The organism is Serratia sp. K1WW1 (assembly GCF_055790865.1).
This window is the reverse complement of record NZ_CM147697.1, coordinates 5,126,490-5,586,509: the sequence shown is the minus strand read 5'-3', so window position 1 is coordinate 5,586,509 and position 460,020 is coordinate 5,126,490. Positions and strand designations below refer to the sequence as shown.

The 460,020-nt window shown below is 54.0% G+C and carries 435 protein-coding genes, 12 tRNA genes, 3 rRNA genes, 5 pseudogenes and 1 other annotated feature (2 of these 456 running past the window's edge); of the genes and pseudogenes, 263 read left to right on the top strand and 192 right to left on the bottom strand.

Annotated elements, in window-relative coordinates:
* Positions 1–555: the start of a nitrite reductase large subunit NirB gene (gene nirB, locus ACX9GU_RS25440; RefSeq protein WP_024482729.1), read on the bottom strand. The gene continues 1,995 nt to the left of window position 1, outside the view; the window shows 555 of its 2,550 coding nt (coding positions 1–555); it begins with the start codon at positions 553–555; its stop codon lies beyond the left edge, outside the window.
* A gap of 287 nt (positions 556–842) precedes the next feature.
* On the opposite strand from nirB, the gene ACX9GU_RS25435 reads away from it, so the two are divergent.
* Positions 843–2,126 (top strand): cytosine deaminase, encoded by a 1,284-nt coding sequence (locus ACX9GU_RS25435; protein ID WP_473193275.1) that lies wholly within the window; start codon positions 843–845, stop codon positions 2,124–2,126.
* Positions 2,127–2,181: 55 nt separating this feature from the next.
* On the opposite strand, the gene tsgA is transcribed toward ACX9GU_RS25435, so the two are convergent.
* From tsgA to ACX9GU_RS25405, 6 genes are all read right to left on the bottom strand, one after another.
* Positions 2,182–3,366: an MFS transporter TsgA gene (gene tsgA / locus ACX9GU_RS25430; protein WP_473193274.1), complete on the bottom strand. Its 1,185-nt coding sequence runs from the start codon at positions 3,364–3,366 to the stop codon at positions 2,182–2,184.
* A gap of 232 nt (positions 3,367–3,598) precedes the next feature.
* Entirely contained in the window at positions 3,599–4,579 is a 981-nt protein-coding gene (locus tag ACX9GU_RS25425) for a LacI family DNA-binding transcriptional regulator (protein WP_473193273.1), read from the bottom strand.
* A gap of 89 nt (positions 4,580–4,668) precedes the next feature.
* A complete protein-coding gene (locus tag ACX9GU_RS25420; protein ID WP_473193272.1) occupies positions 4,669–5,979 on the bottom strand; it encodes a 6-phospho-beta-glucosidase in 1,311 nt (436 codons plus the stop codon).
* Positions 5,976–6,314 (bottom strand): PTS lactose/cellobiose transporter subunit IIA, encoded by a 339-nt coding sequence (locus tag ACX9GU_RS25415; RefSeq protein WP_037411230.1) that lies wholly within the window; start codon positions 6,312–6,314, stop codon positions 5,976–5,978. Before ACX9GU_RS25415 ends, ACX9GU_RS25420 begins: the two co-directional genes overlap by 4 nt.
* A 25-nt stretch (positions 6,315–6,339) precedes the next feature.
* Entirely contained in the window at positions 6,340–7,665 is a 1,326-nt protein-coding gene (locus ACX9GU_RS25410; RefSeq protein ID WP_473193271.1) for a PTS sugar transporter subunit IIC, read from the bottom strand.
* Between the two features lie 16 nt (positions 7,666–7,681).
* Positions 7,682–7,987 (bottom strand): PTS sugar transporter subunit IIB, encoded by a 306-nt coding sequence (locus tag ACX9GU_RS25405; RefSeq protein ID WP_037376515.1) that lies wholly within the window; start codon positions 7,985–7,987, stop codon positions 7,682–7,684.
* 311 nt (positions 7,988–8,298) lie between these two features.
* Here ACX9GU_RS25405 and ppiA point away from each other — a divergent pair, with 311 nt between their 5' ends.
* From ppiA to ACX9GU_RS25355, 10 genes are all read left to right on the top strand, one after another.
* Entirely contained in the window at positions 8,299–8,868 is a 570-nt protein-coding gene (gene ppiA, locus ACX9GU_RS25400; protein WP_021181682.1) for a peptidylprolyl isomerase A, read from the top strand.
* 166 nt (positions 8,869–9,034) lie between these two features.
* Positions 9,035–10,720 carry a sensor histidine kinase gene (locus tag ACX9GU_RS25395; RefSeq protein ID WP_260524115.1) on the top strand — a complete coding sequence of 562 codons (1,686 nt, stop codon included), beginning with the start codon at positions 9,035–9,037 and terminating at the stop codon, positions 10,718–10,720.
* A complete protein-coding gene (gene btsR / locus ACX9GU_RS25390) occupies positions 10,720–11,445 on the top strand; it encodes a two-component system response regulator BtsR (protein WP_473193270.1) in 726 nt (241 codons plus the stop codon). Before ACX9GU_RS25395 ends, btsR begins: the two co-directional genes overlap by 1 nt.
* Before the next feature lie 533 nt (positions 11,446–11,978).
* Positions 11,979–13,505 (top strand): helicase HerA-like C-terminal domain-containing protein, encoded by a 1,527-nt coding sequence (locus tag ACX9GU_RS25385; RefSeq protein WP_473193269.1) that lies wholly within the window; start codon positions 11,979–11,981, stop codon positions 13,503–13,505.
* A 626-nt stretch (positions 13,506–14,131) separates the two neighbouring features.
* Entirely contained in the window at positions 14,132–15,337 is a 1,206-nt protein-coding gene (locus ACX9GU_RS25380; protein WP_094981651.1) for a sterol desaturase family protein, read from the top strand.
* Entirely contained in the window at positions 15,330–16,598 is a 1,269-nt protein-coding gene (locus ACX9GU_RS25375; RefSeq protein WP_473193268.1) for an aminotransferase class I/II-fold pyridoxal phosphate-dependent enzyme, read from the top strand. Before ACX9GU_RS25380 ends, ACX9GU_RS25375 begins: the two co-directional genes overlap by 8 nt.
* 17 nt (positions 16,599–16,615) lie before the next feature.
* On the top strand, positions 16,616–17,806 hold the full coding sequence (locus tag ACX9GU_RS25370; protein ID WP_473193267.1) for a GNAT family N-acetyltransferase: 1,191 nt from the start codon (positions 16,616–16,618) through the stop codon (positions 17,804–17,806).
* Positions 17,793–18,959: a GNAT family N-acetyltransferase gene (locus ACX9GU_RS25365; RefSeq protein ID WP_473193266.1), complete on the top strand. Its 1,167-nt coding sequence runs from the start codon at positions 17,793–17,795 to the stop codon at positions 18,957–18,959. Before ACX9GU_RS25370 ends, ACX9GU_RS25365 begins: the two co-directional genes overlap by 14 nt.
* Complete coding sequence (locus ACX9GU_RS25360; protein WP_473193265.1) at positions 18,943–20,763, top strand: MutS-related protein; 1,821 nt, start codon at positions 18,943–18,945, stop codon at positions 20,761–20,763. The genes ACX9GU_RS25365 and ACX9GU_RS25360 overlap by 17 nt, the downstream gene beginning before the upstream one ends.
* Complete coding sequence (locus ACX9GU_RS25355) at positions 20,756–21,388, top strand: GNAT family N-acetyltransferase (protein WP_223664767.1); 633 nt, start codon at positions 20,756–20,758, stop codon at positions 21,386–21,388. The genes ACX9GU_RS25360 and ACX9GU_RS25355 overlap by 8 nt, the downstream gene beginning before the upstream one ends.
* Before the next feature lie 314 nt (positions 21,389–21,702).
* On the opposite strand, the gene ACX9GU_RS25350 is transcribed toward ACX9GU_RS25355, so the two are convergent.
* Both ACX9GU_RS25350 and ACX9GU_RS25345 read right to left on the bottom strand, forming a co-directional pair.
* A complete protein-coding gene (locus ACX9GU_RS25350; protein WP_021181678.1) occupies positions 21,703–22,026 on the bottom strand; it encodes a helix-turn-helix domain-containing protein in 324 nt (107 codons plus the stop codon).
* The gene (locus ACX9GU_RS25345) at positions 22,010–22,369 is read right to left on the bottom strand and encodes a type II toxin-antitoxin system RelE/ParE family toxin (RefSeq protein ID WP_473193264.1); all 360 of its coding nucleotides are present in this window, start codon (positions 22,367–22,369) and stop codon (positions 22,010–22,012) included. Before ACX9GU_RS25345 ends, ACX9GU_RS25350 begins: the two co-directional genes overlap by 17 nt.
* Before the next feature lie 216 nt (positions 22,370–22,585).
* Here ACX9GU_RS25345 and ACX9GU_RS25340 point away from each other — a divergent pair, with 216 nt between their 5' ends.
* Entirely contained in the window at positions 22,586–23,161 is a 576-nt protein-coding gene (locus ACX9GU_RS25340; RefSeq protein WP_473193263.1) for an aminodeoxychorismate synthase component II, read from the top strand.
* A 93-nt stretch (positions 23,162–23,254) separates the two neighbouring features.
* Positions 23,255–24,472 carry a bifunctional acetylornithine/succinyldiaminopimelate transaminase gene (argD, locus tag ACX9GU_RS25335; RefSeq protein WP_473193262.1) on the top strand — a complete coding sequence of 406 codons (1,218 nt, stop codon included), beginning with the start codon at positions 23,255–23,257 and terminating at the stop codon, positions 24,470–24,472.
* Positions 24,473–24,503: 31 nt separating this feature from the next.
* On the opposite strand, the gene ACX9GU_RS25330 is transcribed toward argD, so the two are convergent.
* Positions 24,504–26,579: a YccS/YhfK family putative transporter gene (locus ACX9GU_RS25330; protein ID WP_121608434.1), complete on the bottom strand. Its 2,076-nt coding sequence runs from the start codon at positions 26,577–26,579 to the stop codon at positions 24,504–24,506.
* Between the two features lie 56 nt (positions 26,580–26,635).
* Positions 26,636–27,268, bottom strand: a complete 633-nt coding sequence (gene crp / locus ACX9GU_RS25325; protein WP_005969523.1) for a cAMP-activated global transcriptional regulator CRP — start codon at positions 27,266–27,268, stop codon at positions 26,636–26,638.
* A 381-nt stretch (positions 27,269–27,649) separates the two neighbouring features.
* Here crp and ACX9GU_RS25320 point away from each other — a divergent pair, with 381 nt between their 5' ends.
* The gene (locus ACX9GU_RS25320) at positions 27,650–28,057 is read left to right on the top strand and encodes an OsmC family protein (protein ID WP_021181673.1); all 408 of its coding nucleotides are present in this window, start codon (positions 27,650–27,652) and stop codon (positions 28,055–28,057) included.
* 2 nt (positions 28,058–28,059) lie between these two features.
* Here the strand turns inward: ACX9GU_RS25320 and ACX9GU_RS25315 are convergent, their stop codons facing one another.
* On the bottom strand, positions 28,060–28,968 hold the full coding sequence (locus tag ACX9GU_RS25315) for a LysR substrate-binding domain-containing protein (protein WP_024482715.1): 909 nt from the start codon (positions 28,966–28,968) through the stop codon (positions 28,060–28,062).
* 192 nt (positions 28,969–29,160) lie between these two features.
* Here ACX9GU_RS25315 and ACX9GU_RS25310 point away from each other — a divergent pair, with 192 nt between their 5' ends.
* Together ACX9GU_RS25310 and ACX9GU_RS25305 are read left to right on the top strand one after the other, a co-directional pair.
* On the top strand, positions 29,161–30,351 hold the full coding sequence (locus ACX9GU_RS25310; RefSeq protein ID WP_473193261.1) for an MFS transporter: 1,191 nt from the start codon (positions 29,161–29,163) through the stop codon (positions 30,349–30,351).
* Positions 30,352–30,356: 5 nt separating this feature from the next.
* Complete coding sequence (locus ACX9GU_RS25305; RefSeq protein WP_473193260.1) at positions 30,357–31,535, top strand: amidohydrolase; 1,179 nt, start codon at positions 30,357–30,359, stop codon at positions 31,533–31,535.
* Positions 31,536–31,571: 36 nt separating this feature from the next.
* Here ACX9GU_RS25305 and ACX9GU_RS25300 read toward each other — a convergent pair whose 3' ends face one another.
* From ACX9GU_RS25300 to ACX9GU_RS25290, 3 genes are all read right to left on the bottom strand, one after another.
* Positions 31,572–32,441 carry a phosphoribulokinase gene (locus ACX9GU_RS25300; protein WP_021808045.1) on the bottom strand — a complete coding sequence of 290 codons (870 nt, stop codon included), beginning with the start codon at positions 32,439–32,441 and terminating at the stop codon, positions 31,572–31,574.
* A 151-nt stretch (positions 32,442–32,592) separates the two neighbouring features.
* Positions 32,593–32,826 (bottom strand): YheU family protein, encoded by a 234-nt coding sequence (locus ACX9GU_RS25295; protein WP_021808044.1) that lies wholly within the window; start codon positions 32,824–32,826, stop codon positions 32,593–32,595.
* Positions 32,823–33,803: a hydrolase gene (locus tag ACX9GU_RS25290; protein WP_071681317.1), complete on the bottom strand. Its 981-nt coding sequence runs from the start codon at positions 33,801–33,803 to the stop codon at positions 32,823–32,825. The genes ACX9GU_RS25295 and ACX9GU_RS25290 overlap by 4 nt, the downstream gene beginning before the upstream one ends.
* 117 nt (positions 33,804–33,920) lie before the next feature.
* On the opposite strand from ACX9GU_RS25290, the gene ACX9GU_RS25285 reads away from it, so the two are divergent.
* Positions 33,921–34,523: a LysE family translocator gene (locus tag ACX9GU_RS25285; protein WP_059199475.1), complete on the top strand. Its 603-nt coding sequence runs from the start codon at positions 33,921–33,923 to the stop codon at positions 34,521–34,523.
* A 9-nt stretch (positions 34,524–34,532) separates the two neighbouring features.
* Entirely contained in the window at positions 34,533–35,315 is a 783-nt protein-coding gene (locus tag ACX9GU_RS25280) for a PhzF family phenazine biosynthesis protein (RefSeq protein WP_473193259.1), read from the top strand.
* On the opposite strand, the gene ACX9GU_RS25275 is transcribed toward ACX9GU_RS25280, so the two are convergent.
* Positions 35,307–36,287 (bottom strand): LacI family DNA-binding transcriptional regulator, encoded by a 981-nt coding sequence (locus ACX9GU_RS25275; protein ID WP_121608441.1) that lies wholly within the window; start codon positions 36,285–36,287, stop codon positions 35,307–35,309. The two genes, ACX9GU_RS25280 and ACX9GU_RS25275, sit on opposite strands and share 9 nt — an antisense overlap.
* A 234-nt stretch (positions 36,288–36,521) precedes the next feature.
* Here ACX9GU_RS25275 and ACX9GU_RS25270 point away from each other — a divergent pair, with 234 nt between their 5' ends.
* From ACX9GU_RS25270 to tauD, 9 genes are all read left to right on the top strand, one after another.
* Positions 36,522–37,439, top strand: coding sequence for a GNAT family N-acetyltransferase (locus ACX9GU_RS25270; RefSeq protein ID WP_473193258.1), 918 nt, complete (start codon positions 36,522–36,524; stop codon positions 37,437–37,439).
* 47 nt (positions 37,440–37,486) lie between these two features.
* Positions 37,487–38,749, top strand: coding sequence for an MFS transporter (locus tag ACX9GU_RS25265; RefSeq protein WP_473193257.1), 1,263 nt, complete (start codon positions 37,487–37,489; stop codon positions 38,747–38,749).
* Positions 38,742–39,818 carry a Gfo/Idh/MocA family protein gene (locus ACX9GU_RS25260; RefSeq protein ID WP_473193256.1) on the top strand — a complete coding sequence of 359 codons (1,077 nt, stop codon included), beginning with the start codon at positions 38,742–38,744 and terminating at the stop codon, positions 39,816–39,818. Before ACX9GU_RS25265 ends, ACX9GU_RS25260 begins: the two co-directional genes overlap by 8 nt.
* The gene (locus ACX9GU_RS25255) at positions 39,815–40,879 is read left to right on the top strand and encodes a sugar phosphate isomerase/epimerase family protein (RefSeq protein ID WP_473193255.1); all 1,065 of its coding nucleotides are present in this window, start codon (positions 39,815–39,817) and stop codon (positions 40,877–40,879) included. The genes ACX9GU_RS25260 and ACX9GU_RS25255 overlap by 4 nt, the downstream gene beginning before the upstream one ends.
* Positions 40,876–42,003 carry a Gfo/Idh/MocA family protein gene (locus ACX9GU_RS25250; RefSeq protein ID WP_473193254.1) on the top strand — a complete coding sequence of 376 codons (1,128 nt, stop codon included), beginning with the start codon at positions 40,876–40,878 and terminating at the stop codon, positions 42,001–42,003. Before ACX9GU_RS25255 ends, ACX9GU_RS25250 begins: the two co-directional genes overlap by 4 nt.
* 93 nt (positions 42,004–42,096) lie before the next feature.
* Positions 42,097–43,092: a taurine ABC transporter substrate-binding protein gene (gene tauA / locus ACX9GU_RS25245; RefSeq protein WP_059199477.1), complete on the top strand. Its 996-nt coding sequence runs from the start codon at positions 42,097–42,099 to the stop codon at positions 43,090–43,092.
* Positions 43,093–43,102: 10 nt separating this feature from the next.
* Positions 43,103–43,870, top strand: coding sequence for a taurine ABC transporter ATP-binding subunit (tauB, locus tag ACX9GU_RS25240; protein ID WP_473193253.1), 768 nt, complete (start codon positions 43,103–43,105; stop codon positions 43,868–43,870).
* On the top strand, positions 43,867–44,700 hold the full coding sequence (gene tauC, locus ACX9GU_RS25235; RefSeq protein WP_024482702.1) for a taurine ABC transporter permease TauC: 834 nt from the start codon (positions 43,867–43,869) through the stop codon (positions 44,698–44,700). Before tauB ends, tauC begins: the two co-directional genes overlap by 4 nt.
* Positions 44,697–45,545: a taurine dioxygenase gene (gene tauD, locus ACX9GU_RS25230; RefSeq protein ID WP_179249342.1), complete on the top strand. Its 849-nt coding sequence runs from the start codon at positions 44,697–44,699 to the stop codon at positions 45,543–45,545. The genes tauC and tauD overlap by 4 nt, the downstream gene beginning before the upstream one ends.
* 3 nt (positions 45,546–45,548) lie before the next feature.
* Here tauD and ACX9GU_RS25225 read toward each other — a convergent pair whose 3' ends face one another.
* Positions 45,549–46,268: an NUDIX hydrolase gene (locus tag ACX9GU_RS25225; RefSeq protein WP_473193252.1), complete on the bottom strand. Its 720-nt coding sequence runs from the start codon at positions 46,266–46,268 to the stop codon at positions 45,549–45,551.
* Between the two features lie 191 nt (positions 46,269–46,459).
* On the opposite strand from ACX9GU_RS25225, the gene prs reads away from it, so the two are divergent.
* Together prs and ACX9GU_RS25215 are read left to right on the top strand one after the other, a co-directional pair.
* Complete coding sequence (prs, locus tag ACX9GU_RS25220) at positions 46,460–47,320, top strand: ribose-phosphate diphosphokinase (RefSeq protein ID WP_473193251.1); 861 nt, start codon at positions 46,460–46,462, stop codon at positions 47,318–47,320.
* Positions 47,321–47,455: 135 nt separating this feature from the next.
* Complete coding sequence (locus ACX9GU_RS25215; RefSeq protein ID WP_473193250.1) at positions 47,456–48,946, top strand: nicotinate phosphoribosyltransferase; 1,491 nt, start codon at positions 47,456–47,458, stop codon at positions 48,944–48,946.
* 37 nt (positions 48,947–48,983) lie between these two features.
* On the opposite strand, the gene ACX9GU_RS25210 is transcribed toward ACX9GU_RS25215, so the two are convergent.
* Positions 48,984–50,903 carry an ABC transporter ATP-binding protein gene (locus ACX9GU_RS25210; protein ID WP_473193249.1) on the bottom strand — a complete coding sequence of 640 codons (1,920 nt, stop codon included), beginning with the start codon at positions 50,901–50,903 and terminating at the stop codon, positions 48,984–48,986.
* Between the two features lie 134 nt (positions 50,904–51,037).
* Between ACX9GU_RS25210 and kefG the strand changes: the two genes are divergently transcribed.
* The 4 genes from kefG to slyD all read left to right on the top strand — a co-directional run bounded on the left by kefG (position 51,038) and on the right by slyD (position 54,300).
* Positions 51,038–51,592 carry a glutathione-regulated potassium-efflux system ancillary protein KefG gene (gene kefG / locus ACX9GU_RS25205; protein ID WP_024482696.1) on the top strand — a complete coding sequence of 185 codons (555 nt, stop codon included), beginning with the start codon at positions 51,038–51,040 and terminating at the stop codon, positions 51,590–51,592.
* On the top strand, positions 51,592–53,400 hold the full coding sequence (gene kefB, locus ACX9GU_RS25200; protein WP_473193248.1) for a glutathione-regulated potassium-efflux system protein KefB: 1,809 nt from the start codon (positions 51,592–51,594) through the stop codon (positions 53,398–53,400). The genes kefG and kefB overlap by 1 nt, the downstream gene beginning before the upstream one ends.
* Positions 53,401–53,414: 14 nt before the next feature.
* Positions 53,415–53,618: a YheV family putative zinc ribbon protein gene (locus tag ACX9GU_RS25195; RefSeq protein ID WP_037376686.1), complete on the top strand. Its 204-nt coding sequence runs from the start codon at positions 53,415–53,417 to the stop codon at positions 53,616–53,618.
* A 94-nt stretch (positions 53,619–53,712) separates the two neighbouring features.
* Positions 53,713–54,300: a peptidylprolyl isomerase gene (gene slyD / locus ACX9GU_RS25190; RefSeq protein WP_021181645.1), complete on the top strand. Its 588-nt coding sequence runs from the start codon at positions 53,713–53,715 to the stop codon at positions 54,298–54,300.
* Between the two features lie 45 nt (positions 54,301–54,345).
* Here the strand turns inward: slyD and ACX9GU_RS25185 are convergent, their stop codons facing one another.
* Complete coding sequence (locus ACX9GU_RS25185) at positions 54,346–54,573, bottom strand: protein SlyX (RefSeq protein WP_059199484.1); 228 nt, start codon at positions 54,571–54,573, stop codon at positions 54,346–54,348.
* Positions 54,574–54,890: 317 nt separating this feature from the next.
* Between ACX9GU_RS25185 and fkpA the strand changes: the two genes are divergently transcribed.
* The 41 genes and pseudogenes from fkpA to ACX9GU_RS24980 form a co-directional block, all read left to right on the top strand.
* On the top strand, positions 54,891–55,769 hold the full coding sequence (gene fkpA, locus ACX9GU_RS25180; RefSeq protein WP_121608460.1) for an FKBP-type peptidyl-prolyl cis-trans isomerase: 879 nt from the start codon (positions 54,891–54,893) through the stop codon (positions 55,767–55,769).
* A 326-nt stretch (positions 55,770–56,095) separates the two neighbouring features.
* The gene (locus tag ACX9GU_RS25175; RefSeq protein WP_021181642.1) at positions 56,096–56,818 is read left to right on the top strand and encodes a helix-turn-helix transcriptional regulator; all 723 of its coding nucleotides are present in this window, start codon (positions 56,096–56,098) and stop codon (positions 56,816–56,818) included.
* Complete coding sequence (tusD, locus tag ACX9GU_RS25170; RefSeq protein ID WP_071681292.1) at positions 56,818–57,207, top strand: sulfurtransferase complex subunit TusD; 390 nt, start codon at positions 56,818–56,820, stop codon at positions 57,205–57,207. Before ACX9GU_RS25175 ends, tusD begins: the two co-directional genes overlap by 1 nt.
* A gap of 9 nt (positions 57,208–57,216) precedes the next feature.
* A complete protein-coding gene (gene tusC / locus ACX9GU_RS25165) occupies positions 57,217–57,576 on the top strand; it encodes a sulfurtransferase complex subunit TusC (protein ID WP_473193247.1) in 360 nt (119 codons plus the stop codon).
* Between the two features lie 9 nt (positions 57,577–57,585).
* Positions 57,586–57,873: a sulfurtransferase complex subunit TusB gene (gene tusB / locus ACX9GU_RS25160; RefSeq protein ID WP_473193246.1), complete on the top strand. Its 288-nt coding sequence runs from the start codon at positions 57,586–57,588 to the stop codon at positions 57,871–57,873.
* 144 nt (positions 57,874–58,017) lie between these two features.
* Complete coding sequence (gene rpsL / locus ACX9GU_RS25155; RefSeq protein ID WP_021181638.1) at positions 58,018–58,392, top strand: 30S ribosomal protein S12; 375 nt, start codon at positions 58,018–58,020, stop codon at positions 58,390–58,392.
* Positions 58,393–58,483: 91 nt separating this feature from the next.
* Positions 58,484–58,954, top strand: coding sequence for a 30S ribosomal protein S7 (gene rpsG / locus ACX9GU_RS25150; RefSeq protein WP_021181637.1), 471 nt, complete (start codon positions 58,484–58,486; stop codon positions 58,952–58,954).
* 90 nt (positions 58,955–59,044) lie between these two features.
* Positions 59,045–61,159, top strand: coding sequence for an elongation factor G (fusA, locus tag ACX9GU_RS25145; protein ID WP_021181636.1), 2,115 nt, complete (start codon positions 59,045–59,047; stop codon positions 61,157–61,159).
* Positions 61,160–61,230: 71 nt separating this feature from the next.
* The gene (gene tuf / locus ACX9GU_RS25140) at positions 61,231–62,415 is read left to right on the top strand and encodes an elongation factor Tu (RefSeq protein ID WP_046808053.1); all 1,185 of its coding nucleotides are present in this window, start codon (positions 61,231–61,233) and stop codon (positions 62,413–62,415) included.
* A 133-nt stretch (positions 62,416–62,548) separates the two neighbouring features.
* Positions 62,549–62,743 (top strand): bacterioferritin-associated ferredoxin, encoded by a 195-nt coding sequence (bfd, locus tag ACX9GU_RS25135; RefSeq protein ID WP_025123458.1) that lies wholly within the window; start codon positions 62,549–62,551, stop codon positions 62,741–62,743.
* A gap of 74 nt (positions 62,744–62,817) precedes the next feature.
* Complete coding sequence (gene bfr, locus ACX9GU_RS25130; RefSeq protein ID WP_024485621.1) at positions 62,818–63,297, top strand: bacterioferritin; 480 nt, start codon at positions 62,818–62,820, stop codon at positions 63,295–63,297.
* Positions 63,298–63,746: 449 nt separating this feature from the next.
* The gene (gene rpsJ, locus ACX9GU_RS25125) at positions 63,747–64,058 is read left to right on the top strand and encodes a 30S ribosomal protein S10 (RefSeq protein WP_001181005.1); all 312 of its coding nucleotides are present in this window, start codon (positions 63,747–63,749) and stop codon (positions 64,056–64,058) included.
* A gap of 31 nt (positions 64,059–64,089) precedes the next feature.
* Complete coding sequence (gene rplC, locus ACX9GU_RS25120; RefSeq protein WP_004956193.1) at positions 64,090–64,719, top strand: 50S ribosomal protein L3; 630 nt, start codon at positions 64,090–64,092, stop codon at positions 64,717–64,719.
* A gap of 10 nt (positions 64,720–64,729) precedes the next feature.
* Positions 64,730–65,335, top strand: a complete 606-nt coding sequence (rplD, locus tag ACX9GU_RS25115) for a 50S ribosomal protein L4 (protein ID WP_021182230.1) — start codon at positions 64,730–64,732, stop codon at positions 65,333–65,335.
* Positions 65,332–65,634: a 50S ribosomal protein L23 gene (gene rplW, locus ACX9GU_RS25110; protein WP_021182229.1), complete on the top strand. Its 303-nt coding sequence runs from the start codon at positions 65,332–65,334 to the stop codon at positions 65,632–65,634. The genes rplD and rplW overlap by 4 nt, the downstream gene beginning before the upstream one ends.
* 18 nt (positions 65,635–65,652) lie before the next feature.
* Positions 65,653–66,477, top strand: a complete 825-nt coding sequence (rplB, locus tag ACX9GU_RS25105) for a 50S ribosomal protein L2 (RefSeq protein WP_021182228.1) — start codon at positions 65,653–65,655, stop codon at positions 66,475–66,477.
* 14 nt (positions 66,478–66,491) lie between these two features.
* A complete protein-coding gene (rpsS, locus tag ACX9GU_RS25100) occupies positions 66,492–66,770 on the top strand; it encodes a 30S ribosomal protein S19 (RefSeq protein WP_004929772.1) in 279 nt (92 codons plus the stop codon).
* Between the two features lie 14 nt (positions 66,771–66,784).
* Complete coding sequence (gene rplV / locus ACX9GU_RS25095) at positions 66,785–67,117, top strand: 50S ribosomal protein L22 (RefSeq protein WP_004391423.1); 333 nt, start codon at positions 66,785–66,787, stop codon at positions 67,115–67,117.
* Positions 67,118–67,134: 17 nt separating this feature from the next.
* Positions 67,135–67,833, top strand: a complete 699-nt coding sequence (gene rpsC / locus ACX9GU_RS25090; RefSeq protein WP_004956187.1) for a 30S ribosomal protein S3 — start codon at positions 67,135–67,137, stop codon at positions 67,831–67,833.
* Between the two features lie 12 nt (positions 67,834–67,845).
* Positions 67,846–68,256, top strand: a complete 411-nt coding sequence (gene rplP / locus ACX9GU_RS25085) for a 50S ribosomal protein L16 (protein ID WP_004929764.1) — start codon at positions 67,846–67,848, stop codon at positions 68,254–68,256.
* A complete protein-coding gene (gene rpmC / locus ACX9GU_RS25080; protein ID WP_002218942.1) occupies positions 68,256–68,447 on the top strand; it encodes a 50S ribosomal protein L29 in 192 nt (63 codons plus the stop codon). The genes rplP and rpmC overlap by 1 nt, the downstream gene beginning before the upstream one ends.
* A 1-nt stretch (position 68,448) precedes the next feature.
* Positions 68,449–68,703: a 30S ribosomal protein S17 gene (gene rpsQ, locus ACX9GU_RS25075; protein ID WP_021182227.1), complete on the top strand. Its 255-nt coding sequence runs from the start codon at positions 68,449–68,451 to the stop codon at positions 68,701–68,703.
* 166 nt (positions 68,704–68,869) lie between these two features.
* Positions 68,870–69,241: a 50S ribosomal protein L14 gene (gene rplN / locus ACX9GU_RS25070; RefSeq protein WP_020837240.1), complete on the top strand. Its 372-nt coding sequence runs from the start codon at positions 68,870–68,872 to the stop codon at positions 69,239–69,241.
* 10 nt (positions 69,242–69,251) lie between these two features.
* Positions 69,252–69,566, top strand: a complete 315-nt coding sequence (gene rplX, locus ACX9GU_RS25065) for a 50S ribosomal protein L24 (protein ID WP_021808126.1) — start codon at positions 69,252–69,254, stop codon at positions 69,564–69,566.
* A gap of 14 nt (positions 69,567–69,580) precedes the next feature.
* The gene (rplE, locus tag ACX9GU_RS25060; protein ID WP_021808125.1) at positions 69,581–70,120 is read left to right on the top strand and encodes a 50S ribosomal protein L5; all 540 of its coding nucleotides are present in this window, start codon (positions 69,581–69,583) and stop codon (positions 70,118–70,120) included.
* A gap of 13 nt (positions 70,121–70,133) precedes the next feature.
* Positions 70,134–70,439 (top strand): 30S ribosomal protein S14, encoded by a 306-nt coding sequence (gene rpsN, locus ACX9GU_RS25055; RefSeq protein WP_021182224.1) that lies wholly within the window; start codon positions 70,134–70,136, stop codon positions 70,437–70,439.
* 30 nt (positions 70,440–70,469) lie between these two features.
* Entirely contained in the window at positions 70,470–70,862 is a 393-nt protein-coding gene (rpsH, locus tag ACX9GU_RS25050; protein ID WP_021182223.1) for a 30S ribosomal protein S8, read from the top strand.
* A gap of 14 nt (positions 70,863–70,876) precedes the next feature.
* Positions 70,877–71,410, top strand: coding sequence for a 50S ribosomal protein L6 (rplF, locus tag ACX9GU_RS25045; protein ID WP_021182222.1), 534 nt, complete (start codon positions 70,877–70,879; stop codon positions 71,408–71,410).
* A gap of 9 nt (positions 71,411–71,419) precedes the next feature.
* Entirely contained in the window at positions 71,420–71,773 is a 354-nt protein-coding gene (gene rplR / locus ACX9GU_RS25040; protein ID WP_021182221.1) for a 50S ribosomal protein L18, read from the top strand.
* A 14-nt stretch (positions 71,774–71,787) separates the two neighbouring features.
* A complete protein-coding gene (rpsE, locus tag ACX9GU_RS25035; RefSeq protein ID WP_021182220.1) occupies positions 71,788–72,288 on the top strand; it encodes a 30S ribosomal protein S5 in 501 nt (166 codons plus the stop codon).
* Positions 72,289–72,294: 6 nt separating this feature from the next.
* The gene (gene rpmD / locus ACX9GU_RS25030) at positions 72,295–72,474 is read left to right on the top strand and encodes a 50S ribosomal protein L30 (RefSeq protein ID WP_004956161.1); all 180 of its coding nucleotides are present in this window, start codon (positions 72,295–72,297) and stop codon (positions 72,472–72,474) included.
* A 3-nt stretch (positions 72,475–72,477) separates the two neighbouring features.
* Entirely contained in the window at positions 72,478–72,912 is a 435-nt protein-coding gene (gene rplO / locus ACX9GU_RS25025) for a 50S ribosomal protein L15 (RefSeq protein WP_021182219.1), read from the top strand.
* Positions 72,913–72,920: 8 nt separating this feature from the next.
* A complete protein-coding gene (gene secY, locus ACX9GU_RS25020; RefSeq protein WP_021182218.1) occupies positions 72,921–74,252 on the top strand; it encodes a preprotein translocase subunit SecY in 1,332 nt (443 codons plus the stop codon).
* 33 nt (positions 74,253–74,285) lie between these two features.
* A complete protein-coding gene (rpmJ, locus tag ACX9GU_RS25015) occupies positions 74,286–74,402 on the top strand; it encodes a 50S ribosomal protein L36 (RefSeq protein ID WP_002227352.1) in 117 nt (38 codons plus the stop codon).
* 146 nt (positions 74,403–74,548) lie between these two features.
* Entirely contained in the window at positions 74,549–74,905 is a 357-nt protein-coding gene (rpsM, locus tag ACX9GU_RS25010) for a 30S ribosomal protein S13 (protein WP_021182217.1), read from the top strand.
* 16 nt (positions 74,906–74,921) lie between these two features.
* Entirely contained in the window at positions 74,922–75,311 is a 390-nt protein-coding gene (gene rpsK, locus ACX9GU_RS25005; protein ID WP_004929731.1) for a 30S ribosomal protein S11, read from the top strand.
* 33 nt (positions 75,312–75,344) lie between these two features.
* On the top strand, positions 75,345–75,965 hold the full coding sequence (gene rpsD, locus ACX9GU_RS25000) for a 30S ribosomal protein S4 (RefSeq protein WP_021182216.1): 621 nt from the start codon (positions 75,345–75,347) through the stop codon (positions 75,963–75,965).
* Between the two features lie 26 nt (positions 75,966–75,991).
* Entirely contained in the window at positions 75,992–76,981 is a 990-nt protein-coding gene (locus ACX9GU_RS24995) for a DNA-directed RNA polymerase subunit alpha (protein ID WP_002919219.1), read from the top strand.
* Positions 76,982–77,021: 40 nt separating this feature from the next.
* Positions 77,022–77,411 carry a 50S ribosomal protein L17 gene (rplQ, locus tag ACX9GU_RS24990; protein WP_004929726.1) on the top strand — a complete coding sequence of 130 codons (390 nt, stop codon included), beginning with the start codon at positions 77,022–77,024 and terminating at the stop codon, positions 77,409–77,411.
* Between the two features lie 151 nt (positions 77,412–77,562).
* A complete protein-coding gene (zntR, locus tag ACX9GU_RS24985; RefSeq protein WP_039996322.1) occupies positions 77,563–77,994 on the top strand; it encodes a Zn(2+)-responsive transcriptional regulator in 432 nt (143 codons plus the stop codon).
* A gap of 80 nt (positions 77,995–78,074) precedes the next feature.
* Positions 78,075–78,278, top strand: a pseudogene (locus ACX9GU_RS24980) (alternative ribosome-rescue factor A); the annotation flags it as partial.
* Between the two features lie 54 nt (positions 78,279–78,332).
* Here ACX9GU_RS24980 and mscL read toward each other — a convergent pair.
* The 5 genes from mscL to def form a co-directional block, all read right to left on the bottom strand.
* Positions 78,333–78,749 carry a large-conductance mechanosensitive channel protein MscL gene (gene mscL / locus ACX9GU_RS24975; RefSeq protein WP_021808121.1) on the bottom strand — a complete coding sequence of 139 codons (417 nt, stop codon included), beginning with the start codon at positions 78,747–78,749 and terminating at the stop codon, positions 78,333–78,335.
* A 139-nt stretch (positions 78,750–78,888) separates the two neighbouring features.
* Positions 78,889–80,265 carry a Trk system potassium transporter TrkA gene (gene trkA, locus ACX9GU_RS24970; protein WP_021182211.1) on the bottom strand — a complete coding sequence of 459 codons (1,377 nt, stop codon included), beginning with the start codon at positions 80,263–80,265 and terminating at the stop codon, positions 78,889–78,891.
* A gap of 70 nt (positions 80,266–80,335) precedes the next feature.
* Positions 80,336–81,625, bottom strand: coding sequence for a 16S rRNA (cytosine(967)-C(5))-methyltransferase RsmB (rsmB, locus tag ACX9GU_RS24965; RefSeq protein WP_473193245.1), 1,290 nt, complete (start codon positions 81,623–81,625; stop codon positions 80,336–80,338).
* Positions 81,626–81,696: 71 nt separating this feature from the next.
* Positions 81,697–82,641 (bottom strand): methionyl-tRNA formyltransferase, encoded by a 945-nt coding sequence (gene fmt / locus ACX9GU_RS24960; RefSeq protein WP_473193244.1) that lies wholly within the window; start codon positions 82,639–82,641, stop codon positions 81,697–81,699.
* Between the two features lie 17 nt (positions 82,642–82,658).
* The gene (gene def, locus ACX9GU_RS24955) at positions 82,659–83,168 is read right to left on the bottom strand and encodes a peptide deformylase (protein ID WP_473193243.1); all 510 of its coding nucleotides are present in this window, start codon (positions 83,166–83,168) and stop codon (positions 82,659–82,661) included.
* 132 nt (positions 83,169–83,300) lie between these two features.
* Between def and dprA the strand changes: the two genes are divergently transcribed.
* From dprA to aroE, 5 genes are read left to right on the top strand one after another with little or no spacing between them, the layout of a single operon-like run.
* Positions 83,301–84,422 (top strand): DNA-protecting protein DprA, encoded by a 1,122-nt coding sequence (gene dprA, locus ACX9GU_RS24950; protein ID WP_473193242.1) that lies wholly within the window; start codon positions 83,301–83,303, stop codon positions 84,420–84,422.
* Complete coding sequence (locus tag ACX9GU_RS24945) at positions 84,394–84,867, top strand: DUF494 family protein (protein WP_021182206.1); 474 nt, start codon at positions 84,394–84,396, stop codon at positions 84,865–84,867. The genes dprA and ACX9GU_RS24945 overlap by 29 nt, the downstream gene beginning before the upstream one ends.
* A gap of 25 nt (positions 84,868–84,892) precedes the next feature.
* Positions 84,893–85,438, top strand: coding sequence for a DNA topoisomerase family protein (locus tag ACX9GU_RS24940; protein ID WP_021182205.1), 546 nt, complete (start codon positions 84,893–84,895; stop codon positions 85,436–85,438).
* A 7-nt stretch (positions 85,439–85,445) separates the two neighbouring features.
* The gene (tsaC, locus tag ACX9GU_RS24935) at positions 85,446–86,015 is read left to right on the top strand and encodes an L-threonylcarbamoyladenylate synthase type 1 TsaC (RefSeq protein ID WP_414822584.1); all 570 of its coding nucleotides are present in this window, start codon (positions 85,446–85,448) and stop codon (positions 86,013–86,015) included.
* An 11-nt stretch (positions 86,016–86,026) separates the two neighbouring features.
* A complete protein-coding gene (gene aroE, locus ACX9GU_RS24930; RefSeq protein ID WP_473193241.1) occupies positions 86,027–86,845 on the top strand; it encodes a shikimate dehydrogenase in 819 nt (272 codons plus the stop codon).
* A gap of 34 nt (positions 86,846–86,879) precedes the next feature.
* Here aroE and ACX9GU_RS24925 read toward each other — a convergent pair whose 3' ends face one another.
* A complete protein-coding gene (locus ACX9GU_RS24925) occupies positions 86,880–87,422 on the bottom strand; it encodes a gamma carbonic anhydrase family protein (protein ID WP_368439728.1) in 543 nt (180 codons plus the stop codon).
* A 516-nt stretch (positions 87,423–87,938) separates the two neighbouring features.
* Between ACX9GU_RS24925 and ACX9GU_RS24920 the strand changes: the two genes are divergently transcribed.
* The 5 genes from ACX9GU_RS24920 (at position 87,939) to rrf (ending at position 93,159) form a co-directional block, all read left to right on the top strand.
* Positions 87,939–89,479, top strand: a 16S ribosomal RNA gene (locus tag ACX9GU_RS24920).
* 75 nt (positions 89,480–89,554) lie between these two features.
* Positions 89,555–89,631 (top strand) — tRNA-Ile (locus tag ACX9GU_RS24915).
* Positions 89,632–89,739: 108 nt separating this feature from the next.
* Positions 89,740–89,815: transfer RNA gene (locus tag ACX9GU_RS24910), tRNA-Ala, on the top strand.
* 219 nt (positions 89,816–90,034) lie between these two features.
* Positions 90,035–92,942, top strand: a 23S ribosomal RNA gene (locus ACX9GU_RS24905).
* Positions 92,943–93,043: 101 nt separating this feature from the next.
* A 5S ribosomal RNA gene (gene rrf / locus ACX9GU_RS24900) occupies positions 93,044–93,159 on the top strand.
* Together the 16S, 23S and 5S rRNA genes with 2 tRNA genes alongside form the textbook arrangement of a ribosomal RNA operon.
* A gap of 393 nt (positions 93,160–93,552) precedes the next feature.
* Here rrf and actP read toward each other — a convergent pair.
* From actP to acs, 3 genes are all read right to left on the bottom strand, one after another.
* Positions 93,553–95,205, bottom strand: coding sequence for a cation/acetate symporter ActP (gene actP, locus ACX9GU_RS24895; RefSeq protein ID WP_473193240.1), 1,653 nt, complete (start codon positions 95,203–95,205; stop codon positions 93,553–93,555).
* On the bottom strand, positions 95,202–95,513 hold the full coding sequence (locus ACX9GU_RS24890; RefSeq protein ID WP_024484747.1) for a DUF485 domain-containing protein: 312 nt from the start codon (positions 95,511–95,513) through the stop codon (positions 95,202–95,204). Before ACX9GU_RS24890 ends, actP begins: the two co-directional genes overlap by 4 nt.
* 191 nt (positions 95,514–95,704) lie before the next feature.
* Positions 95,705–97,663 (bottom strand): acetate--CoA ligase, encoded by a 1,959-nt coding sequence (gene acs / locus ACX9GU_RS24885; protein ID WP_473193239.1) that lies wholly within the window; start codon positions 97,661–97,663, stop codon positions 95,705–95,707.
* A gap of 888 nt (positions 97,664–98,551) precedes the next feature.
* Here acs and gltP point away from each other — a divergent pair.
* Entirely contained in the window at positions 98,552–99,868 is a 1,317-nt protein-coding gene (gltP, locus tag ACX9GU_RS24880) for a glutamate/aspartate:proton symporter GltP (protein WP_473193238.1), read from the top strand.
* A gap of 116 nt (positions 99,869–99,984) precedes the next feature.
* Here the strand turns inward: gltP and ACX9GU_RS24875 are convergent, their stop codons facing one another.
* Both ACX9GU_RS24875 and ACX9GU_RS24870 read right to left on the bottom strand, forming a co-directional pair.
* The gene (locus ACX9GU_RS24875; RefSeq protein ID WP_473193237.1) at positions 99,985–100,518 is read right to left on the bottom strand and encodes a metal-dependent hydrolase; all 534 of its coding nucleotides are present in this window, start codon (positions 100,516–100,518) and stop codon (positions 99,985–99,987) included.
* A 36-nt stretch (positions 100,519–100,554) separates the two neighbouring features.
* Positions 100,555–101,172: a TetR/AcrR family transcriptional regulator gene (locus tag ACX9GU_RS24870; protein WP_473193236.1), complete on the bottom strand. Its 618-nt coding sequence runs from the start codon at positions 101,170–101,172 to the stop codon at positions 100,555–100,557.
* Positions 101,173–101,286: 114 nt separating this feature from the next.
* Here ACX9GU_RS24870 and ACX9GU_RS24865 point away from each other — a divergent pair.
* A pseudogene (locus ACX9GU_RS24865) lies at positions 101,287–101,879 on the top strand (NAD(P)H-dependent oxidoreductase).
* A gap of 47 nt (positions 101,880–101,926) precedes the next feature.
* Here ACX9GU_RS24865 and norR read toward each other — a convergent pair.
* Positions 101,927–103,447, bottom strand: coding sequence for a nitric oxide reductase transcriptional regulator NorR (gene norR, locus ACX9GU_RS24860; protein ID WP_473193235.1), 1,521 nt, complete (start codon positions 103,445–103,447; stop codon positions 101,927–101,929).
* 162 nt (positions 103,448–103,609) lie between these two features.
* Between norR and norV the strand changes: the two genes are divergently transcribed.
* Genes norV through ACX9GU_RS24845 form a run of 3 tightly spaced genes read left to right on the top strand, consistent with a single transcriptional unit; the run spans position 103,610 to position 106,603 of the window.
* Complete coding sequence (gene norV / locus ACX9GU_RS24855; protein ID WP_473193234.1) at positions 103,610–105,070, top strand: anaerobic nitric oxide reductase flavorubredoxin; 1,461 nt, start codon at positions 103,610–103,612, stop codon at positions 105,068–105,070.
* Complete coding sequence (gene norW, locus ACX9GU_RS24850) at positions 105,067–106,200, top strand: NADH:flavorubredoxin reductase NorW (protein ID WP_473193233.1); 1,134 nt, start codon at positions 105,067–105,069, stop codon at positions 106,198–106,200. The genes norV and norW overlap by 4 nt, the downstream gene beginning before the upstream one ends.
* Positions 106,201–106,249: 49 nt before the next feature.
* Positions 106,250–106,603, top strand: a complete 354-nt coding sequence (locus ACX9GU_RS24845; protein ID WP_473193232.1) for a TehB family protein — start codon at positions 106,250–106,252, stop codon at positions 106,601–106,603.
* Positions 106,604–106,660: 57 nt separating this feature from the next.
* Here ACX9GU_RS24845 and ACX9GU_RS24840 read toward each other — a convergent pair whose 3' ends face one another.
* From ACX9GU_RS24840 to aspA, 10 genes are all read right to left on the bottom strand, one after another.
* Positions 106,661–107,149 (bottom strand): GNAT family N-acetyltransferase, encoded by a 489-nt coding sequence (locus ACX9GU_RS24840; protein ID WP_473193231.1) that lies wholly within the window; start codon positions 107,147–107,149, stop codon positions 106,661–106,663.
* Positions 107,146–107,439, bottom strand: coding sequence for a type II toxin-antitoxin system TacA family antitoxin (locus ACX9GU_RS24835; RefSeq protein WP_071682943.1), 294 nt, complete (start codon positions 107,437–107,439; stop codon positions 107,146–107,148). Before ACX9GU_RS24835 ends, ACX9GU_RS24840 begins: the two co-directional genes overlap by 4 nt.
* Before the next feature lie 272 nt (positions 107,440–107,711).
* Complete coding sequence (locus ACX9GU_RS24830) at positions 107,712–108,614, bottom strand: baeRF11 domain-containing protein (protein ID WP_473193230.1); 903 nt, start codon at positions 108,612–108,614, stop codon at positions 107,712–107,714.
* 27 nt (positions 108,615–108,641) lie between these two features.
* Positions 108,642–108,830 (bottom strand): hypothetical protein, encoded by a 189-nt coding sequence (locus tag ACX9GU_RS24825; protein ID WP_473193229.1) that lies wholly within the window; start codon positions 108,828–108,830, stop codon positions 108,642–108,644.
* A 469-nt stretch (positions 108,831–109,299) separates the two neighbouring features.
* A tRNA-Phe gene (locus ACX9GU_RS24820) sits at positions 109,300–109,375 on the bottom strand.
* A 143-nt stretch (positions 109,376–109,518) separates the two neighbouring features.
* Positions 109,519–110,094, bottom strand: coding sequence for a transcriptional regulator (locus ACX9GU_RS24815; RefSeq protein ID WP_021807590.1), 576 nt, complete (start codon positions 110,092–110,094; stop codon positions 109,519–109,521).
* Positions 110,095–110,134: 40 nt separating this feature from the next.
* Positions 110,135–111,850 carry a protein-disulfide reductase DsbD gene (locus ACX9GU_RS24810; protein WP_473193228.1) on the bottom strand — a complete coding sequence of 572 codons (1,716 nt, stop codon included), beginning with the start codon at positions 111,848–111,850 and terminating at the stop codon, positions 110,135–110,137.
* Positions 111,826–112,149, bottom strand: a complete 324-nt coding sequence (gene cutA / locus ACX9GU_RS24805) for a divalent cation tolerance protein CutA (RefSeq protein ID WP_021807588.1) — start codon at positions 112,147–112,149, stop codon at positions 111,826–111,828. The genes ACX9GU_RS24810 and cutA overlap by 25 nt, the downstream gene beginning before the upstream one ends.
* A gap of 126 nt (positions 112,150–112,275) precedes the next feature.
* Positions 112,276–113,577 (bottom strand): anaerobic C4-dicarboxylate transporter, encoded by a 1,302-nt coding sequence (locus ACX9GU_RS24800; RefSeq protein WP_024484767.1) that lies wholly within the window; start codon positions 113,575–113,577, stop codon positions 112,276–112,278.
* Positions 113,578–113,699: 122 nt separating this feature from the next.
* Entirely contained in the window at positions 113,700–115,136 is a 1,437-nt protein-coding gene (aspA, locus tag ACX9GU_RS24795) for an aspartate ammonia-lyase (protein ID WP_473193227.1), read from the bottom strand.
* Between the two features lie 351 nt (positions 115,137–115,487).
* On the opposite strand from aspA, the gene ACX9GU_RS24790 reads away from it, so the two are divergent.
* From ACX9GU_RS24790 to groL, 3 genes are all read left to right on the top strand, one after another.
* The gene (locus ACX9GU_RS24790; RefSeq protein ID WP_261461673.1) at positions 115,488–115,979 is read left to right on the top strand and encodes an FxsA family protein; all 492 of its coding nucleotides are present in this window, start codon (positions 115,488–115,490) and stop codon (positions 115,977–115,979) included.
* Between the two features lie 336 nt (positions 115,980–116,315).
* Positions 116,316–116,609 (top strand): co-chaperone GroES, encoded by a 294-nt coding sequence (locus ACX9GU_RS24785; protein ID WP_004952634.1) that lies wholly within the window; start codon positions 116,316–116,318, stop codon positions 116,607–116,609.
* A gap of 48 nt (positions 116,610–116,657) precedes the next feature.
* Positions 116,658–118,304 (top strand): chaperonin GroEL, encoded by a 1,647-nt coding sequence (gene groL / locus ACX9GU_RS24780; protein ID WP_059199513.1) that lies wholly within the window; start codon positions 116,658–116,660, stop codon positions 118,302–118,304.
* 119 nt (positions 118,305–118,423) lie between these two features.
* On the opposite strand, the gene ACX9GU_RS24775 is transcribed toward groL, so the two are convergent.
* The gene (locus ACX9GU_RS24775; protein WP_473193226.1) at positions 118,424–121,477 is read right to left on the bottom strand and encodes an amino acid adenylation domain-containing protein; all 3,054 of its coding nucleotides are present in this window, start codon (positions 121,475–121,477) and stop codon (positions 118,424–118,426) included.
* 416 nt (positions 121,478–121,893) lie between these two features.
* Here ACX9GU_RS24775 and ACX9GU_RS24770 point away from each other — a divergent pair, with 416 nt between their 5' ends.
* Positions 121,894–122,238, top strand: a complete 345-nt coding sequence (locus ACX9GU_RS24770; protein WP_024484770.1) for a DUF4156 domain-containing protein — start codon at positions 121,894–121,896, stop codon at positions 122,236–122,238.
* 108 nt (positions 122,239–122,346) lie between these two features.
* On the opposite strand, the gene epmB is transcribed toward ACX9GU_RS24770, so the two are convergent.
* Positions 122,347–123,378, bottom strand: a complete 1,032-nt coding sequence (epmB, locus tag ACX9GU_RS24765) for an EF-P beta-lysylation protein EpmB (protein ID WP_473193225.1) — start codon at positions 123,376–123,378, stop codon at positions 122,347–122,349.
* A gap of 42 nt (positions 123,379–123,420) precedes the next feature.
* On the opposite strand from epmB, the gene efp reads away from it, so the two are divergent.
* The 4 genes from efp (at position 123,421) to sugE (ending at position 124,928) form a co-directional block, all read left to right on the top strand.
* The gene (gene efp, locus ACX9GU_RS24760) at positions 123,421–123,987 is read left to right on the top strand and encodes an elongation factor P (protein WP_024484772.1); all 567 of its coding nucleotides are present in this window, start codon (positions 123,421–123,423) and stop codon (positions 123,985–123,987) included.
* 69 nt (positions 123,988–124,056) lie between these two features.
* Positions 124,057–124,188 carry an entericidin A/B family lipoprotein gene (locus ACX9GU_RS24755; protein ID WP_021807578.1) on the top strand — a complete coding sequence of 44 codons (132 nt, stop codon included), beginning with the start codon at positions 124,057–124,059 and terminating at the stop codon, positions 124,186–124,188.
* A 120-nt stretch (positions 124,189–124,308) separates the two neighbouring features.
* Positions 124,309–124,440, top strand: coding sequence for an entericidin A/B family lipoprotein (locus ACX9GU_RS24750; RefSeq protein WP_021807577.1), 132 nt, complete (start codon positions 124,309–124,311; stop codon positions 124,438–124,440).
* 170 nt (positions 124,441–124,610) lie between these two features.
* A complete protein-coding gene (gene sugE, locus ACX9GU_RS24745) occupies positions 124,611–124,928 on the top strand; it encodes a quaternary ammonium compound efflux SMR transporter SugE (RefSeq protein WP_021182101.1) in 318 nt (105 codons plus the stop codon).
* Here sugE and blc read toward each other — a convergent pair.
* From blc to frdA, 5 genes are all read right to left on the bottom strand, one after another.
* On the bottom strand, positions 124,922–125,455 hold the full coding sequence (gene blc, locus ACX9GU_RS24740) for an outer membrane lipoprotein Blc (RefSeq protein WP_473193224.1): 534 nt from the start codon (positions 125,453–125,455) through the stop codon (positions 124,922–124,924). The two genes, sugE and blc, sit on opposite strands and share 7 nt — an antisense overlap.
* A 95-nt stretch (positions 125,456–125,550) precedes the next feature.
* Entirely contained in the window at positions 125,551–125,910 is a 360-nt protein-coding gene (gene frdD, locus ACX9GU_RS24735; protein WP_021182103.1) for a fumarate reductase subunit FrdD, read from the bottom strand.
* 12 nt (positions 125,911–125,922) lie between these two features.
* The gene (gene frdC / locus ACX9GU_RS24730; RefSeq protein WP_021182104.1) at positions 125,923–126,315 is read right to left on the bottom strand and encodes a fumarate reductase subunit FrdC; all 393 of its coding nucleotides are present in this window, start codon (positions 126,313–126,315) and stop codon (positions 125,923–125,925) included.
* 16 nt (positions 126,316–126,331) lie between these two features.
* Complete coding sequence (locus tag ACX9GU_RS24725) at positions 126,332–127,066, bottom strand: succinate dehydrogenase/fumarate reductase iron-sulfur subunit (protein WP_021182105.1); 735 nt, start codon at positions 127,064–127,066, stop codon at positions 126,332–126,334.
* A complete protein-coding gene (gene frdA, locus ACX9GU_RS24720; RefSeq protein WP_024484775.1) occupies positions 127,059–128,861 on the bottom strand; it encodes a fumarate reductase (quinol) flavoprotein subunit in 1,803 nt (600 codons plus the stop codon). The genes ACX9GU_RS24725 and frdA overlap by 8 nt, the downstream gene beginning before the upstream one ends.
* A 403-nt stretch (positions 128,862–129,264) precedes the next feature.
* On the opposite strand from frdA, the gene epmA reads away from it, so the two are divergent.
* Positions 129,265–130,242: an elongation factor P--(R)-beta-lysine ligase gene (epmA, locus tag ACX9GU_RS24715; RefSeq protein WP_021807574.1), complete on the top strand. Its 978-nt coding sequence runs from the start codon at positions 129,265–129,267 to the stop codon at positions 130,240–130,242.
* A 50-nt stretch (positions 130,243–130,292) separates the two neighbouring features.
* On the opposite strand, the gene mscM is transcribed toward epmA, so the two are convergent.
* The 3 genes from mscM to rsgA form a co-directional block, all read right to left on the bottom strand.
* Complete coding sequence (gene mscM, locus ACX9GU_RS24710; RefSeq protein ID WP_473193223.1) at positions 130,293–133,646, bottom strand: miniconductance mechanosensitive channel MscM; 3,354 nt, start codon at positions 133,644–133,646, stop codon at positions 130,293–130,295.
* 4 nt (positions 133,647–133,650) lie between these two features.
* Entirely contained in the window at positions 133,651–134,544 is an 894-nt protein-coding gene (asd, locus tag ACX9GU_RS24705) for an archaetidylserine decarboxylase (protein WP_473193222.1), read from the bottom strand.
* A 64-nt stretch (positions 134,545–134,608) separates the two neighbouring features.
* On the bottom strand, positions 134,609–135,658 hold the full coding sequence (gene rsgA / locus ACX9GU_RS24700; RefSeq protein WP_115159446.1) for a small ribosomal subunit biogenesis GTPase RsgA: 1,050 nt from the start codon (positions 135,656–135,658) through the stop codon (positions 134,609–134,611).
* 162 nt (positions 135,659–135,820) lie between these two features.
* Between rsgA and orn the strand changes: the two genes are divergently transcribed.
* Positions 135,821–136,366, top strand: coding sequence for an oligoribonuclease (orn, locus tag ACX9GU_RS24695; RefSeq protein WP_065684074.1), 546 nt, complete (start codon positions 135,821–135,823; stop codon positions 136,364–136,366).
* 62 nt (positions 136,367–136,428) lie between these two features.
* Here the strand turns inward: orn and ACX9GU_RS24690 are convergent, their stop codons facing one another.
* The 10 genes from ACX9GU_RS24690 to ACX9GU_RS24645 all read right to left on the bottom strand — a co-directional run bounded on the left by ACX9GU_RS24690 (position 136,429) and on the right by ACX9GU_RS24645 (position 145,700).
* Positions 136,429–137,154, bottom strand: a complete 726-nt coding sequence (locus ACX9GU_RS24690) for a glutamine amidotransferase (protein ID WP_473193221.1) — start codon at positions 137,152–137,154, stop codon at positions 136,429–136,431.
* Between the two features lie 23 nt (positions 137,155–137,177).
* Positions 137,178–137,819 (bottom strand): glutathione binding-like protein, encoded by a 642-nt coding sequence (locus ACX9GU_RS24685; protein WP_473193220.1) that lies wholly within the window; start codon positions 137,817–137,819, stop codon positions 137,178–137,180.
* A complete protein-coding gene (gene metC / locus ACX9GU_RS24680) occupies positions 137,813–139,042 on the bottom strand; it encodes a cystathionine beta-lyase (protein WP_473193219.1) in 1,230 nt (409 codons plus the stop codon). Before metC (ACX9GU_RS24680) ends, ACX9GU_RS24685 begins: the two co-directional genes overlap by 7 nt.
* Positions 139,033–139,698, bottom strand: coding sequence for a pyridoxine/pyridoxamine 5'-phosphate oxidase (locus ACX9GU_RS24675; RefSeq protein ID WP_473193218.1), 666 nt, complete (start codon positions 139,696–139,698; stop codon positions 139,033–139,035). Before ACX9GU_RS24675 ends, metC (ACX9GU_RS24680) begins: the two co-directional genes overlap by 10 nt.
* 4 nt (positions 139,699–139,702) lie before the next feature.
* Positions 139,703–140,608, bottom strand: coding sequence for an HpcH/HpaI aldolase/citrate lyase family protein (locus ACX9GU_RS24670; RefSeq protein WP_473193217.1), 906 nt, complete (start codon positions 140,606–140,608; stop codon positions 139,703–139,705).
* Positions 140,609–140,659: 51 nt separating this feature from the next.
* The gene (locus ACX9GU_RS24665) at positions 140,660–141,079 is read right to left on the bottom strand and encodes an acyl-CoA thioesterase (protein WP_021807566.1); all 420 of its coding nucleotides are present in this window, start codon (positions 141,077–141,079) and stop codon (positions 140,660–140,662) included.
* Between the two features lie 39 nt (positions 141,080–141,118).
* Positions 141,119–142,291, bottom strand: a complete 1,173-nt coding sequence (locus tag ACX9GU_RS24660) for an acyl-CoA dehydrogenase family protein (RefSeq protein WP_473193216.1) — start codon at positions 142,289–142,291, stop codon at positions 141,119–141,121.
* Positions 142,292–142,561: 270 nt separating this feature from the next.
* Complete coding sequence (locus tag ACX9GU_RS24655; RefSeq protein ID WP_473193215.1) at positions 142,562–142,972, bottom strand: hypothetical protein; 411 nt, start codon at positions 142,970–142,972, stop codon at positions 142,562–142,564.
* 38 nt (positions 142,973–143,010) lie between these two features.
* Positions 143,011–144,537, bottom strand: coding sequence for a DHA2 family efflux MFS transporter permease subunit (locus tag ACX9GU_RS24650; protein WP_473193214.1), 1,527 nt, complete (start codon positions 144,535–144,537; stop codon positions 143,011–143,013).
* On the bottom strand, positions 144,534–145,700 hold the full coding sequence (locus ACX9GU_RS24645) for an EmrA/EmrK family multidrug efflux transporter periplasmic adaptor subunit (RefSeq protein ID WP_473193213.1): 1,167 nt from the start codon (positions 145,698–145,700) through the stop codon (positions 144,534–144,536). The genes ACX9GU_RS24650 and ACX9GU_RS24645 overlap by 4 nt, the downstream gene beginning before the upstream one ends.
* A 102-nt stretch (positions 145,701–145,802) precedes the next feature.
* Here ACX9GU_RS24645 and ACX9GU_RS24640 point away from each other — a divergent pair, with 102 nt between their 5' ends.
* The 4 genes from ACX9GU_RS24640 to ACX9GU_RS24625 all read left to right on the top strand — a co-directional run bounded on the left by ACX9GU_RS24640 (position 145,803) and on the right by ACX9GU_RS24625 (position 147,200).
* Positions 145,803–146,621 (top strand): AraC family transcriptional regulator, encoded by an 819-nt coding sequence (locus tag ACX9GU_RS24640; RefSeq protein WP_166733931.1) that lies wholly within the window; start codon positions 145,803–145,805, stop codon positions 146,619–146,621.
* A 232-nt stretch (positions 146,622–146,853) separates the two neighbouring features.
* Positions 146,854–146,929, top strand: a tRNA-Gly gene (locus tag ACX9GU_RS24635).
* Positions 146,930–146,993: 64 nt separating this feature from the next.
* A tRNA-Gly gene (locus ACX9GU_RS24630) sits at positions 146,994–147,069 on the top strand.
* Between the two features lie 55 nt (positions 147,070–147,124).
* Positions 147,125–147,200 (top strand) — tRNA-Gly (locus ACX9GU_RS24625).
* A 288-nt stretch (positions 147,201–147,488) separates the two neighbouring features.
* Here ACX9GU_RS24625 and queG read toward each other — a convergent pair.
* Complete coding sequence (queG, locus tag ACX9GU_RS24620) at positions 147,489–148,628, bottom strand: tRNA epoxyqueuosine(34) reductase QueG (RefSeq protein ID WP_059199518.1); 1,140 nt, start codon at positions 148,626–148,628, stop codon at positions 147,489–147,491.
* Between queG and nnr the strand changes: the two genes are divergently transcribed.
* From nnr to ACX9GU_RS24545, 15 genes are all read left to right on the top strand, one after another.
* On the top strand, positions 148,627–150,141 hold the full coding sequence (nnr, locus tag ACX9GU_RS24615; protein ID WP_473193212.1) for a bifunctional ADP-dependent NAD(P)H-hydrate dehydratase/NAD(P)H-hydrate epimerase: 1,515 nt from the start codon (positions 148,627–148,629) through the stop codon (positions 150,139–150,141). The genes queG and nnr overlap by 2 nt on opposite strands.
* Positions 150,142–150,151: 10 nt before the next feature.
* Positions 150,152–150,622: a tRNA (adenosine(37)-N6)-threonylcarbamoyltransferase complex ATPase subunit type 1 TsaE gene (gene tsaE, locus ACX9GU_RS24610; RefSeq protein WP_473193211.1), complete on the top strand. Its 471-nt coding sequence runs from the start codon at positions 150,152–150,154 to the stop codon at positions 150,620–150,622.
* A 7-nt stretch (positions 150,623–150,629) separates the two neighbouring features.
* Positions 150,630–152,372: an N-acetylmuramoyl-L-alanine amidase AmiB gene (gene amiB / locus ACX9GU_RS24605; protein ID WP_473193210.1), complete on the top strand. Its 1,743-nt coding sequence runs from the start codon at positions 150,630–150,632 to the stop codon at positions 152,370–152,372.
* 28 nt (positions 152,373–152,400) lie between these two features.
* A complete protein-coding gene (mutL, locus tag ACX9GU_RS24600) occupies positions 152,401–154,263 on the top strand; it encodes a DNA mismatch repair endonuclease MutL (RefSeq protein WP_094982809.1) in 1,863 nt (620 codons plus the stop codon).
* Positions 154,256–155,197 (top strand): tRNA (adenosine(37)-N6)-dimethylallyltransferase MiaA, encoded by a 942-nt coding sequence (miaA, locus tag ACX9GU_RS24595; protein ID WP_473193209.1) that lies wholly within the window; start codon positions 154,256–154,258, stop codon positions 155,195–155,197. Before mutL ends, miaA begins: the two co-directional genes overlap by 8 nt.
* Positions 155,198–155,310: 113 nt before the next feature.
* Complete coding sequence (gene hfq / locus ACX9GU_RS24590; RefSeq protein WP_021179001.1) at positions 155,311–155,622, top strand: RNA chaperone Hfq; 312 nt, start codon at positions 155,311–155,313, stop codon at positions 155,620–155,622.
* 98 nt (positions 155,623–155,720) lie between these two features.
* Positions 155,721–157,001: a ribosome rescue GTPase HflX gene (hflX, locus tag ACX9GU_RS24585; RefSeq protein ID WP_021807555.1), complete on the top strand. Its 1,281-nt coding sequence runs from the start codon at positions 155,721–155,723 to the stop codon at positions 156,999–157,001.
* A gap of 92 nt (positions 157,002–157,093) precedes the next feature.
* Entirely contained in the window at positions 157,094–158,362 is a 1,269-nt protein-coding gene (gene hflK / locus ACX9GU_RS24580) for an FtsH protease activity modulator HflK (protein WP_473193208.1), read from the top strand.
* A 3-nt stretch (positions 158,363–158,365) separates the two neighbouring features.
* A complete protein-coding gene (gene hflC / locus ACX9GU_RS24575; RefSeq protein ID WP_473193207.1) occupies positions 158,366–159,376 on the top strand; it encodes a protease modulator HflC in 1,011 nt (336 codons plus the stop codon).
* Between the two features lie 107 nt (positions 159,377–159,483).
* Positions 159,484–159,684 (top strand): DUF2065 domain-containing protein, encoded by a 201-nt coding sequence (locus ACX9GU_RS24570; protein WP_021179005.1) that lies wholly within the window; start codon positions 159,484–159,486, stop codon positions 159,682–159,684.
* A 97-nt stretch (positions 159,685–159,781) separates the two neighbouring features.
* A complete protein-coding gene (locus ACX9GU_RS24565; protein WP_024483338.1) occupies positions 159,782–161,080 on the top strand; it encodes an adenylosuccinate synthase in 1,299 nt (432 codons plus the stop codon).
* A 219-nt stretch (positions 161,081–161,299) separates the two neighbouring features.
* Positions 161,300–161,725, top strand: coding sequence for a nitric oxide-sensing transcriptional repressor NsrR (gene nsrR, locus ACX9GU_RS24560; RefSeq protein WP_037376535.1), 426 nt, complete (start codon positions 161,300–161,302; stop codon positions 161,723–161,725).
* A 59-nt stretch (positions 161,726–161,784) separates the two neighbouring features.
* Positions 161,785–164,307, top strand: coding sequence for a ribonuclease R (gene rnr / locus ACX9GU_RS24555; protein ID WP_473193206.1), 2,523 nt, complete (start codon positions 161,785–161,787; stop codon positions 164,305–164,307).
* A gap of 59 nt (positions 164,308–164,366) precedes the next feature.
* Positions 164,367–165,098 (top strand): 23S rRNA (guanosine(2251)-2'-O)-methyltransferase RlmB, encoded by a 732-nt coding sequence (rlmB, locus tag ACX9GU_RS24550; RefSeq protein ID WP_021179009.1) that lies wholly within the window; start codon positions 164,367–164,369, stop codon positions 165,096–165,098.
* Between the two features lie 123 nt (positions 165,099–165,221).
* Entirely contained in the window at positions 165,222–166,850 is a 1,629-nt protein-coding gene (locus tag ACX9GU_RS24545; protein ID WP_473193205.1) for an isovaleryl-CoA dehydrogenase, read from the top strand.
* A gap of 33 nt (positions 166,851–166,883) precedes the next feature.
* Here ACX9GU_RS24545 and bsmA read toward each other — a convergent pair whose 3' ends face one another.
* Positions 166,884–167,192, bottom strand: coding sequence for a biofilm peroxide resistance protein BsmA (gene bsmA, locus ACX9GU_RS24540; RefSeq protein WP_179248724.1), 309 nt, complete (start codon positions 167,190–167,192; stop codon positions 166,884–166,886).
* A 100-nt stretch (positions 167,193–167,292) separates the two neighbouring features.
* On the opposite strand from bsmA, the gene yjfP reads away from it, so the two are divergent.
* Positions 167,293–168,045, top strand: a complete 753-nt coding sequence (yjfP, locus tag ACX9GU_RS24535) for an esterase (protein WP_473193204.1) — start codon at positions 167,293–167,295, stop codon at positions 168,043–168,045.
* Between the two features lie 87 nt (positions 168,046–168,132).
* On the opposite strand, the gene ACX9GU_RS24530 is transcribed toward yjfP, so the two are convergent.
* A complete protein-coding gene (locus tag ACX9GU_RS24530; RefSeq protein WP_065684089.1) occupies positions 168,133–168,399 on the bottom strand; it encodes a YdgH/BhsA/McbA family protein in 267 nt (88 codons plus the stop codon).
* Positions 168,400–168,580: 181 nt separating this feature from the next.
* On the opposite strand from ACX9GU_RS24530, the gene ACX9GU_RS24525 reads away from it, so the two are divergent.
* The 6 genes from ACX9GU_RS24525 (at position 168,581) to ACX9GU_RS24500 (ending at position 170,789) form a co-directional block, all read left to right on the top strand.
* A complete protein-coding gene (locus ACX9GU_RS24525; protein WP_473193203.1) occupies positions 168,581–168,727 on the top strand; it encodes a hypothetical protein in 147 nt (48 codons plus the stop codon).
* A gap of 143 nt (positions 168,728–168,870) precedes the next feature.
* Positions 168,871–169,269 carry a 30S ribosomal protein S6 gene (gene rpsF / locus ACX9GU_RS24520; RefSeq protein WP_004933634.1) on the top strand — a complete coding sequence of 133 codons (399 nt, stop codon included), beginning with the start codon at positions 168,871–168,873 and terminating at the stop codon, positions 169,267–169,269.
* An 8-nt stretch (positions 169,270–169,277) separates the two neighbouring features.
* Positions 169,278–169,595, top strand: a complete 318-nt coding sequence (priB, locus tag ACX9GU_RS24515; protein ID WP_065684090.1) for a primosomal replication protein N — start codon at positions 169,278–169,280, stop codon at positions 169,593–169,595.
* A gap of 4 nt (positions 169,596–169,599) precedes the next feature.
* Positions 169,600–169,827, top strand: coding sequence for a 30S ribosomal protein S18 (gene rpsR, locus ACX9GU_RS24510; RefSeq protein ID WP_000135199.1), 228 nt, complete (start codon positions 169,600–169,602; stop codon positions 169,825–169,827).
* A gap of 39 nt (positions 169,828–169,866) precedes the next feature.
* Positions 169,867–170,319: a 50S ribosomal protein L9 gene (gene rplI, locus ACX9GU_RS24505; RefSeq protein ID WP_004933629.1), complete on the top strand. Its 453-nt coding sequence runs from the start codon at positions 169,867–169,869 to the stop codon at positions 170,317–170,319.
* Positions 170,320–170,429: 110 nt separating this feature from the next.
* The gene (locus ACX9GU_RS24500) at positions 170,430–170,789 is read left to right on the top strand and encodes a DUF488 domain-containing protein (RefSeq protein WP_021807544.1); all 360 of its coding nucleotides are present in this window, start codon (positions 170,430–170,432) and stop codon (positions 170,787–170,789) included.
* Here the strand turns inward: ACX9GU_RS24500 and ACX9GU_RS24495 are convergent.
* The gene (locus tag ACX9GU_RS24495; protein WP_473193202.1) at positions 170,786–171,448 is read right to left on the bottom strand and encodes an OapA family protein; all 663 of its coding nucleotides are present in this window, start codon (positions 171,446–171,448) and stop codon (positions 170,786–170,788) included. The two genes, ACX9GU_RS24500 and ACX9GU_RS24495, sit on opposite strands and share 4 nt — an antisense overlap.
* A 341-nt stretch (positions 171,449–171,789) precedes the next feature.
* Between ACX9GU_RS24495 and ACX9GU_RS24490 the strand changes: the two genes are divergently transcribed.
* Complete coding sequence (locus tag ACX9GU_RS24490) at positions 171,790–172,410, top strand: peptidylprolyl isomerase (protein WP_021179017.1); 621 nt, start codon at positions 171,790–171,792, stop codon at positions 172,408–172,410.
* A gap of 48 nt (positions 172,411–172,458) precedes the next feature.
* Here ACX9GU_RS24490 and ytfE read toward each other — a convergent pair whose 3' ends face one another.
* Together ytfE and ACX9GU_RS24480 are read right to left on the bottom strand one after the other, a co-directional pair.
* On the bottom strand, positions 172,459–173,124 hold the full coding sequence (gene ytfE / locus ACX9GU_RS24485) for an iron-sulfur cluster repair protein YtfE (RefSeq protein ID WP_021807542.1): 666 nt from the start codon (positions 173,122–173,124) through the stop codon (positions 172,459–172,461).
* Positions 173,125–173,244: 120 nt separating this feature from the next.
* Positions 173,245–175,197: a bifunctional 2',3'-cyclic-nucleotide 2'-phosphodiesterase/3'-nucleotidase gene (locus ACX9GU_RS24480; RefSeq protein WP_473193201.1), complete on the bottom strand. Its 1,953-nt coding sequence runs from the start codon at positions 175,195–175,197 to the stop codon at positions 173,245–173,247.
* A gap of 254 nt (positions 175,198–175,451) precedes the next feature.
* Between ACX9GU_RS24480 and cysQ the strand changes: the two genes are divergently transcribed.
* Complete coding sequence (gene cysQ, locus ACX9GU_RS24475) at positions 175,452–176,192, top strand: 3'(2'),5'-bisphosphate nucleotidase CysQ (protein ID WP_021807539.1); 741 nt, start codon at positions 175,452–175,454, stop codon at positions 176,190–176,192.
* Between the two features lie 41 nt (positions 176,193–176,233).
* Here the strand turns inward: cysQ and ACX9GU_RS24470 are convergent, their stop codons facing one another.
* A complete protein-coding gene (locus ACX9GU_RS24470) occupies positions 176,234–176,785 on the bottom strand; it encodes a YtfJ family protein (RefSeq protein ID WP_024483351.1) in 552 nt (183 codons plus the stop codon).
* 330 nt (positions 176,786–177,115) lie between these two features.
* On the opposite strand from ACX9GU_RS24470, the gene ACX9GU_RS24465 reads away from it, so the two are divergent.
* Complete coding sequence (locus tag ACX9GU_RS24465) at positions 177,116–177,322, top strand: DUF1107 domain-containing protein (RefSeq protein ID WP_021179022.1); 207 nt, start codon at positions 177,116–177,118, stop codon at positions 177,320–177,322.
* A 63-nt stretch (positions 177,323–177,385) separates the two neighbouring features.
* Here the strand turns inward: ACX9GU_RS24465 and paeA are convergent, their stop codons facing one another.
* Together paeA and msrA are read right to left on the bottom strand one after the other, a co-directional pair.
* Entirely contained in the window at positions 177,386–178,717 is a 1,332-nt protein-coding gene (gene paeA / locus ACX9GU_RS24460; protein ID WP_473193200.1) for a polyamine export protein PaeA, read from the bottom strand.
* A 176-nt stretch (positions 178,718–178,893) separates the two neighbouring features.
* Positions 178,894–179,532 (bottom strand): peptide-methionine (S)-S-oxide reductase MsrA, encoded by a 639-nt coding sequence (msrA, locus tag ACX9GU_RS24455; protein WP_473195236.1) that lies wholly within the window; start codon positions 179,530–179,532, stop codon positions 178,894–178,896.
* 283 nt (positions 179,533–179,815) lie between these two features.
* Here msrA and tamA point away from each other — a divergent pair, with 283 nt between their 5' ends.
* Genes tamA through ACX9GU_RS24440 form a run of 3 tightly spaced genes read left to right on the top strand, consistent with a single transcriptional unit; the run spans position 179,816 to position 185,726 of the window.
* Positions 179,816–181,552, top strand: coding sequence for an autotransporter assembly complex protein TamA (gene tamA, locus ACX9GU_RS24450; RefSeq protein WP_473193199.1), 1,737 nt, complete (start codon positions 179,816–179,818; stop codon positions 181,550–181,552).
* Positions 181,549–185,373, top strand: a complete 3,825-nt coding sequence (gene tamB / locus ACX9GU_RS24445) for an autotransporter assembly complex protein TamB (protein ID WP_473193198.1) — start codon at positions 181,549–181,551, stop codon at positions 185,371–185,373. Before tamA ends, tamB begins: the two co-directional genes overlap by 4 nt.
* Positions 185,374–185,375: 2 nt before the next feature.
* Entirely contained in the window at positions 185,376–185,726 is a 351-nt protein-coding gene (locus tag ACX9GU_RS24440) for a gamma-glutamylcyclotransferase family protein (protein WP_024483355.1), read from the top strand.
* Positions 185,727–185,776: 50 nt separating this feature from the next.
* On the opposite strand, the gene ppa is transcribed toward ACX9GU_RS24440, so the two are convergent.
* Positions 185,777–186,304 carry an inorganic diphosphatase gene (ppa, locus tag ACX9GU_RS24435; protein ID WP_024483356.1) on the bottom strand — a complete coding sequence of 176 codons (528 nt, stop codon included), beginning with the start codon at positions 186,302–186,304 and terminating at the stop codon, positions 185,777–185,779.
* A gap of 188 nt (positions 186,305–186,492) precedes the next feature.
* Here ppa and ACX9GU_RS24430 point away from each other — a divergent pair, with 188 nt between their 5' ends.
* From ACX9GU_RS24430 to ACX9GU_RS24415, 4 genes are all read left to right on the top strand, one after another.
* Complete coding sequence (locus ACX9GU_RS24430; RefSeq protein WP_059201942.1) at positions 186,493–186,762, top strand: CopG family ribbon-helix-helix protein; 270 nt, start codon at positions 186,493–186,495, stop codon at positions 186,760–186,762.
* Positions 186,759–187,040, top strand: coding sequence for a type II toxin-antitoxin system RelE/ParE family toxin (locus ACX9GU_RS24425; protein ID WP_059199538.1), 282 nt, complete (start codon positions 186,759–186,761; stop codon positions 187,038–187,040). The genes ACX9GU_RS24430 and ACX9GU_RS24425 overlap by 4 nt, the downstream gene beginning before the upstream one ends.
* Positions 187,041–187,217: 177 nt before the next feature.
* Positions 187,218–188,771: a methyl-accepting chemotaxis protein gene (locus ACX9GU_RS24420; protein ID WP_473193197.1), complete on the top strand. Its 1,554-nt coding sequence runs from the start codon at positions 187,218–187,220 to the stop codon at positions 188,769–188,771.
* Between the two features lie 104 nt (positions 188,772–188,875).
* Entirely contained in the window at positions 188,876–190,348 is a 1,473-nt protein-coding gene (locus ACX9GU_RS24415; protein ID WP_473192181.1) for an IS1182 family transposase, read from the top strand.
* Between the two features lie 75 nt (positions 190,349–190,423).
* Here ACX9GU_RS24415 and fbp read toward each other — a convergent pair whose 3' ends face one another.
* The gene (gene fbp, locus ACX9GU_RS24410) at positions 190,424–191,428 is read right to left on the bottom strand and encodes a class 1 fructose-bisphosphatase (protein ID WP_473193196.1); all 1,005 of its coding nucleotides are present in this window, start codon (positions 191,426–191,428) and stop codon (positions 190,424–190,426) included.
* A 170-nt stretch (positions 191,429–191,598) separates the two neighbouring features.
* Between fbp and mpl the strand changes: the two genes are divergently transcribed.
* The gene (mpl, locus tag ACX9GU_RS24405) at positions 191,599–192,978 is read left to right on the top strand and encodes a UDP-N-acetylmuramate:L-alanyl-gamma-D-glutamyl-meso-diaminopimelate ligase (RefSeq protein ID WP_473193195.1); all 1,380 of its coding nucleotides are present in this window, start codon (positions 191,599–191,601) and stop codon (positions 192,976–192,978) included.
* 211 nt (positions 192,979–193,189) lie between these two features.
* Here mpl and yhcN (ACX9GU_RS24400) read toward each other — a convergent pair whose 3' ends face one another.
* From yhcN (ACX9GU_RS24400) to argR, 3 genes are all read right to left on the bottom strand, one after another.
* Complete coding sequence (yhcN, locus tag ACX9GU_RS24400; protein WP_021179031.1) at positions 193,190–193,453, bottom strand: peroxide/acid stress response protein YhcN; 264 nt, start codon at positions 193,451–193,453, stop codon at positions 193,190–193,192.
* Positions 193,454–193,586: 133 nt separating this feature from the next.
* Complete coding sequence (yhcN, locus tag ACX9GU_RS24395) at positions 193,587–193,850, bottom strand: peroxide/acid stress response protein YhcN (protein WP_021807531.1); 264 nt, start codon at positions 193,848–193,850, stop codon at positions 193,587–193,589.
* A 403-nt stretch (positions 193,851–194,253) separates the two neighbouring features.
* On the bottom strand, positions 194,254–194,724 hold the full coding sequence (argR, locus tag ACX9GU_RS24390) for a transcriptional regulator ArgR (protein WP_021179033.1): 471 nt from the start codon (positions 194,722–194,724) through the stop codon (positions 194,254–194,256).
* Between the two features lie 465 nt (positions 194,725–195,189).
* Between argR and mdh the strand changes: the two genes are divergently transcribed.
* Complete coding sequence (gene mdh, locus ACX9GU_RS24385; protein ID WP_021179035.1) at positions 195,190–196,128, top strand: malate dehydrogenase; 939 nt, start codon at positions 195,190–195,192, stop codon at positions 196,126–196,128.
* Positions 196,129–196,190: 62 nt separating this feature from the next.
* Here mdh and ACX9GU_RS24380 read toward each other — a convergent pair whose 3' ends face one another.
* Positions 196,191–196,451, bottom strand: coding sequence for a helix-turn-helix domain-containing protein (locus tag ACX9GU_RS24380; protein WP_071783710.1), 261 nt, complete (start codon positions 196,449–196,451; stop codon positions 196,191–196,193).
* A 181-nt stretch (positions 196,452–196,632) separates the two neighbouring features.
* Here ACX9GU_RS24380 and ACX9GU_RS24375 point away from each other — a divergent pair, with 181 nt between their 5' ends.
* Together ACX9GU_RS24375 and ACX9GU_RS24370 are read left to right on the top strand one after the other, a co-directional pair.
* Complete coding sequence (locus ACX9GU_RS24375; protein ID WP_473193194.1) at positions 196,633–196,989, top strand: DNA-binding protein; 357 nt, start codon at positions 196,633–196,635, stop codon at positions 196,987–196,989.
* 263 nt (positions 196,990–197,252) lie between these two features.
* A complete protein-coding gene (locus ACX9GU_RS24370) occupies positions 197,253–197,627 on the top strand; it encodes a YfeC-like transcriptional regulator (RefSeq protein WP_473193193.1) in 375 nt (124 codons plus the stop codon).
* A 44-nt stretch (positions 197,628–197,671) separates the two neighbouring features.
* On the opposite strand, the gene ispB is transcribed toward ACX9GU_RS24370, so the two are convergent.
* On the bottom strand, positions 197,672–198,643 hold the full coding sequence (gene ispB / locus ACX9GU_RS24365) for an octaprenyl diphosphate synthase (protein WP_021807527.1): 972 nt from the start codon (positions 198,641–198,643) through the stop codon (positions 197,672–197,674).
* 269 nt (positions 198,644–198,912) lie between these two features.
* Here ispB and rplU point away from each other — a divergent pair, with 269 nt between their 5' ends.
* The 4 genes from rplU (at position 198,913) to cgtA (ending at position 201,767) form a co-directional block, all read left to right on the top strand.
* Positions 198,913–199,224: a 50S ribosomal protein L21 gene (gene rplU, locus ACX9GU_RS24360; RefSeq protein WP_004955927.1), complete on the top strand. Its 312-nt coding sequence runs from the start codon at positions 198,913–198,915 to the stop codon at positions 199,222–199,224.
* Positions 199,225–199,241: 17 nt separating this feature from the next.
* On the top strand, positions 199,242–199,499 hold the full coding sequence (gene rpmA / locus ACX9GU_RS24355) for a 50S ribosomal protein L27 (RefSeq protein WP_004933559.1): 258 nt from the start codon (positions 199,242–199,244) through the stop codon (positions 199,497–199,499).
* 107 nt (positions 199,500–199,606) lie between these two features.
* The gene (locus ACX9GU_RS24350; RefSeq protein WP_021807524.1) at positions 199,607–200,578 is read left to right on the top strand and encodes a DMT family transporter; all 972 of its coding nucleotides are present in this window, start codon (positions 199,607–199,609) and stop codon (positions 200,576–200,578) included.
* Between the two features lie 16 nt (positions 200,579–200,594).
* The gene (gene cgtA / locus ACX9GU_RS24345) at positions 200,595–201,767 is read left to right on the top strand and encodes an Obg family GTPase CgtA (RefSeq protein ID WP_024483364.1); all 1,173 of its coding nucleotides are present in this window, start codon (positions 200,595–200,597) and stop codon (positions 201,765–201,767) included.
* Positions 201,768–201,855: 88 nt separating this feature from the next.
* Here cgtA and pmrB read toward each other — a convergent pair whose 3' ends face one another.
* The 3 genes from pmrB to dacB are packed head-to-tail and all read right to left on the bottom strand — an operon-like array spanning position 201,856 to position 205,024.
* On the bottom strand, positions 201,856–202,920 hold the full coding sequence (gene pmrB / locus ACX9GU_RS24340; RefSeq protein ID WP_473193192.1) for a two-component system sensor histidine kinase PmrB: 1,065 nt from the start codon (positions 202,918–202,920) through the stop codon (positions 201,856–201,858).
* Complete coding sequence (gene pmrA, locus ACX9GU_RS24335; protein ID WP_179248716.1) at positions 202,917–203,579, bottom strand: two-component system response regulator PmrA; 663 nt, start codon at positions 203,577–203,579, stop codon at positions 202,917–202,919. Before pmrA ends, pmrB begins: the two co-directional genes overlap by 4 nt.
* A gap of 11 nt (positions 203,580–203,590) precedes the next feature.
* A complete protein-coding gene (gene dacB / locus ACX9GU_RS24330) occupies positions 203,591–205,024 on the bottom strand; it encodes a serine-type D-Ala-D-Ala carboxypeptidase (RefSeq protein WP_021807522.1) in 1,434 nt (477 codons plus the stop codon).
* Positions 205,025–205,328: 304 nt separating this feature from the next.
* On the opposite strand from dacB, the gene greA reads away from it, so the two are divergent.
* Complete coding sequence (gene greA / locus ACX9GU_RS24325; protein WP_021179044.1) at positions 205,329–205,805, top strand: transcription elongation factor GreA; 477 nt, start codon at positions 205,329–205,331, stop codon at positions 205,803–205,805.
* 115 nt (positions 205,806–205,920) lie between these two features.
* Here the strand turns inward: greA and yhbY are convergent, their stop codons facing one another.
* Complete coding sequence (gene yhbY, locus ACX9GU_RS24320; protein ID WP_021807520.1) at positions 205,921–206,214, bottom strand: ribosome assembly RNA-binding protein YhbY; 294 nt, start codon at positions 206,212–206,214, stop codon at positions 205,921–205,923.
* A 143-nt stretch (positions 206,215–206,357) separates the two neighbouring features.
* On the opposite strand from yhbY, the gene rlmE reads away from it, so the two are divergent.
* The 19 genes from rlmE to yedF all read left to right on the top strand — a co-directional run bounded on the left by rlmE (position 206,358) and on the right by yedF (position 226,287).
* Positions 206,358–206,987 carry a 23S rRNA (uridine(2552)-2'-O)-methyltransferase RlmE gene (gene rlmE / locus ACX9GU_RS24315; RefSeq protein WP_021179046.1) on the top strand — a complete coding sequence of 210 codons (630 nt, stop codon included), beginning with the start codon at positions 206,358–206,360 and terminating at the stop codon, positions 206,985–206,987.
* Positions 206,988–207,043: 56 nt separating this feature from the next.
* Positions 207,044–208,975, top strand: a complete 1,932-nt coding sequence (gene ftsH, locus ACX9GU_RS24310; protein WP_024529076.1) for an ATP-dependent zinc metalloprotease FtsH — start codon at positions 207,044–207,046, stop codon at positions 208,973–208,975.
* A gap of 140 nt (positions 208,976–209,115) precedes the next feature.
* Positions 209,116–209,949, top strand: a complete 834-nt coding sequence (gene folP, locus ACX9GU_RS24305) for a dihydropteroate synthase (protein WP_473193191.1) — start codon at positions 209,116–209,118, stop codon at positions 209,947–209,949.
* A gap of 7 nt (positions 209,950–209,956) precedes the next feature.
* The gene (glmM, locus tag ACX9GU_RS24300) at positions 209,957–211,294 is read left to right on the top strand and encodes a phosphoglucosamine mutase (protein ID WP_024483368.1); all 1,338 of its coding nucleotides are present in this window, start codon (positions 209,957–209,959) and stop codon (positions 211,292–211,294) included.
* Positions 211,295–211,827: 533 nt separating this feature from the next.
* Positions 211,828–212,163: a preprotein translocase subunit SecG gene (gene secG, locus ACX9GU_RS24295; RefSeq protein WP_024483369.1), complete on the top strand. Its 336-nt coding sequence runs from the start codon at positions 211,828–211,830 to the stop codon at positions 212,161–212,163.
* A 69-nt stretch (positions 212,164–212,232) separates the two neighbouring features.
* Positions 212,233–212,319: transfer RNA gene (locus ACX9GU_RS24290), tRNA-Leu, on the top strand.
* A 60-nt stretch (positions 212,320–212,379) separates the two neighbouring features.
* A tRNA-Met gene (locus ACX9GU_RS24285) sits at positions 212,380–212,456 on the top strand.
* Between the two features lie 217 nt (positions 212,457–212,673).
* Complete coding sequence (rimP, locus tag ACX9GU_RS24280; RefSeq protein ID WP_024529072.1) at positions 212,674–213,126, top strand: ribosome maturation factor RimP; 453 nt, start codon at positions 212,674–212,676, stop codon at positions 213,124–213,126.
* Between the two features lie 21 nt (positions 213,127–213,147).
* Positions 213,148–214,656 carry a transcription termination factor NusA gene (gene nusA / locus ACX9GU_RS24275; RefSeq protein WP_021179051.1) on the top strand — a complete coding sequence of 503 codons (1,509 nt, stop codon included), beginning with the start codon at positions 213,148–213,150 and terminating at the stop codon, positions 214,654–214,656.
* A 23-nt stretch (positions 214,657–214,679) separates the two neighbouring features.
* The gene (gene infB, locus ACX9GU_RS24270; RefSeq protein WP_021807516.1) at positions 214,680–217,367 is read left to right on the top strand and encodes a translation initiation factor IF-2; all 2,688 of its coding nucleotides are present in this window, start codon (positions 214,680–214,682) and stop codon (positions 217,365–217,367) included.
* Between the two features lie 70 nt (positions 217,368–217,437).
* The gene (gene rbfA / locus ACX9GU_RS24265) at positions 217,438–217,848 is read left to right on the top strand and encodes a 30S ribosome-binding factor RbfA (protein ID WP_021179053.1); all 411 of its coding nucleotides are present in this window, start codon (positions 217,438–217,440) and stop codon (positions 217,846–217,848) included.
* Positions 217,848–218,792 carry a tRNA pseudouridine(55) synthase TruB gene (gene truB, locus ACX9GU_RS24260; protein WP_021179054.1) on the top strand — a complete coding sequence of 315 codons (945 nt, stop codon included), beginning with the start codon at positions 217,848–217,850 and terminating at the stop codon, positions 218,790–218,792. Before rbfA ends, truB begins: the two co-directional genes overlap by 1 nt.
* Positions 218,793–218,907: 115 nt before the next feature.
* A complete protein-coding gene (gene rpsO / locus ACX9GU_RS24255) occupies positions 218,908–219,177 on the top strand; it encodes a 30S ribosomal protein S15 (protein WP_010279698.1) in 270 nt (89 codons plus the stop codon).
* Positions 219,178–219,417: 240 nt separating this feature from the next.
* Positions 219,418–221,538, top strand: coding sequence for a polyribonucleotide nucleotidyltransferase (pnp, locus tag ACX9GU_RS24250; RefSeq protein ID WP_473193190.1), 2,121 nt, complete (start codon positions 219,418–219,420; stop codon positions 221,536–221,538).
* A gap of 129 nt (positions 221,539–221,667) precedes the next feature.
* Complete coding sequence (nlpI, locus tag ACX9GU_RS24245; RefSeq protein WP_021179056.1) at positions 221,668–222,552, top strand: lipoprotein NlpI; 885 nt, start codon at positions 221,668–221,670, stop codon at positions 222,550–222,552.
* 117 nt (positions 222,553–222,669) lie between these two features.
* Positions 222,670–222,750 (top strand): protein YrbN, encoded by an 81-nt coding sequence (yrbN, locus tag ACX9GU_RS24240; protein WP_096335046.1) that lies wholly within the window; start codon positions 222,670–222,672, stop codon positions 222,748–222,750.
* Positions 222,740–224,698: a DEAD/DEAH family ATP-dependent RNA helicase gene (locus tag ACX9GU_RS24235; protein WP_024483375.1), complete on the top strand. Its 1,959-nt coding sequence runs from the start codon at positions 222,740–222,742 to the stop codon at positions 224,696–224,698. Before yrbN ends, ACX9GU_RS24235 begins: the two co-directional genes overlap by 11 nt.
* 138 nt (positions 224,699–224,836) lie before the next feature.
* Entirely contained in the window at positions 224,837–226,051 is a 1,215-nt protein-coding gene (gene yedE / locus ACX9GU_RS24230) for a selenium metabolism membrane protein YedE/FdhT (protein ID WP_473193189.1), read from the top strand.
* Positions 226,048–226,287 carry a sulfurtransferase-like selenium metabolism protein YedF gene (gene yedF / locus ACX9GU_RS24225; RefSeq protein WP_021179059.1) on the top strand — a complete coding sequence of 80 codons (240 nt, stop codon included), beginning with the start codon at positions 226,048–226,050 and terminating at the stop codon, positions 226,285–226,287. Before yedE ends, yedF begins: the two co-directional genes overlap by 4 nt.
* A gap of 73 nt (positions 226,288–226,360) precedes the next feature.
* Here yedF and ACX9GU_RS24220 read toward each other — a convergent pair whose 3' ends face one another.
* Positions 226,361–227,833: an IS1182 family transposase gene (locus ACX9GU_RS24220; protein ID WP_473192181.1), complete on the bottom strand. Its 1,473-nt coding sequence runs from the start codon at positions 227,831–227,833 to the stop codon at positions 226,361–226,363.
* A gap of 105 nt (positions 227,834–227,938) precedes the next feature.
* Positions 227,939–228,964, bottom strand: coding sequence for a luciferase-like monooxygenase (locus tag ACX9GU_RS24215; RefSeq protein WP_447872383.1), 1,026 nt, complete (start codon positions 228,962–228,964; stop codon positions 227,939–227,941).
* Positions 228,965–229,167: 203 nt separating this feature from the next.
* Here ACX9GU_RS24215 and ACX9GU_RS24210 point away from each other — a divergent pair, with 203 nt between their 5' ends.
* Genes ACX9GU_RS24210 through ACX9GU_RS24200 form a run of 3 tightly spaced genes read left to right on the top strand, consistent with a single transcriptional unit; the run spans position 229,168 to position 232,411 of the window.
* Positions 229,168–230,139, top strand: a complete 972-nt coding sequence (locus ACX9GU_RS24210; protein WP_021179061.1) for an HlyD family secretion protein — start codon at positions 229,168–229,170, stop codon at positions 230,137–230,139.
* Positions 230,121–231,275, top strand: coding sequence for an ABC transporter permease (locus ACX9GU_RS24205; protein WP_473193188.1), 1,155 nt, complete (start codon positions 230,121–230,123; stop codon positions 231,273–231,275). Before ACX9GU_RS24210 ends, ACX9GU_RS24205 begins: the two co-directional genes overlap by 19 nt.
* Positions 231,272–232,411 (top strand): ABC transporter permease, encoded by a 1,140-nt coding sequence (locus ACX9GU_RS24200; protein WP_218519942.1) that lies wholly within the window; start codon positions 231,272–231,274, stop codon positions 232,409–232,411. The genes ACX9GU_RS24205 and ACX9GU_RS24200 overlap by 4 nt, the downstream gene beginning before the upstream one ends.
* Before the next feature lie 127 nt (positions 232,412–232,538).
* Here the strand turns inward: ACX9GU_RS24200 and ACX9GU_RS24195 are convergent, their stop codons facing one another.
* Together ACX9GU_RS24195 and ubiU are read right to left on the bottom strand one after the other, a co-directional pair.
* Positions 232,539–233,417: a U32 family peptidase gene (locus ACX9GU_RS24195; protein ID WP_473193187.1), complete on the bottom strand. Its 879-nt coding sequence runs from the start codon at positions 233,415–233,417 to the stop codon at positions 232,539–232,541.
* Positions 233,418–233,425: 8 nt separating this feature from the next.
* Positions 233,426–234,421 carry a ubiquinone anaerobic biosynthesis protein UbiU gene (gene ubiU / locus ACX9GU_RS24190; RefSeq protein ID WP_473193186.1) on the bottom strand — a complete coding sequence of 332 codons (996 nt, stop codon included), beginning with the start codon at positions 234,419–234,421 and terminating at the stop codon, positions 233,426–233,428.
* Between the two features lie 288 nt (positions 234,422–234,709).
* Here ubiU and ubiT point away from each other — a divergent pair, with 288 nt between their 5' ends.
* Both ubiT and ACX9GU_RS24180 read left to right on the top strand, forming a co-directional pair.
* Positions 234,710–235,231 (top strand): ubiquinone anaerobic biosynthesis accessory factor UbiT, encoded by a 522-nt coding sequence (gene ubiT / locus ACX9GU_RS24185; protein ID WP_024483381.1) that lies wholly within the window; start codon positions 234,710–234,712, stop codon positions 235,229–235,231.
* Positions 235,225–235,728, top strand: a complete 504-nt coding sequence (locus ACX9GU_RS24180) for a GNAT family N-acetyltransferase (RefSeq protein ID WP_473193185.1) — start codon at positions 235,225–235,227, stop codon at positions 235,726–235,728. Before ubiT ends, ACX9GU_RS24180 begins: the two co-directional genes overlap by 7 nt.
* On the opposite strand, the gene ACX9GU_RS24175 is transcribed toward ACX9GU_RS24180, so the two are convergent.
* Both ACX9GU_RS24175 and ACX9GU_RS24170 read right to left on the bottom strand, forming a co-directional pair.
* Positions 235,715–236,011 (bottom strand): GIY-YIG nuclease family protein, encoded by a 297-nt coding sequence (locus ACX9GU_RS24175; RefSeq protein ID WP_039995454.1) that lies wholly within the window; start codon positions 236,009–236,011, stop codon positions 235,715–235,717. The genes ACX9GU_RS24180 and ACX9GU_RS24175 overlap by 14 nt on opposite strands.
* A gap of 26 nt (positions 236,012–236,037) precedes the next feature.
* Positions 236,038–237,057, bottom strand: a complete 1,020-nt coding sequence (locus tag ACX9GU_RS24170) for a LacI family DNA-binding transcriptional regulator (protein WP_473193184.1) — start codon at positions 237,055–237,057, stop codon at positions 236,038–236,040.
* Between the two features lie 198 nt (positions 237,058–237,255).
* On the opposite strand from ACX9GU_RS24170, the gene ascF reads away from it, so the two are divergent.
* Positions 237,256–238,695 carry a PTS cellobiose/arbutin/salicin transporter subunit IIBC gene (gene ascF / locus ACX9GU_RS24165; protein ID WP_473193183.1) on the top strand — a complete coding sequence of 480 codons (1,440 nt, stop codon included), beginning with the start codon at positions 237,256–237,258 and terminating at the stop codon, positions 238,693–238,695.
* Between the two features lie 37 nt (positions 238,696–238,732).
* A complete protein-coding gene (locus tag ACX9GU_RS24160; protein WP_473193182.1) occupies positions 238,733–240,163 on the top strand; it encodes a 6-phospho-beta-glucosidase in 1,431 nt (476 codons plus the stop codon).
* Positions 240,164–240,238: 75 nt separating this feature from the next.
* Here ACX9GU_RS24160 and potE read toward each other — a convergent pair whose 3' ends face one another.
* From potE to speFL, 3 genes are all read right to left on the bottom strand, one after another.
* Entirely contained in the window at positions 240,239–241,555 is a 1,317-nt protein-coding gene (gene potE / locus ACX9GU_RS24155) for a putrescine-ornithine antiporter (protein WP_202672601.1), read from the bottom strand.
* A 116-nt stretch (positions 241,556–241,671) separates the two neighbouring features.
* Entirely contained in the window at positions 241,672–243,834 is a 2,163-nt protein-coding gene (gene speF, locus ACX9GU_RS24150; protein WP_473193181.1) for an ornithine decarboxylase SpeF, read from the bottom strand.
* 285 nt (positions 243,835–244,119) lie between these two features.
* Positions 244,120–244,224: a leader peptide SpeFL gene (gene speFL, locus ACX9GU_RS24145; RefSeq protein WP_112363015.1), complete on the bottom strand. Its 105-nt coding sequence runs from the start codon at positions 244,222–244,224 to the stop codon at positions 244,120–244,122.
* Positions 244,225–244,653: 429 nt separating this feature from the next.
* Here speFL and ACX9GU_RS24140 point away from each other — a divergent pair, with 429 nt between their 5' ends.
* The 3 genes from ACX9GU_RS24140 (at position 244,654) to ACX9GU_RS24130 (ending at position 246,873) form a co-directional block, all read left to right on the top strand.
* Complete coding sequence (locus tag ACX9GU_RS24140) at positions 244,654–245,085, top strand: YhbP family protein (protein ID WP_473193180.1); 432 nt, start codon at positions 244,654–244,656, stop codon at positions 245,083–245,085.
* 30 nt (positions 245,086–245,115) lie between these two features.
* Positions 245,116–246,171: a DUF1176 domain-containing protein gene (locus tag ACX9GU_RS24135; protein WP_473193179.1), complete on the top strand. Its 1,056-nt coding sequence runs from the start codon at positions 245,116–245,118 to the stop codon at positions 246,169–246,171.
* A 66-nt stretch (positions 246,172–246,237) separates the two neighbouring features.
* The gene (locus tag ACX9GU_RS24130; protein ID WP_473193178.1) at positions 246,238–246,873 is read left to right on the top strand and encodes an NAD(P)H-binding protein; all 636 of its coding nucleotides are present in this window, start codon (positions 246,238–246,240) and stop codon (positions 246,871–246,873) included.
* Here ACX9GU_RS24130 and phnP read toward each other — a convergent pair.
* From phnP to phnF, 10 genes are read right to left on the bottom strand one after another with little or no spacing between them, the layout of a single operon-like run.
* On the bottom strand, positions 246,868–247,617 hold the full coding sequence (gene phnP / locus ACX9GU_RS24125) for a phosphonate metabolism protein PhnP (protein WP_473193177.1): 750 nt from the start codon (positions 247,615–247,617) through the stop codon (positions 246,868–246,870). The genes ACX9GU_RS24130 and phnP overlap by 6 nt on opposite strands.
* Before the next feature lie 18 nt (positions 247,618–247,635).
* Positions 247,636–248,190, bottom strand: a complete 555-nt coding sequence (gene phnN, locus ACX9GU_RS24120; protein WP_473193176.1) for a ribose 1,5-bisphosphokinase — start codon at positions 248,188–248,190, stop codon at positions 247,636–247,638.
* Complete coding sequence (gene phnM / locus ACX9GU_RS24115) at positions 248,190–249,326, bottom strand: alpha-D-ribose 1-methylphosphonate 5-triphosphate diphosphatase (RefSeq protein ID WP_473193175.1); 1,137 nt, start codon at positions 249,324–249,326, stop codon at positions 248,190–248,192. The genes phnN and phnM overlap by 1 nt, the downstream gene beginning before the upstream one ends.
* Entirely contained in the window at positions 249,323–250,027 is a 705-nt protein-coding gene (gene phnL / locus ACX9GU_RS24110) for a phosphonate C-P lyase system protein PhnL (RefSeq protein WP_473193174.1), read from the bottom strand. Before phnL ends, phnM begins: the two co-directional genes overlap by 4 nt.
* Before the next feature lie 13 nt (positions 250,028–250,040).
* Positions 250,041–250,829 (bottom strand): phosphonate C-P lyase system protein PhnK, encoded by a 789-nt coding sequence (gene phnK, locus ACX9GU_RS24105; protein ID WP_223537206.1) that lies wholly within the window; start codon positions 250,827–250,829, stop codon positions 250,041–250,043.
* Positions 250,829–251,680: an alpha-D-ribose 1-methylphosphonate 5-phosphate C-P-lyase PhnJ gene (locus ACX9GU_RS24100; protein WP_179252825.1), complete on the bottom strand. Its 852-nt coding sequence runs from the start codon at positions 251,678–251,680 to the stop codon at positions 250,829–250,831. The genes phnK and ACX9GU_RS24100 overlap by 1 nt, the downstream gene beginning before the upstream one ends.
* Positions 251,673–252,758, bottom strand: coding sequence for a carbon-phosphorus lyase complex subunit (locus tag ACX9GU_RS24095; protein ID WP_473193173.1), 1,086 nt, complete (start codon positions 252,756–252,758; stop codon positions 251,673–251,675). Before ACX9GU_RS24095 ends, ACX9GU_RS24100 begins: the two co-directional genes overlap by 8 nt.
* Positions 252,758–253,339 carry a phosphonate C-P lyase system protein PhnH gene (phnH, locus tag ACX9GU_RS24090; RefSeq protein WP_473193172.1) on the bottom strand — a complete coding sequence of 194 codons (582 nt, stop codon included), beginning with the start codon at positions 253,337–253,339 and terminating at the stop codon, positions 252,758–252,760. The genes ACX9GU_RS24095 and phnH overlap by 1 nt, the downstream gene beginning before the upstream one ends.
* Before the next feature lie 3 nt (positions 253,340–253,342).
* Positions 253,343–253,786, bottom strand: a complete 444-nt coding sequence (phnG, locus tag ACX9GU_RS24085) for a phosphonate C-P lyase system protein PhnG (RefSeq protein WP_473193171.1) — start codon at positions 253,784–253,786, stop codon at positions 253,343–253,345.
* Complete coding sequence (gene phnF, locus ACX9GU_RS24080; RefSeq protein ID WP_473193170.1) at positions 253,787–254,515, bottom strand: phosphonate metabolism transcriptional regulator PhnF; 729 nt, start codon at positions 254,513–254,515, stop codon at positions 253,787–253,789. It abuts the gene before it with no gap.
* A gap of 289 nt (positions 254,516–254,804) precedes the next feature.
* Here phnF and ACX9GU_RS24075 point away from each other — a divergent pair, with 289 nt between their 5' ends.
* Both ACX9GU_RS24075 and ACX9GU_RS24070 read left to right on the top strand, forming a co-directional pair.
* Positions 254,805–255,092 carry a type II toxin-antitoxin system RelB/DinJ family antitoxin gene (locus ACX9GU_RS24075; RefSeq protein ID WP_021179086.1) on the top strand — a complete coding sequence of 96 codons (288 nt, stop codon included), beginning with the start codon at positions 254,805–254,807 and terminating at the stop codon, positions 255,090–255,092.
* A gap of 8 nt (positions 255,093–255,100) precedes the next feature.
* Positions 255,101–255,376, top strand: a complete 276-nt coding sequence (locus tag ACX9GU_RS24070) for a type II toxin-antitoxin system RelE/ParE family toxin (RefSeq protein WP_473193169.1) — start codon at positions 255,101–255,103, stop codon at positions 255,374–255,376.
* Here the strand turns inward: ACX9GU_RS24070 and nrdG are convergent.
* The 3 genes from nrdG to ACX9GU_RS24055 all read right to left on the bottom strand — a co-directional run bounded on the left by nrdG (position 255,373) and on the right by ACX9GU_RS24055 (position 259,632).
* Positions 255,373–255,837, bottom strand: coding sequence for an anaerobic ribonucleoside-triphosphate reductase-activating protein (gene nrdG, locus ACX9GU_RS24065; RefSeq protein WP_473193168.1), 465 nt, complete (start codon positions 255,835–255,837; stop codon positions 255,373–255,375). The genes ACX9GU_RS24070 and nrdG overlap by 4 nt on opposite strands.
* Positions 255,838–256,294: 457 nt before the next feature.
* Positions 256,295–258,433, bottom strand: coding sequence for an anaerobic ribonucleoside-triphosphate reductase (gene nrdD / locus ACX9GU_RS24060; protein ID WP_166733970.1), 2,139 nt, complete (start codon positions 258,431–258,433; stop codon positions 256,295–256,297).
* Positions 258,434–258,744: 311 nt separating this feature from the next.
* Positions 258,745–259,632, bottom strand: a complete 888-nt coding sequence (locus ACX9GU_RS24055; protein WP_473193167.1) for a LysR family transcriptional regulator — start codon at positions 259,630–259,632, stop codon at positions 258,745–258,747.
* A 104-nt stretch (positions 259,633–259,736) separates the two neighbouring features.
* Between ACX9GU_RS24055 and ACX9GU_RS24050 the strand changes: the two genes are divergently transcribed.
* The gene (locus ACX9GU_RS24050) at positions 259,737–260,261 is read left to right on the top strand and encodes an NAD(P)H-dependent oxidoreductase (protein WP_473193166.1); all 525 of its coding nucleotides are present in this window, start codon (positions 259,737–259,739) and stop codon (positions 260,259–260,261) included.
* A gap of 192 nt (positions 260,262–260,453) precedes the next feature.
* Here ACX9GU_RS24050 and ACX9GU_RS24045 read toward each other — a convergent pair whose 3' ends face one another.
* The 4 genes from ACX9GU_RS24045 to treR all read right to left on the bottom strand — a co-directional run bounded on the left by ACX9GU_RS24045 (position 260,454) and on the right by treR (position 267,214).
* Positions 260,454–262,487, bottom strand: coding sequence for a glycoside hydrolase family 3 protein (locus ACX9GU_RS24045; RefSeq protein WP_473193165.1), 2,034 nt, complete (start codon positions 262,485–262,487; stop codon positions 260,454–260,456).
* Between the two features lie 490 nt (positions 262,488–262,977).
* The gene (gene treC / locus ACX9GU_RS24040; protein WP_473193164.1) at positions 262,978–264,642 is read right to left on the bottom strand and encodes an alpha,alpha-phosphotrehalase; all 1,665 of its coding nucleotides are present in this window, start codon (positions 264,640–264,642) and stop codon (positions 262,978–262,980) included.
* Positions 264,643–264,660: 18 nt separating this feature from the next.
* Positions 264,661–266,076 carry a PTS trehalose transporter subunit IIBC gene (gene treB / locus ACX9GU_RS24035; protein WP_473193163.1) on the bottom strand — a complete coding sequence of 472 codons (1,416 nt, stop codon included), beginning with the start codon at positions 266,074–266,076 and terminating at the stop codon, positions 264,661–264,663.
* A gap of 190 nt (positions 266,077–266,266) precedes the next feature.
* Positions 266,267–267,214, bottom strand: a complete 948-nt coding sequence (gene treR / locus ACX9GU_RS24030; protein ID WP_473193162.1) for a trehalose operon repressor TreR — start codon at positions 267,212–267,214, stop codon at positions 266,267–266,269.
* 536 nt (positions 267,215–267,750) lie between these two features.
* Here treR and mgtA point away from each other — a divergent pair.
* The 3 genes from mgtA to metC (ACX9GU_RS24015) all read left to right on the top strand — a co-directional run bounded on the left by mgtA (position 267,751) and on the right by metC (ACX9GU_RS24015) (position 274,536).
* Positions 267,751–270,459, top strand: coding sequence for a magnesium-translocating P-type ATPase (mgtA, locus tag ACX9GU_RS24025; protein WP_473193161.1), 2,709 nt, complete (start codon positions 267,751–267,753; stop codon positions 270,457–270,459).
* Between the two features lie 361 nt (positions 270,460–270,820).
* Complete coding sequence (locus ACX9GU_RS24020; RefSeq protein ID WP_473193160.1) at positions 270,821–273,214, top strand: beta-N-acetylhexosaminidase; 2,394 nt, start codon at positions 270,821–270,823, stop codon at positions 273,212–273,214.
* 134 nt (positions 273,215–273,348) lie between these two features.
* The gene (gene metC, locus ACX9GU_RS24015; RefSeq protein WP_473193159.1) at positions 273,349–274,536 is read left to right on the top strand and encodes a cystathionine beta-lyase; all 1,188 of its coding nucleotides are present in this window, start codon (positions 273,349–273,351) and stop codon (positions 274,534–274,536) included.
* A gap of 406 nt (positions 274,537–274,942) precedes the next feature.
* On the opposite strand, the gene ridA is transcribed toward metC (ACX9GU_RS24015), so the two are convergent.
* The 9 genes from ridA to argF all read right to left on the bottom strand — a co-directional run bounded on the left by ridA (position 274,943) and on the right by argF (position 283,579).
* Positions 274,943–275,329, bottom strand: a complete 387-nt coding sequence (gene ridA, locus ACX9GU_RS24010; RefSeq protein ID WP_021179099.1) for a 2-iminobutanoate/2-iminopropanoate deaminase — start codon at positions 275,327–275,329, stop codon at positions 274,943–274,945.
* 137 nt (positions 275,330–275,466) lie between these two features.
* On the bottom strand, positions 275,467–275,931 hold the full coding sequence (gene pyrI, locus ACX9GU_RS24005; protein ID WP_447882983.1) for an aspartate carbamoyltransferase regulatory subunit: 465 nt from the start codon (positions 275,929–275,931) through the stop codon (positions 275,467–275,469).
* A gap of 12 nt (positions 275,932–275,943) precedes the next feature.
* Complete coding sequence (gene pyrB, locus ACX9GU_RS24000) at positions 275,944–276,879, bottom strand: aspartate carbamoyltransferase (protein ID WP_473193158.1); 936 nt, start codon at positions 276,877–276,879, stop codon at positions 275,944–275,946.
* Positions 276,880–277,227: 348 nt separating this feature from the next.
* Positions 277,228–277,944 carry an ABC transporter ATP-binding protein gene (locus ACX9GU_RS23995; RefSeq protein WP_473193157.1) on the bottom strand — a complete coding sequence of 239 codons (717 nt, stop codon included), beginning with the start codon at positions 277,942–277,944 and terminating at the stop codon, positions 277,228–277,230.
* On the bottom strand, positions 277,931–278,767 hold the full coding sequence (locus tag ACX9GU_RS23990) for an ABC transporter ATP-binding protein (RefSeq protein WP_473193156.1): 837 nt from the start codon (positions 278,765–278,767) through the stop codon (positions 277,931–277,933). The genes ACX9GU_RS23995 and ACX9GU_RS23990 overlap by 14 nt, the downstream gene beginning before the upstream one ends.
* Positions 278,760–279,581, bottom strand: a complete 822-nt coding sequence (locus ACX9GU_RS23985; RefSeq protein WP_473193155.1) for an ABC transporter permease — start codon at positions 279,579–279,581, stop codon at positions 278,760–278,762. Before ACX9GU_RS23985 ends, ACX9GU_RS23990 begins: the two co-directional genes overlap by 8 nt.
* The gene (locus ACX9GU_RS23980; RefSeq protein ID WP_473193154.1) at positions 279,578–280,630 is read right to left on the bottom strand and encodes an ABC transporter permease; all 1,053 of its coding nucleotides are present in this window, start codon (positions 280,628–280,630) and stop codon (positions 279,578–279,580) included. The genes ACX9GU_RS23985 and ACX9GU_RS23980 overlap by 4 nt, the downstream gene beginning before the upstream one ends.
* Before the next feature lie 11 nt (positions 280,631–280,641).
* A complete protein-coding gene (locus ACX9GU_RS23975) occupies positions 280,642–282,210 on the bottom strand; it encodes an ABC transporter substrate-binding protein (protein ID WP_473193153.1) in 1,569 nt (522 codons plus the stop codon).
* Between the two features lie 349 nt (positions 282,211–282,559).
* Positions 282,560–283,579, bottom strand: coding sequence for an ornithine carbamoyltransferase (gene argF / locus ACX9GU_RS23970; protein WP_024485837.1), 1,020 nt, complete (start codon positions 283,577–283,579; stop codon positions 282,560–282,562).
* Between the two features lie 162 nt (positions 283,580–283,741).
* Here argF and rraB point away from each other — a divergent pair, with 162 nt between their 5' ends.
* Together rraB and miaE are read left to right on the top strand one after the other, a co-directional pair.
* Positions 283,742–284,167, top strand: a complete 426-nt coding sequence (rraB, locus tag ACX9GU_RS23965) for a ribonuclease E inhibitor RraB (RefSeq protein WP_166733982.1) — start codon at positions 283,742–283,744, stop codon at positions 284,165–284,167.
* A 44-nt stretch (positions 284,168–284,211) separates the two neighbouring features.
* On the top strand, positions 284,212–284,973 hold the full coding sequence (gene miaE / locus ACX9GU_RS23960) for a tRNA isopentenyl-2-thiomethyl-A-37 hydroxylase MiaE (RefSeq protein WP_021807809.1): 762 nt from the start codon (positions 284,212–284,214) through the stop codon (positions 284,971–284,973).
* Positions 284,974–285,022: 49 nt separating this feature from the next.
* Here miaE and ACX9GU_RS23955 read toward each other — a convergent pair whose 3' ends face one another.
* The 11 genes from ACX9GU_RS23955 to pepA form a co-directional block, all read right to left on the bottom strand.
* Positions 285,023–285,823, bottom strand: a complete 801-nt coding sequence (locus ACX9GU_RS23955) for an IclR family transcriptional regulator (protein WP_071681280.1) — start codon at positions 285,821–285,823, stop codon at positions 285,023–285,025.
* 118 nt (positions 285,824–285,941) lie between these two features.
* Positions 285,942–286,589 carry a bifunctional 4-hydroxy-2-oxoglutarate aldolase/2-dehydro-3-deoxy-phosphogluconate aldolase gene (locus ACX9GU_RS23950; RefSeq protein WP_071681281.1) on the bottom strand — a complete coding sequence of 216 codons (648 nt, stop codon included), beginning with the start codon at positions 286,587–286,589 and terminating at the stop codon, positions 285,942–285,944.
* A gap of 45 nt (positions 286,590–286,634) precedes the next feature.
* Positions 286,635–287,942 (bottom strand): MFS transporter, encoded by a 1,308-nt coding sequence (locus ACX9GU_RS23945; protein WP_071681282.1) that lies wholly within the window; start codon positions 287,940–287,942, stop codon positions 286,635–286,637.
* Positions 287,943–287,979: 37 nt separating this feature from the next.
* A complete protein-coding gene (locus ACX9GU_RS23940) occupies positions 287,980–288,969 on the bottom strand; it encodes a 2-dehydro-3-deoxygalactonokinase (protein WP_473193152.1) in 990 nt (329 codons plus the stop codon).
* 19 nt (positions 288,970–288,988) lie between these two features.
* Positions 288,989–290,008: a 2-dehydro-3-deoxygalactonokinase gene (locus ACX9GU_RS23935; protein WP_473193151.1), complete on the bottom strand. Its 1,020-nt coding sequence runs from the start codon at positions 290,006–290,008 to the stop codon at positions 288,989–288,991.
* A gap of 42 nt (positions 290,009–290,050) precedes the next feature.
* Positions 290,051–291,205 (bottom strand): iron-containing alcohol dehydrogenase, encoded by a 1,155-nt coding sequence (locus ACX9GU_RS23930; protein ID WP_473193150.1) that lies wholly within the window; start codon positions 291,203–291,205, stop codon positions 290,051–290,053.
* 223 nt (positions 291,206–291,428) lie between these two features.
* The gene (locus ACX9GU_RS23925; RefSeq protein ID WP_473193149.1) at positions 291,429–293,030 is read right to left on the bottom strand and encodes a GMC family oxidoreductase; all 1,602 of its coding nucleotides are present in this window, start codon (positions 293,028–293,030) and stop codon (positions 291,429–291,431) included.
* Between the two features lie 397 nt (positions 293,031–293,427).
* Positions 293,428–293,931, bottom strand: coding sequence for a GNAT family N-acetyltransferase (locus tag ACX9GU_RS23920; protein ID WP_473193148.1), 504 nt, complete (start codon positions 293,929–293,931; stop codon positions 293,428–293,430).
* Between the two features lie 171 nt (positions 293,932–294,102).
* Positions 294,103–296,979, bottom strand: coding sequence for a valine--tRNA ligase (locus ACX9GU_RS23915; protein WP_473193147.1), 2,877 nt, complete (start codon positions 296,977–296,979; stop codon positions 294,103–294,105).
* Positions 296,980–296,993: 14 nt separating this feature from the next.
* On the bottom strand, positions 296,994–297,443 hold the full coding sequence (locus ACX9GU_RS23910; RefSeq protein WP_021179113.1) for a DNA polymerase III subunit chi: 450 nt from the start codon (positions 297,441–297,443) through the stop codon (positions 296,994–296,996).
* Positions 297,444–297,524: 81 nt separating this feature from the next.
* The gene (gene pepA / locus ACX9GU_RS23905; RefSeq protein ID WP_024486368.1) at positions 297,525–299,036 is read right to left on the bottom strand and encodes a leucyl aminopeptidase; all 1,512 of its coding nucleotides are present in this window, start codon (positions 299,034–299,036) and stop codon (positions 297,525–297,527) included.
* A 280-nt stretch (positions 299,037–299,316) separates the two neighbouring features.
* Here pepA and lptF point away from each other — a divergent pair, with 280 nt between their 5' ends.
* On the top strand, positions 299,317–300,411 hold the full coding sequence (gene lptF, locus ACX9GU_RS23900) for an LPS export ABC transporter permease LptF (protein ID WP_473193146.1): 1,095 nt from the start codon (positions 299,317–299,319) through the stop codon (positions 300,409–300,411).
* Positions 300,411–301,481 (top strand): LPS export ABC transporter permease LptG, encoded by a 1,071-nt coding sequence (gene lptG, locus ACX9GU_RS23895; protein WP_473193145.1) that lies wholly within the window; start codon positions 300,411–300,413, stop codon positions 301,479–301,481. The genes lptF and lptG overlap by 1 nt, the downstream gene beginning before the upstream one ends.
* 102 nt (positions 301,482–301,583) lie before the next feature.
* On the opposite strand, the gene ACX9GU_RS23890 is transcribed toward lptG, so the two are convergent.
* The 17 genes from ACX9GU_RS23890 to ACX9GU_RS23810 form a co-directional block, all read right to left on the bottom strand.
* The gene (locus ACX9GU_RS23890) at positions 301,584–303,380 is read right to left on the bottom strand and encodes a glycoside hydrolase family 28 protein (protein ID WP_473193144.1); all 1,797 of its coding nucleotides are present in this window, start codon (positions 303,378–303,380) and stop codon (positions 301,584–301,586) included.
* 181 nt (positions 303,381–303,561) lie between these two features.
* Positions 303,562–303,891, bottom strand: a complete 330-nt coding sequence (locus tag ACX9GU_RS23885) for a DMT family transporter (protein ID WP_021179117.1) — start codon at positions 303,889–303,891, stop codon at positions 303,562–303,564.
* Between the two features lie 11 nt (positions 303,892–303,902).
* Positions 303,903–304,262, bottom strand: a complete 360-nt coding sequence (locus tag ACX9GU_RS23880; RefSeq protein WP_024529409.1) for a DMT family transporter — start codon at positions 304,260–304,262, stop codon at positions 303,903–303,905.
* A 508-nt stretch (positions 304,263–304,770) separates the two neighbouring features.
* Positions 304,771–305,427, bottom strand: a complete 657-nt coding sequence (locus ACX9GU_RS23875; protein ID WP_473193143.1) for a hypothetical protein — start codon at positions 305,425–305,427, stop codon at positions 304,771–304,773.
* A 10-nt stretch (positions 305,428–305,437) separates the two neighbouring features.
* Complete coding sequence (locus tag ACX9GU_RS23870) at positions 305,438–306,073, bottom strand: phosphate propanoyltransferase (RefSeq protein ID WP_473193142.1); 636 nt, start codon at positions 306,071–306,073, stop codon at positions 305,438–305,440.
* Between the two features lie 35 nt (positions 306,074–306,108).
* Positions 306,109–306,543, bottom strand: a complete 435-nt coding sequence (locus ACX9GU_RS23865) for a BMC domain-containing protein (RefSeq protein ID WP_284122116.1) — start codon at positions 306,541–306,543, stop codon at positions 306,109–306,111.
* Positions 306,544–306,553: 10 nt separating this feature from the next.
* Positions 306,554–307,504 carry a choline TMA-lyase-activating enzyme gene (gene cutD, locus ACX9GU_RS23860; RefSeq protein WP_121555176.1) on the bottom strand — a complete coding sequence of 317 codons (951 nt, stop codon included), beginning with the start codon at positions 307,502–307,504 and terminating at the stop codon, positions 306,554–306,556.
* A 64-nt stretch (positions 307,505–307,568) separates the two neighbouring features.
* The gene (gene cutC / locus ACX9GU_RS23855; RefSeq protein ID WP_473193141.1) at positions 307,569–310,988 is read right to left on the bottom strand and encodes a choline trimethylamine-lyase; all 3,420 of its coding nucleotides are present in this window, start codon (positions 310,986–310,988) and stop codon (positions 307,569–307,571) included.
* A 70-nt stretch (positions 310,989–311,058) separates the two neighbouring features.
* Complete coding sequence (locus ACX9GU_RS23850) at positions 311,059–312,213, bottom strand: 1-propanol dehydrogenase PduQ (RefSeq protein ID WP_473193140.1); 1,155 nt, start codon at positions 312,211–312,213, stop codon at positions 311,059–311,061.
* Between the two features lie 18 nt (positions 312,214–312,231).
* Entirely contained in the window at positions 312,232–312,489 is a 258-nt protein-coding gene (locus ACX9GU_RS23845) for a EutN/CcmL family microcompartment protein (protein WP_021179125.1), read from the bottom strand.
* Between the two features lie 22 nt (positions 312,490–312,511).
* On the bottom strand, positions 312,512–314,128 hold the full coding sequence (locus ACX9GU_RS23840) for an acetaldehyde dehydrogenase (acetylating) (protein ID WP_473193139.1): 1,617 nt from the start codon (positions 314,126–314,128) through the stop codon (positions 312,512–312,514).
* An 88-nt stretch (positions 314,129–314,216) separates the two neighbouring features.
* Positions 314,217–314,495: a BMC domain-containing protein gene (locus tag ACX9GU_RS23835; protein WP_021179127.1), complete on the bottom strand. Its 279-nt coding sequence runs from the start codon at positions 314,493–314,495 to the stop codon at positions 314,217–314,219.
* 14 nt (positions 314,496–314,509) lie between these two features.
* The gene (locus tag ACX9GU_RS23830) at positions 314,510–314,794 is read right to left on the bottom strand and encodes a BMC domain-containing protein (protein ID WP_021807825.1); all 285 of its coding nucleotides are present in this window, start codon (positions 314,792–314,794) and stop codon (positions 314,510–314,512) included.
* Between the two features lie 23 nt (positions 314,795–314,817).
* Entirely contained in the window at positions 314,818–315,096 is a 279-nt protein-coding gene (locus ACX9GU_RS23825; RefSeq protein WP_004249182.1) for a BMC domain-containing protein, read from the bottom strand.
* A gap of 561 nt (positions 315,097–315,657) precedes the next feature.
* Positions 315,658–316,179, bottom strand: a complete 522-nt coding sequence (locus ACX9GU_RS23820; RefSeq protein WP_179249590.1) for a FidL-like protein — start codon at positions 316,177–316,179, stop codon at positions 315,658–315,660.
* A gap of 3 nt (positions 316,180–316,182) precedes the next feature.
* Positions 316,183–316,977: a winged helix-turn-helix domain-containing protein gene (locus tag ACX9GU_RS23815; RefSeq protein WP_473193138.1), complete on the bottom strand. Its 795-nt coding sequence runs from the start codon at positions 316,975–316,977 to the stop codon at positions 316,183–316,185.
* A gap of 40 nt (positions 316,978–317,017) precedes the next feature.
* Positions 317,018–317,584, bottom strand: coding sequence for a TetR/AcrR family transcriptional regulator (locus ACX9GU_RS23810; RefSeq protein ID WP_473193137.1), 567 nt, complete (start codon positions 317,582–317,584; stop codon positions 317,018–317,020).
* 393 nt (positions 317,585–317,977) lie between these two features.
* Between ACX9GU_RS23810 and ACX9GU_RS23805 the strand changes: the two genes are divergently transcribed.
* Together ACX9GU_RS23805 and ACX9GU_RS23800 are read left to right on the top strand one after the other, a co-directional pair.
* Positions 317,978–318,062, top strand: a tRNA-Leu gene (locus tag ACX9GU_RS23805).
* Positions 318,063–318,187: 125 nt separating this feature from the next.
* Positions 318,188–318,387: pseudogene (locus ACX9GU_RS23800) on the top strand (transposase); the annotation flags it as partial.
* A 116-nt stretch (positions 318,388–318,503) separates the two neighbouring features.
* Here ACX9GU_RS23800 and ACX9GU_RS23795 read toward each other — a convergent pair.
* Positions 318,504–320,405: an N-6 DNA methylase gene (locus tag ACX9GU_RS23795; RefSeq protein WP_473193136.1), complete on the bottom strand. Its 1,902-nt coding sequence runs from the start codon at positions 320,403–320,405 to the stop codon at positions 318,504–318,506.
* Positions 320,402–322,135, bottom strand: coding sequence for an AAA family ATPase (locus ACX9GU_RS23790; RefSeq protein ID WP_473193135.1), 1,734 nt, complete (start codon positions 322,133–322,135; stop codon positions 320,402–320,404). The genes ACX9GU_RS23795 and ACX9GU_RS23790 overlap by 4 nt, the downstream gene beginning before the upstream one ends.
* A gap of 521 nt (positions 322,136–322,656) precedes the next feature.
* Here ACX9GU_RS23790 and ACX9GU_RS23785 point away from each other — a divergent pair.
* The 3 genes from ACX9GU_RS23785 (at position 322,657) to ACX9GU_RS23775 (ending at position 324,659) form a co-directional block, all read left to right on the top strand.
* The gene (locus tag ACX9GU_RS23785) at positions 322,657–322,857 is read left to right on the top strand and encodes a hypothetical protein (RefSeq protein ID WP_473193134.1); all 201 of its coding nucleotides are present in this window, start codon (positions 322,657–322,659) and stop codon (positions 322,855–322,857) included.
* 326 nt (positions 322,858–323,183) lie between these two features.
* Complete coding sequence (locus ACX9GU_RS23780; protein ID WP_473193133.1) at positions 323,184–323,819, top strand: carbonic anhydrase; 636 nt, start codon at positions 323,184–323,186, stop codon at positions 323,817–323,819.
* A gap of 123 nt (positions 323,820–323,942) precedes the next feature.
* Complete coding sequence (locus ACX9GU_RS23775) at positions 323,943–324,659, top strand: helix-turn-helix transcriptional regulator (RefSeq protein WP_021807855.1); 717 nt, start codon at positions 323,943–323,945, stop codon at positions 324,657–324,659.
* On the opposite strand, the gene ACX9GU_RS23770 is transcribed toward ACX9GU_RS23775, so the two are convergent.
* Positions 324,660–325,304 (bottom strand): acyl-homoserine-lactone synthase, encoded by a 645-nt coding sequence (locus tag ACX9GU_RS23770; protein ID WP_473193132.1) that lies wholly within the window; start codon positions 325,302–325,304, stop codon positions 324,660–324,662.
* 351 nt (positions 325,305–325,655) lie between these two features.
* On the opposite strand from ACX9GU_RS23770, the gene ACX9GU_RS23765 reads away from it, so the two are divergent.
* The 4 genes from ACX9GU_RS23765 (at position 325,656) to ACX9GU_RS23750 (ending at position 333,138) form a co-directional block, all read left to right on the top strand.
* Positions 325,656–326,987, top strand: a complete 1,332-nt coding sequence (locus tag ACX9GU_RS23765; protein WP_447883527.1) for a vWA domain-containing protein — start codon at positions 325,656–325,658, stop codon at positions 326,985–326,987.
* Between the two features lie 11 nt (positions 326,988–326,998).
* Positions 326,999–328,516, top strand: coding sequence for a sensor histidine kinase (locus tag ACX9GU_RS23760; RefSeq protein ID WP_473193131.1), 1,518 nt, complete (start codon positions 326,999–327,001; stop codon positions 328,514–328,516).
* Positions 328,517–328,698: 182 nt separating this feature from the next.
* Positions 328,699–329,382, top strand: coding sequence for a response regulator transcription factor (locus ACX9GU_RS23755; protein ID WP_473193130.1), 684 nt, complete (start codon positions 328,699–328,701; stop codon positions 329,380–329,382).
* Positions 329,383–329,571: 189 nt separating this feature from the next.
* Positions 329,572–333,138 carry an AAA domain-containing protein gene (locus ACX9GU_RS23750; RefSeq protein WP_473193129.1) on the top strand — a complete coding sequence of 1,189 codons (3,567 nt, stop codon included), beginning with the start codon at positions 329,572–329,574 and terminating at the stop codon, positions 333,136–333,138.
* Between the two features lie 62 nt (positions 333,139–333,200).
* Here ACX9GU_RS23750 and ACX9GU_RS23745 read toward each other — a convergent pair whose 3' ends face one another.
* The gene (locus ACX9GU_RS23745) at positions 333,201–334,073 is read right to left on the bottom strand and encodes a phosphorothioated DNA-binding restriction endonuclease (RefSeq protein ID WP_473193128.1); all 873 of its coding nucleotides are present in this window, start codon (positions 334,071–334,073) and stop codon (positions 333,201–333,203) included.
* A gap of 138 nt (positions 334,074–334,211) precedes the next feature.
* Positions 334,212–334,949, bottom strand: a complete 738-nt coding sequence (locus tag ACX9GU_RS23740) for a LuxR family transcriptional regulator (RefSeq protein ID WP_473193127.1) — start codon at positions 334,947–334,949, stop codon at positions 334,212–334,214.
* A 1,373-nt stretch (positions 334,950–336,322) separates the two neighbouring features.
* Between ACX9GU_RS23740 and ACX9GU_RS23735 the strand changes: the two genes are divergently transcribed.
* The 6 genes from ACX9GU_RS23735 (at position 336,323) to ACX9GU_RS23710 (ending at position 343,339) form a co-directional block, all read left to right on the top strand.
* Positions 336,323–336,901, top strand: a complete 579-nt coding sequence (locus ACX9GU_RS23735; protein WP_473193126.1) for a LuxR C-terminal-related transcriptional regulator — start codon at positions 336,323–336,325, stop codon at positions 336,899–336,901.
* A 201-nt stretch (positions 336,902–337,102) separates the two neighbouring features.
* The gene (ecpA, locus tag ACX9GU_RS23730) at positions 337,103–337,699 is read left to right on the top strand and encodes a common pilus major fimbrillin subunit EcpA (RefSeq protein WP_473193125.1); all 597 of its coding nucleotides are present in this window, start codon (positions 337,103–337,105) and stop codon (positions 337,697–337,699) included.
* 65 nt (positions 337,700–337,764) lie between these two features.
* The gene (locus tag ACX9GU_RS23725) at positions 337,765–338,448 is read left to right on the top strand and encodes an EcpB family pilus assembly chaperone (RefSeq protein WP_473195235.1); all 684 of its coding nucleotides are present in this window, start codon (positions 337,765–337,767) and stop codon (positions 338,446–338,448) included.
* A gap of 135 nt (positions 338,449–338,583) precedes the next feature.
* The gene (locus ACX9GU_RS23720) at positions 338,584–341,046 is read left to right on the top strand and encodes a CS1-pili formation C-terminal domain-containing protein (protein WP_473193124.1); all 2,463 of its coding nucleotides are present in this window, start codon (positions 338,584–338,586) and stop codon (positions 341,044–341,046) included.
* Positions 341,047–341,060: 14 nt separating this feature from the next.
* Positions 341,061–342,650, top strand: a complete 1,590-nt coding sequence (locus ACX9GU_RS23715; RefSeq protein WP_473193123.1) for a fimbrial protein — start codon at positions 341,061–341,063, stop codon at positions 342,648–342,650.
* 8 nt (positions 342,651–342,658) lie between these two features.
* On the top strand, positions 342,659–343,339 hold the full coding sequence (locus tag ACX9GU_RS23710; protein ID WP_473193122.1) for a fimbrial biogenesis chaperone: 681 nt from the start codon (positions 342,659–342,661) through the stop codon (positions 343,337–343,339).
* 198 nt (positions 343,340–343,537) lie between these two features.
* On the opposite strand, the gene ACX9GU_RS23705 is transcribed toward ACX9GU_RS23710, so the two are convergent.
* Positions 343,538–344,851 (bottom strand): NAD(P)/FAD-dependent oxidoreductase, encoded by a 1,314-nt coding sequence (locus ACX9GU_RS23705; RefSeq protein ID WP_473193121.1) that lies wholly within the window; start codon positions 344,849–344,851, stop codon positions 343,538–343,540.
* A gap of 446 nt (positions 344,852–345,297) precedes the next feature.
* Between ACX9GU_RS23705 and ACX9GU_RS23700 the strand changes: the two genes are divergently transcribed.
* The 3 genes from ACX9GU_RS23700 to ACX9GU_RS23690 are packed head-to-tail and all read left to right on the top strand — an operon-like array spanning position 345,298 to position 348,946.
* Positions 345,298–346,518 carry a hypothetical protein gene (locus ACX9GU_RS23700; protein ID WP_473193120.1) on the top strand — a complete coding sequence of 407 codons (1,221 nt, stop codon included), beginning with the start codon at positions 345,298–345,300 and terminating at the stop codon, positions 346,516–346,518.
* 3 nt (positions 346,519–346,521) lie between these two features.
* On the top strand, positions 346,522–347,769 hold the full coding sequence (locus ACX9GU_RS23695; protein WP_473193119.1) for an allantoate amidohydrolase: 1,248 nt from the start codon (positions 346,522–346,524) through the stop codon (positions 347,767–347,769).
* Positions 347,762–348,946 carry a M20 family metallopeptidase gene (locus ACX9GU_RS23690; protein WP_473193118.1) on the top strand — a complete coding sequence of 395 codons (1,185 nt, stop codon included), beginning with the start codon at positions 347,762–347,764 and terminating at the stop codon, positions 348,944–348,946. The genes ACX9GU_RS23695 and ACX9GU_RS23690 overlap by 8 nt, the downstream gene beginning before the upstream one ends.
* Before the next feature lie 246 nt (positions 348,947–349,192).
* Here the strand turns inward: ACX9GU_RS23690 and ACX9GU_RS23685 are convergent, their stop codons facing one another.
* The 6 genes from ACX9GU_RS23685 to rtcR all read right to left on the bottom strand — a co-directional run bounded on the left by ACX9GU_RS23685 (position 349,193) and on the right by rtcR (position 356,402).
* A complete protein-coding gene (locus ACX9GU_RS23685) occupies positions 349,193–350,422 on the bottom strand; it encodes a lysozyme inhibitor LprI family protein (RefSeq protein ID WP_473193117.1) in 1,230 nt (409 codons plus the stop codon).
* A 156-nt stretch (positions 350,423–350,578) separates the two neighbouring features.
* Positions 350,579–351,535, bottom strand: a complete 957-nt coding sequence (yjiA, locus tag ACX9GU_RS23680) for a GTPase (protein ID WP_473193116.1) — start codon at positions 351,533–351,535, stop codon at positions 350,579–350,581.
* 23 nt (positions 351,536–351,558) lie between these two features.
* Positions 351,559–351,762, bottom strand: a complete 204-nt coding sequence (locus ACX9GU_RS23675; protein ID WP_021179159.1) for a YbdD/YjiX family protein — start codon at positions 351,760–351,762, stop codon at positions 351,559–351,561.
* Positions 351,763–351,831: 69 nt separating this feature from the next.
* On the bottom strand, positions 351,832–353,985 hold the full coding sequence (locus tag ACX9GU_RS23670; protein ID WP_473193115.1) for a carbon starvation CstA family protein: 2,154 nt from the start codon (positions 353,983–353,985) through the stop codon (positions 351,832–351,834).
* A 200-nt stretch (positions 353,986–354,185) separates the two neighbouring features.
* Positions 354,186–354,740 (bottom strand): isopentenyl-diphosphate Delta-isomerase, encoded by a 555-nt coding sequence (gene idi, locus ACX9GU_RS23665; RefSeq protein ID WP_473193114.1) that lies wholly within the window; start codon positions 354,738–354,740, stop codon positions 354,186–354,188.
* A 90-nt stretch (positions 354,741–354,830) separates the two neighbouring features.
* Positions 354,831–356,402 carry an RNA repair transcriptional activator RtcR gene (gene rtcR / locus ACX9GU_RS23660; RefSeq protein WP_473193113.1) on the bottom strand — a complete coding sequence of 524 codons (1,572 nt, stop codon included), beginning with the start codon at positions 356,400–356,402 and terminating at the stop codon, positions 354,831–354,833.
* Between the two features lie 189 nt (positions 356,403–356,591).
* Between rtcR and ACX9GU_RS23655 the strand changes: the two genes are divergently transcribed.
* A complete protein-coding gene (locus tag ACX9GU_RS23655; protein WP_473193112.1) occupies positions 356,592–357,827 on the top strand; it encodes an RtcB family protein in 1,236 nt (411 codons plus the stop codon).
* A gap of 4 nt (positions 357,828–357,831) precedes the next feature.
* The gene (locus tag ACX9GU_RS23650) at positions 357,832–358,623 is read left to right on the top strand and encodes a nucleotidyltransferase domain-containing protein (RefSeq protein ID WP_473193111.1); all 792 of its coding nucleotides are present in this window, start codon (positions 357,832–357,834) and stop codon (positions 358,621–358,623) included.
* Positions 358,624–358,722: 99 nt separating this feature from the next.
* Here the strand turns inward: ACX9GU_RS23650 and ACX9GU_RS23645 are convergent, their stop codons facing one another.
* The 8 genes from ACX9GU_RS23645 to ACX9GU_RS23610 all read right to left on the bottom strand — a co-directional run bounded on the left by ACX9GU_RS23645 (position 358,723) and on the right by ACX9GU_RS23610 (position 367,082).
* Positions 358,723–359,487, bottom strand: a complete 765-nt coding sequence (locus ACX9GU_RS23645) for an HNH endonuclease (protein ID WP_473193110.1) — start codon at positions 359,485–359,487, stop codon at positions 358,723–358,725.
* Positions 359,488–359,649: 162 nt separating this feature from the next.
* The gene (locus tag ACX9GU_RS23640) at positions 359,650–359,919 is read right to left on the bottom strand and encodes a hypothetical protein (RefSeq protein WP_473193109.1); all 270 of its coding nucleotides are present in this window, start codon (positions 359,917–359,919) and stop codon (positions 359,650–359,652) included.
* Between the two features lie 255 nt (positions 359,920–360,174).
* The gene (locus ACX9GU_RS23635; protein WP_473193108.1) at positions 360,175–363,195 is read right to left on the bottom strand and encodes an autotransporter outer membrane beta-barrel domain-containing protein; all 3,021 of its coding nucleotides are present in this window, start codon (positions 363,193–363,195) and stop codon (positions 360,175–360,177) included.
* A gap of 163 nt (positions 363,196–363,358) precedes the next feature.
* The gene (gene yncE / locus ACX9GU_RS23630; RefSeq protein WP_473193107.1) at positions 363,359–364,435 is read right to left on the bottom strand and encodes a 7-bladed beta-propeller protein YncE; all 1,077 of its coding nucleotides are present in this window, start codon (positions 364,433–364,435) and stop codon (positions 363,359–363,361) included.
* A gap of 230 nt (positions 364,436–364,665) precedes the next feature.
* Positions 364,666–365,148: an RES family NAD+ phosphorylase gene (locus ACX9GU_RS23625; protein ID WP_473193106.1), complete on the bottom strand. Its 483-nt coding sequence runs from the start codon at positions 365,146–365,148 to the stop codon at positions 364,666–364,668.
* The gene (locus ACX9GU_RS23620; RefSeq protein WP_473193105.1) at positions 365,139–365,393 is read right to left on the bottom strand and encodes a hypothetical protein; all 255 of its coding nucleotides are present in this window, start codon (positions 365,391–365,393) and stop codon (positions 365,139–365,141) included. Before ACX9GU_RS23620 ends, ACX9GU_RS23625 begins: the two co-directional genes overlap by 10 nt.
* Complete coding sequence (locus ACX9GU_RS23615; RefSeq protein ID WP_473193104.1) at positions 365,374–366,135, bottom strand: hypothetical protein; 762 nt, start codon at positions 366,133–366,135, stop codon at positions 365,374–365,376. Before ACX9GU_RS23615 ends, ACX9GU_RS23620 begins: the two co-directional genes overlap by 20 nt.
* Before the next feature lie 125 nt (positions 366,136–366,260).
* Entirely contained in the window at positions 366,261–367,082 is an 822-nt protein-coding gene (locus ACX9GU_RS23610; protein ID WP_473193103.1) for an AraC family transcriptional regulator, read from the bottom strand.
* A gap of 142 nt (positions 367,083–367,224) precedes the next feature.
* Here ACX9GU_RS23610 and ACX9GU_RS23605 point away from each other — a divergent pair, with 142 nt between their 5' ends.
* Positions 367,225–367,737, top strand: coding sequence for a helix-turn-helix domain-containing protein (locus ACX9GU_RS23605; RefSeq protein WP_473193102.1), 513 nt, complete (start codon positions 367,225–367,227; stop codon positions 367,735–367,737).
* Positions 367,738–368,019: 282 nt separating this feature from the next.
* Positions 368,020–368,940, top strand: a complete 921-nt coding sequence (locus tag ACX9GU_RS23600; RefSeq protein ID WP_024485479.1) for a L,D-transpeptidase family protein — start codon at positions 368,020–368,022, stop codon at positions 368,938–368,940.
* Positions 368,941–368,992: 52 nt separating this feature from the next.
* On the opposite strand, the gene nadS is transcribed toward ACX9GU_RS23600, so the two are convergent.
* From nadS to ACX9GU_RS23580, 4 genes and pseudogenes are all read right to left on the bottom strand, one after another.
* Complete coding sequence (gene nadS, locus ACX9GU_RS23595; protein WP_473193101.1) at positions 368,993–369,283, bottom strand: NadS family protein; 291 nt, start codon at positions 369,281–369,283, stop codon at positions 368,993–368,995.
* A 42-nt stretch (positions 369,284–369,325) separates the two neighbouring features.
* Positions 369,326–369,648: pseudogene (locus tag ACX9GU_RS23590) on the bottom strand (type II toxin-antitoxin system RelE/ParE family toxin).
* A gap of 245 nt (positions 369,649–369,893) precedes the next feature.
* On the bottom strand, positions 369,894–371,366 hold the full coding sequence (locus tag ACX9GU_RS23585) for an IS1182 family transposase (protein WP_473192181.1): 1,473 nt from the start codon (positions 371,364–371,366) through the stop codon (positions 369,894–369,896).
* A gap of 113 nt (positions 371,367–371,479) precedes the next feature.
* Complete coding sequence (locus ACX9GU_RS23580; RefSeq protein WP_260515202.1) at positions 371,480–372,196, bottom strand: GntR family transcriptional regulator; 717 nt, start codon at positions 372,194–372,196, stop codon at positions 371,480–371,482.
* A 234-nt stretch (positions 372,197–372,430) separates the two neighbouring features.
* Here ACX9GU_RS23580 and mngA point away from each other — a divergent pair, with 234 nt between their 5' ends.
* Positions 372,431–374,356 carry a PTS 2-O-a-mannosyl-D-glycerate transporter subunit IIABC gene (gene mngA / locus ACX9GU_RS23575; RefSeq protein ID WP_473193100.1) on the top strand — a complete coding sequence of 642 codons (1,926 nt, stop codon included), beginning with the start codon at positions 372,431–372,433 and terminating at the stop codon, positions 374,354–374,356.
* A gap of 37 nt (positions 374,357–374,393) precedes the next feature.
* Complete coding sequence (gene mngB, locus ACX9GU_RS23570; RefSeq protein ID WP_473193099.1) at positions 374,394–377,030, top strand: mannosylglycerate hydrolase; 2,637 nt, start codon at positions 374,394–374,396, stop codon at positions 377,028–377,030.
* A gap of 41 nt (positions 377,031–377,071) precedes the next feature.
* Here mngB and ACX9GU_RS23565 read toward each other — a convergent pair whose 3' ends face one another.
* The 3 genes from ACX9GU_RS23565 to ACX9GU_RS23555 all read right to left on the bottom strand — a co-directional run bounded on the left by ACX9GU_RS23565 (position 377,072) and on the right by ACX9GU_RS23555 (position 380,137).
* Positions 377,072–378,184 carry a class II histone deacetylase gene (locus tag ACX9GU_RS23565; protein ID WP_473193098.1) on the bottom strand — a complete coding sequence of 371 codons (1,113 nt, stop codon included), beginning with the start codon at positions 378,182–378,184 and terminating at the stop codon, positions 377,072–377,074.
* On the bottom strand, positions 378,181–379,371 hold the full coding sequence (locus ACX9GU_RS23560; RefSeq protein ID WP_473193097.1) for an MFS transporter: 1,191 nt from the start codon (positions 379,369–379,371) through the stop codon (positions 378,181–378,183). Before ACX9GU_RS23560 ends, ACX9GU_RS23565 begins: the two co-directional genes overlap by 4 nt.
* Positions 379,372–379,477: 106 nt before the next feature.
* Positions 379,478–380,137, bottom strand: a complete 660-nt coding sequence (locus tag ACX9GU_RS23555; protein ID WP_024485482.1) for a helix-turn-helix transcriptional regulator — start codon at positions 380,135–380,137, stop codon at positions 379,478–379,480.
* A 419-nt stretch (positions 380,138–380,556) separates the two neighbouring features.
* On the opposite strand from ACX9GU_RS23555, the gene ACX9GU_RS23550 reads away from it, so the two are divergent.
* From ACX9GU_RS23550 to ACX9GU_RS23490, 13 genes are all read left to right on the top strand, one after another.
* The gene (locus ACX9GU_RS23550) at positions 380,557–382,269 is read left to right on the top strand and encodes an arylsulfatase (RefSeq protein ID WP_473193096.1); all 1,713 of its coding nucleotides are present in this window, start codon (positions 380,557–380,559) and stop codon (positions 382,267–382,269) included.
* Positions 382,266–383,432, top strand: a complete 1,167-nt coding sequence (locus ACX9GU_RS23545) for an anaerobic sulfatase maturase (RefSeq protein WP_473193095.1) — start codon at positions 382,266–382,268, stop codon at positions 383,430–383,432. Before ACX9GU_RS23550 ends, ACX9GU_RS23545 begins: the two co-directional genes overlap by 4 nt.
* Before the next feature lie 545 nt (positions 383,433–383,977).
* Complete coding sequence (locus ACX9GU_RS23540) at positions 383,978–384,403, top strand: winged helix-turn-helix domain-containing protein (RefSeq protein WP_473193094.1); 426 nt, start codon at positions 383,978–383,980, stop codon at positions 384,401–384,403.
* A 109-nt stretch (positions 384,404–384,512) separates the two neighbouring features.
* Positions 384,513–385,061, top strand: coding sequence for a fimbrial protein (locus ACX9GU_RS23535; protein ID WP_473193093.1), 549 nt, complete (start codon positions 384,513–384,515; stop codon positions 385,059–385,061).
* Between the two features lie 59 nt (positions 385,062–385,120).
* Positions 385,121–385,825, top strand: coding sequence for a fimbrial biogenesis chaperone (locus ACX9GU_RS23530; protein WP_473193092.1), 705 nt, complete (start codon positions 385,121–385,123; stop codon positions 385,823–385,825).
* Between the two features lie 48 nt (positions 385,826–385,873).
* Positions 385,874–388,537: a fimbria/pilus outer membrane usher protein gene (locus ACX9GU_RS23525; protein WP_473193091.1), complete on the top strand. Its 2,664-nt coding sequence runs from the start codon at positions 385,874–385,876 to the stop codon at positions 388,535–388,537.
* Positions 388,538–388,783: 246 nt separating this feature from the next.
* Positions 388,784–389,944 (top strand): fimbrial protein, encoded by a 1,161-nt coding sequence (locus ACX9GU_RS23520; protein WP_473193090.1) that lies wholly within the window; start codon positions 388,784–388,786, stop codon positions 389,942–389,944.
* 136 nt (positions 389,945–390,080) lie between these two features.
* A complete protein-coding gene (locus ACX9GU_RS23515; protein WP_473193089.1) occupies positions 390,081–390,692 on the top strand; it encodes a helix-turn-helix domain-containing protein in 612 nt (203 codons plus the stop codon).
* Positions 390,693–390,845: 153 nt separating this feature from the next.
* Entirely contained in the window at positions 390,846–392,339 is a 1,494-nt protein-coding gene (locus ACX9GU_RS23510) for an APC family permease (RefSeq protein WP_473193088.1), read from the top strand.
* A complete protein-coding gene (locus tag ACX9GU_RS23505) occupies positions 392,314–392,901 on the top strand; it encodes a DUF3156 family protein (RefSeq protein ID WP_473193087.1) in 588 nt (195 codons plus the stop codon). Before ACX9GU_RS23510 ends, ACX9GU_RS23505 begins: the two co-directional genes overlap by 26 nt.
* Positions 392,894–393,676 carry an SDR family NAD(P)-dependent oxidoreductase gene (locus tag ACX9GU_RS23500; RefSeq protein WP_473193086.1) on the top strand — a complete coding sequence of 261 codons (783 nt, stop codon included), beginning with the start codon at positions 392,894–392,896 and terminating at the stop codon, positions 393,674–393,676. The genes ACX9GU_RS23505 and ACX9GU_RS23500 overlap by 8 nt, the downstream gene beginning before the upstream one ends.
* A gap of 10 nt (positions 393,677–393,686) precedes the next feature.
* Positions 393,687–394,478: a MoaF C-terminal domain-containing protein gene (locus ACX9GU_RS23495; protein ID WP_473193085.1), complete on the top strand. Its 792-nt coding sequence runs from the start codon at positions 393,687–393,689 to the stop codon at positions 394,476–394,478.
* A gap of 4 nt (positions 394,479–394,482) precedes the next feature.
* Positions 394,483–395,274 carry an SDR family oxidoreductase gene (locus tag ACX9GU_RS23490; RefSeq protein ID WP_473193084.1) on the top strand — a complete coding sequence of 264 codons (792 nt, stop codon included), beginning with the start codon at positions 394,483–394,485 and terminating at the stop codon, positions 395,272–395,274.
* Positions 395,275–395,452: 178 nt separating this feature from the next.
* Here ACX9GU_RS23490 and hpaR read toward each other — a convergent pair whose 3' ends face one another.
* A complete protein-coding gene (hpaR, locus tag ACX9GU_RS23485) occupies positions 395,453–395,896 on the bottom strand; it encodes a homoprotocatechuate degradation operon regulator HpaR (RefSeq protein ID WP_021179186.1) in 444 nt (147 codons plus the stop codon).
* 260 nt (positions 395,897–396,156) lie between these two features.
* Here hpaR and ACX9GU_RS23480 point away from each other — a divergent pair, with 260 nt between their 5' ends.
* The 9 genes from ACX9GU_RS23480 (at position 396,157) to hpaA (ending at position 404,390) form a co-directional block, all read left to right on the top strand.
* Positions 396,157–396,783 (top strand): fumarylacetoacetate hydrolase family protein, encoded by a 627-nt coding sequence (locus tag ACX9GU_RS23480; protein ID WP_473193083.1) that lies wholly within the window; start codon positions 396,157–396,159, stop codon positions 396,781–396,783.
* Between the two features lie 2 nt (positions 396,784–396,785).
* The gene (locus ACX9GU_RS23475; protein ID WP_024485489.1) at positions 396,786–397,550 is read left to right on the top strand and encodes a fumarylacetoacetate hydrolase family protein; all 765 of its coding nucleotides are present in this window, start codon (positions 396,786–396,788) and stop codon (positions 397,548–397,550) included.
* Positions 397,547–399,001, top strand: a complete 1,455-nt coding sequence (hpaE, locus tag ACX9GU_RS23470; RefSeq protein WP_021808003.1) for a 5-carboxymethyl-2-hydroxymuconate semialdehyde dehydrogenase — start codon at positions 397,547–397,549, stop codon at positions 398,999–399,001. The genes ACX9GU_RS23475 and hpaE overlap by 4 nt, the downstream gene beginning before the upstream one ends.
* Positions 399,002–399,107: 106 nt before the next feature.
* Complete coding sequence (hpaD, locus tag ACX9GU_RS23465; RefSeq protein WP_473193082.1) at positions 399,108–399,965, top strand: 3,4-dihydroxyphenylacetate 2,3-dioxygenase; 858 nt, start codon at positions 399,108–399,110, stop codon at positions 399,963–399,965.
* A 9-nt stretch (positions 399,966–399,974) separates the two neighbouring features.
* Positions 399,975–400,361, top strand: a complete 387-nt coding sequence (locus ACX9GU_RS23460; RefSeq protein WP_021179191.1) for a 5-carboxymethyl-2-hydroxymuconate Delta-isomerase — start codon at positions 399,975–399,977, stop codon at positions 400,359–400,361.
* Between the two features lie 14 nt (positions 400,362–400,375).
* Entirely contained in the window at positions 400,376–401,179 is an 804-nt protein-coding gene (hpaH, locus tag ACX9GU_RS23455; protein WP_473193081.1) for a 2-oxo-hept-4-ene-1,7-dioate hydratase, read from the top strand.
* Positions 401,180–401,190: 11 nt separating this feature from the next.
* Positions 401,191–401,988, top strand: coding sequence for a 4-hydroxy-2-oxoheptanedioate aldolase (gene hpaI, locus ACX9GU_RS23450; RefSeq protein ID WP_473193080.1), 798 nt, complete (start codon positions 401,191–401,193; stop codon positions 401,986–401,988).
* Positions 401,989–401,999: 11 nt separating this feature from the next.
* Complete coding sequence (gene hpaX / locus ACX9GU_RS23445) at positions 402,000–403,370, top strand: 4-hydroxyphenylacetate permease (protein ID WP_473193079.1); 1,371 nt, start codon at positions 402,000–402,002, stop codon at positions 403,368–403,370.
* A gap of 123 nt (positions 403,371–403,493) precedes the next feature.
* Positions 403,494–404,390 carry a 4-hydroxyphenylacetate catabolism regulatory protein HpaA gene (hpaA, locus tag ACX9GU_RS23440; protein ID WP_473193078.1) on the top strand — a complete coding sequence of 299 codons (897 nt, stop codon included), beginning with the start codon at positions 403,494–403,496 and terminating at the stop codon, positions 404,388–404,390.
* Positions 404,391–404,401: 11 nt separating this feature from the next.
* On the opposite strand, the gene ampH is transcribed toward hpaA, so the two are convergent.
* Positions 404,402–405,544, bottom strand: coding sequence for a D-alanyl-D-alanine-carboxypeptidase/endopeptidase AmpH (gene ampH / locus ACX9GU_RS23435; protein WP_141131090.1), 1,143 nt, complete (start codon positions 405,542–405,544; stop codon positions 404,402–404,404).
* 141 nt (positions 405,545–405,685) lie between these two features.
* Positions 405,686–406,756 carry a GGDEF domain-containing protein gene (locus ACX9GU_RS23430; protein ID WP_473193077.1) on the bottom strand — a complete coding sequence of 357 codons (1,071 nt, stop codon included), beginning with the start codon at positions 406,754–406,756 and terminating at the stop codon, positions 405,686–405,688.
* Positions 406,757–406,994: 238 nt separating this feature from the next.
* Here ACX9GU_RS23430 and ACX9GU_RS23425 point away from each other — a divergent pair, with 238 nt between their 5' ends.
* Positions 406,995–407,279 carry a DUF1435 domain-containing protein gene (locus ACX9GU_RS23425; RefSeq protein ID WP_021808011.1) on the top strand — a complete coding sequence of 95 codons (285 nt, stop codon included), beginning with the start codon at positions 406,995–406,997 and terminating at the stop codon, positions 407,277–407,279.
* A gap of 80 nt (positions 407,280–407,359) precedes the next feature.
* Here the strand turns inward: ACX9GU_RS23425 and ACX9GU_RS23420 are convergent.
* From ACX9GU_RS23420 to ACX9GU_RS23405, 4 genes are all read right to left on the bottom strand, one after another.
* Positions 407,360–407,446: transfer RNA gene (locus tag ACX9GU_RS23420), tRNA-Leu, on the bottom strand.
* A 41-nt stretch (positions 407,447–407,487) separates the two neighbouring features.
* Positions 407,488–407,574, bottom strand: a tRNA-Leu gene (locus tag ACX9GU_RS23415).
* A 35-nt stretch (positions 407,575–407,609) separates the two neighbouring features.
* Positions 407,610–407,696, bottom strand: a tRNA-Leu gene (locus tag ACX9GU_RS23410).
* Positions 407,697–407,810: 114 nt separating this feature from the next.
* Positions 407,811–408,713 carry a LysR family transcriptional regulator gene (locus ACX9GU_RS23405; RefSeq protein ID WP_473193076.1) on the bottom strand — a complete coding sequence of 301 codons (903 nt, stop codon included), beginning with the start codon at positions 408,711–408,713 and terminating at the stop codon, positions 407,811–407,813.
* Between the two features lie 117 nt (positions 408,714–408,830).
* Here ACX9GU_RS23405 and ACX9GU_RS23400 point away from each other — a divergent pair, with 117 nt between their 5' ends.
* Positions 408,831–409,823, top strand: a complete 993-nt coding sequence (locus ACX9GU_RS23400) for an aldo/keto reductase (RefSeq protein WP_473193075.1) — start codon at positions 408,831–408,833, stop codon at positions 409,821–409,823.
* 64 nt (positions 409,824–409,887) lie between these two features.
* Here ACX9GU_RS23400 and rsmC read toward each other — a convergent pair whose 3' ends face one another.
* Entirely contained in the window at positions 409,888–410,931 is a 1,044-nt protein-coding gene (gene rsmC, locus ACX9GU_RS23395; protein WP_065683642.1) for a 16S rRNA (guanine(1207)-N(2))-methyltransferase RsmC, read from the bottom strand.
* A 143-nt stretch (positions 410,932–411,074) separates the two neighbouring features.
* On the opposite strand from rsmC, the gene ACX9GU_RS23390 reads away from it, so the two are divergent.
* The 13 genes from ACX9GU_RS23390 (at position 411,075) to deoD (ending at position 423,635) form a co-directional block, all read left to right on the top strand.
* A complete protein-coding gene (locus ACX9GU_RS23390; RefSeq protein WP_473193074.1) occupies positions 411,075–411,512 on the top strand; it encodes a DNA polymerase III subunit psi in 438 nt (145 codons plus the stop codon).
* Positions 411,457–411,900 (top strand): ribosomal protein S18-alanine N-acetyltransferase, encoded by a 444-nt coding sequence (gene rimI / locus ACX9GU_RS23385; protein ID WP_473193073.1) that lies wholly within the window; start codon positions 411,457–411,459, stop codon positions 411,898–411,900. The genes ACX9GU_RS23390 and rimI overlap by 56 nt, the downstream gene beginning before the upstream one ends.
* A 192-nt stretch (positions 411,901–412,092) precedes the next feature.
* Positions 412,093–413,682 (top strand): peptide chain release factor 3, encoded by a 1,590-nt coding sequence (prfC, locus tag ACX9GU_RS23380; protein WP_021808015.1) that lies wholly within the window; start codon positions 412,093–412,095, stop codon positions 413,680–413,682.
* Between the two features lie 537 nt (positions 413,683–414,219).
* Entirely contained in the window at positions 414,220–414,834 is a 615-nt protein-coding gene (gene osmY, locus ACX9GU_RS23375; RefSeq protein ID WP_065683639.1) for a molecular chaperone OsmY, read from the top strand.
* A 140-nt stretch (positions 414,835–414,974) separates the two neighbouring features.
* Positions 414,975–415,136 carry a DUF1328 domain-containing protein gene (locus ACX9GU_RS23370; protein ID WP_004933089.1) on the top strand — a complete coding sequence of 54 codons (162 nt, stop codon included), beginning with the start codon at positions 414,975–414,977 and terminating at the stop codon, positions 415,134–415,136.
* 57 nt (positions 415,137–415,193) lie between these two features.
* Entirely contained in the window at positions 415,194–415,379 is a 186-nt protein-coding gene (locus ACX9GU_RS23365; RefSeq protein WP_024485503.1) for a CsbD family protein, read from the top strand.
* 10 nt (positions 415,380–415,389) lie between these two features.
* Entirely contained in the window at positions 415,390–416,487 is a 1,098-nt protein-coding gene (locus ACX9GU_RS23360; protein WP_473193072.1) for a patatin-like phospholipase family protein, read from the top strand.
* Entirely contained in the window at positions 416,484–417,278 is a 795-nt protein-coding gene (locus ACX9GU_RS23355; RefSeq protein ID WP_473193071.1) for a TatD family hydrolase, read from the top strand. Before ACX9GU_RS23360 ends, ACX9GU_RS23355 begins: the two co-directional genes overlap by 4 nt.
* A gap of 177 nt (positions 417,279–417,455) precedes the next feature.
* Complete coding sequence (locus ACX9GU_RS23350) at positions 417,456–418,733, top strand: NupC/NupG family nucleoside CNT transporter (protein WP_473193070.1); 1,278 nt, start codon at positions 417,456–417,458, stop codon at positions 418,731–418,733.
* 353 nt (positions 418,734–419,086) lie between these two features.
* Positions 419,087–419,866 carry a deoxyribose-phosphate aldolase gene (deoC, locus tag ACX9GU_RS23345; RefSeq protein WP_037376682.1) on the top strand — a complete coding sequence of 260 codons (780 nt, stop codon included), beginning with the start codon at positions 419,087–419,089 and terminating at the stop codon, positions 419,864–419,866.
* 229 nt (positions 419,867–420,095) lie between these two features.
* A complete protein-coding gene (gene deoA, locus ACX9GU_RS23340) occupies positions 420,096–421,418 on the top strand; it encodes a thymidine phosphorylase (protein ID WP_473193069.1) in 1,323 nt (440 codons plus the stop codon).
* A gap of 195 nt (positions 421,419–421,613) precedes the next feature.
* The gene (gene deoB / locus ACX9GU_RS23335; protein ID WP_024527234.1) at positions 421,614–422,837 is read left to right on the top strand and encodes a phosphopentomutase; all 1,224 of its coding nucleotides are present in this window, start codon (positions 421,614–421,616) and stop codon (positions 422,835–422,837) included.
* Positions 422,838–422,903: 66 nt separating this feature from the next.
* Positions 422,904–423,635, top strand: a complete 732-nt coding sequence (gene deoD / locus ACX9GU_RS23330) for a purine-nucleoside phosphorylase (protein ID WP_021179222.1) — start codon at positions 422,904–422,906, stop codon at positions 423,633–423,635.
* 142 nt (positions 423,636–423,777) lie between these two features.
* On the opposite strand, the gene ACX9GU_RS23325 is transcribed toward deoD, so the two are convergent.
* A complete protein-coding gene (locus ACX9GU_RS23325; protein WP_021179224.1) occupies positions 423,778–424,464 on the bottom strand; it encodes a YtjB family periplasmic protein in 687 nt (228 codons plus the stop codon).
* 199 nt (positions 424,465–424,663) lie between these two features.
* On the opposite strand from ACX9GU_RS23325, the gene serB reads away from it, so the two are divergent.
* The 3 genes from serB to nadR are packed head-to-tail and all read left to right on the top strand — an operon-like array spanning position 424,664 to position 428,341.
* The gene (gene serB / locus ACX9GU_RS23320) at positions 424,664–425,641 is read left to right on the top strand and encodes a phosphoserine phosphatase (protein ID WP_325982032.1); all 978 of its coding nucleotides are present in this window, start codon (positions 424,664–424,666) and stop codon (positions 425,639–425,641) included.
* Between the two features lie 3 nt (positions 425,642–425,644).
* The gene (radA, locus tag ACX9GU_RS23315; protein ID WP_021179226.1) at positions 425,645–427,033 is read left to right on the top strand and encodes a DNA repair protein RadA; all 1,389 of its coding nucleotides are present in this window, start codon (positions 425,645–425,647) and stop codon (positions 427,031–427,033) included.
* A 57-nt stretch (positions 427,034–427,090) separates the two neighbouring features.
* Complete coding sequence (gene nadR / locus ACX9GU_RS23310; protein ID WP_037376678.1) at positions 427,091–428,341, top strand: multifunctional transcriptional regulator/nicotinamide-nucleotide adenylyltransferase/ribosylnicotinamide kinase NadR; 1,251 nt, start codon at positions 427,091–427,093, stop codon at positions 428,339–428,341.
* A gap of 284 nt (positions 428,342–428,625) precedes the next feature.
* Here the strand turns inward: nadR and ACX9GU_RS23305 are convergent, their stop codons facing one another.
* Positions 428,626–429,627 (bottom strand): zinc-binding alcohol dehydrogenase family protein, encoded by a 1,002-nt coding sequence (locus ACX9GU_RS23305; protein WP_473193068.1) that lies wholly within the window; start codon positions 429,625–429,627, stop codon positions 428,626–428,628.
* 100 nt (positions 429,628–429,727) lie between these two features.
* Between ACX9GU_RS23305 and ACX9GU_RS23300 the strand changes: the two genes are divergently transcribed.
* Positions 429,728–430,636 carry a LysR family transcriptional regulator gene (locus tag ACX9GU_RS23300; RefSeq protein WP_473193067.1) on the top strand — a complete coding sequence of 303 codons (909 nt, stop codon included), beginning with the start codon at positions 429,728–429,730 and terminating at the stop codon, positions 430,634–430,636.
* Positions 430,637–430,686: 50 nt separating this feature from the next.
* Here ACX9GU_RS23300 and ettA read toward each other — a convergent pair whose 3' ends face one another.
* From ettA to ACX9GU_RS23275, 5 genes are all read right to left on the bottom strand, one after another.
* The gene (ettA, locus tag ACX9GU_RS23295) at positions 430,687–432,354 is read right to left on the bottom strand and encodes an energy-dependent translational throttle protein EttA (protein ID WP_021179229.1); all 1,668 of its coding nucleotides are present in this window, start codon (positions 432,352–432,354) and stop codon (positions 430,687–430,689) included.
* Between the two features lie 142 nt (positions 432,355–432,496).
* A complete protein-coding gene (gene yfiB / locus ACX9GU_RS23290; RefSeq protein WP_473193066.1) occupies positions 432,497–432,994 on the bottom strand; it encodes an outer membrane lipoprotein YfiB in 498 nt (165 codons plus the stop codon).
* A 41-nt stretch (positions 432,995–433,035) separates the two neighbouring features.
* A complete protein-coding gene (dgcN, locus tag ACX9GU_RS23285; protein ID WP_473193065.1) occupies positions 433,036–434,283 on the bottom strand; it encodes a diguanylate cyclase DgcN/YfiN in 1,248 nt (415 codons plus the stop codon).
* On the bottom strand, positions 434,280–434,882 hold the full coding sequence (gene yfiR / locus ACX9GU_RS23280) for a regulatory sequestration protein YfiR (RefSeq protein WP_473193064.1): 603 nt from the start codon (positions 434,880–434,882) through the stop codon (positions 434,280–434,282). Before yfiR ends, dgcN begins: the two co-directional genes overlap by 4 nt.
* Positions 434,883–435,157: 275 nt before the next feature.
* Positions 435,158–437,887: a cation-transporting P-type ATPase gene (locus ACX9GU_RS23275; RefSeq protein ID WP_473193063.1), complete on the bottom strand. Its 2,730-nt coding sequence runs from the start codon at positions 437,885–437,887 to the stop codon at positions 435,158–435,160.
* Between the two features lie 649 nt (positions 437,888–438,536).
* Between ACX9GU_RS23275 and sltY the strand changes: the two genes are divergently transcribed.
* Both sltY and trpR read left to right on the top strand, forming a co-directional pair.
* On the top strand, positions 438,537–440,456 hold the full coding sequence (sltY, locus tag ACX9GU_RS23270; RefSeq protein ID WP_473195234.1) for a murein transglycosylase: 1,920 nt from the start codon (positions 438,537–438,539) through the stop codon (positions 440,454–440,456).
* 270 nt (positions 440,457–440,726) lie between these two features.
* Positions 440,727–441,047, top strand: a complete 321-nt coding sequence (trpR, locus tag ACX9GU_RS23265; RefSeq protein WP_065683576.1) for a trp operon repressor — start codon at positions 440,727–440,729, stop codon at positions 441,045–441,047.
* 18 nt (positions 441,048–441,065) lie between these two features.
* Here trpR and yjjX read toward each other — a convergent pair whose 3' ends face one another.
* The gene (gene yjjX / locus ACX9GU_RS23260) at positions 441,066–441,611 is read right to left on the bottom strand and encodes an inosine/xanthosine triphosphatase (RefSeq protein WP_021179238.1); all 546 of its coding nucleotides are present in this window, start codon (positions 441,609–441,611) and stop codon (positions 441,066–441,068) included.
* Positions 441,612–441,738: 127 nt separating this feature from the next.
* On the opposite strand from yjjX, the gene gpmB reads away from it, so the two are divergent.
* Complete coding sequence (gene gpmB / locus ACX9GU_RS23255; RefSeq protein ID WP_021179239.1) at positions 441,739–442,386, top strand: 2,3-diphosphoglycerate-dependent phosphoglycerate mutase GpmB; 648 nt, start codon at positions 441,739–441,741, stop codon at positions 442,384–442,386.
* On the opposite strand, the gene robA is transcribed toward gpmB, so the two are convergent.
* Complete coding sequence (gene robA, locus ACX9GU_RS23250) at positions 442,383–443,252, bottom strand: MDR efflux pump AcrAB transcriptional activator RobA (RefSeq protein ID WP_024527222.1); 870 nt, start codon at positions 443,250–443,252, stop codon at positions 442,383–442,385. The two genes, gpmB and robA, sit on opposite strands and share 4 nt — an antisense overlap.
* A gap of 342 nt (positions 443,253–443,594) precedes the next feature.
* Between robA and creA the strand changes: the two genes are divergently transcribed.
* On the top strand, positions 443,595–444,074 hold the full coding sequence (gene creA / locus ACX9GU_RS23245) for a protein CreA (protein WP_473193062.1): 480 nt from the start codon (positions 443,595–443,597) through the stop codon (positions 444,072–444,074).
* A gap of 124 nt (positions 444,075–444,198) precedes the next feature.
* Here the strand turns inward: creA and arcA are convergent, their stop codons facing one another.
* A complete protein-coding gene (gene arcA, locus ACX9GU_RS23240; RefSeq protein WP_024483588.1) occupies positions 444,199–444,915 on the bottom strand; it encodes a two-component system response regulator ArcA in 717 nt (238 codons plus the stop codon).
* A gap of 107 nt (positions 444,916–445,022) precedes the next feature.
* Between arcA and yjjY the strand changes: the two are divergent.
* The 6 genes and pseudogenes from yjjY to thrC form a co-directional block, all read left to right on the top strand.
* A pseudogene (gene yjjY, locus ACX9GU_RS23235) lies at positions 445,023–445,160 on the top strand (YjjY family protein); the annotation flags it as partial.
* A gap of 389 nt (positions 445,161–445,549) precedes the next feature.
* A complete protein-coding gene (locus tag ACX9GU_RS23230) occupies positions 445,550–446,236 on the top strand; it encodes a tRNA/rRNA methyltransferase (protein WP_473193061.1) in 687 nt (228 codons plus the stop codon).
* Between the two features lie 195 nt (positions 446,237–446,431).
* Positions 446,432–446,518 (top strand): thr operon leader peptide, encoded by an 87-nt coding sequence (gene thrL / locus ACX9GU_RS23225; RefSeq protein ID WP_071592991.1) that lies wholly within the window; start codon positions 446,432–446,434, stop codon positions 446,516–446,518.
* Positions 446,457–446,575: a sequence feature (Thr leader region), on the top strand. It overlaps the preceding gene by 62 nt.
* 25 nt (positions 446,576–446,600) lie before the next feature.
* Entirely contained in the window at positions 446,601–449,060 is a 2,460-nt protein-coding gene (gene thrA / locus ACX9GU_RS23220; protein ID WP_074028457.1) for a bifunctional aspartate kinase/homoserine dehydrogenase I, read from the top strand.
* A 1-nt stretch (position 449,061) separates the two neighbouring features.
* A complete protein-coding gene (thrB, locus tag ACX9GU_RS23215) occupies positions 449,062–449,991 on the top strand; it encodes a homoserine kinase (RefSeq protein WP_473193060.1) in 930 nt (309 codons plus the stop codon).
* A gap of 3 nt (positions 449,992–449,994) precedes the next feature.
* Entirely contained in the window at positions 449,995–451,284 is a 1,290-nt protein-coding gene (gene thrC / locus ACX9GU_RS23210; RefSeq protein WP_473193059.1) for a threonine synthase, read from the top strand.
* 43 nt (positions 451,285–451,327) lie between these two features.
* Here thrC and yaaA read toward each other — a convergent pair whose 3' ends face one another.
* The gene (gene yaaA / locus ACX9GU_RS23205; protein WP_473193058.1) at positions 451,328–452,101 is read right to left on the bottom strand and encodes a peroxide stress protein YaaA; all 774 of its coding nucleotides are present in this window, start codon (positions 452,099–452,101) and stop codon (positions 451,328–451,330) included.
* 101 nt (positions 452,102–452,202) lie between these two features.
* Positions 452,203–453,636, bottom strand: coding sequence for an alanine/glycine:cation symporter family protein (locus ACX9GU_RS23200; RefSeq protein WP_473193057.1), 1,434 nt, complete (start codon positions 453,634–453,636; stop codon positions 452,203–452,205).
* A gap of 377 nt (positions 453,637–454,013) precedes the next feature.
* Here ACX9GU_RS23200 and tal point away from each other — a divergent pair, with 377 nt between their 5' ends.
* The 3 genes from tal (at position 454,014) to ACX9GU_RS23185 (ending at position 457,113) form a co-directional block, all read left to right on the top strand.
* Positions 454,014–454,967, top strand: a complete 954-nt coding sequence (gene tal / locus ACX9GU_RS23195; protein ID WP_024483582.1) for a transaldolase — start codon at positions 454,014–454,016, stop codon at positions 454,965–454,967.
* Positions 454,968–455,104: 137 nt separating this feature from the next.
* On the top strand, positions 455,105–455,692 hold the full coding sequence (gene mog / locus ACX9GU_RS23190) for a molybdopterin adenylyltransferase (RefSeq protein ID WP_024483581.1): 588 nt from the start codon (positions 455,105–455,107) through the stop codon (positions 455,690–455,692).
* 128 nt (positions 455,693–455,820) lie between these two features.
* Positions 455,821–457,113, top strand: a complete 1,293-nt coding sequence (locus ACX9GU_RS23185; protein ID WP_422526388.1) for an MFS transporter — start codon at positions 455,821–455,823, stop codon at positions 457,111–457,113.
* A 71-nt stretch (positions 457,114–457,184) separates the two neighbouring features.
* On the opposite strand, the gene satP is transcribed toward ACX9GU_RS23185, so the two are convergent.
* The gene (satP, locus tag ACX9GU_RS23180) at positions 457,185–457,784 is read right to left on the bottom strand and encodes an acetate uptake transporter (RefSeq protein ID WP_071682148.1); all 600 of its coding nucleotides are present in this window, start codon (positions 457,782–457,784) and stop codon (positions 457,185–457,187) included.
* A gap of 61 nt (positions 457,785–457,845) precedes the next feature.
* On the opposite strand from satP, the gene ACX9GU_RS23175 reads away from it, so the two are divergent.
* Positions 457,846–458,016: a hypothetical protein gene (locus tag ACX9GU_RS23175; protein ID WP_155621700.1), complete on the top strand. Its 171-nt coding sequence runs from the start codon at positions 457,846–457,848 to the stop codon at positions 458,014–458,016.
* 91 nt (positions 458,017–458,107) lie between these two features.
* Positions 458,108–460,020, top strand: the 5' portion of a protein-coding gene (dnaK, locus tag ACX9GU_RS23170; RefSeq protein ID WP_021179252.1) for a molecular chaperone DnaK. Its footprint extends 4 nt past the window's final position; 1,913 of the gene's 1,917 nt are visible here — the first part of the coding sequence; the start codon lies at positions 458,108–458,110; its stop codon lies off the right edge, out of view.

The window sequence follows — 460,020 nt, the reverse complement described above, 5'->3', positions numbered from 1 at the left end:
GAGCTGTTCTGCCATCAACATCGGCGCGAACTCGATCACGTGAGTTTCCACGCCCAGGCTTTTCAGTGCGCCAGCCGCTTCCAGGCCGAGCAGGCCACCGCCCACTACCGCGCCACGTTTACTGCGGCGGGCGCAGGATTCGATAGCGTTGAGATCTTCAATGGTGCGGTAAACGAAGCAGTCCTGAGTCTCTGAACCTTTGATCGGCGGGATCCACGGGTAGGAGCCGGTCGCCATGATCAGCTTGTCGTAATACACCGTGCGGCCGGTATTGGAGTGGATCACTTTCTCTGCGCGGTTAATGGTGATCGCGCGCTCGCCTACCAGCACTTTGACGCCCTGTTTTTCGTAGAAGCCTTCGCGGACCAGCGAAAGTTCTTCGGCAGTGTGGTGGGAGAAATAGGAGGAGAGATGCACGCGGTCGTAGGCGATGCGCGGCTCTTCACAAAAGATGGTGATGTCGAACTGGTCTTTGTCTGCCTTTTCCAGCAGATCTTCGATAAAGCGGTGGCCGACCATGCCGTTGCCGATAACCGCGAGTTGGACTCTGCTCATTATTGCCTCAAAATTCTGATTTCCTGGATGTACCTTATTCCTCCCAGAAGGCAATTTATTGATACAGGTCAAGCTAGCCCTTATATACCTCTAAGGTGGTATATATATGATTTATATCGATATTTGATAAGTTGCGGTTTTTACTCAACTTTAGCTGAATCGAGCCAGTTAACGAAAAAAATACTCATTGGGGAGTAACCAGAGGAAGGAAAGCCAAGCGGTGATTTTGTCAGCTCGTCATTGGCCAGTATGATGAAAGAAATGGTGAGCCGAACAGAGGTAAAAAAATGGCGAACAATCCGGTCAAGTTTATCGATAACCTGCGCCTGAGTGGGCATGAGGGGCTATGGCAGTTGGCCATTGAGCAGGGGCGGATCGCGCATATCATTCCACAGCCTGAGGACCTGGAGTGGCGCAGCGACGTGTTGGATGCCGAAGGTGGGCTGGTGCTGCCGCCGTTTATCGAGCCGCATATCCACCTGGATACCACGCAAACCGCCGGGCAGCCCGCATGGAATCAGTCCGGCACGCTGTTTGAAGGTATTGAGCGCTGGGCGGAGCGTAAAGCACTGCTCACCCATGAAGACGTGAAGCAGCGCGCCTGGCAGACGCTGAAATGGCAAATCGCCAACGGCGTGCAGCATGTGCGCACCCATGTCGACGTGTCCGATCCTACGTTGACTGCGCTGCGCGCCATGCTGGAGGTCAAGCAGGAGGTCGCACCTTGGATCACGCTGCAGATCGTGGCCTTCCCTCAGGAAGGGATCATGTCGTATCCCAATGGGGAAGCCCTGCTGGAGGAGGCGTTACGGCTCGGGGCGGATGTGGTCGGGGCTATCCCACATTTTGAATTCACCCGCGAATACGGCGTGGAATCGCTGCACAAGGCCTTTGCTCTGGCACAGAAATATGATCGGCTGGTGGATGTGCACTGCGACGAGATTGACGACGAGCAGTCACGTTTTGTGGAGACCGTGGCCGCGCTGGCATTGAAGCTGGAGATGGGCGCCAAGGTCACCGCCAGCCACACCACCGCGATGCATTCCTACAATGGGGCCTATACCTCAAGGCTGTTCCGGCTGCTGAAAATGTCCGGTATCAACTTCGTGGCCAACCCGTTGGTGAATATTCACCTGCAAGGACGTTTCGATACCTATCCTAAACGGCGTGGCATCACACGGGTGAAGGAGATGCTGGAGGCGGGCATCAACGTCTGCTTTGGTCATGACGACGTGTTTGATCCCTGGTATCCGCTGGGCACCGCCAATATGTTGCAGGTGCTGCATATGGGGCTCCACGTCTGCCAACTGATGGGCTATGGCCAGATCGATGACGGTTTGAATCTGATCACCACCCACAGCGCACGAACTCTGAACCTGACGGATTACGGTTTGCATGCAGGCAATAGTGCCGATTTGGTGATCTTACCCGCAGACAGCGGTTTTGACGCAGTACGCCGCCAGACGCCGGTACGCTATTCGATCCGTGCTGGTGCGGTTATCGCGGCCACCCAGCCTGCGCAAACCACGCTGTATCTGGAGCAGGAAGAGCAGGTCGATTTCAGGCGTTAGACATAAAAAAAGGGTTCTGCGTTGGCAGAACCCTCATGGGGAAAACTAGCAACAGTTAGTGCGTAGTATGCCCATGGTTGCGGTGCTTGGTCACAAAACCGAGCAGCAGACACATCACAAACACGGCCAGATACAGAGCGTTGGCCGTAGTCAGTGCGGCATGGACTCCGCTGCTGGCAACGATCGGGCCGGTGACCACGAAGGTCAGCATGGTGCCGATGGTGCCGCAGGTCAGGATAAAGTTGACCAGTTTCGGTGAGGAAACCTTGGTTTGCTGCGAACCGAGCGTGATCAGCGTGGTGTAGATCGCGCTGGAGACGAAGCCCAGAGCCATAATGTAGTAGCTCAGGTACTCAGGATTATCGGTGCTGATAAACAGGTACATGGCACCCGTTGCCAGCGCGGCCAGCACGGTGACGATGCGTTGCAGATCAAAGAAACGCAGCACGAAGCTGAACACCCACATCCCTATCATGTAAGAAGTCCAGAAATTGCTGACTACCTTGCCCGCCTGGTCGATATTCATGCCGAAGGTTTTGGTGGCGTATTCCGGCACCCATTGGATAAAGCCCAACTGGCCAAGGATGTAGCACAGCGCGGCGATTGCCAGGAACAGCACGCCAACGCCCCATTTCTCTTTCACCACCGGCTCGCTGCTTTTTTCCCCTTTGTTACCCAGAACCGGGAACTCGGAACACAGCGTCAGTACGAAGATGGCCAGGTACAGCACCCCAATGCAGGCGTAAACCCAGTACCAGCCAATGCTGCGCGCCAGCAGCATTGCGGCGATGATCGGGAAGATCATCCCGGCCATGCTGAAGAAGGAATCGGTAAACAGCAGGCGTGAACCGCGTTGGCGGCCAGCATACATATGGGTGATCAGGAAGGTGCCGATCGACATGGTGATACCGCTGACCACGCCGAGTACAAACATGCACAGCGAGAACAGGGTCAGGCTTTTGCCCACCATCAGCCCGGCGATGGCCAGCAGCATCAGGATAAAGCCAAAGATCAGCTGACGTTTCAGCGGAATGATTTCCATCAGCCAGGCATTGAGGAAGATTGAAATCAAAATACCCGCGTTAAGGAAGGTAAAGGTATTGCTCATACTGGAAACCGGCAGATTGAAATACTCTGCGATGTTTCCCATCACCATCCCTGTGACGATCACTAATGCACCGGTCAGCGCATAAGAGAAGAAGCTGATCCAGGTTAGCCGGATGCGGTTGCTGTCATTCATGTATATAGGCCTGATTATCTTTGTTGTGGTTTATACCCGTGGGCTGTCAGGCCGTAACCTGAGATCCCTGGGGTTTAAAGCTGGCATAAGGCCGCAGGTTTTTCCTGCTAAAAACTGGAAAAGATCCCGATCAGGCCACCAGGAGGCGGATCCTAGCATAGACAACGGGAGTTTTTGTGATGTGCATCGATTTTTTGATGCAAGGTATGAAAGGTTGTTAAGTATTATGTGATCAGTTGCCGAGTGTGGCGATCGAATCACGCTGGACGATCGTCGGCTCAAAGCTTACCGGTTCGGTCAACGGATCTATCAGCAGGCGAGCGGCATATTGCGCCATCTCGGTAATAGGGAAATGCACGCTGGTGAGCGCCGGGCGGACAAAAGGCGCTCGCTCGCCACTGTCATAACAGATCAATGAGATATCCTGCGGTACGCGCAGATGCCGCTCATTAATCGCCAGCAGTGCACCAATCGCCATTTCTTCGTTACAGCAGTATATCGCCGTAGGCAGCGCTTTGCTGTGCAGCAACTGGTCAGCGCACTGGTAGCCACTTTCCAGGTCATAGACCCCCTCTGGGCAGCCTAGCGGTTGCAGATTGGCGGCCTGCATCGCATTGAGGAACCCTTGTAACCGCTGTTGGCTAGAGGCTCGTTGGGCTGGGCCGCTGATACAGGCAATGCGCCGATGGCCGGCATCGATTAGCTGCTGGGTTGCAAGCTGGCTGGCGTAAACGTGATCGAAGGTGACGCAGCGATCCTCCAGGCCAGGGACCAGGCGATCCAGCAGCACAAAGGAGCGCTGTTCGGCAGCCAACTGACGTAGCCGATCGTCGCTGAGGCAGCGCACGTGCAGGATCACCCCGTCGCAACGCAGGCTGAACAGGCGTTGGATCGCCAGCAGTTCATTTTCCGCACTATTACGGCCTTGGGTCACCAGCAGCTGTTTACCGTTGGACTCGGCTTCGGTTTGGACGAAATCCATCAGGGCGCCAAAGAAGCCCCCTCGGTATGAGGTGGTGACCAGGCCCAAGGTGTTGCTTTGGCTGGATGCCAACGCCCTGGCCGCCGGGTTGGGGGTATAGCCCAGTTCGGCCACCGCCCGTTTGACCTTGTCGCGGGTGAGCGCTTTGACCTTGTTATCGCCGTTGACCACGCGTGACACAGTCGCGCGGGATACGCCCGCTATCGCTGCGACATCTTCCAGTGTCACCATTTTACTGCTCCTGATTACGGGCTTATCCCCCCACTTGATCAGATTACAGGAGATAAGTGGGCCCGGCGAGCCGAACCCAATGTTGATGGTTATGCGTTAAACTGCGGCAAATAGGCTTTATTCACCTCCAGCACTTCTTCCAGCAGCGGCTGGGCAATTTGGGCGTTGGCGACCAGAGGATTGGTGACCAGTGCCAGCAGCCCACTGCGGCGATCGCCATGTACGGCGGCCTCTATCGTCAGGCGTTCATAGGCTTTAACCTGCTGGGTCAGTGCATGCATCGAATCCGGCAGTTGGCCAAACGTCAGCGGATGGGCGCCCTGAGCATCGACGATACAGTTGGTTTCTATCACAGCATCGTCTGGTAAACCGCGAATAGCGCCACGGTTTGCGGTATTGACCACTAATTGTGTGCCGAGATTGTTGTGAATGGCACGGATCAGCTCCAGCGCCACTTCGGAATAGAAGGAACCGCCACGGAAACTGAGCTGCTCGGGCTTGCTGTCGAGATGTGGGTCTGCATACAGCTCGAACAATTCCTTCTCTACTTTCATCACCTGTTCGGCACGGGTACCGCGTTCGGCTGCGGCGGCAATCTCTTCTGCCAGCATCTCTTTGGTCTGGTAGAAATAGCGGTGATAAGGGCAGGGGATAGCCCCTACGGCGCGCAGGAACTCCGGCGGCCAAGGCTCTTCCTTGATGTTGTTCATGGTCAGCGCGGCGCCGTCACACAGCATGTCGAGTACCTTGCCGGTCACGTCCTTGCCGTTTTGCAGCACCTGGTGGACCCACACCATGTGGTTCAACCCGGCGAATTGCAGTTGTACCTCGGCGTAAGGGGCCTTCAGCATATTGGCGATCATGTGATGCATGCTGATCGGCACGTTACACAGGCCGATGATTTTCGCCTTGGTATAGCGCGAAACGGCTTCGGTCACGATACCGGCCGGGTTGGTAAAGTTGATGATCCAGGCATCGGGTGCCAGCTGTTCTACCTTGCGGGCGATATTCAGCATCACCGGAATGGTGCGCAGCGCCTTGGCAAAGCCGCCAACGCCGGTAGTTTCCTGGCCGATCAGTTGGTATTTCAGGCCCAGGCGCTCGTCGGCAGCCCTGGCAGGCAACTGACCCACGCGGAACTGGGTGAGAACGAAACTGGCACCGCGAATGGCCTCGTCCAGATCGAAATGCACGCTGACCTTCACCTGCTCCAGGCCGTTACGGGCCAGCATACGCTGGGTTAATGCGGCAATGATCTCGACCTTCTCCCGGCCAGGCTCAACGTCCACCAACGCCAGTTCGGTCACCGGCAACGCTTCAATTCGCAGGATCAGGCCTTCCACCAGCTCCGGCGTGTAGCTACTGCCGCCGCCAATAATGGCGATTTTTAATGCGCTCATGAGCGGGCCTCCAATTGTACCTGACGGCGATAAAGTTCGATCATGTCATCGGCCAGATCCTGAATGACCATGGCGTTCATCAAGTGATCCTGTGCGTGTACGGTGATCAGGGTGATGGCCAGTTTGCCGCAGCCTTCGTCCATGCCGATCAGTTGGGTCTGAATGCGGTGGGCCTGTTTCACCGCCTGCTTGGATTCGGCCATATGTTCGGCGGAACCGGTGAAATCACCGGCACGGGCCTGTTGCAAAGCCATCAGCGCGCTGCTGCGGGCGCTACCGGCAAATACCAGCAGCTCCATAATAGTGCTTTCAAAATCCTGGCTGACTTCAGCCATCAGTTCAGTCACGTTATCTCTCCTGTTACTGCGCGGCGGCGGGGTTGCTGGCTTCGCGTTCAGCCTCGGCCTGCTCGTGTTCCTGCGCCAATAGTTGTTTTTCATACACCTTGAAGAACGGCAGCCAGATCGCCAGGTCAATCACCATCAGCACCAGCACCAGTACGGCGGCACGAATATCCCAGGAGGCGGAGATCATCGCTCCCAGCGGTGCCGGAGCGGTCCAGGGGGCCATCGCCACCATTTTCTCCACCATGTCCCAGTGCAGGGCGAAATAAGCCAGAGTGGCGTTAACCATCGGCACCACAATCAACGGGATAAACAGCGTTGGGTTCATCACCACCGGCGAACCGAACAGCAGCGGTTCATTGATATTGAAAGCTGCCGGGACCACGCTCAGCTTGCCGATGGTGCGTAGATGAATGGAACGGCTGCGCAGATAAAGGAAGGCCAACACCAGCGTGGAGCCAGAGCCACCGATACAGACATAGAATGACCAGAATGGCGCGGTCAGCGTTTGGGTCATGGCTGCACCGTTAGCGACCAGCGCGGCGTTAGTGGCCAGGTTAGCCATAAAGATCGGGTTCAGCAGGCCGGTCACGATGTTGTCGCCGTGAATACCGGCAAACCACAGCAGGTTGGCAATCAGCACCGCCAAAAGGATGGCTGGCAGCGTATCGCCGACGGAAATCAGCGGCTGGAACACTTGCATAATCGCGGCAGGCAGCAGCAGTTGGAATTCGCTCTGCATCAGGAGGCTGACGGGGTAGACCGTCAACAGAATGCCCACCACCGGGTACAGCAGTTCAAACGAACGGGCAATGGCAGGAGGAACCTGCTCCGGCATGCGAATGGTAATGTTGTACTTTTTCAGCAGGCGGATCAGTTCGACCGACCAAATGGCGCAGATCAGGGCAGTGAATACCCCTTGGCCACCCAGAAAATCGAGGGACATCTTGTTGTCGACCTGAGGCGCGGAGGCCAGCAGGAATGCCATCAGCGACAGCAGCGCGGCGGTCAGGGCGTCCATTTTGTAGTGCTTTGCCAGACTGTAGGCGGTACCAATAGAGACAAATACGCTCATCAACCCCATGGTCATAAAGAACGGCATGGTGATGGTGTCCCAGTGCTTCTTGGCGAACCCTAACCAGGCTTGCCCAAAGCTGGAGGTGGTGGTCGCGTCAAACGGCGGGTTGGCGACGATCAGCATGATACTGCCGACGATCAAAAACGGCATGGCGCTGATAAAACCGTCACGAATGGCAATAATATGGCGCTGGCTACCGATCCGGCCGGCCAGTGGCGCGATATGGCTTTCGACCACGCGCATCAGGGAAGCGTATAGGCTCATGGGGTTCTCCGCGGCGTCAGGCGATCAGGCTGAGGGCTTGGTCTAATACCTTGTCACCGCGCAGGGTGCCGTAATCCATCATGTCGATGACGGCAACCGGCAGGCCGTGCGGCCCGGCAAGCTGGCTGAAACGGGCCAGTTCGTACTTCACCTGTGGCCCCAACAGCACCACGCTGGCGGTTGGCAACTCAGCTTCGAAATCCGCAGCCGGTACCGCCACAATCTCCACGGCCAGTTCGCGCTTTTGCGCTTCGGTTTGCATGCGTTTGACCAGCATGCTGGTGGACATCCCCGCAGCACAGCACAGCACTATCTTCTTCATCATGGCTCTCCAGTATTCTTATGGTTATCAGCGCAAATGAGAGCGCTCTCATTTGTGTAGCCTAGCTGGATTGCAGAACCAAACCGGGATTTGTGTCGCAAAAACCGCTGAAGGGCGAAAATGGGCAAATAATGCGTGATCGGCTTGGCAAAAATCAGTACGGGGATCATACTGTCGGCAGGAAAAACCCGGGCGCACTCAGAAACGTCCGGCAATTGAGTAAATATAGGTAAATGGCTGGCGCTGCCGGGCGCAGCTCTTTAGAATCAAAGCGCTTTCCGTTGTTTGTATCTCAAAGAAAGGACCCGTTCATGTTCAAACGTACTTTAGTGACCTTCGTTGCGCTGTGTTCACTGACAGCCATGGCACCCGCCGCATTAGCCGCCGGTGAAACCCACGTCATGCTGACCACCTCGGCAGGGAATATCGAATTGGCGCTCGACAGTCAGAAGGCACCGGTCTCAACCAAGAACTTCATTGACTACGTGAACAGCGGTTACTACAACAACACCGTTTTCCACCGCGTGATCCCTGGTTTCATGGTTCAGGGCGGCGGTTTTACTGCGGATATGCAGCAGAAAACCACCAATGCACCGATCAAGAACGAAGCCGATAACGGCCTGCGTAACCTGCGTGGCACCATTTCCATGGCGCGTACCGCCGATAAAGACAGCGCCACCAGCCAGTTCTTCCTGAACGTGGCAGACAATGCGTTCCTCGATCATGGCCAGCGTGATTTTGGCTACGCGGTGTTTGGCAAAATCGTTAAAGGTATGGACGTAGTAGATAAAATCTCCCAGGTACCCACTGGCAACGTCGGTCCTTACCAGAATGTCCCGAGCAAACCTATCGTGATCCTGTCGGCCAAAGTGCTGCCATAAATCACCCAAGCCGGTCTCTAGCTGGGGGCCGGCCTGCTTTTCCCTCCTGAATGTTTGCCTGCATCACTGTTTTTTTCGATCCCACGTGATTTAATTGCCCGCCTAAAACCAGACCGGATACCCGGCACTTTTTTGATCGCCCCGTTGTTCAGGATGAGCCGTTTTTATGTACGAATTTAACCAGGTGTTACTGCTGCTACAGCAGATGTGTGTGTATCTCGTCATTGCCTATCTGCTGAGCAAGACGCCGCTGTTTATTCCGTTGATGCAGGTGACCATTCGCCTGCCGCACAAGTTGCTGTGCTACGTCATTTTCTCGGTGTTCTGCATTATGGGCACCTATTTTGGCCTGCATATTCAGGACTCCATCGCCAATACCCGCGCTATCGGCGCCGTGTTGGGCGGGCTGCTGGGTGGGCCCTCCGTCGGTTTCCTGGTTGGCCTGACGGGCGGCTTGCATCGTTATACACTGGGGGGCATGACAGACGTCGCCTGTGCGATCTCCACGGTGGCCGAAGGGCTGGTTGGCGGCATTGTGCATAGCATTGCCATGCGGCGTGGGCGTATCGATCTGCTGTTCAACCCGCTGTTTGTCGCCGGGATTGCGTTGGTGGCCGAAGTGCTGCAAATGGCGATTATCCTGATCGTCGCGCGTCCGTTCCCCGAAGCTGTGCTGCTGGTGGAGCATATCGTCCTGCCGATGCTGATCGCCAATACCATCGGCGCCGCCATGTTTATGCAGATCCTGCTGGATCGGCGGGCGATGTTTGAAAAATACACCAGTGCCTTCTCCTCCAAGGCGTTGAAGATTGCCGAACGTACCGAGGGTATTCTGCGCCAGGGGTTTGACCAGGAAAACAGCATGAAGGTGGCGAGGGTGGTCTATCAGGAGCTGGGCATCGGCGCCGTGGCGATCACCGATCGTGACAAGCTGCTGGCCTTTATCGGCATTGGTGACGACCACCATCTGCCGGGCACGCCGATCTCCTCGGTCCACTCCCATCGCGCCATCGATAACAACGAGGTGGTGTATGCCGACGGCAACGAGCTTTCTTACTGCTGTTCCATCAATGGCAATTGCAAACTAGGTTCGACACTGGTGATCCCACTGCGTGGTGAAAACCAGCGAGTGATTGGCACCATCAAACTGTATGAACCCAAGACCAAGCTGTTCAGCACCATCAACCGCACGCTGGGGGAAGGGATTGCCAGCCTGTTGTCGGCGCAAATCATGGCCGGGCAATATGAGCGCCATAAACAGCTGTTGGCCCAGTCGGAAATCAAACTGCTGCATGCGCAGGTGAACCCGCATTTCCTGTTCAACGCCCTGAATACGCTGGTGGCGGTGATCCGCCGCGATGGCGACCGGGCGTGCGAACTGGTGCAGTATCTGTCGACCTTTTTCCGCAAAAACCTCAAGCGTTCCGACGATGAGGTGAGCCTGGCGGACGAGATCGAACATGTGAACGCCTATCTGCAGATCGAAAAGGCCCGTTTTGCCGATCGGCTGGAGATCACCGTTTCGCTACCGGAAGAGTTGCTGGCAGTGCGTTTACCGGCTTTCTCACTGCAGCCGATCGTGGAAAATGCCATCAAGCACGGCACTTCGCATCTGTTGGGGATTGGCCGTGTCGATATTGGTGCACGTTTGGAAGGTGATCACTTGCTGCTGCAGGTAACGGATAACGCCGGACTGTTCCGTCAACAGGCTGGTGGCAGCGGGTTGGGGATGAACCTGGTCGATCGGCGTATCCGCGTGCGCTATGGTGAAGATTATGGCGTGCAGGTCACCTGCGAACCTGAAGCCTATACTTGCATCACCCTTAACGTTCCCTTGGCGAGGGCTGCTTGATGTTGAACGTACTGATTGTTGATGACGAGCCCTTTGCCCGCGATAACCTGCGCCACCTGCTGGAAGAGGAAGAGGGCATTACCATTATTGGTGAATGCGCCAATGCCATTGAGGCCATCAGCCAAATCCACCGCTTGCAACCGGACGTGGTGTTCCTGGACATCCAGATGCCGCGTATCAGCGGATTGGAAATGGTTGGCATGCTCGATCCGAACCGTATGCCCTACATCGTGTTTCTGACGGCCTATGACGAATACGCCGTGCAGGCCTTTGAACAGCATGCGTTTGATTACCTGCTGAAACCGGCGGAGCCGAATCGGCTGAATAAAACTCTGCAGCGCCTGCATCAGCGCCGTGCTCCGCAGAATATTTCGGCGTTAGATGAAAGCGCTGGCTACCTGAAATACATTCCCTGCACCGGTCACAGCCGGATTTACCTGCTGCGTTTCGACGAGGTGATCGCTATCCGCTCACGCTCGACCGGGGTATATGTGGTACGCAATGACGGCATGGAGTGTTTCACCGAACTGACGCTACGCACGTTGGAAAGCCGCACACCATTGGTGCGCTGCCACCGGCAATATCTGGTGAACCTTGAGCAGGTCAAAGAGATCCGTTTTGAAGAAAGTGGCACGGCGGAAATGATTATGTCGGTGGGGGAGCCGGTACCGGTCAGCCGCCGCTATCTCAAATCGCTGAAAGAAGAGTTGGGGTTACGCGGATAACGTTAAGCGACTCGGTTCGGCATGGGAGACTCTAATGTGCCACAGATTGACTCCTACGATTGATATCGGCTCCGCATCAGCTCCCTCTCACTAAAGGCTGTCTCTTATACACAACTTGGCATCTTGCTGTTTTATATGGTAATTATTTTAAGCTTATCATTTCGTCGCTCGAAAAAATTCTCTTTAAAATCAGCCTGCTATGTTTCTCAAATTACGGCTATTTGACCGCAATTTGAGATGTGTATAAGAGACAGCACTAAAGGAAGGGCTGGTTGCACGTCCCGCGATACGGTTTGGCATGAGGGACCCTAATGTGCCACAGATTGACTCCTACGATTGATATCGGCTTGAAGAGTTTGCTGAGGTGACCTCTTTCACTTGCAAAAGAGCAGGGGCTAATAGCTCCCTCTCCCTGTGGGAGAGGGTTGGGGTGAGGGGCCCTTTTGTTTGTCCTTGACGGGTTTACGTCTCGCTTATAGCCTTGATGATATCAACGGGCGCATTCGCGCCGTACAGGGTCATAGGAACAGAAAATGAGCGAAGCACGGATTATTGCCAAAGCGATGAAAGACGGGAAACCGGCGCAGGAACTGGTCATTTTGCCTGCTCTGGCTAACCGCCACGGGTTGATCACCGGGGCGACCGGTACGGGCAAAACGGTCACTCTGCAAAAGATGGCGGAGCAGTTCTCGCGCATTGGCATTCCGGTATTCCTGGCGGACGTTAAAGGCGATCTGTCGGGCATTGCGGCCGAAGGTGTTCCCTCCGAGAAGTTGCAGGCGCGGTTGGCGGCGATTGGCGTTACCGACTGGCAACCCCAAGCCTGTTCCATGATCCCTTGGGATATTTTTGGCGAAAAGGGCCATCCTATCCGCGCCACCATTTCCGATCTTGGCCCGCTGCTGCTTGGTCGCCTGTTGGATCTGAATGAGGTGCAGAGCGGCGTGTTGCAGTTGGTGTTCAAGATCGCCGATGACAACGCCTTACTGCTGCTGGATATGAAAGACCTGCGTGCGATGGTGCAGTACGTCGGGGATAACGCCAAACAGTTCCAAACCCAGTACGGCAACATCTCTTCGGCCTCGATCGGGGCGATCCAGCGTGGTTTGCTGACGCTGGAACAGCAGGGTGCCAATCAGTTCTTTGGCGAACCGATGTTGGATATCAACGATCTGATGAGAACCGACGCCAACGGGCACGGCATTATCAACCTGCTGGCGGCGGATAAGCTGATTAACCAGCCGAAGCTGTATGCGGTGTTTTTGCTGTGGCTACTGGCGGAGCTGTTTGAGCATTTGCCGGAAGTGGGCGATCCGGAACAGCCAAAGCTGGTGTTTTTCTTCGACGAAGCCCACCTGCTGTTTAACGATGCGCCACCGGCATTGCTGACCAAAATTGAACAGGTGGTACGCCTGATCCGTTCCAAAGGCGTGGGCATCTACTTTGTCACCCAGAATCCGTTGGATATTCCAGACAGTGTCCTGGGCCAGTTGGGTAACCGCGTTCAGCACGCGCTACGGGCCTTTACACCACGCGATCAGAAAGCGGTGAAGGCCGCGGCCCAAACCATGCGTGCCAATCCAGAATTTGATGCGGAAACAGCAATCACCGAGTTAGGCGTGGGCGAGGCATTAGTTTCCTTCCTGGATGAGAAAGGGCGGCCGAACGTGGTGGAGCGCGCGATGGTGATCGCACCGGAATCGAAAATGGGCATGCTGGGGGATGAAGGGATGAACAGCGCCATCAATAAATCCCCGCTCTATGGCCGCTATGAAGATATGGTGGATCGTGAATCTGCCTATGAAAAACTGGCCGCAGGCGGTTTTGCCACTGTAGGTACGCCACAGCCTGGGCAACCGGCTCAGAAACCGGCCGCAGGGCAGGAAAGCGGCGGTGGCTTGATGGGCGGCTTGAACGAGATCCTGTTTGGTTCCACGGGCCCACGCGGCGGTAAACATGACGGCATCGTACAGACCGCCGCCAAGAGCATGGCGCGCGATCTGGGCCGCCAGATCCTGCGCGGCGTTTTAGGCTCGATCATGGGGGGCCGCAAAAAGTAGGTCTGTGAACTCTAACCTAGGGGCGCTGCATGCAGCGTCCGTTTAGCTTTGCCAGCGGTTTCAGAGTTGGCGGACTTTATTAATCTTCCTGTGAAACTCACTCGCTGTTGCTGAACTAACCAAAGCCTTTCCGTTGTTTTGGCTTGCCGAGGTGCGTCAGCTCTCAGTTAAAAAACCGCAGGTCTTTGTCGAAGTGTCACTCTGCCTTTAGATGAAATTATGGCTCGATAGTGTTTTTAGCTTAGATGTTCTATTACTTTTATCAGTGCACCATTATCTTAATTGTTAAATATAAAATAATTATTAGTTTCATCTTAAGTATGAGTGTAGGGACGCATCGAGTTATATATCGATAAGTATATAATTATCTTATGTATTCTAATGTCACGGTTAGCTAGAGCTGATAAACCAGCTAATGAAATCATCCATTCTCTATAAAAACAGGATATTTCTAATTTACATATAAATGGTTTGTTAATATGTTTGAAAAATTAATCATGGTAACTACGGGACTGGAAGGTGCGAGTTGTTATAGGTGTCGAGTTATCTTTGGTTCAGTTGCATACTGAATATCTATACTTTCCTTCCCATTCATAACACTAGGGACGTTTTTAGAGGTGCAGGGAATGTTGACACAAAATATACTAACCTTTTTGATGATCTTGCCATTGATCTGCATAGTGATTGAGGCATTTGTCTTACGTAAGTATCATCGCTCTCAACTGAATTATGCTGAAGGTTTGGTTAACATATCTCTTGGAGTTAACAACTTGGTTGCTGGCATACTTTTTACTGGTATTCATTTGTTTATCTACCAATATTTGTATCGGCATTACTCCTTGAGTTTGCCATTGCCTAACCCGTTTCTGCAACTACTGGTGGCGTTTCTGCTGTATGATTTTCTCTATTATTGGAGTCATTGGGCACATCATCGCTGTAATCTGCTATGGGCTAATCACTGGGTACATCATAGTGGCCAGCATTTTAACTTCACAACTGCTGTGCGATTGGGCTTTTTGGGGAACTTTACAGTGTGGATTTTCTTCTTGCCCATGGCATTTTTAGGTATCCCCCTCGAACACTATTTGTTGGTGATTGCAGCACAATTCATCTATCAGTTTTTTATTCATACAACATTGGTCAGAGAACTGGGTTGGTTAGAAAAAATCTTGGTCACTCCCTCCCAACATCGTGTACATCATGCTAGCAATGCCTTGTATTTAGACCGGAATTTCGGTTGTTTTCTAGTTGTCTGGGATCGTTTGTTCGGCACCTACCAAAGAGAAATAATCGATGAACCACCTCAGTACGGTGTGACCCATTCTATTGAACAGCCGTTCTCACCTGGTTACTTAAATTGCTTCCTTTACCTGGAATGTCTGCGGCAGGCATGGCGTCAACCTAGTTTGAGAATGGCGTTAGGTATTTTGTTGGGACCACCTTCGCGTCTGCAGCTAACAACTCTCGAACAGGTTTTAGCGGTAAGAAATAACGCTTTTCTCACTTCCTATCTAGGGTTGTTAGCGCCGCTGCTTATCAGTTTTTACATTGTTCTCAATGTAACGGAACTCAGTACCGCTGATGCTTGGCGAGTACCACTGTCATTACTACTTATAAGTTGCCTGTATATTAGTAAGAAGACCATCAGGTATCGTTGGTCCCTCTTGAACAGCTTATTAGTTAAGGGGCTGGAGACTGGGGTTATCCTATATCTGCTAACCCACTATAACAATTTACAACCGATATTATGGTTTGCCTTGGTTAGTATTATCGTGGCATTGCTGGTGAAGTTATTCTCTTTCTCTATAGCAAGGAGCGCATCCAATGAATGATCAGACGTTTACTACAGAATTCGACGTTAACCCACGACGTAAGTTGGCGTATGCCAACGAATACCTTCAGGGTATTGTTGCTCGTCATGACTATTTAACCGCACAGGGAGCTATGGAAGTCATTGGTCGAGTATTCCATGGTATTCCAGGTAAAAAAACCACCGTTAGCTTCAGCTCTGGCTCCCTTAGCCATCAAACTAGAGAAATGTTGCACTTAGGTTCTTACAACTACTCTGGTCTCAACGGCCACCCACAAATCATCGAGGCGAGCATTCAGGCTACTCGCCGCTACGGTACAACTTCCAGCGGCGTGCGCTTGCTAAATGGTACCTGTGAATTACATGTGGATATGGAGCAGCGTTTAGCCAAGTTTTTGGGTGTAGAAGAGGTGATTACTTTCAGTTCAGGGTTCTGTGCCAACCTTGCTGTGTTGGCGACCCTTTGCCGAAAAGGGGATGTTGTTCTCAGTGACACGCTCAACCATCAATCGATCGTTGATGGCCTGAAACTCAGTGAATGCTTGGTTAAGCAATATCGCCATGCCTCGCTGACAAGCCTGGAAAGCAAACTGAGTCAACTGCCGCTAGAGGTGAGAAAGTTCATTGTCACTGATGGTGTTTTTAGTATGGATGGTGATTTTGCACCATTACCTGGGATTGTTGATTTGGCACGCCGCTACTACGCCTTCGTCATTGTTGACGATGCACACGGCACTGGTCATGTAGGGCCCAATGGGCGCGGGAGCTGTGCGCACTTTCAGGTCACTGATGGTGTTGATGTGATCACGGGTAGTCTGAGTAAAGGGCTACCAGGTGTAGGTGGATTTATAGCTACCAGTCAAGAAACAGCGAAAATCATTCGAACAGCTGCTACTCCCTATATCTATTCAGCCTCATTGCCTGCTGGGGTTGTTGCCTCGATCATCAAGGCTATCGACATCCTTGAGATGTCCCCTCAACTGATTGAGCAACTCCAGTCCAAAACGGCATACTTCACCCGACGCCTGCGTGATGCAGGATTCAATCTGTTGAATAGCGAAACCAGTATCGTGCCACTGCTGACCGGAGAAGAGCAGTGTTGCTTCATTCTTACGCGGCTCCTGCATGAGCAGGGTATTTATGTGAATCCGGTAGCCCATCCGGCTGTGAGTAAATCTCGGGCGAGGATCAGGATGAATTTGAGCTCCAACCTGAGCTATGGAGAGCTGGATTATAGCATTTGCGCGTTGATCCAGGCAGGGCAAAAACTGTCACTTATCTGACGGGTAGGAACAGAGACATGAACATTACTTATCGCTGGACCGAGCGCCTTAGCGATCTCTGCTGCAAAGACTGGGAGCACTGTTATGGAAGTGAGAATGTGCTTACTTCCTATGCGCTGCAACGTGCGTTAGAACGCTCGAAACTAGCCGACAGCTTTCATTATCTCAGCCTCTACTGCGATGGCCATCTGGTGGCAATTATCAGTTGTTTCACACAACGCTACTCGCTCACCGATCTGGCTACGCCTTGGCTACAAGATGGGATCAAGACAATACGCAAACTCTATCCCGATCTGCTTCGCCCTAGATTTTTCATCGTGGGTAGCCCGATTGCAACTTGCACCCATATGCTGGGGATTGCCATGGCTCAGAACCAATCCGGTTATCCTTTCCTTATCCAGGCTATGGAGAGAGAAATCAACAGAAAAGCGTCTGAAATGAAAGCTAAATTCACATGTATCAAGGAAATAGACGGAAGTATGCGCGAGCGTTTGAAGCCAGCCTGGCTGAATGAATTCATAGTTTGCCGTAGCCCTGATACTACTTACGTTTACACCGCTCCAGTGGCAGGTTTGAGCTATACAGATAATATGTTGAGTCGTTATCGAGTGGCGTTTAAGAAACGTAAACGGGAGTTTGCAGAGGCCGGATTGCGCTGGATTATTGCAGATGACTTTGGCCCCTATGTGGATAAATTACATCACCTGTATCTCAATGTGCTTGGCCGTAGTCAAACCAAATTCGAACGCTTGACCCCCGAGTTTTTTCAGGCCGTCAATCAGGAGTTGAACAAACAATCCTACGTACTGTTGTGTCTTGATGGAGAACGTATTGTCGCCTTTGAACTCATGCTTAGGGGAAGACAGTTACATCCATTGTATTTAGGTATGGACTATCGTTACCGAGACATCGGTGCCTTGTATTTCAATTGCCTGTATCGAATTATCGAAGAAAGCCAACGCCAGGATTTACGCTTGATTGAACTAGGACAAACGAGTTACGAAGCCAAGTTCAGCATTGGCGCAGTGTCTTCCCCCCTATATTTCTATATAAAGCATGTTAACCCACTGTGTAACTGGCTATTGCGTCGCTTACGCAGACATATATTTCCTGAACCACAAATACCTGCTTTGCGTAAAGTGTTCAAACGGGGTGATGACTACATCAAGGCCTTAAAGTCAGAGGGGGTGGGGCATGTTGATTGGTGAACATCAGGTGGACGAGTTCACTCTTGAGGTTTTCGACAGCATTAATGACCTTGATGTTGAACTCTGGAACACTGCCTTTGCTGATGGGCACCCGTTTAAGACCCATGGCTTCATTCAGGCCTGTGAACAGGTATTTCCCCATCGTCAATACCGATTTTTATGCTTCAGAACGTCCCGAAGCTCGCTCCCTTTAGGATTGCTCTTTGCAACTCAAGAGAAAGTTGATCTGTTCGCCAATGCTGGAGGTTACATGCAAGTGCTGCTACGTACTCTGCGTAGCAGATGGCCACTATTCGGACGTTTGGCAGTTGCGGTGCTTGGTAGTTATGAGACCAGTGGACAACATTGGTGGTTTTCCGATGTGATAGCGACCGATCGGCACATTTCCTTAATCAATTGTGCTTTAACGCTAGCCTTTCCCCGCGCTAGGTTGAGAGTTATCCGTGATTTAGTTCATCAGGATAATGATTCTGATTTGAATAGGCAGTTGCAGGCATTCCGTTTTCATCAGGCGGCTAGCTATCCGCTGGCACAGATCCCTTTGCATGGGCGTTCTTGGGCGGAGCATAGTCTGCGGCTAAAAGCCAATGGCCGGAAGAACCTTAATCGCCGGATGACCCAATTACGTCAGTCGAATTGGCGTATTGTTCATTATAGAGAGCCCCTTCAATCGTTTGAGCTCTTGTATGAGCTGTACTTGAATACACACCGCCAGGCCAGTGAATTCAAGCGCGAGGCTCTACCCATTGAGTTTTTTGAGCGGGTTCTACAGCTGTGTTCTGTAGTGGTATCGGTACTTTATGATCTGCAGGATCGGGTATATGCGTTTATCTTCAGTGGGGTAAGTGACACTATTATCAATCCTTTCGTATTTGGCCGGGATTACCGCAGTAATAGTGAAGTGAATGCCTACTATGTTCTGCATATTGATCTTATCCAGCGTTTCAGCAGTCGTAACACGCAATCCATTGATCTGGGGATCACCAATTATTTCCTCAAGCAGAACTTTGGTGCACGTTTGCAGCGCAACGATATTTATCTGAAATTGAGTAACCCATTACTCAATGAGCTGTTTGGCCGTCCCCTAGCCAAACAGTTTTCCATTCCCCAACCCGAAGAGCGAAACGTTTTCAAATATGACTACCAAGGCTAATAATCCCGTGGAGGCTCAGTTACAGCAGCGCATTGATACTTTTACTGACAATTCACAGCGCTTACGCCGCCGACAACGTTATGTAGAGCTTGGCCGGTTGTTGGTGGCGCTAGTTTTGCTGGCGCCGATCAGCGGTCTGTGGTCAGACCCAAAACAGGGTTTTTGGTGGGGGGGGTTGGGTGTGGGGGCCGGGATATTCGTTGCCTTGGTGATCTGGCACCGTCGGTTGGCGGCTCAATTACAGCACTGCCTCACTTTGGTTACTCTAAATCAAGAGAGCCTGGCTCGCGTTAGGCGGGACTTTTCGGTGCTGCTACCTTGCCCTGCCAACCTCGCCGACTCTTTCAGTGAGCAAGACCGGGATCTGAATCTGTATGGACATGCATCACTTGGACAACTCCTATTCAACCTGTCCACCAGCTTAGGCGATAAGCGGCTGGCCGAGTGGCTGAGCCGGGGAAGTCCGATGCTCGAACAACATCAACAAGCGGTTCGGGAACTGGCTCCTCAGTTGGACTTACGCCAGCGGCTGTATGCTTACGCACGGGACCAGCAAAATATGGCTGGTCATCGGCTAGAGCAGTTCCGAGCCTGGGCAACGGATACTTCAGAACCTCTTGTAACGCCAATTAAGCAACGGGTCGGTTGGCTTCTAAACGTTATATTCATTATCTGTCTGCTACTGGTGGTGAGCAAACTCGTGGCCGTATGGATCCTCGCCTTGCCGCTCTTGTTGAATCTGGTGTTTCTTGGTTTTAACGCTCAACGGTTTAGGCACTGTTTCGAACAGGCAGATTTGCAATCCGAGGCATTGAACAGCTTGTCACGAATAGTCGAACTCATCGGTAGCGACGAGTTTCAGTCTCAACCTTTACAGCAGATCCGTGAGTCGTTATTGCAGTCGCCGCAACGGCCAGGGGCCGCTCTACGCCAGTTGTCGGCCATAGTGCATCATTCGCGACTACGTTTTAATCCGGTGCCCTATATGTTCCTGCAGCTCTGCTTGTTGTGGGATTTTCATGTGGCTTTCAAACTACAGCAGTGGCGTAGCCAGTTCGCTGTGCATGTGGCCGATTGGTTGGAAGCTATCTCGCATTTTGAAGCCATTAGCGCCTTAGCCAATTTGAGCTTCGAAAACCCGACCTGGGGCTTCCCCGTTTGTAGCAAGGAGCCTGGGATGTCTGCCCGCCAAGCTGTTCACCCGTTGCTACCACCTGGCATAGCGGTAGCCAATGATATTGTGTTGGCTCCCGCACAGGTGACTATTATTACCGGTTCTAATATGTCGGGTAAAACCACCTACATGCGCACGCTGGGTCTCAACCTTAAACTGGCCATGGCCGGGGGGCCTGTGGCCTGTGCTGAAATGCGTTTCCCTCCCTGCGAGTTATATACGGCTATCTCCAGCCGTGATTCGTTGGAGCAGGGGATATCGTACTTTATGAGTGAGGTCGTGCAGATCAAGCACGTGCTGGAAGGTGTCGAACAATGTCATCTACAGCCAGTATTTCTGCTGGATGAACTGCTTAAGGGAACGAATGAACGGGAGCGCAACCTCGCCATTGTTGCACTACTTAAAAAGCTCTGCACCCAACAAGCGATGGGGCTGATGACGACACATAATGTCGCCCTTGCGACGCATCCAGAGCTGCAATCGTTATGTAAAACCATCTATTTTGAGGAGGATATAGATGAACAACTGCCGGAAAAAGTGGTGTTCAACTACCGCCTCAAAGAGGGAGTCTCCACTCAGACCAATGCCCTAAAATTGCTAAGAATGCTGGGTGTAAGTCTATATGATTAAGTATCCCTGTGAGGACCTTCAGTATTGCACTGCGACCGCAGAATATGCTGAGCAGGTCGTTGGCTTGTTGGGCAACATCGATCCGCACACCCAACGTTATATATATGGTCCCAAGGGGCAGCGCAATGCTTACTTGAAGCATGCCTTTCGCTGTGACCTAGGATATTTCGGCTATTCAAGACATCGTCTAGCGCTCCTTGGAAACCGTTGCATCGGTATGGTTGCCGCTTTTGAACGGCGGGAGCACTGGCTGTTGGATATTTACACTCTGAGATCACTTTTTCATGTCTATCCTCTGTTTCAAGCTTTGAAGTGTCTATATCGGCTGTTGGTCTCCACCGCAGCCAGTCCTAAACCACACCGAGGTATTTACTTTCTTTACAATTTTTCCATCGACCAGACATTGGCCGGTCAAGGGGTAGGTTCTTGGTTATTGCAGCAGGAAATTATTCGGGCACGACAACGTGGTTGCCATTACATTGAATTGGATGTTGCTACGACTAATCACCGGGCCATCCGCTTCTATGAACACAATGGTTTCGTGGTCAGTCAACACATTACCAATCGACACTGTATAAAGGGATTTCATTTCGATGAGTATTGGCGCATGTCTCTTGGGCTATAGTCTGAAGCCTACTTACCGTTTGTGGGCCAGAAGCTAGTCGAGAGGTGCTCGGGGACCTCCAGCCTCGTAATCAACTATCGCAGAGAGTTCGAATGTGGCTATAGGTGTAACGGCGAAGTATCGCTGATTGAGTCCGCTGGGCTCACATTTCGCAGGCAGTGTCTGCGAAATGTTGCCTCAGAGAATTCATTCGACTTCGCAGTATTAACCAAAGGCTTTCCGTTGTCTTGGTCGGCTGATGCGAACCATTGCCGGTTAAAACCCTGCTGGGTGTGAGCTTGGATGACTGAATGTTACATTTGCGTTATCAGGTATTAAATCAACACCTTAAGCCCATGTTTCAGGACCACGGTAAGTAACTTCAACGACAGGCCACTGGGGCGTTTTGCACCGCTTTCCCATTTTTGTACGGTAGAAACGCTGGTGTTCAGATAACGGGCAAAGACTGGCTGGCTGACATTGAGCTTTTCTCGCAATGCCTTGATTTCAAGTGGTTGAAGATCTTTGACGCTGCTGATGCAGGCTTGATCGAAGCTACGCATTGTCTCCTGCGGGATGGCATCGACACTGAATAACCCAGAAGCTGCACTATGGATGGCTTCAAACGCAGGACTTTTGAATTTACTTTTTGCGGTCATGACAAATCTCCACCAGCTCTTTATTTGTAATCAATGCCATAATCTTTTCATCTGCAAGTACCGCATAGTACTTTGCTAACTCTCGAAATCCAGCAAGTTCACGTTTATCGATGTTGGCCATATCCTGTTTAGCATATAGGAACGTGTAAAACCAATGCACTCCGCCTTTGGCTAATATTATGGCGCGATCGCGATTCTCCCTTAGGCGCTTCTTGTATACTCCGCCTCCGAGGTCATCGGCCTTCCCTTCTATCACTGCATCAATAGCCCGGCATAATTCGCTATCTTTGATGCCATGAGATTCGGCCGTTTTGGCAAACCATTTGGTTTTAAATACGCGCATTAGGTTGACATCCTGTTACCTTAACTATAGCACTTGGTGCTAGATTACTCTCTTTTTTGGCTGATTCAACGTTTTCAAATCAGCAAAACTGTCCGTCTTTATGGAGTACTGTTCGAACGTGGCTATAGGTGTAACGGCGAAGGTTAGATAAACTCGGCTATCTAGCTATTTGATACGGGCGACCGTAACGATCCTTCATACTAAGTTCATTTAAACATGCTGCTGCTGATCGATAACTACGACTCTTTTACCTACAACCTCTATCAATACTTCTGTGAACTGGGTGCAGAAGTGCTGGTGAAGCGTAACGATGAACTGCAACTGGCCGATATCGAGCGGCTGGCACCGCAGCATCTGGTGATCTCCCCTGGCCCTTGTACGCCGAACGAGGCGGGCATCTCGCTGGCCGCGATCCGCCATTTTGCCGGTAAGCTGCCGATCCTGGGGGTCTGCCTTGGTCATCAGGCGTTGGGCCAGGCGTTTGGCGCCGACGTGGTTCGCGCTCGAGAGGTGATGCATGGCAAAACCTCTGCTATCCGCCATCAAAATATTGGCGTGTTCAAGGGATTGAATAATCCACTGACCGTCACCCGCTACCATTCACTGATCCTGGATGCTGCGACGTTGCCGGAGTGCTTTGAGGTGACCGCCTGGAGCGAACGTGACGGCGAACGGGATGAGATCATGGGGATCCGCCACCGGACGCTGGCGCTGGAAGGCGTGCAGTTCCACCCGGAGAGCATTCTCAGCGAACAGGGGCACCAACTGCTGGGAAATTTCCTTGGAAGTTAGCCGTTAGTGGTTTTTAAGCTTGCCCTTGATTGGTTTTTTATGCATATTTTGTGATTATATTTTCACTTGATAGTTAGCCGCCTGGAGCCAGTAATGACCGAAAAAACCGCAGTTACCCGCAGCACCTTTGATCAGGTTATCCTGCCTGTTTATGCACCCGCCCAGTTTGTGCCGGTGAAGGGCAAGGGGAGCCGCGTATGGGATCAGCAGGGGAAAGAGTATATCGACTTCTCTGGTGGCATCGCGGTGACTGCGTTGGGGCACTGCCATCCGGCACTGGTTGAGGCTTTAAAGCAGCAGGGCGAAACCCTGTGGCATACCAGCAACGTGTTCACCAATGAGCCCGCGCTGCGCCTGGCCAGTAAATTGATCGCTGCCACCTTCGCCGACCGGGTGTTTTTCGCCAACTCGGGTGCGGAGGCTAACGAAGCGGCTTTCAAGCTCGCTCGTCATTACGCCATCACCCGTCATAACCCGTATAAAACCAAGATTATCGCGTTTAATAACGCTTTCCATGGCCGTACGCTGTTCACCGTTTCCGTGGGCGGGCAGCCAAAATATTCCGACGGCTTTGGGCCGAAACCGGCCGATATCGTGCATGTACCTTTCAACGATCTGGCCGCGGTGAAAGCGGTGATGGACGATCACACCTGTGCGGTAGTGATGGAGCCTATTCAGGGTGAAGGGGGCATTACCGCTGCCGATCCTGTCTTCCTCAAGGGCGTACGTGAACTTTGCGACCAACATCAGGCGCTGCTGGTGTTTGATGAAGTGCAAAGCGGTATGGGCCGTAGCGGCAAGCTGTTTACCTATATGCATTACGGCATTACGCCAGACATCCTCACCACCGCTAAAGCGCTGGGCGGCGGTTTCCCGGTGAGTGCGATGCTGACTACCGAAGAGATTGCCTCGGTGATGCAGGTTGGCACTCACGGCACCACCTACGGCGGCAACCCACTGGCCTGTGCAGTGGCAGAGGCAGCGTTGGATGTGATCAACACGCCAGAGGTGCTAAGCGGGATTGAGCAGCGTCGCGGGTTGTTTGTTCAGGCTTTGCAGGAGATCGGTAAAAAATACGATGTGTTCAGCGATATTCGTGGCATGGGGCTGTTGATCGGTGCGGAACTGAAGGCGGGCTATCACGGCAAAGCGCGTGATTTCCTCACTGCCGCCGCTGTACGTGGCTTGATGATCCTCAATGCCGGGCCAAACGTGATCCGTTTTGCCCCTTCGTTGGTGGTTGAGCTGAAAGATATCGACGAAGGCATGGCGCTGTTCGAATTGGCCGTACAGGATGTGATTAACGGCTAATCAAGTCTGCGGGGCTGCGGTCCCGCTAACTTCAGCTTTCCCGCAGTTTGCGCTTCAGCCAGATCCCATGATGTGGGCGCTGGCGCCACGCCAGTGACGAGATGGTATGCATCACGGTCAGGTGAGAAAGGATCCGCCGCAGATGGCGTTCCATCTCGGTGACCGGCATGTCCGGGTGCAGGTCTGGCGGCTGCATGATGCTGTTGCTGGTACTCGGGCCGTCATATTCCAACCGCTGCTGGCAGCTCTGCAAGGCGATCTCACAGGTTTGCAGATACTCCTGCGCCAGCTTTGGCGTCAGCATATAGTGCTCGCGCGCCAGAATGGTCATCGCATTCAGGTGTTCAACGATAAACTGGTTATGGGTGATCCACAGCCGCATATCAGCCAGATAATTCGATTCAAACCCCGGTTCCTGCATCGCCTGATTGAGTGAGGTAAACAGGGCGTTATGTGCCTGATTGACCTGCATGCGCGTGTAGGCCAGCTCGCTGGGGTCGGGTTCCTGTTCTTCCAGCAAGAGTCGCAGTGCCGTCTGATCGTGCTCCAGAGCCTGATGGGCGTTTTTACGCAGCAGGCCACTCTGCCACTGCGGCCATAGCCAGATCGTGCCGCCAAACACCAGTACGCAGCCGATAAGGGTATCGATCAGGCGGGGAACCAGGAAATGGGTACCGTTCAGCGCCAGGAGCTGCAAGGTGTAGACGGCGGTCACGGTGAAGCCCATCACCGCCAGCCCGTAGTTTTTCCGCAGGATCAGATAGGCCGCCAGGGTGATGGCCAACATGATACTCAGCGTCACGCTTTCCGGCATTTGTAGTTGCAACAGTCCAGCGGCAATCACCAGCCCGGCCAACGTGCCGAGGGCACGGTGCTGGATCCTCACCCGCGTGGCGTTATAGCCGTTTTGACTGACCAGCATGATGGTCAGCAAGATCCAATAGGGTTTTGGCAGGTTGAACAGCATACCCAGGCTGCTGCCTGCCGCCAGAATGACCCCCAGCCTGGCGGCGTTGCGCAGGGCGTTGGATTTAAACGACAGATAGCTCACCACCGCAGGCCAGAAAGGCAGGCGTGACTGATTGGCCATCAGATTGCGGCGGTAAAGTGGGTGCTGAGTGCGTAGCAGGCGCGCGATGCGGCTGAAGTGGTAATAGCAGAACTGCCCAACCGGGTTATCGGCATGCTGTGAGGCCACTTTTTCCAGCGCCGCCAGCTCATTCTTCATGCTGAAACGCGCAGAGTGCCGATGATAGAGAATATCGTCGGCCACAACGCGCAGGCGCGTGGCGATCACCTGGGCGTTGCGGCGGATAATCGCTTCGGCCTGGCTTTGCTCCACCAGCTTTTGCACTTCTTCCGGCAGATGCAGGCTGACGGTGATGTGCTCTTGCAAATCGAGCGCCACCTGAAACGTACGTCGCAGGCGCTTTTGCTCCAGGTTATTGGCATGGGGCAGGAAATTAAGCTGTTGGTATAGCAGACTGATCAGGTCCATCACTTTCTGCTGGCGTTGCAACAGCGGCGGCAGGGCAGTTTCAGGATCGGTGTGCTGCGTCAGTAATGAGTATTTGGCTTCAAAATAGTCGGCCAGCTGCATATACAGCTGGCTTAGAGATTCGCGCATCGGCTGCTCTTTCCACAGCTTGAACCAGGCCCAGGTAAACAGCCCGTACCAGGCGGTGCCGACGATATACAGCAAAGGGGCATGCCAGATTGGCACGGTGCCTACCATGCTGAGGGAAAAGATGGCGGCGACCAATGCGGCTGGTAGCAGGCGTGCGTGCAGCGGGCTGATCTCACCGCTTACGCCGAGCAACAGCGCCATTGCCAGCATCAGCAAGGGTAACGGCAGATCCCACAGCAAGGCTTGTTGCAGCAGAAGGCTACTGAGTGCGAACAGGGAGCCGCCCACGACCAGGCGTTTGAAAAAGCGTTTGTGTGGCGTATCCAGCCCGGCAATGTTGCAGCAGGCGGGCACCAACGAGAACAGCATGCCGAGTTGCAGGTTGCCAATCAGCAAACCAAACGCCACCGGCAGGCACAACACCAGCGTTTGCCGCAGTGCGTAGTTGACTTCCGGGTGGTAGATCAGGCGGCGCCACATGGTTGGCTATTCAGCAGGTAAAGAAACGGCGCATTGCTGCACCGTTTCTCTGGGGATTAACGCGTACCGTACACGACAATGGTTTTGCCGTGCGCGGAGATCAGGTTTTGATCTTCGAGCATTTTCAAAATACGACCGACGGTTTCACGTGAGCAACCGACGATTTGGCCAATTTCCTGGCGGGTGATTTTGATCTGCATGCCGTCTGGGTGAGTCATGGCATCAGGCTGTTTTGCCAGGTTCAGCAAGGTCTGTGCAATGCGGCCGGTAACGTCAAGGAAGGCGAGGTTACCCACTTTCTCTGAGGTGACTTGCAGGCGGTTAGCCATCTGTGCGGACAGGCGCATCAGGATATCCGGGTTAACCTGGATCAACTGGCGGAATTTCTTGTAGGAAATTTCAGCCACTTCACAGGCGGTTTTGGCCCGTACCCAGGCGCTACGCTCCTGGCCTTCTTCAAATAATCCTAGCTCGCCGATGAAATCCCCCTGGTTAAGGTAGGACAGGATCATCTCTTTGCCTTCTTCATCTTTAATCAGCACCGCGACGGAGCCTTTGACGATGTAGTAAAGCGTTTCGGCCTTTTCACCTTGGTGAATAAGCGTACTCTTCGATGGATATTTGTGGATATGGCAATGAGACAGGAACCATTCGAGAGTCGGGTCTGTTTGCGGTTTGCCGAGAACCATTCGCTGTTATCCTCTGTTGTTATCGCTGCCTTGTATCACAGGGGTCAGAGTTCCCTGTAAAACGTGCTTATAGCCCGGTGTTTTAATTGTGGCTATCAACAGGTTTTGAGGCGTGTTATAGAAATACGCTTGTGCTCTAGCATATTAACTTGCAGGGAGAGCTGCAAGCTACATTCTGTTAACAAACCAATATAGGGGCCTTTCCTTGGACATATCCCTGAAATCGGTGACCTGGAAAGAGTTATTGCGGCTCTGTTTGTAGCACAGAGTGAGGCGGGTGTCTTGTGTTGTCTCGCTTCAGCATGATTAGCGTCAGGTTACGTTGCCAGAATGTATGCGAAAGCGTACCCTGTTTTTAAGAAATTAACCGGAGTGTGTAACATGCAGGCAAGAGTTAAGTGGGTAGAAGGGCTGACATTCCTGGGTGAGTCTGCGTCTGGTCACCAGGTTCTGATGGATGGCAACGCAGGCGATAAAGCGCCAAGCCCGATGGAAATGGTGTTGATGTCCGTCGGCGGCTGTAGCGCCATCGATGTGGTGTCGATCCTGCAAAAAGGGCGTAACGATGTGCGTGACTGTGAGGTAAAACTGACCTCCGAGCGTCGTGAAGAAGCACCGCGTCTGTTTACCCATATCAATCTGCATTTTATCGTCACCGGCAAAGGGCTGACCGATAAGATTGTCGAGCGTGCGGTGGATCTTTCTGCCGAGAAATACTGCTCCGTCTCCTTGATGCTGGGTAAAGCCGCCAGCATTACCCACAGCTTCGAAATCCGCGAAGTGGCCTGATCCTACCAAGGGTAGCGCAGGCAGTGTGCACGCAATAAATCAAGAAATCGCCGTGCCGTCACGGTTAGCGGCGATTTCTGTGAATACAGCACGCAATATTGCGCTTGTGGCAAGGTGTCGATAGGCAATGCCACCAGCCGATGCTGCAAATGGAACGGTGCACTCATCGCCCGCGCCACGATAGTCAGATAATCCGCCTCCAGCACCATATTCAAGCCACAGGTCACCGAGTCCGAGCGAATGGGCGAACGGCTCAATTGCTGATAGAAGGTGCCTAATACCGCACGCAACTGCTGGTAATAACCCATATCGGTTTCCGGTAATAACCACTTGGCCTCACGCAGTTCGTCCAGCGAGGTGGCCTGCGCCAGTGGGTGCCCCTGGCGTGCGATAATGCAAAAAGAGGCGTTGAACAGCGGTTCACGCACCAGATCCTCCAGAGGAAGTTCCGGGCTGACGGTACCCACGGCAAAATCCAGGCGGCCTTCGCGCAATGCTGGCAGTAGCGTAGAAAGCTGCGCTTCACGGATTAGGAGATTGGCCTGCGGAAACGGCTGTTTAAAGGCTTCGACCAGTTCCGGTAATACCGTCAGGGCGAGTAGCGAAGAGCAGCCAATGGCGACGTTACCTTGCGAATGCTGATTCAACTGCTGGATCTCGTCGGCGGCGCGCTGCAATTCCTCCAGGATCAACTGCATTCGCAGGGCGAAGGCGCGGCCGGTTTCGGTCAGCGTCATTCCCTGACTGCTGCGATTGATCAACTGGGTTTCCAGGATCTGTTCCAGTTCACGGATGGTGCGGCTCACCGCCGGTTGAGATTGCTCCAGCGCGCGTGCCGCCCCGCGAATACTGCCGCTGCGGATCACCTGCTGGAAGACTTTCAACTGCTGTAACTTCGGTAAATAGCGCATTCCCCACCCTATCAATAAAAAGCATCACCCCTTACAAAATTGTATCTTATGCCGCTCGGCAAAAGGCGATAATTTCAGCGCGTTGATGTAAGTGACTGTTATTAAAACTATAAAGTGACCTGGATCACATTATTAAACTACGCCCGCCACGCTGGTGGGCAGCCTGGGTGATAACTTAAAGGAATATCGGCGATGAAAAATCGTTCGCTAATGATTTTTTTGCTGTTTGTGGGCTATGTCGTGGTGTACATCGATAAAACCGTGATGGGTTTTGCGCTGCTACCTATCGAACGCGAGTTCAATCTACAGCCGGAACAACTGGGCTACGTTACCGGGATGTTTTTCCTGGCGTATTCCCTGTTCCAGATACCGGCGGGCTGGCTCAATGACCGCTTTGGCTTTAAGAAAGTGCTGTGCAGCTCGTTACTGCTGCTGGGGGGATTCGCCCTGTGCTTTGGCATTCTGGGGTTCGGCCTGGGCCTGCTGGTGACGTTCCGCTTCCTGTCCGGCATTGGCCACTCCGGCTATCCGTGTTCCTGCGCCAAGGCGGTGGTGGCGAATTTCCCACTGGAACAGCGCACCTTCGCGCAGTCCATTCTGCTGTCCTCCGCCGGGTTGGCGATGACCGTCGGGCCGCTGGTCGCGGTCTATTGCCTGGATCACATCGGCTGGCGTGGGTCGTTCTCTGCGCTTGGCCTGTTGGCATTCTTGATTGCCGCCTGCATCTTGTGGCTGGTGCCCAATCCGCCACAGGTGGCGCCCGCCAAAGCTGGGGCAGCCGCAGCCAACTATAAGGCTCTGCTGAAAAACCCAATCGTGCTGCTGCTGTTTGTGGCGATTTTCTGTATCAACATCCCGTCGTACGGCCTGATGGCCTGGCTGCCGAAATTCCTGGTACAGCAGCGCGGAATGCCGCTTGACGTCTCCAGCATGGTGGTGGCAGCCGGCGGTCTGGGGATCTGGATCTCCTCACTCGGCACCGGCTGGCTGGTCGGGCGCTACCTGCAAGGGCATGAGCCGTGGGTGATCTTCTTCAGTTCCCTGCTCAGCGCCTTGTGCATCTGGCTGGTGTTTACCAGCGAATCGGCTCTGACGGCCAGCCTGTTCTTGTTCCTGGGTTATATCTTCCTGATGGCCTCGTTCGTCACGGTGTTTACCTTGCCTATGAAGCGCTTGCCTACGGAAGTGATGGGGGCAGCGATGGGGCTGATTAACACCGGCGGCACCTTGGGTGGCTTTGTGGCCCCTATCGCCATGGGATATCTGATCACCATCAGCCACAACTACATGACGACGTTTATCTTTTTGGCACTGGCTATGGTGGTTTCCGGGCTGGTGATCCTGCCATTGGCGGGCAAAGCACGCCAACCGGCACTGAATTAAGGAGTATGCACATGAACATTGAACAACTGATTGACGGTGTGGAACAACAGGTATTGCAGTGGCGGCGTCATATCCATGCGAATCCGGAGTTGTCGTTTCAAGAGGCGCAGACGGCAGATTACATAGCCGGACAACTGGCTAGCCTTGGTCCGTTGAAGATCACCCGTCCTACGCCGAATAGCGTGGTTGCCGAATTGCAGGGCGCAGCGCCGGGGCCGTGCTATGCATTGCGTGCCGATATTGACGCCTTGCCGATCCAGGAGGAAAGCGACGAACCTTTCTGCTCGACCCGGCCAGGGGTGATGCATGCCTGCGGTCATGATGCCCACAGCGCGATGTTACTGGGCGCGGCCAGCGTGCTGTGCCAGTTGCAGGCGCAGCTGCAAGGCTCGGTGCGTTTTATCTTCCAGCATGCCGAAGAAGTGCCACCGGGCGGAGCCCAACAGCTGGTAGACCTGGGGGTTCTGGATGGCGTGAAGATGATCTTCGGCCTGCATGTCATGCCCAACTTCCCGACCGGTGAGGTGGGGATGAAGCAGGGCGTGTTCAGTGGCTCCAGCGATAACTTCGACATTGTGTTGCAGGGTAAGGGGGGGCATGGCTCGATGCCGCATCTGTGTATCGATCCGGTGCCGATTGGTGCGGAAATCGTTAGCGCTTTGCAGCAGATCGTGGCACGTAAGCTTGATCCGTTAAATGCCCCGGTGTTGACGGTGGCAACCTTCCAGGCAGGTGACAGCTATAACGTCATTCCAGACAGCGCCCGGTTGGCAGGAACGCTACGCACTCATAATCAGGAAGTCCGTGATCGGGTGCCGCTGTTGGTTGAGCAAACTGTCGCTGGGATCAGCCAGGCGCACGGTGCCAGCTACAAGGTTGACTGGACGCGTGGCTATACCATCGGCAATAACCACCCTGATGCCTGCGCCATTGCGCGCGAGGTGGTGGCCGAAGCCGTAGGGCCACAGGCGTTGCGGGAATTGACCAGCGCGATGTTTGGCAGCGAGGATTTCTCCTCCTATCAGGAGAAAGTGCCGGGGTGCTTCCTGTTTATCGGCAGCGGTAACGAGGCGATCGGTGCCACCTACGGCGTACATAATCCCCGTTTTAAACTGGATGAGGCGGCGATGCAGATCGGAGTGAAACTGCACGTCGGTTTTATCCGCCACCTGTTGATGCGCTAACGACGGCGGGCGCGGAAATTAGCCGCGCCCGATAACTTATTCGATCTTCTTGCCTTCCATCAGCCGCTGCACCAGCGGTGCCATGATCAGCTCCATTGCCAGCCCCATTTTGCCACCCGGCACCACCAGCGTATTGATATGCGAGATAAACGATCCTTGCAGCATCGCCAGCAGGTAAGGGAAGTCGATCTGATCCAGACCGCGGAAGTGGATCACCACCAGGCTTTCGTCCAGAGAAGGGATCGCCTTGGCGGCAAACGGGTTGGAGGTATCCACCGTCGGGACGCGCTGGAAGTTGATATGGGTGCGCGAGAACTGTGGCGTGATGTAGCTGATGTAATCCTCCATCGAGCGGACTACCGAGTCCATCACCGCCTCACGGGAATGGCCACGCTCGCCGGTATCGCGGATCAGCTTCTGGATCCACTCCAGGTTGACGATCGGCACCACGCCGACCAGCAGATCGACATGTTTGGCTACGTCGATCTGATCGGCCACTACGCCGCCGTGCAGCCCTTCGTAGAACAGGACATCCGTGGGGGCGGGCAGTGGCTCCCAAGGCGTGAAGGTGCCAGGAACCTGATTGTAAGGCACCGCCTCGTCGTAGGTATGCAGATATTTACGTGAGCGGCCGGTGCCGTTCTTGCCGTATTCGATAAAGCTCTGCTCCAGCAGGCCAAAGTCGTTGGCTTCCGGGCCGAAGTAGCTGATATGGCGGCCCATATCGCGGGCTTTACGGATTGCCGCATCCATTTCCGGCCGGGTGTAACGGTGGAAGCTGTCGCCTTCCAGCTGGGCAGCGCGCAGGTTTAGCTGCTGAAAAATCTTGCGAAACGCCAGGCTGGTGGTGGTGGTGCCGGCTCCGCTGGAACCGGTCACCGCGATAACGGGATGTTTGGCAGACATGATCGAGGGTCACTCCGTATTAAATGCGCAGGCTCAGAATGAGATTTTTAGTATGGCTGATACCCTTTCGCCCAAGGCGAAATTGTGCGCGTTGGTTTGCAATACTGCATTGTTACCTGATTTTTTCCCTCAGTCATAGCGCGCAATAAGACTAAATTTCCTCCTGCCCGGCGCGGATCTGCCCGCGAGGCATGATGTTGACGGTTTCATGTAGCTCTGACCACACCAGCACCACTTCGCCACTTTTCAACTGGCGGCGCACGTCGTCGACCTTCTGTTCCAGCGAACGTTCGTGCTCGCCGTAGTCGGTTCCTTCGCGTAATACAAAGGATTCGATCAGGCTGTTGAGAGTCTCTTGTTCAATTTCTTGCCAGGGAATAATCACTTGGTGGGTTCCAAAAAAGGAGAAAGCCAGGCTGGGATACGTTGCTCCAGCCACATTTGCGGTTTTTTCAAGGTGCCGCCGACAAAGCCGACGTGGCCACCGCACTCCGTCAGCTGATATTCGATATTAGGCGGCAGGCTGGCGAGGTCGGGGATCACCGCATCGGTCATAAACGGATCGTCTTTAGCGTGAATGATCAGCAGCGGCGTGGTTATCTGCGGCAATAGCGGCAGGGCGCTGCAACGGCGATAGTAATCGACCGCGTCGCTGAAGCCGTGAATGCGCGAGGTGATCACATCATCAAACTCGCGAATGCGCCGCAGCTTGTTCAGTTGCGACAGATCCAACGGCAAGGTGCCTGGGTAGTGCAGCAGCTTGCGGGTGGCATTTTGCTTGAGTTGGCCCAGCAGGTAGCGCTGATAAACGCGTGAGAATCCCTGTTCCATGCGGAGCGAGCAAGGTTCCAGCATCAGCGGGGCGGAAACGACCACTGCCGCCTGTAGCAGGCTGTCATTGCCCTGTTGGGCCAGATAATAGGCCAGCATATTGCCGCCAAGGGAAATCCCGACCGCCGCCGTTGGCACTTCGCCAAAGCTGTCACGCAACCAGCGCAGGAAGAAGCGGGCATCTTCCGTTTCACCGGAATGGTAGATGCGTTGCTTACGGTTGGGCACGCCGCTGCAACCACGGAAATGCATCACCACGCCCAACCAGCCTTGCTCGCGCCAGGCATTGAGCAGCCCATGTGCGTAAGGGCTGTAGAAATTACCCTCTAACCCATGGAACAGCACCACGCGAGGTTTCTCGCGCGCCAGTTGCGGATCTTCACTCCAGGCCAGATCGACGAAATCGCCGTCCGGCAGCTCCAGCCGTTGCCAATGGGGTTGCAGCTGTATGCGGCGGCGCACCAGCCGTGGCAGCAGGGTTTGCAGGTGTGGATTACTGGCCCCGGTCAGGGGGCGAAAGGATTCATACATAATGAATAAAATTCTTGTTGGTGGCTATTGTGTGATCCGAACCGCACTGTTAGCTTCAAACACATGTATTAGCAATCATACTGCAAAAAAGTCATTTGGGTGAGGAGCACCCGCTTCATGGAACTGAGTTTATTTCTTTCGATGCTAGGCTTCCTGTGGGTGGCCGCGATCACCCCTGGCCCCAACAATATGTTGCTCACCACCTCAGGGGCCAATTTCGGCTTTATGCGTTCATTATGGCTGATGATCGGCATCATGTTGGGCATGCAAAGTATCCTGGTGTTGGTAGCATTTGGCGTTGGTGGGTTGATCCTGATTTATCCTTCCTTGCACCTGATCCTGAAAATCCTCGGTAGCCTTTATCTGTTGTGGCTGGCGTGGAAAGTAGCGACGGCAGCCTATGAAAAGCTGGAAACCGACGCGCCACCACCGAAGCCAGTGCGCCTGTACCAAGGCTGGCTGTTGCAATTTCTCAACCCCAAGGCCTGGCTGATGGCGCTGGGGGCGGTGGCGAGCTTTAGCCTGGCGGGGGATAAATACAACCACTCGATTCTGGCCATCGCCTTCGGTATCTTTGCCGTCAACATCGTTGCCGGGATCATCTGGTTGGGTTTTGGTACGATGATTGGCCGCCTGCTGCGCAGCAAGAAGGCCTGGATAATCTTTAACGTGTCGATGGGGCTGTTAACCGCCGCCTGTGTATTACTGATTTGGCATTAAGGAACTGTAATGGCCGAAAACTATTTCCATGTTGATGCCTTTATTGGCGAAGGGCTGCGGGGCAACCCGGCCGGTGTCTGCCTGCTGCAACAACCGCTGGAAACGGCGCAGATGCAGGCTATCGCCAATGAACTATTCCTGCCGGAAACCAGCTTTGTCTGGCAGGATGGCGACATGTATGCGATCCGCTGGTTCACGCCAACGCGGGAAGTGGATCTGTGCGGGCATGCTACTTTGGCCACGGCGCACGTGCTGTTAAACGTGGTCAACCCGGGGTTGAGCGATATCCGTTTCCGTTCCGAAAGCGGTGAGCTGTATGTCAAACGCGATGCGGCCGACGGTGAACGGCTGATCCTGGATTTCCCTTCTCGCCCACCACAGAAAATTGCTGAACCGCCACAGTTGGCCGCTTTACTCGGTGTGCAACTGCAGGAAGTGTGGCGAGCCCAGTCGCTGATGGCGGTATTGGCCGATGAGGCGCAGGTCAGGGCGGTGCAGCCTGCGATCGCCGAGCTGATCGACCACGTGGGTTGCGGTGTGATCGTCACGGCTCCGGGTGATGAGGTGGATTTTGTCTCGCGCTATTTCTCAATGGATCGCAGCGAAGATCCGGTCACCGGCTCGGCCCATTGCATACTGATGCCTTACTGGACGGCGCGCCTTGGCCGCCACGTATTGCATGCCAAGCAGCTGTCATCACGCGGCGGCGAGTTGTTCTGCGAGCAGCAAGGAGAACGTACTTTGCTGGGTGGCTACGCGCGCATCTTCTTGCGTGGTTCTCTTTCAGGTTGAGCTCCGTTCCAGCAGTTGCCAATCCAGCACGTCGTGGCAAGGGGGCAACTGCTGGCCCTGAATTTTCTCCAGCAGCAACTGCACGCTACGCACGCCGAACTGATGCATGGGCTGTACGATGGTGGTCAGCGGCGGAGTGGTGATGCTGCCAAACGGTACACCGTCAAATCCCATCACCGCGATATCTTCTGGAATACGCAAGCCCTGCTGGTGCAAGGCACTCATCGCGCCTCCGGCAATCACATCCGAAATGGCAAATACCGCATCTGGCCGTGGCCCGTCTGCCAGCAAATCACTCATCGCCTTGGCTCCAGCGGCGTAATCCAGCCCTTCGACGTATTCCACCCGGCAATAGTCCAGTCCCAGCTCGGCCAACGCCTGCCGGTAGCCCTGTTCCCGTTGCTGTGAATACAGATAACGCATATCGCCGTTGAGCAACGCGATCCGCTGGCGGCCTTTGGCTGCCAGGTGCTGCACACCGGCCATGGCGGCCTGGTGATTATCGATGGTAACGGAGGAGGCGCGGAATTGGGTATCCCCTTCGCCGCATTGCACCCAGGGGAAATCACCGATCATGGCGGTCAGCCCCGGCAAACAGCTGATGGCATCCATGGTGATCACGCCGTCGACTACCTTGCCACTTAGCAGGCTGAGGTAAGCGGATTCACGGGTGGGGTTGGATTCCGAGTTACACAGCAGAATATGGTAACCGTGGCGTTCGGCTTCTTCTTCGATACCGCGCACCACCAGGGAGCAAAAGGGGTTGGTGATATTGGACACCAGTACCAGCAGCATCCCGCTGCGGGCAGTGCGCAGCTGGCGTGCCAGCAGGTTGGGTTGATAGTCACATGCGCGGATCGCCGCCAGGACCTTATCGCGAGTGGCTGGTTTGACGATCTGTTGGCCGTTCAACACCCGTGAGACGGTGGCCGCTGAGACGCCAGCGATTTTCGCCACCTTTGCTATCGACATGGTTTGCTTTTCCTTCTGCCCGTTTGCCTCGCACAGTATGCGGCAAAAAGTACCATCACGACGAAGAGTTTGTGACAGCGATTACAAATTCATCTTCTCTCTACTTTTAATCATATCAATCCGGTTGCCGAAAAAAAGAAATCGATTACATTTTATTTATCGCAAAATGAAATCGATTACATTTCAAATTTAGACCGAAATTACCCCGAATGGCGACGCAATAGGAGGTGGCAGATGGAGATACAGCTTCAGCTAGCGCAGGCAGAGGATCGCAGCGAGATTGCTGCTCTGATCCATTGCTCAACCAATGCCTGGTATCAGCGCCACGGATTGGGCGACATCTTCTCTGCCGAGCCGGAAAGTTGCGGCCTGTTTGTTGATGTTTACCAGCAGTTGGATGAGGGCCACCACTGGATTGCGCGCGATCAACAAGGGGCAATCTGTGGCTCCTGCTTTTTCCATCCGCGTGAAACTCATTTGGGGTTGGGCATCATGAATGTTCATCCCGACTATTTTGGCCGAAGGATTGCCAGCCGCTTGTTGGCCAAGGCCGATGAACTGGCGGGTGGCTTACCGGTTCGTTTGCTGTCCAGCGCGCTAAACCTGGATTCCTATTCGCTCTACCAGCGCGGGGGATTTACCCCGTATGCCCTCTATCAGGATATGGCGATCCCGGTGCCGAGCCAGGGATTTGCTTGCCCACGCCTGACTCGCGGCCAGGTACGGGCAGCCCGGCTTGACGACCTGCCCGCCATCCTGGAGCTGGAGTGCGAAATACTGGGCATCGAACGCCAGCGCGATATCAATTATTTCCTCAATGACACCAGTGGACTGTGGCGGGTTGCCGTCTGGGAGTTGGACGATCGCATCGGCGGTTATCTGGCCTCGGTGGCGCATCCGGCCTCCCGTATGTTGGGACCGGGGTGCTGCCATAGCGAAGAGATCGCCCTGGAGTTACTTGGCTGGATGCTCGATCGCCATCATCGCGGTACGACACCGGTGGTATTGGTACCCGCAGAGCGCTCCGCGCTTAGCCAGGTTTTGCTGCGCTGGGGAGGACGAATTTGTGAATTACATATCGCGCAGGTGAAAGGCCAGGCGCAACAACCCGGCGGCGTGGTGATGCCGTCCTTTTTGCCGGAAAGCGGTTAGCACCGGCATCGTTGCCGTATTAACCAACCAACACCGATGGGGGAGTTATGCAAACAGATAGCCAGGCCTTGCGGGCCAAAAGCGCCACGTTCAAATGGGTGGTGCCACGGCTGGCACTGATGATGTTCCTGCAATTTTTTGTCTGGGGGGCCTGGTACGTCACGCTCGGCGTGGTGATGGGCAAATATGGCCTGGCCGCGATCATAGGCGATGCCTATTCCACCGGGCCAATTGCCTCCATCCTGTCGCCTTTTGTGCTGGGCATGGTGGTCGATCGCTTCTTTGCCTCGCAAAAAGTATTGGCTGTGTTGCACCTGATTGGGGCAGGCCTGCTGTGGATGATGCCTGGCTTCTTTGCCGAGGGGCAGGGCAGCGGGCTGCTGTGGATCATCTTTGGCTATATGCTGTGCTACATGCCCACCATTGCCCTGAGCAACAACGTGGCATTTTATAGCCTGAGCAACAGCGAGAAAGCCTTCCCGGTCGTGCGGGCGTTCGGCACCTTTGGCTGGATTGTTGCCGGGCTGCTCGTTGGCACCAGCGGCCTGTCGGACAGTACCGATATCTTTACGCTGGCTGCCGTAGCTTCGTTGGTATTGGCGATTTACAGCTTTACGCTGCCGCATACCCCGGCACCGGAGCGCGGCAAGCCAGTAAAAATGCGCGATCTGCTGTGTGCCGATGCTTTCGCGATGCTCAAGCAGCGCCATTTCCTGGTATTTATCATCTGTGCCACGCTGATCTCCATCCCGTTGGCGGCGTATTACGCCTATGCTGCGCCGTTCGTTGCCGCGGCCGGCTTCACCAACGTGGGTGGCGTGATGTCGCTGGGGCAAATGTCTGAGCTGTTCTTCATGCTGCTGATCCCGTTCCTGTTTGCCCGCTTGGGGATCAAGTACATGCTGATGATCGGCATGCTTTCCTGGTTCCTGCGCTACGTGATGTTTGCACTGGGCATTACCGAAGAAATGCGCTGGATGATCTACCTCGGCATCATCCTGCATGGCATGTGCTATGACTTTTTCTTCGTTATCGGCTTTATCTATACCGATAAAGTGGCGGGCGACAAGGTAAAAGGCCAGGCACAAAGCCTGCTGGTGCTGTTCACCTACGGCATCGGTATGTTGATTGGTTCGCAGATCAGCGGTGCGCTGTTTAACCATATGGTGACGGCGGAAGGGGCTGCGGCGTTGCCACAATGGCAGCATTTCTGGTGGTATCCAGCCTTCGGCGCATTGGCGATCGCCGCGCTGTTCTTCTTCACCTTCAACTACCGGGATATTCCAGCAGGGGAGAAACGCGATGGCTGATTTGCGGGTGCTGGTGGTGGGCTGCGGCAATATGGGGGCGTCCCATGCCGAGGCTTACCACGCTATGGAAGGGGTGACAATCTGCGGGCTGGTAGCTCGGGGCGAGTCGCGTGAGCTGCTCAATCAACGTTTGGGGGGCGGTTATCCCACCTTTAGCGACTTTGAGTTGGCGCTGGCGCAAACCCGGCCCGATGCCGTGTGCCTGACCACTTATCCGGACACCCACGAAGCCTACGCCTTGGTGGCGCTGGCGGCAGGATGTCATCTGTTTATCGAAAAGCCGCTCGCCACCACGATAGCAGGGGCTGAAAGGGTGATTGCTGCTGCTCATCAGGCACAACGACAGGTGGTGGTGGGCTATATCCTGCGCCATCATCCCTCCTGGCAGCAGTTTGTGGAGCTCGCTCGGGGTTTGGGTAAGCCCTTGGTGATGCGGATGAACCTCAACCAGCAAAGCCACGGGCAGATGTGGAATGTGCATCGCAACCTGATGCAGTCATTGTCGCCAATTGTCGATTGCGGCGTACATTATCTGGACGTGATGTGCCAGATGGCCCAGGCGGAGCCGATCAGCGTGAGCGCTATCGGCGCCCGGCTGAGCGATGAACTGCCGCAGGGGATGTATAACTACGGCCAGCTACAGGTGCGTTTTTCCGACGGTTCGATCGGCTGGTACGAAGCTGGCTGGGGGCCGATGATCAGTGAAACGGCCTACTTTGTGAAAGACGTCATTGGGCCGCGTGGCGCGGTTTCGATCGTAGCTCGTCATCAGGAAAGGGCTTCTGACGATGTCGGGGGGCATACCAAAACCGAATCATTGCGGGTGCATTATGCCGATCTGGACGACGAGAACCGCTTTACGCGGCCAGATCGCTGGATCGACTGCCAGGATGAGCCGGACCATTTGGCGCTGTGCCTGAGTGAACAGCGGTACTTTTTACAGGCTATTCGTGAGGGACTGGATCTCAATCAGCATCTTCAGGATGCATTGAACAGCTTACGGGTGGTGTTGGCGGCGGACGAGGCGGTTCGCAGCCAACGTACGGTGATATTAGGGAGAGAAGCATGAAGACGATGCAGGGGCCGGGATTGTTTCTGGCGCAGTTTATCGCCGAGCAGGCCCCGTTTAATACGCTGGATGGTTTGGCGGAGTGGGCTACCGGGCTGGGCTTCACCAGCGTCCAGATCCCCACGTTGGAGCCAGCCATTTTCGATCTGGCGCTAGCGGCACGCAGCCAGGAATATTGCGATGAGATCGTCGCCCGGCTTGGGCGGCACGGTATCCGTATCAGCGAGCTGTCGACGCATTTGCAAGGGCAACTGGTCGCCGTCCATCCAGCCTACGATCTGGCTTTTGACGGCTTTGCTCCGTCAGAAGTCCGGGGCAAACCTCAGCAGCGGCAGGCCTGGGCAACGGAACAGTTATTGCTGGCGGCGCAGGCTTCGCAGCGCTTGGGGCTAACGGCCCATGCGACCTTCTCTGGGGCGTTGGCGTGGCCCTATTTCTATCCGTGGCCGCCGCACAATGCGTTATTGCTGGAGGAGGCCTTCGAACAGTTGGCCAAGCGCTGGCTGCCGATCCTGGACGCTTTCGATCGGGCTGGTGTAGATGTGTGCTATGAGCTGCATCCGGGAGAGGATTTACATGACGGCGTGACCTTTGAACGCTTTCTGGCCAAGGTCGGCAACCATCCCCGCTGCCATATTCTCTATGATCCGAGCCATCTGCATTTGCAGCAGATGGACTATCTGGGCTTTATCGATTGTTATCACCCACGTATCCGCGCGTTTCACGTTAAAGATGCCGAGTATCGCCCCAGCGCCCGCAGTGGCGTGTATGGGGGTTACCAGCCATGGTTGGAAAGACCTGGGCGCTTCCGTTCTCTGGGGGACGGGCAGATCGACTTCCCGGCCATTTTCAGCAAGCTGACGCAGTACGGCTTCCCTGGAGTCGCTACGTTGGAATGGGAGTGCTGCCTTAAGTCGCCGGAGGCCGGAGCACGCGAAGGTGCCGCCTTTATCGCCCGCCATATTATTCCGGTAGCGGAACGGGCCTTTGATGATTTTGCCGCGGTGGATACCGACCGGGGGCGAGTCAGAACCATGCTGGGCGTGGAGGATGCATCATGAGATTAAAGCTGGGAATGGTAGGTGGCGGTGAAGGCGCGTTTATTGGCGCGGTGCATCGGTTGGCGGCGCGGATGGATGATGAGTTTGAGCTGGTCGCCGGGGCTTTCTCCTCCGATAGGCATAACTGTCTGCGCACCGGGGCGTTATTGCATCTGCAACCGGATCGCTGCTATGCCGATTTTAACCAGATGGCTCAGGCAGAAGCGGCACGAGAGGATGGGATTGATGTTGTCGCGATCGTGACCCCGAATCATTTGCACGCTCCAGTCGCCAGCGCTTTTCTCAACGCCGGGATTGATGTGATCTGCGATAAGCCCCTATGCACCTCTTACTCCGAGGCTCTGCAACTGGCACAAACGGTGCGCCAAAGCGGCAGACAACTGATCCTGACCCATAACTACAGCACCTACCCGTTGGTGCGTGAGGCACGTAGCCGCGTATTGGCGGGGGAGTTGGGCGAGATCCGCTTCGTCGAGGTGGAATATCTGCAGCAGTGGCTGGCAAAACCGCTGGAGCTGACCGACAACAAGCAGGCCGGTTGGCGTGCCCAGCCGGAAAAAGCCGGATCTGGCTGCATCGGTGACGTAGGTACTCACGCCTGGCAGTTGGCTGAGTTTGTCAGCGGCATGTTGCCTGAGGCGATCAGCGCGGAGCTGACGTCATTCATCGCGGGGCGCAAGCTGGACGACGATGTGCGGGTGCAGATGCGTTATGCCAACGGTGCCAAAGGTCGGCTCTGGGCCAGCCAGGTGGCCTGTGGTCATGAGAATGGGCTGAAGTTGCGAGTTTACGGCAGTGAGGGCAGCCTGGAGTTTTGCCAGGAAAACCCGAACCAGCTGTGGATACGGCCTTTTGACGCGCCCGCCTATTGCATCACCCGTGCTTCGGCATTTCAGCATGCAGAAAACCGCCTGCTGGCCCGCGTACCTGCAGGACATCCTGAAGGCTATTTAGAAGGGTTTGGCCAGATTTACCGTGAAGCGGCCCGCTGTTTGCGTGATGGTCCTACGGCGGCACCGTTGTTACCAGGGATTGAAACCGGCGTGCAAGGGATGGCGTTTATTGATGCCGCCCAGCGCAGTAGCCGTGCCGGGGGAGAGTGGGTGGAATTGATATCGCCATAAGTAATAAAGAAGATTTTTTTATTCTTTTATTGCCGAGCGCCGCTCAGATAAAACTGTTGGTCACAGCACAGAATTTTATCAACGGAGCGGATCATGGCGAGCAAACTTTTCTCATTACGCAGTGCAGTATTGTTGGCTTTATCGCTCGGTGCGGCCAGTGCCCAGGCAGTGGACGTCACCGTGGCTTACCAGACCTCCGCCGAACCCGCCAAGGTGGCGCAGGCGGAAAACAGCTTTGCCAAACAGTCTGGCGCGACCGTTGACTGGCGCAAGTTCGACAGCGGTTCCAGCGTGTTGCGTGCTCTGGCCTCTGGCGACGTGCAGATTGGCAATATCGGCTCCAGCCCGCTGGCCGTGGCCGCCAGCCAGAAGCTCCCTATCGAAGTGTTCCTGATCGCCTCGCAGCTGGGTAGTTCCGAAGCGCTGGTGGTAAAAAAGGACATCAAATCTCCCCAGGATCTGATCGGTAAGCGTATTGCGGTACCGTTCATTTCCACCACTCACTACAGCCTGCTGGCCTCTCTGAAACACTGGGGCATCAAACCTGACCAGGTGCAAATTCTCAACCTGCAACCGCCAGCCATTGCGGCGGCCTGGCAGCGTGGGGATATCGACGGGGCTTACGTATGGGCTCCGGTGGTCAATGAACTCGCCAAACAAGGCAAGGTGCTGACTGATTCCGAACAGGTTGGCCAGTGGGGCTCACCAACGCTGGACGTGTGGGTAGTGCGCAAAGACTTTGCCGAGCAGCATCCGGAAGTTGTCACCGCGTTTGCCGCCAGCGCCCTGAAAGCGCAGAAGGCCTACCTGGCACAACCGGAGCAATGGCTGAAAGATTCAAGCAACCTCAACACGCTGGCTCGCCTGAGCGGAGTGCCGCCAGAGCAGGTGCCAGAACTGGTGAAGGGTAACCGTTACCTGCCGGTCGCCGATCAGATCACTCAACTGGGCCAGCCGGTAGATAAAGCTATTCGCGATACCGCCGAGTTCCTTAAGCAACAAGGCAAGATCCCGCAGGTGGACAGTGATTACAGCGCCTATGTGACCGACCGCTTTGTCAAACAGGTGCAGGCTGCACCGCAGTCGTAAGGGATCCGCCATGCTAAACGTTAACCATCTTTCGGCCGATTATCAGGGGCGTGCGGCGCTGCGCGATGTGTCGTTCCAGATCGCCGCCGGGCAACTGGTGGTGGTGTTGGGGCCTTCTGGCTGTGGCAAGACCACGTTGCTGAATTTGATCGCCGGGTTTATTGAGCCAACGGCAGGCAGCATTACGCTGGATGATGTCTCCGTCAAAGGCCCTGGTGCCGAGCGGGGCGTGGTCTTCCAACATGAAGGCTTACTGCCGTGGCGCAACGTGGTGGATAACGTGGAGTTTGGCTTGCAACTGGTCGGTGTGGCCAAGCCGCAACGCCGCAAGGTGGCGCAGCAGATGTTGCAATGCGTTGGGCTGACCGGCTATGAACAACACTTCATCTGGCAGCTGTCCGGTGGGATGCGTCAGCGGGTGGGCATTGCCCGCGCCTTGGCTGCCGACCCTCGGCTGTTGCTGCTGGATGAGCCTTTCGGGGCACTGGACGCATTCACTCGCGAACAGATGCAGGAACTGCTGTTAAATATTTGGCGTGATACCGGCAAGCAGGTGCTGCTGATCACCCATGACATTGAAGAAGCGGTATTCCTGGCTAGCGAGCTGTTACTGCTTTCTCCTGGTCCTGGGCAGGTAGTGGAGCGTTTATCGCTGAATTTTGGCCAGCGCTATGCCGCCGGAGAGGCTTGCCGCTCCATCAAGTCCGATCCTGAGTTTATCGCCCAGCGTGAATACGTGCTGGGCCGGGTGTTCCAACAGCGCGAGGCCTTGCTATGAGCCTGCATTCTGTTCTGAAAGCCGCAGTACCGACAGCGGTGCGCCAATCTCGTTTCACGCTGCCGCGCAGCCTCAAGCTGAGCACGGCAACCTTGCTGGTGTTGTTGGCTGTCTGGTGGGCAGTAACCGCCTTGCAGCTGATCAGCCCGTTATTTCTGCCCGCGCCGCAGCAGGTATTGCATCAGCTGGTGGTCATTGCCAGCCCACAAGGCTTTATGGATGCCACGCTGTGGCAACACCTGGCCGCTAGTCTGGGGCGCATCCTGGTGGCATTACTGGCCGCTGTGGTGATCGGCGTCCCGGTGGGCATTGCGATGGGGCTGAGTGAGACAGTGCGCGGCCTGCTCGATCCCCTGATTGAAATTTATCGCCCGGTGCCGCCGCTGGCCTATCTGCCGCTGATGGTGATCTGGTTTGGCATCGGTGAAACCTCGAAAATCCTGCTGATCTACCTGGCGATTTTTGCCCCGGTGACGCTTTCGACCGTGGCAGGCGTACGCAGCGTGGCGCAGGTCCGAATTCGTGCCGCGCAGGCTTTGGGAGCTAACCGTTGGCAACTGCTGCGCTTTGTGGTGCTGCCCAGCGCGCTACCGGAAATTCTGACCGGCATCCGTATTGGCCTGGGCGTCGGCTGGTCTACGCTGGTGGCCGCCGAACTGATTGCCGCCACGCGCGGTCTGGGATTTATGGTGCAGTCCGCCGGTGAGTTTCTGGCGACCGACGTGGTGATCGCCGGTATCAGCGTGATTGCGATAATTGCATTTGGTCTGGAGCTGGGGCTGCGTGCCTTACAGCGCCGCTTGACCCCCTGGCATGGAGTACAGCAATGAACGAACGTTTAGCAATTACCCCGTTGGGGCCTTATATCGGCGCACTAGTGGAAAACGTCAATCTGGCGCGGCCACTGGGCGACGGCCAGTTTGAACAGCTTTACCATGCTTTGCTCAAGCATCAGGTGCTGTTCCTGCGCGATCAGCCCATTACACCGCTACAACAGCGTGAGCTGGCAGGACGCTTCGGCGATCTGCATATTCACCCGGTGTATCCACATGCTCCCGATGTGGAGGAGATCATCGTGCTGGATACCCATGACGATAACCCGCCGGATAATGACAACTGGCATACCGACGTCACCTTTATTGAAAACCCACCGCAGGGGGCGATTTTAGCCGCCAAGCAGCTGCCGACGACCGGTGGCGACACTCTGTGGGCCAGCGGGATTGCCGCCTATGAGGCGTTATCCTCACCGTTGAAACAGTTGTTAGCCGGGTTGCAGGCGGAACATGACTTCACCAAGTCGTTCCCCGAATATAAACATCGAGGCAGTGAGGAAGAGCATCAGCGCTGGCAGTTGGCCGTGCAGAAAAACCCACCATTGTTGCATCCGGTGATCCGCACCCATCCGGTGACCGGCAAGCAGGCGCTGTTCGTCAATGAAGGATTTACTACGCGGATTGTCGATCTGGCGGCGAAGGAGAGTGATGCTCTGCTGAACTTCCTGTTTGCGCATATCACCAAGCCGGAGTTTCAGGTGCGCTGGCGCTGGCAGGCCAACGATATTGCCATCTGGGATAACCGGGTGACGCAGCATTACGCCAACGCGGATTACCTGCCGCAGCGGCGCATTATGCACCGTGCGACCATTTTGGGGGATAAGCCGTTCTATCGCGCCTGAAGATCACTCCACCATCAGGTTTCTGGAAAAGTTTCTTATATCTACCCCCGCTTTCCTGCGGTACAGGCGTGCCTTGCGTGCGCCTGTTGCCACTCTCTCGCCGGTTTCCTCAAACATTTCCGAAGCGTCAAAACGCCGCATCAGACTTTTGCGCTGCACCGTATGCGACAAAATGATCTCAATCACTTCCTGCAATTGGGACAGTGTGAACTCCGCTGGCAGGCAATAGACCGGCAGCATGGAGTAAGCCGTTTTTTGCCGTAGCCGCTGGAGTGCCGCTTCCACGATCGTTTGATGATCGAAAGCCAACTGCTGCGCTTGCAGGCTGTCCAACGGCACCCAGGCGACGTCACTCACATCGATGATATGCGGCTGGCAATCGGCATGGGCGATCAGAGCAAAGTAGACCGTGGTCAGGCTCCAGCCGCGCGGGTCCCTTTCCAGGCCAGAAAAACTGGCCAACTGCGCCAGATAGGGCGGCACCACACCGGTTTTTTCCCTCAGTTTACGTTCGGCCGTCGCTTGCGTGGAGGCGTCGTGTTGCAAATCGATAAACCCGCCGGGCAATCCCCATTGATCGAGGAAAGGGTGATTAGCGCGCTTGGCCAACAGCACGCACAGCTTCCCGCCGTGTACGGTAAACAGCACGCTGTCGACGGTGACAAGCGGTGAGGGGAAGAGGCGCGGATCGTAGTTTTTCAGGTACTCGGCTTGCGTGGTCATGCTGGCGCTCGGCTAAAAAGGTCTTTGAGACAATATAACAATAGCTGCCGGCTAATGATAATTATTAAAAGCATAAATAAACAAATGGTTAAGCGAATTTACTGCGATTAAGACATTTTTCGCTTGCCAATAAATGTCTCTTGGACAATTATATAAATGTCTTAGGGACATTAATTGGCAGGGGGAAGAATATGAGCGCACAACTGCAGTTGTTTTTGAACGACATTGAAGTGAAGGTGACAACCGGACAGTTTCCCGATGGGGCGGTGTATGCCCGGTTTGAACAGCCTGAAACAACGGGGACTTCGCAGATGCGTATTCGTGCCGGCGCAATGCGCAGCATGGATGACTTCATGCTGTTGGCACAGTTGACGCAGGCGGTACGCCACCAGTTTCTGATCAAAGAAAGCCTGCTTGAGCTGCCTTATCTGCCCTACGCCCGCCAGGATCGCCATATGGCCTCCGGCGACAGCTTTGCGCTCAAGGTATTCGGCCAATTACTCAACACCTTGGCGTTTGACCGTGTGACGGTGCTGGATCCACACAGCGAAGTGGCTGCCGCCGTGATCGACAACATGCACATCATTACTCAGCAACAGTGCATGCAGCACAGCCGCAGACTGGCCAATTTACTGACCCAGCAGCAGCTGTTCCTGGTGGCTCCGGATGCCGGAGCACTGAAAAAAATTCACGCGGTGGCGGCCCACTTTGGCATCGCGCAATACGGCATCCTGACCAAACAACGGGACGTGTTCAGCGGCGAACTGACGGGGTTCGAACTGCTGGCTGGCGATGTGCAGGGCAAAGACGTGCTGATTGTGGATGACCTGTGCGACGGTGGCGGCACCTTTATCGGCTCGGCCCAGGTGTTGCGCCAAGCGGGGGCTAGTACGGTCAGCCTGTATGTCACCCACGGGGTGTTTTCCAAAGGCACTGCGGCTTTGCTGAACCAAGGCATCGATAACATCTATACCACCACTTCCTATGCTGCGGCGGAACTCGCTGAGCAACGTGTTGAACTGATTGATATTGAATCTATTTATACCCTATGAATTTCAAGCTGCAGCTAGGCGACAAGCTCACCCATCCCCAGGAGCTTACTTTAGTAAGTGACTGGGGTGGGTGAGTGCAGGTAACAACGCTGCAGCTTGAAAGGCGACGGGTATACGCTCACTAAGGAACCGACTATGTTAACCAATCCTATTCTGGCAATTGATGGCTATAAAGTGTCACACCGTGAGCAGTATCCGTTGGGTACCACGCGGATTTACTCCAATTTCACGCCGCGCAGCGATCGGTTCTTTGCTTCCCCGCTGCTGGACGGCCAACTGGTGTTCTTCGGTTTGCAGGGCTTTTTACAGTGGTTCATGGTTGATCTCTTCAACCAACAGTTTTTTGCCCAACCGGAAGAGCAGGTTGTGGGGGAATATAAAAAGCTGATGGATAGCTACATTGGTCAGGACCGGGTCTGCGTGGAGCATATTCGCGCCCTGCATCGGTTGGGCTATCTGCCGCTGCATATCAAAGGGTTGGACGAAGGCAGCAAGGTGAGGATGAAGGTGCCGGTGCTGACCATCACCAATACGCGTGAGGAGTTCTTCTGGCTGGTCAACTACCTGGAAACGGTGATCTCGGCCGAACTGTGGAAGGCTTCCACCAATGCCACTATTGCCCATCATTATCGCAAGATCTGCCAGATGTGGGCGGATAAAACCTGCGATGACCTGGCGCATCTGGATTTCCAATGCCACGACTTTTCCTTCCGCGGCATGTCGGGCATGCATGATGTCGCGCAGGCCGGTACCGGGCATTTGCTCAGCTTCAAGGGTACCGACAACATTCCGGCGGTGCTATACGCACAGAAGTATTATCCAACCGCAGAAGATTACTTCGTGGCTGGCAGCATCCCCGCCACCGAACATAGCGTGATGTGCATGGGAGAGCAGGCAACGGAGATCGAAACGTTCCGCCGCCTGATTGAAGATCTCTATCCGAATGGATTGGTTTCCATCGTCTCGGATACCTGGGATTACTGGCAGGTGCTGACGGAGTTTACCCGTGAGCTACACAGCAAAATAATGGCGCGCGATGGCCGGGTGGTTTTCCGCCCAGATAGTGGCGATCCGGTGGCTATTCTTTGTGGAACCGGCAACGACAGCGATCGCAGTGCGCAACGCAGCGTCGAAGAGAAAGGCTCGGTGGAAGTGTTGTGGGAAATCTTTGGTGGCACGGTTAATAGCAAGGGCTACAAAGTGTTGGATCCCCATGTCGGGCTGATTTATGGAGACTCCATTACTCTGGAACGCGCCCAGGAAATCCTGCAACGCCTGGAAGCGAAAGGTTTTGCCAGCTCTAACGTAGTGTTTGGCGTGGGTTCCTTTACTTATCAGTATAATACCCGTGATACCTTTGGTTTCGCGATGAAGGCCACCTACGGTGAGGTGAACGGAGTGGGGCGCCCCATCTTCAAACAGCCGAAGACCGACAGCGGTCTGAAACAATCTGCACGCGGTTTGTTGCGGGTGATCCGCGATGGGGAAGGAGAATATCAACTGCTGGATAATCAGGACTGGCAGCAGGAGCAGCAGGGCGAACTGAAAACGCGCTTCCTGGATGGCAAACTCTATAACCAGGACTCACTGGAGCAGATCCGCCAGCGCATTGCCTGCTACAGATAAAGGTTGCCCCCTCTCAGTAGAAAAGGGGCAACTATGATTAACTCTCCGAGTCAAATGCCTGGGTCAGCGTTTCCAGCTGTTCCTGGGCATCCAGCCAGGTCATTTCCGTTTCTTCCAGAGCGGACTTGGCCTGGCTTTGCTTTTGCAGGCAGGCGGTCAGATCGGCTTTACGGCTGATGTCGTACAGCGCCGAGTCTGCCAACTGTTCTTCCACCGCGGCCAATTCTGCACCCAGCTTATCCATCTGTTGTTCCAGCTTGGCGATCTGCTTACGCAGTGGTTGGGTTTGCGTCCGGAATTCGGCTTCACGGCGCTTTTGGTCTTTACGCGCCTGGGCGCTGTTGCCGTTATCCTGCTTAGGTGCGGCATCCTGCTGTGCCTGCTGCTTTTGCAGATCGCTAAGCCACTGTTGGTAATCGTCCAGATCGCCCTCGAACTGCTCCACCTGGCCATCGTGCACCAGATACAGATCGTCGGTGGTAGAACGCAACAGGTGACGGTCGTGCGAAACCACCACCAATGCTCCTTCGAAATCGATCAGCGCTTCGGTCAACGCCTGGCGCATATCCAGATCCAGGTGGTTGGTCGGTTCATCGAGCAGCAGCAGGTTAGGGCGCTGCCAGACGATCAGCGCCAGCACCAGCCGTGCCTTTTCACCGCCGGAGAAACGTTCGGTGATTTCGGTGACCTTATCGCCCTGGAAGCCGAAGCCGCCAAGGTAATCCCGTAACTGCTGTTCTAACACGCGAGGGGCGATGCGGCTCAGATGCTGCAGTGGCGACTCATCTGCGCGCAGGAACTCCAATTGATGCTGGGCGAAGTAACCCAGTTTGATGCCCTTTGCCAGCCCGATCTCCCCGCTGAGTGGCTCCAGCGTGCCAGCCAGCATTTTGATCAGCGTTGATTTACCGGCGCCGTTACGCCCCAATAAGCCAATACGTGAACCGGGCACCAGGTTGAGCTTGATTGACTGCAAGATCACTTTGTCGCCATAGCCTGCGCTGACTTTTTCCATCCGCAGCAATGGGTTCGGCAGGCTTTCGGGTTGGCGGAAGCTAAACGTGAACGGGTTATCGACGTGCGCCGGGGCAATCAGCTCCATCCGCTCCAGCATCTTGATGCGGCTCTGTGCCTGTTTGGCCTTGGTGGCCTGAGCACGGAAACGGTCAATATAGCTTTGCAGGTGCGCCACTTTTTCCTGTTGGCTCTGATACAGTGACTGCTGCTGTGCCAGTTTGGTGACGCGCTGGCGCTCGAAGGAGGAATAGTTGCCGGTATATTCGTTGATGGTCTCATTTTCGATGTGCAGGATCTTGTCGACGATAGGGTCGAGGAAATCACGGTCATGCGAAATCAGCACCAGGGTACCCGGATAGCTTTTCAGCCAGCGTTCCAGCCAGATCACCGCGTCCAAATCCAAGTGGTTGGTGGGTTCGTCCAGCAACAGCAGATCGGAACGGCAAACCAAAGCCTGCGCCAGGTTGAGGCGCATACGCCATCCGCCCGAGAAGGCGCGCACCGGGCTTTGCAGCTGTTCGTTGGAAAAGCCTAAACCGTGCAACAGGCTAGCGGCACGGGAACGGATAGTCCAGGCATCCAGAGCATCGAGCTTACCGTGCAGCGTGGCGATGGCGTGGCCGTCGTTGTTATCGTTTGCCACCTGTAATTCGGCTTCCAACTGGCGGAATTCCCGATCTCCATCGATAACATACTCAATGGCGGGCACGTCCAGTGCCGGTGTTTCCTGATTCACCCAGGCCAGCGCCCAGTTGTTCGGGAAGGTGTAGCTGCCACCGTCTGCGGCGATCTCACCTTTCAGCAGGGCCAGCAGCGTAGATTTCCCACAGCCGTTCTTACCCACCAGGCCGACCTTCTGACCTGGATTAACCGTCGCCGTGGCGTTGTCCAACAGGACGCGGGTGCCGCGTCGGATTTGTAGCGAGGAGAAAACAATCATAAAGCGCCGTTTGTTCAGAGTATGTTAAATTGAATTGAGTTTACGTTAACAGGACGCTTAGCCGTCCTATTATTAGTCTTTGCGTTGCATGGTAACGGAAATCCGCCACCCTGACGACGCTTTGGAGGGGAATGATGTCACAGCCGCCGAAGGTTTTGCTGCTGTATGCCCATCCGGAATCCCAGGACTCGGTAGCAAACCGGGTTTTGTTACAACCGGCACAGCAGTTGGAACATGTCACCGTGCACGATTTATACGCGCACTATCCGGATTTCTTTATTGATATCCATCACGAACAACAGCTGCTGCGCGACCATCAGGTCATCGTTTTCCAACATCCCTTATATACCTATAGCTGCCCGGCCTTGCTGAAAGAATGGCTGGACCGTGTGCTGTCCCGTGGCTTTGCCAGTGGGATGGGCGGCAATGCGCTGGCAGGCAAATACTGGCGTTCGGTGATCACCACCGGGGAGCCGGAGGGCGCCTATCGCACCGGCGGTTACAATCGGTATCCGATCGAGGATATTCTGCGCCCTTTTGAGCTTACCGCGGCCATGTGCCATATGCACTGGCTGACGCCGATCCTCGTCTACTGGGCACGCCGCCAGAAACCGGAAGTACTGAGCAGCCACGCCAGCGCCTATGGTGATTGGTTGCGTAACCCCTTACCGCACACCGGGAGGCACTGATGGAAGGTTCCGCGCTATTAACCGCCATACTGTTGTTCCTGTTTGCTGCGGTGGTGACGGTGCCGATCGCTCGCCGTCTGGGGATCGGGGCCGTTTTAGGCTATCTGATCGCCGGTATCGCCATCGGTCCGTGGGGATTGGGATTCATCCGGGATGTGGATGAAATTCTGCATTTCTCCGAGTTGGGCGTGGTGTTCCTGATGTTTATCATCGGGCTGGAATTGAACCCGGCCAAACTGTGGGAGCTGCGTCGCTCGATCTTTGGTGTCGGTGCCGGGCAGGTATTGGTTACGGCGGCAGTACTTGCTGCGCTGCTTTACTTCAGCCATTTTGCCTGGCAGGCGGCGGTGATAGGCGGCATTGGTCTGGCCATGTCATCGACGGCCATGGCGTTGCAGCTGATGCGTGAAAAGGGCATGAACCGCAACGAAGGGGGCCAGCTAGGCTTCTCGGTGCTGCTGTTCCAGGATATGGCGGTGATCCCGGCGTTGGCGTTGATCCCGATCCTGTCCGGTGGCGCAGGAACCAGCGACGATTGGGCTGAAATCTCCATGAAGGTCGCGGCCTTCGGCGGCATGTTGATCGGTGGCCGCTTCCTGTTGCGCCCGTTATTTCGTTATATCGCCTCATCTGGGGTACGTGAAATATTTACGGCCGCCGCGTTGTTGGTGGTGCTGGGGGCAGCGCTGTTCATGGATGCCCTTGGCCTGTCGATGGCATTGGGGACCTTTATCGCCGGGGTGCTGCTGGCAGAGAGCGAATATCGCCATGAGCTGGAAATCGCCATTGAGCCTTTCAAAGGGCTGCTGCTCGGGTTGTTCTTCATCTCGGTAGGCATGGCGCTGAATATGGGCGTGTTGTATACCCATCTGCTGGAAGTACTGCTTGGCGTGGTGATCCTGGTGGCGGTGAAATCGGGTGTGTTGTACTCGCTGGCGCGTATCTTTGGCCTGCGGCGCTCGGTACGTCTGCAATTTTCCGGGGTGCTGAGCCAAGGCGGTGAGTTTGCCTTCGTGCTGTTCTCGGCGGCTTCGACGCAGCATATCTTCGACGACGATCAACTGGCCTTGCTGCTGGTCGTGGTGACGCTCTCAATGATGACCACGCCGCTGCTGATGCAGATTATCGATCGTATTCTGGCCCGCCGCTATAACGCCAAAGATGAGGATGAAGAGGCGCCCTACGTGGCAGACGACGATCCGCAGGTGATAATCGTCGGTTTCGGCCGCTTCGGGCAGGTAATAGGCCGCTTACTGATGGCTAACAAGATGCGTATCACCGTGCTTGAGCGGGACGTTAGCGCGGTTGGCGTATTGCGCCGATACGGTTACAAGGTTTACTACGGAGATGCCACGGAGCTGGAGCTGCTGCGGGCAGCCGGTGCGGCAAAGGCCAAATCTATCGTCATTACCTGTAATGAGCCGGAAGATACCATGGCCATCGTCCATCTGTGCCAGCAGCACTTCCCCAACCTGTCCATTTTGGCGCGGGCGCGGGGACGTGTGGAGGCGCACGAGTTGTTGCAGGCTGGTGTAAAACAGTTTAGTCGTGAAACCTTCTCCAGCGCCCTGGAGCTAGGGCGCAAGGCGTTAACGGAGTTGGGGATGCACCCGCATCAGGCTTATCGCGCTCAGCAGCATTTTCGCCGTCTGGATATGCGCATGCTGCGTGAACTGATGCCACCGCATCTGGGGGACGTGGCCCAGATTTCCCGCGTGAAAGAAGCCCGGCGCGAGCTGGAAGAACTTTTCCACCGTGAAATGCAAAAAGAAAAACGGCAGTTCGACGGCTGGGATGAATACGAATAATTCGGAGCACAATGATGTCTGCAACACGTAAAAGATTTATCGCCGGGGCGGTTTGCCCAAGCTGTAACGCTATGGATACGCTGGCGGTTTGGCGTGAAGACCAGGTTGAAGTGGTGGAGTGCGTCAAGTGTGGCCACCATCAGCGCCAGACCGAGCAACAGGTGGAAAAACACGTTCGCCCGCAGGAGCAGGTGATCGGTATTTTTCATCCGGAGTAGCGTTATCTGCCGTGATTTTTTATGCTGAAGGGTACAGCGCTGGAGATTTCCGCTACAATCTCCACCGATTTAGTTTCCAACGGTAGGAGATATCATGAAAGTAACAAAAGACTTGGTGGTCAGCCTGGCTTACCAAGTACGTACAGAAGACGGTGTTTTGGTTGATGAGTCTCCGGTGAGTGCACCGTTGGACTATCTGCACGGGCATGGCTCTCTGATCGCAGGTCTGGAAAAAGCACTCGAAGGTCACGAAGCTGGTGATCGTTTCGACGTTCATGTCGCCGCTAACGAAGCTTACGGCAACTACGATGAAAACCTGGTGCAGCGCGTTCCTAAAGACGTCTTTATGGGCGTTGATGAACTGCAGGTAGGTATGCGCTTCCTGGCTGATACCGATCAGGGCCCGGTTCCGGTTGAAATCACCGAAGTTGATGGTGACCACGTAGTGGTTGATGGTAACCACATGCTGGCTGGCCAAGACCTGAACTTCCACGTAGAAGTTGTGGCGCTCCGTGAAGCGACCGAAGAAGAACTGGCCCACGGCCACGTTCACGGTGAGCACGATCATCACCATGAACACGGTGACGGCTGCTGCGGCGGTCATGGCCACGATCACGACCACGATCATGACCACGGCAAGAAAGGCGGCTGTGGTGGCAACGGTGGTTGCGGCTGCCACTAATCCTGGTGCTGTAACTGCAACAAAAGGTCGCTTCGGCGGCCTTTTTTAGTAATGCGGGGGAGGTGTCTCTTCCGACTGCGAGGCGATCATCGAAGGTTGGCTGGCGCGCAGTTTGTCGGTCAGCAGCCGCAGATGTTCTTGTATCTTCAGCATTTCAAGCTGATGCTGTACCACGGTTTGATTGAGTTCCTCAATCGTCACTTCCTGAAAGGCCTGGCGGCTTTCCATCTCTTCCAACCGCTGCAGCAGGCTGTCGTAGTTTTTCTCGTGCATGATATTACCTCTGGCACTGTTAAATCCGGGATTCTGGCACTATGTTATCAGTAGCGCTTGGCTTTGTGCCTGCCAATTTCGGCAAGCGGTTTTTCACTACCGCAAGACGGGCAATTCAACTCGCAAGGTCGTCAAATAAAAATGTTAATTATCAATGCGATAATTATTTTTCTTGAACTTTGCTACCAATATGAGGTCACATCTTGACTCGATTGGTTACCTGTGTGACTGTTTTGTTTTGTTTCAGGCAGCTATAGTAGCCCGGTTAACTTACTTAATGATGGTTTGAGGCACCGCTTCAGACACTGGAGAAATGGATGAAATCTTTGTTTAAAGTCACGCTTCTGGCAACCACTATGGCTCTTGCTCTGAATGCGACCCAAGTTATGGCAGCCGATGCGGCCAAACCTGCTGATGCAGCCACCGTTACCACTACCGGTGAGGTTGCGCCTGCTGCTGAAGCGGCTAAACCTGCTGAAGCACCAAGCACTGGCAAGTTCAAGAATGACGATGAGCAGGTTGCTTACGCACTGGGTGTTCAACTCGGCCGCTACATGGAAAACTCGCTGGATGAACAGGAAAAGCTGGGCATCAAGCTGGACAAAGACGTGATGCTCGGGGCTGTTAAGGACGCGTTTGCCAAGCAGAGCAAGCTGAATGACTCTGACATCGAAAAAACCCTGCAAGGTTTTGAAGTTCGCGTGAAGGCTTCCGCTCAGGCGAAGATGGAGCAGGACGCGAAAGAAAACGAAGCGAAAGGCGTTAAATACGCTGAAACCTTCGCCAAAGAAAAAGGCGCGAAGAAAACCGAATCTGGTCTGCTGTACAAAGTAGAGAAAGAAGGGACCGGTGAAGCACCGAAAGACAGCGATACCGTAGTAGTAAACTACAAAGGTACCCTGACCGACGGCACCGTGTTTGACAACTCTTACGATCGCGGCGAGCCATTGTCATTCCGTCTGGACGGCGTGATCCCAGGCTGGACCGAAGGCCTGAAGCACATCAAGAAAGGCGGCAAGATCAAACTGGTTATCCCACCGGCACTGGCCTACGGTAAAAATGGCGTTCCAGGGATCCCTGCCAACTCCACGTTGGTGTTTGATGTTGAACTGCTGGATGTGAAACCGGCAGCCAAGGCTGACGACAAAACAGAAAAAGCGGCTGACGAAGCTGCTGCAGACGCTAAAGCCAAATAAGTCTGAGATTTTCCCAACCGCCGCGAATGTCCTTCGCGGCGGTTTTCATTTCTGCGCTACCCAGAATGCAAAATATCCTGCAACTTTACTCCCTGTCTTTACTGATCGCTTGACGCCTGCCGGGCATCGGGCTTAACGTCAATATCACGCGCAAATGTAAGAACCAGCATCTGACCGTTTTGCTAGACTCTGGGTCTGAACTTATGAATCATGCGCCTGCCCCTTAGGGCGTGTACCTAAAACTGCTCCCGGCAGCGATTGTCTCCTGCACGAGCCGTTTTAGTTGCGTCCCCTGGCACAGGCGATCTATGTAGGTGGTATCTTCGATGTCAAATTCGCTTTTATCCAGCGAAGCCAGCGAACTTGATTTGCTGAATGAGCGTCCGTTTAGTCAGACGGACCATGAAATCCTGAAGTCGTATGAAGCCGTGGTCGATGGGCTGGCGATGCTGATTGGCGGGCACTGCGAAATCGTGCTGCACTCCCTGGAGGATCTGAAATGCTCCGCCGTGCGTATCGCCAATGGTGAACACACCGGGCGTAAAATCGGTTCGCCGATCACCGATCTGGCACTGCGTATGCTGCACGATATGGCGGGCGATGACAGCAGCGTCTCCAAAGCCTATTTCACCCGGGCCAAAAGTGGCGTGTTAATGAAGTCGGTGACGATTGCCATCCGCAATCGCGAACAGCGGGTGATCGGTCTGCTGTGTATCAACATGAACCTCGATGTGCCGTTCTCGCAGATCATCCAGACCTTTATGCCGCCGGAAACGCAGGAGGTGGCTTCCTCAGTCAACTTTGCCTCCTCGGTTGACGATCTGGTGGCGCAGACGTTGGAGTTCACCATCGAAGAGGTGAATGCCGATCGCAACGTGTCCAATAACGCCAAAAATCGCCAGATCGTACTCAACCTGTACGAGAAAGGCATTTTTGACATCAAAGACGCGATCAATCAGGTTGCCGATCGTCTGAATATCTCCAAGCATACCGTCTACCTGTATATCCGCCAGTTCAAGAGTGGCGATTTGCTGGGCAATGAGCGCTGATGCTTAACTACTGCCTATTGGTCACCGGCCCGGCTTATGGTACTCAGCAAGCAAGCAGCGCCTGGCAATTCGCCCAGGCCCTGTTGGCGGCAGGCCACCGTATTACCAGCGTCTTTTTCTATCGTGAAGGGGTGCTGAATGCCAACCAACTGACCTCTCCGGCCAGCGATGAATTCGATCTGGTGCGGGCATGGGTGGCTATGGCGCAGCAACATGGCGTGGAGCTCAATGTCTGTGTGGCGGCAGCTTTGCGCCGTGGCGTGACCGATGAGCAAGAAGCCGCACAGCTGGCGTTGGTGGCTGCCAACCTGCAGCCGGGGTTTACCCTCAGCGGTTTGGGCTCATTGGCAGAAGCGGCGCTGAGCAACGATCGCCTGGTACAGTTTTAAGTGAGCAGAATGAAGCGAGTTGCGTTTGTATTTACCCAAGGTCCACATGGCAGTGCGGCTGGCAGAGAAGGGCTGGATGCGGTACTGGCGACGTCGGCACTGAGCGAGGATATCGGCGTATTTTTTGTCGGCGATGGCGTGTTGCAACTGCTGCCGGGCCAACAACCCGAAAAGATCCTGGGCCGCAATTACATCGCCACCTTTGGCGTATTGCCGCTGTATGACGTTGAAAACTGCTATCTCTGCGCAACGGCCATCCAGGAGCGCGGCCTGCAACAGGTCACTGACTGGGTGCTGAAGGCCGAAACTCTGCCGCCAGATACTCTGCGCCAGAAACTGGCCACTTACGATGTGGTCATGACTTTCTAGGATACTTTGATGCTGTATACCCTCAGCCATTCCCCAACCCGTTGCGACCTGCCCGCGTTGTTAAGGCTCACCAGAGAAGGTGATGCTCTGTTGTTGTTGCAAGACGGCGTACTGGCCGGCTTGGCCGGTAGCGCCAGCCTTGATTTATTGCTCAATGCCCCCATATCCCTTTATGCGCTGCAGGACGATCTGGAAGCCAGAGGCCTGTCTGTTCATTTTTCACCCAGAATCACGCTGATCGGTTATACTGACTTCGTTGTGTTAACCGAGAAACACCACAGCCAAATGGCATGGTAATGCGGGTGATGTTGTATATTTCTTGACACCTCTACCAGTCAGCCATAAAATTCTGCGTCCTCGTACTGTGCCAAAAGTGCATACGGGGGATTTATCACATGTTTACGAAGCAAAAAACGAAGCAAAACCCAGGAGCTTTTTTTAATGACTACGATTAATCAGCTGGTTCGCAAACCACGCTCTGTGAAGGCTGCTAAAAGCAACGTTCCAGCGCTGGAAGCCTGCCCGCAGAAACGTGGTGTATGTACTCGCGTATATACCACCACCCCGAAAAAACCAAACTCCGCACTGCGTAAAGTTTGCCGTGTGCGTTTGACTAACGGTTTCGAAGTGAGTTCTTACATCGGTGGCGAAGGCCACAACCTGCAGGAACACTCCGTAATCCTGATCCGTGGCGGTCGTGTTAAAGACTTGCCAGGTGTGCGTTACCACACCGTTCGTGGTGCACTTGACTGCTCCGGCGTTAAAGACCGTAAGCAAGCTCGTTCCAAGTACGGCGTGAAGAAGCCAAAGGCTTAATGGTTCTCCGTTAAGTAAGGCCAAACATTTTAATGTCAAAATAAACTCGTAGAGTTTTGGACAATCCTGAAATTTTCAACGGAGTATTTCCATGCCACGTCGTCGCGTAATAGGCCAACGTAAAATCCTGCCAGATCCTAAGTTCGGATCCGAGCTGTTGGCTAAATTTGTAAACATTCTGATGGTAGATGGTAAGAAATCTACTGCAGAAGCAATCGTCTATACCGCGCTGGAGACCCTGGCTCAGCGTTCTGGTAAAGGTCACCTGGAAGCTTTCGAAGTCGCTCTCGACAACGTGCGCCCGACTGTAGAAGTTAAGTCTCGCCGCGTTGGTGGTTCTACTTACCAGGTACCAGTTGAAGTTCGTCCGGTTCGTCGTAATGCCCTGGCAATGCGTTGGATCGTTGATGCCGCTCGTAAACGTGGTGATAAATCCATGGCTCTGCGCCTGGCGAACGAACTGTCTGATGCAGCAGAGAACAAAGGTTCTGCTGTTAAGAAGCGTGAAGACGTTCACCGTATGGCAGAAGCCAACAAGGCGTTCGCCCACTACCGCTGGTAATCCATGCAGTAGTTTTGCTAACCAAGTGGGCGCTTCAAGAAGCCAACCTGCTTGGTTTCACCGAACCGCCTAAGGCAATAGAGGAATCAAATGGCTCGTACAACACCCATTGAGCGCTACCGTAATATCGGTATCAGTGCTCACATCGACGCCGGTAAGACCACAACTACCGAACGTATCCTGTTCTACACCGGTGTAAACCACAAAATCGGTGAAGTTCATGACGGCGCCGCCACCATGGACTGGATGGAACAAGAGCAGGAGCGTGGTATTACCATTACTTCTGCAGCGACAACTGCTTTCTGGTCTGGTATGGCCAAGCAGTTTGAGCCGCACCGTGTAAACATCATCGACACCCCAGGGCACGTTGACTTCACCATCGAAGTAGAACGTTCCATGCGTGTGCTTGATGGCGCGGTAATGGTTTACTGTGCTGTTGGTGGTGTTCAGCCACAGTCTGAAACCGTATGGCGTCAGGCTAACAAATACAAAGTGCCACGCATCGCGTTCGTTAACAAAATGGACCGTATGGGTGCCAACTTCCTGAAAGTTGTTGGTCAGCTTAAATCTCGTCTGGGCGCAAACCCGGTTCCATTGCAGCTGGCAATTGGCGCAGAAGAGAAATTCACCGGTGTTGTTGACCTGGTGAAAATGAAAGCCATCAACTGGAACGAAGCTGATGCAGGCGTGACCTTCGAATACGAAGAGATCCCAGCTGACATGCAAGAACTGGCTGCTGAATGGCACCAGAATCTGGTTGAGTCTGCTGCTGAAGCCTCAGATGAGCTGATGGACAAATACTTGGGCGGCGAAGAGCTGACCGAGGAAGAAATCAAGAAAGCTCTGCGTCAGCGCGTGCTGAACAACGAAGTGATTCTGGTAACCTGTGGTTCTGCCTTTAAAAACAAAGGCGTACAGGCAATGCTGGATGCGGTTATCGAATACCTGCCAGCACCAAATGACGTTGAAGCTATCAACGGTATTCTGGACGACGGTAAAGATACCCCGGCTGTGCGTCATTCTGACGACTCAGAGCCGTTCTCTGCACTGGCGTTCAAAATCGCTACCGACCCATTCGTGGGTAACCTGACGTTCTTCCGTGTGTACTCTGGCGTTGTTAACTCCGGTGACACAGTTCTGAACTCCGTTAAGGCCGCGCGTGAGCGTCTGGGCCGTATCGTTCAGATGCACGCTAACAAGCGTGAAGAGATTAAAGAAGTTCGTGCAGGCGACATCGCTGCGGCAATCGGTCTGAAAGACGTCACTACCGGTGATACGCTGTGTGATCCTGCTAGCCCGATCATTCTTGAGCGTATGGAGTTCCCAGAGCCGGTAATCTCCGTAGCGGTAGAACCAAAAACCAAAGCTGACCAGGAAAAAATGGGTCTGGCTCTGGGCCGTCTGGCGAAGGAAGACCCATCATTCCGCGTATGGACTGACGAAGAATCAGGTCAGACCATCATCGCAGGTATGGGTGAACTTCACCTGGATATCCTGGTTGACCGTATGCGTCGTGAATTTAACGTTGAAGCAAACGTGGGTAAACCACAGGTTGCTTACCGTGAAGCGATTCGCGCGAAAGTTACTGACATCGAAGGTAAACACGCCAAGCAGTCTGGTGGTCGTGGTCAGTATGGTCATGTTGTTATCGACATGTACCCACTGGAGCCGGGCTCAAATCCGAAAGGCTACGAGTTCATCAATGACATTAAAGGCGGTGTGATCCCAACGGAATACATCCCTGCCATTGATAAAGGCCTCCAGGAGCAACTTAAGTCTGGTCCACTGGCCGGTTATCCGGTAGTTGATCTCGGTGTGCGTCTGCATTTCGGTTCTTTCCACGATGTTGACTCCTCCGAATTGGCGTTTAAACTGGCCGCGTCTATCGCCTTTAAAGATGGCTTTAAGAAAGCAAAACCTGTTTTGCTTGAGCCTATCATGAAGGTTGAAGTTGAAACGCCGGAAGAGAACACTGGTGACGTCATCGGTGACCTTAGCCGTCGTCGTGGTCAACTGAAAGGTCAGGAATCCAACGCTACTGGCGTTCAGATTCACGCTGAAGTTCCGTTGTCCGAGATGTTTGGATACGCAACTCAACTGCGTTCTCTGACCAAAGGCCGTGCTTCTTACTCCATGGAGTTCCTGAAGTACGATGATGCGCCGAACAACGTCGCTCAGGCCGTTATTGAAGCCCGTGGTAAATAAGCTTTCGGGTTTAACACATTGATCAGTGCTCCCTCCATGAGGGGGGAGCAAAAGAGTTAAGGAATATAGCCGTGTCTAAAGAAAAATTTGAACGTTCCAAACCGCACGTTAACGTTGGTACTATCGGCCACGTTGACCACGGTAAAACTACCCTGACTGCTGCAATCACTACCGTTCTGGCTAAAACCTACGGTGGTTCTGCACGTGCTTTCGACCAGATCGATAACGCGCCAGAAGAAAAAGCTCGTGGTATCACCATCAACACTTCTCACGTTGAATATGACACCCCGACTCGTCACTACGCGCACGTTGACTGCCCAGGGCACGCCGACTACGTGAAAAACATGATCACCGGTGCTGCTCAGATGGACGGCGCTATCCTGGTTGTAGCTGCGACTGATGGCCCTATGCCTCAGACTCGTGAGCACATCCTGCTGGGTCGTCAGGTTGGCGTTCCTTACATCATCGTATTCATGAACAAATGCGACATGGTTGATGATGAAGAGCTGCTGGAACTGGTAGAAATGGAAGTTCGTGAACTTCTGTCTGCTTATGACTTCCCTGGTGATGACCTGCCGGTTGTTCGTGGTTCAGCGCTGAAAGCACTGGAAGGCGAAGCTGAGTGGGAAGCTAAAATCATCGAGCTGGCCGGTCACCTGGATTCTTACATCCCAGAACCAGAGCGTGCTATCGATCAGCCGTTCCTGCTGCCAATCGAAGACGTATTCTCCATCTCCGGTCGTGGTACCGTAGTTACCGGTCGTGTTGAGCGCGGTATCGTTAAAGTTGGCGAAGAAGTTGAAATCGTTGGTATCAAAGACACCGTTAAGTCTACCTGTACTGGCGTTGAAATGTTCCGCAAACTGCTGGACGAAGGCCGTGCTGGTGAGAACGTTGGTGTTCTGCTGCGTGGTATCAAGCGTGAAGACATCGAACGTGGTCAGGTACTGGCTAAACCAGGTTCAATCAAGCCACACACTCAGTTCGATTCAGAAGTGTATATCTTGAGCAAAGAAGAAGGTGGTCGTCATACTCCATTCTTCAAAGGCTACCGTCCACAGTTCTACTTCCGTACAACTGACGTGACCGGTACCATCGAACTGCCAGAAGGCGTAGAGATGGTAATGCCAGGCGATAACGTGAACATGGTTGTTACCCTGATCCACCCAATCGCTATGGACCAAGGCTTGCGTTTCGCAATCCGTGAAGGCGGCCGTACTGTAGGTGCGGGCGTTGTTGCTAAAGTTATCGCTTAATCGCGAATAATTTATAAGCACTAAAAGAGGGCACTTCGGTGCCCTTTTTTTATACAATTTTTTACCAATCTTAATTGAAATAAAAACGATTCTTATTTAGACTTACTGCATCGGTTAAGAAGTGAGTCTCTCTATGTACGTATGTCTGTGTAATGCTGTGTCTGACAAAGCTATCCGTAAGGCAGTGCGTCAACACAATCCCCATACCATGAAGCAACTGCGTGAGCTGGTGCCGATTGGAACCGACTGCGGTAAATGCATTCGTCAGGCAAGGCAAATTATGGTGGAGGAACGGGCAACCCTGATCCCTATGCACGAAGTCGCCTAATAAATAGTAGGGTTATTTTTTGACTCTTGGCCCGCAGCTTCTACACTTTTAGAACTGCCCAGGAGGATTTACCTATGAAAGGCGATAAAAAGATCATTGCTCACCTCAACAAGCTGCTCGGTAACGAGCTGGTTGCCATCAATCAATACTTCCTGCACGCGCGTATGTTCAAAAATTGGGGCCTGATGCGTCTCAACGAGAAGGAATATCACGAGTCGATCGATGAGATGAAACATGCCGATCGCTACATCGAGCGTATTCTGTTCCTTGAAGGGTTACCGAACCTGCAAGATCTCGGCAAGCTGAATATCGGCGAAGATGTCGAAGAGATGCTGAGGTCCGATTTGGCCCTGGAGCTGGACGGTGCCAAGAACCTGCGGGAAGGTATCGCCTATGCCGACTCTATCCATGATTACGTCAGCCGCGATCTGATGAAAGAGATTTTGGCCGATGAGGAAGGGCATATCGACTGGTTGGAGACTGAGCTGAGCTTGATTGAGCGGCTTGGCATCCAAAACTATTGCCAGGCGCAAGTGCTGGAACGCAAAGACTGATCCTGCCACTTCCAAATTGCCCCCTCACCCTAACCCTCTCCCACAGGGAGAGGGGACTGTACGTGCCACAACTTAATTACGGTGTACGCCTTCGATATCCCCCCATTACAGACTAACACCTCGACCTGACAACAGCGCCGATCGGCCCCCTCGCCCTTTGGGAGAGGGTTGGGGTGAGGGGAAAAAACCGCTAAACCCATAAAATCCCTCCATGTTGAGCATATTTCCATCCGCGGCTTGCAAACGGCCCTGGTTTGCGTATAATGCGCGGGCTTACCTAATCTTGGTAAGCCTGATTTTAGCGAATCAGTCGATTGGCAGGAACGTTTTGCCCTTCGAACAATACTCCCGATATGGGGGTTATATGTTGACGATTACACTCCCCCATCAATCGAAATGGGTGTGAGGAGTAATTATTTACGTTTATAAATAATTGGAGCTCTGGTCTCATGCAGAACCAAAGAATCCGTATCCGCCTGAAAGCGTTTGATCATCGTCTGATCGATCAATCAACTGCGGAAATCGTCGAGACTGCCAAGCGCACTGGTGCGCAAGTCCGTGGTCCGATCCCGCTGCCAACTCGCAAAGAGCGCTTTACCGTTCTGATCTCCCCGCACGTCAACAAAGACGCGCGTGATCAGTACGAGATCCGCACTCACAAGCGTCTGGTTGACATCGTTGAGCCAACTGAGAAAACCGTTGATGCTCTGATGCGTCTGGATCTGGCTGCCGGTGTAGACGTGCAGATCAGCCTGGGTTAATCAGGTCATTGACGATTGAGAGGTTGAAACAATGATTGGTTTAGTCGGTAAAAAAGTGGGCATGACTCGTATCTTCACTGAAGATGGCGTTTCTATCCCAGTAACCGTGATTGAAATTGAAGCGAACCGCGTGACTCAGGTTAAAGACCTGGACAACGACGGATACCGTGCCATTCAGGTCACTACCGGTAGCAAAAAAGCTAACCGTGTGACCAAACCGGAAGCGGGTCATTTCGCTAAAGCTGGCGTCGAAGCTGGCCGTGGTCTGTGGGAATTCCGCCTTGAAGAAGGTCAAGAGTTCGCTGCAGGTCAAGAAATCAGCGTAGAAATCTTCGCTGACGTTAAAAAAGTCGATGTTACCGGTACTTCCAAAGGTAAAGGTTTTGCTGGCACTGTAAAGCGCTGGAACTTCCGTACTCAGGATGCAACCCACGGTAACTCCTTGTCTCACCGCGTTCCGGGTTCTATCGGTCAGAACCAGACTCCGGGCAAAGTGTTCAAAGGCAAGAAAATGGCTGGCCACCTGGGTGACGAGCGTGTAACCGTTCAAAGCCTGGACGTAGTACGTGTTGACGCTGAGCGCAACCTGCTGCTGGTTAAGGGTGCTGTACCGGGCGCAACCGGTGGCAACCTGATCGTTAAACCAGCTGTGAAGGCGTAAGGGGATAGCAATGGAATTAGTATTGAAAGACGCGCAAAGCGCGCTGACTGTTTCCGAAACTACCTTCGGTCGTGATTTCAACGAAGCGCTGGTACACCAGGTTGTTGTTGCTTATGCAGCAGGTGCCCGTCAAGGTACCCGTGCTCAGAAGACCCGTGCTGAAGTGACTGGTTCCGGTAAAAAACCGTGGCGCCAGAAAGGTACTGGCCGTGCGCGTTCAGGCACTGTAAAGAGCCCGATCTGGCGTTCTGGTGGTGTAACCTTCGCTGCGAAGCCACAAGACCACAGTCAGAAAGTAAACAAAAAGATGTACCGCGGCGCGCTGAAAAGCATCCTGTCCGAACTGGTACGTCAAGATCGTCTGATCGTTGTCGAGAAGTTCTCTGTAGAAGCGCCTAAAACTAAGCTGCTGGCACAGAAACTGAAAGATATGGCCCTGGAAGATGTGCTGATCGTGACCGGTGAACTGGATGAGAATCTGTTCCTGGCAGCTCGTAACCTGTACAAGGTTGACGTGCGCGATGTAGCAGGTATCGACCCAGTTAGCCTGATCGCCTTCGACAAAGTGGTTATGACTGCTGATGCTGTGAAGCAAGTTGAGGAGATGCTGGCATGATCCGTGAAGAACGTTTGCTGAAAGTGCTGCGTGCACCGCACGTATCTGAAAAAGCATCCGCTGCGATGGAAAAAAGCAACACCATCGTACTCAAAGTTGCCAAAGACGCGACCAAAGCAGAAATTAAAGCTGCAGTGCAGAAACTGTTTGAAGTCGAAGTCGAAGACGTTAACACCCTGGTAGTAAAAGGGAAAGTGAAGCGTCAAGGTCAGCGTGTTGGTCGTCGTAGCGACTGGAAAAAAGCTTACGTCACCCTGAAGGAAGGCCAGAACTTGGACTTCATCGGCGGCGCAGAGTAAGTCGGAGGAGTAAGAACAATGGCAATTGTTAAATGTAAACCTACATCTCCGGGTCGTCGCCACGTTGTTAAAGTGGTTAACCCTGAGCTGCACAAGGGTAAACCTTATGCCCCGCTGCTTGAGAAACTGAGCAAAAGCGGTGGTCGTAACAACAATGGCCGTATCACCACCCGTCATATCGGTGGTGGCCACAAGCAACATTATCGTCTGGTTGACTTCAAACGCAACAAAGATGGTATCCCTGCTGTGGTTGAGCGTCTGGAGTACGATCCGAACCGTTCCGCGAACATCGCGCTGGTTCTGTACAAAGACGGCGAACGCCGTTACATCCTGGCGCCGAAAGGCCTGAAAGCTGGTGACCAGATCCAATCTGGTGTTGATGCTGCAATCAAAGCGGGTAACACCCTGCCTATGCGCAACATCCCAGTAGGTTCAACGGTTCATAACGTAGAAATGAAACCAGGTAAAGGCGGCCAGCTGGCTCGTTCTGCTGGTGCCTACGTTCAGATCGTCGCACGTGATGGTTCCTACGTAACTCTGCGTCTGCGCTCTGGCGAAATGCGTAAAGTTCCAGTTGATTGCCGCGCCACCCTGGGTGAAGTCGGTAACGCTGAACATATGCTTCGCGTTCTGGGTAAAGCAGGTGCTGCACGTTGGCGTGGTATTCGTCCTACCGTTCGCGGTACGGCGATGAACCCAGTCGATCACCCGCACGGTGGTGGTGAAGGTCGTAACTTTGGTAAGCACCCGGTAACTCCGTGGGGCGTTCAGACCAAAGGTAAGAAGACCCGTAGCAACAAGCGTACTGACAAGTTCATCGTACGTCGCCGTAGTAAAAAATAATTAGAGGATAAGCCATGCCACGTTCTCTCAAGAAAGGTCCTTTTATTGACCTGCACTTGCTGAAGAAGGTAGAGAAAGCGGTGGAAAGCGGTGACAAGAAGCCTTTGCGCACTTGGTCCCGTCGTTCAACGATCTTTCCTAACATGATCGGTTTGACCATCGCTGTCCATAATGGTCGTCAGCACGTACCAGTATTTGTTTCCGATGAAATGGTCGGTCACAAACTGGGTGAATTCGCGCCGACTCGTACTTATCGCGGCCATGCGGCTGATAAAAAAGCTAAAAAGCGCTAAGGTAGGAGGAAGAGATGGAAACTATCGCTAAACATCGCCACGCTCGTTCTTCTGCTCAGAAGGTTCGCCTTGTTGCAGACCTGATCCGCGGTAAGAAAGTGTCGCAAGCTCTGGAAACTCTGGCCTACACCAACAAGAAAGCTGCTGGTCTGGTCAAGAAAGTGCTGGAGTCTGCCATTGCTAACGCAGAACACAACGATGGCGCTGACATCGATGATCTGAAAGTCACGAAAATCTTCGTAGACGAAGGCCCAAGCATGAAGCGCATTATGCCTCGTGCAAAAGGTCGTGCAGATCGCATCCTGAAGCGCACCAGCCACATTACTGTGGTTGTGTCCGATCGCTGAGACTCTGGAGACTAGCAATGGGTCAGAAAGTACATCCTAATGGTATTCGCCTGGGTATTGTCAAACCTTGGAACTCTACTTGGTATGCGAATACCAAAGAATTCGCTGACAACCTGGACAGCGACTTTAAAGTTCGCCAATTCTTGACTAAAGAACTGGCGAAAGCTTCCGTTTCTCGCATCGTTATCGAGCGTCCAGCGAAGAGCATCCGTGTGACTATTCACACCGCTCGTCCTGGCATCGTTATCGGCAAGAAAGGTGAAGATGTCGAAAAACTGCGTAAGGTCGTAGCGGATATCGCTGGCGTTCCTGCGCAAATTAACATCGCCGAAGTCCGTAAACCGGAACTGGACGCAAAATTGGTTGCTGACAGCATCACTTCACAGCTGGAACGTCGCGTTATGTTCCGTCGTGCTATGAAGCGTGCTGTACAGAACGCAATGCGTCTTGGCGCTAAAGGTATCAAAGTTGAAGTAAGCGGCCGTCTTGGCGGTGCTGAAATCGCGCGTACCGAATGGTACCGTGAAGGTCGTGTTCCGTTGCATACACTGCGTGCGGATATCGATTACAACACATCTGAAGCGCACACCACTTATGGTGTAATCGGCGTTAAGGTATGGATCTTCAAAGGTGAGATCCTGGGTGGTATGGCTGCAGTTGAACAACCGGAACCGGCTGCTCAACCTAAAAAGCAGCAGCGTAAAGGCCGCAAGTAAGGAGAGTCGCTGATGTTACAACCAAAGCGTACAAAATTCCGTAAGGTGCACAAGGGCCGCAACCGTGGTCTGGCGCAAGGTACGGATGTTAGCTTCGGCACTTTCGGTCTGAAAGCTGTTGGCCGTGGCCGTCTGACTGCTCGTCAAATCGAAGCAGCTCGTCGTGCAATGACTCGTGCAGTGAAGCGTCAAGGTAAGATTTGGATCCGTGTATTCCCGGACAAACCAATCACCGAGAAGCCTCTTGAAGTGCGTATGGGTAAAGGTAAGGGTAACGTAGAGTATTGGGTTGCCCTGATCCAACCTGGCAAAGTCCTGTACGAAATGGACGGCGTTCCAGAAGAAGTCGCCCGTGAAGCGTTCAAGCTGGCAGCAGCTAAACTGCCGATCAAAACCACCTTTGTAACTAAGACGGTGATGTAATGAAAGCACAAGAGCTGCGTGAAAAAAGTGTTGAAGAGCTGAACACTGAGCTGCTCAACCTGCTGCGTGAGCAATTCAACTTACGCATGCAGGCGGCGAGTGGCCAACTGCAACAAACTCACCTGTTGAAACAAGTGCGTCGTAATGTCGCACGCGTTAAGACTTTACTGACTGAAAAGGCGGGTGCGTAAAATGACTGATATTATCCGTACTCTGCAAGGTCGTGTTGTTAGTGACAAAATGGAGAAATCCATGGTTGTTGCTATCGAACGTACGGTGAAGCACCCGATCTACGGGAAATTCATCAAGCGTACGACTAAGCTGCATGTACATGATGAGAACAACGAATGTGGTATCGGCGACGTGGTAGAAATCCGCGAATGCCGTCCACTGTCCAAGACTAAGTCATGGACGTTGGTTCGCATTGTAGATAAAGCGATTCTGTAATAGAGTAGCTGACTCTAACTTAATAAACGGCTCAGAAAGTGAGCCGTTTATTTTTTCTACCCATACTCTGGAAGCGGTGTTATAATGCTGCGCCCTCGGTTATGGGGCTTTTCAACGACCTAGTAATGGGTCCTAAAGTTGTAGTTGACATTAGCGGAGCACTAACATGATCCAAGAACAGACTATGCTGAACGTGGCCGACAACTCCGGTGCACGTCGCGTAATGTGTATCAAGGTTCTAGGTGGCTCGCACCGTCGCTACGCAGGCATCGGCGACGTCATCAAAATTACCATCAAGGAAGCAATTCCTCGCGGTAAGGTGAAGAAAGGCGATGTGCTGAAGGCGGTAGTGGTGCGCACCAAGAAGGGTGTACGTCGCCCGGACGGTTCTGTCATTCGCTTCGATGGTAATGCATGCGTTATTTTAAACAATAACAGCGAGCAACCTATCGGTACGCGTATTTTTGGGCCGGTAACTCGTGAACTGCGTAATGAGAAGTTCATGAAAATTATCTCTCTGGCACCAGAAGTACTCTAAGGAGCGAACCATGGCAGCGAAAATCCGTCGTGATGACGAAGTTATCGTGCTTACCGGGAAAGACAAAGGTAAACGCGGTAAAGTAAAAAATGTCCTGTCTGCTGGTAAGGTCATTGTTGAAGGTATCAACCTGGTTAAGAAACATCAGAAGCCGGTCCCGGCCCTGAACCAACCAGGTGGCATTGTTGAAAAAGAAGCTGCTATTCAGGTTTCCAACATTGCGCTGTTCAACTCGGCTACCGGTAAGGCTGACCGTGTAGGCTTTAGATTCGAAGACGGCAAAAAAGTCCGTTTCTTCAAATCAAATAGCGAAACTATCAAGTAATTTGGAGTATGACGATGGCGAAACTGCATGATTACTACAAAGACGAGGTAGTCAAACAACTGATGTCTCAGTTTGATTACAACTCTGTCATGCAAGTCCCTCGGGTCGAGAAGATCACCCTGAATATGGGTGTTGGTGAAGCGATCGCTGACAAGAAACTGCTGGATAATGCAGCAGCTGACTTGGCAGCAATCTCCGGTCAAAAGCCGTTCATCACCAAAGCACGCAAATCTGTTGCAGGCTTCAAAATCCGCCAGGGCTATCCGATCGGCTGTAAAGTAACTCTGCGTGGCGAACGCATGTGGGAGTTCTTTGAGCGTCTGATTTCCATTGCTGTTCCACGTATCCGTGACTTCCGTGGCTTGTCCGCTAAGTCATTCGATGGCCGTGGTAACTACAGCATGGGTGTGCGTGAGCAAATCATCTTCCCAGAAATCGACTACGACAAAGTCGATCGCGTTCGTGGTTTGGATATTACCATTACCACTTCTGCGAAATCTGATGATGAAGGCCGCGCGCTGTTGGCTGCTTTTAACTTCCCGTTCCGCAAGTAAGGCAGGGTTACTGATGGCTAAGCAATCAATGAAAGCACGCGAAGTCGTTCGCGTGAAACTGGCTGACAAGTACCGCGCTAAACGCGAGGAATTGAAAGCTATCATTTCTGGTGTGAACTCTTCTGACGAAGATCGTTGGGATGCTGTTCTCAAGCTCCAGTCTCTGCCGCGTGATTCCAGCCCGTCTCGTCAGCGTAAACGCTGCCGTCAAACTGGCCGTCCACATGGTTATGTGGGCAAATTCGGGTTGAGCCGTATCAAGCTACGTGAAGCCGCTATGCGCGGTGAAGTACCAGGCTTGAAAAAGGCTAGCTGGTAATTACCAATTGAATCACGGGAGTAAAGACAGATGAGCATGCAAGATCCGATCGCGGATATGCTGACCCGTATCCGTAACGGTCAAGCCGCGAACAAAGTTGCGGTCACCATGCCTTCCTCCAAGCTGAAAGTGGCAATTGCCAACGTGCTGAAGGAAGAAGGTTTTATTGAAGATTTCAAAATTGAAGGCGACACCAAGCCTGTTCTGGAACTGGTACTGAAGTACTTCCAGGGTAAGGCAGTGGTAGAAAGCATTCAGCGTATCAGTCGTCCAGGTCTGCGCATCTACAAGAAAAAAGATGCACTGCCAAAAGTTATGGCCGGTCTGGGTATCGCTGTTATTTCTACCTCTAAAGGTGTTATGACCGATCGTGCAGCTCGCCAAGCTGGTCTTGGTGGCGAGATTATCTGCTACGTAGCTTAATTCGGGAGGAAAGAATGTCTCGTGTTGCAAAAGCACCCGTCGTCATTCCTGCCGGCGTAGAGGTAAAACTCAACGGTCAGGTTATTTCGGTTAAGGGTAAGAACGGCGAGCTGACTCGTACAGTCCATGACGCCGTTGAAGTGAAGCAAGAAGCTAACGCACTGACTTTCGCCCCGCGCGAAGGTTTTGCTAACGCATGGGCCCAAGCGGGTACCACGCGCGCTCTGCTGAACGCAATGGTTGTCGGTGTTACCGAAGGTTTCACCAAGAAGCTTCAACTGGTAGGTGTTGGTTATCGTGCTGCTGTTAAAGGCAACGTGGTGAATTTAGCCCTGGGCTTCTCTCACCCAATCGATCACCAGCTGCCAGCAGGTATTACTGCTGAATGCCCAAGCCAAACTGAAATCGTGCTGAAAGGCGCTGATAAGCAGGTTATTGGCCAGGTTGCTGCAGATCTGCGTGCCTACCGCCGTCCTGAGCCTTATAAAGGCAAGGGTGTCCGTTACGCCGACGAAGTCGTGCGTACCAAAGAGGCTAAGAAGAAGTAAGGTAACACTATGGATAAGAAATCTGCTCGTATCCGTCGTGCGACCCGCGCACGCCGTAAGCTCAAAGAACTGGGTGCAACCCGCCTGGTGGTACATCGTACCCCGCGTCACATTTACGCACAGGTCATTGCTCCTAATGGTTCTGAAGTTCTGGTAGCCGCTTCTACTTTAGAAAAAGCTATCACTGAGCAATTGAAGTACTCCGGTAACAAAGACGCAGCAGCAGCCGTAGGTAAAGCTCTGGCTGAGCGCGCGTTGGAAAAAGGGATTGCGAAAGTATCCTTTGACCGTTCCGGTTTCCAATATCATGGTCGAGTCCAGGCACTGGCAGATGCTGCCCGTGAAGCTGGCCTTCAGTTCTAAGGAAGAGGTTTAAGATGGCTCACATCGAAAAACAAGCTGGCGAACTGCAGGAAAAGCTGATCGCGGTAAACCGCGTATCTAAAACCGTAAAAGGTGGCCGTATTTTCAGCTTTACCGCACTGACAGTAGTTGGTGATGGTAACGGTCGCGTTGGTTTTGGCTACGGCAAAGCACGCGAAGTTCCAGCAGCGATCCAGAAAGCGATGGAAAAAGCCCGTCGCAACATGATGAATGTCGCGCTGAACGGCGGCACCCTGCAGCACCCTGTTAAAGGTGCTCATACGGGTTCCCGTGTGTTCATGCAGCCAGCTCATGAAGGTACCGGTATCATCGCGGGTGGTGCAATGCGCGCCGTTCTCGAAGTTGCTGGGGTGCACAACGTACTGGCTAAAGCTTATGGTTCCACCAACCCGATCAACGTGGTTCGTGCAACTATCGACGCTTTGGCTAATATGAAGTCTCCTGAAATGGTCGCTGCCAAGCGTGGTAAATCCGTTGCAGACATTCTGGGGTAATTGACCATGGCTAAGACTATCAAAGTTACACAAGTTCGCAGCTCCATTGGCCGTCTGCCGAAGCATAAAGCTACACTGCTCGGTCTGGGTCTGCGTCGTATTGGTCACACCGTAGAGCGCGAGGATACTCCTGCTGTACGCGGTATGATCAACCTGGTTTCCTACATGGTTAAGGTTGAGGAGTAACAGATGCGTTTAAATACTCTGTCTCCGGCTGAAGGTGCCAAGCATGCGCCTAAGCGTGTAGGTCGTGGTATTGGTTCTGGCCTGGGTAAAACCGCCGGTCGTGGTCACAAAGGTCAGAACTCACGTTCTGGCGGTGGCGTACGTCGTGGGTTTGAAGGTGGTCAGATGCCTTTATATCGTCGTTTGCCGAAATTCGGCTTCACCTCTCGCAAAGCTATGATCACGGCAGAAGTTCGTCTGTCTGAACTGGCTCTTGTTGAAGGCGACGTAATCGACCTGAACACGCTGAAAGCCGCTAACGTTGTTGGTACCCAGATCGAGTTCGCGAAAGTTATGCTTTCTGGCGAAATCACTCGTCCGGTTACCCTGCGTGGTCTGCGTGTCACCAAAGGCGCTCGTGTTGCTATCGAGGCTGCTGGCGGTAAAATTGAGGAATAAGTAAGCTGATGGCTAAGCAACCAGGATTAGATTTTCAAAGTGCTAAAGGCGGACTCGGCGAGCTGAAGCGCAGACTTTTGTTTGTTATCGGCGCGCTGATTGTTTTCCGCATTGGCTCTTTCATTCCGATTCCTGGTATCGATGCCACTGTGCTTGCCAAACTGCTCGAACAGCAGAGAGGCACCATCATTGAAATGTTTAACATGTTCTCTGGTGGTGCTCTCAGCCGTGCTTCTATTTTTGCTCTGGGAATCATGCCGTACATTTCGGCCTCGATCATTATCCAGTTACTGACGGTGGTTCACCCAGCGTTGGCGGAAATCAAGAAAGAAGGGGAGGCTGGCCGTCGCAAGATTAGCCAGTACACCCGTTACGGTACGCTGGTGTTGGCCATATTCCAGTCGATCGGTATTGCTACCGGTCTGCCGAATATGCCTGGTATGCAGGGCCTGGTGTTAAACCCAGGCTTTGCGTTCTACTTTACTGCGGTTGTGAGTCTGGTTACCGGGACAATGTTCCTGATGTGGCTGGGCGAGCAGATTACTGAGCGCGGTATCGGTAACGGTATCTCAATCATTATCTTCGCGGGTATTGTAGCGGGTCTTCCGCCGGCAGTTGGCCATACTATTGAGCAAGCTCGGCAAGGCGACCTGCACTTCCTCTTGTTGCTGTTGGTTGCAGTATTAGTGTTTGCAGTAACCTTCTTCGTTGTTTTCATTGAACGTGGTCAACGTCGTATCGTCGTTAACTATGCGAAACGTCAACAAGGTCGTCGTGTTTACGCAGCACAGAGCACACACTTACCGTTGAAAGTGAACATGGCAGGGGTAATCCCGGCAATCTTCGCTTCCAGCATTATTCTGTTCCCTGCCACGATTGCATCATGGTTTGGGGGCGGTACCGGTTGGAACTGGCTGACAACGATTTCGCTGTATTTGCAGCCTGGACAACCGCTTTATGTGTTACTCTATGCGTCTGCAATCATCTTCTTCTGTTTCTTCTACACGGCGTTGGTTTTCAACCCGCGTGAAACAGCAGATAACCTGAAGAAGTCCGGTGCCTTCGTACCAGGAATTCGTCCGGGAGAGCAAACGGCGAAATATATCGATAAAGTGATGACGCGTTTAACCCTGGTGGGCGCGATGTACATTACTTTCATCTGCCTGATCCCGGAGTTCATGCGTGATGCAATGAAAGTACCATTCTACTTTGGTGGTACCTCGCTACTGATCGTGGTTGTCGTCATCATGGACTTTATGGCTCAAGTGCAAACTCTGATGATGTCAAGTCAGTACGAGTCTGCATTGAAGAAAGCAAACCTGAAAGGCTATAACCGCTAATCTGGTGCGTTTGAGAAGTTACGGAGAGTAAAAATGAAAGTTCGTGCTTCCGTCAAGAAATTATGTCGTAACTGCAAAATCGTTAAGCGTAACGGTGTCGTTCGTGTGATTTGCAGCGCCGAGCCGAAGCATAAACAGCGTCAAGGCTGATTATCTCGCATATTTTTCTTGCAAAGTTGGGTTGAGCTGGCTAGATTAGCCAGCCAATCTTTTGTATGTAGCTGCAACATTATTTGAGTATCCTGAAAACGGGCTTTTCAGAATGGTGTTGCCGTAAAAATTAGTAGGAGTGCATAGTGGCCCGTATAGCAGGCATTAACATTCCTGATCATAAACATACCGTTATCGCGTTAACGTCGATCTTCGGAATCGGCAAAACTCGTTCACAGTCTATCTGTGCTGAGACGGGTATTGCTGAAAATGTTAAGATCAGTGAGCTGTCTGAAGAGCAAATTGAACAACTGCGTGAAGCAGTTGCCAAATTCACTGTTGAAGGTGATTTGCGTCGTGAAGTTACCCTGAGCATCAAGCGTCTGATGGATCTTGGTACATACCGTGGTTTACGCCATCGTCGTGGTCTGCCAGTTCGCGGTCAGCGTACTAAGACCAACGCACGTACCCGTAAGGGTCCGCGTAAACCGATCAAGAAATAATCGGGGTGATTGAATAATGGCAAAGGCACCTGTTCGTACACGTAAGCGTGTAAGAAAACAAGTCTCTGACGGCGTGGCTCATATCCATGCTTCTTTCAACAACACCATTGTGACTATTACCGATCGTCAGGGTAATGCTTTGGGTTGGGCAACAGCCGGTGGTTCCGGTTTCCGTGGTTCTCGTAAGTCAACTCCGTTTGCAGCTCAGGTTGCAGCCGAGCGTTGTGCTGACGCAGTTAAAGAATACGGTATCAAGAACCTGGAAGTTATGGTTAAAGGACCTGGTCCTGGTCGTGAGTCTACTATCCGCGCTCTGAACGCGGCTGGTTTCCGCATCACTAATATTACCGATGTGACTCCGATTCCTCATAACGGTTGTCGTCCACCGAAAAAGCGTCGCGTGTAACGCCCCTGCTTTTCGGATTGTTGGAGAAAGAAAATGGCAAGATATTTGGGTCCTAAGCTCAAGCTTAGCCGCCGCGAGGGCACAGACCTGTTCCTGAAGTCTGGCGTTCGCGCGATAGATTCAAAGTGCAAAATTGAACAGCCACCTGGTCAACACGGTGCGCGTAAACCGCGTCTGTCTGACTACGGTGTACAGTTACGTGAAAAGCAAAAAGTTCGCCGTATGTACGGTGTTCTGGAGCGTCAGTTCCGTAACTATTACAAAGCAGCAACCCGCCTGAAAGGCAACACCGGTGAAAACCTGTTGACCCTTCTGGAAGGTCGTCTGGACAACGTAGTTTACCGTATGGGCTTCGGCGCCACTCGTGCAGAATCACGTCAGCTGGTTAGCCATAAAGCCGTTATGGTAAATGGTCGCGTTGTTAACATCGCTTCTTATCAGGTATCTCCGAATGACGTAGTCAGCATCCGCGAGAAAGCTAAAAAGCAGTCTCGTGTTAAGGCTTCTCTGGAGCTGGCTGAGCAGCGTGAAAAGCCGACTTGGCTGGAAGTTGATGCTGCGAAGATGGAAGGTGTGTTCAAACGTATTCCTGAACGTACCGATCTGTCCGCCGACATTAACGAACACCTGATCGTCGAGCTTTACTCCAAGTAAGGCTTGAGTTTCAAAGAGAGGACACAATGCAGGGTTCTGTGACAGAGTTTCTAAAACCGCGCCTGGTAGATATCGAGCAAGTCAGTTCGACGCACGCCAAGGTGACCCTTGAGCCGTTAGAGCGTGGCTTTGGCCATACTCTTGGCAACGCACTGCGCCGTATTCTGCTTTCATCTATGCCGGGTTGCGCGGTGACCGAGGTTGAGATTGATGGTGTACTACATGAGTACAGCACCAAAGAAGGCGTACAGGAAGATATCCTGGAGATCTTGCTCAACCTGAAAGGGCTGGCGGTGAGAGTTCAAGGGAAAGATGAAGTTATTCTTACCCTGAATAAATCTGGCATTGGCCCTGTGACCGCTGCCGACATTACCCATGATGGTGATGTCGAAATCGTCAAGCCGCAGCACGTTATCTGCCACCTGACCGATGAGAACGCTGCTATCAGCATGCGTATCAAAGTTCAGCGCGGTCGTGGTTATGTGCCGGCTTCTGCCCGAATTCATTCGGAAGAAGATGAGCGCCCGATTGGTCGTCTGTTGGTTGACGCCTGCTATAGCCCTGTAGAGCGTATTGCCTACAATGTTGAAGCAGCGCGTGTAGAACAGCGTACCGACCTGGACAAGCTGGTCATCGAGATGGAAACCAATGGTACGATCGATCCTGAAGAGGCGATCCGCCGTGCGGCCACCATTCTGGCTGAACAACTGGAAGCTTTCGTTGACCTACGTGATGTACGTCAGCCGGAAGTGAAAGAAGAGAAACCAGAGTTCGATCCGATCCTGCTGCGCCCTGTTGACGATCTGGAATTGACTGTCCGCTCTGCTAACTGCCTTAAGGCAGAAGCTATCCACTACATCGGTGATCTGGTACAGCGTACCGAGGTTGAGCTGTTGAAAACGCCTAACCTGGGTAAAAAATCTCTTACTGAGATTAAAGACGTGCTGGCTTCCCGTGGACTTTCTCTGGGCATGCGCCTGGAAAATTGGCCACCGGCTAGCATTGCTGACGAGTAACCGGATCACAGGTTAAGGTTTTACTGAGAAGGATAAGGTCATGCGCCATCGTAAGAGTGGTCGTCAACTGAACCGTAACAGCAGCCATCGCCAGGCTATGTTCCGTAACATGGCCGGCTCTTTGGTTCGTCATGAGATCATCAAGACGACCCTGCCAAAAGCGAAAGAGCTGCGTCGCGTTGTTGAGCCGCTGATTACTCTTGCCAAGACCGACAGCGTTGCTAATCGTCGTCTGGCATTCGCCCGTACTCGTGATAACGAGATCGTGGCAAAACTGTTTAACGAGCTAGGCCCGCGTTTTGCGAGCCGTGCCGGTGGTTACACTCGCATTCTGAAGTGTGGCTTCCGCGCAGGCGACAACGCGCCGATGGCATACATCGAGCTGGTTGATCGTGCTGAGTCTCAAGCAGAAGTAGCAACTGCAGAGTAATCTGTGGAAGCGTAAAAAAACCGGGCTTGCCCGGTTTTTTTACGTCTGTAGCTTGCCAAACGTGCTTTCCCCTCCCGGCAATGCTTAAGATCCCTCCCCATATCCGCTATGCTCAGGCTATCAGTGATAAGTGCAACACGGAGAAGTCATGATGTTCAAGATTGGGCAATTAGCCAAGCTGGCTGACGTAACGCCAGATACGGTACGCTATTACGAGAAGCAAGGCATGATGGATCATCATGTTCGTACCGAGGGCGGCTACCGGCTGTATAGCGATCAGGACTTACAACGCCTGCGTTTTATCCGCTATGCCAAACAACTGGGCTTCACGCTGGAAACTATCGCCGAGTTGCTGTCGATCCGTGTAGATCCAGAGCATCACACCTGCGAAGAGTCGAAGTCCATCGTTGATGCGCGTCTGCATGAGGTTGAAAGCAAACTGACCGAGTTAACCAGAATGCGTGAGTCGCTGAAAAGGCTCAGCGATGCCTGCTGTGGTAGCGAACACACCAGCAATTATTGTTCGATCCTGGAGGCTTTGGAGCAGGGAGCCAGCGAAGAGAAAGCTAAAAGTGCGGTTTAACGGCGTATGGGGCTTTAATTTTTATCTGGCCAGCAGTATTATCGGCGCGTTTATTATCACCAACCAACAGGAAGACCATGATGACTCAATATCGTCATACCAAAGGCAAGATCCAGGACAATGCCATTGAGGCGTTGCTACATGACCCTCTTTTCCGCCAACGGGTAGAGAAGAACAGTAAAGGAAAAGGTAGCTACCGGCGTAAAGACAAACATGCAAAAGGCGGTAACTGGGAGGCCAGTGGTAAATTGCCCAACGACAATTTACCACTGGCCTTCTGGTTTTTAGCCACAAAAAAGCCATCTCGCAAGATGGCTTTTAGCGTTATAAGCGGTGAATTACAGCTTCGGCTGCTGTTGTTGACTCAGCAGATCGCGGATTTCTGTCAGCAGCTTCTCTTCTGCGGTTGGCGCAGGCGGTGCGGCTGGCTCTTCAACTTCTTTACGGCGCATTTTGTTCATCAATTTGATGGCCATAAAGATCGCAAAGGCGACGATCACGAAATCAAAGATATTCTGCAGGAAGGAGCCATAGTTCATCACTACCGCTGGGACATTGTCTTTGGCTTCACGCAGTACCAGATGGAACTGTTTGAAATCAACGCCACCGATCAGCAGCCCCAAAGGTGGCATGATGATATCGGCAACCAGGGAAGACACGATTTTACCGAATGCCGCACCAATGATCACACCCACTGCCAGATCGACCACGTTGCCACGCATGGCAAATTCGCGGAACTCTTTTAACATACCCATCAGAACACCCCTCAAAAAATTAGTAACGCAATTTTAACAAAGCAATTCCCCTTTGACACAATCAGTATAGGAAAATTTTTTGTTTTTCCTAATTCTCGACTTGGGCTGTGTCAAAAAATCATTCGCATGATTTAAGTATCTATAAGAAGAACGGGCTTGGTTGGAACAGGCGCTCAACGTCTGGCACAAATTTCTTATCGGTAATAAACATGATCACGTGGTCGCCTTGCTGGATCCTGCTGTTGCCGTTGGCAATGATCACATCATCGCCGCGCACGATCGCGCCAATGGTGGTACCTGGCGGCAGCTTAATCTCTTCGACCATACGGCCTACGACCTTGGAGGTGCTTTCATCGCCATGGGCAATCGCTTCAATGGCTTCGGCAACGCCGCGGCGCAGTGAGGAGACGCTGACAATATCGGCTTTACGCACGTGGCCCAGTAGCGCGGAGATGGTGGCCTGCTGCGGTGAAATTGCGATATCAATCACGCTGCCCTGGACCAGATCGACATAGGCGCGGCGCTGGATCAATACCATCACCTTTTTGGCCCCCATACGCTTGGCCAGCATGGCAGACATGATATTGGCTTCGTCATCGTTGGTGATGGCAATAAACACGTCCACCTGCTCGACATGCTCTTCGGCCAACAGTTCCTGATCGGAGGCATCGCCGTAAAACACGATGGTATCGTGCAGTTGCTCTGCCAGTTCGGCGGCACGTTGCTGGTTTTTCTCAATCAGCTTCACGTTGTACGATTTTTCCAACCGATGCGCCAGTCCGGCACCCACGTTACCACCGCCGACGATCATGATGCGTTTGTAGGGCTTTTCGAGCCGTTGTAGTTCACTCATTACCGCGCGGATATGCTGTGATGCTGCAACGAAGAACACCTCATCGCCTGCTTCGATTATGGTCGAGCCTTGCGGGCGTATCGGGCGGTCATGGCGGAAAATAGCCGCCACGCGAGTATCGATATGAGGCATATGCTCACGCATGGCAGACAGAGCATTCCCCACCAGTGGGCCGCCATAATAGGCCTTCACAGCGGCGATGCTGACCTTGCCGTCGGCAAAGTTCACTACCTGCAAGGCGCCAGGGTATTCGATCAGCTTGTAGATGTAATCGATAACCAACTGCTCGGGTGAGATCAGGTGGTCGATGGGCACCGCCTCCGGATGGAATAGCTTCTCGGACTCACGGATATAATCTGGCGCCCGGATCCGTGCAATACGGTTCGGGGTGTTAAACAGCGTATAAGCGATCTGACAGGCGACCATATTGGTTTCGTCAGAGTTGGTGACGGCAACCAGCATATCGGCATCTTCGGCACCGGCTTCGCGTAATACGCGCGGATGGGAACCGTGCCCCTGGACGACGCGCAGGTCAAACTTGTCCTGCAACTGGCGTAGGCGCCCGGTATCGGTATCGACCACGGTGATATCGTTATTTTCACCCACCAGGTTTTCAGCCAGTGTTCCGCCTACTTGTCCTGCGCCAAGAATAATTATTTTCATCGATTTCTCTGCTCGATCTGCGACGGCCGTAGCCGATAGTTGAGAACGCCCGCGGGCGCTCCCTGAACAGTTATATTTTAATCAGCTTAGCGTAAAAGAAACCATCGCCATCCTCAGGATGAGGAAGATTCTGTTTGCCTGGTGATTGTACATCGCCGGTTTCAACCAGCTTGGCATCGCCGTGACGTTGCAGGAACCCGGCTATCTGCTCGCTATTTTCCTGCGGCAGAATAGAGCAGGTTGCATAGACCATCACGCCGCCGGGTTTCAGGCGTGGCCAGATGGCTTCCAAAATCTCACTCTGTAAGGCGGCCAGCTCGGCGATATCGCTGTCACGACGCAGCCATTTGATATCCGGGTGGCGGCGAATAACGCCGGTGGCGGAGCAAGGGGCATCCAACAGGATACGATCGAACTGTTGGTCACCGCACCACTCCTGCGGGGTACGGCCATCACCCTGGCGAACTTCTGCATGTTGGCGCAGGCGCTGCAGGTTTTCTTTCACCCGGCTTAAACGCTGTTCGTCGATATCCACGGCCAGCACGTGAGCTTTGGGAGCAGCTTCCAGAATATGGGTCGTTTTGCCGCCGGGGGCTGCGCAAAGATCGAGGATCTGTTCGCCGTCTTGCGGATCCAGCAGATCAACGCAACCTTGAGCGGAGGCGTCTTGTACCGTTACCCAGCCCTCAGAGAAACCGGGCAAGTCCGTGACTGGGCACGGGGCCAGCAAGCGCACTGCGTCGCGATACTCCGTATGAGGCTCGGCGGCAATGCCGGCCTGCTGCATAAGCTGCAGATAATCTTCACGGGTATGGTGCAGACGATTGACGCGCAGCCACATTGGCGGCTTCTGATTATTGGCATCAACGATTTGCTCCCACTGCGCCGGATAGGCCTGTTTGATGCGTTTAAGCAACCAGCTAGGGTGCAGATAGCGGCTTTCGTTATTGGCTGCACGTGCCAGCAGTTCTTCTTGCTGGCGTTGGAACTGGCGCAGTACACCGTTAATCAATCCTTTCAGCTGTGGGCGCTTCAAGGCGACCGCGCCTTCAACCGTTTCGGCTAACACCGCGTGCGGTGGAATACGGGTATACAGCAACTGATACAGGCCAACCATCAGCAAATAGTGCAGTGGGCGCTGTTTGCCGGTCATAGGCTTTGCCATCAACTGCTGGATGCACCATTCGAGCTGCGGCAGCACCCGCAGCGTACCAAAGCAGAGTTCCTGCAATAGCCCACGGTCTTTGTCAGAAATGTTTTTTTGTAATGCGGGCAAAATGGTGCTGAGCGACTGCCCTTGATCCAGTACCTGGCCGATGGCCTTGGCAGCAATGCTTCGGAGATTGTAATTGTTTTTCATAGGCTAAGGCGGATTACATCGGCATTAAGAAACGAACAGCCCGGCAACAACGGCCGGGCATTAGGAGTGGCTTATAACCGGTTGCCCGGCGTGAACCATTCGCGGCGAGAATTCAGTAAATCTTGTGCCGACATCGGTTTTTTACCGGCAGGCTGGAGCTGCGTGAGGTTGAGAATACCTTGCGCGGTAGCCACCTGAATGCCGTGCTTGTCGGCGTGCACGATAGTACCCGGTTCTGCGTTGGCGGTTTCCGCCAGCACGGTTGCCTGCCAGACTTTCACCGGTTGATCGTCGATGGTGAAATAGCTGATTGGCCAAGGGTTGAAAGCGCGAATACAGCGTTCCAACTGTTCGGCAGAAAGGCTCCAATCCAGGCGTGCCTCTTCCTTGCTCAGCTTTTCTGCGTAGGTCACCAGCGCTTCGTCTTGAACTTCGCGCTGTACCGTACCCGCCGCCAATTGCTGCAAGGTGATCAGCAGCCCTTGTGGTCCCAGATCTGCCAGCTTGTTGTATAGGCTGGCGCTGGTATCGGTGGCTTCGATCGGGCAAGCGATCTTGTGCATCATGTCGCCGGTATCGAGACCCACGTCCATTTGCATGATGGTTACGCCAGTTTCGCTATCGCCAGCCCACAAAGCGCGTTGGATCGGTGCCGCACCGCGCCAGCGTGGCAGCAGAGAGCCATGTACGTTGATGCAGCCCAGGCGCGGCATATCCAGCACGGCTTTCGGCAGGATCAGGCCATAGGCAACCACCACCATCACGTCCGCATTCAGGTCGGCAACCAGGTGCTGATTCTCTTGCGGGCGCAGTGACTTAGGCTGGAAAACGGGGATTTGATGCTGTTCGGCCAGCACCTTGACCGGGCTTGGCGTCAGTTTGTTACCGCGGCCTGCGGGGCGATCGGGCTGGGTGAAGACGCCGACCACCTGGTGCCCAGATGACAACAGCGCGTCTAGGTGACGCGCTGCAAAGTCTGGAGTTCCGGCAAAAATAATCCGTAAAGAGTCAGACACGTTGATTTCCTGATCGGTTAGGCACGAGCTTCAAGCTTGGCCATTTTTTCCAGTTTCTGACGGATACGTTGGCGTTTCAACGGCGACAGGTAATCGACAAACAGTTTGCCAACCAGATGATCCATTTCGTGCTGGATACAGATTGCCAGCAGGTCATCGGCCTCAAGTTCAAAAGGTTTTCCTTCACGATTGAGGGCGCGGATCTTCACTTTCTCTGCGCGTGGCACCAGGGCGCGTTGCTCAGGGATAGAAAGGCAGCCTTCTTCGATACCGGTTTCACCGCTTTTTTCCAGCAGTTCCGGGTTGATCAACACCAGGCGTTGATCGCGGTTTTCAGAAACGTCGATGACGATAATGCGCTGATGAATATCGACCTGTGTCGCAGCCAGGCCAATGCCTTCCTCTGCGTACATGGTTTCAAACATATCATCCACGATGCGCTGGACATCTGCATTGACTTCTTTTACCGGGGCCGCAATTTTGCGTAGCCGCTCGTCTGGGAAATGTAATACCTGCAAGACTGACATATATCTTAAGATCTGTATCCGAGTGATGAACAGTGATTAGCTTCTATTCTAGACATTTCTTGGCCTGATTGACAGCATCCCAGACCAATTGCACGAATTGGTAATACCCCATTTGCCGCGAGGGAATGATTGATGCAGCCGGAAGAAATTGCTTTACGCATGCATGCTGTGACCAAGATCGACGCATCGCAGGCCAGCCAGATTATCGATCGCCTGATTGCCGAAGGCGGCGATCCTTATCGATTGCTTAAGCCCCTGGGGCTGAATGACCAGCAGCAAAGGCAGTTTCGGCGGGGGCATGGGCAATATCTCAAGGCAACGCTCAACTGGCTGGAGCAGCCGGGCAATCAGATGGTGCGATACGGTGAGCCAGCGTTTCCCGAACTCTTGGCGCATATCGATGACGCGCCGTTATTACTGATGGCGCAGGGCGATATAGAGGTTTTGCAACAGCCGCAAATCGCTATGGTGGGTAGCCGTCAGTTCAGCCACTATGGCGAGCAGTGGGGCAGTTACTTTGCCAGCGGGTTGGTGCATTGCGGTTTCGCCATTACCAGCGGCTTGGCGATTGGCATTGACGGGATCTGTCACCGTGCCACCTTGGAGGCTGAAGGGGTAACCATTGCGGTATTGGGTAGCGGTCTGGCAAATATCTACCCACGCCGCCATCGCCGGCTGGCGGAGCAAATCATTGAGCAGGGTGGCGCGGTGATTTCTGAGCATCTGGCGACCGATTTGCCGCTGGCGGCTCATTTCCCGCGTCGTAATCGTATTATCAGTGGGTTAAGTGCGGGTGTGGTGGTCATAGAGGCTTCACTGCGTAGCGGGTCATTGATCACCGCGCGCTATGCATTAGAACAGGGGCGCGAAGTATTTGCCCTGCCGGGAGCATTGGGTAACCCGATGAGCGAGGGAACTCATTGGCTGATCCAGCAGGGGGCCAGCCTGGTCACCGGCCCAAAAGATATCGCAGAACAGCTGGGAAGTGGGCTGCAATGGCTGCCCGTGAGCGAAAATACAACTATTTCTGCATCAGAGGCCGAAGTTGAATTGCCATTTGCCGATGTGTTGGCTAACGTAGGAGATGAGGTGACACCTGTTGACGTCGTCGCTGAACGTGCCGGCCAACCTGTGCCAGAGGTAGTAATCAAATTACTCGATCTGGAGTTAGCAGGGTGGATCGCAGCTGTACCCGGCGGCTATGTCCGAATAAGGAGGGCATGCCATGTTCGACGTACTCATGTATTTGTTTGAGACCTATATCCACAATGAGCCAGAAATGCACGTTGATCAGGATACCTTGACCGACGATCTTACCGAAGCAGGATTTGATCGTGATGATATCTTCAACGCGTTGAATTGGCTGGAAAAGCTTGCAGACCTCCAGGAAGGCGAGAATGCCCCTTATTTTATGGATGCCGATCCGCTGGCTATGCGGATCTACACCGAAGAAGAGAGCGTGCGTTTAGATGCCGGTTGCCGTGGTTTTCTCCTGTTCCTAGAACAGATCCAGGTATTGAACCTCGAAACCCGTGAAATGGTTATCGATCGTGTTATGGCTTTGGATAATACGGAATTTGATCTCGAAGATCTGAAATGGGTAGTGCTGATGGTGCTGTTCAATATCCCCGGATATGAGAGCGCCTATCAGCAGATGGAAGAACTGTTATTTGAAGTAAACGAAGGTTACCTGCACTGAGTAGGTAACAGGCATAGAAGACGTTATGACAAAACCAGCGATTTTTGCCGCGAGGCAAAATGAACCCTGTCCGGAATGCGGGGCCGAGTTGGTGATCCGCAGTGGTCGCCACGGCCCCTTCCTCGGCTGTTCTCAATATCCGCAGTGCGAGTATATCCGGCCTTTAAAAGCGCAGGCGGATGGCCATATCGTCAAAGTGCTGGAGGGCCAGCAATGCCCGAAATGCCAGGCAACGCTGGTGTTGCGCCAGGGACGTTATGGCATGTTTATCGGTTGCAGCCATTATCCGGACTGCGATCATACTGAAGTGATCGACAAACCGGATGAAACCAGCATCGCCTGCCCTCAGTGTGGCCAAGGACAACTGCTGCAGCGCAAATCTCGCTATGGCAAGGTATTCCATTCCTGCGATCGCTATCCGGAATGTCAGTTTGTGCTCAATTTTAAACCCGTCGCCGGTGAGTGTGCTTACTGCCACTATCCATTACTGATGGAGAAGCGCACGGCAAAAGGCCCAACGCTTTGCTGTGCCAGTAAACTGTGCGGAAAACCCGTCGCTATCTCAGAATAATCAAGCTATGAACCCAGAACAAACTTCCGCATTCGCGCCTATTATTGCCGCGCTGGAAAACCAGCAGGTAATCGCTTATCCAACAGAAGCAGTATTCGGTCTGGGGTGTGACCCAGATAGCGAACAGGCCGTCAAACAGCTGTTGGCCTTGAAACAACGGCCGTGGGAAAAAGGCCTGATCCTGATCGCTGCCGATTATGCCCAGCTAGCGCCTTATATTGATGATGGCGCATTGAACGAGCAGCAGCGTGCCACGATCTTTGCCAGTTGGCCTGGCCCGGTAACCTGGGTGATCCCGGCAAAACCGCAAACGCCAGCCCTGCTGACAGGCCGCTTTAGTTCGTTGGCCGTGCGCGTTAGCGATCATCCTTTGGTGCAACAGCTGTGCCGCCAGTTCGGTAAGCCGCTGGTGTCAACCAGTGCCAACTTAAGCGGTGAGGAGCCGTGCCGCACCGTAGCCGAAGTGATACAGCAGTTTGGTGACGCTTTCCCGGTGCTGGCAGGTAACGTGGGTGGCCGGTTAAACCCTTCTGAAATCAGAGATGCTTTGACCGGTGAGCAGATCCGTCAGGGCTAGAGGCTAGATCTATGGAGAAGTTCGCGGTATTCGGTAACCCGATTGCTCACAGCAAGTCCCCACGCATCCACGCGCTGTTTGCGCAGCAAACCGGGATCGAACACCCCTACGGCACGGTACTGGCTCCGTTGGACGGATTTGTACCTACCTTGCAACGGTTTATTGCTGCTGGTGGCCAAGGGGCCAACGTCACCGTCCCTTTTAAAGAATGTGCCTATGAGGCAGCAAGCGAACTTAGCGAAAGGGCGGCAATGGCCGGTGCGGTGAATACGCTAAAGGTATTGCCCGATGGAAAGCTGCTGGGGGATAACACCGACGGTATCGGTTTGCTGTCTGATCTTGAACGCCAACGGTTGATTCGGCCAAGTGACCGCGTGTTGCTGGTTGGAGCCGGTGGTGCTGCGCGCGGCGTGATCCTGCCGCTGCTCTCTTTTGGCTGTGAAGTGGTGTTGACTAACCGCACCTTCAGCCGTGCCGAGGAGTTGGCTGCGGCGTTCCGGCATCTGGGGGAGATCGCTGCCTTGCCGCTGGATCGGCTGGATCAACAGCATTTTGATTTAGTGATCAACGCGACTGCTTCAGGATTCAAGGGGGAGATCCCGGCACTGCCTGACAGCATTATCCACAGCACGACCCGGTGCTATGACATGTTCTACCAACAGGGTGGCACCCCATTCCTGGCTTGGGCGCAGCAGTTGGGGGCGCAACATTATGCGGACGGTTTAGGCATGCTGGTGGGGCAGGCTGCTCATGCTTTCTTTTTATGGCATGGCGTGATGCCGGAGATCGAACCGGTATTGCAGCAATTACGTCAGGAAATGGCGGTGTGATGGGTGCCCCGCTCTGGCAAGCAGGGCGGGGCAGTCAGATATCTTCACTGAGGTATTCGTCTTTCCAACGTACATAGTTATTGGCCGAATAGCGTAGCCCTTCCAGTTCTGCCGGAGTCAAGGCTCTAACCTGGCGTGCAGGGCTGCCTACATATAAGTAGCCACTTTCCAGATGCTTGCCGGGTGCGACCAGGCTACCTGCACCAATCATCACATCATCTTCTATTACGGCACCGTCGAGCAGAATTGAGCCCATCCCCACCAAAACGCGATTACCGATGGTACAACCATGCAGCATGGCTTTATGCCCAACGGTGACATCCTCGCCGATCAGTAAAGGGTAACCCGCCGGATTATAATCGGATTGATGGGTGACATGCAGAATGCTGCCATCTTGGATATTACTGCGTGCGCCGATCTTTACCGCGTTGACATCACCGCGGATGGCAACCAAGGGCCAAACGCTGACGTCATCAGCCAGATCAACGTTGCCGATCACTACGCTGGAAGGATCGATCATGACGCGTTGGCCAATTTGAGGGGAGTAATGCAGATAAGGACGCACTGAATTGGACATGGGATTGCCTCGTATAAGGATCTTATTACCGGCAATACTAGACTTTGACGGTGGAATTACAACCAGTTAACACGGTGGATCGTCGGTAAAACGGCCTTGATCGGGCAAGATCCGTGCGAAAGGGCGGAAAAGTGCGCAGTCGGTAAGAAAAGATCTAAAAAGGGCTTGTGGAAAAAAATGGGATCCCTATAATGCGCCTCCATCGACACGGAACATGTGAACAACTTCACAGAGTATCCGGGGGTCGCAGAGAAAAAACCTGAAATTAAGGTTGACTCTGAAAGAGGAAAGCGTAATATACGCCACCTCGAGTTAGCAAGCGAAAGCGCGTAACTCACTGCTCTTTAACAATTTATCAGACAATCTGTGTGGGCACTCACAAGACGATATCCAGCTACTTCGGTAGCAAAAAAATATCAAGTCTTGAAGAGTGACCAAGCAGTCATTCATGCGAATGAATGATTACGAAAGTTAATTTTCGAGCATCGCTGCACGAGTTGCAGCAAATCAAGCTTTTAATTGAAGAGTTTGATCATGGCTCAGATTGAACGCTGGCGGCAGGCCTAACACATGCAAGTCGAGCGGTAGCACAAGGAGCTTGCTCCTGGGTGACGAGCGGCGGACGGGTGAGTAATGTCTGGGAAACTGCCCGATGGAGGGGGATAACTACTGGAAACGGTAGCTAATACCGCATAACGTCTTCGGACCAAAGTGGGGGACCTTCGGGCCTCACACCATCGGATGTGCCCAGATGGGATTAGCTAGTAGGTGAGGTAATGGCTCACCTAGGCGACGATCCCTAGCTGGTCTGAGAGGATGACCAGCCACACTGGAACTGAGACACGGTCCAGACTCCTACGGGAGGCAGCAGTGGGGAATATTGCACAATGGGCGCAAGCCTGATGCAGCCATGCCGCGTGTGTGAAGAAGGCCTTCGGGTTGTAAAGCACTTTCAGCGAGGAGGAAGGCCAATAGCTTAATACGCTGTTGGATTGACGTTACTCGCAGAAGAAGCACCGGCTAACTCCGTGCCAGCAGCCGCGGTAATACGGAGGGTGCAAGCGTTAATCGGAATTACTGGGCGTAAAGCGCACGCAGGCGGTTTGTTAAGTCAGATGTGAAATCCCCGAGCTTAACTTGGGAACTGCATTTGAAACTGGCAAGCTAGAGTCTTGTAGAGGGGGGTAGAATTCCAGGTGTAGCGGTGAAATGCGTAGAGATCTGGAGGAATACCGGTGGCGAAGGCGGCCCCCTGGACAAAGACTGACGCTCAGGTGCGAAAGCGTGGGGAGCAAACAGGATTAGATACCCTGGTAGTCCACGCTGTAAACGATGTCGACTTGGAGGTTGTGCCCTTGAGGCGTGGCTTCCGGAGCTAACGCGTTAAGTCGACCGCCTGGGGAGTACGGCCGCAAGGTTAAAACTCAAATGAATTGACGGGGGCCCGCACAAGCGGTGGAGCATGTGGTTTAATTCGATGCAACGCGAAGAACCTTACCTACTCTTGACATCCACAGAACTTTCCAGAGATGGATTGGTGCCTTCGGGAACTGTGAGACAGGTGCTGCATGGCTGTCGTCAGCTCGTGTTGTGAAATGTTGGGTTAAGTCCCGCAACGAGCGCAACCCTTATCCTTTGTTGCCAGCGCGTAATGGCGGGAACTCAAAGGAGACTGCCGGTGATAAACCGGAGGAAGGTGGGGATGACGTCAAGTCATCATGGCCCTTACGAGTAGGGCTACACACGTGCTACAATGGCATATACAAAGAGAAGCGAACTCGCGAGAGCAAGCGGACCTCATAAAGTATGTCGTAGTCCGGATCGGAGTCTGCAACTCGACTCCGTGAAGTCGGAATCGCTAGTAATCGTAGATCAGAATGCTACGGTGAATACGTTCCCGGGCCTTGTACACACCGCCCGTCACACCATGGGAGTGGGTTGCAAAAGAAGTAGGTAGCTTAACCTTCGGGAGGGCGCTTACCACTTTGTGATTCATGACTGGGGTGAAGTCGTAACAAGGTAACCGTAGGGGAACCTGCGGTTGGATCACCTCCTTACCTAAAGATATGCAGTTGAGTGCAGTGTCCACACAGATTGTCTGATGAAAAAGTAACGAGCAGAAATACCTTTATAGGCTTGTAGCTCAGGTGGTTAGAGCGCACCCCTGATAAGGGTGAGGTCGGTGGTTCAAGTCCACTCAGGCCTACCAAATTCGCACTTATGCTGCGTTGCACGCGATACGTTTACACCGTAAACGTCCAGTGAGCATGCCTTGCCTGAGCGAGTGGTAAATAAAGGTTTCTGCAAGTGACTGTATGGGGCTATAGCTCAGCTGGGAGAGCGCCTGCCTTGCACGCAGGAGGTCAGCGGTTCGATCCCGCTTAGCTCCACCATATCCATATAGTCCTTGATAATACTTCAGAGTGTACTGGTAACAGTATGCTGCGAAGTATTTTGCTCTTTAACAATCTGGAACAAGCTGAAAATTGAAACATGACAGCTGAAACTTATCCCTCCGTAGATGTATTGGGGTAAGGATTAACCTGTCATAGAGTCTCTCAAATAAACAGCACGACAGTGTCTCTGTTTACAGAAACACCTTCGGGTTGTGAGGTTAAGTGACTAAGCGTACACGGTGGATGCCTAGGCAGTCAGAGGCGATGAAGGGCGTGCTAATCTGCGAAAAGTGTCGGTAAGGTGATATGAACCGTTATAACCGGCAATACCCGAATGGGGAAACCCAGTGTGTTTCGACACACTATCGTATGGTGAATACATAGCCATACGAGGCGAACCGGGGGAACTGAAACATCTAAGTACCCCGAGGAAAAGAAATCAACCGAGATTCCCCTAGTAGCGGCGAGCGAACGGGGAACAGCCCAGAACCTGAATCAGTTCTTGTGTTAGTGGAAGCGTCTGGAAAGTCGCGCAGTAAAGGGTGATAGCCCCGTACACTAAAATGCATTAACTGTGAGTTCGATGAGTAGGGCGGGACACGTGACATCCTGTCTGAATATGGGGGGACCATCCTCCAAGGCTAAATACTCCTGACTGACCGATAGTGAACCAGTACCGTGAGGGAAAGGCGAAAAGAACCCCGGCGAGGGGAGTGAAATAGAACCTGAAACCGTGTACGTACAAGCAGTGGGAGCACCTTCGTGGTGTGACTGCGTACCTTTTGTATAATGGGTCAGCGACTTATATTTTGTAGCAAGGTTAACCGTATAGGGGAGCCGTAGGGAAACCGAGTCTTAACTGGGCGAATAGTTGCAAGGTATAGACCCGAAACCCGGTGATCTAGCCATGGGCAGGTTGAAGGTTGGGTAACACTAACTGGAGGACCGAACCGACTAATGTTGAAAAATTAGCGGATGACTTGTGGCTGGGGGTGAAAGGCCAATCAAACCGGGAGATAGCTGGTTCTCCCCGAAAGCTATTTAGGTAGCGCCTCGTGAATTCATCTTCGGGGGTAGAGCACTGTTTCGGCTAGGGGGCCATCCCGGCTTACCAAACCGATGCAAACTCCGAATACCGAAGAATGTTATCACGGGAGACACACGGCGGGTGCTAACGTCCGTCGTGAAGAGGGAAACAACCCAGACCGCCAGCTAAGGTCCCAAAGTCATGGTTAAGTGGGAAACGATGTGGGAAGGCATAGACAGCCAGGATGTTGGCTTAGAAGCAGCCATCATTTAAAGAAAGCGTAATAGCTCACTGGTCGAGTCGGCCTGCGCGGAAGATGTAACGGGGCTAAACCATGCACCGAAGCTGCGGCAGCGACGCTTAGGCGTTGTTGGGTAGGGGAGCGTTCTGTAAGCCGTTGAAGGTGAACTGTGAGGTTTGCTGGAGGTATCAGAAGTGCGAATGCTGACATAAGTAACGATAAAGCGGGTGAAAAACCCGCTCGCCGGAAGACCAAGGGTTCCTGTCCAACGTTAATCGGGGCAGGGTGAGTCGACCCCTAAGGCGAGGCCGAAAGGCGTAGTCGATGGGAAACAGGTTAATATTCCTGTACTCGGTGTTACTGCGAAGGGGGGACGGAGAAGGCTAGGCTAGCCGGGCGACGGTTGTCCCGGTTTAAGCGTGTAGGGGGAGTGACCTGGTAAATCCGGTTGCTTATCAACCCTGAGGCGTGATGACGATGCACTACGGTGCAGAAGTAGTTGATGCCCTGCTTCCAGGAAAAGCCTCTAAGCATCAGGTAACATCAAATCGTACCCCAAACCGACACAGGTGGTCAGGTAGAGAATACCCAGGCGCTTGAGAGAACTCGGGTGAAGGAACTAGGCAAAATGGTGCCGTAACTTCGGGAGAAGGCACGCTGGCGCGTAGGTGAAGAGACTTGCTCTCGGAGCTGAAGCCAGTCGCAGATACCAGCTGGCTGCAACTGTTTAATAAAAACACAGCACTGTGCAAACACGAAAGTGGACGTATACGGTGTGACGCCTGCCCGGTGCTGGAAGGTTAATTGATGGGGTCAGCCGCAAGGCGAAGCTCTTGATCGAAGCCCCAGTAAACGGCGGCCGTAACTATAACGGTCCTAAGGTAGCGAAATTCCTTGTCGGGTAAGTTCCGACCTGCACGAATGGCGTAATGATGGCCAGGCTGTCTCCACCCGAGACTCAGTGAAATTGAACTCGCTGTGAAGATGCAGTGTACCCGCGGCAAGACGGAAAGACCCCGTGAACCTTTACTATAGCTTGACACTGAACATTGAGCCTTGATGTGTAGGATAGGTGGGAGGCTTTGAAGTGTGGACGCCAGTCTGCATGGAGCCAACCTTGAAATACCACCCTTTAATGTTTGATGTTCTAACTCGGCCCCATAATCTGGGGTGAGGACAGTGTCTGGTGGGTAGTTTGACTGGGGCGGTCTCCTCCCAAAGAGTAACGGAGGAGCACGAAGGTTAGCTAATCACGGTCGGACATCGTGAGGTTAGTGCAAAGGCATAAGCTAGCTTGACTGCGAGAGTGACGGCTCGAGCAGGTACGAAAGTAGGTCTTAGTGATCCGGTGGTTCTGAATGGAAGGGCCATCGCTCAACGGATAAAAGGTACTCCGGGGATAACAGGCTGATACCGCCCAAGAGTTCATATCGACGGCGGTGTTTGGCACCTCGATGTCGGCTCATCACATCCTGGGGCTGAAGTAGGTCCCAAGGGTATGGCTGTTCGCCATTTAAAGTGGTACGCGAGCTGGGTTTAGAACGTCGTGAGACAGTTCGGTCCCTATCTGCCGTGGGCGTTGGAAGATTGAGAGGGGTTGCTCCTAGTACGAGAGGACCGGAGTGAACGCACCACTGGTGTTCGGGTTGTCATGCCAATGGCACTGCCCGGTAGCTAAGTGCGGAAAAGATAAGCGCTGAAAGCATCTAAGCGCGAAACTTGCCTCGAGATGAGTCTTCCCTGGGCCTTTAAGGCCCCTGAAGGAACGTTTAAGACTAAGACGTTGATAGGCTGGGTGTGTAAGTGCAGCGATGCATTGAGCTAACCAGTACTAATGATCCGTGAGGCTTAACCTTACAACACCCAAGGTGTTTTAGAGAGATTGAAGTAGATTTTCAGCGACGTTCCGAGATTGGTTTCAATGGCCCAAAAGGCGGTTGGAATAAAACAGAATTTGCCTGGCGGCAATAGCGCGGTGGTCCCACCTGACCCCATGCCGAACTCAGAAGTGAAACGCCGTAGCGCCGATGGTAGTGTGGGGTCTCCCCATGCGAGAGTAGGACACTGCCAGGCATCAAATAAGCCAAGAGGCCATCCGCAAGGATGGCCTTTTTGCTATGTGTCGGAAACAGAAATGCCCCTCACCCCCACCCTCTCCCAGAGTACCAGCTGAGAACAACTGAACACCCGTGCGGGGGAGAGGGAGCAGTCCGGCGTCGTGGATGAGCCCGTACTGCTTCGGAAAGTGGGGAGAGGTTGGTGAGCCCGTACCGCTTCAGGACGTTGGAAGAAAGCAGAAAGATGAAGTATTACACAGAGAGATCCGCGGGCTCGATCGGTTCCCTCTCCCTGTGGGAGAGGGGTAGGGTGAGGGGTAATACTCGATCTGCAAATTAACCTGCCGGAAGACCCAGCAGGCTAACTCTTTAAAGCAGGGCCGAGTCAACCTCAGCCCAAATCAACGCCTTAGTGTGCACTTCCCTGCGAAATCCCCAGCCCGGTTTGTGAACGTACAAACTGGGCGCGGAATTTCACGCGCTCTTGCTGCCCAACCAACGAATTGTCGGTCACAGAGAAGAACCAGGTGCCGATAAACGCGACCAGCATAGAGAACAGCGCAGGATATTCGTAAGGATAAATCGGTTTGGCATGGCCGAGGATCTGTACCCAGATAGTCGGGCCCAGGATCATCAGGATCACTGCGGTTAACAGACCAAGCCATCCGCCGATCATTGCTCCCCGCGTGGTCAGGCGTGACCAGTACATGGAAAGAATGATGATTGGGAAGTTACAGCTGGCCGCAATGGAGAATGCCAGCCCCACCATAAAGGCAATGTTCTGCTTCTCAAACAGGATCCCCAGCGCAATAGCCACCACCCCGAGCAACACCACGGTGATTTTGGAGACTTTCAGCTCATCACGCTCGGTTGCTTTGCCATTTTTGATGACGCAGGCATAGAGATCGTGAGAAACCGCAGAAGCCCCTGCCAAGGTTAGCCCGGCAACCACCGCCAGGATCGTGGCAAATGCTACCGCAGAGATAAAGCCAAGGAAGAAGTTCCCTCCCACAGCGTTAGCCAAATGCACCGCTGCCATGTTGTTGCCGCCAAGCAATGCGCCACTGGCATCCTTGAAGGCCGGATTGGCACTGACCAGCAGGATCGCACCGAAACCGATAATAAAGGTCAGGATATAGAAATAACCGATAAAACCGGTGGCATAGAACACGCTCTTACGCGCTTCTTTGGCATCGCTAACGGTGAAGAAACGCATCAGGATATGTGGCAAACCGGCGGTACCGAACATCAATGCCAGACCCAGGGAGAGGGCGGATATAGGGTCGGAGACCAGTCCACCCGGGCTCATGATGGCAAGCCCTTTCGGATGCACCTTCACGGCTTCGGCAAACAGGGTATTGAAGTCAAAGTTGACGGATTTCATCACCATCAGCGCCATAAAGCTGGCACCGGCCAACAGCAGCACGGCCTTGATGATTTGCACCCAGGTGGTCGCCAGCATGCCACCGAACAGAACATACAGCACCATCAATATGCCGACCAAGATAACGGCGACGTGGTAATTGAGGCCGAATAGCAGCTGGATCAATTTGCCCGCGCCCACCATCTGGGCGATCAGGTACAGCGCCACCACCACCAGGGAACCACAGGCCGATAGTGAGCGGATCGGTTTCTGCTTCAGGCGGTAAGAGGCCACGTCGGCGAAGGTATATCGGCCAAGGTTGCGCAGCCGCTCGGCAATCAGGAACAAAATGATTGGCCAACCGATCAGGAAGCCGATGGAATAAATCAGCCCATCATAGCCGGAGGTATAAACCAGCGCGGAGATACCGAGGAACGATGCCGCAGACATAAAGTCGCCGGCGATAGCCAGGCCGTTTTGCAATCCGGTGATGCGCCCGCCAGCGGTATAGTAATCCTGACGAGAGCGGGTACGTTTGGAAGCCCAGTAGGTGATGTAAAGGGTGGCACCGACGAACAGCAGGAACATGATAATGGCCTGGATGTTCAGTGGTTGGCGCTGTACTGCACCACCAATGGCATCGGCATGGCTTAGGCCTGGCAGGGCCAACAGTGCGGTAGCTGAAAGTAGGCGCTTCATTGTTGTACCTCACGCAGGATTTCAGCATTCAGGCGATCGAATTCACCGTTGGCACGATAAACATAGATCCCGGTTAACACGAAAGAAATCACGATCAATCCCACGCCAACCGGGATCCCACGGGTAATGGTTAATCCGGGACCGAGTGGAGTCCCCAACCACTGAGGATCGAAGGCGATCAGTAAGATAAAGCCGACGTACAGCGCGAGTGTGATCAGTGACAGGAGCCAGGCGAAACGGCTGCGCTTTTGCACCAGCTCCTGAAAGCGCGGGTTTTCTTCAATCCTTTGATAAATATCTTCATTCATCCGAGTTTCTCCAATAGGTATTGAACAAGTACGCCACGCGATACCCTTCCAGCTGGCAAATCGGCGCTCTGCGGGCCGCCTTGACCCATCCCAGCCAAATGTCTGGGATCGGCTTTACTGCAGTTGAAAGCTTTCAGGTATACAGGCCGTTCAGCTGCGCATGGCAGACGAACGGCCTGAAGCGGCGCGGATTAGGATGGAACTTTCATTGATTGTTTCTCTTCCAACAGCTTTTCGACTACGGCCGGATCCGCCAGCGTTGAGGTATCCCCCAGGTTGCTGGTATCACCGGCGGCAATTTTGCGCAGAATACGCCGCATGATTTTGCCAGACCGCGTTTTTGGCAAAGAGTCGGTCCAATGGAGAATGTCAGGCGTGGCAATCGGCCCGATTTCCTTACGCACCCAGTTACGCACTTCGGCATACAGTTCCGGCGTTGGCTCTTCCCCATGATTCAGGGTGATATAGGCATAAATCGCCTGGCCCTTGATGTTATGCGGAATACCCACCACCGCAGCCTCGGCAATTTTGGGGTGCGATACCAATGCGGATTCAATTTCGGCGGTGCCCAGACGGTGGCCGGAAACGTTGAGCACGTCATCGACACGGCCGGTGATCCAGTAATAGCCATCTTCGTCACGGCGTGCGCCGTCACCGCTGAAGTACATGCCTTTAAAGGTAGAGAAGTAGGTTTGCTCGAAGCGGTCATGGTCACCGTACAGGGTTCGAGCCTGACCCGGCCAAGAATCGGTGATTACCAGATTGCCTTCACAGGCCCCTTCCTGTGGTTCACCCATGTTATCGACCAATGCCGGTTGCACGCCAAAGAATGGGCGAGTGGCAGAGCCAGCCTTCAGCTCTGTAGCACCTGGTAGCGGGGTGATCATGAAGCCACCGGTTTCGGTCTGCCACCAGGTATCAACGATCGGGCATTTTGCGTTACCAATCTTGTTGTAATACCACTCCCAGGCCTCTGGGTTGATCGGCTCACCCACGGAACCCATAATGCGCAGCGAATCGCGTTTGGTGCCTTCGATTGCTTTGTCGCCTTCGGCCATCAGGGCGCGGATTGCCGTTGGTGCGGTATACAGGATATTGACCTGATGCTTATCCACTACCTGCGACAGACGGTTTACCCCTGGGTAGTTCGGCACGCCTTCAAACATCAGCGTAATGGCACCGCAGGCCAGTGGGCCATATAACAGGTAGCTATGGCCGGTAACCCAACCCACGTCGGCGGTGCACCAATAGACGTCGCCATCGTGGTAGTCAAAGACGTATTTGAAGGTCAGTGCGGCGTAAACCAGATAGCCCCCGGTGGTATGCACCACGCCTTTCGGTTTGCCGGTTGAGCCGGAGGTATAGAGGATAAACAGCGGATCTTCCGCGTTCATCTCTTCCGGTGGGCAGTCGGCAGATACGCCTTCGGTCAGCTCATGCCACCAGAGATCGCGCCCTTCTTGCCAGTAGCCCGGCTTGCCGGTACGTTGGAAAACCACCACGTTGTTGACGCTTTTCACCCCTGGGTTCTTCAGCGCATCATCGACGTTCTTTTTCAGCGGTACCGCGCGGCCAGCACGCAGCCCTTCATCAGCGGTGATCACCAGTTTGGAGTTGGAGTCGATAATACGGCCCGCTACGGCTTCTGGGGAAAAGCCCCCAAAGATCACCGAGTGCACGGCGCCAATGCGCGCACAGGCCAGCATGGCGACGGCGGCTTCAGGCACCATTGGCATATAGATGGCCACCACATCGCCTTTTTTCACCCCGAGCTTTTTCAGCACGTTGGCAAACTGGCAGACATCGTGGTGCAGCTGTTTGTAGGTGACCTTGGCCGATTGGGTCGGATCGTCTCCTTCCCAGATGATGGCGGTTTGGTCGCCGCGTTCGGCCAAGTGGCGGTCCAGACAGTTCGCTGACAGGTTAAGGGTACCGTCTTCAAACCAGCGGATGCTGATATGGCCGGGATCGAAAGAGGTGTTCTTCACTGAGGTGTAGGGCTTGATCCAATCGAGGATCTTGCCGTGCTCGCCCCAGAATGCCGCTGGGTCTTGTACAGATTGTTGATAATACTGCTGGTATTGCTCCGGATTGATCAGGGCACGATCTGCAATTGCAGAAGGAATGGCGTGTTTGTGCAGTTGGCTCATGGTTTTTCTCCTTAGAATTGTTAATGATATGTCAACTGATGGTTAAGTATAGTTTGCCATGACGGTTTGTTTCTTTTTTGGGCGGCAGATCACGCAACGAAGATGTTGATTTGTAATAGTTACTGTCGTAATTGTGTTGTGTAACTGTTTGGTTGACGATGAAAAGACGGGAATGGGCGTATTTCTGTTAAAAAAGTTTTTAGATAACTAAAAATATTAAGCGTGAGGCATCGGCTTGATGGTGCCGCAAACAATAAGGTCGAGGTTATATTTTACAGTGGAGCAGATCTTATTAAGGGCTGCTATAAATACTCAACGTCATTGTTAGCCGCAACCAGTCGCAGGCTTATTTTCTTCTGCCTTTATTATGTTGGTTTTTTGAAAATCCAAACAAGAGATTCGGTGAATGATCTTGTGATTATTTATTAGTTTCATGAATCATATTGAGACTTATCTTAGGCAGTTGAAGGTATTCGTTTGAGGGTTTTATTTTCTTTTTAAAAACTTTTTATTAACAATATTGATACATTCCTTTAGACTAAATATGCAAATGCACTGACAAATCACGCACTTTTATTTAGATTAAAAATTGTCCTATCCAATGGACTGTTGTTCTGCTCAAGCTAATATTATGTTTTTTAGAACAAGCAATTATGTTTCGATTCGTTTTTTGTTTGTTGGTTTTTTGCTGGCGAAAATGACAAAAGCGATATGAAACAAGGCTTGCAGAAGCCCGCCTTCAAATGGTACAGATTTATACTGCGTTACACCAAGGGCAGTTGGCGTAGAGGTTCACAAACATAAGCCTGTAATAAATGATTAAGTATTCCTTCCGGAGCCTAGGTGTGTTTTAACACGTTGGCACGGAGTCTTTGAGGACTTTTGGGTATGAAAAATGTAAAAATCAGCCTCGCTTGGCAAATCCTGATCGCGTTGGTATTGGGTATTATTCTAGGTGCAGTGCTGCATAATCAAACGGAATCGCGTGAGTGGATGGTCAGTAATATATTGAGCCCCGCCGGTGATATCTTTATTCGTTTGATCAAGATGATCGTGGTGCCTATTGTTATTTCCACGCTGATCGTCGGTATTGCCGGTATTGGTGATACCAAAAAGCTGGGCCGTATTGGATTGAAAACCATTATCTATTTTGAAGTGATCACCACCATCGCCATCATCGTGGGTGTGACATTGGCTAATGTTTTTCAACCCGGGCACGGCATCGACATGTCGGCGCTGACCGCGGTCGATATCTCACAGTATGAAAAAACGACGGAACAGGTGCAAAGCGGCTCACATAGCCTGGTGGCCACTATCCTTTCGTTAATTCCTTCTAACGTGTTCGCATCGATGGTCAGAGGCGATATGCTGCCGATCATCTTCTTCTCGGTGCTGTTTGGCCTGGGCTTGTCTTCCCTGCCGAAAGAGACCAAAGAGCCGCTGCTGAAGGTGTTCAAAGCGGTAGCCGAGAGCATGTTCAAGGTGACCCACATGATCATGCGTTACGCTCCTATTGGGGTATTTGGTCTGATCTCGGTCACGGTTGCCAACTTCGGTTTCGCTTCGCTCTTGCCGTTGGCCAAACTGGTAGTGCTGGTTTACTTCGCCATCGCCTTTTTTGGTTTGGTGGTTCTGGGGGCCGTTGCACGGCTGTGTAACCTGCGTATCTGGACGCTGATCCGCATCTTGAAAGAGGAACTGATCCTGGCTTACTCAACGGCCAGTTCGGAAACCGTGTTGCCGCGCATTATCGAAAAGATGGAGGCCTACGGTGCACCAAAGTCCATCACCAGCTTCGTGGTGCCTACCGGCTACTCTTTCAATCTGGACGGTTCTACGTTGTACCAGAGTATTGCCGCCATCTTTATTGCACAGCTGTACGGTATTGAGCTGTCGCTGGGGCAAGAGATCATTCTGGTGCTGACGCTGATGGTGACCTCAAAAGGGATTGCCGGTGTGCCGGGTGTCTCCTTTGTGGTGCTGTTGGCGACCTTGGGCAGCGTGGGCATTCCGTTGGAAGGTTTGGCGTTTATCGCCGGCGTTGACCGTATACTCGATATGGCGCGTACGGCTCTGAACGTGGTGGGCAATGCGCTGGCGGTGTTGGTGATTGCTAAATGGGAACATCAGTTCGACCGTAAAAAGTCGCTGGCCTACGAACAGGAGTTCCTGGCCAGTAAAGTGACTCCTGCCAATCAGGCGTAAGTAGTTCCATCTCTTTCTCTCAAAACCCGCCGTCGGCGGGTTTTTTTAATTGAATGATGGCCAAATTGTTCCAATATTGGTGGTCTACTCAGGATGAGATTTGCCTAATCAATCTCTCACTGGCGCTGCATGGCTTTACGCAGCGCTATCATGCCGATCATCAAGATGGCACCTGGCAACCAAACCCACAGTAATTCCGACATGATCACCGCATGCCCAGCAGGAGTCAGGTATTTTTCGAGGCTAAACGGCGCTACGCGGATCACCTGCCAAGGCGCAAAGAAACGCTCGTCACTCCATGGCCACAGCCAGCCGACGCCTTTGCCACCGGTGGTCACCGAATCCAGCAAACTGTGGGATAACAGCGAAATAAACAGGAACAACCAGGTCTTGACGGGGTTAGCCTTGAACCAGCGGTAGAACAGCAGTGCCAAGGTAGGCATCAGGAACGCAAACAGCAGTGAATGCGTGAAACCGCGATGGCCAAACTGATTGCCGTAAGCCACGCCGAATTTAAAAGCCAGCACGTCGGCATCCGGTAGCATAGAAAGTACCACGCCCGCGAGCAGCAAGCGGGGCGGTATGATTTTCTGGCCCAGCCCTAAACCAAGGCATAACGGCACTGCGGCGTGGGTAACGATTGTCGGCATAACTCTCTTCCATGATGAGGGGTAACACTGTGCTTATTATGGCATAGCCATATCGGGCCGATCGCCACTTCGCTGCACCATCGAAATAATGATGCCGAATAGCTCTTCCTTAGCCTGGGCTGCCGTAATCGCGCCACAGCTGGTGGCGTAGGACAGCCCTTCCGCAGAGCCCAGCATACCCCATAGAGCGGCGTCCTGAAGCTGGTTATCGCAGCAGAAGGGGGCAAAGATCTGGCGGCACTTCTCGATGAACACCACGGCGTAATCATTCCTGATTTTCTCAAGCTCTGGCGTACCGGCTAGTGCAGCCATGACGCTAGGCATTTCACGGCCTTGCAGCAGCACGCACTCAATGTAGGAAGTGGCAATCACCGAGGCTAAGGCCTCTAGCTCCGGTTGGGTATTTTGGATAGCTTCATCCATCCGCGCGGTCTGACGATAATCAAACTCCTGATACAGCGCGGCAAACAGGCCCGAACGGTTGGTGAAGTGGTCATACACGACCGGCTTGGTGACGCCCGAGCGTTCTGCCAGATGGCCGAGCGTTAGCGCTTCGGTGCCCTCTTCATGAATGATTTCCCACGCAGTTGCCAGCAACTGCTGATAACGCTCTTCTCTCGATAGCCGAACTCGCGAATGTGGTTTGGAGACCATAGCAATATTTACTCGTTGACAGCGTTATATACTAAAGGTAACTTACCGACGGTAACTTACTGTTGGTATATAGAGTACGTTTTATACCTCGCCCTGACAATAGGAGCCGCCCCAATGCACGCGCTAATCGTTGTGTCCCATCCTCTCGAGACGTCATTAACTCATGGTGTTGCAGCAGCCATTGCCGAAGGGATAACGGCAGCCGATCCCACCCATACTTTTGAAATTGCCGATCTCACTCAGGAGGGGTTCGATCCGGTGTACCGTGCCGCAGATATCGCCGCATTTTTAAAAACGGCCACCGTTCCCACGGATATTCTGGCAGAACAGGCGCGTATCGATAGCGCGGATGCCCTGGTTCTGGTGTTCCCAATCTACTGGTGGAGTATGCCTGCTTACTTAAGGGGTGGGTAGACCGCGTATTTTCCAATGGCTGGGCTTATGAAGAGACGGCAGATGGGGCGGTGGTCAAAAAATTGGGGCATTTACCGGTGCATTTGGTTGCTCTTGGGGCGGCAAGCAAGGGCGTTTATGATCGTCACGGTTTTACCGATGCCTTTAACGCACAGATAACCCACGGTATTTTTGATTATTGTGGCGCTTCGGTTAAGACATCTGAAATGCTACTGCTGCCAGAACTGGGGGAGCCAAAGGCTTACCTCGATGCAGCGCGTAACATTGGCAACGGCATCTTCCGGCCAGCATAAAGGAACTAGCTGGCCCTCAAACCATTGAGGGCCAAACTTGGCAGCGATCATTTAATCCCTAACCGTTTTGCCAGGCGGTGCAGATTCCCACTGTCCAGACTAAGTTTACGCGCCGTGGCCGCCCAATTTCTATCGCAGCTTTCCAGCGCTTTCTGGATCACATCGCGTTGAAATTGTTGGGTCATCGTGGCCAGATCGGCTGCTATTACTGGCTCGTTGGGGCCGTCATTAATCCTTTCCGCCATGAGTTCCACGTTTAAATTAAAGTGCGTAGGCAGCAGCTCCAGCTCGGCGTGGTTTTGCGTTGCGCGAGCCACTATTGCAGCCCGGTAAATGGCGTGCTCCAGTTCGCGAACGTTACCTGGCCATGGATACAGCTCCAGCGTAGATAACGCCGCCGGGGTAAGAGTTAATTGCGCCAGACCCAGCTTGATACGGCAACGCTCGCAGAAGAAACCAGCAAGCAGGGCTATATCTCCAGTGCGCTCTCGCAAGGGGGGCACGGCGATAGGGAATACGCTCAGCCGATGATACAAATCAACCCGGAACACCCCGTCAACCGCCGCTTGTTTAAGGTCGCGGTTGGTCGCGGCCAGAATGCGCACGTTGACGCGTTTCACACGGTCATCGCCAACGCGTTGCAGGTCGCCATATTGGATCACCCGCAGCAACTTGGCTTGCAGAGAAAGAGAGAGTTCTCCAATCTCGTCGAGGAACAAGGTTCCCTCATCGGCCAACTCAAACTTACCGATACGATGTTGGATAGCTCCGGTAAACGCGCCTTTGACGTGGCCGAATAGCTCACTTTCTGCGACGTTTTCCGGCAGTGCGGCGCAGTTGAGATACACCATTGGCTTGGCGGTGCGCGATGATTTTCGATGAATGGCTTGCGCCACCAGTTCCTTCCCCACCCCGGTTTCACCCGTAATCAACACGTTGAGATCGGAGTTGGCCACGATGCTGATTTCTTGTTTCAGTTGGCGGACGAGCGGCGAAAGCCCAATCATCTCATCGCTGTGCTTGGCGCTGTTGATGTGTTGTGCTGCCAACGGTGACAGCGACTGTTTTTCCAACATCTCAACCAGCAGGGCGTTATTGAGTGCACCTGCGGCCAGTGCGCCAATCAGCCGGAGCTCTTCGTCACTGAAGCGATCGAACTGCTGCGGGTCCATGCTATCGAAGGTTAAGGCACCGATTAAATCCTGCCCTGCGAACAAGGGTAATCCGATGCAGGCATGAACTTTCAATTGGCCATGGCCGGGGATCAGGCCGTCGTAGGGATCGGGCAAATCGCTATCTGACGGGAAACGTACCAGGTTGCCGGCACGAGCGATGGCTTCCAGCCGAGGATGGGCGTCAAGGGAGAAACGGCGGCCCAATACATCTGGCGCCAGGCCATCAATGGCCAAGGGGCGGAACTGTTGCCCTTCAAAGCGCAGCAAAGCGGAGGCATCGCAACGTAACAGCGTTCTTAAGCTATTGATTAAAAATTGGAAGCGATCGCGCTGTGTGAGGCCGTTTTGTAAGTCTATTGCGATGGTGGCGAGCGACTGGATCGAGAGAGCCATGATTGTCATTCCGACACTGAATTGTCATAAAGACAATCTTATCCTGATGTCAATTTGACATCAATCATTTAAAAGTACATGCAAAACATATAGATAATAGCTGGCATGCCCTTTGCTCAATACCACTATCTCAATGTAATGGTTAATCGCAGGGTAACGAACATGGCAATCCAGGTAAAAAACAACATCCAGTGGGTCGGACAGCGTGATTGGGAAGTGCGTGATTTTCACGGCACGGAATATAAGACTCTGAAGGGCAGCAGTTACAACAGCTATCTGATCCGTGAGGAAAAAACGGTATTGATTGATACGGTGGATCACAAGTTCAGCCGCGAGTTTGTCCAAAATCTGTCGGCGGAGATCGATCTGCAAACGCTGGACTACATCATTATCAACCATGCGGAAGAAGACCATGCCGGTGCGCTCAGCGAACTCATGGCACAGATCCCCAATACGCCGATTTACTGCACCGCAAATGGCATTGATTCAATAAATGGCCATCATCACCATCCCGAGTGGAATTTCCACGTGGTGCATACCGGTGACAGCCTGGATATCGGCAATGGCAAACAGCTAATCTTTGTCGAAACCCCGATGTTGCATTGGCCAGACAGCATGATGACCTATATCACCGGTGATGCGGTGCTGTTCAGCAACGACGCTTTTGGCCAGCACTATTGCGATGAGCATCTGTTTAACGACGAGGTCGATCAGAATGAACTGTTTGAGCAATGCCAACGCTATTACGCCAATATCCTGACCCCCTTCAGCCGTTTGGTCACGCCAAAAATCACCGAAATTCTCGGGTTTAATCTGCCGGTGGATATGATTGCCACTTCGCATGGCGTGGTGTGGCGCGATAACCCAACGCAAATTGTGCAACGCTATCTGGAGTGGGCAGCAGACTATCAGGAAGATCGCATCACCATTTTCTACGACACCATGTCGAATAATACGCGCATGATGGCGGATGCCATTGCTCAGGGGGTCAATGAAATCGATCCCCGCGTGGCGGTAAAGATCTTCAACGTGGCGCGCCATGATAAAAACGAGATCCTGACTAACGTCTTCCGCTCCAAAGGGATCCTGGTCGGCTCATCGACCATGAATAACGTGATGATGCCAAAGGTTGCCGGGCTATTGGAAGAGCTTACCGGCCTGCGCTTTCGCAACAAAAAAGCCTCGGCTTTTGGCAGCTATGGTTGGAATGGTGGGGCCGTCGATCGCATCCAGACCCGGTTAATGGACGGTGGTTTTGAAACTACGCTGGCGTTAAAGGCCAAATGGCGGCCCGATGGCGATACGTTGGAAATTTGCCGCCAGCATGGCCGCGATATCGCCCGCCAATGGGCCATTTCTCCTCTGCCAGCAGGGAAAACGGTTTCCATAGATACCCCGACAGTGGCATCAACTACTCCGGCCCCCCTAAGTACTGAAAGCGCCGATTTGGGGCCATGCATGCAGTGCAGCGTCTGCCTATGGGTTTACGATCCGCAGCAAGGTGAGCCGATGCAGGATGTCGCTCCAGGAACGGCCTGGCAAAACGTGCCAGACGATTTCCTCTGCCCGGAATGTGCAATGGGCAAAGAGGTCTTTGATGCGATGAAGTCGGAGGCCAAATGAACCACGGCATTCTGATCGTTGGCTCCGGATTTGCGGCCCGCCAGTTGGTTAAAAGCCTGCGTAAGCTAGATGGCAATGTGCCGATTAGCCTGATTGCTGCGGACAGCTGCGATGAGTACAACAAACCAGAGCTGAGCCACGTCGTCAGCCAGAATCAATCTGCGGATACATTGACGCGGCAAACGGCGGGCAGCTTTGCGGAACAGTACCGCGTTACGCTGCATCCGAACACGCGCATCACCGCGGTGGATACCCAGCAAAAAACGGTAAGTAGCGATGAGCAGTGCTGGCCCTACGATAAGTTGGTGCTGGCCGTGGGGGCCTCGGCCATCGTGCCGTCAGTACCGGGTCATCAACATATGCTGACGTTGAACAGCCAGCAGGAATACCGCCGCGGGGAAACGGTGTTGTTACAGGCGCAACAGGTGTTGATCCTGGGTGGGGGGCTGATTGGCTGTGAACTGGCCATGGATATGTGCCGGGCGGGCAAGCGGGTCACGCTGGTCGACAAGGCCTGTAGTTTGATGTCGACGCTGATGCCGGTTGAGGCCAGCAGTGGCTTACAGCAGCGTTTGCAGCAGATGGGCGTAGAACTGGTATTCAACCAACAATTGACGGCTGTTGAGCCACGAGAAAATGGCATACGGGTAACGCTGAACCATCGGCGCGAGTTGCTGGTGGATGCGGTGGTCTCTGCCATTGGGTTGCAGCCGAATATTGCCTTGGCACAGCAGGCTAATTTGCAGGTTAACCGGGGGATCCTGGTCGATCGGTGCTTGCAGACGTCGGCGAAAGACGTTTATGCGCTCGGTGACTGTGCAGAAATCGATGGCCAGCTAATGCCTTTCCTGCTGCCTATCCAGTTCAGCGCCACGGCTCTGGCCAAAAATCTGTTGGGGATGGCCGAGTCAGTGAAATTCCCCGCCATGTTGGTCAAGGTGAAGACGCCCGACCTGCCTCTGCATCTGGCGGGCGAAACCCAGCGCCAGGATTTGAGTTGGTCGATCACCGTCGATCCTCAGGGCATGATTGCCAAAGGGATGGATCAACAGCAGCAGCTACGGGCATTTATCGTTAGTGAAGATCATATGAAGCAGGCGTTTGGCCTGTTGAAAGTGCTGAATGCCTGAAGGCCATTGCCAGAATATTGCGACACTATTCATCCCCAGGGGGTTAGTCATGAAATACCGTATACCAGCTGATTACCGACATACACGTTCAACACCGTTCTGGGATCGAGACACGGTTCCGGGTGCCTTACTGACCCATCACAATACCAAAAAGGGAGTTTATGGTCGGCTTTCCGTGATGCAGGGGGCGGTGAAATATATCGGCTTTAACCACGAGCATGCCACTGAAGCGGAAATTGAAGTGATAATTTCGGCTGGGCAATTTGGCGTCAGCCCGCCTGAATATTGGCACCGCATTGAGTTATTAACGGCAGATACCTACTTCAACCTGGATTTCTTTGCTACGCCCGACCTGGAGATGGCAGGCGAGGGATTTGGGCAGATGGTTAACCAGAAAAGTTGAAGGGGGGGCTCAAGCGGGCAGAGGATGTCCGCTTGGTATGACAGATACTCCCCCCCACTAAAGACTCTCGATCAAATCCCCCAACGTTATCATCAGCATCATCGGATCGAGGGGGGAAGGTTCAAATCCTACTCGTAGATAGAATTCTCTGGCCTCAACGGATAACGCATGCACCAGCATTCCGCGAATGCCAATGGTTTCCGCAACCTGGATAACCCGTAATCCGGCATCACGCACTAATGCACGCCCAACCCCCTGCCCATGCAACGCTTGATCCACCGCTAGCCGTCCCAATACCACCACCGGTATAGGGTCGGGCATATTGCGGCGAAAACGGCCAGGGGCTGCATTAGTCATTACGGCGCTGGATGCCAGAGAGTAATAGGCCATTATTTTCATGTCATCACAGCAAACGAAAGTACGAGACGCACCCGTTAACTGGTTTTTTATTGCCCTCTGCTTCAGCCAATTATCCATGCTTTCCACGCCACAGCAGAAAGCTGTTCTGACATGCTCGGCACGGAGAGGTTGAGGAAAGGAGATCACTTTTTTTGATCCCACGGTGCAACAGAACGCATGGTCTTGCGTAATGCATCATTGGGTGCAGGAGCCTGATCCAAACGTGTCAGGAACTCTTGGTAGGCTTCGGGATCGACCATGATAATACGCTGCTCAATCAATGCCTCTTCCGCGGCAGCACGAGCGGCATCCAGCACGAAATCAGTGCGGTTTTTTCCTCTGGCTTTCGCGGCACGATCGATAAGCTCACGCTCAGCGGTCTTGATCCGCAGATTTAATGTTTCACGCCTTACGGGAACACTGTTAGCTGCCGACATGGTGAAATCCTCAATGTATTACTGGATGCTAAGTATACAGGCGTGTAACGTTAATGTCATTACACACATATTGCCGAGGAGTTTGTTTGGGGAACCTGAACCTGTGAGGCCCCCAAATCTCTGGAGGCCAATTAACCCAGAACAGCAGCTAAATCAGCTGCCAGGTCATCGATGTTGAAGCCAAAAAGGCGTGTTTAACACTTCTCCCTGATGAGAATTGATAATAAGGAAGATGATTCCTCGTTGCTCGCTATACAAGAAGATGGAGTCCTTTATAGAGGGAAACGTAATATAGCGTTAAGATCGGTACCGGAAGGTAAATCGTCGCTGCGTACTGCTAAAACTCTTGCTCCGGTAGCCATTGCTCGTTTGGCAATCTCATCAATTAAATCGTAGGCGTCATCCTCATCGTTGTCACTGAAAGTGATTAATCCCTGTTCATCAATGGTGCCTTTCAGCTTGCAGTCGAGGTTAATCAGTAACAAATCAATGGCGCCGAACGTGGCTGCTCTTGCCGCATCTGAAAGATCCTGAGTAACCCGACGTTCTCCTAAGCGCGTTTCAAAGCGCGAGGCTAACGCGTTCAATTGCTCCTGATAATAGTTATCCATTAATGGCCGAACCAACGTTACTAATTCAGAAGTACCAAGGTGCTCTGCATTCTTGAAAAGCGTTTCATCTGTCAGGTTAGCCAATGAGTTTGTTGAACGGTAGATCGAGGCCAGCGGCTCGGTACTGACGAGGAGAAGCGGAGAGTCATGTCTGGCAAACAGCGGACGTAAGGCCTGGTCAATTTTGCGAGTATATTGCGCCAGTCGTACTTTGTGATGTGTCGCGCCATGGTGGTGGTCATTCAATGCTGCATCCCCCATGGCATCCTTCATGGCGGTGGGCATCTCTGGCACTGTCATCTCTTCTGCGGGAGCATCAGCAAAAAATTCGATCAGGCGCGTCTGGTTTTCAGAGAGTGCAAGGATGTAGGCCGAATGTGGGAAGGTTAACGCACGTAGTAATGGTTTAAGGTAGAAACGTTTGCCCACCTCAAGTCGATTGGATAGCTCATTGGCCAGCCGGTAAGTTCGGATACTGTCTGGTGTTGCAAGCACCGCCAGGCTGCGTGCATGCAGGTCCCAAAATGACTCATCTTCCAGCACAGAACGAAGCTGTTCTTCCAACAAGGCAACACGGCGTTTTGTAATGGTCTAATGATCCAGGCCACTGTCTGCAACCTGCAGCAGCGCCTCCTTGATGAAGTTACCAAGTTGAATTTTACTGGCCTCTAAGTGCTGGCGTAGAGGCGAGGTTTCAAGATAAATCGAGATACAAGCATCCGCATGAATATCGGCTAAGTAGGCATATTCTTCACGGCTAGGGATATCAACATAAAGCATGTTCACCTCGCAAAATGACAAGATTATTTAGGTGGTACGGCTTCTTTGGGGTCTTTCCGCTAACATCTGTGGTGAGAGCCTTAAGCAGACAAACAGCCCGTACTCTAACAATAGTTGCTTCCGTGATGACCGGGGGACGAACAGGTTATTTTTTATGCGGTTTTAATGAGGTGTTATCGTTCTGCTGCCGGGATAAGTGAGGTTTCACGGCGTTGAATCAAACCGAGTGCTCTTCTCACCACCGGTTCAATCAAGGGGGGGACCCATCCAATTCTGCCCACATCACCAGTGGCTTTTGAGCCAAAGGATGGTCTCGCCGACAAGCCAGCACAAAGGATGATTGGTATGCCGTGGTGGCAGTTTTTAATCAGTCAGGGTTTTTTGTAGAGGAAAACGTTTAGCGGGCTTATAGCGGGGAAGTTTTAACCCAAAAGCAAAAAACCCGCCATAGGCGGGTTCTTCTAAATGATGGTGCCCGGACTCGGAATCGAACCAAGGACACGGGGATTTTCAATCCCCTGCTCTACCGACTGAGCTATCCGGGCAACGGGGCGCATTAAACCGTATTGGCCGTGCAGCGTCAACGGATTTGTGACGAAAAACGTGAAAACAGCGCCGATTGCTGGCTTTTCAGGCAAAGGCCGCGTAATTCTGCCTCTGTTGCCACCAGGTCACTGCATATCACGCTTTAGCTTAACGCACCGAACTGACGGCACTGGGCAATATGCAAGATATCTTCGGCCAGTCGTTTGGCGACGGCCACATCCTGCAACTGGCGTTTTATCAGCAGTTTACTCAGGCAGCCTTCCTGTACCAGCTCCATTTGCTGCGCTACCGAATCGGCGTCGTCGGCATCCATCTCACGCAACAGATCGCGGGTGAAGTCCAGCGAGGTGATCTTCTGCTGCTCGGCCAGTTGATGGATCGGGTGGTCGCTCTCTGGGAAGAAGCTACAGGCGGCAATAAACAGGCAACCTGGATAGCGTTCATTCTGCACGTGCTCTGCCAGCACGTCGTAACGCGCCAGCAGCTTTTGCTGCGGGCTCAACGTCTCATCAAGCTGCAACTGGCGGCGCCAGGTATCAATCTGCTGGCCGTGGTAGCGCAGGCAGTCATACAGCAGTGCCTCACGGTCCGGCCAGAACGGTTTGAAATCGCTGTATGGCACACCCAGTTTTTCTGCCAGCATTTCCAAGGTGGTGGTCGCCAGGCCCTGTTTTTCCAACAGCTCCAAGGCTGTATTTAAAACCTGTTCACGTTGCACTAGTGCTCCCTCCAAAAAATGTTCTGAAACTCAGTGTCGTTTACCGAGTGGTTTTCTGCAAATGTGCGTCGAAGGCTTCTGCGTTCATAAAGCCCGTCACGCGGGCTGCGGGTAACTCTTTGCCATCTCGGTCAAAGAACAAAATGGTTGGCAGGCCAAGCACCTGCAAGTGCTTGAGCAAGGCTGCCTGCTCGGCATTGTTGGCCGTTACGTCGGCCTGCAGCAACACCGTATCGGCCAATTGGGCCTGCACTGCCGGAGCGCTGAAGGTGTACTTCTCAAACTCTTTGCAGGCGACACACCAGTCCGCGTACAGATCCAGCATCACTGGCTTGCCCTGCGCCTGTTGTAGCGCCTGATTAAGCTGCTCAACGTTATTGATACGGGTGAAATTCAGATGCGGCTGGGCCGCCTGCTCAGAGGCGGTGTTACCGAATGCCCAGTCTTGCAATGGACGCGCCGAAATTACCAGCGCCGCCAACAGCAGCACCTGGACGGCTCGAGTCCAGCCACGGGATGATTTCAGGCTCAGGACGAATGCCCAGCCGAAGAATGCCAGGCCGAGCAGGCTCCACAGGCGCAATCCCCAGACATCGCCAATCACCCGCTCAAGCAGGAACACCGGCAGAGCCAGGATCACAAAGCCAAAGGCTTCCTTGACGTACTGCATCCACGGGCCGCTGCGTGGCAGCAGGCGGTTGCCGAACAGCGTCACAATCACCAGCGGGATACCCATCCCCAATGCATACAGATACAGCGTGCCGCCACCGGCCCACATATTGCCGCTTTGGGCGATGTACAGCAGGATGGCGCTGAGCGGGGCGGTGGTGCATGGTGAGCAGATCAGGCCTGCCAGAGCGCCCATCACAAACACGCCCACCAGCGAGCCACCCTGCTGGGTGTTGCTCCAGTTGGCCAGCCGCGTTTGCAGTGAAGAGGGGAGCTGCAAGGAGTAGCAGCCGAACATGGACAGAGCCAGGGCGACAAACAGCACCGACAGACCGATCAGCACGTAAGGGTGTTGCAGCGCGGCCTGGAACTGCAACCCGGCGGCGGCAACCACCAGGCCGAGCAGGGTATAGGTCAGCGCCATGCCTTGCACATACACCACGGCCAGCACCAGAATGCGCCCGCTGCTGTGTGGCCGCTCACGGCCCAGAATAATGCCGGAAATCAGCGGATACATCGGCAACACGCAAGGGGTAAACGCAATACCGATACCAATCAACAAGGCCCACAGGGGGGAGAAGGGCAGATTGGCCGGTGCTGTTTCTGCGGGTGCTATGGCTACCGGTGCTGCGGGCTCTGCGGCAAGCGCCACTGCGCTCAGTGGGATCACCCGGGTTTCAGGTGGATAGCAGAAACCGGCCTCAGCACACCCTTGGTAGGTGACGCTCAGGCTGGCATTGTCACCCGCCTGCAACAGGGGAATGCTCAGGGCCAATGGCTCCTTGAATATCGCTACCTCACCAAAGAATTCATCTTTATGCTTCAGCCCGGCGGGCAGCTCGAACTGGCCTAGCGTTGCCTGCTGTGGCACCAGCTTGATTTGCTGGCGGTACAGGTAGTAACCAGGGCGGATTTGCCAGCTTAGCGTCAGCTGGGGGCCCTGTTGTTTAAAATCAAAGGCAAATGCCTGATCGACGGGGACGAACTGGTTCCCCGCGTTTTGGCCGAACAGTGAAGCCTGGGCCGCAGTGGGCAGGAAGAACAGGCTGCAAAGCAGCAATATCAGTTTAATGAGGCGTTGATCCATGACAGGTAATCTTTATCTCCAGCCATCACCGGCAGCACCAACAGTTCGGGTGTCTGGTACGGGTGATGTTGTTTCAGGTAGGTGAGTAGCGCTTGTTGATGCTGGCGATCGCTTTTAAACAGCATCTGCACTTCGTATTCCTGTTGCAGTTTCCCTTCCCAGTAATACAGTGATGTTGCCCCAGGCAGCAGCGTGGCGCAGGCCGCCAGTTTCTCCCCCAGGACGCGTGCCGCCAGCTCTTGCGCCGTGGCTTCATCGGGTGCGGTACAGAGTATGACGATAGCTTCGCAATCAGACATCTTCGGCCCTCTCAACCAGGTTTGGTAACAGGGCACTATACCCTGAAGCGGTGTTGGCTAGAAGGTTAGATTATCAGCAGCAGGGGAATGAGGAGGAGAAAGCGGGGCCGAAGCCCCGCTTGAGGATCACAGAATAACGCTGCCAATCAGGAAACCGAAGATGACGGCAAACGCCACGCCCAAGGTGCCAGGGATCAGGAACGGGTGGTTAAACACGAAGCGCCCGATGCGTGTCGTCCCGGTATCGTCCATCTGTACCGCCGCCACCAGGGTAGGGTAGGTTGGCAGAATAAACAGGCCAGAAACGGCAGCAAAGGAAGCGATCGCCGTCAGCGGGGTGACGTTCAGGGCCAGCGCCATCGGCATCAACGCCTTGGCAGTGGCGGCCTGAGAGTACAGCAACGCCGAACAGAAGAAGAAGATCACCGCCAGTAACCAAGGATGGGATTGGATCACGGTACCCGCAGTCTCTTTAATCCAGTCAAGGTTGGCCTGCACAAAGGTGTCACCCAACCAGGCCACGCCCAGGATACAGATACAGGCGCTCATCCCGGCCTTAAAGGTGCTGGAATTCAAAATCAGGTCGGTTTCGATGCGACACAGGATGGTGGTCAGGGTGGCCACGCTCAGCATGATGATCAAGATGGCATTGGTGGTGTTCATCAGCGGCGTCGTCACCAGACCCATGCTTGGGCTGTTGATGATGGCATACGCCACTACGCTCAGTACACCAGCCAGGAACAGCAGTACGGAGGTTTTCGCACGCGGTTTGATCACGATTACGTTCTCACCACGCAGGGCAACCAGGCCTTCTTCGAAGCGCTTTTGATACACCGGATCGTCAGATAGCTTGGAGTCAAATAGCCAGGTAACCAGCAGCGACATCAGTATCACAGCCAGGAAGGTGGAAGGGATCACCACCATCAGCAAGTGTAGGTAACTCACGCCGTGCCCTTCCATAACGGAAGACATGTATACCACCGCTGCCGAGATAGGCGAGGCGGTAATGGCAATCTGCGCAGAAACCACGGCAGTAGACAGTGGGCGGCAAGGTTTGATGCCTTGTTCTTTGGCCACTTCTGCAATTACCGGCAGGGCCGAGAGGGAGATATTACCGGTACCGGCGAAGATGGTCAGGAAATAGGTGACGATTGGGGCCAGAATGGTGATGTATTTTGGGTTCTTGCGCAGCAGTTTTTCGGTTTGCTGCACCAGATAGTCCATCCCGCCAGCGACCTGCATGGCGGCGATAGCGGCGATAACCGCCATAATGATTGAAATAACGTCGAAGGGAATGCTGCCTGGCTTAACGCCAATCATCGCCAGCACCAACACCCCAAGACCGCCTGCAAAGCCTATTCCGATACCGCCCAGCCTGGCCCCCAAAAAGATGGCCAGTAGAACGATCACCAATTCTACTACTAGCATAGTGTTTACCCCTTAAAATGGATTTTTATGAAAACCAAACGTTACAACTTTGTGTTTTCGGAAAGAAAAAAGGCACGCTATCCAGAGGATTAGCGTGCCTTTCAGGCTACCGGATGAGTCTATTATTGTTCATTTTCATCTGTATAGCGTTTCGCCTTATATGCCGGGTGCATCAGGTTCTCTACGGAGAAGATATCATCCAGCTCAGCTTCGGTCAGTAAACCGCGTTCCAGCACGACTTCACGTACGCTCTTGCCGGTTTCAGCACAGATCTTGCCGACAATGTCACCGTTGTGATGGCCAATGAACGGGTTCAGATAGGTGACGATACCGATAGAGTTAAATACGTAGTACTCGCACACTTCTTTGTTGGCGGTAATACCGTTAATGCATTTTTCCAGCAGGTTATAGCAGGCATTGGTCAGGATGTGAATTGATTCAAACATCGCCTGGCCAATCACCGGTTCCATCACGTTCAACTGCAATTGGCCTGCTTCGGCGGCCATGGTAACGCAAGTGTCGTTGCCGATCACCTTAAAGCAAACCTGGTTAACCACTTCTGGGATCACCGGGTTCACTTTGGCTGGCATGATGGAAGAACCGGCCTGCAGTTCAGGCAGGTTGATTTCGTTCAGGCCAGCGCGTGGGCCGGAAGACAGCAGACGCAGGTCGTTACAGATCTTGGACAGTTTGACCGCCAGGCGTTTGTGCGCACTGTGCACCATCACGTAGGCGCCACAGTCGGAGGTGGCCTCGATCAGGTCTTCGGCAGGGACCACCGGCAGGCCACTGACTTCCGCCAGTTTCTTAACAGCCAGGTGTTGGTAACCTTCCGGGGTGTTCAGCGCGGTACCGATCGCCGTCGCGCCGAGGTTCACTTCCAGCAGCAACTCTGCGGTACGGTGCAGGTTACGGGTTTCTTCATTCAGCAACACGCTGAAGGCGTGGAATTCCTGGCCCAGGGTCATTGGCACCGCGTCCTGCAACTGGGTACGGCCCATTTTCAGGATGGTTTCGAACTCTTTGGCCTTACGGTCAAACCCTTCACGCAGTTGGTTGATAGCATCGATCAGTTTCTGGTTGGAGGCGTAAACCGCGATGCGGAACCCGGTTGGGTAAGCGTCGTTGGTAGACTGACACTTGTTGAGGTGATCGTTAGGGTTCAGGTATTGGTATTCACCCTTCTGGTGACCCATCAGCTCCAGGCCGATGTTTGCCAGTACTTCGTTGGTGTTCATGTTCAGCGAGGTGCCAGCACCGCCCTGGAACACATCCACCGGGAATTGATCCATGCATTTGCCTTTATCCAGTACTTCATCACATGCCTGGATGATGACGTCGGCAATTTTACGTGGGATGGTATGCAGCTCTTTGTTTGCCATGGCGGCGGCTTTTTTTACCATCACCATGCCGCGCACAAACTCAGGAACGTCGCTGATTTTACTGTTGCTGATATAGAAGTTTTCAATCGCACGCAGAGTATGAACACCGTAGTAGGCTTCTGCAGGGACTTCACGTGTTCCTAATAGGTCTTCTTCGATACGAATGTTGTTTGACATGAGAACCTTCTCTATGTTGCTGCCGAATATAATTATGTGCAGGATAACAAAATAATGTTGCCGAGCGGGTCTACTGCGGAAGTATTGACCGCAGCTATTGTCGCTACCCAGATCATATGCTGGTTGGTAATAAATGAATGAACGTAGATCACTATATGGTGCTTCAGCAAATGACAGCTTTTGGTTTCTGTGAAGGGCTTCACGTTTGCGGCAAAGAGAATAAAAAAGATCGCCCGGTTGAAATGGCGGCGGGAAGCCCCCATTGTATGAAGGTTGGCCGATTGGCGGCCCCATTTATCACGTATGCGCCATCGGGCGGGTACGCCGACTCTACCTAGAGGAGAGAACCAGGTGCGCTGGTTACCGTTACTGCTGATATTTCTACTGGCTTACATAGAGATATCCTTGTTTATCAAAGTTGCCGCCGTGTTCGGCGTGGCAATGACGCTGCTGCTGGTGGTGTTTACCTCCTGCGTCGGCGTTTCCCTGGTGCGTAACCAGGGCATGAAGACCTTTGTGCAGATGCAACAGAAGCTGGCGGCGGGCGAAAGCCCGGCAGCGGAGATGGTGAAAAGCGTTTCACTGGTGCTGGCGGGCTTCCTGCTGGTGATACCGGGCTTCTTCACCGATTTCCTTGGCTTGTTGCTGCTGTTGCCGCCGGTGCAAAAATCGCTGACGCTGAAGCTGATGCCGCATCTGAACATTTATCGCCCAGGCGGTTGGGGCCAGAACGGCGGAGCCGCCAATGGCAATACCTTCGACGGTGAATTCCAGCGCAAGCAAGACGACCGCTACACCTTGGATCATCAACCCGACGATCGCGACAAGCGTGACGATCGCTGATATTTCCCCTCACCCTAACCCTCTCCCAAAGGGAGAGGGGACCGAACGTGCTACATTTGCCCCCGCTACCTGACCGCGACTCTGGACTACCCCCTCTCCCTAAACAAGTGCCCATGTGTTATCCGGTCCGTATAGTGGGAGAGGGTCGGGGTGAGGGGGCGATTGGCCGTGTTTTTGCTAATGGCGTTCACCGCAGGCCATCAAATCGAAAATTTTTTTGCTGCTGCCCCTTGAAGGGGGATGGAACGCCCCCATTTCAAATCCCACGGAGCCGGTATCAATAATCTGGCGCACAACCCTAAATCTGATAGAAACCTTCTTACAGGAGAGCGTTCAATGAGTATTCGTCCATTGCATGACCGCGTTATCGTCAAGCGCAAAGAAGTTGAATCAAAATCTGCTGGCGGCATCGTTCTGACTGGCTCTGCAGCGGGTAAATCTACTCGTGGTGAAGTGGTAGCCGTTGGTAAAGGACGTGTTCTGGAAAGCGGCAACATCCAGCCGCTGGATGTGAAAGTAGGCGACATCGTGATTTTCAACGACGGTTACGGCGTGAAAGCAGAGAAGATCGACAATGAAGAAGTGTTGATCATGTCCGAAAGCGACATTCTGGCAATTGTTGAAGCGTAATAACGCTTTATAAATCTTCTGAACTGAACGAGTTGAAGGGAAATACCAATGGCAGCTAAAGACGTAAAATTCGGCAATGACGCTCGCGTGAAGATGCTCCGCGGTGTGAATGTTCTCGCTGATGCAGTAAAAGTGACTCTGGGCCCGAAAGGCCGCAACGTAGTGCTGGATAAATCCTTCGGCGCTCCTACCATCACCAAAGATGGCGTATCTGTTGCTCGTGAAATCGAACTGGAAGACAAGTTCGAGAACATGGGTGCACAAATGGTGAAAGAAGTTGCCTCTAAAGCGAACGACGCTGCGGGCGACGGTACCACCACTGCAACCGTACTGGCTCAATCCATCATCACCGAAGGCCTGAAAGCTGTGGCTGCCGGCATGAACCCGATGGACCTGAAGCGCGGTATCGACAAAGCGGTTATCGCTGCGGTTGAAGAACTGAAAAAACTGTCTGTACCTTGCTCTGACTCTAAAGCTATCGCTCAGGTAGGCACCATCTCTGCAAACTCCGACGAAACCGTGGGTAAACTGATTGCAGAAGCGATGGAGAAAGTGGGCAAAGAAGGCGTGATCACCGTTGAAGAAGGCACCGGCCTGCAAGACGAGCTGGACGTGGTTGAAGGTATGCAGTTCGATCGCGGCTACCTGTCTCCGTACTTCATCAACAAGCCAGAAACCGGTTCTATCGAGCTGGAAAGCCCGTTCATCCTGCTGGCTGACAAGAAAATCTCCAACATCCGTGAAATGCTGCCAGTGCTGGAAGCCGTTGCGAAAGCGGGCAAACCACTGCTGATCATTGCTGAAGATGTTGAAGGCGAAGCGTTGGCTACCCTGGTGGTTAACACCATGCGTGGCATCGTGAAAGTGGCTGCGGTTAAAGCACCTGGCTTCGGCGACCGTCGTAAAGCCATGCTGCAAGACATCGCTACCCTGACTGCTGGTACCGTGATCTCTGAAGAGATCGGTCTGGAGCTGGAAAAAGCTACCCTGGAAGATCTGGGTCAGGCAAAACGCATCGTAATCAACAAAGACACCACCATCATCATCGATGGCGTGGGCGACGAAACCACCATTCAGGGCCGCGTCTCCCAGATCCGTCAGCAGATCGAAGAAGCGACCTCTGACTACGATCGTGAAAAACTGCAAGAGCGTGTTGCTAAACTGGCTGGCGGCGTTGCCGTTATCAAAGTTGGCGCCGCAACTGAAGTTGAAATGAAAGAGAAGAAAGCCCGCGTTGAAGATGCCCTGCACGCTACTCGTGCTGCGGTAGAAGAAGGCGTGGTTGCTGGCGGTGGCGTAGCGCTGATCCGTGTAGCAGACAAAATTGCTGGCCTGAAAGGCGATAACGAAGACCAGAACGTGGGTATCAAAGTTGCCCTGCGTGCTATGGAATCTCCACTGCGTCAGATCGTGATCAACGCCGGTGAAGAAGCTTCCGTGATTGCCAACAAGGTGAAAGCAGGCGAAGGCAGCTTCGGCTACAACGCTTACACCGAAGAATACGGCGACATGATCGCGATGGGTATCCTGGATCCAACTAAAGTGACCCGTTCTGCTCTGCAGTACGCGGCCTCTGTAGCTGGCCTGATGATCACCACCGAGTGCATGATCACTGACTTGCCGAAAGAAGACAAGTTAGACATGGGTGGCGCTGGTGGTATGGGCGGCATGGGTGGTATGGGCGGAATGATGTAATTCCCCTCACCTCTGTGAGCTAACCACAAAACCCGGCTTCGGCCGGGTTTTTTATCATTGAATAAACATCCATTAACACCTGCGTGTCCCTAATGAGACAGGGACATAGAGCGTCCCCATTACGTCAGGTAACCTGTACGTCGCCAGTAGTCAAGGTAGCGCCCCAACAGGCTAGCCTCCATAACTGAAAAAGAGAGTGGGTGCTGGCTTTTCATTTGCCCGTCCTGCGCATTTTGTGCGTCATAAGTTGGCATGTTTTCATACACTTGCCAGCGCGTGAGCTCCCCATATACGGCCTCAGACAACATGGGCACGAGCGGCATTAGCGGATTACTGGCAAGATTTTCATCATTTTCCAGGCGAGAAATCCACTCTGGATAACTGACCGGTTGCAGGTTAAAACCATTGAGGTTTATCAGCTCAAAAAATGAATCGAGATCGGTGGACTGGGTGCTGTCAGGTGGCACCAGATGAAAGGCCTTGCCAAAATTATTTTCACCCAAAGCGAGATTAAGCAAGGCCCGGCTGACATAATCGACGGGAATAAATTCTTTACGCTGATTGGGTAACTGCGGATAAGCTCCAACTTGAATGCACCCTTTGATCAAACGCGCAATGAAATCTTTAGGATTACCCGCCCCGCTAGCGCTGTCCCCCATAATAAAGCCGGGGCGATAGACAGCCAGTGGGATCCCTCTGTCTCTGGCCTGCCATATAATTCGTTCCACGACCCACTGGCTTTGCGAGTAGCCCGAGTCATATTTCAGCCCTGCCAGATAAGGAAGAATATCGTCATTTTCATAAACACGCGTACGAGGCGACAGTAATCCTGCTGGGCCAAAGATGGCAATGGTGGAAACATAATGAAGAGGCTTGGCTTTCTCACTGACGGCAAAACGCAAAATATTTTCGGTGGCGGTAATATTCCCCGAATAGTGGGCGGAATAGGGCTGGATGTAATTAACATGTGCAGCCAGATGGAAAATGATGTCACATTCTCTCGCCATCTGTTCGTACAGCGGCCCGTCAAGTGCCAGCAAGGGTTTTGCCAAATCGCTGGCAAAGGCTTCTAGACGAGGATAAAAATCGTCCTGCCACAAACCATACTGCTGCAGGTTGGTCTGCACCCGCAGCAAAGCATGTTGATTATCACTTGCACGAACCAAACAAATGACACGGCGAACATCAGGTTTCATTAACAGATCGCGCAATAAAAAGGCGCCAAGAAAACCTGTCGCACCGGTCAGCAAGACATTTCCTGCCTGTGGGGCAACCGCGATTTCTGCCGGTGATGATGAAGGCAATGGCCAGATGTCATCGGGCAGCTTGCCATCATTAAGCAGCGCTGCCGTAATATCTTCCTGCTTCTGATCGCTGCGTTCAAGTAACTTAATCAGGCTTTGCGGCGTCGGCGCATCATACAGATTCTGGACCGAGAGACGCTGACCTGTTTGCCGCCCGATCTCCACAATCAGTCTGGCGGCCTGAAGGGAATTACCTCCAGACTGAAAGAAATCATCGTCTATGGTGACAGTCGGATCGTCAAGCACTCGTCGCCAGGTCTCTAGAACCATCATTTCAGGATCAACATCTCCTACGATGAGTGGAGATGAAAGTGGCTGAATGGAGGATCTGGCAAAATCAGCGAGGAGCTTTGCCCGATCAATTTTTCCGTTAAACGTGAGCGGCAGACTTTCGGCCAATGACAAGCGGGGGCGCATATATTCGGGTAATTTTTTTGCCAACCAGGCTTTCACCTCTGCCAGAACGCTATCGCCGGGCTGGTTCGGTACCACAAAAGCGACCAGGTATGGCTCTGTATTATCCTTTCTGATCACACAAACCGCTGCGGCATGCAGTAACTGACTTTCCAGTAGTTGCGCTTCAATCTCTTCGGTCTCGATCCGATGACCACGTATTTTAATCTGATTATCCGTTCGGCCAGCAAACATGAAAGCACCATCATCCCGTTGCCAACCAGAATCCCCGGTATCGTACAAACGTATTGGCTGATTATCATTAAAAACGTCGATCGTGATGAAACGCTCACGGTTTAATTCCGGCCGCTGCCAGTAACCCCGCGCCAATCCTTCTCCGCTAATGTAAATCCGGCCCATTTTGCCAGCCGGAACTCGTTGAAATTTGTCATTGAGAATAAATGCTTGTGTCTGATCGATAGGTTTGCCAAGCGGGATATTGTCCGCCATAACATCCAGATGGCTGAGCACATGTGTCAACGTCAATGTCGTGCCCTCAGTCGGACCATAAGCATTAATAAAACGTTGTGGCCCTCCTGCGTCCAACACCTGACGCAGGAAAAAAGGGTTCAGAGCTTCGCCACCGACCACTAAATAGCGCAAGGCATGAAAAGCGTGAGGACGGATGCTGGCCACAAGATGGAACAGAGCCGTAGTCAAAAACATGACATCAATCGAAAAATGCTCGATCGCTTCTTCCAGCTCATAGGGGTCAACAATCGTCTTTTTAGCAAGAATGACCAGGGTGGCTCCATTTAGCAGGGCTGCCCATATCTCAAACAGGGATGCATCAAATGTCGGATTAGAACTGCTACTGATTCTGTCGGTTTGTCGTAACTGAATAAAGTGCGGATTGGCCGTCATACGGATAATCCCCTTTGCTTCAATTTCAACGGCTTTAGGGCGACCCGTTGTTCCGGAAGTGAAAAGTATATGGCTACGGTGTGTGTTCCCCGTAGCGCTGGCGACTGAACCTGTAATGTCAGAAGGCTGTAAAAGTGCCGGTTCAAGAACAATAACGGGTGAGTAAAGCGCACGACACCGATAGGCTTCGTTGGAGATAGTAAGGGGGGCGTGGACATCTTCGAGCATAAAATTGATTCTGTCATCCGGCATCGCCGGGTCCAGTGGGACACAACTTCCACCGGCACCCATTATCGCCAGTTGGCAGATTATCTGCTCAATACCTGGTTCCATCAGTATGCCCACAGGCATTTCTTCACAAACCCCTTTTTGCCGAAGATACCCAGCTAAAGCCTGTGCTTGTTGAGCGAGTTCATGATAAGTAATGACGTTTTGCGACGTGATAATTGCGGGGTGATCTGGATAGGCAGACACATTCTTGTTGAAAATACCTATCAAGCCCTCACGGGAAAAATGATGCTCATTCTCGCCAAAACCAGTTGAATCAACCATGACTACCTACGCCTAAAGGGTAAAGAGAAATTAAAGTATGGTTGAGAGGCTCACTAGCGTTTTTTGTTTTGCTCAATTGACCGTGTGCTTTATGTTTCCAAATGTAAAGATCGCGATAACCTTCAGAATCTGCTCCCTTAATACCGGCGAAGATTTCTGACATCCTGAGGCTTTGGTCGGGTTTTTTATCGGAAAAGTGACGGCTTCTGGCGCTTTATGCAGATGATGAACCTAGGAGCGCTGAATTTGATGATATTTTTGCAGACCGTATCTATTAAGCGTGTAAACTGATAGTTCATCAGCTGTCGCTCAAGACGTTGACCAGGCACCAGTGGCCGGTGGCAACGGATGCTTAAGAGATGGCAACGCTTTCTGATAAGCTTTTGCGTAATTCTCAACATCATATGGGGAACAAGATGCGGATTAAAGCCTTACTGGGTCTATCGGCAGCGCTGCTGCTGGCAGGGTGCAGCAGCACCAATGAACTGACCGCCGCAGGTCAACAGGTCAAATTTACCGACACCAAGCCCGCAGCAGAATGCCAGTTGGTAGGCGAAGTCACCGGCACTCAGAGCAACTGGCTGTCGGGGAGCGGTGGTGAAGGCAGCTCCATGCGCGGCGCGGCTAACGATCTGCGCAACAAGGCAGCAGCAATGGGCGGCAATGTGATTTACGGTGCGACTAGCCCAAGCCAGAACCTGCTTTCAAGTTTTGCACCGCTGGACAGCAAAATGATCGGCCAGGTGTATAAGTGCCCATAACGCTGGCATAAGCACCCGTATAAAACAAAAGAGGAATGTCTAGGCATTCCTCTTTTTGCATTCATATGCGTGCGGCATGTTATTAAACGGGCGCAGTGTGCAGCGCCCCTACGAGCTTTGCGTCAGGCGCAGATCCAACGGCGTTTTGCTGGGTTCGCCGCCGACTTCACGGGTCAGGCGGGGTACCAGGTAGCCGGAAACCTTGCTCAGCAAACTTTTCACGATCGCACGAGCCTCGTCGTCGCTGACCATAAAGTGGGCCGCGCCCTGCACCTTATCCAACACGTGGAGGTAGTAAGGCAGGATCCCCGCATCAAACAGGGCGTTACTCAGCGCTGCCAGCGTATCCGCGTTATCATTGATCCCTCGTAGCAGCACGCTTTGGTTCAGCAGCGTCACTCCCGCGCTACGCAATTGTGCCATACTGGCGCGCAGTGGTGGGTCAATCTCGTTGGCATGATTGATATGGGTGACCATCAGCACCTGCAGGCGCGATGCTGAGAAGCGTTGGCAAAGCGTGGCGGTGATGCGGGCAGGGATCACCACCGGCAAGCGGGTATGAATACGCAGGCGTTTGAGGTGTGGGATGGCCTCCAGTTCCCCGATCAGCCAATCCAGTTCATGGTCTTTGGCCATCAGCGGATCGCCCCCGGAGAAAATAATTTCATCCAGTTCCGGGTGTTGACGGATATACTCCAACGCTTGAAGCCAGTTTGCCTTGTTGCCCTGGTTCTCCTGATAGGGGAAATGACGGCGGAAACAGTAGCGGCAGTTAACCGCACAGCCGCCTTTTACCAACAGCAGGGCGCGGTTGCGATACTTGTGCAGCAACCCCGGCACCACGCTGCGCTGTTCATCCAGCGGATCGGTCGTGAAGCCTGGGGCATCGATGAATTCTGCGCTGGCGGTGAGTACCTGGCGCAGCAGCGGGTCATTGGCATCACCGGGTTGCATACGCGCGGCAAAGGCTCGCGGCACGCGTAGCGCAAACAGGCGGCGTGCATCGCGCCCCTGTGGCAGTTCCGGGTGCGTATTTAGTGACAGAAGCTGCAGTAATTCATCGGGGTCGGTAATAACATCGGCGAGTTGATGCAACCAATCTTCTCTATGCGCCGTGTTTTGGGTTATAATGTGTGCCATTTTTTTGGCTAAGCTACCAGTTTAAATTTTCAGAGGGCCATCATGGCGACTTATTCTAGCAACGATTTCCGTCCGGGTCTTAAAATCATGTTCGAAGGCGAACCTTACGCTGTCGAATCCAGCGAGTTCGTCAAACCAGGTAAAGGCCAGGCTTTTGCGCGTGTAAAAATGCGTCGCCTGCTGACCGGCACCCGCGTTGAGAAAACCTTTAAGTCTACCGACTCTTGCGAAGGCGCGGACGTGGTAGATACCAACATGAACTACCTGTACAACGACGGTGAGTTCTACCACTTCATGCACCCTGAGACTTTTGAACAGCATCAGGTTGAAGAGAAAACCGTTTCTGACGTAGCGAAATGGCTGCAGGACAATGCGGAATGTATCGTCACCCTGTGGGATGGCCGTCCTATCGCTGTTCTGCCACCGAACTTTATCGAAGCAGAAATCACTGATACCGATCCAGGCCTGAAAGGCGACACCGCAGGTACCGGCGGCAAGCCAGCTACCCTGAGCACCGGCGCCGTAGTTAAAGTGCCATTGTTCGTGCAGATTGGCGAAGTGATCAAGGTTGACACCCGCTCTGGCGAATACGTCTCCCGCGTTAAATAAGTTTCAACACAGAGGAACCCCCGTGGTTCCTCTGTGTTATCCCTTCCCGTCACACGTTGGCAGATCCGCATGATGAAGAAAACGCTGTTGGCCGTGGTCTCTCTGTTGTTGCTGATGTCTCTCAGCGGTTGTAATACCTTCCGTGGTTTTGGTGAGGACGTTCAACACCTTGGCGGCGCGATTTCCCGCAGTGCCAGCTGATACCGATTAGCGCCATTAATCGGATAATGCAGAAAAATCCGTTTATTCCGGCAACCCTCCTGATTTTTACTACGCTTAGAGAGCTACACTTTTTCACTAATAACGAATAAGGGTAATCTTATGCTGAAGAAAACTATTTTCGCCATTTTTTCCTTGTTGATCCTGTCATCGCTGGTGGGCTGTAATACTACCGAAGGCGTGGGCAAAGATGTTGAAGCTGGTGGTCAGGCGATCCAGCGTAGCGCACAGTAAATTCCTTTGGGTTCAACGGTATTCCACGGCAGCGCATAATTTCCTTTACCGTGGAATGCCTATTTAATCTTCTTGTTTGCTATAATCCACGTCTTCAATCAGCCAAGTGGGACGACCCGCCTGCGCTTCTGTTGTCTGGGGACGACCCCACCCGTTCTGGAGCCAGTTTCATGGCATGGATCATTTTGCTTTTTGCGGGCCTGTTAGAGGTCGTCTGGGCTATTGGCCTGAAATATACCCACGGTTTTACCCGTTTGACCCCCAGTTTGATTACCGTCGCCGCGATGGTGGTGAGCATGGTATTGCTGGCACACGCCATGAAAACGCTGCCAGCGGGCACGGCTTACGCCGTGTGGACCGGAATTGGTGCGGTGGGCGCGGCGGTAATGGGCATGGTGCTGCTCGGTGAGTCGACCAACATCATGCGTATTCTCAGCCTGTGCCTGATCGTGGCCGGGATCCTGGGGCTAAAATTCAGCAGTCAATGAGTGGGCTGCTGATTGACCCAGATTAACGCTTCGGTATCAAAGCCGTAGCCCTTGGCAATCTGCACCAGTCTGTCGCGCGTGGCGGCGTCCAACGTCGGCGTGCGCGACAATATCCACAGATAGTCGCGGTTTGGGCCGCAAACCAGCGCATAGCGGTACTCCGGATCGAGTTCGATGACGTTATAGCCGCCATAGAAAGGGCCGAAGAATGAGACTTTCAGCGAGGCCGTTTGCGGCGAACCAATAAAGTACGCCTTGCCTTCGCTCTCCTGCCACTGCTGTTTTTTGCTGTCGAAACCCCGGTTAATCACCTTCAGACCGCCGTCTGTGCGCGGGCTGTAATTGGCCGTAACCTGCTCCAGGCCTCGTTCAAAGCGATGATCCAGACGCGCGATTTCATACCAGGTGCCCAGATAGCGTTTGCTATCGAAGTTATCTATGACCTTGACGTCCTTCGGGGGTGTCACGCTACAGGCAACGGAAGCGAGGGCGGATAAAATGACGCACAGCTTTGACCAAAAACGCATGAGTGACTCCTGTTTTTCAGTTACAGATAAACAGTGTAGTCGAAAGAGTGGGAGTAGCGGAATAGGCGGCCAACGGGAGTTGGCCGCCAGAGGTCTTACAGCGTGACGACCCCGATCAGGGTAACGACGCTCAGGATTGCAGCCAGGCCGTAGAACACCCATTTGCCTGCAGGCACGTGGATTTTCAGATCGTGCATGGCATGGTGGATACGGTGTAGCCCGCACCATAATGGCAAAATGATCATCAGCAGCAGGAACAGGCGGCCGATCCAGCTTTGGCAAAATGCTAAGACGCGTTCATAACCTAAAGCTTCGCCGGGGAACAGGCCGAGTGGCAACAGGATGCCGACCAGCAGCACGATAGCCGGAGCAACGATCGCTCCCCACATACCGCCAGCGCCAAATAATCCCCAGAAAACCGGCTCGTCAGAGCGCTTAGGTGATTGATTTATCATGTTTCCTCCGGATTACAGTAACGCTACGGCGAGAATGATCACGGTGACGACAATCGTCACTGCCCACAGCGCCTTAACGATTGGCTCCGGCCCCATTTTCTCGCTGTTGACGACGATATTGGCGGCTTTCGGTGCCAGATCGAACCAGGTTTTGGTATGCAGTGCGGCGGCCAGCAGGGCGATGATGTTAATCAGCAGCACCAGCGGGTTTTGCAGGAAGCCGACAAAACCGGCCCAGCTTTCAGGGCCACCCTTCAGGGCAAAGACGCCGTAGATCAGCACGATGCTGAACCACACCGCCAGCACTGAAGTGCCTTCACGCAGCATATAGAAACGGTAGAAACCCAGCTTTTGCCACCAGGTTGGCGTCATGGTACGCACATAGGGCTTACGTTGTGTTGTCATTGCTGTCTCCCCTCCCTTATTGCGGTTTCAGCATTGCGATCATGAAGTCTTTGGCACTCTCTACCTTGCCCTGCTGGATCGCAGCGGCCGGGTCGACGTGTTTCGGACAGACTTCAGAGCAGTAGCCAACAAACGTACAGGACCAGACACCGTTCTGGCCGTTAAGCAGCGGCATACGCTGTTTCTTGCCGTGGTCGCGGTTATCCAGGTTATAACGGTGCGCCAGCGTAATCGCTGCCGGGCCGATGAATTCCGGATTCAGGCCGAACTGTGGGCAAGCGGCATAGCACAGGCCACAGTTGATGCAGCCGGAGAACTGGTGATACTTCGCCATTTGCGCCGGGGTCTGCACGTTCGGGCCATCTTCCGGCTTGCGATCGTTGCCGATGATGTAAGGCTTGATCGCTTCCAGGCTCTCGATAAAGTGGGTCATATCCACCACCAGATCGCGCTCGATTGGGAAGTTGCCCAACGCCTCAACCTTCATGCCATCGGTATATTCACGCAGGAAGGTTTTACAGGCCAGCTTAGGCACGCGGTTGACCATCATGCCGCAAGAGCCACAGATGGCCATACGGCACGACCAGCGGTAGGACAGGTCTGGCGCCAGGTTATCTTTGATATAGCCCAGAGCGTCCAGCAGCGAAGTCTGCTCATCGTAAGGTACGCTGAAGGTCTCGAAATGCGGCTCGGCGTCGCGTTCCGGGTTATAGCGCATGACCTCGATTTTCAGGGTTTTCAGCTCAGCCATTCGCCTGCTCCTTATCCTTTCTCTCTTTGTCCTGCGCTTCGGCTGCGGCGCCATAAACACGCTTGGCCGGTGGCAGTTTGGTAATTTTCACGTCGCTGTACTCCAGGCGTGGTGCACCGTTCGGGTTATGGAACGCCAGCGTATGTTTCAGGAAGTTCACGTCGTCACGCTCGGTGCAACCTTCGTCGAGACGCTGGTGTGCGCCGCGCGATTCTTTACGGTTGAAGGCCGAGTGCGCCATACATTCGGCAACGTCCAGGCCATAGCCCAGCTCGATGGTGTACAGCAGATCGGTGTTGAACACGCTGGAGTTGTCGGTAATTTTGACGCGCTTGAAGCGCTCTTTCAGCTCCGCCAGCTTATCGATGGTTTTCTGCATCAGCTCCGGCGTACGGTAGATACCACAGCCTTCTTCCATCGACAGACCCATTTCATCGCGGATCTTCGACCAGTTCTCGCTACCTTCCTGCTTCATCAGGTTGCTGAGGCGGGTTTCCACGTCGCGGCCTTGTGCTTCCAAAGCGCTGCCGTTGGCCGGGCCACTTTCCAGCGCGCGGCGGGCTGCGTGTTCACCTGCCACACGCCCAAACACCACCAGCTCAGCCAGCGAGTTGGAACCCAGGCGGTTCGCGCCGTGCAGGCCAACCGAGGAGCATTCGCCGACGGCGAACAGGCCTTTGATGCGGGTTTCACAGTTTTGATCGGTTTCGATACCGCCCATGGTGTAGTGCGCGGTTGGGCGGACAGGGATGGGATCCTTAACGGGATCGACACCCACGTAGGCTTTCGACAGTTCACAGATGAACGGCAGACGCTCCAGCAGTTTCTTCTCGCCCAGGTGGCGCAGATCCAGATAGACCACGTCGCCGCGCGGGGTGGCGATGGTGCGGCCAGCACGCCATTCGTGCCAGAAAGCCTGCGATACTTTGTCGCGCGGGCCCAGCTCCATATATTTGTTTCTTGGCTCGCCCAGCGGGGTTTCCGGGCCCATACCGTAGTCTTGCAGGTAACGGTAGCCGTCTTTGTTAACCAGAATACCGCCTTCACCGCGGCAGCCTTCGGTCATCAGGATGCCTGAACCTGGCAGGCCGGTTGGGTGATATTGCACAAACTCCATGTCGCGCAGTGGCACGCCGTGGTGGAATGCCATCCCCATACCGTCGCCGGTGACGATGCCGCCGTTGGTGTTATAGCGATAAACACGGCCTGCACCGCCGGTGGCCATGATGACGGCGTTGGCACGGATCTGCACGCGGGTACCTTCCATCATGTTCATGGCAACTACGCCGCGCGCCTGGCCATCATCTACCAGCACGTCCAACACGAAGTGCTCATCGAAACGTTGGATTTGCGGATACTTCAGCGAAGTCTGGAACAGGGTGTGTAGCATGTGGAAGCCGGTTTTATCGGCGGCAAACCAGGTACGTTCAATCTTCATGCCACCAAAGCGGCGCACGTTGACCGAACCATCTGGCTTACGGCTCCACGGGCAACCCCATTGCTCCAACTGGGCCATTTCACGTGGGCAGCTGTGAACAAAGTGATCGACCACGTCCTGCTCACACAGCCAGTCGCCACCGGCTACGGTGTCCTGGAAGTGATAGTCGTAGCTGTCGTGATCCTGAGTGACTGCGGCGGAGCCCCCTTCGGCGGCTACCGTGTGGCTACGCATTGGATATACTTTAGATATCAGCGCGATTTTCAGTTGGGGGTTGGCTTCCGCGGCGGCTATAGCGGCCCGTAAACCAGCTCCCCCGGCACCAATGATGGCTAGGTCGGCGTTAAAGGTTTGCACTGCACTCCTCCAATGTTCTCGTTAAAACGACAATTTAATTAATCTATGCTTAATATTTATAAAGGTGCTTCGGGTGCTAAGCTAAATTCAGTGACTTTTAAAACTAAACACTAAGGATAGATAACTGCTACCGAATATAGGGTTATCACTATACCTAAAGTTAAGTAGTAGAAATTTGATGTGATCGATTGTTTTGCCTTTTAACCGTTACGCAAGAGGCATTCCTGCAAAAATAAGGTGTTGCCTCGCCTTTGTCTTTGATTCGCGCGATTGTCGGTGGTTTATATGGCTTATATGTTTTTTATGATTTTAATGTAGACCAGCGCGCACAATAGCCAAGAATTTGTTTGCTTGAGAGGATGCGAGTAGACTGCACCCCCTGTTTGATTTCGGAGTAATTACCATGAGCGAAACGGCAAGCTGGCAGCCAAGTGCACCCATCGCCAATTTGTTGAAGCGCGCAGCGATACTGGCTGAGATCCGGCGTTTCTTTGCCGATCGTGGCGTATTGGAGGTGGAGACCCCGGCGATGAGCCAGGCGACAGTCACCGACATCCACCTGGTCCCGTTCCAGACGCGTTTCGTCGGCCCGGGCGCGGCAGATGGCCTGACGCTGTACATGATGACCAGCCCGGAATACCACATGAAGCGCCTGCTGGCGGCAGGGAGCGGCCCGATCTATCAGCTGGGGCGCAGCTTCCGTAATGAAGAGGCTGGGCGGCATCACAACCCTGAATTCACCATGCTGGAATGGTATCGCCCGCACTATGATATGTACCGCCTGATGAACGAGGTGGACGATCTGCTGCAACAGGTACTGGATTGCGACAGTGCCGAAACCCTGTCCTATCAGCAGGCGTTCCTGCGCCATCTGGATCTCGATCCGCTGTCGGCGGAGAAGGCACAGCTGCGTGAGGCTGCGGCCAAGCTCGATCTGAGTAACATTGCCGATACGGAAGAAGACCGCGATACCTTGCTGCAACTGCTGTTTACCGTAGGCGTCGAACCCCATATCGGCCGTGATAAACCGGCATTCGTTTACCACTTCCCGGCCTCACAGGCCTCGCTGGCAGAGATCAGCACCGAAGATCACCGTGTCGCAGAGCGGTTCGAGGTCTATTTCAAAGGTCTTGAGTTGGCGAATGGTTTCCGCGAGTTGACCGACGGCGATGAGCAGCGCCAGCGCTTTACGCAGGACAATCGTAAACGCGTAGCGCGTGGCTTGCCGGAGCACCCGATTGATAACAACCTGCTGGATGCCCTGAAGCATGGCATGCCGGAGTGTGCGGGCGTGGCATTGGGCGTCGATCGTTTGGTGATGTTGGCGTTGGGAGCCGAAAGCCTGAGCGAAGTGATCGCGTTTCCGGTCAGCCGGGCATAACGTTTTCGCCTCAATGAAAAAGGGTTCGGCTTGCCGAACCCTTTTTGCTTTTATAGCCCGCCCGACTCGCGGCGCGTGTTGCGCGGTGGGGTTGAAGGCGGCGTGCGGCCATTACTGGTCATGCGCGACAGCGTCTCGGTGCGAACCTGGAACGGTGGGTATGGCAGCGTGATGCCATGCTCACGGTAACCCGCCAGGATCAACTGGTGGATCTCATGGCGTAACGGCATACGGTGGCCCATTTCGGCGGCGTAGATGCGCAGTTCGAAGATCTGAATACCCTGTTGCAGATCGACCAGATAGGCTTCCGGTGTTGGGTTATCCAGCACCAGTGAGCAACGTTCGGCCGAGTTGATCAGGATCTTGGTCACCTCTTCCGTATTCGCTTCTGCCGGCGCCGGTACGGTCAGCACCACACGGGTCAGCGTGTCCGACAGCGACCAGTTGATAAACTGCTCGGTGATAAAGGCCTTGTTAGGCACGATAATCTCTTTGCGGTCCCAGTCTGAAATGGTGGTGGCGCGGGTATTGATCTTGGTAACCGTACCCGTCAGGTTACGGATCGTCACCGTATCGCCGATGCGGATCGGTTTTTCAAACAGAATGATCAGGCCTGAAATAAAGTTGGAGAAGATCTCCTGCATACCAAAGCCCAAGCCCACGCTGAGCGCGGTGACCACCCATTGCAGTTTCGACCATTCGATACCGATCCAGGAAAAGCTGAGGATCGCCCCGAACAGCAGCAACAGATACTTGGTGATAGTGGTAATGGCGTAGCCGGTGCCTGGCGTCAGATCCAGGTGCTGCAACACCGCCAACTCGAGCAACGCTGGCAGGTTACGCACCAGCTGCATGGTGACGATCAGCACCAGTATGGCGATCAGCAGTGCCCCCAAGGTGATCGGCTGAGCGATATCAATGCCATTCACCGTGGAGTTGACATCCCAGAGCTTGATATTTTCCAGGAAGCCGAAGGCCGAGTGGATCTCTGACCACAGGACGATCACCGAGACCAGTGCCACCATCGTCAGGATTGAACGCACCAACCTCAGCGACTGGGCGCTGATGGCATCCAGATCGATTTCCGTTTCATCTACCTCAATCGCACCTTCGATGCTGTTAGGGGTATGTGTGGATTCTTCTTCGCCTTTGGCACGCTGCGCCAGGATATCGGCACGGCGCTGCTTGGCACGGTCAAAGGCGATGCGGCGGCGTTGGATCAGCATCCAGCGGCGGATAATGTGGTAAATCACCAACAGCAGGAACCAGATGGCAACCGAGGTCTCCAGGCGTGCCAGCAGCTTCTGTGCGGTGGTCAGATAGCCGACGGTGGAAGCCAGCGCAGCAATCAGCGGTGCGGAAAGCAACAGCCCCCACAACGCGGTGTTAATCAGGTTTTCGCCGGAGCCTTTGTTATCCAGATACAGTGGAATACCGGCCCGCTTCAAGCTGTTGGTGACCAGAGCCAGCGCCAGACAGAGCAGAATGAAGCACAGGCGGCCAAGGGTGTTGGCGAATTCGCGATCGTTGAGATTGTCGAAGGTGATCAGCGCCATAATCAACGGCACGATCAGCCAGATCGACATCTGGTAATAACGCATGGCGCGGGAAACCTGTTTCACCGGCCAGCGGAAATGCACGATGAACAACCCCTGCGGATGGGCGAAGGCGGCGCTAATCATACAGATCCACAGCACTGGCAGCGTGGCGGTGACGCCCTCACCGATCGCGACGGCTACCGGATACGGCCAGGCATTCTGCAAGCCAAAGCCCAGCGCAGCCCACAATACCGGCAGCGGCAAGGCCACCAGGATTGACCAAAACACGGTACGCAGCGTCAGCAGGAATTCATCTTGCGTGACCTTGCCCACTCTGCTGCTGGCCCGCGCCAGGAATGCATGGTAATGCTTACGCGAACTGATGCTGAAAATCACCAATAGCACCGCACCAAACAGCGGGATCAAGGTTTCCCGGCTAGTGACCATCATCACGAAGGCGCCGCTGAGCTGCGTCAGGGTATCCAGTGACAGCACACGGGTCAGATCCTGTGCCACACTGAGCGGATACGACAGGGTGATGGGGCTGATGTCTGGCACCCAGAACAGGTAACGGTGCGCAGCATCCTGAATTTCGTTCAACGCATCAACCAACTGGGTGTTGGCCACCTTCAGCTTGGTCAGCTCAAGGATCTGGGTATCGCAACCGGAAAGCAGCGAATTCAATAGATCACGCTGGGTGCGTAGCTGGGCATCGACGATACGCTGCTGGGCGTTGGTCAGGGGGCTACCGTCGTCTTGTTTTAACTCTTTGGCTCGCTGCGGCAGGCTTTCCAGTTGGTTTTCAAAATTCAGGCGTTGAACGCGTAGATCGGCCATGGCGCTGTCCAACTGCCGGGGTTTTGGCATTTCTGGCAAGATGGCGACCTGGGCGCGCAGGGTTTCTCCCAGCGCAGTAGAGGCGCTCAACCATTGGGACTGCTCAATGATAGTGCTCAACGCCTGGCGTACCTGCAGTGTTTGAGCGGCGGCCGTGCGTTGTTGGGAAGAGATCAGATCCATCTGCTGAGCCTGATCGTTCAGTGCAGCAGAAAGTTCACGGTTGATTTGCAGCTGTTTGCGCAGGCTGGCGGGTAAATCGCCATTCTGTTCGGCCAATTGCTCGGTTTTTTCCAGCGCCCGTTCTGCTTCCCGCTGGCGTTGGCTGTTGAGGTTGTTACGCAGCGCCTGCAGCTGAATATCAATTTTTTTATGCCGCGTCTTGTAGACTTCGGCACGCATCCGCGCCAGTTCCTGGCGGTTATTGGCCGAGAGTTGAGCCAGATCCAGTTCATCCACTTTCGCTTTACGTGCCGCCGCTTCTGCCTGTAACAGAGCAAGCTGTGCCAGTGCCAACGGTGTGGTTTGGTTATTGCCCTGAGCCTGTAGGCGGCGCTGAACTTCCGTTAACGCGCGCCGGGCTTCGGTTTGTTGCTGTGGCAGTTGGCTGAGAGAGTCGCTGATCTCGCGTGTCCGGTCCTGCTCCTGTTGCAACAGGCGGGCCTGTTCCAGCAGTTGGCTGCTGGTTTGCAGAATTAGCTGTTCCAGATCGCTGGCGGGCAGGTTCTCACCGTTGGGCAGGATTTTGGCTTCTTCTATGGTGAGCTGGCGGCGCAGCTCCTGCGTCATCTTCGGGAAATCGTCGATCACCCGCTGATACTGTTGGGAATTGTTCTGCGACTCTTTGCGTTCGGTTAGCCAGTTGATGGCGCTTTGCAGCGCCTCAACCGTTTCCGCCTGATTAGGCGTGTTTTTATTGCCCTCGGCCAGCTTCAATTCTTGCCGTAACTGGGACTCGTTGGGGATCGCGGCGGCGAGAACCGGCTGGATCAGTAGCAGGCTGAGCAATAAAGCGATAATCAGGCGCACAGCATCAATTCCCTTCGAAGGTGGCTTCTGGCGCGGCTGCGGCTTCAGCAAAAGCCTGGCCCATCCGGGTTACGGTGCCGTTGTTCAGGTGTGGAGCGAACTGTACGCTGCCAGGTGTGAACAGGTTGATGACCGTGGAACCGAGTTTGAAGCGGCCCATCTCTTCACCTTTAACCAGTTGGATCGCGCCTTCCATGCCTTCGGCTGGATAGGTCCAGCGGCGGATGATGCCTTCGCGAGGTGGCGTTACGGTACCGGCCCAGACGGTTTCGATGCTGCCCACAATAGTCGCACCGACCAGGATTTGCACCATCGGCCCAAAGGCGGTATCGAATACGCAGATCACACGCTCATTGCGCGCAAACAGATTCGGCACGTTGGCGGCGGTCAGCGGATTGACCGAGAACAGATCGCCCGGCACGTAGATCATTTCGCGCAGTATGCCGTCACAAGGCATATGGACACGGTGATAGTCGCTTGGGGCCAGATAGGTCGTAGCGAACAGGCCGTTACGGAAAGGCTCCGCCAACAGATAGTTGCCGGCCAGCAGGGCTTCCAGCGTGTAATTATGGCCTTTGGCCTGGAAAATCTGATCGTCGCGGATCGCACCGAGCTGGCTGATGGCACCATCTGCTGGCAGTGCCAGCACGTGAGGCTCCGCTACGATCGGGCGTACGCCATCACGTAATGGACGAACGAAGAATTCATTGAACGTGGCATAGGAGGCTAAATCCGGGTTCTGTGCTTCCTGCATCTGCACGCGGTAATAGCGGGCAAACGCTTTTACCACCAGCTTCGTCAGCCAACCGGCCTTTTTATCTGCGCCCCAGCCCGCCAGGCGGGTTAACGCCAGCTTTGGCAGCCAATACTGTAATTTAATCTTGATGCTATCCAGCACATTAACCTCTTGAAAGGGGATATAAGGGCGAGGGTGGCGATTAGCGCAACCCCCGCACTGTGGATCAGTTATCTGCGTCCGGGAAGTTTTTGCGGGTTTTAACCTGCGCCATGCTTTCCAGAATACGGTGATAGTTGTCGAAACGCTCTTTGGCTATCGCGCCACTTTCCATCGCGGCGCGAATGGCGCAGCCCGGATCGGTGTCGTGGCGGCAGTCGCGGAATTTACAACCGCCCAAATAGTCGCGGAATTCAACATAGGCCTGGGTGACCTGCTCTGGCTCCAGGTGCCACAGGCCAAATTCACGCACGCCAGGGGAGTCGATAACATCACCGCCATGTTGGAAGTGATACAACCGTGCCGCCGTGGTGGTATGTTGCCCCAGGCCGGAGACGTCGGAAACCTGATTTACCAGAATTTGCTTTTCCGTCTGCGGCAGCAGGGCGTTCAACAGGCTGGATTTGCCCACGCCGGACTGCCCGGCAAAGATGCTGATACGGTCGACCAGCGCCTGTTCAAAGGCTTCCATCCCTTCGCGGGTCTGGCTGGACACTTCGAGAACGCGGTAGCCAATATGGCGATAGATGTCCATCATCCCGTCGACCACCTTACGCGCTTCGGCGTCCAGCAGGTCGATCTTGTTGAGTACGATCAGCGGCTCGACTTGCAGCGTTTCGCAGGCGACCAGGTAGCGATCGATCATATTGAGAGAAAGTTCGGGCAAAATGGCCGACACGATGACGATCTGATCGATATTGGCGGCGATAGGTTTAACGCCGTCGTAGAAATCAGGGCGGTTCAGCACCGAGGTGCGTTCATGCACCGCTTCTACGATGCCTTTGACCCCCGCATGAGTGCCTACGCCAGGGCGCCAGACCACGCGATCGCCGGTAACCAGCGAACGTAGGGTGCGACGAATGTTGCAGCGATGCTGGACGCCGTCTGCGGCTTCCACGTCGGCATGCATGCCAAAGCGGCTGATGACGATGCCGTCTTGCGGTTCGCCCAATTGGGAATCATCCAGCTCCGGCTTGTTGTCAGTGCGCTTCAGGCGACGCTGATGGTTGGCCTGTACGCGGCGTTCTTGACCTTTGGACAGTTTGTTCTTACTCACTGAGCCTCACTTGAATCGGCATTTATCGCTCGGGGCGAGCAAAAAGGCTATGATACACGCTATTTTATATTAAATAACCGTTGTTGACCGCCACGCACGCTGGCATTAGCCGCGGGTTTGCCCGTGGTTTGTTTATCTTTCGGCTTTTACGCAGGAAAAATCATGACAGGAAACGAAAACAACCTGATTTGGATCGATCTGGAGATGACCGGGTTGGACCCTGAACGCGATCGCATTATCGAGATCGCGACGTTGGTGACCGATGCCAATTTGAATATCCTTGCCGAAGGACCGGTGATCGCGGTGCATCAATCAGATGAGCAACTGGCGCGGATGGATGACTGGAATGTTCGCACGCATACCGGCAGCGGGCTGGTGGAGCGCGTTAAAGCCAGCCAGCATGACGATCGTGCCGCCGAACTGGCCACTATCGCTTTCCTGCAAGCGTGGGTGCCAGCAGGTAAATCACCTATCTGTGGCAACAGCGTTGGCCAGGATCGCCGTTTCCTGTTCCGCTATATGCCGCTGCTGGAGGCCTACTTCCATTATCGTTATCTGGATGTCAGCACCCTGAAAGAGTTGGCACGCCGCTGGAAACCGGAAATCCTGCCAGGCTTCAAGAAGCAGGGCACTCACCAGGCGTTGGATGATATCCGCGAATCCGTTGCGGAACTGGCGTACTACCGCGAGCATTTTATTCAGCTGTAATCGGGAGCAGGTTCATAGAAGGGGGCGGAGGATTAATCCACGCCCCCTTTTCTATTGCGGGGTTAATCATTTTTCCTATCGTTTGGCCGTAGCCACATATCCAGAAAGGCGCTTAACCAGGCAATACCCTCACGGTCATACCTTTGCCCGTTGAGTTGCTGTTCGGCCAGGGACTGTGCCCCTGGCTGGCTTAATTTATGTTCGGCAGCCCTACCCCAGCGTTGCATGGTCTGGTAGCTGACCTCAGGGTGGAATTGTACGCCATATGCCTGCCTGCCGTAACGTATGGCCTGATGACAAAATTGCTCACCGGTTGCCAGCAGCTCCATGCCTTCGACAGTGTCGAACCCCTCGCTATGCCATTGATAAACATGTGTCGGCCAAACGCCTAGCTTGCGACCTGGCCGGGTTGGGTAAATGGGCCAGTAACCAATCTCGACTCGTCCATCGTCCCTGGCCATCACCCGGCCCCCGAGATGACGAACCATCATCTGTGCGCCAAGGCAAATGCCTAGAAAAGGAACGTCTTCACGCAGGGGGACTCCTATCCATTCAATTTCGCGCTTGACCCAGTCTGTATTGTCATTTGCACTCATGGGGCCACCAAAGACGATCGCACCGCTGTGCTTGGCGAGCGTATCGGGTAACGGGTCATTGAGCGGTGGGCGGCGAATATCAAGGGAATAGCCCCGTTGCAGCAGCAACTGACCAACACGCCCGGGAGCGGATTGCTCCCGGTGTAAAACGATGAGTACCGGCAAAGGTGCCGGCTTAGCGATTGTTTTCATATCATTATCTTTTTGGGGAAACCTTACAGACGAATGCGCTGCCCACGTAAATCATCGTAGGGAACCATCACATGCTCGCGATAGGCTGGGCGGCTCTGTAACCGTTGATACCAATCCTCCACGGCAGGGAGCGTCGGGCGTTCGATATCCAACGAAAAATAGCGATACAAGGTGGCCCCGGTGGGAATATCAGCCAGGCCAAAACTGTCCCCGCTTAAAAAAGGTTGTCGGCTTAGTATCGTCTCCAGCACCTGGAAATGACGAGAACAGCGGGCCACCTTGTCATGGAGGGTTGGCCAGTCCCGTTCGGCCTCAGGGGTGCGGATCAGCCCCCAAAAAACCCCCATCATCAGATCCGGTTCCAAGGTGGTTTGGCACCAGTCCATCCAGCATTCCACATGGGCCCGTTTTAGCGGGTCATCAAGCCAAAAATGACTATCGGCAGCAAGGAAGCGCAGGATGGTGTGAGATTCCCAGACAACCTGCCGATCCAGGTCGATCACCGGGATATGGCGGGTTGGATTAATGACGGCAAACTCCTCAGTGTCACAATCGCCAAATTGCCCACCAAAAGGAATAAGGTGATATTGCAGGCCTAATTCGCCGATTAGCCACATCACTTTCTGCACATTAAATGAGTTTTTACGCCCCCAAACGCTTAGCATGGCAACTCCCTCTGTGAGCCAATGGATGCGGTGGTCAGCCGGGTGAAACCGTCGTTGAGATCCGCGATCAAATCTTCGGGATCTTCAAGCCCAATATGCAAACGAATGCCTGAACTCCCTGCGGTCCAGCGTGCCGCCGCGCTTGGTTTATCGAGTGCAAATGGGATTGCCAGGCTCTCGAAACCGCCCCAGGAATAACCAAGGCCAAACAGCCTGAGCCCGTTTAAGAAGGCGGCAATCGCCTGTGCCGGGAAAGGACGCAGTACTATTGAGAACAGGCCCGATGCACCTTTAAAGTCACGCTGCCAAATGGGGTGGCCTGGGCAGTCTTCCAGGGCCGGATACAGCACCGCCTGGACTTCTTCCCGCTGGGTTAACCAGCGTGCGATAGCCAGCGCGTTACGTTGATGCTCACGCATCCGAACTCCAAGCGTTCTTAAGCCACGCAGCGCCAGATAAATATCATCAGGGCCGACACATAGCCCCAGATCGCCGTGCAACTGCTTTAGTTTTGGCCATAGCCGTGCCGTTGCGGATACGGTACCGAGCATGGCATCGGAATGCCCCGCCAAGTATTTGGTGCCCGCTTGAATGGAGAGATCGACGCCGTGCTCATGGGGTTTGAAAAAGAATGGGGTGGCCCAGCTGTTATCCATGATGACGGTAATTCCACGCTTGTGCGCAATACGGGCAATAGCGGCAACGTCTTGTAGCTCAAAGGTGTTGGAGTTGGGGCTTTCAATGTAGATGGCACGGGTACGCCGAGTGATTAATGCTGCGATGCCGCTGCCTATGGTGGGCTGGTAGTAATAAGTCTTGATCTCCAGACGGCGTAGCAGGGTATCGCAGGCATGACGCACCGGTGCATAGCTACCCCGGGTCATTAACAGGTGGTCACCGGGTTTCAGGCAGGTGAGTAACGCCAGATTACAGGCCGTAAGCCCCGAGGGGCATAATACCACCCCTGCGCCCCCTTCCAGTTGGTGCAAGGCTTGTTCCAGGGCTTCAGAAGTGGGGGTGCCACGCCGCCCGTAAATATACGGCTGGGTTCGGTTGAGTAAATCCTGCACCGTTGGGCTCAATACGGTGGAACCGTGGTAGACCGGTGGGTTTACAAAGCCGTGGTACTCACTGGATTTACGCCCCGTATGAGTCAGCAAGGTGTTACAGCCTACGGTTAGGCATGAGGAGGGGACCTCGTCGCGTGAGTGATTTATGGCCATAACAGGTTACGCTCCCAACGTTGACCGTCACCGTCACGACGATATCGCAGGCGGGTAAAGTGGCGATTGCTATCGGCTTGCCAAAATTCGACGTCTCTGGGAGCCAGTGCAAACAGAACCCAGTGTGGAGAGATAAGGCCAGGTTCGGCGCTAAGCCGATACAGTTGCCCCTGTATGGCTGTCTCCAAGTCCCTTGGGGACTCGAGTATTTCACTTTGCCGTGCTGCCAGAATAGCGGCACGAGAGCGTTCCGGGCGGCGTGAAAAATCGGCAATGCTGGCTTCCGCAGACAGGGGGACGACAGGGCCACGCAGACGGATTTGTTGGGCTAACTCAGGCCAGTAACAGGTGAGTGCAGCATAGGGGTGATGATCGAGCTGTTGGCCTTTAGGGCTGCGCATGTTGATGGCGAAGTGCCAACCCTGCGTGGTGACATCCAGCAGCACGACGGTGCGCGCATCGGGCATGTTTTCACCATCGACGGTGGATAAGGTCATCACGTGGGGTTCCATCGCCTGCAAGGTAATGGCCTGATCCAGCCATTGTTCAAACAGTTCCTGGGGTGTGCCGGGAGCGGCTGCGGTATCGAACGGCGTGGGGGCATAACCGGAAAACACCTGCAACTGAACCAGCTTGGTTTTCATATCCATTAGCATGCTATTACTCCCTGTGAAATTGAGCGGCGAGTGTAAGAAGCCGCTGTGCGGCAAGATAGTCGGGCACTTCGGTGAGGAAGCCGTTCACCACGGCGGCGGCCACGCGCTTGCCATTTGCTGCCTGGCGTGCGGTTTCGAACGTGGAGATAATCAGCTTGGCCTGTGCAATTTCCTGAGCCGAAGGGGTTAACGTTTGATTCACCAGCCCCACAAATTGCTCATTAACAATGGCTTTGGCCCGATACCCCATGCTGCGAGACTGGCGCATATCGCGTTGTGCACCTTCGTTATCCGAATAGCTGTAGGGGCAATCAATCGGTGTAATGTCCATTGCCGTACATTCGACCAAAAAGCGCTGGCGTATGTAGCTTAATTCGCTGCCGGCCCGGGTTCTTTCCGCTCCGATATCGGCCACCATATCTTCGGTGCCAACCAGAATGGCGCGAATACGCGAACTTGCCTGTGCAATGGCGCAGGTATTGATGAGCCCGCGAGCGGATTCGATATTGGGGACCAATTCTGTCGAACCAGGCTCAATGTCGTAGCGTATTTCAAAGTGATGAACCGCCTTATCCAACTCTGCAACCTGCTGTGGCGTGGAAACCAAGGACATCATGATGATGTCTGGGCGTGCGGACATCACACTATCAAGGTCTTCTAGCCCCCCGTCATCAAGCGGGTTGATGCGTACCGACGTCAGTGAACCCGCGGCGTGCCAGATGGGCAGGATCTCTTTGGTCAAGTGCCTGGCTTGTGCTCTTAGTGCTGGGGGGGTAAACGTCTCCAGTTCCTGTATCAGGACATCAGCCCCACTCTCTGCCCCTTGTCGCAAGGCATCGCGATCGGCCCCAGCTAAAAATAGCCATGAACGACGTGGGTTTGACGGTGTTATGGGTGTGGATAGTGGCATCAACGATCCCCCTGTGGTAAAAGTTGTATCAAGCGATGAGTATTGGAACCGTTATAACGAGTCTTGGAAATTCATCACTCGTTGTTTCATGTCATCAGGTACCGGGACCGATTTATTAATCAGGTAATCAAAACAGACATGCGTAGAGGCACCTTGCGCAATCAGTGTCTTGTCGCCATGCTGGTTTTTATGGATTTCATAATGCATTTCAAAACTTTTGCTGCCGAAATTGATCACGCGGCAGCTGACCTCTAAATTATCGCCTAATATAGCCGGTGCAATATATTCACAAGAGGTTTTCACCATGATTTGCGGTAACTTTTCGCTGTAAGGGATCGCTAAAAGGGTGTGCATATATTTCACATAGGCATGCTGAATATATTCGTAATATACCGGACTGCTGACATGCCCCATTGAATCAGTGTCTCGGTATTTGACTTCCAGCGCAATGATGAAGGCTTGCTTTTCCATAAGTATTCTCCAACGTTATGACGAAAAGAGGGAATGAGATTATCGAGTTGGGTCAATGTGCTGCTTATAGAGCGGTAGGCGGTTAATCTGATTGAAAATATTCTTTTTATGCATTTCTTCTGTTCCTCCCACGCTGCAAAAACCGAGCGCATCGCGAACAAAGTCGGCTATTGGCCCTTGCTGATAACCGATACTGCCGTACAGCTTGAGCAAGCTGGTGGCATTATTGACCAAATCATTGGCACCCATAATTTTTGCCATGGAGCTGACCATCAATAATTCCTGTTCCGTATGCTCATTGAGCAAGTGACTTAACGCCCCATAAGCCAACCAGCGGCTGCGCTCGATCCCGAGCTGTATTTCGACTATGCGTTGCTGAACGTACTGGTGCCGATCGATGGTGCTGCCAAAGCTTGCCCGGCTGTGGATGTAAGACAAGGCGTCCTTCATAAAGCAGGTGGGAATAAGCGCGGCGACCAAGCCGTAATATATCCTGCCTAGTGATATGATTTGTATTAGGTTTTTATGGCCTTCGCCCGGTTTGCCAAGCAGTTGTTCAGGGGGAATACGCACATTTGCAAAACGTATGCTGCCGGTAGGCAAATCTGCCAGCCCTAATTTATTGTCTGGTGTTTGGTAGGTAACCCCTGTGGTTTCGCGATCGACGAGCGCCAAAGCGATACCACCCTGATTTTCCGTATTGGCCAGGCGAGTGACAACCAAGGTAAATTGAGTGATAGGAGCGTGAGCAATATTGTATTTTTCGCCTGTCAACAGATAACCTTGTTCATCTTCAATGAGCATGGTTTTAATGTTACGCGTATCGGTTCCTGTCTCTGGCTCGGCTATGGCGGTTGCACTTAACTCTCCCCGTAGGATGGCAGGGAAATACCGTTCACGCTGCATATCATTACCGTACAGCGTTAATGCGCGTACCATGCCCGCTTGAGCAATAATCGATAACAATAAACCGGGTTTACGGATGGATGACGCGACCCCTTCAAGCGCCGCGGTGAAATGCCACCATCCTAACCCGTTACCCCCATATTCCGATGGCACGATATACTGCCAAAGCCCTTCCTGTAAAAGCCGTTGCCATCCTTCGGTATTAAATTCACCGAGGGTGTTGCTTTCCTGATGGGCTAATGAGGTACCCACAGTATAATATTTTGCTCGGATTTCTCTTTGCTCTTCCGTCCAGTCGAATTGCATTTTTAACTCCCTCCATGTCTCTCGCTATGATCCTTTGATGTCACCATGGCAAACGTATTTTTTCATCAATGAAAAAACTGATGATTTTTCGGCTTGGCTTTTCTGGCTTAGCGTTACTGGTTATATTTAAACAATAAAAAGGAAGCCGGATAATGATTTCGACACTAAAAATAATGAATTTTGGCCATATTAGCGAATCACTGTGTTGCCCTATTTCGACGCTGTCGGGAGATTCAGCGATACTGACACCCTACAGCGCCGAAAAATGCGCTAACGGTTATCAGCACTCATCAACTTTTCACCTAATGTCAGAGCCTCTTCCAGGGTCTCCGCTGTTGCCAGCGGGGTGCCGAAAAACTTCATCATTTCTTTGGCATGAGCCATCTGTTGTTCACGCTCTTTAGCATCAGGTTCGACGCTAATCAGGGCGCGGCAGACGCTGCCAAACTTTTCCTTGTTCGCTTTGAACCAGCGCATACGGCATTTGCGATCGTCATTGCTTTCTTCTTTAGGGCGATTGGGGGGGAAAACGATCACGAAGGGGAGAGCTTGAGCGATCAGGCTATTGAGTTCCTCTTCCCACCGTTTGGTGTAACCAGGCACGATGGCCTGGTTACACATGATCACCAAAGGGAATTGTCGAATGTCGTAGACGGTAAAGCGTTGTGAACTCAGTGTCATGGTGATTCCTCTGTCTATTAAAGTGAGTGGGATGATGACTATGCTTTGGCTTTAGGTACGAAGGGCGGTTTGGCAAACCAAACCAGCACGATGGCTAGCAGAAACACGCCAGCCAGCGCATAAGAAATATCATTGAAGGCGATCTGTGTGGCCTGCTCGGAGAGCAGGCTATTCAGCCGTTCATAGCCTAGCTGCGCCTGGCCCTGCCCCAAAGTCGCGACCGCCTGGTGAGTGTCTTCATCGTAGGCCGTCAGGGATTCGCCTAATTGGGCGTGATGGGAAATCGCACGGCGATCCCACATCAGGGTGGTGATGGAGACTGCCAGGCTGGCACCCAACGTACGCATAAAGGTGGCCAGCCCTGAGCCAGCCGCGATCTCGTCCGGCTTGAGGTCGGAGAGCAAGATGGCGTTGATCGGCATGATAAACAGGGCCAGCCCCAACCCCTGCAACAGTTGGATCAGCGCGATATGCTGGAAATCAATCTCAATGACAAAGCCTGAGCGCAGGTAAGAGGCCGTGGCTAGCAGGATGAAAGCCCCGCACACCAGCCAGCGCATGTTGAAACGTGGCGCATATTTGCCCATAAAGGGCATCAGCAGCAGCGGCAAGATCCCCATGGGAGCGACGGCCAATCCTGCCCAGATGGGGGTGTAGCCCAAGGTACGCTGTAGCCAAAGCGGCATGATGACGTTGGTAGCGTAAAACGCGGAATAGGCACCGATCAGCGCAAGCGTACCCACCCGGAAATTGCGATGACGAAATAGCTGCAGATTGACGATCGGCTGTGAGTCGGTCAGTTCCCAGATCACAAAAAACAGTAAGCTGACCACGGCAACGATAGCCAGCACGACGATCTGGGTAGAGTTGAACCAATCCTCTTCGTTGCCTTTATCCAGCAAGATCTGGAGTGCTCCAACCCCCAGGATCAATGCGACTAGGCCAACTCGATCCACCTTGGCACGCTGGGTGCTCTCGGGGCGACCATGCATTTGGCTGGCAACCAGCGTGCAGGCAAAAATGCCGACTGGAATATTGATCAGGAAGGTCCAGCGCCAGGAGTAATAATCGGTTATCCACCCGCCGAGCAAGGGGCCTGCTACCGGAGCAACCACGGTGACCATGGCGATCATCGACAGCGCATAACCCCGTTTTTCCGGCGGATAAATCGACAACATCAACGCTTGGGTCGTCGGGATCAGTGGCCCGGCCACCGCTCCTTGTAACACGCGGCAGAGAATTAACATTTCCATATTGATGGCCATTCCGCACGCAAATGAAGCTGCAGTGAATAATCCCATTGACCAGAGGAACAGCCGCAGTTGGCCAACACGACGTACCAGAAAACCGGTGAGTGGCAAGGCGATGGCATTGCTGGCGGCAAAACTGGTGATCACCCAGGCGCTCTGGCTACTGCTGGCTCCCAGATTACCGGCGATGGTCGGCAAGGACACGTTGGCGATAGTGCCATCAAGCACGTACATAAATACCGCCAGAGCCAGGCCAAAGGTGGTCCAGTTGACGCTGGGCGGACGGAAATCCTGGGCAGGGATAGCAGAGCTCATATGTCCCCTCCGTTGGCCTTAACGATCTGTTCGATCAAGGCGTCTGATTGACTTAGTTGATCAAGGTAGACATCTGTCGCCAGCAAGGGCTCTGGCGAGCGTTGGGCTAATAACGCTCCGCTACGGTCATGCAGATCCACATTGACCTGCATGGACAAGCCAATGCGTAGCGGGTGGCTAATGAGTTGCTCGGGCTGAGTCAGGGAGATCCGTACCGGTACACGTTGAACGATCTTGATCCAATTCCCCGTGGCATTTTGTGCTGGCAGCAGCGCGAATGCGGCACCGGTTCCAATACCCAGGCTCTGAACTTGGCCGTTATAGCGTATGGTTTTGCCATAGACATCGGCATAGATCTCTACTGGCTGATCGATGCGAATATCACGCAGTTGAGCTTCAGTGAAATTAGCCTCGACCCAGACTTTATCCAGCGGCACGACGGCCATCAGCGCTTCGCCTGGCTGTACCCGCTGGCCCAACTGCACCTTGCGTTTGGCGACATACCCCGTGACCGGGGAGACGATGGTGGTGCGTGAGCGATCGAGGTAAGCGACACGCAATGCCGCTATCGCTGCCAGCACTTCTGGGTGCGAAGTCAGGCTGGTGTTATCAACTAATGAGAGATTTTGCTGGTACTGTTGCTCGATAGCGTCCAGCGCGCTCTGTGCCTCCAGAAAAGCGTTGTTGGCATGGGCTAACTCCTCCTTGGAGATGGCATGAGAAAGGGTGAGTGCGCGGCGTCGTTGGTAATCGGCGCGTGCTTTGTCCAGCGTGGCCTGGCGGACAGCGATTTCGGCCTTGGCACCGCTGACCGCACTATACAAACCACGTACTTTGCGCACCACGTTGGCCAGATGGGCCTTGGCATTGTCCAGTGCCAGTTGGCTGTCACCAGGATCGAGCACAACCAGCGTATCGCCAGCGAACACCAATTCGCCATCATCGGCGTTGATGGAGACCACGGTGCCATGAAACTGTGGCGTGATCTGTACGACATCACCCTGAACATAGGCGTTATCGGTGCTGGCATACCAGCGACCATACATGCCATACCATCCCCCCCAGAGAATAGCGGCAAGCAGACAGGCTGCCCCCAGTAAATACAGCAGCCAAGGGCGTTTACTTTTCGCAGGGGTGGGGGAAGGGGTCTTAACGTCATTCATTAGGGGCCTCTGATTGGTCAATGAGCGGAGAATGTATGAATAATGGACAGCTGACGAAAAGTTGGGTAACGTTATTTAGGCTAAAAACAATGAGAAACAATCATGACGGTAGCGGTGCTTGCCAATCATCCCTCCGACCTCAGCGAGCGCGCCGATGGTCCCTCGCTCATTGCTATGTGGGGTGAAGACGATCCGGGGCTTGAGTTTTGTCTGGGGACGCGCGAATACGATTGGCACCATCATTTGCGGGGGCAGTTGTTCTGCGTGGAGAACGGCTTGTTGCATGTTCGCACCAGGCAGGGATCCTGGCTGTTACCCCCGAACCGCGCTGGCTGGATACCCTCACACGAGCCGCACAAAGTCAGCATCAGCGGCGTCATGAGCGGCTGGACGGTGCTGATTACGCCTGATGCGAGCAAAGCATTGCCCGATCAACCCTGCGTGATTGGCATCAGTGAGTTGATGAATGCGTTAGTACGCCGGGCGGTATCTTGGTCGTTTGAAGAGACTTTGCAGGTTGAACAGGAGCGGATGATTGCGGTGTTGTTGGATGAAATCCGGCGTTCGCCTCATCAGCCGCTGCATTTGAGAATGCCTACCGACCGGCGCTTATTGCGGATCACCAATGCGATCCTTGCCGAGCCTGATAACACCAGGACCTTGCAAGCCTGGGCGGCTTGGGGAGGGCTTTCCCCCAGCACCCTATCGCGATTGTTTATGGCCGAGACGGGCAACAGCTTTGCACAATGGCGTCAACAGGCAAGGTTATCTCACGCGTTGGAAATGCTGGCTAATGGTATGCCTGTGAGCAGTATTGCGGATGCCCTGGGGTATGCGACTCCCAGCAACTTTATTGCGATGTTCAGACGGTGTTTCGGCGATTCTCCCGCCCATTATTTCTCCAAGCGTAAGTCGCTGTGATTCGAACCATTGGTTGTTCACCGTGATGAGGGACAAAATCCTGACCTTGGTTGCCCGTAAACAGGTTTTTGCCTATCCCGGCACGAAAATTCACCATTTCGGTGCTTAAAGCAGCAATCAGACAAAATTCGCGTTTTTTTGCTTTCAGGGGCTTGCGGCGAAAAGGATTTCTCGTATAATGCGCACCCCGTACCGATGAAGAATTTCGTTCCATTCACCATCGTTACGCCGGGCGGGAATAGCTCAGTTGGTAGAGCACGACCTTGCCAAGGTCGGGGTCGCGAGTTCGAGTCTCGTTTCCCGCTCCAACTTCAAAAATGCTGCTGATGTAGCATGATGAAGAAAAAGTAGTTAAAGTAACACCCATGCGACGCGGGAATAGCTCAGTTGGTAGAGCACGACCTTGCCAAGGTCGGGGTCGCGAGTTCGAGTCTCGTTTCCCGCTCCAAAAATTTCAAAGGCCATGTTGTTCGTTGTTGGCCGGATGCTTCAAGCATATCAATGCGGGAATAGCTCAGTTGGTAGAGCACGACCTTGCCAAGGTCGGGGTCGCGAGTTCGAGTCTCGTTTCCCGCTCCAAATTTATCTCCAGTTTAGATTCAATCCTACGCCGCTTCCGGTGTGACTTTCTTTCAGTTATACCTACTCAGAAAATATGTTGTGAACAGAGTTATCCACAGATACTGTACATAATACCTTCTGTGCAAAATTGCAACGCCTCACAAATGAAATTTATATCTTATTGATAATCATCAATATTTATTTCTTATAAAACGTTATCTCGATCACTTGCTCTTTTTGTGACGCTTGAAAGACAACGCATTTTTATTTTTATGCACAAATCCACAGGGAGAGTCTGAGGGTTTTCTAGGCATCCCTCGGTAATCCTTTCTCGACCGCTCGAATTAAACGTTTTTTCTGCATAGTCTGCACCTCAACCGCCAGGGCTTCACGGCGTGCAAGCTGTTGAGCCAGTGCCCAACTGATATGCTCGTCCAGCATCGGATCCTGACCTTGCCGGGTCTGCAAGCTGATAACGATCTGATCCAGATAAGGGGCGTTGCCGAGCGCTACCGCGATATTGCGTAACCAGCGCAAATGGCCGATACGTCGGATGGCAGAGCCTTCGGTGATACGCAGAAACTTCTCCTCATTCCAGCCAAACAGTTCGATCAGTTGCGGGGCATGCAGCGCAGCGCGGGGGCTGAAATCGTCTTCATCCGTCAACTGCGAGAAGCGGTTCCACGGGCAAATGAGCTGGCAATCGTCGCAGCCGTAGATTCTATTGCCCATCAGAGGGCGGAATTCTTCTGGAATAGCGCCTTCCAGCTCGATGGTCAGATAGGAGATGCAGCGCCGGGCATCGACGGTGTAAGGGGCTACTATCGCACCGGTGGGGCAAGTGGTGATGCAGGCGACACAGCGGCCACACTGCTCTTCCTGCGGCTTATCCACCGGCAGGGGCAGATCGATTAACAACTCGCCCAGGAAAAACCAGGAGCCGGCGTCGCGGTTGAGGATCAGTGAGTGTTTACCAACCCAGCCAATGCCGGCTTTTGAGGCCAAGGCTCGCTCCATGATGGGGGCCGAGTCCACAAAGGGCCGGAAATTCAGTTCACCGCAGTAAGCCTGGATTTGATCGCCGAGTTTTTTTAGCCGCTGGCGTAGCAGCTTATGATAGTCACGCCCCAGCGCATAACGGCTAACGTAGCCCAACTGCGGGTTTTTTAACGTACTGGCGAACGCGGCTTTCGCGGGGAGATAGTTCATGCGCACGCTGATCACCCGCAGTGTGCCGGGCAATAATTCATGTGGCCGCGCGCGCATCATGCCGTGACGTGCCATCCACTCCATCTCGCCGTGGTATTGCTTATCCAGCCACGCCTGCAATCGGGGTTCTTCCGCGCTGAGATCGGTATCGCAGATCCCCACCTGCTGGAATCCTAGCGATTGCCCCCATTGCTTGATATGTTGGGCTAGTTGATCGAGATCGAGGGGGTGTGTCATGACGGGCCATAGTGAGAAACAATACTGTTCCAGTTTACCACACTCTGTTTGGTCTGCAGACTGGATCCGCCAGGCAGAACCTGCTGCTGCCGCATCGCTGGGCCTCTCCTTGTATTCGTTAATGCAGCGTGCCGGTGCGGCGGCTTATGAGCTGGCGTGCGACCGGTATCCGGCCAGCAGGCATTGGCTGGTGCTGTGTGGGCATGGCAATAACGGTGGCGATGGTTATGTGGTTGCTCGTCTGGCCCGTGCGGCGGGCATCAGGGTGACGCTCATTGCCTGCGAAGGCGTTCGTCCATTGCCACCAGAGGCTGCCAACGCCCGGCAAGCCTGGTTCGCAAGTGGCGGAGAAGTCTTGCCCGCGACCAGTCGTTGGCCCGAGGATGTCGATCTCATCATTGATGGATTGTTAGGCACCGGCTTGGGGGCTGCCCCCAGAGCGCCCTATGATGCCCTGATCGAAGCGGCCAACCGAGCCGATGCGCCAGTGGTTGCTCTGGATATCCCATCTGGCCTGCTGGCTGAAAGCGGAGCCGTGCCGGGAGTCTCGATCCGTGCAGCCCACACGCTGACTTTTATTGCACTCAAACCAGGCTTGCTGACCGGGCAGGCGCGTGATTGGGTGGGGCAACTTCATTACAGTACGCTAGGATTGGTGAATTGGCTGGCAACACAGCCCCCGCAGATCGAGCGTATTACGGCTGGCGATTTGGGTAGATGGCTGAAGCCTCGCCGCCCTTGTTCTCATAAAGGGGAGCATGGTCGTTTACTGCTGGTGGGTGGCGATCACGGTTTTGGCGGAGCCATCCGCATGGCTGCGGAAGCCGCACTGCGTACTGGGGCTGGACTAGTGCGAGTGCTTACTCACAGTGAGAACATTGGGCCGCTGCTGACCGCTCGGCCTGAGTTGATGGTGCAACGCCTGAGTAATGATATCCTGCAACAGGCGCTGGACTGGGCCGATGTGGTTGTGATTGGCCCGGGGCTTGGCCAGGGCGATTGGGGCCGCAACGCGTTGCAACAGCTGCAAGCCAGTGATAAACCAACATTATGGGACGCTGATGCGCTTAACTTACTGGCATTACACCCCGAGAAGCGTCAGAATCGTATTATTACCCCGCATCCTGGTGAAGCCGCGCGATTATTGAGCTGCCGCACCGCTGATATTGAGAGTGATCGCTTACTTGCAACGCGCAGGTTGGTCACGCAATACGGCGGCGTTGTGGTGCTGAAAGGCGCAGGTACCTTGATCGCCGATGAGCATGGACAGATGGCGATCGCCGACGTTGGCAATGCTGGCATGGCATCCGGTGGCATGGGAGATGTGCTGTCGGGTATCATTGGCGGTTTGCTGGCGCAAAAGCTGCCGCTGTATGATGCTGCCTGCGCGGGCTGCGTAGTGCACGGCGCAGCGGCGGATCATGTTGCTGCAAAACAAGGAACAAGGGGATTACTGGCCACCGATCTGCTGGCGGTGATCCCTCATTACGTTAACCCTGAGTTGGCAAAATAGACATTATCGAATGAAAGAACTCGTTTTAGCGCTGCCGGATGAGGCAGCCACAGTCGCACTGGGGGCCGTCTTGGCCCAAGCGTGCGATCGTGCCAGCGTGATTTATCTTTATGGGGATTTGGGTGCCGGTAAAACCACCTTCAGCCGCGGCTTTCTGCAGGCGTTAGGCCATCAGGGCAATGTGAAAAGCCCAACCTATACGCTGGTGGAACCTTATGCGCTGCAACCGCTGGCGGTCTATCACTTTGATCTTTATCGCTTGGCCGACCCGGAAGAACTCGAATTTATGGGTATCCGCGACTATTTTGCCCAGGATTCGATTTGCCTGGTGGAGTGGCCGCAGCAGGGTACCGGCGTGCTGCCCGATCCCGATCTGGAACTGCATCTCAGTTACCAAGACGAAGGGCGTCAGGCGAAGCTCCAGGCGGTTTCCGCCTACGGCGAACAATTATTAGAAAGTATCCAGAGGCAACAAGGATGACGCAGCAATGATGTATGGGTTAAGAAGATTTGCTGTAATTGCCTTGCTTGCGCTGCTGGGGCCGTTTGGTGCCTGGGCGGCATCGTCCCTCTCCGACGTCAAAGTGACCAATGCTCAGCGTGAAGCCACGGTGTCAGTGAGCTTTACTGGCCCTCCCTCGTATAGCTTCTCAACCATACATGGCCCAGAACGGGTGGTTCTGGATGTGAACCAAACGGGTAAAGTGGGCGGCCTGCCGTTGAACTTCAGCGGCCAGAACCTGGTAAAAAGCATTCGCTCCAGTAAGCCGAAAGATGCGCAAAGCGTACGCTTGGTGTTTGATTTAACCCAACGTGCCAAAACCCGTGTGGCGACGCGTCAAGAGGGCAACAGTTACATCGTCGTCTTCACCATCACCTCAGAAGCCAAGCCGACGACTAACACCGTCCGTAAGGCGCCGGTTCCTGTGCCTGTGCCGGTGGTGAATGAGCCAGTACGTAAAGCGCCTGTCACGTCAAGTAGCGCCAATCCATTTACTCCGAAGTCGGCTGCGGTATCAGGCACGGCTACCAGCATTACCCCACGTAGCAGCCGGGTGTCCGCCGGTTCTGGCGATCGAGTGGTGGTGGCGATCGACGCAGGCCATGGTGGACAGGATCCTGGCGCTATCGGGCCAAACGGTCTGAAAGAGAAAAACGTCACCATTGCTATCGCGCATCGTCTGCGTGCGTTGTTGGATGCCGATCCGATGTTCAAAGCGGTGATGACGCGTAACGGGGATTACTTTATTTCGGTGATGGGCCGTTCTGACGTGGCGCGCAAGCAGGGGGCCAACGTGTTGGTGTCTATCCACGCGGATGCCGCGCCGAATCGCAGCGCCAAAGGAGCTTCGGTTTGGGTATTGTCCAATCGCCGGGCTAACAGCGAGATGGCCGGTTGGTTGGAACAGCACGAGAAACAGTCCGAACTGCTGGGCGGTGCGGGCGATCTGTTGGCCAACAGCCAGGCCGACCCTTATCTGAGTCAGGCGGTGCTGGATCTGCAGTTCGGTCATTCGCAGCGCGTCGGTTATGACGTAGCCGTCAAGGTATTACAGCAGTTACAGGTCGTAGGTTCATTGCACAAACGCCGTCCGGAACACGCCAGCCTGGGAGTGCTGCGTTCACCGGATATTCCATCTTTACTGGTGGAAACCGGGTTTATCAGTAATAGCACGGAGGAGCGACTGCTGGGCAGTAGCGCATATCAGGATAAAATTGCACGGGCGATCCACAACGGCCTGCGCAGTTATTTCCTGGCGCATCCGCTACAAGCCGACCCAAAGGTGGAAAACCGCCCGCTGGACGTCGCAGCGGCGGTTAACTCCACGACAGACGATCTCAGACAGCCTGAGCCGGTGACCAGCCCGGCCAGGAGTCGCGCCAGCGTAGGAAAAACGCAGATCCATGTGGTGAAGCGGGCGGAAACGCTTTCCGGCATTGCCGATAGTTATGGCACCAGCATGGCGGCGCTACGTGAGCTGAACAAACTGAAAAAAGACGGCGTCTGGGTTGGCCAGCGTCTGAAGGTCCCTGCCGGGAAAACGGCGGCAGCACCGGCTCAGGCCAAGGCCAAGGCAAAAAGCGCTAAACCGAGCAAACATAAGGTGACTCGCGGTGATACGCTGTCATCCATCGCCGCGAAATATGGCGTCAGCGTCAGCGAGCTTAAACGGGTTAACAAATTAAAGTCGGATGTTGCGCCGCTGGATCGGACGCTGATCATTCCGTAGGCTTGATGCCAACAACAGAGGGAGCCCCATGCCTATCCAGGTGTTACCGCCACAGCTAGCCAACCAGATTGCCGCCGGAGAAGTGGTCGAACGGCCTGCGTCGGTAGTCAAAGAGCTGGTAGAAAACAGCCTGGATGCCGGGGCAACGCGGATTGATATTGATATCGAACGCGGCGGAGCCAAACTGATCCGTATCCGTGATAACGGTTGCGGCATTGCCAAAGCCGACCTGGCCTTGGCCCTTGCGCGCCATGCCACCAGTAAAATCAGTACGCTTGACGATCTGGAGGCCATAGTCAGCCTGGGCTTTCGCGGCGAAGCGTTGGCCAGTATCAGCTCGGTGTCACGCCTGATGTTGACTTCACGCACGGCGGAACAGAGCGAAGCCTGGCAAGCCTACGCGGAAGGGCGCGATCAGGCGGTCACCGTCAAACCGGCAGCTCATCCAGTGGGCAGCACGCTCGAAGTACTCGATCTGTTTTACAACACCCCCGCACGGCGCAAATTCATGCGCACCGAAAAAACCGAATTTGGCCATATCGACGAAGTAGTGCGGCGCATTGCGCTGGCGCGTTTCGATGTGGCGATCAACCTCAGCCATAACGGTAAGCTGATGCGTCAGTACCGCGCGGCAAAAGAAGAAAGCCAGCATGAGCGGCGTCTGGCCAGCATTTGTGGCCCCGCCTTCTTGCAGCATGCGTTGGCGATTTCCTGGCAGCATGGTGATCTCAGCATCCGCGGCTGGGTGGCCGATCCGCAAGGAGCGCGTCAGCTTGGCGAAATGCAGTATTGCTACGTCAACAGCCGGATGATGCGCGATCGGTTGATTAATCATGCCATTCGTCAGGCGTATCAGGATCAGTTGAAAGACGATCAACTGCCTGCCTATGTGCTATATCTGGAAGTGGATCCGCATCAGGTGGATGTCAACGTTCATCCGGCCAAGCATGAGGTGCGTTTTCATCAGGCTCGACTGGTACATGATTTTATCTACCAGGCGGTTACCACGGTGTTGCAGCAGGCGGGTAATGTCGCGCTGCCATTGGCTGAAGAGTCCGCTGCGCAGGAGGCTCCCGTCTGGCAGCCGGAGAACCGCGTTGCTGCCGGTGGCAACCACTTCTCCCAGCCTGCGCCACAGCGTGAACGTCAGCCTGCTGAGCCCTCCGCTGCCCGTGAACGTGCCCCGCAGCCAGCCTATCAGGCCGGTGCGGGTTACCAAAAGCGTGAAGGCGAACTGTATGGCAAGCTGTTGCAGGCTACGCCGCCAGCAGATACGGTAAAACAGCCGCTATTCCCGCCGGTTAACGCCGTGCAGGAAACTCCGCTCGCCGGTAGTCAGCACAGTTTTGGCCGTGTCCTGATGATCTGCCCGCCGAGCTATGCGCTGGTTGAACAGCGTCAGCAGTTGGCGTTACTGAATCTGACCATGGCCGAACGTTGGCTGCGTCAGGCGCAGCTTTGCCCGCCGGAAGAGGGGCTACGGCCGCAGCCGCTGCTGATCCCGATTAAGCTGACGTTGAATAAAAATGAAGCGGCCGCCTGCGTGCAACATCAGGCACTGCTGGTCAAAATGGGGTTGGAGCTGCAATCCGATCACGGTCGTGTGACGTTGCGCGCAGTACCTTTACCATTACGCCAACAAAATTTACAAAAGTTGATACCCGAGCTGTTAGGCTATCTGGCCGAACATCAGGAGATGTCGCCAACGGTGCTATCCATCTGGATCGCCAGCCAATTAGGCAGCGAACACGAAGTGTGGAACAGCTCGCAAGCGATACAATTGTTGACAGAAGTTGAACGACTTTGCCCGCAACTGGTCAAATCCCCTCCTGCCGCTCTTTTACAACCCGTTGATTTGCAGGCTGCATTGGCAGCGCTTAAGCATGACTGAAATTGAAATGAACTCTCGTCCCCCAGCCATTTTTATCATGGGGCCAACGGCCTCAGGCAAAACCGCCTTGGCGATGGCGCTGCGTGAGCGCTTGCCCGTCGAACTGATCAGTGTCGATTCCGCCCTGATTTATCGCGGTATGGATATTGGTACTGCCAAGCCCTCGGCGCAAGAGCTTGCCCTGGCACCACACCGTTTGATTGATATCCGCGATCCTGCGCAGGCGTACTCGGCAGCCGATTTTCGTGCCGATGCGTTGCGGGAAATGGCCGATATTACTGCCGCCGGACGTATTCCGCTGTTGGTGGGGGGCACAATGCTTTATTTTAAGGCGTTGCTGGAAGGGTTATCGCCGTTACCCTCTGCCGATCCCGCAGTACGCGAGCAGATTGAGCAGCAGGCGGCGGAGCTTGGTTGGGAGGCTTTGCACCGCCAATTGCAGGCGATAGACCCGGTTGCCGCCTTACGTATTCATCCGAATGATCCACAGAGACTCTCCAGAGCACTGGAAGTTTTTTTGATTTCGGGTAAAACTTTAACTGAACTGACTCAAATTTCGGGTGAATCGTTACCGTATCATGTTCACCAATTTGCGATAGCGCCAGTCAGCCGGGAGTTGTTGCATCAACGTATCGAGCTGCGGTTCAATCAGATGTTGGCGGCGGGTTTTGAGGCGGAAGCGCGTGCACTTTTTGCACGGGGTGATTTGCATACGGATTTGCCTTCCATTCGCTGTGTCGGTTATCGCCAGATGTGGTCATATTTTTCTGGCGAGATTAGTTACGATGAGATGGTTTTTCGAGGTATTTGCGCAACACGTCAGTTGGCCAAACGCCAGATGACCTGGTTACGGGGTTGGGAGTCGGTTCGGTGGTTGGACAGTGAAAAGCCGGGAGAGGCTTTAGACTCGGTAACACAGGTTGTTAGTGCATAGGTTGAGTGATTGTGTACAATTGATGAGTATTCAGCGCGCAAATTTTTTAGGTCGTTTATTTTGAGCCGACAGGTTCTTGGTTAAAAACAACAAACAAATAAGGAAAAGATAGAATGGCTAAGGGGCAATCTTTGCAAGATCCGTTCCTGAACGCATTGCGTCGTGAACGTGTTCCGGTTTCTATTTATTTGGTGAATGGTATTAAGCTGCAAGGCCAGATTGAGTCTTTTGACCAGTTTGTCATCCTGTTGAAGAACACGGTGAGCCAGATGGTTTATAAGCACGCTATCTCTACCGTTGTTCCATCGCGCCCGGTATCGCACCACAGCAACACCCCGAGCAGCGGCGGCACCAGCAATTATCACCATGGTAACAACCCGTCTGCGCCGCAACAGCCGCAGCAGGAAAGCGATGACGCTGAATAAAGCGCGTTGCGAGTCAACCATGACGGGGAGCATAAGCAGCGCAGTGCTGTTTATGTCCCCCAAACTCGCGGTTTTGTTCCGTTTGAGAGGTTGCACGCTTGTTTGACCGTTATGAAGCCGGTGAGCAGGCCGTCCTGGTTCATATCTATTTCTCGCAAGACAAAGATACAGAAGATCTCAGTGAGTTCGAATCGCTGGTGTCCTCTGCGGGCGTTGAGGCTTTGCAAGTGGTTACTGGTAGCCGCAAAGCACCTCACCCAAAATACTTTGTCGGTGAAGGAAAGGCCGAAGAAATTGCAGATGCGGTGAAAGCCAGCGGCGCGTCTGTTGTCCTGTTTGATCACGCCCTTTCCGCAGCGCAGGAGAGAAATCTCGAACGCCTGTGTGAATGCCGGGTGATCGATCGCACCGGGTTGATTCTCGACATCTTTGCCCAGCGTGCCCGTACCCATGAAGGTAAGCTGCAGGTAGAGTTGGCGCAATTGCGTCATATTGCCACTCGTCTGGTTCGTGGTTGGACTCACCTTGAACGTCAGAAAGGGGGGATTGGCCTGCGCGGGCCGGGGGAAACTCAGTTAGAAACTGACCGTCGTCTGCTACGCGATCGCATCAGCCTGATCTTGCGCCGCCTTGAGCGCGTAGAGAAGCAGCGCGATCAAGGGCGACGAGCGCGTACCCGTGCCGATGTGCCAACCGTATCGCTGGTGGGTTACACCAACGCAGGCAAATCAACCCTGTTTAACCGAATTACGTCTGCCGGAGTGTATGTGGCGGACCAGCTATTTGCCACCCTGGATCCTACCCTGCGGCGTATTGACGTGGCGGACGTAGGCGATACCGTGTTGGCGGATACCGTAGGCTTTATCCGGCACTTGCCGCATGATCTTGTTGCCGCGTTCAAAGCGACACTGCAAGAGACGCGCCAGGCCTCTCTGTTGTTACATGTGATCGACGCTGCGGATACCCGGGTGGATGAAAACATTGAAGCGGTGAACTCCGTGTTGGCAGAGATTGAGTCGGATGAGATCCCTACACTGTTAGTGATGAACAAAATAGATATGCTGGATGATTTTGTCCCGCGTATCGATCGCAACGAGGAAAATTTACCGATCCGAGTGTGGCTGTCCGCCGCCAGCGGTGAAGGTATCCCGTTGCTATTTCAGGCGTTGACGGAGCGCTTATCGGGGGAAATCGCGCATTTTGAGCTGCGCTTACCGCCACAGGCAGGCCGTCTTCGTAGCCGTTTCTACCAGCTTCAGGCGATCGAAAAAGAGTGGAATGAAGAGGACGGCAGTATCGGCGTGGTGGTGCGTATGCCGATCGTGGAGTGGCGTCGCCTCTGCAAGCAGGAACAGGAACTGATTAACTTTATCGTATGATCATATCCTGTTACATTTGTGTGCCCGCTCAATAGAAGAGTGGGCCAAGCATTAGCCTGAAGTACCCAATCACAGAATAATGGAGCTAAAACATGGCGTGGAATCAGCCCGGTAATAACGGACAGGACCGCGACCCGTGGGGGAGCAGCAATAATAATGGCGGCAACTCTGGCGGTAACAATAAAGGCGGTCGCGATCAAGGGCCACCGGATTTAGACGATATCTTCCGCAAGCTGAGCAAGAAATTGAGCAGCCTGACCGGCGGTGGCAAAGGTTCCAACGGCAATAACAGCGGTGGCACGGGGTCAATCGGGCCGGGCTTCAGTGGCAAGATTGTCGGCATCGCTGCGGTTGCGGTGGTGGTGATCTGGGCCGCCAGCGGTTTCTATACCATCAAAGAAGCCGAGCGCGGTGTAGTCACTCGCTTTGGTAAATTTAGCCATCTGGTGCAGCCAGGTCTGAACTGGAAACCGACGTTTATCGATCAGGTTCGCCCGGTTAACGTGGAGTCGGTCCGTGACCTGTCCGCGTCCGGTGTGATGCTGACTTCCGATGAGAACGTGGTGCGTGTCGAGATGAACGTGCAGTACCGCGTTTCCGACCCGGCAGCCTATCTGTTCAGCGTAACCGATGCCAACGACAGCCTGAGACAGGCGACAGACAGCGCATTGCGTGGTGTTATCGGTAAATACACCATGGACAAGATCCTGACCGAAGGCCGTACCATCGTCCGTAGCGACACTCAGCGTGTACTGGAAGATACCATCCGTCCGTACAAAATGGGTATCACTCTGCTGGACGTCAACTTCCAGGCTGCACGTCCGCCGGAAGAGGTGAAAGCCGCGTTTGATGATGCGATCGCCGCACGTGAGAACGAGCAGCAATCCATTCGTGAAGCAGAAGCTTACGCCAACGAAGTTCAGCCACGTGCCAACGGTGCTGCACAGCGCCTGCTGGAAAATGCGCGCGCCTACCAGGCCCAGACCGTTCTGGAAGCCCAGGGTGAGGTTGCTCGTTTCGCCAAGCTGTTGCCGGAGTACAAAGCCGCACCGGAAATTACCCGTGAGCGTCTGTACCTCGAAACCATGGAAAAAGTGCTGAGCCACACCCGTAAGGTGTTGGTGGCAGACAATAAAGGCAATAACAATCTGATGGTGCTGCCACTGGATCAGATGCTGCGCGGTGCCGGTAAGTCGGCTACCGAAGGCAGCAAAGATGCCGGACAGAACCTGCTCGCCCCTGCGCCAGTCTCGACTCCTTCATCGGAGGCGAGCACCAGCAGTTCCAGCAGTGGTTCCATCATGGACCAACGCCGGGCTAATGCGCAGCGTAGCGACAACACACGCGTAGGGAGAGAATAATCAATGCGTAAGTCTTTCATAGTTATCCTCGCGGTGGTGTTGGTAGCCCTTTACGCCTCAATGTTTGTGGTTCAGGAAGGCGAGCGCGGCATCGTGCTGCGTTTCAGTAAAGTCCTGCGCGACAGCGAAAACAAACCGCTGGTTTATGCACCGGGTCTGCACTTCAAGATCCCGTTTATTGAAACCGTGAAAATGCTGGATGCTCGTATCCAGACCATGGACAACCAGGCCGATCGCTTCGTGACCAGCGAGAAGAAAGACCTGATCGTCGACTCCTACCTGAAATGGCGTATCAGTGATTTCAGCCGCTACTACCTGGCCACCGGTGGTGGTGACGTTTCTCAGGCGGAACTGCTGCTGAAACGTAAGTTCAACGACCGTCTGCGTTCCGAGATTGGCCGTTTGGACGTGCGTGATATCGTGACCGACTCCCGTGGCCGTCTGATGGCAGACGTGCGTGATGCGCTGAACACCGGTACCGTGGGTGACGGCGAAGAAGCCGCCGCTACCGAAGCCGATGATGCTATTGCTTCTGCTGCAGCCCGTGTTGAGCGTGAAACCAATGGTAAACAGCCAGCGGTTAACCCGAACAGCATGGCGGCACTGGGTATTGAAGTGGTGGACGTGCGTATCAAGCAGATCAACCTGCCTGCGGAAGTGTCCGATGCAATCTTCCAGCGTATGCGTGCAGAGCGTGAGGCGGTAGCCCGTCGTCACCGTTCACAAGGTAAGGAAGAGGCTGAGAAGCTCAAAGCTACCGCTGACTACGAAGTGACCCGTACCATCGCGGAAGCCGAGCGTCAGGCGCGTATCACCCGCGGTGCGGGCGATGCGGAAGCAGCTAAACTGTTTGCCGATGCCTTCAGTCAGGATCCGGATTTCTATGCTTTCATCCGTAGCCTGCGTGCTTATGAAACCAGCTTCGGCGAAGGCAACCAGGACGTGTTGGTGCTGAGCCCGGACAGCGATTTCTTCCGCTACATGAAGTCGCCGGTTGCTACGCGCAACAGATAACGTCAGCATGATGGCGATCCCCCGATAGCTTTCAGACCATGGTTTGAAACAACAGGGGTAGAACCAAGGCCCGTTTAAACGCGGGCCTTTCTTTTTTTGGGGGAAGGATGAATTCGACAATCTGGCTGGCGCTTGGGTTGGTTTTGGTGCTGGAAGGGCTGGGGCCGATGTTGTTCCCACAGGCTTGGCGTAAAATGGTTCAGACAATGTCACAGCTACCCGATGCTACGCTGCGGCGTTTTGGTGGGGGATTAGTGGTTGCAGGCTGTGTGATCTACTACATGTTGCGTGCACACACGGGGGTTTAAAGTTTAGCCGAAAAAGTACGCAATCGTATGCTAAAAGTGCTGAAACTGAAGAATTAGGGTGGTAGAATCCATTTTTAAGCAACCTGGTGATTTTAAAATGGGTAAGAACGTCGTCGTACTGGGCACCCAATGGGGTGACGAAGGTAAGGGTAAGGTCGTAGACCTGCTGACTGAACGGGCTCAATATGTTGTGCGCTACCAAGGTGGCCATAACGCTGGCCACACTCTGGTTATCAACGGTGAAAAAACCGTTCTTCATTTAATTCCTTCAGGTATCCTGCGTGAAAACGTGACCAGCGTCATCGGCAACGGTGTGGTTCTGGCGCCAGACGCGTTGATGAAGGAAATGGGTGAACTCGAAGCGCGCGGCATCCCGGTACGCGAACGTCTGTTACTGTCTGAAGCCTGCCCGCTGATCCTGCCTTATCACGTCGCTCTGGATAATGCGCGTGAGAAAGCGCGTGGCGCCAAAGCCATCGGCACCACCGGCCGTGGTATCGGCCCGGCTTACGAAGACAAAGTTGCCCGTCGCGGTCTGCGCGTTGGTGACCTGTTCGATAAAGCCACCTTCGCTACCAAGCTGAAAGACATCATCGATTACCATAACTTCCAACTGGTTAACTACTACAAAGTAGAAGCCGTCGATTACCAGACCACCCTTGATTATGTGCTGTCGATTGCCGATATCCTGACCGGGATGGTAGTAGACGTCTCCGAACTGCTGGACGGTGCGCGCAAGCGTGGCGATCTGATCATGTTCGAAGGTGCACAGGGTACGCTGCTGGATATCGACCACGGTACTTATCCGTACGTGACTTCTTCCAACACCACCGCGGGTGGCGTAGCAACCGGTTCTGGCATTGGCCCACGTTACGTGGACTACGTGCTGGGCATCGTGAAAGCCTATTCTACCCGTGTAGGTGCAGGCCCGTTCCCAACCGAACTGTTCGACGAAACCGGCGAATACCTGTGCAAACAGGGTAATGAGTTTGGTGCTACCACTGGCCGTCGCCGTCGTACCGGCTGGCTGGATGCGGTTGCCGTTCGCCGTGCTGTGCAGATCAACTCCCTGTCCGGCTTCTGCCTGACCAAGCTGGACGTGCTGGACGGCCTGAAAGAAGTGAAGATCTGTGTGGGCTATCGCATGCCGGACGGCCGCGAAATGACCACCACGCCGCTGGCTGCAGAAGGCTGGGAAGGTATCGAGCCAATCTACGAAACCATGCCGGGCTGGAGCGAAACGACGTTTGGTGTGAAAGACTACAGCAAACTGCCACAGGCAGCGCTGAACTACATCAAACGCATCGAAGAGCTGACTGATGTACCGGTAGATATCATCTCTACTGGCCCAGACCGTAGCGAAACCATGATCCTGCGCGATCCGTTCGACGCATAATCTGTTTACCTACTGTCATCAAACAAACCGGGCCAAGTCCCGGTTTGTTTGCCTCATGTATCCTCCCCGATGGCGTTTTCACCTCACAAAATCCCTTCGTTGCTCCGGTTGAGAGTCACCTATGCGCTAAATAATTAGCTGCGAACTCTCCGGCTGGTTTATCATCCAATAAGATAGTAAAGAAAATCGCCGAAAATCGGCAGATACCCAGAGGTAAACGTGCAGTTAACAAGTTTTACTGACTATGGCCTACGGGCATTGATCTATATGGCATCATTGCCTGCGGACAAAATGACCAGCATCTCTGAGGTTACGGAGGTGTACGGGGTTTCCCGTAACCATATGGTAAAAATTATCAATCAGCTGAGCCGTGAAGGCTTTGTGACCGCCGTTCGGGGTAAAAACGGCGGTATACGCTTGGGTAAACCGGCTGAGAGCATCCGTATTGGCGACGTGGTGCGGGCGCTGGAGCCGCTTTCGTTGGTTAACTGCAGCGGCGATTTCTGCCATATCACCCCAGCCTGCCGTTTGAAGCAAGTGCTCCAGCAGGCGGTAAAGAATTTCCTTGAGGAGCTGGATAGTCACACATTGGCCGACATGGTCGAAGACAATTCACCGCTCTACAAGCTTTTGCTTGTCGAATAAAGCGTTACTGAGAAGACAAGGCTCAGCGACACCCTGCTGATGACAACGGAGGAACCTCAATGTCACAAGATCCATTCCTGGAACGAGAAGCAGAAAAATATGAATCCCCAATTCCTAGCCGCGAATTTATTCTGGCCCATTTGGCGAAACGTGAAACGCCGGCCAGCCGCGAAGAGTTGGGCAATGAACTGAACTTATCCGGCGAAGAAGCGCTGGAAGCCCTGCGCCGTCGCCTGCGTGCGATGGAACGTGATGGCCAGTTGGTCTTTACCCGCCGCCAGTGCTATGCCCTGCCGGAGCGTCTGGACCTGCTGCGTGGCACGGTGATCGGCCACCGCGATGGCTTCGGCTTCTTGCGGGTTGAAGGGCGTAAAGACGACCTTTATCTCTCCGCCGAGCAAATGAAAATGGCCATCCACGGCGATGTGGTGTTAGCTCAACCGCTGGGCGAAGACCGCAAAGGCCGCCGCGAAGCGCGTATCGTGCGCGTCCTGGTGCCTAAAACCAGCCAGATTGTTGGTCGCTACTTCACCGATGCTGGTACCGGCTTCGTGGTGCCGGATGACGGCCGCCTGAGCTTCGATATTCTGATCCCTGCCGACTCGGTCAGCGGGGCCCGGATGGGCTTTATGGTGGTGGTCGAGCTGACCCAGCGTCCAACGCGCCGCACCAAAGCCGTGGGCAAGATCGTCGAGATCCTGGGTGATAAAATGGGCACTAGCATGGCGGTGGATATCGCATTGCGTACCCATGAGATCCCGCATACCTGGCCACCTCAGGTGGAGAAGCAGGTTGCCGACCTCAGTGAGCAGGTGCCGGAAGCCGCCAAGAAAGGGCGTGTGGATCTGCGCCACCTGCCGCTGGTCACCATTGATGGCGAAGATGCCCGCGATTTCGATGATGCCGTGTACTGCGAGAAGAAACGCGGTGGCGGCTGGCGCCTGTGGGTCGCGATTGCAGATGTCAGCTACTATGTGCGTCCTCGCACGGCGTTGGATGACGAAGCCCGTAGCCGTGGTACCTCAGTCTACTTCCCGTCGGAAGTGGTGCCAATGTTGCCGGAAGTGCTTTCCAACGGCCTGTGCTCGCTCAACCCGCAGGTCGACCGCCTGTGTATGGTGAGTGAGATGACCATCTCCGCATCGGGCCGTCTGTCTTCGTTTAAATTCTACGAAGCGGTAATGAGCTCCCATGCGCGCTTAACCTACACCAAGGTCTGGCATATCTTGCAGGGCGATCAGGAGCTGCGCGAGCAGTATCATCCGTTGGTCAAACACCTGCAGGAGCTGCATGCGCTGTATAAAGTGCTGGATCAGGCTCGTGCCGAACGTGGTGGTATCGCCTTCGAAACCGAAGAAGCCAAGTTTATCTTCAACGCCGAACGCCGTATTGAGCGCGTAGAGCCAACGGTACGTAATGACGCGCACAAACTGATCGAAGAGTGCATGATCATGGCGAACGTTGCGGCGGCACGCTTTGTTGAGAAGCATAACGAGCCTGCGCTGTTCCGCGTGCACGATCGTCCAAGTGACGATCACATCTCCGCATTGCGCAGCGTGTTGAGCGAACTGGGCCTGACCTTGGGCGGAGGCCTCAAGCCACAGCCGAAAGATTACGCCACTTTGATGGACGAAGTATCGGAACGCCCGGACCGCGAAATGCTGCAAACCATGCTGCTGCGTTCGATGAAACAGGCGATCTACGATCCGGAAAACCGTGGTCACTTCGGCCTGGCGCTGGCCTCTTATGGCCACTTTACTTCGCCGATCCGTCGTTACCCGGATCTGTCGCTGCACCGCGCCATCAAGTACGTGTTGGCGAAAGAGCAAGGTGAACAGAAAGAGCGCTGGACGCCAACCGGAGGCTGGCACAGCGATCTGGAAGAGATGCTGCAACTGGGTATGCACTGCTCGATGACCGAGCGCCGTGCCGATGAAGCTACGCGTAACGTGGCGGACTGGCTGAAGTGCGACTTTATGCAGGATCACGTCGGTGAAGTGTTTAGCGGTGTTATTGCCAGCGTCACCGGCTTTGGTTTCTTCGTCCGCCTGAGCGATCTGTTTATCGATGGTCTGGTACACGTGTCCACGCTGGATAACGATTACTATCGTTTTGATAATATCGGCCAGCGTCTGATCGGTGAATCTTCCGGCATGGTCTATCGCCTGGGGGATACGGTGGAGATCCGCGTTGAGGCCGTGCATATGGACGAACGCAAGATCGACTTCGCCCTGGTTTCCAGCACCCGCAAGCCGCGTGGTGAAGGGAAAACCGAGCGTGAACGTGCCAAGAAGGGTGGCCAGCGTACGCTGCGCGACGGTGCCGGCGCAGGCCGTAGTAGCCAGGCGCAACGTAAACGCCGCGGTGGCAAGACGCCAGCCAACTTTGAGCCAGACAGTGCCTTCCGTAAAAAAGATGGGGCCAAGGCCAAACCCGCAGATAAGGTGAAGGCAGACCCGAAGGCGAAAGCGAAAACCGATCCGAAGGCGAAAGCCAAAAAAGCGTCTGACAAAACCAAAAAGATAGCGGCCGCGACCAAAGCCAAGCGTGCCAGCAAGAAGAAAGGTGCCGAGCAGGGTTAACCTGCCGCACGTTATTATCCCCGGCCGGGTCATCCCGGCCGCACAGTTAAAAGAGCATCATGAGCGAAATTATCTACGGTATTCACGCTGTCAAAGCCCTGCTAGACAACGATCCACAACGTTTCCTGGAAGTGTTTATTCTCAAGGGGCGTGACGATCGCCGCTTACAGCCTTTGATTGCCGAGCTGGAAGCGACCGGTATTGTGATCCAGGTGGCTAACCGCCAATGGCTGGATGAGAAGGTCGAAGGGGCCGTCCACCAGGGCATCATTGCGCGGGTGCGTGAAGGGCGGAAATATCAGGAGAACGATCTGCCTGGGCTGCTGGAAAGCGTTGAAACGCCATTCCTGCTGGTGCTGGACGGCGTTACCGATCCCCATAACCTGGGGGCTTGTCTGCGTAGTGCCGATGCTGCCGGTGTCCATGCGGTGATCGTCCCACGCGATCGCTCAGCTCAACTGAACGCAACGGCGAAGAAAGTGGCCTGCGGTGCGGCCGAGAACGTCCCACTGATCACCGTCACCAACCTGGCTCGTACCCTGCGTTTGCTGCAAGAGATGAATATCTGGATCGTGGGCACGGCGGGTGAAGCCGACCACACGCTGTATCAAAGCAAAATGACCGGCCCGATGGCGCTGGTGATGGGCGCGGAAGGTGAAGGTATGCGTCGTTTGACCCGTGAACATTGCGATGAATTGATCAGCATTCCGATGGCCGGTACGGTTTCCTCGTTGAACGTCTCGGTCGCGACCGGTGTCTGTCTGTTTGAAGCGGTGCGCCAGCGCAGCTGATGATTTAATAGGGGTGAATCCCGTCACCCCTACCTCTAATCTCCTATCTTGTGATCCCGCCTGCGGCAGAAATCCAGCTAATGACCATAATTACCCCTGAAGCGTTAATCAGGGAGCAAGCTCATGGTCTGGACTACGCATACCGTCTTTAACCAACCCAAGCCCTTGGGGAACAGCAACCTTTTCCTGTCCGATACGCCGCTGCGTGAAGCGTTGCAGCGCGAGTTGGCGGGTTGGGATAGCGATGTTCTGGCCTCGCTTGGGCAACAGTTAGGTACACAGGAGTCACTGGAGTTGGGGCGGCTGGCCAATACCAACCCACCGGAGTTGCTGCGCTATGACGCCACCGGGCAACGCCTGGACGACGTGCGCTTTCATCCTGCCTGGCACATCCTGATGCAGGGGTTGGTCGCTAACCGGGTGCATAACCTCCCGTGGCAGGAAGATGCCCGTATTGGCTCCTTGGTGGCCCGTGCCGCCCGCTTTGTGTTGCATGCTCAGGTGGAGGCCGGCACGCTCTGCCCAATCACCATGACCTTTGGTGCTATCCCACTGCTACAGCGTTCCCTGCCAAAAGAGTATCAATCCTGGTTATCCCCGTTACTTTCCGATCGTTATGATCCTCATCTGCTGCCCGGTGCGCAAAAGCGCGGGCTGTTGATCGGCATGGGGATGACGGAAAAGCAGGGCGGCTCGGACGTGCTGAGCAATACCACCACCGCCGCACCGCTCGCTAGTCGAGGCAATGGAGAGGCCTATCGCCTGGTGGGCCATAAATGGTTCTTTTCGGTGCCGCAAAGCGATGCCCATCTGATATTGGCACAGGCGGAGGGAGGGCTTTCCTGTTTCTTCCTGCCTCGGCTCCTGCCTGACGGCACGCGCAATGCCATCCGCCTGGAGAGGCTTAAAGACAAGCTGGGCAACCGTTCCAATGCCAGTAGCGAAGCCGAGTTTCAGGACGCAACGGCCTGGTTACTGGGTGATGAAGGGGATGGCGTCAGGCAAATCCTCAAGATGGGGGGGATGACCCGTTTCGATTGCGCTTTGGGTAGCCATGGGCTGATGCGCCGCGGCCTTTCGGTGGCGCTGTACCATGCTCTGCAACGGCAGGCGTTTGGTAAATGCCTTATTGAACAGCCGTTGATGCGGCAGGTATTGGCCCGTATGGCATTACGGCTTGAGGGGCATACCGCTTTGCTGCTCCGTTTGGCACGAGCCTGGGAAAGCCGGGGAGATGAAGGCGAAGTGGTCTACAGCCGCTTACTGACCCCGGCGGCAAAATACAGTATCTGTCATCAAGGTGCGCCATTTATCGGAGAAGCCATGGAAGTGCTGGGAGGGATCGGCTATTGCGAAGACAGCGAGCTGCCGCGTCTGTATCGAGAAGCACCGGTAAACAGCATTTGGGAAGGCTCGGGCAACATCATGTGCCTGGACGTGATGCGCAGCCTGCATAAGTTGCCTGGTGCGTTGGAGTTGCTGCAGCAGGAACTGTTGCCGGTGCGTGGGCAGAATCGGTTGTTCGATCGCGCCTGGCGGCAATGGCAACAGCGTATGCGCCAGCCGCGTGAAGAAATGGGGCGCTTGTTAGCCCAGCAGTTATTCGATCTGTGCTGTGCCGCCCAACTGCTGCAGCATGCCAGCCCGCCAATTGGGGAAGCCTGGTGCCACTTAACACTGGATTATCGTGGAGATAGAGTGCTGCCTGAGAGCGTGTGTGACACCTTGCTTAACCGGGCAATCGGTGCTTAATTCCGCCCCCTCCAGGTGAGAGGCATATCACGGCTACCGATAAAGTATCGCCTGTGAATACCACTGGCCCGGCACGATGGTTTCGCTGTTCATGATGATCATGTAATAGCGTGCCCCGCTGGCGTTAGCTTTGCGCTGGATCTCGGCTTCCACGTTCATCGGGCTGCCATGCACCAGCGCGCTGATCGTTCCCATCTTCTCCAACTCGGTGGTTTGGGCACGAGTGATCTCCTGTGCCTGAGCGGTAGGCGGCGGTGGGGGCTTGGGCGTGGTTTTAAATACGCTGCATCCAGACAGCAAGCTAAACAGTAATAGGGTGATCAAGGGACGAGAAAGAGTCATGGCTGGCCTCATTACTATTTAGCATAGAGTAGAATGGGTTGAACTAAGGTTTCGGGCCGATTTTTGCCATCATAGTGAAGATTAGCCACAGGGGGAATACATGATCGAGATCCATGATGAGCGGGTGGGTGACATTGCGGTGATCCATGCGGTACCGGCCGGGCGCTACGAGCAGCCGTTACCCACGATCTTTTTCTATCACGGCTATACCTCATCGAAAGAGGTGTACGCCTATTTTGCCTATGCGCTGGCCAAGGTCGGTTTCCGGGTGGTGCTGCCCGATTGTGCGATGCACGGTGAGCGGTTTGATGGTGATGAAGCACGGCGGCTGGCGCATTTCTGGGAAATCCTCAAAAGTAACGTCGATGAGTTACCTGCACTCAAAACGCACTTTGAGCAGCGTTGGCTAATTGCCGGGGATCGCATTGGCGTAGCGGGCGCTTCTATGGGGGGGATGACCACTTTGGGGGCCTTTACCCGTTATCCTTGGGTGAAAGCGGCCGCCAGCCTGATGGGATCGGGCTACTTTACCTCTCTGGCGCAGACGCTGTATCCGCCATTGGATGCGCAGGGCCAGCCGCTGGATCCGTCCGCGCTCAAGGCACGTCTTGCGCCCTTGGTCTCTTACGAGGTTGAACAGCATTGGGAGAGTTTTGCCGGGCGGCCGTTGCTGTTATGGCATGGTGAAACCGATGATGTGGTGCCAGCGGAGCAGAGTGAGCGCTTGGCCGGTGAGTTACGCCAGCGCGGCCTGGATCGGAGGTTGACCTATCTCACTGAAGCGGAAGTACGCCATCGCATTACTCCTGGCGCGTTGAACGCTACCGCTGCCTTTTTCCGGGATTCACTGTAAAAAGCCCCCGAGGGAGGGGGCAAGGCATGGCTGTTACTGATTGACCGCCTCTTGGTGCGGCTGGGTTCCCTGGTGCTGCATTTTCGGTTAGCGATAAAGCTCGGCGCTGACGTGGATAGACGCGGTGCTGCCTGGCTCATGTAGCGCAACAATCCGGTAAGCGCTGGCGCCGCGTTGATCGGCAATCTTGTTGATTTGTGATGTCGCGTCATCGGGCGAAACCACTTCCTGAGTCAGGCTGACGAAGCCAATACTTTGCCGTTCTGCGGCCTGGTGTGCGGTGATTTCAGTGGCGGCCATGGCGTTGGCGGAAAGCAGCAACGCGATAGCGGTGGCGATGGTGATACGTTTCATAGGTGCCTCTCTTAACTCTTTGCTACAGCGGCGTGTCACTTGGCCCGCCCCCGATATACTGCCCATTAAGCAAAAAGTTATTTATCAGTATTGAATAACTGCAACCCTTTATCGCTGCGCTTTCTGCGGCGGATAATTTAACTTTAGTCCGATAGTCAGGATTAAAAAGGGGGAGATTTTGATGGCCTTATTCAAAAAAAATGATAATGATTTCCAGTGGGCAGATGATTTCGTTGAAGGATTTTTAAAACCTAGGGATCGGCATACATCGCTTTCTCTGCCAGCAAATCGTGCTATTTCTCGTGGCCTTACGTATAAACCTCAATAAATCCTACTCAGTCCTTGAGTTCCCCCCCTTGCGCCGGTATGATTACGCGTCATTTTTCAGCCGCACACATACACACGTTCCTTGCTTCCATGGGCCGCGGTTGACCCTGACAGGAGGCTGAATAATCCGTAAGGAGCAATTCGATGCGTCATTACGAAATCGTTTTTATGGTCCATCCTGACCAAAGCGAACAGGTTCCGGGCATGATCGAGCGTTACAGTGCTACCATCACTAACGCGCAAGGTCAGATTCACCGTCTGGAAGACTGGGGCCGCCGTCAACTGGCTTACCCGATCAATAAACTGCACAAAGCCCACTACGTTCTGCTGAACGTTGAAGCTCCGCAGGAAGCGATCGATGAGCTGGAAACTAACTTCCGCTTCAACGACGCCGTTATCCGTAGCATGGTTATGCGCGTTAAGCACGCGGTAACTGAAGCATCTCCGATGGTTAAAGCGAAAGACGAACGTCGTGGCGATCGCCGCGAAGACTTCGCTAACGAAACCGCAGATGATGCAGATGCTGGGGATTCTGAAGAGTAATTGCTGTCGTGACGGCTAATCGTCTGGTGTTGTCTGGCACAGTGTGCAAGACGCCGGTGCGAAAAGTGAGTCCTTCCGGAATACCCCACTGCCAGTTTGTGCTTGAGCACCGATCGTCGCAGATGGAAGCCGGATTCAGCAGGCAAGCATGGTGCCGAATGCCCGTGGTTGTCAGCGGACAACAGTCACAAGCTTTAACTCAAAGATTAACGGTCGGCAGTCAGGTTACCGTTCAAGGCTTCGTTAGCTGCCATCAAGGGCGCAACGGGCTGAACAAATTGGTCCTGCATGCCGAGCAGATTGAATTGATAGATTCTGGAGACTAGCCAAATGGCACGTTATTTCCGTCGTCGCAAGTTCTGCCGTTTCACCGCGGAAGGCGTTCAAGAGATTGACTATAAAGACATCGCTACGCTGAAAAACTACATCACTGAAAGTGGTAAAATTGTCCCGAGCCGTATCACCGGTACTCGTGCAAAATATCAGCGCCAGCTGGCCCGTGCTATCAAGCGCGCGCGCTACCTGTCTTTGTTGCCGTACACTGATCGTCATCAGTAATCGGCCACTGTCCATTAACGACTTTGAGAGGATAAGGTAATGCAAGTTATTCTGCTTGATAAAGTAGCAAACCTGGGCAGCCTGGGTGATCAGGTTAACGTTAAAGCGGGTTATGCCCGTAACTTCCTGGTACCACAGGGCAAAGCTGTTCCTGCTACCAAGAAAAACGTAGAGTTCTTCGAAGCACGCCGTGCTGAACTGGAAGCCAAACTGGCTGACGTTCTGGCTGCTGCTGAAGCTCGCGCAACCAAGATCAACGAACTGGGTTCAGTCACCATCGCGTCTAAATCAGGCGACGAAGGTAAACTGTTCGGCTCTATCGGCACCCGCGACATCGCTGACGCAGTTACTGCGGCAGGCGTTGAAGTTGCCAAGAGCGAAGTTCGTCTGCCGAACGGCGTTCTGCGTACCACTGGTGAGCACGAAGTGCACTTCCAGGTACACAGCGACGTGTTCGCACAGCTGAATGTAGTTGTGGTTGCTGAAGCTTAATCGGCTTTAGTACACCAAGTTAAAACGCCAGCCTAGTGCTGGCGTTTTGCTTTTCAGCGCCGGGTAAAACGCGCTACTCTGAGGCCATCTGTTGGCAAGGAGAGGCGAAAATGGCAGAAATTATCTTGCAGCGAGTCTACGATTTCAGCGGCCCGGCACCGGAGCACTGCTATCTGACCGACCGGCTATGGCCGCGCGGTGTGAGCAAGGAGAGATTGCAGGGCGTCATCTGGCTCAAGCAGGTAGCACCGGATACGGCGTTACGCCAGTGGTTTCATCAGCATACCGACCAGTGGGATGAGTTTGTTGCGCTTTATCGCCAACAACTGGTCGCCAATGAGGCCTGGCAGCCGCTGGTGGCGTTGTTAAAGCAAGGTGAGCCGTTGACCCTGCTGTATGGCAGCAAGGACACACAGCACAACCAGGGGGTTGTACTGCGTGATTTTCTGCTGGATCAGCTTAAAGATTAGCGAACGCGCAGGTAGCTGCCATCGCTCTGGCGGCGGAACAGGGCTTCACTGTTATCCACGGTGGTGACTGAGAGCGCGGTGATCACGCCGTTAGCATTACGTTCGATCCGCACTTCTTGCCCGGCCTTCAGATTGCTGAGCGGCTTATCGTTCCCCTCAACCCGCGCCATGGCAAACACCTCGTTCACCGGCAGGTTGTTGTCACGGAATAGCTGCGCCAGAGTTTGGCCAGCCTGGATCTGATAGCGCTGCCAGTTATCGCTTTCGCCTGTCGTTTGCTGGCTATCGTTTTGCAACTGAGCCTGCAAAGGGATCTGGTTTTCCTGGCTGGTGACCGGGAACGGACGCGCGTTATCGTCGGAATACGGCCAAAGCAGCGACAGCAGCAGGATAGCACCAAAAATAATCACCCAACGGCGGTGAAAATAGGGTAGCGGTTCCATCCAGTGGAGGCTGTCCGGCAGGTGCCATATTTTCAGCAGCAATGCTTTCAGCCTTTGCCCCTTACCGCTCTGTTGTGGCGGTGGTGAGTCCGGCTCATCGGTGGTTGCTGGCGTTTCCGGGCCAGGCTTCAGGCGCTGGCTCAGGTTCAGCCAGGTGCGCAGCAATGGCTGGTAAACACGGGTGGTTTTCCTTCTCCTGGGCGCGATTCTGCCCATGGTGACCTCTCTTCAACTGCGTAAATTTGTCACTTTACAAAAAGTGTATCGCTGACCCCAGTATACCCTATGGTTTCAAACCACAGTGCACTTGTGCACCTTTAGGGCCGAATAGTCTCTGTACTGCGCCACTTCGATGCCAGCCTTGAGCCATACCGGGTCTATATCGCTAACTGTTTGAAGCGATTGGTAGCCGAGAGAATAATGACACCAAACGTTAACAGCAGGTTATTGTTTCTTTTTCTACGACAAAAGTCATCATTCTCCACACAAGATTTTACCCGGCTTTGCCGCGCTGTTATGCTGCGCTTTCGACTTTTTACAGACTAAAGGAAAACCCCATGACAACCCCTTCTTTTGATAGCGTTGAAGCGCAAGCAAGTTACGGGATTGGTTTACAGGTCGGTCAGCAACTGCAAGAGTCCGGTCTGCAAGGTTTACAACCAGAAGCTCTGCTGGCTGGCCTGCGTGACGCGCTGGAAGGGAATGCCCCGGCGGTTCCGGTAGATGTGGTTCATCGTGCGCTGCGCGAAATCCACGAACGTGCGGATGCTGTACGCCTTGAGCGCCAGCAGGCGATGGCCGTTGAAGGCCAGAAGTTCCTGGAAGATAACGCCAAGCGTGATGAAGTGACGCTGACCGAGTCTGGCCTGCAGTTCTCCGTGCTGGAGCAGGGCAATGGCCCAATCCCATCTCGTCAGGATCGCGTGCGTGTGCATTACACCGGCCGCCTGATCAACGGTGATGTGTTCGATAGCTCCGTTGAACGTGGTCAACCTGCCGAGTTCCCGGTCAGCGGCGTGATCCCAGGCTGGATCGAAGCCCTGACGCTGATGCCGGTTGGCTCCAAGTGGCAGCTATATATCCCTCACAACCTGGCCTATGGCGAGCGTGGTGCAGGCGCATCCATCCCGCCATTCAGCGCGCTGGTGTTTGACGTTGAGTTGCTCGAAATTCTGTAATCCGCGTTATGTTCCCTCTCCCTTTGGGAGAGGGTTAGGGTGAGGGGGCTATTTGCCGCTCAGTGCGCGTGGGAACAGCAGGTTGTTCTCCAGATGGATATGCTCCATCAGATCGCTGATAAACGTATTGATACCGTTGTACAGCGCCTGCCAGGTATTGCAGGCCCCTTCCGGTGGCGTGACGTTGTTGGTGAGGAATTTCACCACTTCCAACTGTTCGCCAGCCTCATCATGTTCATGCTCCATCACCGAAATCGGCCCTGCCGCCTGTTGCCCCATGCCCTGTTTAATCAGCGGAAACAGGATCTGTTCCTCCTTCATCATGTGATTTTCCAGATCGAGCCGGATCAGGTTTAGCTGCTTGGCCAGCCCGCGTGGGCAGGTGGGCTTGTCGCCGTGGACGCGTTCAACCTTTTCCGCCATCAATACCAGTTCTGACAGCTGTTCACGATGGCGTTGGTGGAAGCGTGGCAGGATGTAATCGATGATCTCAGCCAGCGGAGCCAGGCGCCAATCGCGGGTATCCACGGGGTCTGCCGCCAGCGCGGCCAGCTCACTTTCCAACTTATCCAGATCCAGTTCTTTGCGGCTGGCAGCGCGCTCCAGGGTTTGTTTCCCCCCACAGCAGAAGTCCAAATCGTAGTCGCGGAACAGCTTGCTGGCTCGTGGGATTGCGATGGCGAGTGCGCCAAGGGATTGGTTACGGTAATCCATGATGATGCCCCTTTAAAGGAAGAAATCTATAACATGTATTTTAAATGCAATTTAAAGGGTGCGCCATGGTTAAAAAGGGGTAGAACCAAAAAGGCGCGCCGTAACGCGCCTAACGCTCAATTACTTGGCTTGTAGGTCGATCTTATACAACTCAAAGCCGATACTGTCGTTACCCACTGACTTCATCGGGTACTGCGCGTTATCTTTAATAAATGCACCAGCCTTGTCGCTAGGGGAGGTCTCAAAGCGGATATCCAACGGCTGCGTGCTGTGGAAGTTGGCCAAACGCCAGTTATTGTCCGCCTGTGGATGCACCGCACCGTGCTTCAGGGTTTCTTCGCTGATGTAGGCCGCCAATACCGCGCGGTTCTCATCCGGTGAAGCAAAGGCAATATGCTTATCGCCCGTTCCGGCAAACTTGCCTCCGTAGGCGCGGTAGTTGTTGGTCGCAACAAGGAACTGGGCGTCAGGATCGATCGGCTTGCCTTTGAAGGTCAGCTGCTTGATACGCTCCGCCTGGCCATTGATCAGCGTACACTCTCCGTCGTAACGTGCCGGTTGGCTGACGTCGATCTGATAATTGACGCCGTCGATCACGTCGAAATTATAGGTGCGGAAACCGTCCCAATTGATCAGCCCCTGCGGTTTGCTGCTGTTAACGTCAATTTGGTTGAACTGCCCGGCGGAGCATTCCAGCCACTCTTTGACTTCCTTACCGCTGGCTTTGACCACCACCAAGGTATTGGGATAGAGATAGAGATCGGCGGCATTGCGGAAGGTGAGCTGGCCTTTTTCCACCTCGACAAAGCTGGCGGGATCGTTCTTGCGTCCACCCACTTTGAACGGTGCAGCAGCGGCCAATACCGGCAGATCGGCCAGATCCGGATCGCCTTGAATATAACGCTCAACGTAGGCTCTTTGCGCATTGTTGACGATCTGCACGGTAGGGTCGTCCTGGATCAGGGCCAGATAGCTGTACATATTGCCGTCGGACTTGCCGATAGGCTTGCTGACGAACTCACGCGTTCCGTTATGATCTTCCTCTAACACCTTGACCAGCGCGGGATCTTCCGCTGCCAACGAACGCTTGTTCTCTTTGTCATAAACCGGTCTGGCCTGCGCCTTCGCTGCGGTAACCTTCCAATTTCCCCCATCGTTGTTCAATTGCAGATCAACGATGCCGAGATGATCGCCCCATTGGCCGGGCATCACCGCAGGTATGCCGTTCAGCAGGCCTTTATCGATATCCGCGCCTTTGATATTGGCGAAGTCCTTGCTGGGGAACACTGCGTGCGCATGGCCGAACATGATGGCGTCGATGCCTGGAACCTGGCTGAGGTAGTACACCGAGTTTTCCGCCATGGCCTTATAGGGGTCGCTGGAAAGGCCAGAGTGAGGGATCGCGACGACCAGATCGGCCCCTTGTTTGCGCATTTCCGGTACGTAGCGTTTGGCGGTTTCGGTGATGTCGTTTACGGTTACTTTCCCCTGCAGGTTGGCTTTGTCCCACACCAGGATCTGCGGCGGCACAAAGCCGATATAGCCGATACGTAAAGTATGAGCTTTGCCATCACGGTCTTTTACCGGGGTATCGACAATAATGTAGGGAGTGAACAACGGTTTTTGCGTGGTGGCATCAATAACGTTGGCGTTGACGTAGGGGAATTTGGCACCCGCCAGGGCATTCTTCAGATAGTCGAGCCCGTAGTTGAACTCGTGGTTACCGATATTGCCCACCACATAATCCAGGGTATTCATCGCCTTGTAGACCGGGTGCATGTCGCCGGGTTTCAAGCCCTTGGCAGCCATATAGTCAGCCATTGGGCTACCCTGGATGATGTCACCGTTATCGACCAGTACGCTGTTGGCCACCTGCTGGCGAGCGTGTTGGATCAGGCTGGCGGTACGCACCAGGCCGAATTTATCGGTGGGCTTATCCTTGTAATAGTCGAAGTCCATCATATTGCCGTGCAGGTCGCTGGTTTCCAGCACGCGCAGGTCAACTGTGGCTGCCTGCGTTGAGGCGCAGACCAGCAGGGCCAGGGCAGATAGTCCCAAAGGGCGCTTGATCATGGTTATCTCCATTGGATTATTCTTCGAGGGGTATCTCAAAGGGGTATGTAATTACCACTACCTCTCTCAGCAAACTGTGAAGTCTGGCATAAATTGGCCGAATGTAACCTACCGATATGCAAAGTTGTGACAGAGAAGACTTGAATAAATACCGCAGCTTAGCGAGTTGAGATGGATATTCCGCCAAAAAAAAACTAGGCTGCAAGCTATAGAAAGGGGAAATGTCCCACGCAACTGAATGTCTGAGGTGCACTATGTTGGAGCAGATTTGCCAGCTGTCCCGCGAGGCGGGTACGGCGATCATGGCGGTATATCATGGTGAACAACCGCTTGATGTGGCACAGAAAAAAGATGATTCACCGGTGACCGCCGCGGATTTGGCCGCGCACCATATTATCAAACGAGGTCTGGCGGCACTGACGCCGGAGATCCCACTGCTGTCAGAGGAAGACCCTCCCGCCTGGGAAATCCGCCGCAACTGGACGCGTTACTGGCTGGTCGATCCGCTGGACGGTACCAAAGAGTTTTTAAACCGTAACGGTGAGTTCACGGTCAATATCGCGTTGATCGAAGAGGGTGAGGCGGTAATGGGCGTGGTCTATGCCCCGGCGATGGACGTGCTGTATCTGGCCGAACGCGGCAAGGCCTGGAAGGAAGAAGGGGGCCGACGTCGTGAGATTAGCGTCAGTAATGCCGAGCTACCTTTGGTGGTGGTCAGCCGCTCACATAGCGATGAGGAATTACAGGATTACCTGCAACAGTTGGGCGAACACCAAACCATCTCGGTGGGGTCATCACTGAAGTTCTGCCTGGTGGCGGAAGGGCGGGCGCAGCTTTACCCACGGTTTGGGCCAACCAATATCTGGGATACGGCGGCAGGGCACGCGGTAGCGGTAGCAGCCGGGGCTCAGATCCACGATTGGCAGGGCAAGCCGCTGTTATATACCCCGCGTGAGTCTTTCCTGAACCCTGGCTTTAGGGTTTCTCTGTTCTAGGCAGCGTCCCGCTCATTGCCGTGCGGGACGTCGTTTAAGCGCTATTTCAGCAATTGGTGCAGCATCTCCATCACCTGCTGCACCTCTTGCGGCGTCAGTGCGCCATCTTTGGCAAACTGGATCTTGCCTTCTTTATCGAGCACCACAATTGCCGAACCTTTTGGTTGCAGGTCCCAAGCTTTTTTGACGTTGCCATTACTGTCGACAATGAACTGTGACCAAGGGAACTCTTTCTTGCTGTCTTCAATACTGTTACGCACAAAGATGGCGGTACCGATGATGGCATCGTCGGTATTGACGATGGTCGTCGTTTGGTAACGATCGTGCGGTAGCTTGGCGGTCTTGATGGCTTCAATCAGCGGATCGTTGAGCTCTTTGGCCGAAGTGCGGCCAGCAATATGCTGCACCACTCGCACTTTTCCACCAAGCTGCGCGCTATTCCAACCTTTGTAGCTAAACTTATTATCAACATAGTCCAACTCGCCTTTATCGCTGACGCCAATCGGTGCCACGCGCTGGTGGAGTTGAAGGTTGTGAGCAGAGGCCAACATCGGGGCCAACAGCAGCGATATTATCAGCATGCTATTTTTCATGCGTTCTCCTGCAGAGGGAAATAAGTCTCAATATGACTCAAGGTGATTAAAGCATAGGTGCTCATCCGAGGTCTGTCCTGTTAACCGGATCGCAGTTTTTCCTTCTGGGGGTAATCACGCGGTTTTTGAATGGATATACTGCAAAGGTTATAAATAGGTATACACAATTCTGTCAGTAAGTGTAAATCCAGGATAGAAATCCAGGCGGAGTTGAACGAAATGGTCTTTACTCAGTCTACTAGAAAGCAATCAAGTTGCGCTCCAAATGTCGAGGTGGCCACTTTGGCCGCTCGCTGAGCGCATGGATCCAACGGGAGGAGAGTAACAACTATGAGAATCTTCCAGCGTTATAACCCACTGAAAGTGGCTACGTATGTAAAAACCCTGTTCCGGGGGCGGCTGTACATCAAGGATGTGGGGGCGTTCGAATTCGACAAGGGGAAAATCCTGTTGCCGAAGGTTCGTGACAAGCGCCACTTCAACGTGATGTCCGAGGTCAACCGGCAGGTGTTGTTGCTACAGGCCGAAATGGGCTAAAGCGCAATCTATGGAGTACCCTGCAAAGAAAAGTAACTGCGGCCCCGAAGGGGCCGCTAATGTTTATGCCTGAGGTGTTTCGTCGGGGGCTTTTGGTAGCACCGTGATCGGTTTGTCGACCAGCCTGGTGACCAATAGCTGATCAATTTTGTAGCTGTCGATATCGACCACTTCAAACTTGTAGCCGGCATATTTCACAAAGTCGGTGCGTTTCGGGATTTTGCGCAGCATGTACATCATGAAGCCGCCGATGGTTTCATAGTTGCCAGCCTGTGGGAACTCATCGATATGCAGCACACGCATCACGTCTTCGATTGGCGTCCCGCCTTCAATCAGCCACGAGTTCTCATCACGCGTCACGATCTGCTCTTCCTGACCTTGGCCTACCAGGTCACCCATCAGCGTGGTCATCACATCGTTCAGCGTAATAATCCCGACCACCAAAGCATATTCATTGAGGATCACCGCAAAGTCTTCACCGGCGGTTTTAAAGCTTTCCAGCGCTTCTGACAGGGTCAAGGTATCTGGCACGATCAGCGCCGAGCGGATCTGCACGCCGCTGCTCAGTACCAGGCTCTGGTTGCCTAAAACGCGGTTCAGCAGGTCTTTAGAGTCAACATAGCCAACGACCTGATCGATATGGCCGTCGCACACCAGGAACTTGGAATGCGGATGAGTGGAGATCTTTTCTTTAATACTGTCTTCGCTTTCGCGCAGGTCGAAGTAAATCACGCTTTCGCGGGACGTCATCGAAGAGGGCACGGTGCGCGATTCCAACTCGAAGACGTTTTCAATCAGCTCATGTTCCTGTTTGCGCAGTACCCCGGCCAGCGCGCCGGCTTCCACCACCGCGTAAATATCTTCGGAGGTGATGTCGTCTTTACGCATCATCGGCAGTTTGAACATGCGGAAAATCAGGTTGGCCATGCCGTTGAAGAACCAGACCAGCGGGCGGAACAGCATGATCGAGAAACGCATCGGGTTGATGATCCGGACGGCAACCGTCTCTGGTGCAATCATACCGATGCGCTTCGGCGTTAAATCCGCGAACAGGATGAACATACTGGTCACCAGCACGAACGAGCACATAAAGCTGATTTGCTCGGAAAGTTCGGGTGACAGGAAGCGGTCGAAAAGCACTTTGAAGCTGGGGGAGAAGGCTGCATCGCCGACGATACCGCCGAGGATGGCCACGGCGTTGAGGCCGATTTGCACCACGGTAAAGAAGATACCTGGGGTTTCCTGCAGCTTTAGGACTCTGGCGGCATTGATGTTGCCTTCGTCAGCCATCAGTTTGAGTTTGATCTTGCGTGACGCGGCCAGAGAGATTTCTGAAAGCGAGAAAAACGCACTCACTGCGATCAGAAAAAGAATCAGTAAAATACTGTTTAACATAGTCTATCCATTCGTACCGACGGGATGTCGGCGATCTTTCGGAGGGGTAATACCGTTTAATAAAGGTGGATCCAAGGGCCGTTATATCACGCGCCCACAAAAGCGGGCCGCAAACGCGGCCCAACACAGTATAGCAGTTGCCCCGTGAGGGCCGCCAGTGGTTAAAAATTAACAGCTTAACCCTGTGGAGGCAGGCACACCCCAATGCCGCCCAGGCCACAATAGCCGCCCGGATTCTTATGCAGGTATTGCTGGTGGTCATCTTCTGCATAGTAGAAAGGCAGTGCCGGTGCGATTTCGGTGGTGATGGTGCGCTGATCGCCAGCTTTATCCATTGCCTGCTGGAAAGCTTGCAGGCTTTGCTCCGCTTCGGCCTGTTGTTCTGCATCCAGGTAGTAAATAGCAGAGCGGTATTGGGTGCCGATATCTCCGCCCTGACGCATGCCCTGCGCAGGATCGTGGTTTTCCCAGAATACCTGTAACAACTTGCGGTAGCTGATGACCTGCGGGTCAAACACTACGCGTACTACTTCGGCATGACCAGTCTGGCCGCTGCATACCTCGCGATAGGTTGGATTTGGCGTATAGCCACCGCTATAGCCTGCGGCAGTGCTATAAATCCCCGGCTGCTGCCAAAACAGGCGTTCAACGCCCCAAAAGCAGCCCATGCCAAAGATGGCCGTTGCCATCCCCTCGGGCACCAAGGTCATGGAATGGCCGGTCACCTCGTTAAGCGTAGCGACGGGCATCGGCGTAGTACGGCCAGGAAGCGCACTCGCCTTATCGATGTTTTGAGACTTATCAAAAGATTGCACCACGTTTGACTCCTGTTGCCATAATAAGAATTAGCCTAATAGGAACGCGTGTCAGTTGTAACTGGCCGCTTCTTTGCCCACAATAAGCCCTATCTAAGGTTTATGTATCAGCTTAACGCAGTATTTTGAGCGCCAAAAGCTAAGAATGCGTCTTGTTTTCGGTAACGGTCGATGCCGTATGGGCAACGTCTGGGATCTAAAGGTAAGGGGGGCAGTCTGATAGCACTGCCCCAGCACCAGAGCAAAGGTACTGACAGGATAGAAAATCAATTAAGGAGCACCAGTGCCACGATATCGTGTCCTTTGCGTGTTATGTGCGCTATTCGTTATGCCGTCGGTGTTAGCGGCGAATGTGCGGCTGCAGGTTGACGGCCTGAGTGGGGATTTGGAGCGCAACGTTCGTGTGCGCCTTTCAGCGATCACGCCGGAAGAGGTCAATGCCGAGGGGCGTTTTCGCGCTCGGGTGGACGCTGCCATCCGCCTGGGGCTGCGGCCGTTGGGCTATTATCAGCCTACGATTGAATTTACCTTTGATGATAACCCGAAGCTTTCGCGGCCGGTATTGATCGCCAAGGTCGATCCGGGTGAACCGGTGCGTATTGCAGGTGTGGATATCCAACTGCAAGGCGGGGCCAGAACCGACGAAGATTACCTGAATCTGGTCAGAACCGATCGGCCAACGATTGGTGAGATCCTCAACCATGGCCAGTTCGACAGTTTTAAAAGTTCGCTGACCAACCTGGCGCTGCGTAAAGGCTATTTTGATGCTCAAATGCTCAAGAGCCAGCTTGGCGTGGCGGAAGAGTTGCATAAGGCATTCTGGGACATAGATTTCGACAGCGGTGAGCGCTATCACTTCGGCAAAGTGATTTTCAAGGGCTCGCAAATCCGCGAGGACTATCTGCAAAACTTGGTGCCCTTCCATCAGGGAGATTATTACAGTTCGAACGATCTTGCCGAACTTAACCGCCGTTTATCCGCCACCAACTGGTTCAACTCGGTGGTGGTGTCCCCAGACTTTACCGACTCGAAAGAGAGCAAGATCCTGCCGTTAGATGCGGTGGTGACGCCACGTAGCAGCAATATCGTGGAGCTAGGCGGTGGTTTTTCTACCGACATTGGTCCACGGGTGCTAGGAACCTGGAGAAAGCCCTGGCTGAACGATCGCGGCCATAGCCTGATAACCGCCGCCAGTATCTCTCAGCCGGAGCAGCAGCTGGATCTGACCTATAGAATCCCATTGCTGCGCAACCCACTAGAACAGTTTTACCTGTTACAGGGCGGTTTCAAACGTACCGATCTGAACGACACTCAATCTGACAGTACCAAGGTCGTGGCTTCGCGTAACTGGGATCTCTCCAGCGGCTGGCAGCATGCGGTGAACCTCAGTTGGCGTCTGGACCACTTTACCCAGGGTTCCGTCACCAATACCACCATGCTGCTTTATCCTGGGGTGACCGTGAATCGAACCCGTTCACGGGGAGGCCTGATGCCCGTGTGGGGCGACAGCCAGCGCTATTCCATCGACGTTTCGGATACTACCTGGGGCTCCGGGGTGGACTTTGCGCTATTGCAGGCACAAAACGTCTGGATCCGTAGTTTGGGGGAGAAAAACCGCTTTGTGGTCCGTGGTCAGGTTGGCTGGATCGAAACCAACGATTTTGACAAAGTGCCGCCGGATTTGCGCTTCTTCGCCGGTGGCGATCGCAGTATCCGTGGTTATAAATTCCAGAGCATTTCCCCGCGTGGAGATGATGGCAAGCTGACCGGTGCCTCTAAAATGGTGACGGGTTCGCTGGAGTACCAATATAACGTCACTGGCCGCTGGTGGGGGGCGATGTTTGTGGATTCCGGGCAGGCGGTCAATAAATTCTCAGACAGCAATTTCAAGACCGGTGCGGGCGTTGGCGTGCGCTGGCAATCGCCGGTAGGGCCGGTGAAACTGGATATCGCCGCGCCGGTTGGGGATCAAGAAACCCACGGCCTACAGTTTTATATCGGTTTGGGGCCTGAACTATGAGCCTGATAAAAAAGATTTGTCTGGGATTTTTGATCCTGCTGTTGCTGCTGATCGGCACGTTGGCGTTTCTGCTTGGCACCACGACCGGCTTGCATATGGTGATCAACGGGGCTGCCCGCTGGGTACCTGGGTTGGAAATTGCGGCGGTCAGTGGTGGCTGGCGCGATCTGACCCTGAAAGGCGTGAAGTATCAGATGCCGGGTGTGGCAGTTAACGCCGGGCAGTTCCATCTCTCGCTCGATCTCTCCTGCTTTAAACGCAGTTCATTGTGCGTCAATGCGCTGACCGCTCAGGATGTTGATGTGGTGGTGAAAACCGCCGAAATGACGCCTTCTGCGCCGGTTGAGGAAAGCAACGAGCCGATCGGCGATCTCAGCACACCTTATCCTATTACCCTGCGCAAGCTGGCGTTGAATAACGTCAAGGTCACCGTGGACGATACGGCGATATCGCTGGGGGAATTCAGCACTGGCGCACAGTGGCAGGAACGTGCGTTGACGTTGATGCCAACTACGGTCCGCGCTTTGCTGGTCGCGTTGCCAAAAACGCCGGTCAATCCTTTGCCGGAAGCGCTGCAACCCGCCGCGGAGAAAGTGGCAGACAAGGTAGCAGAGAAAACGACGGTTGCGCCAGCATTGGTGCCACCGCCAGCGGAAGAGAAACCGTTGGGTGAAACCCTGAAAGCGCTGTTTGCCAAACCGCTGCTGCCGGACCTGCCAGAAATTCGCCTGCCGTTGGATATTAGCGTTGAGGAAATCAACGGCGAGCAGCTACATCTGACCGGGGACACTGAGGTGTCGATCACCCGCTTGCAGCTGCAGGCCAGCACCAAAGATCAGCATATTCAGCTGGATCGCTTTGACGTGAGATCGCCGCAGGGCATGCTTTTCGCCAAAGGGCAGGCAACGCTGACCGGCAATTGGCCGGTGGAAATGGTGGCCAACAGCACGCTGAATATCGATCCGCTGAAAGGCGAGAAGGTGAAGCTGAATGTGTCTGGTGGGCTGCGTGAAGAGCTGAAAGTAGCGCTTAACCTGTCTGGCCCCGTTGGTGCGCAGCTGGATGTGCAAACCCAGTTGGCAGAGGCGGGTTTACCCTTGGCGCTGACGCTGCAAAGCAAACAGCTGAAATGGCCGCTGACCGGCGAGGCACAGTATCAGGTTAATGATTTCCGCCTGCGCTTTAACGGCAAGGCCGCGGATTATGCGCTCTCTACCCGCGCCAATTTCAAAGGCCAGGATTTGCCACCGGCAGTGCTACAGCTGGATGGTAAAGGTAATCTTGAACAGTTCAGACTCGAGCGCCTACGGTTGGTTGCGCTGGAGGGGAATACCGATCTGACGGCGCTGGTGGACTGGAGTAAAGCGATCAGCTGGACGTCGCAACTGACGCTGTCGGGCATTAATACCGCCAAGCAATGGCCGGAATGGCCAGCGCGCTTGGAAGGGAAAATCACCACCCGTGGCAGCCTGCACGGCGGCAGTTGGCAATTACAGGTGCCGGTGTTGCAGCTCGACGGCAATGTGAAACAAAACAAGGTATCGGCGCGCGGTTCCCTGCGTGGCAATGCGGCCGGGCAATGGACGATCCCGGGCATCGATCTGGCGTTGGGGCGCAATACGCTCAACGTTAAAGGCCAGTTGGATGAGAAAAGCTGGGTGCTGGATGCCAATGTTGATGCAGCGCATCTCGACGGTGCTTTACCAGGCCTTGCTGGGAATGTCCGCGGGCAGTTGAAGCTGCGCGGGAATTTGCAGGCACCGCAGCTGTTGGCTGACCTGACCGCGACGGGCTTGCAATGGCAGGCGCTGCACATCAATCGGGTGAAGGTCAACGGCGATGTCCGTTCCAGCGATCAGATCCAGGGGCAGCTGGCGGTACGGGTTGAACAGCTCAAACAGGATGCGCTGCAGGTCAATCTGTTGACGTTGGATGCCAGAGGCAGCGAGCGCCAACATCGGCTGCAAGTGAATATCGACGGTAAGCCGGTTTCCGGGCAATTGGCCCTGGAGGGCAGCTTTGATCGTCAGCAACAGCGCTGGCGAGGCAACCTGAACAACACTCGTTTTGATACACCGGTGGGTGAATGGCGTCTTAGCCGTGCCATCGCGTTGGATTACCTGAATACGCAACAGAAGATCAGCGTAGGACCGCATTGCTGGGTGAACCCGAATGCCGAGCTGTGCGTACCTAGAACCATCGAGGCAGGGGCCAGCGGCCAGGCTAGCGTAGTACTCAACCGCTTCGATCTGGCAATGATCAAACCGTTCCTGGGGCCGGATACCGCCATGAACGGGGTCTTTACTGGCCGAGCTGACGTCAGTTGGCAACCGGGGGGCGCATTGCCACAGGCGAAGGTTTCCCTGGTGGGCAAGGGGGTGAAAGTGGTGCAGCAGGTGCAGGGTGCCGCATTGCCGATCGCCTTTGACACGCTAAACCTCAATGCTGGCCTGAACAATGGCCGGGCACAGGCAGACTGGCTGATCAAGCTGACCAATAACGGGCAGTTTAACGGTAACGTTCAGATCGCCGATCCGCAGGTACGTCGTACCATCAGCGGCAATGTCAATATCACCAATGTGTCGTTGGCGCTGCTTAACCCGATACTGACGCAGGGCGAGAAAGCCGCGGGGATGCTGAATGCCAACCTGCAATTAGGCGGCAATGCGCAGAACCCGCTGGTGTTTGGCCGTCTGGCGCTGGATAAGGTGGCGATCGTTGGCCACTGGATGCCGTTCGATATGACCGAAGGCCGCCTGGCGCTCAACTTCAACGGGATGACTTCGACCCTGGAAGGATTGCTGGCGACCACGCATGGGCAGCTCAATCTGTCTGGGGATGCCGACTGGCGGGATATCAATGCCTGGCGTGCACGTATTGCAGCCAAGGGCGATCGGCTGCGGGTGACCCTGCCGCCAATGGTCCGTATTGATGTTTCACCAGATGTGGTGTTCGAAGCCACACCGCAGCTGTTCTCACTCAACGGTAGCGTAGGTATCCCTTGGGCGCGCATCACGGTGCAGGAGCTACCAGAAAGCGCCGTCGGGGTTTCTCCTGATGAAGTGATGTTGAATAACCAGCTCAAGCCGATCCAACCGGCGACGGCAGGGATCCCAATCAACAGCAATCTGACGATCCGCGTGGGTAACGACGTGCGTCTGGATGCGTTCGGCCTGAAAGCCAGACTGCGTGGCGATCTGCGTGTGGCACAGGACCAGAATGGTCTGGGGGTGCATGGCCAGATTAATATTCCATCGGGGCGTTTCCATGCTTATGGCCAGGATCTGATCGTGCGTAAAGGCCAACTGCTCTTCTCTGGGCCACCGGATCAACCGCTGCTGAATATCGAGGCGATCCGTAATCCGGATGCTACGGAGAATGACGTGACCGCCGGTGTTCGCGTGACCGGCATGGCCGATGCCCCGAGGCTGGAAGTGTTCTCCGATCCGGCGATGTCTCAGCAAGAAGCGCTGTCCTACCTGCTGCGCGGTCAGGGATTAGGGGCTGGCGGCGCCGACGGCAACGCCATGACCTCAATGTTAATTGGTATGGGGGTTGCACAAAGTGGTCAACTTGTGGGTAAAATCGGCGAGGCGTTTGGCGTAAGTAATCTGGCCCTTGATACCGAGGGAGTTGGCGACAGCTCTCAGGTAGTGGTGAGCGGCTATGTCCTCCCTGGCTTACAAGTAAAATATGGGGTGGGGATCTTCGACTCATTGGCCACGCTGACGTTGCGATACCGCCTGATGCCTAGGTTGTATCTGGAAGCGGTGTCTGGTCTCGACCAGGCACTGGATGTGCTCTATCAGTTTGAGTTTTAGCTATGCGAATAATTGTCTACGGCAGTTTACGACGCAAACAGGGAAACAGCCATTGGATGACCAACGCCCAATGGTTGGGTGAACATGAGTTAGAAGGCTACCAGCTTTATAATCTGGGGCACTACCCGGCGGCGATCCCTGGAGAGGGCACGGTACACTGCGAAGTGTATCGTATTAACTCATCGATTCTGGCCGAGCTGGACGAGTTGAAAAGCAATACCAAAGACTACAAGCGCGAGCTGATCCGCACGCCTTATGGCAGTGCGTGGATCTACCTGTATAGACACAGCGTGGACGGTTTTCCGCGGATTGAAAGCGGTGACTGGCTCAAGCGTCTTGACGAAAAGCAGTAAAAAAAACACCGCTCATCTGGGCGGTGTTTTTTTATCAGTTCGGGCGAGAATTACTTCTTGGCGCGCTCGAAAGAGGCAACGATCTCAGCTTTGGCTGCGGCAGCGTCTGCCCAACCATCCACTTTTACCCATTTGCCTTTTTCCAGATCTTTGTAGTGTTCAAAGAAGTGGGTGATCTGCGCTTTCAGCAGTTCTGGCAGGTCGTTCACATCTTTAATGTGATCGTACTCTTTGGTCAGTTTGCTGTGCGGTACGGCAACCAGTTTCGCATCTTCACCGGCTTCGTCGGTCATTTTCAGCACGCCAACTGGGCGGCAGCGGATCACTGAGCCTGGTTGCAGTGGGTATGGAGTTGGCACCAACACGTCTACCGGGTCACCATCCAGTGACAGGGTGTGGTTGATGTAACCGTAGTTGCACGGATAGAACATCGCCGTAGACATGAAACGGTCAACGAACAGCGAGCCGGTTTCCTTGTCGATTTCGTATTTGATTGGATCGGCGTTAGCCGGGATTTCGATAACTACGTAGATGTCTTCTGGCAGGTCTTTGCCAGCAGGGACCAGGTTCAAGCTCATGTCGGTTTCCTTTAATCAAACCAGAAATGGAGTGGCGGCTATTATAGCCAAAACGTCCTCAAAGTACTCCCATTTTTCGGGGCATGAAGCGGCACCAGCGCTGCAAGACATATTGGATGTCTGGCTTTTATAACCTCTTGCATCGTGCTACGCTGTATATACACAGTAATGACAATTGTAGGCTGGATATGACACAGACAACTCTGAATTTACGCATCGACACCGAACTGAAAACTGACTTTTTGGAGGCAGCAAAAGCGATGGATCGTAATGGTTCGCAGCTCATTCGTGACTTCATGCGTGAGACGGTTCAGCGCCAACATGATATATGGTTCCGTGATCAGGTACAGGCTGGAATTGCCCAGGCAAATCGTGGCGAAGTTCTTTCAGGAGAGTCCGTCGAAGCCTCTGCAGTAGCCTGGCGTGAGGCGGCAGCGAAGAAACTGGCGGGTAGCTGATGGAAATTGTTTGGACGCAATTAGCCAGCGAGGACAGGCGCAAAATCCGGGAGTACATTGCTGAAAACAACCTGCGTGCTGCCATTGAGCTAGACGAGCGGATCGGCTCAATGGCAAACAGCCTGGCCGAGCATCCGTTGAAGGGGCGTGAGGGCCGTGTTAAAGAAACAAGAGAACTGGTTATCCATCCTCACTTCATTGAGGTTTATCGTGTCGTCAATGAATGGGAGAGGATTGAGATCATCCGCGTACTTCATACCGCGCAGCAATGGCCTTAGCCGCACAAATATCTTGCTGATTGTCTTAGCACTTTCAGAATAATCCCCTAAGCAGTGAAGTTTCCTTCCCTCCTGCCGATAACTTCCTCAAATAATAACGGTCCAGCAGCTAGCTGACCCTGCCTTCTTGCCTCCTCTACATCTGAAGCTACTTTTTTCTAAAGCCGGGAAACACTCATGTTAAAGAAGATCACCGTTAAGGCCGGGCTGATTGCCCTGTTGAGCCTGATGACGTTGCTGTTGATTGTTGTCAGCATCATCGGGGTTAAGGCCATTAACGACGGAACACGTTCGCTACAGACTCTGAACCAGATCCTGGGGGAAGAGCTGGGTTCGTTGGCCAACAGCTCCAACCTGGCGCTACGGGCCAGAACGGCTGCCTCGCTTGCAGTACGCCAGCGCGAGATTGGTCAGATTGAGGTTGCTGACGCCTCGGTGGGGCGCATTTATGGCTATCTGGAACAGTCGAAAAAGGAAATGGCGCGCTTTGTCGACGTGGGCACGGTGACCGAACGGGGTCGCCAATTCTCAATGCGGATGCAGGCGAGCTATCGCGCCTATCTGGAGCAAGGCATTGCGCCCATGGCGGCGGCGATAAAGGCGGGGAAGTTGGATGACTATTACGCCATCCAAGAAAATCATATCTCTAAGCTGAGCATTGCTTTTGAAGCCGATCTCAGTGAGTTCCGCGCGTTTGCCATGGAGATTGGCCAGCAGCATGCACATGAGGCAGAAAGCAATGCCAGCACCAAGATTATCCTGATCGTTGCGGCTGGTCTGCTCAGCGTGCTACTGGCGGTGCTGGCCTGGTTTGCTATGCGTGTGATCTTGCTGCGCCCGTTAGATGAGTCGATCGTCCAATTGGAGCATATCGCCGCAGGGGATCTGACCCATGAAATTAGCGGTGAGGGAGATACCGAAATGGGGCGCCTGGTAAGCGCCATGCAACGTATGCAGCAATCGCTGGTGATGTCGGTCAGTAAAGTCCGCGATGCCAGCAGCCAGATCGATACCGGCTCCCGCGAGTTGGCTGCGGGTAACGTTCATCTGGCGCAGCGTACGGAGGAATCGGCCGCTTCGCTGGAGCAAACCGCCGCCAGCATGGAGCAGTTGACCTCTACGGTGAAAATGAATGCTGAAAACTGCGAACAGGCCAACCAGTTGGCACTGAGTGTCTCCGATATTGCCGAGCAGGGCAGTGACGTGGTCAGCCAGGTGATGAGCAAGATGCAGGCCATTACCGACAGCTCCCGACGTATCGCAGACATCATCAGCGTGATGGACGGTATCTCCTTCCAGACCAATATCCTGGCGCTCAACGCGGCGGTTGAGGCGGCACGTGCCGGTGAGCAAGGCCGTGGTTTTGCGGTGGTGGCCGGTGAGGTACGTAGCCTGGCCCAACGCAGTGCGCAATCGGCTAAAGAGATAAAAGGGTTGATCGAAGTTTCACAGCACCGCGTGCGGGAAGGTGAACAGATGGCGGCTACGGCGGCTAAAACCATGAACGGAATAACCGGGGAAGTGGGGCGCGTCACGGCGCTGATGCGTGAAATTTCGGCGGCCACTCGTGAGCAAAGCAGTGGTATCGAGCAGGTTAACCAGGCGGTAGTGCAAATGGATCAGGTGGCACAACAGAATGCGGCGCTGGTGGAAGAGTCGGCGGCGGCAACGCGCTCTTTGGAAGAGCAGGCGCAGCTGTTGGCACAGAGTATGGCTGTGTTCAAACTGTGATGTGAAGGGGCGGCATACCGCCCCTTCAGATTGATGACAAAGTCCTGGCCGTGAGGCCAGGACTTTGATCTAATAAGGTCAGTGCAAAAAACGGACTGACTGCCATGCTCAAAGAACCCTCTCCCCAGCAATACCAGTTTGAAACCATTACCCTTGATGAACTGGTTCCCGAAGACCATCTGGTTCGTCAAATCGATGCCGCTATCGACTTTGAATTTATCCGCGAGGCCGTTGCTCATCTCTATTGCCCCGATAATGGCAGGCCCGCTATCGACCCCGTTCGCCTGATTAAAATGATGCTGTTGGGCTACCTCTTCGGTGTCCCCTCCGAGCGCCGTCTGGTCAAGGAAATCCAGGTCAATGTCGCTTACCGTTGGTTCCTGCGTATGGGGCTTACCGAGAAGGTCCCCGACGCCTCAACCCTGAGCCAGAACCGCATTCGTCGCTTCAACAACAGCGATGTCTTCCAGCAGATTTTTGACCATATCGTGTTACAGGCTCTGGGTCAGGGCATGGCCAACGGGCGCGTACTTTACACCGACAGTACCCACCTGAAAGCCGATGCCAACCCACGCAAGGCCGTGAATGAACTGCGCCCTGAAGGGGTCAGTGAATACTTCACACAGTTGAATTACGCCGTGGAGGCCGACAGGAAGAAACGCGAAAAAAAGCCGCTGCCCGCCGCAAGAAAAACAACCAAAAACGACGCCGTTAAAAACACCAAAGTCAGCATCACCGACCCGGAAAGCGGCTTTATGCACCGGGACAACAAGCCAAAGGGCTTCTTCTATCTGGACCACCGCACGGTGGACGGCAAGCACGGCATCATCATGGATACCCATGTCACGCCGGGCAATGTGCACGATAGCCAGCCGTTCATCGGCAGGCTGGCACGGCAGGTGGAGCGGTTCAACCTTGATACGGTCGCCGTGGGTGTGGATGCGGGCTATTTTACCTCGGCGGTGTGCCATCTGACGCAGGAGATGGATATCGCGTTGGTGCCGGGCTATCGCAGGCCACACAAAGGCCTGAATGACTTCCAGAAAAAGCACTTCAGGTATGACGAGGCGCGTGATGTGTATGTGTGTCCGGCGGAGGAACTCCTGATATACAGCACAACGGACCGCAACGGCTATCGGCATTACCGTTCAGCCCCGGCAGTGTGCCAGCGGTGCGAGCAGAGAGGGCAATGCACGCAGAACAGCAAGGCACAGAAAACGATAACGCGGCACGTATGGGAAGCCTCGAAAGAGGAGGCCAACAGGTTGCGACTGACGAAATGGGGCAAAAAGGTGTATGCGCGGCGCAAGGAAACGGTGGAAAGAAGCTTCGCGGATGCGAAACAACACCATGGACATCGATATGCGCGGTTCCGTGGTCTGTCGAAAGTGCAGATGCAGTGCCTGCTAGCGGCCACGGCGCAGAATATGAAGAAGATGGCGCTGCTGGCGCTTCTTTATCACCTTTATGCCTGGTTAAAAGCGTCCCTGGAAGCCGAGAAGAACCCGATAGGGGAGAGGAAAGGTCAAATGATGGGGTTATGGAAAAATATCGCGATCGCGACCTGCGGTCGCTAAGAAAGACTAACCCCACCTGAAAAAGTGGGGTTAGTCATCAATCTGAAGGGGCGGCATACCGCCCCTTTTATCTCGTTACTGGTCCGGGAACTCAGCAATAAAGCGTTCTGCGTCTTCTACCATCGATTTGGTTCCGACGAAGAATGGCGCACGCTGGTGCAGTTGTTCCGGCACGATATCCAGAATACGGTTTTTGCCATCGCTGGCTTTACCCCCGGCCTGTTCAGCCAGGAACGCCATCGGGTTGCATTCATACAGCAGACGCAGCTTGCCCTGTGGGTGGCTGGCGGTGCTTGGGTAGATATAGATGCCGCCTTTGAGCAGGTTACGGTGGAAGTCGGCAACCAGTGAACCGATATAGCGTGAGGTATAAGGGCGCTGTGTGGCTTCATCCTGCTCTTGGCAGTATTTGATGTATTTCTTCACCCCGAGCGGGAACTTGATGTAGTTACCTTCGTTGATGGAATACATATTGGCTTTTTCCGGGAAGCGCACTTTCTCGTGCGAGAGGCAGAACACCCCCAGAGACGGATCGTAGGTGAAGGCATGTACGCCATAACCGGTGGTGTATACCAGCATGGTGGAGGAGCCATAAACCACATAACCGGCCGCTACCTGTGCATGGCCAGGCTGCAGGAAATCTTCTTCGGTGACTGGCGTGCCAATCGGGGTGATGCGGCGATAGATAGAGAAGATCGTCCCGACAGAGACGTTCACATCAATGTTGGACGAGCCGTCCAACGGATCCATTAGCACCACATACTTGCCATTCTCAGCTCGCTCGCCGTCGAAAATCACGATCTCGTCTTCTTCTTCCGAAGCGATGCCTGCAACTTCACCACGAGCCTTCAAAGCTGCTTTCAGCTTTTCGTTCGCGAACAGGTCCAGCTTCATCTGAACTTCGCCCTGAACGTTGGAAATGCCGTTAGTCCCCAAGATATCAACTAAACCCGCCTTGTTGATATCACGGTGAATGATTTTGGCACCCAGTTTGATGGCAGAAAGTAATGAGGTCAGCTCACCGGTGGCGTGAGAGAAGTCGTGTTGTTTCTCGACGATAAATTCGCCTAACGTTTTCATGACACAATCCCTGAATCTACGGATGGATAGCGGCTTGTTAACATACCGCCAACGTTTTCGTCAGCAGTGTAGCCCAAAGCAACTTGCGATTCATAGGCAAATCCGTTTCTTCTGAGCGATTCTGAGCGCTAGAATAGGCAGTAAATCGATGCACTAAAATGAGAGACCTAATGCGCATACATATTCTTGGGATCTGCGGCACCTTTATGGGTGGGCTAGCCATGTTGGCTCGTTCACTGGGGCATGAGGTGACCGGTTCAGATACCAACGTCTATCCTCCGATGAGTACCTTACTGGAAAAGCAGGGGATCGATCTGATCCAGGGTTACGATCCTGCCCAGTTGGATCCGGCTCCGGATCTGGTGATTATCGGCAATGCGATGAGCCGTGGTAATCCTTGCGTAGAAGCGGTGCTGGAGCAGAGCATTCCTTACATGTCTGGCCCTCAGTGGCTGCATGATTATGTCCTGCGCGATCGCTGGGTGCTGGCGGTAGCGGGAACACACGGTAAAACTACCACCGCCGGGATGGCGACCTGGATCCTGGAAGCCTGCGGTTATCAGCCAGGCTTTGTGATCGGTGGCGTACCGGGCAATTTTGATGTCTCGGCCCGTCTTGGCGGCAGCCCGTTCTTTGTCATCGAAGCCGATGAGTATGACTGTGCCTTCTTCGACAAACGCTCCAAGTTTGTTCATTATTGCCCGCGCACGTTGATCATGAACAACCTCGAGTTCGATCACGCCGATATCTTTGACGATCTGAAAGCCATCCAGAAACAGTTCCATCACCTGGTGCGTCTGGTGCCGGGCCAAGGCAAGATTATCCTGCCGGAAAACGATACCCATCTGAAACAGGTGATGGCAATGGGATGCTGGAGCGAACAGGAATGGGTTGGGGAAGGGGGCGCGTGGCGTGCACACAAACTGACGACGGATGCCAGCCATTACGAAGTGTTCCTCAACGGCGAGAAGGTGGGCGAGGTTAACTGGGCGCTGGTGGGCGAACACAATATGCATAACGGCCTGATGGCGATCGCCGCCACCCGCCATGTTGGCGTACAGCCAGCCGATGCCTGTCGTGCGCTGGGTGACTTTATCAATGCCCGCCGCCGTCTGGAATTGCGTGGTGAAGCCAACGGCGTCACGGTGTATGACGACTTTGCCCATCATCCGACCGCCATTCTGGCTACCTTGGCGGCGCTGCGTGGCAAAGTGGGCGGCACCGCACGCATCCTGGCCGTGCTGGAGCCGCGCTCAAACACCATGAAAATGGGGATCAGCAAAAACGATCTGGCCCCCTCACTTGGCCGTGCCGACGAAGTATTCCTGTTCCAGCCTCACCACATCCCGTGGCAGGTAGCGGAAGTTGCCGAAGCTTGCGTTCAGCCCGCGCACTGGAGTGCCGATCTGGATACTCTGGTAGAGATGATTGTGAAAACCGCGCAGCCGGGTGACCATATTCTGGTGATGAGCAACGGCGGGTTTGGCGGCATTCATGACAAACTGCTGGCAGGGCTGGCTAACAAGGCCGAGCCGAAAGAAACCTACTGACGTTTAGCTAAACGGGCGCCGCATGCGGCGACCCTACCACTATGAGGCCGCTGATGTGGCCTTTTTTACGCCCAAAAAAAGCCCTCGCGAGCGAGGGCAATGGGGTTCGTCGGATAGGACGACGATAATTTCCAAGGTACTAGCGTTTACCTGAGAACTCGGCAGTGGCAGTGACGAGGGTAGTCAGTTCAGTAAGCGCGACCTTGGATTTTTACTTGTAGATTTCAGCCGTTGCGTGCCAGTTGCCATTTTCATAGGCTTCGATCACACGGTAGGCTTTGGCCCCTTGCTGATCCGCTTTATCAGACAGCGCCTGACGGATATCAGAAGGTGCGCCACCCACGCCGCTAGCGGTAATGGTGCCGACAGACTGCAGATTGCTGGCTTGGGCATCAGTGACTAGGTTAGCCGCAGAAGCACCGAAAGAAACGGCAGACAGCAGGCTAAGTGCAACGAGAGTAGTTTTCATGTTCATGATACTTGGATCCTTAATCGTTCAGAGATAACAGCCTGGAAGGGCTTTACAGCGTTTTTTATACTTGAAGGCGGTTATCTACTTGGTTTTTTACCAGAGAGTTGTCGTGCAATGCTCACATAACATCTTGTACTTATTTGTAAATCTCGGCGGTAGCGTGGTAGTTGCCTTCGTTACGAGCTTCGATCACGCGGTAAGCGGTCGCGCCTTGGGCATCGGCTTTGGCAGACAGCGCCTGACGGATATCAGAAGGTGCTGCACCGACGCCGCTCACGGTGATGGTACCAGCAGACTGCAGTTTTTCAGCCTGCGAAGCATCAATGGATTGTGCTGCGAATGCACCGAAAGACAGCATGGACAGCAGGCTAATTGTCGCTACAGTAGTTTTAATTTTCATGATTTATCCTCTTCGTATTCTTTTATCAGTTCCAATGAACTGTGATTTACGTCACGAAAATGAGTATACATCTAGTAACGGCAAAAATTAATAGCTGACTAACAGTTTCTAGTGAAACTTTATTGGGGTGGCCGTTACTTTTAATAACCTAATGGAATAAAAAACGGCGATAAAATGCACTTCTGATGTTAAATTTATGTAATTTCAATGAGCTAAGTGCTTTTGACTAAAAGTGCGGAAGCTTCCAGTCACTATCACCAGTCACCAAGAAATGTCATTGAAATGTGCTGCAGGTCGGCTTATTGGCAGTTTTAAACGTGGTAGGCAGCGCTGGAGAAGTAAACGAGGGGTTAATAAAGGGTGCACCGCCCGCGACGGAAAGCCGCAGGCTGTGCTGAATGCATCAAAGTTCCTGTTCGAACAAGGAGAGAATGGCTTCAAACAGTTGACGTGCGGTAAAGGAGCTGGCCGGAGTGACAAAAATAGTATCGTCACCGGCAATGGTGCCCAGGATCCCTTCGGATTTGCCCAGTGAGTCCAACAGGCGGGCAATCAGCTGCGCCGCACCTGGGCTGGTATGGATCACCACCACCGCATCGTTATGGTCCACGTCCAGCACCAGATTCTTGAGCGGGCTGGTGGTGGTAGGGACACCGAGTTCAGCCGGGAGGCAGTACACCATCTCCATTTTTGCATTACGCGTGCGTACCGCCCCGAACTTGGTCAGCATGCGTGATACCTTGGACTGGTTAATGTTCTCGAAGCCTTCTTCTTGCAGCGCCAAAACGATCTCGCCTTGAGAACTGAATTTTTCTTCTTTCAATAACGCCTTAAACGCCTTGATCAGATCTTCCTGCTTTGCGGGATTACGCATTTTGCACCGTGGAATGTTGGTAATAGAGCTGATTATTATGCATATAAATGCATTTTTATGCAATATGGGGGCCATCTGGAAAATCAAAAATGCCCAGACAGAAAGGCAAGAGCGCGATTTTAACAAAATCCGATGCTCATGAATATGCCCTTTCGGTGCGGGAAGCGAGTCAGCTCTCCGGTAACGAAAATGTTATTAAAATGATGTTGTTCTGATGTTACGTAAGGGTGTAATGTAACCGCCGGTTAACGCGATCGTGAAAAGCTTGGCACTATTTTCGATTAGTGTGCGCTATGCCCTTAATGCATAAGCTATTTACTTTAAAATGCTCGCAACATCGGCCATTTTATTGCGCCAGATCTAAAACCGACTGTTAAGAGGTTGTTTTTAAAGGCGTGATAAATTAAGGTCCGTGACCAAAGAATTCACGGCGCTTTTATATTTAAGACAATAAAGGAGTATAGGATGAAAGTTGCAGTTCTCGGTGCTGCTGGCGGTATCGGCCAGGCCCTCGCCCTTCTACTCAAGACCCAGCTTCCTTCAGGTTCTGAACTCTCCCTCTACGACATTGCCCCTGTTACCCCAGGCGTTGCCGTTGACTTAAGCCACATCCCAACCGCAGTTAAAATCAAAGGCTTCAGTGGCGAAGATGCAACCCCTGCGCTGCACGGTGCGGACGTGGTGCTGATTTCTGCTGGCGTTGCGCGTAAACCAGGGATGGATCGTTCCGATCTGTTCAACGTTAACGCTGGCATCGTACGCAACCTGATTGAGCAAGTGGCCAAAACCTGCCCGAAAGCCTGCATCGGTATCATCACCAACCCGGTGAATACCACGGTAGCCATTGCGGCAGAAGTGTTGAAGAAAGCGGGTGTTTACGACAAAAACAAACTGTTTGGCATCACATCGCTGGATATCATCCGTTCCAACACCTTCGTCGCGGAACTGAAAGGCAAACAACCGGAAGAACTGAACGTACCGGTGATTGGCGGCCACTCAGGCGTGACCATCCTGCCTCTGCTGTCGCAGATCCCTGGCGTAAGCTTTAGCGATCAGGAAGTGGCTGATTTGACCAAACGTATCCAGAATGCGGGTACCGAAGTGGTTGAAGCCAAAGCCGGTGGCGGTTCTGCAACCCTGTCTATGGGCCAGGCTGCTGCACGTTTTGGTCTGTCTCTGGTGCGTGCGCTGAGCGGTGAGAAAGGTGTAGTGGAATGCGCCTATGTTGAAGGGGATGGCAAATATGCCCGTTTCTTTGCACAGCCGCTGCTACTGGGTAAAAACGGTATCGAAGAGCGTAAAGACATCGGTACTCTGAGTGCCTTCGAGCAAAAAGCGCTGAGCGAAATGCTGGACGTGCTGCACAAAGATATCGAACTGGGTGAGAAGTTTATCAACAACTGATCCCTCAGTATGTGATGTTTTGATAAGCCGCCGGGCCGAATCCGGCGGCTTTCTTATGTTTATCATGATTTGATTCGACTTTTCCGATCTCGCAGATGATGGGTAAGCGGATCAAAATACCTGCTCGGCCAGATCTCTGCCGGATGTACGTTCAGTGCATCAGCAATCAACCACTCTCCCTTGGGCCAAGGACGTGACAACGCGTTGGCCAACGTCGATGAACTTAGCCCTGCCCCCCGAGAAACCGCTGCCAGAGTGGTACCTCTCTTCTTCAAAGCCGCGATGACGTCTGCTGGATGCCAATCTGGGTCCCGTGAATTCATATTTTCATTCCTTTTTTGATTAGAGAAAGTTCTGTTAGTGGTATAACTAACAGGTCAGTATTAATCGTTTGAACAACGTGAAGCGTTTATTCAGAAACTAGGATACCACCAAGTTTCCCAAAAATACCTTATGGTTTCTGAAAAATTTGTCTTGCCACACTATTGTCCCGAGATCATGGCTATGAAAAACGAGTGGTTTGCTGCCAAGGAGCTGATAGGCATCGCAGGATTACCGTCCTCTACACAGGGAATAAATCTGATGGCCCGGCGCGAAAATTGGCTCAGCCGTCGCCGCAAAGGCGTACAAGGCAAGGCGCTGGAATACCATATCGACAGCTTGCCTACCGGCGTCAAAAACCTGCTGGTATTGCGCGAAGAGCCTGCGATCTATGAGGCCGGGCGTCAGGACCCGCTGGCGGTGTGGGTCGAATACTATTACCAGCTTTCAGACAGTGAGCGTGGCAAAGTGATGGCGTTTTTGATGCGCGAAGGTATGGATAGCCTGCTGGCCTGGATTGCTGAAAAAAATAAGCAGTAAGTCATACCTCAACTGACCTGCGCTGCATAGGGGGCCCATGTTGCGCCCGATTAGCCCTATGCTGCTCCCACTAAGCTCCTTTCTACGTCGCTTTGGTGTTTTCTTCGCCTTGTTTGGTAAGTACTTCTTGAGTATTTCGCCGGGTTTTTGGCTATTGGCAGCGGCCTGGTTAATGCTATAACTAACTTATTGGCTTTAGTTGTTCATGCAACTGGAAGGTCAGATAAGTCAGTTAGCGGCAGCGCCGAGATCAAGGAGGGGGAATGGACAAGGAGTGGTTTACCGCCAACGAACTGAAAGAGAAGGGCGAATTGGGTAGTTCCCCGCAAGGGATCAATAAGCGGGCACGTGAGCAAAACTGGCGCTGGCAGCGGCGTTTTGGCAAGCAGGGGGTGACTAAGGAGTATCATATCAGCAGCCTGCCCCTCTCGACCCAAAACGAGTTGTACCCCCAGCGGTATCCTCTTGCCGCAGAGGAGCCAGCGGCTTATAGCGTCTCCTGTGATGACGATCCTTGGGCACGTTTGCAGAACTATCTGGCAGGTATGAAACCTGACGAATACGCGGTTTTATTGAGTTTTTTGGCGGCGAATGGGGCTGCGGGGCTGCTGGATCTCATTAGCAAGGCAAATAAATAGGCCCGCACCGCAGGCCTATTTGAATATTAAGAAACTTAAATTTCTTAAAAGTCTCGTTGAACCGCCAGATGCGCTAATCCTTCCAGTGCGGTTCGATAAGGAGAGTCGGGCAAAATCTGCAATGCGGCGATCGCCTTGTCTGCTTCTTCTTCTGCACGCTGACGCGTATAGGTGAGTGAACCACACTCCTGCATGGTAGCCAGAACCGGCTCCAGCAGATGGCGGCCATTCCCCTGTTCAATCGCGCCACGGATCATCGCAGACTGCTCGGCATTGCCATTATGCATCGCATGCAACAACGGCAGCGTCGGCTTGCCCTCGTTCAAGTCATCGCCGGTATTTTTACCCAGGGTCACGCCGTCTGCACTGTAGTCCAGCAGATCGTCGATCAGCTGGAATGCCGTGCCAAGATAGCGGCCATAGTCCTGCAGCGCCTGCTCTTCGGCCGGGTTAGCCTCGGAGAGGATGGCTGACGACTGGGCTGCCGCCTCAAACAGACGAGCGGTTTTGCTGTAGATGACCCGCATATAGTTTTCTTCACTGATATTCGGATCGTTGACGTTCATCAACTGCAGCACTTCACCTTCGGCGATCACGTTGACCGCTTCGGACATCACTGCCAGCACGCGCAGCGATTCCAGGCTGGTCATCATCTGGAAAGCACGCGTATAAATGAAATCACCCACCAACACGCTGGCGGCATTACCAAACGCCGCGTTGGCGGTCGCCTTGCCACGGCGCATGTCGGACTCATCCACCACGTCATCATGCAACAGGGTAGCGGTATGGATGAACTCTATCAGAGCAGCGACGGCAATGTGTTTATCGCCTTGATAGTGCAAGGCCCGTGCCGCCAAAACGGCGATCATCGGGCGAATGCGCTTACCGCCACCGCTGATAATGTAATAGCCAAGTTGATTGATGAGCGTGACATCGGAATTCAACTGTTCGAGAATTGTTGCGTTCACGGCCGCCATATCTTGCGCGGTTAACTCAGTAATTTGTTCTAGGTTCATTGTATTTTTTTCAGCTGTGTTTCTGTTGACCGCGATGAGAACGCTGCTCACATCGGTACATGGCGGTAACTGTCCTGTTGATTGTACTTGAAAATCGGCCCAGATAAACGTTGTGAGAGAAACTGTGTTTTTTTTCTTCTTTTTTCACCTTCTGGCCCTAATCTGCTCTTGTCATATGCGGGATTATTGCGTAGAATTCGCGCCCTATTGTGAATATTTATAGCGCGCTCTGTACTGAACAGTTGGGCACGCGGAAAGCGGAGTTTTATATGTACGCGGTTTTCCAAAGTGGTGGTAAACAACACCGAGTAAGCGAAGGTCAGACCGTTCGCTTGGAAAAGCTGGACATCGCAACTGGTGAAGCGGTTGAGTTTGACCAGATTCTGATGATCGCTAATGGCGAAGATATCAAAATCGGCGTTCCTTTCGTCGATGGCGGTAAGATCAAAGCTGAAGTGGTTGCTCACGGTCGTGGCGAAAAGATCAAGATTGTTAAGTTTCGTCGTCGTAAGCACTATCGTAAGCAGCAAGGTCACCGTCAGTGGTTCACTGATGTTAAAATCACCGGCATCAGCGCTTAAGTTAGGAGAGCGGATTAATGGCACACAAAAAGGCTGGCGGCTCGACTCGTAACGGTCGCGATTCAGAAGCTAAACGTCTGGGCGTAAAACGCTTTGGCGGCGAAGCAGTACTGGCAGGCAGCATCATCGTTCGTCAGCGCGGCACCAAATTCCACGCTGGTACCAACGTGGGTTGCGGCAAAGACCACACTCTGTTTGCTTTGAAAGACGGTAAAGTCAAATTCGAAGTTAAAGGCCCGAGCAATCGTAAATTTATCAGCATCGAAGCTGAATAATTTTTCGAGCCTTACGAAATAGATGTTAAGCCCCGCAATTCGTTGCGGGGCTTTTTACATTTATAGATTGCTTGTGCCAGACGGCACAACGCACAGACAGTGAGAAGATGGAAAAAAAACAGCAGGCTGGCGTTGGTATTTTTCTGGCGGTCACCACAGCGGTTTGCTGGGGCGCATTGCCTATCGCCATGAAAGAAGTGCTGGAAGTGATGGAGCCGTTTACCATCGTCTGGTATCGCTTTACGATTGCCGCCATCGGCCTGGGGATGATCCTGGCAGTGCGCGGGCGTTTACCTCCGGTGAAAATGTTCCGCCAACCCCGCTGGTTGCTGTTGCTGGCGATCGCTACCGCCGGGTTGCTGGGCAACTTTGTCTTCTTCAGCTCTTCGCTGCAATATTTGAGTCCGACGGCCTCGCAGGTTATCGGCCAACTCTCGCCGGTGGGCATGATGTTCGCCAGCGTATTGATCCTGAAAGAAAGGATGCGTATCACTCAGGTGATTGGCGCTCTGATGCTGATCTGCGGGCTGATGCTGTTTTTCAACGTCAGCCTAATCGAGATCTTCACTCAGTTCACAGACTACACGCTCGGAGTATTGTTGGGCGTGTGTGCAGCCATGGTTTGGGTGACCTATGGCGTGGCGCAGAAAGTATTACTGCGTCGATTGGCCTCACCGCAGATCCTGGTCTTGTTGTACACTTTATGTGCGATCGCGTTATTCCCGCTTGCGAAGCCAGCGGTGATTTTCCAGCTCAGCGGCTGGCAGTTGGCCTGTCTGCTGTTCTGTGGTGCTAACACGTTGATTGGTTATGGTGCGCTGGCGGAAGCGATGGCGCGCTGGCAGGCGGCCCAGGTGAGTGCGTTAATCACGCTGACTCCCCTGTTTACCCTGCTGTTTTCAGATTTATTGGCGCTGGCCTGGCCACAGGTATTTACGGCCCCGGCATTGAATGTCGTTGGCTATGTAGGTGCTTTTGTGGTGGTTGCAGGCGCCATGTTTTCCGCAATTGGTCACCGTTGGTGGCCGCGACGGGCAGAAACCAACCTGGTTGCTTCTTTGAAGCGGCCCGGTGAATGAGTTACGGAGACGGTAAATGAAGTTTGTAGATGAAGCAACGATCCTGGTCGTGGCAGGTGATGGCGGTAATGGTTGCGTCAGCTTCCGCCGCGAAAAATACATCCCGAACGGTGGGCCAGATGGCGGTGACGGCGGTGACGGCGGTGACGTCTACCTGGTGGCAGACGAAAACCTGAATACCCTGATCGATTACCGTTTTGAAAAATCTTTCCGTGCCGAACGTGGCCAGAATGGTCAGAGCCGTGACTGTACCGGAAAACGCGGTAAAGATGTCGAAATCAAGGTGCCGGTCGGTACCCGTGTGCAGGATCAGGGCACCGGTGAGATCCTCGGTGATATGACCCGTCATCAGCAGCGTCTGATGGTGGCGAAGGGCGGCTGGCACGGCCTGGGCAACACCCGTTTCAAATCCTCGGTAAACCGTGCTCCGCGCCAAAAAACGCTGGGTACCAAAGGCGAGATGCGCGATATCCTGCTGGAGCTGCTGCTGCTGGCGGATGTGGGCATGTTGGGCCTGCCGAACGCCGGTAAGTCGACCTTCATTCGCGCGGTTTCTGCCGCCAAGCCAAAAGTGGCGGACTACCCGTTCACCACGCTGGTACCGAGCCTGGGCGTGGTACGTATGGACCATGAACAAAGCTTCGTGGTGGCGGACATTCCTGGCCTGATCGAAGGCGCACATGAAGGTGCGGGCCTGGGGATCCGTTTCCTGAAACACCTGGAGCGCTGCCGCGTGTTGCTGCACCTGGTGGACATTGCTCCGATCGACGAGTCCGATCCGGTAGAGAATGCCAAGGTCATCATCAACGAGCTCAACCAGTACAGTGAGAATCTGTCGCACAAGCCACGCTGGCTGGTGTTCAACAAAGTTGACCTGCTGGACGAGGAAGAGGCCGCCGAGCGCGCCAAGGCGATCGTAGAAGGCATGGGTTGGGAAGGTAAGTACTACATGATCTCCGCCGCGAACCGCGAAGGCGTTAACGCGCTGTGCTGGGACGTGATGAACTTCATCAATACGCAACCTAAAGCCATGGCGATCGAAGAAAGCGCGCCAGAAAAAGTCGAATTCATGTGGGATGATTACCACCGTGAGCAGATCGCTGAAGTGGAAGCTGAAGCGGATGACGATTGGGATGATGACTGGGATGAAGATGACGACGAAGGCGTCGAAATCGTCTACCAGAAGTAATTCTGCGTAATAACGTAAGGGCTCGGTTCGATGAACCGGGCCCTTGTTGTTTATTGAGGTTGCTGCAACCTCAATCGATGATGCGACGCTAATGATTCAAAATATGATCGGGTAACCAGCACTGTGCATCCAGGCCGCTGGCATCGGTGCGGTTTTCCAGACGTAGACAGCCGCGGTGCAACTGAACGATACGGATCACGATATTCAATCCCAGCCCGCTACCGCCATAACGCTGATCCATCCGGCGGAAGGCCTGAGTCAACTCTCCCGCCATCTCTTGCTTGATACCCGGTCCCTCGTCGAGCACCTGTAAGCGTTGCCCATTATTCTCGGGGGTGAGCTGAACACGAATGACACTCTTCTCAGGGCCATAGCGGTGCGCATTTTCAACCAGATTACGCAGCATCAGGCGTAGCAGCACCGGATCGCCATGGGTTGGGGCACTGGCTGGCAGTTGCCAGACAATCTTTTGCCCGCGTAGAGCGGCAAGCTCCTCCAGCTCACCCTGCAGTGGCTTGATAACGTTGGTCACCCAGTCAAACTGCTGGTAATGGCCGCTGGCGAAATCCTGCCCGGCGCGCGATAGCATCAGCAATTGCTCAACCACGTGCATTAGTTGGTCAATGCGGGCGATCAGTTGCTTACTACCGGTGATCCCCTGTTGATCCATCAGTTCCAGATGCAAACGGATCCCCGCCAGCGGCGTGCGTAATTCATGGGCAGCATCGGCAGTAAACAGGCGTTCCTGCTGGATGGTATGGTCAAGGCGTGACAATAACTGGTTCAATGCCTTGGTGACCGCCACCACCTCTAGGCTGTCGTTAGATACTGGCAAAGGGGTCAGATTATCTGCCGAACGTTTCTCCAGCTTTTCCTGCAGTTGATTCAACGGCCGGATAATCCAGCTGATGGCCCAGAAGGAGGCCAGCAAGGTCACCACCATCATGATCAACGAAGGGGCTAGCAGGGAAGCGATCGCTTCGGCAATCTCGGTATCGACCCGCTCGTTGCGGACTTTGGCCGAAAGGGTTTCATCCACCAGGAAACTGATTTGCTCCTGGCTTTCGTGCCATAACCAAAACGCGCTGATGAGCTGGGTGACCAGCAGGATCAGGGCCAACATCAGCAGCAAACGACGGCGCATGCTGATCAAGATGCGGGCTCCAGTCGGTAACCGATGCCACGAACGGTACGGATACGATCTTTGCCCAGTTTACGGCGCAAGTTGTGCATATGGACTTCGAGGGTATTCGAGCCCAGATCGTCGTTCCAGGTATAGAGATCCTGTTGCAACAGCTCACGGTTGACGGTTTGCCCGGCCCGCATCATCAGACGCGACAGAATGGCAAACTCTTTCGGCGTGACGTCTATCGCCTGCTGTTGCAGATACACCTGCTGGCTGGACAGGTTGAGTGTCAGATCGTCCTGTTGCAGCAGGTTATCGCTGTGGCCCTGATAGCGGCGGATCAAAGCCCGAACCCGGGCTTGTAGCTCAATCAGCGCAAAGGGTTTGACCAGATAGTCATCGGCACCGGCGTCCAGGCCATCGACACGGTCTTGCAACGCGTCGCGTGCGGTGAGGATCAACACCGGGATGCTGATGTGCTGACGACGCCACTGCCGCAGCAGGGTGGCACCGTCAGTATCTGGCAGGCCGAGGTCGAGGATCACCATACTGTACTGGCTGGTGACGATCAGGCTATTGGCCTGCGCAGCACTGGCCGCACAATCGCAGGCGTAGCCTTCGTTGGACATTGCCAACGCCACGCCTTGCTGCAATAACTCATCATCCTCAACAATCAGTAGCTTCATGCCCTTGGGCCTCAATTGTTCTGATAGATATCCCGATACAGCCGGCTTTCGAACCGCACCAGCGGCGCTCGGCGCTGTTTCTGATCTTCTGGCGGCACTGCGTAACCTGATAGATATTGAACAAAGGCAAGGCGCTGACCGCTGGCCGTGGTGATAAAGCCTGCCAGGTTATAGACCCCTTGCAGCGCCCCGGTTTTGGCAGAAACCTTACCGTCGACCCCGGCTTCGTGCAGGCCACCGCGATAGCGCAGCGTGCCGTCATAACCGGACAGCGGCAGCATCGAGATAAAGTTGAGCTCGCTGTCGTGCTGAGCAATATATTGCAACGCCTGCATCATGGTAGCGGGTGCCAGCAGGTTGTGGCGCGACAGGCCAGAGCCGTCCACCACGATGCTGTTACCCAGATCTACCCCGGCCTTCTGGCGCAGAACCTGGCGTACTGCATCTGCCCCCGCGCGCCAGGTGCCCGGTACGCCAAAGCGTTCATGGCCGATAGTGCGAAACACGGTATCGGCAATCATGTTGTCCGACTTTTTCAGCATGATTTTCAGCAGGTCATGCAATGGTGCAGACTGCGTCTGGGCGATTACCGTGCCCGTCATACCTGGCTGGGTTTGGCGTTTCAAATGGCCGCCAATCTGGATCCCTGACTTGACCAGCTCATCTTTCAGGATGGCACCGGCATAGCTGGCTCCGTCTTGAATGGCGAATGCCAACGGCAGTGGTTCACTGCGCTGGGTCAGGCATCCGGTCAGTGTAAAGCGGTTCAATTCGCCCGGCACCACATCCAGTTCACAATATTGGGCATCCGGAGAGCCTTTCGCCAGCGTTCTTACCTGGCTGAACATATTGACCGGGTAGAATGAGGCCACGCGAATAAACGCCATCTCACCGGGGTTAGGGGCGCTGTAAAGGGAAACGGAGAAACAGTTGCGATCGACAATCGCTGCCGCTGGCGGGGCGCTGAAACATTGGGTCATATCGTTCCAGGGCCAGCCGGGCGCTTTGTCATGGCTGGCAAATACCGAGGTATCGACCAGCACATCGCCGCTGATTTCGCGCACTCCCTGTTTTTTCAGTTCCGCCACCATATTGCGCAGATTCTGCCGCTTGAAGGTGGGATCTCCGCTGAAACGGGCGATAAGGTTGCCACGCAACACGCCATCCGTGATGTTGCCCTGACTTTCCAGTGTCGTGGTGAAGCGATAGTCCGGCCCGAGCTGCAACAAAGCCGCCAGCGCGGTAAGCACCTTCTGGGTGCTGGCCGGGAGTGCCATTTGCTGTGAGTGATAGTCGATGGTTGGCGTGGTCGCGCCAATCTTCTGAACTATCAGGGCCAGGTTCGCCCCATCAGGCAAATATTGGGTGTAATCTTCAACCGGGGCCGCATGGGCATTAACAGCAAATGCGCAGGCCAATACACTGACAATTCGTGAAAAACGCATAATCTCGGGGTAACAGCTGGATAACGTGCTGTCATACTACGGTGCATCAAGGGATAAAGTAAACGATGACCCTTAAGGAACTCTAGGCTAAAATGCGTATCAAAATGCAAAATCGACGCTGACTTGGAGCAAACCTCCGAGCTCGGTTTCTTTTGTTTATCGCCTGGAGACGGAAGGCGCAACGCCTGCCGTAATTTCATACGAACACGTCAGGATGACGCTAATGCCCTGGGGATGTCGAGCTGCGGTTAGCTTGTAACACCACGGGTATATTTGAACAGGATAGATTTAGAGGTATTTAACGATGAAACAGATCCCGATGACCTTGTTTGGCGCAGAACAACTGCGTGAAGAACTAGAATATTTGAAAGGTGTGCGTCGCCCGAAAATCATTGCCGACATCGCCACCGCACGCGAACACGGTGACCTGAAAGAAAACGCCGAGTACCATGCCGCTCGTGAACAGCAGGGTTTCTGTGAAGGGCGTATCCAGGAAATCGAGGCCAAACTGTCCAATGCGCAGGTGATCGACATCACTAAAATGCCTCAGACTGGCCGCGTGATTTTTGGCGCAACCGTCTCGGTGATGAACCTGGATAGCGAAGATCAGGTGACTTACCGCATCGTGGGTGATGATGAAGCAGACTTTAAGAAAAATCTTATCTCTGTCAACTCACCGATGGCTCGTGGCCTGATTGGCAAAGAGCAGGATGATGTTGTTGTCATCAAAACCCCGGGTGGTGATGTAGAATACGAAATCCTGAAAGTGGAATATCTTTAATTTCGCCCGAGTTGGTTAAAAGTTCAGCAGGGTTTTGTAAAGAAAGGAAAAAGGCCGCAAGCGGCCTTTTATCTGAGCCCGGCGCATGGCACCGTCTCAGCAAACAGATTACGGTTTAGCGCGGCAAAGTGATCTTGCGCTCTTTCGACGGGCGGTAAAGAATAAGCGTACTGCCGATCACTTGCACATTGCAGGCACCCGTTTCACGCACAATAGCGTCGGCGATCAGGGTTTTGGTTTCGCGATCTTCGGCAGCAATTTTTACTTTGATCAGCTCGTGATGCTCCAGAGCCAGCTCAATTTCAGCCAACACCCCTTCGGTGAGACCGTTATTACCCAGCATGACCACCGGTTTTAACGGATGTGCCAGGCCTTTCAGGTGTTGTTTTTGTTTATTATTCAGATTCATTGTCTTTTTTGCTTAAGTTGGGATTGAAAACGGTACATTCTACCGCCATCTCATGTGTATCACCAAATCGGTCTGCACCGAATTGAGTTTACGTGAGAAGCGAACCTGGCATGAGACTCTTTTTAGGATAGTTGGAATACTCGATGGCAAATAAAAAGCGTTCGGCCAGTTCCAGTCGCTGGCTCCAAGAACACTTTAGCGATAAATATGTACTTCAGGCGCAGAAAAAAGGGCTGCGCTCGCGCGCCTGGTTTAAACTTGATGAAATACAGCAAAGTGACAAACTGTTCAAACCGGGTATGACGGTCGTTGATTTGGGGGCTGCGCCGGGCGGTTGGTCGCAATATGTGGTAACCCAGATTGGTGGTAACGGGCGTATCATTGCCTGTGATATTTTGCCAATGGATCCTATCGTTGGCGTCGATTTCCTTCAGGGCGATTTTCGTGATGAACTGGTCCTCAAAGCACTGTTGGAACGTGTAGGTGATAGTAAGGTTCAGGTAGTCATGTCTGACATGGCCCCGAATATGAGCGGCACCCCGGCGGTCGATATCCCAAAATCGATGTATCTGGTGGAATTAGCACTGGAAATGTGTCGTGATGTTCTCGCACCAGGCGGTAGTTTCCTGGTGAAGGTGTTCCAGGGAGATGGTTTTGACGAGTACCTACGGGAAATTCGCTCCCTGTTTACGAAGGTTAAGATTCGTAAGCCAGACGCTTCTCGCGCACGTTCGCGTGAAGTGTACATTGTAGCGACAGGGCGGAAACTGTAGTACCCTAACGCTGTTTGTTAACACAGTTGTAATATGAGGTTAATCCCTTGAGTGACATGGCGAAAAACCTAATTCTCTGGCTAGTCATCGCGGTCGTTTTGATGTCGGTATTCCAGAGCTTTGGGCCCAGCGAGTCTAATGGCCGAAGGGTAGATTACTCTACCTTCATGACCGAACTGACCCAAGATCAGATCCGTGAAGCGCGCATTAATGGGCGTGAAATCAACGTTGTCCGTAAAGACAGCAACAAGTACACCACTTACATCCCGGTCAACGATCCGAAGTTACTGGATACGTTGTTAACCAAAAACGTGAAAGTTGTTGGTGAGCCACCGGAAGAGCCAAGTTTGCTGGCTTCCATCTTTATTTCCTGGTTCCCAATGCTGTTGTTGATTGGGGTCTGGATCTTCTTCATGCGGCAAATGCAGGGCGGCGGCGGCAAGGGCGCGATGTCCTTCGGCAAGAGCAAGGCCCGTATGCTGACGGAAGACCAGATTAAAACCACTTTTGCCGACGTTGCAGGCTGTGACGAAGCAAAAGAAGAAGTGAGTGAACTGGTAGACTACCTGCGCGAACCGAGCCGTTTCCAGAAACTGGGCGGTAAGATCCCGAAAGGCGTGCTGATGGTTGGCCCTCCGGGTACCGGTAAAACCCTGCTGGCGAAAGCGATTGCCGGCGAGGCGAAAGTCCCGTTCTTCACCATTTCCGGTTCTGACTTCGTCGAAATGTTCGTCGGTGTGGGTGCATCCCGCGTCCGTGACATGTTCGAACAGGCCAAGAAAGCGGCACCGTGCATCATCTTTATCGATGAAATCGACGCCGTAGGTCGCCAACGTGGCGCAGGTCTGGGCGGTGGTCACGATGAACGTGAGCAAACGCTGAACCAGATGCTGGTTGAGATGGACGGCTTTGAAGGCAACGAAGGTATTATCGTCATCGCGGCAACCAACCGTCCTGACGTACTGGACCCTGCGTTACTGCGTCCAGGCCGTTTCGACCGCCAAGTGGTGGTTGGGCTGCCAGACGTGCGTGGCCGTGAGCAAATCCTGAAGGTGCACTCCCGTCGCGTGCCGTTGGCGCCAGATGTTGATGCTTCTGTGCTTGCACGTGGTACTCCGGGCTTCTCCGGTGCGGACTTGGCCAACCTGGTCAACGAAGCGGCTCTGTTCGCAGCACGTGGCAACAAGCGCGTGGTGTCGATGGTGGAGTTCGAAAAAGCCAAAGACAAGATCATGATGGGTGCGGAACGTCGCTCCATGGTGATGACGGAAGCACAGAAAGAATCGACCGCCTATCACGAAGCGGGCCACGCCATCATTGGCCGCCTGGTTCCTGAGCATGACCCGGTGCATAAAGTCACGATTATTCCTCGTGGCCGTGCGCTCGGCGTGACCTTCTTCCTGCCGGAAGGGGATGCGATCAGCGCCAGCCGTCAGAAGCTGGAAAGCCAAATCTCCACCCTGTACGGTGGCCGTCTGGCAGAAGAAATTATTTACGGGCCGGAAAAAGTCTCTACCGGTGCATCGAACGACATTAAAGTCGCTACCTCGATCGCCCGCAACATGGTGACCCAATGGGGCTTCTCTGAGAAGCTGGGGCCATTGCTGTATGCGGAAGAAGAGGGCGAGGTGTTCCTGGGCCGTTCCGTGGCCAAGGCGAAACACATGTCGGACGAAACCGCACGTATCATCGACCAGGAAGTCAAATCCCTGATTGAGCGCAACTACATTCGCGCACGTGCGTTGCTGATGGAAAACATGGACATCCTGCATTCGATGAAAGATGCACTGATGAAATATGAAACCATCGATGCACCACAGATCGACGACCTGATGAACCGTAAAGATGTGCGTCCGCCAGCAGGTTGGGACGACGTGGCGAAAAGCAACAACTCCGACAACGGTGGCACACCAAAAGCACCAACGCCGGTAGATGAGCCGCGTACGCCAAACCCAGGCAACACCATGTCTGAACAGCTCGACAAGTAATATCGGCTGTAGCGTAAAATAAAACCCCGGCCAGCCGGGGTTTTTTATTGCTGGCTGAAAATTGCTGCCTCTCCTTGGGTGAGAGGGGCGGGATCCACTCCAGGCAACAGTAGTAGTATTGACTCCAAGGTAGATTAATCATGCAGTTAACCGTGCGCGACCAAATCCTCGATCTCAACCATCCTCGGGTGATGGGGATCCTCAATGTTACGCCAGACTCCTTCTCTGACGGCGGGCGGCATAATTCGCTGAATGATGCTCTGCTGCATGCGCATGCGCTGATTTCGGCGGGTGCAACGATGATCGATGTGGGGGGCGAGTCCACGCGCCCGGGTGCTGCCGAGGTCAGTGAAGAGGAAGAGATTGAGCGCGTTGTGCCGGTAGTGGAAGCCTTGGCGCAGCGGTTTGAGATTTTTATCTCGGTGGATACCTCAAAAGCAGGTGTGATCCGCGAATCCGCTAAAGCCGGTGCGCACCTGATCAACGACGTTCGCTCGTTGCAGGAGCCTGGTGCGTTGGAGGCAGCCGCCGAAAGCGGTCTGCCAGTCTGCCTGATGCATATGCAAGGCGAGCCGCGTACCATGCAACAGGCACCGCATTACGATGACCTGATGGCGGACGTAAATGCGTTTTTCCAGCACCATATCGACCGCTGTATTGCAGGCGGGATAGCAAAACAGAAATTGTTACTCGACCCAGGCTTCGGTTTCGGTAAGAATTTAGCGCATAATTATCAGCTTCTGGCCCGATTGGCGGAATTTCATCACTTTGGCTTGCCACTGTTGGTGGGGATGTCGCGTAAATCGATGATTGGGCAGCTATTGAATGTCCCACCCGAACAGCGGGTTATCGGCAGCGTTGCCTGTGCGGTGATTGCCGCGATGCAGGGGGCGCAGATAGTCAGAGTGCATGATGTCAAAGAAACCGTCGAGGCGATGCGTGTCGTCGAGGCAACACTTTCAGCTAAGGGATAGTAGAAACATGAGCGAACGCAAATACTTTGGTACCGACGGCATTCGTGGCAAAGTCGGCGACAGTCCAATTACCCCAGAATTCGTTCTTAAACTCGGCTGGGCGGCCGGCAAGGTATTGGCTCGTCACGGTTCGCGTAAGATCATCATCGGCAAAGACACCCGGATCTCTGGCTATATGCTGGAGTCGGCGCTGGAAGCTGGGCTGGCGGCTGCGGGGCTATCCGCTTCGTTTACCGGCCCGATGCCAACCCCTGCGGTGGCTTATCTGACCCGAACTTTCCGTGCGGAAGCCGGGATCGTGATTTCTGCCTCACATAACCCGTTTTACGATAACGGCATCAAGTTCTTCTCCATCGACGGTGCCAAACTGCCAGACGATGTGGAAGAAGCGATTGAAGCGGAAATGGAAAAACCGCTGACCTGCGTTGAATCCGCCGAGTTGGGTAAAGCCAGCCGCATTGTCGATGCCGCTGGGCGCTATATCGAATTTTGTAAAGGCACCTTCCCGAGCGAACTGAGCCTGAACGGGCTGAAGATCGTGGTGGACTGCGCCAACGGTGCGACCTATCACATTGCCCCAAGCGTTTTGCGTGAGCTGGGCGCCACGGTGATCGCTATCGGCTGTGAGCCGGATGGCATGAACATCAACGAAGAGTGTGGCGCTACCGATGTACGTCAACTGCAGGCGCGCGTGCTGGAAGAACAGGCACACGTTGGCCTGGCCTTTGATGGCGATGGCGACCGTGTGATGATGGTGGATCACCTGGGTAACAAGGTCGACGGCGATCAGATCCTCTACATCATCGCTCGTGAAGGCCTGCGCCAAGGGCAGTTGCGCGGCGGTGCCGTGGGCACCCTGATGAGCAACATGGGCCTGGAGCTGGCACTGAAGCAGCTCGGCATCCCGTTTGCCCGTGCCAAGGTGGGTGACCGCTACGTACTGGAAAAACTGCAAGAGTTGGGCTGGCGCATTGGGGCGGAAAACTCCGGCCACGTGATCCTGCTGGACAAAACCACCACCGGGGACGGTATCGTCGCTGGCCTGCAAGTGTTGACGGCAATCGTGCGTAATAACATGAGCCTGCATGACCTGTGCAGCGGCATGAAGTTACTGCCACAGATCCTGGTCAACGTGCGCTTTGTCGGTGAGCATAACCCGCTGGAGTCAGAGGCGGTGTTGAAGGTCGCTGAGCAGGTCGAAGCCGAATTGGCCGGTCGTGGCCGCGTGCTGCTGCGTAAATCGGGCACTGAGCCACTGATCCGCGTGATGGTGGAAGGCGAAGATGAACAGCAGGTTATCGCGTTGGCGCATCGTATCGCCGATGCGGTCAAGCTGGCAGGTTGATCAGCTGATAAACAGACGCCCTCACCCTAACCCTCTCCCCCAGGAGAGGGGACCGATCGAGGATGTTTGAAATTATCGTGACTTACCTTGGATGAGAAAGCGATCGAGTTAGCTGAGATTGTAGTGACTCACCTTGGATGAGAAAGCGATCGAGTTTGCTGGGATTGTAGTGGCTCACCTTGGATGAGAAAGCGATCGAGTTTGCTGAGATTGTAGTGACTCACCTTGGCTCAAGTGACGCTCAAGCTTTGCTGAGATTATCTTCTTTCTCCCAACAGGGCAGGGACTTTCAGCTCCCTCTCCCTGTGGGAGAGGGTTGGGGTGAGGGGCCGATTATCCCTGTTTTTGCTGTTTTTTTCCGCAAACGCATCGGTGGTTGCAAATTGCCCTTGCGCGCTTTGATGGCTTTGGTTAGTATTCACACCCGCTTCAGTGGGCTGTTTTAGTGACACGCCACGCCTTCTTTAGTTTGGAAGCATCTGGGGTGAGAAGCATTTGGCACGCGGTGAACCCGCAAGGATACAGGTACCACTATGTACGAAGCTCTTCTGGTAATTTTCTTGCTGATATCGATCGGGCTAGTCGCTCTGATCATGCTACAGCAAGGTAAAGGCGCTGATATGGGAGCCTCATTCGGAGCAGGTGCTTCTGGCACATTCTTCGGATCGACCGGTTCAGGCAACTTTATGACCCGCATGACGGCTGTTCTGGCGACGCTGTTCTTCGTCATCAGTCTGATCCTGGGCAACCTGAGCACCAATCAGGGCAAGAAAGGCAGCGAGTGGGAAAACCTGGGTCAGCCAGCGCAAACTGAGCAGACCAGCACTCCGGCAGCACCCGCTAAACCGGTCAGTGATATCCCGCAATAAGCCGCTGAAAAGTTTTAAAACGGTTGTTTTCGACCTCAATAGAAACAGCCGTTAGCAGTAAAAATCAGTACCGAGGTGGTGGAATTGGTAGACACGCTACCTTGAGGTGGTAGTGCCCTAACGGGCTTGTGGGTTCGAGTCCCATCCTCGGTACCAAATCCCAGAGATAACTTGCGTTTTTGCAATTATCGGCGTAATATTTGCCACGTTTTCGGACGCGGGGTGGAGCAGCCTGGTAGCTCGTCGGGCTCATAACCCGAAGGTCGTCGGTTCAAATCCGGCCCCCGCAACCACTTTCCTTTAAGTGTCTATTTTCAAATACACTTTTCGATTGAATTCCGCTTTTCTCGATCAACATTTGAAAATGACACTTGCTAGAAAGTTGCACCGAAGCCGCTTTGCGGCAAACAGGGTCCAGTTGCATAAAGCCCCGAATTTTCGGGGTTTTTTGTTATTTGGCAACAGAATCACTGGGCTATTAGGCCCTTTTTTTATGTCTTGGGGGTGGGCTTGTCCACATTAGAGCAAAAATTAACAGAGATGCTTTCCGCACCGGTAGAGGCGTTGGGCTTTGAGCTCGTAGGCATCGAATTTATTCGGGCGCGCCAATCGACACTACGCATCTATATTGATAGTGACAACGGAATCAATGTTGATGATTGCGCTGATGTCAGCCACCAGGTCAGCGCTGTGCTGGACGTCGAAGATCCGATTACGGTCGCTTACAACCTGGAAGTTTCCTCTCCTGGCCTTGAGCGCCCTATGTTCACCGCGGAACACTATCAACGTTTCCTCGGTGAAGAAGTCAGCGTTGTTCTGCGTATGGCGATACAAAACCGCCGCAAATGGCAGGGCATCATCAAGTCTGTAGAAGGCGAGATGATCACGGTTACTGTGGATGGGAAAGATGAAGTGTTCGCGCTGAGCAATATTCAGAAAGCGAACCTGGTACCCCACTTTTAAAGTTTGGATGAGGCAACTAGGATGAACAAAGAGATTCTGGCTGTTGTTGAAGCAGTTTCCAATGAAAAATCCCTACCACGTGAGAAGATTTTCGAAGCCCTGGAAACCGCTTTAGCCACCGCCACCAAGAAAAAATATGAGCAGGAAATCGAGGTCCGTGTCAGCATTGACCGTAAGACTGGCGATTTCGATACCTTCCGCCGTTGGGTTGCCGTTGATGAAGTGACCCAGCCAACGCGTGAGATCACGCTGGAAGCTGCACAGTATGAAGATCCGTCCATAGAACTGGGCGGTTATATCGAAGATCAGATCGAATCTGTGACCTTCGACCGTATCACCACTCAGACCGCTAAGCAGGTTATCGTACAGAAAGTGCGTGAAGCCGAGCGCGCGATGGTGGTTGACGCCTTCCGCCAACACGAAGGTGAGATCGTCACCGGCGTGGTGAAAAAAGTTAACCGTGACAGCATTGCGCTGGATCTGGGTAGCAACGCCGAAGCGGTCATTGGCCGTGAAGACATGCTGCCACGCGAAAACTTCCGCCCGGGTGACCGTATCCGCGGTGTACTGTACGCAGTTCGTCCGGAAGCGCGCGGTGCGCAACTGTTCGTCAGCCGTTCCAGCCCGGATATGCTCAAAGAGCTGTTCCGCATCGAAGTGCCGGAAATTGGCGAAGAAGTGATTGAGATTAAAGCGGCAGCCCGCGATCCTGGCTCCCGTGCAAAAATTGCCGTGAAAACCAACGACAAGCGTATCGACCCGGTCGGTGCCTGTGTCGGTATGCGCGGTGCCCGCGTCCAGGCCGTTTCTAGCGAGCTTGGCGGGGAACGTATTGATATCATCCTGTGGGATGATAACCCTGCACAGTTCGTCATTAACGCCATGGCCCCGGCAGATGTTGCCTCGATCGTGGTAGATGAAGATCGGTGCACGATGGATATCGCCGTTGAAGCCAGCAACCTGGCACAGGCGATCGGCCGTAATGGCCAAAACGTGCGTTTAGCTTCCCAACTGTTGAAACAGCATCGTGATGATGATCGCTGGGAACTGAACGTGATGACGGCGGACGATCTGCAGGCCAAGCATCAGGCCGAGGCTCATGCCGCCATTGATACCTTCACCAAGTATCTTGATATCGACGAAGATTTCGCCACCGTTCTGGTCGAAGAAGGCTTCTCTACGCTGGAAGAACTGGCTTACGTGCCAATCAAAGAGCTGCTGGAAATCGACGGTCTGGATGAAGATATGGTTGAAGCGTTGCGCGATCGCGCCAAAGCTGCATTGACCACGCTGGCCCTGGCACAGGAAGAAAGCCTGGGCGACCAAAAACCTGCTGATGATTTGCTCAACCTTCCAGGTCTTGAGCGCAGCATGGCCTTTAAACTGGCCGCGCGTGGGGTTTGTACGCTGGAAGATCTTGCCGAGCAGGGTGTTGACGATCTGGCTGATATTGAAGGGCTTAGCGATGAGCAAGCCGGCGAGCTGATTATGGCCGCACGTAATATCTGTTGGTTTGGCGACAACGCGTAATAACTGTAGCAGGAAGGAACAGCATGACGACAGATGTAACCGTAAAATCGCTGGCAGCAGAGATACAGACACCGGTTGATCGCCTGGTACAGCAGTTTGCTGATGCAGGGATCAACAAGTCTGAGACCGACTCTGTGACACAGCACGAGAAAGAAACCTTATTGGCGCACCTGAACCGTGAACACGGTAGTGCGCCAAGCAAACTCACGTTGCAGCGCAAAACGCGCAGCACCTTGAATATTCCGAGCACCGGCGGTAAGAGTAAATCGGTGCAAATTGAGGTCCGCAAGAAACGCACTTATGTAAATCGCGATCCGCAGGAAGCCCAACAGGCTGAAGCGGCTGAGCAGGCACAGCGTGAAGCGGAAGAGCAGGCAAGGCGCGAAGCGGAAGAGCTAGCGAAACGCGAAGCAGAAGCTAAGCGCGCAGCCGAAGAGCAAGCCAAACGTGAGGCCGCGGAGATTGCTAAGCGTAATTCAGCGGAAAAAGAAAAAGTGACCAATCAACATACCGACGAAATGACCAAGCCAGCTCAGGCAGAAAAAGCACGCCGTGAAGCCGAAGCCGCCGAACTGAAACGTAAAGCGGAAGAAGAAGTACGCCGCAAGGTGGAAGAAGACGCCAAACGCGTAGCGGAAGAAGCGCGCCGTATGGCCGAAGAAAACGGTGAGAAGTGGGCCGAAGCCGAAGCAGCAAGCGCTGCGGTTGAAACAGCCGACTACCACGTAACCACCTCCGAGCACGCTCGTGCTGCCGAAGACGAAAACGACGCCAAAGTTGAAGGTGAGCGCCGTAGCCGTACTCGCGGTGGCAAAGCGACCAAACAGAAGAAAGGCAACAAGCTCTCCGAGTCTAAAGCAGACCGCGAAGAAGCTCGCACCATGACCCGTGGCGGTAAAGGCAAGCGTAAGCCAAGCACCCTGCAGCAGGGCTTTAACAAGCCAGCTCAGGTAGTGAACCGTGACGTGGTGATCGGCGAGACCATCACCGTTGCCGAACTGGCTAACAAGATGGCGGTAAAAGGTTCTCAGGTCATCAAAGCGATGATGAAGCTGGGCGCTATGGCCACCATCAACCAGGTCATCGACCAGGAAACCGCACAGCTGGTTGCCGAAGAGATGGGCCACAAAGTTATCCTGCGTCGTGAGAACGAGCTGGAAGAAGCGCTGATGAGCGACCGTGATACCGGCGCAGGTGCCGAGTCTCGTGCGCCAGTCGTGACCATCATGGGCCACGTTGACCATGGTAAAACCTCTCTGCTCGACTACATCCGCTCCACCAAGGTGGCAGTTGGCGAAGCCGGTGGTATTACCCAGCACATCGGTGCTTACCACGTAGAAACCGAAAACGGCATGATCACCTTCCTGGATACCCCAGGCCACGCAGCGTTTACCTCAATGCGTGCTCGTGGTGCTCAGGCGACCGATATCGTAGTTCTGGTAGTAGCAGCAGACGACGGCGTGATGCCACAAACCATCGAAGCCATTCAGCATGCTCAGGCGGCTAAAGTGCCATTGGTGGTTGCGGTAAACAAAATTGATAAGCCAGAAGCCGATCCGGACCGCGTTAAGCAAGAGCTGTCTCAGTATGGCGTTATGCCAGAAGAGTGGGGCGGTGAAGCTCAGTTCGTCCACGTATCTGCGAAAGCCGGTACCGGTATCGACGAACTGTTGAACGCTATCCTGCTGCAGGCCGAAGTTCTCGAACTGAAAGCGGTTCGTAGCGGCATGGCGAGCGGTGTGGTAATCGAATCCTTCCTGGATAAAGGCCGTGGCCCAGTGGCTACCGTGCTGGTACAGGAAGGGACGCTGAACAAGGGCGATATCGTCCTGTGTGGCTTCGAGTATGGTCGTGTTCGTGCGATGCGTGACGAATTGGGCCGTGAAGTGACCTCTGCGGGTCCTTCTATCCCAGTTGAGATCCTGGGCCTGTCCAGCGTTCCTGCTGCGGGTGACGAAGCGACCGTAGTGCGTGACGAGAAGAAAGCGCGTGAAGTTGCGCTGTACCGTCAAGGCAAGTTCCGCGAAGTCAAACTGGCTCGCCAGCAGAAATCTAAACTGGAGAACATGTTCGCGAACATGACCGAAGGTGAAGTTTCTGAACTGAACATCGTGCTGAAAACCGACGTACAGGGTACCTGTGAAGCGATTTCCGATTCACTGCAGAAACTCTCCACCGACGAAGTGAAGGTGAAGATTGTGGGTTCTGGCGTAGGTGGTATCACCGAAACCGACGCGACCCTGGCTGCGGCATCCAACGCCATCATCCTGGGCTTCAACGTGCGTGCGGATGCTTCTGCCCGCCGCGTGATCGAGTCAGAAAGCCTGGATCTGCGTTACTACTCCGTGATCTATAACCTGATCGACGAAGTGAAGCAGGCGATGAGCGGTATGTTGGCGCCTGAGTACAAACAGCAGATCATCGGTCTGGCTGAAGTACGTGATGTGTTCAAATCACCTAAGTTCGGCGCTGTTGCTGGCTGTATGGTGACCGAAGGCAACATCAAGCGTCACAACCCAATCCGCGTGCTGCGTGACAACGTGGTTATCTATGAAGGCGAGCTGGAATCCCTGCGCCGCTTCAAAGATGACGTTAACGAAGTCCGTAACGGTATGGAATGTGGTATCGGCGTTAAGAACTACAACGACGTGCGCGTTGGCGACATGATCGAAGTGTTCGAAATCATCGAGATCCAGCGTACTATCGCTTAAGCCTCGAAAAACGCTTAAATCTGTTTTTAGGGGGGCCTTGTGCCCCCCGATTTGTCTGGAGGGTTTCCAAATGGCAAAAGAATTCAGCCGCGGTCAACGCGTGGCACAAGAAATGCAAAAAGAGATTGCGATGATCTTGCAGCGTGAAGTCAAAGATCCGCGTGTCGGCATGGCTACCGTTTCAGGTGTTGAAGTGTCTCGCGATCTGGCTTACGCCAAAGTTTATGTCACCTTCCTGAACGTGCTGACCGAAAACCACGATCCGGATCTGGTGACCAACGGCATTAAAGCGTTGCAGGATGCCTCTGGCTATATCCGTACGCTACTGGGCAAAGCGATGCGCCTGCGCGTAGTGCCGGAACTGACCTTCTCCTACGATAACTCACTGGTTGAAGGCATGCGTATGTCCAACCTGGTGACCAACGTAGTGAAGAACGATGCCGAACGTCGCAATGCATCAGGCGATGAAGAGGAGGCTTAATGAGTCGCCCTCGCCGTCGCGGCCGTGACATTCACGGTGTACTGCTGCTGGACAAACCGCAGGGCCTGTCGTCTAACGATGCCCTGCAAAAAGTAAAGCGTATCTACAATGCCAACCGCGCGGGCCACACCGGCGCGCTCGATCCACTGGCGACCGGTATGCTGCCAATCTGTCTGGGGGAGGCCACCAAATTCTCCCAATATCTGCTCGATTCCGACAAGCGTTACCGCGTGATTGCCCGTTTGGGCCAGCGCACGGACACCTCGGATGCCGATGGTCAGATCGTGCAGGAGCGGCCGGTAAACTTCACCCAGGCGCAGCTCGATACCGCGCTGGACACCTTCAGGGGGAACATCCAGCAGGTGCCTTCGATGTATTCCGCACTGAAATACCAGGGCAAAAAGCTGTATGAATATGCTCGCCAGGGTATCGAAGTCCCGCGTGAAGCACGCAGCATCACCGTGTATGAGTTGCAGTTTATCCGCTGGGAAGGGGATGAGCTTGAGCTGGAAATTCACTGCTCAAAAGGCACCTACATCCGCACTATCACGGATGACCTCGGTGAGTTGCTGGGCTGTGGCGCACACGTGATTTATCTGCGCCGCCTGCAGGTGGCGAAGTACCCGATCGCCCGCATGGTCACGCTGGAACAGTTGAATGCTCTAGTGGAGCAGGCACAGGAGCAGGGCATTGCGCCAAGCGAACTGCTCGATCCGTTGCTGATGCCGATGGATAGCCCGGCCGAAGATTTCCCTGAAGTGAACCTGCTGCCAGCGGTAGCGGGTTACGTCAAACAGGGGCAGCCGGTGCAGGCCGCAGGGGCTCCGGCCTCGGGTCTGGTGCGCATTACCGAAGGCGAAGAACGTAAATTTATCGGCATTGGCGAGATTGCCGATGATGGCCGAGTCGCGCCGCGCCGCCTGGTTGTTGAATATTTCGACTGACCTGCCCGCCTTGCGATCGCCCTGCGCTAAGAGTAGAATGGCGCAGCTTATGCATTGGGTTGCTGAATTAGAGATCGGCGCCTGTATTTATTATCTATAATTTTGGAGTATGACAATGTCTCTAAGTGTTGAAGCTAAAGCTAAAATCGTAGCTGACTTCGGTCGTGGTACTAACGACAGCGGTTCTACCGAAGTTCAGGTTGCCCTGTTGACTGCGCAGATCAACCATCTGCAAGGCCACTTCTCAGAGCACAAAAAAGATCACCACAGCCGTCGTGGTCTGCTGCGTATGGTTTCTCAGCGTCGTAAGCTGCTGGACTACCTGAAGCGTAAAGATGTAGCACGTTACACCAGCCTGATCGAGCGTCTGGGTCTGCGTCGCTAATCGAGCAAGTTTCAGTAGAAAGGGGCCAAATGTGGCCCCTTTCTTCTAGGAAGCATAAGCAAATCAGGTTAATGTATTACTGAGGATCTTCCGTTACAGAGGTTCGCGCGGCTAATGAGAGGCTTTATCTCATGAGAGATAAGGATTGTCATTAGTCGCGAGGATGTAGTGAGAAGGTCAGTGAACCACAGGCGTGTCGAGTCGAAGAACGATTGCGCGCCCCCAATTAAGGATTAAATTTTGCTGACTCCGATTATTCGCAAATTCCAGTATGGCCAACACACCGTGACGCTTGAGACCGGTATGATGGCACGTCAAGCCACTGCCGCCGTGATGGTGAGCATGGATGACACCGCAGTATTCGTCACCGTAGTAGGCCAGAAGAAAGCCAAACCAGGCCAGAGCTTCTTCCCTCTGACCGTGAACTATCAGGAGCGTACCTACGCTGCTGGCCGTATCCCGGGTAGCTTCTTCCGTCGTGAAGGCCGTCCGAGCGAAGGCGAAACCCTGACTTCCCGTCTGATCGACCGTCCGATCCGCCCACTGTTCCCGGATAGCTTCCTGAACGAAGTGCAAGTGATCGCTACCGTGGTTTCTGTGAACCCACAGGTGAACCCAGACATCGTAGCGATGATCGGTGCCTCTGCTGCCCTGAGCCTGTCCGGTATTCCGTTCAATGGCCCAATCGGTTCTGCACGCGTGGGTTATATCAACAATCAGTACGTACTGAACCCAACTACCGATGAGCTGAAAGAAAGCAGCCTGGATCTGGTGGTTGCCGGTACCGCTGGTGCAGTACTGATGGTGGAATCCGAAGCTGACGTGCTGAGCGAAGATCAGATGCTGGGCGCAGTCGTGTTTGGCCATGACCAACAGCAAATCGTTATCGAAAACATTAACGCTCTGGTTGCCGAAGCTGGCAAGCCGAAGTGGGATTGGCAGGCACCAGCAGTTAACGAAGCGCTGCATGCGCGCGTAGCTGAGCTGGCCGAAAGCCGTCTGGGCGATGCTTACCACATCACCGAAAAACAAGAGCGTTACGCTCAGGTTGATGCGATCAAAGACAGCGTAGTGGAAACTCTGCTGGCGCAAGACGAAACTCTGGACGCGTCTGAAATTCAGGACATCCTGGGTACCGTTGAGAAAAACGTCGTACGTAGCCGTGTGCTGCGTGGCGAGCCGCGTATCGATGGCCGTGAGAAAGACATGATCCGTGGTCTGGACGTGCGCACTGGCGTTCTGCCACGTACCCACGGTTCTGCACTGTTCACCCGTGGTGAAACTCAGGCGCTGGTTACCGCCACTCTGGGTACCGCGCGTGACGCACAGAACATCGACGAGCTGATGGGCGAGAAAACCGACAGCTTCCTGTTCCACTACAACTTCCCTCCGTACTCTGTTGGTGAAACCGGCATGGTAGGTTCACCGAAGCGTCGTGAAATCGGCCATGGTCGTCTGGCAAAACGTGGCGTTTTAGCTATGATGCCTAAACCAGAAGATTTCCCGTACACCGTACGTGTGGTGTCTGAAATCACCGAATCCAACGGTTCTTCTTCAATGGCTTCCGTTTGTGGTGCTTCTCTGGCACTGATGGACGCAGGTGTGCCAATCAAGGCCGCCGTTGCGGGTATCGCAATGGGCCTGGTGAAAGAAGAAGAAAACTTTGTGGTACTGTCTGATATTCTGGGTGACGAAGATCACCTGGGCGACATGGACTTCAAAGTGGCCGGTAGCCGCGATGGTATCACCGCGCTGCAGATGGACATTAAAATTGAAGGTATCACCCGCGAAATCATGCAGGTGGCTCTGAACCAGGCCAAGGGTGCGCGTCTGCACATTCTGGGCGTGATGGAACAGGCTATCAGCACGCCACGTGGCGATATCTCTGAGTTCGCACCGCGTATTCACACCATCAAGATCAATCCAGACAAGATCAAAGATGTGATCGGTAAAGGCGGCTCAGTCATCCGTGCGTTGACCGAAGAAACTGGCACCACCATCGAAATTGAAGATGACGGTACAGTGAAGATTGCTGCAACCGACGGCGACAAGGCGAAGTTCGCTATCCGCCGCATCGAAGAGATCACCGCTGAGATCGAAGTTGGCCGTGTGTATCAGGGTAAAGTGACCCGTATCGTTGATTTTGGTGCCTTCGTGGCCATCGGCGGCGGTAAAGAAGGCCTGGTGCACATCTCTCAAATCGCCGACAAGCGCGTTGAGAAAGTGACCGACTATCTGCAGATGGGTCAGGAAGTACCGGTTAAGGTAATGGAAGTTGATCGCCAGGGCCGTGTGCGCCTGAGCATCAAAGAAGCTACAGCACCAGAATCCGCTGCGGCTCCTGCACCAGAAGCAGAATAACTGTATCAGCAGTTTTACAGCTCCCTGCCGTTAGGGTTGGGGGCTGTCCTTATCGCGTGGGTAGGATACTCGCGTATTAGCAAGCGGAGGACAGGACGTTCATCCAATGTTTGTCTTCGGGAGTGGGAAATGAAGCCTTTCTTGCGCTGGTGTTACGTTGCGACAGCACTATTGCTGGCAGGATGCAGCAACCATGATTGGCGTAAAGACGAAGTTCTGGCTATTCCGTTGCAGCCTACACTGCAGCAGGAAGTGATCCTGGCGCGCATGGAACAAATACTTGCCAGCCGGGCATTAACGGACGATGAGCGAGCACAGCTTTTATATGAGCGCGGTGTGCTGTATGATAGTCTTGGTTTACGTGCTCTAGCGCGCAATGACTTTTCACAAGCGCTAGCGATACGTCCTGATATGCCAGAAGTTTTCAACTACCTGGGCATTTACTTAACGCAGGCAGGCAATTTTGATGCTGCCTATGAAGCGTTTGATTCTGTACTAGAGCTTGATCCAACTTACAATTACGCGCGTTTAAACCGGGGCATCGCACTGTATTATGGCGGCCGCTTCCCGTTGGCGCAGGATGATCTGCAGGCGTTTTATCAAGACGACCCAAACGATCCCTTCCGTTCGCTGTGGCTTTATCTGGTGGAACGAGAAATCGATCCCAAGATGGCTACCGTCTCGCTCCAGCAGCGTTATGACAAATCGGACAGAGGGCAATGGGGATGGAATATTGTCGAATTCTACCTGGGCAAAATCAGCGAAAAAACGCTGATGGAACGCCTCAAGGCAGATGCAACGGATAACACTTCGCTCGCTGAGCATCTCAGTGAAACTGACTTCTATTTAGGTAAGCACTACCTAAGTCTGGGGGACAAGGACACCGCTTCGGCGCTGTTCAAACTGACGGTGGCTAACAACGTTCATAACTTTGTTGAGCACCGCTATGCATTGTTGGAATTGGCGCTGTTGGGCCAAGAACAAGACGACCTATCGGAATCGGACCAGCAATAGCTGACGGACACTTATCAGCCTGATTTACATTGGTTTTTTGACCAAAGTAATCGCCTTAACGGGCGAGGGCTTTTTTGTCTGTTTTATAATCTAATTTGAGCCGGTTCACACTTTTCAATGAAAATGACTGAAAATTTTCTCGACGAGTTATGTAGACTGGCTGCCATTATTAATGAGGCACGTGTACATGACTACTGAGCTTGAAACCTCTTTTGCTGACCTGGGGCTGTCTGCTCCTATCATTGCTGCCCTGACCGATCTGGGCTACGAAAAACCATCACCGATCCAGGCTGAGTGTATTCCTCACCTGTTGAACGGTCGCGACGTGCTGGGCATGGCGCAGACCGGTAGTGGTAAAACTGCGGCGTTCTCGCTGCCCCTGCTGCACAACCTCGATGCAGCCCTGAAAGCACCACAAATCCTGGTACTGGCTCCAACCCGCGAACTGGCGGTTCAGGTAGCTGAAGCCATGACCGATTTCTCCAAGCACATGCATGGCGTTAACGTGGTGGCCCTGTACGGTGGCCAACGTTATGACGTGCAGCTGCGCGCTCTGCGTCAGGGCCCGCAAATCGTAGTAGGGACCCCAGGCCGTCTGCTGGATCACCTGAAACGTGGCACCCTGAACCTTTCTGGCCTGAAAGGCCTGGTTCTGGACGAAGCCGACGAAATGCTGCGCATGGGCTTTATCGAAGACGTAGAAACCATCATGGCGGAGATCCCGGCTGAACATCAGACCGCGCTGTTCTCTGCGACCATGCCGGAAGCGATCCGTCGTATTACCCGTCGCTTCATGAAAGATCCACAGGAAGTGCGCATTCAGTCCAGCATCACTACTCGTCCAGACATCAGCCAGAGCTACTGGACCGTGCAGGGCATGCGTAAAAACGAAGCGCTGGTGCGTTTCCTGGAAGCGGAAGATTTTGACGCGGCGATCATCTTCGTGCGTACCAAAAATGCGACCCTGGAAGTGGCTGAAGCGCTGGAGCGCAGCGGTTACAACAGCGCCGCACTGAACGGTGACATGAACCAGGCGCTGCGTGAGCAGACCCTGGAGCGTCTGAAAAGTGGCCGTCTGGATATTCTGATCGCCACCGACGTTGCCGCTCGTGGTCTGGACGTTGAGCGTATCAGCCTGGTAGTAAACTATGATATCCCTATGGATTCAGAGTCTTACGTTCACCGTATCGGCCGTACCGGTCGTGCTGGCCGTGCTGGCCGCGCGCTGCTGTTCGTCGAAAACCGCGAACGCCGCCTGCTGCGCAACATCGAACGCACCATGAAGCTGACCATCCCTGAAGTCGAGCTGCCAAACGCAGATCTGCTGGGTGAGCGCCGCCTGGCCAAGTTTGCCGCTAAAGTTCAGCAGCAGCTGGAAAGCAGCGATCTGGATATGTACCGTGCGCTGCTGGCTAAGCTGCAGCCGGGTGAAGATCTGGATATGGAAACGTTAGCCGCTGCACTGCTGAAAATGGCACAGGGCGAACGTCCTCTGATCCTGCCACCAGATCCAGTGTTCAAACCGCGTCAACGTCGTGAGTTCAACGACCGTGATGATCGCGGTGGCGAGCGTAGCAACGACCGTCGTCGTGACGCACGTCCAGACAGCCGTGATGGTGGCGCTGAGCGTCCACGTCGCGAACGCCGTGACGTGGGTGAAATGCAGCTGTACCGCATTGAAGTTGGCCGTGATGACGGCGTGGAAGTTCGTCATATCGTTGGCGCGATCGCTAACGAAGGTGACATCAGCAGCCGTTACATCGGTAACATCAAGCTGTTTGCTTCCCACTCCACCATCGAGCTGCCAAAAGGCATGCCGGGCGAGATCCTGAATCACTTCACTCGCACCCGCATTCTGAACAAGCCGATGAATATGCAACTGCTGGGCGATGCACAGCCGCATGAACGTCGTGAGCGTCCTGCCGGTGGTAACGGTGGTGAGCGCCGTGGCGGTGCCCGTCCATTCAACGGCGAGCGTCGTGAAGGTGCACCAGCACCACGTCGTTCTTTCGGTGAGCGCCGTGAAGGCGGTAATGCTGCCGGTGGCGAACGCCGTGGCGGTAACTTCAACCGTGACAAGCCAGCACCACGCCGTGACGATGCAGCAGCTCCTGCCGCACCACGTCGCCGTTTCGGTGATGCATAAGCGTTGATTTGACCGTATACGGTTAATCAGCTTAGAAACCAGTCTTCGGACTGGTTTTTTTTTGCCTGACATCTCAGTTAAAGCCGCTAAAGGGCGTATCATTCGCAAGGTTTATCTTACGGATGCACAGGAGCTGCCGTGAACTGGCAACAATTCAAATCTCAATACCTGGTGCGCTTTTGGGCGCCTTTACCGGCGGTGATCGCAGCCGGGATCCTCTCGACCTACTATTTCGGTATGACCGGCACCTTCTGGGCGGTAACCGGTGAATTTACCCGTTGGGGCGGCCATATCTTGCAGTGGTTTGGTTTCCACCCCGAGCAGTGGGGCTACTTTAAGGTGATCGGCCTACAGGGCACACCACTCGATCGTATCGATGGACGCATGATAATCGGTATGTTTGCGGGTTGTATCGCCGCCGCGCTGTGGGCCAACAACATCAAATTACGTATGCCACAGCACCGCATCCGCATTGCACAGGCGTTGCTTGGCGGCATCATCGCCGGTTTTGGTGCGCGTTTGGCGATGGGGTGTAACCTGGCGGCCTTCTTCACCGGTATTCCACAGTTCTCGCTGCATGCCTGGTTTTTTGCGCTGGCAACGGCGGCGGGTTCTTACTTCGGTGCCAAATTCACCTTGCTGCCGATGTTCCGTATTCCGGTCAAGCTGCAAAGAGTGAAAGCGGCCTCACCGTTGACGCAAAAACCCGAGCAGGCACGCCGTCGTTTCCGTTTGGGAATGGTGATTTTCTGCCTCACGGTGGCTTGGTCATTATGGACGTTGTTTGATGCGCCGAAACTCGGCATTGCCATGCTGTTTGGTATCGGTTTTGGTCTGCTGATTGAACGGGCGCAGATCTGCTTTACCTCGGCGTTCCGCGATCTGTGGATCACTGGCCGTACGCATATGGCCAAGGCAATTATTATCGGCATGGCGGTTAGCGCCATCGGCATCTTCAGCTATGTGCAATTGGGCGTCTCGCCGAAGATCATGTGGGCCGGGCCCAATGCTGTACTGGGCGGGCTGTTGTTTGGCTTTGGTATTGTGCTGGCGGGCGGCTGCGAAACCGGCTGGATGTATCGTGCGGTAGAAGGCCAGGTCCATTACTGGTGGGTGGGGTTGGGCAACATTATCGGCGCCACGCTGTTAGCCTACTACTGGGACGATCTGGCACCCGCTCTGGCGACCAACTACGACAAGATTAACCTGCTGGATACCTTCGGGCCGATCGGCGGCCTGCTGGTGACCTATCTGCTACTGGCCATAGCCTTTGCCGCGATGCTGTGGTGGGAGAAACGCTTTTTCCGCGCCAAGCCAGATGCGCAGGTGGTGAATTTAAGGAGTGAAGCATGAAACAGACCGAGATCGTGCCGGATTACCGGTTGGATATGGTGGGAGAGCCTTGTCCTTATCCGGCGGTGGCTACGTTAGAGGCTATGCCGCAGCTGAAACCGGGCGAAATACTGGAAGTGATCAGCGACTGCCCGCAGTCGATCAATAATATTCCGCTCGATGCCCGTAATCACGGCTACAAGGTGCTGGATATTCAGCAGGATGGGCCAACCATTCGTTACCTGATCCAGCGTTAATCGAACAAGGGCACCATTATGGTGCCCTCAGATTGATGACTAACCCCACTTTTTCAGGTGGGGTTAGTCTTTCTTAGCGACCGCAGGTCGCGATCGCGATATTTTTCCATAACCCCATCATTTGACCTTTCCTCTCCCCTATCGGGTTCTTCTCGGCTTCCAGGGACGCTTTTAACCAGGCATAAAGGTGATAAAGAAGCGCCAGCAGCGCCATCTTCTTCATATTCTGCGCCGTGGCCGCTAGCAGGCACTGCATCTGCACTTTCGACAGACCACGGAACCGCGCATATCGATGTCCATGGTGTTGTTTCGCATCCGCGAAGCTTCTTTCCACCGTTTCCTTGCGCCGCGCATACACCTTTTTGCCCCATTTCGTCAGTCGCAACCTGTTGGCCTCCTCTTTCGAGGCTTCCCATACGTGCCGCGTTATCGTTTTCTGTGCCTTGCTGTTCTGCGTGCATTGCCCTCTCTGCTCGCACCGCTGGCACACTGCCGGGGCTGAACGGTAATGCCGATAGCCGTTGCGGTCCGTTGTGCTGTATATCAGGAGTTCCTCCGCCGGACACACATACACATCACGCGCCTCGTCATACCTGAAGTGCTTTTTCTGGAAGTCATTCAGGCCTTTGTGTGGCCTGCGATAGCCCGGCACCAACGCGATATCCATCTCCTGCGTCAGATGGCACACCGCCGAGGTAAAATAGCCCGCATCCACACCCACGGCGACCGTATCAAGGTTGAACCGCTCCACCTGCCGTGCCAGCCTGCCGATGAACGGCTGGCTATCGTGCACATTGCCCGGCGTGACATGGGTATCCATGATGATGCCGTGCTTGCCGTCCACCGTGCGGTGGTCCAGATAGAAGAAGCCCTTTGGCTTGTTGTCCCGGTGCATAAAGCCGCTTTCCGGGTCGGTGATGCTGACTTTGGTGTTTTTAACGGCGTCGTTTTTGGTTGTTTTTCTTGCGGCGGGCAGCGGCTTTTTTTCGCGTTTCTTCCTGTCGGCCTCCACGGCGTAATTCAACTGTGTGAAGTATTCACTGACCCCTTCAGGGCGCAGTTCATTCACGGCCTTGCGTGGGTTGGCATCGGCTTTCAGGTGGGTACTGTCGGTGTAAAGTACGCGCCCGTTGGCCATGCCCTGACCCAGAGCCTGTAACACGATATGGTCAAAAATCTGCTGGAAGACATCGCTGTTGTTGAAGCGACGAATGCGGTTCTGGCTCAGGGTTGAGGCGTCGGGGACCTTCTCGGTAAGCCCCATACGCAGGAACCAACGGTAAGCGACATTGACCTGGATTTCCTTGACCAGACGGCGCTCGGAGGGGACACCGAAGAGGTAGCCCAACAGCATCATTTTAATCAGGCGAACGGGGTCGATAGCGGGCCTGCCATTATCGGGGCAATAGAGATGAGCAACGGCCTCGCGGATAAATTCAAAGTCGATAGCGGCATCGATTTGACGAACCAGATGGTCTTCGGGAACCAGTTCATCAAGGGTAATGGTTTCAAACTGGTATTGCTGGGGAGAGGGTTCTTTGAGCATGGCAGTCAGTCCGTTTTTTGCACTGACCTTATTAGATCAAAGTCCTGGCCTCACGGCCAGGACTTTGTCATCAATCTGAGGGCACCATTATGGTGCCCTTATCATTCATTCCTTCACTAAATCGCCTTTCACCCCGGCCACAATCTCAAACGACCGTAAACGCGCCTGATGATCGAAAATCTGGCCGTTAACCATGATTTCATCCGCGCCGGTTTCACGCAGCAGGCTTTGCAGGCCATGGCGGATGGTGCTTTCGCTACCGACGATCGACATGCGCAGTGCCTGATCGACGCCATACTGCTCGCCTGCTGTCCACAAAGCGTGGATATTATCGACCGGCGGTGGCAGTGGGCCTGGTGAGCCACGGCGCAGGTTGATAAACTGCTGCTGCATGGAAGTGAACAGGAAACGGGCGTTTTGATCGCTGTCTGCGGCGACCACGTTGACACATACCATCGCGTGCGGCTGCTGGCACTGCTCAGACGGCGTAAAGTTCTCACGGTACACATTCAGTGCCTGGAACAGCATATCTGGCGCAAAGTGCGAGGCGAAGGCAAACGGCAAGCCGAGCTGTGCCGCCAACTGCGCACTGTACAGGCTGGAACCCAACAGCCAGATTGGCACATGTAACCCTTGGCCCGGCACGGCCTGTACCGCTTGCCCCGGCTGTACTTCGCCAAAGTAATGTTGCAGTTCCTGCACGTCACGCGGGAAGTTATCTACCTCGCCAGAGAGGTGGCGACGCAGCGCCATCATGGTGCGTTGGTCGGTACCCGGTGCTCGGCCAAGCCCCAGATCGATACGCCCAGGATAGAGTGATTCCAAGGTGCCGAACTGTTCGGCGATCACCAGCGGCGCATGGTTTGGCAGCATCACGCCACCTGAACCGAGGCGAATGCTCTGGGTACCGGAGGCTAAATAACCCAGTAATACCGACGTCGCGGCACTGCCGATGCCGGTCATATTGTGGTGTTCCGCTAGCCAGTAACGCTGATAGCCCCACTTTTCGGCATGTTGCGCCAAATCCAGCGAGCAGTGAAACGCATCGCGTGCCTTGGCTCCCTGGGGGATCGGGGATAAATCCAGTACCGAAAGCGGTACCTGTGTGTGTTCAGTCATTTCATCGTCCATTGTGCTTATCAGGTTGATCGCTTAAAGGGCGATTGCAGGGATCTGCAACTAAAAAAGCGATTATGCTTTTTGTGTTAAAAGCATAATCGAAAATACGGTTATAAAAGGGGATATATGTGCTCGCAATATCCTTATGAGAATAATGGTTTTTTTAGGGCTATGATGGCTTTTGTTTGCACGCTGATGTTCAAGGGGCTGTAGTAATGAAGAAGAAGACGTTGTTTACCCTGCTGCTGATGGGGATAGCTATCGCCATGGCGGTGCTATTCCGCGCGCATAATCAGGATTTGTTGTTGCAGGGCGAAGTGGATGCCCCCGAAGTGATCGTCGCTTCCAAAGCCAAGGGCCGGGTGATAGAGCGCCTGGTAGAGCGTGGGGACGATGTGAAAACCGGGCAACTGCTGCTGCGGCTGGAAAGCCCGGAACTGATGGCCCAGCTACGTTCGGCGCAGGCTTCACGGGATGAGGCCCAAGCGCAGTTGGACCAATCGCTGCATGGTACCCGTGAAGAAAGCATCCGTAACCTGCGCGCCAACCTGGCACAGGCCGAGGCGCAATACCAGAATGCCCAACACGATTACGACCGTAACCTGAGCGTTGCCAGCAAGGGTTATGTATCCAAATCTGAATTGGACAGCTCACGCCGTGCGCGTGATACCGCCTATCAACAGGTGCAGGCCGCCAAAGCCAATTTGGACGAAGGCATCAATGGCGATCGGATTGAACTGCGGCAGAAATATGAAGCAGCCCTGCGGGCCTCCGAGCAAGACCTGCTAGAAATTCAGGCCCAGACCGACGATCTACTGGTTAAAGCTCCGGTTGATGGCGAAGTGGGGCCGATCCCGGCTGAAGTCGGTGAGCTGCTCAACGCCTCCAGCCCGTTGATGACGTTGATCCGCGTACCGGACGCCTATTTCGTGTTTAACCTGCGGGAAGATATTCTGGCGCATGTCCGCAAGGGGGATAAGGTCCAACTGCGTGTCCCAGCGTTGAAAGACCAAACGATCGAGGCCGAAGTGCGCTATATCGCCCCGCTGGGGGATTACGCTACCAAGCGCGCCACGCGCGCCACCGGTGACTTTGATCTGAAAACCTTTGAAGTTCGTTTGTATCCGTCGCAGCCGATAGATGGCCTGCGCCCAGGGATGAGCACCTTATGGCAATGGAAAGAGTAAGGGCAGGTTGGCGCTGCTTCAGCCACGCGTTCAGCAACGAGTGCCGCATCGCTTTTCGCCGGCCGGTGGTGCACTGGCTGGGGTGGATCTTCCCGTTGATCCTGTTTGGCCTGATCAGCAGTAACTTCTCGGAAGGGACCTTGCTCGATCTGCCGGTCTCGGTGGTGGATAACGATCACAGCCCGCTATCCAAAAATCTGATCCGCAAGCTGGATGCGGGTTCTCATGCCCATGTGCAAGCCTATGACGGTGGTCTTGATGAGTCGTTGCGCTGTCTGCGTAGCGCGCAGGATTATGCTTTGCTGTCTATCCCGGCCGATTTTGAGGCGGACGCGCTGGCGGGTAATCAGCCGAGCGTGGTGCTGTATTACAACGCGCTGTTTTACGGTGCCGGGCTGTATTCCACCCAGGATTTCAGCGGCCTGATGACTGAGGCCAACGCCAATTACCGCTCGATCATTGCCGGGGCCATGGGCAAGTCGCTGCCGCCGTTGGCGGATGTCACCCTCAACTACGGCAGCCTGTTTAATGCCAGCGGCAGCTATATCTATTATCAGCAGTTTGCCGCCACCATTCATATGCTGCAGCTGTTTGTGGTGACCTGCATGATTTACGTGATGGCGCGCAGTAAGTCCTTGCTGAAAGCCAAGCCCTTTAGCCTGGCACTGCTGGGGAAACTGGCCCCTTACACCCTGTGCTTTACCACTTTGCTGATGGTTGAGATTGCTGCGCTGGTGGGCATTTTTGACGCTCGCGTCAGCGGCAACCCGCTGTTTATGCTGATGATTGGCTTCTTCTACGTGATGGCGGCACAAAGCATCGGCCTGTTGCTGTACACCTTTACCGGCAGCGCCATTACCGCCTACACCCTGATTGGCATGTTGGTGAGTATTGCACTGACTTTCTCTGGCATGGCAGTACCCGAGCTTTCCATGCCGCTACCAGCGCGCATCATCTCCAATATCGAACCTCTTACTCACGCGCTGTACGCCATGTTCGACGTCTTCCTACGGCAGGTGCCCGCCAGCGCCATCCTCAGCGTGTGTGCGCTGTTGGTGGTCTACCCGTTGGTAACCGCACTGTTGGTGCGTAACCGGCTGCTGAAGCGGCTGGCAAAAGAGGAGACGGTGGGATGAAAAGCTATTGGCTCACTTTCCGCAAAGTATTGACGAGCATGTTGGAACGGCCGATGTGGCTGATGTTGATCCTGTCGCTGTGCATCATGAGCACGGTTTATGCCAATCGCACGGTGTGGGATCTACCGGTGGCGGTGATCGATCAGGATCACAGCACCGCCAGCCGCCAGCTTATCCGCCAGTTGGATGCCACCCCGAAGATCGCCATCCAAACTTACGACAGCTTGGACGAGGCAAAACGCGATCTGGGTTGGCGCAAACTGTTTGCGGTGATCATCATGCCGGTGGATCTGGAGAAGAAGATCCTCAATGGCAAAAACATCGAGATCCCGGTGTTCGGTGATGCCACCAACCGGCTGGCAAACGGCCAGATCCAGCAGGACGTGGTGGCGGCCTATCAGCAGTTGCTCGGCCAGTACAACACCTCACTGTTGATGCGAAGTGGGTTCAGTGAACGGCAGGCTCAGGTGATTATGATGCCGATCCAGAGCCAAACGCTGGACGTATTCAACCCCGGTATCAGTTTTGCGGCGATTATCTTCCCGGGTTTGTTGGTGATGTTATTGCAGCACTCGCTGTTGATTGCCTGCGTGCGCGTCAGCATTGTGTTGAAAGGAACGCCGGGCGGCAAGCCGTCGCTTCCTGTTTATCTGGGGGGGCTATCGGCCCTGCTGCCGATCTGGCTGTTCCTGTCGATTGTGTTATTTGTGTTGTGGCCCTGGGTTTTGGGCTATCGACAGACTGCGACGATCCCGGAGATCTTGCTGCTGACCTTCCCGTTCCTGCTTGCGGTGCTTGGGCTAGGCAAGCTGGTGACCGAATGCTTGCGCAGCGTGGAAATGATCTACCTGACGCTGTCGTTTATCACCACCCCGGTGTTTTACCTTTCTGGCACCATTTGGCCGCTGCAAGCGATGCCGCAGTGGGTCAGGGCGATTTCATCGATGATCCCCTCAACCTGGGCGACCAAAGCCATTGCTGGCGTCAATCAGATGGGGCTATCGCTGCGTGATGTCGGCGGGGACGTTGCCATGCTGCTGCTATTGGGGGCGATTTATACGCTGATTGGTATTGGCGTTGGAGCCGTGCGTAACCGCGTGGGGCTGCGTAATCTATTTCGTAAACGCCGAGTGTAGGAGAGATTACAAATCGGCTCCTGTACCTAACCGCGGCTCTGGACTGGCTCCCTCTCCCTAAGTACGTATTCACGTGGTACTCGGTCTATACTTTGGGAGAGGGTTGGGGTGAGGGGGGAGCCTGGATTTACTGCACCAATTCCAACCCGGCCACACGCCGCCAGTAGCCATTACACTCTGCGTGATCGGTTAACATCAGCGGCTCCGTACCCTGCTCATTAGCCCGGAAGCTGTCGAGCATCGCCAGTGTTTCAACCCCCTGTGGCGACAGACGTACAATATCCACCAACCCCTGCATGCTGGTCAGTTCGTTGCCCAGGTTATAGCAGTAACCGCTCATGGTCTGGATACCGTTGAGCACAAACACCTGTTGGTTCTCTTGAGAATTGACGATGCGCCCCTGCGGATAGTTGATGCAGCAGGTTTCGCATTCATCCTTGCCCCGGTTTTCTGAGCGTGCAGTAAAACAGCGCGCCGAATAGGCCAGTGGCAAGTGGCCGTAACTCAACACTTCCACTTCAAACCCTTGGCGGAACCCCAACTCATCACATTGCTGCAATAAATTGACCAGCCAGTCGCGTGAAAGCTCCACGGGCATGCACCAGCGCATCATGCCTTGCTTGTGCAGCAGGCGCAGAGTGTAGGCGTTGTAGCAATTGAGGGCATGCCCGGCGACAAACGGCAAACCGCGATCGGCAGCCATATTCACCGTACCAAGATCGTTGGCTTCGATCAGGAATTCGCCGTTCTCCACATAACGCTTCAGCTCATTCAGCTCTGAGGGTGCCTGTAGCAAAGCCAGGGTAGAGATCACCACCTGCTTACCCGATTTGGCGATCTCCTGCGCCAGCGCCAGCCAGTCACCTACTTTCATCTCACGCCGTTTGGTGCAGACGCTCTCGCCAAGATAGATAATATCGGCGCTGCTGCTCATCGCCTGCTGATAAAAGGCTTCTATCTCGCTGTTTGGCCAGTAGTAGAGCACCGGGCCTAATGCATATTTCATGGTTTCTCCTACTGCCATTTGCGGTGGTACGCGCCAAGCGTGGTCTGGGTACCTTCGGACATTGCGCCGAGCGTTTCCATCCAGGCTGCGTCGGCTTGATAGCCCGCCGGGTTGGCCATACAGCGATCTATGGCCTGGCGCCAGACGCGCGCAACCTGGCTGACATAGGCAGGGCTGCGTTGGCGGCCTTCAATCTTCACCGAGGCAATATTGGCGGCCAGTAGCTCTGGCAGCAGCTCCAGCGTATTCAGGCTGGTGGGCTCTTCCAGCGGGTGATAGAGCACGTTATCCACCAGATAGCGGCCTTTGCACAGCGTTGGGTAACCGGCGTTTTCACCGTCCTGATAGCGGTCGATCAGTACGTCATTCAGGCGCGATTCCATCCCCTTTGGCGTTTGTTGCCAGCGTACAAAGCGGGCAGGTGAGCAGGCGCCCACGGTGTTAGGCGATTCCCCGGTCAGATAAGAGGAGAGGTAACACCGCCCTTCGGCCATGATGCACAGGCTGCCAAAGGCGAACACTTCCAACGGCACCGGGCTGGTGCGTGATAATTGCTTCACTTGGTGCATCGACAGCACACGAGGCAGCACCACTCGCGCAACGTCGAAGTGGTGTTGATAAAAACGGATGGCTTCTTCATTGGTCGCAGAGGCTTGCACCGAAACATGGCGCTCCACCTGCGGATAACGTTCCGCTGCGTACTCCAGCATTGCCAAATCTGCCAGGATCAACGCGTCGGCACCCAACTGGGCGGCCATATCCACGGCGCGCTGCCAGCGGGCGTAGCCATCGGGGTGAGCAAAGGTGTTGATGGCGATATGCAGCTTGCGGCCATGCCGGTGCACATAGTCAGCCGCTTCCTGCAGCTTCTTCTCGGTAAAGTTCAGCCCGGCAAAGTGGCGCGCATTGGTATCGTCTTTCAGGCCGATGTAAACGGCGTCTGCGCCATTATCTACCGCGGCTTTCAAGGCCGGCAGGTTGCCAGCGGGGCAAAGCAGCTCCATAGATCTATCCTGATTCCAGCCGTACACCTGGCCAGGTATACGCTGTGATAAACGTTGCCGGGCCATCGATTCGCCTGGCAATGATGTAAATGGGGAGACAATTTTAGTGAACCCGAGGTTAACAAGCTTTGATTTGAGGCAGCTTCTGGCGTATTGATATTCAAGCGGTAACTTGAAATTTGTAGGGCAAGTTGAGCGTTAATTGCACCATTTGTTGATATAGACCGGTTACGCGTAGCCGCAATGTGGCAAAATAACCTCAGACTGAGTAGAAAGGAGTGAATAACAGTGTTGGAAAAACTACGAGCACGCATTGTGCGTCAAGGGCCGTCGCTGTTGCGCGTACCGTTAAAATTCACGCCGTTTGCTCTGCAGCGTCAGGTTTTGCAACAGGTGCTGAGCTGGCAGTTCCGTCAGGCGCTGGCTGAGGGAGATTTAGAATTTCTCGAATCGCGCTGGCTGAAGATTGAAGTGCGCGATCTGGCACTGCAATGGTTTATGACGGTAGAAAACGATAGGCTGGTGGTGAGCCAACAGGCTGAGGCGGACGTCAGCTTCAGCGGCGAAGCCAACGATCTGATCTTGATTGCGGCACGTAAGCAAGATCCCGACACGCTGTTTTTCCAGCGTCGGTTGCAGATTGAAGGAGATACCGAATTGGGCCTGTATGTAAAAAATCTGATGGACGCTATCGATCTGGATGCGATGCCTACGCCGTTACGCGTTGGGCTGCTGCGGTTAGCGGACTTTGTGGAAGCCGGTTTGCAGGAGGGCACGGCGCAAACTTCCCGTGTGCCGCAGCCATGCTGATCCGCGTTGAAATTCCGGTGGATGCCGCAGGTATTGATGCGCTGCTGCGTAACGCCTTTGGCCGTGATGACGAAGCCGAACTGGTGCAACAACTGCGTGAAGACGGGTTGTTGACGCTGGGCATCGTTGCCACCGACGAAGAGGGTGGCGTGGTCGGTTATGCCGCATTCAGCCCGGTTGACGTTGCGGGCGAGGATCGCCAATGGGTTGGTCTCGCGCCGTTGGCGGTAGAGGAAAGCCTGCGTCGCCAAGGGCTGGCCGAAAAGCTGGTTTACGAAGGGTTGGATGCGCTGAATGAGTTCGGCTATGCCGCCGTAGTGGTGCTGGGCGAACCGGCTTACTACGGGCGCTTCGGCTTTAAAACGGCTGCCCAGTTCGATCTGCATTGCCGCTGGCCAGGAACGGAAGCCGCATTCCAGGTTTATCCGTTGGCGGAAGATGCACTTAACGGTGTGAATGGGCTGGTGGAGTATTCGGCGCCTTTTAATCGTTTTTAACGACCGGCAGCAGGTATTCCAATGAGAGGGGCGGATTAACTATCAGCTCCTCTTTTTGCTTTTTGCTCAACTGTTTCACCCGATACTCCAGCCGCAAAGCCATTGAGCGATCCCCAACCTGGCAGTGAAAAACCAGTTCCAGTTCCCCTTTGCCGCGCAGGGCTTTGGCCCCTTTACCGGCCTGATGCTGGGCTGCTCGCCGGGCGACGTCTGTCGTGATACCGGTGTACAACATCCCGCTTGGCATTCGCAGCATATAGAGATGCCAGGTTGTTTCAGTCATAACGGCCTGCGTAATGGTTCAAAGAGTTACCTATGCCCAAAAGGACCCGGGCCCACCGAATCCCTAACCAGCAGCTCCGAAGTAAAAACGTTGTCCTTCGACAGATAGCCGCCGTCGAGCATGGCGATCAGCCGGTCGATCACTTCGCTCATCATATCGCTCACCGGGTCTTTAACGCTGGATAACGCCGGGGAGAGATAGGGAGCCGTAGGGATATTATCGAAGCCGATAACCGAGACGTCATTGGGCACGGCAATGCCCGCCTCGTTCAATTTCTTGATGGCACCAACGGCCATATCATCGTTGCTGGAGAGTACCGCGCTAAAGGTGATTTTCTCCTTGAGCAAGGACTCCATCGCCGCCGCACCGCTGGCTGGCGTCCACTTTCCTTTGATGATGAGCTCATCATCCAACTCAATATTGTATTGATTTAAGGCTTCTTTATAGCCGGATAGTCGCTCAATCGCCGTTGGCGAATCCAGTGAACCGGTAATAAAGGCGATATTCCTGTGGCCCTGCTCAATCAGATGCTTTGTCGCGTTAAAACTGGCCCCTTTGTGGTCGCAGCAGATGCAGTGGCTTTGGTGTTTTCTCAGCCTGCGGTTCACCACCATGATGGGTTGCTTGTGCTGCTCGATGATGTCGTCCATCGCTTCGATGGTTAAGAAACGCGGGTAGATGATGATGGCGTCGCAGCGTAAATCGAGCAGGAATCGGATCGCCTCTTGCTCTTCTGCGGCACTGTGTTTACCGTCCACCAGGATCAACTGGCGGCCGTTGTCTTCCAGCTTTTGCGCCGCCTGGGAAAGTATCTCGCTGAAATAACTGCCGTTATAGAGGGTGTTGGTGACCACCAGACCAATGCACTGGGATTTATTGGTGGCCAGATTTCTCGCCAGCAGATTGGGACGATAACCCGCCTCTTCGATGGCTTTAAACACCTGATCTTTGGTGGCTTCGCTGACGTACCCTTTGCCGGAAAGAACGCGTGAAACAGTGGCTTTTGAGACGCCTGCCTTTTTTGCCACTTCCTGCATGGTAGACATAGGGTTTTCCCGGCTTTTAACAATTATCCCCATTCTACACATTCCGCCGCATTAGAGCAGAGCCTTTGCAGCTTCTCGAACCCATTCATGTCGATCACAATCACAAAATAGACAATAAAAAAATTTATAGGTTGATCTGCAATCTTAATATCAACACTCTTATGTGAAACCGGTTACCTATCTATGAGAGTTGTCCTCATGTCTAAGAATTATGCGGCAGTATCAAGATCGATAGTGGATGCAGTTGGGGGAGCGAGTAACGTCGCGGCGGTGACTCATTGCATGACGCGTTTACGCTTTGTGCTCAACGACGACACCCTCGTCGATGCCGCCAGGTTGAAGGCAATTGGTGGCGTACTGGGTGTGGTAAGAAGCGAAAATCAGTGCCAGGTGATCATTGGCAACACCGTTTCACAGGCCTATGCCGAGGTGTTGAAACTGTTGCCCGAAGGGGCGGTAGCCCAGCCACCGGCGCCGGAAAAGAACAAGATCACTCTCAAACGTATCGGTGCGGGGATCCTGGATGCGCTGATTGGCACCATGTCACCGCTGATCCCGGCCATTATCGGCGGCTCGATGGTGAAACTGCTCGCCATGATCCTCGATATGACCGGCGTATTCGGCAAAGGCTCCTCAACGCTGATTATCCTCAACGTCATTGGCGACGGGGCGTTCTTCTTCCTGCCGGTGATGGTTGCCGCTTCCGCAGCGGTGAAATTCAAAACCAATATGTCGCTGGCGATCGCAATTGCCGGGGTACTGGTTCATCCCGCATTTATCGATCTGATGGCGAAAGCCGCGCAGGGCCAACAGGTTGAATTTATGGGCATCCCGGTCACGGCGGTGAAATACACCTACACGGTGATCCCGGCGTTATTCATGACCTGGTTGCTCTCCTACATTGAAAGATGGGTCGATCGCATCACGCCAGCCGTAACGAAAAACTTCCTCAAACCGATGCTGATCGTGCTGATCTCTGCGCCGATCGCCATCCTGTTGATTGGCCCGCTGGGCATCTGGATTGGTAGCGGCATTTCCGCGCTGGTGTACACCATTCACAGCTACCTGGGCTGGTTATCCGTAGCGATTATGGGTGGGCTTTGGCCGCTGCTGGTCATGACCGGGATGCACCGCGTATTTACGCCAACCATCATTCAAACCATCGCGGAAACTGGTAAAGAAGGCATGGTGATGCCCTCTGAAATTGGTGCCAACCTCTCGCTGGGCGGTTCATCTTTGGCGGTAGCCTGGCGGACCAAAAACCCGGAATTGCGTCAGACGGCGCTGGCTGCGGCGGCATCGGCGATTGTGGCCGGGATTTCAGAACCCGCGCTTTATGGTGTAGCAATACGCTTGAAGCGCCCGCTTATCGCAGCGCTGATCAGTGGTTTTGTCTGCGGCGGCGTGGCCGGAATTGCCGGGTTGGCGAGTCACTCGATGGCCTCTCCGGGTCTGTTTACCAGCGTGCAGTTCTTTGATCCGGCCAACCCAATGACCATTGTCTGGGTGTTTGGCGTGATGATTTTGGCGGTGGTGCTTTCCTTCATCCTTACGCTGTTGCTGGGCTTTGAAGATATCCCGGTCACCGAAGATGCGGAAAGTGAAAAAGCCAAATCGGCGCCCGCGTTGTCCGTATAACCTGTTGTAAAAATGCATATTTGAGAAGAGGTATCTTATGCCAGCATCTGTTTTCCCCGCAGACTTTTTATGGGGTGGTGCACTAGCGGCTAACCAAGCCGAAGGCGCTTATCTTGAGGGCGGCAAAGGGCTGACCACGGTTGATATGATCCCTCATGGCAAAGATCGGCTGGCGGTAAAACTGGGCCAGGAAAAGCGCTTTGAGCTGCGTGAAGATGAGTTCTACCCTAGCCATGTCGGCATTGATTTTTATCATCGCTATAAAGATGACATTGCCCTGATGGCAGAGATGGGGTTCAGCGTATTCCGTACTTCGATCGCCTGGAGCCGCATTTTCCCTAACGGGGATGAAAGGGAGCCGAACGCGGAAGGGATCGCTTTCTACCGCGACGTGTTTACCGAATGCAAAAAGCACGGCATCGAACCGCTGGTCACGCTATGCCACTTTGATGTGCCGATGCATCTGGTGCGGGAATACGGCTCTTGGCGCAATCGGAAAATGGTGGAGTTCTTCACCCACTATGCCCGTACCTGTTTTGAGGCCTTTGACGGGCTGGTGAAATACTGGCTGACGTTTAATGAAATCAATATTCTGCTGCACAGCCCGTTCTCCGGCGCGGGGCTGGTGTTCGAGCCAGGCGATAATCAGGAGCAGGTGAAATATCAGGCTGCGCATCACGAACTGTTGGCTAGCGCGTTAGCGACCAAAATTGCCCATGAGGTTAACCCTCACAATCAGGTGGGTTGCATGCTGGCGGGGGGAAATTTCTACCCTTGGTCCTGTAAACCCGAAGACGTTTGGGCTGCGCTGGAGAAAGACCGCGAGAACCTGTTCTTCATCGACGTTCAGGCTCGCGGCGCTTACCCGTCATACACCAAGCGCCTGTTTAAGGAAAAGGGTATCACTATAGCAATGGAGCCAGGCGACAGTGAGATCCTCAAAAACAGCGTCGACTTTGTCTCCTTCAGCTATTACGCCTCCCGCTGTGCCTCGGCTGAGATGAACGAGCACAACAGCAGCGCGGCCAATATCGTCAAATCGCTGAAAAACCCGCATATCCAAGCCAGTGAGTGGGGATGGGGTATCGATCCGTTGGGCCTGCGCATCACTATGAACATGATGTATGACCGTTACCAGAAGCCGCTGTTCCTGGTGGAGAACGGGCTGGGGGCGAAGGACGAAATCAACCCGCAGGGCGAGATCGACGACGAATACCGCATCAGCTATTTGCGTGAGCATATCAAAGCCATGGCGGACGCTATCGAGGATGGTATTCCGGTAATGGGCTACACCTCCTGGGGCTGCATCGATTTGGTTTCCGCCTCTACCGGGGAAATGAGTAAGCGTTATGGCTTTGTCTATGTGGATCGCGATGACCAGGGCAATGGCACTTTGGCCAGAACCAGAAAGAAATCGTTTTACTGGTATAAGAAGGTGATTGCCAGCAACGGTTCGGATTTGAGTTAGCAAAATGAGCACCGAAGTGCCCATTTAGACATAAACTTTATGGGCGTTGCATGCAGCGCCCTTTGTGATAAAAACTCACACCTTCTTCTCAGTCATCTCAAAGCGAGGTGAAACCAACCCGTACAACGTCCAACCGAAGAACGTAGCAATAGCACCCCACATCATCGCCTCCTCACCGGAGCTGTACAGCGCATAGAAGCTATACAGCGCCCCAATCACGGCAATCACGTTGGCAATCCGCGCCTTGTTCTCCGGTACTTTGGCCACTTTCTGGATAATAATCAGCGCGGCCATCGACAGAATGTACGGAATAATATTGGTCACTACGGCCAGGTTAACCAGCACGTTAAACTGCTTATTCAGCGACGGGCTGATGGTCATCAGCGACATCACGCTCTGAATAATCACGATGGTCAGCATGCCCTTCACTGGCGCACCTGATTTACTGACTTTGGAGAAGATTTTCGGGAAGAAGCCGCTGTCGGCAGAGGATTTGAATACCTGGGCGATAGTGAACTGCCAGCCCAGCAGCGAACCCACGCAGGACATGATCATCAACGCCATGATGATTTTACCGACCGTTGGGTTGAACATATGTGAGAACGCCAGTCCAAACGGCGCGGTTGAGTTAGCCAGTTCCATATTTGGCACGATACCGGCGATCACGTTGGTGGAAACAATGTAGATCACTGCGGCACCCAATGTGCCCCCGAGTACGGCGATAGGCACGTTACGTTCCGGGTTTTCTACCACGTCAGTATTGGCGCAGGCAGATTCAAGACCCAGGAAGGCCCAAAGAGTCATCGAGATAGAAGACCCGATGGCTTCAAAGGTAGGTACCGCATGCGGGTTCCAAGCTGCTAGATAAGCGGTGCCGCTGAACCAATACCAACCGATAATCGAGATGCCGACCACCGGGATAATCACCCCCCAGACGGTGATCCCGCTGATCTGCCCGGTGATGCGAGCTCCACCGAAGTTGGCAACCGTAGCCAACCACAGCACGGCGATAGTGGCTATACAGATACCTAGTGGTGGCAGGGCAACGCCGAACAGCTCGGTGCCATAACCCACGGCAGAAATGGCGATGGCGATATTGGCGATCAGCAGCGAAACACCGTAGGTGTAATTGGCCATAAAGTTGCCGGACTTCCCGAAGGCATACTCGGCATAGCCGCCCATCCCGCCGGATTTACGGCTGAACATGCCGCATTTGGCAAACGCATAGGCCAGGGCCATCGAGCCTACGGCGGTCACCAGCCAGGAAACGATGGAAATCGTCCCCACTTCGGCCAGCTTGGTTGGCAGCATAATTATGCCGGATCCCATCATATTGACCGCTGTCAGGATCGTTAATTGCACAACCCCCATCTTATTATTGGATTTGCTCATGATCATTCTCGCTTTTATATTTCTCGAATTTTTTACAGCCTTATCCATCCCGCTTGAAATTCGAGGAATATCTCTATATGTCTGGCGGCAAGAATATGCCGCCTCCCTGGAGTTAATTATGCTTTCATGACATAACCGTAAGCCCGGTTCCAGCCATCTTCATCCTGCTGGATATAAACGCCTTGTAATTCTGGAGCAAATCCGGGTAATAAATTAATCCCTTCTTCCAACGCCAGGAAATAGCGTTGAGCAGACCCGCCCCAGATTTCCCCTGGGACTACGCACAGCACGCCCGGTGGGTAAGGTAATGCCCCTTCAGCGGCAATGCGGCCTTCGGCTTTAGCGAGAGAAACCAGTTCCACCTTGCCACGGACAAATTCGGTATTGGCGGTTTGTGGATCCATGGCGACGCGTGGGAAATGGCTTTTACGGAACATTTCCTTCTGCAATTCTTTTACGTTGTAGCTGACGTACAGATCGTGCATCTCTTGGCACAGCTGGCGCAGGGTGTAGTTCTGGTAACGTTTTTCGTTGTTCTTGTACACGGTTGGCAGGACTTCGCTCAGCAAGGAGTCCTGTTCGACGTGTTTTTCGAAGCGGGCAATCAGCGCCACCAGATGCTGCATTTTGGCGATATCTTCCGCTGGGGTGAGCAGGAACAGGATAGAGTTCAGGTCACATTTCTCCGGCACAATACCGTTTTCACGCAGATAGTTAGCCAGAATGGTCGCCGGGATACCAAAGCTGCTGTATTCGCCGCTGGCGGTATCGATGCCCGGTGTGGTCAACAGCAGCTTGCAGGGATCCACAAAGTATTGTGATTCCTCATAACCCTCGAAGGCATGCCATTTTTCGCCAGGGATAAAGTTGAAGAAGCGCAGATCGTTGGCCATGGCTTCGGTGCTGTAGGACTGCCAAGGTTTACCGTCGATTTGCTCTGGGACAAAAGGTTTAATCATGGTGCAGGTGTCCAACAGCATTTTGCGTGACTCAATGCCGATGCGCACACACTCTTTCCACAGGCGTTGGCCGCTCTTGCCTTCATGCATTTTAGCGTTCACATCCAGTGCGGCAAACAGCGGGTAGAACGGGCTGGTGGACGCATGCAGCATAAAGGCGTTATTGAAACGCTTATGGTTGCAGTAACGATCTTGCCCTTTGATATGTTTGTCTTTTTTATGGATTTGCGAGGTCTGTGAGAAACCGGCCTGTTGTTTATGTACCGACTGGGTAACGATGATCCCCGGATCGTTTTCGTTCAGTTCCAGCAGCAGCGGCGAGCAGTCTTTCATCATTGGGATGAACTGCTCATAGCCGACCCATGCCGAGTCAAACAGGATGTAATCACACAGGTGGCCAATCTTGTCGACGACCTGGCGAGCGTTATAGATCGTGCCGTCGTAAGTCCCCAGTTGGATAATCGCCAGGCGGAATGGCCGCGCGTCGTTGGCGCGTTCCGGTGCGGTCTCACGGATTTGCTGGCGCAGATAGCCTTCTTCAAAGCAGTGAGCGTCGATGCCACCGATAAAGCCGAACGGGTTACGTGCCGTTTCCAGATAGACCGGCGTTGCCCCGGCCTGGATCAGCGCGCCATGGTGGTTGGACTTATGGTTGTTACGGTCGAACAGGACCAGATCGCCACGGCTCAGCAGGGCGTTGGTTACCACTTTATTGGAAGCCGAAGTCCCGTTCAGCACGAAATAGGTTTTATCGGCGTTGAACACCTTGGCGGCGTGTTTTTGTGCATCGCAAGGCGCGCCTTCGTGGATCAGCAGATCGCCCAGCTTAACGTCGGCGTTGCACATATCGGAGCGGAACAGCGTTTCACCATAGAAATCAAAGAACTGGCGGCCTGCGGGGTGTTTGCGGAAGAACTCACCGCCCTGATGTCCTGGGCAGGCGAAGGTGGCGTTACCCATCTCTACATATTTGGTCAGGGTATTAAAGAACGGTGGTAGTAGCTCGCTTTCATATTTTACCGCTGCGGCTTCCAGTTGCTTGCCGTAGAACTGAGTGTTCTTGCCACAGAGTTCGAATACGCCGTTCAGCGCCGGTAATACGGCGTTATCCAGTTCTTCTTCACAGCAGACGGCGACAAAGATCGGAATGTTTAACCCGGTTTCTTCCAGCTGTGCCACCAGGCCTTGCTGTACGTCTTCCACGGAAAGCACGATGGCGGCTACGTCATTAAAGTCGCTGTGGTGCACATCGCTAATTTCACGCGTGGTTTCAAAGCAAGAGAGAGTTTTTTGGTTCGCTGCAATTTTTAGTTTGTTCATTTTTGTCATTCTTCAGGCGAAAATATCCCGCTGGCAAATAAGATCTTTGCCAGAAAGTATTTTCGTTAAAATAAAGGTATGCGTGAGCGTAATCATGTTCATCGAACATAATTAGGTTACGAGTTTATTTTGACGAAATTTTTTGGTTCTTAAACGAGGTTGCAATTATGCCGGATCCACTCTGTTTTTAAGCAAAACAAAGCGATATCGTCGCCATTAGGCGCAGGGAAAGATCGTGGGCATAGGTCTAGCTGCAAGACGTAATAAGAACGCAGAGGAGGGAGTTTATCTGAAGTTAAAAAAGGCAAAGCTAAAGCAGCTGCGGTGAGCCATCATCATAATATGTGTAGTTCGTCGGATATGAGCCATCTTTCTGTTGTTGTTTTCCATTTTCCATCTACCTATGGGTTTCGGACTTGGCGCTATTTTATCCCCTAAATACGGAAATAAAGTGATGCAGATCACGTTAATCATGCGATTTATACTTAAATATTCATTTTCTATGCACCGGAGTGAATAGCTATGAAATCTACCGTGTGGGTATATGTGAAGTAATTGCTAAAAATGGAACCAACGGACTGGATAAATTTGGCTTAGGCTAACCCAACCCCTGAAAATCGCTTTCAATATAAACAGGTAATAGCAGAAATAGAGCTAGGATGTTTTTTATTTGTTATTACTGCAGCCAAGCTTATCTTGCATAAAGATGCATGGATTGCTAATTAATATGCTAGTTTTATGTTGAGCATAATTTGTCGCTAATTGTGACTGCCTTCAAATCTGCAGGTAAGATGGCGGAGGTGATAAGGAGAACTTACGTTGGATCAGATCGAAGATCGGCTGCACATTATCCGTTTTCTCAGTAAGCAGCATGTGCTCACGCTGTGTGCCGGTGATGGCACGGCGATGTGGTGCGCCAACTGCTTTTACGTTTTTGATGCCGAGTGCATGGCGCTATGGCTGATGACCGAGCCCCACACCCGCCATGGCGAACTGATGCAACGGAACAACCGGGTGGTTGGCACTATTGCGCCGCGGCCCAAGACCATTGCGCTGATCAAAGGGGTACAATACGCCGGGGAAATCACGCTGTTGGCCGGGGAAGAGGCGGAACTGGCCCGTACGCGTTACTGCAAACGTTTTCCGGTGGCCAAGGTGATGAAAGCGCCTATTTGGCAGATCGCGTTGCAGGAAGTGAAGATGACCGATAACACCCTGGGCTTTGGCAAAAAGCTGCACTGGGCACGTTGATAATCGAGCTGAATATTAAGGATCGATGGCATGAAAAACACCGAGATGGCCGCATTGGCGCTACTGGCGGCATTGGTTTCCCCCACGATGGCGCAAGACAGCGGAGTTTCCTTTAGCCATAAGAACTGGGAATTGGCCTGTGACAACACCAATACCTGTCGCGCGGCGGGCTACGCTAATGAAGATGAGCCAAGCGCTTCGAACGGTTCGGTGCTGATCACGCGTATTGCTGGCCCTGGCACTGTCCCAACGGGGGAAGTGACCTTGGCAGACTACGAAGAGGGTGATTCAGCCGCGGTGGCAAAGCTGACGCTGTGGATCAACGGCAAGTCGGCTGGTGCGCTCAAACCGACCAAGGAAGGAAACTGGAACCTGTCAGCAAGCCAGACTCTGGCACTGATCGGCGCAATCAAAGGCAGCGGCACGGCTGAATTTAAAGGCGGCCCCGCACCTTTCGTGCTGTCAGGCGAGGGGGCTTCGGCCACCTTATTGAAGATGGATGATGTGCAGGGGCGTATCGGCACGCCCGGCGCCTTGACTAAAAAAGGCGACAAGCCGGAAAGCAGCGTGCCAGCAGCCATTCCTGCCCCGGTGATCCAGGCTGTGAAGGTGGCCAAGGCGGAAGAACGCCCGCTTACGGCATCTGAAATCGCTTCGCTGACTCCCAAACTGCTGGCAACGCTGCAACCGGATGATTGCGACCGCATGCAGTCCCCACAGGAAAATGACGGTGCAAGTGAGGATGGCATCACGCTGACCCCGCTCAGCAATGGCCATGCCCTGATCACCGCCGTGTGTTGGCGGGCGGCCTATAACGAAGGTTACGGTTATTGGGTGATCGACAGTGCCCTGAAGCAGGCTCCGGTATTGGTGACCAATTCCGGCTCTGGCTATGATGAAGGGATAATCTCAATGGGGCAAAAGGGGCGTGGATTGGGTGATTGCTGGGCCACCGCCAGTTGGGTATGGGATGGCACGGCCTTCCGTCAAAGCAACGAGGCTACCACCGGCCTGTGCCGTTTAATCCATGCGGGCGGAACCTGGGATTTACCGACGTACGTCGCCGAGGTGAAGGTAGCGCAGTAAATGAACTAGAGAGTCTCCACGGGCGGTTCTGTGCCTTGGGCACGCAGAGGGTAAGGAGGAAAACATATGGCACGGGTACTGATCACAGGCGCCAGCGGGCTGGTGGGGAGTGAATTGCTGCGTCTGCTGTTGGCGGATATGCAGGTCACTTCGGTCATTGCTCCAACGCGTAAGGCGCTAGCGCCACACGCCAAATTACACAACCCGGTTGGGGGCGATCTGCACGAGTTGTTGACGCAGCTGGCACAGCCGGTGGATGCGGTATTCTGCTGCCTGGGCACCACGCGCAGTCAGGCCGGGAGCGCAGAGGCATTCCGCCATGTTGACTATCAGTTGGTGGTCGAAACGGCCCTTACCGGGCGGCGGCTCGGCGCGCAGCATTGCCTGGTGGTGAGCGCAATTGGGGCCAATTCGAAATCCTTATTTCTGTACAACCGCACCAAAGGGCAGATGGAGCAGGCGCTGCGTGAGCAGAACTGGCCACGGCTGACAATATTGCGCCCTTCGATGTTGTTCGGTTCCCGTGCTGAACCGCGTTTGCTGGAACGGCTCAGTCAACCGTTGTTCGGCCTGCTGCCTGGCAAATGGAAGGGCGTTGCCGCCAAAGATGTGGCGCAAACGCTGCTGACACAGGCCTTCAGCCCAGGCAGTGGGGTCAAGATTTTAGAATCCGACCAGTTGCACTGCTCGCACCGTTTATAGCTCAACGCACAGATTATCGAATGCCAGCTCCATGCCTGGCGGCAGTTCGTTGGCCATCAACCACAAATCGAGGTGATGGCTGATATGTGTCAGCAGCGTACGCCGTGGCTGCAAGCGCAACTGGATCTCCTGCGCGCGGGGCAGATCGTTATGATTCCGCGGCGTCTGTGGCTGCGGTGGCAGGCTGCAATCCAACACCAGTAAATCGAGAGTGACCTGTTGCAGGTAGCGTGTGGTTTCTGGGGGCAGGCCGACGGTGTCGGTCAGATAGGCCAGGGCTTTGCCTGCGGCCTGGATAAGATAGCCGTGGGTGAGTTTGGAATGGATCAACGGTAACGGCGTGATGTGCAGCCCGCCTAGTTCAACCGTTTCAAAGGGGTGCAACGGGGGTTGGAACGCCAGAATACCGGGGTGTTTGAATAGGTCGTCACAGCCTTGTTCATCGGCTGGGCCGTAGACCGGGATCGCATTTCCGCACCCCCAGCGCAAAGGAAATAACCCCTGAACGTGATCCATGTGGTAATGTGTCAGTAAAAAACGCTGAATTTCCCCCGCCGCAAAACGTCTTTCCAACGAGCTCAATCCCGCATCCAACAACGTCGTTTCCCCTTGAAATATGATCATCGCGCTGCACGCTCGCCGCCGAAATGCCGGTTCACGCCGCGCCCGTTGGCACACTAGGCATTCGCAGCCAAAGGCAGGCACCTGCTGAGCGCCGCCGGTACCAAGAAAGGTCAGTTGCATGTTGGTTTCCTCTTTTTTTTACTGCATTGCAGGCTGCCCGGTGGTTAAGGCCAGCAGTGCGTCGAGGGTATGCCCGAGATCGCCATTGTTATCCAACAGGCGGCAATCTACCGGCAGAGTCTGCTGATAGTCGGCCGCCCGCGCCAGCCGTTGCTCGATCTGTATCGCGTTCTCCCGCCCGCGTTGTTCCAACCTTTGGCGCAGCACCGCCGGGGAAACCTGCAGACAGACCGGCAACAGTTGAGCGCCATAGCGTTGCAGCGCCAGTGGCAAATGAGCGCGGGATCCGTTGACCACCACGTCGATCCCTTGCAATAGCCATAGATCGACCTCAATACCAAAGGCGTAATGGTGCTCATGCGCCTGCCAGTCCAGGGCGAACAACCCTTTGGCACGGCGGCGCAGAAACTCCTGTTCGCTCAGGGCGATATGGTTCTCGCAGCCAGCATTGGCCGGGCGGGTGATGTAACGGTGCGCCACCAGTGGCCCGGCGCCGGTGGATGCCCGTAGCCGCTCGAGCAGTCTGTCCTTGCCTGCCCCAGACGGGCCCATCAGATAGATGAGATAAGCCATCAGAACACCTGTTTGCCCTGACGCCAGACGTTTTGCACGTAGATATGCTCGCCGTGCGGCCTGGCCAATACCAGATCTGCGCGCAGCCCCTCAGCGATCAGGCCACGATCCTGCAAACCCAACGCCCGTGCCGGGTTGCGGGTGATCAGCTGTACCGCCTGCGGCAGGCTGAAAGTGTTGCGATCGTCGTTTGCCAGACGAAACGCCGCATCCAACAGGCTGGCAGGGTAATAATCGGAAGAGAGGATATCCAGCACGCCAAGGGCCGCCAGATGATGTGCCGCCACGTTGCCGGAGTGTGAACCCCCGCGCACGATATTCGGAGCCCCCATCAGCACCTGCAAACCTTGCTGATGTGAGGCCCGAGCTGCCGCTTCGGTGGTCGGGAATTCGGCAATCACGCTACCCAGCGCACTGGATTCGCTGACGTGATCGGCGGTGGCATCGTCGTGGCTGGCCAGGGCGATATTACGCGCCCGGCAGTGAGCGGCGATCGCCTCGCGGTTCGGTGTAGCCCAACGTTCGGACAGATCCATCTGCTCGACCTCGAACTCGCTCATCTGCTGATCATTGAGGTGATATTTGCCCTGGTAGTATTCACGATATTTCTCCCGTGAGGCGAACTGGCGCTGGCCCGGCGAATGGTCCATCAGCGACACCAAAGACACGCCCGGTTTATCCATCAACTGTTCGAACAGCGGCAGGGTACTGCTATGGGGCAGCTCGCAGCGCAGGTGCAGCCGGTGTTCGGCCCGGTTCACTCCGGCTCGCTGGCTGTAGATCACCGCGTCGATCATTTTTTGCAGGTTTTCCAGCCGGTGCCCGCCGTCGCGCACGTCACCGATCGCCACCGCATCCAGCACCGTGGTGATGCCGTTGGCGACCATCAGCGCGTCGTGGCTGCTCATGGCCGAATGCGCTGGCCAGTCAACGTTGGGGCGCGGGGTGAAAAACTTGTCCAGATTGTCGGTATGCAGCTCAATCAACCCGGGAAGCAACCAGCCGCCTTCGCCATCCAGCGCCTGCGGTAACTGGCTTGGGGTATCGGCAAAGCTGCGGATCACGCCGTCGGTCATTTCCAGTGAACCTGCAACGATCTGGTGTTCCAGCACCAGCTTGACGTTATTGATAATCATGGCATCTCCAGAACCTGTGGGGCCTGCATGGTATGTAAACGGTCTGCCACCTGCTGACGGGTGCCTGCGTCGTGGAAAATACCGACGATGGCAGCGCCACGCTGTTTGGCCTGTTCGATCAGGTTCACCACCGCCGCGCTGTTGCGGCTGTCGAGGGAGGCGGTCGGCTCGTCCAGCAGCAGAATGGGGTAATCCTTGATAAAGCCACGGGCGATATTCACCCGCTGTTGCTCACCACCGGAGAAGGTCGAAGGGGCCAACTGCCACAGGCGCTGCGGCACGTTGAGCTGGCTGAGTAGGGCTTCGGCACGTTCACGGCATTCGCTACGCTCAACGCCGGATTCCAGCAACGGCTGCATCACCACTTCCAGCGCGCTGATACGCGGTATCACCCGTAGAAACTGGCTGACCCAGCCGATGGTGTGGCGGCGCACCGCCAGGATCTGACGAGCCTCGGCCTGAACCAGCTCCAGCCAGTCGTTTTGGTGATGGATCCAGATCTTGCCGCTGTCTGGCAGATAGTTGGCATACAGCGAGCGCAGCAGGGTGGATTTCCCACTGCCGGAGTGGCCGTGCAGCACCACGCATTCGCCGCTGCTGACGGTCAGATTGGCATCCTGCAACACCGGCAGGCGGGTGCCGTGTTGTTGGTGCAGGACAAAGGTTTTACTCAGGTGTTCAACCCGGATTTTAATTGTCATGATTTCACCTGTGTTACGACAGAACCGAAGAGACCAGCAGTTGGGTATACGGATGGTGCGGGTCGTCCAGCACCCGATCGGTCAGACCGCTTTCCACCACTTCACCTTCCTTCATCACCAGCAAACGGTGGGCCAGTAGGCGCGCTACCCCCAGATCGTGAGTGACGATCACCGCCGCCAGCTGCATTTCCACCACCAGATTGCGCAGCAGATCCAGCAGGCGCGCCTGCACGGAAACGTCCAGCCCGCCGGTCGGTTCATCCATAAACACCAGCTTGGGATGAGTCACCAGATTGCGGGCGATCTGCAAGCGCTGCTGCATACCGCCGGAGAAGGTGGTGGGCAAATCGTCCAAGCGGGAAACCGGGATCTCCACGTCTTCCAGCCATCGTTTGGCCTGCTGGCGAATATCACCGTAATGACGCTGGCCGATAGCCATCAGGCGCTCACCGATGTTGCCACCGGCAGACACCTGTGGCCGCAGACCGTCGAGCGGATGCTGATGGACCACTCCCCAGTCGGTGCGCAGCAGGCGGCGGCGATCGCTTTCTGCCATGGCGTACAGATCCTGCTGTTGCCCCGGTTGTGGGCGGTAGAGGATCTGCCCCTGTTGCGGGGCCAGCCGGGCGGAGATCGACTTGAGCAGCGTGGTTTTACCCGATCCGGATTCGCCGACGATGCCCAGCACTTCACCGGGATAGATATCGAATGACACGTTGCTGAAACCCTTGCCCGGCGCGTAAAGGTGGGTGAGGTTGTCGACCGTCAGCAACGGCGTGGCACTCAATGGAGCGGAAGTCATCAGTGCGGTACCTCTTGGTTGAGTTGTTGCTGGCAGAAATCGGTGTCTGAGCAGACGAACATCCGGCTGCCCTGGTCGTCGAGCACCACCTCATCCAGATAGCTGTGGCGCGAACCGCATAGGGCGCATGGCTCCTCCCATTGCTGCACGCTGAATGGATGGTCGTCAAAGTCCAGGCTTTCCACCTTGGTAAACGGCGGCAGGGCGTAGATGCGCTTTTCACGCCCGGCGCCGAACAGCTGCAACGCGGGCATCATGTGCATCTTCGGGTTATCGAATTTAGGGATCGGCGAAGGGTCCATCACATAGCGATCGTTAACCTTCACCGGATAGGCATAGGTGGTGGCGATATGGCCGTAGCGGGCGATATCTTCATACAGCTTCACCTGCATCACGCCGTACTCTTCCAGCGCGTGCATCTTGCGCGTTTCGGTCTCGCGCGGTTCGATAAAGCGCAGCGGCTCGGGGATGGGCACCTGATAAATCAGGATTTGATCCGCCTGCAATGGTGTTTCCGGAATACGGTGGCGGGTCTGGATCAGTGTGGCTTCTGGCGTACGCTCGGTGGTAGCAACACCGGCTACGCGCTGGAAGAAGCGGCGGATGGAGACCGCGTTGGTGGTGTCGTCGGCACCCTGGTCGATGACCTTCAGCACGTCGGCACGGCCAATGATGCTGGCGGTGATCTGAATGCCGCCGGTGCCCCAGCCATAAGGCATCGGCATCTCACGGCCACCAAACGGCACCTGATAGCCGGGGATCGCCACTGCCTTGAGGATGGCGCGGCGGATCATGCGCTTGGTTTGTTCATCCAGATAACCGAGGTTATAGCCGGTCAATACTTCACTCATGGCGGGTCTCCTGAAGGGCGGCAAATTCCTGCTGCAGGCGTTTGAGCAGCTCCAGTTCGGCCTGGAAATCGACGTAGTGCGGCAGCTTGAGATGGGAGACGAAACCGGCGGCCTCCACGTTATCGGCGTGCGCCAGCACAAACTCTTCGTCCTGCGCCGGGCCTGCTACGTCCTCGCCGTACTCGGCGGTTTGCAGGGCGCGATCCACCAGCGCCATCGCCATGGCTTTACGTTCCGAGCGGCCAAACACCAGCCCATAGCCACGGGTGAAGTGCGGTGGTCGGTCCTGCGGGTCGACAAAGCCGTTCACCATCTCGCATTCGGTCAGCAGGATCTCGCCGATATCGACGGCGAAACCCAACTCTTCCGGTACGATCTCCACGGTAACGTAACCGCTGCGGATCTCTCCGGCGAACGGATGGTTACGGCCATAGCCGCGTTGGGTGGAATAGCTTAATGCCAGCAGAAAGCCCTCATCGCCACGCACTAGCTGCTGTAAGCGCGCCGAGCGGGAGCAGGGATAGACCGGCGGGTTGCGGGTAATATCGTCCGGAGTGCTGCCGTCATCCTCTTCTGCCAGCGCCAGCCGTTGCTGGTTAAGCAGGTCGAACACGTGGGCGCAGCTCTCAGACAGCGGCTCATCGGCCTGTGGTGCCGGAGGTGTTTCACCGCTGGCCAACAGCGCAAAATCTAGCAGGCGGTGGGTATAGTCATAGGTTGGGCCAAGCACCTGGCCACCGGGCAAGTCTTTGTAAACCGCCGAGATGCGCCGCTCCAACCGCATGTTCTCGCTAGCCAGTGGTTCGCTGATGGCCAGGCGCGGCAGGGTAGTACGATAGGCACGCAGCAGGAAAATAGCCTCTACCAGGTCACCACTGGCCTGTTTTATCGCTAACGCGGCCAGTTGGCGATCGTAAATACCGCCCTCCGTCATCACCCGGTCAACCGCCAAGCCAAGCTGTTCACCGATTTGCTCCGCGCTAAGTGCTGGGACAGCTTCGTCACCCCGGCGCAGATTTTCCTGTAGTTGATGGGCAGCCTCGATGGCCTTTTCGCCCCCTTTCACCGCAACGTACATCAGCACTCCTCCACGTGGGTGGTTCTTGGCAGCGCCATCAGCCGCTCACCGCAGGTCAAGATAATGTCCAGACCCAGCGGGAAGCGCTGAGGCCGTTCGAGTAGATAAGCCCGTAGCGCAGCTGGCAACGGCGGGGCAATTTCCCGTTGTTTTTCAATGCCGGGGCCGGAAAGGCGCAGTGTGTGGCTGCCTGCTAATGCGGTAACCTGTACCACCAGCGTGGCACCGAACTCTGGTGAGACTTCATTGCCGTGGGGTAATGCGCTCAGCTCGGCAGGCCGTAATTGGTCATCCCATACCGCCAGATGGATATCTTCCTGCCGGGTAGCTAGCGGAGCACCGGTATGAAAACGGATGTTAGTTAGCACTTGCTCACTTTTAAGGTCGGCACAGAGCTGAAGCGGGGTTTCCTGATCTGCCAGCGTCAGTATCACGGCAGTGCTGGCGGCGTTCAGCGCACCCCATGCCGGGCAATTTGGCAGTTCAACAATCACACCAGGCTCACTCAACGCCTTTAAAATCAAGCGGAAAGCAGACTGGGATTGCTCAATCGGCTGGTCAAAACCGGCTAGTAACGTCATGGCTTAATCCCCTCGTACCAGCGTAAAGAAGTCCACCCGGCTGGCTGCTACGGCACGAGCGCGCAGTTGGCGCTGCTCCTGCTGCAGTGCGGCCAGGGGCTCAATCAGCTGAAGCTGTAGCAATTCATGGTTGGCGGGTTGTTGTAGCAAGGCGTCGATCAGAGCACAGAGTTCGGCATGATCTTTGTCACGCCCGGTTACGTAGCTGTAGCCCTGGCCACCGTTTTCCAACTGCACCACGGCACGGGTGACGGTCATGTCGCCCAGTACAAAGCGGCGGCCGGTCGCTCCCATCCGTCCTAGCAGCTGTGTCAGGCCAATCTCAGGGGCGCGCAGGCGCTGGTAGCTTGGGTTGAGGTGCAGCGCCTGCCAGTGGCTGCGCAACTGGGCGGGTTGGCTATGCGCCAGGACCGACATCCAGCGTTGTCTCTGCTGTAAGGATTGCATTCAGTGCTCCATCGTCAGTTCGATCATGTCGGCGCGCGCCAGGCTGACGGAGTATTCCGCCACCAAATCGCTGCCGATACAGGTATTTAGGGTGCGCACGCATAGCAAGGGGGCATGGTTGGCGATCTCCAGCAGGCGGCTCTCTTTGGCCTGGGCACGCCGTGCGCTGATGCGGGTCTGGCGGCGGGTCAGCGGCTGGTGGATCTGTTGTTGGATAAACTCATGCAGCGAGCCGCTGTGGAACTGTTGTAAGGCGGGCCACCAGTCCAGATCGGGCAGATAGTGGTCGATCACGCTGAGGGGAACGCCGTTCACCCGGCGCAGGGTGCGTAAATGGATAATAGTTTCCCCCTCTTCACGGCTGAGCGCGCTGGCGATATGCCCATTACACGGGCGTAAAACAGCAAGTAAGCGCTCACTGGTGGGGTGACTGCCCTGCTCGAACAGGTTCTGGCTGAAGCGGGTGTTGGCGTGCAGCGGATAGTTATACGGGCGTAGCAACACCAGAATGCCGATGCCGTGGCGGCGCTGCAGCCAACCGCGCTCTACCAGCTCGTCTACGGCGCGGCGCAGCGTGTGGCGATTGACCTCGAAACGCTCGGCAAGTTGTTGTTCTGAAGGCAGATAATCTCCGCAACGGTATTGGCTGCACAGCTCCTGCTCCAGCTGAGCGGCAATCTGCTGATATCGGGTAGGGTAACTGGTCGGATGTCTAGATAAGTGCGTCATAGCCAATACCTCGGCACTTCGGTTGGGGGAGCAAGCGAAAAAGCGGCGATAGCATTCATGATCGGCACTCGGTAACAAAGTTGGGCTAATGTTGCCGGGGGCAGATGACAATCAGGTGACGCGCAGGTGGCGAACTGATGAACAATTTGGGACAGGGAGATGATGGCTTAGATTGATGTAAAGAGTGGGTGCTGGTTTGAGTGAAAAAACACCAATGAGGCTTATTTTGTTGTCACAAACGTGCTAACGTTTATGGATGTTGAATACGGAGTATGTAGGAGTTTTGAAGATGGAAAGCCGTATCCAGTTTCGCATTGAAAATGAAACTAAACTGTTGGCACAGAAAGCTGCTGAAGCGAAAGGGACGACCTTAAGTGAAGCCTGTCGGCGTTTAGCGCAACAAATGGCGGACGATCAACGTGCTGCTGAAGAACACGAAAACTGGTTGAAAGATAAGGTTGATGCAGCCTTTGCCCGTTTGCATGAAGGAGAGGCTGTTTATCTTACCCAGCGGCAAGCTGAGGAGAGAATGAGCGACTTTAAAGCCAAAGTCAGGGCGAAATACGCAACCAAATAAGGATTATTATGCGCATCGAATGGGACGACGTTGCGTTGCAAGATCGGGAACGCATTTTTGAATTTCTTTATCCACTCAATCCATTGGCCGCGGAACAAGTTGATGATGAGATTGAACTTGCCGTTGAGTCGCTGCTAGAAAACCCAGAAATGGGCAGGCCTTGGTATGGGGAAGCTCGCAAACTGGTGATCAGTAAAGCCTCCCTATTGCTGATTTATCTCATTTTGGATGAGGTGATAAAGGTTTTAGCCGTCACCCATCAGCGTGAAAAATTCCCCAATTAACGCAGCTTATGTACCACCTGGTTAGCGCTCCCGCGCCAGATCAGCGCCGGGTCTTTTAAATCCTGCACAAACTTGCCGTCTATCAACACGTTAATCCGATCGACGATCTGCATCTGCTCGCTATCCAGTTCATCCAGCTTATAGCCGGTCCACAGCCAGATATCTTTGCCGGGGCATTCGGCGTGTACTCGCTCGACCAACTGCAATACGGCGGCGACGTTGGCCGGGTGCAGCGGATCGCCACCGGACAGCGACAGCCCTTGGCGTGGAATACGCGTGTCGTTGAGATCGGCTATGACCTGATCTTCCATCTGCCGGGTAAACGGCAGGCCAGAGTTCAACCGCCAGGTGCTTTTGTTATAGCAACCGGGGCATTGGTGCACGCAGCCTGCGACAAACAGCGTGCAGCGGGTGCCGGGGCCGTTGACCACGTCGATAGGATAATACTGGTGAAAATTCATAGTGTTACGTTCTTTTATATGGCCCCTCACCCCAACCCTCTCCCATAGGGAGAGGGAGCTGGCCCGGCGTTGTTCAGGTGCAAAAGTTACTCTGCAACATTGTTACCAAGGGCGAGTGCAGTAATTAAGTTGTGGCACTTTCTGTTCCCCTCTCTGCGGGAGAAGGAGCAGGTACGGTGCGGTGGTCAGGTATGGAAGTCACCTGTGACGTATGTAGCCCCATCCTCTCACTTGTTACCAAGGGCGAGTGCAGTAATTAAGTTGTGGCACTTTCTGTCCCCCTCTCTGTGGGAGAAGGAGCAGGTACGGTGCGGCAGTCAGGTATGGAAGTCACCTGTGACGTATTTGGCCCCATCCTCTCACTTGTTACCAAGGACGAGTGCAGTAATTAAGTTGTGGCACATTCGGTCCCCTCTCCCTGTGGGAGAGGGTTAGGGTGAGGGGTCATTCGCTATAGTTAGCCGATCTGCCCATTGCCCAGATGTTTCACCCGGCGTTTCACTTCTTCCTGCTTACCGGCGTTGAACGGCCGGGCATCAGGGCTGCCCAGATAGCCACACACGCGGCGGGTCACCGACACTTTTGCCGAATCATGGTTGCCACATTTCGGGCAGGTGAAACCCTTGCTGGTACAGGAGAACTCACCGGTGTAGCCACACTCGTAGCACTCATCGATCGGCGTGTTGGTGCCGTAATAAGGCACGCGGGTGTAGCTGTAATCCCACACGTCTTCCAGCGCCTTCAGGTTGTGCTGCAGGTTCGGGTATTCGCCGTAACAGATAAAACCGCCGTTGGCCAAAGGTGGGTATGGCGCCTCGAAGTCCAGCTTGTCGTACGGATTAACCTTTTTCTCCACGTCGAGGTGGAAACTGTTAGTGTAATAACCCTTGTCAGTCACCCCGGCGACCACGCCAAACTCGCTGGTATCCAGGCGGCAGAAGCGATCGCACAGGTTCTCACTTGGCGTACTGTACAGGCTGAAGCCGTAGCCGGTTTCTTCTTTCCAGCTTTCGGTGGCGTTTTTCAGGCGCTCAACGATGGCGATAGCTTTGGCGCGCAGTTGCTCATCGTCGTACACGTGTTTTTCTGCGCCAAACAGCGCGTTGATGGTTTCATGCACGCCGATGTAGCCCAGCGAAATCGATGCGCGGCCGTTCTTGAAGATCTCCGCAATATTGTCGTCGGCTTTCAACCGTACGCCGCAGGCTCCTTCCATATACAGGATCGGTGCTACGCGGGCCTTGATACCTTCCAGGCGGGCAATGCGGGTCATCAGGGCTTTCTTGGCCAGCAGCAGACGCTCATCCAGCAACTGCCAGAAGCGGTCTTCGTTACCCTGGGCTTCCAGAGCAATACGTGGCAGGTTCAGGCTGATCACGCCGATATTGTTGCGGCCATCGTGGATTTGCTCGCCGTTTTCTTCATAGGTGCCGAGGAAACTGCGGCAACCCATCGGTGTTTTAAACGAACCGGTGACCTTGACCACCTGATCGTAATTGAGGATGTCCGGATACATGCGTTTGCTGGCACATTCCAGCGCCAGCTGTTTGATGTCGTAGTTGGCGTCACCAAACTTGTGATTCAGGCCGTCGCGGATGGCGAAGACCAGTTTCGGGAACACGGCGGTTTTACGATTTTTACCCAGCCCGGCGATACGATTTTTCAGGATCGACTGCTGGATCATGCGCGATTCCCAACTGGTGCCCAGGCCGAAACCGAAGGTGACAAACGGCGTCTGGCCGTTGGCGGTATGCAGGGTGTTGACTTCGTATTCCAGCGACTGGAAGGCGTCGTAACACTCTTTCTCGGTGCGGGTCATCGCATAGCCTGCCACGTCTGGGATCTGCCACTGCTGCGCTACCTGCTGATGCTTGTGGAAGCTCTCGGTAACGAAGGGGGCCAGGATCTCATCGATGCGGTTGATGGTAGTGCCGCCATAAATATGGCTGGCAACCTGAGCGATGATCTGCGCGGTCACGGCGGTGGCGGTGGAGATCGACTTCGGCGGCTCGATCTCGGCGTTACCCATCTTGAAGCCGTTGGTCAGCATGCCTTTCAGATCGATCAGCATACAGTTGAACATCGGGAAGAACGGAGAGTAGTCGAGATCGTGATAGTGGATTTCGCCGCGCTCGTGCGCCAGCACCACATCGCGCGGCAGGATATGCTGTTTGGCGTAGTGCTTGGCGACGATACCGGCCAGCAGATCGCGCTGGGTAGGGATCACCTTGCTGTCTTTATTGGCGTTCTCATTGAGCAGCGCAACGTTGCTTTGTTCCACCAGGCCACGAATTTCCTGGTTCAGCCGCCCGCGCAGCTCACGCGAGACGTCACGATCGTGGCGATATTCGATGTAGGTACGTGCCAGTTGCTTATACGGGCCAGACATCAGCTGGTTTTCTACCGCCTGCTGGATTTCGTGGATATCGACTCGCGGTCGGTTTTCCATCTGTTGAGCGACCACGCGGGCGACGGTAGCACAGTAGTCGGCATCGACAACTTCAGCGGCCAAAGCGGCCCGCTCGATGGCCTGCTTGATCAGCATCTCGTCAAAAGATACCTGGCAACCGTCCCGTTTAATCACTACTGGTTTCACGTTGTAACTCCTGTCCCCATGGGGGAGCGTCGGCTTATCCACAGGGCAAAACCGCAGGGCGCAAGGGCTGCGGAGGGTGTGGATGATATTGTGGATAACTACTACATATAGGTGATTGAATCTCTACGGGCACTATATATGGGTGTGGAGCCGCTTTTTTTGACGTGGGTCAAAGAATGGGGGGAGCAGTTTGAACGCTGTACAGCTACCCGTTACAGGAATATTTGTAACCCTTGCTATCAGCGGCTTGAATGGAAAATGCCGATTATCCGAAAGATCGTTAAAGCGTGATTGCGATCGCATCATGCCGGTTAGCGGCGAAAATGCGCCAGTAAAAAATCGACCCAGACACGCACCCGTGGCGGCAAATCTGCAGAGGCGTAGTAGAGCCAGATTTGCGTGGGTTTAGGCCAGTGATCTGGCAGCACCGGTAGCAATGTTCCCTGGGCAAAGTGCTGTTCCACATACCAGCGCGACAGGCAAGCAATGCCCAGCCCGGCCAGTGCGGAATCTAGCAACAACTCCGGACTGCTGGCCGTCAGGCGGCCATGCAAATCCAGCGTTTTGTGTGCCAGAAGCCACTTTACGTTACGCCCGGTGGCCGGATTGCGGTGCAGCAGGCAGCTATGTTGCAGCAGATCTTCCGGCACCTGCGGTGTGCCATGTTGGGCAAGGTAACCGGGGGCGGCGACCAAGAGCATCTGCATCGCATAGAGCGGGCGTGCTACCAGCCGGCTATCGGGATCGACCTGGCTGCCGATGCCCACATCAAAGCCTTCACCAACGAGATTCACCACCCGGGCATCCAGTGACAGATCCAGATCGATCATCGGGTAGCGTTGTAAAAACTCAGGGATCAGCGGCATCAGTACCTGGCGGCCAAAGCCTGGGATCATGCTGACGCGCACGCTACCGGCGGGAGGGAGTTGTGTGCCCCCAGCCAGCTCTAACGTGGCGGTCAGCGCTTGCCATAGCGGTGCCACCTGTTCCAACAGGGCTTTGCCTTCGTCAGTCAGCACCACGCTGTGGGTGTTACGTTGGAACAGCCTCAGCGCCAGCTTCTCTTCCAGCACGCGGATATTCTTGCTGATCGCCGCTGGCGTCACGCCCAGCTGGCGTGCAGCAGCGGAGAAGTTCTCTGTCTGAGCGGCGCTGAGAAACGCCGGTAACAGGCGGTGCACGTCAATCGGCAGCGACATAGTGGTTGATACTTTAGGTTGAAGTTAATGTGACTGTTTACAGACTACACCGGAAACGGAGGAAATGAAAAAATGGCTTACTTTCGATAAACAAGGATTTCCCCATGTCGCGTATTTTAGTGTTGACCGCCCACCGTTTCCCCGACGAATCCCGCATCAATAAGGCGCTGATCGAGGCGCTGCGTCCTTTACCTAACGTCACCGTGCATGAACTGATGCGCGTTTACCCGGACTACCAGATTGATGTGGCCCGCGAGCAGGAACTGCTGCAAGCGCACGATGTGGTAGTGATGCTGTTTCCGTTTTATTGGTACAGCTCACCGGCGATCCTCAGCGAATGGCAGGATGCGGTATTAACCCATGGTTTCGCATATGGCAGCGAAGGCACCCAACTGCAGGGTAAGCCTTTGCAATTGGTGGTCAGCACCGGGGGCAACGCGCAGGCCTATTCACCGGCAGGGTATAACCGCTATCCGGTAGCCGACCTGCTGCGGCCGTTTAACGCCGTTGCCAACCTGACCGGCATGGATTATTTGCCGCCGCACCTGGTGCAGGGCGTATCTGATATGAGCGATGAGAAGCTGGCAGAGGAAGCGGCGGACGTAGTGAAGCTGGTGAAAAGTTTTTAAGTTCGGGGACATCCTGAACACTTAACACCGAAGTTTGCTGCTCGGTGTTAAGCGTGGCAACTGTTTGATAATCCGTCTCCCTGTGGGAGGGGACAGATCGAGCGTGTTTGCTGAGGTTATCGCTTTACTACCAAACGAGCAGGGGCTATCAGCTCCCTCTCCCTTTGGGAGAGGGTTGGGGTGAGGGCCGTATTACAGAATACCCGCGCCGATTGGGAACAGAGGATCGACAGAATCGTGTGCCACGTCCTCTTTCTGATCCAGCACCGCCTGCCAGCTGGATGGCAGCTCAAACGGTAACTTACCCTGTGCCTTGCTCTTGCCGGTGATCACATCCAGCACCGCCTCATCGGATGCGCCAAAGTTGGCCAGCAGTACGTCGGTTTTATCCACGATGTTGGTCAGGATCGCCGGACGATCGAGATAAACGGAAATCACCGTTGGAATGTTGAGTGCCTTCACCTGTTTGATCAACTGATAGTCTTCACTGCCGCTGTAAGTGCCAGCTTTCTGATCCAGCACCACGGTTTCGGCATCGTCAAAGCCCAGTTGGCCAAAGTTGACCGAAACGCCAAACGGGTAGTGCGGATCGTTCTGATGCGGCGTATCTACTCGCAGGATGGCGATCTCCGCCTCTTGCGGCGTAGCGACGACTTCCAACCCATAGCGTGCCGCCACGGTAGCGTTGACGTTATGCAGGAACACCTTCTTGCCGCTCAGCGCCAGTGGCAACAGGGAATTATTATTCTGCAACAGTATCTGCGCACGGCGCTGTGCGTCATCCCCTTGTTGTTGGAATTCGGCGTTGCCGACGATTTTCACCGCTTTGGCTTCGTCCACGTAAGGTTTCTCAAACAGCCCCAGCTCAAACTTCTGCTGCAAAATACGTGTGACGGAAGCGTCGATGGTGGCGATCGGCAGCTGTTGCTGGTTGATGGCTTCTATCAGATCGCTAGGATCGCTGGTACCGCCGAACTGATCGATGCCGGCTTCCACCGCTTTCACTACGCGTTCCTGGCGGGTGAGGTTCTCAACGCCCCACGACATGCCGATCCCGGCAGTCCAAGGCGAGACTCCGGCGGCGATATCGGCATCGCTGATGCCGGTGGCGCATTTACCTTCGCAGCTTTCCAGGATGCCCCAGTCACTCAGCACTACGCCGGTGAAGCCAAAGCGGCCACGCAGCATCTCGGTCAACACCTGCTTATTAAAGCCAAAGCCTACTTCTTCAATCAGCTGATCCTTGTACCACAGGTTGATCGGTTGGCCGTAATAGGGCATCACCGAGGCCACATTGGCGGCAAATGCCCCTTCGAACGGGACCAGATGGTATTCCAGATTATCGCCCGGATAGACCTGCTCTTTGCCAAAGATATTGTGCGGATCCAACCCGCCAAGCTGTGGACCGCCACCGGCAAAGTGTTTTACTACGGTGATGACGCTGTCTTGGGTCAAGCCTTTATCACCGTGCTGGAAGCCTTCGATATAGGCTTGCACCTGGCGTTTGGCGAGCTGGTTATCCTCGCCGAAGGTACCGTTGATGCGGCCCCAGCGCGGTTCGGTGGCAAGGTCGGCCTGCGGTGATAACGCCATATGGATCCCAACGGCCCGGTACTCCTGACGGGCGATATCACCAAAGGTTTTGGACAGTGCCGTATCATCGATTGCTGCCAGGCCGAGCGGCTCTGGCCATTGTGAGAAACTGCCTGCCGCGACGCTGGTGGCATTCGGATCGTTAACGAAGTGGTTGCGTGGGTCGGTACTGATGGTCACCGGAATACCGAGGCGAGACTTCTCGGCCATTTCCTGCAGCGCATTGTTATCGGCGGAAATATGCTGTGGATCGCCCGCCATGCGGGTAATGAAGGTGTTGACGAAGCGTTGGTTCACATCTTCTTCGGCGGCGCTGATATCGACGCGGCCAGCACCATCGAGGCCAATGGTACCATGCATCATGGCACCGGCTTTTTCTTCCACGTTCATGCGGGCGGTCAGATCGCGGGCGCGGGTGGCGCTATCAAGACGCCAGTCTTCATAAGGGTCTAGCTGGCCGTTTTTATTCAGATCTTTAAATTTCAGCCCGTCGACGGTAAGCGTGGGAATATTTCTGCTCTCCAGTTCCGCCTGCTTACTTGGAGTAATCTGGGTATCATTATTGTCACAGCCGGTCAATCCGGCGGCTAATAAACCACTGACTATAAATATCGACTTCCTTTTGATGGTCATAAAGAGTGCTCCATTTCACGAGAGGTAAAAAAGGCCGATGGGAAAACAAGTCTGGTGGTTTAATTTAAATGGTTATATTTATTATGTACTTATGATTTTAATCTGGTTTTTACCTATTATTGCATGTTTTTTTTACAGCGTGAAATAAATCTATTTACAATTTGGGATATCCTTCACACTTTGATCTTGGATGCAGATCTTTTTACGCCTGAAATAGCGTAATAATGATTTGGAAAGAAATTTAGGGAAGTTAAGTGAAAGCAAGAATAATTGTGTTGGGTGACTTATTTATACGGGGAATAATAAAGGTCAGGTACTACGTGTTAAATATATGATTCAACGGCAGGGCGTCGCGGTGAGATCCGCTGTCTGGCAGGCGCTGAGTTACAGAGGAAGTATTCTCAGCGCCAATTTCATTGTTCAAGCTATACAAATCATTATTTTTCAAACGATTATGTATGGGTTGTAGCAAACAACTCCCGGTGACCAATCAGGACTCCAGCAGCCACCAACTTGCTTCGAAAGGTCGCAAAACTCCGGCCCGTGGCTGCTCTGCAGCATCCATATAGTTGCTTATCAGCGGTCGCCACAGTTCAGAAAATTCAACGCCGGCGGCATCCCATGCCAAAGGTTCGCGGCTCAGGTTCGCAACTACCAGCAACCGTTGCCCATTCCAACTACGTTGATAACACCACAATGCCGGGTGAGCCGGGGCCAGATCCTGATAGTCACCGTGAGTCAGCAGCGGATACTGCTTGCGCAGGGCGATCAGATGGCGATAAGCGTAAAACACCGAATCCCGATCGGCCAATGCTGCCGTGGCATTAATCTGCGGGTAGTTCTCTGCACAGGCTATCCAAGGCGTACCGGTGGTGAAGCCAGCGTGGGTTGTTGCGTCCCACTGCATCGGCGTACGACCATTGTCCCGTGATTTGCTGGCCAGAATAGCCAACAGTTCGTCTTCGTTTCTTCCCTGAGCCTGCAGTTCGGCGTACATATTCAGGCTTTCCACATCGCGATAGCTTTCGATCTGCTGGAAGCCCGGATTGGTCATGCCGATCTCTTCACCCTGATAGATATACGGCGTGCCCTGCATACCGTGCAGCACCATCGCCAGCATCTTGGCAGCGGTAACTCGCAGTTCGCCCTCGTCGCCAAAGCGCGAAACGATGCGCGGCTGGTCGTGATTGCACCAGAACAGCGCGTTCCAGGCGCGGTTATGCATACCTTGCTGCCAGTGGTGGAAAATCTGCTTCAACTCGACGTAATCCGGCGCGGCCAGCGTCCACTTCTGCCCATTGGCATAGTCTACTTTCAGGTGGTGGAAGTTGAAGGTCATCGACAGCTCGGCACCGCTTTGCGCCGCATACTGTTGGCAATGCTCCAGCGAGGTTGAAGACATCTCGCCCACGGTCATCAGGCCGCGTGGCTGGAACACGTCGCGGCTCATCTCCTGCAAAAACTCGTGAATGCGCGGGCCGTCGGTGTAGAAACGGCGGCCATCGCCCTGGTTATCAATCGGGAAGTCCTGCTGCTTGGACACCAGGTTGATTACATCAAGGCGCAGCCCATCCACGCCTTTATCTGCCCAGAACTGGCACACTTTCTTCAGCTCTTCGCGCACCGGCGGGTGTTCCCAGTTCAGGTCGGCCTGCTCGGTAGCAAACAGGTGCAGGTAATATTGGCCGCTGTCGGCGTGCCATTGCCAGGCATTACCGCCAAACTTGGAACGCCAGTTATTGGGCAGGGCATCACCTTCGCCATCGCGCCAGATGTAGAACTGGCGTAGCGGGCTGGCAGGATCCTGCGCGGCCTTAAACCACGGATGCTCGGTGGAGGTGTGGTTAAACACCATATCCATTACGATGCGGATCTTGCGCTGATGGGCCTGCGCCACCAGGTGTTCGAAGTCGGCCATGGTGCCGTAAGCCGGATCAATGGCGCAGTAATCGGCCACGTCGTAGCCATTATCGACTTGGGGTGAGACATAGACCGGCGTCAGCCAAATGGCATCGACGCCCAGTTCCTGCAAATAATCAAGCCGTTGGGTCACCCCAGCCAGATCGCCATAGCCGTTACCGGTGCTGTCCTGGAAGCTCTTCGGATAGATTTGATAAATAACGCCGTTCTGCCACCAAGGGATGATATTGCTCATAAAAAAATACCTTTCAGTTTAAACCGGTAACTCGCCGCGGCTGGCTTTGCGTTTGTAAACCATCATGGTCAGCAGCAGCGGGATCACTACGGCTACCAGGATAGCTACGGAGTAGATCAGCCAGAACTGCGGTTGGATAGACAGGATACCCGGCAGGCCGCCCACGCCGATGCCGTTAGCCATCACGCCGGTCAGGCCACAAATCAAGCCTGCGAAGGCGGAGCCGATCATCGCGCACAGCATAGGGAAGCGATATTTTAGGTTGATACCGTACATGGCCGGTTCGGTAACGCCGAGATAGGCGGAGATAGCGGCCGGTACGGAAATTTCACGTTCGTTGGCCTTGCGGCTGACGATGATGATGCCCAGCACCGCCGAGGCTTGCGCGATATTGGACAGGGCAATCAGTGGCCAGACTGGCGTGCCGCCAATGCTTTGGATCATCTGCATATCGATGGCCAGCGTGGTCTGATGCACCCCGGTGATCACCAACGGTGCATACAGGAAGCCAAACAGTGCCGCGCCGATTGGGGCAAAACTACCGGTCATCACCCACTTCACCGCCCAGGCTACGCCATCACCGATCATGCGGCCAAACGGACCGATCAACGTGTGTGCCAAGAACACGGCCAGCAGCAGAGAAACCACCGGCACCACCACCAGATACAGATAATCCGGCACGATCTTTTTCAGACGGGTTTCGATCCAGCCCAGCGCCATACCGGCGAGGATCGACGGGATCACCTGCGCCTGATAGCCCACTTTCTCAATGGTGAACCAGCCAAAGTTCCACACTTCCGGCACTTGCTGGCCGAGCAGGTAGGAGTTCATCAGTTGCGGGGAGACCAGGGTGATCCCCATCACGATGCCGAGCACCGGGGTACCGCCCATCTTCTTCACCGTTGACCAACAGATGGCCACCGGCAGGAACATAAAGATGGCCTCGCCCAATAGCCACAGGAAGTCGTAAATGGTTTTCCAGGCGGGGTGCATCTGGGCCAGCGTTTGGCCGCCGGACATCGGGATATCGCCGATCACGTTGCGGAAACCCAGGATCAAACCGCCGCTGATCAGGGCAGGCAGCAGCGGGAAGAAGATCTCGGCGAAGTGGGAGATGCCACGTTCAAACCAGGTCATATTCTGGCGGGCTGCCAGCTTTGCCTGTTCTTTATCGGCTTCGTTGATGCCGGTGGTGGCGATTAACGCCTGATAGTAATCACCGACTTCGGGGCCGATCACCACCTGGAACTGCCCGGCGTTGGTGAAGCAGCCTTTGACCATGCGCAACTGCTCAATCTCTTTCGGCTTGGCCTTGGCGGGATCGTTAAGGACGAAACGCAGGCGGGTAATGCAGTGGCTGACGGTGGCGATATTCTCGCGGCCACCCACCAGCACGATCAGGCGATCGATGTCCTGCTGCTGAACTTTGCTCATTATGGCACCTTTGTTATCAGTGAGGCTCAGAGGTATTGATGTTTTTAAGCTTAGTCACTTGGCCGTGGTTATTAAATGGGAACGTTCCCAACTTGCGGTAAGGATCACAAAACGAACAATAAAGCCGCAAATAGCGTCACAACGAATTCTGGCTACGATACGAAGGGGGCGCCGCATGGTGCGCCCGTTGTCAGGCAAGTTTGCAGGGGATAATGATTTGGCGGATGCTCAGTTCACCACTCAACTGGCCCAGCAGCTGAAGGGCCGCCTGCTGCCCAGCGGAGCCATAACCCAATTCAACGGAAAATGTCTCTGGGAACAAGAAGTTGAGCATTGGAGTGTTACCGATGGCGCACACCTGGATTGGCGTAATCTGTTGCTGTTGCAGGTACTTCATCGCGCCTAGCGCGATGGTATCAGAGGCACACACCAGCGCGGTGGTTTGCGGTTCAATTACGTTGGCGGCCTGATGGAAGCCGCTCTGATAGCTCAGTTCTCCCAGCGCCACGACCGGCGAGATCTTCTGTTCGCGACAGGTATCCAGATAAGCCTGATGACGACGCATCCCGGTGGTGGCATCGGACTCCTGTACGCCAAGGTAGCTGATATGGCTATGGCCCTGCTTGCGTAAGCGCTGCATCAGCAGTTTCACGGCTCCTTCATCGTCATAACAAACGGAGGAGATCCCCGGATATTCGCGGGCGACCACCACCATTTTTTCCTGCCACGGTTTGAGCATGTCAGCGGTCAGGCCGGTAAAGCCGAACAGGATCACGCCGTCGACGTTGCGCTGGCGCAGTACGTTGAGGTGCTCCTCTACCAGCCGGGTTTCAAACTGGCTTTCCATCACGATCGGATCGAAACCCTGCTGATACAGCAGCGGCAGCATGGTGCGCACGGCCTGATTTTCCGAAGGGGAGTCCAGACGGGAAACGATAATGGCGACCACTTTGTCGCTCTGGCCGCGCATGGCTCGCGCCGATTTTGATGGGGTAAACCCCTGACTGCGGATCACCGCCTCCACCCGTTCACGGGTTTGCGGGCTCACGCTGCCTTCGTTATTCATCACGCGTGAGACGGTAGATTTGCCTACCCCGCTCAGGCGGGCGATATCCTTGATTGTCAGCCGGTTTTGCATGGTTTACTTTTCATTTAGGTTATGAGGCTTAAACTTATACCCGTCGCCTTTCAAGTTGCAGCGTTGTTACCTGCACTTACACACCCCAGTCACTTACTAAAGTAAGCTCCTGGGGATGAGTAAGTTTGTCGCCTAGCTGCAACTTGAAATTCATAGGGTATACAACATCCCACTTATGCTCGCTACCATAGCGCATTTTAACGCGCGGATCTTGGTGCGCAGCCCATAGTGTTGCAAAACGGAATGGCCGCCTTTGCCGTTCCCACTTTTTCTTTACCGGAGGTAAATCCCTGAATGGATCCTGATCCGAGCCCCGACACTACTCATTCGGTTCTCCGGTAAAACCTCTCCGCTCTGCGTTGCTGTTTTACCGGTTTAGGTAAGCAGCGGCACTTGTTCGATAGTTCGCCTCTGTTGTGATTGAAAATCAGTGATCTGCTGCGGCGGAGGATTTTTGGCGCGTCCGAAAATCAAGCCAGCGAGCCGATCCGCCATTCACCCACTGCCGTGAGGCGCTGGGCAATGAGGTGCGAACGATGAAATTTAAACAAATCCCCCGTCGGCTGCTGGGTCTGCTCAGCCGCAATTTGCCACGCCGTCTGGTGCGGCGTGATGCGCTGTTGGAAAGCGTCAGTGGATCGGCGCAAGAGCTGCCTGCCGGTTTGGCGCAACAACGCCTGGAATGTGCCGCCGCCAGCGCGATGCAACTGTATGAGCGTTTCAACAGCCACCCGGAAGGCATCACCGAGCAGGAAGCAGAAACCGCCCGCGGCCAGTTTGGCAGCAACACCATCGAAAATCAGCTGGCTGAAAGTTGGTGGAAGCATTTGTGGCACTGCTACAGCAACCCGTTCAATCTGCTGCTGACCGTACTGGGGCTGATTTCCTACGCCACCGAAGATCTGATTGCCGCACTGGTGATTGGGCTGATGGTGCTGATCTCCACGTTGCTGCATTTTATCCAGGAGGCCCGCTCCAACAAGGCGGCGGATGCGCTGAAGGCGATGGTCAGCAACACCGCAACGGTGTACCGCAGCGATGCGCATACCGGTAAAAGCGAGCATAGCGAACTGCCGATCTCACAGCTGGTACCGGGCGATATCATCAAGCTGTCGGCTGGGGATATGATCCCGGCGGATCTGCGGTTGTTGTCTGCCAAGGATCTGTTTATCAGCCAGGCAGCGCTGACCGGTGAGTCACTGCCCGTAGAAAAAGTGGCGGATCCACGTAGCCAGGTGAGCGATCCGTTGGAGTGCCAAAACCTGTGCTTCATGGGCACCAACGTCGTCAGCGGTACCGCGCTGGCCATGGTGATCGGCACCGGCAGCGAAACCTACTTCGGCCAGTTGGCGCAGCGGGTGACCAGCCAGGATGAGCAGCCCAACGCCTTCCAGGCCGGTATCAGCAAAGTAAGCTGGCTGTTGATCCGCTTCATGCTGGTGATGACGCCGATCGTGCTGCTGATTAACGGCTTCACCAAAGGCGACTGGTGGGAAGCGGCGCTGTTTGCGCTTTCGGTGGCAGTGGGGCTGACGCCGGAAATGCTGCCGATGATCGTCACCTCTACCCTGGCGAAAGGGGCGGTCAAGCTGTCGCGCCAGAAGGTGATCGTCAAACGTCTGGATGCGATCCAGAACTTTGGCGCGATGGATATTCTGTGCACCGATAAAACCGGCACGCTGACCCAGGACAAAATTGTGCTGGAGCGCCATACCGACGTGTTTGGTGCCAACAGTGAGCGGGTGCTGCGCTACGCCTGGCTGAATAGCTTCTACCAGACCGGGCTGAAAAACCTGCTGGATGTGGCGGTGCTGACCTGTGCCGACGAAAGCCAACAGCCGGACGCGTTGCAGCATTACCGCAAAGTGGACGAGATCCCGTTCGATTTCGAACGCCGCCGCATGTCAGTGGTGGTTGCGAAAGAGGCGCAATATCACGAGCTAATTTGCAAGGGTGCACTGGAAGAGATGCTGTCGATCTGTAGCCATGTGCGTCAGGAAGATGAGGTGATCCCGCTCAGCGAAGCGCTGCTGGCGCGCATCCGCCGTGTTACCGACGAGCTCAACCAGCAAGGGCTGCGCGTGGTGGCGGTGGCCAACAAGATCCTGCCAGCGACGGATCATGAGTATGGCGTGGCGGATGAATCGGATCTGATCCTCGAAGGCTATATCGCCTTCCTCGATCCGCCGAAGGAGAGCACTGCACCGGCGTTGGCTGCGCTGAAAAAGAATGGCGTGACCGTCAAAATCCTCACCGGTGACAATGAGCTGGTCGCCGCCAAGGTGTGTAAGGACGTGGGGCTGGATGCGGAGCATATCCTGCGTGGCAGCGAGATCGAACTGATGGATGACGCCACGCTGGTCGCCGCGGCGGCGCGTACCACGGTGTTTGCCAAGCTGACTCCGCTGCACAAAGAACGTATCGTCCAACTGCTGCGTAAGCAGGGCCACGTGGTGGGCTTTATGGGTGATGGTATCAACGATGCCCCGGCACTGCGTGCGGCGGATATCGGCATATCGGTAGATTCTGCGGTGGATATCGCCAAGGAAGCTGCAGATATCATCCTGTTGGAAAAAAGCCTGATGGTGCTGGAGCAGGGGGTGATCGAAGGCCGCCGCACGTTTGCCAATATGCTGAAATACATCAAGATGACGGCCAGCTCCAACTTCGGTAACGTCTTCAGCGTGCTGATTGCCAGCGCCTTTTTACCCTTCCTGCCGATGTTACCGCTGCATCTGTTGATCCAGAACCTGCTGTACGATATTTCGCAGATTGCCATCCCGTTCGATAACGTCGATGACGATCAGATCACCAAGCCACAACGTTGGAACTCCGGCGATCTGGGCCGCTTTATGGTGTTCTTCGGGCCGATCAGCTCGATCTTTGACGTGCTGACCTTTGCCCTGATGTGGTACGTGTTCCAGGCCAATACGCCGGAAATGCAGACGCTGTTCCAGTCTGGCTGGTTTGTGGAAGGGCTGCTGTCGCAGACGCTGATCGTCCATATGATCCGTACGCGCAAAATTCCATTTATCCAGAGCCGCCCATCTTGGCCGCTGTGCGTGATGACGTTGGCGGTGATTGCCGTCGGTATCGGCCTGACCTTCTCGCCGCTGGCGGGCTTCCTGCAGCTGCAGGCGTTGCCGCTGAGCTACTTCCCGTGGCTGGTGCTGATTTTGGTCGGCTACATGGTGCTGACCCAGTGCGTGAAAGGCTGGTTTGTCCGCCGGTATGGCTGGCAGTAAATTTGCTGATGGTCCCCTCACCCTAACCCTCTCCCACAGGGAGAGGGGACCGATCGAGTTCGCTATCAGTTGCAGAAACTTACCTGATCACGGCGCTAATTGGCTCTATTTTGCGGTGAAATAGCTTGATCGCGGCACTTGGCGACAATGCGAATCAACTCATTTTTGCGCTGAAGTAGATTGATCGCGGTACTTTACGACAACGCCAAGTCAGCTCCCTCTCCCTGTGGGAGAGGGTTGGGGTGAGGGGCCAATCTGTGATCCATCGCACCGTTTTGCCCCTGCGGTTGGACATCTCCCTCCGGCTCGGTCTTTATCTACTTCCTTGGCTAGATTGATTTTTTCCTCTGAGGAATTTCCGATGCACAAACCCTTCAGTTATACGCTACTGGCTTCTTCGCTATTCTTTTCCCTTAATGCGCTGGCTAAACCGGCTGGCGATCTGCCGCTGATGCCCTGGCCGCAGCAGGTTGAGTTAGCTCAGCCGCAAGGCAAGCTGGTGTTGGATCACCGCTTATCGTTCAACGTTCAGGGCGATGACTTGAGCGAAGCGCAGGCTCGCTGGCGCGATCGCCTGGAACGGCAAACCGGTTGGACGTTGGCCCCACAGGGCGAGAAAAACCAGGCGGCAACGATTAACATCATCATCAAACATCAGGTTGCAGCCCAGCCGTTACCGGATAGCGATGAGAGCTACCAGCTCAAGGTGACGCCGCAGGGCGCGACGCTGACGGCTAATACTCGCTTCGGTGCGCTACGCGGCATGGAAACGCTGCTGCAACTGGTGCAGACCGACGGTGAAAACACTTTCATGCCGTTGGTGAATATTACCGACGTCCCACGCTTCCCTTGGCGTGGGGTACTGCTGGATTCGGCGCGCCATTTCCTGCCAGTCGAGGATATTCTGCGCCAGCTCGATGGCATGGCGGCCGCTAAACTCAACGTATTCCACTGGCATCTGACCGACGATCAGGGCTGGCGCTTTGCTTCCGAGCACTATCCAAAGCTACAGCAACTGGCCAGTGACGGTCATTTCTACACCCGTGAACAGATGCAGCAGGTAGTCGCCTACGCCACGGCGCGGGGTATCCGTGTGGTGCCAGAAATCGATCTGCCGGGCCATGCTTCTACCATTGCCGTAGCCTACCCAGAGCTGCTCAGCGCGCCGGGGCCGTATCAGATGGAACGCCATTGGGGTGTCCACAAGCCCACGCTCGATCCTTCGAACGACCAGGTTTATCAGTTTGTCGACAGTATTATCGGTGAACTGGTGGCGATCTTCCCCGATCCTTACTTGCATATCGGCGGGGATGAGGTGGATGCCACCCAGTGGAAAGAGTCCAAAACCATCCAGGCGTTTATGCAGCAGAACCAGCTGGCGGATGCCCATGCGCTGCAGGCCTTCTTCAACCAGAAGCTGGAGAAAATCCTCGAAAAGCATCAGCGCCGCATGGTGGGTTGGGATGAGATTTACCATCCGACCTTGCCGCGCACCATCGTGATCCAATCCTGGCGTGGGCCAGATTCGCTAGGGGCCAGCGCCCAGGATGGCTATCAAGGCATCCTCTCTACCGGTTTCTATCTCGATCAGCCGCACAGTACCGCCTACCACTATCGCAATGAAATTTTGCCGCAGCCGCTGGGGGTAGATACCAACGTGCAGGCGGGGGAGCAGGCGCAGAGCTGGCAGTTCAGCATGCCGCGTTTCAAGGGGAGCCCGGTGGAAGGCACCTTCACGCTGATCGAAGGCAAGCAGGGATGGCGTGGCTTTATCGATTTCAAAGACAAATCGCGCCGTGCAGTACGGGATATCGAGTGGCGTACGCCAGAACAGGTGACCTTCCGCATTGATACCTGGATGGGTGACACGCGCCCGGTATTTACTCTGCAACAGGATCAACTGAGTGGTTACACGTTGGTGGGCAACGTGCGCTATCCAACCAGCGGCAGTAAATTGACGGCGATCCCGGCGGGCGTGATGCCGGTGGTGCCGGATGAGCAGCATCAGGCCAATATTCTGGGGGGCGAAGCCGCATTCTGGGCGGAAAACATCCGCGCGCCGGTGCTCGATCTCAAGCTGTGGCCAAGAACCTTTGCCGTGGCGGAACGTATGTGGTCGGCCAAGGATGTGACCAACGAGGATAATATGTACCAACGCCTGGCGGCGATAGATGCCTGGTCGGTGGTGTCTGTTGGCCTGCAACAGCACGCTGAAACGGCGCGTGAGTTTACCCGTTTAGCTAACAGCGTAGATATCACCCCATTGCAGGTCTTGGCCGAAGCGGTGGAGCCGGGGCAGTATTACACCCGTCAGCATCTGAAGTTCAAGGCAGGTAATTATCATCAATTTGAGCCGCTGAACCGCTTTGCCGATGCCATCCCACCGGAAAGTGCGGCGGTACGCGATCTCGATCAGCAGGTGGCGTTGCTGCTTAAAGACAAGAACCATCGGGCGGCGGCAGAGGCGATCCGTGAACGTCTACAACGCTGGCAACGTAACGGTGCACCGGTGAAGCAGGTGATAGCCGGTAACGTGGTGATGAAGGATTTGGCACCGGTGGTACAGGATGTCAGCGCGTTGGCCGATCTGGGCTTGATGCTGTTGGAACGCTATCAGCAAGGGAAGCCTTTGAGTAAAGCCGAGGCGGAACAGGCTCAGCAACAGTTGGACGCGGCAGCACAAATCAGGGATGAAGTCGTGATTGCGGCGGTGTACCCGCTGGAAACGCTGTTGCGCGCCGTGAAGGTGCAGTAATCCTGACAGGGGAGGGCCGCTATTGCCGTCCCCGCTGCTTTCCTTGGCGAGAGTTTTATCGTTATCAAGCTTCAGCTTGAAAGGTGAAGGATATCACTCTACTTTATTGATTGACGATAAATAGCAGGCAGATTATGACAGCTAAAAAAATAGAAACCGCCCTGGTCACCGCTGGCCGTAAGCCTCGATTCACCCAAGGATCGGTCAACCCGGTGATCCAACGCGCCTCTTCCTTAACCTTTGATACGGTGAAGGCCAAAAAGTTTGCCACCGCCAACCGTGCCAAAGGTGAGTTATTCTACGGGCGTCGCGGCACCCTGACGCATTTCTCATTCCAGGACGCGATGGCCGAGCTGGAAGATGGGGTAGGCTGCTCGCTTTACCCTTGTGGGGCGGCGGCTGTCACCAATGCTATCCTGGCGTTTGTTGCCAGTGGCGACCATATCCTGATGACCGGAGCCGCCTATGAGCCGACGCAGGATTTCTGCAACAAGATCCTGAGCAAGCTGGGCGTGGCAACCACCTATTATGACCCACTGATCGGTGCCGGGATCGCCGAGCTGATCCAGCCCAATACCAAAGTGCTGTTCCTTGAATCCCCAAGCTCTATCACCATGGAGGTTCAGGACGTACCGGCGATGGTGAAGGCAGCCCGGGCGGTGAACCCAGATATCGTCATCATGATTGATAACACCTGGGCGGCGGGCATTCTGTTCAAGGCGCTGGATTTTGACGTGGATATCTCTATTCAGGCTGGAACCAAATATATCATCGGCCATTCCGACGCGATGCTGGGTACCGCCGTGTCGAACGCTCGTTGCTGGGACCAACTGCGTGAAAACTCCTACCTGATGGGGCAAATGGCTGACGCGGATACCGCCTATAACGGCAGCCGTGGCCTGAGAACGCTGGGCGTTCGCCTCAAGCAGCATGAGATCAGCAGCATCGCCATTGCCGAATGGCTGGCGGCGCGGCCAGAGGTGGAGCGGGTCAACCATCCGGCGCTGCCTTCTTGCAAAGGGCATGAGTTCTTCCAGCGCGATTTCAACGGTAGCTGCGGGTTATTCTCTTTTGTGCTGAAAGCACGGCTGACCAGTGAGCAGATCGCCCACTATCTGGACCATTTTGAGCACTTCAGCATGGCCTATTCGTGGGGCGGGTTTGAATCGCTGATCCTGGCCAACCAGCCGGAAGAACTGAATGAAATCCGCCCGGCAGCCAAGGTGGACTTTACCGGCACGTTAGTGCGTGTTCATATCGGTTTTGAGAATATTGACGACCTGATCGCCGATCTGGAGGCGGGCTTTGCGCGTCTGAAGTGACCCCTCACCCTAACCCTCTCCCACAGGGAGAGGGGACCTACCGTGCCACAGATTGGACTTTGTGCCCGACGATAGCGACAGCTCTGAACGAACCACAATTTTACTCCCGCACTCGACTACAAGACCGATCTGGCTCCCTAACTTTGGGAAGGGGGACGGAACATGTCACAGATTGACTCCTACACCTGACAACAGCACTGAACTGGCTCCCTCTCCTTGGGGAGAGGGTTGGGGTGAGGGAGAACGCACCTTGGTCAAACCAGAACATTTGGCGAGCTTGTAGAACCCATCTAACCCGTGGCTTTGAACGAGAGTGATTTTGCGGATGAATGGTTATAGATTGATGATGATGAAAAAACAAACGGCCAGCAAAGGCTGGCCGCATTCGATCGCACCGGGTTGCCGATTAACGGCGAACGGCGATGGCTTCGATCTCGATTTTTACGTCTTTTGGCAAACGTGCCACTTCAACGCAAGAACGCGCTGGGAACGAGGCGTTGTGCTCGGTGAAGAACGCTTCATAGGCCGCGTTAACGGTAGCAAAATCGTTGAGATCTTTGACGAAAACGGTGGTTTTAACGATATCGCCCACTTTCAGGCCTGCGGCTTCCACGATCGCCTTCACGTTGGCCAATGACTGGCGCGCCTGAGCGGCAACGTCATCGGGTACGGCACCGGTTTTCGGATCGACCGGGATCTGGCCGGAGGTGATGATCATGCTGCCCAGGTCAACGCCCTGCACGTAAGGACCAATGGCGGCTGGCGCGAGTTCAGTGCTGATATTACGTGACATTTTTTCTCCTGATATCCTGTTGTTGTTCAAACGGCGAGTCGGCCCGCCGTAAACTCACATGGACGCAGCATGCAGCGCCCCTACGACGCACCATTATAAAGGGTGCCCGCCAGATTGACAGCGCCACCACCCCAATTTTAGTCCGTCTGTAACACCACCTGATGATCGAACTCTTTCTCGCAGTAACGGCACTTCAGGTGCACTTCGCCAGAATGGGATTTGACGCTGAAACTGGAGGCCACTGGCTCGCTGCGGCTGATGCAGTTGCTGTTCGGGCAGGTCAGTACGCCGTCGATATGATCCGGCAGGCTGAGCGTCAGCTTGCGCACCACTTCATAGTTATCGATACGGTTGACCGTAGCCTTGGGCGCGTACATCGCCAGCTGGTTGGCCTGCTGCTCGGTCAGGAAGGTGTTCTCGATCTTGATCAGATCCTTGCGGCCCAGCTCTTTGGAGGGCAAGTTCAGGCCGATGGTAATGCGCTGATCGGTGGCGGTCAGTTTGAACAGCGAGAGCAGCTTAAAGCCGATTTGCGCCGGAATATGGTCGATCACCGTGCCGCACTTGATCGCTTCAACCTGGAGTTTGTTATCGTGAGTCATGACGGTTCCCCCTTAAAGAGCCAATTCTGCGTTTAAAACCAGTGCCAACAGCGCCTGACGGGCGTAAATACCGTTGCCTGCCTGTTGGAAATAGTGGGCATACGGTGTCTTGTCCACCTCAATGGCAATCTCATCAATGCGCGGCAGCGGATGCAGCACCTTCATGTTGTTCCGGGCACCGGCCAAGTCAGACGCACGCAGGATGAACTGCGCCTTCACGTTGGCGTATTCGGACGGGTCCAGGCGCTCTTTCTGCACGCGGGTCATATACAGAATATCCAGTTCCGGCACCACTTCTTCAATGCTGTTGTGGCGGCTGTAGGAGATGCCTTTCTCGTCCAGCATCTTCAGGATATAGCTCGGCATTGCCAAAGCGTCTGGCGCGATGAAGAAGAAGTGATTCCCTTCATATTTTGCCAGCGCCTGGGTGAGTGAATGTACGGTGCGGCCATATTTCAGATCGCCGACCATGGCGATATTGATATTGCTCAGGCGGCCCTGGGTTTCCTGGATGGTGAACAGATCCAGCAGCGTTTGGGTCGGATGCTGGTTCGAGCCGTCACCGGCATTCAACACCGGGATCCCGCCAGAGAATTCAGCGGCCAGACGGGAAGCGCCTTCCTGCGGATGACGCATCACAATGGCATCAACGTAGGTGCTGATCACCGAGATGGTATCGGCCAGCGTTTCGCCCTTTTTGCCGAGGGAGGTGTTGCTGCTGTCGGAGAAGCCGACCACCGAAGCCCCCAGGCGCTGGATAGCGGTCTCAAACGACAGGCGGGTACGCGTAGACGCTTCAAAGAAGCAGCTGGCGATCACCAGGTGTTTGAGCAGCTCCGGCTGCGGGTTAGCTTTCAGGCTGGCGGCGGTGCTGAGCACCAGCTCCAGATCTTCACGGCTGAGATCGTTAATAGAGATGATGTTCTTGCGATACAGCGGATTGGCCATGTTCACTCTCCTCGACTCTTGCCCTTGGCGCGGGGCTTTTCAATGTAATAGCAATGCGTTGGACAAAAAAAAGCCCCTCAACGAGGGGCTTTAAATGATGGTTCATGCAACAGGGGAAATAACGGCAGTTGCCCGCCGATTGGCTGGCGGTTTTGTCGAGTGTGGCGAACAAAACAAAGCTCGTTTTTCATGCTTTCTCCTGGCAAATTGTCGCGCATTATACTCGCGCTTTTTTTCTCTGCAAGGGTAAAAACACCACTTTTTGCGATTTCGCAATCGATTGGCTTGGCGATTACCGCTGCGAGTAGAACTTGGTGTCTGGTTGTTTGGCCATGTTGCCGCTAGCGCTTAATCCCGCATATGCTCACCGGCCTGTAAGGCAGCCCGGTTGTAATGCTGCACGATGTGGCCGTTCTCCATCAAGGCGGCGCGTTCGGACATATGGGCAATCACGTCACCGTCGTGGCTGACCAGTAGGTAGGTCATGCCGTGCTCGCGTTTGAGGTGGTTGAGCAGGTTGAGGATCTCCGCCTGCACCGACATATCCAGCGCCGAGGTGGGCTCATCCAACAGCAGTAGCTTAGGCCGCAGCAGCAAGGCACGGGCGATAGCGACGCGCTGGCGCTGGCCGCCGGAAAGCTGGTGGGGATAGCGTTGTGCCGTGGCTGGGTTCAACCCTACCTGCCGCAAGGCTTCGTCGATCCGCGCCGTAATGTGTTTTTCACCGTGGATCTTCAACGGTTCACCCAGCGTACGGGCAATTTGATGCTGCGGGTGCAACGATGCGTAGGGATCTTGAAACACCATCTGCACGTCACGGCGTAATTGGCCGGTGAAACGTTGCTGTGGTTGCAGAGGCTGGCCGAGCAAGCGTATTTCTCCTCGCCATTCACGTTGCAAACCGGCCAGCACGCGCAGCACGGTGGACTTGCCACAGCCGGAAGCGCCAATCAGGCTGAAGGTTTCCCCGGCTTCGACGTTAAAGCTCACCGATTCCACGGCGATCTTATGGCCGTTGCCCTGCGGGAAACTAACCTGCAGGTTGTCAATTTCAATCAGCGCCATGTTCGCTCCGGGTAAAATCGATGCTGCGATCCAACACCGGCAGATCCTGGCCGTAGGTGCTGGCATTGGGGCGGCAGGCCCACAGCGTGCGGGTATAAGGATGGGTGGCTAGCGGCAGGTTGGCCGCGATCCCCTGATCCACCAGCTTGCCCTGATACATCACCCATACCCGGTCGCAGCGCTCGGCCACCAGTGGCAGATCGTGGCTGATCAGCAACAGCCCCATGTTACGCCGCGTGGTTTGTTCGACGATCAGATCGAGGATCTGATTACGCAATCTGGCATCCAGCGCCGAGGTTGGCTCATCGGCAATCAGCAGTTGCGGATCGTTGACCAGCGCAATCGCCAACATCGCACGTTGCCCCATGCCGCCGGAAAGCTGGCCGGGGTAGCTGTGATAGAGGCTCTCCGGCAAGCCGACGGCGGCCAGTGAGTTCAGCACCCGCTCATGGCGATCGGCCCGGGTTAGTGCGTTGTGCAGTACCAAGGATTCTTCTATCTGCTTACCGATGCTGCGAACCGGATTCAATGCGTAGCGCGGATCTTGCAGCACCATGGCGATTTTGGCGCCGCGTACCTCGTTCCATTGGCGTGGCTGCAGCTTCAGTAAATCGGTCTCACGATAGTGCAGCTTATCGGCGGTGACTATGCCCGGTTTACGCACCAGCCCCATCAGGGCGCGGGCGGTCATGGATTTGCCAGAGCCGGATTCCCCCACCAGCGCCACTTTCTCCCGGCCAATGCTGAAAGAAAGGCTATCTACCACCTTGTGGCCGTTAAATTCGATACTCAGGTTCTGTGCTGTCAGCAGTGGTTCAGTCATGATGCGGATCCAGTAAGTCGCGCAGGCCGTCGCCCAGCAGATTAAATGCCAGGCTGCTGATCAGGATCGCACAGCCAGGGATCGCGGCGATCCACCACTGATCGAAGATCACCTGCATACCATCGGCCACCATCGATCCCCATTCCGCCATCGGCGGTCGGGCACCTAGCCCCAGGAATCCCAGACCGGCGGCGGCCAGAATAATTCCAGCCAGATCCAGTGCTAGCCGGACGACGGCAGAGGGCAGGCACATGGGCAGAATATGGCCCCACAGCAGGCGCGGCCCCTGAATGCCCATCATCTCGGCGGCGGCCAGGTAGTCGCTTTTACGCAGCAGTTGGATCTCGGCTCTGGCCTGGCGAGCATAGGCGGGCCAGGTGGTGAGCGCCAACGCCAGCGCACCGTTGACCAGCCCAGGGCCGAGCATCGCCACAAAGGCGAAGGCCAGGATCAGCCGTGGCATCGACATCACTACGTCGGTAAAACGCATCAGCACGCGCTCCAGCCAGCCGCCGTAATAGCCGGATAGCACGCCAATAAGCAGGCCGAGTGGCAGGGTGATGGCCGTGACCAGCAGCACCAGCCCAAGGGTTGGCCGGGTGCCGTAAATCAGGCGTGAAAGCACGTCGCGGCCATAGCTGTCGGTGCCAAGCCAGTGGCCAGCTCCGGGCGGCAATAGGCGGTTGGCAGCGTTCTGCCAGTTGGGATCAACAGGTGCCAACCAAGGCGCTAACAGCGCTATCAGCACCAGTAACAGCAGAATGGTGGCTCCGCAGGTGGCGGAAGGCGAACGTTTAAGTAGCGTCATAGTCATTGGCGCGCCCTCGGATCAAGCAGGCGTACCAGCAGGTCAGTGAGATTGTTGATAATCACAAAGCACAGGCCGATCAGCAGCGTGCCGCCCATGATGGCGGTGGTGTCCCCGGCAAACAGCGCAGTGGTCAGATAGCGGCCAATGCCTGGCCAGGAGAATACTGTTTCGGTCAGAACCGCTCCCTCCAGCATGCTGGTATAGGCAAGAGCGATCACCGTCAGCAGGGTGCCGCTGATGTTGGGCAGCACGTGGCGGAACATGATGCGCATCTCGCTGGCCCCTTTGGCGCGCGCCAGGGTGATGTACTCTTTATTCAGTTCGCTCAGGCAGGCGGAACGGGTCAGGCGGGTAATGCTGGCTAACGAATAATAAGCCAGCAGGCAGACTGGCAGCACCAGATGTGCCAACGCATTGCGCACGGCCCCCGCATCGCCGGAAAGCCAGGTATCAATCAGCGCGAAGCCGGTTTTGGCCTCCACGGTGTATTGGTAGATATCGTCCAACCGCCCCGGCCCGGCGCTCCACTGTAGCTTGGCGTAGAACAGCAATAGCATCAGCAGCCCCAGCCAGAAGATGGGTACCGAGTTGCCGAGGAGGGTAATAAAACGCACGCCGATATCCAGCTTGCTGCCGGCAAAACGCGCACACAAGACGCCAGCCAGTACGCCGAGCGGGGCACCAATCATCAACGACAACGTGGCCAGTTCCAACGTGGCCGGGAAGGCATGCAGCAGATCCAGCAACACTGGTTGGCCGGTGGCGCTGGCGGTGCCGAGATCGCCATGGGCCAGCCGTTCCAGATAGTGCCAGAACTGCACCGGCAAAGCGCGATCCAGGCCAAGCTGTTGTTTTACCTGCTCATAGGTGGCGGCGCTGGCGTGATCGCCGACGATCTGCAACACGCGATCCACCGGTGACAGGGCAGACAGCAGGAAGGTGATCAACAACAGGCCGAACAAGGTCAGCGCCAGCGTGAGCAGCCCCTGCGCCAAGCCCCAAAGACGACGCCGGGCATTGCTTCCCGGCGTGGATTTTATTGCTACCGACATGGCAATCCTGATTATTTGCTAACGCGATCGTAATAGACCATATCCGCATTCAGGCCCTGTTGATAGCCTTTGACGTTATCGCGCAGCACCACCTGCGTTTTGGCTTGATCGATAAACACATACGGCGAGCTACGCTGCAATTCCTGCTGCATGGCGGTATAGAGCGCGGTGCGTTTGGCCGGATCGGCTTCTGCGACTGCTGCCAGCGTTTGTTTGCTCAATTCAGGGATCTGCCAGCTGTTCAGCCCGGCTACGGTGCTGCTTTTGCCATCGTTATAGGCGAAGGCGCTGGCGTTGGAGTGCGCATCGAAGTAATCCGGGATCCACAGGCGGATCGCTGCCTGATGCTGCTTGGCGCGTACGCGGGCATAGACCTGGCTACCGGCTGCTGGCAACAGATCGAGCTTCACGCCACCCTGGGCAAAGCTTGCCTGTAGGGACTGGGCGATGGTGATAAACGGCGGTTTGTTTTCCACGTCCAGCGTCAGGCTGGCGTTGGTTATGCCGGCTTTTTCCAGGATTGCCTTGGCTTTGGCCGGATCGAAGCTGAACGGGTTATCTTCCAGCGCTCCCGGCAGGCCGACCGGCAGGAAGCTTTGATGGACGAAGTATTGCCCTTTCAGCAGATCCTTGGTGATGCCCTGATAATCAACCAGATAGCGGGCCGCTTCCCAGAAGGCCGGGTTCTTCAGCAGCGGGTTGGTGGTATTTCCGGTGTTGAACACCAGATAGTTCTGCTCGGCGGAAGGGATTTCCAGCACCTTCACACCCGCCTGGCTTTTCAGCGCGGCGGTTTGATCCGGGCCGAGTTCACGCGCCACGTCGGCATCCCCTTGCTGGATCAGCAGGCGGCGCGCGCTTGGGTCTGGCACGTTTTTGATAATGATGTTGCTTAGCAGTGGCTTATCGCCCGGTGAAGTTGGGTTGGCATCCAGCACGATCGCCTGATGCGGCTGGTAAACCCGCATCTTGAACGGGCCGCTGCCCGCAGAGTGCATCTTCAACCAGGCGTTGCCGAAGTCATCACTCTTCACGTTGGGCTGCACGGCTTTGCTGTCGACGATTGAGGCGATCGGCGTCGAGAGGATATTCAGGGCAACCGCCGGGCTGACGTCTGCCGTCCAGCTCAGTTGCACGGTATGGTCGTCGATCTTTTTCAGCTGTTGTTCGATGTTGTCCGGCTGCCAGCCGAGCACGTTGAGGATAAACGCCGGTGACTTGTTCATCTTCACTGCGCGGGTGTAAGAGAAAATCACGTCGTCGGCGGTCAGCGGGTTACCGGAGGAAAACGCTGCCTGTGGGCGCAGCTTGACCGTCAGGGTCTTGGCGGCGGCATCATCCTGCCAGCTTTCCGCCAGCACCGGGATCACCTTGGCCGGATTATCCCGATCGGCTTGCACCAGACGCTGATAGAGGCTGGGTACGGTCTGGATGCTGGAAAGCTCATTGGCCTCCGCCGGATCCAGGCTGACGATATCATCCAGTGACTGCACCACCACCAGCGTATTCGGCGGTGTGGCGGCCAGTGCAGTGGTGGAGAGGGCGGCAAGAATAAACAGCGGCAAGACTTTGGCTTTCATAGACGTTTTCCCTTGAATGTACCGGTAAACCAGAACGGAGAAGAGTTTGTTCTCATTAGTTTTTTACGGCATTTCCGCCGCCAGAGTGCCACGGTAGAACGTTGGTAAAAAACAGGCAAAGGCCAATAAGTTATTAACAATAACGAAAAAGACTATACCCGTCGTATTTCAAGCTGCAGCGTTGTTACCTGCACTTACTCACCCCAGTCACTTACCCAAAAGTAAGCTCCTGGGGATGAGTAAGCTTGTCGCCTAGCTGCAACTTCAAATCCATAGGGTATATAGGATAAAGCGGGGGGGATTAACCAGAAAAAACCCTTCTATAAGAAGGGTTTTTGGAGAGGGCGATTTACAGGGTTTTGCTCAGCGTGGCGACCATCACCGCCTTAATGGTGTGCAGGCGGTTCTCTGCCTGATCGAACACGATGCTGTGCTCCGACTCGAACACCTCGTTGGTCACTTCCATACCGCCGTGCATACCGTACTGCTCGGCCATCTGTTTACCCAACGTGGTTTGATCGTCATGGAATGCTGGCAAGCAGTGCAGGAACTTCACCTGTGGATTACCGGTCAGTTTCACCATCGCCATATTCACCTGATACGGCCTGAGCAGCGCAATCCGCTCCTGCCAGACTTCTTTGGCTTCCCCCATCGAGACCCAAACGTCGGTATACAGGAAATCGGCACCTTGCACACCTTCGGCAATATCTTCCGTCAGGGTGATTTTACCGCCGGTCTGCTGCGCCAGCGCCTGGCATTCTGCGACCAGCTCGGCCTGTGGCCAACAGGCTTTTGGCGCGACCAACCGCAGATCCATGCCCACTAGCGCGGCGGCTTCCAACAGGGTATTGCCCATATTGTTACGTGCATCGCCAATGTAGGCGAATTTCACCTCGCTCAACGCTTTCCCCGGCAGGTGTTCACGTACGGTGAGCAAATCCGCCAACAGTTGGGTGGGGTGGAACTCGTTGGTCAGGCCATTCCACACTGGCACACCAGCATGTTCCGCCAAGGTTTCCACCAGGCACTGACCAAAACCGCGATATTGAATACCGTCGTACATCCGGCCCAGCACGCGGGCGGTGTCTTTCATCGACTCTTTATGGCCGATCTGGCTGCCGCTTGGGCCAAGGTAGGTCACCTGAGCGCCCTGATCGAATGCGGCAACTTCGAAAGAGCATCGGGTGCGGGTGGAGTCTTTTTCGAAGATGAGCGCAATGTTCTTGCCTTGCAGATGGCGAGTTTCCTGGCCTTGCTTCTTGGCCTGCTTCAAATCGGCGGCCAACTGCAACAAGGACTGGATCTCACTGGGGGTAAAATCCATTAATCTCAAAAAGTGACGACTGTAGAACGGGTTCATCTGGCTCATCTCCGTAAATCCCTATCGTTTTGATTGAATTTAAATTCACTTTATATGTATGAATATTCAATTTCAACCCCAAGGCAGAAATCTTTCACGTTTATCGTGGCAGCGGTGACAGCGGTGTGTGAAAATAGAAGTAACGAAGCCCATTTTATTGAGGATAGAGGCATGGCAAACCGCGAATTGCTGGAAGAACAACGTGAAGAGACCCGCCTGATCATCGAAGAACTGCTGGAAGACGGCAGCGATCCGGATGCGCTCTACACCATCGAGCACCATTTCTCTGCCGAAAAGTTTGAAGTTTTGGAGCAGGCCGCCGTGGAAGCCTTCAAGTTGGGCTACGAAGTGACCGATGCCGAAGAGCTGGAAGTGGAAGATGGCTCCATGGTGATGTGCTGTGACGTGATCAGCGAAGTTGCGCTGAATGCCGAGCTGATCGACAGCCAGGTAGAACAACTGGTAGCACTGGCAGAAAAATGCGGTGTCAATTACGACGGTTGGGGCACCTACTATGAAGATCCGAACGGTGAAGAAGGCGACGATGAAGAAGACGGCGACTTTATCGATGAAGACGACGACGGCAAACGTCATTAATTAAATCCTGCGGGCTGGCGCAAGCTGGCCCCTGATAGAACCCGATGAAATACCAATCACTGTTATCCCCGATTTTAAACTTCCTGCACTGCGAAACCCCGGATGGATGGATCGAAGCGGCCCGTCGCCCGGAAAACCTGCCACTGTTGCTGACCGACCACCTGGTATGCGAGCTGAAAGCGGCGCAGACTGGCATGTGGCTGATCCGCCGCTACGTGGCCGATAAAGAGAGTGGCGATGCCCTGCTGGCGCTGCTCAGGCCCTATGAGGCGTTTGTGCACGAGGCGCAGGAAGTACCGGAAGAGCTGTTCCGCCAGAGCGCGTTTACCAGGAAGATCCTGCCGAAGAACGGCTCGGCCTATGGCCAGGATCTGGTCGACAAGATGGTGTTGCTGATCAAAGAGGAGCTGCATCATTTCTCGCAGGTGCTGGAGATCATGCAGGCCCGGCAGATCCCTTATAGAAAGATCACCGCCAGCCGCTATGCCAAAAGCATGATCCGCGAGGTGCGCACTCACGATCCGGCTACCCTGATCGATAAACTGATTTGCGGCGCGTATATCGAGGCCCGCTCCTGCGAACGCTTCGCCAAGCTGGCCCCGTTCCTGGACGATGAGCTGAACCGGTTTTACGTCTCGCTGCTGCGTTCCGAAGCCCGCCATTATCAGGATTACCTGACGCTGGCAGAGCAAATTGCCGGCGGCGATATCAGCGAACGCGTGGCTTTTTTTGGCCAGTTGGAGGCGGAACTGATCCGCTCACCGGACACCGAGTTCCGCTTCCACAGCGGCGTGCCGGTGGCGTAAAGTCTCACGATCCGGCCCTTCCCATCTAGAGGCGAGGCCGGTCAGGTTACTACCGAAAATCGGAGTACAACTGCTGGCCACGGTAGCCAATACGTTGTGAGAGCTCCAGGGCGGTGTCAGAGATCATTTGCCCCAATGCGGCGATTTTTTCGGGTTGCTGGTTAATTTTGTTAAACAGGCTGGCGACGCTGATAGCGGCGTAGACCTTGCCCCGAAAGTTATAGACTGGAGCGGCAAGGCAGAACACCTCGGCATTATGTTCGCGATCGTCAACGGCATAACCCTGCTGGCGTGCCTGATTTAAAATTGCGAAAAATTTCGCTTCATCAGTCACGGTATATGGCGTAATCGCCTGCAACCCGCCGGTGCGGGCCAGAATGGTTTTAACCTCATCGTCAGGCAAGGTTGCCAGGATCGCTTTACCCAGCCCGGTGCAGTACAGCGGGTTGTTCGAACCAATTCTGGCGGAGGTTCTGACGGAGTTGGGGCTTTCCACTTTATCGAAATAAACCAACTCATCGTTATTGAGCAACGCCAGAAACACGGTTTCCCCCGCGATTTCTGCGAGCTTTTCCAGCATTGCATGTGCGACGTTGTGGAAAGGCGTTTGCTCCAGGTAACAGGCCCCAGTCTGGAACAGTTTTACGCCCAGCTTGAACGACTTCTGCTTTTCGTTGGCTTGCTCCAGATAACCTTTATCGAGCAGGGTGTAGAGAATATCAAAGGTGGTGCTCTTGGGGATGCCCAGTTGCTTGCTGATTTCGGTAATGGTCAGTTCGCTTTTGCTTGCTGCGACCAACTCCAGCATATCCAACGCCCGGGCAACCGAACGATTTATCTTTTCAGACACGGGCTTACCTCACCGTTATTGTTATAGCTGGCAGTATAACGAGGTAGCGAGGGTGAATACAGATCTGCTAAATAATAACCAAGCTACGGCTGTTCACCGTAGCTTGTCTGCCCTGATGTCAGGACCGTTTTCCCTCATGAAATGCCTGGATAAAGGCTTGTGCCTGTTGGGTGATGGCCGCCCAGTTGCCTGCCTCAATCCATTGTTTATTAGTCAGTGCGCTCCCCACCCCCATTGCAAACGCACCGGCCTTGGCAAATTTGCGGGTATTTTCAAGCGTAATCCCGCCAACCGGGATCATCGATAGGTTATCCAACGGCCCTAACACCTCTTTCATATAGTCAACGCCGAGGCTATTGGCTGGGAACAGTTTTAACAGATCTACCCCCAGGCGGCAGGCCTGCAAAATCTCTGATGGGGTCATCACCGCAGGGATCATCAGGCGTTGCTTTTCGTGCACCATCATCACCACATCGGGGTTGAAATCGGGGGAGAGGACAAAGTCGGCACCGGCGTCCAGCACCAGCTGTGCCATTACCGGGTTTAATACCGTCCCCGCGCCTACACACATTCTGTCTCCCATCTCCTGCTTAAGCGCGCTGATGCTTTCCAGGTGCCGGGTCGAGTTACAAGTGACCTCAATGACTCGGATGCCGCCGTCATACAGTGCATTGGCAAGGGGGATAATGCCCTCGGGCGCGACGCCACGAACGATGGCAATCATGCCGGTTTCTTCTATGGCGCGGATCACGCGTTGTTTAATCATGGATAACCTCTTGGGAAATATCAGGGAGCGGGCTCCCTGATGACATCAATCCGTTACGGTCACCGGTTCTTTGACGATGAACCAATAACACAGTGCAGCACAGGCTGCGATAATCCCACCGCTGACAAAGGCCAGGGTGTATGAGCCAGTGACATCGGCAATCAGCCCGGTCACCAGCGGTGATAACGATCCGGCAAAATAGCCACCGAAGTTCTGGATGCTGCCAACCGAAGCCACCATGGACGCCGGGGCGACATCGCCAGGTAATGCCCAGCCAGTGGCAGAAAGTGAAGAGAGCAGCGCCATGGCAATCACCAGCAAGGTCAGGGTGGCAGAAAGGCTATCCACCATTGGCACCGCAATAACAGCGACGCCGGCCAGCAGTGCAGAGACGCTGATGGTGACGCGCTTGGCTTTTAAGGATTCGGTGAAAATCTGTTTATCCACCAGCCATTTGGAGATGTAACCACCGGCAATGGCACCGACAATCCCACCGAAGTAGGGAATACTGGCGTAGATGCCTAATTCCTTGAACTGGATATTTTGGGTTTTCATTAAATAGAGCGGTAAGAAGGTGGTGAAAATATTCATCATCCACACATAACAGAACCAACCTAAAATCATTCCCCAGATACAGCGATATTTAAACAGGCCGCCCCAGCTGATTTTTTCAGCATCTCCCGTCAGTTTTTGTGCTGTGCCGCCGCCGCCTTCTTTAATATAATCCAGCTCTTCTTTGGTAATGTTTGGGTGCCGCTCTGGCTGGTGATAGGCGAAGATGAAAAATACCACGAAAACAAAACCTATTGCCCCGGCAATATAAAACAGCGCACGCCAACCGAATGGCACAATGATAGCGACCAGGATCGGCGGAGCGATGGCTGGCCCCCATTTGGACGCTGCATCCCAAAATCCGGTTGCCAACGCACGTTCACTTTTGGGGAACCATGAGGCGGTAATTTTTGCCGCACCCGGCCAGCATGGGGCTTCGGTGATCCCCAGCAGTCCACGGGCAAAAATCAGCGTCACCATACTGCTACAAGCACCGGTTAGCATGGTGGCTCCGCTCCATAAGCCGACGGCCCAACCGTATACTTTTTTCGGGCCGAAGCGGTCAACCAGCCAACCGGCCGGGAGTTGGCAAAGCGCGTAGATCAGCGCAAAGACCGAACCCAGCAATCCGATATCCGTATTCGATAATTCAAGTTCTTTCATCATGTCGGGCGCAGCAATGGAGAGGCTGGCACGATCGAGGTAGTTGACAATACCGCCAATCAATAAGAGGAATACAACAAACCAGCGCTTATTTCCTCGTTTTTTTGTTATAACTTTTTCATTAACGATGGTGTTCATAATCAGACCTTTTAATTTTGTGTAGGATACAAAGGAATTAAATAATCTGTCGGTGGTGAGCCAGGGAAAATAATCCAGAACTGGAAAGTGAACGATCTACCGATGCCAGGGTAACTTCCCCGTTAAACCACGGGTCATTTTCAATGAGGGTAGCGAAGGCGAATTTAAGCGTGTCTTTGCCGCATACCACGACGTGAGTATCCGGGGTAACCGTAAAGGCCTCGCTATTTTTGACCGCCTGCAGGTCATCTTGTAGCACGGCTCCTAACAGGACATTGGCTTTCTGGTTGAGCGTAAGTTGGCTGAACATATCCAGAACGCGCACAGAAAAACAGGTGCGGGACAAGCCCGTTTGCCGACATTGGTTCGCACCTTGCAGCAGAGCGGGGGCTTCAATCTCCTGAGCGAATTGCCGATCCAGGGAGTTGGCCAGGATCGTATGCCGGGTAATCACGTCCAGTAGTTCACCCCCTAATGTTGTGACACAACCTTCGATGCGGTCCTGGGCATCTATCTTGACGAATTTAGAGTGCGAACCCGGCAGCACGATCAGCGCCGGGCCGTGGATGTCCAGGCTGGCGAGTACGCCTATAGCTTCCGTCTCTTCGCCACGCATCATGTCCATCTGCTCGGCATTACCCAGCGTGACGGCAGAATCATGATTGCGAATGCCTGGTACAAACCAGATAGGTTCCTCGGCGATCTCTGGCAGATTGGCGCAGACCATGCCTTGAGCCAGTTCGCCAAGCCCGGCAGGCGCCAACAAATGCGGAATTTCGCATAATCCCACGTTGGAGGTGATCATACCCGATGACAGGTAAACCACGCGTTCAGCCGCCGGTATCGCGGCCAGATTTTTGGCTTCCTGAACGGCTTCGCGTACGCCATTCATCAGCGTTGCAGTACTGCCAGAGATGGCGGTATCGCGTACGCCGATGGGGCGTGCCGCTTCAGCCAACAGCCGTTCGTCCTGCCAGGCACATACCCTGGTGTTGGTGGTGCCGGTATCGATAGTGATTATATACATATCATTCTCGTTATTATTATCAGCGTAGGGTGCGGAGTGTATTAGCAATAGCGCTGGCGCCGGTTATCGCTAACAGATCTATTTGCTGTTCATCGGAAATTATTCGCTGTGGGCTATCTATTTTTAACTGCTGTCGAATAACGTGCTGGTAAATCTCACAACGTTTCGCATGGCCGATTAAAAAGATCTCGCCATGGAAATTAAACCCCTGGTGTTGGGCACTGGTAAAAACCTTGATATCGTCACCTGCCATGGCGCTTTCAAGGAACAGTTTGCGTTGCGGCGTTGTGGTCGGAAACGCGAATTGTAAGAATCGGCTCATTAATATTGTGCGTAATAAACCGCTCTCCTGCACGGCCTGGCAGGCGGCATCAATAATCTGCGGCTCTATTTTTGCCTGCGCCTCTTCTTCTGGCGTGGTGGCAACACTGGCTGCGACAAAGGTCTGCTTTAGGATTGCTGCATACACCTGGCCGCTTAAGGAGGTAATACTGCCGGCAATTTTCCCCTGTTGATTAATCGAAATCAGTTTGGTGGTGGAACCCAGCTCGATCAGGATACAGGGGAGCTTGGGCTGATAGCCCAACAGTAACCCGACAGCCTGAGTCTCTTCACCCCGCATCAGGTCAATACCGCTGAGGTTTTCCCATGAGGGAGTCGTCTGGTTACGAACGCCAGGTATCAGCATGACGGGAATATCCAACGCCAGGAGTTCATTGGCAGCAAATGGCACAGTATGCTGTGCCAATTCGTCAATCCCGACCGGTGCAACCAGATGGGGAACCTCATGCAAACCCAGGTTTGACGTGATCATGCCTGAGGCAATAATAAAGGTGATATCCTGCTGAGCCTTACCGTTTCTTGCCAACAATTCGGTTACGCCACGCACCATCGCCTGACGTAATAGATTATTATTTCCATGAGTGACGGTGGAGTTGACCCCTTCGCCGATTGTGATCTTGTCAATAATCTTATTGTCGGTGAATGCCAGCAGATAAATACGTGTCGTGGACGAACCTGAATCAATGACAATAAACATGCTCACTCCTTTAAATAGCGCAGTTGAGGCTGATGTTTTTCATTAAAGGCTACGTTGTAAAATGTCACGCAAGGTGTCGGCATCCGGCACTCGCGGATTATTCTCCAGCACCACTTTCATGGTGGTTTGCACGTTATTGATGATCCAGTCGAAGTGCTCTTCTTTCACCCCCAGTTCAGTCAAGGAAGGGAGCATATTGACTGATGACAGTAATGACGTGACGGCCTGTACGCTGCTGTAAGCGGCTTCTTCAAGGCTCATATCGCGAGTATCCACCCCCATGGCGTAGGCAATGGCGGCAAATTTTTCAGGAGCGGCCGACCAGGTGTATTCCATAAAAGCAGGATAAACCGCGGCGATCCCTTCAGCGTGTACGACGTCCAGCAGCCCGCCCATTGGGTGTTGCAGAGCATGCGGCAGCGCCGTACCGGCACAGTCGATCGCCATTCCGGCAAGCGTACTCGCCACGCATACCTGCTCCCATGCCGCCAAATCGGTCACATCGGCATACACGCGTGGCAGGTTCTGCGTCAGCAGGGTAATTGCACGCAGCGAGAGCATTTCACTGACTGGGTGGGCATTCCGGGAGATATATGACTCCAGGGCATGGAACAAGACGTCGGCACCTGGCCCGGCGATCACGCGTTTTGGCAGCGTGAGCATCAGTTCTGGGTCAACAATCGAGGCGACCGGATAGATTAACGGGTTAACCAAGCCTTTTTTATCATGGGTTTCCGGGTTGGTGAACACGGCGGTACGGTTAGCCTCGCTGCCGGTGCCAGCGGTGGTCGGCACCAGGATATTTGGCAGCGCGTTCTGTGCCTGGGTTTTGCCAAACACATAGTCCCAGATGCTGCCTGGATTGCAGGCACAAAACGCGATGCCTTTGGCCATATCCATTGCGCTGCCACCACCAATACCAATCACCAGATCGCATTGCTCCTGTCGTGCCATTTCAGCACCGGCTTCCACCAGTGTGGAGAGCGGGTTTTGCATAAATTTGTCATAGACGGCAAATGCCACCCCGGCGGCAGCCAGGGTTTCCTGCGCCCGAGCGAGCAGGCCCGTGGTCTTGGTGTTATCAGAAACGACTAACAGTGCTTTCTTCCCGTACTGTTGTGCGATGGTACCCAGCAGAGCAAATTTGCCAGGGCCAACGTGGAGTTTGACGGGATTATTGAAGGTAAAACTGTTCATTGTTTATCCTTATTGTCCGCATATTCGGATCATGTTCGCAATTGTGATTATATTGGCCGTGTTTCATCCAGCATTCAACCCTTTTTGCTGGATTAATGAGCGCAATCACATTTTTTCTGGTTGTTGGTGAATATGGCGGGAGGTAAACAGGGGGGATTTTTTAACGTGATTTGCAGCAATGGTTAGCTGACAGCAAGCCCACACGGCTTGCTGTCTATTTGAGTTATTCAGCCAATATCAAATCCACTGCCTTCTCGGCCAGCATAATGGTTGGGGCATTGGTGTTGCCGCTGGTGACCTGCGGCATCACCGAACAGTCGACCACCCGAAGCCGTTCAAAGCCATGCACTCGTAGCTGCAAGTCGGTCACCGAGTCATCCGTATTTTGCCCCATCCGGCAACTACCCACTGGGTGATAGACCGTCTTGCAGAAGTTGCGCACAAACTCCTCCATCTGCGCCTCATCGTTCACCCATGCCGGTTGTGGCATCAGCAGATCTTTAATCAGCGGCTTGAGAGAGGCGGTTTCCAGGAAGCACAGGCCAAATTTCACCGCGCGAATGCTGCCCGCCAGATCGTCTGGATGACCAAGGTAGTTGGCCTGTAGCTTGACGGGATCGGCGGGGTTACGGCTACGTAGTTGCACCTGGCCGCGCGCTTTGGGTTGCAGATAGCCGACCTTGAGCGACATACCGTGGATCGCCGGTAGCGGTTCGCCGGGCACGTCATCCCAACTGTCCAGTATCGGCAGGAAATGCACCTGCACGTCTGGCCTGCCATTGCCGAGGGAATCGGCGAAGGCGGCACCTTCCAGCACGTTAGAGGTCAACACGCCGCTGCGAAACGCCAGCCACTCTGCACCGTGGCGTAACGCCTGTAATCCCCGGTCGGCACCGAACAGGCTGACAGGTTCGCGGGTGCTGACGTTAATCGACATATGCAGGTGATCGTGGAAGTTTTTGCCCACCGGCAGATCGGCCAGCGGCGTAATGCCTAACTGCTCCAGATGTTCGCGCGGGCCGATGCCGGACAGCATCAGGATCTTTGGTGAGCCAACCGCCCCGGCGCTGAGGATCACTTCCTGGCTGGCGCTGGCGGCGATCTCATTGCCACCGTTCAGGCTGTAGACCACTCCAGTTGCCACGTTGTTTTCGAAGGTGACGCGATGCACCAGCGCGTTGAGTTTCACCACTAGCCGCGAGTTATCGCGCACGGCTTGCAGATAGGTGCGGGAGGTGCTGGCGCGTTCGCCATTGTGGGTGGTGGTCTGGTAGAAACCTACGCCGTGCTGATTTTCACCATTAAAGTCGTTGCGGTAGGGCAGATCCAACTCCTGGCCTGCGCGGATAAACGCCATGCTGAGCGGATGGCGGTAGCGGTTCTCGCTGACCGGCAGCAGCCCCTCATTGCCATGATACTCATCCGCCAGGCTCTCATTGGCTTCGGCGCGTTTGAAGTAGGGCAGCACGTCCTGATAGCTCCAGCCGGTACAGCCATACTGTTGTGCCCAGTCGTCGTAATCCTGCGGTTGGCCGCGCAGATAGATCATACCGTTTACCGAGCTGCTGCCGCCCAGCACCTTGCCCTGAGCGATCTGCATGCGGCGATTATTGGCGTGCGGCTCTGGCTCGGTTTCATACGGCCAGCTTTTCTTGGCGATGATCTTGGCTACCCCGGCGGGCATTTTGATAAACAGATTATTGTCGTCGCCGCCGGCTTCCAGCAGCAGGATGCGGGCCTGGGTACGGCGGATGAGCTGTGCTGCCAACACGCAACCCGCTGAGCCTGCGCCAACTATGATGTAATCGAAGTTATTTTCTGACATGACCGTTCCCTGTGCGTGATGGTTAGAGACTGTCATGGCAGAGTAACCCAGAGGAAGGGTAGGTCAATTTCTAATCGTTAATTTATTAACGAATATCACAATAAATTTACATCTCAGAATTAATAATCAGTTTAACTGTTTGAAATATATAATTACCGTGCGTTTTTTTGAATGATGTTGATGTTAATAATGTTGAGGTTGAGTGGCCTCTCACCCCAACCCTCTCCCACAGGGAGAGGGAGCTAGCCCGGAGTTGTGAATAGGGGCAGTGTAGAACTGTGACTATGGAAGCAGAGGGTGCTGATACGAAGTTACAGTCAGGCGAAGGAGCAAAATCGTGGCACATTCGGTCCCCTCTCCCTGTGGGAGAGGGTTAGGGTGAGGGGGATTGCGGAGGTTAAAGCGTTTTCAGCATGGTGACTTCGCAGTCGCCGTGGCCGGTATTGCCCATGGCATGATCGATATGCTCGAAGCCCAGATGTTCATACAAGCCAATTGCCTGCTGCAACGTGGCGGTGGTTTCCAGATAACAACGGCTGAACCCCTGCTGGCGGGCAAACTCCAGCGCCTGCAGCGCCAGGCGTTTTGCCAAGCCTTTACCACGTAACACTGGCAGGAAATACATTTTCTGTAATTCGCAGACGTCGATCTCACCGCCTTGCAGCGGTGCAACGCCACCCCCACCGGCAATCTGACCGTCTATCTCCACCACCCAGTAGGCACTGCGCGGTTGGCTATAGAGCTGGAACAAGGCGTCCAGATTGGGATCGGAAACGGTATAACCCTTATCCGCCGTCAGGCCATGCTCGGCGGAGACTTCGCGAATGACGTGAGCAATCGCGGCGTTGTCCTCGGCCGTGATTGGGCGTACCAGAAGACGCACTGGGGTGGCTGTTGTCATGTTTACACTCACCATCAAAGGGAACCTGAAGGGCCCCGGAATTTCGTTGTTATTACGGAATGTACCGCATTAATGATACTTTGTAATAACACTTAAGCCTGGCCCTTGGCAATGCCGATAAAAAAACAGCGGGGAAAAATCACCCGCTGTTTTTGATCGGTAGCTCGCAGATTACAGCGCGGCGATGGTCGCCTGCTGTTCTTGCAGCTTCAGCTTGCCTTCTTTGCAGGCTGCCAGACGCTCACGCTCTTTGGCCACCACCGCTTCCGGTGCGCGAGCCACAAAGCCTTCGTTGGACAGCTTGCCTTCGATAGACGCAATCTCACCATCCAGCTTGCCCATCTCTTTCGACAGGCGCGCGATTTCCGCATCCTTGTCGATAAAGCCAGCCATAGGGATCAGCAACTCGGCACCGTCCACCAGCTTGGTGACAGAAACCGGGCCTTTCTCGCCCGCAGGCAGCAGGGTGATAGAGCTCAGGCGCGCCAGGCGTTCGATAAAGCTCTGGTTTTCCTGTACGCGGCGTTGGGCATCACCATTGGCGTTACGCAGCAGCACTTCCAGCTGTTTGCTTGGCGCAATGTTCATCTCGGCGCGGATGTTACGCACCGCGATGATCGCCTGCTTGATCCATTCCAGATCGTTCAATGCCTGCTGGTCTTCCAGCGCGGCGTCGAAGGCCGGGAACGGCTGCAGCATGATGGTGTCTGCGGTTTCACCGGTCAGAGGCTTGACGCGCTGCCAGATGGTTTCGGTGATAAATGGAATGATTGGGTGCGCCAGGCGCAGCAATGCTTCCAGCACGGTGATCAGCGTATTACGTGTGCCACGCTGTTCCGCTTCGCTGCCGTTGATCACGACCGGTTTGGTCAATTCCAGATACCAGTCACAGAACTGGTTCCAGGTGAATTCGTACAGGATGCCCGCTGCGATATCGAAGCGATAGGTGTCCAGCGCCTCACGGTAGGCTTTCACCGTGCGGTTGAATTCGGCCAGGATCCAGCGGTCGGCCAAGGAGAGCTGCATTTCGCCACCGTTGAAGCCGCAGTCGTGCGCTTCGGTGTTCATCAGTACAAAGCGGCTGGCGTTCCACAGCTTGTTACAGAAGTTGCGGTAGCCTTCCAGGCGCTTCATATCCCAGTTGATGTCACGGCCGGTGGAGGCCAGTGCTGCCAGGGTGAAGCGCAGGGCATCGGTGCCGTGCGGTTCGATGCCGTTCGGGAACTGCTTCTCGGTGCGCTTGCGGATTTTCTCTGCCAGCTGCGGCTGCATCATGTTGCCGGTACGTTTCTCCAGCAGGTCTTCCAGCGAGATACCGTCAACCATATCCAGCGGATCGATGACATTACCCTTCGACTTGGACATCTTCTGCCCTTCGTCATCGCGGATCAGGCCGGTCATGTACACGGTCTTGAACGGAACCTGCGGCTTGCCGTTTTCATCTTTGACGAAGTGCATGGTCAGCATGATCATGCGGGCAATCCAGAAGAAGATGATGTCGAAGCCGCTGACCAGCACGCTGGTCGGGTGGAAGGTCTTCAGATCTGGAGTCTGCTCTGGCCAACCCAGCGTCGAGAAGGTCCACAGGCCGGAGGAGAACCAGGTATCCAGCACGTCTTCGTCCTGGTTCAGTGCCACGTCGGCACCCAGGTTGTTTTCGCGGCGCACTTCTTCTTCGGTGCGGCCAACGTAGACTTTGCCTTCGGCGTCGTACCAGGCCGGGATGCGGTGGCCCCACCACAGTTGACGGGAGATACACCAGTCCTGGATATCGCGCATCCAGCTGAAGTACATGTTTTCGTACTGCTTAGGCACGAACTGGATCTCACCTTGCTCAACCGCTTCCACCGCGACTTTCGCCAGCGGCGCGGTACGCACGTACCATTGGTCGGTCAGCATTGGCTCGATAACCACGCCGCCACGGTCGCCGTAAGGCACGGTCAGATCGTGAGGTTTGATCTCTTCCAGCAGGCCGAGTTCGTCAAAGGCGGCAACCACGGCTTTACGCGCAGCAAAGCGCTCCAGGCCACGGAACTGCTCTGGCAGTTCGCCGCTGTAGGCGGTGCTGGCTTCACCCAGGGTGTCGAACACCTCGGCCACTTCGAGGATGTCACCGTCGAAGTTCAGGATGTTGATCATCGGCAGGCCGTGACGCTTACCCACCTCATAGTCGTTGAAGTCGTGCGCCGGGGTGATTTTCACGCAGCCGGTGCCCTTCTCCATATCGGCGTGCTCGTCACCCACGATGCGGATGCGGCGGCCCACCAATGGCAGAATGATCTCTTTGCCAATCAGATCTTTGTAGCGTGGATCTTCCGGGTTTACCGCTACGCCGGTATCACCCAGCACGGTTTCCGGACGGGTGGTGGCTACTACCAGGTAGTCTTTGCCTTCCGCCGTTTTTGCCCCATCGGCCAGCGGATAGCGCAGGTGCCACATGGAACCTTTGGACTCGCGGTTTTCCACTTCCAGATCGGAGATGGCGGTGCGCAGTTTTGGATCCCAGTTCACCAGGCGTTTGCCACGGTAGATCAGGTCTTCTTTGTACAGGCGGACAAACACTTCTTTCACCGCGTTGGACAGGCCTTCATCCATGGTGAAGCGCTCGCGCTCCCAATCCACGGAGTTGCCCAGACGGCGCATCTGGCGGGTGATGGTGCCGCCGGACTCGTCCTTCCACTGCCAGATTTTGTCGATAAACGCGTCGCGGCCATAATCATGGCGGGTTTTATTTTCTTCTGCGGCGATCTTGCGCTCAACCACCATCTGGGTCGCGATACCGGCATGGTCGGTACCGGCTTGCCACAGGGTATTTTTACCCTGCATGCGCTGGTAGCGGGTCATGGTGTCCATGATGGTCTGCTGGAACGCGTGGCCCATATGCAGGCTGCCGGTAACGTTCGGCGGCGGGATCATGATGCAGAAACTTTCCTGGCTGGTATCGCCATTCGGTTTGAAATAGCCCTGGCTTTCCCAGTGATCGTACAGCTTCTGTTCGATCTGGGTTGGGTCATAGGCGGTATCGAGATCGGTGTTGGTCTTTTCCATTGTTATTTCAAGGTTCAGTTAGTTGGCGGCGTGGCCGTGGTCAAATGGAAGCCGACGCTGCGATAGGCTTTGTAACGTTCGCGCGCCAACTGTTTCAAGGTGTCTTCGTAAGGGACGAAGTCTACCACTTCATGGAAAGCAGTAGCAAAATCTGCAAACTGCGGCAGCAGGGCGATCAGCAGATCGCGCGGGGCGTTGCCGCGTTTGCCTGGCCAGCACAGCTCGACCGGCGCGCCAAAATTTGGCCCTTCGCCTGCCAGGTTGTGCGGTACAAATTGGTGTGGCTCACGTTGCCACAGGGCTTCGTCCAGCCGCTGGGCCTGCTCCTGGCTTTCACAGGCGATCAGCACCCGCTTGCCAGCGCGCCATCTTTCGGCGGCAACGGCACAGGCCACAGCCTCGTGTGCACTGAGCGCACCAGCGGGTTCTGCGTGTTCAAGAAGGTAGAACGTTGCCTGTTTCATGATTCAATTCACCGTGGCCAAAAAATGTAAGGGCACAGCGTGCTGTGCCCTCGGTGATTATACCTGAATTACCGCGCGGATTTAATCGTCGCCGTTTAGACCAGCACGATTGAGCAGGAACTGCGCCAGCAGGGCTACCGGGCGGCCAGTGGCCCCTTTGGCCTTGCCGGAGCGCCAGGCGGTACCGGCGATGTCGAGGTGCGCCCAGCTGTACTTGCGGGTAAAGCGTGAAAGGAAGCACGCGGCGGTGATGGCACCACCTGGGCGGCCGCCGATGTTGGCCATATCCGCAAAGTTGGAATCCAACTGCTCGTAATACTCATCGCTCATCGGCAAGCGCCACGCACGGTCACCCGATTGCTCGGAAGCGCCGATCAGTTCGTGAGCCAGCGGGTTGTGGTTCGACATCAGGCCGGTGATGTGATGGCCCAGAGCGATCACGCAGGCACCGGTCAGAGTGGCGATATCAATTACCAGCTCTGGCTCGAAACGTTCCACGTAGGTGAGGGTATCGCAAAGTACCAGGCGGCCTTCGGCGTCGGTGTTCAGCACTTCTACCGTCTGGCCCGACATGGTGGTCAGCACGTCGCCTGGGCGATAGGCACGTCCGCCCGGCATGTTTTCACAGCCAGCCAGCACGCCGATCACGTTCAGCGGCAGGTTCAGTTCTGCCACCACACGCATGACGCCGTATACGGTTGCCGCACCGCACATGTCGTATTTCATCTCGTCCATGCCGTCGGCCGGTTTGATCGAGATGCCGCCCGAGTCGAAGGTCAGCCCTTTGCCTACCAGCACGATCGGCTTAGCGTCCGGGTTAGGATTTCCCTTATATTCCATCACCGACATCAGCGATTCATTTTGCGAACCGGCACCGACCGCCAGATAGGCGTTCATCCCCAGCTCTTTCATCTGCTGTTCGCCGATGACGCGGGTGGTGATGTGGGTGCTGAAGGCGTCGGCCAACTGACGAGCCTGTGAGGCCAGATAACCGGCGTTACAGATGTTTGGTGGCATATTGCCGAGATCTTTGGCGGCCTTGATGCCGGAAGCCACGGCCAGGCCGTGTTGGATGGCACGTTCACCGCTGGTCAGTTCGCGGCGGGTTGGCACGTTGAACACCATTTTACGCAGCGGGCGACGTGGCTCCACCTTGTTGCTCTTCAACTGATCGAAGGTGTAGAGCGTTTCTTTGGCGGTTTCTACCGCCTGGCGCACCTTCCAGTAAGTATTGCGGCCTTTGACGTGCAGTTCGGTCAGGAAGCAGACGGCCTCCATGGAACCGGTGTCGTTAAGGGTATTGATGGTTTTCTGGATCACCTGCTTGTACTGGCGTTCATCGAGCTCGCGCTCTTTGCCACAGCCAATCAGCAAGATGCGTTCGGAGAGAATGTTCGGCACATGGTGCAGCAGTAACGTCTGCCCGACTTTGCCTTCCAGTTCGCCCCGGCGCAGTAGTGCGCTGATATAACCATCACTGATTTTGTCGAGCTGTTCTGCGATAGGTGACAGGCGGCGTGGTTCGAAAACACCAACTACAATACAGGCGCTGCGCTGTTTTTCCGGGCTACCGCTTTTTACACTGAACTCCATGCACTCTCCTGAATCTTAAAGACAACGACGAAAGCTACGGCTAGAATGATCTGCTCCGCCAAGATCTTCCGTCATTGAGTTAACTAACTAGGTTAACCTGAACGGCGTAAACGTTCTGTTTTGGCTACTATAGGTCTGTTCCTATAGGAAGGCCAAACAGCTTGATGTTCTAATACTATTTTAGCTGTGAAGGTTGCCACATGATGAGAAAAAATGGCGGATTAGCGATGAAACTATCGATTTTCCTGCAAAAAGACAAGTTTTCACAGGCGTAATAAGCGTGATCATCATTAGATATCTGGTACGGGAAACGCTGAAGAGCCAAATTGCCATCCTGTTTATCCTGCTTCTGATCTTCTTTTGTCAGAACCTGGTCAGGGTGTTAGGTGATGCGGTCGACGGCAATATCCCGACAAATTTAGTCTTATCCCTGCTTGCATTGGGTGTGCCGAAGATGGCGCAGCTAATCTTGCCCTTAAGCCTGTTTCTTGGCCTCTTGATGACGCTTGGACGGTTGTATACCGAAAGCGAAATCACCGTTATGCACGCCTGCGGTCTGGGGAAACGGACCCTGATCATTGCCGCTATGGTGTTGGCGATCTTTACCTCGGCGGTGGCTGCGGTAAACGTCTTCTGGGTCGGGCCATGGGCGGCCAGCCATCAGGATGAAGTGATTGCCGAAGCCAAAGCCAACCCCAGCATTGCCGGGCTGGCTGAAGGGCAGTTCCAGCCCTCACAGGATGGTAACGCCGTGTTGTTTGTCGGCAGCGTAAAGGGCAACACTTTCAACGACGTGTTCCTGGCACAGCTACGCCCGAGTGGCAACCAACGCCCTTCGGTGGTGGTGGCCGAGCATGGGGTGATCAACCAGGGCCGCGATGGATCGCAGGTCGTCACGCTGGACAAAGGCACCCGGTTTGAAGGCACCGCGTTGCTGCGTGATTTCCGCATTACCGACTTCACCGACTATAAAGCGGTTATCGGCCACCAGTCGGTCACTATCGATAACACCCAGTCTGAGCAGATGTCGATGCGCACGCTGTGGGAATCGAATGAACCGGATGCGCGCGCCGAATTCCACTGGCGTTTGACGCTGGTCGTTTCCGTGGTGCTGATGGCGCTGCTGGTGGTGCCGCTTAGCGTGGTCAACCCGCGCCAAGGCCGAGTGCTGAGCATGTTGCCAGCGATGCTGCTGTATCTGATCTTCTTCCTGCTGCAGACCTCGCTGCGTTCCAATGCCGGTAAGGGCAAGCTGGATCCGCTGGTGTGGATGTGGCTGGTGAACCTGGCGTACTTCGCGATTGCTCTGGCACTTAACCTGTGGGATACCGTGCCGATGCGCAAGCTGCGTGCACGCCTGAGAGGAGCGGCCTGATGTTTGGTGTACTGGACCGTTATATCGGTAAAACGATTTTCAACACCATCATGATGACGCTGTTCATGCTGGTTTCGCTTTCCGGCATCATCAAGTTTGTCGATCAGCTGCGTAAAGTCGGGCAGGGTGAATACTCGGCGCTGGGCGCGGGGGTCTATACCCTGCTCAGCGTGCCAAAGGATATTGAGATCTTCTTCCCGATGGCGGCGCTGCTAGGGGCATTGCTCGGTTTGGGCACCCTGGCTACGCGTAGCGAACTGGTGGTGATGCAAGCTTCTGGCTTCACCCGGCTGCAGATTGCTGGGTCGGTGATGAAAACCGCTATTCCGCTGGTCTTGCTGACGATGGCAATTGGCGAATGGGTGGCACCGCAGGGCGAACAGATGGCGCGTAACTACCGTGCGCAGCAGATGTACGGTGGCTCGCTGCTCTCTACCAAGAGCGGCCTGTGGGCGAAGGACGGCAACGACTTTATCTACATCGAACGGGTGGCGGGTGAAAAAGAGCTGGCAGGCGTCAACATTTACCACTTCAACGATCAGCGCCGGTTAGAGACGGTTCGCTATGCCGGTAGCGCAGATTTTGAAGACGGCGCGTGGCAGCTTTCGCAGGTGGATACTTCCGATCTGACCAATCCGAATCAGGTCACCAGTACCCAGACGCTGACCGGAGTGTGGAAAACCAACCTGACGCCGGATAAGCTGGGCGTGGTGGCGTTGGATCCGGATTCGCTTTCCATCAGCGGTCTGCACAACTATGTGAAGTACCTCAAGCAGAGTGGCCAGGAGGCCAGCCGTTATCAGCTGAATATGTGGAGCAAGATCTTCTCGCCGCTGTCGGTGGCGGTGATGATGCTGATGGCGCTGTCATTTATCTTTGGCCCGCTGCGTAGCGTGCCAATGGGCGTGCGAGTGGTGATCGGTATCAGCTTCGGCTTCCTGTTCTACGTGCTGGATCAGATCTTCGGCCCGCTGAGCATGGTGTACAGCATGCCGCCAATTCTGGGTGCCCTGTTGCCAAGCTTGCTGTTCCTGTTGATCAGCCTTGTTTTGCTGCTGAAGCGGAAATAGTCAGGCCCAATAGACTGGGCCTGTATGCAAATCAAAGCCGCGATGTGTTAAGTCACCGCAGCAGAGGAAAGACGGGTGGGAGAGATCCTACCCGTTTTTTGCTTAGAGTGCTGAGGCGCTAGAAGGGAACAGTGCAAAGGCTTCGCTGCAATCGTAAGGCTCTTCGGATCCATTACGGTTATCCAGCACTTCAAACTCTGCGGCACCGTTGTCCGCGGCTTCCAACAGCAGATCCGCCAGGGATACCGGGCCAGGTCCCATCAGGATCTGGGCATAAGAAGGCGCTGCAGGGATGGTTGCCGAGGCTTTGCTAGCCAACTGTGGTGAACTGTCAAACACGGTGTTATCGAGCACAATATTTCTTAATGGCAGATCCTGGCCATCAGAGCTGAAGCCGCGTAAGGTGACCCGAACGTTATCTCCGTTATAAATGGAGTCTGGCGTATCCACATAGTGGTAATTCTTGATGGTGACATCTTGAATATCGGGGTAGGCCTGGCCGGTCTTTTTGCTGTAGTAGGTATCTATGGTCAGCGCTTCCTGAGCGCGGCGGATGCAAATGCCATCATAGTTGATGTTCCTCACTTCTCCTCCAACGCTCATATCGGTTTTGATACGCACGCCGACGGCAAAGTCAGCATCATGACCGTCAATGCTCATATCCCGAATTTCCACGTCTTTGACCGCGCAGTCGGTTTCACTGCCGATTGACATGCCATGGGTGAAGTAGAGGCGGTTATGTAGAATTTTGACGTTGCTGACGGTGTAAATCGGCAACTGCCCTGCATACTTTTCGGCAATCGGTGGGACACAGGCATTGCTGCTATGGGCTTTGATGGCGATACCGTCATCACCGGTACTGATGTGGTTATAGGCAATCAGGACATTCTGCGATTGGCCAGGATCGATCGCGTCGGTGTTCTTGGTCGTATCCGGGGTAAAGCAGGTGCTTGCCCGGGTATAGTTAGGGGAACCCGATGTCGCAGGGGTTGTCCCTTTCGGGCAATCATAGCCTGGAACCGTATAGGCCAGTGAAGGAGTTAACACCTTCACGCCCCAGACGACCACTCCATTGACCCCACTGGGGACAAAGTGGAATTTGGGCGCATTCTGTAAGGTGATCTTATACAGCGTGAAGTTCTGGCTGGTCGGCTTGGCGGAATTCTTGTTGGTGACCTGAATTAGCCGCGGGTTGTTCTGATTGGCACCGGAAACGGTTTTGGTTAATGCGCCCACATCCCACCAGGTTAGGATATCGGCATATTTTCCGCTGGTGAGCACTGCTCCCCCTCGTCCGTCGATAATACCTTCGCCAATCACGCCGCTGTTTATCGTATCGGTGGCGGTAATCAATGCGTTACAGCCATTATCGGCACTGGCGGTTTCGCCGCAGTTATTCTTACCGGCAATCTGGTAATCCACCGGGCTACGTGAGGCAAACAGGGTGATCCCTTGATCTACCCAGAGCGTGACGCCACTTTTTAGTGTAAGTGGGCCGCTCAAGAACGCATTCTCTTCGTTACTGCCAGCGACCAGTTTAACGGCACCGGTGGTGCAGGCGTCGATCGCGGCTTGAATACGTTGGGTATCGGGTTGGGAATTATTCACGTCAGCATCAATGGCTTCATCCAGTAGCCCTTTGGCATTCTGGTTCAGTTCGGCTGAGAGTGTTTGGCAGACTTCAGGCATTACCGGTTCTTTCCCGGCCAATTCGGGATCGTTAAGGGCAGAGGCTGGCCAGGCACCACTGCGGTCAGCGACAGGCTTCTCAGGTTCTGGGGGGACAACGGGTTTAACTGGCTCAGCAGGAGAGGCGACACTACCATCCGAGTTATCACAACCCGTCAGGGCCAGCAGAAAAATCGCCATAGCTGATAATGACTTGATATTTCTTTGCATGATTTATCCCTAATAATGAAACAGCGTTCCGAAATTAGATATTGTCTTGCAAAATACGTGACTGCAACTATTACATATCTGGATTATGCAGCGTCGAATCATTAGCCAGCATTACTTATTGATGGCGTCAATCAGCCCCCAACAGTGCAACATTGCCGCTGCGCTGCAAGGGGCTGAGATCTTACATCTGCGAGAAGATATTCATAATGACGCCACCGCCGATGATCAGCGCCATGGCGAAGATGGCAGGCAGATCCGGTTTCTGCTTGTAGAGCAGCATGGAAACGAAGGTCACCCCGACGATGCCAAAGCCGCACCACAGGGAGTAGGCGACGCCCACCGGGATAAACCCCATCGCCTTGGTCAGGGCAAAATAGCACAGGCAGTAAGCGCTAATCACCAGCACCGAAGGCCCCAGCTTTTTAAAGTTGTTGGTTTTTTTGATCATCGAGGTTCCGGTGATTTCTGAACCGATCGACAGAGCCAGCCACAAGAAGCCAATATTAAACATAGTTGATACCCTTATTCTTCGGAGGAGCCCATTTTGGAGAAGAGGTTCATGATCACGATGCCGCTGGCAATCACGATCATGCCGATAATGGCTGGCATATCAGGGTGCTGGCCGTAAAACACCATACCCAGGCTTGAGACCAGTAAAATCCCGGTGCCTGACCAGGTGGCGTAAGCCAGGCCGACAGGAATGTATTTCACCGCGTTGGATAACGAGTAATAACAAACGCAATACAGCACTACGATCAAGCCGAGTAATAACGTCTTGGTGGTACCTTCGCTGTTATCAAACATTTTTAAGGTAGAGGTGGCCGAGGTCTCGGAGAAGATGACCAATAACATCCATACCCATGCTTTTGCCTTGGTAGACATAGAGTTCGCTCCTGATTAATAATTATTGATATAAAATTAAAATTTGAGACTTATATTAATTACCCCTCACCCCAACCCTCTCCCACAGGGAGAGGGAGCTGTTAGTTCCTGCTCTTTTGGCAATTAAGAGGTAATCTCAGCAAACTCGATCGCCCACTTATCCAAGGAGCGTCACCGAGTTTTCAGATCCACCCGATCGCCCACTTATCCAAGGAGCGTCACCGAGTTTTCAGATCCACTCGATCGCCCACTTATCCAAGGAGCGTCACCGAGTTTTCAGATCCACCCGATCGCCCACTTATCCAAGGAGCGTCACCGAGTTTTCATATCCACTCGATCGCCCACTTATCCAAGGAGCGTCACCGAGTTTTCATATCCACTCGTTCGCCCACTTATCCGATGTGTTTCACCGAGTTTTCAGATCCACTCGATCGGTCCCCTCTCCCTGTGGGAGAGGGTTAGGGTGAGGGGCCTCTCTTCGGGGTAAATGTCCTCACCCGGTTGTGTATTATTTTTTCCCTCGGCTATATTCCAATGCCAAATCGGTCAGCTTGGCTCCCGGTGGTGAACGACCATTGAGCCGCTTGAGTTCGCTAAGCGTTACGTAGGCCTGCGTCGGTGCTGCCAACGGCTCCGTAGCTGCGGGCTGGGCCGATAACATCCGATCCAACGTACAGAGCTCAATGCCCTGTGCTGCCAGCTTTGGCAGATAATCTGCCTGTGGGGCGCGGCTCAGGCCTTTCAACTGATTTAATTCGCTGCTCGGGTTGCAGTTATAATCCAGCGCCATAATTGGCCTGCCGTTCATCCTGGCCAGATGAATAAACCGCGCAGTGTCAGACTGTAATAAACCGTTGGCCACTTCTGCCGCCGTTGCGAAATCGAGAAAAGGAATTAATATCCGCTCAATATTATCCAGCGCGCCGGTTTGACTGATTTCCGCCAGCGAAGTTATTGGCCCAAGTTGGCTCCAATCTGCTTCTGCGTGAAACTGCCGGGCATTATCGCTAAACAGGATCACCGGCGAGAACGCCTGGCAGTGCTGCAAGCGCGCGCGGATAATCTCGTGGTAGCCATCCGCGGCGGTTAACAGCACCAACGCCCGTGGCCGCATCCGTGAGAGCACTTCACTGACCAACTTATCGATGACTTCACGCTGCATCATATTTGCCGCCTTAGGGAACGATAACCACGTTGTCACCGGAAGCCAGCCCGGCGGCGTTGGCTTCATCGGTATCAATGTGCAGTTCCAGCGCAAAGCTGGCTTTGATCCGCACGATGACTTCGTCAAAGATCAGCCCACGCACGCCAGCCGCTTTCACCCGCACCTTCTGCCCGTTCTGCACGCCCAGTCTGGCGGCATCCTGCGGATTCATATGGATATGGCGCTGGGCACAAATCACCTGTGAATGCAGCGAAACGTAGCCCGCCGGGCCAGCCAGCATGGCGTCACCGGAGGCGTTCAGATTGCCGGATTCGCGTATCGGAGCCTTCAGCCCCAGGGTAAAGCAGTCCGCCTTGGAGATTTCCAACTGAGTACATTCGCGCGCTGGCCCCAGCACCCGCACCTTGGAGAGCGAGCCTTTTGGGCCGACGATCATCACGCACTCTTTGGCGGCGAACTGCCCAGGCTGGCGTAGCTCTTTGCATGGCGTTAGCCGATAGCCCGCACCAAACAGCGTTTCAATGTCCTGCTGTGACAGATGGACATGCCGGTTAGAGACCCCAACCGGGATGGCGATGCCGGTGGGAGAAGCATAGTTCTCTGCCAGGTTATGGCGGATCCTTTCCAGTAACGACTCATTAAACATACTGTTATTCCTACCCGATCTCAGAAGCTGTACGGTTATTTAGACTCTTTCTTGCCGCCGGTGCGGGCGGGTTTATTGTCGGCAACAGGGGCTTCGACTACCGGCGCTGCGGCCTCTGCCTGCGGGGCGGCCACTTCTGCTACTGGCGCAGGTGTTTCTTGCTGTACCTTGGCAGCTGGTGGCATAAGCTCCTTGCCTTTCAGCCCGGTCAGCAGCGCGACAACCTGTTTTTCCGGGCGGGCAATCACCAACTTGCCTTTGATAAACGCCGGTTGCTTGATCACTGCCACACCGCTGTCGATGGCGGTTTTCACCGCGCTGATTTCGCCGGCAAAGAACACGCTAACCAGGCCGGAACCAATCTTCTTGTATCCCAGCACCGTTACCGCAGCGGATTTACAGGCCGCATCGGCCGCATGGATCGCGGCGGTCAGGCCATAGGTTTCAATCACTCCCAGGCTTAAGTTCATCTCAATCTCCTTAGTGCCTTACCAGGCGGATATCAAAGTCAAAGCGCTGGAAAAAAGCCGCCAGTTGGTCCAGTTCTTCATTGCTGTAACTTGGGTCGTCTTTGACCGGATAGATCATGTCGAGCCGCTGGTATTTGTTTTTACCCAGTTGGTGATAAGGCAAAACGTCGATGCGGCTGATATTGCCTTTGCGTGCCAGGGCCATGACATAGTCAATGGCACCGGTGATGGCATCGTAAGAATCGTTATAGCCGCGTACCAAAGGCATGCGCACCACGATATGGCTGCCCAGTTCCACCAGGCGCTCCAGGTTTCTTTTTACGCCCTCGTTGCCAACGCCAAATAACGCTTTATGCCGTGCGCTATCGATATGCTTGATATCGAACAGGAACATATCGGTGCAGGTCGCCAGCTTTTCATAATTGGCTAAAGTGGTGGTGCCATTGGTTTCGATGGCGGTGTTGATCATCTGTTTTTTGCATTCGGTCAGCAGCGCGGCCGCAAAGTCGGTTTGCAGGCTCAGTTCGCCACCGCCCAGGGTGACGCCACCGCCAGAGGCATGATAGAAATCGACGTCCTGCAGGATGATATCCATCAGCTCCTGCACCGTGACGTCCTTGCCCATGATGTCCAGCGCGCCAGAGATGCAGACTTCTTCGCATTTGCGGCAACCGATGCAGTCTATGTTGCGATCGAGGTGGTGCTTGAGATCGCCTTGTGCATTCTGGATCTGGGAGTGGATCCCCACCGGGCAGACGCTGACACATTGCCCGCAGTCAACGCACAAATCATGTGAATACATCACCTGGAAATTGCTGGTGAGCCCCTCGGGGTTGGCGCACCAGGCGCAGAGGATGTTACAACCTTTGAAAAAAATCAGGGTGCGAATACCGTCTCCGTCGTAGATCGAGTATTTCTGGATATTGAATATCCGACCCTTTTTCTCCAGCGTGTTATCCATACTATTTTCCCCTTTCTTCGAAGGCTGATGGGATAAGACATCCCTGTCTTATCCAAGGCTAAAGTCAGAACTTCTCAATAACGGTACGGCTGATGATTTCGTCCTGCACTTCTTTGCACAGTTCCACGAAGTAGGCGCTATAACCCGCTACGCGGACGATCAGGTCGCGATATTTTTCTGGTTCCACCTGCGCCTGCTTCAGCACTTCGTTATCCACGTAGCTGAACTGCATCTGGCCGTTGCCCAGAATGGACGCGGTACGCAGCAGGGTGATCAGCCCGTTCTTGCCTTCCGGGGTATCGAGCAGCCCTTTGAGGAACTTGAAGTTGTGCACCATGCCGATGTTCATGGTTTCGACGTTCATCTTGCTGACGGACTTGATGATGGCGGTTGGGCCCTGCTTGTCCGCGCCTTGCGTCGGGCTGATCCCGTCGGAGAGCGGCATCCAGGCCAGGCGGCCGTTTGGCGTTGCGGCGGTCAGCTCACCGATCGGCGTGTTGTTGGAAATCGACAGGGTGCCGTGGCTCAGCGTGGAGTAGAGCATCTTGTACTTGCGGCACTCGCGCTCGGTCCATTCGGTGATGTCCAGCGCGTACTGATCGACCGTGTCATCGTCGTTGCCGTACTTCGGCGCGTTCAGACAGTCGCGGCGCAGCTGTTCAAAGCCTTCAAAGTTGGCCAGCAGCGCGTCACGGATCTGCTCCAGGGTGTATTTACCATCCTGATAAACCAGCTTGCGGATCGCGGCCATGGAGTCGACATAGGTAGCCAGGCCGGAGAAGATCAGCCCTGGTCCGTGGTTGATCACCGCGCCACCGGCGGCCACGTCTTTACCCTGTTCCATACAGCCTTCCACCAGCAGCGACATCAGCGGTTTTGGTGCCACGTCGCGGTGGACACGCTGGCTGATCACGGTGCCGATAGCCGACAGTTTGACGATGTGCGCGATCTGCGCCTTCACCGCGTTGTCGAACTCTTCGTAGGTTTTCAGAGTGCTCAACTCACCGGTATCCAGCCCTTGATAGCTGTCGAACAGCACCATGCGGCCACGGTTGAGCACGAACTCGATGGCAATCGGCCACTGGGTATAACCGGTGGAGGTCCACTGATAGATGCGGCCAGATTTTTGCGGCTCTACGCAGCCCATCAGGCAGTAGTCGCGCGCGTCTTCAAAGTCGAAGCCCTTGCGCAGCATCATCTTGATGTGCGAATCATCAAAGTGGCAGGCCGGGAAGCCCATACCTGCTTTCACCACGTCGACGATCTTCTCCATATACTTCTGCGGTGATTGATTGTGGATACGGCAGGCCAGAGATGGCTGGTACACTTTGACAAAGCGTACGGCGTCCATGATCAGGTAGGTCAAATCGTTACAGGCATCGCCGCCGCTGCGCTTCTGCCCGCCGATAGTCAGGTTGATAAACGGCTGGTAACCGGCGAAGTACTTGGCGCCCAGTTCGCTGGACATCCACATCAGTTCGGCACACTTGATGATGAAGGCCTGCAACAGTTCCAACGCCTGTTCCTGCGTCAGGCGACCAGATTCGATATCGGCCTGGTACATCGGGTAGCAATACTGATCCAGACGGCCCAGCGACAGCCCGGTCTGGTTCTCTTCCACTTCAAACAGCGACTCTACCGTCCAGATGCTTTGCAGCGCTTCTTGCAGGGTCTTCGGTGGGTTGGCTGGGACGTTCTCGTTGGTTTCTGCGATGGTCAGCAGCTCGGCACGGCGTGCCGGGTCTTGCTCAACGGCTGCCAGTTCACGGGCCTTGTCGGCGATGCGCTTGGCGTAGGCCACCACGCCGTCACAGGTTTCAATGGCCGCTTTGTAGAAGTAGATCTTGTCGATATCCGCCGGGTTTTCCATGCTCAGCGCCGCGAGGTGCTGTTGGGCATCGGCCTTGATGCCGTTCATCCCTTTGGTGAACAGCAGGATGTCGTAGCCTGGGCAGGTGTCGCCGCCGCCGTTAATCTGGTGGTAGGAAAGATCGCTGACAAAGGTTTCGCCGCTGAAGGCCCAAACGCCCGCTTCGCGGTACTGTGCTTCACAGATCTCATCGAGCGAACGGCCTTCCCAGAACGGTACGATCTCTTCACGGATCGTCTTCTTGTCGGCCTCGGAGATAACGAACGGATCCTGCGGGCGGGTGCCCATGGTATCCAGCTCGTCACGTACCCAGCGCCAGGCGATATCCGGTGAGAATGCCCCAGCACGTGGTTTGCCGCACGGATGGCCGACGATCAGCTCATCTTGCTGGATCAGGATTGGCGCGGTTTCACAGGCGGCACGGAAAGACTTGGCGCGCAGCAGAATGGTTGGCAGACCCGGGTTGTTTTTCGCCATCTCGGTAAAGGTGATGGCGCGATAGATAGAGACGCTAGGGCGAGCATCGAGGTAGTTGTCACGCAGGCGTTGCAGGCGCGGCGTTAGCCCTTCCATCAGTTTATGCGTTGCCACGTCTTGCGCCGAGGCTGCCACGAACGGGGCCGATGGCGCACTGTACTGCGGGCGAGCACCCGCCTGGCCAGCAAACAGTTTTACCTGCAGGTTGCTGTTGAGCGTCATCAGGTTGCTGCGGGCTGCCAGCAACATAGCGGACAGATCGTTGATCACCAATGCAGGATCGTCGAGGCGCACGCCGTGCAGCATGGCGTCAAACATCGGGTAGCCATCCAGCTCACGTGGTGCGCGCACTTCGGAAAGCTCGCACAGCTTCAGCCATAGGCACTCGACGATTTCATAAGCCTGCTCCGGCGTCAGCACGCCACGGGTGACGTCTTGCTGATAGAAGCTGTACAGCAGCTTGTCGAAGCCGCCTGGATAAACCGCGTAGCTGCCGTTTTCCAGATGCAGCGCCAACTGGAAGAAGTAGAACGACTGGCAAGCCTCTTTAAAGCTGCTTGCCCCGTAAGCCGGGACTTTTTTCAGCATGGCAGCCGCTTCCTGCAGCTCCGCCTTGCGGTAAGGATGGTTTTCTACCGCCGCCATGTTTTCGGCCTTGCTGGCCAGTTTCTGCGCCAGATGCATCGCCGCATTGCAGGCGTAGATCATGGCGCGGCATTGGTTGACCTCGTCCAGCCCGGAACGGCTGACGGCGCTGCCGATGCTTCTGGCACGGTCTTCCATTTCGGCCTCGATGGCGAACAGCCCTTTGGTGATCACCGCCAGATAGTCCGGTGAGGTCTGGCCAAAGGCGGTGAAGGCCGAAGGACTGCGCAGTTCGCTTTCGCTGTGGAACACGGCGGCGCGCGGTGTGGAGGATTGGCTGCCGATGATCAGCTCATCGGGGCCGATGTAGCCGGGCAGTTGCTTGACCAGCTCATTGAACAGCTTGGCATTCTTGACCAACTGCGGCATGCCGGCCACATCGCCACCCAGCGTTTCCAGAATGGCGGCACGTTCGGTGCTGATGGTGCTGTTTTGGGATAAGAGTCTTTCTGCCAGCAGTTTTACGCGTGGCGTCAGTGAATAATGGGCCATGTTCAAATCTCTCCTGATGTCCTGCGGCTTTCACACAAATTGGCAAAATCCGTTGACTGTAATGAGTGCGTTATTGAAGCTGTACCGGGCCGCCGCTGTAGGCGAGGCGGAACAGTTTCTCCAAATCTGCCGCGTTAACGTCGCGCGGGTTGGTTGGCGTGCAGCTGTCGTGCAACGCCTGCGTGGCCAGTTCGCCAAGGCAAACCTGGAAGCGGTGTTCCTCCACCCCTGCGGCTTGCAGATTGGCCGGTAGCTGCATTTCCTGTTTCAGCGTTTCGATCGCCACCAGCAGGCTATTGACGCCATCGCGTACCGAGGTGCTTGGCAGCCCCAACAGGCGCGCCAGGGCGGCATATTTGTGCGCGGCCGGGGTGTCGCAGTTGCCGTCAACGTCGGCATTAAAGGCGACCACCGAGGTCATCAGCAGCGCATTGGCTCGGCCATGTGGGATACCAAACATGCCGCCGAGGGCGTGCGCCAGGCTGTGGGTAATGCCCAACGATGCGTTGGTGAACGCCATCCCGGCCATGCATGAAGCGTTATGCATTTTTTCCCGCGCAGGCAGGTTGCTGCCCTGTTGGTAGCAGGACAGCAGGTGGCCGAAGACCATCTGCACCACTTTTTCGGCCATCGCATCGCTGAAGTCGCTGGCCTTGCGGGAGACGTAGGCCTCCAGGGCGTGGCACAGCACATCCATCCCGGTATCGGCGGTAATGCTGGCCGGCACCGACTTCACTAACTGAGGGTCGAGGATGGCGATGTCGGGCAGCATGAACTCGTCCACCAACACCAGCTTTTGGCTGCGGGACTTGATCACCGAGAAGCTGGTGACTTCGGAACCGGTACCGCTGGTGGTGGGGATGGCGACAAAACAGGGCTTGCTACGGCCGCTGTCTTTACGGCAATGCCACAGCGCAAACATCACCGCCTTGGCGGCATCAATCACCGAGCCGCCACCCAAGGCAATCACCAGATCCGGGTAATCGTCATCCATCAGCTTCATGCCGCTGACGATGGCGGAAATATCCGGGTCTGAGGCCACTTCGTCATACTGACGGCAGCGGATCTGCTGCTGTTGGAGCAGGCTGGTTACCCGCTCGGCCAAGCCAAACTTCACCATCGCCTGATCGGTGACCAAAAACGCCGAGCGTCCAGGCAAGCTACTCAGAGCGAGCAGCGCATCCTCACCGAAATGGATTTTTGGCTTAATCAGAAACTCATTCATGCCTACTTCCTCTTACTCTTAACGCTCCCGGTGAACCTTCTCGACAATGGCAACGATCGACATGGCCTTGTAGCGGTCTTTACTCAGTGCGAAATACTCTTCCACCAACACCAGATCGTTTTCACCGGCCCCGACGCTGTCGACGGCGACGTAGGTACGATCTTTGATGGCTTCCAGGTCGTCACCCAGCGCCGTGACCAGCAGCAGGTTACTGCCGCGTAGTTCGTCACTTTTCTGTGTGGCCACCACATGGCCGGTTACCTTTGCGAGGATCATGTTTTCACCCTTGGTTGATGTGTTACCGGGACAGGCGTCCAAGCACTTCCGTAATGATCCGTTCGACGTTTTCTTCGGTGATGTCATTGGCTGCGGCGTTAACCACTGCGCGGGTGACCGCCCCGAAACGATCGTCGCCCTGGGCATACATCGGTGCCGGTGCGGTCTGTGGGGCTACCGCCACCGTTGGAGCTGCAAAGCGGTTATCGTCGAAGATGCTGGTGCTATGGTTGGTTGGCGCACTGCACGGCTGAGCTGCTGGTTGTGGTTGGCGCAGATCCTCGATGCTACGAACGCCATAGCCGACTTTACGTACGTTCAGCAGGTTCATCGGGCCGACGTTGTCCGAGCTGGAGCCGCCACCAACGGCACCGCAACCGAGCGTTAACGCAGGTATAAGATTCGTGGTTGCGCCAATGCCTCCAAGCGCGGCGGGCGTATTGATCAGGATGCGGTGCACCGGTTTCTGTAGCGCAAACTCGCGGATCACCTGCTGGTTCTGGGTGTGAATGACCAGCGTATGCCCCAGGCCTTCGTTGGTGAGTAGCTCCACCACGCGGTCACAGGCGCTCATCCAGTCTTCTTCGATGTACAGCCCCAGCACCGGGCAGAGTTTTTCACGGGCGTAAGGGTTTTTACGCGAGACGCTGTTTTGCAATGAAATCAGCACCCTGGTGGTCGCAGGTACGCAGAACCCGGCGCGTTCGCTGAGGTAGATGGCGGTTTTGCCCACCACTTCAGGATTAATCATGCCGTTCGGGCGTAACAGGATATTGGCCAGGCGGGCAGACTCATCGTCGTTCATGAAGTAGCAGCCCTGAGCCAGCAACTCGCGGTGTACATCCTGATAGATGCACTTTTCCACGATGATCGACTGCTCAGAGGCGCAGATCACGCCATTATCGAAGGTCTTGCTGGTGATGATGTCTTTCACCGCCTGCTGGATATTGGCGCTGCGTTCGATAAACGCCGGGCCGTTGCCTGGGCCACCACTGATGGTTGGCGTGCCGGAGCTATAGGCCGCACGGACCATGCCTTCGCCGCCAGTAGCCAGGATCAGCGCGACGTCTTTGCTGTGCATCAGGGCTTTGGTGGCTTCCAGCGTCAGCTGGGTCAGGCCGTCAACGATACCCGCAGGGGCACCGGCCTGGAGCGCGGCCTGCTTGACGATCTCAATCGCCCGCTGGCTGCACTGGCGCGCATTAGGATGCGGGGAGAAAATAATGGCGTTCCCGGCCTTCAGCGCGATCAGCGTTTTATAGAAAATAGTTGAGGTTGGGTTGGTAGACGGCACCAGGGCGGTAATAACCCCTAACGGGACGCCCACGTCCATCACTTTATTCTGCTGGTCGTCACGAATAATACCGACGGTTTTTAAAACTTTAATATGCTCAAAAACTTTTTCAGAGGCGAAAATGTTTTTTAACACCTTGTCTTGCCAATTGCCGAAGCCGGTTTCTTCATGGGCCATCTTCGCCAATTCTTCGGCATGCCTGGCCGCTTCGCTGGCAATATGTTTAATAATGCCATCGATCTTTTCCTGTGAATATTTGGCAAACAGTAATTGTGCCTGTTTGGCATTTTTAATCAGCGTGCGTGCCTGCTGAATGGATTGTAAATCCGGATCTAATGTGGTCATTAGTCTATTCCCCTGAATAGGAGTTTAATTTTTGACTTGCTGCAATCGGGTAGAGTACTTATCTGCCACCGCCGGTGATCAGGCAGAATTACGCCTTATGCTGTGAGGCGATTTTCTCAATATCATTATGTGGGCGTGCAATAACCCGGGATGAAATTACTTCACCAATCCGGCTGGCGGCTTCAATACCGGATTCCACCGCCGCGTTAACGGCACCCACGTCGCCTTTCACCATCACGGTGACCAGGCCGGAGCCGACGTTTTCATAGCCAATCAGTTCAATATTGGCGGCCTTACACATGGCATCGGCGGCTTCGATGGCTGGCACCAACCCTTTGGTTTCGATCAATCCGAGTGCATCTTTCATCAGTGAATTCCTTGTTATTCGGTGATTTTGTACTGCGAGATGATTTTCTGGATATCGTTATGCGGGCGGGCAATGACCAGTGAGGTAACCACTTCGCCAACGCGTTTGGCCGATTCGATACCGGAATCTACCGCTGCCTTGACCGCGCCCACATCGCCTTTCACCATCGCGGTAACCAGGCCGGAACCGACGTTCTCATAGCCGATCAGCTCCACGTTGGCCGCTTTGCACATCGCATCGGCGGCTTCAATACAGGCCACCAGCCCTTTGGTTTCAATCAATCCTAATGCGTCACCCATGATCCGTTCTCCTTGATGCGTCGTTACGCTTTGTGCTTAATCACGATTTTGTTGATGTCGTTGTGTGGGCGGGCGATAACCAGTGAAGTCACGACTTCACCCACGCGTTGTGCGGATTCCACGCCGGAATCGACGGCGGCTTTTACCGCACCGACGTCGCCTTTTACCATGGCGGTGACCAGGCCGGAACCGACGTTTTCATAGCCGATCAGTTCGACGTTGGCCGCCTTACACATGGCATCCGCCGCTTCAATACAGGCCACCAACCCTTTGGTTTCGATTAAGCCTAATGCATCACCCATTGTTGTTTCCTCCATAAAGCCGGTTTATGAGTTGTCATCTGCTGTGCCGTTCGGCCATGAGGGGATCAAGGTTTCCGACGGCTAAGGGCACTATACCCCTCTGGTTGTCATTCAAAATATAAATTCATTAATCGACATCTATTTAGTTTTTTGTTCCAAAAATAAGCGTAAATTTATCCTTTTTTTATCTGTTTGCTCTGATAATCAACCCGATAATAGTGCTGCTCCCTGGTGGAATTTGCCCGATTTTGGCATTCACTTAAGGGCGAAAAATAATGTTAAATCTATGGTGATCAAATGGGTTTTTTAGGTAGCGGAGCGGCTTGCAGACTGTGGGGTAGCGCAGGTTTTTGCTGTGGCTGTTTGAGGGGCTTCACGTGCTACATATTGACCGCCGTTGTTACTGATAGCACCGTACTGGCTCCCTCTCCTTTTTGGGGTGAGGGTTGGGGTGAGGGGAAATAGCGATCGCCGAATAACCGGCAGGCATTATGACTATCAGGGGCGTTTTTTGGGGTAATGAGAGGCAGGCCAGAGGCTTATGACAAGGGGGAACGGGCGTTACTCTAACTGGCTGCCGGGTTTTAACGCGCAGATAAACAGTGGGGAGTTGATCGAACTGAGCAGCACGGTGTCGGCATTGATTTTCCCCATTGCCAATTGCAGGCCGTCGTGGCTGTCTGACATTTCCCGCATAAAGTAATCAAAGATCACGTCGGGTGATTGGTCGATAGAGGACTTGCTGGAAACCCAGCGGTTGATCTGATAATAGCGAGCGCCGGGGGAAACGCGCTTGCTGGTATAATCAAACTGTACGTAGCGTTGCAAATAAAGCCAGCCTGCCTCGGAGTCTGAATATCCTTCCACCACGATGGAACCTTTACCTTTGGCATTAAAGTTAAAGTGAATATTGACGTTAACGGATTCAGTGACGGTGTCTTCAAAATGCATAATGGCTTTGGTTGAGCAGTTTAAAACATCATCGCGCCGGATAACATTCTGCTTAACGGTGATAAATAGTGAGACCAGTAGCAATATGATAGAGACGGCAAACAGCCTTCTCCCCCAGCCCATTGTTTTCATAATTTATTTCCATGAATAATAAAAATAGTTATCGCAGTAGCTGAATGTATTATCTTGATGTTTGGCACAGTGTGCGAGAAACGTCCGACCTAAACCGTTGGATTGCAGCTTATCACCATAAAAGAACAGAAAACGTTCGTCTTTATCATACTTGATGTTCTTTTTTTGTTTGACGGCAATAAAGTTTTTCAGGTAATTCTCGCGCATTCTTGGATTTATCATGGTGTCGGTGGATAACACCTCAATGGGGTCCTGCGCGACGGGGGTGAAGGTGAGAGGGGTCAGGCTGCCGTTGTTACTCCACGACCAGCCGATCAGCGCGATGGCCAACAGCGATATCATCGCCCCGGCATAGCCCCAGTAGCGATCGTTGCTGGTGATGGCCGCCGCTACCGGCGTTGGTTCTGGAGCTATCTCGGCAGAGGATTCATGTTCGCTGGCATGTATAACCGGATGCACCAAGGAATCATCGATCACCTCGATCGTCAGCTCTGGGTTGATTTCCAGCCGGCCCCGGGCCACGGTGACGATCACGTTCTCAATGCCATAACGGCGGAAGGCTTTACGCAGGATGCTCAGGTACTGGTTCAGGTTGCTGTTGGAGGACATCAGCCCGTTGTCGTCCCAGACCCGTTGCATCACCGTATCGCGGCTGATCACGCCAGGATGCTGGATCATGAAGAACAGCAGGGCGTTGGCAGTGATGGTGAGCTGGCTATCTGACTTGCCGCCGTCGTCCAGCTTTAGCGAGCCTTCGGTGGCGTCATAAATAAGAAAGGCATTAATTTTGTATTTCATTATCGCCCCTGGGTGATTGGCTGCCCGCGAACCGCGGAGGTTAAAGCTCCTCGAAGGTCATTGCCGCCAGCCTCGTCACCAATGCAAGCCGCTCTTCCGGCGTCATAGTGACTCCTTCCGTGAGTTCAGAAAGCCATAGGCCGTCTGCACCATAGCGCACCAAGTTACCTACGTAGCTGCGATCCAGTTCATCGGCGTTGGCCAGATGTTGCAGCACCCAGTCCCGCCAGCATTTACGCAACACCATTTCATGCGGCATGGCCAGCGACAGCAGGGCCAATTGACGGCTGGTGTCGCTTTCACTGATGCCTGCCAGGTACATCAGATAGGCCCGGGAGAAGCGCCCGCGTGGGTTATCGTCCACGGCCATCAGCGCCATAATGCCGCGATCCATCACGGCCAGCAGGCGAATAAACAGCGCGTGGATCAGCTCCTGCCTGCCGGGAAAGTGGTGCAGCAGCCCGCCCTTGCTGACCCCAGCCTGTTTGGCGACGGCGTTTAACGACAGCGCGGCAATCCCATCTTTGGCTGCGATGATACTAGCGGCTTCCAGCAACTGCTCTTGCAGCCGTTCCGGGTCTTTTTTGCGATGCACGTGGGTATTCATGCGGCGATCATACCGACCAGCCGGTATGTCATTTTTGATCGAGGTCAATCCGCTTCCCCTAAAGGTCTGACCAATCCTGAATAATGATATGTAGGTCAAACTATTTTAGTTATCAATGAATTAGGAAAGTTTTTGCTAGCTTTATCGGGGGGCTAACTGGAGTGTTAAGGCTGACAAGTGGCTCGGACGGCTCCCTCTCCCTGTGGGAGGGTTGGGGTGAGGGGCGTTCGCGGTCGCTGATGAACTCAATTTAGAGTAAGAAATGAGCAGAGTAAGCCGAGAAAATCGACGGGTGACGTTTTTTTCAACATTCAACTCGTTGAATGCTTGATAAGTGTTGCGCGAGGCAAGTGGGAAGGTATAATGCCCACGTTTTCCGCATACTACTTCAGTGCCGAAGTGGCGAAATCGGTAGACGCAGTTGATTCAAAATCAACCGTAGAGATACGTGCCGGTTCGAGTCCGGCCTTCGGCACCATTAGTCAGTACGCAAATCAAGTCGCCTTCGAGCGGCTTTTTTTGTGCCTGAAATTCGGCCCCCGTAAGGCTCCTCTCGCTTTTTCAATCAACCTGATTCAATCTACATCAACTACTGATGCGGGTAGCCTGATGCTTTATGAGCAGTTTGGCGATTTGGAGTTCAAATACCGTAACAGGGAGTTCTGGTGCCGAGGGTATTACGTTGATACGGTTGGGAAAATACAGCCAAGATACAAGAATACATAAAATACCGACTGGAAGAGGATAAAATGGGCGAGCAATTGTCGATCCCCTATCCGGGTAGCCCGTTTACGGGATGTTAAGTACCCCATAAATGCAAATGTCTGAGCGCGATGCGCCTGTTTGGGTGCGGTTGGCAACAGAGCCTTGTATGCGCATATGAAAAACCTCCGGCATAGCCGGAGGATATTTTTTTGATTTATTGGATTAAAAGCCCTTTATATAAATTTTCTTTAATTTCTAGCTTGTCTTTTTTTATTTTTTCAATTAGCTCGCTATATTTTTCGAGCGTATTATCCAACTCATCAAGCCACGTGTTTAATGTATGCTGAGTCATTAACGGCGGAAGACTAACTTCAACATCTTTTATTTGTTTCGTGGTTAAGTATTGTTGAGCAGTGCCAACTGCAAGCTTCCTTAAGTTTATAATTGACAATAATTTAGCAAGATAGGGGGTTAGAATTTCATTAGGCGACATATTCTTAAGAATCAATGAGTTATTTGTCACCCAAATATCACCTTGAACATACCGAACATTACCACAAAGAGCGCCAACTTTACCAATAATAATGTTTTCACCATATTCCATTGCCTCATTATTATATCCAATAATTCCGTTTCCACCATATACAGGGATCGGACCTTCAGATAGTAGTTTGTTTTTTTGTAATAAATTACCAGATTTTATTTTTGCGATGCTACCTATTTTTATTTTTTCAAAACTATATTCGTGAGTGTACGATTTTATTGTTTTTTCTAAGGATGTTATTCTTTTCCTTAATAAATCAAGCTCGATTAGTAATAATTCATTACTATTTATTGTTTGTTCAATATTATATATTGAATCGCTAAAAAAATTATATGAGTTTCGCTCTTTATCTTTTAAGAGTAAGTTATAAGGTATGATGGTTTCACTCACATCTATAAACCATGAGTGTTCAGTTATTTTCCTTTCTTTTGCTAATTTTAAAAAATCAATAAAATCATCTTTTTTTATTGTATTTGCACGTGAGTATTTCTCACCCTTATTTAAGTTGTAAAAATATATTTTCTTAGTAGGACCAGAGTTACTAATGAAGAGAATACATAATTTTACGCCGGTATAGGGGAGCAGCGCACCTGACGGTATAGATAAAATACATTCTAAATTATAACGTATAAAAAGCATATCTTTGAGAGCAATACATTCTTTGCTCAAATCATATAAAAAACGCTCTGGTAATATTATGGCTGCTTTGCCATCAATATTGAGAGAGTCCATAACATGTTCTAAGAAGTAGTAGTCTAGATTAGGTCCTTTGTAACGCTTATCAATATGAATGTTATCTAAGCCATTCTTTTTTCCGAATGGAGGATTAGTCAAAACAAAGTCATATTTTTCGTAGAGTTTACTTTTCTCTAAACTGTCCATCAGAATAATTTCAAAACTTAATTCTTTATTCATTAATAAGTTGACGATTGAAATAAGGCAGGCAAAAGACGATGTGTCATGTCCAATAAGTGAGTAACTGAATTTTTTATTTTTGTTTTTCTTTTTTATATACTTTCCTGATTCCATCAATAAACCTGAAGTGCCACATGCTGGATCATATATTGATTTTCCATCTGAAGGTGATAGCATTTCAACCATGATTTGCACCAAAGCTGGTGGGGTGACATATTCACCAGAACGGCCAGATTCATTAACCATCCTAAGAATTAAGGACTGATAAGAATTTGCATGTAGATAAAATTCATCGAGTGAATCTATATATGAAAGAGAATTCGCTAGATATTTAACCATTTCCGAGTCGTTAATATTATCAATTAAAAAATCAATCTTACTCATGATTTTTTCATGAACGTCATAATTGATGTTTTTTATTTTTTTCGAATGAATAAAATTTTGATACAATTGTTGATAATGAAATTTTATTTCATTGATGTTGTTAGCTGATATGTTTTTCGTATCGATAGCAAGTACCCTATTTTCATCAAGATATAGCTTGATATAATGTAAAAAAACAAATAGTGAAATTAGTTCTACCGCTTGCTCAGTATTTCTTATTGAGCTTCTTTTCTTAACAATTGTAAGTAGTTCTTCGAATAAAGAGGTGTTCATTTAAATTTCTCCACCAAAAAGTTGTACATATTCTCGATGTCATTACTGATTTCATTAGGCGGCATTAGCTCAATGTATGAATAAAGTTTTGATTTATCTAACCCTAATTCATCAGAATCTATTATTTTGGTGATATAAGGTTTAACATTAAGTTGACGTATTGAATGATTGTCGCCTGAATCATTTTCTTTTAAAAAACAATTAGCAGGAAGGTCTCCATTATTTACTTGCTCGATAAGTCCGTGGTGAGACAATGCAGTATAAGACAATAGGTAGTTTTTTATTTCTCTTCTTTTCCATGCAAGAAGATATATTTTAATTTTATTTTTGTTTTCCAGTGTTGTTAAATGCTTAGAATATTCGCTTCCGCTGACCTGGACGCCATCTTTCATATAGTTGATCGGAGCCTCATCTTTGTCACAGATCATGAATATTCTTTTGACTTTTTTAGATGAATTTATATTTAAAAGAGACTCAATCCACTCTAGTTTGGGTTTTGCGAATTTTTGACTTAAATTATCATAGCCAGAGGACTGTTTTATGGCATGAAGTTCATCTAGCTTTGACACATCAAGACCTTTTTTCTTTGCTAAGGCATAAAATATTGTCCAGTCATTATAATCATCCATCAAGACAATGTTTTCTAGTTTGCAGCATACTTCGAACTGTACGTCTGTAATTCTTGTTAAGACAGATAAACGATCTATTATAGTTTTGATTTTATCATCTTCTTTTATTTTTCCTTTATCAACGATTTTTAAATTTTTAAAGCTATTCTCAGTAGCTGTAATTGAGTCTAGTAGGTGTGTGGTCGTTATCGCGTAACCGTTGATATTATGTAGTCGGTGCCATAAGAGCTCAATATTCTTATAATGTAAATGAGAGTCTATCTCATCTAGTAAGAATAAAGTATTAGTACTATCAAAAAGATCAAGTAGAGAGTATAAAAAGAGAACTTGATATTCTCCGTCGCTGATGTCATTTAGCTCGATATTATTTTTAAACTCCAGCAGTAATGATGGTTTGATTATAAAGTAATCATTATCGGCTGCTTGAGTGAAAAATGTAATGATAGGATCAAAAAAGGAGTCTTCTGCTTCCTCAAATGAAGGATTGAAGAAATTTGAATGGTTTAGCAAGATCTCTTGAACTTCAAGTGGAGACTCAAAATCATAATCAGCATTAACAATATTATTAATGAAACTTTCCAAAGTTCTGTGATAAGCTGAATATCTCAAGGTGTTTTCAATACCTTGCTCTTCTTGCGTCAGAGCCATTTTTACTCTATTAACGTAAGCCGAATTTATTCGGACTGTTAATGTAAGATTACTTGATGTGTCATCACTTTTATCATCTGATACATCAATATAGCCTTTCTCATATAAAAAATTTCTAACAAGACCATCTGATTTGCATATTGTGGATATAAATATTAGCAACTTTGACCATGATTTATCGTAATAGCAGCAATCTAAGTTAAGTCCTCTATTCGCTTGTCTTTCATGAGAGAGATAATCAGAGAAATATGTTGAGTATTTCTCATTTTGTCCTGAGGAGAAACAAACAACCTTTGTTTCTGGGAGATATTTTTTCGTTAAACAATTAATAAAAACAGATTGCAAAACTGAAGATTTTCCCGCACCATTTTCGCCAATTAACGCTGTGACCTTTTCAAAAAAAACATCTTGCTCTTTATCATGTAAAGTGTTTTTTGGTAAAATGATTTGCATTTTTATGGTTCCACTTTTTTACAAAATGCTATGCACAAGCCATTCTTAAATTTTTACTACCCTTTAAACCAACCCACCACAGTCTCAACCAAATCATCTCTAACAATATTACTGTAACAATGTATTTATCCTATAAGACTATATAATAATCGCTTCCCCCAGCACAAACAAATCATTGCGCTCTTGCTCATGTAGTGGACAATATTTAACCATAATGCAATTTTTATATCAACGAAATCAATAATTTTTATTAAGTCATGGATGAGCAATTGACAGAAACACTCAGGGATTTGGGTCATCATATTGTTGGCGCAATTCCTAGCAGATGCCGAGTCTGGCAAAAGGACATTTGTGCGTAGAGATACGGATCCATTCACCCAGTGGATGGATATCACCACGGGACGATTGAATGAGGAAGTTGTTCGCGCGTCTTTGAGGGGGAAGGCGACACGGTTAAAACCGTCGGGGTACTGCTACGTCCACAAGTGTGGAGCCGTCTGATACAGCATGGCAAAGAGCGGATGGCTGGCGTGCCAAGTATCGTCACGCCGTTGGTGACTTCTGCACTCCTCAATCGCGAAGAATATTTATTCCCCACAGGGGCAACCACCATTCCTCGTGATCTACTTGAGCCGCTCGCCAAAGGCACCTTCTCAATTGGACAGATGGCGCAATACGACAAATACAAAACCACGCATAACTCGACTATCTTTCTTTGGTGAAGATGACGAACCGCAACGCAGTGAGGAAAATGACGAGCAGCGAGCTGAACGTTATGCAAAGCATCAGCTGCAGTGGCAAAAGTATCAAACTGAGTCAAATAACCTCCTAAAGAACGTGTCCGAAACATGGCTCTCCACCCACGAGCAATACGAACCGGCTGAGTACGGTTATGTTATCAAAGCGAACCAACCCGGAGAGGCCTGTATCCATTGGTATCCCTCTCTTACAGTTCAATCCCAATTCTTGCAGCTGAGTTTGGCCCGCTTTCCAGCTCAGCCAGCAAGGATTATCATACTATCGAGACTACAGATCTAGAGAGTGTGCTATGCAACATATTATTGAAGGTTTCCTCAGTTTCCAGAAAGAGATTTTTCCTCAGCGTAAGGAGCTCTTTCGCAGCCTTGCCTCCAGCCAGAACCCTAAAGCGCTTTTTATTTCGTGTTCTGACAGCCGCCTGGTACCCGAACTGGTGACCCAGCAAGAGCCGGGGCAGCTTTTCGTTATCCGTAACGCAGGCAACATCGTCCCTTCCTTTGGTCCTGAGCCGGGTGGGGTGTCGGCGACCATCGAATACGCGGTTGTGGCGTTAGGCGTTACTGATATCGTGATTTGCGGCCACTCGAACTGTGGTGCTATGAAGGCTATAGCTTCTTGCCAGTGCCTTGACCCGATGCCTGCTGTCGCCCACTGGCTGCACTATGCGGACGCGGCAAAAGCGGTGGTAGAGAAGAAAACCTGGGATAGCGAAATCGACAAAGTTAACGCGATGGTTGAAGAGAACGTGATAGCCCAGCTAAATAATATCAAGACTCACCCGTCCGTTGCCGTTGGGCTGCGCGACAACGCCCTACGCCTGCACGGCTGGGTGTACGACATCGAAAGTGGTGAGATCCGCACGCTGGACAAAAATACCAAGAATTTCATTTCGCTGGCGGATAACCCCGAGGTGTACTTCGAGTAAAAGATGCTTGGCTATGAGTGGGACCGCTCCTGGGCAGAAAGCCAGGAGCCTTCTGCCTGGCGACCTTATCTGCTATATTCGGCTAGGTGGAAATTATTTTATGTTGTCGGGGGCGAGCAGTTAATGGAAAACGAAGAACATATCAGTAACATTATAAAAACGCACCTCGAAGCGACATTAAACGATCTCGGGGAGTTCATCTGGGCGTATGTGGTGTTATCGAAAAAAGATATGTCCTGTATCTTTGGGGTAACCAACTATCCTGGTGAATGGGTAGAGCATTATAAAGCCAATGGTTTGCAGTATACCGATCCGGTGGTGATCACTGCGCTGAACCGGCTAACGCCTTTTTCCTGGGATGAAAATCTGATGACGGGGGGAGGGTTTCATTTTTCCGAACTCTTCGAGCGGGCCAGGAAATTTGGCCTGAATAACGGCTATACGTTTGTATTGCATGATTATAATAATAACCTGGTCACGTTATCTTTTATTCTTGCCCCTGAAACCAGAGCGGAATTAACCCAAACGCTGATCAAGAATAAAGGTGACATCTCTGTTTTACTGGCGTCAGTGCATGAGATTTATCTAACCCTGAATTCGCTGTCAGAAAAAAACGCCTCTCGCACGGAAAAAAGCGCCCAATTTACCGAACGGGAAAACGAAATCCTCTACTGGGCCAGCGTGGGCAAAACCTATCAGGAGACAGGGATGATCCTGGGGATCACTACGCGTACGGTCAAGTTTCATATGTCCAACATCGTCAAAAAACTGGGAGTCGCAAATGCCCGGCATGCAATACGTCTAGGTGTGGAACTTCAACTGATTAAACCGGTTAGTTGATTACAAAGAAGGCTCAGCCGCCAGCGGCCAGTCGTTCAGCCTGGTTTCGTCCGCTGCGCTGTGCTTGCTGAATATCTTGGCTTTTAGCTTCCTCTGGCTCTCAGAATCGACATGGCCGAGCAACAGATAGACCGGCTCATTTTTCTCGGAAACACCGGTTTCCAACACGGTGACATTCCAACCTGAGGTTCTGATGATGTGCATCATCGGATGGCTGGCGACGGCAAGAATGCCATCATAGTGATGTTGCCGCGCGTAGTTAATCAGTGAGAGAAACAAAGCCATAGTGACAGGGAACTTACGGCCTAACAGCGAGTGGGTTCTTTCTTTATCCACGAAGAAACGCGTGGATTCAATGTAGTTGCCTTCTGGAATGTTGACATTGTTAAAGAATGAGCAGAATGTACTGTTCAACATATTATTGTATTTCATGTCTATCATCCTGGTTCCGCATATAATCATGCCGTTCTCCACGCCAAAAATATAATTGGTCTTGTCATTATCAAACTGATCGACCTCCTTGCCGTCAGAACAGTCGACAGCCCATTGCAGTCTGTCTTTAAAGGTATTTTTTCTTAACATAAAGAGATCTTCAGATTTCTCATTGCTCATTGAAGCATAGTTAACGCTGTAAATATTAAACATAATGTCACCTGTGAATGAATATATAGAGATAAGTTCATCCGGTAACATCAGTGAAGTTTCATTAAGAGCATGCCGGTACAAAGGAATGATAATGCTTTTTAATAGATTTACGCTAACCTTATTATAGGAATAAACTGGTTTTAGCCGGTGTTGGGTGGGGCGTTTTAGGCGACACTCTGGGCTTAAAAGTGATATGTTTCTTACCGAGTGCGAACCCGAGGGAGCGGCAAGCATCTCGATCGCAGCAACGGTAACTTTTACCCATTTTTTACAACTTTATACAGATAACAGACAACTCGCCGGCCGAGACGGGCAAGAATGGATTCGATTCTTTTGACAAGGAGCTTCACCATGGATCTGAAATGTATTTTTGCGTTATTCACCCTGTCTGTGCTGCCATGGAGTGCCAGTGCCGCTCCGGCTGCCCCCAAGGTCGTCGTAAAGTCTGAAGTTGCCTCGCCAGTGGTGTTGGAAAATACCCAAGATAAAAACTACCTGAAAATCTCGTTGGTGGGCTACCCGCTACCGCAGGAAAAACGCAGCCCGATCAATCTGGCGCTGGTCATCGACCGCTCCACCTCAATGAGTGGCGATCGTATCGAAAACGCCAGAAAGGCGGCGATCGCCGCTGTTAACATGCTCAACGGTAATGACACGCTTTCGGTCGTTGCCTATGACTCGGGGGTTGAGGTGGTGATCCCGGCTACCAAGGTCAAAGATACAAAAGAACTGATTAATAAAATTAACAAAAGTATTGAGCCGCGTGGGATGACGGCGCTGTTTGCCGGGGTGAGCAAGGGTATCGATCAGGTGAGCAAGCATCTGGATAAAGAGCAGGTGAACCGCATTGTGTTGCTTTCCGACGGGCAGGCTAACGTTGGGCCAACCTCCAACAGTGAGCTGGCCGAGCTGGCCAAACTGGCGGCCAAGAAAGGTATCGCCATTACCACCATCGGCATTGGTGATGGTTATAACGAAGATCTGATGACCACCATTGCTGGCTATAGCGATGGCAACCATGCCTTTGTTGAGCAATCCAGCGATCTGGAAAAGACCTTCGCCCACGAGTTTAACGACGCCATGTCCGTGGTGGCGCAGGATGTGGTGGTGGTGATCAAAACCGCCGATAAGGTTACGCCGGTTCGTCTGTTGGGGCGTGATGGCAGCATCAGCGGTAATACGGTCACCGTGAAACTGAACCAGCTGTATTCCAATCAGGAAAAATATGTTCTGCTGGAAGTGATCCCGGCCAAGGGCAGCAACGCCCAGAGCAAACCGCTGGCCGATGTGAATGTGCGTTACGCCAACCTGAGCACCAAACAGATCGATACCTTCAATGAGAAGGTGGCGGTGCGTTATAGCCAATCCGCTAAGGACGTGAGTGCCGCTCAGGTTGATGAGGTGCTGGTGGACTCGGCCATTCAGAAGGCGGCAATTGAAAATGAGCGCGCGGTAGAGCTGATGGATGCAGGCAAAATGGAAGAGGCCAAACAGGTATTTAGCGCTAACGCGGCAGCCTTGGAAAGTTTGCCTGTCAGCGCCGCGCCAGCCAGACAAAAAGCCGAAGCCAGCGCGCAGAAGAACAAAGATCTGATGGGTAAAATGGAGAGCGACAGCAAGGAATCGACCCGTAAGGCAGTGAAAGAGCAGAACTACAACATCAAAACCCAGAAGAACCAGTAGCAGGGAGCCTAATGAGCCAGCGTACTTCCAGAAGTTTGACGGTATTTATCATCATCACCGTGGCGATTTTCAGCCTGATCGCCTATCTGGGAGTGCGCACCCTTGAGCACGAAGTGTTGCTACGCCATTACCAATCCCAGACCATGGCGCAGATGCGCGTCACGCAAGCCAGCGACAGCGTTATGGATATCCTGCGGCAGAAAGCAACGCGGCTGGACGCGATCACCGACTATATTCAACCCAACGAACAGGCGCTCAAGGAGCTGGTCGAGAAGGATCACGACATTGATGGCGTGTTTGTCCTGCAGAAAAATCGGTTGTTATATCCCAACGAAAACGGCCCGCTGAGCCAAAAAGAATTAGCTTGGGTTCAGGCCATCACCCCGCTGGTGAACGATCCTTCCTTGCTTTACGGCCACAGCGTAAAAAGCGAAATGGCTGTCCCGCAATCCGGCTGGTACATCACCGGCGAGATGCAGGAACCGCTGCTGATCTACTGGCGCACTATCGGCAGCGAGACCATTGGATTTCGGGTTCCTTATATCAAACTGCTATCGGATGTGCTCAATGCGGTTAACTTCGATTTTGGCAGCGATACGCTGGTACTGGTAGAGAACGGGCGCCTGCTGTACCAAAGCAATCCTTACGTCGAGCTGGGAAACCAGCAGCCGCAGGCCGAACAGAGCCTGCCTTATCCGCTTACTGGCTGGCAGGTGAGCTATTACGGCAAAGCGGCCAGCACTACGACGGTCTACCTGTGGGGCGGGGCGTTTATTCTGTTAATGCTGGCCATCATGGGCTTGATCATTTTCCGTCTCTACCGGGAATACACCCAGACGGCACGGCTGGCGCGCCAGCAGGTGGGTTTTGTCAGCCAGGTGTCCCACGAGCTGAAAACGCCGCTGACCAATATCACGCTGTATGCCGAGTTGCTGAAAGAGGAGCTGGACGAACAGCACGATGAAGGGTTGCGCTATCTGGACGTGATTATCGGTGAGAGCCAGCGCTTATCGCGCCTGATCCAGAACATTTTGAGTTTTACCCGTGAGCCGAAGCTGCATATTCAGCCCATTGACCTCAACCCGCTGCTGGCGAAGATTACTCAGACTTTCATGCCGTCATATCAGGCCAAGGGGATGACGATTTCCCTCTCGTTAGGCGAAAGCGTGGTGGTGCAGAGTGATATCGATCGCCTGACGCAGATTATCAATAACCTGCTGAGCAATGCGGAAAAGTATGCCACGGCCGGAAAACAGGTTGATGTGCAGGTGGAGTGCGGTGCGGACAATGTGGATATCCACGTGCGGGATTATGGTGCCGGTATCGCCGAGAAAGAGCTCAGGATGATTTTCCTGCCCTTTTACCGGGTGAAGTCAGGTATTACCGAGGGTGTTTCGGGCACCGGCATTGGCCTGACGATTGCCCAGCAGCTGGCGCATAGCCTGGGCGGGGAGATCCTGGTTGTACCGCAGTCGCCTGGGGTGCGCTTCACCTTGCGGCTGGCACGTAACCTGATTACAGCACCGTAGCCGCTGTTTTTGGATAAGTGCCGCAGAGTGACTTCTATACCTGACAACAACCGCGCTCTAGCTCCCTCTCCTTTTTGGGGAGAGGGTTGGGGTGAGGGGAAAACACAGCGCTGTAGCCGATGATATCGCCCACATCAGGCGGTAATCGCCACCGCTAATAGCATTAACTACAGGAAGTCGTAATGAAAATACTGGTCGTTGAAGACGATACGAACATTCGCCAGGGATTGGTAGAAGCGCTCTCCCGTGAGGGTTACAGCCTGATCGCCGCAGAGAATGGCAAAGTGGCGCTGGAGATGTATCAGCAGGAAAAACCGGATTTTATCATCCTCGATATCATGATGCCGGAGCTGGATGGCTACGCGGTATGCCGGGAGATCCGCAAACAGGATGAGCAAATCCCGATTATCTTTTTGTCCGCCAAGGATGAAGAGATCGACCGGGTGGTCGGGTTGGAGCTGGGAGCAGATGATTACATCAGCAAGCCGTTTGGCATTCACGAGATCCGCGCCAGGATCAAAACTATCGCCAGGCGTTGCCTGCGTAGCAAGACCGAGCAGCCAGATGCCAGCTTTTGTTTTGGTGATTTAACCGTGTACCCCAATGAGTTGTGTGCTCAGCGCCAGACGGTGAGGTTGGAGCTTTCACTGCGCGAGGTGAAAATCCTGGAATGTCTCTATCAGCACAAGAATAAGGTCGTCACGCGCGAGATGCTGTTCGATGCGGCCTGGGGCTATGATTTCCTGCCTAACAGCCGTACGTTGGACCAGCATATCTCCAAGCTGCGCAAGACTATCGAGCTTGATGCGAATAGTCCGTTGCTGATCCGCACCGTGCATGGGATGGGGTATCGGTATTTGGGGTGAGGGTATGGGCGGACTAACTATCTGCCAGAATTGATGATTTTTTACTCTTCGTATAGAAGAACCGCTTAAGAATAAGTGATCTCAGCCAAAAATATCGAACCCCAGGATCTTTAGCGCGCGGCTTGCCTTGATTGATAGCGCAGCATGATCAACCATTGCAAAAAGGAAGCAAATAGGGAAGGCAGGGTTATGAGTTCAACGGTCACAAGGCAGTGGTTGCGCTATTGGCGTAATTCTTTAGCGGATGCAGAAAGTAGCAAAGGGGCAATAACGCTGAAAGAATTCCATCGCCATCTGTCTGTGTCGGCTAATACGCTAGGCAAAGGCCGTTTAGAGGAAGAGAGCAGGGAATTGGCGGCTCTTTTTAAGAGTGAGCCGAACAATGTACAGCTTGTTCAAGTGATATACCGGCCCACGGCTTATGAGCTCAAACACGAGCATGGTAAGAAATATACCGGTTCTTCCCCCGAAGTGATTACCCCCGTTGTTTGTACTCTTTGGGTTGATCGTAAGGGTTTCTTTCTACCCAGTTCTTGTCCTGTTATTCCACGAGATCTCCTGTCACCGCAAAATGACGACAAATTCACGATCACATCAGTCAAAGCCCTGGATAGCTTTTTAGATGAGTTCGGGTCTCACTTCTACTCTGAGCAAGAGGCGCATTCATTGTTTGAAACGGGCCAAACCACTGAGCCATGGAACCGCTATTGTAAGGTTACCCGTGACTTGTTTAAGAAACTCTGCAATGACAGTGAATTATTAAAAGAGCGCTATAAGAACGAAAAGAAAGGCTATCTGCTTAAGTGTGATGTGGTCAGTAACAGCACGCGTAATGTTTTAAAGCTCTATGACTGGCTCAATGACCGTGAGGTTTCGATTCCTCTGGTAGAAAGCTATGCATTGGTTAATAAGAATACCTATCGGCCCTGTATTGACTCGTTATCCGTTATGGCGGTTCGCAGTGGCCACTCCAACTCAAAATTTCCTCTCGCGGATGCACAGCGAGATGCCTTAGCCCAGGTATTAGCCATGGATGAGGGCGATATTCTGGCGATAAATGGCCCCCCAGGGACCGGTAAGACAACGTTCGTGCTCTCCGTTGTCGCTTCAATGTGGGTTAATGCGGCGCTTAAGGAGCAGGAGCCTCCGCTGATTATTGCTGCCTCTACCAATAACCAGGCGGTGACGAATATCATTGAAGCGTTTGGTAAGGATTTTGAAGAAAACGATGAACCTCTCAGTGGCCATTGGTTGCCAGAGATAAAGAGCTATGGCGGTTATTTCCCTGCCGCTAGCCTGGAAAGTGAGGCGACGAAAAATTACCAGACAGCTTCTTTTTATCGAACCTTAGAAGATCCTGAATATTTCGAACAGGCCGAGTTGGTTTTTTTGCTTAAAGCTAAAGAGGTCTTAGAAGATGCTTCTTTAGACTCGGTACTGAAAGTTAAAACGCGACTGCATGCTGAACTCAAGACCTGCCATCGGCAATTTGAGCTTCTGCAAAATGCATGGCATGAACTGGATCGTACAACAAATTGTTGTAATGAAGCGATGAGTTTTGCTCCTGAAATTGCGAAAGAGAACAAGTTGGTTGAGATTGCTGCTCTGTCTCATGAACTTGAACTGGTTAGCCAGGATCTTTCGCAGTGGAAACAGTTTTGCGCCGATGAGCCGATATGGTTGACGCTATTGCACTCTGTTCCGTTAATAGCCAGAAAGCGCAGGTTGCTGCGAGAGCTATTTATCGAAGGTCATTTTAGTCCAGTGGCGCGGAGCATTGTTAATGCTTACGACACTAGAGAGCCTGAAACCGCGTTATCTCAATGGATTGATGGGCAACGAGAGGCCATGAAGCAAGCTGAATCGGTGTTGGATCGCTGGAATGTGTTGCTCGCAGAGAAAGCCTTGGCGGAAGAACTATGGAGGGAGAAGGTATTACCATTGATACCTGTAACTGAAGATATTAAAAATCTCGATGATCTCGACAAGGTTTTGGATATCTCGCTACGGTTTAAGCTATTCCAGCTTGCAGTCCATTATTGGGAGGCCCGCTGGTTGCTGGATTGTCGTGAGCAGGAAAATGATCTGATCACGCAGAAACAGTCCGGCAAAGAAAAAATGGGATTGAAATTAGTGCGTCCCCGCTGGTTGCGTCGGATGAAGCTCACCCCTTGTATCGTCTCTACGCTTCACTCTTTACCTGGTCATATGACTTTTAAAGTGTTCGAGGGGGAAGGCAAGTTTCGTGATGACTACCTGATTAATGAAATAGACCTACTGATTGTGGATGAGGCTGGTCAGGTAGCCCCTGATGTTGCGGCGGCTTCTTTCGCTTTAGCTAAGCGAGCATTGGTGATAGGTGATGTGCATCAAATCAAACCGGTAAGCAACCAGTCTCGGCGCGTTGATGTTGGCAACCTTTTGCAGCATCGGCTGTCGTCTAATTTGGATGAATATAGCGATATTTGTGCTCATGGACGTTCCGTCGTGGATGGCAGTGTCATGCGTATCGCGCAATCGGCGAGTCAGTATCGCTATTTAGAAGATGCAGAGCCGGGCATGTTTTTAAGAGAGCACCGGCGCTGTTTTGATGAGATTATTTCTTTCTGTAATGACCTTTGTTACCAAGGATTGCTCCAACCAAAACGTGGAAAGTTTGATGAGTTGGAGGGCGATAAACCCCTATTGCCCGCCCTTGGCTATTTACATATCGACGGTATGGCGGAATCGCCCGTTGGGGGCAGCTGTATTAATCGGTTGGAGGCTGAGACTATCGCCCGCTGGTTGGCAGAAAAGCGTAGTGAGTTAGAAAAAGCTTATGGTGCCAAGTTGGAAGATCTTGTGGGAGTCATCACCCCTTTCAAAGCTCAGGAGCGATTGTTGGCAGAGGCTTGCAGGAGCCATGAGATCAAGGTGGGACGAGGTGAGGGCGAAATGACCATCGGTACTGTGCATGCTCTGCAAGGGGCGGAAAGAAAAGTGGTGCTATTTTCTGCCGTTTACTCTCGTCATAACAACGGGGGCTTTATTGATAGCGACCCATCAATGCTCAACGTTGCTGTATCCCGCGCGAAAGATAGTTTCCTGGTGTTTGGCGATATGGATGTTATCTCCTCGTCACCCAGAGGCACACCAAGACATTTGCTTGGGCAATATCTGTTTGCACGCGAAGACAGTCAACTCAGTTTTGCCGTTGGGACTCGGCCTGATTTAGTGGCGTTTTGCCCTGAGCCAAAAATCATTAATGGCTGCGAAGAGCACGATCGATTTTTCCTTGAGTTGCTGGATGCGGTGCAACACCGGCTAGATATGGTTTCACCTTGGATCCTGCTTCCTCAACTCACGACAACAGGCTACTTAAATCATATGCAAGCTGCGGTTGAACGTGGCATTGAGGTTTATGTTCATACTGATTACCGTTTTAATACTCATCAGAACAATCAATACAATATTGAAAAGAATCAGCGATTTAAACAGTGCTGTGAGGCTTTATGTGACTGTGGGATTCAGGTGTATGTGGTTAATCAGGTTCATAGCAAGCTGGTGATGGCCGATGAGCAGGTCATGTGCGTCGGTTCCTATAACTGGGGCAGTGCCGCGCGTGAAGGGAAATACCAGAATATGGAGACATCCATGCTCTATAGCGGCAATCTTGCCCAGGAAACTCAGGTGCAGCTCAATGCTTTACAGGCTCGTGTCAAAGCGCATCACAAAACCCAAGCACTAAACAATGCCGCAGCAGAGGAAACATCGTGACGGATACAGGCTATGCGCGGGCAGAGAAGAATGAGGTGGGTACATGATATCTCTGCTGCACCTCACCCCTTAAATACCTGCCCCCGATGCCACTCCACAAACTTATCCAAAGGATAATGTTCAGCGATCTTTGGCAACCTAATCGTCTTCCCTGCAAAGTTCCAGAACAATTGCTCGATCATATGGGTACCGTTCACACCTGCTGAAACCAACAGTTTCATGCCGTCGTCGAGCCCGATGGCTCCCATATCGAATGCAGAGTGGTGCAATGAGCACAGCGCTAATCCGTTGGTCACGGTGCAAGGGCCGCCGTGTTGCTTCCATTTGATATGCGCCGCCTCTAAGCCAACGGGCGTAGTGTCGTGCTGCAGGTTGTAGCCACACACCGCGCATTGATAGTTATAGGCGCGTAAGATCGTTTGCCGGAATGCCGGGTCACGTGCTTTACGTATTCCATCAAGCTGAAAGTCCAGGCGGTTGGCTATCAACTCTTGAACGCTGTCGGGGAAATGCTCACACAGAATTTGCTGTGCAAGCTTGTCGATCAGAGCGGGTTGGGTGCGTAGCAGCTGAAAGCTTTCTTCGTCGAAGCCACCGCTAACGCCATGTTCGATAATTTCCCGCTTCGGTGGCTCTTTGCTGCCTTTCTGCAGGCTGCAAAGCTCTGCATTCTGTAACTCCCAGAACCCGTCACCGCGCAAACGCCAGAACGGCATGGTGGGGTAATGGTCACGCCGTTGTGGGCCAAAGCTATTGAGTAATGCCAGCAAGGGGGAGTGGATTTCCTCGCCATAATTGAACAGCCGCTCGTGCCCTTGCTGATATTGGGAGAGCACATACAGCAGCAATAACGGCTTATGTGGTGCGCGCTGATCGCCTTTGCGCCACACGGTCAGATGAGTGATGGCGGTTTGCAGTTCCTGGCTGGTTTTCATCTGTGCGTCCTGCGGGCATAGGTAATGGTTGCGATCATGCTCGCAAAACGAAAGGGATTCAATAGCTTCTAGGCAGGCATCAGGCGCTCAGTCCACACCTTAACCGACTTTCTTACAAGGTCAGCGGGAGTCTTTATTTCAACCCGTGATCGGTTTGACAAGCTGCCACTCCGCCCCCAGCCTGATGGCGTGTTTGGCATTGGTCACGCCCATCTTTTTCACAATATTGCCAATATGGAATTTCACCGTACGTATCTTCACGTCTAAAATAATGGCAATTTCCGGGTAGGTTTTCCCCATGCTGGCCCAATAGAGCACTTCGTTCTCCCGCGTTGTCAGGGGATCTTGTTCTACGCTGGGGTTATCACGATTATTTTGCGCGGTTTCCCGGAGGTGGGTGGTGAACCTTTCGTGGACGTTAGCCAACAGCATCTGCAAACGGGCTTTGTTAGGGTGAATTTGGCCCTCTATATCGATGGATTTGCTGTCATTAAGCGTCAGCGTCAGCATCGCCAAATTATGATCGTGGTCATGCAATACAAAGGTATAGCCAGTGGTAATATTATAGTTCTTTGCATGGCTGAATATATCTGAGGGTTTTAGCCTTGGGTTTATTGGTGTGCTTTCATCCCAGGAAAATGGAGAGACTCTTTGCAGGGCGGAGAGTACCACGGGATCGATGCATTGGTAGTTCCTTTCTTTATAGATATCAATCCATTGGCTTGGGTAATTGGAGGTTATCAACGTCTCCATAAAGTCTTTCTTGTTAAGTATCAAATAGGCGTATTTGAAATCGCCAAATTCTGCTATTTGTTTATCCAGATGGTTTTTGAATGCATTTTTTTCATTTTGGCTAGCAGAGAATAATGTAGACATCAAATTACCTCAATATGAAATAATAACGCTACTAACATAACTTGTTGAACAATAGTTTAACCTAACCGTTATTGAACGCCAGCTAATATACTGGCTTGCCTGCGAGTTTCGATAAAAGAGCAAAAAAAACCTGACCTCGTTGGGTCAGGTTGCCACATTGGCCAACACCAGGGAAATTTTTACTGCCATTATCTTAAGGCCATCTTCTTGGTTGAGGCAAGCGCTCAGTGTCGGATTTTGGCTGTCTATCACCATTATTTGGCTTAGGATTAGTATTGCCTCACGCTAAACATTGCGTTAGCACGGCATCTGCATTGATATTCTTGCTGCTAACGCTTGTCATTATCCGATGTGATTACTAAGGGCTGCGTTGGTAATTCACTATCACCTGATCATTATTTGATCAGTCTTGGGCCTGTTTTTATAACGAAAAACTCTTGCAAGACCTCAATATAGCTATATTGAGTCCGCGTTTTTGCTGTTTCAGCCTGCTATAAGACGCTAATCGGGTTATTGTTATCATTGGGGGGAATAGGTTCGCCATGCAGGACTTCTCTGGATACATCCTGTATCTACAGCAGGTGGGCTGGTCCGTGCCGAAGGGGGACATGCTGTACGGCCAGCCGGTGATTTTGCCTTGTTCCCGAATGGAGGAGGAGTCTGGCACCTCTTGTCGGGTGAGATCATTGCGTTGCCCAATAGATTGTTGTCACGGTGACCCGAAACTTGATCCTCACCGATAGCTAAAAAGTGAGGTCTCAGCATTGGGCTGGAGGCCTTGAAATGGCTCTCAAACGGGCTTGTTTGAGATAGAAATGATTTATTTTTTATGAAAAAGTGATGTTAATCACAAATAACAACCCTAGAGTCGTTCATTAAATAACCATTACGTTGCCATTATGTTGCATTTTCGTGTCTACTAAATGGGGTGAGAACAGACTATTCTGGCTAATGAGTCAAGCAGCTCGTTTTACCGTTACCAGTATGGAAATATTCTTGACTACCCTTCCGAGTTATTTGCTTGTTAATACCCTTTTTCTACCGCTGTGTCAGTAGGTGATAAGAAAACACTTATTTTTAAATCAGGATAAAAATAGAGAATATTCTTAGTTTACTATAAGCCTCCTAATTTGTTATTTGAACTGGAATATATACCATTAATCCCGGCCATTCCCAGAGTGGATAATAACAACTTGATAGGTATTGGCGATGAATATAGGCTTATGCGATCGTTTTAACCGATTTTGAATAATTGTTTTTCGCCATTAATATTGTTTTGAAACTTAGGAAATAACTTAGTTTTTGAAAATAGTATTCTGCTAGTCCAGCGGCGTAATGGAGTTGGTAAGTGAAGAAGAAAGGAAGGGAGTCTTATGTTAAAGATAGTAGATTGTGGGTATTCACCACAGGGCGGTGCTCGCTCAAAAAGACCTTTAACCTGGCCTGATACCAATAAGTATTTCCATGAAGGTATCGTAGGCTACTGTGACTCAATTAATACTTCCACAGAGCAACTCAAAGTCGTATTTATTGACTTTCAATTGGCTAACCTGCGCCTTTTTCTGGAGCAGGACTGGCTAATGTATTCTGCTTATAATCGCGTTGTGCTGGTAACCGATAGTTACCTGTTACCCTTGGCCAATTACTATAAGAGCATGTTTCGGCAGGTTGATTCTGTGATCCAGAGAACGGGGGCATCCAGTGATATTTTTGCTAAAATCGATCATGTTATTGCCGGGGAACAGGTTTCTTCAACATCGCAAGTCAGGCTGTCTTCGCGTGAGATATGTTTATTACGCACTCTGATCCATGGTGTCACCGTGGGTGATCTTGCCAGCAGGTTGCGGCTTAGTCCTAAAACAGTTTATGCCCTGCGCCATAATATTTTGGGCAAGATGGGGTTGACTAAAATGACTGATATTTTCACTCGAGCCTATTTTTCTGTCAGATAAACTATAACTACCTATTGTCATAGGGTTATCAAAACCAAATAAAATATGCGATGCTTTTATATTGCAGGATTTTTATTGTTTAATTGCTGTAGGACCTTTTCGAAAATTTAGTTTTCGAATGCGCCCTTGTGTCGCATTTATTGTGCCACGCCAGTGAATATTGGCGGGAAATTAATTGATATAAATAAAGGAAGAAATTTTATGAAGAAGTTAGCTCTGGCTTTGATTGCAGCTTCAGCGTTGGGAACAATTAATCTGGCTAATGCGGACACTCGTACTGCGAACGCGACAGCGTCTTGGGATGCAAAAGCCATTAAAGATACCAGCAGCATGCTGGTTGTTACCCCGATAAAGTCACTGACCTTTAATTACGCAGAAGGTCTGGAGCGTTTTAACTCTCAAGACGGCGCATTCGATATCACCATCGCTGGCCAGTCTGGCGCGAGTGATTTCAAACTGACCTCTAAAATCATCTCCAACACCCTGAACCGCGCCAGCGATGACTCTGCGCTGACCGTTGGCGTTAAGTGGAATGGTAAAGCACTGTCTGAAAGCAGCGATATGGTGATGATCGATACTTCAGCAGGCATCAGCGCTGGCCTGTCTGCTCTGGCTATGGAAAGTGCTTATGCTGGTGCTAACCGTACCAGCACTCAGGGCGTGTTCGCCTTTGATATCGCGAAAGCGACCGTTGCGGGTACTGATACTGCGTTCAAAGACCTGACCGATGGTTACTGGGATGGCAACGTAAACGTTGAATTCACAGCAACTTGGGACGGTACTTTCACCACTCTGTAAGTGATTTTGTTGTCTTAACGTAGTCAGGATCGGGGTGGATAGCCCCGATCCTTATGGAACGCATGATGAACAGATGGTTTCCTACGCTGATGTGCTCAGCACTATTTTATTGTACTCACGCCGGTGCAATTAACGTTGGCGCGATTACATCAATCATTTCCCCTGACCAGAGCGTTATCGCCAAGGAGGTGATTAATACCGTGGATGATGCCCGTCTGGTCAGCCTGAGGGTCGAGCGTATTTCCTCCCCGATGGAAGGGGGCGAAGTGATCCCAATGGAGAGCAAGCAGGAAATCATGGCCACGCCATCCAACCTGATTTTGCCCGGCAAGGGTAAAGATGTTTTCCGTGTTTTCTATTCCGGGCCGAAGGACGATAAGGAGCGTTATTACCGTTTAATCTGGAATGATAATCCGGTTTCCGAAGAGGGGCTGTCAAAGACCAAAAAAGCCGCTTCGGCAACCACCTCAGCAACCATTAGTACCATTATGGTCGTCACACCACGGAAGGATAAGTTCGATTATCAATACCGAGATGGTGTTGCTTATAACACCGGAAACAGTTCTTTCCGCGTGGTGGCATTTGGCCCCTGTAAGCAGCCACAGACCAGTGAAGAGAAAACTAAAGGATGCCGTGAGCGTTATTACGTTATGCCGGGATTAGGCGTGCATTTGAAATTTGTTGATATCAATAATCAAAAACTCAGCGTTGGCATTTGGCACAACGAAGATTATATCAACGTGAAATAGCCTCTTTACTCATTACCTGCATCGTGAATGTTTTCCAGGTGTGGATTAGGGGGCTATTTGGGGAAGCAAATGGGTAATAATTTCATCTTAAGGACAAGAACCAAGGCTGTAGCGCTATGTATTGCTGCAGCTCTGATGTCTATGCAGGCTAACGCCAGAAACCTACAGGATGTTCGTTTAGGAAATTATCTTATCCCGGGGGTATTTGGTCAGGCGCTGACCGAAGGTATGACCATTCCTGTACTGCTACGTTACAAAGGTGGCGACCAACAAGAAAAACAAAAGGTAGCGGATGCGCTGGTGGTGCTGGAAAAAGACCGCCTGATGATAAGAGATATTACGCTGGCGGAAGAGTCTGAAGGGGCAACGTTGGCGGAAACGACCCAGACATTGATCCGCGGTCTGAAAGATCGTTTCTTTGATCAAAATACCCATATTGCCGTTTCGTCCGATGCCGATCTGAACCTGAATATCCGTTCATTTGTACTGACGCTGGACGTGAGTGAAAAAAGCTTAGGGACCGCTATTATCCCACGAACGAGTCTGCTGGGACTCTCTTCGGTGCCGCATTTCAGTTCGGTGCTGAATTACGATCTCGGTGTTTACCGCTCGCAGTTAAAAAAGGGTGAGAACACCTCAAATAACTATCTGACCCTGGATAACACCTTCGGCTTTGCGGAGCATCATTTCAATGTGAACGGCTCGTTTTACGGTATTGGGGAGTCTCAGCAGGATTCTCAGCTTTACCGTGCCATGTATGAACGGGACATGGGCGGGCGCCGTCTGGCATTTGGCTTGGTTGACACCTGGAACCTGCAATCGTTGGGGAGCCTGTCGGCACTTAACTCCAGCAAGGTGTATGGCGTCACCTATGGCAATAAGTCCGCTACCAAGATCCAGAATACCCAATATTCACTAACGCCAATTACCGTATTCTTACCTAGCGCGGGTGAAGTCCATATCTACCGGCAGGGGCGTCTGTTGAGCATCCAGAATTTCCCGATGGGTAGCTTTGAGGTCGATACCAGCCGCCTGCCGTATGGGATTTATGACGTTGATGTCGAAGTGGTGATCGACGGCAAAACCCATTCGCGTATGCGCCAGACGATCAACAAAGCCTTCTCTGGCAGTAATGGCGTAGCGCAAGAACTGAACTGGCAGCTATATGGCGGATATGTAAATTACGACAACCGCAATAACCGCACCAACGACAGTTCCACCAACGAAACCTATCTGGCAGGGGCGTCGGCGGCGATGTCGATCCCGGAAATTCTCAAGATCGCCTCGGTTCCGGCGATATTTGGCCTGGCGGTGCAAACCTCGACCTATACCTTCGACAAGAAGGTGGTGAATGAAACTTCGATCAACCTCAACGTGAACCAGTTCGCGAGCTTGGGCTGGCAGGGGTTGCTGTCACAGGGCGGGCGTTACCGCAATATTTTAAGCGCCAGCCTTATGCTACCGAAGGGCTTCGGCAGCGTGTGGGCCAACCGGGAGAAGAGCCATATCGGTAAGGGGTTGCCGGTCTATGAGTCGGACAGCTATTCCTATGGCGGAACCCTCAGCCTGAGCCGGTTCTTTGAACGTGGTGGGCAGCTTACGCTTAGCCGCACGGTAGATAAGCGCGAACGTAGTACCTCTAACAACCTGGAATACTCCACGTCACTATTCTCCGGGCGTTATGGCACGGTCAATCTACGCGCCGGTATCCAGCGTTATCGCTATGATTTCCAGTCCAATAGCACCAACCAGCGCTATATCTCGCTGGACTTCTCTTTGCCGCTGGCCGCCTGGTTAAGCACCGGTGTGTCTTCCAACAATGGCAACGTGCGGGCCAACCTGGCCGGCAACAAGAGCTTCGATGACTCGGCGTTTACCTCTGCCGGTTTCAACCTGGCCAAGCTGGTCAAGGATAAGCACAACGGTGACAGCGCTTATTCGGCCTCTGGCTATGCAGCCTTTGATACCAAATACAGCGCGGGCACCTTGTCGCTCTCACGGCCTGACAACAATCGCCTCAATGGCAACCTGACTGCGCGCGGTGCGGTGGCCTATAGCGATAAGAACTTCGCCGCCAGCGGTATTCAGGAGAAGTCCGGGGTGTTGGTAAAAACCGGCTTCATCGACGATGCGGTGCTGTCGGCTCAGATCGATGGCCGCAGCTATCCGCTGAGCGGTAAGAATAACTTTATCCCGTTGCCGCCGTACTCAAGTTACAAGGTGGAACTGATGAACGATAAAAACTCGATGGACAGCTTTGACATCGTCAAGGGGCGCACTCGCAATGTCACGCTGTATCCGGGCAACGTCGCCGTTTATGAGCCGGAAGTGAAACAATTAGTGACGGTGTTTGGCCGTATGACCATGGAAAATGGCCGGGCGATCGCCAATGCCGCTGTGCGTAACCACATCGGTAAAACCATTACGGATGCGACGGGCGCCTTCCAGATGGACGTTGATAAACGCTACCCGAGCGTGTCATTGACCATGCCAGATAATGGCATTTGCGAAGTCGATCTGGACTTGGCCAAGGCCAAGGGCGTGAAGTGGGTCGGCGATGTGGTGTGCAACGTGCAGACCATTCTGGCACAACGATGAGCAAAGGGTATGACATGAAACTGCGTAATATTTGCCAGTTGGCTGGGGTACTGATGCTGGCTTCTTTCTCTAGCCAGGCGGCCAACGTGAGCAACAGTTATTTCTTTATCGAAAATCAGGTGGATGGAGAGTACTTCATCACGCCACAGAGCACCGATCCCCGTTTCAGCGGTGCCAACGCGTTTACCAAATATGCGTCAGGCGATCAACGCAGTTTGGGCTATATGGGCTATACCGGGCTGATCCAGACCAATTCGTTCGCCGATATCTGGCTGGAGGATTCTCCCATCGCTCGGCCATTTATCGGTAACCGCTGTATGAATAATGGTAGCGCTTGCCCCTCTAACGGTTATCTGCCGGGCTATATTGGCGATAATGGCGTTTATCACGTGGAGGTTAACACCAGCAACGGCGAAGCGCGTTATGGACGTGGTATTTTCTCTGATTCGGCTTATGAGTATTTTAAAAATGTGTCGGTAGGCTTGACCGAGATTTATAAATACCGCTTCTGCTCTACCCGCACAGACTACAACCCTGCAGCAGGGCAAAGCTGCGTTAGCGTAGGCGGCTCGCAGACCAGCCATGAGTTCACCATCACCAAAGCGGGTAATTTGCGGTTGGAATCTACCAACGCACTGCAGGAAATTTTTATCGACAGCAATGGCAATCCGGTGATGGGAACGGGTTCTCAGTTCTGCTCTGTGGGCTACATTGGCTCACTGAGTGGCGCGATCTGTAAGCTGGTGTCATATCAGATGCAGGGGAGTACCCTTTCGCCGATGCGCATGAACATGAAGCTCAACACTGCTGCGCTTGGGTTTACGCCTGCGGCAAATACCATTCGCCTGAGTGCCGATGGTGCCAGTGGTTGGGTGAACTACAGCGCCACGACCAACGCGGCGAATTTGATCAAAGCCGGTAACGGCGGTATTTATGTCTTTTTATCGCAGACCTTCCTGAAGAACCTGATCGATCGGGGGGTGGATCTGAGCCACAGCCAGGATTTCTTCACTTTCCTGTTCACCAGTACGGTGGCGCCGCAGTCCGGATATTACGAATTCTCGCCTTCGAACACTATCTTGCTGATCCCGCGCGATTATGGGATTAGCATTATCTCCAAAGACCAGGTGCTTAATCCCAAGCGTGAAGGCAAAGTCGGCAGCACAGAACCGCCGATCGTGTTCGACTATATTGTGACTACCTCAGGCCCAAGGCAGGCTGATAGCATTACCGCGCAGGTTTACGGTCCGGCAGGGCAGGTCAATGGGCGCCCGTACTGCGTCTTTTCCTCTACCGACGGTAAGCTTAGGGTGCCGTTCTCGGCCTATCTGGCTTATACCGATAACGTCGGGCAAGTTGTCCGCACGCGTGCCAGCTGTGATGATGTACCTATCAGCCTGAATGCGGCTCGTTGGGTAAGAACCGCCTGGCCGGTTCCCTCACAAAACGACGGCAGCTTTTATCGCACCGAGTTGTCTCTCAGCTTTCCGATGAATGAGGGCAATTCGATGTGGACCATGGATGGGCGGGATTGGATGGGGATTGTCAGCGCCACCGGTGAGGTAAGGGTCAGGGCGGTCTGGACCGGTCCTGATGTCCATTAGGATTGAAAATGACGATAAGACTAGGGTGGTGGCTAGCGGGGCTGATGCTGGTGTTTCCGGCTCAGGCGGTTTATCTCTCGTCCGGAGTATTTACTCTGGAGAGCGATCGAAACTTCTTCTCGCGCCAGTTTGTTAACAACACCAAAGAGACCAATCTGTATGTGATCGGGGCCTATCGGATTGCCAAACCGGGGGTTGATGAACAACCTCAGCCGCTAGAACAGGGCGAACTGCTCTATACCCCACTGCGCAAAATACTGGAGCCGGGAGCGTGGGAATATTTCAAGATCTTCTATCGCGGCCCGGCGGACGAGCGCGAGCGCTATTATCGCATAGTGATCCAAGAAATCCCGGCCAACTTAATGGAGATGCAGGGGGAAGACAAGACACCGCTGGTATCTCCGACCATGGCGCTAGATACCATCATGGTGGTTCGCCCGCGCAAGATGCGTTTCACTTATCACTATGATCCGCTGGCCGGGGTGTTGAAAAACACCGGCAATACCTACTTCCGTGTGATGATCCATCAGGGCTGCGATGGGCAGGATGACGCCGCCAAGGTGTTCAATCTGCTGCCGGGGGAAAGCTACAGCGGGGCAGAACTGCGCGGGCAGAATCGCAAGTTTATTATCGGTTTCAACAAGTATCAGCGGCTTGGGGAGCAGTGTTTCGAGCAGTGGCAGGAGTAGGGGTTACTGTGTGCCCCAACCCTCCCACATAGGGAGAGGGAGCTGATAGTCCCTGCTCTTGTGGCCGTAAAGATTGCATCTCAGCCAACGTGTTCACCACCTCATTCAAGGTGAATAACTACAATTTCAGAGATATTCGATCGGTCCCCTCTCCTTTTGGGAGAGGGCTAGGGTGAGGGGCCATCGACAAAGCCGAAGCTAGACTTCCTTACGCCCCAGATAACGCTCTTTCATCAAAGAAACGCCAATCGCAATATCCAGCACCGGCGAAGGCGGCAGGTAGTTTGCCTTACCGAGTTCCTGCATCGCGCCAATCAGTGGATGGTCTATCCCCAGCGCATAGTCTGCCAATAACGTCCCGGCAATGGTTTGCTTGGACACGCCTGCGCCGTTACAGCCCCCGGCGGTATAAATGCCTTTCTTCAACTCGCCCCAAACCGGCGCGCCATTGCGGGTGACGCTGATGGTGCCAGACCAGGTACTTGTCAGCGGCACATCCCGCAGTTGTGGGTAAATCTTGTTGAAAATCTGCTGATGCAACAGGGTTGCCTGATAGGTCTGCGCAGCGGTGATCCGGCCGTTCAAGGCTGGCGTCACATGTTGGCGGATCAGGAAACGGTGATCCTGGGTATAGCGCACCGTTGCTCCAGCGATCGCGTTGACCGGAGTAAGCCCCCAACTGCTCATGGTTGGCAGCTTTTGGCGTTGCTCTGCGGTTAGTGGCGCGGTGATGCTGGCGAAGGTAGCCATTGCCGCCTGCTGGCTGGTAACCGGAGCCAGCTCTCTGGAGAGGGCGTTGGTGGCTAGCATCACGTTGGCCGTTTTAATCGTGCCGAAGGGGGTGACCACCTGCGTCACGCTACCGTGCCGGATCGCCATCACCGGGGTATGGTTATACATCGTCACGTTGTCCGGCAGATTATTTGCCAGACCAACGATCAGGCTGGCAGGATTAACCAGGATCGAGCTTGGGGTATAGATGCCCTTATTATAAAAACGAGTACCCAATTTTCGATACAGCGCTTCCTTATCCATTATTTGATAAGGCTCGTTCATGGCATCGAGATTATCGGTATATTCTTTGAGCACCCGCTGATTAGTAGCATCCACCTGGCAGTGATATTTTCCGGCATTCTCCCATTCGCATTCGATCCCCTGTTGCTCAATTTGTTGGGTTAATTGATTGATCCCTTCTTGTAATAAAGAACGATACGACTGGGCTTTTTTCAACTCCGCCGTAGAGCTGCCGATATTATGGGATAACCCGATAATAAATCCTGAATTTCTGGCCGAAGAACTCTCAGCCGCACAGGCCGAATCAACGATGAGGATCTTCAGTTTGGGATCGTGGTTGGCCAGCCTTCTGGCGAAGGAAATCCCCGCGAAGCCGCAGCCCACCACTACCCAGTCAGCCTCGGTATCGCCGATCAGCGTTGGGTAAACGGTGGGGCGAAGGTCAGGTTTTAACCAACCATTTTGGTTTTGATTTAACGGCACCGATGCATATTTCAAACTCAAGGTCCTTTTCAAAATGTTTGCCACTCAAGGTCACTAAATAGGGTTATAAAACATTTCGCTAGCCTGAACCAGCAGATTCAACCGTTGCTCATTCCCCCCAATTTATTGACGGTCAGTTATTTATAAGCAACCGTTAAGCATTGAGGCACCTCATTGGATTACCGCATTTTGCCAATTGGCCGGGGAGTGCAATCTGGGCGAGCCTCTATGACAGAAATTAAGGTCACTCAGCAGATTTATTTCTGATTTTTTCCTTTATTCCCCAGCCATAGCTGTTTAGTATCGGAATTGGTGAGAATGACCCATTTCCTGAGGTTTTCTTCTGAAAATCGGCTATCCCCGCCCAGAATAGCAGAGTTGTTAACTACATTGTCATTGTAACTTAGTGGATTTAACTATCCTAAACGGATTTCTAAAAAATATAAGAACGGAAATATTCTATGTCACAGATGTTAGCGCTTTTGATTGTAATGGTGATTTTATACCTGGGAGATGCGGTATCCGTGCGTACTAAAGCCTGGATCCCTTCTGTATTTGTCTGTGCGGTGTTGTTCCTGTTCGGCTACTGGACGTTTTTCCCGAAGGATATCGTCAGCCTGGCCGGTATCACACCGGCGGTAGCGGTGATGTTGATGTATCTGCTGATCACCAACATGGGGACGCTGCTCTCGGTGCCTGAGCTGATGCGGCAATGGAAAACCATTGTGATCTCGCTGGCGGGGATCGCGGGTATTATCGCCGCCGTGTTTGCGACCTGCATGCTGATGTTTGATATGAATACCGCCATCGTGACCATTCCGCCATTGGTTGGCGGCATTGTTTCGGCATTGATCATGTCGAAGGGGGCAGCCAGTGCGGGTCTGGTTGATCTGTCGGTATTCGCAATCCTGATCTATGTCATGCAAGGGTTTGCCGGTTATCCGTTAACCGCCATCATGCTGCAGCGGGAAGGCAAACGGGTGCTGCAAAAATATCGCAATGGCGAATGGCACGAATCTGCCGCGCAATTGCCAGCCGATAAAATGCCAACCACGGTCAGCGCGGAAGAAAAAATGCCGCGTATGTTTGGCCTGATCCCGGCCCATTACAACACCAGCTACTTCAAGTTTCTGCGCCTGGCGCTGGTAGGCTACCTGGCTTATCTGGTATCAGACCTGCTGGCCCCGGTGGTCACCATCAGCCCGTTCGTGCTGTGTTTGCTGTTTGGCGTAGTGGCCGCCACGATCGGTTTCCTGGAAAAACAACCGCTGCAGAAGGCCAACGGCTTCGGGTTTGCGGTGATGGGGCTGATGCTGTTTATCTTTGACACCCTGAACAGAGCAACCCCGGAAATGCTGCTGCGGCTGGTATTCCCGATGCTGGTGCTGATCGGCGTGGCGGTGGCGGGCATGTTTATCGTCTCGTGGATCGTGGGTAAATTCCTTGGCGTTAGCATGGAGATGGCCTTCGCGATCTCCCTGACGGCGATGTATGGCTTCCCGGCGGATTACATCATCACCAACGAAGCGATAACGGCGCTGACCAAAGACGAAAAAGAGCGTGAGATCCTGACGCACCATATGTTGGCACCAATGCTGGTCGGCGGGTTTATTTCCGTAACGATGGTTTCCGTGGTGCTGGCAGGCGTTATGGTCGGTTACATCATCCCAATCGCAGGATAAGTCATGAACTATGCAAATCAGCTGCGTATTCAGCAGCACCTGGAACAACTGGCCGAGTTTACGGCGACGCCGGGCGAAGGCACGACGCGTATGAGTTACAGCCCGCAGGGCCAACAGGCGCGGGCTTATATCAAGGCGCAGATGGAGGCGGCTGGCCTCAGCGTACTTGAGGATGCCATCGGCAATATCTTTGGTAAGAGCCAGGCACAGGACCCGGCATTGCCGAGCGTGATGATCGGCTCCCACTTTGACTCGGTGCCCAACGGTGGCGCTTTCGACGGCCCTGCCGGAGTGGTGATGGGGTTGGAAGTGGCCAAGCTGTTCCAGGAACATCGATTATTGCCGCGTTATCCGCTAGAAGTGGTGGCGCTGGTGGAAGAGGAAGGGGCCAGCTTTGGCCGTGGCCTGCTGGCTTCCTGTGCGATTGCAGGTAAGGTGGATGCTGAAGAGCTGCACCGTCTGCGCGATAGCCAGGGGCAATCGGCGGCACAGTGCATGGCGCAGGTCGGTTTTGATGCCGATCGGGTGGCCAGCGTGGTGCGGGAGCCGCAAACCCTCAAGGCGTTTATCGAGCTGCATATTGAGCAAGGCCCGGTGCTGGAACAGGAAGGGTTAGACGTTGGTCTGGTAGACGTGATCGTCGGTATCACTCAGTTGGTTGTCACCATCACCGGTAAGGCCGGGCATGCGGGCACCACGCCGATGGATCGCCGCCATGATGCGCTGGTGGCCGCCAGCCAGGTGATCGCCCGCGTTGGCGATTTTGCCCGCGAGGCCGGTGATGAAACGGTCGCCACCACGGGGAAAATTCAGGTGTTCCCTAACGGGGCGAACGTGATACCGAGCAAGGTGATTTTCACCGTCGATATCCGTTCCAAACGGTTGGATAAGCTGCAACAGGTGGTCGAGCAAACCAAAGCCTGTATTCAACAGCAGGCCGGAGCGGGGATCGCCTGCCAGATTGAACAACCGTTGCTGGTAGAGCCGACGCGTCTGCACGGCGGTATCCACAGCCAGCTACAAAAACACAGCGAAGCGCTGGGCCTGAGCCACCGGACCATGGTCAGCGGAGCCGGGCATGATGCGATGATTTTTGCCGGTATCACCGACGTGGGGCTGGTGTTCGTGCCCAGCAAGGACGGCCTGAGCCATCACCCCGACGAGTGGACCGACTATGAGCAAATTCAGAAAGGCATCGACGTTATTTTTCAAACGGTAAAAGAGATCACAGAGGCAAGCAGTTATGACTAATCAAGCTATCGCGCAATCCATTAAAGCCCACGTGGGGGCGATGATTGCGTTCCGTCGCGATCTGCATGCTCACCCGGAACTGCCTTGGGAAGAGGTACGCACCACCCAGAAGGTGGCGCAAGCGCTGGAGGAGATTGGTATTCCTTATCGTCTGACGACGCCAACGGGCGTGATTGCCGAGATTACCGGTGGGCAGCCTGGCAAGACCGTGGCCTTACGCGCCGATATGGATGCGTTGCCGGTGCAGGAACTCAACGACTCATTAAGTTATAAATCGCAAACCGACGGCAAGATGCACGCCTGTGGGCACGATGCCCACACCGCCATGCTGCTGACGGCGGCGAAAGCCTTGTATGAAAACCGTGAAAGCCTGCGTGGCAACGTGCGGCTGATTTTCCAACCTGCCGAAGAGATTGCCCAGGGCGCACGTGAGATGGTGAAGCAGGGCGCGATCGAGGGCGTGGATAACGCATTTGGTATGCATATCTGGACCACCAGCCCATCGGGCAAGGTGTCTTGTAATGTCGGCTCCACTTTTGCTTCTGCCGATTTGCTGAAGGTGAAGTTCAAAGGACGCGGCGGCCACGGCTCAATGCCAGAGGCCTGTGTGGATGCGGCGGTTGTCGCCTCGGCCTTCGTGATGAACGTGCAGGCGATCGTTTCCCGTGAAACTTCTCCGCTGGAGTCAGCGGTAGTGACCATTGGCAAAATGGAAGTCGGCACCCGGTTTAACGTGATTGCCGAAAATGCGGTGCTGGACGGCACGGTGCGCTGCTTTAACGTCGAGGCACGTGAGCGTATCAAGGCGGCGATTGAACGTTACGCAGAGCATACGGCGGCCATTTACGGCGCGACGGCACAGGTGGAATACACTTACGGTACCTTGCCGGTGATCAACGAGGAGCGCAGCGCGTTGCTGGCACAATCGGTGGTGCGTTCGGCCTTTGGTGACGAGGTGCTGTTTGCCGAGAAACCGACGACCGGCGGTGAGGATTTCAGCTTCTTTATTGAAAATATCCCCGGTTGCTTTGCCCTGTTGGGCTGCGGCAACCCGGAGAAAGGCACCGACTGGGCGCACCACCACGGCTGCTTCAATATCGATGAAGACGTGATGGCGACCGGCGCGGAGCTGTATGCGCAGTATGCCTGGAGCTACTTGCAGCAGGATGCGTTTTAAGTTCCATCGCTTTATTTGGCAACATTGAGCGCGGTGATCGACCCCTCACCCCAACCCTCTCCCACAGGGAGAGGGAGCTGTTAGCCCCTGCTCATTTGGAAGTAAAGAGGTCATAACAGCAAACTCGAGCGCCCCTTCGTCCAAGGTGAGTCAGCCGATGCTAATGATGAATCACTACACTTTCACCCGACTCGATCGGTCCCTCTCCTTTTGGGAGTGTACAGACCGGGGGCATCACTGTACTTATCAGTCCTCTGGCCCGCTCATCTCGCCGATAAAGTCCATTCTGTCACTAAGCCAGGTGTTCACAATCGCATCGGCAGCTTTAGCCGCATCGCTGGCCGAGAAATGCTTCTCGGTTTGCAACCAGCCCATGGTCGCCAGACGCGCCGGTTCAATGGCGACAAGCAACTGCTCGCGTTGTTCTTTCGGCCAAACCTTATCATCAGACCAACTGCGGATTAGCTGTGCAGGATCGCCTGTGGCGGGTGTGTTCTGGCTTGGCTTGAGGAAATCCTCGGGGGAGACGGTGGCGCGCAGGCGGAACATGGCCCAATCGGCATAGCTGGCAAAGCGGATGGTACCGGAATTCTCACTGGCCTTGCCAATCATCGGTTCTATTGACTTGGTAAGTTGCAGCCAGGCTGGCCGTTCAAACAGATCGCCCTGCGGTGAGCAAATGGGGGCCTGTGAATCACGAGATGATCCATATAACGCCCCAAAGGCTTCATAAGCCGCTGCGCCCTGCTGCTTGAAGATAAAACAGTGCACATAGGGGCGGCCATCGGCGTTTTCGTAGCCGGCTCGCTCAATGGTCATGCGTAAGAGCGTTAAAACAGCGACATCATGGCCGGTCTTGGGATCGTTTTCGATATCACGTAACACTGACTGGGAGAATGTGTCGTCGTTCATCGCCTTGATCACGCTTTGATGCCTGGTTTCTACCTCTGCATCCGTGACCTTGCTGGCGGGTGCAAACTGATGCAGGTAAATCAGCCAGGCGGAGGCCAGCGCGCCGCGATACTGCTGCAACTGCTGTGCCGCTGCAACCGGGTCTGCCGGAATGCTGGCGATGATGTTATCTAGCGCCGAGGCGGCCTGCTTGGCGGTGTTCTGCAACTGGGCGGCGCGTTGGCTAAATAAATCGCTCAGGCAACTTTCCTGACCGTTGCAGGCATCCCGTTGCTTCAACCAGCTACGTTGCTCGGTGCGTAACGCGTCGGCCTGATCACTTGGAAGGCTTGCCATTGCTAACCGGTAATTTTCGGTCAGTTGGCTGTCGAGGCTGCTCAGGTCTGGGCTATTGCAGATGCTATGCTCGATATCGCTGGTGGCTTTCTCACAATCGAAAGAAGCGGCTTGCACTGCGGTGTTGGCCCCGAACGCCAGGCATAGGCAGAGCAAAAAGCGCGATAAAGGATGGCTGGCCAATGTTGTACCACGGAGCGCTTTAGCGTGTTGAAGCCTGGCGATCATGCTGAGTTCCTTTTGGTTGAGTCTTTAACTTTCCTCCATATTACTTTATTGCATCTATACAATATATTGGGTGTGCTTTTATTATGTTTATGCAATAACTCCATGGTAAGAAAGACAGCGTTAGTAGCTTTTAACAACCAACGCGGCCCCAACTCATCAACCCAGCGCAGCAAACCCCGCGCGGATTTCATCTTCCGGCAAATCGATGCCGATAAACACCATCGTGCTTTTGCACTCTTCTTCTGGCAGCCATTCACGGTCCCAGTCGGCGTTATACAGACGCTGTACGCCCTGGAACAGCAGGCGGCGCGGTTCGTCTTTAATCGACAAAATCCCTTTGTAGCGCAGCAGGTTATCGGCGAACTTCAATAATAAGCCTTCCATCACTTCGGAAATCTGCATCAATTCCAGCGGCTGGTCGTGATACACCACGATTGACTGGATATTATTTTGCGCTTGCGGAATGCGGCGGAAAACGGGGGTCGCCAGGTTGAGCTTATCGTTAAGCACAAAGCCTTCGATATCAAACAGCACGCCGAGATCGACATCACCGTGCGTCACCTTATATACCGGTGCGCGGGCGTTCATCAGTTGCAAACGCTGGATCAGCGCTTCGTTATCCGGTGCCACATCGGTTTTGGTCAGCAGGATGCGATCCGCATAGCCCACCTGGGCCTGCGAGATAGTGAACTGGTTCAACTGTTGATCGGCATGTACCGCATCCACCAGCGTGATAATGCCGTCCAGCAGGAAGCGTTGGCCGATGACTTCGTGCGAGAAGAAGGTCTGGGTGATCGGGCCGGGATCGGCCATGCCGGTGCATTCAATAATCAGCCGGTCGAATTCCAGTTGCCCCTGATCGACACCGTCCAACAGATCCAGCAGCGCATCTGCCAACTCGTTGGATTTATTGCAACAGATACAACCGTTGCTGAGGGTAGTGATGCGGCTGGCGCGGTCGCCAATCAGCGCGTTATCGATCGGCACCTCACCGAATTCGTTCTCGATGACGGCAATCTTGTAACCGTGGTTTTCATTCAGAATGTGGCGCAGCAGGGTGGTTTTGCCCGCGCCCAAAAAGCCCGTCAGGATGGTGACTGCAATGGGTTTCATGCCTGGTCCTTGTACTTACTTAACTAGCAACAGCGCATACCGCCTTTGCCATCGCCACCGTAGCGGGCATCCTGGCGTTCGCGGAAAAATTCTTTATAGGTCATCACCGGTTTGTCCGGATGGTTGTCTTTCATATGCTGGACGTAGGTATCGTAGTCAGGCACGCCCACTAACATGCGTGCAGCCTGCCCGAGATATTTACCCGCCTGGCCGAGGTTTCCGAACATGGGTTTACTCCAAAGAAAAATACCCTACATAACGTATTATCATTATGCAGGGTATCCATCAAATCACCATCAGTGGTGCGACGAAACTTTGACGCCCCCCTCAGGAACCGGCACGTATGGCGTCTCCTGATCGGTACGTTTCGGGTTTTTGTGCGCCGCCATGGCGGTTTTAATACCGAAGAAGATGATGCTGTACACCACCAGCAGGAACAGGATGCTCAAACCGGCGTTGGTGTAGTTGTTCACCACGATATGGTTCATGTTGGCAACCTGCTGTGCGGTCAGTTCAGCACCGCCCTCGGCGATTTTGTCTCTGTAAAGGCTGGCCTGGTAGAAGAAGCCTTCCAGCTGCGGATTGTCGCTGAACAGCTTCAGGCAAATCGCGTAGGTGGTACAGATCAGCAGCCAAACGGCTGGGATCACGGTTACCCAGATGTACTTGGTGCGCTTCATCTTGATCAATACCACGGTGGCCAGGACCAGCGCTACGGCAGCCAGCATCTGGTTGGAGATGCCAAACAGCGGCCACAGGCTCTTAACGCCGCCTAATGGATCGACCACGCCTTGATACAGCAGGTAACCCCACAAGCCAACGCAGCCCGCAGTACCGGCAATACCGGCCACCAGCGAATCGGTTTTCTTCAGGAACGGCACGAAGTTACCCAACAAGTCTTGCAGCATAAAGCGACCGGAACGGGTACCTGCATCCAGAGCGGTCAGGATGAACAATGCTTCGAACAGAATACCGAAGTGATACCAGAAGCCCATGTTCGCGCCAGGGATGACCTGGTGGAACACGTGCGCGATCCCGACTGCCAGAGTTGGTGCGCCACCGGCACGGTTCAGTACCGAAGGTTCGCCGATGTCTTTGGCCGTTTGCAGGATCTGCTCTGGGGTAATCACAAAGCCCCAGGAGCTGACGGTTGCGGCAGCATGTGCGGAAACATCACGCAGTGAGGCCATGATCATCGGTGCATCTTCGGTGCCCAGACGGTGCAGGTCTGGCATGGTGATGCCCAGTGCCGCCGGTGGGGTGTTCATGGCGAAGTACAGGCCAGGCTCGATGATAGAAGCCGCAACCAGCGCCATGATGGCAACGAAGGATTCCATCAGCATGGCACCGTAACCGATAAAGCGGGAGTCCATTTCATTGGCCAGCAGTTTCGGTGTGGTACCTGAAGCGATCAGCGCGTGGAAGCCAGAAACGGCACCACAGGCAATGGTAATAAACAGGAACGGGAACAGGGTGCCTTTCCAGACCGGGCCGGTGCCGTCAACAAACTGCGTAACCGCAGGCATTTTCAGCTCTGGGTTAAGGATCACGATACCGATCGCCAGACCGACGATCACGCCGATTTTCAGGAAGGTGGCCAGATAGTCACGCGGAGCCAGGATCAGCCATACCGGCAGCAGGGCAGAAACGAAGGCATAACCAATCAGCGTATAGGTGATGGTGGTGTCTTTAAAGGTCAGCGCCGGGCCCCAGTATGGGTCGTGGGCAATCACGCCGCCGAACCAGATGGAGGCGATCAACAGCACGATACCAATGATCGACACTTCACCCACCTTGCCAGGACGCAGGAAGCGCATATACACGCCCATAAACAGCGCGATTGGCACGGTGGAACAGACGGTGAACACGCCCCATGGGCTTTCTGCCAGGGCTTTCACCACGATCAGCGCCAGCACCGCCAGGATGATGATCATGATCAGGAAGCAGCCAAACAGCGCGATAGTGCCAGGGATTGGGCCCATTTCCTTTTTGATGATCTCGCCCAATGAGGCGCCGTTACGGCGTGAGGAGATAAACAGCACCATAAAGTCCTGTACCGCCCCTGCCAACACCACGCCGCCTAGCAGCCACAGCGTACCGGGCAGATAACCGACCTGTGCTGCCAGCACTGGGCCAACCAGCGGACCCGCACCTGCGATCGCCGCAAAGTGGTGGCCGAACAGCACGTTTTTATTGGTAGGGACGTAGTTAAGACCGTCGTTGTTCACCACCGCCGGTGTGGCGCGGGTGGCGTCCAACTGCATCACCTTGGTGGCGATGTAGAGGCTGTAGTAACGATAAGCCACCAGGTAGACCGCTACCGAAGCAACGATGATCCACAGTGCACTAATGCTTTCGCCACGGCGCAATGCGATGACACCCAGGCAGGAAGCCCCGAGTATCCCCAGCAGCATCCATGGGAGGTGTTTTAAAATCCCCTCGCGTTTCATGAGGTATCCTTTTCCTATCTGCAAAAATTGAGTGATAAATCCGATTCTTAAATGTCGGACATTTAGCTGTAGCGTCTTCCCCTGGTAAGGGTCAGGTTTAGGAACAGCTCATCATTGCCAGGCTGGATAGGGAAAGACATCTGAATTTCAGCCAGCGGTTTTATACGCTGGTGAACGGTTGGATTGGCGGGGTGAGTGGTTCAGGCGGAAGTGCGAGTGGCGAAGGAGATCAGGTTTTGCTCCGTTTGGGTACTCGCCAACTGCTGCCCCATCCAAGGGCTGAAGGCCCAGGGGGTTGCCGTTACCGCAGAGATCAAAGCGGATAAATCAACCCAGTGGAAGTCCATCACTTCATCTGCTCTGGCTGCAACGGCACCGGTAGCCAATGCCGCATAAACCGGGCAGATTTCGTTTTCCATAATGCCGGAGGCGTCTGTCTCGCAGTAGCGAAAATCGGAGTCGATGGCGGTGATCTGTTCCACGTTCAGGCCCACTTCATACAAACAGCGTTGCTCAATGGCGTGTTCGGTGCTCTCTTGCCACTGCGGATGGCCACACACCGAGTTGGTCCAAACGCCGGGCCAGGCTTTTTTGCTCAGCGCTCGGCGGGTGATCAACAACTCGCCGTGCGGGTTGAAGATCCAGGAAGAGAAAGCCAGATGCAGGGGCGTTTGTCGCTGGTGGGCCGCATATTTTTCCATCACGCCGGTGGGTTGACCTTGTTCATCAAGTAAAACGACATGCTGCTGGGTCATGAAGATTCCAATTTATTCGCGATGTACGACTATTACTATAACACCCGTCTCTCAATGTGGGGGGCACATCATGCTGTGCCCATGCACCTTCTATTTTCGTACCTCTTCCCAACTCAAACCAAAGCGCGCCAGGTACTTACGCAGCCGGTCGGCATCGTTGGGCTGCTTTTTCTGCTGGCGCGAGACGGCAAACAGTTGTCTACCCGCTTCGGAAAGTGACGTGGAAGCTCGGCACACTTTAAGCACCGTCTCCAACTGGCTTTGCTCAAACAAATCGATATCGGTCAGCTCGACAGGTAATTGTGCAGTGGTATTCCCATGCCAATGGGATTTTAGCCGGGCGATTTCATCATCGACCAACGGCTGGTTGATGCGCCCCTGCTCCGCCAACGTGGCCATGCGGGCGATGGAAGATCCCAGTTCGCGGAAGTTGCCGCGCCAGACCGCCTGCGGGGAACGAGCAAAAGCCAGATAACGCTGTCTGGCGTCTTTGTCGAAACGGACCTGCGTCTGGTTGCTGCGGGCAAAGCGTTGTAATTCGTAATCGATGTTCGGCTCGATATCCTCGCGGCGCTCAGCCAGGCCGGGCAGCGGGAAGGTCCACATATTGATACGGGCGTATAAATCCTCACGGAAGCGGCCTTGGGCTATCCAGTCGCGCATATCGCGGTGGGTACCGGCAATCAGCTGGAAGTCGCTGCTGGCTTCTTTATCGGCACCAAAGGGGAAGAAGGTTTTTTCCTCGATCGCTTTCAGCAACATCGCCTGTTCGTCTAACCCCAGTTCGGCAATTTCATCCAGGAACAACACGCCGCCGTCCGCTTCACGCAGCAGGCCAGCCCGTGCCTGCAATGCGCCAGTGAACGCCCCTTTTACATGGCCGAACAGGGTCGACATGGCGTTATCGCCGCGCAGGGTGGCACAGTTCACCGCGACAAAACGGCCTTTCACCAGATGGCGCGAATGCCGGAGTTGGTAGATACGCTCCGCCAAAAAGGATTTCCCGGCTCCGGTGGGGCCGGTGAGCAACATGGGCGCATTGGAGCGCAGGGCCACCCGTTCAATCTGGTCGATCAGCGTGTTAAAGGTGGCGTTGCGCGTTTCAATACCGGCTTTGAGGAACGACACCGAACGCTGTTGCTCATGCAGAAAACGGCTGGTGAGGGCGGTATAGCGGCTGAGATCCAGATCGATCACCGAGTAGATCCCTTGGGGGGATGGGCGATCTGATTTGTCACCGGGGGCGGTTTGCAGCAATTGAGCAGGCAGGTATCGTGCCTCGGTCAGCAGGAACCAGCAGATCTGTACCACGTGGGTGCCGGTGGTGATATGCACCAGATAGTCTTCGTTCTCGGTATCAAACGGATAGCGGCTGGCGAAATCCAGAAAGGCGCTGTACACCTCTTCCAAATCCCAGGGATCCTTAAGTGCCACTTCCTGTAATACCACCTGAGTGGTGGGCGAAACTGCCACGATATCTTCCGCCACCTGCTGCGCCATGCCTTTATCGCGCGGTTGATGCAGCAGCTCCAGGCGATCAATCGGCAAGTTGGGCTGCTGACACAACCCCACCGTTGGCCGCCATTTGCTCCAGCGGTTTTCCCGTTTGCCACGTTTATCCAGCGTGGTGCCCAGCACTCCGATCACGACTGTGCGTTTCATATTATCCCTTGCGATAAAATACTATCCTGCAAGATAAAATACCGGCTTGTTGGCATCATCGCCAGTCTTCTTTGATTAATTATTTATTGGTTAAATATCAATATATTGTGATTTTAATGAGCGTTTTTGACTGAGTTGGCACGCCTTTCGCTATATCTACCACGTCAATAGATAAAGGATGACTAAAAAATGACTTACACAAAAAACAATAACTATGAATTGATGGCACCGGTTAACAGCGCACCGATCAAAATGTGGACACAGGGCGTGCCCGTAGAGCCAGAAGCGCGTGAGCAGTTGCTGAATACGGCCAAAATGCCGTTTATTTTTAAACATTTGGCGGTGATGCCGGATGTGCATTTGGGAAAGGGTTCCACCATTGGTAGCGTGATCCCTACCCGTGGCGCGATTATTCCGGCGGCCGTTGGCGTGGATATTGGTTGCGGCATGATTGCGGTGCGTACTTCGCTGGTGGCATCCGATCTGCCGGATAGCCTGGCGGGACTGCGTAGCGCCATCGAACAGGCGGTACCGCATGGGCGTAGCTCAACCCGTTCGAAAAGAGATAAAGGAAGTTGGACCACTCCGCCGCAAACGGTTGATCGCCACTGGGCCGAACTGGCCCCGCGCTTTAATCGCCTGATCGATAAATACCCGCGGTTGCGTAACACCAACAACTACCAGCATCTGGGAACGTTGGGAACGGGTAACCACTTTATCGAGGTTTGCCTGGATGAAACGCAGCAGGTGTGGGTAATGCTGCATAGCGGTTCCCGCGGCGTGGGGAATGCCATCGGCTCATTGTTTATTGCGTTGGCGCAGCAGGATATGCAACAGCATATCGCTAACCTGCCGGATCGTAACCTGGCCTATTTCGAGGAAGGCAGCCAGCATTTTGACGATTACATGGAAGCTGTGGGTTGGGCGCAGGATTTTGCCCGTCATAACCGGGAAGTGATGATGGAGCACGTGCTGGCGGCGCTGTCGCGTATCGTGACTAAACCGTTCACCACCCAGCAAGAGGCCGTGAACTGCCACCATAACTATGTGCAACGTGAGACGCACTTTGGTGAGCCGGTGTTGGTGACGCGTAAAGGGGCCGTGTCTGCGCAGAAAGGGCAGATGGGGATCATCCCCGGTTCAATGGGGGCGAAAAGCTTCATCGTGCGCGGATTGGGTAACGAGGAGAGCTTCTGCTCTTGCAGCCATGGCGCAGGCCGCACCATGAGCCGTACGGCGGCGAAAAAACGCTTCACCGTGGCCGACCAGATCCGGGCTACCGAACATGTGGAATGCCGTAAGGACAGTGAGGTGATCGATGAGATCCCAATGGCTTATAAAGATATCGATGCGGTGATGGCGGCACAGTCTTCACTGGTTGAAATTGTCCATACCCTGCGGCAGGTGGTATGCGTAAAAGGATAATGTGATGGAACAGCAATTAAACGGCGTGGACAGCGCCATGCGGGAAAGAGTCCGGCAAGTGTTGGGTGAGGTAGAAAAACGTTACGACGTGCGGGTGCTTTATGCCTGCGAGTCTGGGAGTCGCGGCTGGGGCTTTGCCTCGCCGGACAGCGATTACGACGTGCGCTTTTTGTATGTCCACCCGCCACAGTGGTATTTACGGGTGGAGCCACACCGGGATGTGATCGAGCTACCAATCGATCATGAGCTGGATGTTTGTGGCTGGGAATGGCGTAAGGCGCTCGGCTTGCTCAAGCGGGCTAACCCGACGCTGATCGAGTGGCTGGATTCACCAGTGGTGTATCAGGAAGCACCTGAGAGCGTCGCGGCGTTACGAGATGTCGTGCCGGAGTGGTTCTCCGCGCAGCGGGCGCGTTGGCACTATCTGTCGATGGCCAGGAAAAACTTCCGTGGCTATTTGCAGGGTGAGCAGGTACGGCTGAAGAAATACTTCTACGTGCTGCGTCCGCTACTGGCCGTGCGCTGGATAGAAGCGGGTAAGGGCGTGCCACCGATGCGTTTTGATCAACTGTTGGCTGGCACGGTGGAGGATCCGCTGTTGTTGGCGGAAATCCATGAATTACTGGCGGCGAAACGGCGCGCAGGCGAGGCAGAGTACGGCCCACGTAGGGAAAGGATCCATGCGTTTATCGCACAGGAGCTGACGGCGGATGCCCGGCAGGAAGCCTTGCCCGACAGCCCGGCCCGCAGCGACCAATCGCTGGATGAACTGCTTTATCGCACGGTGATGGTGTAATCAACCGGGGAGAAGGAAAGCTCCCCGGTTATGCCATGGTTAGTCGGGGCCACATAGCCCCGAGCGTAGGGGCGTAGCAGGTTGCGCCTGTGTAACCTTTCAGTTTTTAGCGATAAAAATGTTTTGCCGATGATAGGCCAACTGGCTGGCATCCGGAGGAAAATCTACCGGTTGCCTCAGCCTGCGACCTTCATATTTGGCAAAGTTCTCTTCGCTGATGGTGCTTTTCAGTTGTTTAAGGCGCGGTGAAAGCACCAGCTCAAGGTGTTCATTAAAGGTAATTAACCCGCGATCGAACGCTTTATCATGCAGGTTGGATAGACATAAGCCGTTGCTGGGGTTGAGCTGATGTTCAACGGCATGCTTCCACGGGCGGATATGGCTGGCAACCAGCAACATCGGCTCTTCGAGTTCGGTCAGGCAACAGCGATTCTCATAAGCATCCAGCACCCGCTTGCGGAACAGTTGCTGGCCAACACGTGCATTGACGATAGTGGTTCTTTCTCTGCCACTGAAGTCTTCCATGCCGCTGTCATGCAAGGCCGTAACCGGTGGTTTCAGCTGTGTCATCACCAATTCGCACTGCTGTTCAAAGGTTTCATTGTCGAGACTCATTTCCTGCCACAGCGCTCGATCCGCTTTGGAGGCTCCCGTCAGCCCACGCCGGCCAGAGTTAACGATAAACGGATCCAGACTGGCGATATTCACCAGTTTCATAGCCAATGCGGCAGGTGTACGGCCAATTAAACCGGCGTAATGGATAATATCGGGGTTGTTGGCGTGTAATTTACCAAAGGGGATTTGGCTGTATAGCGTAAAAGCTACCAGCAACTGTTCCCTTGTCCAGAGATTTACGGCAGCCATCAGGGCCTCGTCGTGGCATTACTTAATTATGTTAGTTGAGCCACTTACTATGCCAGGCACATCGGTAATTGCCTACTTTCATTGATAACATGCAGCGCCCCTACGTGGCGAGCTGGTGAATAAATGTCTGTAGTCTCGGGAGTCCGCGGATTTTGACAGGGATTAACGGCGTCCAGGATGACCTTTTCCATGATCCTTCCCATATCCGTGTTTATCTCCGCTCTTGTGGTCACCTCTATCGCCATGCTCCTTACGGGAGGGCCCTTTATGACCCTTATCGTCGTCACCATCGCTTAGCAGTGCCAATGCAACCAGTGCACCTAGCCCTACCACCACACCGGCGATCGCGACATCATCACCCGTCATATTGGCACAGCCAACCGTCGACAAACACAGCAAACCAATCAGCGGGTTTCTCAAAGACTTAACCATGATCATTGATCCTTTTTACGGTCAGTTAGGCTATCCATTCAAACTACCGATACCGTAGGACATCGCGATCGCTGGCTCAAGATAAGCTCAGGTAAATTAAGTGATAAGCTTCGTCAAGGAGCTTGACGTGGGTTTACATTGAACAGGGGGCAAGCTCGGAAGTGTGGTCAAGTGCAGCAGCTAATATGTGGCAAGTTAAATCCCCCCTCCTCTTGGAAGAGGATGAGGGGAAAACGTAATGGTTTGAATCGGCGATCAAAAACGCCAAATAAAGCCAGCGTTCACGCGGTTATCCTGATGGTTCTGCGAGACCAGGCCACCATAGCCTAGCGTCAGCGTAGCATCTTTGCTCACGGCAACTTCCGCGCTGGCTTTTACCACCGCGCCATCACGCGAGACCGGCACGCTGTCGGCCACAAACGCTGAGCTGCTGCCACTGAACATCAGCCCGGTGCCACGATCTAAATCGCCATACTGGTGCTGCCAGCCCAATTCACCGCGCAGCGTGACAGCCTGCACCTGAGTATCGGCACGTAGCCCCAGCGTTGAGACTGTGGCATCCGTGTGTTGTTTGTCACCCTGCAGTGCCGCAGCACCGCCATCTTCGTTGATGCCGTTATTCTGGAAGTTGATATAAGCCAGGTTGGCGAAAGGCTCGAGGTTAACCTCTGCTGTCTTCAGGCTGTAGCCCGCTTCGGCAAACACTTGTTGGCTACGCGCGCTGTACTTGGCGGTCGGGCTATCCGACTGCGCCCCGTAATTGACGTTGCGCGAGGTATCAATACGATGCCATGTATAGGTACTGCCCGCACGCAGAGCCAGATCGCCGAGCTGTTTACCCCCGTACACGCCTAAATGATAGTTATCACTGTTCGCGCTAGAGCCATAACCTCCATCCAGTGAGGTGCGGGTATAACCGGTCGAAATGCCCAGTTGCCACTCTTCGGCATAGGTTGAATCCAACCCCATCAAGATCCCGTAGGTAGAGGCCTGATAGCCTGTGGTATTGGCGTCCCCAGAGGCGTGATCCCATGCACCCAGGAATTGTGCCCACGCACCCCCTTCGTTCACCTTGATGTCTGGTGAACGAGTCAACCCTTCACTCTGGCGTAGACGGTCGTTCAACGCATCGCGCAGGTAGCGGCTGTCATTCATCTGGGCCGAAGCGATGTCGGCATGAATTTGTCCAGACAACTGACGATAGGCCTGCCGTGCCTCCCAAGGTGTGCTGCTGGTCAGAATACTTTCGTAGACCGGGTTACCGGCGCCCAAGGTATCCGCCGCCATCGCTAACGCCCGCTCGTTAGGCGTTTGTGCCACATCGGCGAAAGCGGTGGCGTTGCGGCCCACGTTCAACGTGAGCTGCGTAGGCTGATAACTGAGTGTGGTGCCCAGAAACAGATAGTCGGGCTGCACATTGTCAAACTGGCCGCTGACACCCTGTTGAGCCGTCAGAATGTGGTACTGCTTGCCTAACAAGCTGTGCGCTTCGCTTTGGCTAAGCAGGTTGCCGCTGTTTTCCAGAGAGACCGTCACATCTCCACCATTCAAGATGGCGGATCCGCTACTTTGGATAACATCGCTGCGTCCATCGGCGGCAATTTCTACCGCATAGGTTGAGCCCGATGCAAAGGTGACATCATGCGCCACCTGCAAGGTGCCAATCGAGTTGCCTGGCGCGATAACGGCACCGGACTGCGCGGTCAATGCTCCCACGGTACCGGAACCCCCCAGTAACGCACCATTCTCGACGGTGACGGAGGAATGCCCATGATCGCCATTGACGATCAGCGCACCTCCGGCCACCGTCGTGGTGCCGGAGAAACTGTTGTTGCCTGTCAGCTCAAGGATCCCTGAACCGCTTTTGACAAAGCTGCCGTTGCCAGCAATATCATTGCCCCAGGTGTCGTAGGCGTTGAAACCGCCTTGGCTGGCGTCCATGGTGACTGACACGTTGCCATTAAAGGCTCCATATCCGTCGGCTGCCGCATAGAGATTGAGCCGTGCCCAACCTGAACCGTTGTCGAGCGTATGGCCGGATTCGATCTCCGTGGTGGCGAGAACATCACGACGTTGCTCGGCGGTCAGGTAAGGAAAACGGCTGGCTAACAGCACTTCTGCCCCAACAGGTACCACCGGAGCCAGATCGGTTGGGCCTACTGGCGTGAGGCCGTAGGTCATGCGGTAGAGATAGTCGGCCTTGTTTTGCGCGGCTGCTGCCTGGCGTTCTGCTCTGTCGGCTGTGGAACATTGGGCAATCGTGCTTTGGCAGCCTTGTTCCAGCAATGTACGGAGATCCGTCTGTGCGGCCGAGATCAACCCTTGGAAATCAGTGGTGGTGGTCATCGGCGAGCCCAGCATGCTCGAAATGTTTTGCCCCAGATAGTCAGGATTGTTGTTAAGCATCTGTGCCAGGGCATAGGTTGTCATGATGCGTGCGCCGATGACATCCAGCGCATAGTGCACGCCCAGGGTGATGCGGCTGTTACCGTATTGCGAGCCACGCAACAGAAATTCCTGGAAGCGTTCAGGCACCATCTCGGCAAACAGCAGTGTGCTGGCGAAACCAAAAGCCGAGTGGCCGCTAGGGAAGGAGGCGTTCCCCTTGACGGTCGGCAGAATGGCTACCGCTGAATTGGTCTCAACCCCGAAGAAATCGGGCGCACTGAAACTTTCTATTCTGTCTGGTGCAACCTGCACAGGGCGTGAGTTGCCGACGGTATTGCGATTTTCGTTCAATGGCTGATAAGCCAGATCGTAAACGTTATAGACACCGCCCGCAGGCAGACTGATGCCGGTGGCTGGTAGTGCCGGGTTGCCGTTGGCGCTGCCATTGGCGTAATAATTTTTGGCGAAGCTGGAATCCGCTTGGATCAGCGCATTGACCTGCGTGAATAGAGCTTCAAAATTTTTGGAGAAGGTCGTTGCCGAGTAAGTGGCGGCGTTGATGCTGTTATGCGCGGAGAAAATTTCATTCATTTTCGGTCCGAGCGCATTGGCCACCAGTAGGCCGTTACTCATCGAGCCGATCAGTGCCGCGATAGTATTGTCGGAGATGGCTCTGGCACGCTGAGCATCGGAAGCCTGATTGTTGATGGCGACAGAGGTGCTGAGGTTGTCGGCCAAGGCATGGCGCCCAGCCTCGCTGTTGTTAAGTTGACTGAATCCAGAGATTAGCCCGGTTGCTTTGAGGGTCCTGGTCTCTGCCGCGCAGGCAGGATCCAGCGAAAGTAACACGGCCATGGCCAGTGCAGATACTGCTGTTTTTTTTAGCATTTTCGATCATCCCTAATAACCTTGTAAATTGGCAAGGCAATTAAGTAACAGCTTTTGATGACGTTTTTATTAACGAACAGAGAAGTAATTGGCCAGAAAATGCTCAGGCAGAAGGGGGATAGCGCTGCCCCCTTTATTTGGCGGGGGACAGCGCTTGGGCAGATTATTTCAAGGCAATGCGGATCACGTCATCCGGATCGGTCGCTTCTTTTTCACGGCTTGAAGCCTGTTTCACGCTCACGTACAGCGTCTTACCATCTGGTGACAGTGCCAGGCTGTTTGGATGCGTTGGCGTCTTGATAGTTTCCAACAGCTTGTAGCTCTTGGCATCAATCACGCTCACGGTGCCTTCTTTGCGATGAGTGACGTAGACTTCATTGCGCGCTGGGTTAAACAGCACGGCCAGGGATTCCGGCACGTCGATCTTCTGCAGAATGTTGCCGTTGTTGGTATCAACAACCAGCACCTGTGGCTGTTTGGAGTCGGTAATAAACGCACGATGGTTTGCCGGATCCAGGCTGATATTCAGGAAGAAGTGTTCCTTAGACTCATCCAGCTTCTTACGTGACAGCACCTTGTTGGTTTTGGTATCGATGGTCACCAACTCGCCATCGGCATTGGTCACATACAGGCGGCTTGCCGCTGCATCCAGCGCCAGGCCGGTGCCGTATTTACCGGTTTCGGTGATGGTGGTGCGCAGGGTCAGATCCTTGCCATCCACAACCCAAACCACGCTAGACTCGCCCAGGCCGGTGATATAGACGGTGTCTGTGGTCGCGTCTGCCACCAGCTCACGTGGGGCCAATGGTTTTACGGTATCGGAGCGTTTACGCGCGTCCAGCACCAGGCGGCCTTTCACTTCGCCGGTTTTACCGTCGATAGCGGTCAGTGAGTTGTTGGTGGTGTTACCAAAATACAGGGTATCGGTTTTGGTATTGATGGCGGCACCGAACGGTTTGATATCGTTATGAATGATCTGCGTGATATCCAGCGTTTGTGGATCGAGGCGATAGACGATGCCGCCCTTATCCAGCTTGCGGCTCTGTGAAGTTGCCAGATACAGCGCATTCTCGCCCTGGCTGTACACCATCTCGTAGGCGCCTTTACCTACCGGCTTACGCAGCAGTTCCGTTTCTGTCTGTGCCAGCACAGAGGTGGAAAACATCAGGCTGCTGAGAAGCAACAGAGGGTAAACCGCACGTCCGCCAAACTTACGGCTGGTGGTCATCATAGCGTTCATAAAAGCTCCATTTCATCAAAATACAGGTCACCACCGGGCTGCTGCTCGGCGGCTAAATCGGGCTCAACATTGAATCGAAAGCAAAATCTGGCCGGTCACGTCATCGCATGCGGCTCACTATGTTTGTGAATGATAATCATTATTCTTACGGAAGGGGAGCACTTTTGTTGCTTGGGGCGATAACTGTCACGTTTAGGGAAATCAGAGAGAGGAGAATATCCGGCCAGTGTCTACTCTTCGGTCAGGATCAGGCCCAGACGCTCGGCGGTCTTTTGGATAATTTGGCCAATGGTTTTATGGCTGAGGAGACGGCTTGAGGGTTCGGCTATCGAGAGTTCACTATCCATCACCCGTTGGCCGCCAAACAGGACCAAGGCAAAATGGTCGTCATCTCTTTTTGAGTACCACTTCAATCCGTCAACGTTATGATGCTGTTGATAAATAGCCTGCGACCAGGCTCGGGTTTGTGAGTATTCGAGCTGGGTACTGCCGATCAATTCGTCACGATCGATGCCCATATAGATGCAGTCCTGTGCTCGGCAACTGACGACGTTAAGATCCCGTTCTAGTTGCAACTGGATGTAGTGCATATTGGTAAATGGGCGTAAGTCGAAAAATTCGGTTTCCCCGGTGGCAACCACATCGTGAAAAACCGATTCCGCGATTGCGGCTTCGCAACTGCTGGCCAGATACATGGTGGGGATCAGATCCAAAGCCGCATCCCTGATAGGGCTGAAGCGGGCTCCATACTCATGGGGAAGCAATATTCTGCCGGGATAAAACTGTCACCAGGGTACTGCGCATCATGGCAGCGATGCAACACCGTGCCTTTGGGGATGACTTCGATTCTTACCCGCAGAGTCTTGCCAGGGGCAGCAATCTTGCGGCCAAGAAAAACGGGTGAACCAAAATCTTCCTTTTTTGGCTCACCCTTCTGTTTAACTTTGTTCTGCTCCATCGACGATCCTTTTCGCTTCATATTCCGCCGCCGCAATCACATTGGCCGGATATGACTGCAACATCTCCATGGGGCGGCGGCCAGCCAGCAGGGTGTTTGAAGTCGCGAACCACTGAGCAAGCCCCCAGCCGTGTTTCAGGTTTTTAAAGCTGGCGAGTAACACTGCCATAACGGGAAGAGGGCGATAGTTATCATCCAGCGCATAGCGGGGAAAGAGTTGTGTTGCCCCTTTCTTCAATGAAAATATGCGGTTATGGCTTTTCCATTTGCTTGGCTGGGCCGAGGGATTCTCGGTAGCAAAGCCTGCCAGGTGGGAAATCTGCTCCGCCGTGAGCCATTCGCTGGCCGCCAGGATATGCTCACGCCCGCGCTCCACCTTGGAAATATCAACCAGCCCGCTGTGGTTGACGGGCTCTTGCGTATCCCGCGGAAGAATTATCCGGGCAGTATCATCCGGATTGATTTGTTGCTCCAGGCTATGAAACATGGCTTCAAAACGTGTTTCATCGATGTGGCAAATGTCGCCATTATCGTTTTCAGCTTCTCTAACCTGGCGGAGAGTTTGCAACATGATTTTCAGGTGTTCTTCGACCACGCCGAGAGACGTTGAGTTGTCTATATCAACTTTCAGCTGAAAGAAAGGCTTCTGCGCCTTCATTTTCCTTTTACTGATGACCATCTGCAGCCCATCTTCCCTGATCCTTAGGCCATCTCTGTTGATGTCGATTTCTCGGGCCAGCATTCTCTTCTCCCGTTAGCTAAAGCTAACCGTTTTAACCATTCTAACCAAACTATCCTCAGTTATAGCAGGTTGTGTGAGAATTGACCAGAACAGATGCAGGTAACATGTTCAGCCGAAGAGCGGGCTCACAGCCTTATCGCACCAGCAAGCGACTGGTCTGCAGCAGCTTTTTCGGCAAGATAACGTGCTGGGGGCTTACCAACTGCTTTACGGAACATGGTGACAAAGCCACTGGCACTCTCGTAGCCGAGATCTAACGCCACGGTCTGGACGCTTTCACCTTGGGTTAAGCGTTGCAGAGCAAGCATCACATGTAACTGCCGCCGCCAGTGGCCAAAGCTCATGCCCATCTGTTGTTGCAGCGTACGGCTGAGTGAACGTTCGCTCATGCCAATGCGTTGCGCCCACTGGCCCAGAGTGGATTTATCGGCCGGGTTGGCCAGCAGTTGTTCGGTCAATTGGCGGATGCGGGCATCATTGGACACCGGCAGGTGCAGGTTCTCCAGTGGCGCGGCGGCCAGTTGATCCAACAAAACCTGCGCAATGCGGCCTTCCGGGCCCTCTTCCGGGTAGAGAATATCGAACTGGCTGGCCTGCAACAGCAGCTCTCGCAGCAAAGGGGATACCGTCAAGGTGCAGCAGTTTTGCGGCAAACCAGGGATGGCGTCCTGCTCAACGAACAGGCAATAGCATTCACTTTGGCTGGTGGCCCGCGCGTTGTGGCTGACGTTACTGGGCATCCATAGCGCGCACTGTGGCGGCACCAGCCACAGGCCATTTTCCACTTCGCAGCGGATCATGCCACGCACCGTGTAAATCAATTGCGCCTTGCGGTGGCGATGATGGGTGCATTCCCAGTCTTTCTGCACGCTTGATGCCTGAACCGCGAAGATGGCGCGTGGCACGTTATCGATATCGGGTCTGGGATCCTGGCAGGTGGCTTTCATGAGAATAATTATCATATTGGCGTGTTTGAGCAATATTATGTCTTGATTGTGCAATGTGGTCTAGGGCCAACGTCGATAGAGTAAGCGCCACTGGCGTGTTTTGTGGTAACACGCTCATGACCGACAACGCGGAGGAGAGGCCATGCACCAGGAAAATGTCATCAGTCAACTTCTGGCCTGGATTGAGCAAAGCCTGGATCAGCCCTTGACGGTGGCTAGCATTGCGGCCAAATCTGGCTATTCCAAATGGCACCTGCAACGGATGTTTAAACACTTCACCGGCGAAATGTTGGGGACCTATGTCCGGCGCAGAAGGCTGACGGCGGCGGCACGTGAGCTGCGCCTGACCAGCACCACGGTTGCCTGTATTGCAGATAAATACCAGTTTGATTCCCAGCAGACCTTCACCCGGAGTTTTAAAAAACAGTTTGGTGTGCCGCCGGCGGCCTATCGCCGCAATCTGGACTGGCCTGGTGAGGGTTTGCAACCGCCGTTGCTTATGACCAGCGAGCCAACGCCAGAGGTAGAGATTATTGTGCTGTCTCCGATGAAATCAGGGGGGCGCATGCAACAGGGTAGCTATACGCAGGGACAAGTGGGGACTCGCAACAGCCGCTGCTCCAGCAGGGATTACCAACTATCGCGTATGGCCTGAAAGCCGACACCAGGTATCGTCAGCAGAGAGTGTCAACAGTGGCGATCGGCTGTGAATATCTGATCCCGATCCGCCGTGGCGAAGAGGGCAATGGGCTACGCTAGGGCAGGAATTTACCAAAAGGACACTATTCCCTACATCCGGCTACAAAAAAGTGAGGTATCGGCGCGAGTAATGTTTCCATCTTGGCGGCAAGTGCACATATAATGCGCATCCGGTCAAACCAGGCCGGGCAGAACACATACCATTTTTAGCCAGTGCGGCCACCACTTTACTACGAAGATGAAAATGAGCATTCGCGCGTTATTAACCCTGTTTACCGCTCTGGTTGCATTCAGCCAGGCTGCCTTCGCCGTTGTATACCCTTTGCCCGCCAAAGACAGCCGTCTGGTTGGGGAAAATATTCAGATCACCGTGCCTGCAGACAGTAAACTGCCGCTGGAGAGCTTTGCGGCTCAATACCAGATGGGCTTGAGCAACATGCTGGAGGCTAACCCTGGTGTTGACCCGTTCCTGCCGCTGCCAGGTAGCACGCTGACCATCCCACAGCAGTTGATCCTGCCAGACGCCCCGCGTGAAGGCATCATCATCAACAGCGCAGAAATGCGTCTGTACTACTACCCGAAAGGCACCAAGACCGTAGTGGTGCTGCCGATTGGCATCGGCCAACTGGGTAAAGATACGCCGCTGGACTGGGTCACTACAGTACAGCGTAAGAAGGCTGGCCCAACCTGGACGCCAACCGCTAAAATGCGCGAAGAGTACGCCGCCGATGGTGAAATCCTGCCAGCCGTATTCCCGGCAGGTCCGGATAACCCGATGGGTCTGTACGCGCTCTATGTTGGCCGTCTGTATGCGGTCCATGGCACCAACGCCAACTTCGGTATCGGCCTGCGCGTGAGCCACGGCTGTGTGCGTCTGCGTGCTGACGACATCAAATACCTGTTCGACAGCGTGCCAGTAGGTACTCGCGTGCAGTTCATCAACGAGCCGGTGAAGGTTTCTGTAGAGCCAGACGGTTCTCGTTACCTGGAAGTGCACAACCCGCTGTCTGCCAACGAAGATGAGCTGAAGTCGAAAGAACCAGTGCCAATCACCATCACCGCGCCGGTTGGCAAAGTGCTGATGGATCCAGCCGTTGACCAGAGCGTTGTGGACGCGGCCATCAAGGCACGTTCCGGTATGCCGGTTAAAGTGAACTGATTTGGGCTTTTGCTGTGAAAAAGACGCTCTAGGGCGTCTTTTTTTATGGAATTTAGATGGAGAGTAGATCGTTAACAATTGTGGGGTGGCGCTCAATCATCAGCAAGATTTTGAGTGAAGAGCCGGAAGGTATTCGGCGATTTTGTTCCCAACTTTGCACCAGAGAAGGACTAACTCCAACCGCCTGTGCAAACTCTTCCTGCTTCATGCCGCTGGCTTCGCGTAGTGATTTCACATTGGGGATATGATGGCGATGGACGCGAGCAGGCTGCATTTCGCCTTTTTCAATCGCGACCATCTGTTCCATGCTTTCGACCAGATCGTTAAAAAGTTCTTTGTCCACTGTGCAACCTCTAAGTAAGTGCTATACCTTGTGCGGCACCGTTTAATTCAGTTTATCCGTTAACGCTTTAAGTATCGCTTTCTCGGATTCGGTTAAGTCGTCTTTGGCGTTTTTAGGATAAACAATCAGCAGGTAAAGCTTGCCGCTGCGGGTGATAACGTAATAGATAACTCTTACACCACCTTGTTTCCCCATGCCTGGACGGTTCCATCGGATTTTTTACAACCGCTTGTTTTAATTATAGTATCGCCGTCTGAGTGATATTTTAACAGGTGGGTTTGTCGTTCACGAAAGCTATCATCGTCTAATAGGGTTTCGCGTTGCCTGCTAAAAACTGGGGTTTCGATGAACTCAAAGTATTCCATTACGACGCCTCCATATCATTCACAATACTCGTACATAGTACGACAATCAAGTTCTGATGGTTTATTGTACAGAAAAATTGCACCGACGCCTGCGGCAATCTCAGTTTGACAATATTGTGGAGTTTGTAGGGGGGACGTACGGGCCCCCAGTGAGTTTGGTGGGGAATGTCTGCAGTTTCAGAAGACGCCTGCGGGCGTCTCAGATTGATGACTAACCCCACTTTTTCAGGTGGGGTTAGTCTTTCTTAGCGACCGCAGGTCGCGATCGCGATATTTTTCCATAACCCCATCATTTGACCTTTCCTCTCCCCTATCGGGTTCTTCTCGGCTTCCAGGGACGCTTTTAACCAGGCATAAAGGTGATAAAGAAGCGCCAGCAGCGCCATCTTCTTCATATTCTGCGCCGTGGCCGCTAGCAGGCACTGCATCTGCACTTTCGACAGACCACGGAACCGCGCATATCGATGTCCATGGTGTTGTTTCGCATCCGCGAAGCTTCTTTCCACCGTTTCCTTGCGCCGCGCATACACCTTTTTGCCCCATTTCGTCAGTCGCAACCTGTTGGCCTCCTCTTTCGAGGCTTCCCATACGTGCCGCGTTATCGTTTTCTGTGCCTTGCTGTTCTGCGTGCATTGCCCTCTCTGCTCGCACCGCTGGCACACTGCCGGGGCTGAACGGTAATGCCGATAGCCGTTGCGGTCCGTTGTGCTGTATATCAGGAGTTCCTCCGCCGGACACACATACACATCACGCGCCTCGTCATACCTGAAGTGCTTTTTCTGGAAGTCATTCAGGCCTTTGTGTGGCCTGCGATAGCCCGGCACCAACGCGATATCCATCTCCTGCGTCAGATGGCACACCGCCGAGGTAAAATAGCCCGCATCCACACCCACGGCGACCGTATCAAGGTTGAACCGCTCCACCTGCCGTGCCAGCCTGCCGATGAACGGCTGGCTATCGTGCACATTGCCCGGCGTGACATGGGTATCCATGATGATGCCGTGCTTGCCGTCCACCGTGCGGTGGTCCAGATAGAAGAAGCCCTTTGGCTTGTTGTCCCGGTGCATAAAGCCGCTTTCCGGGTCGGTGATGCTGACTTTGGTGTTTTTAACGGCGTCGTTTTTGGTTGTTTTTCTTGCGGCGGGCAGCGGCTTTTTTTCGCGTTTCTTCCTGTCGGCCTCCACGGCGTAATTCAACTGTGTGAAGTATTCACTGACCCCTTCAGGGCGCAGTTCATTCACGGCCTTGCGTGGGTTGGCATCGGCTTTCAGGTGGGTACTGTCGGTGTAAAGTACGCGCCCGTTGGCCATGCCCTGACCCAGAGCCTGTAACACGATATGGTCAAAAATCTGCTGGAAGACATCGCTGTTGTTGAAGCGACGAATGCGGTTCTGGCTCAGGGTTGAGGCGTCGGGGACCTTCTCGGTAAGCCCCATACGCAGGAACCAACGGTAAGCGACATTGACCTGGATTTCCTTGACCAGACGGCGCTCGGAGGGGACACCGAAGAGGTAGCCCAACAGCATCATTTTAATCAGGCGAACGGGGTCGATAGCGGGCCTGCCATTATCGGGGCAATAGAGATGAGCAACGGCCTCGCGGATAAATTCAAAGTCGATAGCGGCATCGATTTGACGAACCAGATGGTCTTCGGGAACCAGTTCATCAAGGGTAATGGTTTCAAACTGGTATTGCTGGGGAGAGGGTTCTTTGAGCATGGCAGTCAGTCCGTTTTTTGCACTGACCTTATTAGATCAAAGTCCTGGCCTCACGGCCAGGACTTTGTCATCAATCTGAGACGCCTGCGGGCGTCTTTTTTTATCGGAAAAACTCAGCGTGTTCTCTTGGCCACCAGGGTGAACTTGTAATCTTCGCTTTTAAAGAAGTTGCGGCTGAACTCAAACACCGTGCCGTCGTTGAGAAAACCGGTGGAGACCTTCTCCAGGATCGGTTTCTGCGGATCGATCCCTAACGCCTTCACCACCTCTTCGCTTGGCATGACCGGGATGATCTCCTGCTCGCTGCGGTCAATCACCCGCTTTTTAACCTGTTCGATGTAGTGATATTTGGATTTCTGCATCACTTCGTAACTGAGGTCGGGGAACAGCGCCAACGGCATCCAGGTCTCTTCCAGGGTGACCGGCTTTTGCTTGATATAGCGCACCCGTTTGACGTAATACACTTTGTCTTCAGTGGTCAGGTGCAATGCTTCGGCGATGGTTGGGCTGGCCTTGGCGACTTCAAAGATCAGCACGTCGCTGTGGGTTTCCACGTTGCGATCCGCCAACTTTTCATAAAAGCTGGTGAGCTGATAGATATCGTAATTGACCTTCTCTTCTTTGACGTACCAGCCACTGCCCTGAATGCTTTCAATCACCTGCTCTTCGGTCAGCAATTTCAACGCCTGGCGCACAGTTACCCGGCTGACGTTGTACTGTTCGCGCAGTAAAGCCTCGGTCGGTAACGCGTCGCCGGGTTTCAGTTCACCATCCGCAACCTGTTGGCGCAGGGTATCCGCAATCTGGCGATAAATAGGCTTTTTGCTCACGTTTTAGTGTCCCCGGCTGGTTGTTGGATCTGCTGCCCGCATTCTAGCCTTGGGCCAGGGATAAACAAACCAATAACGCCATATTTCGTTAAGTTGTGCTTTAATTGAATTAATACAAATTTAATACAAAAATGGTGTTGATTTGAAATTGATCACAAATTGGTGTGGATTGTCTTGGTATGATCGCCGCCTGTTTATTGACGGAGCCGCCCTGGCTTCAGAGTGAGGATAAAGATGGACCTGAGCAGCCTGACCCACCCCAGTCTGATAAACCTGCAAGTGGCCTTTGCGGGGCGCGATCAGGCCATTCATCAGCTTGCCGACCAACTAAATGCGCAAGGCAAACTGCATGACAAAACGGCTTTTCTCCGCGAGGTCTTTGCCCGGGAAGCGCAAGGCCCTACCGCGTTGGGGGAAGGGTTGGCGGTGCCCCATGGTAAAAGCGATGCGGTAAAGGAAGCTGCCTTTGCCGTTGCCACGCTGAACACGCCGTTGGAGTGGGAAGGGATCGATGGCCCAGAAAGCGTCAACCTGATCTTCCTGCTGGCGATCCCTCAGGCGCAGGCCGGTACCACGCATATGCAATTACTGACCAGCCTGACGACGGCGCTGGTGGATGACGATATCCGCGCGGCAGTTCTAAATGCTCGTACGCCGGAACAGTTGTTGGCCCTGTTGGCAGGAGGGACGCCGGAACCTGTACCCAAACCGCAGGATGATACGCGGCCTACGGTGGTGTGCGTCACCGCTTGCCCGGCCGGTATCGCCCATACCTATATGGCGGCGGAATATCTAGAGAAGGCGGGGCGCAAGCTCGGCATCAACGTGTATGTAGAGAAACAAGGGGCCAACGGGATCGAAGGCCGCCTGACGGCGGAACAGCTAAATAGTGCCACAGCCTGCGTGTTTGCAGCTGAAGTCGCGATTAAAGAAGTGGAGCGCTTCAACGGTATTCCCCGTATCGAAACGCCGGTCGCCGAGCCAATCAAACACGCCGAACGCATTTTGCAGCAGGCATTGGCTGTGGGCCAATCCGCCAACGGGGCTGCGCGGGTGCAGCAAAGCGAAGTGCCGGTGCAGAAAAGTAGCGTGAAGACCGAACTCAAACAGGCCTTACTCAGCGGGATCTCTTTTGCGGTGCCGCTGATTGTGGCTGGGGGCACGGTGTTGGCCGTTTCGGTACTGCTGGCGCAGATCTTTGGTCTGCAGCATTTGTTCGATCAAGAGAACTCCTGGCTGTGGATGTACCGCAAGCTGGGCGGTGGCATGTTGGGCATCTTGATGGTACCGGTGCTGGCGGCCTACACGGCGTATTCGCTGGCGGATAAACCGGCCCTGGGCCCAGGCTTTGCGGCCGGGCTGGCGGCAAACATGATTGGCTCCGGCTTCCTTGGCGGTATTGTGGGCGGCCTGATCGCCGGCTATCTGATGCGCTGGGTGAAGAACCATGTGCGCCTCAGCCCCAACTTCAACGGCTTCCTGACGTTTTATCTTTACCCGGTGATTGGTACGTTGGTAGCGGGCAGCCTGATGCTGTTTGTGATCGGCGAGCCGGTGGCCTGGTTGAATAACAGCCTGACCGCCTGGCTTAACGGCCTGTCAGGTACTAACGCGTTGGTGCTGGGAGCAATCCTCGGTTTTATGTGTTCGTTCGACCTCGGTGGCCCGGTGAACAAGGCGGCCTATGCGTTCTGCCTGGGGGCGATGGCCAACGGTGTGTTCGGCCCTTATGCGATCTTCGGCGCGGTCAAAATGGTCTCGGCCTTTACGGTCACCGCTTCTACCTTGCTGGCTCCACGGCTGTTCCAACAGTTCGAGATTGAGACCGGTAAATCCACCTGGCTGCTTGGATTGGCAGGCATTACCGAAGGGGCGATCCCGATGGCGATTGAAGATCCCGTACGGGTGATCGGCTCCTTCCTGGTGGGATCGCTGGTTACCGGCGCGATCGTCGGTGGGATGGGGATTGGCCTGTCGACGCCGGGCGCGGGGATCTTCTCGCTGTTCCTGCTACACGATAACGGCCTCGGTGGCTTGTTGTCGGCAGCCGTTTGGCTGGGGGCGGCGCTGCTTGGCACGGCGATCTCTACATTGGTGCTGATCCTTTGGCGGCGTCAGGCGATGAAGCAGGGCAAATACACTCTCGTTCAGCCGCAGTGATCCCAGACGAATTAGCTGTCTTATTTAGGAATTGATTATGAAAGCTGTATCACGTGTTCACATTACGCCGCATATGCATTGGGATCGTGAGTGGTATTTCACTACCGAGGAGTCACGCATCCTGCTGATCAACAACATGGAAGAGATCCTGACCCGGCTGGAAAGCGATCCCGAGTACCGTTTCTATGTGCTGGATGGGCAAACGGCGGTGCTGGAAGATTACTTCGCCATCAAGCCAGAAAACCACGAGCGGGTGAAAGCGTTGGTGCAGGCTGGCAAGCTGATCGTTGGCCCGTGGTATACCCAAACCGATACCATGGTGGTGTCAGGTGAATCCATCGTGCGCAACCTGATGTATGGCATGCGCGACTGCCTGTCCTTTGGCGAACCGATGAAGATCGGCTATCTGCCGGACTCTTTCAGCATGTCTTCGCAGTTACCGCATATTTTCAACGGCTTTGGTATCACGCGCGCCATGTTTTGGCGCGGCTGCTCCGAGCGCCACGGCACCGACAAAACCGAGTTTCTGTGGCAAAGCAACGACGGCAGCGAAGTTGTGGCACAGGTGCTGCCGCTGGGTTACGCCATTGGTAAATACCTGCCTGAAGATGAAGCCGGGCTGCGCAAACGGCTGGACAGCTATTTCACCGTGCTGGAAAACGCCTCGGTTACCAAGGATATCCTGTTGCCGAACGGCCACGATCAGATGCCGCTGCAACAGAATATCTTCCAGGTGATGGCCAAACTGCGCGAGATTTACCCGCAGCGCGAGTTTGTCATGAGCCGTTTTGAGGAAGTCTTCGAACGGATTGAGGCCAGTCGTGAACGTTTGGCGACGTTGAAGGGCGAATTTAACGACGGCAAATACATGCGTGTGCACCGCACCATCTCGTCTACCCGCATGGACATCAAGATCGCCCACGCCGAGATTGAGAACAAGATCGTTAATATCCTCGAGCCGCTCGCCGCGATCGCCTGGTCGCTGGGCTTTGAATACCATCACGGCCTGCTGGAGAAAATGTGGAAAGAGATCCTCAAGAACCACGCCCACGACAGCATCGGCTGTTGCTGTAGCGACAAGGTACATCAGGAGATCATGACGCGCTTTATTCTGGCGGACGACATGGCGGAAAACCTGGTGCGCTTCTATATGCGCAAGATCGTCGACAATATGCCGGTACAGCACGCAGATGCCGACAAACTGACGTTCTTCAACCTGCTGCCTTACCCGCGTGAAGAGGTGATCAACACCACCATTCGTATTCGTGCCCAGCAGTTCTCGCTGGTGGATGAGCAGGGCCAGCCGGTGGAGTATTTTATCCGCGCCGCGCGGGAGATCGATCCTGGGCTGGTGGATCGCCAGATTGTGCATTACGGCAATTACGATCCCTTTATGGAGTACGACATTCAACTCTGTCAGCCATTGCCCGCGATGGGATATTGCACCCTGCATATTCATGCCAATCAGGCAGGCCAGCAACGCCAAGCTGCGTCGCAACCGGCAGAACTGTTGGAAAACGAGTATTACCGCATTGCCCTGAATGCCAACGGTACGTTGGATATTACCGATAAACAGAGCGGCTATGTTTATCAGCAGGTGTTGCAACTGGAAGATGGCTCCGACGATGGCGATGAGTATGACTATTCACCTTCCCGTGAAGAGTGGTTGATCTATTCCACGCAAAGCGCAGTGGCTACCTCAATCAAACATGAGGCTTGGCAGAGTATCGCCACACTGGAACTGCGTATGGCATTGCCAGCCAACCTGCAACAGCGGGCGGAGCGCCGTAGTGACGGTTATCTGGATGTGCTGTGCCAAGTGACGTTAGCCCACAACAGCCGCCGGATCGATATTGAGATGTGGCTGGATAACCAGGCCGACGATCACCGCGTACGGGTGTTGATCCCAACACCGTTCGCCAGTGAAAGCGTGCTGGCGGATAACCAGTTTGGCTGTATTACTCGTCCGGTGGACGATCCGGCGATGGCCGTTTGGCAGCAAGAGGGCTGGAAAGAGGCGCCGATCCCGGTGTGGCAACTGATGAACTTTGCCGCCCTGCATGACGATCTGCATGGGATGGCGTTGTTTACCGAAGGGCTGCGTGAGTTTGAGATTATCGGTGAGCGCCGCGATACCTTTGCCCTGACGCTGTTCCGTTCGGTAGGCGTGCTGGGTAAAGAGGAATTGCTGTTGCGGCCGGGTCGCCCATCCGGTATCAAGCTGCCAACGCCAGATTCCCAGATGCGTGGCAAATTGCATTGCCGGTTCAGTCTGTTCGGTTTTGCAGGAGATCCACACCGGGCGGGCGTGATGCAGCAGGCGCGGGCCTATGTCACTCCGGTGCGCTGTTACAACAAGATCCCGTTTGATGCGATGAAGCTCAATCTGGCAAACTTCCGCACGCCGCTGCACTTTAGCCTGCTTTCGATGCCTGATTCAGGCCCGGTGCTGAGCGTGTTGAAGAAGGCTGAGGATGCCGATGCTTTGATTATCCGCGTGTATAACCCCTCAGAGCAAGTGTCGATCTGTGGGGCACTAACGTTGGCGGCTCCAGCGCAGGAATGGCTGGAAACCGGGATGGACGAGCAACCGCTGCCACAGCAAGATGTGGCTAAAGGGGATTTCACTACCTTGGCGCCTTGCCAGTCGAAAACCTTCCGCTTTATTCGCTAACTAACAGCCAGAGGCGTGGGTTGCCACGCCTCTGAATGCAGCTATAAACCGAATTGTCGTGCCAGTTGGTCGATAGCGGCACGCTGGAACTGGTTAAACGCTTCGCGGGGCTGCTGTTGCTGAATAAATGCCAGCATGGGGTCCTGCACCTCGGTGCGTATGCCGCTCAACTCTTCCATTACCGCCAGGCCGCAGAACGGCACATAGGCTTCGGCATAACCCCCTTCATGCACCATTACCAGCTTGCCACCGCAGAGCCTGTCAGCAGCGCTTAGCACCTGAGCGGTCATAGCGCGGAAACTGTCGCTGTGTAACTGCATCCGCGCCAGTGGATCGATGGCGTTGGCATCGTAACCGCAGGCGATGATGATCATCTCTGGTTCGAACTGCTCCAGCGCCGGAATGACAATTTGCTGCATGGCGTATTGATAGCCGTCGTCACCGGCCCCGGCCAGCAGCGGAATATTGATGTTGTAACCTGCCCCGGCCCCTTCACCGCGATCTTGTTCACCGGCGTAGCCCGCCGGGAAACAGCCGTCTTGATGCAACGAGATGGTCAGCACGTCATCACGTTGCCAGTAGATATGCTGGGTGCCGTTGCCGTGGTGCACGTCCCAGTCGATCACCGCCACCTTGCCTAGCCCGCAGCGGTCTTTGGCGCGTTCGATAGCAATGGGAATATTAGCCAGGAAGCAGAATCCCATCGATTGGTCCGGCAGGCAGTGATGGCCCGGCGGGCGTGACAGGGAATAGGCATTGTCCAGTTCGCCTTTCAGCACCGCCTCTACCGCAGCGCAGGCCAGCCCGGCGGAGAGTTTGGCAATCTCATAGCTGCCTGGCCCCAAAGGTGCCTCTTCCCCCAACATACCGCCGCCGTTATCGCTCAGCTGTTTGAAACGTTGCAGATAATGTGCCGGATGAATGCGCAGTAAATCTTCCTCATCGGCCAGCTCGGCACTCAGCAGCTTGAGCTGGCGCGACAGCCCGGAAACGTCCATCAGGTTTTTCATCCGCCGCTTGGTTTCCGGGGATTCGGCATGCCCAGCCCCTGAAGGCGGTTGCACCCAGCCGCCCACCGGCAGCGTGGTGGCATGTAAGCCGGTGCTATGCCAGAAACAGCGTTCATCGAAGAAAAAACCGGTTGTTCTTTTCACCTTATGACTCCTGTTAAACGGCGCGGCGCGCGCGGTGAAGCCAGCGATATCAGCAGCAGTGACAGCAGCGCACAGCTCAATGCGCCGATCAGCAATGCGTTGATCCCGCCGGAAGATTCGATCAGGTAACCCGCCAGCGTGGGGCCAATGGCCATGCCGCCGCCAATCACCAGATTGATGCTGTTCATCAGCTTGCCGTTGTTATCCAGCACCGAGACGCGCGCCAGAATAAATGGCAGCACAAAGGTCCAGGTAAACTTGAACATCACAGCGGCAAGGGTGAAGCGAATGAGTAGCGGGTTGCGGCTCAGCAGCAGGACGCTGGCAATCAGCAGGCCGTAACCGATCCACAACAACGGCTTGTGGCTGCGTCTTGCGCCAACCAATGCCGCCCCGCCAGCCCCTATGATGCCAAACAACGTGGCGGCGGCCAGCACCTGCCCGCTGTGCACCGGTGAAAGGCCTGCGGCTTCGGCGATAGTGCCGATAAAGGTCCAGACCGCGCTCAGGCTGATGTAAAAGGCCAATACCGCCAGCACAGCAAACAGCTTGTAGATGGACGGGCTTGGGGGCATCTGGCTGGCCGCGCTGTGGCTATGGCGAAAACCGCTGGGGAATGCGCCCAGTAACGGCAGACAACACAGCATGATCGCCGCCAGGATCAGGTAAACCGCCATCAGGCCGAAATGAGCAAACAGCGGGGGCAATGCCAGCAAGCCGAACACCCCTAGCAGCAGTTGGCCCAGTACCCAAAAGGCATAGACCCGGCTGGGGTTGGCGGTGCCCGCAGCGCAGGAGATGCAGAGGATCATCAGCGTGCCACCGGCCAGTGAAGCGATAAATCGCAATACCAATAGCAGGCTGAAATCGGTGGCCATGGCCGAGGCGAGATTACCGATCAGGAACACCGCCGCCGCCAGCGTGGCGATCTTGCGCCAGTTGATCCGGCTGATCCACCACCAGGCGGGCAGTGTGGCGATGCTCATGGCTCCCAGTTCGGTGGAAAACAGATGGCCGATCTGGCCTGGCGTGAGGTGCCACTGGCTGGCCAACTGGGCCGCGACGGCGGGGGCGGTCATCAGGATCCCCGGCGCGATGGCGGCAAACACGATGATCGCCGTTAACAGCCTGGGTGGGCAGGGGAGCAAGGCTCCGGCAGAAGGCACAGAAACTGCATCACTGGACATCGTCGTTATCCTTGAGTTTCGTCAATCATTACCCTCCACGCTTTTTAAGCATGGGGAGGCCGCGCCAGCATTGGCGTATGGTTGATTGTTACTGCTTGAGTCAGGATCAGCCGTAAGCAATAAAACCGCTGGAGACCAGTTCGGTGCGATTAACCACGGCGGTTTTGGCAAAGATGTTGCGCATATGGGTTTTCACCGTCGATAGAGAGATACCGAGCTTCAAGGCGATACGCTTATTACTGGCCCCTTCGCGTACCATATTGACGATCTCCTGCTCTTTGGCGGTGAGCAACTGGGCTTCACTGTCTGGCAGCAGATCGCGGGTGGCCAGTTCGATCAACGGCAGCACCGCACGTAAGCGGCTGCGCTCCAATTCGGTGAACGGCGTATCGCGGATCAGAGAAACCCCGGCAATGATCCGCTTACGCTGGCGGATAAAAATCTCCGTCATGTCACGCATGCGATTGGGCAGCATAAAGTCGTGATAATAGTGGCGGTTATTGGCGATCGCCGCTGGCGTCATGTTCACCATCTGGATGTCTTGCTGGTGGAAGTTGGCCGGTTTTAACGGGTCCAGCTGTTGAAAATGGTCCAGGTATTGCTGATGGGTATCATCGCTAATGCCATGAAGAATGTAGTGATCTGGCCGCAGGTCCGGGTCCACCAGATAAAAAACCCCGGCTGAAACTGGGATCAGATGCGCAATGGTATTCAGACAGCTCGAGATAAAAGCGTCATTACGCATGAAGGATGATGTGGTTGTCATAATGCATTTTCCTCCGTTGATCGCTCAGTACCCTGAAGGACACCTGCAAAGGTATCTGGACAATATGTGAACGATACCAGCATAGGTGTAGCAATTATGCAACACAACGAAAACATATTAACAACGTGAGCCGGATTGCAATAAAATACATTAATAACAACATCTCCATGTTGATTGGCTGGGTATCCTTCTGTCGAATAGTGGCATTTTCATTAACACATTAATGAAATGCACCGGGCGGTTACTACTGAATTTAAAGTGATTTCTCGTTTCTCCCTCTTCTGCTCCGCGCTACGTCCTTGACGTTTTATCTCTCCTCCGGGCTAGTCCTTAAGGACGATAGCCAAATTTTTCGATTACTTCCTACACTGCAAAACTTGGCGTGATACACCTGATGAAAAGATGAGGCCCTGACAGTGATGAAGAAAAAGACCTTGGCGGTGGCATTGAGCAGCGCATTATCGGGCATGGTTCATGCCGCAGACGGCGAGCGGCCTAACGTGTTGATTATTATTGCGGATGATATGGGCTATTCCGATATCAGCCCGTTTGGCGGCGAGATCCCCACACCCAATCTGCAAACGCTGGCTGAGCAGGGTGTGCGCATGAGCCAATATTATACCTCGCCAATGTCTGCGCCAGCGCGCTCGATGTTGATGACGGGCAATACCAACCAGCAGGCTGGTATGGGCGGCATGTGGTGGTATGAAAGCACCGTCGCCCGCCCCGGTTATGAGATGCGGCTGACCGATCGGGTTACCACCATGCCGGAACGGTTTAAAGATGCCGGTTATGCCACCATGATGGCGGGCAAATGGCACCTGGGCTATACCGACGGAGCCGGGCCAACCGATCGCGGTTTTGAACGCGCCTTTGCCTTTATGGGCGGCGGCACCAGCCATTTTGACGACGCCGTACCCCTGGGAACGGTTGAGGCCTTCCATACTTTCTATACCCTAAACGGCAAGCGCGTTTCCCTACCGCAGGATTTTTACTCCAGCAAAGCGTACGCCACGCAGTTGGAGCAATGGATTACCGACACGCCAAAAGACCAGCCGGTATTTGCCTATCTGGCGTTTACCGCGCCACACGATCCGCTACAGGCTCCCGACGACTGGATCGCCAAATTCGATGGTAAGTATGATGCAGGCTATCAACATATTTATCAGCAACGTATCAATCGCTTGAAGGCCCTGGGGATTATTTCCGACAGTACGCCAATGCCGCATCTGGCGCTGGAAAAAGAGTGGCAGGCGATGACACCGGAACAGCAGAAATATGCCGCCAAAACCATGCAGGTCTATGCGGCGATGATCGCCTATATGGATGACCAGATCGGCGGAGTGATGAAAACCCTGCAGCAAACCGGCCGTGACAAGAACACCATCATCATCTTTGCCACCGACAACGGTGCCAACCCGGCCAGCGGTTTTTACTACGGTTCCAAGCCTGAGTTCTGGCAGCAGTTTGACAATAGCTACGCCAACATCGGACGAAAGGGATCGTTCATCTCTTATGGGCCACACTGGGCTAACGTCAGCAACGCGCCTTATGCCAACTACCATAAAACCACCAGTGCGCAGGGTGGGATCAATACCGATATGATCTTCTCTGCTCCGCAGTTGAAGCAGCGTGGTGGCATCGATAAAACACCGATGGCGGTCTACGACATTGCGCCAACGCTGTATGATTTTGCCGGTATTGATGCCACCAAGGCACTGAAGTCCAAACCTGTTATTCCAATGGTGGGGCTCAGCTTCAAGCGCTATTTCAGCGGTGATGTTGCCGCTGCGCCGCGTATTACCTATGGCGTAGAGCTGCATAACCAGGCGGCTTATGTCGATGGTATCTGGAAACTGCGGCGGTTAGTAGCCGGTGGGCCGCAGGCGAATATGGCGGCGTGGGGGCTGTTCAACCTGCAGGACGATCCGTTGGAAACCCATGATTTGGCAGCCAGTCAGCCCGATCGGGTTAAGCGCTTGAGTGGCGAATATCAGCAGTTTGCCGACAAGGGCATGGTGATTGAGGCGGCAGGTAAAGAGATCGACTATCTGGGCGTTGATCCGCAAACTCATCGCTACATCGGTCTGGATCCTGTGACCCAGAAGCCATTACCGCAGGTAGCAGAGTGAATATTGCCTTGCTGCGCGCGCAGCAGATCCCTGTGCACATCGTGCCGCGCGCCAGCGTGCCTTTTCATATGTTGGTCAAACCTATCGGTGCAGGCTGTAATCTGGCCTGCAACTACTGCTATTACCCGCAGCGGGACCAGGCGCAGAAGATGGATGAGGCGCTGCTGGAGAGTTTTATCCGCCAGTATATCGCCAGCCAGCCACGCTACAGCCGGGAGATAAACTTTGTCTGGCAGGGTGGTGAGCCGCTGCTGGCGGGGATCGGTTTCTACAAGCGGGCAATAGCGTTACAACAAAAGTATGCGCCGCCGGGTGTGCTGATCAGCAACAGTCTGCAAACCAACGCCACTTTACTGAACCCGGCCTGGTGCCGCCTGTTCAAGCAACACCAGTTTATTATCGGCGTTAGCCTGGATGGCGATCGCCAGATCCAGGATACCCATCGGCCAGATAAACGTGGCAACAGCAGTTATGATGCAGCGCTGCGTGGCATTGCGCTACTGCAACAGCATCAGATTGAATTCAATTTGCTGGTGGTGGTGCATGATGGCGTCGCCGACCAGGCTCAGGCCATGTACGACCATTTTGTGGCGCTGGGCGTACGTTACCTACAGTTTCAGCCTTTGATGCTGGAAGGCGATGCCCCGGCGGCAGGCTATGGTTTGAGTGCCGCCAATTGGGGGCGCTTTATGGTGGCGATCTACCGCCGCTGGCGCAACCAGGGCCATCTTGGCCAGATTTTTATCATGAATATTGAGCATGTCTACGCCCAGTATTTCACCAACGTTAGCCCCAACTGTGTTCACTCCGCCCGCTGCGGCGGCAATCTGGTGATGGAGCCGGACGGCAGTGTGTATGCCTGCGATCACCTGATCGATGCCAAGCATCGGTTAGGTCGTTTTAATGACGCTAGCGAGTTTGCTGGCTATGTAGATGCAGCTATCGAGATGGACTTTGGTAAAACCAAGAGCCTGCGGCGAGAATGCCAGAGTTGCAGTGTGAAAAGCGTATGCCAGGGCGGCTGTCCGGCACATATCGGAAAAGACCGCTACAACCGGCTGTGTGCCGGTTACTACGCTTTCTTCTCTGAGGTGTTGGCTCCATTGCAACGCTACCCGCGAAGTAGCCACGGTGTTAATTTATGGCGTGACAACCCCTTATAATCCTGTATAACCCCTTTCTGGTTTCACATATGTTATTTACAAAAATACTTTTCAATAACATTTCCTACAAAAGGTAATCATATTTTTAATTTAAAGTGGTTTTATTTCTCGTGGAATTAAATTGTTTTAGGATTAATCTCTCATTAATCTAGAATTGGACGAGTGAAAGAAACTTGCCGTTTTCACCTATCTGCACCAAGATAAATCAGTGACTTACGTGATATATTAGGTGGTTTAACTAGGTGTCATGGATGACAGGCAGGTTTTTCAACTAATTATACCAATAAAATGGTGTTATTAACGTTGCCAATAATCATCAGATTGTTCTGGTTGTTTGTTCCTTTTTTTATTTATTTGGTGGTTTAAAGTTTTGTTGATTGGTTGTATGTTTTGTTTTTAGACTTTTATCTCTGAAGAATTAACTATTTCCCCTTTTCAAAATGCGTATTGAGATACGATTGCTTTTGGCTAGAATACGCCTTGCCGAGAGGTTTTAGAAAGCTTTCCTGGTGATAAGGAGAGTCATTACAGGAGGGGCTTCTATTATGGACCGTGTTGTATGCCAAGAATTCCAGCGGAAATACAAAAGAGAACACGAGTTGGTGCTGTTTGGCTATTTGATTGACGATCTTTATCAGTTGGACATTCAGAGCAGAACAATAACCAAACTATCGAGAAAGAATAATAGCTATAATGAAGTGATAAAACTCCGGGTCACGATGATGAGGTTATTAACTTTTCTTATGAGTGAGGCTGATGGAAAAGTGGTTAATCACTACGAACTACTGACTAAAATCTGGGAAGGTTACGGGTTAATCGCTTCTCATCAGCGATTGTCCCATGTTATTGCCAGGTTAAAAACTAAATTGAACCTTATTGGTATTTCCTCTGACTTTATCACGACCGTTCATGGTAAAGGCTACATCATTAATGGGCATAGTATTATCAAGCTTTACCGTTCGGTAAAATAGAAGTGATTTAAAAGGCTAGCCTTTTAATCAAAGCTCCCATGTTGGGAAACGCTTTGGGTACTCATACGCCTAAAGCAAACGGAAATGTTCTAAATCAAGGAATATGTAAATGAAAAAATTAGTAATCGCCGCCTCTATTGTTGCTGCTCTGGCTTCTGTTTCCGCTGTTCAGGCTGCCTCAACCGGGACCATTACATTTAACGGGTTACTGACCGCTACGACATGTGATGTTTCTGTAGAGGGCCAAGGTGCTGATGCAACCGTGACTCTGCCAACCATTGGTATTAACCAACTGGCAGGTCCTGGGCAGACCAGCGGCCGTACCGGCTTTAACATGGCTCTGACCAACTGTGCTGGTACTTTGGATACTGCATCAGCCTTCTTTGAGTCCGGTAGCAGTGTAGATATCAATACGGGTCGTCTGATGAATATGGGGGGGTCTGCAGACAAAGTAGAACTGCAACTGCGTGATGGCAGCAGTGCTGCTCAAAGCATCATTCAGGCGGGTAACCAGAATCAGATCGATGGCACAACTTACGTCGATTTTTCTGCTACCAATAGTGTAACCCTGCCATATTCTGTTGAATATTATGCTACCGGCGCAACTACCGCTGGTAACGTAGTAAGCAGCGTTGTTTATTCTCTTCAGTATAAATAATTGTTAATAAATCAGGGGGCCTCCCCCCTGATTTATGCACTTTTCAAGAGGTTTTAATCATGGGCCAATACGCTCATAAATTTACGCAATATCTTGCTGCCGCCATCCTTTGTGCTGCCAGTCTGTCAGTATCAGCCAGTGTGGTTATTGGTGGTACCAGGGTGATATACTCTTCGGAGGATAAAGAGGTCACAGTCAAATTAAGTAACGTGGGATCTGCCCCGGTATTAATTCAAAGTTGGATTGATAATGGTGATGCCAAGGAGAAACCAGAAAATATTTCTGTACCTTTTGTACTCACGCCACCCATTAATCGCGTGGAGCCGAGTAAAGGGCAAACTTTACGCCTTAGCTATACGGGGGGAGCTTTACCCACAAACAAAGAATCAGTTTTCTGGTTGAACGTATTGGAAATTCCCGCCAAAAGCGCAAAGCAGAGTGGAGAAAACTATCTGCAAATGGCCTTCCGTTCAAGGATAAAACTGTTTTTCCGCCCCACAGGACTGGAGGGCAATGCTAATGATGCCGCTAAGGCATTAACTTGGTCACTGAATGCGGGTAGCCTACTGGCAAAAAATCCGACGCCCTATTATGTTTCTCTGGTCGTCGTAAAAGCTAATGGAAAAGAGGTTGAAGGGCAAATGATTGCGCCCGGTGGAGAACAGAAATTTGCCTTGTCCAACGTATCATCAGGAAGCAAAGTTGCCTTTAAATTCGTGAATGATTATGGCGCGGTCAATAAGCATGAAGTCATCATGCGTTAATTTTCTACTTTGTTAATACTAAAGTAGTACAATATTATGGATGATAAAATGAAGGGTTCATTGCATCAAGATAAAGTGAAACATGGAGGGTTTTTTTATTCTCTGACTCCAATCGCACTATTTATCGCCACGTTATGCTTAAGTGGCGAAACATGGGCTGATACTGCCCATCAAGCCATTGGGGAAATTGCAAAAAATGTCGAATTTGACCCTTCATTCTTGAATGTTAACAGCCATAATACCGTAGATTTGTCTCGATTTGCTAATGGCTCGGCTGTGCTACCTGGGGCTTATCGGGTTGAGATGTATGTTAACAACCAACTTGTTGGTAACGAAAATATTGAGTTTAAAGCCCGGGCAGACAAAACCGTGTTCCCTTGTATTACTTCTGCTCTGGTAAAGCATATCAACTTTGATTATAGCAAACTGCCTGCAAACGTACTGGCACCCTTGGCTAAAGGTGAGGCTTTTATTGATTTACAAAAGCAATTTCCAGAGGCTCAGATTAACTTCGACAGTAGTGAGCAGCGGTTAGAAATCTCGATTCCGCAGATTTATATGACTCAGGTTGCACAAGGAACGGTGAATCCGGCACTTTGGGACAGTGGTGTCCCCGCTGCTTTATTAGGCTATAGCGTCAATGGCTATACCAGCCGCTCTCAAGGGCAAGAATTTAACTCGGTGTTTGCCGGCATTAACACAGGGATTAACATCGGTGCCTGGTATCTGCGCCATAACGGTTCCTATAATTGGCAACAGAACGGTATAAAAAAATACAGTACGATAAATACTTACCTACAGCGTGATATCCCGATCATCAAGGGCCGAGTGTTGCTTGGCCAGTCGAACACATCGGGTCAGGTTTTTGATTCGTTACCTTTCATGGGGGCTGCGTTAGCCAGTGATGAACGCATGTTGCCGGGTTCACTGCGTGGTTATGCACCTGATATTCGTGGTAATGCGCGTTCTAACGCTCGGGTGACTGTGAGCCAGGGCGGAGTCGTTATTTATCAGAAAACCGTCACCCCAGGGGAGTTCCTGATAAACGATCTTTATCCGACCGGCTATGGTGGCGATCTGGCGGTCACGGTGCGTGAGGCGGATGGAACAGAAAGCCTGTTCACCGTACCTTATGCTGCCGTTCCGCAATTACTACGCCCTGGCTCCGACCGCTATGAAGTTACTCTGGGGGAGTTGCGCAGCGACACTATCCGCAATAAACCCGGTTTATATCAAGCGACCTATCGGCGCGGATTAACCAACCGGATAACAGGCTATGGTGGCCTGCAGGCTAGCCAGGATTATTATGCGTTGCAAATTGGGGCGGCAGTGGGGACACCGATTGGCGCACTGGCCTTTGATATCACCCAGGCAAGAACCCATCTGGGGGAAGCAACCGACCCGGTTAATGGACGACATTCATCCGATAATAGTATGAGTGGCCAGAGTTATCAGTTGAGCTACAGTAAAACGATCAGTGAAACCAACACTAACCTGTCGTTAGCGGCTTACCGCTTCTCTACCGATGGCTATATGGACTTTATAACCGCCGTGCAGACCAGAGATGCTGTTGCTCGTGGCCGTGATCCTAACAGTGTCTGGCGAGCGAAAAATCGCTTTACCACCACGGTTGGGCAAGGCTTGCCAGGTAATTGGGGGCAGCTCTATATCAGCAGTTCGGTACAGAATTACTGGAATAAAGAGGGGACAGACCAGCAGTTTCAGATGGGTTACAACAATCATTATGGCGTGTTGAGTTATGGCCTGAACGTCAGCCGCACCTATTCTGGTACTGGGGAGTCGCAAAACTTCTATGCGCTGAACTTCAGTTTCCCGCTAGGACGACGCGATCAACCCAACGTGCCACAAATGCGCGTTAACCTGAACCATGATACGAATGGCAATACTGGGGAACAGGTGGGGATCTCTGGTTCCGCAGGGGCAGAGCATCAATATACCTATGGTGTGACCGCCATGCATGCCAATAATGGCATTGGCAGCAGTGGTTCTCTGAATGGCCAGTATCGTAGCTCAATAGCATCGCTGAGTGGTGCGGCTGGCGCAGGACAAGGTTATGAGAATGCCTCCGCAGGGGCCACTGGCTCCATCATTGCACACCCTGGTGGTGTAACGTTCTCCCCTTATAATTCGGAAACGTTGGCAGTGGTACAGGCCAAAGGCGCGGAAGGCGCATCGGTTTCTTCGTACCCTGGGGTCAAGATCGATCGCTGGGGTTATGCGATTGTACCTTATCTGGATCCTTACCGGATGAATGAAATCAGCATTGATCCTAAAAACTCGGCCAGTGACGTGGAACTGGATAACACCATGCAAAAAGTGGCCCCTTACTCTGGGGCGGTGGTGATGCTGAAATATAATACCAAGCGTGGCATGCCATTACTGATTATGGCAATGCTGGAGGGTAAACCAGTGCCGTTTGGTGCCGATGTGCTGGATGACCAGGGTAATAATGTTGGCTCGGTTGGTCAGGGGGGCCAAATTTATGCCCGTGTTGTGCAAGAGCGTGGCACCTTACGGGTAACGTGGGGGGAGGATGCTCGCCTGCAATGTCGAGTGAGTTATGTGCTGATGCCACAGCAGAACAGCCGAAAGCGAAACGAAATTCAGCGCTTTGACTCGGTGTGTAACAGCGGAGAGTCTGCGACATCGTCTGAAACTCCCAAAAGTGTTGCATTATCGATGGTACGCTGAGTTGGCTTAGAAGGCTTATTGCTGCGAGCAATGCCTTCATGGCACCGACATTCACGCTCAACTCAGTAATTGGTGAACTCAGGCGGGGTATTGGCACCAGGCCACCCACCATAATAACTATTATCGCGGTGCGCAGATTGGCGTGTGGCTTATCGTTAAAAGTCATGCTGAGTTTTATGCACCTGGGCAACGTTATTCAGATTATTAATTGTATGAAAATTAATAAGGCTATCAAGAAGGGTTATCGTGAATAATAAATCAATTTACTTATTTAACATGGTTACTGTTTTAGTTGTTTTCTTTAGCCAAAGTTGTTTGGCCGAGGAAACGTGGGATTGTAAACACACCTCTCCAGGTGCATCCGCTAATGGAATCATTGCCGCGGAGCTTTATGTAGGGAATGAAATGCCGATTGGTAGTACTATCTATCGCACGGTCTTTCAGGTACCACCTTTTGGATATCTACAATGTAGCCCTAAGAGTGGCAGTACTAGTGATGAGCTGTATTGGAACTATCAGACAATTTTTTCAACCAGTGGTACCCCTGCTGGTGCACCATTCACTTTTAGTGGTATAAGCTTTGGCAGTGGTCAAATTTTTCCAACGAACGTTAGCGGCGTAGCCGTTGCGTTTACCATAGAGGATCCTGCAGTCGTATTTGAAAGCACTCCTGTTGTGAACCAAACGTATACTGTAAAAAACGGTGTGAAAGCCTCAAATGCGGGTGTCTTTGCTGTATCCTTGATTAAAACAGGCGCTATTACCCCTGGGGGGATAGTGGATCCTATTGTATTCCCAAACGTAATATACGCAGTGCCTGAACAACCAGGTTACACAGGGCTCCGCGCGACGCTCATTAAAATGAATTTTAATGGCGGCGTGAGATTAATTACATCGACTTGTACTACACCCGATTTTGAAGTTGATATGGGGGAGCATAGAGTTCAGTCTGCTTTTCATGGGGTTAACTCCACCACACCGTGGGTGGACTCTTCGATAACACTCTATAATTGCCCGACATTCTCTGGATATTACAACGAGCAAGCGAATAATGATAATACGGTTGGGGGAGATATAAGAATTGCCAATATGATGACACTGTCATTGACTCCAACAACGTCGGTGATCGATGCTCCCAACGGGGTGATAGCGGTGAATAATATAGGCAGTATCGGCGAGGCGGCCACCGGTGTGGGGATACAGTTAGGTTATTCTTCAACCTACAATGCGAACCCTCTGCTGCCGACAACCATCTGGAAACCAGGTGCAATATGGGACATTGCTCCGCCCAATACTGGCCAGGCCACGTTCAAAATACCGCTGGCGGCTCGTTATTATCAAACTGAGCAAACGATAACTTCGGGACCGGCGAATGCCAAGGTGACGTTTAATATCGATTATAAGTAAGCGTAATTTACGTTTACTGATTAATTATTCTGCCAACAAGGAATGGTATATTAATCGAGTGATACCACCTCGTATTCTACTCATCATTGATAACGTGGTGGTGTCTCATTCATTTTCTCTGGGGTGTGAGGGTACGATGGATATAGTCATTATTTCAGATGATGGACTTTTTTCTTTAGGCGTTGTTGAGTGTCTTAAAAATGACCACAATATCATTAGCATAAATGATTATGCTGAGTTTGTTTTTTCTGACCTGGAAAAATTGGCGCTGGTTAATGCTGACTTTGTTTTCATTGCATTCCATTCGAAAAATTATTTTATGAATGTCATGTGTGAGGTTGGTCCTCTGAAGGCCCGGGTGGTTGTTTTCTTTGATAGTAACGATTGCCATGTTGACTGTTCTACGCTGTATTTTTACTGTGCGAGTAAAAAAATAGCCCTTAAAGATTTACCAGGGGTTATGGAAAATGCCAGAAATTACACCGATATAACACTGACTAAACGTCAGGAAGCCGTTTTTTTATTTGTTATGCGAGGGTTTTCCAATGTGGATATCTCTGTGATTTTAGATATATCGGAAAAAACCGTGAGTGCACATAAAATTAATGCTCTGCGCAAGTTCGGTCTGAACAGAATAAATCAATTCGGTGGGGTATCTTTGTTTTGCTATAATGAATCACGTAAACACGGTCAGAACCCCTCTACGTCAAGATCCGTAGTAGCTCATCATAAAAATCAATTATATTAATTGATTAGAGCGGTGTGTTTCTAGGTTGCCATACGCCCTTATCTCTCCCTCGTCCTTAAGGACGATAGCCAGCCTTTTGCTTTCCTTCCTATAGTGAGATTACCGCCTTTGGCGGCTACACACCGGGTAAAACTACTATAAGAGGAAGTAACCATGAACCTGTCGTCGCGGCTCAGTGCCCAGCTAGAACGGGGAAAGGTCGGGTTCCCCACCACCTTGGCCAGCTCGGTTGGGGTGATCATGGCCAGCCCGGTGATCCTCACCGTTACCAGCGGTTTTGGTATCGGCGGTGACACCTTCGCGCTGGCGATGCTGATCGCCTTTATCATGATGCAAGCCCAGCTCACCACCTTCTCGGAAGCGGCGGCGATCCTGCCCACCACCGGCTCGGTGTATGATTATATCTCCTGCGGCATGGGGCGCTTTTTTGCCATTACCGGCACCCTGTCTGCCTATCTGATCGTGCATATCTTTGCTGGCACCGCCGAAACCATTCTTTCCGGCATCATGGCGCTGGTGAACTTTGAGCACCTCAATACCCTGATGGAAAGTAACAACAGCTCGTGGATGATCGGCGTGGGCTTGGTGATCATTTTCGGTATTCTGAATGCGTTTGGCATCGAAGCCTTCGGTAAGGCTGAGGTCGTGCTGACGTTCTGCATGTGGAGCACCTTGATGATCTTTTCGATCGCCGGGTTGCTGTTACCACATGCCGTACCGCTAGAAGGTTGGTTTGGCACCACGCTGGATGTCGGCGATCCCCTGGCGGTGTTCAGCCTGGTGGGTATGGCGATGTTTATGTTCGTCGGCTGCGAGTTGGTGACGCCGATGGCGCCAGAGATCAAACGTTCTCACCGCGTGATCCCCCGGGCCATGTCCTTGGGGCTGTGCGGTGTAGCGCTGTGTATGGCGTTATACGGTGCAGCACTGAGCCATCAAGTGGAAAACGTGGTGGTGGATGCGGCCAATAACGTGCATCTGCTGGATACGCCGATGGCTATCCCGGCATTTGCTGGCCAGATCATGGGTAACTTCGGTAAATACTGGTTGGGCGTCGGGCTGCTGTTAGCCGGGGCTGCCACCATTAACACCCTGATGGCGGCGGTGCCACGCATTATCTACGGCATGGTGCTGGACGGCGCTATGCCACGTATATTCGCCTATCTGCACCCGCGCTTTAAAACCCCGGTGGTGGCGATTGCCGCTGCGGTGTTGATCCCCTGCGTTCACGCTTTCGCCATTCAGGGCAATCTGGACCGCATCATGCCGATGGTACTGGCAGCAGTCTGTGCCTGGGGCGTGGCTTACCTGCTGGTGACCTGCTCGGTGGTGATCCTGCGTATCCGCCGCCCGGATCTGCCACGTGCCTATAAATCGCCTTTGTTCCCGTTGCCGCAGATTGTCTCCAGCATCGGTATCGTGCTGGCGATTTTCTACATCACGCCGCCGGGCATGAACCCGCGCGATGTCTACATCCCGTTTGGCATCATGATCGGCCTGACCTCCGCCTATGCGCTGTTCTGGACCCTGTGCGTACAGAAGGTGAATCCGTTTAAACCGGTGCCGGTGGAAGAGGTGCTGGAGAGCGCCTTCAACAAGGCAGAAGCTGCGGAGGTGGAATTTGATCGGCTTACTTCCCTCACTTAATCGTTATTGGCGGCGTGATCCTCCAGGTTATCAAGCAGGGACCACGCTCAACCGGTTGACGGCGAACTTGCAGCCTTACGCCTGTGAACGCGTTGCCGTTAATCAGTTACGGCTCACGCTGCCACAGGGGCCGGTAATAGAGGTGGCCGAGCAGGTGCAGTCGCTGTTTTTGGCACACATCGTCACCCACCGTTTCCGCTTGCAGGGCAACGCACGTTTTACCGAGCCGCTGGTGCTCAACATCATCACCGGTGGCTGGCTGCGCCGTAATGGCGTGATTTATCGCACCAAGGCCAAACATGATGGTGCCCGGCAGTTGATTGCCGCGTTGCAGCAATACCCACAAATCGGCGACACGTTAGCCAAGCTCGATTTTCGCCGCGCCACGCTCACGATAACAGAGGGCTGCTGGCAGCTGGATATTGAGCATTTTGCCGCTTCCGAAGTGGTCAGCCGCCTACCCGCCAGCCGTCGCTATCTGCGGTTGGAGGCCGAGCAGCGGCGCTTGCTGCTGAGCAGTTTCCTGATGATCGGCCAGTTGATGGAGAAATGTAATGAGTAGAGTGGTGGTCATAACCGGCGGTGGAACCGGCATTGGTGCCGCCTGTGCTCGTTTGCTGGTGCAGGAGGGGGACAGGGTATTTATCGTTGGCCGCCGTCATGAACCGCTGAACGCCTTGGCTGCGGAGATTGGGGCATATGCCGTAGTTGGGGATGCCGCCAGCGGAGCCAGCTGGCAAACCGACATTTTGCCAGCCATTTTACAGCAGGCCGAACGTATCGACTGCCTGATTGCCAGCGCTGGTGGGATGGGGCTGGGCCGCATTACCGAAGTCACAGATGCTCAGTGGCAGCAGGCGCTGGACAGCAATCTTAATAGCGCGTTCGCCAGCGCCCGGGCCTGTTTGCCGGAGCTGGTGAAAAGCGGTGGCAATCTGCTGTTTGTCGCATCGATCGCCTCGTTGGCCGCTGGGCCGGAGGTGTGTGGTTATGTCACCGCCAAACATGCGCTGATCGGCCTGATGCGTTCCATTGCCCGTGATTATGGCCCACAGGGCGTGCGTGCCAACGCGGTTTGCCCCGGCTGGGTGACTACGCCGATGGCCGATGAAGAAATGCAGCCGTTGATGGCGGCACATAACTTAACGCTCGAGCAGGCCTATCAACACGTTTGCCGCGATGTGCCGCTGCGCCGCCCGGCCAGTGCGCAAGAGATCGCCCAAGTGTGTCGTTTTCTCTGCTCAACGCAGGCGTCAATTATTACCGGTGCGACGCTGGTGGCCGATGGCGGCTCCACCATTGTCGATGTGCCGACCTTAGCTTTCACTTCCCTGTAAGGAGATTGTCATGAGTTCAGAAGCGGTATTTATTCAGGTTGGCGCACTGGCGGAAGGTTTCGCCCCTCACAGCCATACGCTGGAGCAGCAGGATTTGGCCGGTACTTCGCTGGCGTTCCATTTTGCCGAAGGGGAAACGGTGCAGTGCCGCTTTAACAACGATCAAACCCTGCAGTGGGGAGATCAACGGGTTGATTACCGGGCCACCGGCATTCGCCCAGGGATCCTGTTTATCGATTTCCTCGATCCGCAGCGGCCTAACGGTAGCGTTACGCTGGTGTGCGATCGTCAGCAGGGTAACTTTACCGCCGTCTATGGCCAGTTGCCGGAAGAATCACAGGCGCGGCTGGACGCTTTTAGCCGGGTAGAGCAGGGGTTGCCGTTAACGGCGGTGAATGCCGAATTCCGCTTTGGCCGACTGGATAACAGCGATGCAGCGTTGCCGCAGTTTACCGACGAACTGATCGGGATGCGTAATCTGTATACCTACAGCCCGACGGAGCGCTATGAGCATATTTATCTGAACAATAATTTCTACGCCTGGCAGTGCTTGGACGGGGTCGAGAAAGGGCTGGCGGATGTCGATCGCTGCCATTACGTCAAAGTGGCGGAGAAGCTGTATCTGTTCGTCTGGCGCGAGAAGATCATTCCGACGCTTGGCGTAGTGATGATCGACCTGCAAGAGATGCGCACCGATGGCAAGATCCTCGGTTATCAGGGCAGTGATTTCAGCAGCCTGAGCAACTTTGCCGTGGGCGCTCACGCGCAGATCCTGAACACTACGCATTACCCTAAGGCCTGAGCCGATGACGGCGATTTATGCCAGTGATGCGTTTGCCGGGCAGGTGGTGCTGGTGACCGGCGGTGCGCAGGGCATTGGGCTGGCGATCGTCAGCGCCTTTGCACGTTTGGGGGCCAAGGTGGTGATGGCAGATTTACAACTGCAAAAGGCACAGGAGGCGGCTGAAAGCTTGTGCCAATTGGGTTGTAACGTGGAGGCTACAGCTTGTGATATGGCCGATGCAGGGCAGATTGCCGAGCTGGTAGAACAGATAGCGAAGCGGCATCAACGGCTGGACGTGGTGATCCACAACGCCGCTTATTTTCCGCTGAGACCGTTTAACCAGATTGATGCCGAGCTGTTGCAACGCACCTTGAGCGTCAATTTGATGGCCCCGTTCTTTCTGGCGCAGGCGGCGTTGCCGTGGATGAAGCGCCAGGGTGGCGGACGTATTCTGGTGACATCATCGGTCACAGGGCCAAGGGTGGCCTACCCAGGGCTGGCACACTATGCGGCTTCCAAGGCGGGGGTAAATGGCTTTATTCGCGCTGCCGCGTTGGAACTGGCATGTGAAGGGATCACGGTGAATGGCGTGGAGCCGGGGATGATCCGCACGCCCGCGATGGCAAATCTGGGTGGGGAAGCGCTGAATCAGGCGATTGCCGCTGCGGTGCCGCTGGGCAGGTTGGGGGAGCCGGAGGATATCGCGGCAGCGATGGTCTTTTTAGCCTCGCCGGCTGCGAGTTATATCACCGGCCAGACGCTGGTAGTGGATGGCGGTGCGCTATTGCCGGAAGCCCAACCTGTCATTAACTGAGGATGCCCCTCACCCTAACCCTCTCCCAAAGGGCGAGGGGACCGATCGAGTGGGTTTGAAAATTCGGTGACGCACCTTGGATGAGGGGGCGATCGAGTTTGCTGAGATTACCTTCATTCTCCCAACAGAGCGGGGGCTATCAGCTCCCTCTCCCTGTGGGAGAGGGTTGGGGTGAGGGCTATTTATGAGCAACCACGTTGTTAGCTTGTTGATCCCCTAAGCGGATCAGCTCGTCGAGCAGCTCCATCAACTGATCCATCTTCTGCTTTGAAAATGCCGCTTCAATCTCCCCATAACCCTGTTCCACCTGGTGGCGTGCCAGTTCATACAGCTCCTGACCCTGCTGGGTCAAGGACACGTACAGCTTGCGCTGATCGTTAACCGGCTTGAGGCGAAAGATCAGCTTATCCCGCTCCATGCGCGACAGGATGCCGGTCAGGCTGGGGCGCAGGATGCAGGTCTCTGCGGCCAATTCGTGAAACTCAATGGAACGATTATCGGCCAATACGCGAATGATGCGCCATTGCTGCTCTGTCAGGTTGTGGCTTTTCAGGATCGGGCGGAAGAACCCCATGGCGGTTTCACGCGCCTGCAACAGGGCGATGGTTAACGATTCATGCATGTCGATGGCCTTGGCTTAATTTTATTAACAACTTAATAGTAGCCAATTTTTGACCGGCGGAGAACGGCAAAACGCGATCCGTCACGTAAAAATCCTGCAAAAAAGGTTAATTTGCTGATTAATAACGCTAATGTGCATAATTTGTGAATATTTCGTTATCACGATCACAAATTAAATTAACAACGTTGCGTAAATGCTGAACAGCGTATAAAAGTATTCATTAACATATTAATGATTGGCGTTCCGTAGAAGGAGTCTGCATGAAAGGCACCGTATTTTCCGTAGCACTTAACCACCGCAGCCAGCTTGATGCCTGGGATCAGGCGTTTCGCGCCGCCCCTTACCAAACGCCGCCCAAGACGCCGGTGTGGTTCATCAAACCGCGCAATACCCATCTTGCCAACGGTGGCAGCATCCCGTTCCCGGCCGGTGAAACCGTACAAAGTGGCGCAACGCTGGCAGTCGTGATTGGTCGCACCGCCCGCAAGGTGGCAGCGGATAAGGTGGCCGATTATGTGGCCGGTTACGCCTTGGCAAACGACGTCAGCCTGCCGGAAACCAGCTTCTATCGCCCAGCAATCAAAGCCAAATGCCGCGACGGTTTCTGCCCGCTGGGAGAGGTTGTTCCACTGGCTAGCACCAGCGGCCTGGAAATCATCACCGAAATCAATGGCGTGGAACAGGATCGCTGGTCAACGGCCGATCTGGTGCGTTCGGTGCCGGAACTGATCGCCGCCATCAGCGATTTTATTACCCTGCAACCGGGGGATGCGTTGCTGATTGGCACGCCACACCAGCGGGTTGAGATCAAGCCAGGTGATCAAGTGACGGTACGGGCCGCAGGTTTGCCAACCCTTACCAACCCAGTGACGCAGGCAGGAGAATAACCATGAGACATGCTCGTATCCGCCATCATGGCCAGATTGTTAACGTCACCGTAGACGACCAGTTAAGCGTTACCCTGCCCGATGGCAGCAAGCTCGATGAGTACGATGTGGAATGGCTGCCACCGGCGCAGGGCACGATATTTGCCCTCGGCCTGAACTATGCCGATCACGCCAGTGAGCTGGAGTTTAAAGCGCCGGAAGAGCCTTTGGTGTTCCTCAAAGGGCCAAACAGCCTGACCGGCCACCGCCAGGTTTCCGTGCGACCAGCGCAGGTGGAATACATGCACTACGAAGCGGAGCTGGTGGCGGTGATCGGTAAAACCGCGCGCAACGTCAGCCGCGAGCAGGCGATGGATTACGTGGCCGGTTACACCCTGTGTAACGACTACGCCATCCGCGACTACCTGGAAAACTACTACCGCCCTAACCTGCGGGTGAAAAGCCGCGACACCTTGACGCCTATCGGCCCCTACATTGTCGATCGTGACGATGTCGCGGATCCGCATAACCTGACGCTCAGCACCTATGTTAACGGTGAACTACGCCAGCGCGGCACCACTGCCGACATGATTTTCGACATCCCGTACCTGATCGAATACCTGAGTGAATTTATGACGTTGCAGCCTGGCGACATGATCGCCACCGGCACGCCGAAAGGGCTGGCCGACGTGCAGCCCGGGGATGAAATTGTGGTGGAGATCGAAGGCATTGGCCGCTTGGTTAACCACATCATCAGTGAAAAAGATTACGAGGAGAGCAAGGGATGAAAACCATCAACCATTGGATCAACGGCAAGAACGTCGCCAGCAAAGAGTATTTCACCACTACCAACCCGGCTAACGGCGAGGTGCTGGCGGAAGTGGCGTCCGGTGGCCAGCTCGAAATCGACCAGGCAGTAGCCGCAGCCAAAGAAGCCTTCCCGAAATGGGCCAATACGCCGATGAAAGAGCGTGCGCGCCTGATGCGTCGCCTGGGTGAACTGATCGACCAGAACGTGCCGCAGATTGCCGAGATGGAAACCGCGGACACCGGGTTGCCGATCCACCAGACCAAAAACGTGCTGATCCCACGCGCCTCGCACAACTTTGAGTTCTTCGCCGAAATCTGCCAGCAGATGAATGGCCGCACCTACCCGGTGGACGACAAGATGCTCAACTACACGCTGATCCAGCCGGTGGGCGTGTGTGCTCTGGTGTCGCCGTGGAACGTGCCGTTTATGACAGCCACCTGGAAGACCGCGCCTTGCCTGGCGCTGGGTAACACTGCGGTGCTGAAAATGTCCGAGCTTTCGCCACTGACGGCAGATCGCCTGGGTGAACTGGCGCTGGAAGCCGGTATTCCTGCCGGGGTGCTGAACGTGGTGCAAGGTTATGGCGCAACGGCGGGGGATGCTCTGGTACGTCATAAAGACGTGCGTGCAGTGTCCTTCACCGGCGGTACCTCAACCGGCCGTCGCATTATTGAAAGCGCCGGGCTGAAGAAGTTCTCGATGGAGCTGGGCGGCAAGTCGCCGGTGCTGATCTTTGAGGATGCCGATATCGAACGGGCGCTGGATGCGGCGCTGTTCACCATCTTCTCGATCAACGGTGAACGTTGCACCGCAGGTTCACGCATTTTCATTCAAGAAAGCATTTACCCGGAATTCGTCAAACGCTTTGCCGAACGTGCCAACCGCCTGCGCGTAGGCGATCCGATGGATCCCAATACCCAGGTTGGTGCGTTAATCAGCCCGCAGCACTGGGAAAAAGTCTCCGGTTATATCCGCCTGGGTATCGAAGAAGGGGCCACTTTGCTGGCTGGCGGCCCGGATAAACCGGCCGGATTGAGCCATGGTAACTTCCTGCGCCCAACGGTGCTGGCCGATGTTAACAACAATATGCGTGTCGCGCAGGAAGAGATCTTCGGGCCGGTGGCCTGCCTCCTGCCGTTCAAATCAGAAGAAGATGGCCTGCGCATGGCCAACGATGTGGAGTACGGCCTGGCGTCGTACATCTGGACGCAGGATGTGAGCAAAGTCCTGCGCCTGGCCCGCAATATTGAAGCGGGTATGGTTTTCGTCAACACCCAGAACGTACGCGATCTGCGCCAGCCGTTTGGCGGGGTGAAATCCTCTGGCACCGGCCGTGAAGGCGGTGAGTACAGCTTCGAAGTGTTTGCCGAGATGAAAAACGTTTGTATCTCCATGGGGGATCACCCGATCCCACGTTGGGGAGTGTGAGATAGCTCCGTGCCCTTTAAAACAACAACCAAGGACTAGACCCGATAGACATCAGCCTGCGGCCAGCCGTGCTGCAGGCTGAAAGATAAAGGGAATAGGAGGACATATGGGTAAATTAGCATTAGCCGCAAAGATTACACACGTTCCTTCGATGTACCTGTCTGAATTGCCAGGAGAACACCATGGCTGCCGTCAAGCCGCCATTGATGGTCACAAAGAAATCAGTGCCCGCTGTCGCGAAATGGGCGTCGACACCATTATCGTGTTCGATACCCACTGGCTGGTGAACAGCGCCTACCACATCAACTGCAACTCGCATTTCAAAGGGCTTTACACCAGCAACGAGCTGCCGCACTTCATTCGTGACATGACCTATGAATACGACGGCAACCCGGAGCTGGGGCAGATGATTGCCGATGAGGCCCGCAAGCTTGGCGTACGTGCCAAGGCGCACGAGATCCCAAGCCTGGAGCTGGAATACGGCACGCTGGTGCCAATGCGCTACATGAACAGTGACCGGCACTTCAAGGTGATCTCCATTTCTGCCTTCTGCACCGTGCATGATTTTGCCGATAGCCGCCGTCTGGGCGAAGCGATCAAAACCGCGATTGAGAAATACGACGGCACCGTGGCGGTATTGGCCAGCGGCTCGCTGTCACACCGCTTTATCGACGATCAGCGTGCCGAGCAGGGCATGAACAGCTACACCCGCCAGTTCGACCAGCAGATGGACGAAAGGGTAGTGAAACTGTGGGAAGAAGGGCGTTTCCGCGAGTTCTGCGAAATGCTGCCAGAGTACGCCGATTACTGCTACGGCGAAGGCAATATGCACGACACCGTGATGTTGCTGGGCCTGCTGGGCTGGGACAAGTATCAGGGCAAGGTGGAGTTCGTGACTCCACTGTTTGCCAGTTCCGGAACCGGCCAGGTCAACGGCATATTCCCTCTTCCTGCTGAAGTCTGAGGATACCCAATGCCCCATTTTTACGCTGAATGTACTGACAACATCCGCCGGGAGGCGGATTTGCCCGCGCTGTTCGACAAGGTTAATCACGCGCTGGCGGAAACCGGCATCTTCCCGCTGGCGGGCATCCGTAGCCGCGCCATCTGGCTGGATACCTGGCAGATGGCCGACGGCAAGCAGAACTATGCCTTTGTGCATATGACGCTGAAGATTGGCCACGGCCGCAGTCTGGAGAGCCGCCAACAGGTGGGCGAAATGCTGTTCATCCTGATCAAGGATCACTTTGCCGCGCTGATGGCTAACCGTTATCTGGCGCTCTCCTTCACCATCGAAGAGCTGGATCCGGTGCTCAATTATAAGCAGAACAACGTCCATGCGCTGTTTAGCAAGGACTGAACAAGGAGTGGTAAATGCTGGATAAAGACGTACTGAGCCGAGCCGTGCAGCGCCTGCATCAGGCCGAGCAGAGCCGGGAACAGATCCGCGCGCTATCGCTGGATCACCCGGAGATCACTATTGAAGATGCCTATGCTATCCAGCGCCAGTGGGTTGAGCTGAAGATCGCCGAAGGGCGCACTCTGAAGGGGCATAAGATCGGGCTGACCTCGCGCGCCATGCAGGTCAGCTCGCAGATCACCGAGCCGGACTACGGCGCGCTGCTGGACGACATGTTCTTTAACGATGGCAGCGACATTCCGATCGATCGCTTTATCGTGCCACGCGTCGAAGTGGAGCTGGCGTTTGTGCTGGCGAAGCCGCTGCGCGGGCCGAACTGCACGCTGTTTGATGTCTATAACGCGACCGATTATGTGATCCCGGCGTTGGAGATCATCGATGCTCGCAGTCATAACGTCGATCCGCAAACCCAGCGGCCACGCAAGGTGTTCGACACCATTTCCGACAATGCTGCCAACGCGGGTGTGGTGATGGGGGGCAGGCCGATCAAGCCAGACGCGCTGGATCTACGTTGGATCAGTGCCTTGCTGTATCGCAATGGCGTGATTGAAGAGTCTGGCGTGGCGGCGGCGGTGCTCAATCACCCAGCCAACGGTGTGGCCTGGTTGGCTAACAAACTGGCCCCGTATGACGTGGAACTGGAAGCCGGGCAGGTCATTCTTGGCGGCTCCTTTACCCGCCCGGTGGCGGCGCGGCGGGGCGATACCTTCCATGCCGACTATGGCCCGATGGGCTGCATCAGTTGCCGGTTTGTCTAAGGAGAAACACCATGCTAACTAACTATTTCAAACAGGCCCTGCAGGAAAAACGCCCGCAGATCGGCCTGTGGCTGGGGCTGTGCAGCAGCTATAGCGCGGAACTGCTGGCCGGAGCCGGGTTCGACTGGCTGCTGATCGACGGCGAACATGCGCCCAACAATGTGCAAACGGTATTGGGCCAGTTGCAGGCGGTCGCGCCTTATGCCAGCCATCCGGTGGTGCGCCCGGCCTGGAACGATCCGGTGCTGATCAAACAGCTGCTGGACGTCGGCGCGCAAACCCTGTTGATCCCGATGATCCAAAACGCCGAACAGGCGCAGGAGGCGGTGCGAGCTACTCGTTATCCCCCAAACGGCATTCGCGGGGTCGGCAGTGCGCTGGCTCGGGCCTCGCGCTGGAACCGGGTGCCGAATTACCTGCACCTTGCTGACAGCCAGATGTGTGTGCTGGTGCAGATAGAAACCCGAGAGGCGGTGAAAAATCTGGATGCCATCCTGGAAGTGGAAGGGGTGGACGGCGTCTTTATCGGCCCGGCGGATCTGAGTGCCGATATGGGCTTTGCCGGTAATCCACAGCATCCCGAAGTGCAGCGCACTATCGACGATGCCATTGCCCGCATCCGTGCCGCAGGCAAGGCACCGGGCATTCTGATGGCGCAGCAGGAACTGGCACAGCACTATCTGGCATCCGGCGCGTTATTTGTTGCCGTTGGCGTGGATACCACCCTGCTGGTGCGGGCGGCAGACTCCCTGCTCAGCAGTTTCAAACAGGATAAACCGGCGGGGACACCATCCCAGGGCGTTTACTAATCGGAGTCATCATGAGCAACGTCGATTCGCTCAAGCCGCTGAACCCGGCAGAGCAACATAAAGCGTTAACCGCCACCGAGCAGTCGGTGATTAAAAAGTTATTTCGGCGCCTGATTATTTTCTTATTTGTGTTGTTTGTTTTCTCGTTCCTTGACCGCATCAACATCGGGTTTGCCGGTTTGACCATGAAGCAGGACCTTGGTCTTAGCTCCACCATGTTCGGCCTGGCCGCAACGCTGTTTTACGTCACCTACGTGATCTTCGGCATCCCCAGCAACATGATGCTGAGCAGGGTGGGTGCACGGCGTTGGATCGCTACCATCATGGTGCTATGGGGTATTGCTTCTACCTGCACCATGTTCGCCACTGGGCCAACCAGCCTGTACGTGCTGCGGATGATCGTCGGCATTACCGAAGCGGGCTTCCTGCCAGGGATCCTGGTGTATCTCACCTACTGGTTCCCGGCGTTTTACCGCGCCCGGGCCAACGCGCTGTTTATGATTGCCATGCCGGTCACTATGGCGTTGGGGTCGCTGGTGTCCGGTTATATTCTGGCGCTGGATGGCATGATGAACCTGAAAGGCTGGCAATGGCTGTTCCTGCTGGAAGGGATCCCCTCGGTGATCCTCGGCGTGGTGGTGTGGTTCTACCTGGACGACACACCGGCCAAGGCCAAGTGGCTAACCAGCGAAGAGAAGGCCAGCCTGAAGGCGATGATGGAAGCCGACAAGCTACAACTGGTGCAGCCGGAAGGGCCAAGCAGCCACCGGGCGTTGCAGCAGCGCAGCCTGTGGCGTGAGGTGCTGACGCCGGTGGTGCTGATGTATACGCTGGCCTATTTCTGCCTCACCAATACCCTGAGCGCCATCAATATCTGGACGCCGCAGATCCTGCAGAGCTTCAACCAGAGCAGCAGTAACATCATGATCGGTTTTCTGGCGGCGATCCCACAAATCTGTACCATCGCCGGTATGATCTGGTGGAGTAAACGTTCGGATCGCCTGCAGGAGCGTAAATTCCACACCGCGCTGCCTTATCTGTTTGCCGCCGCGGGTTGGCTGTTGGCCTCGGCGATCAACCACAGCATGGTTCAACTGTTAGGGATCGTGATGGCGTCGGTCGGCTCGTTTACCGCGATGGCGATCTTCTGGACCACGCCGGATCAGTCAATCAGCTTTGAAGCTCGGGCGGTAGGGATCGCAGTGATCAACGCCACCGGTAACATCGGCTCGGCGGTCAGCCCGCTGCTGATCGGCTGGTTCAAGGATGTGACCGGCAGCTTTAACTCCGGGCTCTATTTTGTCTCGGCGTTGCTGATTATCGGGGCCGTGCTGGTATGGCGTATCCCGATGAAAGACTCGCGCCCGCGGGCCACGCCATAAACTTTGATTGTGCTTGAGGATACGCCCCCTCTTCCTTTGGGAGAGGGTCGGGGTGAGGGGGAATTGAATCGGTAATCTTTTCCTTTTCACCCATTCCTTCTCTTATTTTCACCGGAGGACAACGTGCAGAAAAGTACCGGCTTTATCGCCAATATCGATATTGGCAAAGAGTATGACGCGCGTTACGCCGCTGATGAGGTGCACTACGAAACTTTTGCCGGGCTGGCGGCGTTTTTTGGCCGGGATATGCAGGTGCACTGGCACGATCGCTTCTTCCAACTGCATTATCTGGCCACCGGCAGGATAGAGCTGCAGCTGGACGATCAGCACTATTCGGTGCAGGCTCCGCTGTTTATCCTCACCCCGCCCTCTGTGCCACACGCCTTTTTCACCGAACCAGACAGCGATGGCCACGTGCTAACGGTGCGCCAGGAGCTGATCTGGCCGTTGCTGGAACGCTTGTATCCGGGCAGCAATCTGGCGCTGGATATGCCGGGGATTTGCCTTTCGCTGGCCGCAGTACCGCAGGAGTTGGCGGCACTTGGGCATTATTGGGAACTGATCTCCCGCGAGTTTAGCCAAAAGATGGCCGGGCGCGAGCAGACGCTGGCATTGCTGGCCCAGGCGGTATTCACGCTGATGCTGCGCAATACCTCATTGGATGACAAGGCTGCCAGCGGCGTGCGTGGCGAACTGAAGCTGTTCCAGCGTTTTAACAAGATGGTGGACGAGCGTTTTCGCGATCATCTGTCGGTGCCGGAATATGCCCAGTCGCTGGGGGTGACGGAATCACGCCTCAACGATCTATGCCGCCGTTTTGCCAATCGGCCACCCAAGCGGCTGATCTTCGATCGCCTACTGCGTGAAGCTAAACGGCTGCTGCTATTCAGCGCCTGCACGGTGCATGAAACGGCTTACAGTCTGGGGTTCAAAGATCCTGCCTACTTCGCACGCTTCTTCAATCGGCTGGAAGGCTGTTCGCCTTCCGCCTATCGCGCTACGCAACACGTGCTGTCATAACCAGGAGCGGGTCAGCCTTTGTTGGCCACCAAATCCGCGACTAGCCGGTTGACCGGATCGCTCATGTTGGTGAACTTGGTCAACTCCGAGCGGGTAACGACCACAAACACGCCGATATTTTGCTGCGGCACCATCGCCATATAGGTGATGAAGCCGCCGCCGCCGCCGGTTTTCTGGATGATCCCTGGCAGGCCATCTTTCGGTGCCATGTATACCCAGCCCAATCCCAAAGCAGAGGCTTCACCCGGTACATCCATGCCTTTCAGTGACGTCAGATCTTTACGCTGGAAATACATGGTTTGTTCAGTTAAGGCCGTTGGCTTGCGCGAGCCGCTTACGTTGGAGGAGAGGAACTGCTGCATCCAGCGCTGCATATCGCGCGGCGTCGAGTAAACCCCACCGCTGCCACTGGCGGCTGTGGTATCGCGGCAGGCGCTTGGCCCAGAGGCAGCCACCATCAGGCGTGAGCACTGCTCTGCGCTTGGCGTCAGCGTGGTATCAACCATCCCCAGTGGACCAGTGACTTTCTCGCGCAACAAGACGTTATAAGGCTTGCCAGCGGCACGTGACAACGCATCGGCCAATAGGTCGTAGGCCAGGTTGGAGTAGGCCGCCCGCACGCCCGGTGGCACGGTAATGGTGGCATGAGACAACCACTGCCAGCGCTGTGCCTTGGTGGGCCAGGTAAACACCGGCGTTTTTGGCGGTTTCTTGCCGGGTTGCTCACGCGGCAGGGCGCTGGTGTGCGTTGCCAGGTTCAGCAAGGTAATCGGCTGGCGTGAATTGTAGGCAGGAACGACGGCCCCTTTGGGAGCATATTTGCGCAGTGGATCGGTGAGTTTGACCTTACCTTCCGCCGCCATTTTGACCATCACTTCGCTGGTCATCAGTTTGGTGATGGAGGCGATGCGGATCAGGGAATCTGGCCGTGGACGCAGATCGTTGCCCGGTTTGGTATCGCCAAAACTGCGGTTAACCACCTGATTGTTATCGATCACCACCAGCGCCATACCGGTTGCGCCGCTGTTATAGAAGATATGTTCAGCATACTGATCGACAATCTGTGAGGTGAGCTGCGCGTCGGTCGCCTGGCTGGCCAAGGGGGTGGCACACAGGCCAAGCGCCAGCAATAACGTGGAGAGTGAGGTCTTCAACGGTCGTGTTCCATATAAAAATGTGGCAGGGAAGGCGTAAGTTGTCCGCTAGTGTAATGCGCTACGGCGCGATTGGCATGTGGTAAAAGTGGCGACAGGTAAAAGTTTTTCACCTTTCCCCTTCCGGCGAAGGGGAAAAGATCAGGCGACTGGCTGCGGGTGGGGGGCTAGCTGAATATTGTTGCGGCCACTGTTTTTGGCCCGGTACAGCGCGGCGTCGGCGGCACAGATCGCAGAGTCGATATCCAGTTTATCCAGCGCAGAAATCCCGGCGCTTAACGTCACCCTGGTTGTCTCCTGCGTGTGGAAACGATGGGTAATGGTCAATTCCTGCACGCATTGGCGCACCTTTTCCGCCAGATAGGCCGCGTAATCTTCACCGACGTTGGTCAGCAGAACCAAAAACTCTTCTCCACCGTAACGCACCACGATATCCCGTGAGCGCACCGCATCGCGGATGGTCGTTGCCACCTGGACTAATGCTTGATCGCCCAGGGTGTGACCGTAGCGATCGTTGTAGACCTTGAAGTGGTCGATATCGAGTAGCAGCACAAAGTGGTTGCCCGAAGTCGGCGAGAGCAACTGATCCAGTTTGCTTCCCAGCCCACGGCGGTTATACAGGCCGGTTAGCGGATCGATCATGCTCAGATCGCTGAACTTATCCCGTTCGTGATACAGGTTGGCCACCAGATGTTGGGTAAACATTTCGCTGCGCTTCAACAGCAAATGATGCACCGAGAAGGCGACGATCGGCAGCAGGGTGGTGAACAGAATTCGCATGGTGTTATGCATGCCGTCCAGCCACAGGATTATCAGCGCCGAGGGAACGGCGTGCAGGCAGAAGGCCAGCAGGTTATCCGTCAGCGAGATCGCGCTGATAAAGAAAATACTGAACAGGCTGATCAGCAAAAAGCCGTGGTTGTCACTGGCGGTAAGCTGGCTCTTACTATAGATGTGTGCCGCCCACAGCAGCCCAAGGATGATGGCGAGCAGGTTGAGCCTTTGGACGTAGTGGCGGGGCGAATACAGCGTAAATAACATGGCCGCCAGGCAAATCGCCGGAATGCAGATTAGCGGCAGCGTGAAGGCCGGGGTCTCTTTAAAGGGCACGAATAAAGTAAAAATGGCAGAGGCTGCATTCATCAACAAGAAAAGAAACAGGGATAAGCGCTGTTTGCTGGTTTGCAGTTGCTGATAAGAACGCGAGTTCATACGGGGATCACTCTTTACCAATGGGGCCGGTCGAAGGAAAAATGTTAGACAATGCCTGCTGAATAATTCCTATTGGTTATTATTAACAGACTATAAATGTTAAGAATTTTCTTATATGAAATTAACATTTTTCCAGCAGGCTGTCATCCGCGTTCAGCCGGATCTTGAAAAGAGTGCGGGCCAAAAAAAAGTGTTATATGATATTGGTTATCATTATCACTTGAAAGGTAGGGTTATCATGTTAGCTGCCATGGTTACCGCTTGTGGATTATGGGGCATCAGTTGGTGCCTGGGCAATCGGCTTGCCAGCGCCTGGGGCGTGTTGCTGCCCTGTGCTCTGATGCCGTTTCTGGCGTTGATCGACCTGGATATGATGCAACTGCGTACTCTGATCGTGGTTGCTATGCTGGCCACGCTGGTTATGCTGTTTAACAGCCGCTGGCGTCATTACCTGCTGCTCCCTTCCTGCATGGCTCTGGCCGGTGGACTTGCCGCAATCAGCCTGCATTTCAGCTTTAACTGAAACGACAAAACCACGCCTGAGCGTGTTGGTTTTTTTCAGTGAGTTTTTATGCAGGAACAGCTAGAAGAGAACTCATCAAGTGGTGCGAAGAGAGGGACTTGAACCCTCACGTCCGTAAGAACACTAACACCTGAAGCTAGCGCGTCTACCAATTCCGCCACCTTCGCACAGTTTGATGTGTTTTTGATTTTGATTTATATCACCAGCTTGGTGCGAAGAGAGGGACTTGAACCCTCACGTCCGTAAGAACACTAACACCTGAAGCTAGCGCGTCTACCAATTCCGCCACCTTCGCATACGATGCTGTGCAATATAAATCATGTGGTTATTTGGTGCGAAGAGAGGGACTTGAACCCTCACGTCCGTAAGGACACTAACACCTGAAGCTAGCGCGTCTACCAATTCCGCCACCTTCGCATACCAGATACGCTACCGGAGTAACGCTACCACGGAGGCGAATTCTAGAGATTTTGGCGGGGACGTCAATAGTTATTTCCCGGTTTAGCGGCGTTTGCTGTAAAAAACGGCATATCAGCGCTTTTTATGGCCCTCGAACAACGTAATCAGCCAATCAATCAATACCCTGACACGTGGCGCGAGGAAACGGCCAGGCGGATACATGATGTAGATCGGCATCGGCGGTGGTGGCGTATCGGCCAGCACTTCCACCAGTTCACCACTTTGCAACCAGGGAGAGAGCGTATAACGCGCTGCCTGGATGAGCCCCAACCCGGCACGGCAGGCACTGGTATAGGCATCGGCCCCGCTAACGCTCAATCTGCTTGGCAATTCGCGCAGCTCAAGGCGGCCATCACGGCAAAATTCCAGCGGGTAGTTGCGGTTATTCACCAAGGAGAAATAGCCCACCGCCCGATGATGTTGCAGCTCATCTAACGACTGCGGAGTACCAAACGTCTCTAGATAGGCGGGAGAGGCGCAGGTGAGCTGGGGCAGTTGGGCAATCCGCCGGGCAACCAGCGTATCGTCTTCGGTCTCCCAAGCCCGCAGTACGCAGTCCACACCTTCGCGCAACAGATCAACGTGGGTGTCGTTGGCCCCCAACGCAATTTCTATTTCTGGATAGCGCTGATAGAACTGATCGAGCGCTGGGATGACGATTTCCCGCGCCAGCGAATGGGGCATATCGATCCGCACCTTGCCGGTAGGTTGCAGCTTATGGTGGCTGAACAGGGTATCTGCTTCTTCCATGGCGTCCAGCAGGTGCAGACAACGTTGGTAGTACAGCGTCCCCTCGGCGGTAACCTGAACCTGGCGCGTAGTGCGCACCAATAATCTGACGCCAAGCCGTTGCTCCAGGCGTTTGAGCACGTTGCTAACCGTGGCTCGCGGCAGTTGCAACCGTTCGGCCGCGCGGCTGAAGCTGCCTAGTTCCACGATCCGGGTAAAGATGCGCATAGCCTGAACCTGATCCATTTTGCCGCCCGCATTGTTGGTGATTTATGAACAGTGATGTGCAATCTGCATTATTTATCTTTGTGGCATAAACAACCAGACTTTGTTTCGACATCCATGTTCAACAAGGACCACACAATGCAACAGCGCAAATTAGGTACTAATGGCCCCCTCGTCTCTGCCCTGGGTTTAGGTTGCATGGGGATGAGCGATTTCTATTCCACCGGTTATGATGAGCAGGAAGCGATCGCCACACTGCATCGGGCCCTGGAACTGGGGGTGACCCTGCTGGACACCGCAGATATGTACGGCCCGCACACCAATGAACAACTGATCGGCAAGGCGATCAAAGGCAAACGCGACCAGGTATTTCTGGCCACCAAGTTCGGTATTGTGCGCGATCCGGCAGATCCCACTGCGCGGGGTGTGAGCAGTAAACCGGACTATATCCGTCGCTCGGTAGAAGGCAGCTTGCAGCGGCTGGGGGGAGAAACCATCGATCTTTACTACCAGCATAGGGTCGACCCTACGGTACCGATCGAAGAGGTGGTTGGCACCCTGGCGGATCTGATCAAAGAAGGCAAGATCCGTCATATTGGCCTGAGTGAAGCCTCGGTTGCTACGTTGGAACGCGCTCACCAGGTGCATCCGATCACCGCGTTGCAGACTGAATATTCCTTGTGGAGCAGGGATGCCGAGCAGGGGCAACTGGCCGCTTGCCAACGTTTGGGCATTGGCTTTGTTGCCTATAGCCCGCTTGGGCGTGGCTTCCTGACCGGGGCGATCCAGAGTATCGAGGACTTGGCAGCAGACGATTTCCGCCGCGACAATCCACGTTTTCAAGGGGAAAACTTTGCTCGCAATCTGGAGTTGGTAACCAAGGTCAGTGAACTGGCCAGGCAGAAAGGCGTGACCCCGTCGCAACTGGCGTTGGCCTGGGTGATGGCGCAGGGGGAAAACATTGTTCCAATCCCTGGCACCAAACGTCGGCGCTATCTGGAAGAGAACGTAGCGGCTGCGGAGATCACGCTAAGCGAGCAGGAACTGGCGGCGATTGAGGCGGTATTCCCACTGGCAGGCGTGGCAGGTGCACGCTATACAACGGTAGGTATGGAGTTGGTTAACGGCTGATGGCAGGGGGCTACAGTGAGGATATTTCCCCCTAACCAGAGTGGTAAGGGGGGATCCTGACCTACTACCTTTTCTTCTTCGCATCGCGTGGCTGGCGGGCCACGGTGGCTTTGTACACCTTGAAGCGGCCATTCTGCGCCAACACTTCATGGCTGCCGAAGGTGGCATCCAGAATATCCGGGTAAGGCAGGAAGGCGTTGGCGACGATACGCAGTTGGCCACCGATTGGCAGGTGTTTTAACGCCCCGCGGATCAGCGTTTCTGCGGCGGTCAGGCTGGTGGCCAGGCCGTCATGGAACGGTGGGTTGGAGATGATCAGGTCAAAGCGGCCGGTAATGTCGGAGTAGACGTTACTGACGATCACTTCCCCTTCAATACCGTTGGCAGCCAATGTCGCCCGGCTGGATTCTACGGCAGCGGCATTGACGTCGCTGAGGGTCAGCTTCATTTTCGGCGACAGTTTAGACAGCACCGAAGCCATTACGCCTGCGCCACAACCCACGTCCAGCACTTTGCCTTTCATGTGTTTTTCCAACGTGGAGAGCAGCAGTGAACTGCCAACGTCCAGGCCGTCACGGCTGAACACGCCAGGCAGCGTCTTCACTTCCAGATCGTGCAGCTGATAGCTTTCCCACCAGTCGGCCAGATCAAACTGGGTTTGCACATCAATACGGCCATGATACAACCCACAGCGGCGAGCGCTGTCGATCTTGGCAAGCGTGGCATGGCCTTCCAGAGTTTGTTCCGCGCTGCGCACGCCGCTGCGGTTTTCACCGACGACAAAAATTTCTGCGCCAACCGGCAGCAGGGCCAGGATATTGCACAGTTGGAACTGTGCCTCCTGCTTGCTCTTTGGCCAGTAATACACCAGCGTATCGCACTCGGCGACGAAGGCAGGATCGACCGTCAGGCCGAACTGTGCATGCTCTCCCATCGTCCGGTTCAGTAACTGCCAGTGATGGTATTGCTGGGTGTGGACACGCACATCCGCAGCCTCGAATTGGGCCGGCAGGGTATCCTGCAGATCGCCGGCAAACAGTACGCGGCGTTCCATAAATTCATCACTGTGGCGCAGCATGACTTCACTGGCGGGGGTTAATGCAGACATCAGTTTTCGGCTCCTCAAGATTTAGCCGGAGATTATAGAGGTTTGTGGCGAGATGTTCGACGGGTTTGTTGGCGCACACCCCGTGGGTTTGTTAGCATAGCGCGGCATAGGGCAGGTAGGGTGCGTCACACACGGGGATCGGCATGGCATCAAAACGCGACTGGTTGTTACAACAGCTGGGGATTACGCAGTGGACATTACGCCGCCCTGGAGTGTTGCAGGGGGAGGTAGCGGTAAGCGTGCCCCCGAACATGCGCCTGTTGGTGGTGGCGCAGACATTGCCAGACCAGCACGACCCGCTGTTTTGTGACGTGCTGCGCAGCCTGGGGCTGACAGCGGCACAAACCTATGGCCTGACACCGGATCAGGTAGCGATGCTGCCACAAGATACCGAGTGCAACAGTTGGCGGTTGGGCGTCACGGAGCCGTTAGCGGTGGCCGGCGCGCAGCTACATAGCCCGGCGCTGGCCGAGCTTTCTCAAGATGCGAGTGCGAAACGCGCACTCTGGCAGCAGATTTGTCATCATGAACAGCATTTCTACCCTGACAGCGGCCGATCTGGCCACAGCCTTCAAGATTGAACAAGCCAGCCATGCGTTTCCCTGGACCGAGGCGACGTTAGCCAGCAATCAGGGTGAACGTTACCTTAACCTGAAACTGGAAGCTGAGGGGCAAATGGCGGGTTTTGCCATTACCCAAATCGTGCTGGATGAAGCGACGCTGTTTAATATTGCCATCCACCCAAGCTGGCAGCGCCGGGGCTTTGGCCGCACGCTGCTGACCGCCGTGATCGAGCAATTGGAAGTACGTGGTGTGGTCACTCTGTGGCTGGAAGTTCGAGCCTCCAACCGCGGAGCGATAGCGCTCTACGAAGACCTTGGCTTCAATGAAGTCACGGTGCGCCGCAACTATTACCCCGCAGCCAGTGGCCGCGAAGACGCGATCGTTATGGCGCTGCCGCTGGGGTAGCGACTTATAGTTCCCCTTGTGCAGCCTGTTTGGCCTGCCATTATCTTATGCCGAAGAAACCATTGATTGTCACCGGTTGGTAAATCAGCGAAAATACTCGGCTACTATCTTTTTATTACCGCTTTGCCTGGCGCCGCGATTGGCGCGTTGTGATGATGAGCAGGGCGGACTAACCATAGAAACGTGAAAAACATGTCTCCTAGTGAATTCGCCCGCGAAGTTGCGAAAAGAAGAACTTTCGCCATTATCTCGCACCCCGATGCGGGTAAAACCACCATCACCGAGAAGGTGCTGTTATTCGGACACGCTATCCAGACCGCCGGTACGGTAAAGGGCCGTGGCTCCAGCCAGCACGCCAAATCCGACTGGATGGAGATGGAAAAACAACGTGGTATCTCGATCACCACCTCGGTGATGCAGTTCCCGTACCGCGACTGCCTGGTCAACCTGCTCGATACCCCGGGGCACGAAGACTTCTCCGAAGATACCTACCGTACCCTGACGGCGGTGGACTGCTGCCTGATGGTGATCGACGCCGCAAAAGGCGTTGAAGATCGTACCCGCAAGCTGATGGAAGTTACCCGCCTGCGTGATACGCCGATCCTGACCTTCATGAACAAACTTGACCGTGACATCCGCGATCCGATGGAAGTGATGGATGAAGTTGAGCGTGAACTGAAAATCGCCTGCTCGCCGATCACCTGGCCGATCGGCTGCGGCAAGCTGTTCAAAGGGGTTTACCATCTCTATAAAGATGAAACCTATCTGTATCAGACCGGTAAAGGTCACACCATTCAGGAAGTGCGTATCGTTAAAGGGTTGAACAACCCGGAGCTCGATGCTGCCGTAGGCGAAGATCTGGCCGCCCAGCTGCGTGATGAGCTGGAACTGGTGCAAGGGGCTTCCCATGAGTTTGAGCAGGAAGCCTTCCTGGCAGGCGAACTGACCCCGGTGTTCTTCGGTACCGCTTTGGGCAACTTCGGTGTCGATCATATGCTTGATGGGCTGGTGGCCTGGGCGCCTGCGCCAATGCCGCGTAAAACCGATACCCGTGAAGTGGTCGCCGCTGAAGAGAAATTCACCGGCTTCGTGTTCAAGATCCAGGCGAACATGGATCCTAAACACCGCGACCGTGTGGCATTTATGCGTGTGGTGTCTGGGCGCTATGAGAAAGGCATGAAACTGCGCCAGGTACGTACCGGCAAAGACGTGGTGATCTCCGATGCGCTGACCTTCATGGCCGGTGACCGCTCGCACGTTGAAGAAGCCTATCCAGGCGACATCATTGGCTTGCATAACCACGGCACCATTCAGATCGGCGATACCTTCACCCAGGGTGAGGATATGAAGTTCACCGGTATTCCGAACTTTGCGCCAGAACTGTTCCGCCGTATCCGCCTGCGCGATCCGCTCAAGCAGAAACAGTTGTTGAAGGGGCTGGTCCAGCTGTCGGAAGAGGGTGCGGTGCAGGTATTCCGCCCAATCGCCAACAACGATCTGATCGTTGGTGCGGTCGGCGTGCTGCAGTTTGACGTGGTGGTTGCCCGTCTGAAGAGCGAATACAACGTGGAAGCGCTGTATGAATCGGTGAACGTCTCCACAGCCCGTTGGGTCGAGTGCGACGACGTGAAGAAATTCGAAGAGTTCAAGCGTAAGAGCGAGCTGAACCTGGCGCTGGACGGCGGCAACAACCTGTCGTATATCGCACCAACCATGGTTAACCTCAACCTGACGCAGGAACGCTACCCAGAAGTGGTGTTCCGCAAAACCCGCGAGCATTAATCTCCTATACAGGGCGCTTCCAAGCGCCCTGTGTTTTCCGTCTACAGCCCCCATCCTGCTAATTAATAAACCCTTCTCACTAATCCTTTCTTCTAAACCGAACAAGATTTTTCGGCGATTTGACGGCAAGTTTTCGCTGATGGTCTATATTTATCAGGGTGCATAGCGACATCTGAGCGTAAAATACTATCGTACCCACATATTTTAGAGAGTTATTCGGTAGTGTTGCCGATCGGAGACAGTCCTATCTTAGTAATATCAATAAGATAGTGATGTGGATCCCAAATCAACTGCTATCTGTCTCCAATAGACGACGGTTTTGCGCTTAATTGTTGCTCATTTGTTTTGTTGTTGTTGATTTTTAACGGCGTTTTTAACTTGGCACGGGCATTGCAGGTATACTTACCGTAGAGCAATAGTCCGGTCGTGAACGTTTGATTGTATAGAGATCGTGAAGTATTCATTTGAGTTAGCCGCACTCTGGCGGCACCAGAGCCCACAGCAGTTTGGGGTTCTACAACAAGAAGGAAGAGATCGATGAAAAATACCAAGTTTGCACATTCGCTGATGGCAGTCGTTTTGGGTTCGGTACTGGTTAGTGGTTCAGCCCTGGCTGAAGAGACCATGATGAACAAAGCATCAGGCGTAGTTGATAGTACTGGTGCCAAAATCGATAGCTCCATGAAAAAAGTCGACAACTATATGGATGACAGCGGCATAACGGCTAAAGTTAAAAGTGCGCTGGTTGACGATAAAGCCATCAAAAGCACCGACATCTCGGTGGAAACCGAAAAAGGTGTGGTGACGTTGAGCGGTTTTGTCGCCACTCAGGCTCAGGCTGAGAAAGCGGTAGACGTTGCAGGTCGGGTAGAAGGGGTCAAATCCGTCAGCGATAAGCTGCACGTGAAAGATCAAGCGACCCAGTCGGTGAAATCCTATGCCGGTGACACCGCGACCACCAGCGAACTGAAAGCTAAACTGCTGGCCGACGACATCGTGCCTTCACGCAACGTGAAAGTAGAAACCACTGATGGTGTGGTGCAGCTTTCCGGTGAGGTGAAAACCCAGGCGCAGTCTGACCGTGCAGAAAGTATTGCCAAAGCCATTGATGGCGTGAAAAGCGTCAAGAACGATCTGGCGGTAAAACCTTAATCGTCAGTAACAGTAAGCAATAACTCCCAGGCTAACGCCTGGGATGTACTACCAGAAATAGAATAATCCGCAGTTTTAAGCCGCACCCAGCAGGGGCGAGCCAAACGCGAAATTTTTATCACCATGGTAAGGAGAGGCTTATGTTTCGATGGGGCATTATATTTTTAGTTATTGCATTGATCGCCGCAGCACTGGGTTTTGGTTCGTTGGCAGGTACTGCTGCCTGGGCCGCCAAAGTAGTGTTCGTGGTAGGGATCATTCTGTTCCTGGTCAGCCTGTTTACCGGCCGTCGGCGCCCTTAGCGTCTCTCTAAACTGTAACAAAGCTTGATTCTTTTTCTTGGCGCCAGGAGGCAGGTCATGAATAGCGACATCATTGTTGGCCGTTGGAAACAGCTGAAAGGCCAGGTTTGGCAGGCATGGGCGGAGTTTTCCGGCAATGACGGCCTGTGGCTGGCAGGGAGCAATGACTGCCTCTCTGGCGTATTACAAGAAGATTACGGAAGAGAGCAAGAAGAGGTATCCTCGGGAAAACGGCCACATTGAGGATACGGGGTTGGGATACAGAATACCCATCACGCTCGGTAATATAGAACCCCTGGCGTATAAACCATACCGGCCCGGTAAAATGGCGCTGGTGTGTGAGGGCGGCGGACAGCGCGGTATCTTTACCGCTGGCGTACTGGATGAATTCCAGCGCGCCCGCTTTAACCCTTTTGATCTGATGATTGGTACCTCTGCCGGCGCGCAGAACCTCTCGGCATTTATTTGTGGCCAGATGGGCTACGCACGGCGGGTGATCACTCGCTACACCACCTCTGCCAATTTCTTCAACCCGCTGCGCTTTGTGCGTGGTGGGCATCTTATCGATCTCGATTGGTTGTTGGACGTCACCTCGCAACAGTTGCCGCTGGCCTTTGACGTGGCGGAAAAGCAGCTGATTGATGGCCGTGAATTTCTGATGTGTGCCTGTCGCAGCGATGACTTTACGCCGGTTTATCTCCCTGCGGCACGGGATAGCTGGTTACCGGCAATCAAGGCCTCCAGCGCCATCCCCGGTTTTTACCGTATGGGTGTAGAGCTGGATGGCATCAGCTATCAGGATGGCGGCATCAGCGATGCCATCCCGGTGGAAGAGGCCTATCGCCGTGGGGCGGATACCATTGTGGTGATCCGCACCGTGCCTTCACAGATGTTTTATACGCCGAAGTGGATGAAACGCATGGAGCAATGGCTGGGTGAAAGCAGCCTGCAGCAAATGGTGCGGGTGTTGCAGCATCATGAGCAGAGCTATTTGCGCATCCAGCAATTTATTGAAAAACCCCCTGGTGAACTGCGCATCTTCGAAATATTCCCGCCTAAGCCGCTGGCGAGCAATGCGCTCGGCAGCCGTTTGCCCGCGCTGAATCGCGATTATCATCTGGGCCGCCGTTGTGGGCGCTATTTCCTGGCGACGGTTGGCCACTGGCTGCTGGAGCAGGAAAAGAACGATGGCATGACGGTAACAACATCACTTTCCCGGCGTCTTATCCAGCCAGAAACTGTGCGGATGCCTTCGCCGATTATTACCGATGTGCTTAACCCGCAAAGCCATGTCTTGCAGCCTGAAGCGACGCCAAAAATCATCCTGCCAGGTGACGGAGATGTGCTGTGAGTTACGCCTTTACTGATACCCATTGCCACTTTGATTTCCCGCCTTTTAGTGGGGATGAGCAGGCGAGCCTGGCATTGGCTGCGCAAGCCGGGGTGCAGCAAATTATTGTGCCAGCGGTAACGGCCGATCGCTTTGTGCGTATTCTCAAACTGGCGCGCGAGCATACCCCGCTGTTTGCCGCGCTGGGGTTACACCCGCTGTATATCGCCCAACACCATGATGAGCAGCTTGAACATCTGGCAGGCTTTCTGGCCAGTAAGCCGCAGAAGCTGGTAGCGGTAGGGGAGATTGGGTTGGATCTGTATATGGCCGAGCCGCAGTTTGAACGCCAACAGGCGTTGCTCAAGGCACAGCTGAAGTTGGCAAAGCAGTACGATCTGCCGGTGATCTTGCACTCCCGCCGTAGCCACGATCAGTTAGCTGCCGCATTGCGTCGTACCGAGGTGCCGCGCCGTGGTGTGGTGCATGGCTTTGCTGGCAGCCTGGCTCAGGCGCAGGCCTTTATTCGCCTGGGTTATTATATTGGCGTTGGCGGCACGGTCAGCTACGAGCGGGCGCAGAAGACACGCCAGGTGATGGCGCAGTTGCCGTTGACCTCACTGTTGCTGGAAACCGATGCGCCGGACATGCCGTTGGCGGGTTATCAGGGGCAGCCTAACCGGCCTGAGCGGGCTGCGGAAGTATTTCAGGTCCTTTGCCAACTGCGGCCTGAATCTGCCGACGACATTGCCGAACAGCTACAACAAAATAGCCAATCCCTGTTTGCATTGGATCCGCACTCCTCAGTTTAAATGTGATTTGAATCACGTTGTGTGATTTTCAGTTGCTTCCACTTGTATATAATTGTGACATAAAACGAGTCTCATTCTGCCTCCCTCAGTATAATTGCGTCCCATTATCGCCCTTGGGCAACCCGTTTCATCCAGCGGGCCGGGGGCATTTATTCTTCGTAACAGGGACATACTCGTATGCAACTCTTCATGAGCCTGATCGGTATGGTGGTCTTGATCGCCATTGCGGTGCTGCTTTCCAGCAACCGGCGCGCTATTAAACTGCGTACCGTACTCGGCGCGTTTATCATCCAGGTTGGCATTGGCGCGCTGGTGCTCTATGTCCCGGTCGGGCGCCGTATTCTTGGTGGCATGTCGGAAGGGGTGGCAAACGTCATCGCTTACGGTAACGAGGGCATCGCTTTCATCTTTGGTGGCCTGGTTTCCGACAAAATGTTTGAAGTGTTCGGCGGTGGCGGCTTCGTGTTCGCCCTGCGTGTGTTACCGGTGATTGTGTTCTTCTCCTCGCTGATTGCGGTGCTCTATTACCTGGGCATCATGCAGGTGGTGATCAAGCTCCTCGGCGGTGGTTTGCATAAGCTGTTGGGTACCTCACGGACCGAATCGCTGTCAGCCACGGCCAATATTTTTGTGGGGCAGACCGAAGCGCCGCTGGTGGTGCGCCCTTATATCGCCACCATGACCCAGTCGGAGCTGTTTGCCGTAATGTGCGGCGGCCTGGCTTCGGTAGCCGGTTCCGTGCTGGCGGGCTATGCCCAGATGGGCGTACCGTTGGAATACCTGATCGCCGCTTCCTTTATGGCCGCGCCGGGTGGGCTGCTGTTTGCCAAACTGATGGTGCCGGAAACCGAAAATACCCAAGACCGAGCCGATGCGATGAAGCTGATCGCCGAAGACGAGCGCCCGGCAAACGTCATCGATGCCGCAGCCTCTGGTGCGGCATCCGGTATGCAATTGGCGTTGAACGTAGGGGCGATGCTGTTGGCATTTATCGCTCTGATCGCGCTGCTTAACGGTATTCTTGGCGGTATTGGTGGCTGGTTCGATTTCCCACAGCTGTCGCTGGAACTGATCCTGGGCTGGGTATTCTCACCTATCGCCTATCTGATTGGCGTGCCTTGGAGTGAAGCGATGGTGGCGGGTTCGTTTATCGGCCAGAAGGTGATCGTTAACGAATTCGTGGCCTACATGAACTTTGGTGCCTACCTGCGTCCAGATGACGTGGTGGCCGCTGAGGGGCTACAGGTGTTGTCACAGCACACCAAGGCGATCATCTCCTTTGCGCTGTGCGGCTTTGCCAACCTGTCTTCCGTGGCGATCCTGCTGGGTGGTCTAGGCAGCATGGCACCAGGCCGTCGTCACGACATTGCTCGTTTCGGGTTGAAAGCGGTGGCAGCCGGTACCTTATCCAACCTGATGAGCGCCACCATCGCCGGATTCTTCCTGGCGTTGTAAGCTATACTTGATATCAACAACCAGGCTCCTGAAGGGGCCTGGTTACCTGCAAAAAGGGCATTCGCCTGACGACCGCCGTCTCTTTAGTGAATTTGTGAACAATATCGCGTTATTTTGTGATGATCTTCACATATAATTCAGTCCTGTTACAGTGCTATCCTGTGTAGTGTGAATCAGAACACAAATATGCCAGAGTGATCGTGTTCAAATGGCGATTGCTGGCTATGCGAAAATCGAAGGGCTATGTGCGGTGAGAAGGATCTCAGTTGCTGGCGTGGGAAGACTATCCCGCGCGCTATCTTCAAGGAACCAAGTCCGCTCGCCAACATCAGAATGCTCAGTTGGAGAGTTTTATGACCGAATTAACCGCAGCAGCGCAACGCGCGCTGAACCTGATGGATTTAACCACGCTGAACGAAGATGACACCGACGAGAAAGTGATCGCGTTGTGTCGTCAGGCGAACAGCCCGGCAGGCCATACTGCCGCCATCTGCATCTATCCGCGTTTTATCCCGATTGCCCGCAAAACGCTGCGTGAGCAGGGGACGCCAGATATCCGTATCGCCACCGTCACCAACTTCCCGCATGGCAATGATGATATCGACATCGCCGTGGCAGAAACCCGTGCGGCCATCGCCTACGGTGCCGATGAAGTTGACGTGGTATTCCCTTACCGTGCCCTGATGGCCGGTAATGAGGAAGTCGGGTTTGAGCTGGTCAAACAGTGCAAGCAGGCCTGCGCCGCTGCCAACGTGCTGCTGAAAGTGATCATCGAAACCGGTGAGCTGAAGCAGGCGGAACTGATCCGTAAAGCCTCTGAGATCTCTATCAAGGCCGGTGCTGATTTTATCAAGACCTCTACCGGTAAGGTGCCGGTCAACGCCACGCTGGAAAGCGCTGAGCTGATGATGACCGTGATCCGTGATATGGGCGTAGGCAAAACCGTTGGCTTCAAGCCAGCCGGTGGCGTGCGTACCGCAGAAGATGCTCAACAGTATCTGCAACTTGCCGGGCGTCTGCTGGGTGAAGACTGGGCCGATGCGCGCCATTTCCGCTTTGGCGCGTCGAGCCTGTTAGCCAGCCTACTGACCACGCTGGGGCATAGCACCCAAGCCGCTGGCAACGGTTACTGATTTTCATACCCTTCGTCTTTCAAGCCGTAGCGTTGTTGGCTGCGAACGTAAACCCCAGTCACTTATGATGTATAAGCTCCTGGGGATTTACGTTCTTGCCGCCTAGCTACAACTTGAAATCCATTGGGTATCTCGCGGCATACTGTTTTCTTTCGGATACTACAGCGTGGATAACGCTTCCCTATGGTATGTCGAGTCTTCCTAATATCAGCTAAAACAGGGGGCTACTTTGTTCTTGGCACAAGAAATAATCCGTAAAAAACGTGACGGGCAACCGTTGAGCGAAGCCGAGATCCGCTTCTTCATTAACGGCATTCGTGACAACGTGGTGTCAGAAGGGCAGATTGCCGCGCTGGCGATGACCATCTATTTCCACGACATGACCATGCCTGAGCGTGTGGCGCTGACCATGGCAATGCGTGATTCTGGTACGGTGCTGGACTGGAAAAGCCTGTCGCTGAACGGCCCGATTGTGGATAAACACTCCACTGGCGGCGTGGGCGACGTGACTTCGCTGATGCTTGGCCCGATGGTGGCAGCCTGTGGCGGCTACGTGCCGATGATTTCAGGCCGTGGCCTGGGCCACACCGGCGGTACGCTGGACAAGCTGGAAGCGATCCCTGGCTTTGATATTTTCCCGGACGACAACGCGTTCCGTAAGATCATCAAAGACGTTGGCGTGGCGATCATCGGCCAGACCAGCTCACTGGCTCCGGCAGACAAGCGTTTCTACGCGACGCGCGATATCACCGCTACCGTCGACTCCATTCCGCTGATCACCGGCTCTATTCTGGCGAAGAAACTGGCCGAAGGGCTGGATGCGCTGGTTATGGATGTGAAAGTTGGCAGCGGTGCCTTTATGCCTACCTACCAGCTTTCTGACGATTTGGCCCAGGCGATCGTGGGCGTTGCGAATGGTGCCGGTTGCAAAACGACCGCGCTGCTGACTGATATGAACCAGGTGCTGGCTTCCAGCGCCGGTAATGCGGTCGAAGTGCGTGAAGCGGTACGCTTCCTGACCGGGGAATATCGCAATCCGCGTCTGCTGGAAGTGACCATGGCGTTGAGCGTGGAAATGCTGCTGTCTGGCGGCCTGGCTAACGACGATGCTGACGCACGCGCCAAACTGCAGGCGGTGCTGGATAACGGCAAAGCGGCGGAAATCTTTGGCCGCATGGTGGCGGCACAGAAAGGCCCAAGCGATTTTATCGAGCGTTACGACAGCTATCTGCCAGCCGCGACGTTAACCAAGCCGGTTTATGCCGAGAAACCAGGTATCATTACCGCGATGGATACCCGTGCACTGGGTATGGCGGTGGTGTCACTGGGCGGTGGCCGTCGTCGTGCGACCGACAGCATCGACTACAGCGTGGGCCTGACCGATGTGGCTCGCCTGGGCGACACTGTCGATACCCAGCGTCCATTGGCGGTGATCCATGCCAACGACGAAGAAAGCTGGCAGCAGGCGGCAGATGCGGTACGCAGCGCGATGGTTCTGGGCGACAAAGCGCCAGAAGTCACGCCGGTGGTTTACAAACGCATCTCTCAATAACATTTTTTAAACGTTCAATGGCAGTTTTGAATTTTGTGACTGTTTATACCCAATGGATTTCGAGCTACAGCTAGGCGGCAAGTGCGTGAATCCCCAGGAGCTTACTTAAGTAAGTGACTGGGGTGAGCGCACGCAGCCAACAACGCTGTAGCTTGAAAGACGCAGGGTATCAGCGTGAATACGCAGGAGAGTATGATGAAACGTACGTTTATTATGGTGCTAGACTCATTCGGCATTGGCGCGAGTGAAGATGCCAAAAGCTTTGGCGATGAAGGTTCCGATACCCTTGGCCATATCGCTGCTGCCTGTGCGCGCGGCGAAGCCAACGTGGGCCGTAGCGGCCCGCTGACCCTGCCAAACCTGAGTCGTTTGGGCCTGGGCAAAGCGGCTGAAGAGTCGACCGGCAAGTTCCCGGAAGGGTTGGATAAAGACGCTGAAATCATAGGTGCTTACGGCCATGCCAGCGAGCTTTCCTCCGGTAAGGATACGCCATCAGGCCACTGGGAAATTGCCGGTGTGCCAGTCTTGTTCGACTGGGGCTACTTCTCAGACGAGCACAACAGCTTCCCGCAGGAACTGCTGGACAAGCTGGTGGCGCGTGCCAACCTGCCGGGCTACCTCGGTAACTGCCATTCATCCGGTACTGTGATCCTGGATCAACTGGGCGAAGAGCATATGAAAACCGGCAAGCCGATTTTCTACACCTCTGCGGACTCGGTGTTCCAGATTGCCTGCCATGAAGAGACTTTCGGCCTGGATCGCCTGTACGAGCTGTGTGAGATCGCTCGTGAAGAGTTGACCGAAGGTGGCTACAACATCGGCCGTGTGATTGCCCGTCCGTTCCTGGGGAATAAGCCAGGTGAGTTCCAGCGTACCGGTAACCGTCACGATCTGGCCGTGGAACCCCCGGCTCCAACCGTGCTGAAAAAGCTGGTGGATGAGAAGGGTGGCGAAGTGGTTTCCATCGGTAAGATTGCCGATATCTATGCCAACGTGGGGATCACCAAAAAGGTGAAAGCTACCGGGATCGACGCCCTGTTCGACGCCACCTTGGTCGAGATGGAAAAAGCCGGTGACAACACCATCGTGTTCACCAACTTTGTTGATTTCGATTCCTCCTACGGCCACCGCCGTGACGTGGCTGGCTATGCTGCCGCGCTGGAGCTGTTTGACCGCCGTCTGCCAGAGCTGCTGAAGCTGGTGAAAGGGGATGACATCATCATCTTCACCGCTGACCACGGCTGCGATCCGACCTGGCCAGGCACCGACCACACCCGTGAGCACATCCCGGTTCTGGTTTATGGCCCGAAAGTCAAACCAGGCTCGCTGGGGCATCGCGAAACCTTCGCCGACATCGGCCAGACCGTCGCCAGCTATTTTGGCGTGTCGCCGATGGATTACGGCAAATCCATGCTTTAATACCGCTTTTAATGACGCTGGCCTTGATGCCAGCGTCTTTATTTCAATGAATTGAGGGAAGTGATTATGGCAACGCCACATATTAATGCTGAGATGGGTGATTTCGCTGATGTAGTGCTGATGCCGGGGGATCCGCTGCGGGCAAAATACATCGCAGAAACCTTCCTGGAAGGCGCGGTGGAAGTGAACAACGTGCGTGGCATGTTGGGTTTCACCGGCACCTATAAAGGTCGCAAAATCTCGGTAATGGGCCACGGTATGGGCATCCCATCCTGCTCTATCTATGCGCGTGAACTGATTGCCGAGTTTGGCGTGAAGAAAATCATCCGTGTCGGCTCTTGTGGCGCCGTGCGTGATGACGTCAAACTGCGTGATGTGGTGATTGGCATGGGGGCTTGTACCGATTCCCAGGTTAACCGTATGCGCTTCAAAGGCCACGACTATGCGGCCATTGCGGATTTTGACATGGTGCGTAATGCGGTTGACGCAGCGGCTGCGCAGGGCATCCCTGCACGCGTGGGTAATATCTTCTCCGCCGATCTGTTCTACACGCCAGATCCGGATATGTTCCAGGTGATGAAGAAGTACGGCATCCTGGGCGTAGAGATGGAAGCGGCAGGCATCTACGGCGTGGCCGCAGAGCTGTATGAAGAGTTTGGTAGCACGGCGTTGACCATCTGCACCGTTTCCGACCATATCCTGCGTCACGAGCAGACCACTGCTGCCGAGCGTCAGACCACCTTTAACGAGATGATCGTTATCGCGCTGGAATCTGTCCTGCTGGGCGACAAAGCGTAATGACCTCGCGGGCGCAGCACGCTGCGCCCCATTTTATCTATTCACCCTTATACCAACCTTTCTAGCTAATTCTTTACCTTTCCGCTAATTAGCGCTATTACTCTATTCATCTATCTATTCACTAATCTATTCAGCGCTTGGCTTAATCTTTCTTTGTCTCTTCCTGCTCTGCCGGTTTCTCGTCATCACCATCATCTACCGTGTTACCTTCTGCCAGCGGCGTGTTGGCGGTTAGCAGGTATGGCGACTGCTGCCAGCGGCTGCGGCGGCCTTGCAATAGGGTGCGGGCCAAAATAATGCCGATGGCCAGCGCCAGCAGGATCATCAGGCGCAGCAGGTTGGTGGTGTTATCCACCTGTTTGGATTCGGTGGCCAGCACGTGAGTATCCAGCGTTACGCGGATAAAGCCCAGCGGGCCATCTTTGCCCTGGATTGACTCGACAAGCTGGTGGTTGAAGTAGCTACCCGCGCGTTTGCCATCCAGAGCCAAGCGATCGCGCACGCTAATCTGCTCGCCGGAATGGGCGATCAGGGTGCCGTCCAATTGATAGACGCTGGCGTCCAGAATACGGCTGTGATCGGTCAACTGCGTGAGAATGCGCTCAACCTGCTGATTGTCTATGTCGCTGTCGCCATCCATCAGCGGAGTCAGGCTAAAAGCCACCTGCTTGGTCAAGGTTTGTGCCAATTCTTCGACCTGTTCCGATCGCGCCATTTGGTGGCTCAGGCTAAAATAGGAGGCACCTTGCATCAACAGCACCAGCAACGCCAGGCAAATCAGGATAATAGCGGTGCGATGCAGGCGGAATTTCAGTTTAGCTTTAGCCATTAGGCTTCCTTTAGGGCGGTCATCCGGGAGTCACGATTGACCACCTGGCTGTGCGGTACCGGGATGTACCAATACCGCGAGCGCATGGATGCGCTAGAGCGGCCAACTAGAGATTCATAGGTAATATGTTGCCAGAAGCAATGGCGATAGGATAGCTTGATGCGTCGTTTTATCATGCAGTGTTATTCAGGAGTTAAGGATGCCAAATAGTCTGACCTATTGCGATCTCCCCGCTGAGATCTCTCAATGGCCGGGGTTGCCCCTTTCGTTGAGCGGTGACGAAGTCATGCCGCTGGATTATCGGGCGGGCCACACCGGTTGGCTACTATATGGCAGAGAACTGGATAAAGAGCGTATTACTCAGTTCCAGCGCAAGCTGGGGGCCGCGATGGTGATCGTGACGGCCTGGGCGGTGGAAGATTATCAGGTGGTTCGCCTGGCGGGGACGCTAACTGCGCGCGCCAAACTGTTGGCTAACGAAGGCGGGTTAGACGTTGCCCCATTGGGCAAAATCCCTAACCTGCGCAAGCCGGGTCTGTTGGTGATGGATATGGACTCGACGGCGATCCAGATTGAGTGCATCGACGAAATCGCCAAGTTGGCCGGGGTGGGCGAGCAGGTCAGTGAAGTGACCGAACGCGCGATGCGTGGCGAACTCGATTTCACTGCCAGCCTGCGCCAACGCGTGGGTACGCTGAAAGGGGCCGATGCCAATATCCTCAAGCAGGTGCGTGACGAATTGCCGTTGATGCCTGGGTTGACCAGCCTGGTGCGCAAGCTGCAGGCGCTGGATTGGCACGTCGCTATTGCCTCCGGCGGCTTTACCTATTATGCCGAGTACCTGCGTGACAAGCTCAAGCTGGTGGCCGTGGCCGCCAATGAACTGGAGATCCGCGACGGTAAGCTGACCGGCGAGGTGCTGGGGCCGATCGTGGATGCGCAGTTCAAGGCCGATACTTTGGTGGCGCTGGCAGAGAAGCTGGGGATCCCACCGCAGCAAACCGTAGCGATCGGCGACGGTGCCAACGATTTGAAAATGATGCAGGTGGCCGGGCTGGGTATTGCCTATCACGCGAAGCCTAAGGTCTATGAGAAGGCGCAGGTCTCGATCCGCCATGCCGATCTGCTGGGAGTGCTCTGTGTGCTCTGCGGCAGTTTGAAACACGATGTGAGGTAAGCTGTGGCAAAAGCAGTAAAGCGGGCATTTGTCTGTAATGAATGTGGCGCTGATTATCCGCGCTGGCAGGGGCAATGCAGTGCCTGTCAGGCCTGGAACACCATTACAGAGGTGCGCCTGGCTTCAGTCTCCTCTTCCGCTGCCCGTAGCGAGCGTTTAAGCGGCTATGCGGGCGATGCCGGTATCAGCAAGGTGCAGAAGCTTTCGGACATCAGTCTGCAAGAGCTGCCGCGTTTCTCTACCGGTTTTGTTGAATTTGACCGCGTACTGGGCGGCGGCGTGGTGCCGGGCAGTGCGATCCTGATCGGCGGTAACCCCGGCGCGGGGAAAAGTACGCTGCTGTTGCAGGTGCTGTGTAAACTCGCCGAGCAGATGAAAACCCTGTACGTCACCGGTGAAGAGTCGCTGCAACAGGTCGCGATGCGTGCCCATCGTCTTGGATTGCCCACCGGCGGCCTGAACATGCTGTCGGAAACCAGCATCGAGCAGATCTGTCTGATCGCCGAGCAGGAGCAGCCGCGGTTGATGGTGATTGACTCGATCCAGGTCATGCATATGGCAGATATCCAGTCATCGCCAGGCAGCGTGGCGCAGGTGCGCGAAACGGCGGCCTATCTCACCCGCTTTGCCAAAACTCGCGGCGTGGCGATCGTGATGGTTGGCCACGTCACTAAAGATGGCTCACTGGCCGGGCCGAAAGTCCTCGAACACTGTATCGACTGTTCCGTGTTGCTGGATGGCGATGCCGATTCCCGTTTCCGTACGCTGCGCAGCCATAAAAACCGTTTTGGTGCGGTCAACGAACTGGGCGTGTTCGCCATGACCGAGCAGGGGCTGCGTGAGGTGAGTAACCCTTCCGCGATCTTCCTCAGCCGGGGTGATGAAGTGACTTCCGGCAGTTCGGTCATGGTGGTCTGGGAAGGCACCAGGCCACTGCTGGTTGAGATCCAGGCGCTGGTCGATCATTCGATGATGTCTAATCCACGCCGCGTTGCCGTAGGCCTGGAACAGAATCGTTTGGCGATCCTGCTGGCGGTGCTGCATCGTCACGGTGGCTTGCAGATGTCCGACCAAGACGTTTTTGTCAACGTGGTGGGCGGCGTCAAGGTTAGCGAAACCAGTGCCGATCTGGCGTTGCTGTTGGCGTTGGTCTCCAGCCTGCGCGACCGCCCATTGCCTAACGATCTGGTGGTGTTTGGCGAAGTGGGGCTGGCAGGAGAGATCCGCCCGGTTCCAAGCGGCCAGGAGCGTATTTCCGAAGCGGCCAAACACGGTTTCAAGCGGGCGATCGTGCCACATGCCAACGTGCCGAAGAAACCACCGGCCAATATGCAGGTGTTCGGCGTCAAGAAGCTGGCGGATGCGCTGGACGTGCTGGAACAGTTTTATTAATTGCCGCCCGCTGCGCGGAATATGCTATTTTGTTTAGCATAATAAACGGGAGGGGTTATGCGGCAGTTCGATTATCTTAAAGCAGCGATTAAGCAACAGGGATGTACCCTACAGCAGGTAGCTGATGCCAGTAGCATGACCAAAGGCTACCTCAGCCAGCTGTTGAATGACAAAATCAAAAGCCCGAGTGCGCAGAAGCTGGAAGCCCTGCACCGTTTCCTGGGGCTGGAATTCCCACGTCGGGAGAAGAAAGTCGGCGTGGTGTTTGGTAAATTTTACCCGCTTCATACCGGCCATATCTATCTGATCCAGCGCGCCTGTAGCCAGGTTGACGAGCTGCATGTGATCCTGTGCCACGATGAACCGCGCGATCTGTTGCTGTTCGAGAACAGCTCGATGTCACAGCAGCCGACGGTCAGCGATCGCCTGCGCTGGCTGTTGCAGACCTTTAAGTATCAGAAAAATATTCATATTCACTCTTTTGACGAAAAGGGCATCGAACCTTACCCGCACGGCTGGGACGTGTGGAGCAACGGCGTGAAGAGCTTTATGGAGCAAAAGGGCATCGTCCCGAGCTTTATCTATTCCAGCGAAGAACTTGATGCCCCCCGTTACCGTGAACATTTGGGGATTGAAACCATTCTGGTGGATCCGGAACGCTCCTTTATGAATATCAGCGGCAGCCAGATCCGTCAGGATCCATTCCGCTATTGGGACTACATTCCGACCGAAGTGAAGCCATTCTTTGTGCGCACGGTGGCGATCCTGGGCGGCGAGTCCAGCGGTAAGTCAACGCTGGTCAACAAGCTGGCGAACATCTTCAACACCACCAGCGCCTGGGAATATGGCCGTGACTACGTCTTCTCCCACTTGGGCGGTGACGAGATGGCGTTGCAGTATTCCGACTATGACAAGATCGCGCTTGGGCAGGCCCAGTACGTAGATTTTGCGGTGAAATACGCCAATAAAGTGGCGTTTATCGACACCGATTTTGTCACCACGCAGGCGTTCTGTAAAAAGTATGAAGGGCGGGAGCATCCGTTCGTTCAGGCGTTGATCGACGAATACCGTTTCGATCTGGTGATCCTGTTGGAGAACAATACCCCCTGGGTGGCCGACGGCTTGCGCAGCCTGGGTAGCCCGGTCGATCGCAAGGCGTTTCAGTATTTGTTGGAAGAGATGCTGCACGCCAATAACATCGAATATGCTCATGTAGAGTCGAGCGATTACGAGGAGCGCTTCTTGCGCTGTGTCGAGCTGGTGCAGCAACTGCTGGCGGCGGATGCCAGCCGCTTGGTGAAGTTTTAGGGACGTTTTAGGCTGGTAAATGTCGATGTAGTGGCGATGTAGTGCCCCTCACCCTAACCCTCTCCCACAGGGAGAGGGAACCGATCGAGTGTGTTTGAAATTGTCGTGACTCACCTTTGATGGGGAGGCGATCGAGTTTGCCAAGATGTTCTCTTCACTTCCAAACGAGCAGAGGCTATCAGCTCCCTCTCCCTGTGGGAGAGGGTTGGGGTGAGGGGTACATCGCTTAAATATCATGTATATAGCAATTTATTAATACCTGATAAATCGACCTTTCCACTAACTTAGTAAGTTATCACCAGCTTTCCCTGCATATGCCCATCCAACAGTTTGGCGTGCGCGGCGGTCAACGTGTCCACCGTCAACCCCTGTAGCGTTTCGCTCAGCGTGGTGGTCAACTTGCCTTTGTCCAGCAACTGCGCCACCTGCTTGAGGATCTCCCCCTGCTGGGCAATATCCGGCGTGGTGAACATGCTGCGGGTGAACATGAATTCCCAATGCAGTGCCGCGCTTTTCAGCTTCAACGCATTTTGATCCAGCGGTTGGCTGTTCTCGACGATGGTGCAGATATGACCGAGTGGGGCGATCAGATCGCTGATGGCTTGCCAGTGGCCGTCGGTATCGTTCAGGCACAGGATATAATCCACGCTCTCAATTCCTTCCTTAGCCAGGTTGCCTTTCAGGTCGCGGTAATCCACCACCAGTTCAGCACCCCGTTCGCGGCACCAGGCGGCCGATTCCGGGCGAGAGGCCGTAGCGATGACTTTCACCTTGCTACGCTGTGCCGCCAGGGGGATCGCCAGCGAGCCGACGCCACCGGCACCGCCGATGATCAACAGCGTTTTACCGGCAGCCGCATGCTGAATATTCAGGTGTTCAAACAGGGCTTCCCACGCGGTGAGCGCGGTCAGCGGCATCGCGGCGGCTTGCGCCCAGTCCAGGCTGGCAGGCTTATGTGCCACGATACGTGAGTCAATCAGCTGATGGGTGCTGTTGCTGCCCGGACGGGTAATATCCCCGGCATACCACACCTCATCGCCGGGTTTGAACCCGCTGACGCTGCTGCCCACTTCGAGCACCACGCCGCTGGCATCCCAGCCGAGAATGCGTGGCTGCTGCAAACCATTTTTTTGCAAGCCAGCATGAACCTTGGTATCGACCGGGTTGACGGAAACGGCTTTGACCGCCACCAGCAGATCGTATTGACCCGGGGCGGGTTTTTCTGGAGCGATCTCGATAAAACCGGCTGGATTTTTCGGATCGACGGCAATGGCTTTGATTAACATAATTGTGCTCCTTCGCATGAATAGTTCCAGTGTAGACCCTGAGGAGTAGAGTGATAAGATGGACAATAAATAACTAAGTGTTCGTCTGAGGTGAACAATCATGTTCAAGCAGTTGCAGGATATGGCGTTGTTTGCGCTGGTGGCAGAGTGCGGCAGTTTTACTGCGGCAGCCAAACGGGCCGGGCTGCCTAAATCCAGCGTCAGCCAGCGTGTCAGCCAGTTGGAGTCGAAGCTTGGCCTACGCTTGCTCAACCGTACCACCCGGCAGTTAAATTTGACCTTTGCCGGTGAGCGCTATCTTGAACATTGCCAGGAGATGCTCTCTGCTGCCGAACGGGCCGATCTGGCCTTGCAGCGCTTACGCGATAACCCCAGTGGCCGTCTACGCATCTCCACACCAGCCGGGCTGGGGGCGACGTTGCTTCCGCGTCTGGCGGCGGATTTCCAGCGCCAATATCCGGATGTCTCGTTGGAAGTGTCTGTGTCGGATACCATGGTGGATATGGTGCAGGAGGGCTTTGATGCGGCATTGCGTACCGGCAGGCCTCAGGATTCCTCGTTGATTGGCCGCCGTCTGGGGCATGCTCCCCGTTATTTGTTAGCTGCACCGGAGTATCTGGCCCAACACCCACCATTGCTGCATCCGCAGCAGTTGCAGCAGCATCTTTGCATTGCTCACCGCGCCTGGCCCGCCTGGATATTGCGCCGGGGAGAAGAGTACTACCGTTGGCAATTGCCGCTGCGGCATACCACCGATAATCTGTTATATGCGCGTGAATGTGCCATTTTGGGGGCGGGCATTACGTTGTTGCCCGCGTTTCTCAGCCGCGAAGTGGTCGCGCAAAAGCAGTTGGTGGAAGTGTTGCCGCAATGGCAGGCCGAAGGCAATGAACTGTATCTGGTTTACCCGAGCCGCAAGCTTAATTCCCCGGCGCTGGCCTGTTTTATCGATGTGGTGATCCAGCACCCAGTCTTTGTGGACTATGCGCAGGCGCTGGATTGGGGATAACAAAAAGCCCGCAAAATGCGGGCTTGAGAGCATAGATAGCCAACCGGATGTTACTTGGTGACTTTCTTGTACTTGATACGGCGAGGTTCCAGCGCATCGGCACCCAGAGTACGCTTTTTGTACTCTTCGTATTCGGTAAAGTTGCCTTCGAAGAACTCCACCTTGCCTTCATCCTGATAGTCCAGAATGTGGGTGGCAATACGGTCGAGGAACCAACGGTCGTGCGAGATCACCATCGCACAGCCCGGGAACTCCAGCAGGGCGTTTTCTAACGCGCGCAGGGTTTCGATATCCAGGTCGTTGGTGGGTTCGTCAAGCAGCAGCACGTTGCCGCCAACCTGCAGCAGCTTGGCCAGATGCAGACGGCCACGTTCACCGCCGGACAGTTCGCCCACGCGTTTGCCTTGATCGACGCCCTTGAAGTTAAAGCGGCCAACGTAGGCACGGCTTGGCATTTCGGTGTTGCCCACGCGCATGATGTCCTGGCCGCCGGAAACTTCTTCCCACACGGTTTTGGAGTTATCCATGCTGTCGCGGAACTGATCGACCGAGGCCAGCTTGACGGTATCGCCCAGCACGATGCTGCCGGAATCAGGTTGTTCCTGGCCGGACATCATACGGAACAGTGTGGATTTACCCGCGCCGTTCGGGCCGATGATGCCAACGATGGCACCCTTAGGTACCGCGAAGGTGAGATCTTCGATCAGCAGGCGGTCGCCGTAGGATTTACGCAGATTGTTAACTTCAACCACTTTATCGCCCAGGCGTGTGCCTGGTGGGATAAACAGTTCGTTGGTTTCGTTACGTTTCTGGTATTCGGTGCTGTTAAGTTCTTCAAAGCGTGCCAGACGGGCTTTGCCCTTAGACTGACGGCCTTTGGCACCTTGACGCACCCACTCCAGCTCTTTCTCGATCGACTTGCGGCGAGCGGCTTCGGTTGAGGCTTCTTGCGCCAGACGAGCGTCTTTCTGCTCCAGCCAGGAAGAGTAGTTACCTTCCCACGGAATACCTTCGCCACGGTCCAGTTCCAGGATCCAGCCAGCCACGTTATCGAGGAAGTAACGGTCGTGGGTGATCGCCACTACGGTGCCTTCGAAGTCGTGCAGGAAACGTTCCAGCCAGGCCACGGATTCGGCATCCAGGTGGTTGGTTGGTTCGTCCAGCAGCAGCATGTCTGGCTTTTCCAGTAGCAGGCGGCACAGCGCTACGCGGCGGCGCTCACCACCGGAAAGGTTGGCGATTTTTGCGTCCCACTCCGGCAGGCGCAGTGCATCAGCGGCGCGCTCCAGCTGGGTGTTGAGGTTGTGACCATCGTGAGCCTGAATGATCTCTTCCAGGCGGCCCTGCTCAGCGGCCAGCTTGTCGAAGTCGGCCCCTTCTTCAGCGTACAGCGCGTACACTTCATCAAGGCGTTTGAGGGCACCGACCACTTCTGCCATCGCTTCTTCAACCGATTCGCGGACGCTGTGCTCCATATTGAGCTGCGGTTCCTGCGGCAGATAGCCGATCTTGATGCCCGGCTGCGGGCGAGCTTCCCCTTCGATATCGGTATCGATGCCGGCCATAATGCGCAGCAGGGTAGACTTACCGGAACCGTTCAGGCCCAGTACGCCAATTTTGGCCCCAGGGAAGAAACTCAGGGAAATGTTTTTCAGAATATGACGCTTCGGCGGAACCACTTTGCCGACGCGGTGCATGGTATAGACGTATTGAGCCACGTTGCTCCGAGCCTCTCTATCAGTTTTTATAGGATGTCTGGCGGCCTGAGTGTAGCCCGTTTCAGCACCGGTTCCCAGATCCCCTATGACGATCGCCAAGTATAACCGCTAATGCTCACCATTAGGTGAACTTTGCTGTTTCTTAAGGGGTGACGACGATCGCCACGCGACGGTTTTCAGCACGCCCGCTGGAGGTGGCGTTACTGGCTATCGGTTGGCGTTTACCCATGCCGCGGGTTTCTATATTGGCACGCGGAATGCCGATACCTGCCAGCACGTCGGCCACGGCGTTGGCGCGGCGCAGAGAAAGTTGATCGTTGTAGCTATCTTCGCCGTAGTTATCGGTGTGGCCGTCCAGGCGGAATTGCACGATGTCTACGCTCTTCAGCGCCTTGCCCATCTTCTCGACGATCTCGGTACTTTGAGGGCTCAATTTACCAACGTTGTTACCGAACAGCACCTTGTCGGAAAAGCCAAACTCCCAACCGTTATCGGTCAGTTTGAACCCTTGGGCCTGCAGTAAGGCGATCTGTTCCGCCGTCAGCCCTTGTGGTTTGCTCTGGCAGCCTGCCAGCGTGAGCAAGGTGATAAACATTAACGCCAGTAGAGAATAAGACCGTTTAAAATTTAGCTGTAACATTAATTTTTCTCTTTTTGATTGTTTGAGGCCCGGTGCTGACGCTATTTGCGCATCGCTAACCGCCAGCCTCCGTGGGACAGGTGTTTTGCCCGGTACATTGCGTCATCCGCTTCGTGTAGCAGTTCCTGAGTGGTAGAGGCATGTTCAGGGTAAAACGCGATGCCGATACTCAGTGCGGCGATCACTCTTTCCTTGTTGGGTAACACAATGGGTTGTTGCATACACTCGATGATGATGTCGGCAATCGGCAACACATCGTTGGTGTCTTTGAGCGGTGCCAGCAGGATGGCGAATTCATCGCCCCCCATCCGTGCGACCAGATCGTGCTTGCGCAACCTGCTACGCAGGCGCTCTGCGATGGTGATCAAGACGGTATCACCGGCAGCATGGCCATGGTTATCGTTCACCTCCTTGAAACGATTGCCGTCGATAAACAGTACCGCCAGCTTTTCATCGGGTTCGAGCTCTGACAGCGCGCGGCCCAACTGAGCTTCAAAGAAGGCCCGGTTTGGCAACCCGGTCAGGCTGTCGTGGGTGGCTTGGTGGGTTAATGCGTCATTTTCTTGTTGCAGGTGCCGTTGCCAGGCTTCGATTTCATCCAGCAGGCCGTTAAAATCACAGCTCAGCTCGTGCAGTTCGGCAATCGGTGCTGAAGGCACCCGCAGTTCGAAAGTCCGATCGCGGCGTACCGTATGGGCAACGTTGGTGATATCGTCCAAGGAGGTCACGATCCCTCTGAGCATTCTGCGGGAAAGTACCAGGGCGCACAACGTACTGAGCATCAGGCAGGCAATCATGCCTACCATGCCGCGCAGCAAGAATTTCAGCAGACTGCTGCCGTTGCCGGTCAGCCAGACCAGGCCGATCTGTTTGCCTTCACGGGCGATGGGTAAAACCACCGCTTCCGGCAAGATCCAGCGGGCCACCATCTGTTCCAACCCATGTAATGGGCTATCCGCTGGGTGGTTCCAACTGGCCAAGGCGATCCCTCGCATATCCAGGATCTTGGCCTCCGACACTTCTTCGTTGGAAGCGATCAGCATCAACGCTTCGCGAGCGGCGGGGCGGTCTTCAAACACCACGGCGGCTTCAGCGGTATAACTGATCGAGCGGGCAATCAGATGCAGGTTATGGTTGGCATAGGCTCGCAGGGCAAACAGCGCTAACAACGTCAGGAAGATCCCGGCAGCGCTGACGGCGATCAGCGCTAGCCCCAGGTTCATCCGTTGCAGCACTTGGCCCAGCGTAGGGCGAGAGGTAGCCGAACCTTTTTGACCAAACAGTTTCATTGCGGCGGCCCCTTTTTACGCGCCAACTGCAGCACGTTAGGGTGAACACGCACGCCACTGCGCGCCAGTGAGTCCAGATTCACTTTAAAACCCGCCTGATCGTTGCTGATTTGCAAACAAAAGGCACTGCCAACAGCACATTCCATATCCTTTTCGCTGATGCTGAGGATCGAGTGACCCGAAATCCGGAGGAAAAAATCTTGTTTCTGAGCGGCATTCACGTCGCCCAAATACACTACATTGCAGCTAGTTACCAACTGCGGATTATCTATCTCGATCCGCTGGGTTTTGATTGGCTGCGGTCCCGTCAGCAATACCGGGTCGAACAGACCTTCGGCATACTGCACTGGCGCAGTCACGCACAAGTGGATCGGATCAGGTTTGGCGGGCCAGCGAGCATAGCTGATTATCCCCACCACCACGGTGGTGACGGTATGAATACGTTTTTGGTAGGGATCTTGTGTATCAGCCCCGGCCAACCTGGGAAACGTCAACATAGCCAGCAGCAGGATCGGTAATATGCGACGCGATCGGACCGGGTTGCTACATAAACCCTGTGTCCTGGCAGCCAACCTTCTGGCCTTTATCGACATCTTCATTTGCCATTCCTGCCTACGGCCGGCATGGTGGCGCGGCAGTCTGATACTAAATAATTGAGCCTAGTCGAAAAGGGTAAAACTTTGCCACGTACAATCAATCACACTACCCAAAAAGCATAACCTGACCGTCTTGGGGGCGGATTGTATTATAAGAGCAGTTTGTTGTGCGCTTTATGCTCGGTTTTATGAGATTTTTCCTAGGTATTTTTAACGTCATAAAACGCCCGGCAGGGTTTGCCAGGCGTGTTAGTGAAAGTTGCGTTTCCTTTACGCGCTTATAATAGCGTTTTTCGGCTCGCTTTGATGCGGTTAATCACCCATTTTTCTACTTCTACGATAAGAAATAGCCCAATGGCTATCATCAGCGTCACTCCCCAATAGAACAGTGGCAGCGGCGCGGTGCCAAACAGCGAGTTCATAAACGGCAGATAAATGATGGCCATCTGTAGCAGTAACAGTACGCCACTCACCAACCACAGGCCCTTATTGAGGAACAACTGGCGATTGAGCGGGAAGCGGTCTGCGGTGCGGCAGTTGAACATGTAAACCCACTGCGCGGTGACCAGGGTTTGCAGTAACACGGTACGGATCAGCTCGCTGCTGTAGCCGCGTGGTGCCATCCAGGCTTCCAGTGCGAAGGCGCTGATAGCGATCAGCACGCCGACGAAGCCGATGCGCCAGATAGCGTGCAGATCTAACACGTTGCTGCCCGGCACCCTCGGTTTACGGTGCATCAGCCCTTTTTCGGCGGGCTCATAGGCCAGGCCGAAGGACAGGGTAGTGGAGGTGGCCATGTTCATCCACAGGATCTGGATGGGCGTCAGCGGCAGCATGGCACCGGCCAGAATGGCGATGATGATCAGCAGGCCCTGTGCCAGGTTGGTCGGCAGTACGAACAGAATTGTTTTCTTCAGGTTATCGTAGACACGACGGCCTTCTTTTACCGCGCTGGCGATGGTGGCGAAGTTATCGTCGGTCAGCACCATATCCGCAGCTTCTTTAGTGACCTCGGTGCCTTTGATCCCCATGGCGATACCCACGTCAGCCTGTTTCAACGCTGGCGCATCGTTGACGCCGTCGCCAGTCATCCCCACCACGCCGCCTTTATCCTGCAGCGCTTTTACCAGACGCAGCTTATGTTCCGGGCTGGTACGGGCAAAGATATCGTAGCGCACGGCGGCTTCTGCCAGCGCATGGTCATCCATATGTTCCAGCTCGGAGCCGGTGATGGAATCCTGGCTGTTACCAATACCCAGCATAGCCCCGATGGCCATGGCCGTTTTTTGGTGGTCGCCGGTGATCATCTTCACGCGGATCCCCGCTTGCTGGCATTCGGCGATGGCTGCGACCGCTTCAGGACGTGGTGGATCCATCACGCCAGCGATACCGATAAACACCATCTGCTGGCGGATATCGCCGTGATCCAGCTCCACTTCGCCGTCTGGCGTGGTTTTACTGGCGGCGGCCACCATACGTAAACCCTGCTCGGCGAAGCGCGACATCTCCGCTTCCCAGTAGCCGAGGCGGAAGGGCTGGATGCCGGAATCGGTCAGTTCGAATTCGCACAGTGAGAACAGCACGTCTGGTGCGCCGGTAAGGAACACCTGATTCTTGCCTGCAACCTGGCTACGTACCGCCATATATTTGTAACTGGAGTCGAACGGGATTTTAGCCAGTTGGCGAGCTTCACCTATCTCCAATCCGGCCTTCATCGCCAGCACTTTCAGTGCACCTTCCGTCGGGCTGCCGGTGACCAGCCAACGGCCACTGTCATCCTGCTTGACCTGGCTGTCGTTACACAGGGTGATCGCAGTAATGAACTGGGCCAACGGCGGGATCTCTTGCACCTGCGCCGGTTTGTTACTGTCGGTAAAGAAGATGCCGCCAACCGGCTCATAGCTTTCCCCTTCAACGCGGAAGGCACGGTCGGCCATGATGACGTTTTTTGCCGTCATTTCGTTCATGGTCAGCGTACCGGTCTTGTCCGAGCAGATCACCGTCATTGAGCCCAAGGTTTCCACCGTCGGCAGCTTGCGGATAATCGCGCGGTTACGTGCCATCGACTGCACGCCCAAGGACAGGATAATCGAGATGATGGCTGGCAGTCCTTCAGGCACCGCGGCCACAGCCAGGCTGATCAGCGCGACCAGCAGCTCACCGAGCGGCATATCGCGCATCGTGAAGGCAAAGACGAACAGCAGCGCCATCATCACCAGGATCAGGATGAAGATGTTTTTACCCAGACGATCCATTTGTTGCAGTAACGGAGTACGCTGGGTCTTGACGGTGGAGATCATCTCGCTGATGTGGCCAAGCTCGGTATGGCCGCCGGTCGCGATCACCACGCCTTTGGCATTCCCGGCGCTGATGGTGGTACCGGAGAACAGCAGGTTGGTGCGATCGCCAATCATCACTTCATCAGGGATAGCATCGGTCTGTTTTGACACCACGGTAGATTCACCGGTCAGGATAGCCTCTTCAACCTGAAGGTTGTGGGACACCAATAACCGCAGATCGGCGGGAATTTTATCGCCAGGCCGCAATAATACGATATCCCCTGGGACCAAATCTTCCGCATTAACCGTGTGGTTAATACCGTCTCGCACCACAATGGCCTGACTGGAAAGCATATTCTTAATGCCTTTCAGCGATTTTTCTGCGCTGTTTTCCTGCACAAAGCCGATAAGGGCATTGATCACGGCAACGCAGAGAATAACCACGGTATCGATCCAGTGTCCCATAATGCCTTTGAGGAAGGCAGCGGCCAGCAGAATATAAATAAGCACATCGTTAAAGTGGGCAATAAAGCGCATAAAGGCGCTTTTGCCTGCCTGCTCCGGCAGGGCGTTGGGGCCAAACTTCTTCAGCCGTTCGGCGGCTTCCTGCTCGCTCAGGCCTTGCTGCTGGCCGTTTAAATGCTGAAGCGTTTGTTCAATATCATATTGATACCAGGCTTTTTCCGGCTTGGGCGGCTCTTGGTATTCAGTGGGGGAATGTTTTGGCATTGAGTGCCTCTCCTTAAAGTCGTTCGAATCTAAGTCCCCATCTGTGTCGGCAGCCCTTTTGCCGGGTTGATATTCCATTGTTTTCTGTCACACAGACGTGAATGGTAATAATTTTCAGTTAGTGGTGGCCAATTATCTGCCGCGTGATAGTAAATAATCGCAAACTTGAGTTTTTGATCTGAGATAATAAAAACAAAGTAATAGTAATTGTTTTAATCCATGTGGAAATGTTTCTCTATTAATGTCTCTGTAATGTCATTTTTTGTATGGAAAAACGTTTACCTGCAAAGAAAACTATAGAACACCGGGGTTATTGTGTGATGAAAAAATTGCCCATAATCCCGTGATTTTTCAAAACGTCGCCTTGCTGTTCTGTCTGGCGCAATCGCCAGGTAGCGTGGTTTTCCTCCAGGCTGATAAACTTGTTATAAAGTAATGAATGGATAAGCGTTTTTGCTGTCTATGATTAATACCTGATGCCAGCCCATGGTGGCGGCACGGTTTTGTTCCCACCGTGGTTTCCCACGGTGGGGCGTGAGACACTCGCAGAGCAGGATCCACTGGCCCGTTGGTTGCTGACGCGGCGCGGCAGCGGGGTGGATCGGTTCTGGCAAGCTAACCCAGCGAGGAAAGAGTAAGTATGGTCAAGGTGGACAAATGGCGGTTGTGGGCTGTAGGCCTGTGCCTGACGGCATTTTCTGGTGCAACATTGGCAGACTCCCTGGACGGCGAACGCCAGCGTTATCTGCAAATCAAGCAGGCCTGGGACAGTAAACAGATGGACGTGGTGGCGCAGTTGATGCCAACGCTGCAGGATTACCCCCTGTATCCTTATCTGGAATATCGCCAGTTGACGCAGGATCTCAGCACCGCCAGTGCGGCTCAGGTCCAGCAGTTTTTGCGGTTGCATCCTACGTTGCCACCCGCAAAATCGCTCTCTGCCCGTTTTGTGAACGAGTTGGCGAGCCGTCAAGATTGGACTACCCTGCTGGCCTTCAGCCCGCAAGAGCCTAAACCTGTTGCGGCGCGCTGTAATTTCTATTACGCCAAGTGGGCCACCGGCGATCAGCAGGCAGCCTGGGCTGGTGCCGATGATATCTGGATGAGCGGTAAAACCTTGCCGGGTTCCTGCGATAAGCTGTTCAGCGTCTGGCAGGCTGCCGGTAAGCAAACGCCGTTGAACACACTGGCGCGGATGAAGCTGGCACTGAAAGAGGGCAACAGCGGCCTGGTGAATTACCTGTACCGCCAACTGCCAAGCGATTATCAGACCATGGGGGATGCGCTGGTACGGTTGCAAAACGATCCCGCCACGCTGGAAGCCTTTGCCCGTAGCGTCGGCCCAACAGATTTTACCCGTTCGGCTACCACCATCGTATTCGCCCGCCTTGCCCGTCAGGACGTAGAAAATGCTCGAGCCATGATCCCAACGCTGGCCCGCCTGCAGAAAATGAGCGAAAGCGAGAAGTTGGCAATGGAGGAAGAGGTGGCCTGGCGGTTGATGGGTAACGATGCCACCTTTGAGCAGACTCAATGGCGCGATCAGGTGATCCTGCGCAGCCAACAGCCAGCCTTGCTGGAGCGCCGCGTGCGTATGGCGCTGGGCGTGGGCGATCGTCAGGGGCTGAAAACCTGGCTGGCACGCCTGCCTGAAGAATCGCGTAACAAGGATGAATGGCGCTACTGGCGGGCCAGTGTCATGATCGATGAAGGTAAACGCAGCGAAGGTGAGACGATACTGCGTAGCCTGATGAACGAACGCGGCTTCTACCCGATGGTGGCGGCGCAAAAACTGCAGGTGCCTTATCCGGTGATGGTCGCCGTGGCGGCAAAGCCGCGTACCGATCTAGTGAGTGGCCCGGAGATTGCCCGGGTGCGTGAACTGATGTACTGGAATATGGATAACCTGGCGCGCAGCGAGTGGAGCTCATTTGTTGCCAGCCGCAGCCGTCCGGAGCAGGAAGCGCTGGCCCGCTATGCCTTTGAGCAGAAATGGGCCGACCTGAGCGTACAGGCGACCATTGTTGGCAAACTGTGGGATCATCTTGAAGAACGTTTCCCGATGGCCTGGCCACAGGAATTCCGCCGTGCTACCGAAGATAAAGGTATTACGCCGAGCTATGCCATGGCTATAGCCCGCCAGGAGAGCGCCTGGAACCCGAAAGCGCAGTCGCCGGTCGGGGCAGCAGGTTTGATGCAGGTTATGCCGCGCACCGCGAAACATACGGTGGATCTGTTCGGCATCCCAGGCTACAGCAGCCCGAGCCAGCTGTTTGATCCGCAAACCAATATCACCATTGGCACCAGCTATCTGGAGTCGGTGTACCAGCAATTTGGTCGTAACCGTATTCTTGCGTCTGCGGCTTATAACGCTGGTCCATCACGGGTGAATACCTGGTTAGGCAATACCGATGGCCGGGTGGATGCCGTGGCGTTTGTGGAAAGCATCCCGTTCTCGGAAACTCGTTCTTACGTGAAGAACGTGCTGGCCTATGACGCATTTTATCGTCACTTCATGCATCGGCCAGCGAAGGTGCTGACGGATGCCGAGTGGCAAAGACGCTACTAATTCTCGATAAGACAGTAACCTAAATAATGGTGTTTAATACCGCACCACGAAAGTCAGAGGCAGGTGGGGGCCATGCAGGTTAGCCGACCGTTGAGCGCAAGGATGCGCGATTCGAGCCCTCAGGGATGAGTTTACGGCGTGTCGGCGTTCTGCATGGCCCCCACCTGTTGCACCAATACATGCAGCTATTTAGCTTAGCGTTAGCGGCATTTTGACGGCTACCTGGTCTATGCTATGCTGCTGTACTAGTTAAATAGTATGGTGGCTGGCATGACGCAATTATCGCTAAACGACCCCGCTCTTTCAGAACAAGGCAATGAAGATTGGCTGCGCTTTGTCGCACTGCTGCAGAGTTCGTTCGATCAGGATCTGCACCAACAGTTGATGCAACTGCTGCTGACGCCGGATGAGCGTACTGCGCTGGGGACACGGGTGCGGATTATTCAGGAACTGATGCGTGGCGAAATGAGCCAGCGCGAGCTGAAGAATGAGCTCGGGGCAGGTATCGCAACCATCACCAGAGGGTCAAACAGCCTGAAGATGGCGACGCCAGCGCTGAAACAGTGGCTGGAACAGCAATTACTGGGGTGAAGCAATCACCCCGGTGGCTTATTGCTGCGGCGTATTATTGCTGCTGTGGCTGCGGTAAATCGGATTATGGAACGGCACCAGTGCCAGCAGCAGCGCCTGATGGTAAACGCTGGTGCGGCTCAGCCGACCATCGGTAAAGATACCGATCGCTCCCCCCTGACGTTTGACTTCGCTATTGCCGGTGATCAGGGTCATTTCATCGCCTAACTCGCGACCAGCTCGAATACCCTGTAAAATTGATTCTGGCAGCATCAGGCTGGCAGAACGCGATTCGCCACGGGTCGTCGGGTTTTCTACCGTCATCCAGGCGAACGTCATATTTTCTTCGATCCCGGCCTCTACTCCGACCCAAAAGTCGGCTTCTGGCCGCACCTGCCGCGCCTCCATCACGCGCTGGCGTGCGCCGGTACGGGTTTCGGTGTTGCCAATGGGTTGCAGAGAAACGCCGCTGGCGACGTCAACCGATTCTATGCGGCATTGGTCTGCGCCAAAGGTATCTTCAAAAGCCAGTTGAATAGCCCTGATCTTTGCCGGGTTGGTAGTTGCAGCGATAACATGATACATAACGGCTTTAGCTTCCTTAAAGTGGGGCTGTGTCTTGCCATGATTTTTGATGGCGGCAAGTTATGCGTAGTGCAAGGCACGAGCCACAGATAAACTCAAGTTTCACGCAGTATAACGGAAAAGCATAATGTTACAGGTATACCTCGTTCGCCACGGCGAAACGGAATGGAACGCAGCACGCCGCATTCAGGGCCAATCCGACAGCCCATTAACCGCCACTGGCGTTCACCAGGCTCATCTGGTTGGCAAACGCGTTAGCCGCGAGGGCGTGACGCACGTGATTTCCAGCGATCTGGGCCGCACCCGTCAGACCGCGCAAATAATTGCGGACGCTTGCGGTTGCGACGTTATGGTAGATGCCCGGCTGCGTGAGCTGCATATGGGCGTTCTGGAAGAACGTTTGATCGACAGCCTGACACCGCAGGAAGAGCTGTGGCGTAAACAGATGGTCGATGGTACTGCCGACGGCCGTATCCCTCAAGGTGAATCTATGACGGAGTTGGCCACGCGGATGCATGCGGCGCTGACAGAGTGCCTGAAACTGCCGCAGGGCAGCAAGCCGTTGATTGTCAGCCACGGCATCGCGCTGGGGTGCCTGATCGGGACGGTATTAGGGTTACCGGCCTATGCTGAGCGCCGTCTGCGTTTGCGCAACTGCTCGTTGTCACGCGTCGACTATCAACAAAGCCCTTGGTTGGCTCCGGGCTGGATTGTGGAAAGCGCGGGCGATATCTCGCATCTGGACATGCCCGCGTTGGATGAGCTACAGCGCTAACGGCGGATCGGGATCAGATAGTCGCAACGGATCTCGCTGGGTGGCTGAGGCGGACGCCGGTCACCTTGCGGATAGAAGCGCTCAATATCGTGCCCTTTGCGGCGGGTCAGTTCCAATGCTGGCAGGCAAGTGCCGTACAGTATCAGGATAAAGTCCTGCAGGCCGGAGGCTGGCCCCTGATAGCTGAACATGGCGTATTCACCGCCCTGCAGCGTGATCGGCTGGCCTTCCTGCACCTTGGTCGGAACGTGTTGCGCCTCCAGGGCAGTGGTATACAGCACCTCCTGCTCGTCGTCTTTTTCCTGGCTTGGCCGCGAGTGGTGCAGGCCGTAAAGCACCGGTGGCAGGGTTTCTATCTGCCCCAGGTACTGTTGCCAGAATTGGGTACGCAGCTCGGAGCGGAAGTTGGAGATTTGCTCTAACGTACAGGAGTAGCTCTGCGTCAGGCCGATCAGGTCCAGCTCTGGTAGCGTGACAAACTCTGGATGTGGCAGCGTAAAGGCGCCCAGACGTATTGGCGGGCACATGCCGAAGGCGTTCCAGTCTTCTGAACGGCGATACAGCGCCGGGGTTTGCGCAAACTGTTTTTTGAATGCGCGAGTGAAGGTCTGCTGTGAGTCGAAACGATACTGCAAAGCAATATCCAGAATAGGCCGACTGGTGAGGCGCAATGCGACGGCGGCTTTGGACAATCTCCTTGCCCGAATATAGGCCCCGATGGCGTTCCCAGTGATATCCTTAAACATCCGTTGCAGATGCCATTTAGAGTAACCCGCTTTTGCCGCCACGTTATCCAGTGACAAAGGTTGGTCCAAATGGCTTTCCAGCCAGCTAAGCAGATCACGAATGATACCGGCTTGATCCATAGATCTTCCTCGTAGAGCTTCAGGTTCGGAACTCGAACTGTTTGATTTGTCATGCTGATACCTGATGCTCACTGACTTATTGATCAATCAGTTGCATTACATACGGCGCTTTTGCGATATGCGTTGCGGGAAGCGGGGGAAACAGGTGTTAACAGGCATTAAGCGATGACGATGCCGCATAATAGCAACTTTTTTCCTCCACGACTCCCAAAGATTTTTTTCGCTCTCTGTGCTAAAAAGAGCTTCCTGGTCCGAGGAAAAACCATTTCTGTGACCTGAAGCATCGGCGTTCTTACTTAGCAGCCCTGTGATTTAACACGCTGTTCTATTGGAGTTAAGTGAATGAAAAAAGGATGGATATTTTTGTTCGGTCTGGTTTGCGCAACGGTTAATAGCGCGCAGGCGGAACAGGTAGGATCGGTCGATACGGTATTCAAACTGTTTGGTCCAGATCATAAAATTGTGGTGGAAGCGTTCGACGATCCCGATGTGAAAAATGTAACTTGTTATATCAGCCGTGCTAAAACCGGTGGGATAAAGGGTGGGTTAGGGCTGGCAGAGGATACCTCGGATGCCGCCATTTCTTGCCAGCAGGTTGGGCCGATCGAGCTGAGCGACAAGATTAAAAAGGGCAAGGCGGAGGGAACCGTGGTGTTCCAGAAGCGCACCTCTTTGGTGTTCAAAAAGCTGCAGGTCGTGCGTTTTTATGATGTCAATCGCAATGCGCTGATCTACTTGAGCTATTCCGATCGGGTAGTAGATGGTTCACCGAAAAATGCCCTGAGCGCGGTGCCAATCATCCCTTGGGGTGAAGCCAAATAATCCGGACGGGTGCAGCATGCAGCGCCCCTATGTTGTGAGCCCATTCAGATGGCATCGCGTCTGGTCTCAATAAAAAAGGGTTCAGCAAGCTGAACCCTTTTTAACCTGTGACGTTAAGACAGGCTTATTCTTCCAGATCGCCGCAGAAACGGTAACCTTCACCATGAATGGTGGCAATGATTTCCGGCGTGTCCGGCGTGGATTCGAAGTGTTTACGAATACGGCGGATGGTCACGTCTACGGTACGGTCATGCGGCTTCAACTCACGGCCAGTCATTTTCTTCAGCAACTCACCACGGGACTGGATCTTGCCCGGGTTTTCACAGAAGTGCAGCATGGCGCGGAATTCGCTGCGTGGCAGCTTGTACTGCTCGCCAGCAGGGCCGATCAGAGAGCGGCTGTTGATGTCCAGCTCCCAACCGTTGAACTTGTAGCTCTCAACCAGCTTGCGCTCTTCGCCGACGCTACCCAGATTCATGGTGCGTGACAGCAGGTTGCGCGCACGGATGGTCAGTTCGCGTGGGTTGAACGGTTTGGTGATATAGTCATCGGCGCCGATTTCCAGGCCGAGGATTTTATCGACTTCATTATCACGACCGGTCAGGAACATCAGCGCCACGCTGGCTTGTTCGCGTAGTTCACGCGCCAGCAGCAGGCCGTTCTTGCCTGGCAGGTTGATATCCATGATAACCAGGTTGATATCATTTTCGGACAGGATGTTGTGCATTTCTGCACCGTCATTGGCTTCATGAACAATGTAGCCTTCCGCCTCGAAAATGCTCTTCAGGGTGTTACGAGTGACTAACTCGTCTTCGACAATCAGAATGTGCGGGGTCTGCATATTTGCTACCTAAAATTGCCAACAAAATAGAAAATAGGAAGTACAGAAGTCTCGGTTTCTTCCATGGAGGGCAGAGATACCGCTCACGTTCCCTCAATTACCAAAAGACTACAGTACGTAAACTCGTTCTTGATGCGCTTTCCATCAATGTCAACAAGATCGCTAGCTGGGTGGGGGGGCTATTTTTTACCACCCCGAATGATGCCAAAACGGCGCATATCCTAACCCTATTAACAGCAATATAACAGTGTGTGCCGAATTCATCACCTAACAAAACTACGCTTTGTTGACATATATCAAATTCAATTGTAGCACGTTAACAGTTTTGTGAAAAACACTTACAGAACTGCCAAGTTAAGTCATAGATCGTCAAATTCTGTGAACGATTCAGCTTTGTTGGGGCTGATGCGTTACAATTGAAAGCTAACTGTTTGGGGTGAAAATATAGTGCTTTGTTTTTAATGAAAATTAAAAGTTAACCTGCAGTTATGATTGTTTCGTCCGATTTGTAGGTTGAAGTGCCTATTTAATAATATTATAGCAAGCGACCATTTACGATGTTAATCGTTTGTAAATATAATCAGACAAATCCCAACAGTCAAAGAACTATTCTCATTATTTTTCTGGAGTCTTGATGCAGCTTCATATCGTGTTAGTCGCGCCCGCTCGGGCGGAAAATGTTGGCGCAGCGGCGCGGGCGATGAAAACCATGGGTTTCACCTCGTTGCGCATCGTCGACAGCGAGGCCCATCAGCAGCCAGCCGCCCGTTGGGTCGCCCACGGTGCTGGCGATATTCTGGATGCGGTGCAGACGTTTGCTACCCTGGAGCAGGCATTGGCAGACGTGGACTTTACCGTTGCGACCACCGCTCGCAGCCGCGCACGCTTTCATTACTACTGTACCCCCCAGCAACTGACGGAGCAGTTGGCGGAACGTCAGCAATGGGTACATCAGGCTGCACTGGTGTTTGGCCGTGAAGACTCTGGCCTGACCAATGAAGAGCTGGAGTTGGCCGATCTGCTGACCGGCGTCCCGATGGTGGCTGATTATCCTTCGCTGAACCTCGGCCAGGCGGTGATGGTGTATTGCTATCAACTGGCGCAGTTAATGTCAGTCAGCGCGCAGCAGGAACCCCTGGCCGATGCCGGGCAGCTCAACGCGTTGCGGCAACGGGCAGATCGCCTGTTACAGGCGCTGGACGTGGCGGGTGACCAAAAATTGCGCGATTGGTTACACCAGCGGCTCGGGGTCTTGCAGCAGCGAGATACCGTCATGCTGCACCGGTTGCTGCATGATATTGAAAAAAAACTGACGAAGTGATGTAGGCGTTTTATGTCGCTTGGCTGGTGTTATTCACTATTTGATCGGCTTTCTTGTGATTTTTTGTTCTGCAATTTTGTTTTTTTATCGGCTTCATCGCGCAGATCCCACTGTGGCCAGTAAATAGGCAAAACAAAGAAATAATTTGACTTGGCCAGACGATTGCTTTAACCAATAGAGGGGACAGAGATTCTAATGAGACAGACAGACAAAATGCGAAACATCAGCCTGAATACGACAATTATTACCACCACCGATACCACAGGTAACGGGGCGGGCTGACGCGTACAGGAAACAGAAGAAAAAAGCCCGCACCTAACCAGTGCGGGCTTTTTTTTCGGCATAAATTCAGGAGATAACAGAAATGCGAGTGCTTAAATTTGGTGGAACCTCGGTAGCGAATGCGGAACGTTTTCTGCGCGTTGCCGATATCGTGGAGAACAATGCACGCCAGGGACAGGTAGCCACGGTATTGTCCGCACCGGCCAAGATCACCAATCACCTGGTGGCGATGATTGAAAAAACGGTAGCCGGCCAGGATATTCTGCCAACCATGAGCGACGCCGAGCGCATCTTTGCCGACCTGCTCAGCGGTTTGGCCAAGGCGCTGCCAGGCTTTGAGTACGATCGCCTGAAGGCATTGGTCGAGCAGGAGTTCGCACAGCTCAAACAGGTACTGCATGGCGTGGCGTTGTTGGGGCAGTGCCCGGATAGCGTCAATGCGGCCATCATCTGCCGGGGTGAAAAGCTCTCTATTGCCATCATGGAAGGCGTCTTCAAAGCCAAAGGTTATCCGGTTACTGTGATTAACCCGGTAGAGAAGCTGCTGGCTCAGGGCCACTATCTGGAATCGACCGTCGATATTGCCGAATCCACCCTGCGTATCGCTGCTGCGGCCATTCCTTCAGACCATATCGTCCTGATGGCGGGCTTTACTGCCGGTAACGACAAAGGCGAACTGGTAGTGCTGGGACGCAACGGCTCCGATTATTCCGCCGCCGTGCTGGCCGCTTGCCTGCGCGCCGACTGTTGCGAGATCTGGACCGATGTGGACGGGGTTTATACCTGCGATCCGCGTACCGTGCCGGATGCCCGATTATTGAAGTCGATGTCCTACCGGGAGGCGATGGAGCTCTCTTACTTCGGCGCCAAAGTTCTCCACCCGCGTACCATCACCCCGATTGCCCAGTTCCAAATCCCTTGCCTGATTAAAAACACCGCCAACCCACAAGCTCCCGGCACCTTGATCGGTGGCGAAAGCGTGGCCGATGATACGCCGGTAAAGGGCATCACCAATCTGAACAATATGGCGATGATCAACGTGTCCGGCCCAGGTATGAAAGGCATGGTCGGCATGGCGGCCCGTGTGTTTGCCGTGATGTCACGCGCCGGGATCTCGGTGGTGTTGATCACCCAGTCCTCTTCCGAATACAGCATCAGCTTTTGTGTGCCGCAGAGCGAGCTGCAACGCGCTCGTCGTGCCCTGGAAGACGAATTCTACCTGGAGCTGAAAGACGGCGTGCTGGAGCCGCTGGACGTGATGGAGCGCCTGGCAATCATCTCGGTCGTTGGCGACGGTATGCGCACCCTGCGTGGCATCTCTGCGCGCTTCTTTTCTGCTCTGGCGCGCGCCAACATCAATATCGTGGCGATCGCTCAAGGCTCTTCCGAGCGTTCAATCTCCGTGGTGGTCGATAACGATTCCGCCACCACTGGCGTGCGCGTCAGCCATCAGATGCTGTTCAACACCGATCAGGTGATCGAAGTGTTTGTGATTGGCGTCGGCGGCGTCGGCGGGGCGCTGATCGAGCAGGTTTATCGTCAGCAGCCTTGGCTGAAGCAAAAACACATCGATCTGCGCATCTGTGGCATTGCCAACTCAAGGGCGATGTTGACCAACGTGCACGGCATCTCGCTGGAAAGCTGGCGGGACGAACTGGCCGAAGCCAAAGAGCCTTTCAATCTGGGCCGCCTGATCCGCCTGGTGAAAGAGTGCCACCTGCTCAATCCGGTGATTGTCGACTGTACCTCCAGCCAGGCGGTGGCCGATCAGTATGCCGATTTCCTGGCCGATGGTTTCCATGTGGTAACGCCAAACAAGAAGGCCAACACCTCGTCGATGAATTATTACCAGCAGTTGCGCACCGCAGCAGCAGGTTCTCGCCGCAAATTCCTGTATGACACCAACGTAGGTGCGGGCCTGCCGGTGATCGAAAACCTGCAGAACCTGCTCAATGCGGGCGATGAGCTGGTGCGCTTCACCGGTATCCTGTCGGGGTCACTGTCCTTTATCTTCGGCAAGTTGGATGAGGGGATGTCGCTGTCAGAGGCCACCTTGCAGGCCAAGGCCCTCGGTTATACCGAGCCAGATCCGCGTGACGATCTTTCGGGGATGGATGTCGCTCGCAAGCTGTTGATCCTGGCGCGTGAAGCGGGCTATGCGCTCGAACTGAGCGATATTGAAGTCGAATCGGTGTTACCACCGTCGTTTGATGCCAGCGGTGATGTGGAGAACTTTATTGCCCGTCTGCCGGAGTTGGATGCCGAATTTAACCGCCGTGTGGCCGCTGCTGCTGCGGAAGGTAAGGTGCTGCGCTATGTGGGGGCTATCGAAGAAGGCCGCTGTCTGGTACGTATTGATGCGGTAGACGGCAACGATCCGTTGTATAAAGTGAAGAACGGTGAGAACGCCCTGGCCTTCTACAGCCGCTACTATCAGCCATTGCCGCTGGTGCTGCGCGGCTATGGTGCCGGTAATGATGTGACGGCGGCCGGGGTATTTGCCGATCTGTTGCGCACACTGTCATGGAAGTTGGGAGTCTAATATGGTTAAGGTGTATGCACCGGCCTCAATTGGTAACGTCAGCGTCGGGTTCGATGTGCTGGGAGCTGCGGTTTCCCCTATCGATGGCACGCTGCTGGGGGATTGCGTCAGCGTAGAAGCGGCCAGCCGCTTCAGTCTGGAGAATGGTGGGCGTTTTGTCAGCAAGCTGCCGAGCGATCCTAAAGAGAACATTGTTTACCAGTGCTGGGAGCGTTTCTGCCAGGCGATTGGCCGTGAAGTGCCGGTAGCGATGCGGCTGGAGAAGAACATGCCGATCGGTTCCGGGCTAGGCTCCAGCGCTTGCTCGGTGGTGGCCGGTCTGATGGCGATGAACGAATTTTGCGATCGCCCGCTAAACGAGACGCAACTGCTGGCCCTGATGGGCGAACTGGAAGGGCGTATTTCCGGCAGCGTGCATTACGATAACGTTGCGCCGTGCTATCTGGGCGGCTTGCAGCTGATGCTGGAAGAAGAAGGGATCATCAGCCAGGAAGTGCCTGGCTTTAAAGACTGGTTGTGGGTGATGGCCTATCCGGGCATCAAAGTGTCCACCGCCGAGGCGCGCGCCATTTTGCCCGCGCAATACCGCCGCCAGGACTGTATCAGCCATGGACGCTATCTGGCGGGCTTTATTCACGCTTGCCACACCCAGCAACCGCGTCTGGCGGCCAACCTGATGCAGGATGTGATTGCCGAGCCTTATCGCACCCGCCTGTTGCCAGGCTTTGCCGAAGCGCGTAAAGCCTCACAGGATATCGGTGCCTTGGCCTGTGGTATTTCCGGCTCCGGGCCGACGCTGTTTGCGGTCTGTGATGACGGCGCAACGGCGCAACGCATGGCCGATTGGCTGACCAACCATTACCTGCAAAACGACGAAGGTTTTGTTCATATTTGCCGCCTGGATACCGCTGGCGCTCGACTATTGGGATAACGCATGAAACTGTACAATCTGAAAGATCATAACGAACAGGTCAGCTTCGCGCAGGCTATCAAACAGGGCCTGGGTAAGCAGCAAGGGCTGTTTTTCCCGCTGGAGCTGCCAGAATTCGAACTGACCGAGATTGATAAACTGCTGGAGATGGACTTTGTCACTCGCAGCAGCAAGATCCTGTCCGCTTTTATTGGCGACGAGATCGGCGAAGAGGCGCTGTACAAGCGGGTGAAGGCCGCGTTTGAGTTCCCGGCCCCGGTGGCGCAGGTGGAGAGCGATGTCGCCTGCCTGGAGCTGTTCCACGGCCCGACGCTGGCGTTCAAAGACTTCGGCGGCCGCTTTATGGCGCAGATGCTGGCGGAAGTCGCGGGCGATCAGCCAGTAACCATCTTGACTGCAACCTCCGGTGATACCGGCGCTGCCGTTGCTCATGCCTTCTACGGCCTGAAAAACGTGCGCGTGGTGATCCTCTATCCACAGGGCAAGATCAGTTCGCTGCAGGAAAAACTGTTCTGCACGTTGGGTGGCAACATCCATACCATCGCTATCGATGGCGACTTTGACGCCTGCCAGGCGTTGGTGAAGCAGGCGTTTGACGATCAGGAACTGAAAGAGGCCGTACACCTGAACTCGGCCAACTCGATTAATATCAGCCGCCTGCTGGCGCAAATCTGCTACTACTTTGAAGCGGTGGCGCAACTGCCGCAGGAAGCCCGCAATCAGTTGGTGATTTCCGTGCCAAGCGGCAACTTTGGCGACTTGACCGCCGGGCTGCTGGCGAAATCCCTGGGGCTGCCGGTGAAACGCTTTATCGCCGCCACCAACGCTAACGACACCGTGCCACGCTTCCTGACTAGCGGCCAATGGCAGCCAAACGCCACCGTGGCGACGTTATCCAACGCGATGGACGTCAGCCAGCCTAACAACTGGCCGCGTGTGGAAGAGTTGTTCCGCCGTAAAATCTGGCAGTTGAAGGAGTTGGCTCATGGTGCGGTGAGTGATGAAACCACCAAAGAAACCATGAAAGAGTTGGCTGCCTTGGGCTACCTTTCAGAGCCTCATGCCGCGATCGCCTACCGCGTTCTGCGCGATCAACTGCTGGCAGGGGAGTTCGGCCTGTTCCTGGGCACGGCACATCCGGCCAAGTTCAAGGAAAGCGTCGAAGAGATCCTCGGCCAGGAGTTACCGTTGCCACAGGCCTTGGCAGTGCGCGCACAGTTGCCGCTGTTGTCGCATAACATGGCGGCGGATTTTGCCGCGCTGCGTCAATTCATGATGACGTTGCCAGTCTGATAAACCCCGCTCCCTCTCCTTGTCGGGAGAGGGAGCGGATTTCTCACTGCTCCGGGCGTTTGAACACCAGCTCATTACCCGCCGAAGCCGCCTCATCGAAGGCATACCCTTCCAGATTGAAATCAACCAGCTGTTCTCTGCGACTTAAACGATTCTTGATGATAAATCGGCTCATCAGCCCACGCGCTTTCTTGGCGTAGAAGCTGATGACTTTGTACTTGCCGTTTTTCTCGTCCAGGAATACCGGTTTGATCAGCGCACCGCGCAGCTTGGCCGGTTTTACCGATTTGAAGTATTCATCCGAAGCCAGGTTCACCACCACATCATCGCCTTGCTGCTCCAGGGCCTGATTCAGTTTTTCGGTGATCCGATCGCCCCAGAAGTTGTACAAGTCTTTGCCCTGTGGGTTCTCCAGCTTGATCCCCATCTCCAGCCGGTAAGGCATCATCAGGTCCAGTGGGCGCAGCACCCCGTACAGGCCAGAGAGCATACGCAGATGCTGCTGTGCGTAGTCGAAATCCTCTTCGCTGAAGTCTTGCGCCTGTAAGCCGGTATAAACGTCGCCTTTAAACGCCAGCAGCGCCTGACGAGCATTGTCCGGGGTGAAGTCAGGCTGCCATTCGCCAAAGCGTGCGGCATTCAGGCCCGCGAGCTTATCGCTGATACTCATCAGGCCGGAAATTTGCGCCGGGGTCAGCTTACGGCAGAGTTTGATCAGCTTTTGCGACTGCTCCAACAATTCGGGCTGGGTAAAGCGTTCGGTGGCTAACGGGCTTGCATAATCCAGGGTTTTGGCAGGTGAAATAATAATGAGCATGGTCACATCCTGTTTATCAACATGTGGCTACTGTAGCAAAAAGCGCGCACGACCAGGAGGTATGGCTGTGATAGGGCGCACTTTACGCACGCCCTGGAGGATTAACGCTGCCTGCTCGGCTTCCAGATCCCCGGTTCGAGTTGGGATCCCAGCTCCGGGTAATGGTTGATGTCAAAGGTGGGCAGCTTGCCGAGTGAACGCTGATGGTTGTAATCCTTGGCCAATTTGAAGGCCACGTCGGACAGTAACAAGATAGCGGTCAGATTGGTGATCGCCATCAGCGCCATCGAGATGTCCGCCATTTTCCACACCGTGGATAATTCTGCCATAGAGCCAAACATCACCATGCCCAAGGCAAAGCAGCGGAAAATCGTCAGCTTGGTCGGATGGTGGTGCTTGAGGAAGATCAGGTTGTTCTCGGCATAGGCATAATTGGCAATGATAGAGGTAAAGGCAAACAGGAAAATGGCGATCGCGACAAAGGGCGCGCCCCAGGAACCGACGGCGCTGGCCATGGCCCGCTGGGTCAGATCGATACCGCTGATGTCGGACGGGGGATTATCCAGTGCACCAGAGGCCAAAATAATCGCCGCCGTTGCGCTGCAAATGACGATGGTATCGACAAATGCGCCAAGCATTTGCACATAGCCTTGCGAGGCAGGGTGTGGCGGATAAGAGGTCGCGGAAGCGGCCACGTTGGGGGCCGATCCCATCCCGCCTTCGTTAGAAAACAGCCCGCGTTGTATACCTTGCGTCATGGCTTGTGAGATCCCGTAGCCCAGAGTACCGGCAGCAACTTCCAGCAGGCCAAAAGCGCTTTTGAAGATCAACGCCAGGATGGCAGGCATATGCTCAATATTCAGGCCGATGATCCACAGCGCCAGTAGCAGGTAAGCCAAGGCCATAAACGGCACGATTTTTTCTGCGACGCGTGCGATGGAACGGATACCGCCGAAGATCACCATGCCACTCAGGACCACCAACACTATGCCGACGTACATGGGGTCGCTGTTGAAGGCCACGGAGCTGGCCAGGGCGATGGAGTTGGCCTGTACAGCATTGAACACCAGGCCGAAAGCGATCAGCAGGAAAATGGAGAACATCACGCCCATCCAGCGCATTCCCAAGCCTTTTTCCATATAGTAGGCTGGGCCACCACGGTATTGGCCGTTATCGTCTTTGGTTTTGTAAAGCTGCGCCAGGGTACTCTCAACGAAAGAGGTTGCCATGCCGATAAACGCGATTGCCCACATCCAGAAGATAGCGCCGGGCCCGCCAGCCGTAAGCGCTATTGCCACGCCGGTAAGGTTGTTGGTACCGATGCGAGCAGCTAGTGAAGTGCATAGTGCCTGGAAGGATGAAATACCCGCTTCGTCGCGTTTGGTGCTGTTCTTCAGCACGGAAAACATATGGCTGAAGTGACGAATTTGAATACAGCGGGTACGCAAGGTGAAGTAGATGCCGGCACCCAACAGCAAATAGATCAGTACTGAATCCCACAGGATGCCATTGATAAAGTTAATCAGATCCGTCACATGTTTCTCCTTGTTAAGATTACTGCTCCTCAGGTTCTTCGACTCTGGTGCGGAAAACTTGAGTCAGTTCTCTACAAGAACTCGGCTAGCATCATCCCATTGATGGGGATCGCAGCCTTCTTTTGGGTTTTTGGTGAAAAAAACGGCTGGCGGGAATTTAACATAATTTCCAGGGGGGATAGCGCGTTAATGCCGTGGCATTGCTTCGGTAATTGCGAATTATCGGTGCGTAACCGGTTGCTCGTGCAAGGATAAAACAACCGCTGCCAGCGCGTGATTTTCCTGCCTTGCGCCGGGCTACGTGCATGTTATTATCAGGACAAGGCATGGTTGAACGATGCCAAAAGTTCATGCACAAACGATGAGATAATGCCAACATGACCGATAAATTAACGTCCCTACGCCAGCTGACTACGGTAGTTGCGGATACGGGTGATATCGCTGCAATGAAGCTATATCAACCGCAAGATGCCACCACCAACCCTTCGCTGATCCTCAATGCAGCGCAAATTCCTGAATACCGCAAACTGATCGATGAAGCCATTGCCTGGGCACGCGAGCAGAGCAGCGATCGCGATCAACAGGTTGCCGATGCCGCAGACAAACTGGCCGTCAACATTGGTCTGGAGATCCTGAAACTGGTCCCGGGCCGCATTTCCACCGAAGTGGACGCGCGTCTGTCTTATGATACCGAAGCCAGCGTTGCCAAAGCCAAGCGCCTGATCAAACTGTATAACGAAGCGGGCATCAGCAACGATCGCATCCTGATCAAACTGGCCTCCACCTGGCAGGGCATCCGTGCCGCCGAGCGCCTGGAAAAAGAAGGCATCAACTGTAACCTGACGCTGCTGTTCTCCTTCGCTCAGGCGCGTGCCTGCGCCGAAGCTGGCGTGTACCTGATCTCGCCGTTCGTTGGCCGTATTCTTGACTGGTACAAAGCCAATGGCGACAAGAAAGAGTTCGCCCCGCACGAAGATCCGGGCGTGGTTTCAGTGTCTGAAATTTATCAGTATTACAAGCAGCACGGCTATGAAACCGTGGTGATGGGCGCCAGCTTCCGTAACGTCGGTGAAATCATCGAACTGGCGGGCTGCGATCGTCTGACCATCGCACCTGCACTGCTGAAAGAGCTGGCAGAGAGCGAAGGCGCACTGGAGCGTAAACTGTCTTATACCGGCGAAGTGAAAGCGCGTCCGGCACCGCTGACCGAGCCTGAGTTCTACTGGCAGCACAACCAGGATCCAATGGCGGTTGAGAAACTGACCGACGGTATCCGCAAGTTTGCCGTAGACCAGGGCAAGCTGGAAAAAATGATCGCCGATCTGCTGTAACAGCGGCAATCAATCAGCGCAGAAGGTGGCCTCGGCCACCTTTTTTTATACCTGAATATCCACCTCATTGAGCAAACACCCTATACTCCCGTCATGAATCTCCCTTGGGTAACCGGGGCATAAAACAGAGGTAAAACATGGATACATTACGCATTGGTTTGGTTTCTATTTCGGACCGCGCTTCAGGGGGCGTTTATCAGGATAAAGGGATCCCGGCGCTGGAAGAGTGGCTGGGCAGTGCTTTGGCGACGCCGTTCACCCTGGAAACCCGGCTGATCCCCGACGAGCAGACGCTGATTGAGCATACGCTGTGTGAGCTGGTTGATGAAATGGGCTGCCACCTGGTGTTGACTACCGGCGGCACCGGCCCGTCCCGGCGTGACGTGACTCCCGATGCTACCCTGGCGATTGCCGATCGGGTAATGCCGGGTTTTGGCGAGCAAATGCGCCAAATCAGCCTACACTATGTGCCAACGGCAATTCTTTCACGTCAGGTTGGTGCGATCCGTAAACAGGCGTTGATCATCAATCTGCCGGGGCAACCCAAATCGATAAAAGAAACGCTGGAAGGGGTGAAGGACGAGGCAGGCAAGGTGGTGGTGCACGGTATTTTTGCCAGCGTGCCTTATTGCATCCAACTGCTCGAAGGCCCCTATGTAGAGACCCACGAGGCTGTGGTAGCAGCATTTCGTCCCAAAAATGCGCGGCGCGAGATAAATCTCTAAATTTCAGCAATCTGCGGGATAACCTTCAGCGCATCTGGTGTGAAAGTATTTTGCCGTTATAGTAAGAAACTTTTTACAGTTAGCCATTATGCTTTCTGTGTCTTTCCTGTTTCCTCTAACGGTATCTTATGCATCACGATAATAATCGCCGGCTCAACCGGCAAGATTATAAGACTCTGACGTTGGCTGCCCTGGGCGGTGCGTTGGAGTTTTATGACTTCATCATTTTTGTTTTCTTTGCTGCGGTAATGGGCGATCTGTTCTTCCCGGCGGATATGCCTGAGTGGCTGCGCCAGGTGCAGACCTTCGGTATCTTTGCGGCGGGCTATCTGGCTCGGCCATTGGGCGGCATTATCATGGCGCACTTCGGCGATCTGGTGGGCCGTAAAAAGATGTTCAGCCTGAGCATCCTGCTGATGGCGTTACCGACGCTGGCGATGGGGATGCTGCCCACCTACGCCAGTATCGGCATCGCCGCACCGTTGCTGCTGCTGTTGATGCGGGTTCTGCAAGGCGCGGCGATCGGTGGTGAAGTCCCTGGTGCCTGGGTATTTGTGGCGGAGCATGTGCCGCGCAAACGCGTTGGTTTTGCCTGTGGCACGCTCACCGCTGGCCTGACGGCCGGTATCCTGCTCGGCTCGCTGGTGGCCACCATCATCAATACCACGCTCAGCCAACAGGCCATTCATGACGGTGGCTGGCGTATTCCGTTCTTCCTGGGCGGTATCTTTGGCCTGTTCGCCATGTATCTGCGCCGCTGGTTGCAGGAAACCCCAATCTTTATCGAGATGCAAGCGCGTAAGGCGCTGGCAGAAGAGCTGCCGCTGAAATCGGTGGTGATGAATCACCGCAAAGAGATCGCGGTCTCGATGTTGCTGACCTGGCTGTTGTCGGCAGGCATTGTGGTGGTGATCCTGATGACGCCAACCTACCTGCAAAAACAGTTTGCCATAGCCCCGGCGCTGTCATTGCAGGCCAACAGCATCGCCATCATCATGCTGTTTGCAGGCTGTATCGTCTCTGGTTCGGCGGCGGACCGCTTTGGCGCCAGCAAAACCTTTATCGTCGGCAGTTTGCTGTTGGCGGGGTGCAGTTGGTTGTTCTATCAGTCGGTAGCAACACATCCAGAAATGCTGTTTGCCACCTACGCGCTGGTTGGCTTCAGCGTGGGGATCGTCGGCGCGGTGCCTTACGTGCTGGTGCGGGCTTTCCCGGCGGAAGTGCGATTTAGCGGGATTTCGTTCTCCTACAACGTGGCATACGCGATTTTTGGTGGTTTAACCCCGGTATTTGTCACGCTGATCATGAAGTTAACCCCGTTAGCGCCCGCTTACTATATGCTGGCGTTATCGACGCTCGGCCTGCTGCTGGGGATCTACCTGCGTCGCGACCTGAACAGTGAAAAAACAGTCTTGAACTAAGCGATTTTCGCCCAATAAAAAACCCTGCGATTAAACACCGCAGGGTTTTTTTATATCACGTTAGTACGGATTTATGCGGTAACGGCAGCGGGTGTTGCCTGCTGAGCTTCCACCGGGCCGATTGGCAGTACGGTGCGGCCCAACTGTTCGTTGATCACCTCAGCCATTGCCAGATAGATCGCGCTGGCACCGCAGATAATGCCTTCGTAACCGGCGAACGTCAGGATCGCGTGGTTACCGGTGATGTTGCCGACGGCCAGCAGTGCGAACAGCACGGTCAGGCTGGCAAACACAAACTGCAACCCACGGTTGGTGCGCAGCGTGCCGAAGAACATGAACAGGGTGAAGATGCCCCACAGTGCAAGGTAGATACCGAGGACGTTCGCGTCAGTCGGTTCTGCCAGGCCCATGCGTGGTAGCAGCAGGATGCCTACCAGGCTCAGCCAGAAGCAGCCGTAAGAGGTGAAGGCGGTCAAGCCGAAGGTGTTGCCTTTCTTGAACTCAAGAATACCGGCAAAAATCTGAGCCATGCCACCGAAGAAAATCCCCATACTGATGATGACGGAAGTCAGTGGGAAAAAGCCCGCGTTGTGCAGGTTCAGCAAGACGGTAGTCATCCCGAAGCCCATCAGACCCAGGGGGCCGGGATTTGCCAACTTGTTGGAGTGCATATGTCCTCTGCGATAACAGAATTGTAACGAAAATGGATAGGTAATTTAATAATTGGTCTGAATGGCCGAAAAACCCATAACTTCCATCAGAGCGCGCGGCATCATAATGATCCCCACGCCAGGAAACAATGATCTGGCTGCGGATAAAAACGAAATTTTTTTTGTCCTGCCCCTTGATGCTGGTGTGGATGGCCCCATCTTATTGGCAACCGCAGTTGCTGACCGCGGGTAACACTTAGATGCCGGGCAGTTGAAAAGCAAAAAAACGCCCGCATATAGTTAGCAACCTGACCGATTATGAATTTATTAGTGGAGATGTTTAGATGGGCAAAATTATTGGTATCGACCTGGGTACAACCAACTCTTGTGTAGCAATTATGGATGGTGGCAAGGCGCGCGTGCTGGAGAATGCCGAAGGCGATCGCACCACTCCTTCAATCATCGCATATACCCAGGATGGTGAAATTCTGGTTGGCCAGCCTGCTAAGCGTCAGGCTGTTACTAACCCACAGAACACCCTGTTTGCGATCAAGCGCCTGATTGGCCGTCGCTTCCAGGATGAAGAAGCACAGCGTGACAAGGCTATCATGCCATACAGCATCGTCGCTGCCGATAACGGTGACGCCTGGCTGGAAGTGAAGGGCCAGAGAATGGCACCTCCGCAGATCTCTGCGGAAGTCCTGAAGAAAATGAAGAAAACGGCGGAAGATTACCTGGGTGAGCCGGTAACTGAAGCGGTTATCACCGTTCCTGCCTACTTCAACGATGCTCAGCGTCAGGCGACCAAAGATGCTGGCCGTATCGCAGGTCTGGAAGTGAAACGTATCATCAACGAACCTACTGCTGCGGCCCTGGCTTATGGCCTGGACAAAGAAGTGGGCAACCGTACCATCGCGGTTTATGACCTGGGTGGTGGTACTTTCGATATCTCAATCATTGAGATCGACGATGTTGACGGTGAAAAAACCTTCGAAGTTCTGGCGACCAACGGTGATACCCACCTGGGTGGTGAAGACTTCGACAGCCGCCTGATCAACTATCTGGTGGAAGAGTTCAAGAAAGAGCAGGGCATGGATCTGCGCAACGATCCGTTGGCGATGCAGCGTCTGAAAGAAGCCGCTGAAAAAGCCAAGATCGAGCTGTCCTCCGCTCAGCAGACCGACGTCAACCTGCCGTACATCACTGCAGATGGCAGCGGTCCAAAACACATGAACATCAAAGTGACCCGTGCAAAACTCGAGTCGCTGGTAGAAGATCTGGTTGCTCGCTCTATCGAGCCGCTGAAAGTGGCACTGAAAGATGCAGGCCTGTCGGTTTCTGACATTCAGGACGTGATCCTGGTCGGTGGCCAGACCCGTATGCCTATGGTTCAGAAGAAAGTTGCTGACTTCTTCGGTAAAGAACCACGTAAAGACGTTAACCCGGACGAAGCGGTTGCCGTTGGTGCTGCGGTTCAGGGCGGTGTGTTGGCCGGTGATGTGAAAGACGTATTGCTGCTGGACGTTACCCCACTGTCACTGGGTATCGAAACCATGGGCAGCGTGATGACGCCGCTGATCACCAAAAACACCACTATCCCGACCAAGCACAGCCAGGTGTTCTCTACTGCCGAAGACAACCAGGCAGCGGTGACCATCCATGTGCTGCAGGGTGAGCGTAAACGTGCCAATGACAACAAGTCACTGGGCCAGTTCAACCTGGACGGCATCCAGCCGGCACCACGCGGTATGGCGCAGATCGAAGTCACCTTCGACATCGACGCCGACGGTATTCTGCACGTGTCTGCGAAAGACAAGAACACCGGTCGTGAGCAGAAGATCACCATCAAGGCGTCTTCTGGGCTGAACGAAGAAGAAATCCAGAAAATGGTACGCGATGCTGAAGTGAACGCTGAAGCTGACCGTAAGTTCGAAGAACTGGTGCAAACTCGTAACCAGGCGGATCACCTGATCCACGGTACCCGTAAGCAGTTGGAAGAAGCGGGTGAGCAATTGCCAGCTGAAGACAAAACCGCTATCGAGAGCGCGCTGAAAGATCTGGAAGCTGCGGTGAAAGGCGAAGATAAAGCCGAAATCGAAGCGAAAACCCAGGCTCTGGTGCAGGTTTCCGGCAAGCTGATGGAAATGGCCCAGGCTCAAGCGCAGCAGGCACAGGGTGCTGATGCCGGTGCTGACAACGCGGCGCAGAAAGACGACGACGTGGTTGACGCCGAGTTTGAAGAAGTTAAAGACAAAAA

Coding starts and splice junctions, on each gene's coding strand:
- ACX9GU_RS25435 (WP_473193275.1), top strand. CDS start 843: ATGGCGAACAATCCGGTCAAGTTTATCGATAACCTGCGCCTGAGTGGG.
- tsgA (WP_473193274.1), bottom strand. CDS start 3,366: ATGAATGACAGCAACCGCATCCGGCTAACCTGGATCAGCTTCTTCTCT.
- ACX9GU_RS25425 (WP_473193273.1), bottom strand. CDS start 4,579: ATGGTGACACTGGAAGATGTCGCAGCGATAGCGGGCGTATCCCGCGCG.
- ACX9GU_RS25420 (WP_473193272.1), bottom strand. CDS start 5,979: ATGAGCGCATTAAAAATCGCCATTATTGGCGGCGGCAGTAGCTACACG.
- ACX9GU_RS25415 (WP_037411230.1), bottom strand. CDS start 6,314: ATGGCTGAAGTCAGCCAGGATTTTGAAAGCACTATTATGGAGCTGCTG.
- ACX9GU_RS25410 (WP_473193271.1), bottom strand. CDS start 7,665: ATGAGCCTATACGCTTCCCTGATGCGCGTGGTCGAAAGCCATATCGCG.
- ACX9GU_RS25405 (WP_037376515.1), bottom strand. CDS start 7,987: ATGAAGAAGATAGTGCTGTGCTGTGCTGCGGGGATGTCCACCAGCATG.
- ppiA (WP_021181682.1), top strand. CDS start 8,299: ATGTTCAAACGTACTTTAGTGACCTTCGTTGCGCTGTGTTCACTGACA.
- ACX9GU_RS25395 (WP_260524115.1), top strand. CDS start 9,035: ATGTACGAATTTAACCAGGTGTTACTGCTGCTACAGCAGATGTGTGTG.
- btsR (WP_473193270.1), top strand. CDS start 10,720: ATGTTGAACGTACTGATTGTTGATGACGAGCCCTTTGCCCGCGATAAC.
- ACX9GU_RS25385 (WP_473193269.1), top strand. CDS start 11,979: ATGAGCGAAGCACGGATTATTGCCAAAGCGATGAAAGACGGGAAACCG.
- ACX9GU_RS25380 (WP_094981651.1), top strand. CDS start 14,132: ATGTTGACACAAAATATACTAACCTTTTTGATGATCTTGCCATTGATC.
- ACX9GU_RS25375 (WP_473193268.1), top strand. CDS start 15,330: ATGAATGATCAGACGTTTACTACAGAATTCGACGTTAACCCACGACGT.
- ACX9GU_RS25370 (WP_473193267.1), top strand. CDS start 16,616: ATGAACATTACTTATCGCTGGACCGAGCGCCTTAGCGATCTCTGCTGC.
- ACX9GU_RS25365 (WP_473193266.1), top strand. CDS start 17,793: ATGTTGATTGGTGAACATCAGGTGGACGAGTTCACTCTTGAGGTTTTC.
- ACX9GU_RS25360 (WP_473193265.1), top strand. CDS start 18,943: ATGACTACCAAGGCTAATAATCCCGTGGAGGCTCAGTTACAGCAGCGC.
- ACX9GU_RS25355 (WP_223664767.1), top strand. CDS start 20,756: ATGATTAAGTATCCCTGTGAGGACCTTCAGTATTGCACTGCGACCGCA.
- ACX9GU_RS25350 (WP_021181678.1), bottom strand. CDS start 22,026: ATGACCGCAAAAAGTAAATTCAAAAGTCCTGCGTTTGAAGCCATCCAT.
- ACX9GU_RS25345 (WP_473193264.1), bottom strand. CDS start 22,369: ATGCGCGTATTTAAAACCAAATGGTTTGCCAAAACGGCCGAATCTCAT.
- ACX9GU_RS25340 (WP_473193263.1), top strand. CDS start 22,586: ATGCTGCTGCTGATCGATAACTACGACTCTTTTACCTACAACCTCTAT.
- argD (WP_473193262.1), top strand. CDS start 23,255: ATGACCGAAAAAACCGCAGTTACCCGCAGCACCTTTGATCAGGTTATC.
- ACX9GU_RS25330 (WP_121608434.1), bottom strand. CDS start 26,579: ATGTGGCGCCGCCTGATCTACCACCCGGAAGTCAACTACGCACTGCGG.
- crp (WP_005969523.1), bottom strand. CDS start 27,268: ATGGTTCTCGGCAAACCGCAAACAGACCCGACTCTCGAATGGTTCCTG.
- ACX9GU_RS25320 (WP_021181673.1), top strand. CDS start 27,650: ATGCAGGCAAGAGTTAAGTGGGTAGAAGGGCTGACATTCCTGGGTGAG.
- ACX9GU_RS25315 (WP_024482715.1), bottom strand. CDS start 28,968: ATGCGCTATTTACCGAAGTTACAGCAGTTGAAAGTCTTCCAGCAGGTG.
- ACX9GU_RS25310 (WP_473193261.1), top strand. CDS start 29,161: ATGAAAAATCGTTCGCTAATGATTTTTTTGCTGTTTGTGGGCTATGTC.
- ACX9GU_RS25305 (WP_473193260.1), top strand. CDS start 30,357: ATGCACATGAACATTGAACAACTGATTGACGGTGTGGAACAACAGGTA.
- ACX9GU_RS25300 (WP_021808045.1), bottom strand. CDS start 32,441: ATGTCTGCCAAACATCCCGTTATCGCGGTGACCGGTTCCAGCGGAGCC.
- ACX9GU_RS25290 (WP_071681317.1), bottom strand. CDS start 33,803: ATGTATGAATCCTTTCGCCCCCTGACCGGGGCCAGTAATCCACACCTG.
- ACX9GU_RS25285 (WP_059199475.1), top strand. CDS start 33,921: ATGGAACTGAGTTTATTTCTTTCGATGCTAGGCTTCCTGTGGGTGGCC.
- ACX9GU_RS25280 (WP_473193259.1), top strand. CDS start 34,533: ATGGCCGAAAACTATTTCCATGTTGATGCCTTTATTGGCGAAGGGCTG.
- ACX9GU_RS25275 (WP_121608441.1), bottom strand. CDS start 36,287: ATGTCGATAGCAAAGGTGGCGAAAATCGCTGGCGTCTCAGCGGCCACC.
- ACX9GU_RS25270 (WP_473193258.1), top strand. CDS start 36,522: ATGGAGATACAGCTTCAGCTAGCGCAGGCAGAGGATCGCAGCGAGATT.
- ACX9GU_RS25265 (WP_473193257.1), top strand. CDS start 37,487: ATGCAAACAGATAGCCAGGCCTTGCGGGCCAAAAGCGCCACGTTCAAA.
- ACX9GU_RS25260 (WP_473193256.1), top strand. CDS start 38,742: ATGGCTGATTTGCGGGTGCTGGTGGTGGGCTGCGGCAATATGGGGGCG.
- ACX9GU_RS25255 (WP_473193255.1), top strand. CDS start 39,815: ATGAAGACGATGCAGGGGCCGGGATTGTTTCTGGCGCAGTTTATCGCC.
- ACX9GU_RS25250 (WP_473193254.1), top strand. CDS start 40,876: ATGAGATTAAAGCTGGGAATGGTAGGTGGCGGTGAAGGCGCGTTTATT.
- tauA (WP_059199477.1), top strand. CDS start 42,097: ATGGCGAGCAAACTTTTCTCATTACGCAGTGCAGTATTGTTGGCTTTA.
- tauB (WP_473193253.1), top strand. CDS start 43,103: ATGCTAAACGTTAACCATCTTTCGGCCGATTATCAGGGGCGTGCGGCG.
- tauC (WP_024482702.1), top strand. CDS start 43,867: ATGAGCCTGCATTCTGTTCTGAAAGCCGCAGTACCGACAGCGGTGCGC.
- tauD (WP_179249342.1), top strand. CDS start 44,697: ATGAACGAACGTTTAGCAATTACCCCGTTGGGGCCTTATATCGGCGCA.
- ACX9GU_RS25225 (WP_473193252.1), bottom strand. CDS start 46,268: ATGACCACGCAAGCCGAGTACCTGAAAAACTACGATCCGCGCCTCTTC.
- prs (WP_473193251.1), top strand. CDS start 46,460: ATGAGCGCACAACTGCAGTTGTTTTTGAACGACATTGAAGTGAAGGTG.
- ACX9GU_RS25215 (WP_473193250.1), top strand. CDS start 47,456: ATGTTAACCAATCCTATTCTGGCAATTGATGGCTATAAAGTGTCACAC.
- ACX9GU_RS25210 (WP_473193249.1), bottom strand. CDS start 50,903: ATGATTGTTTTCTCCTCGCTACAAATCCGACGCGGCACCCGCGTCCTG.
- kefG (WP_024482696.1), top strand. CDS start 51,038: ATGTCACAGCCGCCGAAGGTTTTGCTGCTGTATGCCCATCCGGAATCC.
- kefB (WP_473193248.1), top strand. CDS start 51,592: ATGGAAGGTTCCGCGCTATTAACCGCCATACTGTTGTTCCTGTTTGCT.
- ACX9GU_RS25195 (WP_037376686.1), top strand. CDS start 53,415: ATGTCTGCAACACGTAAAAGATTTATCGCCGGGGCGGTTTGCCCAAGC.
- slyD (WP_021181645.1), top strand. CDS start 53,713: ATGAAAGTAACAAAAGACTTGGTGGTCAGCCTGGCTTACCAAGTACGT.
- ACX9GU_RS25185 (WP_059199484.1), bottom strand. CDS start 54,573: ATGCACGAGAAAAACTACGACAGCCTGCTGCAGCGGTTGGAAGAGATG.
- fkpA (WP_121608460.1), top strand. CDS start 54,891: ATGAAATCTTTGTTTAAAGTCACGCTTCTGGCAACCACTATGGCTCTT.
- ACX9GU_RS25175 (WP_021181642.1), top strand. CDS start 56,096: ATGTCAAATTCGCTTTTATCCAGCGAAGCCAGCGAACTTGATTTGCTG.
- tusD (WP_071681292.1), top strand. CDS start 56,818: ATGCTTAACTACTGCCTATTGGTCACCGGCCCGGCTTATGGTACTCAG.
- tusC (WP_473193247.1), top strand. CDS start 57,217: ATGAAGCGAGTTGCGTTTGTATTTACCCAAGGTCCACATGGCAGTGCG.
- tusB (WP_473193246.1), top strand. CDS start 57,586: ATGCTGTATACCCTCAGCCATTCCCCAACCCGTTGCGACCTGCCCGCG.
- rpsL (WP_021181638.1), top strand. CDS start 58,018: ATGACTACGATTAATCAGCTGGTTCGCAAACCACGCTCTGTGAAGGCT.
- rpsG (WP_021181637.1), top strand. CDS start 58,484: ATGCCACGTCGTCGCGTAATAGGCCAACGTAAAATCCTGCCAGATCCT.
- fusA (WP_021181636.1), top strand. CDS start 59,045: ATGGCTCGTACAACACCCATTGAGCGCTACCGTAATATCGGTATCAGT.
- bfd (WP_025123458.1), top strand. CDS start 62,549: ATGTACGTATGTCTGTGTAATGCTGTGTCTGACAAAGCTATCCGTAAG.
- bfr (WP_024485621.1), top strand. CDS start 62,818: ATGAAAGGCGATAAAAAGATCATTGCTCACCTCAACAAGCTGCTCGGT.
- rpsJ (WP_001181005.1), top strand. CDS start 63,747: ATGCAGAACCAAAGAATCCGTATCCGCCTGAAAGCGTTTGATCATCGT.
- rplC (WP_004956193.1), top strand. CDS start 64,090: ATGATTGGTTTAGTCGGTAAAAAAGTGGGCATGACTCGTATCTTCACT.
- rplD (WP_021182230.1), top strand. CDS start 64,730: ATGGAATTAGTATTGAAAGACGCGCAAAGCGCGCTGACTGTTTCCGAA.
- rplW (WP_021182229.1), top strand. CDS start 65,332: ATGATCCGTGAAGAACGTTTGCTGAAAGTGCTGCGTGCACCGCACGTA.
- rplB (WP_021182228.1), top strand. CDS start 65,653: ATGGCAATTGTTAAATGTAAACCTACATCTCCGGGTCGTCGCCACGTT.
- rpsS (WP_004929772.1), top strand. CDS start 66,492: ATGCCACGTTCTCTCAAGAAAGGTCCTTTTATTGACCTGCACTTGCTG.
- rplV (WP_004391423.1), top strand. CDS start 66,785: ATGGAAACTATCGCTAAACATCGCCACGCTCGTTCTTCTGCTCAGAAG.
- rpsC (WP_004956187.1), top strand. CDS start 67,135: ATGGGTCAGAAAGTACATCCTAATGGTATTCGCCTGGGTATTGTCAAA.
- rplP (WP_004929764.1), top strand. CDS start 67,846: ATGTTACAACCAAAGCGTACAAAATTCCGTAAGGTGCACAAGGGCCGC.
- rpmC (WP_002218942.1), top strand. CDS start 68,256: ATGAAAGCACAAGAGCTGCGTGAAAAAAGTGTTGAAGAGCTGAACACT.
- rpsQ (WP_021182227.1), top strand. CDS start 68,449: ATGACTGATATTATCCGTACTCTGCAAGGTCGTGTTGTTAGTGACAAA.
- rplN (WP_020837240.1), top strand. CDS start 68,870: ATGATCCAAGAACAGACTATGCTGAACGTGGCCGACAACTCCGGTGCA.
- rplX (WP_021808126.1), top strand. CDS start 69,252: ATGGCAGCGAAAATCCGTCGTGATGACGAAGTTATCGTGCTTACCGGG.
- rplE (WP_021808125.1), top strand. CDS start 69,581: ATGGCGAAACTGCATGATTACTACAAAGACGAGGTAGTCAAACAACTG.
- rpsN (WP_021182224.1), top strand. CDS start 70,134: ATGGCTAAGCAATCAATGAAAGCACGCGAAGTCGTTCGCGTGAAACTG.
- rpsH (WP_021182223.1), top strand. CDS start 70,470: ATGAGCATGCAAGATCCGATCGCGGATATGCTGACCCGTATCCGTAAC.
- rplF (WP_021182222.1), top strand. CDS start 70,877: ATGTCTCGTGTTGCAAAAGCACCCGTCGTCATTCCTGCCGGCGTAGAG.
- rplR (WP_021182221.1), top strand. CDS start 71,420: ATGGATAAGAAATCTGCTCGTATCCGTCGTGCGACCCGCGCACGCCGT.
- rpsE (WP_021182220.1), top strand. CDS start 71,788: ATGGCTCACATCGAAAAACAAGCTGGCGAACTGCAGGAAAAGCTGATC.
- rpmD (WP_004956161.1), top strand. CDS start 72,295: ATGGCTAAGACTATCAAAGTTACACAAGTTCGCAGCTCCATTGGCCGT.
- rplO (WP_021182219.1), top strand. CDS start 72,478: ATGCGTTTAAATACTCTGTCTCCGGCTGAAGGTGCCAAGCATGCGCCT.
- secY (WP_021182218.1), top strand. CDS start 72,921: ATGGCTAAGCAACCAGGATTAGATTTTCAAAGTGCTAAAGGCGGACTC.
- rpmJ (WP_002227352.1), top strand. CDS start 74,286: ATGAAAGTTCGTGCTTCCGTCAAGAAATTATGTCGTAACTGCAAAATC.
- rpsK (WP_004929731.1), top strand. CDS start 74,922: ATGGCAAAGGCACCTGTTCGTACACGTAAGCGTGTAAGAAAACAAGTC.
- rpsD (WP_021182216.1), top strand. CDS start 75,345: ATGGCAAGATATTTGGGTCCTAAGCTCAAGCTTAGCCGCCGCGAGGGC.
- ACX9GU_RS24995 (WP_002919219.1), top strand. CDS start 75,992: ATGCAGGGTTCTGTGACAGAGTTTCTAAAACCGCGCCTGGTAGATATC.
- rplQ (WP_004929726.1), top strand. CDS start 77,022: ATGCGCCATCGTAAGAGTGGTCGTCAACTGAACCGTAACAGCAGCCAT.
- zntR (WP_039996322.1), top strand. CDS start 77,563: ATGTTCAAGATTGGGCAATTAGCCAAGCTGGCTGACGTAACGCCAGAT.
- mscL (WP_021808121.1), bottom strand. CDS start 78,749: ATGGGTATGTTAAAAGAGTTCCGCGAATTTGCCATGCGTGGCAACGTG.
- trkA (WP_021182211.1), bottom strand. CDS start 80,265: ATGAAAATAATTATTCTTGGCGCAGGACAAGTAGGCGGAACACTGGCT.
- rsmB (WP_473193245.1), bottom strand. CDS start 81,625: ATGAAAAACAATTACAATCTCCGAAGCATTGCTGCCAAGGCCATCGGC.
- def (WP_473193243.1), bottom strand. CDS start 83,168: ATGTCAGTCTTGCAGGTATTACATTTCCCAGACGAGCGGCTACGCAAA.
- dprA (WP_473193242.1), top strand. CDS start 83,301: ATGCAGCCGGAAGAAATTGCTTTACGCATGCATGCTGTGACCAAGATC.
- ACX9GU_RS24945 (WP_021182206.1), top strand. CDS start 84,394: ATGTTCGACGTACTCATGTATTTGTTTGAGACCTATATCCACAATGAG.
- ACX9GU_RS24940 (WP_021182205.1), top strand. CDS start 84,893: ATGACAAAACCAGCGATTTTTGCCGCGAGGCAAAATGAACCCTGTCCG.
- tsaC (WP_414822584.1), top strand. CDS start 85,446: ATGAACCCAGAACAAACTTCCGCATTCGCGCCTATTATTGCCGCGCTG.
- aroE (WP_473193241.1), top strand. CDS start 86,027: ATGGAGAAGTTCGCGGTATTCGGTAACCCGATTGCTCACAGCAAGTCC.
- ACX9GU_RS24925 (WP_368439728.1), bottom strand. CDS start 87,422: ATGTCCAATTCAGTGCGTCCTTATCTGCATTACTCCCCTCAAATTGGC.
- actP (WP_473193240.1), bottom strand. CDS start 95,205: ATGAAGCGCCTACTTTCAGCTACCGCACTGTTGGCCCTGCCAGGCCTA.
- ACX9GU_RS24890 (WP_024484747.1), bottom strand. CDS start 95,513: ATGAATGAAGATATTTATCAAAGGATTGAAGAAAACCCGCGCTTTCAG.
- acs (WP_473193239.1), bottom strand. CDS start 97,663: ATGAGCCAACTGCACAAACACGCCATTCCTTCTGCAATTGCAGATCGT.
- gltP (WP_473193238.1), top strand. CDS start 98,552: ATGAAAAATGTAAAAATCAGCCTCGCTTGGCAAATCCTGATCGCGTTG.
- ACX9GU_RS24875 (WP_473193237.1), bottom strand. CDS start 100,518: ATGCCGACAATCGTTACCCACGCCGCAGTGCCGTTATGCCTTGGTTTA.
- ACX9GU_RS24870 (WP_473193236.1), bottom strand. CDS start 101,172: ATGGTCTCCAAACCACATTCGCGAGTTCGGCTATCGAGAGAAGAGCGT.
- norR (WP_473193235.1), bottom strand. CDS start 103,447: ATGGCTCTCTCGATCCAGTCGCTCGCCACCATCGCAATAGACTTACAA.
- norV (WP_473193234.1), top strand. CDS start 103,610: ATGGCAATCCAGGTAAAAAACAACATCCAGTGGGTCGGACAGCGTGAT.
- norW (WP_473193233.1), top strand. CDS start 105,067: ATGAACCACGGCATTCTGATCGTTGGCTCCGGATTTGCGGCCCGCCAG.
- ACX9GU_RS24845 (WP_473193232.1), top strand. CDS start 106,250: ATGAAATACCGTATACCAGCTGATTACCGACATACACGTTCAACACCG.
- ACX9GU_RS24835 (WP_071682943.1), bottom strand. CDS start 107,439: ATGTCGGCAGCTAACAGTGTTCCCGTAAGGCGTGAAACATTAAATCTG.
- ACX9GU_RS24825 (WP_473193229.1), bottom strand. CDS start 108,830: ATGCTTTATGTTGATATCCCTAGCCGTGAAGAATATGCCTACTTAGCC.
- ACX9GU_RS24810 (WP_473193228.1), bottom strand. CDS start 111,850: ATGGATCAACGCCTCATTAAACTGATATTGCTGCTTTGCAGCCTGTTC.
- cutA (WP_021807588.1), bottom strand. CDS start 112,149: ATGTCTGATTGCGAAGCTATCGTCATACTCTGTACCGCACCCGATGAA.
- ACX9GU_RS24800 (WP_024484767.1), bottom strand. CDS start 113,577: ATGCTAGTAGTAGAATTGGTGATCGTTCTACTGGCCATCTTTTTGGGG.
- aspA (WP_473193227.1), bottom strand. CDS start 115,136: ATGTCAAACAACATTCGTATCGAAGAAGACCTATTAGGAACACGTGAA.
- ACX9GU_RS24785 (WP_004952634.1), top strand. CDS start 116,316: ATGAGTATTCGTCCATTGCATGACCGCGTTATCGTCAAGCGCAAAGAA.
- groL (WP_059199513.1), top strand. CDS start 116,658: ATGGCAGCTAAAGACGTAAAATTCGGCAATGACGCTCGCGTGAAGATG.
- ACX9GU_RS24775 (WP_473193226.1), bottom strand. CDS start 121,477: ATGGTTGATTCAACTGGTTTTGGCGAGAATGAGCATCATTTTTCCCGT.
- ACX9GU_RS24770 (WP_024484770.1), top strand. CDS start 121,894: ATGCGGATTAAAGCCTTACTGGGTCTATCGGCAGCGCTGCTGCTGGCA.
- epmB (WP_473193225.1), bottom strand. CDS start 123,378: ATGGCACACATTATAACCCAAAACACGGCGCATAGAGAAGATTGGTTG.
- efp (WP_024484772.1), top strand. CDS start 123,421: ATGGCGACTTATTCTAGCAACGATTTCCGTCCGGGTCTTAAAATCATG.
- ACX9GU_RS24755 (WP_021807578.1), top strand. CDS start 124,057: ATGATGAAGAAAACGCTGTTGGCCGTGGTCTCTCTGTTGTTGCTGATG.
- ACX9GU_RS24750 (WP_021807577.1), top strand. CDS start 124,309: ATGCTGAAGAAAACTATTTTCGCCATTTTTTCCTTGTTGATCCTGTCA.
- sugE (WP_021182101.1), top strand. CDS start 124,611: ATGGCATGGATCATTTTGCTTTTTGCGGGCCTGTTAGAGGTCGTCTGG.
- blc (WP_473193224.1), bottom strand. CDS start 125,455: ATGCGTTTTTGGTCAAAGCTGTGCGTCATTTTATCCGCCCTCGCTTCC.
- frdD (WP_021182103.1), bottom strand. CDS start 125,910: ATGATAAATCAATCACCTAAGCGCTCTGACGAGCCGGTTTTCTGGGGA.
- frdC (WP_021182104.1), bottom strand. CDS start 126,315: ATGACAACACAACGTAAGCCCTATGTGCGTACCATGACGCCAACCTGG.
- ACX9GU_RS24725 (WP_021182105.1), bottom strand. CDS start 127,066: ATGGCTGAGCTGAAAACCCTGAAAATCGAGGTCATGCGCTATAACCCG.
- epmA (WP_021807574.1), top strand. CDS start 129,265: ATGAGCGAAACGGCAAGCTGGCAGCCAAGTGCACCCATCGCCAATTTG.
- orn (WP_065684074.1), top strand. CDS start 135,821: ATGACAGGAAACGAAAACAACCTGATTTGGATCGATCTGGAGATGACC.
- ACX9GU_RS24690 (WP_473193221.1), bottom strand. CDS start 137,154: ATGAAAACAATCGCTAAGCCGGCACCTTTGCCGGTACTCATCGTTTTA.
- ACX9GU_RS24685 (WP_473193220.1), bottom strand. CDS start 137,819: ATGCTAAGCGTTTGGGGGCGTAAAAACTCATTTAATGTGCAGAAAGTG.
- metC (WP_473193219.1), bottom strand. CDS start 139,042: ATGGCCATAAATCACTCACGCGACGAGGTCCCCTCCTCATGCCTAACC.
- ACX9GU_RS24675 (WP_473193218.1), bottom strand. CDS start 139,698: ATGCTAATGGATATGAAAACCAAGCTGGTTCAGTTGCAGGTGTTTTCC.
- ACX9GU_RS24670 (WP_473193217.1), bottom strand. CDS start 140,608: ATGCCACTATCCACACCCATAACACCGTCAAACCCACGTCGTTCATGG.
- ACX9GU_RS24665 (WP_021807566.1), bottom strand. CDS start 141,079: ATGGAAAAGCAAGCCTTCATCATTGCGCTGGAAGTCAAATACCGAGAC.
- ACX9GU_RS24660 (WP_473193216.1), bottom strand. CDS start 142,291: ATGCAATTCGACTGGACGGAAGAGCAAAGAGAAATCCGAGCAAAATAT.
- ACX9GU_RS24655 (WP_473193215.1), bottom strand. CDS start 142,972: ATGACACTGAGTTCACAACGCTTTACCGTCTACGACATTCGACAATTC.
- ACX9GU_RS24650 (WP_473193214.1), bottom strand. CDS start 144,537: ATGAGCTCTGCTATCCCTGCCCAGGATTTCCGTCCGCCCAGCGTCAAC.
- ACX9GU_RS24645 (WP_473193213.1), bottom strand. CDS start 145,700: ATGAATGACGTTAAGACCCCTTCCCCCACCCCTGCGAAAAGTAAACGC.
- ACX9GU_RS24640 (WP_166733931.1), top strand. CDS start 145,803: ATGACGGTAGCGGTGCTTGCCAATCATCCCTCCGACCTCAGCGAGCGC.
- nnr (WP_473193212.1), top strand. CDS start 148,627: ATGACGGGCCATAGTGAGAAACAATACTGTTCCAGTTTACCACACTCT.
- queG (WP_059199518.1), bottom strand. CDS start 148,628: ATGACACACCCCCTCGATCTCGATCAACTAGCCCAACATATCAAGCAA.
- tsaE (WP_473193211.1), top strand. CDS start 150,152: ATGAAAGAACTCGTTTTAGCGCTGCCGGATGAGGCAGCCACAGTCGCA.
- amiB (WP_473193210.1), top strand. CDS start 150,630: ATGATGTATGGGTTAAGAAGATTTGCTGTAATTGCCTTGCTTGCGCTG.
- mutL (WP_094982809.1), top strand. CDS start 152,401: ATGCCTATCCAGGTGTTACCGCCACAGCTAGCCAACCAGATTGCCGCC.
- miaA (WP_473193209.1), top strand. CDS start 154,256: ATGACTGAAATTGAAATGAACTCTCGTCCCCCAGCCATTTTTATCATG.
- hfq (WP_021179001.1), top strand. CDS start 155,311: ATGGCTAAGGGGCAATCTTTGCAAGATCCGTTCCTGAACGCATTGCGT.
- hflK (WP_473193208.1), top strand. CDS start 157,094: ATGGCGTGGAATCAGCCCGGTAATAACGGACAGGACCGCGACCCGTGG.
- hflC (WP_473193207.1), top strand. CDS start 158,366: ATGCGTAAGTCTTTCATAGTTATCCTCGCGGTGGTGTTGGTAGCCCTT.
- ACX9GU_RS24570 (WP_021179005.1), top strand. CDS start 159,484: ATGAATTCGACAATCTGGCTGGCGCTTGGGTTGGTTTTGGTGCTGGAA.
- ACX9GU_RS24565 (WP_024483338.1), top strand. CDS start 159,782: ATGGGTAAGAACGTCGTCGTACTGGGCACCCAATGGGGTGACGAAGGT.
- rnr (WP_473193206.1), top strand. CDS start 161,785: ATGTCACAAGATCCATTCCTGGAACGAGAAGCAGAAAAATATGAATCC.
- rlmB (WP_021179009.1), top strand. CDS start 164,367: ATGAGCGAAATTATCTACGGTATTCACGCTGTCAAAGCCCTGCTAGAC.
- ACX9GU_RS24545 (WP_473193205.1), top strand. CDS start 165,222: ATGGTCTGGACTACGCATACCGTCTTTAACCAACCCAAGCCCTTGGGG.
- bsmA (WP_179248724.1), bottom strand. CDS start 167,192: ATGACTCTTTCTCGTCCCTTGATCACCCTATTACTGTTTAGCTTGCTG.
- yjfP (WP_473193204.1), top strand. CDS start 167,293: ATGATCGAGATCCATGATGAGCGGGTGGGTGACATTGCGGTGATCCAT.
- ACX9GU_RS24530 (WP_065684089.1), bottom strand. CDS start 168,399: ATGAAACGTATCACCATCGCCACCGCTATCGCGTTGCTGCTTTCCGCC.
- ACX9GU_RS24525 (WP_473193203.1), top strand. CDS start 168,581: ATGGCCTTATTCAAAAAAAATGATAATGATTTCCAGTGGGCAGATGAT.
- rpsF (WP_004933634.1), top strand. CDS start 168,871: ATGCGTCATTACGAAATCGTTTTTATGGTCCATCCTGACCAAAGCGAA.
- rpsR (WP_000135199.1), top strand. CDS start 169,600: ATGGCACGTTATTTCCGTCGTCGCAAGTTCTGCCGTTTCACCGCGGAA.
- rplI (WP_004933629.1), top strand. CDS start 169,867: ATGCAAGTTATTCTGCTTGATAAAGTAGCAAACCTGGGCAGCCTGGGT.
- ACX9GU_RS24500 (WP_021807544.1), top strand. CDS start 170,430: ATGGCAGAAATTATCTTGCAGCGAGTCTACGATTTCAGCGGCCCGGCA.
- ACX9GU_RS24495 (WP_473193202.1), bottom strand. CDS start 171,448: ATGGGCAGAATCGCGCCCAGGAGAAGGAAAACCACCCGTGTTTACCAG.
- ACX9GU_RS24490 (WP_021179017.1), top strand. CDS start 171,790: ATGACAACCCCTTCTTTTGATAGCGTTGAAGCGCAAGCAAGTTACGGG.
- ytfE (WP_021807542.1), bottom strand. CDS start 173,124: ATGGATTACCGTAACCAATCCCTTGGCGCACTCGCCATCGCAATCCCA.
- ACX9GU_RS24480 (WP_473193201.1), bottom strand. CDS start 175,197: ATGATCAAGCGCCCTTTGGGACTATCTGCCCTGGCCCTGCTGGTCTGC.
- cysQ (WP_021807539.1), top strand. CDS start 175,452: ATGTTGGAGCAGATTTGCCAGCTGTCCCGCGAGGCGGGTACGGCGATC.
- ACX9GU_RS24470 (WP_024483351.1), bottom strand. CDS start 176,785: ATGAAAAATAGCATGCTGATAATATCGCTGCTGTTGGCCCCGATGTTG.
- ACX9GU_RS24465 (WP_021179022.1), top strand. CDS start 177,116: ATGAGAATCTTCCAGCGTTATAACCCACTGAAAGTGGCTACGTATGTA.
- paeA (WP_473193200.1), bottom strand. CDS start 178,717: ATGTTAAACAGTATTTTACTGATTCTTTTTCTGATCGCAGTGAGTGCG.
- tamB (WP_473193198.1), top strand. CDS start 181,549: ATGAGCCTGATAAAAAAGATTTGTCTGGGATTTTTGATCCTGCTGTTG.
- ACX9GU_RS24440 (WP_024483355.1), top strand. CDS start 185,376: ATGCGAATAATTGTCTACGGCAGTTTACGACGCAAACAGGGAAACAGC.
- ppa (WP_024483356.1), bottom strand. CDS start 186,304: ATGAGCTTGAACCTGGTCCCTGCTGGCAAAGACCTGCCAGAAGACATC.
- ACX9GU_RS24430 (WP_059201942.1), top strand. CDS start 186,493: ATGACACAGACAACTCTGAATTTACGCATCGACACCGAACTGAAAACT.
- ACX9GU_RS24420 (WP_473193197.1), top strand. CDS start 187,218: ATGTTAAAGAAGATCACCGTTAAGGCCGGGCTGATTGCCCTGTTGAGC.
- ACX9GU_RS24415 (WP_473192181.1), top strand. CDS start 188,876: ATGCTCAAAGAACCCTCTCCCCAGCAATACCAGTTTGAAACCATTACC.
- fbp (WP_473193196.1), bottom strand. CDS start 191,428: ATGAAAACGTTAGGCGAATTTATCGTCGAGAAACAACACGACTTCTCT.
- mpl (WP_473193195.1), top strand. CDS start 191,599: ATGCGCATACATATTCTTGGGATCTGCGGCACCTTTATGGGTGGGCTA.
- yhcN (WP_021179031.1), bottom strand. CDS start 193,453: ATGAACATGAAAACTACTCTCGTTGCACTTAGCCTGCTGTCTGCCGTT.
- yhcN (WP_021807531.1), bottom strand. CDS start 193,850: ATGAAAATTAAAACTACTGTAGCGACAATTAGCCTGCTGTCCATGCTG.
- argR (WP_021179033.1), bottom strand. CDS start 194,724: ATGCGTAATCCCGCAAAGCAGGAAGATCTGATCAAGGCGTTTAAGGCG.
- mdh (WP_021179035.1), top strand. CDS start 195,190: ATGAAAGTTGCAGTTCTCGGTGCTGCTGGCGGTATCGGCCAGGCCCTC.
- ACX9GU_RS24380 (WP_071783710.1), bottom strand. CDS start 196,451: ATGAATTCACGGGACCCAGATTGGCATCCAGCAGACGTCATCGCGGCT.
- ACX9GU_RS24375 (WP_473193194.1), top strand. CDS start 196,633: ATGAAAAACGAGTGGTTTGCTGCCAAGGAGCTGATAGGCATCGCAGGA.
- ACX9GU_RS24370 (WP_473193193.1), top strand. CDS start 197,253: ATGGACAAGGAGTGGTTTACCGCCAACGAACTGAAAGAGAAGGGCGAA.
- ispB (WP_021807527.1), bottom strand. CDS start 198,643: ATGAACCTAGAACAAATTACTGAGTTAACCGCGCAAGATATGGCGGCC.
- rplU (WP_004955927.1), top strand. CDS start 198,913: ATGTACGCGGTTTTCCAAAGTGGTGGTAAACAACACCGAGTAAGCGAA.
- rpmA (WP_004933559.1), top strand. CDS start 199,242: ATGGCACACAAAAAGGCTGGCGGCTCGACTCGTAACGGTCGCGATTCA.
- ACX9GU_RS24350 (WP_021807524.1), top strand. CDS start 199,607: ATGGAAAAAAAACAGCAGGCTGGCGTTGGTATTTTTCTGGCGGTCACC.
- cgtA (WP_024483364.1), top strand. CDS start 200,595: ATGAAGTTTGTAGATGAAGCAACGATCCTGGTCGTGGCAGGTGATGGC.
- pmrA (WP_179248716.1), bottom strand. CDS start 203,579: ATGAAGCTACTGATTGTTGAGGATGATGAGTTATTGCAGCAAGGCGTG.
- dacB (WP_021807522.1), bottom strand. CDS start 205,024: ATGCGTTTTTCACGAATTGTCAGTGTATTGGCCTGCGCATTTGCTGTT.
- greA (WP_021179044.1), top strand. CDS start 205,329: ATGAAACAGATCCCGATGACCTTGTTTGGCGCAGAACAACTGCGTGAA.
- yhbY (WP_021807520.1), bottom strand. CDS start 206,214: ATGAATCTGAATAATAAACAAAAACAACACCTGAAAGGCCTGGCACAT.
- rlmE (WP_021179046.1), top strand. CDS start 206,358: ATGGCAAATAAAAAGCGTTCGGCCAGTTCCAGTCGCTGGCTCCAAGAA.
- ftsH (WP_024529076.1), top strand. CDS start 207,044: ATGGCGAAAAACCTAATTCTCTGGCTAGTCATCGCGGTCGTTTTGATG.
- folP (WP_473193191.1), top strand. CDS start 209,116: ATGCAGTTAACCGTGCGCGACCAAATCCTCGATCTCAACCATCCTCGG.
- glmM (WP_024483368.1), top strand. CDS start 209,957: ATGAGCGAACGCAAATACTTTGGTACCGACGGCATTCGTGGCAAAGTC.
- secG (WP_024483369.1), top strand. CDS start 211,828: ATGTACGAAGCTCTTCTGGTAATTTTCTTGCTGATATCGATCGGGCTA.
- nusA (WP_021179051.1), top strand. CDS start 213,148: ATGAACAAAGAGATTCTGGCTGTTGTTGAAGCAGTTTCCAATGAAAAA.
- infB (WP_021807516.1), top strand. CDS start 214,680: ATGACGACAGATGTAACCGTAAAATCGCTGGCAGCAGAGATACAGACA.
- rbfA (WP_021179053.1), top strand. CDS start 217,438: ATGGCAAAAGAATTCAGCCGCGGTCAACGCGTGGCACAAGAAATGCAA.
- truB (WP_021179054.1), top strand. CDS start 217,848: ATGAGTCGCCCTCGCCGTCGCGGCCGTGACATTCACGGTGTACTGCTG.
- rpsO (WP_010279698.1), top strand. CDS start 218,908: ATGTCTCTAAGTGTTGAAGCTAAAGCTAAAATCGTAGCTGACTTCGGT.
- nlpI (WP_021179056.1), top strand. CDS start 221,668: ATGAAGCCTTTCTTGCGCTGGTGTTACGTTGCGACAGCACTATTGCTG.
- yrbN (WP_096335046.1), top strand. CDS start 222,670: ATGAAAATGACTGAAAATTTTCTCGACGAGTTATGTAGACTGGCTGCC.
- ACX9GU_RS24235 (WP_024483375.1), top strand. CDS start 222,740: ATGACTACTGAGCTTGAAACCTCTTTTGCTGACCTGGGGCTGTCTGCT.
- yedF (WP_021179059.1), top strand. CDS start 226,048: ATGAAACAGACCGAGATCGTGCCGGATTACCGGTTGGATATGGTGGGA.
- ACX9GU_RS24220 (WP_473192181.1), bottom strand. CDS start 227,833: ATGCTCAAAGAACCCTCTCCCCAGCAATACCAGTTTGAAACCATTACC.
- ACX9GU_RS24215 (WP_447872383.1), bottom strand. CDS start 228,964: ATGGACGATGAAATGACTGAACACACACAGGTACCGCTTTCGGTACTG.
- ACX9GU_RS24210 (WP_021179061.1), top strand. CDS start 229,168: ATGAAGAAGAAGACGTTGTTTACCCTGCTGCTGATGGGGATAGCTATC.
- ACX9GU_RS24205 (WP_473193188.1), top strand. CDS start 230,121: ATGGCAATGGAAAGAGTAAGGGCAGGTTGGCGCTGCTTCAGCCACGCG.
- ACX9GU_RS24200 (WP_218519942.1), top strand. CDS start 231,272: ATGAAAAGCTATTGGCTCACTTTCCGCAAAGTATTGACGAGCATGTTG.
- ACX9GU_RS24195 (WP_473193187.1), bottom strand. CDS start 233,417: ATGAAATATGCATTAGGCCCGGTGCTCTACTACTGGCCAAACAGCGAG.
- ubiU (WP_473193186.1), bottom strand. CDS start 234,421: ATGGAGCTGCTTTGCCCCGCTGGCAACCTGCCGGCCTTGAAAGCCGCG.
- ACX9GU_RS24180 (WP_473193185.1), top strand. CDS start 235,225: ATGCTGATCCGCGTTGAAATTCCGGTGGATGCCGCAGGTATTGATGCG.
- ACX9GU_RS24175 (WP_039995454.1), bottom strand. CDS start 236,011: ATGACTGAAACAACCTGGCATCTCTATATGCTGCGAATGCCAAGCGGG.
- ACX9GU_RS24170 (WP_473193184.1), bottom strand. CDS start 237,057: ATGTCTACCATGCAGGAAGTGGCAAAAAAGGCAGGCGTCTCAAAAGCC.
- ascF (WP_473193183.1), top strand. CDS start 237,256: ATGTCTAAGAATTATGCGGCAGTATCAAGATCGATAGTGGATGCAGTT.
- ACX9GU_RS24160 (WP_473193182.1), top strand. CDS start 238,733: ATGCCAGCATCTGTTTTCCCCGCAGACTTTTTATGGGGTGGTGCACTA.
- potE (WP_202672601.1), bottom strand. CDS start 241,555: ATGAGCAAATCCAATAATAAGATGGGGGTTGTGCAATTAACGATCCTG.
- speF (WP_473193181.1), bottom strand. CDS start 243,834: ATGAACAAACTAAAAATTGCAGCGAACCAAAAAACTCTCTCTTGCTTT.
- speFL (WP_112363015.1), bottom strand. CDS start 244,224: ATGGAAAACAACAACAGAAAGATGGCTCATATCCGACGAACTACACAT.
- ACX9GU_RS24135 (WP_473193179.1), top strand. CDS start 245,116: ATGAAAAACACCGAGATGGCCGCATTGGCGCTACTGGCGGCATTGGTT.
- ACX9GU_RS24130 (WP_473193178.1), top strand. CDS start 246,238: ATGGCACGGGTACTGATCACAGGCGCCAGCGGGCTGGTGGGGAGTGAA.
- phnP (WP_473193177.1), bottom strand. CDS start 247,617: ATGCAACTGACCTTTCTTGGTACCGGCGGCGCTCAGCAGGTGCCTGCC.
- phnN (WP_473193176.1), bottom strand. CDS start 248,190: ATGGCTTATCTCATCTATCTGATGGGCCCGTCTGGGGCAGGCAAGGAC.
- phnM (WP_473193175.1), bottom strand. CDS start 249,326: ATGATTATCAATAACGTCAAGCTGGTGCTGGAACACCAGATCGTTGCA.
- phnL (WP_473193174.1), bottom strand. CDS start 250,027: ATGACAATTAAAATCCGGGTTGAACACCTGAGTAAAACCTTTGTCCTG.
- phnK (WP_223537206.1), bottom strand. CDS start 250,829: ATGACTTCCGCTCCATTGAGTGCCACGCCGTTGCTGACGGTCGACAAC.
- ACX9GU_RS24100 (WP_179252825.1), bottom strand. CDS start 251,680: ATGAGTGAAGTATTGACCGGCTATAACCTCGGTTATCTGGATGAACAA.
- ACX9GU_RS24095 (WP_473193173.1), bottom strand. CDS start 252,758: ATGTACGTTGCGGTGAAAGGGGGCGAAAAGGCCATCGAGGCTGCCCAT.
- phnH (WP_473193172.1), bottom strand. CDS start 253,339: ATGACGTTACTAGCCGGTTTTGACCAGCCGATTGAGCAATCCCAGTCT.
- phnG (WP_473193171.1), bottom strand. CDS start 253,786: ATGCAATCCTTACAGCAGAGACAACGCTGGATGTCGGTCCTGGCGCAT.
- phnF (WP_473193170.1), bottom strand. CDS start 254,515: ATGACGCACTTATCTAGACATCCGACCAGTTACCCTACCCGATATCAG.
- ACX9GU_RS24075 (WP_021179086.1), top strand. CDS start 254,805: ATGGAAAGCCGTATCCAGTTTCGCATTGAAAATGAAACTAAACTGTTG.
- ACX9GU_RS24070 (WP_473193169.1), top strand. CDS start 255,101: ATGCGCATCGAATGGGACGACGTTGCGTTGCAAGATCGGGAACGCATT.
- nrdG (WP_473193168.1), bottom strand. CDS start 255,837: ATGAATTTTCACCAGTATTATCCTATCGACGTGGTCAACGGCCCCGGC.
- ACX9GU_RS24055 (WP_473193167.1), bottom strand. CDS start 259,632: ATGTCGCTGCCGATTGACGTGCACCGCCTGTTACCGGCGTTTCTCAGC.
- ACX9GU_RS24050 (WP_473193166.1), top strand. CDS start 259,737: ATGTCGCGTATTTTAGTGTTGACCGCCCACCGTTTCCCCGACGAATCC.
- ACX9GU_RS24045 (WP_473193165.1), bottom strand. CDS start 262,487: ATGACCATCAAAAGGAAGTCGATATTTATAGTCAGTGGTTTATTAGCC.
- treC (WP_473193164.1), bottom strand. CDS start 264,642: ATGAGCAATATCATCCCTTGGTGGCAGAACGGCGTTATTTATCAAATC.
- treB (WP_473193163.1), bottom strand. CDS start 266,076: ATGAGCAAAGTTCAGCAGCAGGACATCGATCGCCTGATCGTGCTGGTG.
- treR (WP_473193162.1), bottom strand. CDS start 267,214: ATGCAAAACCGGCTGACAATCAAGGATATCGCCCGCCTGAGCGGGGTA.
- mgtA (WP_473193161.1), top strand. CDS start 267,751: ATGAAATTTAAACAAATCCCCCGTCGGCTGCTGGGTCTGCTCAGCCGC.
- ACX9GU_RS24020 (WP_473193160.1), top strand. CDS start 270,821: ATGCACAAACCCTTCAGTTATACGCTACTGGCTTCTTCGCTATTCTTT.
- metC (WP_473193159.1), top strand. CDS start 273,349: ATGACAGCTAAAAAAATAGAAACCGCCCTGGTCACCGCTGGCCGTAAG.
- ridA (WP_021179099.1), bottom strand. CDS start 275,329: ATGTCACGTAATATCAGCACTGAACTCGCGCCAGCCGCCATTGGTCCT.
- pyrI (WP_447882983.1), bottom strand. CDS start 275,931: ATGACTCACGATAACAAACTCCAGGTTGAAGCGATCAAGTGCGGCACG.
- pyrB (WP_473193158.1), bottom strand. CDS start 276,879: ATGGCCAATCCGCTGTATCGCAAGAACATCATCTCTATTAACGATCTC.
- ACX9GU_RS23995 (WP_473193157.1), bottom strand. CDS start 277,944: ATGGCGCTGATTGAAATTGACAACCTGCAGGTTAGTTTCCCGCAGGGC.
- ACX9GU_RS23990 (WP_473193156.1), bottom strand. CDS start 278,767: ATGACTGAACCACTGCTGACAGCACAGAACCTGAGTATCGAATTTAAC.
- ACX9GU_RS23985 (WP_473193155.1), bottom strand. CDS start 279,581: ATGACTATGACGCTACTTAAACGTTCGCCTTCCGCCACCTGCGGAGCC.
- ACX9GU_RS23980 (WP_473193154.1), bottom strand. CDS start 280,630: ATGTCGGTAGCAATAAAATCCACGCCGGGAAGCAATGCCCGGCGTCGT.
- ACX9GU_RS23975 (WP_473193153.1), bottom strand. CDS start 282,210: ATGAAAGCCAAAGTCTTGCCGCTGTTTATTCTTGCCGCCCTCTCCACC.
- argF (WP_024485837.1), bottom strand. CDS start 283,579: ATGAGCCAGATGAACCCGTTCTACAGTCGTCACTTTTTGAGATTAATG.
- rraB (WP_166733982.1), top strand. CDS start 283,742: ATGGCAAACCGCGAATTGCTGGAAGAACAACGTGAAGAGACCCGCCTG.
- miaE (WP_021807809.1), top strand. CDS start 284,212: ATGAAATACCAATCACTGTTATCCCCGATTTTAAACTTCCTGCACTGC.
- ACX9GU_RS23950 (WP_071681281.1), bottom strand. CDS start 286,589: ATGATTAAACAACGCGTGATCCGCGCCATAGAAGAAACCGGCATGATT.
- ACX9GU_RS23945 (WP_071681282.1), bottom strand. CDS start 287,942: ATGAACACCATCGTTAATGAAAAAGTTATAACAAAAAAACGAGGAAAT.
- ACX9GU_RS23940 (WP_473193152.1), bottom strand. CDS start 288,969: ATGTATATAATCACTATCGATACCGGCACCACCAACACCAGGGTATGT.
- ACX9GU_RS23935 (WP_473193151.1), bottom strand. CDS start 290,008: ATGTTTATTGTCATTGATTCAGGTTCGTCCACGACACGTATTTATCTG.
- ACX9GU_RS23930 (WP_473193150.1), bottom strand. CDS start 291,205: ATGAACAGTTTTACCTTCAATAATCCCGTCAAACTCCACGTTGGCCCT.
- ACX9GU_RS23925 (WP_473193149.1), bottom strand. CDS start 293,030: ATGTCAGAAAATAACTTCGATTACATCATAGTTGGCGCAGGCTCAGCG.
- ACX9GU_RS23920 (WP_473193148.1), bottom strand. CDS start 293,931: ATGACAACAGCCACCCCAGTGCGTCTTCTGGTACGCCCAATCACGGCC.
- ACX9GU_RS23915 (WP_473193147.1), bottom strand. CDS start 296,979: ATGGAAAAGACCAACACCGATCTCGATACCGCCTATGACCCAACCCAG.
- ACX9GU_RS23910 (WP_021179113.1), bottom strand. CDS start 297,443: ATGAAACAGGCAACGTTCTACCTTCTTGAACACGCAGAACCCGCTGGT.
- pepA (WP_024486368.1), bottom strand. CDS start 299,036: ATGGAGTTCAGTGTAAAAAGCGGTAGCCCGGAAAAACAGCGCAGCGCC.
- lptG (WP_473193145.1), top strand. CDS start 300,411: ATGTTTGGTGTACTGGACCGTTATATCGGTAAAACGATTTTCAACACC.
- ACX9GU_RS23890 (WP_473193144.1), bottom strand. CDS start 303,380: ATGCAAAGAAATATCAAGTCATTATCAGCTATGGCGATTTTTCTGCTG.
- ACX9GU_RS23885 (WP_021179117.1), bottom strand. CDS start 303,891: ATGTTTAATATTGGCTTCTTGTGGCTGGCTCTGTCGATCGGTTCAGAA.
- ACX9GU_RS23880 (WP_024529409.1), bottom strand. CDS start 304,262: ATGTCTACCAAGGCAAAAGCATGGGTATGGATGTTATTGGTCATCTTC.
- ACX9GU_RS23875 (WP_473193143.1), bottom strand. CDS start 305,427: ATGATGCAGCGTGAAGTCATCGATAAGTTGGTCAGTGAAGTGCTCTCA.
- ACX9GU_RS23870 (WP_473193142.1), bottom strand. CDS start 306,073: ATGTTTAATGAGTCGTTACTGGAAAGGATCCGCCATAACCTGGCAGAG.
- ACX9GU_RS23865 (WP_284122116.1), bottom strand. CDS start 306,543: ATGAACTTAAGCCTGGGAGTGATTGAAACCTATGGCCTGACCGCCGCG.
- cutD (WP_121555176.1), bottom strand. CDS start 307,504: ATGGATAACACGCTGGAGAAAAAGGGTCGGATATTCAATATCCAGAAA.
- cutC (WP_473193141.1), bottom strand. CDS start 310,988: ATGGCCCATTATTCACTGACGCCACGCGTAAAACTGCTGGCAGAAAGA.
- ACX9GU_RS23850 (WP_473193140.1), bottom strand. CDS start 312,213: ATGAATGAGTTTCTGATTAAGCCAAAAATCCATTTCGGTGAGGATGCG.
- ACX9GU_RS23845 (WP_021179125.1), bottom strand. CDS start 312,489: ATGATCCTCGCAAAGGTAACCGGCCATGTGGTGGCCACACAGAAAAGT.
- ACX9GU_RS23840 (WP_473193139.1), bottom strand. CDS start 314,128: ATGACCACATTAGATCCGGATTTACAATCCATTCAGCAGGCACGCACG.
- ACX9GU_RS23835 (WP_021179127.1), bottom strand. CDS start 314,495: ATGAAAGATGCACTCGGATTGATCGAAACCAAAGGGTTGGTGCCAGCC.
- ACX9GU_RS23830 (WP_021807825.1), bottom strand. CDS start 314,794: ATGGGTGACGCATTAGGATTGATTGAAACCAAAGGGCTGGTGGCCTGT.
- ACX9GU_RS23825 (WP_004249182.1), bottom strand. CDS start 315,096: ATGGGTGATGCATTAGGCTTAATCGAAACCAAAGGGTTGGTGGCCTGT.
- ACX9GU_RS23820 (WP_179249590.1), bottom strand. CDS start 316,179: ATGAAAACAATGGGCTGGGGGAGAAGGCTGTTTGCCGTCTCTATCATA.
- ACX9GU_RS23815 (WP_473193138.1), bottom strand. CDS start 316,977: ATGAAATACAAAATTAATGCCTTTCTTATTTATGACGCCACCGAAGGC.
- ACX9GU_RS23810 (WP_473193137.1), bottom strand. CDS start 317,584: ATGAATACCCACGTGCATCGCAAAAAAGACCCGGAACGGCTGCAAGAG.
- ACX9GU_RS23795 (WP_473193136.1), bottom strand. CDS start 320,405: ATGAACACCTCTTTATTCGAAGAACTACTTACAATTGTTAAGAAAAGA.
- ACX9GU_RS23790 (WP_473193135.1), bottom strand. CDS start 322,135: ATGCAAATCATTTTACCAAAAAACACTTTACATGATAAAGAGCAAGAT.
- ACX9GU_RS23785 (WP_473193134.1), top strand. CDS start 322,657: ATGGCTGGCGTGCCAAGTATCGTCACGCCGTTGGTGACTTCTGCACTC.
- ACX9GU_RS23780 (WP_473193133.1), top strand. CDS start 323,184: ATGCAACATATTATTGAAGGTTTCCTCAGTTTCCAGAAAGAGATTTTT.
- ACX9GU_RS23775 (WP_021807855.1), top strand. CDS start 323,943: ATGGAAAACGAAGAACATATCAGTAACATTATAAAAACGCACCTCGAA.
- ACX9GU_RS23770 (WP_473193132.1), bottom strand. CDS start 325,304: ATGTTTAATATTTACAGCGTTAACTATGCTTCAATGAGCAATGAGAAA.
- ACX9GU_RS23765 (WP_447883527.1), top strand. CDS start 325,656: ATGGATCTGAAATGTATTTTTGCGTTATTCACCCTGTCTGTGCTGCCA.
- ACX9GU_RS23760 (WP_473193131.1), top strand. CDS start 326,999: ATGAGCCAGCGTACTTCCAGAAGTTTGACGGTATTTATCATCATCACC.
- ACX9GU_RS23755 (WP_473193130.1), top strand. CDS start 328,699: ATGAAAATACTGGTCGTTGAAGACGATACGAACATTCGCCAGGGATTG.
- ACX9GU_RS23750 (WP_473193129.1), top strand. CDS start 329,572: ATGAGTTCAACGGTCACAAGGCAGTGGTTGCGCTATTGGCGTAATTCT.
- ACX9GU_RS23745 (WP_473193128.1), bottom strand. CDS start 334,073: ATGAAAACCAGCCAGGAACTGCAAACCGCCATCACTCATCTGACCGTG.
- ACX9GU_RS23740 (WP_473193127.1), bottom strand. CDS start 334,949: ATGTCTACATTATTCTCTGCTAGCCAAAATGAAAAAAATGCATTCAAA.
- ACX9GU_RS23735 (WP_473193126.1), top strand. CDS start 336,323: ATGTTAAAGATAGTAGATTGTGGGTATTCACCACAGGGCGGTGCTCGC.
- ecpA (WP_473193125.1), top strand. CDS start 337,103: ATGAAGAAGTTAGCTCTGGCTTTGATTGCAGCTTCAGCGTTGGGAACA.
- ACX9GU_RS23725 (WP_473195235.1), top strand. CDS start 337,765: ATGAACAGATGGTTTCCTACGCTGATGTGCTCAGCACTATTTTATTGT.
- ACX9GU_RS23720 (WP_473193124.1), top strand. CDS start 338,584: ATGTCTATGCAGGCTAACGCCAGAAACCTACAGGATGTTCGTTTAGGA.
- ACX9GU_RS23715 (WP_473193123.1), top strand. CDS start 341,061: ATGAAACTGCGTAATATTTGCCAGTTGGCTGGGGTACTGATGCTGGCT.
- ACX9GU_RS23710 (WP_473193122.1), top strand. CDS start 342,659: ATGACGATAAGACTAGGGTGGTGGCTAGCGGGGCTGATGCTGGTGTTT.
- ACX9GU_RS23700 (WP_473193120.1), top strand. CDS start 345,298: ATGTCACAGATGTTAGCGCTTTTGATTGTAATGGTGATTTTATACCTG.
- ACX9GU_RS23695 (WP_473193119.1), top strand. CDS start 346,522: ATGAACTATGCAAATCAGCTGCGTATTCAGCAGCACCTGGAACAACTG.
- ACX9GU_RS23690 (WP_473193118.1), top strand. CDS start 347,762: ATGACTAATCAAGCTATCGCGCAATCCATTAAAGCCCACGTGGGGGCG.
- ACX9GU_RS23685 (WP_473193117.1), bottom strand. CDS start 350,422: ATGATCGCCAGGCTTCAACACGCTAAAGCGCTCCGTGGTACAACATTG.
- yjiA (WP_473193116.1), bottom strand. CDS start 351,535: ATGAAACCCATTGCAGTCACCATCCTGACGGGCTTTTTGGGCGCGGGC.
- ACX9GU_RS23675 (WP_021179159.1), bottom strand. CDS start 351,762: ATGTTCGGAAACCTCGGCCAGGCGGGTAAATATCTCGGGCAGGCTGCA.
- ACX9GU_RS23670 (WP_473193115.1), bottom strand. CDS start 353,985: ATGAAACGCGAGGGGATTTTAAAACACCTCCCATGGATGCTGCTGGGG.
- idi (WP_473193114.1), bottom strand. CDS start 354,740: ATGACCCAGCAGCATGTCGTTTTACTTGATGAACAAGGTCAACCCACC.
- rtcR (WP_473193113.1), bottom strand. CDS start 356,402: ATGAAACGCACAGTCGTGATCGGAGTGCTGGGCACCACGCTGGATAAA.
- ACX9GU_RS23655 (WP_473193112.1), top strand. CDS start 356,592: ATGACTTACACAAAAAACAATAACTATGAATTGATGGCACCGGTTAAC.
- ACX9GU_RS23650 (WP_473193111.1), top strand. CDS start 357,832: ATGGAACAGCAATTAAACGGCGTGGACAGCGCCATGCGGGAAAGAGTC.
- ACX9GU_RS23645 (WP_473193110.1), bottom strand. CDS start 359,487: ATGGCTGCCGTAAATCTCTGGACAAGGGAACAGTTGCTGGTAGCTTTT.
- ACX9GU_RS23640 (WP_473193109.1), bottom strand. CDS start 359,919: ATGGTTAAGTCTTTGAGAAACCCGCTGATTGGTTTGCTGTGTTTGTCG.
- ACX9GU_RS23635 (WP_473193108.1), bottom strand. CDS start 363,195: ATGCTAAAAAAAACAGCAGTATCTGCACTGGCCATGGCCGTGTTACTT.
- yncE (WP_473193107.1), bottom strand. CDS start 364,435: ATGAACGCTATGATGACCACCAGCCGTAAGTTTGGCGGACGTGCGGTT.
- ACX9GU_RS23620 (WP_473193105.1), bottom strand. CDS start 365,393: ATGGAGCAGAACAAAGTTAAACAGAAGGGTGAGCCAAAAAAGGAAGAT.
- ACX9GU_RS23615 (WP_473193104.1), bottom strand. CDS start 366,135: ATGCTGGCCCGAGAAATCGACATCAACAGAGATGGCCTAAGGATCAGG.
- ACX9GU_RS23610 (WP_473193103.1), bottom strand. CDS start 367,082: ATGAAAGCCACCTGCCAGGATCCCAGACCCGATATCGATAACGTGCCA.
- ACX9GU_RS23605 (WP_473193102.1), top strand. CDS start 367,225: ATGCACCAGGAAAATGTCATCAGTCAACTTCTGGCCTGGATTGAGCAA.
- ACX9GU_RS23600 (WP_024485479.1), top strand. CDS start 368,020: ATGAAAATGAGCATTCGCGCGTTATTAACCCTGTTTACCGCTCTGGTT.
- ACX9GU_RS23585 (WP_473192181.1), bottom strand. CDS start 371,366: ATGCTCAAAGAACCCTCTCCCCAGCAATACCAGTTTGAAACCATTACC.
- mngA (WP_473193100.1), top strand. CDS start 372,431: ATGGACCTGAGCAGCCTGACCCACCCCAGTCTGATAAACCTGCAAGTG.
- mngB (WP_473193099.1), top strand. CDS start 374,394: ATGAAAGCTGTATCACGTGTTCACATTACGCCGCATATGCATTGGGAT.
- ACX9GU_RS23560 (WP_473193097.1), bottom strand. CDS start 379,371: ATGTCCAGTGATGCAGTTTCTGTGCCTTCTGCCGGAGCCTTGCTCCCC.
- ACX9GU_RS23555 (WP_024485482.1), bottom strand. CDS start 380,137: ATGACAACCACATCATCCTTCATGCGTAATGACGCTTTTATCTCGAGC.
- ACX9GU_RS23550 (WP_473193096.1), top strand. CDS start 380,557: ATGAAGAAAAAGACCTTGGCGGTGGCATTGAGCAGCGCATTATCGGGC.
- ACX9GU_RS23540 (WP_473193094.1), top strand. CDS start 383,978: ATGGACCGTGTTGTATGCCAAGAATTCCAGCGGAAATACAAAAGAGAA.
- ACX9GU_RS23535 (WP_473193093.1), top strand. CDS start 384,513: ATGAAAAAATTAGTAATCGCCGCCTCTATTGTTGCTGCTCTGGCTTCT.
- ACX9GU_RS23530 (WP_473193092.1), top strand. CDS start 385,121: ATGGGCCAATACGCTCATAAATTTACGCAATATCTTGCTGCCGCCATC.
- ACX9GU_RS23525 (WP_473193091.1), top strand. CDS start 385,874: ATGAAGGGTTCATTGCATCAAGATAAAGTGAAACATGGAGGGTTTTTT.
- ACX9GU_RS23515 (WP_473193089.1), top strand. CDS start 390,081: ATGGATATAGTCATTATTTCAGATGATGGACTTTTTTCTTTAGGCGTT.
- ACX9GU_RS23510 (WP_473193088.1), top strand. CDS start 390,846: ATGAACCTGTCGTCGCGGCTCAGTGCCCAGCTAGAACGGGGAAAGGTC.
- ACX9GU_RS23500 (WP_473193086.1), top strand. CDS start 392,894: ATGAGTAGAGTGGTGGTCATAACCGGCGGTGGAACCGGCATTGGTGCC.
- ACX9GU_RS23495 (WP_473193085.1), top strand. CDS start 393,687: ATGAGTTCAGAAGCGGTATTTATTCAGGTTGGCGCACTGGCGGAAGGT.
- ACX9GU_RS23490 (WP_473193084.1), top strand. CDS start 394,483: ATGACGGCGATTTATGCCAGTGATGCGTTTGCCGGGCAGGTGGTGCTG.
- hpaR (WP_021179186.1), bottom strand. CDS start 395,896: ATGCATGAATCGTTAACCATCGCCCTGTTGCAGGCGCGTGAAACCGCC.
- ACX9GU_RS23480 (WP_473193083.1), top strand. CDS start 396,157: ATGAAAGGCACCGTATTTTCCGTAGCACTTAACCACCGCAGCCAGCTT.
- ACX9GU_RS23475 (WP_024485489.1), top strand. CDS start 396,786: ATGAGACATGCTCGTATCCGCCATCATGGCCAGATTGTTAACGTCACC.
- hpaE (WP_021808003.1), top strand. CDS start 397,547: ATGAAAACCATCAACCATTGGATCAACGGCAAGAACGTCGCCAGCAAA.
- hpaD (WP_473193082.1), top strand. CDS start 399,108: ATGGGTAAATTAGCATTAGCCGCAAAGATTACACACGTTCCTTCGATG.
- ACX9GU_RS23460 (WP_021179191.1), top strand. CDS start 399,975: ATGCCCCATTTTTACGCTGAATGTACTGACAACATCCGCCGGGAGGCG.
- hpaH (WP_473193081.1), top strand. CDS start 400,376: ATGCTGGATAAAGACGTACTGAGCCGAGCCGTGCAGCGCCTGCATCAG.
- hpaI (WP_473193080.1), top strand. CDS start 401,191: ATGCTAACTAACTATTTCAAACAGGCCCTGCAGGAAAAACGCCCGCAG.
- hpaX (WP_473193079.1), top strand. CDS start 402,000: ATGAGCAACGTCGATTCGCTCAAGCCGCTGAACCCGGCAGAGCAACAT.
- ACX9GU_RS23430 (WP_473193077.1), bottom strand. CDS start 406,756: ATGAACTCGCGTTCTTATCAGCAACTGCAAACCAGCAAACAGCGCTTA.
- ACX9GU_RS23425 (WP_021808011.1), top strand. CDS start 406,995: ATGTTAGCTGCCATGGTTACCGCTTGTGGATTATGGGGCATCAGTTGG.
- ACX9GU_RS23405 (WP_473193076.1), bottom strand. CDS start 408,713: ATGGATCAGGTTCAGGCTATGCGCATCTTTACCCGGATCGTGGAACTA.
- ACX9GU_RS23400 (WP_473193075.1), top strand. CDS start 408,831: ATGCAACAGCGCAAATTAGGTACTAATGGCCCCCTCGTCTCTGCCCTG.
- rsmC (WP_065683642.1), bottom strand. CDS start 410,931: ATGTCTGCATTAACCCCCGCCAGTGAAGTCATGCTGCGCCACAGTGAT.
- ACX9GU_RS23390 (WP_473193074.1), top strand. CDS start 411,075: ATGGCATCAAAACGCGACTGGTTGTTACAACAGCTGGGGATTACGCAG.
- rimI (WP_473193073.1), top strand. CDS start 411,457: ATGAACAGCATTTCTACCCTGACAGCGGCCGATCTGGCCACAGCCTTC.
- prfC (WP_021808015.1), top strand. CDS start 412,093: ATGTCTCCTAGTGAATTCGCCCGCGAAGTTGCGAAAAGAAGAACTTTC.
- osmY (WP_065683639.1), top strand. CDS start 414,220: ATGAAAAATACCAAGTTTGCACATTCGCTGATGGCAGTCGTTTTGGGT.
- ACX9GU_RS23370 (WP_004933089.1), top strand. CDS start 414,975: ATGTTTCGATGGGGCATTATATTTTTAGTTATTGCATTGATCGCCGCA.
- ACX9GU_RS23365 (WP_024485503.1), top strand. CDS start 415,194: ATGAATAGCGACATCATTGTTGGCCGTTGGAAACAGCTGAAAGGCCAG.
- ACX9GU_RS23350 (WP_473193070.1), top strand. CDS start 417,456: ATGCAACTCTTCATGAGCCTGATCGGTATGGTGGTCTTGATCGCCATT.
- deoC (WP_037376682.1), top strand. CDS start 419,087: ATGACCGAATTAACCGCAGCAGCGCAACGCGCGCTGAACCTGATGGAT.
- deoB (WP_024527234.1), top strand. CDS start 421,614: ATGAAACGTACGTTTATTATGGTGCTAGACTCATTCGGCATTGGCGCG.
- deoD (WP_021179222.1), top strand. CDS start 422,904: ATGGCAACGCCACATATTAATGCTGAGATGGGTGATTTCGCTGATGTA.
- ACX9GU_RS23325 (WP_021179224.1), bottom strand. CDS start 424,464: ATGGCTAAAGCTAAACTGAAATTCCGCCTGCATCGCACCGCTATTATC.
- serB (WP_325982032.1), top strand. CDS start 424,664: ATGCCAAATAGTCTGACCTATTGCGATCTCCCCGCTGAGATCTCTCAA.
- nadR (WP_037376678.1), top strand. CDS start 427,091: ATGCGGCAGTTCGATTATCTTAAAGCAGCGATTAAGCAACAGGGATGT.
- ACX9GU_RS23305 (WP_473193068.1), bottom strand. CDS start 429,627: ATGTTAATCAAAGCCATTGCCGTCGATCCGAAAAATCCAGCCGGTTTT.
- ACX9GU_RS23300 (WP_473193067.1), top strand. CDS start 429,728: ATGTTCAAGCAGTTGCAGGATATGGCGTTGTTTGCGCTGGTGGCAGAG.
- yfiB (WP_473193066.1), bottom strand. CDS start 432,994: ATGTTACAGCTAAATTTTAAACGGTCTTATTCTCTACTGGCGTTAATG.
- dgcN (WP_473193065.1), bottom strand. CDS start 434,283: ATGAAACTGTTTGGTCAAAAAGGTTCGGCTACCTCTCGCCCTACGCTG.
- yfiR (WP_473193064.1), bottom strand. CDS start 434,882: ATGAAGATGTCGATAAAGGCCAGAAGGTTGGCTGCCAGGACACAGGGT.
- ACX9GU_RS23275 (WP_473193063.1), bottom strand. CDS start 437,887: ATGCCAAAACATTCCCCCACTGAATACCAAGAGCCGCCCAAGCCGGAA.
- trpR (WP_065683576.1), top strand. CDS start 440,727: ATGACGCAATTATCGCTAAACGACCCCGCTCTTTCAGAACAAGGCAAT.
- yjjX (WP_021179238.1), bottom strand. CDS start 441,611: ATGTATCATGTTATCGCTGCAACTACCAACCCGGCAAAGATCAGGGCT.
- gpmB (WP_021179239.1), top strand. CDS start 441,739: ATGTTACAGGTATACCTCGTTCGCCACGGCGAAACGGAATGGAACGCA.
- robA (WP_024527222.1), bottom strand. CDS start 443,252: ATGGATCAAGCCGGTATCATTCGTGATCTGCTTAGCTGGCTGGAAAGC.
- creA (WP_473193062.1), top strand. CDS start 443,595: ATGAAAAAAGGATGGATATTTTTGTTCGGTCTGGTTTGCGCAACGGTT.
- arcA (WP_024483588.1), bottom strand. CDS start 444,915: ATGCAGACCCCGCACATTCTGATTGTCGAAGACGAGTTAGTCACTCGT.
- ACX9GU_RS23230 (WP_473193061.1), top strand. CDS start 445,550: ATGCAGCTTCATATCGTGTTAGTCGCGCCCGCTCGGGCGGAAAATGTT.
- thrL (WP_071592991.1), top strand. CDS start 446,432: ATGAGACAGACAGACAAAATGCGAAACATCAGCCTGAATACGACAATT.
- thrA (WP_074028457.1), top strand. CDS start 446,601: ATGCGAGTGCTTAAATTTGGTGGAACCTCGGTAGCGAATGCGGAACGT.
- thrB (WP_473193060.1), top strand. CDS start 449,062: ATGGTTAAGGTGTATGCACCGGCCTCAATTGGTAACGTCAGCGTCGGG.
- thrC (WP_473193059.1), top strand. CDS start 449,995: ATGAAACTGTACAATCTGAAAGATCATAACGAACAGGTCAGCTTCGCG.
- yaaA (WP_473193058.1), bottom strand. CDS start 452,101: ATGCTCATTATTATTTCACCTGCCAAAACCCTGGATTATGCAAGCCCG.
- tal (WP_024483582.1), top strand. CDS start 454,014: ATGACCGATAAATTAACGTCCCTACGCCAGCTGACTACGGTAGTTGCG.
- mog (WP_024483581.1), top strand. CDS start 455,105: ATGGATACATTACGCATTGGTTTGGTTTCTATTTCGGACCGCGCTTCA.
- ACX9GU_RS23185 (WP_422526388.1), top strand. CDS start 455,821: ATGCATCACGATAATAATCGCCGGCTCAACCGGCAAGATTATAAGACT.
- satP (WP_071682148.1), bottom strand. CDS start 457,784: ATGCACTCCAACAAGTTGGCAAATCCCGGCCCCCTGGGTCTGATGGGC.
- ACX9GU_RS23175 (WP_155621700.1), top strand. CDS start 457,846: ATGGCCGAAAAACCCATAACTTCCATCAGAGCGCGCGGCATCATAATG.